At 72.7% G+C, this 449,778-nt stretch carries 409 protein-coding genes, 11 tRNA genes, 3 rRNA genes, 12 pseudogenes and 2 riboswitches (2 of these 437 only partly in view); of the genes and pseudogenes, 199 read left to right on the top strand and 236 right to left on the bottom strand.

What is annotated here, in order from left to right:
* The 3 genes from ACSURM_RS21635 to ACSURM_RS21625 all read right to left on the bottom strand — a co-directional run.
* On the bottom strand, window positions 1-1,641 hold the 5' portion of the coding sequence (locus ACSURM_RS21635) for an outer membrane protein assembly factor BamB family protein (RefSeq protein WP_436957199.1). 162 nt of this gene lie to the left of the window's left edge; the window shows 1,641 of its 1,803 coding nt (coding positions 1-1,641); its start codon is at window positions 1,639-1,641; the stop codon falls past the left edge of the window.
* A 77-nt stretch (window positions 1,642-1,718) separates the two neighbouring features.
* Complete coding sequence (locus tag ACSURM_RS21630) at window positions 1,719-3,557, bottom strand: outer membrane protein assembly factor BamB family protein (protein WP_436957197.1); 1,839 nt, start codon at window positions 3,555-3,557, stop codon at window positions 1,719-1,721.
* Between the two features lie 237 nt (window positions 3,558-3,794).
* Window positions 3,795-5,603 carry an ABC-F family ATP-binding cassette domain-containing protein gene (locus ACSURM_RS21625; protein WP_436957195.1) on the bottom strand — a complete coding sequence of 603 codons (1,809 nt, stop codon included), beginning with the start codon at window positions 5,601-5,603 and terminating at the stop codon, window positions 3,795-3,797.
* 182 nt (window positions 5,604-5,785) lie between these two features.
* On the opposite strand from ACSURM_RS21625, the gene ACSURM_RS21620 reads away from it, so the two are divergent.
* Window positions 5,786-6,382 (top strand): Uma2 family endonuclease, encoded by a 597-nt coding sequence (locus ACSURM_RS21620; RefSeq protein WP_436957193.1) that lies wholly within the window; start codon window positions 5,786-5,788, stop codon window positions 6,380-6,382.
* A gap of 4 nt (window positions 6,383-6,386) precedes the next feature.
* On the opposite strand, the gene ACSURM_RS21615 is transcribed toward ACSURM_RS21620, so the two are convergent.
* The 6 genes from ACSURM_RS21615 to rsmI form a co-directional block, all read right to left on the bottom strand.
* Window positions 6,387-7,280: a 4-(cytidine 5'-diphospho)-2-C-methyl-D-erythritol kinase gene (locus tag ACSURM_RS21615; RefSeq protein WP_436957191.1), complete on the bottom strand. Its 894-nt coding sequence runs from the start codon at window positions 7,278-7,280 to the stop codon at window positions 6,387-6,389.
* Entirely contained in the window at window positions 7,277-8,146 is an 870-nt protein-coding gene (gene rsmA / locus ACSURM_RS21610) for a 16S rRNA (adenine(1518)-N(6)/adenine(1519)-N(6))-dimethyltransferase RsmA (protein WP_436957189.1), read from the bottom strand. The genes ACSURM_RS21615 and rsmA overlap by 4 nt, the downstream gene beginning before the upstream one ends.
* A 99-nt stretch (window positions 8,147-8,245) precedes the next feature.
* Window positions 8,246-9,640, bottom strand: a complete 1,395-nt coding sequence (locus tag ACSURM_RS21605; RefSeq protein WP_436957188.1) for a ubiquitin-like domain-containing protein — start codon at window positions 9,638-9,640, stop codon at window positions 8,246-8,248.
* 133 nt (window positions 9,641-9,773) lie between these two features.
* Window positions 9,774-10,682 carry a TatD family hydrolase gene (locus ACSURM_RS21600; RefSeq protein WP_436957186.1) on the bottom strand — a complete coding sequence of 303 codons (909 nt, stop codon included), beginning with the start codon at window positions 10,680-10,682 and terminating at the stop codon, window positions 9,774-9,776.
* 70 nt (window positions 10,683-10,752) lie between these two features.
* A complete protein-coding gene (locus ACSURM_RS21595; protein ID WP_436957185.1) occupies window positions 10,753-11,136 on the bottom strand; it encodes a hypothetical protein in 384 nt (127 codons plus the stop codon).
* Between the two features lie 209 nt (window positions 11,137-11,345).
* Window positions 11,346-12,194 carry a 16S rRNA (cytidine(1402)-2'-O)-methyltransferase gene (rsmI, locus tag ACSURM_RS21590; RefSeq protein ID WP_436957183.1) on the bottom strand — a complete coding sequence of 283 codons (849 nt, stop codon included), beginning with the start codon at window positions 12,192-12,194 and terminating at the stop codon, window positions 11,346-11,348.
* Between the two features lie 105 nt (window positions 12,195-12,299).
* Between rsmI and ACSURM_RS21585 the strand changes: the two genes are divergently transcribed.
* From ACSURM_RS21585 to ACSURM_RS21575, 3 genes are all read left to right on the top strand, one after another.
* Window positions 12,300-14,057, top strand: coding sequence for a dolichyl-phosphate-mannose--protein mannosyltransferase (locus ACSURM_RS21585; RefSeq protein WP_436957181.1), 1,758 nt, complete (start codon window positions 12,300-12,302; stop codon window positions 14,055-14,057).
* A 109-nt stretch (window positions 14,058-14,166) separates the two neighbouring features.
* On the top strand, window positions 14,167-15,804 hold the full coding sequence (locus ACSURM_RS21580; RefSeq protein ID WP_436957180.1) for a penicillin-binding transpeptidase domain-containing protein: 1,638 nt from the start codon (window positions 14,167-14,169) through the stop codon (window positions 15,802-15,804).
* A gap of 96 nt (window positions 15,805-15,900) precedes the next feature.
* Window positions 15,901-17,568 carry a penicillin-binding transpeptidase domain-containing protein gene (locus ACSURM_RS21575; RefSeq protein ID WP_436957179.1) on the top strand — a complete coding sequence of 556 codons (1,668 nt, stop codon included), beginning with the start codon at window positions 15,901-15,903 and terminating at the stop codon, window positions 17,566-17,568.
* On the opposite strand, the gene ACSURM_RS21570 is transcribed toward ACSURM_RS21575, so the two are convergent.
* Window positions 17,569-17,907 (bottom strand): SsgA family sporulation/cell division regulator, encoded by a 339-nt coding sequence (locus ACSURM_RS21570; RefSeq protein ID WP_436957178.1) that lies wholly within the window; start codon window positions 17,905-17,907, stop codon window positions 17,569-17,571.
* Window positions 17,908-18,056: 149 nt separating this feature from the next.
* On the opposite strand from ACSURM_RS21570, the gene ACSURM_RS21565 reads away from it, so the two are divergent.
* The 4 genes from ACSURM_RS21565 (at window position 18,057) to ACSURM_RS21550 (ending at window position 21,900) form a co-directional block, all read left to right on the top strand.
* Window positions 18,057-19,112 carry an energy-coupling factor ABC transporter permease gene (locus ACSURM_RS21565; protein WP_436957176.1) on the top strand — a complete coding sequence of 352 codons (1,056 nt, stop codon included), beginning with the start codon at window positions 18,057-18,059 and terminating at the stop codon, window positions 19,110-19,112.
* A 1-nt stretch (window position 19,113) separates the two neighbouring features.
* Window positions 19,114-19,875 (top strand): cobalt ECF transporter T component CbiQ, encoded by a 762-nt coding sequence (gene cbiQ, locus ACSURM_RS21560; RefSeq protein ID WP_436957174.1) that lies wholly within the window; start codon window positions 19,114-19,116, stop codon window positions 19,873-19,875.
* A complete protein-coding gene (locus ACSURM_RS21555) occupies window positions 19,863-20,621 on the top strand; it encodes an energy-coupling factor ABC transporter ATP-binding protein (RefSeq protein WP_359045678.1) in 759 nt (252 codons plus the stop codon). Before cbiQ ends, ACSURM_RS21555 begins: the two co-directional genes overlap by 13 nt.
* 118 nt (window positions 20,622-20,739) lie before the next feature.
* Window positions 20,740-21,900 carry a serine hydrolase domain-containing protein gene (locus ACSURM_RS21550; RefSeq protein ID WP_436957173.1) on the top strand — a complete coding sequence of 387 codons (1,161 nt, stop codon included), beginning with the start codon at window positions 20,740-20,742 and terminating at the stop codon, window positions 21,898-21,900.
* A 34-nt stretch (window positions 21,901-21,934) separates the two neighbouring features.
* Here the strand turns inward: ACSURM_RS21550 and ACSURM_RS21545 are convergent, their stop codons facing one another.
* The 4 genes from ACSURM_RS21545 to ACSURM_RS21530 form a co-directional block, all read right to left on the bottom strand.
* Window positions 21,935-22,213, bottom strand: coding sequence for a DUF1876 domain-containing protein (locus tag ACSURM_RS21545; RefSeq protein ID WP_436957171.1), 279 nt, complete (start codon window positions 22,211-22,213; stop codon window positions 21,935-21,937).
* Between the two features lie 69 nt (window positions 22,214-22,282).
* Window positions 22,283-22,795 (bottom strand): YbaK/EbsC family protein, encoded by a 513-nt coding sequence (locus ACSURM_RS21540; protein ID WP_436957169.1) that lies wholly within the window; start codon window positions 22,793-22,795, stop codon window positions 22,283-22,285.
* A 176-nt stretch (window positions 22,796-22,971) separates the two neighbouring features.
* Window positions 22,972-25,176: an MMPL family transporter gene (locus ACSURM_RS21535; RefSeq protein WP_436957167.1), complete on the bottom strand. Its 2,205-nt coding sequence runs from the start codon at window positions 25,174-25,176 to the stop codon at window positions 22,972-22,974.
* Window positions 25,177-25,291: 115 nt separating this feature from the next.
* Window positions 25,292-25,885 (bottom strand): TetR/AcrR family transcriptional regulator, encoded by a 594-nt coding sequence (locus ACSURM_RS21530; RefSeq protein WP_436957165.1) that lies wholly within the window; start codon window positions 25,883-25,885, stop codon window positions 25,292-25,294.
* A 188-nt stretch (window positions 25,886-26,073) separates the two neighbouring features.
* Between ACSURM_RS21530 and ACSURM_RS21525 the strand changes: the two genes are divergently transcribed.
* Complete coding sequence (locus ACSURM_RS21525; RefSeq protein ID WP_436957163.1) at window positions 26,074-29,337, top strand: S41 family peptidase; 3,264 nt, start codon at window positions 26,074-26,076, stop codon at window positions 29,335-29,337.
* A gap of 58 nt (window positions 29,338-29,395) precedes the next feature.
* Here the strand turns inward: ACSURM_RS21525 and ACSURM_RS21520 are convergent, their stop codons facing one another.
* The 4 genes from ACSURM_RS21520 to ACSURM_RS21505 all read right to left on the bottom strand — a co-directional run bounded on the left by ACSURM_RS21520 (window position 29,396) and on the right by ACSURM_RS21505 (window position 33,003).
* On the bottom strand, window positions 29,396-29,593 hold the full coding sequence (locus ACSURM_RS21520; protein ID WP_030779080.1) for a hypothetical protein: 198 nt from the start codon (window positions 29,591-29,593) through the stop codon (window positions 29,396-29,398).
* Window positions 29,594-29,681: 88 nt separating this feature from the next.
* Complete coding sequence (locus tag ACSURM_RS21515; protein WP_436957161.1) at window positions 29,682-30,566, bottom strand: SDR family oxidoreductase; 885 nt, start codon at window positions 30,564-30,566, stop codon at window positions 29,682-29,684.
* Window positions 30,563-31,498 carry an alpha/beta fold hydrolase gene (locus ACSURM_RS21510; RefSeq protein WP_436957160.1) on the bottom strand — a complete coding sequence of 312 codons (936 nt, stop codon included), beginning with the start codon at window positions 31,496-31,498 and terminating at the stop codon, window positions 30,563-30,565. Before ACSURM_RS21510 ends, ACSURM_RS21515 begins: the two co-directional genes overlap by 4 nt.
* The gene (locus tag ACSURM_RS21505; protein ID WP_436957158.1) at window positions 31,495-33,003 is read right to left on the bottom strand and encodes a flavin-containing monooxygenase; all 1,509 of its coding nucleotides are present in this window, start codon (window positions 33,001-33,003) and stop codon (window positions 31,495-31,497) included. The genes ACSURM_RS21510 and ACSURM_RS21505 overlap by 4 nt, the downstream gene beginning before the upstream one ends.
* Before the next feature lie 178 nt (window positions 33,004-33,181).
* Here ACSURM_RS21505 and ACSURM_RS21500 point away from each other — a divergent pair, with 178 nt between their 5' ends.
* Entirely contained in the window at window positions 33,182-33,823 is a 642-nt protein-coding gene (locus ACSURM_RS21500) for a MerR family transcriptional regulator (RefSeq protein ID WP_436961159.1), read from the top strand.
* Here the strand turns inward: ACSURM_RS21500 and ACSURM_RS21495 are convergent.
* Window positions 33,820-34,623: an exodeoxyribonuclease III gene (locus ACSURM_RS21495; protein WP_359411199.1), complete on the bottom strand. Its 804-nt coding sequence runs from the start codon at window positions 34,621-34,623 to the stop codon at window positions 33,820-33,822. The genes ACSURM_RS21500 and ACSURM_RS21495 overlap by 4 nt on opposite strands.
* 81 nt (window positions 34,624-34,704) lie before the next feature.
* Here ACSURM_RS21495 and ACSURM_RS21490 point away from each other — a divergent pair, with 81 nt between their 5' ends.
* Complete coding sequence (locus tag ACSURM_RS21490; RefSeq protein ID WP_359045702.1) at window positions 34,705-35,181, top strand: GNAT family N-acetyltransferase; 477 nt, start codon at window positions 34,705-34,707, stop codon at window positions 35,179-35,181.
* 103 nt (window positions 35,182-35,284) lie between these two features.
* Here the strand turns inward: ACSURM_RS21490 and ACSURM_RS21485 are convergent.
* From ACSURM_RS21485 to galU, 7 genes are all read right to left on the bottom strand, one after another.
* Window positions 35,285-35,358: transfer RNA gene (locus ACSURM_RS21485), tRNA-Ala, on the bottom strand.
* An 82-nt stretch (window positions 35,359-35,440) separates the two neighbouring features.
* Window positions 35,441-36,676, bottom strand: coding sequence for a divisome protein SepX/GlpR (gene sepX / locus ACSURM_RS21480; protein ID WP_436957155.1), 1,236 nt, complete (start codon window positions 36,674-36,676; stop codon window positions 35,441-35,443).
* 127 nt (window positions 36,677-36,803) lie between these two features.
* Window positions 36,804-37,421, bottom strand: coding sequence for a GNAT family N-acetyltransferase (locus ACSURM_RS21475; RefSeq protein WP_359045706.1), 618 nt, complete (start codon window positions 37,419-37,421; stop codon window positions 36,804-36,806).
* A 17-nt stretch (window positions 37,422-37,438) separates the two neighbouring features.
* A complete protein-coding gene (locus tag ACSURM_RS21470; protein WP_289967993.1) occupies window positions 37,439-37,939 on the bottom strand; it encodes a MogA/MoaB family molybdenum cofactor biosynthesis protein in 501 nt (166 codons plus the stop codon).
* Window positions 37,936-38,415 (bottom strand): cyclic pyranopterin monophosphate synthase MoaC, encoded by a 480-nt coding sequence (moaC, locus tag ACSURM_RS21465; RefSeq protein WP_436957153.1) that lies wholly within the window; start codon window positions 38,413-38,415, stop codon window positions 37,936-37,938. The genes ACSURM_RS21470 and moaC overlap by 4 nt, the downstream gene beginning before the upstream one ends.
* Window positions 38,416-38,541: 126 nt before the next feature.
* Window positions 38,542-39,864, bottom strand: coding sequence for a molybdotransferase-like divisome protein Glp (gene glp, locus ACSURM_RS21460; RefSeq protein WP_436957151.1), 1,323 nt, complete (start codon window positions 39,862-39,864; stop codon window positions 38,542-38,544).
* A complete protein-coding gene (gene galU / locus ACSURM_RS21455; protein ID WP_436957149.1) occupies window positions 39,861-40,772 on the bottom strand; it encodes a UTP--glucose-1-phosphate uridylyltransferase GalU in 912 nt (303 codons plus the stop codon). Before galU ends, glp begins: the two co-directional genes overlap by 4 nt.
* A gap of 96 nt (window positions 40,773-40,868) precedes the next feature.
* Between galU and ACSURM_RS21450 the strand changes: the two genes are divergently transcribed.
* Entirely contained in the window at window positions 40,869-41,489 is a 621-nt protein-coding gene (locus ACSURM_RS21450; RefSeq protein WP_436957148.1) for a 5-formyltetrahydrofolate cyclo-ligase, read from the top strand.
* Window positions 41,490-41,576: 87 nt separating this feature from the next.
* On the opposite strand, the gene ACSURM_RS21445 is transcribed toward ACSURM_RS21450, so the two are convergent.
* On the bottom strand, window positions 41,577-44,480 hold the full coding sequence (locus ACSURM_RS21445) for a penicillin acylase family protein (protein WP_436957147.1): 2,904 nt from the start codon (window positions 44,478-44,480) through the stop codon (window positions 41,577-41,579).
* A gap of 205 nt (window positions 44,481-44,685) precedes the next feature.
* Here ACSURM_RS21445 and ACSURM_RS21440 point away from each other — a divergent pair, with 205 nt between their 5' ends.
* The 6 genes from ACSURM_RS21440 (at window position 44,686) to mscL (ending at window position 50,783) form a co-directional block, all read left to right on the top strand.
* Window positions 44,686-46,224 carry a potassium/proton antiporter gene (locus ACSURM_RS21440; RefSeq protein ID WP_436961158.1) on the top strand — a complete coding sequence of 513 codons (1,539 nt, stop codon included), beginning with the start codon at window positions 44,686-44,688 and terminating at the stop codon, window positions 46,222-46,224.
* A gap of 405 nt (window positions 46,225-46,629) precedes the next feature.
* Window positions 46,630-47,928, top strand: coding sequence for an MFS transporter (locus ACSURM_RS21435; protein WP_436957145.1), 1,299 nt, complete (start codon window positions 46,630-46,632; stop codon window positions 47,926-47,928).
* 67 nt (window positions 47,929-47,995) lie between these two features.
* Complete coding sequence (locus tag ACSURM_RS21430; protein ID WP_436957143.1) at window positions 47,996-48,301, top strand: FmdB family zinc ribbon protein; 306 nt, start codon at window positions 47,996-47,998, stop codon at window positions 48,299-48,301.
* Window positions 48,302-48,419: 118 nt separating this feature from the next.
* Window positions 48,420-49,253 (top strand): S-methyl-5'-thioadenosine phosphorylase, encoded by an 834-nt coding sequence (locus ACSURM_RS21425; RefSeq protein ID WP_436957142.1) that lies wholly within the window; start codon window positions 48,420-48,422, stop codon window positions 49,251-49,253.
* A 303-nt stretch (window positions 49,254-49,556) separates the two neighbouring features.
* Window positions 49,557-50,165, top strand: a complete 609-nt coding sequence (locus ACSURM_RS21420; RefSeq protein ID WP_436957140.1) for an RcpC/CpaB family pilus assembly protein — start codon at window positions 49,557-49,559, stop codon at window positions 50,163-50,165.
* 138 nt (window positions 50,166-50,303) lie between these two features.
* The gene (gene mscL / locus ACSURM_RS21415; protein WP_436957139.1) at window positions 50,304-50,783 is read left to right on the top strand and encodes a large conductance mechanosensitive channel protein MscL; all 480 of its coding nucleotides are present in this window, start codon (window positions 50,304-50,306) and stop codon (window positions 50,781-50,783) included.
* A 37-nt stretch (window positions 50,784-50,820) separates the two neighbouring features.
* On the opposite strand, the gene ACSURM_RS21410 is transcribed toward mscL, so the two are convergent.
* Window positions 50,821-51,003: a hypothetical protein gene (locus tag ACSURM_RS21410; protein ID WP_359411184.1), complete on the bottom strand. Its 183-nt coding sequence runs from the start codon at window positions 51,001-51,003 to the stop codon at window positions 50,821-50,823.
* 133 nt (window positions 51,004-51,136) lie between these two features.
* Between ACSURM_RS21410 and ACSURM_RS21405 the strand changes: the two genes are divergently transcribed.
* The 4 genes from ACSURM_RS21405 to ACSURM_RS21390 all read left to right on the top strand — a co-directional run bounded on the left by ACSURM_RS21405 (window position 51,137) and on the right by ACSURM_RS21390 (window position 55,692).
* Window positions 51,137-52,375, top strand: a complete 1,239-nt coding sequence (locus ACSURM_RS21405; protein WP_436957137.1) for a low temperature requirement protein A — start codon at window positions 51,137-51,139, stop codon at window positions 52,373-52,375.
* A gap of 36 nt (window positions 52,376-52,411) precedes the next feature.
* Window positions 52,412-53,437 (top strand): P1 family peptidase, encoded by a 1,026-nt coding sequence (locus ACSURM_RS21400; RefSeq protein ID WP_436957136.1) that lies wholly within the window; start codon window positions 52,412-52,414, stop codon window positions 53,435-53,437.
* A gap of 136 nt (window positions 53,438-53,573) precedes the next feature.
* The gene (locus tag ACSURM_RS21395; protein ID WP_436957134.1) at window positions 53,574-54,788 is read left to right on the top strand and encodes a L,D-transpeptidase; all 1,215 of its coding nucleotides are present in this window, start codon (window positions 53,574-53,576) and stop codon (window positions 54,786-54,788) included.
* 157 nt (window positions 54,789-54,945) lie between these two features.
* Entirely contained in the window at window positions 54,946-55,692 is a 747-nt protein-coding gene (locus tag ACSURM_RS21390) for a DUF6227 family protein (RefSeq protein ID WP_436957133.1), read from the top strand.
* 5 nt (window positions 55,693-55,697) lie between these two features.
* Here the strand turns inward: ACSURM_RS21390 and ACSURM_RS21385 are convergent, their stop codons facing one another.
* From ACSURM_RS21385 to ACSURM_RS21365, 5 genes are all read right to left on the bottom strand, one after another.
* The gene (locus tag ACSURM_RS21385) at window positions 55,698-55,958 is read right to left on the bottom strand and encodes a hypothetical protein (RefSeq protein ID WP_436957131.1); all 261 of its coding nucleotides are present in this window, start codon (window positions 55,956-55,958) and stop codon (window positions 55,698-55,700) included.
* 126 nt (window positions 55,959-56,084) lie between these two features.
* The gene (locus ACSURM_RS21380) at window positions 56,085-58,340 is read right to left on the bottom strand and encodes a PTS fructose transporter subunit IIABC (RefSeq protein WP_436957130.1); all 2,256 of its coding nucleotides are present in this window, start codon (window positions 58,338-58,340) and stop codon (window positions 56,085-56,087) included.
* Between the two features lie 154 nt (window positions 58,341-58,494).
* Window positions 58,495-59,442 (bottom strand): 1-phosphofructokinase, encoded by a 948-nt coding sequence (gene pfkB / locus ACSURM_RS21375; protein ID WP_436957128.1) that lies wholly within the window; start codon window positions 59,440-59,442, stop codon window positions 58,495-58,497.
* Window positions 59,439-60,200, bottom strand: coding sequence for a DeoR/GlpR family DNA-binding transcription regulator (locus ACSURM_RS21370; RefSeq protein WP_436957126.1), 762 nt, complete (start codon window positions 60,198-60,200; stop codon window positions 59,439-59,441). Before ACSURM_RS21370 ends, pfkB begins: the two co-directional genes overlap by 4 nt.
* A gap of 189 nt (window positions 60,201-60,389) precedes the next feature.
* Window positions 60,390-61,916, bottom strand: coding sequence for an MFS transporter (locus ACSURM_RS21365; RefSeq protein WP_436957124.1), 1,527 nt, complete (start codon window positions 61,914-61,916; stop codon window positions 60,390-60,392).
* Window positions 61,917-61,978: 62 nt separating this feature from the next.
* Between ACSURM_RS21365 and ACSURM_RS21360 the strand changes: the two genes are divergently transcribed.
* Window positions 61,979-62,959: a helix-turn-helix transcriptional regulator gene (locus ACSURM_RS21360; protein ID WP_436957123.1), complete on the top strand. Its 981-nt coding sequence runs from the start codon at window positions 61,979-61,981 to the stop codon at window positions 62,957-62,959.
* Window positions 62,960-62,982: 23 nt separating this feature from the next.
* Here ACSURM_RS21360 and ACSURM_RS21355 read toward each other — a convergent pair whose 3' ends face one another.
* Window positions 62,983-63,696, bottom strand: coding sequence for a TetR/AcrR family transcriptional regulator (locus ACSURM_RS21355; RefSeq protein WP_436961157.1), 714 nt, complete (start codon window positions 63,694-63,696; stop codon window positions 62,983-62,985).
* A gap of 573 nt (window positions 63,697-64,269) precedes the next feature.
* Entirely contained in the window at window positions 64,270-65,268 is a 999-nt protein-coding gene (locus ACSURM_RS21350) for a sigma-70 family RNA polymerase sigma factor (protein ID WP_436957121.1), read from the bottom strand.
* 191 nt (window positions 65,269-65,459) lie between these two features.
* Here ACSURM_RS21350 and ACSURM_RS21345 point away from each other — a divergent pair, with 191 nt between their 5' ends.
* Window positions 65,460-65,978: an N-acetyltransferase family protein gene (locus ACSURM_RS21345; RefSeq protein WP_436957120.1), complete on the top strand. Its 519-nt coding sequence runs from the start codon at window positions 65,460-65,462 to the stop codon at window positions 65,976-65,978.
* A gap of 23 nt (window positions 65,979-66,001) precedes the next feature.
* Here ACSURM_RS21345 and ACSURM_RS21340 read toward each other — a convergent pair whose 3' ends face one another.
* Window positions 66,002-66,793 (bottom strand): dioxygenase family protein, encoded by a 792-nt coding sequence (locus ACSURM_RS21340; protein WP_436961156.1) that lies wholly within the window; start codon window positions 66,791-66,793, stop codon window positions 66,002-66,004.
* 121 nt (window positions 66,794-66,914) lie between these two features.
* On the opposite strand from ACSURM_RS21340, the gene ACSURM_RS21335 reads away from it, so the two are divergent.
* The gene (locus ACSURM_RS21335; RefSeq protein ID WP_436957119.1) at window positions 66,915-67,424 is read left to right on the top strand and encodes a MarR family winged helix-turn-helix transcriptional regulator; all 510 of its coding nucleotides are present in this window, start codon (window positions 66,915-66,917) and stop codon (window positions 67,422-67,424) included.
* 44 nt (window positions 67,425-67,468) lie between these two features.
* Here ACSURM_RS21335 and ACSURM_RS21330 read toward each other — a convergent pair whose 3' ends face one another.
* On the bottom strand, window positions 67,469-69,007 hold the full coding sequence (locus tag ACSURM_RS21330) for an MFS transporter (RefSeq protein WP_436957117.1): 1,539 nt from the start codon (window positions 69,005-69,007) through the stop codon (window positions 67,469-67,471).
* A 185-nt stretch (window positions 69,008-69,192) separates the two neighbouring features.
* A complete protein-coding gene (locus ACSURM_RS21325; RefSeq protein WP_436957115.1) occupies window positions 69,193-69,840 on the bottom strand; it encodes a TetR/AcrR family transcriptional regulator in 648 nt (215 codons plus the stop codon).
* Between the two features lie 278 nt (window positions 69,841-70,118).
* On the opposite strand from ACSURM_RS21325, the gene ACSURM_RS21320 reads away from it, so the two are divergent.
* Window positions 70,119-71,429 (top strand): M6 family metalloprotease domain-containing protein, encoded by a 1,311-nt coding sequence (locus tag ACSURM_RS21320; protein ID WP_436957114.1) that lies wholly within the window; start codon window positions 70,119-70,121, stop codon window positions 71,427-71,429.
* A gap of 64 nt (window positions 71,430-71,493) precedes the next feature.
* Window positions 71,494-73,161, top strand: coding sequence for an IclR family transcriptional regulator domain-containing protein (locus ACSURM_RS21315; RefSeq protein WP_436957112.1), 1,668 nt, complete (start codon window positions 71,494-71,496; stop codon window positions 73,159-73,161).
* A 43-nt stretch (window positions 73,162-73,204) separates the two neighbouring features.
* Here ACSURM_RS21315 and ACSURM_RS21310 read toward each other — a convergent pair whose 3' ends face one another.
* Window positions 73,205-74,098: a phytoene/squalene synthase family protein gene (locus ACSURM_RS21310; protein WP_436957110.1), complete on the bottom strand. Its 894-nt coding sequence runs from the start codon at window positions 74,096-74,098 to the stop codon at window positions 73,205-73,207.
* 127 nt (window positions 74,099-74,225) lie between these two features.
* On the opposite strand from ACSURM_RS21310, the gene ACSURM_RS21305 reads away from it, so the two are divergent.
* Together ACSURM_RS21305 and ACSURM_RS21300 are read left to right on the top strand one after the other, a co-directional pair.
* Window positions 74,226-74,301 (top strand) — tRNA-Arg (locus tag ACSURM_RS21305).
* Window positions 74,302-74,672: 371 nt separating this feature from the next.
* Window positions 74,673-75,470, top strand: coding sequence for an HNH endonuclease (locus ACSURM_RS21300; RefSeq protein ID WP_436957109.1), 798 nt, complete (start codon window positions 74,673-74,675; stop codon window positions 75,468-75,470).
* A gap of 124 nt (window positions 75,471-75,594) precedes the next feature.
* On the opposite strand, the pseudogene ACSURM_RS21295 reads toward ACSURM_RS21300, so the two are convergent.
* Window positions 75,595-75,932, bottom strand: a pseudogene (locus ACSURM_RS21295) (tyrosine-type recombinase/integrase); the annotation flags it as partial.
* Here ACSURM_RS21295 and ACSURM_RS21290 point away from each other — a divergent pair.
* Window positions 75,860-76,054: pseudogene (locus tag ACSURM_RS21290) on the top strand (hypothetical protein); the annotation flags it as partial. The pseudogenes ACSURM_RS21295 and ACSURM_RS21290 overlap by 73 nt on opposite strands.
* A 74-nt stretch (window positions 76,055-76,128) precedes the next feature.
* Complete coding sequence (locus tag ACSURM_RS21285; RefSeq protein WP_436957107.1) at window positions 76,129-77,139, top strand: hypothetical protein; 1,011 nt, start codon at window positions 76,129-76,131, stop codon at window positions 77,137-77,139.
* Between the two features lie 699 nt (window positions 77,140-77,838).
* Here the strand turns inward: ACSURM_RS21285 and ACSURM_RS21280 are convergent.
* From ACSURM_RS21280 to ACSURM_RS21260, 5 genes are all read right to left on the bottom strand, one after another.
* On the bottom strand, window positions 77,839-78,567 hold the full coding sequence (locus tag ACSURM_RS21280) for a hypothetical protein (protein ID WP_436957105.1): 729 nt from the start codon (window positions 78,565-78,567) through the stop codon (window positions 77,839-77,841).
* Window positions 78,564-78,911 (bottom strand): hypothetical protein, encoded by a 348-nt coding sequence (locus ACSURM_RS21275; protein WP_436957104.1) that lies wholly within the window; start codon window positions 78,909-78,911, stop codon window positions 78,564-78,566. Before ACSURM_RS21275 ends, ACSURM_RS21280 begins: the two co-directional genes overlap by 4 nt.
* A complete protein-coding gene (locus ACSURM_RS21270; RefSeq protein ID WP_436957102.1) occupies window positions 78,904-79,350 on the bottom strand; it encodes an ATP-binding protein in 447 nt (148 codons plus the stop codon). The genes ACSURM_RS21275 and ACSURM_RS21270 overlap by 8 nt, the downstream gene beginning before the upstream one ends.
* A gap of 290 nt (window positions 79,351-79,640) precedes the next feature.
* The gene (locus ACSURM_RS21265; RefSeq protein ID WP_436957101.1) at window positions 79,641-80,822 is read right to left on the bottom strand and encodes a helix-turn-helix domain-containing protein; all 1,182 of its coding nucleotides are present in this window, start codon (window positions 80,820-80,822) and stop codon (window positions 79,641-79,643) included.
* A gap of 62 nt (window positions 80,823-80,884) precedes the next feature.
* On the bottom strand, window positions 80,885-81,526 hold the full coding sequence (locus ACSURM_RS21260; RefSeq protein WP_436957100.1) for an HAD family hydrolase: 642 nt from the start codon (window positions 81,524-81,526) through the stop codon (window positions 80,885-80,887).
* Between the two features lie 489 nt (window positions 81,527-82,015).
* Between ACSURM_RS21260 and ACSURM_RS21255 the strand changes: the two genes are divergently transcribed.
* On the top strand, window positions 82,016-82,219 hold the full coding sequence (locus tag ACSURM_RS21255) for a hypothetical protein (protein ID WP_436957098.1): 204 nt from the start codon (window positions 82,016-82,018) through the stop codon (window positions 82,217-82,219).
* Here ACSURM_RS21255 and ACSURM_RS21250 read toward each other — a convergent pair.
* Complete coding sequence (locus ACSURM_RS21250) at window positions 82,213-83,406, bottom strand: MFS transporter (protein WP_436957096.1); 1,194 nt, start codon at window positions 83,404-83,406, stop codon at window positions 82,213-82,215. The two genes, ACSURM_RS21255 and ACSURM_RS21250, sit on opposite strands and share 7 nt — an antisense overlap.
* Before the next feature lie 133 nt (window positions 83,407-83,539).
* Here ACSURM_RS21250 and ACSURM_RS21245 point away from each other — a divergent pair.
* Together ACSURM_RS21245 and ACSURM_RS21240 are read left to right on the top strand one after the other, a co-directional pair.
* Window positions 83,540-84,671, top strand: a pseudogene (locus ACSURM_RS21245) (ArsR family transcriptional regulator).
* Between the two features lie 11 nt (window positions 84,672-84,682).
* Entirely contained in the window at window positions 84,683-85,189 is a 507-nt protein-coding gene (locus ACSURM_RS21240; RefSeq protein WP_436957095.1) for a glutathione peroxidase, read from the top strand.
* Window positions 85,190-85,321: 132 nt separating this feature from the next.
* Here ACSURM_RS21240 and ACSURM_RS21235 read toward each other — a convergent pair whose 3' ends face one another.
* The 3 genes from ACSURM_RS21235 to ACSURM_RS21225 all read right to left on the bottom strand — a co-directional run bounded on the left by ACSURM_RS21235 (window position 85,322) and on the right by ACSURM_RS21225 (window position 87,608).
* Window positions 85,322-85,513, bottom strand: a complete 192-nt coding sequence (locus ACSURM_RS21235; protein WP_359047800.1) for a DUF397 domain-containing protein — start codon at window positions 85,511-85,513, stop codon at window positions 85,322-85,324.
* A 188-nt stretch (window positions 85,514-85,701) separates the two neighbouring features.
* Entirely contained in the window at window positions 85,702-86,559 is an 858-nt protein-coding gene (locus tag ACSURM_RS21230) for a helix-turn-helix domain-containing protein (protein ID WP_436957094.1), read from the bottom strand.
* Window positions 86,560-86,852: 293 nt separating this feature from the next.
* The gene (locus tag ACSURM_RS21225) at window positions 86,853-87,608 is read right to left on the bottom strand and encodes a GOLPH3/VPS74 family protein (protein ID WP_436957092.1); all 756 of its coding nucleotides are present in this window, start codon (window positions 87,606-87,608) and stop codon (window positions 86,853-86,855) included.
* Window positions 87,609-87,789: 181 nt separating this feature from the next.
* Here ACSURM_RS21225 and ACSURM_RS21220 point away from each other — a divergent pair, with 181 nt between their 5' ends.
* Both ACSURM_RS21220 and ACSURM_RS21215 read left to right on the top strand, forming a co-directional pair.
* On the top strand, window positions 87,790-90,333 hold the full coding sequence (locus tag ACSURM_RS21220; protein WP_436957090.1) for a D-alanyl-D-alanine carboxypeptidase: 2,544 nt from the start codon (window positions 87,790-87,792) through the stop codon (window positions 90,331-90,333).
* A gap of 203 nt (window positions 90,334-90,536) precedes the next feature.
* Window positions 90,537-92,372 (top strand): MFS transporter, encoded by a 1,836-nt coding sequence (locus ACSURM_RS21215; RefSeq protein ID WP_436957089.1) that lies wholly within the window; start codon window positions 90,537-90,539, stop codon window positions 92,370-92,372.
* A 9-nt stretch (window positions 92,373-92,381) separates the two neighbouring features.
* Here the strand turns inward: ACSURM_RS21215 and ACSURM_RS21210 are convergent, their stop codons facing one another.
* The gene (locus ACSURM_RS21210; protein WP_436957088.1) at window positions 92,382-93,224 is read right to left on the bottom strand and encodes a hypothetical protein; all 843 of its coding nucleotides are present in this window, start codon (window positions 93,222-93,224) and stop codon (window positions 92,382-92,384) included.
* 74 nt (window positions 93,225-93,298) lie between these two features.
* Between ACSURM_RS21210 and ACSURM_RS21205 the strand changes: the two genes are divergently transcribed.
* On the top strand, window positions 93,299-94,087 hold the full coding sequence (locus ACSURM_RS21205) for an SDR family oxidoreductase (protein WP_436957086.1): 789 nt from the start codon (window positions 93,299-93,301) through the stop codon (window positions 94,085-94,087).
* A 128-nt stretch (window positions 94,088-94,215) separates the two neighbouring features.
* Window positions 94,216-95,772, top strand: coding sequence for a sodium:solute symporter family protein (locus tag ACSURM_RS21200; RefSeq protein ID WP_436957084.1), 1,557 nt, complete (start codon window positions 94,216-94,218; stop codon window positions 95,770-95,772).
* 7 nt (window positions 95,773-95,779) lie between these two features.
* Here ACSURM_RS21200 and ACSURM_RS21195 read toward each other — a convergent pair whose 3' ends face one another.
* On the bottom strand, window positions 95,780-96,895 hold the full coding sequence (locus ACSURM_RS21195) for an ADP-ribosylglycohydrolase family protein (protein WP_436957082.1): 1,116 nt from the start codon (window positions 96,893-96,895) through the stop codon (window positions 95,780-95,782).
* Window positions 96,896-97,098: 203 nt separating this feature from the next.
* Here ACSURM_RS21195 and ACSURM_RS21190 point away from each other — a divergent pair, with 203 nt between their 5' ends.
* Window positions 97,099-97,617 carry a DUF2165 domain-containing protein gene (locus ACSURM_RS21190; protein ID WP_436957080.1) on the top strand — a complete coding sequence of 173 codons (519 nt, stop codon included), beginning with the start codon at window positions 97,099-97,101 and terminating at the stop codon, window positions 97,615-97,617.
* On the opposite strand, the gene ACSURM_RS21185 is transcribed toward ACSURM_RS21190, so the two are convergent.
* A complete protein-coding gene (locus ACSURM_RS21185) occupies window positions 97,610-98,176 on the bottom strand; it encodes a hypothetical protein (protein ID WP_436957079.1) in 567 nt (188 codons plus the stop codon). The two genes, ACSURM_RS21190 and ACSURM_RS21185, sit on opposite strands and share 8 nt — an antisense overlap.
* Before the next feature lie 58 nt (window positions 98,177-98,234).
* Complete coding sequence (locus ACSURM_RS21180) at window positions 98,235-100,820, bottom strand: bifunctional FO biosynthesis protein CofGH (RefSeq protein ID WP_436957077.1); 2,586 nt, start codon at window positions 100,818-100,820, stop codon at window positions 98,235-98,237.
* Window positions 100,821-100,915: 95 nt separating this feature from the next.
* On the opposite strand from ACSURM_RS21180, the gene ACSURM_RS21175 reads away from it, so the two are divergent.
* A complete protein-coding gene (locus ACSURM_RS21175; RefSeq protein WP_436957075.1) occupies window positions 100,916-102,334 on the top strand; it encodes a CehA/McbA family metallohydrolase in 1,419 nt (472 codons plus the stop codon).
* On the opposite strand, the gene ACSURM_RS21170 is transcribed toward ACSURM_RS21175, so the two are convergent.
* The 11 genes from ACSURM_RS21170 to ACSURM_RS21120 form a co-directional block, all read right to left on the bottom strand.
* Window positions 102,303-102,689 carry a hypothetical protein gene (locus ACSURM_RS21170; RefSeq protein ID WP_436957073.1) on the bottom strand — a complete coding sequence of 129 codons (387 nt, stop codon included), beginning with the start codon at window positions 102,687-102,689 and terminating at the stop codon, window positions 102,303-102,305. The genes ACSURM_RS21175 and ACSURM_RS21170 overlap by 32 nt on opposite strands.
* A gap of 23 nt (window positions 102,690-102,712) precedes the next feature.
* The gene (locus ACSURM_RS21165) at window positions 102,713-103,270 is read right to left on the bottom strand and encodes a protease inhibitor I42 family protein (RefSeq protein WP_436957071.1); all 558 of its coding nucleotides are present in this window, start codon (window positions 103,268-103,270) and stop codon (window positions 102,713-102,715) included.
* Between the two features lie 10 nt (window positions 103,271-103,280).
* Window positions 103,281-103,511, bottom strand: coding sequence for a hypothetical protein (locus ACSURM_RS21160; protein WP_436957069.1), 231 nt, complete (start codon window positions 103,509-103,511; stop codon window positions 103,281-103,283).
* A gap of 8 nt (window positions 103,512-103,519) precedes the next feature.
* Window positions 103,520-104,893: a hypothetical protein gene (locus ACSURM_RS21155; protein ID WP_436957068.1), complete on the bottom strand. Its 1,374-nt coding sequence runs from the start codon at window positions 104,891-104,893 to the stop codon at window positions 103,520-103,522.
* A gap of 11 nt (window positions 104,894-104,904) precedes the next feature.
* On the bottom strand, window positions 104,905-105,345 hold the full coding sequence (locus tag ACSURM_RS21150) for a hypothetical protein (RefSeq protein WP_436957067.1): 441 nt from the start codon (window positions 105,343-105,345) through the stop codon (window positions 104,905-104,907).
* 117 nt (window positions 105,346-105,462) lie between these two features.
* Entirely contained in the window at window positions 105,463-106,917 is a 1,455-nt protein-coding gene (locus ACSURM_RS21145) for an aldehyde dehydrogenase family protein (protein ID WP_436957066.1), read from the bottom strand.
* The gene (locus ACSURM_RS21140; protein ID WP_436957064.1) at window positions 106,914-108,644 is read right to left on the bottom strand and encodes an N-acyl-D-amino-acid deacylase family protein; all 1,731 of its coding nucleotides are present in this window, start codon (window positions 108,642-108,644) and stop codon (window positions 106,914-106,916) included. The genes ACSURM_RS21145 and ACSURM_RS21140 overlap by 4 nt, the downstream gene beginning before the upstream one ends.
* A 119-nt stretch (window positions 108,645-108,763) precedes the next feature.
* A complete protein-coding gene (locus ACSURM_RS21135) occupies window positions 108,764-109,882 on the bottom strand; it encodes an LLM class flavin-dependent oxidoreductase (protein ID WP_436957062.1) in 1,119 nt (372 codons plus the stop codon).
* Between the two features lie 98 nt (window positions 109,883-109,980).
* Complete coding sequence (locus ACSURM_RS21130) at window positions 109,981-110,751, bottom strand: SDR family NAD(P)-dependent oxidoreductase (protein WP_436957060.1); 771 nt, start codon at window positions 110,749-110,751, stop codon at window positions 109,981-109,983.
* A gap of 9 nt (window positions 110,752-110,760) precedes the next feature.
* A complete protein-coding gene (locus ACSURM_RS21125) occupies window positions 110,761-111,678 on the bottom strand; it encodes a TIGR03619 family F420-dependent LLM class oxidoreductase (protein ID WP_436961155.1) in 918 nt (305 codons plus the stop codon).
* Between the two features lie 5 nt (window positions 111,679-111,683).
* Window positions 111,684-112,904, bottom strand: coding sequence for an amidohydrolase family protein (locus ACSURM_RS21120; protein ID WP_436957059.1), 1,221 nt, complete (start codon window positions 112,902-112,904; stop codon window positions 111,684-111,686).
* Between the two features lie 211 nt (window positions 112,905-113,115).
* Here ACSURM_RS21120 and ACSURM_RS21115 point away from each other — a divergent pair, with 211 nt between their 5' ends.
* Window positions 113,116-116,079, top strand: a complete 2,964-nt coding sequence (locus ACSURM_RS21115; protein WP_436957058.1) for an AfsR/SARP family transcriptional regulator — start codon at window positions 113,116-113,118, stop codon at window positions 116,077-116,079.
* A gap of 201 nt (window positions 116,080-116,280) precedes the next feature.
* On the top strand, window positions 116,281-116,469 hold the full coding sequence (locus tag ACSURM_RS21110) for a hypothetical protein (RefSeq protein ID WP_436957056.1): 189 nt from the start codon (window positions 116,281-116,283) through the stop codon (window positions 116,467-116,469).
* A gap of 113 nt (window positions 116,470-116,582) precedes the next feature.
* Here the strand turns inward: ACSURM_RS21110 and ACSURM_RS21105 are convergent, their stop codons facing one another.
* The gene (locus tag ACSURM_RS21105; RefSeq protein ID WP_436957054.1) at window positions 116,583-118,169 is read right to left on the bottom strand and encodes a FadD3 family acyl-CoA ligase; all 1,587 of its coding nucleotides are present in this window, start codon (window positions 118,167-118,169) and stop codon (window positions 116,583-116,585) included.
* Window positions 118,170-118,254: 85 nt separating this feature from the next.
* Here ACSURM_RS21105 and ACSURM_RS21100 point away from each other — a divergent pair, with 85 nt between their 5' ends.
* The 3 genes from ACSURM_RS21100 to ACSURM_RS21090 are packed head-to-tail and all read left to right on the top strand — an operon-like array spanning window position 118,255 to window position 120,604.
* Window positions 118,255-119,421, top strand: coding sequence for a lipid-transfer protein (locus ACSURM_RS21100; protein ID WP_436957052.1), 1,167 nt, complete (start codon window positions 118,255-118,257; stop codon window positions 119,419-119,421).
* A 5-nt stretch (window positions 119,422-119,426) separates the two neighbouring features.
* Window positions 119,427-119,834, top strand: a complete 408-nt coding sequence (locus ACSURM_RS21095; RefSeq protein WP_436957051.1) for a Zn-ribbon domain-containing OB-fold protein — start codon at window positions 119,427-119,429, stop codon at window positions 119,832-119,834.
* Window positions 119,819-120,604, top strand: a complete 786-nt coding sequence (locus ACSURM_RS21090) for an enoyl-CoA hydratase/isomerase family protein (protein ID WP_436957049.1) — start codon at window positions 119,819-119,821, stop codon at window positions 120,602-120,604. The genes ACSURM_RS21095 and ACSURM_RS21090 overlap by 16 nt, the downstream gene beginning before the upstream one ends.
* Before the next feature lie 16 nt (window positions 120,605-120,620).
* Here ACSURM_RS21090 and ACSURM_RS21085 read toward each other — a convergent pair whose 3' ends face one another.
* Together ACSURM_RS21085 and ACSURM_RS21080 are read right to left on the bottom strand one after the other, a co-directional pair.
* Entirely contained in the window at window positions 120,621-123,062 is a 2,442-nt protein-coding gene (locus tag ACSURM_RS21085) for an outer membrane protein assembly factor BamB family protein (RefSeq protein ID WP_436957047.1), read from the bottom strand.
* 178 nt (window positions 123,063-123,240) lie between these two features.
* Window positions 123,241-123,975, bottom strand: a complete 735-nt coding sequence (locus tag ACSURM_RS21080) for a VOC family protein (protein ID WP_436957046.1) — start codon at window positions 123,973-123,975, stop codon at window positions 123,241-123,243.
* Window positions 123,976-124,109: 134 nt separating this feature from the next.
* Between ACSURM_RS21080 and ACSURM_RS21075 the strand changes: the two genes are divergently transcribed.
* Window positions 124,110-124,745 carry a TetR family transcriptional regulator gene (locus ACSURM_RS21075; RefSeq protein WP_030611909.1) on the top strand — a complete coding sequence of 212 codons (636 nt, stop codon included), beginning with the start codon at window positions 124,110-124,112 and terminating at the stop codon, window positions 124,743-124,745.
* Window positions 124,746-124,830: 85 nt separating this feature from the next.
* Here ACSURM_RS21075 and ACSURM_RS21070 read toward each other — a convergent pair whose 3' ends face one another.
* Window positions 124,831-125,283 (bottom strand): Lrp/AsnC family transcriptional regulator, encoded by a 453-nt coding sequence (locus ACSURM_RS21070; protein ID WP_030611911.1) that lies wholly within the window; start codon window positions 125,281-125,283, stop codon window positions 124,831-124,833.
* 82 nt (window positions 125,284-125,365) lie between these two features.
* On the opposite strand from ACSURM_RS21070, the gene ACSURM_RS21065 reads away from it, so the two are divergent.
* On the top strand, window positions 125,366-126,016 hold the full coding sequence (locus ACSURM_RS21065; protein ID WP_436957044.1) for a LysE family translocator: 651 nt from the start codon (window positions 125,366-125,368) through the stop codon (window positions 126,014-126,016).
* Here ACSURM_RS21065 and ACSURM_RS21060 read toward each other — a convergent pair.
* Together ACSURM_RS21060 and ACSURM_RS21055 are read right to left on the bottom strand one after the other, a co-directional pair.
* Complete coding sequence (locus tag ACSURM_RS21060; RefSeq protein ID WP_436957042.1) at window positions 126,013-126,540, bottom strand: nitroreductase family deazaflavin-dependent oxidoreductase; 528 nt, start codon at window positions 126,538-126,540, stop codon at window positions 126,013-126,015. The two genes, ACSURM_RS21065 and ACSURM_RS21060, sit on opposite strands and share 4 nt — an antisense overlap.
* A gap of 533 nt (window positions 126,541-127,073) precedes the next feature.
* Window positions 127,074-128,246: pseudogene (locus ACSURM_RS21055) on the bottom strand (acyl-CoA dehydrogenase family protein); the annotation flags it as partial.
* 75 nt (window positions 128,247-128,321) lie between these two features.
* Here ACSURM_RS21055 and ACSURM_RS21050 point away from each other — a divergent pair.
* Both ACSURM_RS21050 and ACSURM_RS21045 read left to right on the top strand, forming a co-directional pair.
* The gene (locus ACSURM_RS21050; protein WP_436957040.1) at window positions 128,322-129,494 is read left to right on the top strand and encodes a thiolase C-terminal domain-containing protein; all 1,173 of its coding nucleotides are present in this window, start codon (window positions 128,322-128,324) and stop codon (window positions 129,492-129,494) included.
* 101 nt (window positions 129,495-129,595) lie between these two features.
* Window positions 129,596-130,264, top strand: coding sequence for a pyridoxine/pyridoxamine 5'-phosphate oxidase (locus tag ACSURM_RS21045; protein ID WP_436957039.1), 669 nt, complete (start codon window positions 129,596-129,598; stop codon window positions 130,262-130,264).
* Between the two features lie 54 nt (window positions 130,265-130,318).
* Here the strand turns inward: ACSURM_RS21045 and ACSURM_RS21040 are convergent, their stop codons facing one another.
* Both ACSURM_RS21040 and ACSURM_RS21035 read right to left on the bottom strand, forming a co-directional pair.
* Window positions 130,319-130,726, bottom strand: a complete 408-nt coding sequence (locus ACSURM_RS21040) for a Zn-ribbon domain-containing OB-fold protein (protein WP_436961154.1) — start codon at window positions 130,724-130,726, stop codon at window positions 130,319-130,321.
* Window positions 130,723-131,172: a DoxX family membrane protein gene (locus tag ACSURM_RS21035; RefSeq protein ID WP_436957038.1), complete on the bottom strand. Its 450-nt coding sequence runs from the start codon at window positions 131,170-131,172 to the stop codon at window positions 130,723-130,725. Before ACSURM_RS21035 ends, ACSURM_RS21040 begins: the two co-directional genes overlap by 4 nt.
* Window positions 131,173-131,353: 181 nt before the next feature.
* Between ACSURM_RS21035 and ACSURM_RS21030 the strand changes: the two genes are divergently transcribed.
* The 5 genes and pseudogenes from ACSURM_RS21030 (at window position 131,354) to ACSURM_RS21010 (ending at window position 136,796) form a co-directional block, all read left to right on the top strand.
* Window positions 131,354-132,652, top strand: coding sequence for a flavin-containing monooxygenase (locus ACSURM_RS21030; RefSeq protein WP_436957036.1), 1,299 nt, complete (start codon window positions 131,354-131,356; stop codon window positions 132,650-132,652).
* Between the two features lie 103 nt (window positions 132,653-132,755).
* Window positions 132,756-134,975 carry an acetate--CoA ligase family protein gene (locus ACSURM_RS21025; protein ID WP_436957034.1) on the top strand — a complete coding sequence of 740 codons (2,220 nt, stop codon included), beginning with the start codon at window positions 132,756-132,758 and terminating at the stop codon, window positions 134,973-134,975.
* Window positions 134,966-135,181: pseudogene (locus ACSURM_RS21020) on the top strand (enoyl-CoA hydratase/isomerase family protein); the annotation flags it as partial. The gene ACSURM_RS21025 and the pseudogene ACSURM_RS21020, both read left to right, overlap by 10 nt.
* 183 nt (window positions 135,182-135,364) lie before the next feature.
* Entirely contained in the window at window positions 135,365-136,159 is a 795-nt protein-coding gene (locus ACSURM_RS21015) for an enoyl-CoA hydratase/isomerase family protein (RefSeq protein ID WP_436961153.1), read from the top strand.
* A 40-nt stretch (window positions 136,160-136,199) separates the two neighbouring features.
* Window positions 136,200-136,796 (top strand): flavin reductase family protein, encoded by a 597-nt coding sequence (locus ACSURM_RS21010; RefSeq protein ID WP_436961152.1) that lies wholly within the window; start codon window positions 136,200-136,202, stop codon window positions 136,794-136,796.
* Between the two features lie 8 nt (window positions 136,797-136,804).
* On the opposite strand, the gene ACSURM_RS21005 is transcribed toward ACSURM_RS21010, so the two are convergent.
* Together ACSURM_RS21005 and ACSURM_RS21000 are read right to left on the bottom strand one after the other, a co-directional pair.
* Complete coding sequence (locus tag ACSURM_RS21005; RefSeq protein WP_436957033.1) at window positions 136,805-137,914, bottom strand: methyltransferase; 1,110 nt, start codon at window positions 137,912-137,914, stop codon at window positions 136,805-136,807.
* 100 nt (window positions 137,915-138,014) lie between these two features.
* Window positions 138,015-139,319: an MFS transporter gene (locus ACSURM_RS21000; protein ID WP_436957031.1), complete on the bottom strand. Its 1,305-nt coding sequence runs from the start codon at window positions 139,317-139,319 to the stop codon at window positions 138,015-138,017.
* Between the two features lie 71 nt (window positions 139,320-139,390).
* Here ACSURM_RS21000 and ACSURM_RS20995 point away from each other — a divergent pair, with 71 nt between their 5' ends.
* Entirely contained in the window at window positions 139,391-140,413 is a 1,023-nt protein-coding gene (locus ACSURM_RS20995; protein ID WP_436957029.1) for a GlxA family transcriptional regulator, read from the top strand.
* Here the strand turns inward: ACSURM_RS20995 and ACSURM_RS20990 are convergent.
* The 4 genes from ACSURM_RS20990 to ACSURM_RS20975 form a co-directional block, all read right to left on the bottom strand.
* On the bottom strand, window positions 140,318-141,577 hold the full coding sequence (locus ACSURM_RS20990) for an MFS transporter (protein ID WP_436957028.1): 1,260 nt from the start codon (window positions 141,575-141,577) through the stop codon (window positions 140,318-140,320). The two genes, ACSURM_RS20995 and ACSURM_RS20990, sit on opposite strands and share 96 nt — an antisense overlap.
* A gap of 158 nt (window positions 141,578-141,735) precedes the next feature.
* Window positions 141,736-142,785 carry an alcohol dehydrogenase catalytic domain-containing protein gene (locus ACSURM_RS20985; protein WP_436957026.1) on the bottom strand — a complete coding sequence of 350 codons (1,050 nt, stop codon included), beginning with the start codon at window positions 142,783-142,785 and terminating at the stop codon, window positions 141,736-141,738.
* Complete coding sequence (locus ACSURM_RS20980) at window positions 142,785-143,933, bottom strand: acyl-CoA dehydrogenase family protein (RefSeq protein WP_436957025.1); 1,149 nt, start codon at window positions 143,931-143,933, stop codon at window positions 142,785-142,787. The genes ACSURM_RS20985 and ACSURM_RS20980 overlap by 1 nt, the downstream gene beginning before the upstream one ends.
* Before the next feature lie 10 nt (window positions 143,934-143,943).
* Window positions 143,944-144,858, bottom strand: a complete 915-nt coding sequence (locus ACSURM_RS20975; RefSeq protein ID WP_436957023.1) for an SDR family oxidoreductase — start codon at window positions 144,856-144,858, stop codon at window positions 143,944-143,946.
* Between the two features lie 85 nt (window positions 144,859-144,943).
* Between ACSURM_RS20975 and ACSURM_RS20970 the strand changes: the two genes are divergently transcribed.
* Complete coding sequence (locus tag ACSURM_RS20970; RefSeq protein WP_436957021.1) at window positions 144,944-145,870, top strand: cyclase family protein; 927 nt, start codon at window positions 144,944-144,946, stop codon at window positions 145,868-145,870.
* A 158-nt stretch (window positions 145,871-146,028) separates the two neighbouring features.
* Here the strand turns inward: ACSURM_RS20970 and ACSURM_RS20965 are convergent, their stop codons facing one another.
* The 4 genes from ACSURM_RS20965 to ACSURM_RS20950 form a co-directional block, all read right to left on the bottom strand.
* Window positions 146,029-146,499, bottom strand: a complete 471-nt coding sequence (locus ACSURM_RS20965; protein ID WP_436961151.1) for an ATP-binding protein — start codon at window positions 146,497-146,499, stop codon at window positions 146,029-146,031.
* Window positions 146,500-147,051: 552 nt separating this feature from the next.
* Window positions 147,052-147,924 carry an acyl-CoA dehydrogenase family protein gene (locus ACSURM_RS20960; protein ID WP_436961150.1) on the bottom strand — a complete coding sequence of 291 codons (873 nt, stop codon included), beginning with the start codon at window positions 147,922-147,924 and terminating at the stop codon, window positions 147,052-147,054.
* A 2-nt stretch (window positions 147,925-147,926) separates the two neighbouring features.
* The gene (locus ACSURM_RS20955) at window positions 147,927-149,060 is read right to left on the bottom strand and encodes an acyl-CoA dehydrogenase family protein (RefSeq protein WP_436957019.1); all 1,134 of its coding nucleotides are present in this window, start codon (window positions 149,058-149,060) and stop codon (window positions 147,927-147,929) included.
* Window positions 149,060-150,253, bottom strand: a complete 1,194-nt coding sequence (locus ACSURM_RS20950; protein ID WP_436957017.1) for an amidohydrolase family protein — start codon at window positions 150,251-150,253, stop codon at window positions 149,060-149,062. The genes ACSURM_RS20955 and ACSURM_RS20950 overlap by 1 nt, the downstream gene beginning before the upstream one ends.
* 85 nt (window positions 150,254-150,338) lie before the next feature.
* Here ACSURM_RS20950 and ACSURM_RS20945 point away from each other — a divergent pair, with 85 nt between their 5' ends.
* Both ACSURM_RS20945 and ACSURM_RS20940 read left to right on the top strand, forming a co-directional pair.
* A complete protein-coding gene (locus ACSURM_RS20945) occupies window positions 150,339-151,841 on the top strand; it encodes a class I adenylate-forming enzyme family protein (protein WP_436957015.1) in 1,503 nt (500 codons plus the stop codon).
* Window positions 151,842-152,006: 165 nt separating this feature from the next.
* Window positions 152,007-153,584 (top strand): alpha/beta hydrolase, encoded by a 1,578-nt coding sequence (locus ACSURM_RS20940; protein WP_436957013.1) that lies wholly within the window; start codon window positions 152,007-152,009, stop codon window positions 153,582-153,584.
* A gap of 21 nt (window positions 153,585-153,605) precedes the next feature.
* Here the strand turns inward: ACSURM_RS20940 and ACSURM_RS20935 are convergent, their stop codons facing one another.
* Both ACSURM_RS20935 and ACSURM_RS20930 read right to left on the bottom strand, forming a co-directional pair.
* Window positions 153,606-155,054, bottom strand: coding sequence for a maleylpyruvate isomerase N-terminal domain-containing protein (locus ACSURM_RS20935; RefSeq protein WP_436957011.1), 1,449 nt, complete (start codon window positions 155,052-155,054; stop codon window positions 153,606-153,608).
* Window positions 155,051-155,608: a sigma-70 family RNA polymerase sigma factor gene (locus ACSURM_RS20930; protein WP_436957010.1), complete on the bottom strand. Its 558-nt coding sequence runs from the start codon at window positions 155,606-155,608 to the stop codon at window positions 155,051-155,053. The genes ACSURM_RS20935 and ACSURM_RS20930 overlap by 4 nt, the downstream gene beginning before the upstream one ends.
* 335 nt (window positions 155,609-155,943) lie before the next feature.
* Here ACSURM_RS20930 and ACSURM_RS20925 point away from each other — a divergent pair, with 335 nt between their 5' ends.
* Window positions 155,944-156,324 (top strand): STAS domain-containing protein, encoded by a 381-nt coding sequence (locus ACSURM_RS20925; RefSeq protein WP_359047906.1) that lies wholly within the window; start codon window positions 155,944-155,946, stop codon window positions 156,322-156,324.
* A gap of 186 nt (window positions 156,325-156,510) precedes the next feature.
* Window positions 156,511-157,029, top strand: a complete 519-nt coding sequence (locus ACSURM_RS20920) for an EF-hand domain-containing protein (protein WP_436957007.1) — start codon at window positions 156,511-156,513, stop codon at window positions 157,027-157,029.
* Between the two features lie 22 nt (window positions 157,030-157,051).
* Here the strand turns inward: ACSURM_RS20920 and purU are convergent, their stop codons facing one another.
* On the bottom strand, window positions 157,052-157,933 hold the full coding sequence (gene purU / locus ACSURM_RS20915) for a formyltetrahydrofolate deformylase (protein WP_436957005.1): 882 nt from the start codon (window positions 157,931-157,933) through the stop codon (window positions 157,052-157,054).
* Between the two features lie 46 nt (window positions 157,934-157,979).
* Window positions 157,980-158,480: an SCO4402 family protein gene (locus tag ACSURM_RS20910; RefSeq protein ID WP_359047912.1), complete on the bottom strand. Its 501-nt coding sequence runs from the start codon at window positions 158,478-158,480 to the stop codon at window positions 157,980-157,982.
* Window positions 158,481-158,597: 117 nt separating this feature from the next.
* On the opposite strand from ACSURM_RS20910, the gene ACSURM_RS20905 reads away from it, so the two are divergent.
* Window positions 158,598-159,932 carry an ABC transporter substrate-binding protein gene (locus ACSURM_RS20905; protein WP_436957003.1) on the top strand — a complete coding sequence of 445 codons (1,335 nt, stop codon included), beginning with the start codon at window positions 158,598-158,600 and terminating at the stop codon, window positions 159,930-159,932.
* A gap of 31 nt (window positions 159,933-159,963) precedes the next feature.
* On the opposite strand, the gene ACSURM_RS20900 is transcribed toward ACSURM_RS20905, so the two are convergent.
* A complete protein-coding gene (locus ACSURM_RS20900; RefSeq protein WP_436957001.1) occupies window positions 159,964-161,715 on the bottom strand; it encodes a hypothetical protein in 1,752 nt (583 codons plus the stop codon).
* 200 nt (window positions 161,716-161,915) lie between these two features.
* Window positions 161,916-163,301 carry a transcriptional regulator gene (locus ACSURM_RS20895; protein ID WP_436957000.1) on the bottom strand — a complete coding sequence of 462 codons (1,386 nt, stop codon included), beginning with the start codon at window positions 163,299-163,301 and terminating at the stop codon, window positions 161,916-161,918.
* Window positions 163,302-163,607: 306 nt separating this feature from the next.
* Between ACSURM_RS20895 and ACSURM_RS20890 the strand changes: the two genes are divergently transcribed.
* Window positions 163,608-164,273: a bifunctional DNA primase/polymerase gene (locus ACSURM_RS20890; RefSeq protein ID WP_436956998.1), complete on the top strand. Its 666-nt coding sequence runs from the start codon at window positions 163,608-163,610 to the stop codon at window positions 164,271-164,273.
* A gap of 263 nt (window positions 164,274-164,536) precedes the next feature.
* On the opposite strand, the gene ACSURM_RS20885 is transcribed toward ACSURM_RS20890, so the two are convergent.
* Window positions 164,537-165,229, bottom strand: coding sequence for a metal-dependent transcriptional regulator (locus tag ACSURM_RS20885; protein WP_030611974.1), 693 nt, complete (start codon window positions 165,227-165,229; stop codon window positions 164,537-164,539).
* 343 nt (window positions 165,230-165,572) lie between these two features.
* Here ACSURM_RS20885 and ACSURM_RS20880 point away from each other — a divergent pair, with 343 nt between their 5' ends.
* On the top strand, window positions 165,573-166,328 hold the full coding sequence (locus ACSURM_RS20880; RefSeq protein ID WP_436956996.1) for an SIS domain-containing protein: 756 nt from the start codon (window positions 165,573-165,575) through the stop codon (window positions 166,326-166,328).
* A 48-nt stretch (window positions 166,329-166,376) separates the two neighbouring features.
* On the opposite strand, the gene ACSURM_RS20875 is transcribed toward ACSURM_RS20880, so the two are convergent.
* Entirely contained in the window at window positions 166,377-167,768 is a 1,392-nt protein-coding gene (locus tag ACSURM_RS20875) for a PAS domain-containing protein (RefSeq protein WP_436956995.1), read from the bottom strand.
* A gap of 422 nt (window positions 167,769-168,190) precedes the next feature.
* On the bottom strand, window positions 168,191-168,877 hold the full coding sequence (gene pdxH / locus ACSURM_RS20870; RefSeq protein ID WP_436956994.1) for a pyridoxamine 5'-phosphate oxidase: 687 nt from the start codon (window positions 168,875-168,877) through the stop codon (window positions 168,191-168,193).
* Between the two features lie 175 nt (window positions 168,878-169,052).
* Here pdxH and ACSURM_RS20865 point away from each other — a divergent pair.
* Window positions 169,053-170,152: pseudogene (locus ACSURM_RS20865) on the top strand (citrate synthase 2).
* A 20-nt stretch (window positions 170,153-170,172) separates the two neighbouring features.
* Here ACSURM_RS20865 and ACSURM_RS20860 read toward each other — a convergent pair.
* The 12 genes and pseudogenes from ACSURM_RS20860 to ACSURM_RS20805 form a co-directional block, all read right to left on the bottom strand.
* Complete coding sequence (locus ACSURM_RS20860; protein ID WP_436956992.1) at window positions 170,173-171,198, bottom strand: isopenicillin N synthase family dioxygenase; 1,026 nt, start codon at window positions 171,196-171,198, stop codon at window positions 170,173-170,175.
* Window positions 171,199-171,430: 232 nt separating this feature from the next.
* Window positions 171,431-172,036, bottom strand: a complete 606-nt coding sequence (locus ACSURM_RS20855) for a TetR/AcrR family transcriptional regulator (RefSeq protein ID WP_436956990.1) — start codon at window positions 172,034-172,036, stop codon at window positions 171,431-171,433.
* On the bottom strand, window positions 172,024-172,770 hold the full coding sequence (locus ACSURM_RS20850) for an enoyl-CoA hydratase family protein (RefSeq protein ID WP_436956988.1): 747 nt from the start codon (window positions 172,768-172,770) through the stop codon (window positions 172,024-172,026). Before ACSURM_RS20850 ends, ACSURM_RS20855 begins: the two co-directional genes overlap by 13 nt.
* The gene (locus tag ACSURM_RS20845) at window positions 172,767-174,335 is read right to left on the bottom strand and encodes a 4-coumarate--CoA ligase family protein (protein WP_436956987.1); all 1,569 of its coding nucleotides are present in this window, start codon (window positions 174,333-174,335) and stop codon (window positions 172,767-172,769) included. The genes ACSURM_RS20850 and ACSURM_RS20845 overlap by 4 nt, the downstream gene beginning before the upstream one ends.
* 23 nt (window positions 174,336-174,358) lie before the next feature.
* Window positions 174,359-175,519, bottom strand: coding sequence for an acyl-CoA dehydrogenase family protein (locus tag ACSURM_RS20840; RefSeq protein ID WP_436956986.1), 1,161 nt, complete (start codon window positions 175,517-175,519; stop codon window positions 174,359-174,361).
* A gap of 7 nt (window positions 175,520-175,526) precedes the next feature.
* On the bottom strand, window positions 175,527-177,380 hold the full coding sequence (locus ACSURM_RS20835; protein ID WP_436956985.1) for an acetyl/propionyl/methylcrotonyl-CoA carboxylase subunit alpha: 1,854 nt from the start codon (window positions 177,378-177,380) through the stop codon (window positions 175,527-175,529).
* Between the two features lie 8 nt (window positions 177,381-177,388).
* Window positions 177,389-178,987 carry an acyl-CoA carboxylase subunit beta gene (locus tag ACSURM_RS20830; protein ID WP_436956984.1) on the bottom strand — a complete coding sequence of 533 codons (1,599 nt, stop codon included), beginning with the start codon at window positions 178,985-178,987 and terminating at the stop codon, window positions 177,389-177,391.
* Window positions 178,984-180,759 (bottom strand): acyclic terpene utilization AtuA family protein, encoded by a 1,776-nt coding sequence (locus tag ACSURM_RS20825; RefSeq protein ID WP_436956982.1) that lies wholly within the window; start codon window positions 180,757-180,759, stop codon window positions 178,984-178,986. The genes ACSURM_RS20830 and ACSURM_RS20825 overlap by 4 nt, the downstream gene beginning before the upstream one ends.
* Window positions 180,756-181,592 carry a TIGR03084 family metal-binding protein gene (locus tag ACSURM_RS20820; RefSeq protein WP_436956980.1) on the bottom strand — a complete coding sequence of 279 codons (837 nt, stop codon included), beginning with the start codon at window positions 181,590-181,592 and terminating at the stop codon, window positions 180,756-180,758. The genes ACSURM_RS20825 and ACSURM_RS20820 overlap by 4 nt, the downstream gene beginning before the upstream one ends.
* A 61-nt stretch (window positions 181,593-181,653) precedes the next feature.
* Window positions 181,654-181,925 (bottom strand): annotated as a pseudogene (locus ACSURM_RS20815) (malic enzyme-like NAD(P)-binding protein).
* A 91-nt stretch (window positions 181,926-182,016) separates the two neighbouring features.
* Window positions 182,017-182,976 carry an EamA family transporter gene (locus tag ACSURM_RS20810; RefSeq protein WP_436956979.1) on the bottom strand — a complete coding sequence of 320 codons (960 nt, stop codon included), beginning with the start codon at window positions 182,974-182,976 and terminating at the stop codon, window positions 182,017-182,019.
* A 146-nt stretch (window positions 182,977-183,122) separates the two neighbouring features.
* Window positions 183,123-186,077: an FAD-binding and (Fe-S)-binding domain-containing protein gene (locus ACSURM_RS20805; protein WP_436956977.1), complete on the bottom strand. Its 2,955-nt coding sequence runs from the start codon at window positions 186,075-186,077 to the stop codon at window positions 183,123-183,125.
* A gap of 156 nt (window positions 186,078-186,233) precedes the next feature.
* On the opposite strand from ACSURM_RS20805, the gene serC reads away from it, so the two are divergent.
* Window positions 186,234-187,352 (top strand): phosphoserine transaminase, encoded by a 1,119-nt coding sequence (gene serC / locus ACSURM_RS20800; RefSeq protein WP_436956976.1) that lies wholly within the window; start codon window positions 186,234-186,236, stop codon window positions 187,350-187,352.
* 65 nt (window positions 187,353-187,417) lie between these two features.
* On the opposite strand, the gene ACSURM_RS20795 is transcribed toward serC, so the two are convergent.
* A complete protein-coding gene (locus ACSURM_RS20795) occupies window positions 187,418-187,585 on the bottom strand; it encodes a DUF397 domain-containing protein (protein WP_436961149.1) in 168 nt (55 codons plus the stop codon).
* Complete coding sequence (locus ACSURM_RS20790) at window positions 187,582-188,463, bottom strand: helix-turn-helix domain-containing protein (RefSeq protein WP_436956974.1); 882 nt, start codon at window positions 188,461-188,463, stop codon at window positions 187,582-187,584. The genes ACSURM_RS20795 and ACSURM_RS20790 overlap by 4 nt, the downstream gene beginning before the upstream one ends.
* Window positions 188,464-188,602: 139 nt before the next feature.
* Between ACSURM_RS20790 and ACSURM_RS20785 the strand changes: the two genes are divergently transcribed.
* Complete coding sequence (locus tag ACSURM_RS20785; RefSeq protein ID WP_436956972.1) at window positions 188,603-189,025, top strand: ATP-binding protein; 423 nt, start codon at window positions 188,603-188,605, stop codon at window positions 189,023-189,025.
* A gap of 16 nt (window positions 189,026-189,041) precedes the next feature.
* Here ACSURM_RS20785 and ACSURM_RS20780 read toward each other — a convergent pair whose 3' ends face one another.
* Together ACSURM_RS20780 and ACSURM_RS20775 are read right to left on the bottom strand one after the other, a co-directional pair.
* A complete protein-coding gene (locus ACSURM_RS20780; RefSeq protein WP_436956971.1) occupies window positions 189,042-189,890 on the bottom strand; it encodes a helix-turn-helix domain-containing protein in 849 nt (282 codons plus the stop codon).
* Window positions 189,891-189,909: 19 nt separating this feature from the next.
* Window positions 189,910-190,662, bottom strand: coding sequence for a DUF6879 family protein (locus ACSURM_RS20775; protein WP_436956969.1), 753 nt, complete (start codon window positions 190,660-190,662; stop codon window positions 189,910-189,912).
* A 179-nt stretch (window positions 190,663-190,841) separates the two neighbouring features.
* Between ACSURM_RS20775 and ACSURM_RS20770 the strand changes: the two genes are divergently transcribed.
* The 3 genes from ACSURM_RS20770 to ACSURM_RS20760 all read left to right on the top strand — a co-directional run bounded on the left by ACSURM_RS20770 (window position 190,842) and on the right by ACSURM_RS20760 (window position 191,935).
* On the top strand, window positions 190,842-191,153 hold the full coding sequence (locus tag ACSURM_RS20770) for a hypothetical protein (RefSeq protein WP_436956968.1): 312 nt from the start codon (window positions 190,842-190,844) through the stop codon (window positions 191,151-191,153).
* On the top strand, window positions 191,137-191,370 hold the full coding sequence (locus tag ACSURM_RS20765; RefSeq protein ID WP_436956967.1) for a DUF397 domain-containing protein: 234 nt from the start codon (window positions 191,137-191,139) through the stop codon (window positions 191,368-191,370). The genes ACSURM_RS20770 and ACSURM_RS20765 overlap by 17 nt, the downstream gene beginning before the upstream one ends.
* Window positions 191,371-191,464: 94 nt before the next feature.
* Window positions 191,465-191,935: a hypothetical protein gene (locus ACSURM_RS20760; protein WP_436956965.1), complete on the top strand. Its 471-nt coding sequence runs from the start codon at window positions 191,465-191,467 to the stop codon at window positions 191,933-191,935.
* 34 nt (window positions 191,936-191,969) lie between these two features.
* On the opposite strand, the gene ACSURM_RS20755 is transcribed toward ACSURM_RS20760, so the two are convergent.
* Window positions 191,970-192,965, bottom strand: coding sequence for a WD40 repeat domain-containing protein (locus ACSURM_RS20755; RefSeq protein ID WP_436956963.1), 996 nt, complete (start codon window positions 192,963-192,965; stop codon window positions 191,970-191,972).
* Window positions 192,966-193,063: 98 nt separating this feature from the next.
* On the opposite strand from ACSURM_RS20755, the gene ACSURM_RS20750 reads away from it, so the two are divergent.
* From ACSURM_RS20750 to ACSURM_RS20735, 4 genes and pseudogenes are all read left to right on the top strand, one after another.
* The gene (locus ACSURM_RS20750) at window positions 193,064-193,738 is read left to right on the top strand and encodes a GDSL-type esterase/lipase family protein (protein ID WP_436956962.1); all 675 of its coding nucleotides are present in this window, start codon (window positions 193,064-193,066) and stop codon (window positions 193,736-193,738) included.
* A gap of 95 nt (window positions 193,739-193,833) precedes the next feature.
* Complete coding sequence (locus ACSURM_RS20745) at window positions 193,834-194,421, top strand: Uma2 family endonuclease (RefSeq protein WP_436961148.1); 588 nt, start codon at window positions 193,834-193,836, stop codon at window positions 194,419-194,421.
* Window positions 194,422-194,571: 150 nt separating this feature from the next.
* Window positions 194,572-195,074: pseudogene (locus ACSURM_RS20740) on the top strand (carboxymuconolactone decarboxylase family protein).
* Between the two features lie 86 nt (window positions 195,075-195,160).
* Window positions 195,161-196,156, top strand: a complete 996-nt coding sequence (locus tag ACSURM_RS20735; RefSeq protein WP_436956961.1) for an aldo/keto reductase — start codon at window positions 195,161-195,163, stop codon at window positions 196,154-196,156.
* Window positions 196,157-196,544: 388 nt separating this feature from the next.
* On the opposite strand, the gene thpR is transcribed toward ACSURM_RS20735, so the two are convergent.
* On the bottom strand, window positions 196,545-197,117 hold the full coding sequence (thpR, locus tag ACSURM_RS20730) for an RNA 2',3'-cyclic phosphodiesterase (RefSeq protein WP_436956959.1): 573 nt from the start codon (window positions 197,115-197,117) through the stop codon (window positions 196,545-196,547).
* Between the two features lie 40 nt (window positions 197,118-197,157).
* Between thpR and ACSURM_RS20725 the strand changes: the two genes are divergently transcribed.
* Window positions 197,158-197,679 (top strand): GNAT family N-acetyltransferase, encoded by a 522-nt coding sequence (locus tag ACSURM_RS20725; protein WP_436956958.1) that lies wholly within the window; start codon window positions 197,158-197,160, stop codon window positions 197,677-197,679.
* A 28-nt stretch (window positions 197,680-197,707) separates the two neighbouring features.
* On the opposite strand, the gene ACSURM_RS20720 is transcribed toward ACSURM_RS20725, so the two are convergent.
* From ACSURM_RS20720 to ACSURM_RS20710, 3 genes are all read right to left on the bottom strand, one after another.
* The gene (locus ACSURM_RS20720; protein WP_436956956.1) at window positions 197,708-199,057 is read right to left on the bottom strand and encodes an MFS transporter; all 1,350 of its coding nucleotides are present in this window, start codon (window positions 199,055-199,057) and stop codon (window positions 197,708-197,710) included.
* 27 nt (window positions 199,058-199,084) lie between these two features.
* Window positions 199,085-199,522 (bottom strand): MarR family winged helix-turn-helix transcriptional regulator, encoded by a 438-nt coding sequence (locus ACSURM_RS20715; RefSeq protein ID WP_030612070.1) that lies wholly within the window; start codon window positions 199,520-199,522, stop codon window positions 199,085-199,087.
* 165 nt (window positions 199,523-199,687) lie between these two features.
* Window positions 199,688-201,139, bottom strand: coding sequence for an NCS2 family permease (locus ACSURM_RS20710; RefSeq protein ID WP_436956954.1), 1,452 nt, complete (start codon window positions 201,137-201,139; stop codon window positions 199,688-199,690).
* 150 nt (window positions 201,140-201,289) lie between these two features.
* Here ACSURM_RS20710 and ACSURM_RS20705 point away from each other — a divergent pair, with 150 nt between their 5' ends.
* The 3 genes from ACSURM_RS20705 to ACSURM_RS20695 all read left to right on the top strand — a co-directional run bounded on the left by ACSURM_RS20705 (window position 201,290) and on the right by ACSURM_RS20695 (window position 204,449).
* Entirely contained in the window at window positions 201,290-201,553 is a 264-nt protein-coding gene (locus tag ACSURM_RS20705; RefSeq protein ID WP_359047981.1) for a DUF2530 domain-containing protein, read from the top strand.
* 50 nt (window positions 201,554-201,603) lie between these two features.
* Window positions 201,604-204,000 carry an HAD-IC family P-type ATPase gene (locus ACSURM_RS20700; protein ID WP_436956953.1) on the top strand — a complete coding sequence of 799 codons (2,397 nt, stop codon included), beginning with the start codon at window positions 201,604-201,606 and terminating at the stop codon, window positions 203,998-204,000.
* Window positions 204,001-204,146: 146 nt separating this feature from the next.
* Window positions 204,147-204,449: a hypothetical protein gene (locus tag ACSURM_RS20695; RefSeq protein WP_189992392.1), complete on the top strand. Its 303-nt coding sequence runs from the start codon at window positions 204,147-204,149 to the stop codon at window positions 204,447-204,449.
* Window positions 204,450-204,501: 52 nt separating this feature from the next.
* On the opposite strand, the gene ACSURM_RS20690 is transcribed toward ACSURM_RS20695, so the two are convergent.
* From ACSURM_RS20690 to ACSURM_RS20680, 3 genes are all read right to left on the bottom strand, one after another.
* Window positions 204,502-205,284 (bottom strand): hypothetical protein, encoded by a 783-nt coding sequence (locus ACSURM_RS20690; RefSeq protein WP_436956951.1) that lies wholly within the window; start codon window positions 205,282-205,284, stop codon window positions 204,502-204,504.
* 202 nt (window positions 205,285-205,486) lie between these two features.
* Window positions 205,487-206,248 carry a calcium-binding protein gene (locus tag ACSURM_RS20685; protein ID WP_436956949.1) on the bottom strand — a complete coding sequence of 254 codons (762 nt, stop codon included), beginning with the start codon at window positions 206,246-206,248 and terminating at the stop codon, window positions 205,487-205,489.
* 125 nt (window positions 206,249-206,373) lie between these two features.
* Entirely contained in the window at window positions 206,374-209,502 is a 3,129-nt protein-coding gene (locus ACSURM_RS20680; RefSeq protein WP_436956948.1) for a sacsin N-terminal ATP-binding-like domain-containing protein, read from the bottom strand.
* A gap of 932 nt (window positions 209,503-210,434) precedes the next feature.
* Here ACSURM_RS20680 and ACSURM_RS20675 point away from each other — a divergent pair.
* Window positions 210,435-210,830: pseudogene (locus tag ACSURM_RS20675) on the top strand (ATP-binding protein); the annotation flags it as partial.
* 6 nt (window positions 210,831-210,836) lie between these two features.
* Here ACSURM_RS20675 and ACSURM_RS20670 read toward each other — a convergent pair.
* Window positions 210,837-211,304, bottom strand: a complete 468-nt coding sequence (locus tag ACSURM_RS20670; protein WP_436956946.1) for a GNAT family N-acetyltransferase — start codon at window positions 211,302-211,304, stop codon at window positions 210,837-210,839.
* Between the two features lie 29 nt (window positions 211,305-211,333).
* Window positions 211,334-212,260 carry a DUF3027 domain-containing protein gene (locus tag ACSURM_RS20665; RefSeq protein ID WP_436956944.1) on the bottom strand — a complete coding sequence of 309 codons (927 nt, stop codon included), beginning with the start codon at window positions 212,258-212,260 and terminating at the stop codon, window positions 211,334-211,336.
* Window positions 212,261-212,542: 282 nt separating this feature from the next.
* Here ACSURM_RS20665 and ACSURM_RS20660 point away from each other — a divergent pair, with 282 nt between their 5' ends.
* The 4 genes from ACSURM_RS20660 (at window position 212,543) to ACSURM_RS20645 (ending at window position 216,086) form a co-directional block, all read left to right on the top strand.
* Window positions 212,543-213,931: an MFS transporter gene (locus tag ACSURM_RS20660; RefSeq protein ID WP_436961147.1), complete on the top strand. Its 1,389-nt coding sequence runs from the start codon at window positions 212,543-212,545 to the stop codon at window positions 213,929-213,931.
* Between the two features lie 91 nt (window positions 213,932-214,022).
* On the top strand, window positions 214,023-214,520 hold the full coding sequence (locus tag ACSURM_RS20655; RefSeq protein ID WP_436956942.1) for a DUF2771 domain-containing protein: 498 nt from the start codon (window positions 214,023-214,025) through the stop codon (window positions 214,518-214,520).
* Between the two features lie 17 nt (window positions 214,521-214,537).
* Window positions 214,538-215,242 carry a futalosine hydrolase gene (locus tag ACSURM_RS20650; RefSeq protein WP_436956940.1) on the top strand — a complete coding sequence of 235 codons (705 nt, stop codon included), beginning with the start codon at window positions 214,538-214,540 and terminating at the stop codon, window positions 215,240-215,242.
* Window positions 215,229-216,086, top strand: coding sequence for a 1,4-dihydroxy-6-naphthoate synthase (locus ACSURM_RS20645; protein ID WP_436956939.1), 858 nt, complete (start codon window positions 215,229-215,231; stop codon window positions 216,084-216,086). Before ACSURM_RS20650 ends, ACSURM_RS20645 begins: the two co-directional genes overlap by 14 nt.
* 16 nt (window positions 216,087-216,102) lie before the next feature.
* Here the strand turns inward: ACSURM_RS20645 and ACSURM_RS20640 are convergent, their stop codons facing one another.
* On the bottom strand, window positions 216,103-216,486 hold the full coding sequence (locus ACSURM_RS20640; protein WP_359046995.1) for a cold-shock protein: 384 nt from the start codon (window positions 216,484-216,486) through the stop codon (window positions 216,103-216,105).
* Between the two features lie 165 nt (window positions 216,487-216,651).
* On the opposite strand from ACSURM_RS20640, the gene ACSURM_RS20635 reads away from it, so the two are divergent.
* Complete coding sequence (locus tag ACSURM_RS20635) at window positions 216,652-216,915, top strand: hypothetical protein (protein ID WP_436956937.1); 264 nt, start codon at window positions 216,652-216,654, stop codon at window positions 216,913-216,915.
* Here ACSURM_RS20635 and ACSURM_RS20630 read toward each other — a convergent pair.
* A complete protein-coding gene (locus tag ACSURM_RS20630; RefSeq protein WP_436956936.1) occupies window positions 216,879-217,523 on the bottom strand; it encodes an HAD family hydrolase in 645 nt (214 codons plus the stop codon). The two genes, ACSURM_RS20635 and ACSURM_RS20630, sit on opposite strands and share 37 nt — an antisense overlap.
* 137 nt (window positions 217,524-217,660) lie before the next feature.
* Window positions 217,661-218,737 carry a hypothetical protein gene (locus ACSURM_RS20625; RefSeq protein ID WP_436956934.1) on the bottom strand — a complete coding sequence of 359 codons (1,077 nt, stop codon included), beginning with the start codon at window positions 218,735-218,737 and terminating at the stop codon, window positions 217,661-217,663.
* A 99-nt stretch (window positions 218,738-218,836) separates the two neighbouring features.
* Between ACSURM_RS20625 and ACSURM_RS20620 the strand changes: the two genes are divergently transcribed.
* On the top strand, window positions 218,837-221,545 hold the full coding sequence (locus ACSURM_RS20620; RefSeq protein ID WP_436956933.1) for a helicase-associated domain-containing protein: 2,709 nt from the start codon (window positions 218,837-218,839) through the stop codon (window positions 221,543-221,545).
* A gap of 281 nt (window positions 221,546-221,826) precedes the next feature.
* On the opposite strand, the gene ACSURM_RS20615 is transcribed toward ACSURM_RS20620, so the two are convergent.
* Window positions 221,827-222,363 (bottom strand): hypothetical protein, encoded by a 537-nt coding sequence (locus ACSURM_RS20615; RefSeq protein ID WP_436956932.1) that lies wholly within the window; start codon window positions 222,361-222,363, stop codon window positions 221,827-221,829.
* A gap of 139 nt (window positions 222,364-222,502) precedes the next feature.
* Between ACSURM_RS20615 and ACSURM_RS20610 the strand changes: the two genes are divergently transcribed.
* Window positions 222,503-224,152: a DNA repair helicase XPB gene (locus tag ACSURM_RS20610; protein WP_436956930.1), complete on the top strand. Its 1,650-nt coding sequence runs from the start codon at window positions 222,503-222,505 to the stop codon at window positions 224,150-224,152.
* Here ACSURM_RS20610 and ACSURM_RS20605 read toward each other — a convergent pair.
* Together ACSURM_RS20605 and ACSURM_RS20600 are read right to left on the bottom strand one after the other, a co-directional pair.
* Entirely contained in the window at window positions 224,104-225,228 is a 1,125-nt protein-coding gene (locus ACSURM_RS20605) for a glycosyltransferase 87 family protein (RefSeq protein WP_436961146.1), read from the bottom strand. The two genes, ACSURM_RS20610 and ACSURM_RS20605, sit on opposite strands and share 49 nt — an antisense overlap.
* Window positions 225,229-225,270: 42 nt before the next feature.
* The gene (locus ACSURM_RS20600) at window positions 225,271-225,462 is read right to left on the bottom strand and encodes a hypothetical protein (RefSeq protein WP_436956929.1); all 192 of its coding nucleotides are present in this window, start codon (window positions 225,460-225,462) and stop codon (window positions 225,271-225,273) included.
* Between the two features lie 521 nt (window positions 225,463-225,983).
* Here ACSURM_RS20600 and ACSURM_RS20595 point away from each other — a divergent pair.
* Together ACSURM_RS20595 and ACSURM_RS20590 are read left to right on the top strand one after the other, a co-directional pair.
* Entirely contained in the window at window positions 225,984-228,047 is a 2,064-nt protein-coding gene (locus tag ACSURM_RS20595) for a HelD family protein (RefSeq protein ID WP_436956927.1), read from the top strand.
* Window positions 228,048-228,124: 77 nt separating this feature from the next.
* Window positions 228,125-228,874 carry an LppU/SCO3897 family protein gene (locus tag ACSURM_RS20590; RefSeq protein WP_436956925.1) on the top strand — a complete coding sequence of 250 codons (750 nt, stop codon included), beginning with the start codon at window positions 228,125-228,127 and terminating at the stop codon, window positions 228,872-228,874.
* A gap of 24 nt (window positions 228,875-228,898) precedes the next feature.
* On the opposite strand, the gene ACSURM_RS20585 is transcribed toward ACSURM_RS20590, so the two are convergent.
* Entirely contained in the window at window positions 228,899-229,597 is a 699-nt protein-coding gene (locus ACSURM_RS20585) for a copper homeostasis protein CutC (protein ID WP_436956924.1), read from the bottom strand.
* A 187-nt stretch (window positions 229,598-229,784) separates the two neighbouring features.
* On the opposite strand from ACSURM_RS20585, the gene ACSURM_RS20580 reads away from it, so the two are divergent.
* Window positions 229,785-230,429 carry an HD domain-containing protein gene (locus tag ACSURM_RS20580; RefSeq protein ID WP_436956923.1) on the top strand — a complete coding sequence of 215 codons (645 nt, stop codon included), beginning with the start codon at window positions 229,785-229,787 and terminating at the stop codon, window positions 230,427-230,429.
* Window positions 230,430-230,455: 26 nt separating this feature from the next.
* Window positions 230,456-231,559, top strand: a complete 1,104-nt coding sequence (locus ACSURM_RS20575; RefSeq protein WP_436956922.1) for a GNAT family N-acetyltransferase — start codon at window positions 230,456-230,458, stop codon at window positions 231,557-231,559.
* 73 nt (window positions 231,560-231,632) lie between these two features.
* Here ACSURM_RS20575 and ACSURM_RS20570 read toward each other — a convergent pair whose 3' ends face one another.
* Both ACSURM_RS20570 and ACSURM_RS20565 read right to left on the bottom strand, forming a co-directional pair.
* Window positions 231,633-231,908: a DUF4031 domain-containing protein gene (locus ACSURM_RS20570; RefSeq protein ID WP_436956921.1), complete on the bottom strand. Its 276-nt coding sequence runs from the start codon at window positions 231,906-231,908 to the stop codon at window positions 231,633-231,635.
* On the bottom strand, window positions 231,905-232,288 hold the full coding sequence (locus ACSURM_RS20565; protein ID WP_436956920.1) for a hypothetical protein: 384 nt from the start codon (window positions 232,286-232,288) through the stop codon (window positions 231,905-231,907). Before ACSURM_RS20565 ends, ACSURM_RS20570 begins: the two co-directional genes overlap by 4 nt.
* Window positions 232,289-232,343: 55 nt before the next feature.
* Here ACSURM_RS20565 and ACSURM_RS20560 point away from each other — a divergent pair, with 55 nt between their 5' ends.
* Entirely contained in the window at window positions 232,344-233,249 is a 906-nt protein-coding gene (locus ACSURM_RS20560; protein ID WP_436956918.1) for a MurR/RpiR family transcriptional regulator, read from the top strand.
* 46 nt (window positions 233,250-233,295) lie between these two features.
* A complete protein-coding gene (murQ, locus tag ACSURM_RS20555) occupies window positions 233,296-234,219 on the top strand; it encodes an N-acetylmuramic acid 6-phosphate etherase (RefSeq protein ID WP_436956917.1) in 924 nt (307 codons plus the stop codon).
* Between the two features lie 13 nt (window positions 234,220-234,232).
* Here murQ and ACSURM_RS20550 read toward each other — a convergent pair whose 3' ends face one another.
* Window positions 234,233-234,910: a class I SAM-dependent methyltransferase gene (locus ACSURM_RS20550; RefSeq protein ID WP_436956916.1), complete on the bottom strand. Its 678-nt coding sequence runs from the start codon at window positions 234,908-234,910 to the stop codon at window positions 234,233-234,235.
* A 75-nt stretch (window positions 234,911-234,985) separates the two neighbouring features.
* On the opposite strand from ACSURM_RS20550, the gene ACSURM_RS20545 reads away from it, so the two are divergent.
* Window positions 234,986-235,558 carry a hypothetical protein gene (locus ACSURM_RS20545; RefSeq protein WP_436956914.1) on the top strand — a complete coding sequence of 191 codons (573 nt, stop codon included), beginning with the start codon at window positions 234,986-234,988 and terminating at the stop codon, window positions 235,556-235,558.
* Between the two features lie 21 nt (window positions 235,559-235,579).
* On the opposite strand, the gene ACSURM_RS20540 is transcribed toward ACSURM_RS20545, so the two are convergent.
* Complete coding sequence (locus tag ACSURM_RS20540; protein WP_436956913.1) at window positions 235,580-236,707, bottom strand: NADH:flavin oxidoreductase; 1,128 nt, start codon at window positions 236,705-236,707, stop codon at window positions 235,580-235,582.
* Between the two features lie 221 nt (window positions 236,708-236,928).
* On the opposite strand from ACSURM_RS20540, the gene ACSURM_RS20535 reads away from it, so the two are divergent.
* The 4 genes from ACSURM_RS20535 to ACSURM_RS20520 are packed head-to-tail and all read left to right on the top strand — an operon-like array spanning window position 236,929 to window position 241,485.
* Window positions 236,929-238,302, top strand: a complete 1,374-nt coding sequence (locus ACSURM_RS20535; RefSeq protein WP_436956911.1) for a nucleotide sugar dehydrogenase — start codon at window positions 236,929-236,931, stop codon at window positions 238,300-238,302.
* Window positions 238,299-239,777, top strand: coding sequence for a glycosyltransferase family 2 protein (locus tag ACSURM_RS20530; RefSeq protein ID WP_436956910.1), 1,479 nt, complete (start codon window positions 238,299-238,301; stop codon window positions 239,775-239,777). Before ACSURM_RS20535 ends, ACSURM_RS20530 begins: the two co-directional genes overlap by 4 nt.
* Window positions 239,774-239,932, top strand: a complete 159-nt coding sequence (locus ACSURM_RS20525; RefSeq protein WP_436956909.1) for a hypothetical protein — start codon at window positions 239,774-239,776, stop codon at window positions 239,930-239,932. Before ACSURM_RS20530 ends, ACSURM_RS20525 begins: the two co-directional genes overlap by 4 nt.
* Entirely contained in the window at window positions 239,929-241,485 is a 1,557-nt protein-coding gene (locus tag ACSURM_RS20520) for a polysaccharide deacetylase family protein (protein ID WP_436956907.1), read from the top strand. The genes ACSURM_RS20525 and ACSURM_RS20520 overlap by 4 nt, the downstream gene beginning before the upstream one ends.
* A gap of 846 nt (window positions 241,486-242,331) precedes the next feature.
* Here the strand turns inward: ACSURM_RS20520 and groL are convergent.
* The 4 genes from groL to thrC all read right to left on the bottom strand — a co-directional run bounded on the left by groL (window position 242,332) and on the right by thrC (window position 246,454).
* Window positions 242,332-243,954 carry a chaperonin GroEL gene (groL, locus tag ACSURM_RS20515; protein WP_268694152.1) on the bottom strand — a complete coding sequence of 541 codons (1,623 nt, stop codon included), beginning with the start codon at window positions 243,952-243,954 and terminating at the stop codon, window positions 242,332-242,334.
* A gap of 308 nt (window positions 243,955-244,262) precedes the next feature.
* Entirely contained in the window at window positions 244,263-244,466 is a 204-nt protein-coding gene (locus ACSURM_RS20510) for a cold-shock protein (RefSeq protein ID WP_004986573.1), read from the bottom strand.
* 432 nt (window positions 244,467-244,898) lie between these two features.
* Complete coding sequence (locus ACSURM_RS20505; RefSeq protein WP_030779552.1) at window positions 244,899-245,174, bottom strand: MoaD/ThiS family protein; 276 nt, start codon at window positions 245,172-245,174, stop codon at window positions 244,899-244,901.
* Window positions 245,171-246,454, bottom strand: coding sequence for a threonine synthase (thrC, locus tag ACSURM_RS20500; RefSeq protein ID WP_436956906.1), 1,284 nt, complete (start codon window positions 246,452-246,454; stop codon window positions 245,171-245,173). Before thrC ends, ACSURM_RS20505 begins: the two co-directional genes overlap by 4 nt.
* An 18-nt stretch (window positions 246,455-246,472) precedes the next feature.
* Window positions 246,473-246,618, bottom strand: a riboswitch (SAM riboswitch).
* A 157-nt stretch (window positions 246,619-246,775) separates the two neighbouring features.
* Here thrC and ACSURM_RS20495 point away from each other — a divergent pair.
* Together ACSURM_RS20495 and ACSURM_RS20490 are read left to right on the top strand one after the other, a co-directional pair.
* Window positions 246,776-247,720: a glucosyl-3-phosphoglycerate synthase gene (locus ACSURM_RS20495; protein WP_436956904.1), complete on the top strand. Its 945-nt coding sequence runs from the start codon at window positions 246,776-246,778 to the stop codon at window positions 247,718-247,720.
* Window positions 247,721-247,794: 74 nt separating this feature from the next.
* Window positions 247,795-249,234: an alpha,alpha-trehalose-phosphate synthase (UDP-forming) gene (locus ACSURM_RS20490; RefSeq protein ID WP_436956902.1), complete on the top strand. Its 1,440-nt coding sequence runs from the start codon at window positions 247,795-247,797 to the stop codon at window positions 249,232-249,234.
* Here the strand turns inward: ACSURM_RS20490 and otsB are convergent.
* The 3 genes from otsB to ACSURM_RS20475 are packed head-to-tail and all read right to left on the bottom strand — an operon-like array spanning window position 249,222 to window position 251,627.
* Window positions 249,222-250,055 carry a trehalose-phosphatase gene (gene otsB / locus ACSURM_RS20485; protein ID WP_436956900.1) on the bottom strand — a complete coding sequence of 278 codons (834 nt, stop codon included), beginning with the start codon at window positions 250,053-250,055 and terminating at the stop codon, window positions 249,222-249,224. The genes ACSURM_RS20490 and otsB overlap by 13 nt on opposite strands.
* 58 nt (window positions 250,056-250,113) lie before the next feature.
* Entirely contained in the window at window positions 250,114-250,338 is a 225-nt protein-coding gene (locus tag ACSURM_RS20480) for a DUF3263 domain-containing protein (RefSeq protein ID WP_030612188.1), read from the bottom strand.
* Between the two features lie 35 nt (window positions 250,339-250,373).
* A complete protein-coding gene (locus ACSURM_RS20475) occupies window positions 250,374-251,627 on the bottom strand; it encodes an ABC transporter substrate-binding protein (protein ID WP_436956899.1) in 1,254 nt (417 codons plus the stop codon).
* A gap of 141 nt (window positions 251,628-251,768) precedes the next feature.
* On the opposite strand from ACSURM_RS20475, the gene ACSURM_RS20470 reads away from it, so the two are divergent.
* From ACSURM_RS20470 to ACSURM_RS20460, 3 genes are all read left to right on the top strand, one after another.
* Window positions 251,769-252,713 carry an ROK family protein gene (locus ACSURM_RS20470; RefSeq protein ID WP_436961145.1) on the top strand — a complete coding sequence of 315 codons (945 nt, stop codon included), beginning with the start codon at window positions 251,769-251,771 and terminating at the stop codon, window positions 252,711-252,713.
* Between the two features lie 86 nt (window positions 252,714-252,799).
* Window positions 252,800-253,927 (top strand): N-acetylglucosamine-6-phosphate deacetylase, encoded by a 1,128-nt coding sequence (nagA, locus tag ACSURM_RS20465; RefSeq protein ID WP_436961144.1) that lies wholly within the window; start codon window positions 252,800-252,802, stop codon window positions 253,925-253,927.
* 122 nt (window positions 253,928-254,049) lie between these two features.
* Window positions 254,050-255,024, top strand: a complete 975-nt coding sequence (locus tag ACSURM_RS20460) for a 1-phosphofructokinase family hexose kinase (RefSeq protein WP_436956897.1) — start codon at window positions 254,050-254,052, stop codon at window positions 255,022-255,024.
* Between the two features lie 13 nt (window positions 255,025-255,037).
* On the opposite strand, the gene ACSURM_RS20455 is transcribed toward ACSURM_RS20460, so the two are convergent.
* Together ACSURM_RS20455 and cdgB are read right to left on the bottom strand one after the other, a co-directional pair.
* Window positions 255,038-255,985, bottom strand: a complete 948-nt coding sequence (locus ACSURM_RS20455; protein WP_436956895.1) for a carbohydrate-binding protein — start codon at window positions 255,983-255,985, stop codon at window positions 255,038-255,040.
* 116 nt (window positions 255,986-256,101) lie between these two features.
* The gene (gene cdgB, locus ACSURM_RS20450) at window positions 256,102-257,757 is read right to left on the bottom strand and encodes a diguanylate cyclase CdgB (RefSeq protein WP_436956894.1); all 1,656 of its coding nucleotides are present in this window, start codon (window positions 257,755-257,757) and stop codon (window positions 256,102-256,104) included.
* A gap of 447 nt (window positions 257,758-258,204) precedes the next feature.
* Between cdgB and ACSURM_RS20445 the strand changes: the two genes are divergently transcribed.
* Both ACSURM_RS20445 and ACSURM_RS20440 read left to right on the top strand, forming a co-directional pair.
* Window positions 258,205-258,696 (top strand): flavin reductase family protein, encoded by a 492-nt coding sequence (locus tag ACSURM_RS20445; protein WP_436961143.1) that lies wholly within the window; start codon window positions 258,205-258,207, stop codon window positions 258,694-258,696.
* A gap of 50 nt (window positions 258,697-258,746) precedes the next feature.
* On the top strand, window positions 258,747-259,205 hold the full coding sequence (locus tag ACSURM_RS20440; protein WP_436956893.1) for a GNAT family N-acetyltransferase: 459 nt from the start codon (window positions 258,747-258,749) through the stop codon (window positions 259,203-259,205).
* Between the two features lie 60 nt (window positions 259,206-259,265).
* On the opposite strand, the gene arfB is transcribed toward ACSURM_RS20440, so the two are convergent.
* A complete protein-coding gene (arfB, locus tag ACSURM_RS20435) occupies window positions 259,266-259,703 on the bottom strand; it encodes an alternative ribosome rescue aminoacyl-tRNA hydrolase ArfB (protein ID WP_436956892.1) in 438 nt (145 codons plus the stop codon).
* A gap of 217 nt (window positions 259,704-259,920) precedes the next feature.
* Here arfB and ACSURM_RS20430 point away from each other — a divergent pair, with 217 nt between their 5' ends.
* The gene (locus tag ACSURM_RS20430; protein ID WP_436956891.1) at window positions 259,921-260,496 is read left to right on the top strand and encodes a TerD family protein; all 576 of its coding nucleotides are present in this window, start codon (window positions 259,921-259,923) and stop codon (window positions 260,494-260,496) included.
* Between the two features lie 83 nt (window positions 260,497-260,579).
* Here ACSURM_RS20430 and ACSURM_RS20425 read toward each other — a convergent pair whose 3' ends face one another.
* From ACSURM_RS20425 to ACSURM_RS20415, 3 genes are read right to left on the bottom strand one after another with little or no spacing between them, the layout of a single operon-like run.
* Window positions 260,580-260,969 carry a hypothetical protein gene (locus tag ACSURM_RS20425; RefSeq protein ID WP_436956889.1) on the bottom strand — a complete coding sequence of 130 codons (390 nt, stop codon included), beginning with the start codon at window positions 260,967-260,969 and terminating at the stop codon, window positions 260,580-260,582.
* Window positions 260,966-261,160: a hypothetical protein gene (locus tag ACSURM_RS20420; protein ID WP_436956888.1), complete on the bottom strand. Its 195-nt coding sequence runs from the start codon at window positions 261,158-261,160 to the stop codon at window positions 260,966-260,968. The genes ACSURM_RS20425 and ACSURM_RS20420 overlap by 4 nt, the downstream gene beginning before the upstream one ends.
* Entirely contained in the window at window positions 261,144-261,470 is a 327-nt protein-coding gene (locus ACSURM_RS20415) for a hypothetical protein (RefSeq protein WP_436956886.1), read from the bottom strand. Before ACSURM_RS20415 ends, ACSURM_RS20420 begins: the two co-directional genes overlap by 17 nt.
* 107 nt (window positions 261,471-261,577) lie before the next feature.
* Here ACSURM_RS20415 and ACSURM_RS20410 point away from each other — a divergent pair, with 107 nt between their 5' ends.
* From ACSURM_RS20410 to ACSURM_RS20395, 4 genes are all read left to right on the top strand, one after another.
* Window positions 261,578-262,399 (top strand): helix-turn-helix domain-containing protein, encoded by an 822-nt coding sequence (locus ACSURM_RS20410; protein WP_436956885.1) that lies wholly within the window; start codon window positions 261,578-261,580, stop codon window positions 262,397-262,399.
* 11 nt (window positions 262,400-262,410) lie between these two features.
* A complete protein-coding gene (locus tag ACSURM_RS20405) occupies window positions 262,411-262,611 on the top strand; it encodes a DUF397 domain-containing protein (protein WP_436956883.1) in 201 nt (66 codons plus the stop codon).
* A gap of 82 nt (window positions 262,612-262,693) precedes the next feature.
* Window positions 262,694-262,894: a DUF397 domain-containing protein gene (locus tag ACSURM_RS20400; protein ID WP_436956881.1), complete on the top strand. Its 201-nt coding sequence runs from the start codon at window positions 262,694-262,696 to the stop codon at window positions 262,892-262,894.
* A gap of 126 nt (window positions 262,895-263,020) precedes the next feature.
* Complete coding sequence (locus ACSURM_RS20395) at window positions 263,021-266,275, top strand: SpaA isopeptide-forming pilin-related protein (RefSeq protein WP_436956880.1); 3,255 nt, start codon at window positions 263,021-263,023, stop codon at window positions 266,273-266,275.
* 66 nt (window positions 266,276-266,341) lie between these two features.
* Here the strand turns inward: ACSURM_RS20395 and ACSURM_RS20390 are convergent, their stop codons facing one another.
* A complete protein-coding gene (locus ACSURM_RS20390; RefSeq protein ID WP_436956878.1) occupies window positions 266,342-266,842 on the bottom strand; it encodes a hypothetical protein in 501 nt (166 codons plus the stop codon).
* A 284-nt stretch (window positions 266,843-267,126) separates the two neighbouring features.
* Between ACSURM_RS20390 and ACSURM_RS20385 the strand changes: the two genes are divergently transcribed.
* Both ACSURM_RS20385 and ACSURM_RS20380 read left to right on the top strand, forming a co-directional pair.
* The gene (locus ACSURM_RS20385; RefSeq protein ID WP_051815512.1) at window positions 267,127-267,498 is read left to right on the top strand and encodes a beta/gamma crystallin domain-containing protein; all 372 of its coding nucleotides are present in this window, start codon (window positions 267,127-267,129) and stop codon (window positions 267,496-267,498) included.
* 91 nt (window positions 267,499-267,589) lie between these two features.
* On the top strand, window positions 267,590-268,981 hold the full coding sequence (locus tag ACSURM_RS20380; RefSeq protein WP_436956876.1) for a M1 family metallopeptidase: 1,392 nt from the start codon (window positions 267,590-267,592) through the stop codon (window positions 268,979-268,981).
* 67 nt (window positions 268,982-269,048) lie between these two features.
* On the opposite strand, the gene ACSURM_RS20375 is transcribed toward ACSURM_RS20380, so the two are convergent.
* Complete coding sequence (locus ACSURM_RS20375) at window positions 269,049-269,741, bottom strand: pentapeptide repeat-containing protein (RefSeq protein ID WP_436956875.1); 693 nt, start codon at window positions 269,739-269,741, stop codon at window positions 269,049-269,051.
* A gap of 122 nt (window positions 269,742-269,863) precedes the next feature.
* Between ACSURM_RS20375 and ACSURM_RS20370 the strand changes: the two genes are divergently transcribed.
* Window positions 269,864-271,024, top strand: a complete 1,161-nt coding sequence (locus tag ACSURM_RS20370) for an FAD-dependent oxidoreductase (protein ID WP_436956873.1) — start codon at window positions 269,864-269,866, stop codon at window positions 271,022-271,024.
* Window positions 271,025-271,151: 127 nt separating this feature from the next.
* Here the strand turns inward: ACSURM_RS20370 and ACSURM_RS20365 are convergent, their stop codons facing one another.
* Together ACSURM_RS20365 and ACSURM_RS20360 are read right to left on the bottom strand one after the other, a co-directional pair.
* Complete coding sequence (locus ACSURM_RS20365; protein WP_436956871.1) at window positions 271,152-272,558, bottom strand: NAD(P)/FAD-dependent oxidoreductase; 1,407 nt, start codon at window positions 272,556-272,558, stop codon at window positions 271,152-271,154.
* Window positions 272,559-272,568: 10 nt separating this feature from the next.
* Complete coding sequence (locus ACSURM_RS20360) at window positions 272,569-273,222, bottom strand: rhomboid-like protein (protein ID WP_436956869.1); 654 nt, start codon at window positions 273,220-273,222, stop codon at window positions 272,569-272,571.
* A gap of 22 nt (window positions 273,223-273,244) precedes the next feature.
* On the opposite strand from ACSURM_RS20360, the gene ACSURM_RS20355 reads away from it, so the two are divergent.
* Complete coding sequence (locus ACSURM_RS20355; RefSeq protein ID WP_436961142.1) at window positions 273,245-274,132, top strand: aminoglycoside phosphotransferase family protein; 888 nt, start codon at window positions 273,245-273,247, stop codon at window positions 274,130-274,132.
* A gap of 88 nt (window positions 274,133-274,220) precedes the next feature.
* Here ACSURM_RS20355 and ACSURM_RS20350 read toward each other — a convergent pair whose 3' ends face one another.
* On the bottom strand, window positions 274,221-274,817 hold the full coding sequence (locus ACSURM_RS20350) for a TetR/AcrR family transcriptional regulator (protein WP_436956867.1): 597 nt from the start codon (window positions 274,815-274,817) through the stop codon (window positions 274,221-274,223).
* A 168-nt stretch (window positions 274,818-274,985) separates the two neighbouring features.
* Here ACSURM_RS20350 and ACSURM_RS20345 point away from each other — a divergent pair, with 168 nt between their 5' ends.
* Window positions 274,986-275,951 (top strand): alpha/beta hydrolase family protein, encoded by a 966-nt coding sequence (locus ACSURM_RS20345; protein ID WP_436956866.1) that lies wholly within the window; start codon window positions 274,986-274,988, stop codon window positions 275,949-275,951.
* A gap of 92 nt (window positions 275,952-276,043) precedes the next feature.
* Here ACSURM_RS20345 and ACSURM_RS20340 read toward each other — a convergent pair.
* Window positions 276,044-276,117 (bottom strand) — tRNA-Thr (locus ACSURM_RS20340).
* A gap of 207 nt (window positions 276,118-276,324) precedes the next feature.
* Here ACSURM_RS20340 and ACSURM_RS20335 point away from each other — a divergent pair.
* The 3 genes from ACSURM_RS20335 (at window position 276,325) to ACSURM_RS20325 (ending at window position 278,962) form a co-directional block, all read left to right on the top strand.
* On the top strand, window positions 276,325-277,461 hold the full coding sequence (locus ACSURM_RS20335) for an ABC transporter ATP-binding protein (RefSeq protein WP_436956865.1): 1,137 nt from the start codon (window positions 276,325-276,327) through the stop codon (window positions 277,459-277,461).
* Between the two features lie 181 nt (window positions 277,462-277,642).
* Window positions 277,643-278,104: a hypothetical protein gene (locus ACSURM_RS20330; protein WP_436956864.1), complete on the top strand. Its 462-nt coding sequence runs from the start codon at window positions 277,643-277,645 to the stop codon at window positions 278,102-278,104.
* 126 nt (window positions 278,105-278,230) lie between these two features.
* Window positions 278,231-278,962, top strand: coding sequence for a nucleotidyltransferase family protein (locus tag ACSURM_RS20325; protein ID WP_436956862.1), 732 nt, complete (start codon window positions 278,231-278,233; stop codon window positions 278,960-278,962).
* 105 nt (window positions 278,963-279,067) lie between these two features.
* On the opposite strand, the gene ACSURM_RS20320 is transcribed toward ACSURM_RS20325, so the two are convergent.
* From ACSURM_RS20320 to ACSURM_RS20290, 7 genes are all read right to left on the bottom strand, one after another.
* Window positions 279,068-280,759: a DoxX family protein gene (locus ACSURM_RS20320; protein WP_436956861.1), complete on the bottom strand. Its 1,692-nt coding sequence runs from the start codon at window positions 280,757-280,759 to the stop codon at window positions 279,068-279,070.
* Between the two features lie 149 nt (window positions 280,760-280,908).
* Window positions 280,909-281,850 (bottom strand): 23S rRNA (guanosine(2251)-2'-O)-methyltransferase RlmB, encoded by a 942-nt coding sequence (gene rlmB / locus ACSURM_RS20315; protein WP_436956859.1) that lies wholly within the window; start codon window positions 281,848-281,850, stop codon window positions 280,909-280,911.
* A gap of 88 nt (window positions 281,851-281,938) precedes the next feature.
* Window positions 281,939-283,342 carry a cysteine--tRNA ligase gene (cysS, locus tag ACSURM_RS20310; protein WP_436956858.1) on the bottom strand — a complete coding sequence of 468 codons (1,404 nt, stop codon included), beginning with the start codon at window positions 283,340-283,342 and terminating at the stop codon, window positions 281,939-281,941.
* Window positions 283,343-283,400: 58 nt separating this feature from the next.
* Window positions 283,401-283,805, bottom strand: coding sequence for a PPOX class F420-dependent oxidoreductase (locus ACSURM_RS20305; protein WP_436956856.1), 405 nt, complete (start codon window positions 283,803-283,805; stop codon window positions 283,401-283,403).
* Window positions 283,806-283,861: 56 nt separating this feature from the next.
* The gene (gene ispF, locus ACSURM_RS20300) at window positions 283,862-284,356 is read right to left on the bottom strand and encodes a 2-C-methyl-D-erythritol 2,4-cyclodiphosphate synthase (protein WP_436956854.1); all 495 of its coding nucleotides are present in this window, start codon (window positions 284,354-284,356) and stop codon (window positions 283,862-283,864) included.
* The gene (gene ispD / locus ACSURM_RS20295; RefSeq protein ID WP_436956852.1) at window positions 284,346-285,098 is read right to left on the bottom strand and encodes a 2-C-methyl-D-erythritol 4-phosphate cytidylyltransferase; all 753 of its coding nucleotides are present in this window, start codon (window positions 285,096-285,098) and stop codon (window positions 284,346-284,348) included. The genes ispF and ispD overlap by 11 nt, the downstream gene beginning before the upstream one ends.
* Before the next feature lie 282 nt (window positions 285,099-285,380).
* Complete coding sequence (locus ACSURM_RS20290) at window positions 285,381-285,863, bottom strand: CarD family transcriptional regulator (protein ID WP_003953493.1); 483 nt, start codon at window positions 285,861-285,863, stop codon at window positions 285,381-285,383.
* Between the two features lie 615 nt (window positions 285,864-286,478).
* Here ACSURM_RS20290 and ACSURM_RS20285 point away from each other — a divergent pair.
* Window positions 286,479-287,156, top strand: a complete 678-nt coding sequence (locus ACSURM_RS20285; protein WP_436956850.1) for a DUF461 domain-containing protein — start codon at window positions 286,479-286,481, stop codon at window positions 287,154-287,156.
* Between the two features lie 94 nt (window positions 287,157-287,250).
* Here ACSURM_RS20285 and ACSURM_RS20280 read toward each other — a convergent pair whose 3' ends face one another.
* Window positions 287,251-287,931 (bottom strand): response regulator transcription factor, encoded by a 681-nt coding sequence (locus ACSURM_RS20280; RefSeq protein ID WP_030612283.1) that lies wholly within the window; start codon window positions 287,929-287,931, stop codon window positions 287,251-287,253.
* Window positions 287,928-289,223, bottom strand: coding sequence for a sensor histidine kinase (locus ACSURM_RS20275; protein ID WP_436956849.1), 1,296 nt, complete (start codon window positions 289,221-289,223; stop codon window positions 287,928-287,930). Before ACSURM_RS20275 ends, ACSURM_RS20280 begins: the two co-directional genes overlap by 4 nt.
* Before the next feature lie 238 nt (window positions 289,224-289,461).
* Between ACSURM_RS20275 and phoU the strand changes: the two genes are divergently transcribed.
* Together phoU and ACSURM_RS20265 are read left to right on the top strand one after the other, a co-directional pair.
* Window positions 289,462-290,151, top strand: coding sequence for a phosphate signaling complex protein PhoU (phoU, locus tag ACSURM_RS20270; RefSeq protein WP_359047106.1), 690 nt, complete (start codon window positions 289,462-289,464; stop codon window positions 290,149-290,151).
* Window positions 290,152-290,509: 358 nt separating this feature from the next.
* Window positions 290,510-290,668 (top strand): hypothetical protein, encoded by a 159-nt coding sequence (locus ACSURM_RS20265; protein ID WP_436956847.1) that lies wholly within the window; start codon window positions 290,510-290,512, stop codon window positions 290,666-290,668.
* A gap of 73 nt (window positions 290,669-290,741) precedes the next feature.
* Here ACSURM_RS20265 and ACSURM_RS20260 read toward each other — a convergent pair whose 3' ends face one another.
* Together ACSURM_RS20260 and ACSURM_RS20255 are read right to left on the bottom strand one after the other, a co-directional pair.
* Window positions 290,742-291,188, bottom strand: coding sequence for a nuclear transport factor 2 family protein (locus tag ACSURM_RS20260; protein WP_436956845.1), 447 nt, complete (start codon window positions 291,186-291,188; stop codon window positions 290,742-290,744).
* A 170-nt stretch (window positions 291,189-291,358) separates the two neighbouring features.
* Window positions 291,359-292,384, bottom strand: coding sequence for a tetratricopeptide repeat protein (locus tag ACSURM_RS20255; protein WP_436956844.1), 1,026 nt, complete (start codon window positions 292,382-292,384; stop codon window positions 291,359-291,361).
* A 706-nt stretch (window positions 292,385-293,090) separates the two neighbouring features.
* Between ACSURM_RS20255 and ACSURM_RS20250 the strand changes: the two genes are divergently transcribed.
* The 5 genes and pseudogenes from ACSURM_RS20250 to ACSURM_RS20230 all read left to right on the top strand — a co-directional run bounded on the left by ACSURM_RS20250 (window position 293,091) and on the right by ACSURM_RS20230 (window position 297,334).
* Window positions 293,091-294,998 carry a nucleotidyltransferase domain-containing protein gene (locus ACSURM_RS20250; protein WP_436956843.1) on the top strand — a complete coding sequence of 636 codons (1,908 nt, stop codon included), beginning with the start codon at window positions 293,091-293,093 and terminating at the stop codon, window positions 294,996-294,998.
* Window positions 294,995-296,107 (top strand): hypothetical protein, encoded by a 1,113-nt coding sequence (locus tag ACSURM_RS20245; protein ID WP_436956841.1) that lies wholly within the window; start codon window positions 294,995-294,997, stop codon window positions 296,105-296,107. Before ACSURM_RS20250 ends, ACSURM_RS20245 begins: the two co-directional genes overlap by 4 nt.
* Complete coding sequence (locus ACSURM_RS20240) at window positions 296,088-296,879, top strand: SDR family NAD(P)-dependent oxidoreductase (protein ID WP_436956840.1); 792 nt, start codon at window positions 296,088-296,090, stop codon at window positions 296,877-296,879. Before ACSURM_RS20245 ends, ACSURM_RS20240 begins: the two co-directional genes overlap by 20 nt.
* A 30-nt stretch (window positions 296,880-296,909) precedes the next feature.
* A pseudogene (locus tag ACSURM_RS20235) lies at window positions 296,910-297,002 on the top strand (NUDIX hydrolase); the annotation flags it as partial.
* A gap of 98 nt (window positions 297,003-297,100) precedes the next feature.
* Window positions 297,101-297,334 (top strand): hypothetical protein, encoded by a 234-nt coding sequence (locus tag ACSURM_RS20230; protein WP_436961276.1) that lies wholly within the window; start codon window positions 297,101-297,103, stop codon window positions 297,332-297,334.
* A gap of 268 nt (window positions 297,335-297,602) precedes the next feature.
* On the opposite strand, the gene ACSURM_RS20225 is transcribed toward ACSURM_RS20230, so the two are convergent.
* A complete protein-coding gene (locus tag ACSURM_RS20225; RefSeq protein ID WP_436956838.1) occupies window positions 297,603-297,893 on the bottom strand; it encodes a hypothetical protein in 291 nt (96 codons plus the stop codon).
* 139 nt (window positions 297,894-298,032) lie between these two features.
* Entirely contained in the window at window positions 298,033-298,794 is a 762-nt protein-coding gene (locus ACSURM_RS20220) for a phosphoglyceromutase (RefSeq protein WP_436956836.1), read from the bottom strand.
* 170 nt (window positions 298,795-298,964) lie between these two features.
* Here ACSURM_RS20220 and ACSURM_RS20215 point away from each other — a divergent pair, with 170 nt between their 5' ends.
* Together ACSURM_RS20215 and ACSURM_RS20210 are read left to right on the top strand one after the other, a co-directional pair.
* The gene (locus tag ACSURM_RS20215) at window positions 298,965-300,260 is read left to right on the top strand and encodes an MDR family MFS transporter (RefSeq protein WP_436956834.1); all 1,296 of its coding nucleotides are present in this window, start codon (window positions 298,965-298,967) and stop codon (window positions 300,258-300,260) included.
* 171 nt (window positions 300,261-300,431) lie between these two features.
* The gene (locus ACSURM_RS20210) at window positions 300,432-300,905 is read left to right on the top strand and encodes a carboxymuconolactone decarboxylase family protein (RefSeq protein WP_436956832.1); all 474 of its coding nucleotides are present in this window, start codon (window positions 300,432-300,434) and stop codon (window positions 300,903-300,905) included.
* Window positions 300,906-300,969: 64 nt separating this feature from the next.
* Here the strand turns inward: ACSURM_RS20210 and ACSURM_RS20205 are convergent, their stop codons facing one another.
* Window positions 300,970-301,395: a DUF2000 family protein gene (locus tag ACSURM_RS20205; protein WP_436956830.1), complete on the bottom strand. Its 426-nt coding sequence runs from the start codon at window positions 301,393-301,395 to the stop codon at window positions 300,970-300,972.
* Window positions 301,396-301,444: 49 nt separating this feature from the next.
* Between ACSURM_RS20205 and ACSURM_RS20200 the strand changes: the two genes are divergently transcribed.
* Together ACSURM_RS20200 and ACSURM_RS20195 are read left to right on the top strand one after the other, a co-directional pair.
* The gene (locus ACSURM_RS20200) at window positions 301,445-302,245 is read left to right on the top strand and encodes an AraC family transcriptional regulator (protein ID WP_436956828.1); all 801 of its coding nucleotides are present in this window, start codon (window positions 301,445-301,447) and stop codon (window positions 302,243-302,245) included.
* An 80-nt stretch (window positions 302,246-302,325) separates the two neighbouring features.
* A complete protein-coding gene (locus tag ACSURM_RS20195; protein WP_436956826.1) occupies window positions 302,326-302,958 on the top strand; it encodes a hypothetical protein in 633 nt (210 codons plus the stop codon).
* Window positions 302,959-302,976: 18 nt separating this feature from the next.
* Here ACSURM_RS20195 and ACSURM_RS20190 read toward each other — a convergent pair whose 3' ends face one another.
* Both ACSURM_RS20190 and mshA read right to left on the bottom strand, forming a co-directional pair.
* Window positions 302,977-303,477 (bottom strand): YbjN domain-containing protein, encoded by a 501-nt coding sequence (locus ACSURM_RS20190; RefSeq protein ID WP_436956824.1) that lies wholly within the window; start codon window positions 303,475-303,477, stop codon window positions 302,977-302,979.
* Complete coding sequence (gene mshA / locus ACSURM_RS20185; RefSeq protein WP_436956822.1) at window positions 303,470-304,804, bottom strand: D-inositol-3-phosphate glycosyltransferase; 1,335 nt, start codon at window positions 304,802-304,804, stop codon at window positions 303,470-303,472. Before mshA ends, ACSURM_RS20190 begins: the two co-directional genes overlap by 8 nt.
* Before the next feature lie 201 nt (window positions 304,805-305,005).
* Here mshA and ACSURM_RS20180 point away from each other — a divergent pair, with 201 nt between their 5' ends.
* The 3 genes from ACSURM_RS20180 to ACSURM_RS20170 all read left to right on the top strand — a co-directional run bounded on the left by ACSURM_RS20180 (window position 305,006) and on the right by ACSURM_RS20170 (window position 308,669).
* Complete coding sequence (locus ACSURM_RS20180; protein ID WP_436956820.1) at window positions 305,006-305,800, top strand: class I SAM-dependent methyltransferase; 795 nt, start codon at window positions 305,006-305,008, stop codon at window positions 305,798-305,800.
* Window positions 305,801-306,024: 224 nt separating this feature from the next.
* On the top strand, window positions 306,025-307,098 hold the full coding sequence (locus ACSURM_RS20175) for an NlpC/P60 family protein (RefSeq protein WP_436956818.1): 1,074 nt from the start codon (window positions 306,025-306,027) through the stop codon (window positions 307,096-307,098).
* Between the two features lie 269 nt (window positions 307,099-307,367).
* A complete protein-coding gene (locus ACSURM_RS20170; protein ID WP_436956816.1) occupies window positions 307,368-308,669 on the top strand; it encodes a PP2C family protein-serine/threonine phosphatase in 1,302 nt (433 codons plus the stop codon).
* A 441-nt stretch (window positions 308,670-309,110) separates the two neighbouring features.
* On the opposite strand, the gene ACSURM_RS20165 is transcribed toward ACSURM_RS20170, so the two are convergent.
* From ACSURM_RS20165 to ACSURM_RS20150, 4 genes are all read right to left on the bottom strand, one after another.
* On the bottom strand, window positions 309,111-309,458 hold the full coding sequence (locus ACSURM_RS20165) for a DUF2516 family protein (protein ID WP_391340315.1): 348 nt from the start codon (window positions 309,456-309,458) through the stop codon (window positions 309,111-309,113).
* A 104-nt stretch (window positions 309,459-309,562) separates the two neighbouring features.
* Window positions 309,563-310,159 (bottom strand): hypothetical protein, encoded by a 597-nt coding sequence (locus ACSURM_RS20160; protein WP_436956815.1) that lies wholly within the window; start codon window positions 310,157-310,159, stop codon window positions 309,563-309,565.
* Between the two features lie 79 nt (window positions 310,160-310,238).
* Entirely contained in the window at window positions 310,239-310,727 is a 489-nt protein-coding gene (locus ACSURM_RS20155) for a helix-turn-helix domain-containing protein (RefSeq protein WP_436956813.1), read from the bottom strand.
* 77 nt (window positions 310,728-310,804) lie between these two features.
* Complete coding sequence (locus ACSURM_RS20150) at window positions 310,805-311,653, bottom strand: putative RNA methyltransferase (RefSeq protein WP_436956811.1); 849 nt, start codon at window positions 311,651-311,653, stop codon at window positions 310,805-310,807.
* Window positions 311,654-312,011: 358 nt separating this feature from the next.
* Here ACSURM_RS20150 and ACSURM_RS20145 point away from each other — a divergent pair, with 358 nt between their 5' ends.
* Complete coding sequence (locus ACSURM_RS20145; RefSeq protein ID WP_436956809.1) at window positions 312,012-312,353, top strand: hypothetical protein; 342 nt, start codon at window positions 312,012-312,014, stop codon at window positions 312,351-312,353.
* Window positions 312,354-312,479: 126 nt separating this feature from the next.
* Window positions 312,480-313,580 (top strand): ABC transporter substrate-binding protein, encoded by a 1,101-nt coding sequence (locus tag ACSURM_RS20140; RefSeq protein ID WP_436956807.1) that lies wholly within the window; start codon window positions 312,480-312,482, stop codon window positions 313,578-313,580.
* A 51-nt stretch (window positions 313,581-313,631) separates the two neighbouring features.
* On the opposite strand, the gene ACSURM_RS20135 is transcribed toward ACSURM_RS20140, so the two are convergent.
* Window positions 313,632-314,492, bottom strand: coding sequence for a GNAT family N-acetyltransferase (locus ACSURM_RS20135; RefSeq protein ID WP_436956805.1), 861 nt, complete (start codon window positions 314,490-314,492; stop codon window positions 313,632-313,634).
* A 278-nt stretch (window positions 314,493-314,770) separates the two neighbouring features.
* On the opposite strand from ACSURM_RS20135, the gene ACSURM_RS20130 reads away from it, so the two are divergent.
* Entirely contained in the window at window positions 314,771-317,164 is a 2,394-nt protein-coding gene (locus tag ACSURM_RS20130) for an ATP-binding cassette domain-containing protein (protein WP_436956803.1), read from the top strand.
* A gap of 93 nt (window positions 317,165-317,257) precedes the next feature.
* Here ACSURM_RS20130 and ACSURM_RS20125 read toward each other — a convergent pair.
* The 3 genes and pseudogenes from ACSURM_RS20125 to ACSURM_RS20115 all read right to left on the bottom strand — a co-directional run bounded on the left by ACSURM_RS20125 (window position 317,258) and on the right by ACSURM_RS20115 (window position 320,601).
* A pseudogene (locus tag ACSURM_RS20125) lies at window positions 317,258-319,311 on the bottom strand (HelD family protein).
* Window positions 319,312-319,360: 49 nt separating this feature from the next.
* Complete coding sequence (locus ACSURM_RS20120; protein ID WP_436956801.1) at window positions 319,361-319,975, bottom strand: TetR family transcriptional regulator; 615 nt, start codon at window positions 319,973-319,975, stop codon at window positions 319,361-319,363.
* Window positions 319,976-320,010: 35 nt separating this feature from the next.
* The gene (locus tag ACSURM_RS20115; protein WP_436956799.1) at window positions 320,011-320,601 is read right to left on the bottom strand and encodes an RsiG family protein; all 591 of its coding nucleotides are present in this window, start codon (window positions 320,599-320,601) and stop codon (window positions 320,011-320,013) included.
* Between the two features lie 157 nt (window positions 320,602-320,758).
* Between ACSURM_RS20115 and dtd the strand changes: the two genes are divergently transcribed.
* Window positions 320,759-321,184: a D-aminoacyl-tRNA deacylase gene (gene dtd / locus ACSURM_RS20110; protein ID WP_436956797.1), complete on the top strand. Its 426-nt coding sequence runs from the start codon at window positions 320,759-320,761 to the stop codon at window positions 321,182-321,184.
* A gap of 98 nt (window positions 321,185-321,282) precedes the next feature.
* Here the strand turns inward: dtd and ygfZ are convergent, their stop codons facing one another.
* The 6 genes from ygfZ to ACSURM_RS20080 form a co-directional block, all read right to left on the bottom strand.
* On the bottom strand, window positions 321,283-322,248 hold the full coding sequence (ygfZ, locus tag ACSURM_RS20105; protein WP_436956795.1) for a CAF17-like 4Fe-4S cluster assembly/insertion protein YgfZ: 966 nt from the start codon (window positions 322,246-322,248) through the stop codon (window positions 321,283-321,285).
* 9 nt (window positions 322,249-322,257) lie between these two features.
* Window positions 322,258-322,695 (bottom strand): Fur family transcriptional regulator, encoded by a 438-nt coding sequence (locus ACSURM_RS20100; protein ID WP_436956793.1) that lies wholly within the window; start codon window positions 322,693-322,695, stop codon window positions 322,258-322,260.
* Window positions 322,696-322,710: 15 nt separating this feature from the next.
* The gene (locus ACSURM_RS20095) at window positions 322,711-323,286 is read right to left on the bottom strand and encodes an FABP family protein (RefSeq protein WP_359047169.1); all 576 of its coding nucleotides are present in this window, start codon (window positions 323,284-323,286) and stop codon (window positions 322,711-322,713) included.
* 209 nt (window positions 323,287-323,495) lie between these two features.
* A complete protein-coding gene (locus ACSURM_RS20090) occupies window positions 323,496-324,443 on the bottom strand; it encodes a hypothetical protein (protein WP_436956791.1) in 948 nt (315 codons plus the stop codon).
* Window positions 324,440-325,237: a hypothetical protein gene (locus ACSURM_RS20085; protein ID WP_436956789.1), complete on the bottom strand. Its 798-nt coding sequence runs from the start codon at window positions 325,235-325,237 to the stop codon at window positions 324,440-324,442. The genes ACSURM_RS20090 and ACSURM_RS20085 overlap by 4 nt, the downstream gene beginning before the upstream one ends.
* Entirely contained in the window at window positions 325,234-326,040 is an 807-nt protein-coding gene (locus tag ACSURM_RS20080) for a hypothetical protein (protein ID WP_436956787.1), read from the bottom strand. The genes ACSURM_RS20085 and ACSURM_RS20080 overlap by 4 nt, the downstream gene beginning before the upstream one ends.
* A gap of 113 nt (window positions 326,041-326,153) precedes the next feature.
* On the opposite strand from ACSURM_RS20080, the gene ACSURM_RS20075 reads away from it, so the two are divergent.
* Window positions 326,154-326,516 carry a DsrE family protein gene (locus tag ACSURM_RS20075; protein WP_436956785.1) on the top strand — a complete coding sequence of 121 codons (363 nt, stop codon included), beginning with the start codon at window positions 326,154-326,156 and terminating at the stop codon, window positions 326,514-326,516.
* Window positions 326,517-326,529: 13 nt separating this feature from the next.
* On the opposite strand, the gene ACSURM_RS20070 is transcribed toward ACSURM_RS20075, so the two are convergent.
* Window positions 326,530-326,793: a DUF3099 domain-containing protein gene (locus tag ACSURM_RS20070; RefSeq protein WP_249459111.1), complete on the bottom strand. Its 264-nt coding sequence runs from the start codon at window positions 326,791-326,793 to the stop codon at window positions 326,530-326,532.
* Window positions 326,794-326,928: 135 nt separating this feature from the next.
* Here ACSURM_RS20070 and ACSURM_RS20065 point away from each other — a divergent pair, with 135 nt between their 5' ends.
* The 5 genes from ACSURM_RS20065 to besA all read left to right on the top strand — a co-directional run bounded on the left by ACSURM_RS20065 (window position 326,929) and on the right by besA (window position 330,903).
* Window positions 326,929-327,666 (top strand): LmeA family phospholipid-binding protein, encoded by a 738-nt coding sequence (locus ACSURM_RS20065; RefSeq protein ID WP_436956783.1) that lies wholly within the window; start codon window positions 326,929-326,931, stop codon window positions 327,664-327,666.
* A gap of 212 nt (window positions 327,667-327,878) precedes the next feature.
* Window positions 327,879-327,986: an Ms5788A family Cys-rich leader peptide gene (locus tag ACSURM_RS20060; protein WP_351326910.1), complete on the top strand. Its 108-nt coding sequence runs from the start codon at window positions 327,879-327,881 to the stop codon at window positions 327,984-327,986.
* A gap of 125 nt (window positions 327,987-328,111) precedes the next feature.
* Window positions 328,112-328,957, top strand: coding sequence for a sulfurtransferase (locus ACSURM_RS20055; RefSeq protein ID WP_436956780.1), 846 nt, complete (start codon window positions 328,112-328,114; stop codon window positions 328,955-328,957).
* 34 nt (window positions 328,958-328,991) lie between these two features.
* Window positions 328,992-329,279, top strand: coding sequence for a DUF1416 domain-containing protein (locus tag ACSURM_RS20050; RefSeq protein ID WP_030792004.1), 288 nt, complete (start codon window positions 328,992-328,994; stop codon window positions 329,277-329,279).
* Window positions 329,280-329,508: 229 nt separating this feature from the next.
* Window positions 329,509-330,903 carry an L-propargylglycine--L-glutamate ligase BesA gene (gene besA / locus ACSURM_RS20045; protein ID WP_436956778.1) on the top strand — a complete coding sequence of 465 codons (1,395 nt, stop codon included), beginning with the start codon at window positions 329,509-329,511 and terminating at the stop codon, window positions 330,901-330,903.
* 60 nt (window positions 330,904-330,963) lie between these two features.
* Here besA and besB read toward each other — a convergent pair whose 3' ends face one another.
* The 6 genes from besB to ACSURM_RS20015 all read right to left on the bottom strand — a co-directional run bounded on the left by besB (window position 330,964) and on the right by ACSURM_RS20015 (window position 337,043).
* The gene (gene besB / locus ACSURM_RS20040) at window positions 330,964-332,508 is read right to left on the bottom strand and encodes an L-2-amino-4-chloropent-4-enoate dechlorinase/desaturase BesB (protein ID WP_436956776.1); all 1,545 of its coding nucleotides are present in this window, start codon (window positions 332,506-332,508) and stop codon (window positions 330,964-330,966) included.
* Window positions 332,505-333,272, bottom strand: a complete 768-nt coding sequence (gene besC, locus ACSURM_RS20035; protein ID WP_436956774.1) for a 4-chloro-allylglycine synthase BesC — start codon at window positions 333,270-333,272, stop codon at window positions 332,505-332,507. Before besC ends, besB begins: the two co-directional genes overlap by 4 nt.
* 113 nt (window positions 333,273-333,385) lie before the next feature.
* Window positions 333,386-334,141 carry an L-lysine 4-chlorinase BesD gene (besD, locus tag ACSURM_RS20030; protein ID WP_436956772.1) on the bottom strand — a complete coding sequence of 252 codons (756 nt, stop codon included), beginning with the start codon at window positions 334,139-334,141 and terminating at the stop codon, window positions 333,386-333,388.
* Window positions 334,142-334,573: 432 nt separating this feature from the next.
* Complete coding sequence (locus ACSURM_RS20025) at window positions 334,574-335,869, bottom strand: hypothetical protein (RefSeq protein ID WP_436956771.1); 1,296 nt, start codon at window positions 335,867-335,869, stop codon at window positions 334,574-334,576.
* 2 nt (window positions 335,870-335,871) lie between these two features.
* Window positions 335,872-336,126 (bottom strand): MoaD/ThiS family protein, encoded by a 255-nt coding sequence (locus ACSURM_RS20020; RefSeq protein ID WP_289966489.1) that lies wholly within the window; start codon window positions 336,124-336,126, stop codon window positions 335,872-335,874.
* Window positions 336,127-336,182: 56 nt separating this feature from the next.
* A complete protein-coding gene (locus ACSURM_RS20015; protein WP_436956769.1) occupies window positions 336,183-337,043 on the bottom strand; it encodes an alpha/beta hydrolase in 861 nt (286 codons plus the stop codon).
* A 182-nt stretch (window positions 337,044-337,225) separates the two neighbouring features.
* On the opposite strand from ACSURM_RS20015, the gene ACSURM_RS20010 reads away from it, so the two are divergent.
* From ACSURM_RS20010 to ACSURM_RS19985, 6 genes are all read left to right on the top strand, one after another.
* A complete protein-coding gene (locus ACSURM_RS20010) occupies window positions 337,226-338,005 on the top strand; it encodes a winged helix-turn-helix transcriptional regulator (protein ID WP_359047193.1) in 780 nt (259 codons plus the stop codon).
* Window positions 338,006-338,089: 84 nt separating this feature from the next.
* Window positions 338,090-339,112, top strand: coding sequence for a LacI family DNA-binding transcriptional regulator (locus tag ACSURM_RS20005; RefSeq protein ID WP_436956767.1), 1,023 nt, complete (start codon window positions 338,090-338,092; stop codon window positions 339,110-339,112).
* A gap of 129 nt (window positions 339,113-339,241) precedes the next feature.
* A complete protein-coding gene (locus tag ACSURM_RS20000) occupies window positions 339,242-340,219 on the top strand; it encodes a S1C family serine protease (RefSeq protein WP_436956765.1) in 978 nt (325 codons plus the stop codon).
* A 46-nt stretch (window positions 340,220-340,265) separates the two neighbouring features.
* Entirely contained in the window at window positions 340,266-340,493 is a 228-nt protein-coding gene (locus ACSURM_RS19995) for a hypothetical protein (protein WP_189992645.1), read from the top strand.
* 90 nt (window positions 340,494-340,583) lie between these two features.
* Window positions 340,584-341,318 (top strand): response regulator transcription factor, encoded by a 735-nt coding sequence (locus ACSURM_RS19990; protein ID WP_030612487.1) that lies wholly within the window; start codon window positions 340,584-340,586, stop codon window positions 341,316-341,318.
* A complete protein-coding gene (locus ACSURM_RS19985; protein ID WP_436956764.1) occupies window positions 341,315-342,775 on the top strand; it encodes a HAMP domain-containing sensor histidine kinase in 1,461 nt (486 codons plus the stop codon). The genes ACSURM_RS19990 and ACSURM_RS19985 overlap by 4 nt, the downstream gene beginning before the upstream one ends.
* Before the next feature lies 1 nt (window position 342,776).
* On the opposite strand, the gene ACSURM_RS19980 is transcribed toward ACSURM_RS19985, so the two are convergent.
* A complete protein-coding gene (locus ACSURM_RS19980) occupies window positions 342,777-343,637 on the bottom strand; it encodes a helix-turn-helix transcriptional regulator (protein ID WP_436956762.1) in 861 nt (286 codons plus the stop codon).
* 144 nt (window positions 343,638-343,781) lie between these two features.
* On the opposite strand from ACSURM_RS19980, the gene ACSURM_RS19975 reads away from it, so the two are divergent.
* Together ACSURM_RS19975 and ACSURM_RS19970 are read left to right on the top strand one after the other, a co-directional pair.
* Entirely contained in the window at window positions 343,782-344,561 is a 780-nt protein-coding gene (locus ACSURM_RS19975; protein ID WP_436956761.1) for an NAD(P)H-dependent oxidoreductase, read from the top strand.
* Between the two features lie 75 nt (window positions 344,562-344,636).
* A complete protein-coding gene (locus ACSURM_RS19970; protein WP_436956759.1) occupies window positions 344,637-346,691 on the top strand; it encodes a pectinesterase family protein in 2,055 nt (684 codons plus the stop codon).
* 59 nt (window positions 346,692-346,750) lie between these two features.
* Here ACSURM_RS19970 and ACSURM_RS19965 read toward each other — a convergent pair whose 3' ends face one another.
* The 6 genes from ACSURM_RS19965 to ACSURM_RS19940 all read right to left on the bottom strand — a co-directional run bounded on the left by ACSURM_RS19965 (window position 346,751) and on the right by ACSURM_RS19940 (window position 348,796).
* Window positions 346,751-347,056 (bottom strand): hypothetical protein, encoded by a 306-nt coding sequence (locus ACSURM_RS19965; RefSeq protein WP_436956757.1) that lies wholly within the window; start codon window positions 347,054-347,056, stop codon window positions 346,751-346,753.
* A gap of 113 nt (window positions 347,057-347,169) precedes the next feature.
* Window positions 347,170-347,385 (bottom strand): DUF397 domain-containing protein, encoded by a 216-nt coding sequence (locus ACSURM_RS19960; protein ID WP_436956756.1) that lies wholly within the window; start codon window positions 347,383-347,385, stop codon window positions 347,170-347,172.
* Complete coding sequence (locus ACSURM_RS19955) at window positions 347,382-347,576, bottom strand: DUF397 domain-containing protein (protein ID WP_436956755.1); 195 nt, start codon at window positions 347,574-347,576, stop codon at window positions 347,382-347,384. Before ACSURM_RS19955 ends, ACSURM_RS19960 begins: the two co-directional genes overlap by 4 nt.
* Complete coding sequence (locus tag ACSURM_RS19950; RefSeq protein ID WP_436956753.1) at window positions 347,576-347,773, bottom strand: DUF397 domain-containing protein; 198 nt, start codon at window positions 347,771-347,773, stop codon at window positions 347,576-347,578. Before ACSURM_RS19950 ends, ACSURM_RS19955 begins: the two co-directional genes overlap by 1 nt.
* Window positions 347,770-347,973, bottom strand: coding sequence for a DUF397 domain-containing protein (locus ACSURM_RS19945; RefSeq protein WP_436956751.1), 204 nt, complete (start codon window positions 347,971-347,973; stop codon window positions 347,770-347,772). The genes ACSURM_RS19950 and ACSURM_RS19945 overlap by 4 nt, the downstream gene beginning before the upstream one ends.
* Window positions 347,957-348,796, bottom strand: a complete 840-nt coding sequence (locus ACSURM_RS19940; protein WP_436956749.1) for a helix-turn-helix domain-containing protein — start codon at window positions 348,794-348,796, stop codon at window positions 347,957-347,959. Before ACSURM_RS19940 ends, ACSURM_RS19945 begins: the two co-directional genes overlap by 17 nt.
* Before the next feature lie 120 nt (window positions 348,797-348,916).
* Between ACSURM_RS19940 and ACSURM_RS19935 the strand changes: the two genes are divergently transcribed.
* The 3 genes from ACSURM_RS19935 (at window position 348,917) to ACSURM_RS19925 (ending at window position 349,860) form a co-directional block, all read left to right on the top strand.
* Window positions 348,917-349,204: a hypothetical protein gene (locus tag ACSURM_RS19935; RefSeq protein ID WP_436956747.1), complete on the top strand. Its 288-nt coding sequence runs from the start codon at window positions 348,917-348,919 to the stop codon at window positions 349,202-349,204.
* 93 nt (window positions 349,205-349,297) lie between these two features.
* Window positions 349,298-349,624, top strand: a complete 327-nt coding sequence (locus tag ACSURM_RS19930; protein ID WP_436956746.1) for a DUF6247 family protein — start codon at window positions 349,298-349,300, stop codon at window positions 349,622-349,624.
* Entirely contained in the window at window positions 349,621-349,860 is a 240-nt protein-coding gene (locus ACSURM_RS19925; RefSeq protein WP_436956744.1) for a hypothetical protein, read from the top strand. Before ACSURM_RS19930 ends, ACSURM_RS19925 begins: the two co-directional genes overlap by 4 nt.
* Before the next feature lie 46 nt (window positions 349,861-349,906).
* Here ACSURM_RS19925 and ACSURM_RS19920 read toward each other — a convergent pair whose 3' ends face one another.
* The gene (locus ACSURM_RS19920; protein WP_436956742.1) at window positions 349,907-351,697 is read right to left on the bottom strand and encodes a bifunctional metallophosphatase/5'-nucleotidase; all 1,791 of its coding nucleotides are present in this window, start codon (window positions 351,695-351,697) and stop codon (window positions 349,907-349,909) included.
* A gap of 171 nt (window positions 351,698-351,868) precedes the next feature.
* On the opposite strand from ACSURM_RS19920, the gene mshD reads away from it, so the two are divergent.
* Window positions 351,869-352,795: a mycothiol synthase gene (gene mshD, locus ACSURM_RS19915; protein WP_436956740.1), complete on the top strand. Its 927-nt coding sequence runs from the start codon at window positions 351,869-351,871 to the stop codon at window positions 352,793-352,795.
* A 37-nt stretch (window positions 352,796-352,832) separates the two neighbouring features.
* On the opposite strand, the gene ACSURM_RS19910 is transcribed toward mshD, so the two are convergent.
* From ACSURM_RS19910 to ACSURM_RS19890, 5 genes are all read right to left on the bottom strand, one after another.
* A complete protein-coding gene (locus ACSURM_RS19910; protein WP_436956738.1) occupies window positions 352,833-353,507 on the bottom strand; it encodes an ABC transporter in 675 nt (224 codons plus the stop codon).
* A complete protein-coding gene (locus ACSURM_RS19905) occupies window positions 353,495-355,018 on the bottom strand; it encodes an ABC transporter permease (RefSeq protein ID WP_436956736.1) in 1,524 nt (507 codons plus the stop codon). The genes ACSURM_RS19910 and ACSURM_RS19905 overlap by 13 nt, the downstream gene beginning before the upstream one ends.
* Complete coding sequence (locus ACSURM_RS19900) at window positions 355,015-355,875, bottom strand: ABC transporter ATP-binding protein (protein WP_436956735.1); 861 nt, start codon at window positions 355,873-355,875, stop codon at window positions 355,015-355,017. The genes ACSURM_RS19905 and ACSURM_RS19900 overlap by 4 nt, the downstream gene beginning before the upstream one ends.
* 143 nt (window positions 355,876-356,018) lie before the next feature.
* Entirely contained in the window at window positions 356,019-356,846 is an 828-nt protein-coding gene (locus ACSURM_RS19895; RefSeq protein ID WP_436956734.1) for a zf-HC2 domain-containing protein, read from the bottom strand.
* A 28-nt stretch (window positions 356,847-356,874) separates the two neighbouring features.
* Complete coding sequence (locus tag ACSURM_RS19890; RefSeq protein WP_189992676.1) at window positions 356,875-357,417, bottom strand: RNA polymerase sigma factor; 543 nt, start codon at window positions 357,415-357,417, stop codon at window positions 356,875-356,877.
* Window positions 357,418-357,548: 131 nt separating this feature from the next.
* On the opposite strand from ACSURM_RS19890, the gene ACSURM_RS19885 reads away from it, so the two are divergent.
* The 6 genes from ACSURM_RS19885 to ACSURM_RS19860 all read left to right on the top strand — a co-directional run bounded on the left by ACSURM_RS19885 (window position 357,549) and on the right by ACSURM_RS19860 (window position 363,882).
* Complete coding sequence (locus ACSURM_RS19885) at window positions 357,549-357,935, top strand: GntR family transcriptional regulator (protein WP_289966526.1); 387 nt, start codon at window positions 357,549-357,551, stop codon at window positions 357,933-357,935.
* A complete protein-coding gene (locus ACSURM_RS19880; RefSeq protein ID WP_436956732.1) occupies window positions 357,932-358,825 on the top strand; it encodes an ABC transporter ATP-binding protein in 894 nt (297 codons plus the stop codon). Before ACSURM_RS19885 ends, ACSURM_RS19880 begins: the two co-directional genes overlap by 4 nt.
* Window positions 358,822-359,856 carry an ABC transporter permease gene (locus ACSURM_RS19875; RefSeq protein WP_436956730.1) on the top strand — a complete coding sequence of 345 codons (1,035 nt, stop codon included), beginning with the start codon at window positions 358,822-358,824 and terminating at the stop codon, window positions 359,854-359,856. Before ACSURM_RS19880 ends, ACSURM_RS19875 begins: the two co-directional genes overlap by 4 nt.
* Window positions 359,857-359,959: 103 nt before the next feature.
* Entirely contained in the window at window positions 359,960-362,338 is a 2,379-nt protein-coding gene (locus tag ACSURM_RS19870) for an RNA degradosome polyphosphate kinase (RefSeq protein ID WP_436956728.1), read from the top strand.
* Complete coding sequence (locus tag ACSURM_RS19865; protein WP_436956727.1) at window positions 362,319-363,449, top strand: CHAD domain-containing protein; 1,131 nt, start codon at window positions 362,319-362,321, stop codon at window positions 363,447-363,449. The genes ACSURM_RS19870 and ACSURM_RS19865 overlap by 20 nt, the downstream gene beginning before the upstream one ends.
* 16 nt (window positions 363,450-363,465) lie before the next feature.
* Window positions 363,466-363,882 (top strand): NUDIX hydrolase, encoded by a 417-nt coding sequence (locus tag ACSURM_RS19860; RefSeq protein ID WP_436956726.1) that lies wholly within the window; start codon window positions 363,466-363,468, stop codon window positions 363,880-363,882.
* Window positions 363,883-364,045: 163 nt separating this feature from the next.
* Here the strand turns inward: ACSURM_RS19860 and ACSURM_RS19855 are convergent, their stop codons facing one another.
* Both ACSURM_RS19855 and ACSURM_RS19850 read right to left on the bottom strand, forming a co-directional pair.
* Window positions 364,046-364,216 carry a hypothetical protein gene (locus tag ACSURM_RS19855; RefSeq protein ID WP_189992690.1) on the bottom strand — a complete coding sequence of 57 codons (171 nt, stop codon included), beginning with the start codon at window positions 364,214-364,216 and terminating at the stop codon, window positions 364,046-364,048.
* 493 nt (window positions 364,217-364,709) lie between these two features.
* Window positions 364,710-364,874 carry a hypothetical protein gene (locus ACSURM_RS19850; protein WP_436956724.1) on the bottom strand — a complete coding sequence of 55 codons (165 nt, stop codon included), beginning with the start codon at window positions 364,872-364,874 and terminating at the stop codon, window positions 364,710-364,712.
* Window positions 364,875-364,984: 110 nt separating this feature from the next.
* On the opposite strand from ACSURM_RS19850, the gene ACSURM_RS19845 reads away from it, so the two are divergent.
* Together ACSURM_RS19845 and ACSURM_RS19840 are read left to right on the top strand one after the other, a co-directional pair.
* Window positions 364,985-365,845 (top strand): hypothetical protein, encoded by an 861-nt coding sequence (locus ACSURM_RS19845; RefSeq protein ID WP_436956722.1) that lies wholly within the window; start codon window positions 364,985-364,987, stop codon window positions 365,843-365,845.
* Window positions 365,846-365,962: 117 nt separating this feature from the next.
* The gene (locus ACSURM_RS19840; RefSeq protein ID WP_289966574.1) at window positions 365,963-366,124 is read left to right on the top strand and encodes a hypothetical protein; all 162 of its coding nucleotides are present in this window, start codon (window positions 365,963-365,965) and stop codon (window positions 366,122-366,124) included.
* A 24-nt stretch (window positions 366,125-366,148) separates the two neighbouring features.
* Here the strand turns inward: ACSURM_RS19840 and ACSURM_RS19835 are convergent, their stop codons facing one another.
* Window positions 366,149-366,457, bottom strand: a complete 309-nt coding sequence (locus tag ACSURM_RS19835; protein ID WP_189992696.1) for a metal-sensitive transcriptional regulator — start codon at window positions 366,455-366,457, stop codon at window positions 366,149-366,151.
* A gap of 215 nt (window positions 366,458-366,672) precedes the next feature.
* Here ACSURM_RS19835 and ACSURM_RS19830 point away from each other — a divergent pair, with 215 nt between their 5' ends.
* Together ACSURM_RS19830 and ACSURM_RS19825 are read left to right on the top strand one after the other, a co-directional pair.
* Window positions 366,673-367,293, top strand: coding sequence for a DUF47 domain-containing protein (locus ACSURM_RS19830; protein WP_015493282.1), 621 nt, complete (start codon window positions 366,673-366,675; stop codon window positions 367,291-367,293).
* A 7-nt stretch (window positions 367,294-367,300) separates the two neighbouring features.
* Window positions 367,301-368,299, top strand: coding sequence for an inorganic phosphate transporter (locus ACSURM_RS19825; protein ID WP_289966539.1), 999 nt, complete (start codon window positions 367,301-367,303; stop codon window positions 368,297-368,299).
* 134 nt (window positions 368,300-368,433) lie between these two features.
* On the opposite strand, the gene pstB is transcribed toward ACSURM_RS19825, so the two are convergent.
* The 4 genes from pstB to pstS all read right to left on the bottom strand — a co-directional run bounded on the left by pstB (window position 368,434) and on the right by pstS (window position 372,590).
* The gene (gene pstB / locus ACSURM_RS19820) at window positions 368,434-369,210 is read right to left on the bottom strand and encodes a phosphate ABC transporter ATP-binding protein PstB (RefSeq protein ID WP_189992700.1); all 777 of its coding nucleotides are present in this window, start codon (window positions 369,208-369,210) and stop codon (window positions 368,434-368,436) included.
* A gap of 83 nt (window positions 369,211-369,293) precedes the next feature.
* Window positions 369,294-370,340 (bottom strand): phosphate ABC transporter permease PstA, encoded by a 1,047-nt coding sequence (gene pstA, locus ACSURM_RS19815; protein WP_436956720.1) that lies wholly within the window; start codon window positions 370,338-370,340, stop codon window positions 369,294-369,296.
* A complete protein-coding gene (gene pstC / locus ACSURM_RS19810) occupies window positions 370,337-371,341 on the bottom strand; it encodes a phosphate ABC transporter permease subunit PstC (protein ID WP_436956718.1) in 1,005 nt (334 codons plus the stop codon). The genes pstA and pstC overlap by 4 nt, the downstream gene beginning before the upstream one ends.
* A 121-nt stretch (window positions 371,342-371,462) precedes the next feature.
* On the bottom strand, window positions 371,463-372,590 hold the full coding sequence (gene pstS, locus ACSURM_RS19805) for a phosphate ABC transporter substrate-binding protein PstS (protein WP_436956716.1): 1,128 nt from the start codon (window positions 372,588-372,590) through the stop codon (window positions 371,463-371,465).
* Between the two features lie 327 nt (window positions 372,591-372,917).
* Between pstS and ACSURM_RS19800 the strand changes: the two genes are divergently transcribed.
* Complete coding sequence (locus ACSURM_RS19800; RefSeq protein ID WP_436956715.1) at window positions 372,918-374,480, top strand: FAD-binding oxidoreductase; 1,563 nt, start codon at window positions 372,918-372,920, stop codon at window positions 374,478-374,480.
* A 74-nt stretch (window positions 374,481-374,554) separates the two neighbouring features.
* Here ACSURM_RS19800 and ACSURM_RS19795 read toward each other — a convergent pair whose 3' ends face one another.
* From ACSURM_RS19795 to ACSURM_RS19785, 3 genes are all read right to left on the bottom strand, one after another.
* The gene (locus ACSURM_RS19795; protein WP_436956714.1) at window positions 374,555-375,250 is read right to left on the bottom strand and encodes a phosphatase PAP2 family protein; all 696 of its coding nucleotides are present in this window, start codon (window positions 375,248-375,250) and stop codon (window positions 374,555-374,557) included.
* A gap of 230 nt (window positions 375,251-375,480) precedes the next feature.
* Window positions 375,481-376,482: an NlpC/P60 family protein gene (locus ACSURM_RS19790; RefSeq protein ID WP_436956713.1), complete on the bottom strand. Its 1,002-nt coding sequence runs from the start codon at window positions 376,480-376,482 to the stop codon at window positions 375,481-375,483.
* A 115-nt stretch (window positions 376,483-376,597) separates the two neighbouring features.
* Window positions 376,598-377,368 carry a trypsin-like serine peptidase gene (locus ACSURM_RS19785; RefSeq protein WP_436956712.1) on the bottom strand — a complete coding sequence of 257 codons (771 nt, stop codon included), beginning with the start codon at window positions 377,366-377,368 and terminating at the stop codon, window positions 376,598-376,600.
* A 380-nt stretch (window positions 377,369-377,748) separates the two neighbouring features.
* Here ACSURM_RS19785 and ACSURM_RS19780 point away from each other — a divergent pair, with 380 nt between their 5' ends.
* The 6 genes from ACSURM_RS19780 (at window position 377,749) to ACSURM_RS19755 (ending at window position 384,923) form a co-directional block, all read left to right on the top strand.
* The gene (locus ACSURM_RS19780) at window positions 377,749-378,057 is read left to right on the top strand and encodes a hypothetical protein (protein ID WP_436956711.1); all 309 of its coding nucleotides are present in this window, start codon (window positions 377,749-377,751) and stop codon (window positions 378,055-378,057) included.
* Window positions 378,058-378,228: 171 nt separating this feature from the next.
* Window positions 378,229-379,074 (top strand): hypothetical protein, encoded by an 846-nt coding sequence (locus ACSURM_RS19775; protein ID WP_436956709.1) that lies wholly within the window; start codon window positions 378,229-378,231, stop codon window positions 379,072-379,074.
* Window positions 379,064-380,413, top strand: a complete 1,350-nt coding sequence (locus ACSURM_RS19770) for a hypothetical protein (RefSeq protein WP_436956708.1) — start codon at window positions 379,064-379,066, stop codon at window positions 380,411-380,413. Before ACSURM_RS19775 ends, ACSURM_RS19770 begins: the two co-directional genes overlap by 11 nt.
* Window positions 380,410-381,963: an SCO6880 family protein gene (locus ACSURM_RS19765; protein WP_436956707.1), complete on the top strand. Its 1,554-nt coding sequence runs from the start codon at window positions 380,410-380,412 to the stop codon at window positions 381,961-381,963. The genes ACSURM_RS19770 and ACSURM_RS19765 overlap by 4 nt, the downstream gene beginning before the upstream one ends.
* A 14-nt stretch (window positions 381,964-381,977) precedes the next feature.
* Window positions 381,978-383,390 carry an ATP-binding protein gene (locus ACSURM_RS19760; protein WP_436956705.1) on the top strand — a complete coding sequence of 471 codons (1,413 nt, stop codon included), beginning with the start codon at window positions 381,978-381,980 and terminating at the stop codon, window positions 383,388-383,390.
* 12 nt (window positions 383,391-383,402) lie between these two features.
* Window positions 383,403-384,923 (top strand): type IV secretory system conjugative DNA transfer family protein, encoded by a 1,521-nt coding sequence (locus tag ACSURM_RS19755; RefSeq protein ID WP_436956703.1) that lies wholly within the window; start codon window positions 383,403-383,405, stop codon window positions 384,921-384,923.
* Here ACSURM_RS19755 and ACSURM_RS19750 read toward each other — a convergent pair.
* The 5 genes from ACSURM_RS19750 to ACSURM_RS19730 all read right to left on the bottom strand — a co-directional run bounded on the left by ACSURM_RS19750 (window position 384,920) and on the right by ACSURM_RS19730 (window position 391,935).
* A complete protein-coding gene (locus ACSURM_RS19750; protein WP_436956701.1) occupies window positions 384,920-385,486 on the bottom strand; it encodes a GNAT family N-acetyltransferase in 567 nt (188 codons plus the stop codon). The genes ACSURM_RS19755 and ACSURM_RS19750 overlap by 4 nt on opposite strands.
* 83 nt (window positions 385,487-385,569) lie before the next feature.
* Window positions 385,570-385,686: ribosomal RNA gene (gene rrf, locus ACSURM_RS19745) — 5S ribosomal RNA — on the bottom strand.
* A 91-nt stretch (window positions 385,687-385,777) separates the two neighbouring features.
* A 23S ribosomal RNA gene (locus tag ACSURM_RS19740) occupies window positions 385,778-388,899 on the bottom strand.
* Window positions 388,900-389,205: 306 nt separating this feature from the next.
* Window positions 389,206-390,732, bottom strand: a 16S ribosomal RNA gene (locus tag ACSURM_RS19735).
* The 16S, 23S and 5S rRNA genes sit together here, the layout of an rRNA operon.
* Window positions 390,733-391,386: 654 nt before the next feature.
* Window positions 391,387-391,935, bottom strand: coding sequence for a MarR family winged helix-turn-helix transcriptional regulator (locus ACSURM_RS19730; protein WP_189994571.1), 549 nt, complete (start codon window positions 391,933-391,935; stop codon window positions 391,387-391,389).
* 110 nt (window positions 391,936-392,045) lie between these two features.
* Here ACSURM_RS19730 and ACSURM_RS19725 point away from each other — a divergent pair, with 110 nt between their 5' ends.
* A complete protein-coding gene (locus tag ACSURM_RS19725; RefSeq protein ID WP_436956698.1) occupies window positions 392,046-393,335 on the top strand; it encodes an MFS transporter in 1,290 nt (429 codons plus the stop codon).
* 13 nt (window positions 393,336-393,348) lie between these two features.
* Here the strand turns inward: ACSURM_RS19725 and ACSURM_RS19720 are convergent, their stop codons facing one another.
* Window positions 393,349-394,992, bottom strand: coding sequence for an ATP-binding SpoIIE family protein phosphatase (locus tag ACSURM_RS19720; protein ID WP_436956696.1), 1,644 nt, complete (start codon window positions 394,990-394,992; stop codon window positions 393,349-393,351).
* Between the two features lie 131 nt (window positions 394,993-395,123).
* On the bottom strand, window positions 395,124-396,503 hold the full coding sequence (locus ACSURM_RS19715; RefSeq protein WP_436956694.1) for an NAD(P)/FAD-dependent oxidoreductase: 1,380 nt from the start codon (window positions 396,501-396,503) through the stop codon (window positions 395,124-395,126).
* A 376-nt stretch (window positions 396,504-396,879) separates the two neighbouring features.
* On the opposite strand from ACSURM_RS19715, the gene ACSURM_RS19710 reads away from it, so the two are divergent.
* Window positions 396,880-397,683 (top strand): TetR/AcrR family transcriptional regulator, encoded by an 804-nt coding sequence (locus tag ACSURM_RS19710; protein ID WP_436956692.1) that lies wholly within the window; start codon window positions 396,880-396,882, stop codon window positions 397,681-397,683.
* A 566-nt stretch (window positions 397,684-398,249) separates the two neighbouring features.
* A complete protein-coding gene (locus ACSURM_RS19705) occupies window positions 398,250-400,154 on the top strand; it encodes a sigma-70 family RNA polymerase sigma factor (RefSeq protein ID WP_436956690.1) in 1,905 nt (634 codons plus the stop codon).
* Between the two features lie 46 nt (window positions 400,155-400,200).
* On the opposite strand, the gene ACSURM_RS19700 is transcribed toward ACSURM_RS19705, so the two are convergent.
* Both ACSURM_RS19700 and ACSURM_RS19695 read right to left on the bottom strand, forming a co-directional pair.
* The gene (locus ACSURM_RS19700) at window positions 400,201-403,539 is read right to left on the bottom strand and encodes a BTAD domain-containing putative transcriptional regulator (RefSeq protein ID WP_436956688.1); all 3,339 of its coding nucleotides are present in this window, start codon (window positions 403,537-403,539) and stop codon (window positions 400,201-400,203) included.
* 533 nt (window positions 403,540-404,072) lie between these two features.
* Window positions 404,073-406,148, bottom strand: a complete 2,076-nt coding sequence (locus ACSURM_RS19695; RefSeq protein ID WP_436956686.1) for an asparagine synthase-related protein — start codon at window positions 406,146-406,148, stop codon at window positions 404,073-404,075.
* Between the two features lie 712 nt (window positions 406,149-406,860).
* Here ACSURM_RS19695 and ACSURM_RS19690 point away from each other — a divergent pair.
* The 4 genes from ACSURM_RS19690 to ACSURM_RS19675 all read left to right on the top strand — a co-directional run bounded on the left by ACSURM_RS19690 (window position 406,861) and on the right by ACSURM_RS19675 (window position 412,198).
* Window positions 406,861-408,285 carry an MFS transporter gene (locus tag ACSURM_RS19690; protein WP_436956685.1) on the top strand — a complete coding sequence of 475 codons (1,425 nt, stop codon included), beginning with the start codon at window positions 406,861-406,863 and terminating at the stop codon, window positions 408,283-408,285.
* A gap of 74 nt (window positions 408,286-408,359) precedes the next feature.
* Window positions 408,360-409,601: an L-2-hydroxyglutarate oxidase gene (gene lhgO, locus ACSURM_RS19685; RefSeq protein WP_436956683.1), complete on the top strand. Its 1,242-nt coding sequence runs from the start codon at window positions 408,360-408,362 to the stop codon at window positions 409,599-409,601.
* A 402-nt stretch (window positions 409,602-410,003) separates the two neighbouring features.
* Window positions 410,004-410,819 carry a tRNA (guanosine(46)-N7)-methyltransferase TrmB gene (trmB, locus tag ACSURM_RS19680; protein WP_436956681.1) on the top strand — a complete coding sequence of 272 codons (816 nt, stop codon included), beginning with the start codon at window positions 410,004-410,006 and terminating at the stop codon, window positions 410,817-410,819.
* Window positions 410,820-410,902: 83 nt separating this feature from the next.
* The gene (locus tag ACSURM_RS19675; RefSeq protein ID WP_436956679.1) at window positions 410,903-412,198 is read left to right on the top strand and encodes a PrsW family intramembrane metalloprotease; all 1,296 of its coding nucleotides are present in this window, start codon (window positions 410,903-410,905) and stop codon (window positions 412,196-412,198) included.
* Window positions 412,199-412,224: 26 nt separating this feature from the next.
* Here ACSURM_RS19675 and ACSURM_RS19670 read toward each other — a convergent pair whose 3' ends face one another.
* Together ACSURM_RS19670 and ACSURM_RS19665 are read right to left on the bottom strand one after the other, a co-directional pair.
* Window positions 412,225-413,169, bottom strand: a complete 945-nt coding sequence (locus ACSURM_RS19670) for an aldo/keto reductase (protein WP_436956677.1) — start codon at window positions 413,167-413,169, stop codon at window positions 412,225-412,227.
* A gap of 103 nt (window positions 413,170-413,272) precedes the next feature.
* The gene (locus tag ACSURM_RS19665; protein WP_436956675.1) at window positions 413,273-414,340 is read right to left on the bottom strand and encodes a M23 family metallopeptidase; all 1,068 of its coding nucleotides are present in this window, start codon (window positions 414,338-414,340) and stop codon (window positions 413,273-413,275) included.
* Window positions 414,341-414,349: 9 nt separating this feature from the next.
* Window positions 414,350-414,517, bottom strand: a riboswitch (cyclic di-AMP (ydaO/yuaA leader).
* Window positions 414,518-414,876: 359 nt separating this feature from the next.
* Here ACSURM_RS19665 and ACSURM_RS19660 point away from each other — a divergent pair.
* Window positions 414,877-414,950: transfer RNA gene (locus tag ACSURM_RS19660), tRNA-Met, on the top strand.
* Window positions 414,951-415,017: 67 nt separating this feature from the next.
* On the opposite strand, the gene ACSURM_RS19655 is transcribed toward ACSURM_RS19660, so the two are convergent.
* The gene (locus ACSURM_RS19655) at window positions 415,018-416,151 is read right to left on the bottom strand and encodes a dihydrofolate reductase family protein (protein WP_436956673.1); all 1,134 of its coding nucleotides are present in this window, start codon (window positions 416,149-416,151) and stop codon (window positions 415,018-415,020) included.
* Window positions 416,152-416,235: 84 nt separating this feature from the next.
* Here ACSURM_RS19655 and ACSURM_RS19650 point away from each other — a divergent pair, with 84 nt between their 5' ends.
* Together ACSURM_RS19650 and ACSURM_RS19645 are read left to right on the top strand one after the other, a co-directional pair.
* Window positions 416,236-416,745 (top strand): MarR family winged helix-turn-helix transcriptional regulator, encoded by a 510-nt coding sequence (locus ACSURM_RS19650; RefSeq protein ID WP_436956671.1) that lies wholly within the window; start codon window positions 416,236-416,238, stop codon window positions 416,743-416,745.
* Between the two features lie 158 nt (window positions 416,746-416,903).
* Window positions 416,904-417,539: a GTP cyclohydrolase II gene (locus tag ACSURM_RS19645; RefSeq protein ID WP_436956669.1), complete on the top strand. Its 636-nt coding sequence runs from the start codon at window positions 416,904-416,906 to the stop codon at window positions 417,537-417,539.
* Here ACSURM_RS19645 and ACSURM_RS19640 read toward each other — a convergent pair.
* Together ACSURM_RS19640 and ACSURM_RS19635 are read right to left on the bottom strand one after the other, a co-directional pair.
* On the bottom strand, window positions 417,517-418,977 hold the full coding sequence (locus ACSURM_RS19640; protein ID WP_436956667.1) for a DHA2 family efflux MFS transporter permease subunit: 1,461 nt from the start codon (window positions 418,975-418,977) through the stop codon (window positions 417,517-417,519). The two genes, ACSURM_RS19645 and ACSURM_RS19640, sit on opposite strands and share 23 nt — an antisense overlap.
* 12 nt (window positions 418,978-418,989) lie before the next feature.
* Window positions 418,990-419,622, bottom strand: coding sequence for an NADPH-dependent FMN reductase (locus tag ACSURM_RS19635; protein WP_436956665.1), 633 nt, complete (start codon window positions 419,620-419,622; stop codon window positions 418,990-418,992).
* Window positions 419,623-419,767: 145 nt separating this feature from the next.
* On the opposite strand from ACSURM_RS19635, the gene ACSURM_RS19630 reads away from it, so the two are divergent.
* The gene (locus ACSURM_RS19630; protein ID WP_436956663.1) at window positions 419,768-420,454 is read left to right on the top strand and encodes a TetR/AcrR family transcriptional regulator; all 687 of its coding nucleotides are present in this window, start codon (window positions 419,768-419,770) and stop codon (window positions 420,452-420,454) included.
* Window positions 420,455-420,537: 83 nt separating this feature from the next.
* On the opposite strand, the gene ACSURM_RS19625 is transcribed toward ACSURM_RS19630, so the two are convergent.
* The 5 genes from ACSURM_RS19625 to ACSURM_RS19605 form a co-directional block, all read right to left on the bottom strand.
* Window positions 420,538-420,610, bottom strand: a tRNA-Lys gene (locus ACSURM_RS19625).
* Window positions 420,611-420,710: 100 nt separating this feature from the next.
* Window positions 420,711-422,228, bottom strand: a complete 1,518-nt coding sequence (locus ACSURM_RS19620) for an amino acid permease (RefSeq protein WP_436956662.1) — start codon at window positions 422,226-422,228, stop codon at window positions 420,711-420,713.
* A gap of 109 nt (window positions 422,229-422,337) precedes the next feature.
* Window positions 422,338-424,488 (bottom strand): DEAD/DEAH box helicase, encoded by a 2,151-nt coding sequence (locus ACSURM_RS19615; RefSeq protein WP_436956660.1) that lies wholly within the window; start codon window positions 424,486-424,488, stop codon window positions 422,338-422,340.
* A gap of 245 nt (window positions 424,489-424,733) precedes the next feature.
* Window positions 424,734-425,288, bottom strand: a complete 555-nt coding sequence (locus ACSURM_RS19610) for a hypothetical protein (protein WP_436956658.1) — start codon at window positions 425,286-425,288, stop codon at window positions 424,734-424,736.
* 158 nt (window positions 425,289-425,446) lie between these two features.
* Complete coding sequence (locus tag ACSURM_RS19605; RefSeq protein ID WP_030619698.1) at window positions 425,447-425,797, bottom strand: metallopeptidase family protein; 351 nt, start codon at window positions 425,795-425,797, stop codon at window positions 425,447-425,449.
* A gap of 93 nt (window positions 425,798-425,890) precedes the next feature.
* Here ACSURM_RS19605 and ACSURM_RS19600 point away from each other — a divergent pair, with 93 nt between their 5' ends.
* From ACSURM_RS19600 to ACSURM_RS19575, 6 genes are all read left to right on the top strand, one after another.
* Entirely contained in the window at window positions 425,891-427,405 is a 1,515-nt protein-coding gene (locus ACSURM_RS19600) for a metallophosphoesterase family protein (protein WP_436956656.1), read from the top strand.
* Window positions 427,406-427,486: 81 nt separating this feature from the next.
* Window positions 427,487-427,559 (top strand) — tRNA-Glu (locus ACSURM_RS19595).
* Window positions 427,560-427,595: 36 nt separating this feature from the next.
* A tRNA-Asp gene (locus tag ACSURM_RS19590) sits at window positions 427,596-427,670 on the top strand.
* A 24-nt stretch (window positions 427,671-427,694) separates the two neighbouring features.
* Window positions 427,695-427,768 (top strand) — tRNA-Phe (locus ACSURM_RS19585).
* Window positions 427,769-427,871: 103 nt separating this feature from the next.
* Entirely contained in the window at window positions 427,872-428,567 is a 696-nt protein-coding gene (locus ACSURM_RS19580) for a histone deacetylase (RefSeq protein ID WP_436956654.1), read from the top strand.
* Window positions 428,568-428,669: 102 nt separating this feature from the next.
* Window positions 428,670-428,981 carry a hypothetical protein gene (locus ACSURM_RS19575; RefSeq protein ID WP_436956653.1) on the top strand — a complete coding sequence of 104 codons (312 nt, stop codon included), beginning with the start codon at window positions 428,670-428,672 and terminating at the stop codon, window positions 428,979-428,981.
* Here ACSURM_RS19575 and ACSURM_RS19570 read toward each other — a convergent pair.
* Window positions 428,978-430,012 (bottom strand): ABC transporter permease, encoded by a 1,035-nt coding sequence (locus ACSURM_RS19570; protein ID WP_436956651.1) that lies wholly within the window; start codon window positions 430,010-430,012, stop codon window positions 428,978-428,980. The two genes, ACSURM_RS19575 and ACSURM_RS19570, sit on opposite strands and share 4 nt — an antisense overlap.
* A gap of 115 nt (window positions 430,013-430,127) precedes the next feature.
* Between ACSURM_RS19570 and hrpA the strand changes: the two genes are divergently transcribed.
* The 3 genes from hrpA (at window position 430,128) to ACSURM_RS19555 (ending at window position 434,563) form a co-directional block, all read left to right on the top strand.
* Window positions 430,128-434,072 carry an ATP-dependent RNA helicase HrpA gene (gene hrpA, locus ACSURM_RS19565; RefSeq protein ID WP_436956649.1) on the top strand — a complete coding sequence of 1,315 codons (3,945 nt, stop codon included), beginning with the start codon at window positions 430,128-430,130 and terminating at the stop codon, window positions 434,070-434,072.
* 93 nt (window positions 434,073-434,165) lie between these two features.
* A tRNA-Asp gene (locus ACSURM_RS19560) sits at window positions 434,166-434,240 on the top strand.
* A gap of 131 nt (window positions 434,241-434,371) precedes the next feature.
* Window positions 434,372-434,563 carry a DUF6274 family protein gene (locus tag ACSURM_RS19555; protein WP_436956647.1) on the top strand — a complete coding sequence of 64 codons (192 nt, stop codon included), beginning with the start codon at window positions 434,372-434,374 and terminating at the stop codon, window positions 434,561-434,563.
* A 461-nt stretch (window positions 434,564-435,024) separates the two neighbouring features.
* Here the strand turns inward: ACSURM_RS19555 and bldC are convergent, their stop codons facing one another.
* Together bldC and ACSURM_RS19545 are read right to left on the bottom strand one after the other, a co-directional pair.
* The gene (gene bldC, locus ACSURM_RS19550) at window positions 435,025-435,231 is read right to left on the bottom strand and encodes a developmental transcriptional regulator BldC (RefSeq protein ID WP_003949541.1); all 207 of its coding nucleotides are present in this window, start codon (window positions 435,229-435,231) and stop codon (window positions 435,025-435,027) included.
* 519 nt (window positions 435,232-435,750) lie between these two features.
* Window positions 435,751-436,593, bottom strand: coding sequence for a hypothetical protein (locus ACSURM_RS19545; protein ID WP_436956646.1), 843 nt, complete (start codon window positions 436,591-436,593; stop codon window positions 435,751-435,753).
* A 199-nt stretch (window positions 436,594-436,792) separates the two neighbouring features.
* Between ACSURM_RS19545 and ACSURM_RS19540 the strand changes: the two genes are divergently transcribed.
* Window positions 436,793-437,899: a Leu/Phe/Val dehydrogenase gene (locus ACSURM_RS19540; protein WP_436956644.1), complete on the top strand. Its 1,107-nt coding sequence runs from the start codon at window positions 436,793-436,795 to the stop codon at window positions 437,897-437,899.
* 290 nt (window positions 437,900-438,189) lie between these two features.
* Complete coding sequence (locus tag ACSURM_RS19535; protein WP_189994654.1) at window positions 438,190-438,435, top strand: DUF3073 domain-containing protein; 246 nt, start codon at window positions 438,190-438,192, stop codon at window positions 438,433-438,435.
* Between the two features lie 99 nt (window positions 438,436-438,534).
* On the opposite strand, the gene purM is transcribed toward ACSURM_RS19535, so the two are convergent.
* From purM to ACSURM_RS19515, 4 genes are all read right to left on the bottom strand, one after another.
* Window positions 438,535-439,599, bottom strand: a complete 1,065-nt coding sequence (purM, locus tag ACSURM_RS19530) for a phosphoribosylformylglycinamidine cyclo-ligase (RefSeq protein WP_436956642.1) — start codon at window positions 439,597-439,599, stop codon at window positions 438,535-438,537.
* A 36-nt stretch (window positions 439,600-439,635) separates the two neighbouring features.
* Entirely contained in the window at window positions 439,636-441,165 is a 1,530-nt protein-coding gene (gene purF, locus ACSURM_RS19525; protein ID WP_436956640.1) for an amidophosphoribosyltransferase, read from the bottom strand.
* A gap of 202 nt (window positions 441,166-441,367) precedes the next feature.
* On the bottom strand, window positions 441,368-441,817 hold the full coding sequence (locus tag ACSURM_RS19520; protein WP_436956638.1) for an META domain-containing protein: 450 nt from the start codon (window positions 441,815-441,817) through the stop codon (window positions 441,368-441,370).
* 35 nt (window positions 441,818-441,852) lie between these two features.
* Entirely contained in the window at window positions 441,853-442,650 is a 798-nt protein-coding gene (locus tag ACSURM_RS19515) for a sterol carrier family protein (RefSeq protein ID WP_436956636.1), read from the bottom strand.
* A gap of 107 nt (window positions 442,651-442,757) precedes the next feature.
* On the opposite strand from ACSURM_RS19515, the pseudogene ACSURM_RS19510 reads away from it, so the two are divergent.
* Window positions 442,758-442,850: pseudogene (locus ACSURM_RS19510) on the top strand (Uma2 family endonuclease); the annotation flags it as partial.
* A 115-nt stretch (window positions 442,851-442,965) separates the two neighbouring features.
* On the opposite strand, the gene purL reads toward ACSURM_RS19510, so the two are convergent.
* The 3 genes from purL to purS are packed head-to-tail and all read right to left on the bottom strand — an operon-like array spanning window position 442,966 to window position 446,161.
* A complete protein-coding gene (purL, locus tag ACSURM_RS19505) occupies window positions 442,966-445,224 on the bottom strand; it encodes a phosphoribosylformylglycinamidine synthase subunit PurL (RefSeq protein WP_436956635.1) in 2,259 nt (752 codons plus the stop codon).
* Window positions 445,221-445,901 (bottom strand): phosphoribosylformylglycinamidine synthase subunit PurQ, encoded by a 681-nt coding sequence (purQ, locus tag ACSURM_RS19500; protein ID WP_181793572.1) that lies wholly within the window; start codon window positions 445,899-445,901, stop codon window positions 445,221-445,223. The genes purL and purQ overlap by 4 nt, the downstream gene beginning before the upstream one ends.
* The gene (purS, locus tag ACSURM_RS19495) at window positions 445,898-446,161 is read right to left on the bottom strand and encodes a phosphoribosylformylglycinamidine synthase subunit PurS (protein WP_014673609.1); all 264 of its coding nucleotides are present in this window, start codon (window positions 446,159-446,161) and stop codon (window positions 445,898-445,900) included. The genes purQ and purS overlap by 4 nt, the downstream gene beginning before the upstream one ends.
* A gap of 311 nt (window positions 446,162-446,472) precedes the next feature.
* Between purS and ACSURM_RS19490 the strand changes: the two genes are divergently transcribed.
* The 6 genes from ACSURM_RS19490 to ACSURM_RS19465 form a co-directional block, all read left to right on the top strand.
* A complete protein-coding gene (locus ACSURM_RS19490) occupies window positions 446,473-446,790 on the top strand; it encodes a histone-like nucleoid-structuring protein Lsr2 (RefSeq protein WP_030619653.1) in 318 nt (105 codons plus the stop codon).
* Window positions 446,791-446,954: 164 nt separating this feature from the next.
* A tRNA-Gly gene (locus ACSURM_RS19485) sits at window positions 446,955-447,026 on the top strand.
* An 80-nt stretch (window positions 447,027-447,106) separates the two neighbouring features.
* Window positions 447,107-447,179, top strand: a tRNA-Gly gene (locus ACSURM_RS19480).
* 126 nt (window positions 447,180-447,305) lie between these two features.
* Window positions 447,306-448,250 carry an ABC transporter ATP-binding protein gene (locus ACSURM_RS19475; RefSeq protein ID WP_436956633.1) on the top strand — a complete coding sequence of 315 codons (945 nt, stop codon included), beginning with the start codon at window positions 447,306-447,308 and terminating at the stop codon, window positions 448,248-448,250.
* Window positions 448,247-449,026: an ABC transporter permease gene (locus ACSURM_RS19470; protein ID WP_436956631.1), complete on the top strand. Its 780-nt coding sequence runs from the start codon at window positions 448,247-448,249 to the stop codon at window positions 449,024-449,026. The genes ACSURM_RS19475 and ACSURM_RS19470 overlap by 4 nt, the downstream gene beginning before the upstream one ends.
* Before the next feature lie 13 nt (window positions 449,027-449,039).
* On the top strand, window positions 449,040-449,778 hold the 5' portion of the coding sequence (locus ACSURM_RS19465) for a sensor histidine kinase (protein ID WP_436956629.1). The gene runs 515 nt beyond the window's last position; 739 of the gene's 1,254 nt are visible here — the first part of the coding sequence; it begins with the start codon at window positions 449,040-449,042; the stop codon falls past the right edge of the window.

Here is a 449,778-nt window from a genome sequence, read left to right as displayed (position 1 = left end):
GGGGTTCTCCAGCAGCTTGGTCGCCTTGAAGGTGCCGCCGTCGATGCTGAGGACCTGGCCGCCCTTGTTGTACGGCGGCGCGTTGTAGGCCAGCAGGTTGCCGCCGTCCATGCGCAGCGGGGAGAGCGTGTAGCCGTCGCCGGCCTCGGCGCGCTGCCCGGTCGGCTTGCCGGTGCGCAGGTCGAAGGCGACGATCTCGTTCGTCCTGCTGTACTCGGCCCGGCCGTCGTGCGACTCGGTCATCAGGTACAGCCTGCCGTTGCCGGCGACGACCTGGGTGCAGCCCTCGACGCGGGTGATGCCGTCGCAGCGGCCCCCGTAGGTGTCGCTGGGCGCGGGGATCCGGGCGAGCAGGCCGCCGGTCCTGTCGTCGATGGAGAAGTAGTCCGAGACACCGCTGCCGTCGCCCGCGGCGTCGCCGACGTCGGCGGCGACCACGAGGGGGTCGGTGGAGACGACGGACGCGTACTCGACGCCGTCGGGCATCTCGTACTCGGAGATCACCTTGCCGGACTTCGGGTCGATGTTCTGGATGTGCAGCTTCCGGTTGTCGTACGCGCCGCACTTGCGCACCGCGACCAGCCGGGCGCCACCGCCGTACCCAGCGTCGGAGCAGGAGTCGCCCGCCTTGGGCTGCCACAGCGCCTTGCCGGAGTCGATGTCGAACGCGGCACCGCCGTCGGAGCTGCCGACCGCGACCGTGTGCTGGGCGACCGTCACATTCTGGAAGGTGACCGGGTAGTCACCGGATTTGATCGTCTTCGTCCACAGCCGCTTGCCCGCGGCGAGGTCGATCGCGGCGACCTGGCTGCACCCCGCCGAGGAGTCCTTCGGGGGCATCTTCGGCTGGAAGGTGACCGCCGTCCGGCCGTCGTCGTTCACGTGGCCGCTGGCCGCGCAGATCGGTCCGGGCAGCTTGAGCTTCCACAGTTCGCCGCCCCGGACCGGGTCGTAGCCGGTGATCTCCGCGATGCCGCTCTTGGCGTACACCGTGTCGGTCAGCCAGGAGCCGGAGGTGACGACCGTGTCGTCCGTCGTGGGCAGCGGCACCTTGAACAGCACCTCGGCGGCCGGGTCGGCCGGCACCTTCTCCTTGCCGCCACCGCCGCCCCCGCTCGCGGAGCCGCCGGAGCCGCCGCTCGCGGAGCCGCTCTGACCTGCGGAGGAGACGGGGTCGTGGGAGGGGCCGTCGTCCCCGGCGGAACCGGCGTACCAGATGCCGCCGCCGACGATCAGCGCGATGGCGGCGACCGCCGCCACCACGATGAACAGGGTGGTGTTCCGCCGGCCGCCGCCCGGCACCGGCCCGGGCGCCATCGGCGCGGCCGGCGGCTGCCCCGGACCCGGGTAGCCGTAGCCCGGCGGCGTGCCCGGCGTGCCCGGCACGGGCTGGGCGGGCTGGGCGTAGGGGTTGTGCGGCTGGGGGGCGTAGCCGGCGGGCGGCGGGGCGCCGTACGCCGGGGGCCGGGCCGGCGGGGCCGGCGGCTGCTGGGCGTACGGGCCCGGCCGCGCGCCGGGCGGGCCGTAGCCGGGCCCCGGCGGGGGCGGCGGGTAGCCGTATCCCGGCTGCGGGGGCTGCGGCGGATATCCGTATCCCGGCTGCGGGGGCTGGTGCGGCGGGGGCGGGGGCGGCTGGGTCATGGCGGCGGGTACCTCGGTGACGCTCTGCGGGCGGACGGCGAGAAGGGGACGCGGGAGGACGGGAGCCGACGCCCGGCTCAGTCGCCGAAGGCCATGATCAGCTTCTCCTTGGAGTCGTCGTCGCCGGACACCCGGCCCGTGGAGATGAACAGCCGCCCGCCGGTCCAGTCCACGACCCCGTCGTAGAAGGCGTTCTCGGCACCGGCGGCGCCCCGCGGGTTGCGCAGCAGCGCGGTCGTGCCGTGGGTGGACCCGGCCGTCGGCACCGACACCACCTGGCCGCCGCTGTCGTACGACGGCCGCACATACGCGACGAGCTTGCCGCCCTCGGTCTTCACCGGGTACATCGGCCGGTCGCCCGGGGACTTCACCCGCCACTTCTCCTTGCCGTCGGCGAGGCCGACGGCCACGATCTCGTTGGCGCTGACGGTGGCGTCGGTGGGCAGGTAGAGCGTGTCGCCGTCGACCGCGACGCCCTGGCAGCCCTGGAGTTCGCGCTGGAGGACCGCCCAGCCGCAGCGGGGGGCGAACTTCTCGTCCACCGCGACCTGCGAACGGACCTTGCCGTCCGCGGTGATGGCCGAGATGTTCCAGGTCTTCTTCTCGCGGTTGGTCAGATACACCACGAGCGGGTCGACCGAGTAGGTGCGGCTGACCTCCCAGCCCTTCTTGAGCTTCTGCGTCCAGCGCACCGTGCCGTTCGCCGGGTCCAGCTCCTGGATCTCCTCGTGCTCGTCGGAGCCGCCGACGCCGCAGGAGGACACCTGGATCAGCCGGTCGGTACCGCCCGCGTAGGCGGCCGGGAAGCAGGCCGCGCCGTACCGCTTCTTGTCGTACAGCTTCTTGCCGCTGTCGATGTCGTACGCCGTGCCCGACTGCGAACGGCCCACCATCAGCGTCTTTCCGCTGACCGTCAGCTCGACGGTGAGGGCGCTGTCGAACAGGCCGCCGTCGGCGACCTCGCCGCTCCAGCCCTTCTCGCCGGTGCGCAGGTCGAGCTGCTGGAGCTGGTTGCACTTGGCGCGCTCGCCGGCGCCGCTCATGTAGGCCACGACGATCTTGTCGTCGGCCGACTTGTGCGGGGTGACCGCGCAGATCTTCTGCGGCAAGGAGACCGGTCCCCAGGCGGTGCGGCCGTCCGCGGCGTCGAAGGCGAAGACCTGCTTGTAGGCCGCCTTCACCGCGGTGTCGCCGGTGATCCACATGCCGGGCGCGTCGGCGCCGGACGCGGGGGCGTCGGGGGGCGACGCGTACCAGAGGACCTTGGCCTCGCCGGGGCCGCGTCCGTCGTTGAGGTGGTCCGGGTCCGCGCCGCCGGAGGCCGTGGGCGAGGCGGTGCCGGTGGGCCCGGGGCCGTCGCTGCCGTGGGCGACGGGCTTCTCGCCGCCGCCCTTGTCGTCGCCGCCCGAGGTGACCGCGAACACCGTGCCGCCGATGACGAGCAGCGCGGCGACCGCGGACCCGACGACCAGTGCCGTCTTCTTCCTGCCCGGCCCGCCGGACGGGGCCCCGGGCATGCCGGGCGCGGTTCCGGGCATGCCCGGGTACGGCGGCTGCGGCGGCTGTCCGTAACCGGGCTGCGGGGCGCCGTACGGGCCCGGCTGCTGCGGCGCCTGCTGCGGGTACCCGTACGGGCCCGGCTGCGGCTGTCCGTAGGGGCCCGGGGCGTTGCCGTACGGACCCGGCTGCGGGTAGCCGTAGCCGGGCTGGGGCTGCGGGGGCGCGGCAGGGGGCTGGGGCGCGCCGAAGCCGCCCTGCGCCGGAGGGGTCTGCGGGGGCGGAGGGGCGCCGAAACCGCCCTGGGCGGGCGGGGGGTGGGGCGCGCCGAAACCACCAGGCTGCGGCGGCCGGCCCTGCGGTGCTTCCTGCGGTGCTCCGAATCCGCCCTGCGGCGGCTGGTCGGGCGGCTGGGTCATCAGCGCTCTTCCCCCTCGTTCACTGATTTCTAGCCACGCCCCGAAGCACACGACGGTCGCCTCTGGGCCGTTGATCAGATGGTTTTCAGACGGCTCTTTCTATCACCCGGCGGTGACAGCGCAGGGGGCCTCGCCTCCCCGGTTCCCAAGGGAGGACCGGCCCGTGACGCCGTCGTTACGCGTCTTCACGCCCCCTTCACCCGGCACACGCGCCCCCTTCGCGCGCCGGGTCGAGGGTCAGGCGTCCTCGGCCAGTTCCAGCCAGCGCAGCTCCAGTTCCTCCCGCTCCCCGGCGAGATCCCGCAGCTGGGCGTCCAGTTCGGCCACCTTCGCGAAGTCGGTGGCGTTCTCGGCGATCTGCGCGTGCAGCTTCGTCTCCTTCTCGGAGATCTTGTCCAACTGGCGCTCGATCTTCTGGAGTTCCTTCTTCGCCGCGCGCTGGTCGGCGGCGCTCTTCTCCGCCGTGACCGGCTTGGGCGCCGCGGCGGCGGCACGCTCGGCGACCGCCTCCTCCATGCTCCGGCGCCGCTCCAGGTACTCGTCGATGCCGCGCGGCAGCATGCGCAGGGTGCCGTCGCCGAGCAGCGCGAACACCCGGTCCGTCGTCCGCTCCACGAAGAACCGGTCGTGGGAGATGACGATCATCGAGCCGGGCCAGCCGTCGAGGACGTCCTCCAGCTGGGTCAGGGTCTCGATGTCGAGGTCGTTGGTGGGCTCGTCCAGGAAGAGGACGTTGGGCTCGTCCATGAGCAGCCGCAGCAGCTGGAGCCGCCGCCGCTCGCCGCCGGAGAGGTCCCCGACCGGCGTCCACTGCTTCTCCTTGCCGAAGCCGAACGTCTCGCACAGCTGCCCGGCCGTCATCTCGCGCCCCTTGCCGAGGTCGACGCGCTCCCGGACCCGCTGCACGGCCTCCAGCACCCGCCAGGTGGGGTCGAGTTCGGCGACCTCCTGGGAGAGGTAGGCCAGCTTGACCGTCCTGCCGACGGCGATCCGGCCGCCGGCGGGCTGCTCCTCGCCGTCGGTACGGGCGGCGGCGGCCATGGCGCGCAGCAGCGAGGTCTTCCCGGCGCCGTTGACGCCGACCAGGCCGATCCGGTCGCCCGGCCCGAGCTGCCAGGTGACGTGCTTGAGCAGCACCTTCGGCCCGGCCTGGAGGGTGATGTCCTCCAGGTCGAAGACCGTCTTCCCGAGCCGAGAGGAGGCGAACTTCATCAGCTCACTGCTGTCCCGGGGCGGCGGAACGTCCGCGATCAACTCGTTGGCGGCCTCCACCCGGAAGCGCGGCTTGGAGGTCCGCGCGGGCGCGCCGCGCCGCAGCCAGGCCAGCTCCTTGCGGACCAGGTTCTGCCGCTTCGTCTCCTCGGTGGCGGCGATGCGCTCGCGCTCGGCGCGCGCGAAGACGTAGTCCGAGTAGCCGCCCTCGTACTCGTACACGTCACCGCGCTGCACGTCCCACATGCGGGTGCAGACCTGGTCCAGGAACCAGCGGTCGTGGGTGACGCACACCAGCGCCGAGCGCCGGTTGCGCAGGTGCTCGGCGAGCCAGGCGATGCCCTCGACGTCGAGGTGGTTGGTGGGCTCGTCCAGGACGATCAGGTCCTGTTCCTCGATGAGCAGCTTGGCCAGCGCGATCCGGCGCCGCTCACCGCCGGAGAGCGGTCCGATGACGGTGTCCAGCCCCTTGGGGAAGCCCGGCAGGTCCAGCCCGCCGAACAGTCCGGTCAGCACGTCCCTGACCTTGGCGTTGCCGGCCCACTCGTGGTCGGCCATGTCGCCGATCACCTCGTGGCGGACGGTGGCGGCGGGGTCGAGGGAGTCGTGCTGGGTGAGCACGCCGAGCCGCAGCCCGCCGGAGTGCGTGACCCTTCCGGTGTCGGCCTCCTCCAGCTTGGCGAGCATCCGGATGAGGGTGGTCTTCCCGTCGCCGTTGCGTCCGACGACTCCGATCCGGTCCCCTTCCGACACGCCGAGCGAGACGCCGTCCAGCAGGGCACGGGTGCCGTAGACCTTGCTGACGTTCTCGACATTGACCAGGTTGACGGCCATTTCACTCCTGTGCGCGGGGCGGTATCGACATGCGGCTCCACCGTGTGGGTCAGCCTTCTAGCGTAGGGCTTCGGGGGTGAGGGGCGGGGCGCGAGGGGGTTGTCACTCTTTGTGATGACGTGATCGGGAATCGGCCGCTACGGTGGAGGGCAGGCAGCAGGATCCCGTCCATGGGAGGAACCATGACCGCCGAGTCCGTAGAGCATCGCGTCCAGTGGCCGGTGCCGCCGCAGGACGGCTACACCGTGGACGACCTGTTCACGCTGCCGGATCTCCCGCCGCACACCGAGCTGATCGACGGGAGCCTGGTTTTTGTGAGTCCTCAGCGCCGCTTCCACTATCGCGTGATCAACTTGTTGTTCGACGGCCTGAGCAGCTCCCTCGGCCCGGAGTTCAGCGTCGAACGGGAGATGACCGTCGTCCTCGACCATCGCAACGCCCCCGAACCCGATATCAGCGTGGTTCGATCCGATGCGGTCACGGGGCTGGATCAGACCAAGTTTCATGCCGAGGACGTCCTGCTCGCTGTGGAAGTCGTCTCCCCCGACTCCGAATCCCGCGACCGTACGACCAAGCCTCAGAAGTACGCCGCCGCGGGGATCGCCAACTACTGGCGCGTCGAGGAGGACGGAATCACCGGCGGGCCGGTCATCCACGTCTACGAGCTCGACTCACTCACCCAGTCTTACGTGCACACGGGAATGCACCGCGAACGGATCAAGGTCGACAAGCCCTCCTCCATCGACATCGACCTCACCGTAATCAACAAGCGGCCCTGAGGCATCAGAGAACCGTCGCCCCCGCCACCGGCCCCGCCGCCACCCGTACCGCCCCGCACGTCCCCGACATCCGCAGGGCCTCGGCCACCTTCTTCGCCGCCTCGGCGTCCCGGGCGAGGAACGCCGTCGTAGGGCCGGACCCGGAGACCAGCGCGGCCAGTGCTCCCGCGCCGCGCCCCGCCGCCAGCGTGTCCGCCAGCTCCGGGAAGAGGGACAGGGCCGCCGGCTGAAGATCGTTGGAGACGGCTGCCGCCAGCGCGTCCACGTCGCCCTTCGCCAGCGCCGCCAGCAGATCCTCCGACGCCACCGGCTCCGGGATCCCGCGGCCCTCGGCCAGCCGGTCGAACTCGCGGAACACCGCCGGGGTGGACAGCCCGCGCCCGGCCATCGCGAACACCCAGTGGAAGGTGCCGCCGACCTCCAGGGCGGTCAGCCGCTCACCGCGCCCGACCCCGAGCGCCGCCCCGCCGACCAGGCTGAACGGCACGTCGCTGCCCAGCTCCGCGCAGATCTCCAGGAGCTCCTCGCGCGAGGCGCCCGTGCCCCACAGCGTGTCGCAGGCGAGCAGCGCGCCCGCGCCGTCCGCGCTGCCGCCCGCCATGCCGCCGGCGACGGGGATGTCCTTGGCGATGTGGAGGTGCACGTTCGGCTCGATGCCCCGGCGCCCGGCGAGGGCGATCGCCGCGCGCGCGGCGAGATTGGTGCGGTCCAGGGGGACCTGGCCGGCGTCCGGGCCGTCGCAGGTGATCCGGAGTTCCGCCGCCGGGGTCACCGTCACCTCGTCGTAGAGGCCGACGGCGAGGAAGACGTTGGCCAGGTCGTGGAACCCGTCGGGGCGGGCGGCGCCCACCGCGAGCTGGACGTTGACCTTGGCCGGGACGCGTACCGTGACGCTCACTCGCCGCTCTCCTTGTGTTCCGCGATCCGCGCGAACTCCTCGACCGTCAGCGACTCCCCGCGCGCCTGCGGCGAGACCCCGGCCGCGACCAGGGCCGCCTCGGCCGCCGCCGCGGAGCCGGCCCACCCGGCGAGCGCGGCCCGCAGGGTCTTGCGGCGCTGCGCGAACGCCGCGTCGACCACCGCGAAGACCTCCCGCTTGGTGGCGGACGTCTTGATCGGCTCGGTCCGCCGGACCAGGGACACCAGTCCGCTGTCGACGTTCGGCGCCGGCCAGAACACGTTCCGGCCGATGGCCCCGGCCCGCTTCACCTCGGCGTACCAGTTGGCCTTCACGGACGGCACGCCGTACACCTTGTTCCCGGGCGCGGCGGCGAGCCGGTCGGCGACCTCGGACTGCACCATCACCAGCGTCCGCTCGATGCTCGGGAAGGTGTCGAGCATGTGCAGCAGCACCGGCACGGCCACGTTGTACGGCAGGTTCGCCACCAGGGCCGTCGGCGCGGGGCCGGGCAGCTCGGTGACGTGCATCGCGTCGGAGTGGACCAGCGCGAACCGGTCGGCGCGCTCGGGCATGCGCGCGGCGATGGTCGCGGGGAGGGCGCCGGCGAGCACGTCGTCGATCTCGACGGCGGTGACCCGGTCGGCGACCTCCAGCAGCGCGAGGGTGAGCGAGCCGAGCCCGGGGCCGACCTCCACCACCACGTCGTCGGGGCGGACCTCGGCGGTGCGGACGATCCGGCGGACGGTGTTGGCGTCGATCACGAAGTTCTGGCCGCGCTGCTTGGTGGGGCGGACACCGAGCGCTGCCGCGAGCTCACGGATGTCGGCGGGGCCGAGGAGGGCGTCGGGGATGGGGCTGGTCACGGGACAAGGGTACGGGGGTGCGGGGGGCCGGGGTGCCGCGGGAGGCGGGAGCGGCGGGCCGGGGGACTAGCGAGGCAGGCGGGAGTTCGACGACAGGGCCTAGCCCCGCAGCCTCGCGCCGCAGTGCGGCCACGGGCTTGCCCCTCGCTGTACGTACAGCTTCTTCGCGCGGTACGTCTGTTCCGCCGGGGAGGCGTCCTGGGGGCGGCCCTTGCCGCCGAGGCTGTGCCAGGTGCGGGCGTCGAACTGGTAGAGGCCGCCGTAGGTGCCCGAGGGATCGACGGCGTCCGGGCGGGCGCCGGACTCGCAGACGGCGAGGGCGTGCCAGTTCAGGTGGTCGGCGTCGTGCACGGAGGCGGGCCGGGGCCGGGTGCCGACCTTCACCACCTGGGTGCGGGGCGCGCGCACCAGCTCGGTGCTCTCCGGGCGCGGGCGCTGCCGGACCCCGTTGACGGAACGGACGTAGTACACGGTGCGGCGCAGCCCGGGCCGGCCGGGCTGGGTGACGACCTCGGTACCCTGCAAGAGCGCGGGGTCGGCGATCCGTACGGACGGGAACGGGATCGGCTCCTCGTGGACCTCCCGCCGGCCGGTCACCCGCAGCACGGTCACGGTCTGTCCGTCGCGCGGGAAACTGTCCCCCGGGACGGAGAGGGTGTCCTGGCCGCGCAGGGTGATCCCGGCCGCCTCGACGGCCTCCCGGACGGTGGCCGCGTTGGTGCGGACGGTCCGGGTCCGGCCGTCCGCCATGACGGTGACGGCCCGCTCGGTGCGCACGTCGAGCGCGAGCCCGGCGCGTGAGATGCGCCGGGAGCGGGAGGCCGACAGATAGGCGCCCTCGGCGCGCACCCCCAGCTGGTCCAGCGCGCCGGCCACGGTGTGCGCCGTCGTCCACACCTGCTGCCGGCGGCCGTCCAGGGTGAGCCGTACGGGGCGGCCGTAGCGCACCGCGACCTCGTCGCCGCTGGTGAGTTCGGTGCCGGGGTCGGGCGCGACCATGTCGTGCTCCCCCACCCGTACGCCCTCCTCGGCGAGCAGCTCGCCCACGTCGTCGGCGAAGGTGTGCAGGGTGCGCCGGTTGCCGTCGACGCTCAGTTCGATCGCCTTGTCCTTGGCGACGAAGGCGCCGGTGCCGCCCGCGAGGAAGGCCACGACGAGCGCCTGCGGCAGCAGGCGGCGCACGGCGGATTCCGGGCGGTCGCCGCCGCGGGCCGCGCGCCGGCGCGCGGCCCGCCCGTCCGGCTCCCCGCCGTCGCCGTCCGCCCGGAGGCCCGGGTGCTCCACCGGGAGGTCCGCGGAGCCGTGTCCGCCGTGCTCGCGTGCCGCCTCCCCCGGCGCCGCGCCCGCGCCCTGCCGGGGCAGCACCGGCTCGCCCGCCCGCGCGTGCGCCACCGGCTCCGCGTCGTACCGGCCCGGCGGCACGCCGCCGGGCACGCCGGGCGGTGCGGCGCCGGGGCCGTACGCCTCATACGTCTCGTACTGCGACTTGCTCACGGCCGACACGCTCCAGGGGGCCAGAGGGGTCCGGATCGGGCCCCCAGAACCTAGCGGAGCGGCGGTCACTCTCCAAAGCGGCACGACTACGCACGGTCGCCACGGGTGGGCGACCGGCGGCGGGCGGTGACCGTCAGTAGTCGAAGGCGCGGGCGGTGTTCGCGGCCAGGGCCGTCGCCAGCGTGTCCTCGTCGGTGCCGCGCACGGCGGCCATCGCGCGGACCGTGACCGGAACGAGATACGGCGCGTTCGGCCGTCCGCGGTACGGCGCCGGGGTGAGGAACGGCGCGTCGGTCTCCACCAGGACCAGTTCCAGCGGGGCGACGGCGAGGGCGTCCCGGAGGTTCTGGGCGTTCTTGAAGGTGACGTTGCCGGCGAAGGACATGAAGTAGCCCTCGCGGGCGCAGATCCCGGCCATCTCGGCGTCGCCGGAGTAGCAGTGGAAGACGGTGCGCTCGGGGGCGCCCTCCTCCTTCAGGATCCGCAGCACGTCGGCGTGGGCGTCGCGGTCGTGGATGACGAGCGCCTTGCCGTGCCGCTTGGCGATCTCGATGTGGGCCCGGAAGGAGCGCTCCTGGGCGGCCTTGCCCTCGGGGCCGGTGCGGAAGTAGTCCAGGCCCGTCTCGCCGACGCCCTTGACGTGCGGCAGCGCGGCCAGCCGGTCGATCTCGGCGAGGGCCTCGTCCAGCGCCGCGTCCCCGCCCGCCGCCCGCGCCCCCTGCCGGGACCAGCCGTCGGGGTCGCCGTGGACGATGCGCGGCGCCTCGTTGGGGTGCAGGGCGACGGCCGCGTGGACGCTGTCGTACGCTGCGGCGGTCTCGGCCGCCCACCGCGAGCCCTTGATGTCGCAGCCGACCTGGACGACCGTCGTGACGCCCACCGAGGCGGCCTTCGCCAGGCCCTCCTCGACCGTGCCGGACTGCATGTCGAGGTGGGTGTGGGAGTCGGCGACGGGCACCCGCAGCGGCACCGGGAGCGGCGGCGCGGCGTTCTTGTCGTGCTTGTCGTCGCCCTGGGAGCTGTGGCCGGCGTTCGAAGGCATGCCCCGATCCTACGAAAGGGGCATGCCCCGGCCGTCCGCCGCGGCATGCCCCGGCCGTCCGCCGCTCCGCTCAGCCGGCCTTGCGGTGGAACGGGTGCAGCAGGCCGGACAGGTGCCAGTGGTGCGGCCGTCCGGCCCGCCCCGGCACCTCGGCCGGGCCCGCCGCCGGCACCCGTGGCACCTCGACCGGGCCCGCCGCGGGCACCCGGTGGGGCGGACCGTCGGCCGCCGCGCGCACGGAGGCCACCTGGCCCGCGCGCATGATCCGTACGAGGTGGCCGTCGCAGTACTGGCAGACCGGCCGGCTCAGCGGTGACGGCACCACCCGGCCGTCTGCCAGGTACCGCACGACCTGCTCCCCCTCGGCGTTCGTGCGGTGCTCGACCGCGTACGACTGCTCCCAGCCATACCCGCAGCGCATGCAGGCGAAGGCGTACGACGCTATGTCACTCATGTACCGGCTCCCTGTCGGACGGGTGCGTCCTCGCCTCCAGTGGACGCCCCGGCCGGCGCGCGCGCATCCGGCCTGCCGACTGTTGGCCCTCATTTGGCCCCGGCTTGCCCGAACGAGCCGTCTGGGGCGACTGGGCTTTGCCGACGAGGGCGGCTCTTTACCGGCGGATGGGGAGCCGAGGCCCACGGCCCTGCCCGGCGGACCGGTCGTCACCCACCGGCCCGCTTGGCGGCGACGACGGCGTCGAAGACCACCCGCTTGGGCAGACCCGCCTCCACCGCCACCGCCGCGATCGCCTCCTTGCGGCGCTCCCCGGCCTCCTCCCGGACCCGGACCCGGCGCACCAGTTCCTCCGCGTCCAGTTCCTCCGGCCCGGTCTCCGGCGCCCCCTCGACCACGACGGTGATCTCCCCGCGCACGCCCTCCGCGGCCCACCGCGCCAGCTCGGCCAGCGGGCCGCGCCGCACCTCCTCGTACGTCTTGGTCAGCTCGCGGCAGACGGCGGCCCGCCGGTCCGCGCCGAAGACCTCGGCCATCGCGGCGAGGGTGTCGTCGAGCCGGTGCGGGGCCTCGAAGTAGACGAGGGTGCGCCGCTCGGCCGCCACCTCGCGCAGCCGGGACAGCCGCTCGCCGGCCTTGCGCGGCAGGAAGCCCTCGAAGCAGAACCGGTCCACGGGCAGCCCGGACAGGGCGAGCGCGGTGAGCACGGCGGACGGGCCGGGCACGGCGGTGACCCGGACGTCCCGCTCCACGGCGGCGGCGACCAGCCGGTAGCCGGGGTCGGAGACGGACGGCATGCCCGCGTCGGTCACCAGCAGCACGCGCGCCCCGCCGAGCAGTTCGTCGACCAGCTCGGGGGTGCGGGCGGACTCGTTGCCCTCGAAGTAGGAGACCACGCGGCCCTTGGGGGTGACGCCCAGCGCCTGGGTGAGCCGGCGCAGCCGCCGGGTGTCCTCGGCGGCGACCACGTCGGCCGCGGCCAGCTCCTCGGCCAGCCGGGGCGGCGCGTCCGCGATGTCGCCGATGGGGGTACCTGCCAGGACAAGGGTTCCAGTCACGCCCCCATCCTCCCAGGGCCCGCGCCGGGGAGGGAAAACGCGCGCCCGGCGACCGGTACCGCCCATGCGCGGGACTCGCACAGGACGGTTCCCTACGATGGCGCGGTGACCAGTACCGCGTCCTCCACGGACCTCCGGCAGGGCCAGGCACCGCACGAGGGGCGGCCGTCGTGGCAGCGGCGGCTGCGCCGATTCGGTTACGCGCCGGGCAAGGACGCGCCGGCCGGCGACGTGCGCGACCGGCTGGTGCCGCCGTACGCGCAGCCGAGCCCGCGGCTGTGGCGGGTGCTGGGCGCCTCGCCGGTCCTGGCCGAGCGGCTCACGCGCTGGTCGGGCTGGGGCGGGCCGCTGCTGGTGACGCTGCTGGCGGGCCTGACGCGGTTCTGGAACCTGGGCAGTCCGCGGGCGGTGATATTCGACGAGACGTACTACGCCAAGGACGCCTGGGCGCTCGTCCACCGCGGGTTCGAGGTCAGCTGGGACCAGTACGGCAAGAACGCCAACGACATGGTGCTCCAGCAGCATGACGGCCTGGCGGTGCCGACCGACCCGTCGTACGTGGTGCACCCGCCGGTCGGCAAGTACGTGATCGGGCTCGGGGAGCTGCTGTTCGGGTTCGACCCGTTCGGCTGGCGGTTCATGACGGCGCTGCTCGGGACGCTGAGCGTGCTGCTGCTGTGCCGGATCGGGCGCCGGATGTTCCGCTCGACGTTCCTGGGCTGCCTGGCGGGCGCGCTGATGGCGGTGGACGGGCTGCACTTCGTGATGAGCCGGACGTCGCTGCTGGACGGCGTGCTGATGTTCTTCGTGGTGGCGGCGTTCGGGGCGCTGGTGGTCGACCGGGACCGGGCCCGGGAGCGGCTGGCCGCCGCGCTGCCGGCCGGGCCGGACGGCCGGGTCCGGCCGGACGCGGCCGTCGCCGACCACTTCCGGTTCGGCTGGCGCCCCTGGCGGTGGACGGCGGGCGTGCTGCTGGGCCTGGCCGTGGGCACGAAGTGGAACGGCCTGTACGTGCTGGCGGCGTTCTGCGTGCTGACGGTCCTGTGGGACGTCGGCACCCGCAAGGTGGCCGGCGCCCGTCGCCCGTACCTCGCGGTCCTCAAGTACGACACCGGTGCCGCGTTCGTGGCGACGATCCCGGTGGCGCTGGTGGTCTACGTGGCGTCCTGGACCGGCTGGATCCTCTCCCCCGCCGACGGCACGGGCGGCTACTACCGCGACTGGGCGGCCACCGACGGCCGGGGCGGCACCTGGTCGTTCCTGCCGGACTGGCTGCGCAGCCTGTGGCACTACGAGCACGAGGTGTACAAGTTCCACGTCGGCCTGGACCAGCCGCACACGTACCAGTCCAACCCGTGGAGCTGGATCGTGCTGGGCCGCCCGGTGTCGTACTTCTACGAGTCCCCCGGGCCCGGCACCGACGGCTGCCCCGCGGACGCCGGGGAGAAGTGCGCCCGGGAGGTGCTGGCGCTCGGCACGCCGCTGCTGTGGTGGGCGGCCTGCTTCGCGATCGCCTACGTGCTGTGGCGCTGGGCCTTCCGCCGTGACTGGCGGGCCGGTGCCATCGCCTGCGGGATCGCGGCCGGCTATCTGCCGTGGTTCCTGTACCAGGAGCGGACGATCTTCCTGTTCTACGCGGTCGTCTTCCTGCCGTTCCTGTGCCTGGCGGTGGCGATGATGACGGGCGCGGTCATCGGCCCGCCGCGCTCCACCGACACCCGCCGGGTGATCGGCGCGACGGCGGCGGGCGTCCTGGTCCTGCTGATCGCCTGGAACTTCATCTACTTCTGGCCCCTGTACACGGGCACCGCGATCCCGATCGACTCGTGGCGGTCGCGGATGTGGCTGGATACGTGGGTTTAGGCGTCACGGTTCGACAACTCCCGCCCCAACGGCACCGCAACCGCTTACAGTGCCTCAGCACGTCGAATTGAACGTGTTCAACGGGCTGAACGGGAGGGGGGACCGCGTCATGCGCAACGGGGTCAAGGCGGCCGTGGTGGGCGGGGTGTGCGTCACGCTGCTGAGCGGCGCCGGCTACGGGCTCTACAACTTCGCGTCCGCGATGAGCGGTGACAGCGGCACGGCGGCCGGCGTGGCGCCCCCGCGGACCGGGCCGCCCAGCGGGCCGGAGGTGCGGGAGACGACCAAGGCGTTCTTCGCCGCCTGGGAGAAGGGGGACGCGGCGACCGCGGCCTCCTACACCAACCACCCGCAGGCCGCCGAGGCGCTGCTGACGGCCTACAGCCAGGACGCGCACATAGGCGGGGTGCGGATCGCACCGGGCACGCCCGACGGCGACACGGTGCCCTTCGCGGTGACCGCGACGGTGTCCTACGACGGCGCCTCCAAGCCGCTGTCCTACCGCGGCACGCTCACCGTCGTACGCGGTGTCACCTCGCATCGGGCGCTGGTCGACTGGCGGCCCTCCGTCGTCCACCCGCGGCTGCGCCAGGGCGACACGCTGACCACCGGGAAGGCGGCCGCCCCGCGGATCGAGGCCGTGGACCGCGCCGGGAAGGTGCTGGACCGGCAGAAGTACCCCTCGCTCGGCCGTCTGCTGGACGAGCTGCGCGGCCGGTACGGCGAGAAGTCCGGCGGCAGGTCCGGGGTGGAGCTGGTGATCCGCCACCAGGCCACGCCGGACGGCGGCCAGGCTGCGGACACCCCGCTGGTCACCCTGGTCAAGGGCAGACCGGGCAGGCTTCCCACCACGCTCAGCGCGAGCGTCCAGGCGGCGGCCGAGGCGGCCGTGATGCGGTACCCCGAGTCCTCGGTGGTGGCCGTAGAGCCGAGCACCGGGGGGATCCTCGCCGTCGCCAACAACCGCACGGACGGCTTCGACGCGGCCCTCCTCGGCGAACGCGCCCCCGGCTCCACCATGAAGATCGTCAGCGCGGCGACCCTCATCGACAACGGCCTGACCACGGCGGACGGCCCGGCCCCCTGCCCGCCCTCGGCCGTCTCGGAGAGCCAGACCTTCCAGAACCTCGAGGGACTGGCGCCCGACGAGAACGCCACCCTCGCCGACAGCTTCGCCCGCTCCTGCAACACGGCGTTCATCAAGTTCGCCGACGAGGTGGAGCCCGACTCCCTCACCCGGGAGGCCGAGGACCGGTTCGGGCTGGGCCGGAACGACTGGCAGGCCGGCGTGCCCACCTTCGACGGCCGGGTCCCCGCCTCCGGCGGCCCGGACACCGCCGCGAGCCTGATCGGCCAGGGCCAGGTGCAGATGAGCCCGCTGAACATGGCCTCCGTGACGGCGACCGCGATCACCGGCGTCTTCCGCCAGCCGGTGATCGTGCCGCTGAGCCTGGACGGCCGCGAGCCGGCACGCGCGCGCGGCCTCGCGCCGGACACCGTCCGCCAGTTGCGCGCGATGATGAACCGCACCGCGCGCTCCGGCACCGCGGCCGGGGTGATGGCCGGGCTGAGCGGGGACGTCGGCGCGAAGACCGGCTCGGCCGAGACCGACGGCGCGGCCCGCTCGGACAGCTGGTTCACCGGGTACCGGGGCGATGTCGCGGCGGCGGCCATGGTGCAGGACGGCGGGCACGGCAGCGACGCCGCCGGGCCGATTGTCGCAACCGTGCTACGGAACGCCGGTTGAGATCACCCGTGAAGACGGGGACCGTAAGGTGAAAGCCGTCGTTGGGGAGTGTGAGGGCTTAGGAGAGCCTGGAGAGCGCGCGGAGGAACTGAGGCTGTGGGCAAGAGAAGGCGCGTCGCCGAGCGACGGAAGACCCGACCCGCCGTACTCGGCGGGATGCTCGCCGTGGTCGTCGGCGGCGCCGGGGTCGGCCTCTACGCGCTCTACGACGGCGGGGCCGCGGCCGACGAGGGCACCGCCGCCGCGGCCGCCCGCGCGAACGTGAAGACCGGCCCGCTCACCGCCGCCGAGGTCCGCACGGCCGCCACCCGCTTCCTCACCGCCTGGCAGCACGGCAAGGCCGCCGAGGCCGCCGCCGCCACCGACGACCCCGCGGCGGCGGCCCCGCTACTCACCGGCTACGCCAAGGACGCCCATCTGGAGGGCGTCACCCTCACCCCGAAGGCGGCCAAGGGCGGCACGGTGCCCTTCGACGTCCGCGCCACCGTGGCCTACAAGGGCGTCAGCAAGCCGCTGGCCTACGGCAGCTCGCTCACCGTCGTACGCCGCCCGGGTGACGGCGAGCCGCGGGTCGACTGGCACGCCGCCGTCGTCCATCCGGACCTCAGGGACGGCGACCGGCTGGTGACCGGCGCCTCCGGCACCCCGCCGGTCAGGGCGCTGGACCGCGACGGCGGCGAGCTCACCGCCGCCCGGTACCCGTCGCTGGGCACGGTGCTGGACGGGCTGCGGGAGAAGTACGGCAAGACCGCCGGCGGCCAGGCGGGCATCGAGCTGCGCGTGGTGCGCGGCGCGGAGTCCAAGGCCGCCAAGCTGTCCGACAAGACGCTGGCGGAGCTGAGCGAGGGCACCCCGGGCACGGTGCGCACCACGCTCAGCCCGGCGCTCCAGGCGGCGGCCGAGCGGCAGGTGGACAAGCGGGCGAAGGCATCGGTGGTCGTGCTGCGGCCCTCCACCGGCGAGATCCTCGCCGTCGCCAACAGCGGGCACGGCTTCAACACCGCCTTCCAGGGCTCCCTCGCCCCCGGCTCCACGATGAAGGTCATCACGGCCTCGCTGCTCATCGACAAGGGCCTGGCCTCGGCGGACAAGCGGCACCCCTGCCCGAAGACGTTCACCTACGGCGGCTGGAAGTTCCACAACGACGACGACTTCGAGATCAAGGACGGCACGTTCAAGGCGAGCTTCGCCCGCTCCTGCAACACCGCCTTCATCAGCCAGGCGAAGAAGCTGGACAACGACGACCTGACCCGGCAGGCCCAGCAGGTGTTCGGGCTGTCGATGAACAACTGGGCGATCGGCGTGCCCAGCGTCGACGGCTCGGTGCCGGTGCAGTCGGCGGCGCAGATGGCGGCCGAGCTGATCGGGCAGGGCGGGGTGCGGATGAACCCGCTGAACATGGCGTCGGTCGCGGCCACCGTGAAGGCGGGCTCGTTCCACCAGCCGTACCTGGTCGCGCCGTCCGTCGACCACCGGACGCTGGCCACCGCCGCGCGCACCCTGTCCCCGAAGACCCTGTCCCAGCTGCGCGAGCTGATGCGGTACACGGCCGCCTCGGGCACGGCGGCGGAGGCGATGGCGGGGCTCGGCCCGGACTACGGCGCGAAGACCGGTTCGGCGGAAGTGGACGGCCAGAAGAAGCCGAACGGCTGGTTCACCGCCTACCGGGGCGACCTCGCCGCCGCGGGCGTGGTCCAGGCGGGCGGCCACGGCGGCGACACGGCCGGTCCCATCGTGGCGTCGCTGCTGAAGCTCGGCGGCTGATCAGCCGCGGACCGGCTCGGCGGTGTAGGTGCGGCGCAGGAACCGCAGCAGGGTCTTGGCATCGAACTGCACGACGTCCACGCCGTGGCCGGAATGGAACTCCACGACGGCCTGGACCCGCCCGCAGGGCCACACCCGGACCTCGCCGGTCCCGGCCGGCGCGCGCAGCCCCCGTTCGAGCAGCGCCCGGGAGAAGGTCCACTCGTGGGGTCCGGGCAGTCCGATGCGGACGGAGCGGGGATCGCGGTCGGGGTCGTAGCGCAGCACGACGGGTACGGACCCCGGGCCCTCCTCGTCCGTGACGATATGAGCGCGTGCGTACTGTTCGACCACAGACATCGGACCGCCCTTTCACGCACCGTGACCCATGTGAAAGCTGTTCCTCCGGTTCCATCCAGAGTGGCACATTTTCCGGTTCGCGCCCCCGGTGGGAGACGAGACTTTGTCTCTCTTGCGAGGGGTTCGCAACAAGGGCCTAAAATCGACGGGTGCATGTACCTGACGGATTCATAGACGCCCCGGCCTCCGCGGTCACCGGAGTGGTCGCCGCCGGCGCCCTCGCGGTGAGCCTGCGCGGCGCCCGCCGCGAGCTGGACGAGCGCACCGCACCGCTGGCCGGTCTGGTCGCCGCGTTCATCTTCGCCGTACAGATGCTCAACTTCCCCGTCGCCGCCGGAACCAGCGGACACCTCCTCGGCGGTGCCCTGGCGGCGATACTCGTCGGACCGTACACGGCCGTGCTGTGCGTGTCCGTGGTGCTGCTGATGCAGGGCGTGCTGTTCGCCGACGGCGGGCTGACCGCGCTCGGCGTGAACATCACCGACATGGCGCTCGTCACCACCGTCGTGTCGTACGCCGTCTTCCGCGGCCTGCTCGCCGTGCTGCCCCGCAAGCGGCGCTCGGTGACCGTGGCGTCCTTCGTCGCCGCGCTGGTCTCCGTGCCCGCGGCCGCCGTCGCCTTCACCCTGATCTACGCGATCGGCGGCACCACGGACGTCGCCATCGGCAAGGTCGCCACCGCGATGATCGGCGTCCACGTCCTCATCGGCATCGGCGAGGCGGTCATCACCGCGCTCACGGTCGGCGCCGTCATCGCCGTCCGCCCCGACCTGGTGTACGGGGCGCGCGGCCTGCGCCAGCGGCTCCAGCTGCGGGTGAACGGCACCCTGGTGGACGCCCCCGCGGCCGAGCCCGCCACCCCGGTGCCCGCCGCGGCCCGCACCTCGCGGCGCACGCTGTGGGTGACCGGCCTGGTCACCTCCCTGGTCCTGGCCGGCTTCGTCAGCTTCTACGCCTCCGCCAACCCCGACGGCCTGGAGAAGGTCGCGCACGACAAGGGGATCGACAAGAAGGAGGAGGAGCACGCCGCGGCCGACTCGCCGCTGGCCGACTACGGCGTGAAGGACGTCTCCGACGCCCGGCTGTCCGGCGGCCTCGCGGGCGTCATCGGCGTCGGCGTCACCGTCGTCGCGGGCAGCGCGGTGTTCTGGGCGCTGCGCAGGCGGCGCACCGACGACGCCTCGCCCGTGAACACGAGCGTCTGACATGGGGGCGGGACACGCGCACCGGCTGTACCGGCGGGGGCACTCGCCCGTGCACGGGCTGCCGCCGCACACCAAGCTCGCCGCCACGTTCCTGTTCGTGGTGGTCGTGGTGTCGACCCCGCGCGAGGCGATGTGGGCGTTCGCGGCGTACGCCGTGCTGCTCGCGTCCGTCGCGTACCACGCGCGCGTGCCCGCCGGTTTCCTGCTGCGGCGGCTGCTGATCGAGGTGCCGTTCGTGACGTTCGCGGTGCTCATGCCGTTCGTCGCGGAGGGCGAGCGGGTGCACGTCCTCGGGCTCTCGCTCAGCGTGAACGGGCTGTGGGGCGCCTGGAACGTGCTCGCCAAGGGCACCCTCGGCGTCGCCGCCTCCGTGCTGCTGGCCGCCACCACCGAGCTGCGCGAACTGCTGCTCGGCCTGCAACGGCTGAAGCTGCCGCCGCTGCTCGTGCAGATCGCCTCCTTCATGATCCGCTACGGCGACGTCATCACCGACGAGATGCGCCGGATGCGGATCGCCCGGGAGTCGCGCGGCTTCGAGGCGAAGGGCGTGCGGCACTGGGGCGTGCTCGCCAAGTCCGCCGGCGCGCTGTTCATCCGCTCCTACGAACGCGGGGAGCGGGTCCACCTGGCCATGGTGAGCCGGGGCTACGCCGGATCGATGCCGGTCATCGACGAGGTGACCGCCTCCGGCGCCCAGTGGCGGCACGCCCTCACCCTGCCCTGCGCCGCCCTCGTCGTCTGTCTGCTGGGATGGTTCCTGTGACTGCTTCTCTGGAGGTCTCCGGCCTCGCCTTCGCCTACCCGGACGGACACCAGGCCCTGTTCGGCGTGGACTTCTCCCTCGCGCGCGGCGAGCGGGTCGCCCTGCTCGGCCCCAACGGCGCCGGCAAGACCACCCTGGTCCTGCACCTCAACGGCATCCTGAGCGGCGGCACGGGCACGGTGACCGTGGCCGGGCTGCCGGTCGGCAAGCAGCACATGGCCGCGATCCGGCAGAAGGTCGGCATCGTCTTCCAGGACCCGGACGACCAGTTGTTCATGCCGACCGTGCGGGAGGACGTGGCGTTCGGCCCGGCCGCCGCCGGGATCAAGGGGGCCGCGCTCCAGGAGCGGGTGGACACCGCGCTGGAGCGGGTCGGCATGCGGGACTTCGCCGACCGGCCGCCGCACCACCTGTCCTTCGGGCAGCGCCGCCGGGTCGCGGTGGCCACCGTGCTCGCGATGGAACCGGAGATCCTGGTGCTGGACGAGCCGTCGTCCAACCTGGATCCGGCCTCCCGCCGCGAGCTCGCCGACATCCTGCGCTCGCTGGACGTGACGGTCCTCATGGTCACGCACGACCTGCCGTACGCGCTGGAGCTGTGCCCCCGCTCCCTGATCCTCAGTGACGGCGTGATCGCGGCGGACGGCCCGACCGGCGAGCTGCTCTCCGACGAGGAGCTGATGCGGGCGCACCGGCTGGAGCTGCCGTTCGGCTTCGACCCGAAGTCCGTGACCATGGGCGCGTGACGCCCCGCCCCGGCAACGTCGACATAACGATTCCTCCGGACCGGTTCCACCGAGGAATCACAGGCGTTCCCGCCCTGTTGCACCCACTGTCGCAGGCGATCGGGAAGGGATGGCGGACGTGGACGTGAACGGCACAGTGGCCGAGGGCTTCGAGCCGGTCAGGGAGGCGTTCGCCGGGAACTTCGCGCGGCTCGGCGAGCGCGGCGCGGCCGTCGCGGTCTACCGCGACGGACACCGGGTGGTGAACCTGTGGGCCGGCACCCGGGACATCGACGGTACGGCGCCCTGGGAGCCCGGCACCGCCCAGATCGTGCGCTCGGCGACCAAGGGCGTGGCCGCCGCCGCCCTGCTGCTCCTGCACCAGCGCGGCGAACTGGACCTGGACGCCCCCGTCGGCACGTACTGGCCTGAGTTCAAGGCGGCCGGCAAGGAGCGGGCGCGGGTGTGGCACCTGCTCGCGCACCGGGCGGGCGTACCGGTGCTGGACCGCCCGCTGACCCCCGCCGAGGCCGCCGACCCCGACCTCGGTGCCGCGGCCGTGGCCGCCCAGGCGCCGGTGTGGGAGCCGGGCACCGACCACGGCTACCACGCCCAGACCTACAGCTGGCTCACCGGCGAACTGCTGCGCCGGGTCACCGGCCGCCCGGTGGGCGAGTGGATGTCCGAGGAGATCGCCGGGCCGGTCGGCGCCGACCTGTGGCTGGGGCTGCCGGAGGCGGAGCGGGCCCGCGCGGGCCGGGTCGGCCCCGCCGCGACGCCCGAGACGGCGGGCGGCCTGCGGACCCGTCCCAAGCGGGCGGTGGCCGAGGCCTACGCCGACCCGGACTCCCTCACCCGCCGCGCGTTCGCCGCGATCACCCCGCAGCCGGACGAGAACGACCCCGGCTACCACGCCGCCGCGCTGCCCGCCTCCAACGGCATCGCCACGGCCGACGGACTGGCCCGTTTCTACGCCGCGCTGATCGGCGAGGTGGACGGCGGCACCCGGCTGTTCACCCCGGAGACCATGGAGGCGGCCCGTGCCGAGCGGTCCGCCGGGCCGGACCGGGTGCTGGTGGCCGGCACCCGCTTCGGCCTCGGCTACATGCTGCACGGCGCCGCGTCCCCGCTGCTGTCCCCCGGGTCCTTCGGGCACCCCGGCCGCGGCGGCGCCCTCGCCTTCGCCGACCCGGAGTCCGGCATCGCCTTCGGCTACGTCACCAACGGCTTCCGCGCGAGCGTGACGGCGGACCCGAGGGCGCAGGCGCTGGTACGGGCCGTCCGCACGGCGCTCGACTGAGCCACGGACGCGCCCGGCGCACGCCGGGCGCGGATCACACGTGGATCGGGTGGGAGGTCCGCCCGGACGCCGAGTCGATCTCCTCGTGCGCCTTGGTCAGCAGTTGCATGGCCAGCTCGTTCAGGGCGCGGGCGCCGGCGATCTCCTCGCCGACCCGGGGCTGGTTGGCGTCGACCTGGTGCCTGCTGGCCCGGCCGCGCGCCCGTACCTCGCTGCCGTCGGGCAGGCGCACCAGGGCCGCCGCCTGCGTGTGCTGGTCGTCCTCCTCCTTGAACTCCAGCTCGACGTGCCAACCGACAGGGGTGTGCGTCATCACGACCACCTCCGAGAATCGCTGCTTCCAGGGTGCGCCCTGTCCCCCCGGCCCGTCATGTCGGCGGTGTCAGGCGGTGCGTTCGCGGATGTCCGCGACGGTGGCGCCGGCGTGCGCCACGAGGTCCTCCGGCGCCACGGGGAAGACGGTGTGCGGCGTCCCGGCCGCCGCCCACACCAGGTCGTGCTCCAGCAGCCCGCGGTCGGCCAGGACCCGGGTGCGGGTGCGGTGCCCGAAGGGCGGCACACCGCCGATGGCGTACCCGGTGGTCTCCCGCACCACCCGGGCGTCGGCCCGGCCGACCTTCCCGGCGCCCAGCTCCTGCCGCACCCGCTCCACGTCCACCCGCGAGGCCCCGTCCATCAGCACCAGCACCGGCTCCCCGTCGGCGGCGAAGACCAGGGACTTGCAGATCTGGCTCAGCTCGCACCCGACCGCGGCGGCGGCCTCGGCCGCGGTGCGGGTGGCCTCCGGGAAGCGGCGGGTGCGCGCGAGGAGGTCCTCCAGCCCGAGCGCCCGCAGCGCTTCGGCGAACCGGGGATGGGCTCCGGACTCTTCGGTAGCGGCGTCTGTCGTCGTCATGCGCCGCACGCTACGACACCCCCGGCCACCGCTCACGGCAATTCCACCCTCCGGAACCGCAGGCGGCCCCGGCCCGTCGTCGTCGTGATCGTCCGGTTGTACGACGAAGCCGGTGAGGGCGCGTCCCCGTCCCCACGGGGCACCCTCACCGGCCGGTCGGTGCGGAAAGCGGTACGTCAGACGCGTACCAGTTCCTTCTCCTCCTCCGGGTCGGCCTGGGTGCGCAGGCCCTCGCCCTCCACGTCCACGTTGGGCAGCGCGCGGTCCAGCCACTTCGGCAGCCACCAGGCCCGCTTGCCGAGCAGCGCGAGGACCGCCGGGACGATGGCCATGCGGACGACGAACGCGTCGAAGAAGACGGCGATCGCGAGGCCGAAGCCGATCATCTTGACCATCGACTCGCTGGAGCCGATGAAGCCGGAGAAGACGGCGATCATGATCACGGCGGCGGCGGACACGACCCGGGCGCCGTGCTTGAAGCCGGTCACCACGGCCTGGCCGGGCGTCTCGCCGTGGACGTACGCCTCCCGCATCCGGGTCACGAGGAACACCTCGTAGTCCATCGCGAGGCCGAAGACGACGCCCACCATGAAGATCGGCATCATCGACATCACCGGGCCGGTCTGCTCGACGTTCATCAGGCCGGACAGCCAGCCCCACTGGAAGACCGCGACGACGGCGCCGAGCGCGGCCAGCACCGACAGCAGGAAGCCGAGGGCCGCCTTCAGCGGGACCAGCACCGAGCGGAACACCACGATCAGCAGCAGGAACGCGAGCCCCACCACCAGGGCCAGATACGGCAGCAGCGCGTCGTTCAGCTTCTGCGAGACGTCGATGTTCATCGCCGTGGAGCCGGTGACGAGCACCTCGGCGCCGGTGTCCCGGGTGATCTCCGCGCCCTTGTCACGGATGGCGTGCACCAGGTCCTCGGTGGTGACCGAGGACGGCTTGGAGTTGGGCACCACGGTGATCGTCGCGGTGTCGCCGGCCTTGTTGGGCGCGGCCGGGGTGACCGTGACGACGTCCTTCAGGCCCTTGATCTCGGCGCCGACCTTGGCGAAGGCGTCCGTGGGCCGGGCGCTGTCCTTGGCGTCGACCACGACCATCAGCGGGCCGTTGAAGCCGGGACCGAAGCCCTCGGAGAGCAGGTCGTAGGCGCGGCGCTGGGTGGTGGAGACGGGCTGCGAGCCGTCGTCGGGCAGGCCCAGCTCCAGGGAGGCGACCGGGAGCGCCGCCGCGCCGAGGCCGAGGACGCCGAGCAGCAGCACGGCGACCGGGCGGCGCACGACGAACCGGGCCCAGCGGGTGCCCATGTTGGGGCGGCCGGGCCGCTTGGGCGTACGGCCGCCGCCGAGCAGCTTGCTCTTCTCGCCGGCCGGCTTGACCTTGCGGCCGGCATAGCCGAGCAGCGCCGGGATCATCGTCAGGGCGATGAGGACGGCGATGGCTACCGTGCCCGCCGCCGCGATGCCCATCTTCGTCAGCATCGGGATGTTGACGACGGACAGGCCGACCAGGGCGATGACGACGGTCAGGCCGGCGAAGACCACCGCGGAGCCCGCCGTGCCGACGGCGCGGCCGGCGGCCTCCTCGCGCTCGCGGCCCTCGGCGAGTTCGGCGCGGTAGCGGGAGACGATGAACAGGGCGTAGTCGATGCCGACGGCGAGGCCGATCATCGTGGCCAGGGTGGAGGTGGTCGAGCCCAGGTCCAGCGCGGAGGCCAGCGCGGTGATCGAGGCGACGCCGATGCCGACGCCGATGATCGCGGTCAGCAGCGGCAGCCCGGCGGCGAGCAGCGAGCCGAAGGTGATGACGAGGACGACGGCGGCGATCGCGATGCCGATGATCTCGCCGGAGCCGGTCTCCGGCGTCGCGTTCAGCGCGTCACCGCCGATCTCGACGGTCAGCCCGGCGTCCCGCGCGTGCTGCGCGGCCTCCTTGAGGTCGTCACGGGTGGTGTCCGCCAGCTCCATGCCGGAGACCTTGTACTTCACCGACGCGTACGCGATGGTGCCGTTCTTGCTGACGGCGTGCCCGGTGTAGGGGTCGGCGACGGAGGCGACCTCGGGGCCGCCGCCCAGTTCCTTCACGGTCTTCTCGACGGCCGCCTTGTTGCCGGCGTCCGTCATCTTCTCGCCACTCGGGGCCTTGAAGACGACCCGGGCGGTGGCGCCGTCGGCGCTCATCCCGGGGAAGCGCTGTTCCAGCAGGTCGAAGGCCTTCTGGGCCTCGGTGCCGGGGATGGAGAAGGAGGTGTTGCCGGGGGCCGGCGCGGAGGCGGCGCCCACCCCGGCGAGGGTGAGCAGCGCGACCCATATCAGGGCGACGAAGTGCCGTCGCCGGAAGGCGAGGCGGCCGAGTTTGTACAGGAACGTGGCCACTTAAGGCGTTCTCCCGGTCAAGTCGTGGTTCAGCTGGGCAGGGGTGATCAGCCCGACGACGTGAGCGGTGACGTCAGGTGGTGGGCTTGCTGGGGAAGTGGGGTTTCCGTCGGTTTCAGACGCCGAGGGCGGGGAGGACCACGGCGTCGATGTACGAGAGGAGGAAGTCCCGCGTCGGCGGCTCTTCGTCGAGCATCATGCGGGCGGCGAACGCGCCGATCATCATGTGCCGCACGAAGCCGAGCGCGGGGTTGTCCACCCGGACCTCGCCCCGCTCGACCGCCCGCTGGAGCACCCGGCGGTAGTCGGCCATCTCGGGCTCGATGAGGTGCTCCCGGAACGCCTTGAGCAGGTCCGGGTTGCCGTGCACCGTCATGGCCAGGCCCCGCATCAGCTCCGAGTTCTGCTGCATCTCGCAGTCGTCGGCGCGCAGGATGAGGGCGTGCAGGTCGCCCTTGAGCGACCCGGTGTCCACCGCCGCGGCCCGGCCCGGCTTGTGGTGCCGGACGGCCTTCGCCACCAGCTCGGCCTTGCCGCCCCACTGGCGGTAGAGCGTGGCCTTGCTGGAGCGGGTGCGGGCGGCCACGGCGTCCATGGTGAGGGCGTCGTAGCCGACCTCCCGGAGCAGGTCGAGCACGGCCTCGTACAGCTCGGCCTCGCGCTCGGGCGTGATCCGACTGCGGCGCGTCGTCGCGACGCCTTCGGTCATGCCGGTCACCTCCGCTCCGGGTCTTCCGCCTTCGTATCACCGAAGATACCCCGCACGCTCAGCGAAACGAAACGGTTTCGTACGTGTGCTGGGTCACGAACGTGAAGAGCCCGTAAGAACGACGCCTCCGACCCGGGCGCCCCGGCCACGAGTTGCCGGTGCCCGGTGCCCGGAAAAGCATGGGGAGGGTGAGCTATCTGCGCTTCCCCCACCTCAGCGGCGACCTGCTGTGCTTCGTGGCCGAGGACGACCTCTGGCTGACCCGCCTCGGCGCCCCGGAGCGCGCCTGGCGGCTCACCGCGGACCGCACCAAGGCCGGCCACCCGCGCTTCTCCCCCGACGGCCGCCACATCGCCTACACCTCCTGGCGCAGCCTCGTCCCGGAGATCCACCTCGTCGACGTGGAAGGCGGCGGGCCCGCGCGCCGGCTGACGTACTGGGGCAGCGTCGACACCCAGGTGTGCGGCTGGACCCCGGACGGCGACATCCTGGCCGTCGCCTCCCACGGCCAGCCCTTCTCCCACTTCACCTGGGCCTACAAGGTGCCGCCCGACGGCGATCCGGGCGGCCGGCTGCCCTGGGGCCCGGTCTCCGACATCCAGGTCACCGGCCTCGGCGGCGAGCGCCGGACCCTGCTGCTCACCGGCACCCCGCCGCACGAACCGGCCTCCTGGAAGCGCTACCGCGGCGGCGCCACGGGCCGCCTGTGGCTGCACGGGCAGCGGCTGCTGGCGGACCTCGGCGGCCATCTGGCCTGCCCCATGTTCGTCGCCGGCCGGATCGCCTTCCTCTCCGACCACGAGGGCGTCGGCAACCTCTACTCCTGCGCTCCCGACGGCACCGGCCTGCGCCGCCACACCGACCACGACGCCTTCTACGCCCGGCACGCGGCGAGCGACGGCAGCCGGGTGGTGTACCAGTGCGCGGGCGACCTGTGGCTGGTGGACGACCTGTCCCCCGGCGCCGGACCGCGCCGGCTCGACGTCCGGCTCGCCGGACCGCGCACCGGCCGCCGCCCCTATCAGGTACCGGCCGCGCAGCACGTGGACGGCGTCTCCGTGGACGAGACCGGCCGGGCCAGCGCGGTCGTCGTCCGCGGCAGCCTGTACTGGCTCACCCACCGCGACGGCCCGGCCCGCACCCTCACCGAGACGCCCGGCGTACGGGTACGGCTGCCGGAGATGCTGGGCTCGACCGGGCAGGTCGCCTGCGTCACCGACGCCGAGGGCGCGGACGCCGTCGAGATCGCCCGGCTCCCCCGGGCCACCGGTGACCGCGCCCCCCGCCGGCTGGCCTCCGGCGCCCTCGGCCGGGTCCTGGAACTGGCCTCCGACCCGCTGGGCGAACGGCTGGCGGTCGCCTCGCACGACGGACGGCTGCTGCTCATCGACGTGACGGACGAGCCCGAAGAAGGGGCCGCGGACGACACGGGCACGGTCACCGAGCTGATCCGCTCCGGCAACGGGCCCGTCCGCGACCTCGCCTTCTCCCCGGACGGCGCCTGGCTCACCTGGTCGCACCCCGGCATCGGCCGCTCGCTGAGGCAGATCAAGCTGGCCCGCATCAAGGACCGGCTGATCGTGGACGTGACCAACGGCCGCTTCGAGGACGAGAACCCGGTCTTCACCCGCGACGGCCGCTACCTCGCCTTCCTGTCCTGGCGCGGCTTCGACCCGGTCTACGACGTGCACACCGGCGACCTGTCCTTCCCGCTCGGCTGCCGCCCCTACCTCGTCCCGCTGTCCTCGGCGACCCCCTCCCCCTTCGCGCTCAGCCCGGAGGGCCGGCCGGCCGCCGGCGGGCTGGATCCGCTGGAGGACGAGGAGACCGGCGAGGCCGGCACGGTCACGGTCGAGGTGGAGGGGCTGGCGAACCGGGTCACCCCGTTCCCGGTGATCGCCTCCAAGTACTCCGGGCTGGCCCCGGTGGCGGGCGGCGGCCTGGTCTGGCTGCGCTGGCCGATCTCCGGCGCGCTCGGCGAGACCTTCGTCAACCCGGCCGACGTCAGCGGGCGCCCGACCCTGGAGTACTTCAACATCACCAAGGCGAAGAAGTCCGAACTGGTCGACCACCTGGACTGGTTCGCGGTCAGCGGCGACGGCACCCGGCTGGTCGTGGTGGACGAGGGCGACCTGCGGGCGGTGCCATCGACCGAGGTGGGCGACGGCGACACGACCGTGTGGATCGACGCGCGCCGCATCCTGCACGAGGTGGACCCGCCCGCCGAGTGGCGCCAGGCGTACGACGAGGCGGGCCGGCTGATCCGCGCCTACTTCTGGGACCCGGGCATGTGCGGCATCGACTGGGACGCGGTCCTCGACCAGTACCGCCCGCTGGTCGAACGCGTCGCCTCCCCCGACGAGTTCGCCGACCTGCTGCGCGAGGTACTGGGCGAACTGGGCACCTCCCACGCCTATGTCACCGCCGCCCGCCGCAACGAGGGCCCGGCCCACTACCAGCGCTGGCAGGGCCTGCTCGGCGCCAACTTCGTCTGCCACGACGGCCGCTGGCTGGTACGGCGCATCCTGGCCGGCGACTCCTCCGACTCCCGGGCCCGCTCCCCGCTGGCCGGCACGGGCATCCGCGAGGGCGCCGTCCTCACCCATGTCGACGGCCGCCCGGTCGATCCGCTGACCGGCCCCTACCCGCTGCTCGCCGGTTCCGGCGGTACGACCGTGGAGCTGACGTTCACCCCGCCGGACGGCGAGCCCGGCGGACCCCGGCGGGTCGCCGTCGTCCCGCTCGTCGACGAACGGCCGCTGCGGTACCAGGACTGGGTGGCCAAACGCCGGGACGTGGTGCGGGAGTTGAGCGACGGCCGGTGCGGCTATCTGCACATCCCCGACATGGGCGGCTCCGGCTGGGCCCAGTTCAACCGCGACCTGCGCATGGAGATGTCCCGGCCGGCGCTGATCGTGGACGTGCGCGGCAACGCGGGCGGGCACATCAGCGAACTCGTGGTGGAGAAGCTGACCCGTACGATCCTGGGCTGGGACCTGACCCGGGACGCGCAACCGGTGTCGTACGCCTCCAACGCGCCGCGCGGGCCGGTGGTGGCCCTGGCCGACGAGGCGACCTCCTCGGACGGCGACATGATCACGGCCGCCTTCAAGCTGCTGGGGCTGGGCCCGGTCGTCGGCCAGCGGACCTGGGGCGGAGTGGTCGGCATGACCGGGCGGCACCGCCTGGGCGACGGCACCGTCATCACCGTCCCGATGAACGCGGCCTGGTTCGACGCCTACGGCTGGTCCGTGGAGAACCACGGCGTCGCCCCCGACGTGGAGGTCCTGCGCACCCCCGTGGACTGGGCCGAGGGCCGCTACCCGGTGCTGGGCGAGGCCGTCCGGCTGGCCCTGGAGCTGCTGGAGACCCACCCGGCGGCGGTCCCCCCGGACTACTCCGGCGTGCCCGACCGGACCCGCCCGAAGCTGCCGCCGAGACCGGCCGGGTAGACGGGGCGTGGGGTGCCCTCCGGCGAAGGGCACCCCACGTCATGGGTCTGAGACCGGACTAGGCGTCGTAGTCCTGGTTGAACCGGTCCCGCACCTGCTGCTCCGTGTCCTCGATGTCACGGTGGTTCTGGGTGCCGCGCTGCGGCTGGCCCTGCCGGCCCTGCTGACCGGCCTTCTGGCGGGCCTGACCCGCCTTCTCCTGGGCCTTCTCCTTGGCCTGGCGGGACTTGTCCTGCATCTGGTCCTTCATACCCATGTGGGTTCACTCCCGTGGTGGGTGGGGGGTTGGCCCCTCGCTGGGGCCTCGACCAGATTCACACGGGCCAACACCCGCCGCATGTCGATCAGTTACGGTGCGTGGCGCGGGCCGCCTCGTCGGCCGCCCCACCTGCGCCGACGAGCCCGGAGGACATCCCCCGCAGCCGGGGCGCGAACCGCTTCATCTCCCGCTGCCCGACCGTCCCGATGAGCGCCGGCAGATAGCCGCGCACCCCCTGCATGCCGCGCAGCCACCACTGCCCGTACACATGCGCCGAGCGCCGCTCGATCCCGGCGACGAGCCGGTCCACCGCCGGGCCCAGCGGATAGGTCTTGTTCGACGGCCAGGGCAGCCGCTGCCGCAGCTCGCGCATCACGTCGTCCCTGTCGGCGCCGCGCACCATGTCGGTGTCGGTCCACGACAGGTAGGCCACGCCGACCCGCACGCCCTGGTAGCCGACCTCGGCGCGCAGGCTGTGCGCGTACGCCTCCACACCGGCCTTGGACGCGCAGTACGCCGTCATCATCGGCGCGGGCGTGAGCGCGGCCAGCGAGGCGATCTGCAGCAGATAGCCCCGGCTCTCCGCCAGCACCGGCAGGAAGGCGCGCGCGGTCACCGCGGAACCGATCAGGTTCACCTCGATCACCCGCCGCCAGGCCACCGGATCGGAGTCCGTGAACGGACCGCCGGTCGCCACACCGGCGTTGGCGACGACGATGTCGACCTTCCCGAAGTGCTCCTTCACCTCCCGCGCGACCCGGCTCATGGTCTCGTGGTCGGTGACGTCGGCGTACCAGTAGGCGCTGTCGTGGTGCAGCCGCCCGGAGACCTCCTTGAGCGCCTCCTCCTCCAGCCCGACCAGCGCCACCCGCGCCCCGCGCGCGGACAGTTTGCGCGCCAGCAGCTCACCGACACCGCGCGCGGCCCCCGTGACGACCGCGACCTGTCCTTCCAGGCTCACCCTGCTCATGCGCCCTCCTTGATCCGCACGGGGGCGGCCCCCGTGACATACGTGCCGACGAGTTCGCGGATGCGGCCGGTCACCGTCTCCGGCGCCTCGACGGGGGTCATATGACCGACGCCGGTCAGCTCGGTGAGGCCGAGGCAGTGCGGCAGCGCGGCGGCCAGCGCGCGGGCGTGCACCGGGGGCGTGAGCCGGTCGGAGGCGCCGCACAGCACGGCGGTGGGCACGGTCAACCGCCGTACGCCGTGGTCGAGATCGAGCGTGGCCAGCACCCCGGACCACGCGTGGCGCACCGCGCGCGGACAGGCGTGCACGATCCGCGCGCACGTCTCGACCCGGTCCGGGGCGCAACCGGCGCCCATGGTGGCGTACTTGAGGACGCTCTTCGCCACCGGCGTGACCGGTCCGAGCGGGGCGCGCGAGCCGAGGACGCGCCCGGTGAGCCAGGTGCGCAGGCGCCCGGCGCGCAACGGCACCACACGCGACTCGGCGACCAGCCGCGAACTGCCCGTGCTGCACAGCAGGACGGCGGCGGCGTGCTCCCGGAAGCCGGGGCGCCCGGCGGCGGCCATGACCGTCATGCCGCCCATGGAGTGGCCGGCGATCACCGCCTGCTCCCCGGGTGCGAGGGTCCGCGCGAGCACCGCTTCCAGGTCGTCCGCCAGCGCGTCGGTGGTGCACACGGGGTTCGCCGGGCTGCGCCCGTGCCCCCGCTGGTCGTAGACGATCACTCGGTGACCGGCGGCCAGGTCCCGTATCTGCGCCGCCCAGAACGCCGTAGAGCAGGTCCAGCCGTGGGCGAGCACGACGGCGGGCGCGTCCTCGGGGCCGTGCACCTCGACGTGCAGCCGGGCGCCGTCGGCGGAGACGGCGGTCAGCGTGCGGGCGGGGACGGGCGGGGCGCAGGGGCCGGTGGCGGCCGGGGCGCGGCGGCTCACGCGAGGGCCTCGCTCCGGCGGCCGGCCACCGGCGCGGGCTTGCGGATCACCTCGTACTCCGCGAGGTCCACCCGCCGGGTGGCGCGCCGGAACTCGGTGGTCGTGCCGGGCCAGATGGTGGTGTTGCGGCCGCTCGGGTCCAGGTACCAGCTGGTGCAGCCGCCGGTGTTCCACACGGTCCGCTTCATCCGCTCCTGGACCCGCTCGTTCCAGGCGTCCACGGCGGCGGGCCGGGCGTCCAGGGCGGTGCGGCCCCCGAGGACATCGAGCTGGCGCAGGTAGTCGGCCAGGTAGTTCAGCTGGGACTCGATCATCAGGATCATGGAGGAGTTGCCCAGGCCGGTGTTGGGCCCGATGACCGTCATGAAGTTCGGGAACCCGGCCGCCGAGGCGCCGCGCAGCGCCCGCATGCCGTTCTTCCAGGTCTCCGCGAGCGTGGTCCCGTCGGCGCCGACCACCCGCTCGGCGATGGGCATGTCCGTGACGTGGAAACCGGTGCCGAAGATGATCGCGTCGACCTCGGTCTCGGTGCCGTCGGCCGCCACGACCGTGGAGCCGCGGATCTCGGTGAGCCCGCTCGCGACGACGTCCACGTTGGGCCGGGCGAGCGCCGGGTAGTACTCGCTGGACAGCAGGATCCGCTTGCAGCCTATGCGGTAGTCCGGGGTGAGCTTGGCGCGCAGGGCGGGGTCCTTGATGGCGCGGGCCATGTTCCGCTTGGCGAGCTGTTCGACGAGCCCGAGTTCGTCGGGGCGCTTGGTGAACGCCTGCACCTGGAGTTCCCGGATGCCCCACAGCAGCCCGCGCCGGGCCTGCGCGGTGACCGGCAGCCGCCGGTGCAGCCAGCGTTCGGGCCCGCTGATGGCGCGGTCCACGCGGGGCATCACCCACGGCGGGGTGCGCTGGAAGAGGGTGAGCCGGCCGACCCGCGGCTGGATGGCGGGCACGATCTGGATCGCGGAGGCGCCGGTGCCGACCATGGCGACCCGCTTGCCGCGCAGGTCGTAGTCGTGGTCCCAGCGGGCGGAGTGGAACACCTTGCCCGGGAAGGAGTCCAGGCCCGGGATCTCGGGGATCTTCGGGTCGGACAGCGGCCCGGTGGCGGAGACGACGACGTCGGCGCGCAGGGTGCCGCGGGTGGTCTCGATGGTCCACCACAGGTTCTCGGCGTCCCAGGTCATCAGCTTGACCTCGGAGTCGAACCGGATGTGCGGGCGCAGCCCGAACAGGTCGGTGACGTGCTCCAGGTAGGCGCGGATGTGCCGCTGCCCGGAGAAGGTGCGCGGCCAGTCGGGGTTGGGCGCGAAGGAGAAGGAGTACAGGTGCGAGGGCACGTCACAGGCGCACCCTGGGTAGCTGTTGTCCCGCCAGGTGCCGCCGACGCTGCCGGCCCGTTCCAGGACCACGAAGTCGGTGACTCCCTCCCGGCGCAGCCGCACGGCGGCCCCCAGCCCGCCGAACCCGGACCCGATCACCGCCACCCGTACATGCTCGTGCTCGGCCATCCCGAAGCCTCCACGCATCACCTAGGAACCGCGCCAGTGAACACTGGCGCAATGGGACTGTAGAGCAGCTCCGTACCGAGCGGTAGGGGGCTGGGAAGGGAAAGTTACCGGGGGTACACCTTAGGCTGCGGGCGTGGCAGAGGACGCAGAGCACAGGGAAGGCCCGCGCGAGTACCGCATGGAGGAGCTGGCCCGGCTGGCCGGCATCACCGTGCGCACCCTGCGCTTCTACCGCGAGCGGGGGCTGCTCCCGCCGCCCCGCCGCGAGGGGCGCATCGCGTGGTACGACGACCACCACCTGGCCCGGCTGCGCACCATCGCGGCGCTGCTGGAGCGCGGCCACACCCTCAGCGGTATAGCGGAACTCGCCGAGGCCCTGGACCAGGGCCGCGATGTCGCCGACCTGCTGGGCGTGGGCCCGCCCACCGAGGAGGAGCCGGTCCGCCTCACCCCCGAGGAACTCGCCGCCCGCTTCGAGGGCGAGGTCACGCCCGAGAACCTGGCCGCCGCGATGGAGCTGGGCTATCTCGGCACCGACGGCGACGAGATCGTGCACATCAGCCGGCGGCTGCTGGACGTCTCCTCGGCGCTGGTGCGCGAGGGCATCCCGCTCGCCGAGGTGCTGGCCGCCGCCGCCCGCGTCCGCGAGCACGCCGAGGCGCTGGCCGGCCTGTTCGCCGACGTGATCTCGCGCCACGCCCCCGAGGACGACCTGCGGCGGCTGCGCCCGCTGGCCCGCAGCGTGGTGGAGGCGGAACTCTCCCTGGCCCTGGACCGCCGGCTGAACAAGGGGGGCCGGGGCGGCCCCGAGGGCGCCTAGAGGTCGTAGACGACGGTCACCGGCGCGTGGTCCGACCAGCGTTCGGCGTGCGTGGCGGCCCGCTCCACGAATCCCTTGACCGCCCGGCCGGCGAGCCCGGGGGTGGCCACGTGGTAGTCGATGCGCCAGCCGGAGTCGTTGTCGAAGGCCCGCCCGCGGTAGGACCACCAGCTGTACGGCCCCTCGGTGTCCGGGTGGAGGGCGCGCACCACGTCGACGTACCCGCCCTCCCCGGCGGCGAACACCCGGCCGAGCCAGTCCCGTTCCTCGGGCAGGAAGCCGGAGTTCTTGGTGTTGCCGCGCCAGTTCTTCAGGTCGGCCTCGCGGTGGGCGATGTTCCAGTCGCCGCACACCAGCACCTCGCGCCCGTCGGCGGCGGCGCGCTCGCGCAGCTCCTTGAGATGGACGAGGAACTCGGCCATGAATCGGACCTTCTCGTCCTGCCGTTCGGTGCCGACCTCGCCGGAGGGCAGATAGAGGGAGGCGACGGTGACGCCGGGCAGCTCGGCCTCCACGTACCGGCCGCTGCCGTCGAACTCGGCGGAGCCGAAGCCGACCCGGACCCGGTCGGGCTCGCGCCGGGTGTAGAGGGAGACGCCCGCCCGGCCCTTGGCCGCGGCCGGGGCGTGCACGACGTGCCAGCCGTCGGGCTGCCGGACCTCCTCGGGCAGCTGGTGCGGCTCGGCGCGCACCTCCTGGAGGCAGACGACGTCCGCGTCCGTCCCGGCGAGCCACTCCACGAAGCCCTTCTTGGCGGCGGCCCGCAGCCCGTTCACGTTCACGGTGGTCACAGTCAGCACCCCGGCACGATACCGGCACACTGGGCGGGGTCCGAAAAAACCCGGGACCACCCCCGACTGCATAGAAGTACGATGCCCAGCATGAATATACGCCGCGTTCGCTTCGATCACCCCGACGCCGTCAAGCTCAACGACGTGGTCCAGGCCGAGTACCACCTGCGCTACGGCGACGGCGGCGACGCCACGGTCCTGGCACCCGAGGAATTCGACCCGCCCCGGGGCGTCTACCTGATCGCGTACGACGAGCGGGACCGCCCGGTGGCGACCGGCGGCTGGCGCAGCCAGGACCTCAACGACGAGGGCTACGAGGACGGCGACGCCGAGCTGAAGCGCATGTTCGTCATCGAGGAGATGCGCGGCCGGGGCCTGGCCCGCCGCATCCTCGCGGCCCTGGAGGAGGACGCCCGCGCGGCCGGCCGGGTCCGCATGGTCCTGGAGACCGGCACCAAGCAGCCGGAGGCCATCGCCCTGTACACCTCCAGCGGCTACGAGCCGTGCGCCAAGTTCGGCTACTACCGCCACTACGAGGAGAGCCTCTGCTACGCCAAGCGCCTGTGAGCCACGGCACCCTGGTCGCCGGGGTGCCGTCCGGCACCCTCGGCGCCCCGTAGACGACGAAGATCCCGCCGGTCGTGATGACCGACGGGATCTCATCGTGCAGTGGACCTGAGGGGATTTGAACCCCTGGCCCCCTCGATGCGAACGAGGTGCGCTACCGGACTGCGCCACAGGCCCTTGCAACGAGTGAAACTCTAGCATCCCGATCCGGGTGCTCGGAAATCCGCTCCCTGACTGGTCAGGGCGGGGGTGACCGAGGTCACTCGTTGGCGGCGCGGGGCCGGTCGCCGTCCTCGTACTGGTCGAACAGCGGCGTACGGCCGCGCTCGCGTGCCCGGCGGGCCGCGGCGGGGCCGGCGCCGCGCGAGCGGGTCCGCGGCTGCGGGCGGGCCTCCCCGCGGGCGCCGGCCGGCCGCTCCGCCGCGGCCGGCTCCGGGCGTTCGCCCGTCCCGTCCTGCGGCGCGCGGCCCGCCTCCTGCTCCGGCACGACCGCGCTGGAGCGCGCCGAGCTCCAGGTGTCGGGCGCCCCGAGGTCCACGTCGGAGGTGGCGCGCGGGGCGACGGGCGCGGTGACGTACGTCGGCAGGGGCACCGGCACCGGGTCCCAGCTCTCCCCGTGCCCGGGCCGCCGCTGCCGCTCGCGCTGCTGGTCGACCCACTCGGCATGGTCGGTCTGCTCCACGAGCGCCCGCCGGTCGGCGGCGAGCGCGGACAGCTCCGCGTCGTCCGGGCCGGCGTCCTGGCCCGCGTCCGCCTCGTCCGCGCCCGTGTCCTCCTCCAGCGACGCGCGGGTGCGCGGCCGGCGTTCCCGCAGGCGCTGGGCGGCGGCCTCGGCGCGACGGCGGTCCATCTGGTAGGCGAAGCGGCGCCGTTCCTGCGCCCGCAGATAGGCGATGTAGGCGCTGAGCAGCACGGCCGGGACACCGGGTGCCCAGAGGAAGGCGAGCCCGCCGACGGCGGCGATGACCGTGCCGAGGGTGAAGGCGAGGAAGAGCATCACCGTGGTGCGACGGCGGCGCGCGAGCACCTTCGAGCGCTGGGCGCGCGCGGCGGCCGTCTGCGCCGAGGACGCGCGCCGTGCCACCGGTTCACGCTGCGGGGCGGGCACGGAGGCGGGGTCGGGCGCCGGCGCGGGGGGCCGGCCGGAGGCCGGCTCGGCCTCCGCGACCGCCTCCGGCCCGTCGTCCAGGGGCTCGGCGTCCAAGCCCTCCTGACGGCGGGTCGGAGGCACGGCGAAGGCCCGGACGTCCACCGAGTCGGTGACGGCGTCCGGGTCGACGGCGTCCGGCTCCCCCTCCTGGGCGGAGCGCGCCCGCAGGTCCCTGGCGTACCGGCGCTCCATGCCCGCCCGTCCGGAAAGCAGCCGGATGGCGGTGCTGAAGCGTTCCGTCGGACGGGCCTCGTTCAGCTCGTCCTGCCTACGGAGCCACATCGGCACCAAGTAGGCGGCCCAGGCCCCGACAATGACTGCGTAGATGAGGCCGCTGCTGCTCACGCCTCACACGGTAGAGGGGTTTGCGTGAGGCCATCCGCCAATTGGGCCGGTGTGTCGCACGATCTGGCTGATATTTCCAGCATTTTTCGCGACGATGCGATTTTCATTAATCGAACATATTTTCAATTCACGGGCTCTCGGTGCGCTGAGCCCGCTGAGAGCGTGCCCGGTGCCACCGCGTGAGCAAACCGTCGGGCACCTCTTCCGCGGTGAGCGCGAAGACGAGATGGTCGCGCCAGGCGCCGTCGATGTGCAGATAGCGCGGCCGCAGCCCCTCCTCGCGGAATCCGAGTTTCTCCACCACGCGCCGGCTCGGCCGGTTCTCCGGGCGAATGCAGACCTCGACGCGGTGCAGGCCGACGGTGCGGAAGCAGTGGTCCACCACGAGCGCGACCGCCGTCGGCACCACCCCGCGCCCGGCCACCGCCTCGTCCACCCAGTACCCGATGTGCCCCGAGCACATCGAGCCCCAGGTGATCCCGGCGACCGTCAACTGCCCCGCCAGCCGCCCCTCGTACTCGATGACGAACGGCAGCATCCGGCCCGCGCCGGCCTCCGAGCGCAGGTGCCGGACCATCTGACGGTAGGTCGGCCGGTGCGCCACCGGCCCGCTCGGCGCGGGCGGCGGGATGGTCGCCTCCCAGGGGCGCAGCCAGTCGCGGTTGCGCCGGTTCACCTCGCGCCAGGCCCGCTGGTCGCGCAGCTTTATCGGCCGGAGGACGACCTCGCCGTCCGCCAGCACCACGGGCCAGGAAGGGCTGTTCAGCTCGCACCCCCACTGCCGGGTCTCGGGTGGTCGCCGCCGCGGATCTGGTCGACGGCGTGCACCAGCAGCGGCTCCAGCACGGCCAGGCCGTCGCGCACCCCGCCGGTCGACCCGGGCAGGTTCACGATCAGCGTCCGGCCGGCCACGCCCGCCAGACCCCGGGACAGCGCGGCGGTGGGCACCTTCTCCCGCCCGTGGGCCCGGATCGCCTCGGCGATGCCCGGCACCTCGCGGTCGATCACCGCGCGGGTGGCCTCCGGGGTGCGGTCGGTGGGCGAGATGCCGGTGCCGCCGGTGGTGACCACGACGTCGTACCCGGCCGCGACGGCCGCCCGCAGGGCCTCCTCCACGGGGGCGCCGTCCGGGACGACCCGGGGCCCCGCCACGTCGAGACCGAGGGCCCTGAGACCGTCGGCGACCAGCGGGCCGCCCTTGTCCGGGTAGACACCCGCGGCGGCCCGGTTGGACGCGGTGATCACCAGGGCGCGGTAGCTCATGCCCGGCTCCAGTCGCCCGACTTGCCGCCCGTCTTCTCCTCCACGCGCACGTCCGTGATGACCGCCCCCTTGTCGACCGCCTTGACCATGTCGACCACGGTGAGCGCGGCGACCGTCACCGCGGTGAGGGCCTCCATCTCGACACCCGTGCGGTCCGTGGTCTTCACGGTGGCCCGGATCTCCACGGCGTCGTCCGCGACCGACAGGTCCAGTGTCACACCGGACACCGACAACGGATGGCACAGCGGGATCAGCTCAGGGGTCCGCTTGGCCCCCATGATCCCGGCGATGCGCGCGGTGGCCAGGGCGTCGCCCTTGGGCATCCCCTCGCCGCGCAGCAGCTCGACCACGCGCGGTGAGACGAGGACCCGGCCGGCGGCGCGGGCGGTGCGCGCGGTCACGTCCTTCCCGGATACGTCGACCATGCGGGCCGCACCCGCCTCGTCGATGTGCGTCAGCCGTTCCTGCGTACTCATGCTGTGGCGCTCCCGGTCCGGGCCCGCGCGGTGCGGAGCGCGGGCCTGCTGTGCGCGCAACGGTACCGCCAAGCCGGGCCGGACAGCGGACCAGGATCGTCCTGTGGACGGGCACGCGCGCGTGCCTCAGCCGAGCAGCACGACCTCGACCTCGCCGCCGGGCTCCACGGACTCCGTGTCCTCGGGGACGACGATCAGCGCGTCGGCCCTGGCGAGCGCCGCGATCAGGTGCGATCCGGCTCCGCCCACGGGGGTCACCTCGCCGTCGGCGTACCGGCCGCGCAGGAACTGGCGGCGGCCCCGGGGCGAGCGCAGTGCCGCGTCCGCCTTCAGCGTGGCCCGGATGCGGGGGCGGTGGAGTCCGGTCAGGCCCATCAGGGCGCGGATGGCGGGGCGGACGAACAGCTCGAAGGAGACGTACGACGACACCGGGTTGCCGGGCAGGGCCAGCAGCGGGGTGTGCTCGGGGCCGACGGTGCCGAAGCCCTGGGGCTTGCCGGGCTGCATGGCGAGCCTGCGGAACTCCACACCGCCGCCCGCCTCCTCCTCGTCGCCGACGGACGACAGCGCCTCCTTGACGACGTCGTAGGCGCCCACGCTGACCCCGCCGGTGGTCACCAGCAGGTCGGCGCGGATGAGCTGGTCCTCGATGGTGGTGCGCAGCGTCTCGGCGTCGTCGGCGACCGCGCCCACCCGGTAGGCGATGGCGCCCGCGTCCCGCGCGGCGGCGGTGAGGGCGAAGCTGTTGGAGTCGTAGATCTGCCCGGGGGCCAGTTCCTCGCCGGGCTGCACGAGTTCGCTGCCGGTGGACAGCACGACCACGCGCGGGCGCGGGCGCACCCGGACCGTGCCGCGGCCGATCGCGGCGAGCAGCGCGATCTGCGGCGCGCCGAGGACCGTACCGGCCTCCAGGGCGAGTTCGCCGGCCCGTACGTCGCTGCCCTCGGCCCGCACGTGCGCGCGTGCCTCGGCGGGCCGGTACACGTGCACCTGCCCCTCCGCGCCCTCGGGGGCCAGGCTGCGCGCCCGCATGCCGCTCGCCGGGCCCTCGCCGAGCCCGCCGTCGGTCCACTCGACGGGGACCACGGTCTCGGCGCCGGGCGGCAGCGGGGCACCGGTCATGATGCGCGCGGCCTGCCCGGGGCCGACCCGCACCGGATCGGCGGCGCCGGCCGCGACGTCCCCGACGACCTCCAGGGCGGCCGGGAACTCCTCGCTCGCGCCGGCGACGTCCGCGACCCGCACCGCGTACCCGTCCATGGAGCTGTTGTCGAACGGGGGCAGGGAGACCGGCACCGTGACGTTCTCCACCAGGACGCAGCCCTGGGCGTCGAGCAGTTGCAGCTCGATGGGCTCCAGGGGGCGGACGGTGGCGAGGATGTCGTCCAGGTGCTCGTCCACCGACCACAGGTCGTCCGGGCCGGCGGGGCGGGGCGCGGCGCTGCTCAAGGCTGCTGCATCTCCTCGGCTACGTAACTGCGGAGCCAGGTCCGGAAGTCCGGGCCCAGGTCCTCACGTTCGCACGCGAGTCTGACAATGGCACGCAGATAGTCGCCGCGGTCGCCGGTGTCGTAGCGGCGGCCCCTGAAGACGACGCCGTGCACGGGGCCGCCGACCTTCTCGTCCTGGGCGAGCTGCTGGAGGGCGTCGGTGAGCTGGATCTCGCCGCCGCGGCCGGGCTCGGTCTCGCGCAGGACGCCGAAGACACCCGGGTCCAGGACGTAGCGGCCGATGATCGCGTAGCTGGACGGGGCGTCCGCCGGGTCCGGCTTCTCCACCAGTCCCGTGACCTTCACCACATCACTGTCGACGGTGGCCTCCACGGCGGCGCAGCCGTAGAGGTGGATCTGCTCGGGGGCGACCTCCATGAGGGCGACGACGCTGCCGCCGTGCTGCTCCTGGACCTCGATCATGCGCCGCAGCAGCGGGTCGCGGGGGTCGATCAGGTCGTCACCGAGGAGGACGGCGAAGGGTTCGTGGCCGACGTGCGGGGCGGCGCACAGCACGGCGTGACCGAGTCCCCTGGGGTCGCCCTGGCGGACGTAGTGCATGGTGGCCAGGTCGCTGGACTCCTGCACCTTCGCGAGCCGCTCGGCGTCGCCCTTCTTCTCCAGCGCGGATTCCAGCTCGTAGTTGCGGTCGAAGTGGTCCTCCAGCGGGCGCTTGTTGCGTCCGGTGATCATGAGGACGTCGTCGAGCCCCGCCGACACGGCCTCCTCGACCACGTACTGGATCGCCGGCTTGTCGACGACGGGCAGCATCTCCTTGGGAGTGGCCTTGGTCGCCGGCAGGAACCGGGTGCCGAGGCCGGCTGCGGGAATGACAGCCTTGCTGATCCTGGAGTGGGACTGAGTCATGCCCGCCACAATATCGGGTGCCTTTGTGCGGAAACTGTGGCTCGGGTGGCTTACCGCTCATATGAGCGGCATGACGGAAGGCGGCGAGGACGGCCGGTGGAACACGACGGGCCCGCGGGCGGTCCCGACAAGCGCGCGCTGCGGCGGGAGTTGCTCGGCGCGAGGAACGGATTGACGGCGGTCGGCGTCCGCGAGGCGGGCCGCGAGCTGGCCGAGCGCGCCCTGGAGCTGCCCGAGCTGGCCGCGGGACGGACGGTGGCGGCGTACGTCTCGGTGGGCGGCGAGCCGGCCACCCTGCCGCTGCTGGAGGCGCTGCGCGCGCGAGGGGTGCGCGTGCTGCTCCCCGCGCTGCTGCCCGACAACGACCTGGACTGGGGCGAGTACACCGGCCCGGACTCACTCGAACAAATCCGGCACAGCGGGAAGATGGCGCTTTTCGAACCCTCCGGCCCGCGTCTCGGCCCGGACGCCGTGACGGGCGCGGACGTCGTCCTGCTGCCGGGTCTCGCGGTGGACGCGCACGGGATGCGCCTGGGGCGCGGCGGGGGCTCCTACGACCGGGTGCTGGCCCGGCTGGAGCGCGCGGGCGCGCGCCCCCTGCTCGTGGTGCTGCTCTACGACACGGAGGTCGTCGCGCACGTCCCGGCCGAGGCGCACGACAGGCCGGTGCACGCCGTGGTGACGCCGTCGGGAGTGCGCCGCTTCCCGGGCGCCTGACCCCGGCGGACCGGAGAACTGTCTCCGGGACGGGAACGGCCCTCCACGCGCGCGTGGAGGGCCGTTCTCAGCGGGGTGCCGTCGAGGTCACGGCTCGAGGACGAGGGTGTCGCTCGTGCCCTTGTCCACCGCCTTGCCCGAGAACGACCAGGGCAGCAGCTCGCCCTCGGCCCACTTGCCGGTCTGGTCGGTGTAGTGCGCGTTGAACGCGTGCCCGGAGGCGCCGGCCAGGTTGATCCACTTCGACTTGTCCAGGTCGGCGAGGTTGACGACCATCCGCATGGACGGCACCCAGACCACGTCGTAGCCGCCGGCCGCGTTCCAGCCGGTCGCGTTCACCGCGGCCTCGCCGCCGCTGAGCTTCCAGGGGCCGCGGTTCAGCAGGAGCTGAAGGGCCTTGGGGCCCTCGGTGCCGAGCGTCTGGTTCTTCAGGAACAGCCGGTGCAGCCGGCCCCAGCTCCAGGTGTCGATGTCCTTGCCGAGCTTGGCGGTCAGCTCCCAGCGGGCGTCGATCATGGCCCGGGCGAAGAGCTGGTCACGGTTGGCCGCGCCGGGGCGGGTGCCCGACTTGGGCGCCTTCCACCAGTCGCTGTCCGGCTTGTCCATCAGGGTGCGCACGACCTCGAACCAGCGGTCGCCGCCGTCCGGCTGCGCCTGGTCGGCGTCGCGCTGACCGCACTCGCGCACCTTGGTGTCGTCGTCCACCGGGCCGGTGCTGTCGATCTTGTCGACCCACAGGCACTGCCCCTTGACCCGCAGCTCCTTGGGCATCTTGTTGCCGAAGGCCAGCTTGAGGACGTTGCGCCAGACGGCGTTGAAGTACGCCGCCGCCGCCGAGTCGGCGTCCTGGGTGTAGTCCCAGCCCTCCAGCAGCTTCTGCGCCTGGCGGACCTCCGGGTCGGCCAGTTCGATCTTCAGCAGCTTGGGCACCAGGAGCTTGGCGATCTCGCTGCTGTTGTCCAGCTGCATCTGCCGCATGTCGTCGGTGGAGACCTTGCCGCCGCCCTTGATCTTGGACTCGATCAGGTCGGTGACGCGCTGGCTGCGGGTGCCGTAGCCCCAGTCGGCGGTCAGCGTGTACGGGTACTTCTCCGGGTCGACCACGGCCTGGTTGGCGGTGACGATGTAGCCGCGCTCGGGGTCGTACTCGTAGGGCAGTTTGTCCTGGTCGACGAAGCCGGTCCAGCGGTACTTCGCGTCCCAGCCCGGCACCGGGACGGCGCCGGTGACGCCCTCCGAGCGGGTGGGGATCCGGCCGGGCAGCGTGTAGCCGATGTGGTTGTCCGTGCTGGCGTAGACCAGGTTCTGCGAGGGCACGTCGAACTGGGCCGCCGCCGCGCGGAACTCGCTCCAGCCGGACGCCTTGTCCAGCGCGAACACGGCGTCCATGGTGGTGCCCGGGTCGAGCGCGGTCCACCGCAGCGCGATGCCGTAGCCGTCGCCGCGGTCGGGCGCGGCGGTGTTCACGGTGGCCTTCTTGCCGACCTGGACGAGTTCGTCGTCGCGGTCGGACAGCAGCGGCATCCCGTCCTGGGTCTGGCGGACGACGATCGTCTTGGACTTGCCGCCGGCGACCTTGATGGTCTCCTCGCGGGTCTTGAACGGGCGGACCTTGCCGTCGTAGAGGTAGCCGTTCGCGCTGACCTTCTCCAGGTAGAGGTCGGTGACGTCGACACCGGAGTTGGTCAGGCCCCAGGCGATCTTCGCGTTGTGGCCGATGATCACACCGGGCATGCCGGCGAAGGTATAGCCCGAGACGTCGTACTGGCACTTGTCGGAGACGCTCCGGCAGTGCAGGCCCATCTGGTACCAGACGGACGGCAGCGACGCCGACAGGTGCGGGTCGTTGGCGAGCAGCGGCTTGCCGGTGATGGTGTGCTTCCCGGCGACCACCCACGAGTTGGAGCCGATGCCCTGGCCGTTCACGCCGACGGCCGTGGGCAGGTCGTCCAGGACCTCGGTGAGGCCCTCCAACTGGCCGCTGAGCGTCGATCCGCCGCCGGTGGCGGTGGAGGAGCCGGAGGTGCCCGCCGCGCCCTGGGAGGAGCCGGTGAGGCCGCCGGCGGCGCCGGTCGTGCCCGTGGTACCCGTCGTGCCGGTGGTTCCCGTCGTGCCCGTGCCGCCGGTCGTGCCCGTCGTGCCCGTGCCCGTCGTGCCCGTGCCGCCGGACGTGCCCGTGGCGCCGCTCTGCTCGAAGGCCTGGGTCAGTTCGTCGTACTGGCCCTCCTGCACGATCGGCTTGTTGCGGCCGGCCGGGTAGGCCGGGTACAGGTCCTGGATCTGCTGCGGGCCGAGGCGGCTGGTCATCAGGGCGCGGTCGATCTCGTCACGCATGTTGCCGCGCAGGTCCCAGGCCATCGCCTTCAGCCACGACACGGAGTCGACCGGGGTCCACTTCTGCGGCTTGTAGTCGTTGGTGAGGCCCAGGGCCGCGTACTCGAGGGAGATGTCCTTGCCGTTCTTGCCCTCGAGGTAGGCGTTGACGCCCTTCGCGTAGGCCTGGAGGTACTTCTTCGTGGCGGCCGACAGCTTGGTCTCGTACTCCTGCTCGGCGATCCGGTCCCAGCCGAGGGTGCGCAGGAACTCGTCGTTCTCCACCTGGCTCTTGCCGAACATCTCCGACAGGCGCCCGGAGGTCATGTGCCGGCGCACGTCCATCTCGTAGAACCGGTCCTGCGCCTGGACGTAGCCCTGCGCCATGAACAGGTCCGCGTCCGAGGAGGCGTAGATCTGCGGGATGCCGTAGCCGTCCCGCTTCACGTCGACCGGGCCGGACAGTCCGTCGAGCCGGAGTGTGCCGGTGGTCTGCGGGAAGGAGGCGCGGACGGTGCTGATCGTCCAGTACGCCCCGTAGGCGATGCCTCCGATGACGGCCAGGACCAGCACCATCACGATCAGGCGGGCTTTGCGCCCCTTCTTCCTGCCGGACTTGACGGACGTGGCACCCGTGGTGGCGGTGTCACCCGTTGTGGCGGTGGTGTTGGGGGGCATCGCTGTCCTTGCTGTCCTAACGCGAGCGGCAGGTCGGGCTGTGACTTTGAATGAGCGCTGGAGCAACCATAGGCGCAGGGCCCCGTCCCGCTTGACGCGGAGTCGTGAACCAGCGCGCACGAGCGTTCGATCTTGCCCTGCCGATCGTCAAGAAAGCGTCAAGAGTTAGGTAAGGTAACGAAGTAACCGGAGGCACCGGGACCGGATACGGAGGTCCCCGGCCCCAGATACGAGGGAGGAACGCCCGCTGACTGTTCACCACCTCAACCAGCTCCTGCTCGTCTGCTCCGCCGTCCTGCTCGTCGCCGTCGCGGCCGTCCGGATCTCCTCCCGTAGCGGGCTCCCCAGCCTGCTCGTCTACCTGGGCATCGGCGTCCTCATGGGCCAGGACGGCATCGGCGGCATCCACTTCGACAGCGCCGAGGTGACCCAGGTCATGGGGTACGCGGCCCTGGTCGTGATCCTGGCCGAGGGCGGCCTGGGCACGAAGTGGAAGGAGATCCGGCCGGTCCTGTCCTCCGCCTCCGTGCTGGCCACGGCGGGCGTCGCGATCAGCGTCGGGGTCACCGCGGCGGGCGCGCACTACCTGGTGGGGCTGGAGTGGCGGCAGGCGCTCATCATCGGCGCGGTGGTGTCGTCGACGGACGCGGCGGCGGTCTTCTCGGTCCTGCGCAGGATTCCCCTCCCCGCGCGCGTGACGGGCACGCTGGAGGCGGAGTCCGGCTTCAACGACGCCCCGGTGGTCATCCTCGTCGTCGCCTTCTCCACGGCCGGCCCGGTCGAGCACTGGTACCTGCTGCTCGGCGAGATCGCCCTGGAGCTGGCCATCGGCGCGGCCATCGGGATCGCCGTCGGCTGGTTCGGGTCCTGGGGGCTGCGGCACGTGGCGCTGCCGGCCTCCGGTCTCTACCCGATCGCCGTGCTCGCGATCACCGTCACCGCCTACGCCGCCGGCGCCCTGGCGCACGGCAGCGGCTTCCTCGCCGTCTACCTGGCCTCGATGATGCTCGGCAACGCGCGCCTGCCGCACTGGCCGGCCACGCGCGGCTTCGCCGAGGGGCTCGGCTGGATCGCCCAGATCGGCATGTTCGTCGTCCTCGGCCTGCTGGTCACCCCGCACGAGCTGGGCGACGACATCCTGCCCGCCGTGGTCATCGGGCTGGTCCTGACCATGGTGGCCCGCCCGCTGAGCGTGGTGGGCAGCCTGGCGCCGTTCCGGGTGCCGTGGCGGGAGCAGGCCCTGATGTCGTGGGCGGGGCTGCGCGGCGCCGTGCCCATCATCCTGGCCACCATCCCCATGGTGAACGGCGTCGACGGCAGCCGCCGCATCTTCAACATCGTCTTCGTGCTGGTCGTCGTCTACACCCTGGTCCAGGGGCCGACCCTGCCCTGGCTGGCGCGCCTGCTGCGGCTGGGCGAGCAGGGCGAGGCGTCCGACCTCGGCATCGAGTCGGCGCCCCTGGAGCGGCTGCGCGGGCATCTGCTGTCCGTCACCGTCCCCGAGGGGTCGCGGATGCACGGCGTGGAGATCAGCGAGCTGCGGCTGCCGCCGGGCGCGGCCGTCACGCTGGTCGTCCGCGAGGAAGAATCGTTTGTCCCGCTGCCCACGACGGTGCTGCGGCGCGGCGACGAGCTGCTGGTCGTCGCCACCGATCCGGTCCGTGACGCGGCGGAACGGCGCCTGCGCGCGGTCGCCCACGGCGGCAAGCTGGCGGGGTGGCTGGGGACGAACGGCTCGCGTTGAGGGCCCGTGAGGCCGCGCCGGAGCCCGGTGCGCGCGTCGAGGACGCCTGGGGGGCGCTCGAAGGGCTCTCGAAGGTCGCCGGGCGGACGCTGGGAGGCCGCTGGGAGGACGTTGGGAAGACGTTGGAAGAGCGCGTCTCTTGGTGGTCGCCTCCCGTGGAAACCCAGGCGGACGACTGGATGGTGCTCGTTTTCACAGTCGCGCAAGCGGTGATCCCTGTACGATTGGGGCGCACCCTGATCGAACCAACTCTGCCTGACGCAGAGCTGGCGCGACCGTATGGCGGCCGGGTCGCCCCCACCTGAGCGGGCACCGGCATCTACCGCAGTCCGCGCAAGAGGACAGCTCTCGGCGCCCGGCCCGCACGGGGTCCGCGCGCTACCAGGCGGCAGAAAGGCACGGGCCGTGGGATCCACGGTCACCACCACCGAACCGGAGAAGACCTCGCCGGCGTCCTCCCGCCCCGGATACGGACAGCTGTTGCGCACCCGCGGCGCCTGGACGTTCCTGCTGCCCGGCTTCGCGGCGCGCCAGCCGTTCGCGATGCTCACCCTCTCCATCGTGCTGCTCGTCCAGCACACCACCGGCTCGTACGGCGCCGCGGGCGCCGTCGCCGCGGTCACCGGCGTCTCCATGGCCCTGTTCGCGCCCTACAGCGGCCGGCTGGCCGACCGCTACGGCCAGCGCGCGGTCCTGGTGCCGGGCGTGCTGGTGCACACGGTCTCCGGCGTGTCCCTGACCGCGCTCGCGCTGGCGCACGCCCCCCTGTGGGCGCTGTTCGTCGCGGCCGTCCCGACCGGCGCCTCGGTGCCCCAGGTCGGCCCCATGGTGCGGGCGCGCTGGGGGGTCAAGCTCCAGGGCTCGCCCCTGATGACCACCGCGGCGGCCTTCGAGTCGGTCACGGACGAGCTGACCTTCGTCTTCGGCCCCCTGCTGGCGACCGCGCTGTGCACCGCCGTGGCACCGGCCGCCGGCCTGATCACGGAGGGCGCGCTGACCCTCGTCGGCGGTCTCCTCTTCGCCGCCCAGAAGAGCACCCAGCCGTCGGTCTCCCAGGAGGACGGGCACGCGCGCGTGCGGCACGCCTCGGCCCTGCGCGTCCCGGGCGTGCGCGTGCTGATCGTGACGTTCCTGGGCATCGGGTCGGTCTTCGGCGGCATGCAGGTCTCGCTCGCGGCCTTCACGGAGTCGATCGGCGAGCCCGGCCTGAACGGCGTCCTGTACGGCGTCTTCGCCGCCGGGAACATGCTGTCCGGCATCGTCTGCGGCGCGATCGCCTGGAAGGCCGCGCCCCAGAAACGCCTGCTGATCGGTTACGCGGCGCTCGCGGTGGCGGCGTCGGCGCTGTGGCCGGCGCACTCCGTCGCGCTGCTCGCCGCGCTCGGCCTGCTGGTCGGCATGAGCATCGCCCCGTCCCTGATCACCGGCTACACGCTGGTCGACGGCCTGGTCCCGGCCGGCGCCCGCACCGAGGCCTTCACCTGGCTGACCGGCGCGGTCGCGCTCGGCCAGGCCGCCGCCGTGACGGTCGCGGGCCAGCTGGAGGACCGGCTGTGGGACGGCGCCGGGTTCCTGGTGCCCATGGGCGGTACCGTGCTCGCGCTGATCACCCTGGTGGCCCTGCGCTCCCGGCTGGTCACACCGGACCGGAACCGCACCGTCGCGCGTGGCGTGGGTCACCGCACCCCGGTAGCGGTGGACTGATCCCCGGGAATACGTCACTATGGACCGTCGTTAGCACTCATTGAGTGAGAGTGCCAGGAGGAAGACAGTGCCGACCTACCAGTACCAGTGCACCGAGTGCGGCGAGGGCCTTGAGGCGGTGCAGAAGTTCACCGACGATGCCCTGACCGAGTGCCCCAGCTGCAAGGGGCGCCTGAAGAAGGTGTTCTCCGCGGTCGGCATCGTCTTCAAGGGCTCCGGGTTCTACCGCAACGATTCCCGCGGCTCCACGTCGAGCAGCAGCCCGGCGTCCAAGCCGGCCGCCTCGTCGTCGGACACGAAGTCGTCCTCGACCTCGTCCTCTTCGACGTCGTCGTCCTCGTCGTCGAGCTCCACCAGCAGCTCCGCCGCCTGAGATCTCTCATCCGGGACCCTGCCGTCGCCCGACGGCGGGGTCTTCGGCGTCCCCGCGCCGGCCCGCCTGTCCGGGCACCGGCTCCCCCGCGGTTCTTCGGGCCGCTAGTGTGCTGGTCATGGCGAACGCAGAGATCGGCGTAATCGGCGGCTCGGGGTTCTACTCCTTCCTGGACGACGTGACCGAGGTCCAGGTGGACACCCCCTACGGAGCGCCCAGCGACTCCCTCTTCCTCGGCGAGGTCGCCGGGCGGCGGGTCGCCTTCCTGCCCCGTCACGGCCGCGGCCACCACCTGCCGCCGCACCGCATCAACTACCGCGCCAACCTCTGGGCACTGCGCTCGGTCGGCGTCCGGCAGGTGCTCGGCCCGTGCGCGGTGGGCGGGCTGCGCCCCGAGTACGGCCCGGGCACCCTGCTGATCCCGGACCAGCTGGTGGACCGTACGAAGTCCAGGGCGCAGACCTACTTCGACGGGCTGCCGCTGCCCGACGGCACCGTGCCGAACGTGGTCCACGTGTCCATGGCCGACCCCTACTGCCCCACCGGCCGGGCCGTCGCGCTGAAGGCGGCGCGCGGCCGGGACTGGGAGCCGGTGGACGGCGGCACGCTGGTCGTGGTGGAGGGCCCGCGCTTCTCGACGCGCGCCGAGTCGTCGTGGCACCAGGCCCAGGGCTGGTCGGTGGTGGGCATGACCGGCCACCCGGAAGCGGCGCTCGCCCGGGAACTGGAGCTCTGCTACACGTCGCTGACCCTGGTCACCGACCTGGACGCGGGCGCCGAGACCGGCGAGGGCGTCTCGCACGACGAGGTCCTGCGGGTCTTCTCGGCCAACGTCGACCGCCTGCGCGGCGTCCTGTTCGACGCGGTGGCGGCCCTGCCGGCCTCCGACACCCGCGACTGCCTGTGCGTGAACGCCCTCGGCGGGATGAGCCCGGGGTTCGCGCTGCCGTAGGGCGGGCTGGGCGGGGGGTTGTGGACGGGGCATGCTGACGGGCGTTGCCCGGCGCGGGCTCGGCTGCCTGGGTGACGTGGGCAGCGTGAGCCGGGGTGGTGTGGGCCAGGGCAGCGAGGCCGGGGGCGGGCCGCGAAGGTCGGGGGCGGGCCGTGAGGTCGGTCGGACGTCGTGGGCGGAATCTCTCGTTCGGGTGAGCGAGTTATCCACAAGCCGTTCGTCGTCCACCGGTCCCGGCGGGATCCGGCGGGAGCCGTCATCGTGGCGCCGCAAGCCGAAATCCTCGTCGCAGGCGGTGATCCCATGCCCTCGCCCGTACCTCCCCTTCCCTTTGGCCCGGCTCCGTTCCCCCACCCGCGCCCACCCGCCCGCGCCTCCTTCCCGCCCCCCTTCCGGCTGCCGCGCCCGCCGGGTACGGACGCCCCGGCGACCCGCGAGGTACCGCCCTTCGATCCGGTACGGGTGCGCGGCGGGCGGTATCAGCTGCGACGGCTGGTACGACACCGCAGGCGCGCCCTGGCCGTCGGCCTCGCGGTGACCGCGGCGGCACTGGTGGCCGCGGGCCCTGGTACGGGACCGGAAGCGCACGGACCGCAGCGGCCCCGCGGGCACCCCGTCGGCCCGCCACGGCCGCGCCCGGCGGAGCTGGTGACGGCCCCCGTGCGGATCGCCGACGCCGCCACGGTGCGGCTGCTCCGGCCCGGCGACCGCGTCGACGTCATCGCGGCGCAGGAGCCGCCCGCCGACGGCGCCCGGGTGCTCGCGCGCGGGGTCAGGGTGACCAAGGTGCCGGAACCGCCGGACGGCGCCGCCGAGAGCGGAGCCCTGGTCGTGCTGTCCGTGCCCCGGGCCGCGGCCGCCCGGCTGGTCGGCGCCAGTGCCACCGCACGCCTGGCGGTGACACTGTGCTGAACCGGCTCCTACACCCCGCCGACGGATTCCTGTCAAGTCGCTCGATCGAGTTACCTGAGTGGACACCGGGGCCGCACCCTGCCGTAGGTTGCGGAGCGTTTCGTTCCACAGCCTGTGCATGCGAGGAGAGTCCCCGAGGTGAGCGCGAAGAAGGAACCGAGCGTCTGGCAGGGCTTCAAGGCCTTCCTGATGCGCGGCAACGTCGTCGATCTGGCAGTCGCGGTGGTCATCGGCGCGGCCTTCACCAACATCGTCAACTCGGTGGTGAAGGGGATCATCAACCCGCTGGTCGGGGCGATCGGCACGCAGAACCTCGACCACTACAGCTCCTGTCTGAAGGCCCCGTGCGAGGTGGCCCCCGACGGCACGGTGCGCAGCGGTGTGCCGATCATGTGGGGCTCCGTCCTGGGCGCCACGCTCTCCTTCGTGATCACCGCGGCGGTGGTCTACTTCCTGATGGTCCTGCCGATGTCCAAGTACCTGGCCCGGCAGGCGGAACGGAAGGCGGCGCGCGAGGGCACCAAGGAGGTCGTGGAGGTGAGCGAGCTGGAGGTGCTCAAGGAGATCCGGGACGCCCTGGTCGCCCAGCGCGGTCCGGGACAGACCGGCGAGCGCTAGCGGCGCTCCGGCGGCCCGTTCACGGGGAGCGGTCCGCTCACAGGTGGTGCGGCGGCTTCTCGTCCAGGAAGCGTTTGAGGTCGGCGGCGCTGTCGCCGTCGGTCCGCTCGCCCCACCCGCGGTCGGTGTCGTCCGAGGACTGCTGGTCCAGCGGGTCGTCGAAGACCAGCGCGGGCTTCGGGGCGCGCGGCTCGGGGGCGGGTTCGGGAGCGGTGCTCATGCCACCAGGGTACGGCTCCCGTGCCGACGGCCCGGCGGACTGCCCGCCCCCGGTACCGGACGGCCGGCCCGCCCCTCATGGGCGCGAGGGCGTGAACAGGATTTCGCGGCCGGTTTCTGCTGTCCTGGGAATCATGATGTCGAGTTCCGCGCCTCCTCCCGCCCCCTCCGGTGCCCCGCGGCCCCCGGCCCCCCTGCGACGGCTCACCGCACGCGGGCGGGAGGAGGCGCACCGCGTCGCCTCCCCGCTGGAGCTGTTCTTCGACCTGTGCTTCGTCGTGGCCGTCGCGCAGGCGGGCGCGCAGCTGGTGCACGCCGTCGCGGAAGGACACGCGGGCACCGGGATCCTGGGCTACGCGATGGTGTTCTACGCGATCTGGTGGGCCTGGATGAACTTCACCTGGTTCGCCTCCGCGTACGACAACGACGACGCGCTCTACCGGGTCGTCACCCTGGTGCAGATCGCCGGCGTGCTGGTCCTGGCGGCCGGTGTCTCCCGGGCCTTCGCGGACCACGACTTCCTGCTGGTCTGGCTCGGCTACGCGATCATGCGGCTGGCGATGGTCTGGCAGTGGCTGAGAGCCGCGCGACCGGCCGGCGGCACGGAGCGGACCACGGCACTGCGGTACGCGGGCGGGGTGTTGCTGTGCCAGGCGGGCTGGCTCGGCCTGGTGCTGCTGCCGGAGCCCGCGCGGCCCTGGGTGTTCCTGGTGATGGCGCTCGTGGAACTGTGCGTGCCGCTGTTCGCCGAGCGGAAGCGGATGACTCCCTGGCACCCTCATCACATCGCCGAGCGGTACGGACTGTTCACGATCATCGTGCTCGGCGAGACGATCGCCGCGGCCACGGTCGCCGTGAAGTCGGCCCTGGCCGAGCACAGCACGCCGGCCGAGCTGCTGCCCATCGCGGCGGGCGGGCTGCTGATCGTCTTCGCCGCGTGGTGGATCTACTTCGTGGTCCCCATCCACGCACACCTGCGCTCCAGCAGACGGGCGTTCGTCTGGGGCTACGGCCACTACGTGGTGTTCGCCTCGGCGGCGGCCGTCGGCGCGGGGCTGGAGGTGGCCGTGGAGCAGGCGACCGGCTTGGCGCACATCTCGACCCTGGCCGCGTCGGCCGCCGTCACCCTGCCGACGGCGCTGTATCTGCTGACGGTGTGGGCGCTGCACTCCCGGCACTTCAAGGTGGGCCTCGCCGAGCAACTGGTGCTGCCGGTCACGGCCCTGCTGGTGATCTGCTGCACGTTCCTGGGCGACTGGGCGGTGTGCGCGGCGGGGCTGGTGTCCGCGGCGTCGGTGGTGACCGGGGTGGTACTGACGGCGCGCACGGCCGCCCGGGAGCGCCGGCCGGACGCCGCCGCCCCGGCCGGCTGAGCCCTCCGGGGTGGGCACTCGGTCACACTGGCGTCCATGACAGCTGACGCTTTGACGGATGTCGCCGGGCTGCGGGTGGGCCATGCCACCCGGGTCGGTGACGGCTGGCTCACCGGTACCACGGTGGTCCTCGCGCCCGAGGGCGGCGCCGTCGCCGCCGTGGACGTGCGCGGCGGCGGACCCGGCACCAAGGAGACCGACGCGCTCGACCCGCGCAACGTGGTCCAGCGGGTCGACGCGGTGGTGCTGACCGGGGGGAGCGCGTACGGGCTCGACGCGGCGTCCGGGGTGATGGCCTGGCTGGAGGAGCGGGGCCGCGGGGTGCCCGTGGGACCGGATCCGGCGCATGTCGTGCCGGTGGTGCCCGCGGCGTGCGTCTTCGACCTGGGGCGCGGCGGGGACTTCCGGGCCCGCCCGGACGCGGCGACGGGCCGGGCGGCGGTGGAGGCCGCGGCGGCGAGCGCGCCGGGGGCGCCGGTGCCCGAGGGGTGCGTGGGCGCCGGCACGGGCGCGGTCGCCGGGCTGCTGAAGGGCGGGGTGGGCACCGCGAGCACGGTGCTCGGCTCGGGGATCACGGTGGCCGCGCTGGTGGTCGCCAACGCGGCGGGAGCGGTGCTGGATCCGCAGACGGGGGTGTTGTACGGGGAGTTGTTCCAGGGCCGGGTGGCCTACCCGGAGGAGCGGGTGCACGAGGCCGCGCGGGAGCGCCTGGCGAAGGCCGCCGCCGGCAACGCGCCGCCGCCGCTCAACACGACGCTGGCGGTGGTCGCGACGGACGCCGGGCTGACCAAGGCGCAGGCGCAGAAGCTGGCGGGCACCGCGCACGACGGGATCGCGCGGGCGGTGCGGCCGGTGCACCTCCTGCACGACGGGGACACGGTGTTCGCGCTGGCGACCGGCGACCGCCCGCTCGACGCGCACCCGTTGGCGCTGAACGACATCCTGGCGGCCGGCGCGGACCTGGTGACGCGGGCGATCGTACGGGCGGTGCGGGCCGCCGGGCCTGTCGACGGGCCGGGCGGAGTCTGGCCGTCGTACGCGCAGTTGTACGGGGAGGGGTAGCGCCGGGGGGCGGATTGTCGCGGTTCTGTCACGTGATGGCGTCAACGGGCGCCGGCGGGAACCTATCCCGGCGCCCGCGCCCTCTTCCCTCACGACGGAACGGATTCCCGCACATCACACGAACCTGGAGCAGCCCGTGACAACGCCGGACATTGCAGCGCGGCGCGCACTGGTGGCCTGTGCCGCCCTGATGGTCGGCGCCCTCACCCTGACCGCCTGCGGCGGCGACGCCGGCGCCGAGAACGACGGCAAGGGCGGCGATTCCCCCAAGACGTCGACGGCGAAGATCGCGATATCGGCCAAGGACGGCTCCACCGGGGCGTCCATCAACGCCACCGGGGTGAAGGTCAGCGACGGCAAGCTGACCGAGGTGAAGATGACCGTGGCGGGCTCGGGGCAGGCCGTGCCCGGGGCGATATCGGCGGATGGCCACGCCTGGAAGCCGGAGCGGCGGCTGGAGCGCGGGACGAAGTATGAGATAAACGCGACCGCGAAGGACTCCGAGGGGCGCACGGCGGCGGCGAACTCGATTTTCACCACCGTCAGCTCGGCGAACAGCTTCATCGGCACCTACACGCCGGACGACGGCGCGACGGTCGGGGTGGGCATGCCCGTGTCGTTCACCTTCGACAAGTCGATCACGGACAAGAAGGCCGTGCAGTCGCACATCACGGTCAACACCAGCAGCGGCCAGCAGGTGGTCGGGCACTGGTTCGGTGACCGGCGGCTGGACTTCCGGCCGCAGGAGTACTGGAAGGCCGGCTCCAAGGTCACGATGGACATCGACCTGGACGGCGTGCAGGGCGCGCGGGGCGTCTACGGCGTGCAGAAGAAGACCGTCTCCTTCACCGTCGGGCGCTCGCAGGTCTCCACGGTCGACGTCAACACGCAGACGATGACGGTCGTACGGGACGGGCAGACCGTCAAGTCGGTGCCGATCTCGGCGGGCAGCGCGGAGCACACCACGTACAACGGGCAGATGGTGATCTCCGAGAAGTTCACGCAGACCCGTATGAACGGCTCGACGGTCGGCTTCGGCGGGGAGTACGACATACCGGACGTGCCGCACGCGATGCGGCTGACGACGTCGGGGACGTTCATCCACGGCAACTACTGGTACAACAAGGGCAACCCGCCGTTCGGCCGGGCGGGTACCAGCCACGGCTGCGTCGGCCTCGCGGACGTGCAGGGGGCGCAGGGCGCCACGTCGGCCAAGTGGTTCTACGACAACACGCTCATCGGGGACGTGGTGGTCGTGAAGAACTCCCCGGACACCACGGTCGCTCCCGACAACGGCCTCAACGGCTGGAACATGCAGTGGAGCGCCTGGACCGCGGGAAGCGCCGTCTGACCGGCGGTTTTTGACTCGGTGACGGGCCGCGCGGGAACTCTTCGCGCGGCCCGCGCGTTTTCCCGGCGTACGTTTTCTCGGTTCCCGGGCATGATGTCCGGCCGAGGGGCTACGGTATGCACCCACAAGGTGACATGCAGCGACGCCGGGAGAAACCTTGAGCGTTCCGTACGAGACCGAAGCGTACGAACCAGCCGAGTCGCCCGAGTCTCCGGAGGAGCATCTCGCGCGACTCCTCGGCCGTGCCCTGAACTCCTTCGAGCTGCCGGACGAGGTGATAAGGCGGCTGGACTGCGCGCTGGCGCACGACAGTTCGCTGCACTCGGCCTACCACAGCCAGGGGCTGCGTCGGGAGACCTACCGGCACACCTGGCTGCTCGCCGACGGCTCGGCGGTCACGCTGTGGGAGCTGGTGCACAACCCCACCCCGGGCAGCGCGCCGGAGCACGAGGTGTATCTGGACGAGGAGGAGCTGCGGACCGCCGGGGCCCGGCTCGGGATGCCGACGGACACCCCGGAGGCCGAACTGCCCGCGCTGATGCGGCTGTGGGCGATCCCCGAGCCCCGGCACGTGTTCGCCTCGGACGACTCGGCGGACCACGCGCGCCGGCTGCTGCGCCGCGCGGAGAACCCCGACCGCCCCGGCGCCGAGACGGCGGCCCTGCTGGCGACGGCGACCGCGCACGAGATCACCCAGGCGTTCGGCCGGCCGGGACGGGCCGGCCGGGCGGGGCTGAGCTACGCGCTGTACGAGCACGCCTTCCTGCTGCCGGACGGCACCGAGATCTCCCTGTGGGAGGTGGAGCACACGGCCACGCCCGACGGGCGGCACATGTGCGAGGTGTACATGTCGGAGGAGGCGGCCCGGGAGGCGATGGAGCGGCGCGCGGCACGGCAGGGCTGACGCGGTCAGCCGTTGGCGAGGTGCCGTACCAGGCCCGCGAAGGCGTCCTGTTCGGCGGGGGTCAGCTCGACGGACTCCCGGGGCGGGCCGACCTGGGTCTGGCGCGGCACGGCCGGGAGCGGCGCGGTGCGACGCCGGGCGCCGGCCGCCCCGGCGGCGAGACTCGCGCGGCGCAGCAGGCGCAGCAGGACGCCGGCCCACACGACGGCCGCCACCGCGAGGACGGTCACGCCGATCAGCTGGAGAGTCGGGGCGTGCTCAGGCATGCACCCCAGTACACACCACGGTCCGGGACTTCCGCCCCGGACCGTGACGTATCTCGCAGGTGCCGTGAACAACTCACAGCGGTGCAAAGGGACAAGACGCCGTGAAGGGTCGCGGCCGGGACCCGGTCAGGCGGCCACCGGCTGCCCGGTGTCCCGCGGGGCATCGGCCTGCCGCGCGGCGGGGCCGGTGGTCCCGGACTCGGGGGCCTGCCCGCGCATTCCCTTGAGGAGGACCACCAGGGCCGCGGTGACGCAGACCCCGGCCGCGATGGCCACCAGGTACAGCAGCGGGCTGCCGATCAGCGGGACCACGAAGACGCCGCCGTGCGGGGCGCGCAGGGTGGCGCCGAAGGCCATCGACAGGGCGCCGGTGAGCGCGCCGCCCGCCATGGCGGAGGGGATGACCCGCAGCGGGTCGGCCGCCGCGAAGGGGATCGCGCCCTCGGAGATGAAGGACGCGCCCAGTACCCAGGCGGTCTTGCCGTTCTCGCGCTCGGCCGGGGTGAACAGCCGGCCGCGCACGGTGGTGGCCAGGGCCATCGCCAGCGGCGGGACCATGCCGGCCGCCATCACGGCCGCCATGATCTGCATCGCCGAGTCGCTGGGGTCGGTGACGGCGATGCCGGCGGTGGCGAAGGCGTAGGCGACCTTGTTGACCGGGCCGCCCAGGTCGAAGCACATCATCAGGCCGAGCAGGGCGCCGAGCAGGACGGCGTGGGTGCCGGTGAGCCCGCTCAGCCAGTCGGTGAGGCCCTTCTGAGCGGAGGCGATCGGCTTGCCGATGACGACGAGCATCAGGAAGCCGGTGACCGCCGAGGAGAGCAGCGGGATCACCACCACCGGCATGATGCCGCGCAGCACCGCCGGGATCCGCACCCGCTGGATCGCCAGCACCACGCCACCGGCCAGCAGACCGGCCGCCAGGCCGCCGAGGAAGCCCGCGTCCGCGTCCAGCGCTATCGCGCCGCCCACGAAGCCGGGGACGAGGCCGGGCCGGTCGGCCATGCCGTAGGCGATGTAGCCGGCCAGGACCGGGACGAGGAACGTGAAGGCGACGCCGCCGATCTGGAAGAGCAGCGCGCCCCAGCTGCCGGCCTGCGTCCACACGAAGTGGTCCATGACCGAGGGTGCCTTGTCGACCTGCCAGCCGCCGATCGCGAAGCCGAGGGCGATGAGGAGACCCCCGGCGGCGACGAACGGGACCATGTAGCTGACGCCGGACATCAGCCAGGTGCGGAGCTTGGTGCCGTAGCCCTCGGTGGCGTCGCCCGCGCGTTCGACCGGCGTGCCCGCCGGTGCGTGCGCCGGAGCGCTCGCCTCGCCGCGCGCCGCCTTCTCGCGGACCTCCGCGATGAGTTCGGCGGGCCGGTTGATGCCGGCCTTCACGCCCACGTCGACGGTCGGCTTGCCCGCGAAACGGTCCTTGTCGCGTACGGGGACGTCGTGGGCGAGGATCACGCCGTCCGCCGCCGCGATCACCGCCGGGTCCAGCCGGGCGAAACCGGCCGAGCCCTGCGTCTCGACGACCAGTTCGACCCCCGTCTCCCGGCCCGCGTGCTCCAGGGACTCGGCCGCCATGTAGGTGTGGGCGATGCCGGTGGGACAGGAGGTGACGGCCACGATCCGGAAGGGCCCCTCGCCCGAGCCGGAGGCGGGGACGGCCCCGGCGGCCTCGGGCGCACCTGGCTCACCTCGCGTACCGGGCTCGTTGGGCGCACCGGCCCCGGCAGGCGTACCCGTCCCGTCCGAGCCCGCGGCGGCCGTCTCCGCCGTACTGCCCGCTGTGGCTCCGGCGGAGGCCGCCGCCGGAGCCACAGCGGTGTCTTCACAGGCGCCCGGGCCGCGCGCGGCCCGCGCTTCCTCCCCCGTCGACGGCTCGTCACCCCGGACCGAGGCCCCCGCCGACGGCTCGTCACCCCGGACCGAGGCCCCCGTCGACGGCTCGTCGCCCCGGATCAGGGCCGCCGCCGTCTGCGCGGAGTCCGCCGCCCGCAGCGCGGCCGTGAACTCGGCGTTCATCAGCTTGCGGGCGAGGGAGGAGAGGATCGTGAGGTGGGCGTCGTCGGCACCGGCGGGTGCCGCGATCAGGAAGACGAGGTCGGCCGGGCCGTCCGGGGCGCCGAAGTCGATACCGGCGGCGCTGCGGCCGAAGGCGAGGGTCGGCTCGGTGACATGGGCGCTGCGGCAGTGCGGGATGCCGATGCCGCCGTCGAGCCCGGTCGGCATCTGGGCCTCGCGGGCGGCCACGTCGGCGAGGAAACCCTCCAGGTCGGTCACCCGGCCCCGGGCCGCCATGCGTTCGGCGAGGGCGCGGGCCGCCGCCTCCTTGGTGCCGGCGGACAGGTCGAGGTCGACCAGGTCCACGCTGATCAGGTCGCTCATCGCGGGCTCCTTCGCGCGCGTGCCGCCCGGGGGCAGGGGTCGGCGGGGGTGGGGACGGGGGTGCGGTGAGGGGGCGGGGTGGGGACGGGGACGGGACCGGTTCGTCCGCCCAGCCGGCGAAAACCGGGGCGGGTGCCGGGGCGGACGGGCGGGGTCATGGGGCCGGCTCCGTCAGTTCGCGGTCGAGCGGGATGTCCGCCGTGACGGTCACCGCCGCCGGGTCCAGGTCGGCGGGCGCCGGCATCACGCTGCCGGGGAGCCGGACCGCGGCGGCGCCGTGGGCGACGGCGGAGGCGAGGGCCTCGGGACCGGTGCCCCCGGCGATGAGGAAGCCGGCCAGGGAGGCGTCCCCGGCACCGACGTTGCTGCGGACGGCGGGGACCCGGGCGCTGCCGAACCAGGCACCGGCGTCCGCCACCAGGAGCTGTCCGTCGGCGCCCAGGCTCGCCAGGACGGCGCGGGCGCCCAGCGCGCGCAGTTCCTCGGCCGCCTTGAGCGCGTCGCCCACGGTGGCCAGCGGGCGGCCGACGGCTTCCGCCAGTTCCCCGGCGTTCGGCTTCACCACGTCGGGCCGTGCGCGCAGCGCCTCCAGGAGGGCGCGCCCCGAGGTGTCCAGCGCGATCCGGGCGCCGACGGCGTGCGCCCGGGTGACGAGGTCGGCGTACCAGGAGGGCCCGAGCCCCCGGGGCAGGCTGCCGCAGCAGGCGATCCAGTCGGCGGCGCGGGAGTGCGACCGTACGGTGTCCAGCAGGAGTTCCTGCTCGGCCGCCGACAGTTCGGGGCCCGGCGCGTTGATCTTCGTAAGCACCCCGTCGGCTTCCGCGAGCGCGATGTTGGAGCGGGTGGCGCCGGCGACCGGGACCGGCGCGACCTCGATGCCCTGCGCGTCCAGCAGGTCGGCGACGAGCGCGCCCGGCGCACCGCCCAGGGGCAGCACGGCGAGGGTGCGCCGGCCGGCGGCGGCGACGGCCCGGGAGACGTTCACGCCCTTGCCGCCGGGGTCCATGCGCTCGCCGTCGGCGCGGATGACCCCGCCGCGCTCCAGGGCGGGCACCTCGTAGGTGCGGTCGAGGGACGGGTTGGGGGTGACGGTGAGGATCATGCGCGCACTACTTCCGTGCCGCCGCGCTCGATGGCGGCGGCGTCGTCCGGGCTCAGCCCGCTGTCGGTGATCAGCAGGTCCACGTCGCGCAGGCCGCCGAAGCGGGCGAAGTGCTCCTGTCCGTGCTTGCCGGAGTCGGCCAGCAGCACCACCCGCCGCGCGGCGCCGACCGCGGCCCGTTTGACCGCGGCCTCGGCGAGGTCGGGGGTGGTCAGGCCGTGCTCGGCGGAGTAGCCGTTGGCGGCGACGAACAGCACGTCGGCGCGGATCTCGCCGTACGCGCGCAGCGCCCAGGCGTCCACGGCGGCGCGCGTACGGTGCCGTACCCGGCCGCCGACCAGGTGGAGCTGGATGCCCGGGTGGTCCGCGAGCCGGGCGGCGATCGGCAGGCTGTGCGTGACGACGGTGAGGGACGCCTCCAGCGGGATGGTGGCGGCGAAGCGGGCCACCGTCGTACCGGCGTCGAGGATCACCGTGCCCGCGGCGGGCAGTTCGGCGAGGGCCGCCCTGGCGATGCGGTCCTTCTCGTCGGCGGCGGTGGACTCGCGCTCGGCGAGGTCCGGCTCGAAGTCGAGGCGGCCGACCGGGATGGCACCGCCGTGCACCCGGCGGACCAGTCCGGCGCGGTCGAGGGCCTTCAGGTCGCGGCGGATCGTCTCCGCGGTGACCTGGAACTCCTCGGCCAGCGACAGCACGTCCACCCGGCCGCCGTCCCGGGCGAGCCGGAGGATCTCCTGCTGCCGCTCCGGTGCGTACATGTCCGTCCCCCTCCGCCTCGTGCCCGAACGTGTGGTTTCTCAGGGAGGCTACGGCCGGTCGCCCGGAAAGTAAACAGGTTCGGACTTCAATCGGGCATGAACGGACTTCCGGACCGGTCTGAGTCCCGGCCGCTCGTACGACGAGGGGCCCGGCACCTGACCGGTGCCGGGCCCCCTGGTGGTACGCGGTCAGCCCGCCGGCTGCGGCTCGCGCTCCCGTTCCGGCGCCGGCGCCGCCTCCGCCGGCGTCTCCTCCCCCGCGCCCTCCACGTGCTGGGCCGGGCGCTTCGGCAGGGCGCACATCAGCAGGAAGATCACGCCCATGATCCCGGCGACGTACCACAGCGCGTGCTGGAAGGCGTGCGCGAAGGCCGGGCCGACCTCGGCGAGGGCGAGCCGGTCGCCGATCTGCCCGTAGAAGACCACCGACACCAGTCCCAGCCCGAGCGCGTTGCCCATCTGCTGCACGGTGTTGATCAGCCCGGACGCGGAACCGGCGTGCTCGCGCGGTACCTCCGAGAGCACCGCGTCGGTCAGCGGGGCGACGATCAGGCCCATGCCGAGACCCATCACGACCAGCGGCAGGGCCATCTGCCAGGAGGTGATGGCGAGGCCGTAGTGGTCGGCCTCCCACAGGTAGAGCAGCACGCCCGCGCCCATCACCAGCGCGCCCGTCTGGAGCACCTTGCGGCCGAACCGCGGAACCAGCTGCTGCACCGACAGCCCGGCCGCCGTGGACACCGCGAGCGAGAACGGCACACCGGTCAGCCCGGCCCGCAGCGCGCTCCAGCCCAGGCCGATCTGCATGTACAGCGTCCAGACCAGGAAGAAGATGCCGAGCGCGACCCCGAACACGGTCTGTACGGCGATACCCGCGGCGAAGCTCTTCACCCGGAACAGCGACAGCTCGACGAGCGGCGAGCCGTCCCGCGCCGCCTTGCGCCGCTCGTACGCCACCAGCCCCGCGAAGACGACGAAGGCGCCGGCCATCGAGACGTATCCCCACAGCGGCCAGCCCAGCTCGCGCCCGCGGGTCAGCGGGTAGAGCAGCATGAGCAGGCCCAGCGTGACCAGGGCGACCCCGACGAGGTCCAGCTTCAACGCCTTGGGGGCGCGGGACTCGGTGATGAACCGGCGGCCCAGCAGCCAGGCGAGCACGCCGACGGGCAGGTTGATGAGGAAGATGGGCCGCCATTCGAGGCCGAACAGGTTCCACTCCGTCAGTAGCGCGCCGAGCAGCGGACCGGACACCGCGCCGAGGCCGACGATCGCGCCGAACAGGCCGAAGACCTTGCCGCGTTCGTGGGCGGGGAAGGTGGTGTGCACGATCGACAGCACCTGCGGCACCATCAGCGCGGCCATGCCGCCCTGGAGGAGGCGGGAGGCGACGAGCATCTCCGGGTTCGCCGCGAAGCCGCACAGGGCGGAGGCGAGGGTGAAGCCGCCGATGCCGACGAGGAACACCCGCTTGCGGCCGTGGATGTCGCCGAGCCGGCCGCCGGTGATCAGGCCGGCGGCGAAGGCGAGGGCGTAGCCGGCGGTTATCCACTGGATCTGGCCCACCGAGGCGTGTTCGTTCCGCTGGATGGACGGGATGGCGATGTTGACGATCGTCACGTCCACGAGGTCCATGAAGGCCGCGGTCATGACGATGGCCAGGGCCAGCCAGCGGGTTCGGTCGGAGGGTGGGGCGGAGAGCGCCGTCGGAGTGGTCATGAGGGGAACCTATGCCACCTATAGGTCAGATCTTGACCTAGAGGTGCGGCATGCTGACAGCCATGACGACCGACACGCCGGCCCGGCTGCTCCAGCTGCTGTCCCTGCTCCAGACGCCTCGTGAGTGGCCCGGCGGTGAGCTGGCCGACCGGCTGGGGGTGTCCCGGCGGACCGTGCGGCGGGATGTGGACCGGTTGCGGGAGCTGGGGTATCCGGTGCGGGCGACGCGGGGCACGGACGGCGGGTACCGGCTGGTCGCGGGCAAGGCGATGCCGCCGCTGGTGCTGGACGACGAGGAGGCCGTGGCGATCGCGGTGGGGCTGCGGGCCGGTGCCGGGCACGCCATCGAAGGGGTGGACGAGGCGGCCGTACGGGCGCTGGCCAAGCTGGAGCAGGTGCTGCCGTCCCGGCTGCGCCACCGGGTGTCCACGCTCCAGGCCGCGACGACACCGCTGACCCTCGGCGACGGGCCGGGCATCGCGCCGGAGACGCTGACCGTGATGGCGTCCACGGTGGCGGGGCACGAACGGCTGCGGTTCGCCTACCGGGACAAGGACGGCAGCGCCTCCCGCCGGCTGACCGAGCCGCACCGGCTGGTGTCGACGGGACGGCGCTGGTACCTGGTGGCCTACGACGTCGACCGGGCGGACTGGCGCACCTTCCGGGTGGACCGGGTGAGCGAACCGTCCGCGACCGGCGTCCGGTTCGCGCCGCGGGAGCCGCCGACGGGGAGCGCCGCCGAGTACCTGCGGCAGTCCATCCACCGGCGGCAGGAGACGTACGCCTTCGAGGTGCGGTTCGCCGCGCCGGCGGAGCGGGTCTCCGCGCGCCTTCCCGCCTGGCTCGGGGTGCCCGAGGACGACGGCACGGGCGGCTGCGTGCTGCGGGGCACCACGGGCGACCCCCTGGAGTGGCTGGCGGTCCGGCTTGCGATGACGGAGGTGGAGTTCGCGGTGCGCGGGCCGGACGGGCTGGCGGAGTGCGTACGACGGTTGGGCGACCGCCTGACCAGGGCCGCGAACGCCGGACCGGAGGGCCCGTAGGGGCCGTAGGGGCCGTAGGGGACTTAGGGGGCTTCAGGGGAGCAAGGCGGGTTCCCGAGCCACTCGAAGTCCCGCAGCGCGCGCAGGTTGCGTACGGCCAGGCTCGCCGGGCCCTCGGGGCCGGTGGGCCGGGCCGTCGTTCCGGCCCAGGACTCCACGGCGACGCGTACGGCGGCCCCGGCCACGGCCGCCGCGAACCGGAGCCGCGGGGTGGGCGCCGGAGCCTTGGTGCCGCACTCCGCGCCGGACCCCGCCGGGTCGGGGGCGCCGCACTCCGCGCCGGGCCGCACCGGGTCCGGGGCCCCCTGAGGCGCCGATGCCGCCGGTGTCGTCGGGCCGTTCTCCCGGGCCGCGAGGATCTCCGCCAGCGCGTCCTCCGACGACAGGCACACCTCCGCCCAGACCTTGCGCAGGGCCGGACTGGTGTCGGCCAGGCGGACCAGGGTGCGCAGCCACTCCCAGGACGCGGCGGAGACACCGAGGCCGGGCGTGAGGGTGTGCCGGACGGCGTGCTCCAGGGCCTGCGGTACGGGCAGGCCGGCCGGGGCCGTGCGGACCGCCTCGATCCAGCGCCGCGCACCGGCGGCGTAGAGGGGGGCGACCGCCTCCTCCTTGGTGGCGAAATAGCGGTAGAACGTGCGCGGGGCGATGCCCGCGGCCTGGGCGATGTCCTCGGCGCGGGTCGCCCGCAGGCCCTGCCGGACGAAGAGGGCCGCCGCCGCCCGGGCGATCTCCATCCGTGTCTCGGCCTTCCGGCGTTCGGTGAGGGACACCGGCGCGGAGGCGGAAAACAGCTGGTGGGCGGGGGTTTGGGTGGTGCTCATGCCCGGCAGGCTATGCCCGTGTGGCAGAATCTGCCATCCGGCGGTCCACCCCGGGGTTCAGGTACGGGGTGGGCCGCCGTTCCAGTACCCGGTAGCGGGCGGAACCGGCAAGAAGAGGCCGGGCTCCGGCGCCCGGGGGGGGATAGGCGCCGAAGCCCGGCTCGGGAGGTCCCGGCGCCGGGGGGGGGATCGCGTCGGGACGTGGTTCCTCGTGGGTCGGCCGGCGTCGTCGTCGGCCAGGGACAGCGGTGTGGGGGTGTGGGGAGTGCCGGCCCCGGACCCGCTTGCGGGCCCGGAAGGGTTGTTCCCTCGGGCCCGGCCGTTGAAGCGACGGGACCGCGCCATGTTTGCGCCGTCTTTCGCCACCCGCACCACCCGGCGCGCACCGCGTCACACGGTGCGCCCCGAAACGCTTCCCCTACGGGCCGGAGCGCTTGCCCTACGGGCCGACACGCTTCCCCTACGGCAGGCCCCAGGGGCCCGCCGTCACGCCGCCGCGTCGAACCCCGTGTCGCGGGCCAGCTTCTTCAGCTCCAGCAGCGCGTGCTTCTCGATCTGGCGGATCCGCTCACGGGTCAGACCGTGCTCCTTGCCGACCTCGGTCAGGGTGCGCTCGCGGCCGTCCTCGATGCCGTACCGCATCTTGATGATGGAGGCCGTGCGCTGGTCCAGGCGGCCGATCAGGTCGTCCAGCTCCTCGCTGCGCAGCAGGGTGAGGACCGACTGCTCCGGGGAGACCGCCGAGGTGTCCTCCAGCAGGTCGCCGAACTGGGTCTCGCCCTCGTCGTCCACCGACATGTTCAGCGAGACCGGGTCGCGGGCCCAGTCCAGGACGTCGACGACGCGCTCCGGCGTCGAACCCAGCTCCGCGGCGACCTCCGCGGGCTCCGGGTCGCGGCCGTGCTCGCGGTTGAACTCGCGCTGGACGCGGCGGATGCGGCCCAGCTCCTCCACCAGGTGGACGGGGAGCCGGATGGTGCGGGACTGGTCGGCGATCGAGCGGGTGATGGCCTGACGGATCCACCAGGTGGCGTACGTCGAGAACTTGAAGCCCTTGCGGTAGTCGAACTTCTCCACGGCGCGCACCAGGCCGGCGTTGCCCTCCTGGATCAGGTCCAGCAGGGGCAGACCGCTGCGCGGGTAGCGCCGGGCGACCGCGACGACCAGGCGGAGGTTGGAGCGGATGAAGACGTCCTTGGCGCGCTCACCGGCGGCCACCAGGGCCCGCAGTTCCTCGCGGGTGGCGTCCGAGCGGGACTCCTCCTCGCCGTCGAGCACCTGCTGCGCGAAGACACCCGCCTCGATGGTCTGGGACAGCTCGACTTCCTTGGCGGCGTCGAGCAGCGGCGTGCGCGCGATCTCGTCCAGGTACATGCCGACCAGGTCGCGGTCTGCGATCTCGCCGCCATGAGCGCGAACACTGCTTGCCGAGTCGGCCGTCTCGCCGGTGGCGGACTGACGACGGGCGACGGCACGGGTTGCCATGCGTGCTCCCTTGCGATGGTGGTCGGGCAGGTGGTCCTGCGAACGCGCGGCACTGAAGGGGCTGTCTCTGGGACTCTCTCCGAGTGCCCTGCATCCGAGGGAAACAACGACTGGAATCCGGACAGAATTCCCAACCCGGCCCGCGATTTTTCTGATCATGCAGTACCCTGTCCGCCACACGGGGAGGCGAGATGCCGCCGGAAGACGCCGAAGTCCAGGTCAGGCCGGGAACCGAGGGGGACCTCGAAGCCCTGACGGCGATCTACAACCACTACGTCCGTGAGACGGCCATCACATTCGACACCGTGGTGTTCACCCCCGCGGAGCGCCGTCCCTGGCTGCTCTCCCACCCGGAAGACGGCCCGCACCGGCTGATGGTTGCCGCGGACGCCCGCTCACGGCGGATCTTCGGGTACGCCACCTCCAGCCCTCACCGGCCGAAGCCGGCGTACGGCACGTCCGTGGAGACCTCGGTGTACGTCGCCCCCGGCGCGGGCCGGCGCGGCATCGGCACGCTGCTCTACGACGCCCTGTTCAAAGCTTTGGCCGGACAGGACGTCCACCGCGCCTACGCCGGGATCGCCCGGCCCAACGAGCCCTCCGAGCGGCTGCACGCCCGCTTCGACTTCCGGCACGTCGGCACGTTCCACGAGGTCGGCCGCAAGTTCGGCCGCTACTGGGACGTGGCCTGGTACGAGAAGGAACTCTGACCGGGGTCACCCGGGGCCGTTACTCATCCGAACTGCACGGACCGCTTCGCCATTCCCATCCAGAACCCGTCGATCACCGATTTCTGCGCGTCCAATCCACCGCCGGCGTCCGCCGCGCCCAGGGTGACGAAGAGCGGGGCGAAGTGCTCGGTGCGCGGATGGGCGTAGCGCCCGGCGGGGGCCTTGTCCTGGAAGTCGAGCAGGGCGTCCCAGTCGCGGGCCTCCAGGGCTCGCCGGCCCCAGTCGTCGAACTCCGCCGACCAGCTCGGCACGCCCGGCCCGGTGTGCCGCAGGGCGGCGAGGTTGTGGGTGAAGAAGCCGGAGCCGACGATCAGCACGCCCTCGTCGCGCAGCGGGGCCAGCCTGCGGCCGAGGTCCATCAGGCGGACCGGGTCGAGGGTGGGCAGGGAGATCTGCAGGACGGGGATGTCGGCGTCCGGGTACATCTCGACGAGCGGGACGTAGGCGCCGTGGTCGAGGCCCCGGTCGGGGATGTCCTGTACGGGGAGCCCAGGGGCGCGCAGCAGCTTGCGGACGGAGTCGGCGAGCGCGGGGGCGCCCGGGGCGGCGTAGCGGACCGCGTAGTAGCGCTCCGGGAAGCCCCAGAAGTCGTGGACGAGCGGGACGGTCTCGACCGCGCCGAGGGCGAGCGGGGCCTCCTCCCAGTGGGCGGAGACCATGAGGACGGCGCGGGGGCGGGGCAGGGCGGCGGCCCAGGCGGCGAGCTGGCCGGGCCAGACCGGGTCGTCGGCGAGCGGCGGGGCGCCGTGGCTGAGGTACAGGGCGGGCATGCGCTCGTGGGCGGTGGCGGACATCGCGGCGGCTCCCGGGGTTCCGGACATGCTTGAACGAACATACTTGAACTCTCAAGTTTCAGCCCGGAACCCTACCCGCCGCTTGTTCAAGTTTCAAGAAGCCGCCTCGTAGAGTGGATACATGAACAAGGCACCGGACTCCGCCGCAGAACCCCGCTGGCTGACCGCCGAGGAACAGCACGTCTGGCGCGCCTACCTGCACGCCACCACCCTCCTGGAGGACCACCTCGACCGGCAGCTCCAGCGTGACGCGGGGATGCCGCACGTCTACTACGGCCTGCTCGTCGGCCTCGCCGAGGCCCCGCGCCGCCGGCTGCGGATGACCGAGCTGGCGATGCAGGCGAAGATCACCCGCTCCCGGCTCTCGCACGCCGTCGCCCGGCTGGAGAAGAACGGCTGGGTCCGCCGGGAGGACTGTCCCGCCGACAAGCGCGGCCAGTTCGCCGTGCTCACCGACGAGGGCGCCGAGGTGCTGCGGCGCACCGCACCCGGCCATGTGACCGCCGTGCGCCAGGCGCTGTTCGACCGGCTGAGCCCGGAACAGCAGAAGGCCCTCGGCGAGATCATGGAGATCGTCGCCGAGGGCCTCCAGCCCAAGGAAGCGGGTGCGGACCTGCCCTGGCTCCGCTAGGTCCTGCCGTCAGACTGCCGGCGACAGGACCTGGCTCCGGGCGGTCAGTGGGCCACCACCGGCACCGGGACCTCGTCCTCGGCGCCCTCGCCGGTCATCACGGTGGTCGTGTTCGGGCGGCCGGCGTTGACGAAGGTGAAGGCGATCAGCGAGGCCAGCGCCAGGATGCCGACGGCGACCCAGATCGCGGCCGTGTAGCCGTGGACCATGCCCTGGAGTCCCACCAGCTGCTGCTGCGGCTTGCCGGTGGCGCCGGCGATGTGGTCCTTGACGTACGAGGTGGTCGCCGAGGAGGCGATCGTGTTCAGCAGGGCGGTGCCGATCGCGCCGCCCACCTGCTGCGAGGTGTTGACCATCGCGGAGGCGACACCGGCGTCCCGGGGCTGGACCCCCTGCGTGGCCAGGGACATCGCCGGCATGAACGCCGTACCCATGCCGAGGCCGAGCAGCAGCATGGCGGGCAGCAGCAGCGCCGGGTACGAGGAGTCGATCTCCAGCTGGGTCAGCAGCAGCATGCCGACGCCGGCGACCAGGAAGCCGGGGCCCATCAGCAGCCGGGCCGGCAGCCGGGTCATCAGCCGGGTGCCGATCTGGGTGGAGCCGGTGATCATGCCGACCACCATCGGCAGGAAGGCGAAACCGGTCTTGACCGGCGAGTAGCCCTTCACGATCTGCAGGTAGTAGGTCAGGAAGAGGAACAGGCCGAACATGCCGATGATCGCGAGACCCAGCGAGAGGTAGATGCCGCCGCGGTTGCGGTCGGTCACCACGCGCAGCGGCAGCAGCGGGGCCTTGACCTTGGTCTCGACCAGCACGAACGCGAGCAGCAGCACGACGGACGCGACGAACATCGCCACGGTCACCGTGTCGCTCCAGCCGTCGGACTCGGCGCGGGTGAAGCCGTAGACGAGCGCGACCAGGCCGAGGGTGGACAGCAGGACACCCGGGATGTCGAGCGGGTTGCGGTTGCGGCCGCCCTCCGGCTCACGGACGACGAAGTAGGCGCCGGCCGCGGCGACCACGGCGAACGGGACGTTCACGAAGAAGGTCCAGCGCCAGTTCAGGTACTCGGTGAGGAAACCGCCGAGGATCAGGCCGACGGCACCGCCGCCGCCCGCGATGGCGCCGTAGATGCCGAACGCCTTGGCGCGCTCCCGGGCATCCGTGAACATCACGGCGAGCAGGGACAGCGCGGCCGGGGCGAGCAGCGCGCCGAAGACACCCTGGAGGGCGCGGGCGCCGAACATCAGCGGGCCGGTGGTGGCGGCGCCGCCGAGCGCGGAGGCGACGGCGAAGCCGGCCAGGCCGAGCACGAAGGTGCGCTTGCGGCCCCACAGGTCGGCGACCCGGCCGCCGAACAGCAGCAGACCGCCGAAGGCGAGCGCGTAGGCCGTGATCACCCACTGCTTGTTGCCGTCGGATATGCCCAGGTCCTCCTGGGCCGCGGGCAGGGCGATGTTCACGATGGTGGCGTCCAGGACGACCATCAGCTGGGCGAGCGCGATGAAGACGAGCGCCTTCCAGCGGTTGGCGTCACCGCTCGGGGCGGCGCGGCCGGCGGCCATGCGGGCTGTTTCGGACATGGGGATACCCACTTCAGGACTTCAAAGCCGTAGAACTCAGGGCTTGGTGACGGACAGCGTGGTGAGGGTCGGCGTGGTGAAAAATGCTGAGAAAACGGAGTAAGGCGGAACGGTGAACAGAAAGGGAACGGCTGTACGAGCCGCCGTACTGTCGGTGGACCGGGCGCGGGAGCTGAACTGATCGGTCAGACGGCGCGCAGCTCCTTGATGCTGAGGGCCTGACCCGGCAGGGCGGAACGGGCGGGCGCCCGCAGGCCGTCGAGGAACAACTGCAGCAGGCGGTGGACGAAGCGGTCGCCGCGCGGACAGTCCGTGCCGGCCGGGGGCCGGCTCAGCTGTCCCGCGCCGATCATCAGATCTCCCACGCCGACGTCCGGCCGGAGCTGCCCGGCCGCCTTGGCCCGGCCCATGAGCTCCTCGATGAGCCGCTCGACGCGCTCACGGGAGGCCACCAGGTCGGGATGGTGCTGGTCGAAGGTGCCGGACACCATGGGGCACAGCGCACCGATCCGCTCGTCGACGGCGGTGTGCACGAAGTGCTCCAGGGCGGCGAAGGCGTCCCCGCTCTCCGCGAGGGCCAGCTCGGCCGCCGCGGCCGTGCGGTCCATGACGGAGCAGACGACCTCGCGCACGAGGGCGTCCCGGTCGGGGAAGTTGCGGTACACCGTGGCGTTGCCGACGCCGGCCCGGCGGGCGATCTCGTCGATCGGCACCTCCGGGCCGTGCTCGACGAGCATCTCCCGGGCGGCGCCGACGATCCGCTCCCGGTTGCGCAGGGCGTCGGCGCGCGGCCGGGTCGCCTTGCGCTCGGCGGGGGCGGTGGCGGCGGACACGGCGTACTCCTTGGTTCGAGGGGGCGATCCGGGGAAGGACTCCCCATTTCGCTCGGACACAGGGCTAAACGGGGAGAGCGTCCCCGGTTATTTCCCGCCCCGCCGAAGAATCGATGTGACCTGGGGCACAATCACCGGCCGCCGGGTTTCACCCGGTCGCGGACCCGGTTTCCCCCCATCGGTCTCCCCCAGCGCGCGCCCGCCGCCCCGCCGCCCCAGGGTGAGCGCAAGGGTGCAGCCGACACACCGGTGGCTGCCGTGGCGCGAAAGGTCCCTGCATGCAGCCGCAGCCGCAGCCCCGCCACCGCATACGCCCGCGCCGGGTGGCCGCCCTGACCCTGGTGAGCGCGCTGACCCTCGCGGTCGGCACCTCGGCCGGGACCGGACACCTGACGGCGCCCACCGCCGCCGGACCCCTCGGACCGGCCCGCTCCTCCGCGCTCCTGCCCTGCATGATCCGTGGCGGTCTGGACGTGCAGATGACCGAGGGCCTGCCCACCCCGCCCGGCTACTCCCGCTCCACCGGCACCGTCCACGCCCTGACCCTGATGGTCGACTTCCCCGACGCGCCCGGCGAGGGCGACGCGATGGACCGCTTCCACGAGTTCTTCCCGCGCACCCAGGACTGGTTCCACACCGCGTCGTACGGCCGCCTCGACTACCGTCCCGAGACCCCCGTCACCACCTGGCTGCGCATGCCGAAGCCCTTCCAGGAGTACGGCATAGAGCGCGGCGCGCCCTTCGACCCCGGCTACCGCAGCCTGGTGCAGGACCTGGTGGCCGCCGCCGACCCGGCCGTGGACTTCCGCGACTACGACCTGCTGAACGTGCTCGTCACCCCGAACGCCGGCCCCTCCGCCCTGGACACCGTGCTGTCCGTGACCTTCGCCGGCAACGACGACGCCCCGGTGGCCGACGGCGTGCGCATCTCCAACGCCTCCTTCGTCTACTCCCGCCAGGACGACGGCTCCGGATCCTACGACCGCACCGGGTACCGGGTGCTGCCGCACGAGAACGGCCACACCTTCGGCCTGCCCGACCTGTACACGCAGGACGGCGGGGGCGCGGTCGGGCACTGGGACATCATGAGCGAGGACTGGGGGGCCAACAACGACCTGCTCGGCTGGCACAAGTGGAAGCTGGGCTGGCTGGACGGCGGGCAGGTCGGCTGCGCGGCGGCACCGGGCAGCGCCGAGTTCACCCTCTCCCCGCTGTACCAGCAGGGCGGCGGCAAGCTGGTCCTCGTCCCCGTCACCGCGCGCACCACCTACGCGCTGGAGGTCCGCGCCCAGGGCGGCAACGACGAGGCGGTGTGCCGTCCCGGCGTGCTCGTCTACCGGATCGACGCGGCGGTGGACACCGGCCGCGGCCCGGTCACCGTCTTCGACAGCCACCGCGGCAGCGGCGGCTGCACCCGCAGCCCCAACGTCCACGCGGAACTCTCCGACGCCCCGTTCGCCCCCGGCGAGACCTTCGAGGACCCGCGGCACGGCATCAGCGTGCGGGTGGTCTCGACCGACACGGAGGGCAATTACCGGGTCCGGGTGAGCCGGGGCGGCGGGGCGGTCCAGGTGGCGGACGAGTCCTGAGGGGGCGCGGTCGGTGCCCGCCCGGTTTACCGTAGGCGTGCCCCGACGCCGTACCGGAGAGACGATGCCCGCGATGACCGCAGTGGATGCCGACGCCCCCACCGGGGACGGGACGCCGGCGGAGGCGGTCGGGCCGCTGATGCGCGGGGTCGGGGTGCTGCGCCGGCTGGCCGAGGCGGGCGGCACGCTCAGCCCGAGCGCGCTGGAGCGGGCCACCGGACTCGCCCGCTCCACGGTGGACCGGATCACCGCGACCCTGGCCCGCATGGACTACGTACGCCTCGACGGCCGGGACGTCGTCCTCACCCCCGGCGTGCTGGAGCTGGGCAACGCCTACCTGGCCGCGCTGCGGCTGCCCGCCCTGCTAGGCGCGCGCGCCGACGCCCTCGCCGACGAGCTGGACGAGTCGGTGTCGCTGGCGGTCGCCGACCGCGACGGCATCCGCTTCATCCACCAGGCCACCCGCCGCCGGGCGCTGTCCGTCAGCTTCCGCATGGGCGACCTGCTGCCGGCCGAACGGACCGCGCCCGGCGCGCTGTTCGCCACGGAGTGGACGGAGCGGGACTGGGCGCACTGGCGGACCCGCCGGGCCGCGGACCCGCGGGACACGGCCTTCCCGGCCGTCCCCCCGCGCCCGGAACCCGCCCCCGGCACGGCCCACGACACCGCCCGTGCCACCGCCGACGCCCTGGACGCGGCCTTCGCGGACCGGGTACGGGCGGCCCGCCGGGACGGCTGGGCCCTGGACGACCAGCTGATCGAGCCGGGCCTGGTCGCGGTGTCCGCCCCGGTGCGCGACCCCCGCACCGGCCGCGTGGCCTGCGTGGCGAGCGTGGTCAGCCACACCAGCCGGCACCCGGCGGCGGAGCTGCCCGCCACCCTGCTGCCCCGGCTGCGTACGGCGGTGGAGGCGATGGAGGCCGACCTGCGGACCGCGCCCCCGCCCGAGCCGGGACCCGCGCCCGCCGGCCTCGCGACCTGGACCACGGCCTCCAAGCAGGAACTGGGCCGGGACTTCGTGGAGTCGCTGGCCCGGGGCCTGACGGTGCTGACCGCGTTCGGCGAGGGCCGCCCGGCGCTGTCCCTGACCGACGTGGCCCGGGCGACCGGCCTGTCCCGGGCGACCGCCCGCCGGGCACTGCTCACCCACGAGCACCTGGGCCTGGTGACCGCCGCCGCGCACGAGGACCGCGCCTTCACCCTCACCCCGCGCGTCCTGGACCTGGGCTTCCCGCCGCTGTCCCGGACGACGCTGCCCCGCCTGGCGGAACCGCATCTGCGGGCGCTGGCGGACCGGGTGGGCGAGCCGGCGGCACTGGCGGTGCTGACCGCCGACGGCACGGAGGTCCAGTACACGGCGGGCGCGGGTACGAGCGGTGTCCTGACCGTGCGCATACCGGTGGGCGCGCGCCTGCCGGCCACCGCGACCTCACTGGGCCGCGTCCTCCTGGCGGACACGCACGGCCCCCGCTCCCCGGAACTGGCCGAGGTCGGAGCGCGGGGGTACGCCCTGGCCGACGAGGAACTGGAGTCGGGCCTGCGCTCGGTCGCCGTACCGGTCCGGGACCGGGCGGGCCGGGCGGTCGCCGCCGTGAACGTGGCCACGCACGCGGCCCGCCGCACCCTGGAGGACTGCGTCCGCCACCTCCTGCCCGCGCTCCGCACGACGGCGGACGACATCCAGCGCGACCTGCACCGGGTGTCCCGCTTCACCGAGGTCCCTACGACCTGACGTTCGCCGCGCGTCTTTCACCGGCGTCTTTCACCGGCGTCTTTCATCGGACCCGGGCCCGCAGGAGCACCCCGAGGGCAGCCACCGGCGACGGACTCACCGAGCCGCGCAGCACCCGCGGGCCACGGGCCCGTACGGCCGCGGCGGTCAGCAACTCCACCTCGACCAGCGCCTCCAGCAACGGCCGGCCGGCCGCCGGGACGAGGCCGGACACCGCCCGGGCCTGCCGCAGGGCGGCCTCCGCCAGCCCGGTCTGCTGCCGGACCAGTTCCCGCATCCCGGGCACCACCCGCCCGGCCGCCAGGTCCTCCCTCCGCACCGAGAAGCGCTCCAGCGTCTCGTCCGGGATCCCCAGCCGGCCCTCGGCCAGGTCCTCGGCGATGTCGTTGACGAAGTCGAGCCGCTGGCTGCCGTCGATGAACGCCCGGCAGGCGGCGCGATAGGGACCGTCCTCGCCGTCCGGGCCCAGCAGACAGGCGACCAGCATGAAGGCGGGCAGGGAGTAGGCGTCCACGTAGGCCTGGTAGTCGTCCTCACCGGCGAACCCGGCGAACTCCAGCTCGGCCGGCGCGGAGACCAGATACTCGTCCAGTGCCGCACGCAGCCGCGGATGAGCGGTGACGGTATGGGCCAGCGCCCGGAGCAGCGGATCATCCCCGCGCCCCGTCTCCAGCACGGCCCGCACCCGCCGCTCCCAGACCGCCCATGCCTCCGCCCGGTGCGCTCGCGACCCGGTGTCCAAGAGGTTGTCCCCGTGGTGCATGAGGGCGGTCGCCACGACCACATGGGGCAGCAGCGCCCCCGGCAGCAACGCCCGGGCCGCCAGATAGGAGGTCCGCCGAAACCGCGCGACCAGCTCCCGCTGGACCCCGTAGTCCCGCCGCAACCCCGGCTCCAGCACACCGGCGGCGTCCAGCCCCCGCTTCCACCCACTCACGGGGCCCCACCCTAACGGCGCCCCCGCCAGGACCCGCCCCCCACTCAACCGCACCCCCGGTACACCGAGCACACCACCCGCTACACTGACGACGGCGACCCGACCCTCACCGGTCGATCACCACCCGGCCTTCGTAGCTCAGGGGATAGAGCACCGCTCTCCTAAAGCGGGTGTCGCAGGTTCGAATCCTGCCGGGGGCACCAGGGCAATGGCCCCGGACCGATCTTGGTTCGGGGCCATTGACATCTACTTCTGACACCAACGCGGGCGGTCAGCCGCGACCGGCGTGTTTCTTCCTGTTCCTCAACGACCGGTCCATGTGGCTCATGCTTCGCAGTTGGGTGTCCTGCATGACGTGCGTTGTACAAGTCCATAGTGATGCTGAGCTGGGAGTAGCCCAAGATCTCCATCACGACACAGGGAGGCCCCGGCCGCCGCGAGGTGGTGTGGTGCCGTAGCGGGTGTCGTGCCGACGTACAGCAGGAAGGCCATCCACGGCTTCGTCTGACGTATTCCGGTTCGGGACGGCTCGACGAGCAGGGTGTCTGTCAGTCCTCCGTGCCACAGCCATGCTATGACAGACGAGCAGAGGCTGTTGCAGGTGCTTCGCACCATGAAGACATTCGAACCCGAGGGTGACTACTACGCCCTCACACTTGGAGCCAATCGACGAGGGCGCCCATTCTGGTCAGCGCAGACTCACTGGGTCGGGTTCTCCGAACGGAACCCGCGCTGGGAAGTGCGAGCCGCCAGCCTCGTTAATCCGCGAGGTATCGCCGAAATCTGGTCCGTGATGGGACAGGACTGGGTCTCCGTGCATGATGACGCCAGCCTGGCGATCTACCTCAGGCTCGGTGGAAATGCTCTGGTCGCCAAGCAAGTTGCTGAAGACCGCTTGCCCGATGTGATCGCACCCTCGGAATGCATGCACGACGGAGCCATCGAAGTGGGCGGATTCGGGTATCTCGGTACTCAGCACCTACCGGATGATGCGGTTGAGCGTCGGGCTCCCAGCAAGAAGCTATGGATGCAAGTCATCAAGCGTGATGGCTTTCGGTGCGTGGTCTGTGGGCGCAGGCCCAGCGATTACACGGACATCGAGCTGCACGTACACCACCTGATCCCCTGGCGGATGGCTGGTCCGACGGCAGAGGAGAATCTCGTCACCCTCTGTAGCACGTGCCACCAGGGCCTCAAGCCAGACTATGAGCCGACCCTGCGCGAGCTCGCGCGGCTACCTGGGCCAGCTTCGAGTTTGGACACGGACAACTCAGAGTTCGACGAGGAAGTAGCCCGCTACCGCAAGTTCGCGCAGGAATTGATCAGTCGCACGCGTGGGTCCGAAGTCTCCCCGCAGGACACACAGTCGTAGTCATCAGCTTCGTCCCTGACAGAAGCGACTGCACAAGCTGGCACCGCCGCATGCCTGCGAGCCCAGCGCAAGGCCCCGCACCAATCAGGTCCGGGGCCTCTGCCAGCAATATCGGTGGTGATTGACGACCGGGGCGTCTCCTGAGCAGGCGGTCCTGTGACTCATGGCTTCGCGCTGGGTGTCCTGGACGACGTGCGTGTACACGTCCATGGTGATGCTGAGCTGGGAGTGGCCCAAGACCTCCATCACGACGCGGGGCGCGACTCCGGCCGCCGTGAGAAGGGTGGCCGTGCCGTACCGGGCATCGTGCAGCCGGATGACGCGGAGGCCGGCGGACTGGGCGACGCGGGTGAAGGCGCCGTAGAGGTTGCGCGGCTCGACCGGGCGGCCTGTCCGGGTGGCCAGGACGTAGTCGGAGTCCTGCCACTTCTCCTCCGCCTTGGCGCGGGCAGCCGCCGAGCGGGCCGAGGAACGCGAGTACTGAACGCCCGCACTCCGTCAGCGTCGCCGGGGGCATCGTGGACGACCAGGGCCGCGCCCTCCTGGTCCAGCGCCGGGACAACGGTCACTGGGAGCCGCCGGGGCGAAAGTCTAGACTGATATCCAGTTTACGTCTCTAGCGTCGGCGCATTGAAGGACCTAAACGGAGAGCATAAGGGTGGCAGTGCAACAAAATTTAAATGTTTGGTATAGGGCAAAGCGTTTCCCGTCAAAAGTGGTGGCACGAGAGACGGATTGCATGACCTTTCCGATAGATGATCTCGCACACGCATTGTTTGTCACAGGGAGAGCACCGGCGGATAGGGCGGCTCATGGCGCAACTTCGCTCTACGAGTGGCTACACCGCGTGGCACTAGCGCCAGCCTATTTGCGGATAGCACCCGGCGGCAGGTTGATGCGCTCCGACCTTGCTCGAGAACTCGACCGGTCTGAGAAAGTCGCGTTGTCTTATACGTTGGGGCAGGCCATGACCGGAATCTTTAGCGAGAGGGTTCTTTCGGTCCGGTTCCTGATGCATGTTGACCGCTACGCCAGCCGCTACAAGCTTGCGTTCGATCAGTCCAGCAAGAGGCGGGCAGACCTATTTGGGCAGAGACTCGACGGCGGCTGGGTAGTGGCGGAATCCAAGGGAAGATCCGGGACTGTGGATTGGAAGCTAGAGCAGACGATGATCGCACAGAAAGGAACCATCAAGTCGATCGGCGGGGTCAAGCCTGACTTCACCTTCGGATGCGCTGCACACTTCCCTAAATTGAATGATAACTCCGAACCTTTGGCGATTCTTGCAATTGATCCGCCGGATTTCGAACCGGAAGCAATCGATTTGAGAGTCACGCCTGACAGATTCATTCAGTGCTATTATGAGCCCTTCCTTATCGCGCTAGAAGAAGTTAGCCATAGGGAAGTTCGCGGCGACTTTATAGTCGCACACTATGATTCCCTGGGGCTTCAGATCGGGTTGCTCCGCTCCGTGCTGGAGCGCATGGAGCGTGCTCGTGACGGATTCACTTCCGGGCTCCATCACGATGTGACCACCCTCCTCAACGAGCAAGTCCCGGCAGAGCGGCCGGCCGGGCAGTTTCTCGATGGCACGTTGGTCAAGTCGAATTGGGATGCGTCCATGAACCAGGACGACTGGAGCGAGGTCTACTACGTCGAAAAGTTCTGACGTGAAACCCGGACCTGTGACGCTGGACGAGGTCGATTCCATTGCCCGAGGAGATGGAACTACCTGTTCTCGGGACACGCATCCGCGGTGATGTCATCGATCACGTTGAGCATAACCGTCAAGTGAGAGTTGGACGGCACGGGCCAGAGACGGCGCTTTTCTGATCACGTCTCCGGCGTCCCGCCGGATGAGATGATCGGTTTAGTGCGCAGCGCATGAGCAGCAGCATTCCGGTTTGTCCTGAGTGCAGACAGCCCATGTACTCAGGTGGTCTCATACTCCTCAAGCGCCAGGACGACGGCAGGCGAACCTGCCGATCGCTGTGGACGTGTGCCAGGGGGGTGTGCCAGCGGCACGTTTAGTGGCGTTGGGTGGATCGGCCGGACGGGCCGTTGGAGATCTACCCCGTGCCTGAACTGTTCCGCTGACTTCCAACACTGACATCAACGACTACACACAGCTGCAGCCTGGCGCCTATGCAGGGGACTCTCGTGCGCGCAGTTGAGCCCAGCCAAGGCCGAAGCGGAGCGAACTCCCGAAGCGGGTGTCGCAGGTTCGAATCCCGCCGGGGCACACGGTCGAACAGGGGTAGGCCCCGGAACTCCCAGTCAGGAGGTCCGGGGTCTTTCTCGTGATTCGGAGAGACGGCAGCCTGACTGCGCACTCGCTACGCGGTCCGGTCTTCAAAAACCTCCCAGGTCAACGCAGAAGTGAGCAACCCGCGCCCTCTGACCTCGCTTGGTTCGCCTCGTTCTCCTCGTCGGCCAGGGCGTCGAGGTCGGTGACAGGAACAACGCCCTCCAGGGTGATGACGAGGCGGGCCGCGAGGGTCCAGCGGAGGCGCGGGGTGTCCGTGAACGGGACTCGGTGCATGCCGTCCCGGTGCTGGGGAGCGGCGGGCAGCCGTTTCAGGGTGAGTGGGTCGTAGAGGTGCCCGGCCACTCCCCAGACCGGCGTGTGCCGTACGAGGGCCGCCGTCCAGCCACGGTGGCGCAGCGGTGGGCAGTGCTCGGCGGCGAGTCGGGCGCACAGCGCGTGCACGGGTGGAGACTCCGTCCGTTCCCCGTTCAGGAGCGGGTGGCCGTCGGCGCCGGCCGCGAGGAAGAGCGTCCGCTCGTCCTCCCGGGTGCCGACCGTTGGCCCGCCGCAGAGCTGGCAGAGCATGCGGTTCATCGCCTGCCGCTGTCGCAGCGCGTGGACGTGGCCGTGCTGCGGCCGGCCCTCCCGCGTGGCCGGCATGCGCATCCAGGACACGTCGAACTGCCGCTCTACGCCGGTCTCGTCCCGGAGACCGAGGAACGTTGCCCGGAAGCGGTGGACCTTGACCAACTCCTGGACCGGGATCTCTTCCTGGGACCAGGCAGTGATGAACGGGACCGGGACGCCGTCCCAGTACCGCACGGGGCGAATGGGGCTGGTGTCGGTCATGGGCGTAGCTCCAGCAGGAGGTCGTGCAGGGCCTGACGGGTGGAACACGGGGTGGTGGGGCCCCTGCACTCGGGGCACCGGGCCGGGTGGTTGTCGCGGGCGGCCCGCACGGCGCTCCTGGTACAGCGCAGGCAGGCGCGGGGGAACCAGCTGAAGCCGTCGACGGTCACGTGCTTGCCGAGGTCGATGGCTGTCTCGATGGTCAACCGTTCGCCACCCCAGACGCACTCGGCGCCCCGCGTCCGGGCGTCGGACAGCAGCTCCAGGCGGGGCAACGGGATGTGTGGCACCAGCGTGGCGGGGACCACCATCAGGCGTGTGCTCGGAGTCGGCGTCTCAGGCACCCTTGGCCACCTTCAAGTCGGCCCAGACGTATTTCTCCCGGGGCAGGCGGGTGCAGCCCCACGCCGTCGTCACGGCCTCCACCAGGGCCAGGCCGCGCCCACCAGTGCCGAGAGGTCTCGCGGACCGGAGAGCGGGCCAAAGCTCAGGACGCTTGTCGACGACGATGACGCGGACCGCGTCCGACGGCACCCGGCGCACAACGACCCGCACACTCGGTGTCTCGGTGTGCCCGAAGGCATTGGTCACCAGCTCGGTCACGACCAGGGCGGCATCGTCCAGCACGCCGACCAGGCCCCAGTCCTTGAGGACATCGGCAACGAAGTGCCTCGCGATCGGCACGGAGGCCGAGTCGCGGCACAGTACGCGGACCTGCGGCAGCTGCTGCCCCCATGCCATGGCCGTCACCACCAGTCCTGCCGGAACGGCGTCACTGGACACGCCCCTCGCTCGCGGGCGTCGTCTTCGGGTCCAGGTGACAACCACACGACACGACAGCCCACACCCGCTGGCCGACGCTTCGCTGGACCCGGCCCACTGCCTTCATCCCCCGCGCGACCGCGCCGCAGTACCAGCAGGCTCGGCCATGGAGTCGGGCGATACTTACGGGTCCAGCAACTTTGCACAGCAGCTCGCTGCGACGTCGCATCCTGGCCTCCATCTGCCGTCTGTCTCGGACAGACAGAGGATGGGCCGCGACAAGGGCCACAAGGGCTACAGCGTGTATCCCCTCAGACTGCGCCGATCCACTCGGTGAACGCGGTCAGCGACTCGGCGTCCGCCCGCTTCAGCCTGCGGATTGTGGCTGCGGCATCCCGTGCCCACGGGTGCTCGCGAGTGTGCTGCGGTGCGATGAATCGGGCGACCTTCAGCGACTCGAACGCGTCGTCCGGGCGGCCCGCCCACACCTGCGCTCGCGCCAGCTCGATCCAGAACCCGGATCGGCGTTCGGCCGGCATGGAGTCCGGCGGGGTCCACTTCTCGGCGATGTCCAGGGCGGTCTGGATGTGATCACGGCCGAGGCTGACCGCGACGGACACCTCGTGGGCGCGCACGGAGTCGGGGCCGAACTGGGTGCCGTCGTAGTCGGCCTCGGGAATGGTGTCGCCGAGTCGGCGGGCTTCCGCCAGGTGGTGCTCTGCGGCGTCACAGTCGTCGGCGCGGCCGGCGATGACGGCCGCCCGCATGTGCAGGGCGCCGCGGGCTGCGGTCGTGTCCCGGCCGATCGGGCTGGGGCTTGCGTCGATGGCACGCTCCAAAGCGGCGAGGCCTTGGGCGTGGGCGCGTGCGGCGAAGAACGTCTCCGTGCGGACGTAAGCGGCGGTGGCCTGAGCGATGCGGTCCTCTGTCCGGTCGGCCGCCCATCGCATCAGATCGATGAGTCTGGCTGACAGGTCCCGGTGGCCGAACTTGTACGCGACCGCGTCTGCCGACCGGGCCGTGGCGGCGAGGAGCTGTGCGGCGCGCAGCCGGTCGGCGCCGGTGCAGTGGTGCAGCGCGGTCAGAGAGCGGGTGAGGAATTGTGGGGCGTGCTCGGCGATGCGGGCGTACTGCGCGGCCAGTCTCCACTCGGTCAGCTGCGCCACAGTGGTCGCGAGTTGGTGCAGCGGGACGGGCGGAACGTCGGCGGGGATGTCGTAGGCGGCGATCGCGGCGGAGATGGCTGGGGCAGAGGCGTGCACGCGGCTTTCGGTGCGCGTGCTGCCGGTGATGATGTGGCTCGGGTCGACGGCGAGTGCTGCGGCGATCGAATCGAGGGTGTCATCACTGGGTGAGCGGGCGCCGCGCTCGATGGCCTTGATGGTGGCCAGGGAGACGAAAGCGGCGCGCGCAAGGTCGGCTTGGGTCATCCGGCGGGTACGGCGGATGGTGGCGATGCGGCGGCCGACCTCGATGGCTGTGGAGGTGGGCATACGAGCTCCGTTCGGTACGACCACCTCGAACAGTAGTGGCGCCGTGACCGAGTGATGGGTGACTACTGGGCGATGAGCGCCGGAAGTTCCGTGAGGCGGTCGATTCTCCAGTCCGCAGTCGCCACGAGGTCCGGGTCGGCTGCCCATAGATGTCCCCATGGGCCCCGCCTCAGGTGAGCAGTGCGCAGTCCGGCCGCCGCTGCGGGGATCGTGTCGTTGGCCGGGTGGTCGCCGACGTACAGCGTCTCGCCGGGTGGTGCCTGCCCGGCCTCGACGGCTCGCCGGAAGAACTCGGGCCGCGGCTTGGCCACGCCCCACTCTCCGGACGTCGCAATCACGTCGGCCGGCAGGTCGAGGGCACGCAGCAGTTCCCCCGCGCGAGCGGTCTGGTTCCCGGCGATGACGACCCGGACACCGATCCGGCGCAGTTCGGCCAAGGCGGGCCGGACGTCGTCGTACAGGTCGCTGTCGTCCAGGTGCTCGCCGCGACCGGCGGCCTCCCGAGCCCGGTACTCGGCTGCGACGTCGATACCGGGGCGGACGAGGCGGAGGGCATCGGCGTTGTCACGACCCTGCGCGACGACGGCCCCGACGAGCGCGGACAGCGTGTGTCGGGGGATGTCCAGCCAGTCGGCCCACGATGCCCAGTAGCGATCGTCACGGACGAGGGTCTCGCCGACATCGAAGATCACAGCGCGAATCATGCGGGCAGGGTACCGAGCGCGACGAAAAGGCCCCCCTTCCTGTCCGGAGGCGAGAGGTGCACCTCCTTGTCCACGGACAGCCGGGGGAAGCCCCGCGCGCGCGGCGGGCCGGGGACTCGGCCCGTGGTCTTCGTCGTGCGCTGTGCCGTGGTCCCGGCAATCATGGAGGTGTGCCCAGCGTCCCCACCGCGGGCGGCGGCACCGCAGAGCACCGTCCGGATCAGTCGCGGACCGACTACGCGGGTGCGATCTACGGTGCGCTGCTGGCCGCGTCCGTCATAGCCGGGACCGCAGCGGTCGGTCCTTTCTCCCGCCTCGGGCTCGTGCTGTTCCTCCTTGTCACCGGCGTCGTGTTCTGGGCCGCCCATGTCTACGCCCGTCTGGCCGGGGAGCGGGAACACGGACAACGCCTGAGCTGGAGCGAGGTACGGCATGTGGCCGGGCACGAGTGGCCGGTGGTCCAGGCCGCCTTCCCCCCCGGCCGTCGCGGTGGCGATCAGTCCGCTGCTGGGGCTCGGACTCGCCGGAACAGCTTGGTTCGCACTGGGGGTCGCCCTGTTCGAGCAGGTCATGTGGTCGACCGTTGCCGCCGTGCGCGCCGGAGCCTCTCGCCGGCTGGTAGTGGTCTCCGGGCTGGTGAACCTGGCGCTCGGCCTGATCATCGTTCTCGCCAAGACGACCATCCATCACTGAACAGACAGCGGGCTTTCCTCCCGGCGAACCCCCGGGCGGCGGGACGCCAAGGCCAACACCAGGGTGACGCCGAGAGAGCCCGTCGCCATCGTCGTCATCGCCAGTGCGGGGGTCGTGAGTTGGGCCAAGACGCCCGCCGCTGTCGCGCTGAGGCCCTGGAGGGTCAGCATGCCTGCCGAGTGCAGGCCGAGGGCCTGGCCGGACATGGTGTCGGGGGTCAGGCGCATCAGGCGCTCCTGCTGTATCAGGCTCGCCCCGAAGCCGGCCGATGCCACGGTCACGCAGGCCGCCGCCACCGGCACCGGCGGGTGTGCGACGAAGACCAGGTACGGCGTCGCCAGCAGGAGCAGCAGCGGGGTGGCCAGGCGGGCGCGGACCGTGGCGGGGAGCAGCCTCCCGACCGTCAGGTCCCCGGCGAACATGCCGAGCGCGCCGCACGCGAACAGGGTGCCTGCCGCGTGCGGGGCGTACGACACGTACAGCGACTCGCAGCCCACGACCATGCCGTTGGGCAGCCACAGGCCCAGGTACGTCAGGCGGCGCGGCCGGGACGACCACAGCGCGGCGTTGACGCGCCAGGTCGCCGTCGCCGAGAGGCGGCCGGCCGCGCGGGGCGGACGGGCGGTCAGGCCGAGCCGCAGGGCCAGCGCGGCCGTCAGGTACAGGGCCGCCGCCAGCAGCAGGCAGGCGTGCGGGGAGAGTACGGCGAGCAGGGCGCCGCCCGTGGCGAAGCCCGCGATCTGCGCCAGGCCGCTCACCATGTTGAACAGCGAGCGCCCGGGCAGATAGCCGTCCTTGGTGAGGATCTCGGTCAGCAGGCCCCAGCGGACCCCGCCGCCGAGCGACGCGGCCAGGCCCAGCGGCACGAGGAGGGCGAGCAGCGCGCCGGCGGGGAGGCCGGGCAGCGCCTGGACCGCCGTACCGGCCGCGAAGGCCAGCGCGATCGCCGACAGCGCCGTGCGCGGGGGCAGCCGGTCCGCGCCGGAGAGCAGCACGGTGGCGCCCAGCGCCTGGGCGAGCGACTGCCCGAACATGCTCACCGCCGACAGCAGCGGGGAGCCCGTCGCCCGGTACACCAGCGTGGCCAGCGCGAGGCCGCCGACGGTCTGGGCGGCGGTCTGCGCGGCCGTGCCGAGGAAGAGCGGGGTGAACTCCGGGGTACGGAACAGGGATCGGTAGCCGGTCATGGTCCGGAGTCTCGGCCGGGCCGCCTAGCGCCGGTTATCGTTTCGCCCGCGCGCGAAAGCCCGGGCACATGCGTTACGGGAAACGGCGCGCGGGACGTCGTACGCCGTGGGGTCCCGGGGAGGTGCGGCTCGGATGGGGTGGTGGCAGCTCGACGCCGACACGCTCGCCCGGAGCCGGTTCGTCGTCTCTCCGCTCGCCGAGACCTTCGGGTGCCTGAAGCTGCTGCACTCCGGGCAGGGCGCGCATCCCGGGGAGCAGGCCTGGCTGGGCGCCCATCTGCCCGCCTACCGGGCCCGGCTCGGGGCCGACCCCGTGACCGCGCGGCTGGTGCGGGCGGGGCTGGGCCGGGAGTGGATCGCCGACTTCCTGACGCCCGCCCCGCGCCCCGGGGAGGACTTCGCCGCGGAGGTCGGCCGGGTGCGCGCGGTCGGTCCCGGTGCCGCCCGCGCCCATCTGCGGGTCTCGCTCGCCGGGCCGCTGCCCGCCGTGCTCGACCGGGACGATCTGGCGGAGCGGGCAGCCACGCTGCTGGAGTGGGTGTGGGAGGAGACCGTACGGCCCTCCTGGGAGCGGCGCCGGCGGGTGCTGGAGGCGGATGTGCTGGCCCGGACCGCGCGGGTCGGCCGGGGCCGGCTGGGCGAGCGCGCTGGGCGAGCTACGGGGCGGGACGCGCTGGCTCGGGGACAACCGGTTCCAGGTCAACCTGCACGAGTATCCGCCGCGTGACATCTCCGGCGCCGAACTGCTCTTCGTGCCGGTGACCCCGCAGCGGCAGGGCTGGGTGTCCTGGGCGGAGCGGGAGCGGTACGCCGTGGTCTATCCCTGCTCCGGCGTGCTGGCCGGGGACGGCGGGCGTACGGTGCCGGCGGGGCTGAGCGCCCTGCTGGGGCCGGCCCGGGCCGGGGTGCTGGTCCTGCTCCGCTCGCCCCTGAGCACGACCCAGCTGACCGCCGTGACCGGGCAGGGCCTCGGCTCCGTCGGACGGCATCTGAAGGTGCTGCGCGAGGCGGGCCTGGTGGAGCGGCGGCGGGCCGGACGGACGGTCCTGTACGTGCGGACGACGGCGGGGGACGTACTGGTCGAGGCGAGCGGACCCCAGCCGGGCCAAGCCGATGCGAGCAGGCCCCAGCCGGGCGGAGCCGAGGCGAGCGGGCCTCAGGCGAGCAGGGCCCAGCCGGGCGGAGCCGAGGCGAACAGGCCCAGGCGAGCGGGCCGGACGTGTGAGGCCGGGAGCGGCAGGGGCGGGGAAGGCCGGGGGGACTAGCATCCGATGGCATGACGACTACTGAGCACAGCGGCTCCCCGCTGGACGTCGAGATCGGTGCCCTCCAGGGCGGTTCCGCGGACCTGTCGCGGTTCGCGGGCAACGCCGTCCTCGTCGTGAACGTGGCCTCCAAGTGCGGCCTGACCCCGCAGTACTCGGCGCTGGAGGAGCTCCAGAAGCGGTACGCGGCACGCGGCTTCACCGTGCTGGGCGTGCCCTGCAACCAGTTCCTCGGGCAGGAGCCGGGCAGCGCCGAGGAGATCGCGCAGTTCTGCTCGGCGACCTACGGCGTCACCTTCCCGCTGACCGAGAAGGTGGAGGTGAACGGTCCGGGCCGGCACCCGCTGTACGAGCGGCTCGTCGGGTTCGCCGACGCCGAGGGGCACAGCGGGGACATCCGCTGGAACTTCGAGAAGTTCCTGATCGGCCGGGACGGCCGGGTCGGCGCCCGGTTCTCGCCGCGGACCGAGCCGGACTCGGCCGAGGTCGTCGCCGCGATCGAGTCCCAGCTGGGCTGAGAAAGAGGCAGGGAAAGCGGAGAGCCCTCTCGGCAAGGACGGCGACTGGTCGAGAGGGCTCTTCGATGGTGCGTGTGCGGTTGTCGTGCCGGGCGGGGCCGGGAAGGTCCCGTACCGCCCTGACGGAGGTCCTTACGCCTTGACGGAGGCGACGAAGGCGTTCCAGGCGTCGGCGGGGAAGGCCAGCACCGGGCCCTCGATGTCCTTGGAGTCACGGACGGCGAGCTCGGCGGCGGTCGGCGCCTTGATCTCGACGCAGGCGCCGTTGCCGCCGGAGTACGACGACTTCATCCACGTCTCCGAAGCGCCCTGAATCAGTGCCATGTCCACTCCTGTTGCGGTTGCGGTGGTCCGGTACGCGCCAACCGTGTCGTCCGATCGGCATGATCGACGCTAGCGGGCAACTTCGGCCGGTGGAGGAGCCGTTCACTCGACCGGATGGCATATCTCGGGCGAGCCTTCCACTGGAGCGGACCGGCGGTGTACGATCCCGCGCCCGTGCGCCTCTCGCCTCAGTCGGCGTACCTTTTCGCCGCCTCCGCGATGAACTGCCGGGACACCTCCACGTTGTGCGACTGCGCCCGCAGGTGCTCGTACATCACGGCGTACTTCTGCACGTCCTGCGCCTTCTCCAGGTACAGGTCGCTGGTGACGCCCTCCAGGTACACCACGCTGGAGTCGGCCGCGTCGGCGAACTCCAGGATCGCGTACTGGCCGTTGATGCCCGGGTGCGCGCCCACCTCGAACGGCAGCACCTGCACGGTGACGTGCGGCAGCTCGGACAGCTCGATGAGGTGCTCCAGCTGCTCGCGCATCACCAGCCTGCTGCCCACCACTCGGTGCAGCGCGGCCTCGTCCAGCACCACCCACAGCCGCAGCGGGTTGCGTTCGGTGGTGATGCGCTCCTGCCGCCGCATCCGCACCTCGACGCGTTTGTCGATCTCGTCCGCCGAGGTCTCCGGCAACGCGCCGCGCACCAGCGCCTCGGCGTAGGGACGGGTCTGCAACAGGCCGGTGACGATCTGCGGTTCGTAGACCCGCAGCGACTCCGCGTCGGTCTCCAGGCCGATGTACACGCTGTACGGGATGTCCCCGAAGGTGTGCCACCAGCCCTGCTGCCGCGAGTCCCGGGCCATCTCCATCAGCGAGTCGACGATCCGCTTGTCCTCGACGTCGTACACCCCGCACAGGTCGCGCACATCGCGCTGGCTGATGCTCCTCCGGCCGTTCTCCAGTCTGCTGATCTTCGACTGCGACACCAGCAGTCGCTCCGCCACCTCCTCGGCCGTCATGCCCTTGAGCTCGCGGAGTCTGCGCAGCTCCTGGCCCAGTCGGCGTCGCCTTACGGTGGGATTGACATTGGACGCCACGGGACGTGCACCTCCGGCTGCCTGCCTGTGACTCAACACTTTCCGTATCTGCTGTTCAGCAGACTGCCACCAAGGTGCTGGCCAGCGCTGGGAAACGGCGGATATGCAACGCCCCCGACGACGCCCTTCGAACGGGTGGACGCAGTCGAGCGGGACGGCGGGACCACGACAGCGGTCTCACCGTCCCGCTCCGACCAGCGGCTCCCGAACCGGGTCTGTGCGGTACCGGGTCTGTGCGTTACCGGCTCCGTGCGCACCGGGCCCATGGCCCGGTGCACGGTCGTGCGTGCGGCTCAGTGGGCCACGGCACGGGCCATGGACCCGCGGTGCGGCTGCATCGGAACCCCGCGTGCGGGTTCCGTCGCGGCCCTGGTTCCGGGCGCGGCCTGCCGGCCGGCCGGGGCCGTGCCCCGGCGCGGCTGGGCCGCCGCGCCGTTCTGTACGTCCATGACGGCGTGCGCGACGAGCCCGCCCATGGGGTCGTGCCGGATCAGATCCCGCAGCCGGGAGCGGGACGAGCGCCCCTCGTTCCCCGGATACAGGTGCTTGCCGAGCCCGACGGCGTGCGCCAGGGCGGCGAGCGCCGCGGTCCGCGGGTCCGGCGGTACGCCGGTGCGGATCGCGGAATCCAGCCGGGCTCGGATCTCCCGGCTGATGGCGGTGTCGGTCGCCTGGTACCGCGTGGTCGGCAGCACCCCGCACATCTGGCCGGGTACGGCGGCGACCATGCCGCACCGTTCCAGATGCGAGAGATAGGTCTGCCTGAGCCCCAGCCGGGGCCCGCCGATCCAGTGGACGGCACGCACCGGAGCGCCGCGCCTGCGCAGCAACTCCAACGCGCTGTCCAGAGTCGGATCTCCTGTCGGCCGTGGCACCACCACGGCGATACGATCCCCGTCTGGGGCTATCCGTCCGGCCAGCGCCAGCTCCACTAGCTGTGCACCGGCCAGACCGAGGTCGAGCGACTGCGGCTGCGCAGTGGTACCCGTGGCCGGGTCCAGTGCCAGCAGCAGAAGCTCCTCCGGAAGTGTTCTGCGGCTCCTGCCCATCCATGCCTCCCCGCGTGGATGAATGACAGGGTGACCCCTCTCACATTGGTCTGTCGAGGGTGCGTGACCGGTTCGTAAGGGAACCGGTAGGTATGTCGTTCTCGTCTACCGCAGGGGCCATGCCCTCACACAGGACACTGGTACATGGTTCGGACAGGGCGCGCGCGCAAGCGTGCGGCGCATGGAGGAGGCATCGGTGGCGGGCGAGTCCCCCGACAGGTCGAAGCAGCCGGAGTCGTCGGCGGAACCGACGTCACAGAGCGCGGGTTCGGTTCCCGAGGCGCGCGATCCGCGGCTGACGGTGGCCCGCGAGAAGGGTTCCCCGGCCGGCGGCAGGGACACGGCGACGCAGGTCCTGACGGTACGTTCCGAGACCCCGGACGAGGCCGGAACGCCGGCCCGGCCCGAAGAGCCGTCGGGCGCGGAGGACTCCGTCCCGGCCGACGGCGACAAGGAGTTGCGCGCGGCCGTCTCGGCGTGGATCCGTGAGCCGGGGACCGACGCGACCGCAAAGGGAAGCGGTGCCGCGGGGGCCGAGGACGAGGGTTCGTCCAAGGCGGAGGCGGTGAGCGGGGGTTCGGGTGACGGGGAGGCCGAGGGTTCGTCCCGCCCCGCGACCGACGTGGACGCCGACACCGACACGGACGCCGACGCCTCGCCCAACGGGGAGGACGAGGGCGAGGGTGACGGGTCGTCCGGCTCGCGCGCCGACGCCCGTCCTGAGGGCGCGTCCGGCACCGGCGACAAGACGGGCGCCGCGACGAAGTCCGACGCGGACGACCACGTCGACGCCGAGTCCGGCACCGACGGCAAGGACGAAGTCGCCGACGGGGATGACGCCGAGGACGCCGCCGACGGGGACTCCGGTGCCGACGCGAAGGACGAGCCGGAGGCAGAAGCCGCCGCCGACGCCGACGCGAAGGGCACGGCGGACGCGAAGGAAGAGTCCGACGCCAAGTCCGACGCCAAGTCCGGCACCGACGCGGCCCCGGACAACAAAGCCGGCATAGACGCAGACGCAGACGCAGACGCAAAGAACGACACCGGCGCCGACATCGACGCGGAGGAAGACGCCACCCCCGCCGCCTCCGGCAAGCCCGCCGCCCCCGCCGCGGGCGTCGATCAGCCGACCACCGTCTTCAAGGCCGTCCAGCCCAAGAAGCCCGCCGTCGACCAGCCCACCACCATGCTCAAGGTCGGCGACACCGGCAAGGCCGAGACCACCGGCCCCAAGACCACCGGTCCTGAGCCCGCCGAGTCCGAGTCCGAGCGCACCAGCAAGTTCGTCGCGCTGAAGGACGACATGCGCTCGGCCGGCAAGGCTCCCGCGCCGAAGGGCGGCACGCCCAAGGACGGCACGCCCAAGGACGGCAAGGTCCCCGCGGCCGAGGCCACCACCGCCGTGCCCCGGATCGGCCCTGAGCGCACCACCCAGCAGCCGCTGCCGCCCAAGCCCCCGCTGGACCTGCTGGCGGAGCTGACCAACACGCCGCCGCCCCCGGAGACCCCGGTCCGCACGCTCGTGCGCCGGATCAAGATCTGGACCCCGCTGGTCCTGCTCCTGGCGATCATCTTCGCGGTCGTACAGACGTTCCGTCCGCTGCCGGCGCCCGCGCTCGCGCTCACCGCCGAGGACACCTTCACGTTCGACGGCGGCGCGACGCGGCTGCCCTGGCCGGACGAGGGCCAGGGCTGGGTGGACGGCGACGGCATCGGCACGATGGGTCACTTCGGCGACCAGAAGCCGGTGGCCATCGGCTCGGTCGCCAAGACCATGACCGCCTACATCATCCTCCGCGACCACCCGCTGAAGCCCGGGCAGGAGGGTCCGAAGATCAAGGTGGACCCGAAGGCGGAGAAGGAGGGCGGCTACGACAAGGACGGCGAGTCCACGCTGAACACCGTCAAGGCCGGCGACCACCTCACCGAGAAGCAGGCCCTGTCCGCCGTCATGATCCCCTCCGCCAACAACATCGCGCGGCTGCTCGCGCGCTGGGACGCGGGCTCGGAGGCGGCGTTCGTCAAGAAGATGAACGCCACCGCCAAGGAGCTGGGGATGACCGGCACGACGTACACCGACCCCTCGGGCCTGAAGGAGACCACCGTCTCCACGGCCGAGGACCAGGTGAAGCTCGGCCGCGCGGTCGTCAAGAACCCGGCCCTGGTCGCCATCACCAGCGCGGCGAGCTGGACGGACCCCTCCGGCCGCAACTGGCCCAACTACAACGAGCTGCCCTACCGCATCGGCGCGATCGGCATCAAGACCGGCAGCACCACCAAGGCCGGCGGCAACCTGCTCTTCGCGTCCCGCAAGAAGGTCGGCGGGCAGACGGTCACGATCGTCGGCGCCATCCTCGGCCAGAACAAGACACCGATCCTCGGCACCGCCAACGCGGTCAGCAAGACCGCGCTGCTCGCCGCCGAGGAGGCGCTGACCTCCACCAAGGTCCTGAAGAAGGGCGATGTGGTCGGCTATGTGGACGACCGGCTCGGCGGTCACACCCCGGTCGTGGTCACCGAGGACGTCACGGCCGTCGGCTGGGCGGGCCTGAAGGTCGGGCTGACCTTCGCCTCCGGGTCGGTGCCGCACACCGCGAAGGCCGGCACCCGGGTCGGCACGCTCACCGTGGGCGACGGCACGGCCGCCGCGGTCAAGGTCCCGGTCGCCCTCCAGAAAGATCTGGCCGAGCCCGGGTTCGGCGCCAAGCTGACCCGTCTGGGCTGATCACCGGCCCGCCCCCGCCACCGCACCCCGTCGCCGGAGCCCGAACCCGGGAGCCTTTGCGACGGGGTGCGTGCTAGCGTCACGAATCGGGGCAGGTCGCCGGTCACGCGAGACAGGGCCGCGAACTGGAAGAAATCGGAATGCGGCCGGGTACACCGTGGAAGCGGCCGAGAACAGAAGACGGGACACGGGGAGTGCCTTCAGTGGCCACAGCGGAGCCGACACGCGCCGACGACGCCGAACCGGGCCCGGGAGCCGGTGCGCGAATACGCCTGTCCGGGAGCGGCGCGGACAGCGGCGCTCCCGGGGTGTCCCCCGGAGGAGCCGCGGAACCGCGCACCCGGTTCGGGGCGCTGCGCCGGCGGCTGTCGCGGCATCCCGTGCTGTCGGTCACGGCCCTCGCGGGTGTGCTGCACATCATCTGGTTCTTCACCTTCGCGAACAGCGGTGGTGATCTCGCCGCCCAGGACGCGTGGGCGGAGTTCGTCGGCCGGCACCCGGACTCGGCGTACAACCTCGCCTGGTACGGGGGCATGCACCCGGTGTCGTACAGCGTGGTGTCGCCGTATCTGATGTCGGTCCTCGGCGTCCGTACGACGATGATGGTCGCCGGCACCGTGTCGGCGGGCCTGCTGACGCTGGTGCTGCTCCGCAGCCGGGTGGTGAGGAACCCGCTGTGGGCCTCGCTGGCCGGGGTCTTCGCGTTGCTGTGCAACGCGATCTCCGGGCGGGTGACCTTCGGGCTCGGCATGATGTTCGCGCTCGGCGCGGTCGCGGCGGTGTTCTGCTGGCCGCACCGGTGGCGGACCAAGCGCTGGGCGAAGGCCCTGGTCACCGCCCCGCTGGCCGCGCTCGCCACGATGTCCTCGCCGGTCGCGGGGCTGTTCGTGGGGCTGGTCGCGGTCGCCCTGTTCCTCCAGAAGCGGCGGCCCGGCGCCTGGGCGCTGGGGCTCGCGCCGTCGGCGGTGGTCGCGGTGTCGGCCTGGCTGTTCCCGTTCTCCGGCACCCAGCCGATGGGGTTCGGCTCGGTGGTCATGCCGCTGCTGTACGGCCTGCTGTGCCTGTTCCTGGTGCCCAGGCGGTGGGTGACCGTCCGGCTGACGGCGGCCGTCTACAGCGTCGCCGTGGTGCTGGTGTGGCTGATCAGCTCGCAGATCGGGTCGAACATCTCGCGGCTGCCGATGCTGTTCGCGGGCGCGGCCCTGATCGCGGCGCTGCCGTACACCGTGCCGAAGTCACGCAAGTGGTACCTGACCGTGCTGGCCTTCCTCGGCTTCGTCGGCTGGATCGGCTACAAGTCGGTGGACGACATCATCCACACCACCCCGGCCGCGTCCTGGGCGCGGGAGCTGGCCCCGCTGGTGAACGAGCTCCAGAAGGGCGGCGCCGAGAAGGGCCGCGTCGAGGTGGTCCCGGCCCGCTCGCACCGGGAGGCATCCGCGCTCGCGCCGTACGTCAACCTGGCCCGCGGCTGGAACCGGCAGGCCGACATGGAGCGCAACCCGCTCTTCTACGACGACACGCTGAACTCGGCGAGCTACCACGAGTGGCTGAAGCGCTGGGCCGTGCACTACGTGGTGCTGCCCAAGGACGACCTGGACGGGTCCGGCGGCCAGCGGGAGCGGGAGCTGCTGCGCAGCGGGATGCCGTATCTGAAGCAGGTCTGGGGCGACGCCAACTGGCAGCTGTTCAAGGTGACCGACCCGGCGCCGCTCGCCGAGCCGAACGCGGTGGTGGACCGCGCCGACCAGGTCGAGATGACCCTGCGGGTGCGCAAGCCCGGCCGGGTGCTGGTGCGGATCCCGTACTCGCCGTGGCTGAGCATCGTGGACGAGCACGGCAAGAGCCTGAAGCCGCCGCAGGAGTCCTCCGGTGCGCCCAGGACATACCAGAACGTCAACGGATGTCTTTCGCACACACAGGAGGACGCGAACGGGGACCGGTGGACGGTGCTGGTGGCGCCGAAGGCCGGGACGTACCGGCTGGCCGCGCCGTACCAGCTGCCGCGCGGTACGCCGTGCCCGGACGAGCTGAAGTGACGGCGGCGGTCAGTCGCGCAGCTCGGTGACGTAGGTGTCCGTGCCCGGGACGGTCGGCAGGAACGGTGCCACCAGTTCCACCCGGCCCAGGCCGGACCCGGCCACCTGCTCGTCCAGCCCGGTGAAGTGCTCCGCCCAGCACTCACGCGGGTCCCGTTCCAGGAACCACAGCAGGGTCAGCCGGGTGTCCACGCCCTCGACCTGGCGGACGTAGGTCATGCGGTCGCCGGGCAGGGGGGTCGGCCGGAAGACCGTCGCCATGGCGGCCGGTGAGCCCGCGAGCCGCCGGGGCAGGTGGCGGGTGCGCAGCCAGTCCAGCAGCCCGGCCCGCCGCCCGGCCGTCTCCGCGTCGATCACCTCCAGCACCAGGCCCCGGTAGGGGTGGTCGAGGGCGTGGACGTCGCGCGGTCCGGCGGCGCCGTCCCGGTACACGGTCGCCTCGTGGTCCTGGAAGGCCGTGAAGACGTGGGTGCGGTCGTGGTGGACGCGGCCGTCCCGGTCGAGGCGGCGGTTGATGGCGACGGTCCACTTCATGTGCTCGTCGTAGCGGCCCTCGGTGATCCAGTAGGTGGACAGGTAGCAGCCGGTGGTGACCGGCCGGGCGACGGCCGAGTCCGCCGGGTAGCGCAGGAGCTGGAGCTCCCGGGTCGCCACCCAGCGCCGGCCCGCGTACATCCAGGGCATGGCCATCGCGCCGGCGTAGTAGTGGTCGTCCTCGTACCAGCGGTTGTAGGCGTACTCGTGCCCGGGGTGCGGCTCGACCAGGGTGATCAGGGCGTGTCCGGGGCGGACGCCGTACGGTCCTACGGCGGCCAGTTCGGCGTACCGCTCGCTGTGGGTGTCGTCGTTCACGCGGTTCCCCTTTCCTGCGGTGGACCGTACTCTGACGCTCCGTCAGATAAAGCGCCATACCGCGGGAGGCTCCGATGTCCCTGCTCACGGGCAAGACCGTCGTGGTTTCGGGGGTCGGGCCCGGGCTCGGCCGGCGGGTCGCCGCGGCCGTCGTGCGGGAGGGCGGGAACGCGGTGCTCGGGGCGCGCACCAAGGCCGCGCTGGCCGGGACGGCGGCCGCGATCGACCCGGAGGGCACGCGCACGGCGTACCGGGAGACCGACATCACCGACGAGGGCCGGTGCGAGGCGCTGGCGGCGCTGGCGCTGGAGCGGTTCGGCGGGATCGACGCGGTGGTGCACGTGGCGGCCCTGGATTCCCACTTCGGCGGGCTGGCGGACGCCGACTTCGCGGCCTGGCGGGCGGTGCTGGACGTGAATCTGCTGGGGACGTTGCGGATGACCCGGGCGTGCCTGCCGGCGCTGCGGGCGGGCGGGGGCGGGTCGGTGGTGTTCATCGGGACGCAGTCGGCGCTGGCCGCGCCGACCGAGGTGCGGCAGGCCGCGTACGCCGCCTCGAAGGGGGCGCTGACCAGCGCGATGTACGCGCTGGCGCGGGAGCTGGGGCCGGACCGGATCCGGGTCAACTCCGTGCTGCCGGGCTGGATGTGGGGGCCGCCGGTGCGGGCGTACGTGCGGTTCACCGCGCGGGCGGAGGGGGTGCCGGAGGAGGAGGTGCTGGCCCGGCTGACCGGGCGCATGGCGCTGCCGGAGCCGGCCACCGACGGGGACGTGGCCGAGGCGGCAGTGTTCCTCGCCTCGGACCGGGCACGGGCGATCACGGGGCAGTCGCTGCTGGTGAACGCCGGGGAGCTGATGAGGTAGTCCGGCGGCGCAGGGGGCGAGGGATGGTTCAGGGATGTGAATAAGGGTCACTACAACGAACGATTTTACCGTGACTTGACCTTCCCGTTGCTTGTCGCGTTCATGTGAGCGGAACCACGATCGGGCACATGAACAGTCTCGACTGGGCCGTGCTCATCGGCTACTTCGGTGTGATGGTCGCGATCGGCGTCTGGTCGCACAAGCGCGTCGACAACGTCTCCGACTTCTTCACAGCCGGCGGCAAGATGCCCTGGTGGCTGTCCGGCATCTCGCACCACATGTCGGGCTACAGCGCCGTGATGTTCACCGGGTACGCGGGCATCGCCTACACCTACGGCGTCACCTCCTTCATCACCTGGTCCTTTCCCATCGCGCTCGGCATAGCCATCGGGTCGAAGCTGTTCGCGCCGCGCATCAATCGGCTGCGCTCCCGGCTCCACGTGGCCTCCCCGCTGGAGTACCTGAAGAACCGCTACAACCTGCCGACCCAGCAGGCGCTCGCCTGGTCCGGCCTGCTGCTGAAGATCGTCGACGTGGGCGCCAAGTGGGCGGCGATCGCCACGCTGTTGTCGGTGTTCACCGGGGTCTCGCTGAACCAGGGCATCCTCATCACCGGCGTGATCACCGCCGTCTACTGCACGATCGGCGGTCTGTGGGCGGACGCGCTGACCGAACTCGGCCAGTTCGTCATCCAGTTGCTGGCCGGGCTGTCCATGTTCGTCGCGGTCGTGGTGAAGCTGAACGAGAAGAACATCGGCTTCCTCGGGGCCTGGGACGAGCCCGCGCTGCACGGCCACGAGAAACCGCTGGTCGGCCCGTACGGCACGGTGTTCCTGCTGGCGTTCCTGTTCATCAAGCTGTTCGAGTACAACGGCGGCATGCTGAACCAGGCCCAGCGCTACATGGCCACCGGCAGCGCCCGCGAGGCGGAGCGCTCGGCCCGGCTGTCGGCGATCCTGTGGCTGGTCTGGCCGGTCGTGCTGTTCTTCCCCATGTGGATGTCCCCGCTGCTCGTCCAGGCGCAGAAGCCGGACGGCTCCGACTCCTACGCGCTGATGACCGAACAGCTGCTGCCGCACGGGCTGCTGGGCCTGGTCATCGTCGGGTTCTTCTCCCACACCATGGCCATGTGCTCCTCCGACGCCAACGCCATCGCGGCGGTCTTCACCCGGGACCTCGCGCCGGTGCTGTCGGCCAGGGCGCGCGGCTGGGGCGCGCGGTCGGGGCTGATCGCGGCCCGGGTCACCACGGTCGTCTTCCTCGGCCTGTCCATGGCGGTCGCGACCCAGGTCAACTCCCCCGCGTTCAAGGACATCATCACGGTCGTCATCACGTGGGTGGCGGGGCTGATGGGCCCGATCGCGATCCCGATGATGCTCGGGCTGCTGCGCGCGTTCCGCCGCTCGGGGCCGACGGCGGCGCTCACCAGCTGGGCGGCGGGCCTGCTGGCCTTCTGGCTGGTCAACTACCCCATCAGCTGGAACGTGGACGGCGGTGTGCCGCTCCAGTACCAGGTCTCGGTGCCGCTCGCGGTCTCCCTGGTCCTGTACGTCCTGATCGGCTACCTGAAGCCGGAGGACACCCCGGAGCGGATGGCGATCATCGAGAAGGTGAACACCGACAGCGACGGGGCGGCTGTCCCTGTGCCGGCCAAGGCGGGGGACGACGTGGTGGGGGCGCCGTAGCGCGGCCTCACGCCCTCGGGTACCGCGCGAGCCACCCCGGGGACGCCCCGGCGGGTCCGTGCAGGGCCGGGCCCTGGGTCATCTCCATCGCGAAGTCGTCGGCGAGTTCGAGGAGCGTGGGGCGGCCCTCCAGCTCGGCCAGCCAGGCCGGGGGGAGGGCCGTCTCGCCGTGCAGGGCGCCGAGGAGGCCCCCGGTGAGGGCGCCGGCCGCCGCCGAAGGGCCGCTCTGGTTGACCGCGAGGCACAGCCCGTGCCGTACGTCCTCCCCCACCAGCGCGCAGTACACGGACGCGGCCAGCAGCCCGTCCGCCGTGCCGTCGCCGGCCAGCTCCTCCACCCGGGCCGGGGTCGGGACACCCTGCCGCACCGCGCCGAGGGCGTGCCGGAGGGCGTCGCACACCGGTTGGTGGCCGGGGCGGGCGGTGAGCAGGGCGAGCGCCCGCCGCACGGCGCCGTCCAGGCTCTCGCCCCGGGCCAGCGCGTGCACGATGACGGCGTACGCGCCCGCCGAGAGGTAGGCGACGGGATGGCCGTGGGTCTGGGCCGCGCACTCCACGGCGAGCTGGACGACGAGCTGCGGCTCCCAGCCGACGAGCAGCCCGAAGGGAGCCGAGCGGGCGACCGCCTCGGGGCCCCGCTCGTCCGGGTTCTTCGGGGACTCCAGCGTGCCCATGGTCCGGTCGCCGAACCCGATGAGCAGCGCGCGGGTGGGGTCGCGGCGGGCGTACAGCCACTCCTCGCGGGCCAGCCAGCCGTCCTCCGCGCGGCGCTCGTCCGGGCCCCAGTCCCGCTGGGTGGCCGCCCAGCGCAGGTACGCCCGGTGCAGGTCGGTCGGCGGGTGCCAGGCGCCGGTGTCCCGCCGTACCTGGGCGCGTATCAGCCCGTCCACGGTGAACAGGGTCAGCTGGGTGTGGTGGGTGACGCTGCCGCGCCGGCCGTGCCCGGGGGCCAGGTCGAGCAGCCCCTCATCGCCGTACGCCTCCCGGATCCCGGCCAGGGGCAGGGCGTCGGCGGGCCCGCCGAGCGCGTCGCCCACCGCCACCCCGAGCAGGGTCCCGCGCACCCTGCTGCGATAGTCCTGCTGTTCGGCACGGCCCCAGACGGCACCGGTCGTCACCCCCACCAGACCTCCCCTGGCACCGCCCGCCTGTACGACGCGCAGCACTGTAATCGACCGGGAACGGTCGATTCAGCGGGACAAAACCGCCTGCACGGGTCGTTGTCCGGCGGACCGGCCGCGTTCGTCCCGGCGATCCTCCGGGTTCACCGGGCCTCTGGCTCAATACCCGTGGGCGAGGCCGGTGTTGGCCGGGAGAGAATCCAGCCATGACCACCACTCCCACCCGCCCCAGCGGCCTCCGGCTCGCCGCCGGGGTGCTCACCGGCATACTCGCCCTGTACATCACCCTGGTCGCCTTCGGGAACATCACCGATTTCGGCACCAACCAGAGTTACGTCCGACACGTGCTGTCGATGGACACGACGTTCAAGGACGGCAACCTGAAGTGGCGGGCCGTGACGAGCACGGCCCTGGAGGACACCGCCTACGTACTGATCATCGTGTGGGAGAGCGTGGCGGCCCTGCTGCTGATCTGGGGGACCTCGCTGTGGGCGCGCGGCAGGGACGATTCCGCGCGGCGCTGGTCCACCTACGGGCTGCTGATGCTGATGCTGCTGTTCGGCGGCGGGTTCATCGCCATCGGCGGCGAGTGGTTCGCCATGTGGCAGTCGGAGGCGTGGAACGGGCTGGACGCGGCGACCCGGATCTTCCTGATCAGCGGGGTCGCGCTGATCGTCAACCAGCTCCCCGCCCGGCAGCCGCGGACGGGGACGGACGCTAGTTGACGACCGCGACCCGCGTGCCCTGGTCGCCGAAGGACCACAGGGCGGCCCCGTCCTCCTTGTGCAGGCGGATGCCGCCCAGCTTCTGACCGTTCGCGGGGGGCGGGGAGGCGCCGTCCAGCGCGTTGGAGAAGGCGATGTTCACGCCGTCCGCCTTGGTGAAGTACATGACGTGCTCGATCTCCACGCCGTCCGAGCCCTTCAGGGACTGGGTGCGCAGGGTGATCGAGTAGCGGCCGGGCAGCGGGTCGACCGTGCCCGGCCACACCGGGAACGTGCGGATCGGCTTGCCGGTCGCGTCGACCAGCCACACCCGGTCGGCATCCAGCGAGTAGACGATCCGGCGGCCGTCACCGGAGTCGTCCGGCAGCTCCGGCGTCCGCGCGGCGGGCGCCGGCCCGGACGGGTGCGGGCTCGCCGACGCCGACGGGCCGGGCCGGGCCGCGGCGGCGGCCCTGGGATGCGGCCCGGCGTCCGCCTGCACGGCGAGGGCGACGACGACCGCGGTCGCCCCCGCCGTCAGACCGGTGACCCAGGCCCACGAGGGCAGTCGGGCAGCCACGGGACGCATCTCCTCCGCTACGGGGCCCCGTCCAGCATCGGGGGTCGGACAATCGTACTCAGTCCAGGACCGGCAGCAGTTCCGGCAGGTGCCCGTCGGACGCCTCGGCGACCCGCTGCCGCTCCTCGGGGACCTCGCCGTAGAGGGTGGTGCGCGGCCTGGCCGGGCGGCCGGCCGCCTCCGCCACCGCGATCAGGTCGCGGATCGACTTGTACGAGCCGTAGGACGAGCCCGCCATGCGGGAGATCGTCTCCTCCATCAGGGTGCCGCCGAGGTCGTTCGCCCCGGAGCGGAGCATCTCCGCCGCCCCCTCGGTGCCCAGCTTGACCCAGCTCGTCTGAATGTTGGGGATCCAGGGGTGGAGCAGGAGCCGGGCCATCGCCGTCACCGCCCGGTTGTCCCGCATGGTCGGGCCCGGGCGGGCGATCCCCGCCAGGTACACCGGGGCGTTGGTGTGGATGAACGGCAGGGTCACGAACTCGGTGAAGCCGCCCGTCTCCCGCTGGATGCCGGCCAGCGTGCGCAGGTGGCCGAGCCAGTGCCGGGGCTGGTCCACGTGCCCGTACATCATCGTGGACGAGGAGCGGATGCCCAGCTCGTGCGCGGTCCTGATCACCTCGATCCAGGTGGCCGTGGGCAGCTTGCCCTTGGTGAGCACCCAGCGGACCTCGTCGTCCAGGATCTCCGCCGCCGTCCCCGGGATGGAGTCCAGCCCGGCCTCCTTCGCGGCCGTCAGCCACTCGCGGATCGACAGGCCGGTGCGGGTCGCGCCGTTCACCACCTCCATCGGCGAGAAGGCGTGCACGTGCATGCCCGGCACCCGCTCCTTCACCGCCCTGGCGATGTCGAAGTACGCCGTCCCGGGCAGGTCGGGGTGGATGCCGCCCTGCATGCACACCTCGACCGCGCCGACCTCCCACGCCTGCTGGGCGCGGTCCGCGACCTGCTCCAGCGACAGCGTGTAGGCGTCGGCGTCCGTGCGGCGCTGGGCGAAGGCGCAGAACCGGCAGCCGGTGTAGCAGACGTTGGTGAAGTTGATGTTGCGGGTGACGATGTAGGTGACGTCGTCGCCGGCCACCGACCTGCGCACGTCGTCGGCCACCCGGCACAGCGCGTCCAGCGCCGGGCCGTCCGCGTGCAGCAGGGCCAGCGCCTCGGCGTCGGTCAGCCGGGTCGGGTCGTCGGCGGCCGTGCGCAGCGCCTCGCGCACGTCGGCGTCGATCCGCTCCGGGGCCATGCCGGGGGCCGCCGCCTCGCGCAGCGCCTCCCAGTCGCCGTAGACCTCGTCGAAGTCGGCGCGCCGGTCGCCGGTGCGGCCCTCGCTGTCGATGGCCGTGTGCAGGTCGGTGCGGCCGGTGGCGGTGAACACCTCGTCCGGCTCCTGCCAGGGCCGGCCCGTCACGACCGCGTCCGGCAGGGCCAGGCCCGTCTCCGGGTCGGCCAGGGCGGACACGTGCGGGCGCAGCCGCGGGTCCAGCCAGGGCTCGCCCCGGCGGACGAACTCCGGGTACACGCACAGGCGTTCGCGCAGCTCGAAGCCGGCCGCCCGGGACCGCTCGGTGAGCTCCTCGATCTGCGGCCAGGGGCGCTCGGGGTTGACGTGGTCGATGGTCAGCGGGGAGACCCCGCCCCAGTCGTCGATGCCGGCGCCGATCAGCCGCTCGTACTCCGCGTCGACCAGGTTCGGCGGGGCCTGGAGGCAGGCGCTCGGGCCCATGATGTGCCGGGCGACGGCCACCGTGGCGACCAGGTCGTCCAGTTCGGCGTCCGGCATGCCGCGCATCGCCGTGTCCGGCTTGGCGCGGAAGTTCTGGATGATCAGCTCCTGGATGCCGTGGTAGGCGCGGGCGACCTTCCGCAGCGCGAACAGCGACTCGGCGCGCTCCTCGTACGTCTCCCCGATGCCGATCAGCAGACCGGAGGTGAACGGCACGGATGAACGCCCGGCGTCCTCCAGGACGCGCAGCCGGACGGCCGGTTCCTTGTCCGGGGAGCCGTGGTGCGGGCCGCCGGGCTCGGACCACAGCCGGGTCGCGGTCGTCTCCAGCATCATGCCCATGCTCGGCGCGACCGGCTTCAGCCGCTGGAAGTCCGTCCACGTCATGACGCCCGGGTTCAGGTGGGGCAGCAGGCCGGTCTCCTCCAGGATGCGGATGGAGATGGCGCGGACGTAGGCGATGGTGTCGTCGTAGCCGTGCGCGTCCAGCCACTCGCGCGCCTCGGGCCAGCGGTCCTCCGGCTTGTCGCCGAGGGTGATCAGGGCTTCCTTGCAGCCGAGGGCGGCACCCTTGCGGGCGATGTCCAGCACCTCGTCGGGCGACAGGAACATCCCGTGCCCGGCGCGGCGCAGCTTGCCGGGGACGGTGGCGAAGGTGCAGTAGTGGCACTTGTCCCGGCACAGCCGGGTGAGGGGGACGAAGACGCTCTTGGAGTACGTGATGACGCCGGGCCGGCCCGCCGCCTCCAGGCCCGCGTCCCGCACCCGGGCGGCGGAGGCGGCGAGGTCCGTCAGGTCCGTGCCGCGTGCCTGGAGCAGCACCGCCGCCTCGGCGACGTCGAGGGCGACGCCGTCCCGGGCACGTTTGAGGGCGCGACGCATGGAGTTCTCGGTGGGGCCGGTTCCGGAGGTCACGGAAGTCGTCATCCCTTGAGCATACGGTTGCGGTGATCGTCTCCGACGGGGGTGGCGCCGCGCACGGGTATTGTCCCGGGCCCCCCGGGTCGGCTTACGTTGACAGGGTGACGACGTTGCGCGGCACCTTCGCACCCGGCTCCCCCGACTTCGCGTACCTCCCCTTCGAAGTCCCGCCGGGCACGGCAGAGTTGAAAGTCACCTACACCTACGACAAACCGCCCGTCCCGCCCGGCACCCCCGGCAACGCGCTCGACATCGGGCTGTTCGACCCGCGGGGGACCGAGGTCGGCGGGCGGGGGTTCCGGGGCTGGTCGGGCGGGGCACGCGACGAGTTCTTCGTGCGGGCCGACGCGGCGACCCCCGGGTACCTGCCCGGGCCGCTCACCCCCGGCACCTGGCACATCGCCCTCGGCCCCTACACCGTGGCCCCGCAGGGGCTGGCCTACGAGGTGGACATCACCCTGACCGAGGGGGCGGCCGGTGAGACACCCGAGCCGGTGTACCCGCCCGGCCGGGCCCGGGGACGGGGCCGGGACTGGTACCGGGGCGACTGCCATCTGCACTCCTGGCACTCCGACGGCCGCCGCACCCCCGCCGAGATCGCGGCGCTGGCCCGCGCCGCCGGGCTGGACTTCGTCAACAGCTCCGACCACAACACCAACGCCTCGCACCCCCACTGGGCCGACGCGGCCGGCGACGACCTGCTGGTGCTGCTCGGCGAGGAGGTCACCACCCGCAACGGGCACGTGCTCGCGCTCGGCACCGACCCGGGCACCTTCGTCGACTGGCGCTACCGGGCCCGGGACGGCCGCTGGGCGCACTTCGCGCGGGCGATCCGGCGGGCCGGGGGTCTGGTCGTACCGGCCCATCCGCACGGCGACTGCGTGGGCTGCTCCTGGCGGTTCGGGTTCGCGGAGGCGGACGCCGTGGAGGTGTGGAACGGGGTGTGGACGCCCGACGACGAGCTGGCGCTCGCGGGCTGGGACGCGCGGCTGGTGGCGGCGGCGCGGGGCGAGCGGACGTGGCTGCCCGCGCTGGGCAACAGCGACGCCCACCGCGATCCGGACGTGGTCGGGCTGCCCCAGACGGTCGTCCTCGCCGACGGCCTGACCCGGGAGGCGATCCAGGAGGGGCTGCGGACCGGACGGTCCTACGTGGCCGAGTCGCGCCATGTCTCCCTGGACTTCTCCGTCACGGCCGAGGGAGGCGGGCGGGCCGGGATCGGGGAGCGGCTGGCGGTGGCCCCGGACACCCCGGTGACCGTGCGGCTCCAGGTGTCCGGCGCGCCGCGCTGCGCGGTGCGGTTCCTGACCGACCAGGGCCTGGTGTTCACCGGCGAGCCGCTGCCGGTGTCCGGCACGGGGACCGTGGAGTGGCGCACCTCCCCGGCCCGCGCGGCCTATGTCCGGGCCGAGGTGCGGCACGAGACGGCGCTGGGCCCGGTGCCGGGGGCGATGGCCGCGTTCACCAACCCGGTCTTCCTCGGGGCGGTCAGCGGCGGGTGGCCCGGCGCAGCGCGATGATCTCGGCGACCGCCTCCAGCCAGCGGGCGGCGCGCTCCTCGGCCTCCGGGGTGCCGGCGGTCGGCGCGGCGCCGCCGAGCCACTCCCGCAGCAGGGCGGCCGGTTCCGGGGACGGCAGCGGCTCGGGCAGCTCGGCGGCGTACCCGAGCCCGCCCGCCCGGACGGTCCCGGCGAGGAACACCAGGGAGCGGGGCAGCACGCCGAGCCGGTCCAGGGTGACCGCGGCGGCCACCGCGCCGTCGCCGAACAGGGCGGTGCGGAAGGCGTCCTGGGTCAGGCCGTAACGCAGCAGGACGGCGACGTCGGTGGCGGCCAGGACCTCGTCGTCGGTGCGGGAGTCGGGCGAAGGGGGCATGCGGGCCTCGGTTCCGGTCCGGGTCAGCGGACGGTGATCGTGAAGACGTAGAAGCCGGCGCCGGCGCCGCGGGCGCGCGGGTCGGCGGTCAGCGTGGGGTACGGCGACGGGGACCCGCTGGGGCTGGGGCCCAGCGTGGAGCGGTCGTCGGGGCCGGGGCCGGTGCACGTGTGCAGCGGGCAGTGCAGCAGCCGTACCGTCGTACGGCCCCTGGCCAGCGCGGTGAAGTCGAAGGAGCGGGTGGAGCCGGTGCTGCCGTCGGCCCCGCTGTTGTCACCGGTGGTGTGTTCGCCCCGGGAGGCCAGCACCGCCTTGTCGGGGCGCGGGTCGGCGAGGTACCAGTGCTCGCCGAGGGTGGGGGCCGAGGGGACGGTGAGGGAGAAGCGCTCGCCCGGCCGGACGGTGATGTCGCGCCGCTCGACGCCGTACTCGGTGCCGCCGCCCGGTGCGGCCCGCTCGGTGCCGGTGCCGCCGGTGGTGGGGGTGGGTGCGTCGGTGGTGGCGCCGTCCGTGCCGCACCCGGTGAGGGCGAGCAGGGCGAGGAGCGCGGCCGGGGCGAGCCGGGTGGTGCGGGAAGTCATGGTCGCTCTCTCAGTCCTGGGGCAGGTGCACCGCGTAGGCGTCGGGCAGTTGGCTGTCGCTGGCCTTCGCCATGCCGCCGTTGACGAAGTCGTCCTCGCTGACCCAGGTGGTTTGGCCCCACGGGTTGTAGATCTCCAGCTTGTCACCCTCCTGGCCGATGATCATCATGGCGTGTCCGTGCCGGGTGCCGTCGGCCTCGTAGCCCTCGACGCCGATCGGCACCGGCCTGCCCTCGGCCACCGCCTTCTCTATCTCCGGCAGGACGTTGCGCCGGGCGTCCGCGTCGCGGACCTCGTGGAGCTCGTAGGCGCTTCCGGTCTCGGGGCTGACCTCCTTGTTGAGGACCTCGGTCTTGCCCTCCAGGACCATGCCGTTCCAATTGGCGCCGCCGTCGCCCTCGGTGTGCACCCGGTGCTGTTCGTCCACCAGGCGGCGGCGGAAGGCGGCGGGGTCGTTCTCCTGGCCGCTGGGGCCGCCGGTGAGCGAGAGGGCGTAGACGGGGTCGACCATGGCGCGGGCGGTGACGGTGAGGAGGCCACGCAGGTGCCCTCGCGGCCGTCGCCGCCCTGCGCCCACTGCTGGCCGCGGAAGCTCTGCAGGTCGGTGTTGACGTTGGCGCCGCTGCCCGCGTCGACGCCCTCGTCCTTGAGGCTGTCGCCCTGGGTGACGATCGGGGACAGGTGCTCCTGGAGCCAGGCCGGGTCCTTGCCGTGGATCTTCCCGCCGAACGTCTCGATGTCGTCCACGCTGTGGCCCGCGGCGAGGGCCTTCATCAGGTACGCCTTCTCCTGCGGGGATCCGGCGCCCGCCAGGAGGCGGTCCATCCGGGCCCGGTCGGCCGCCGGCAGCCGGTCCATGGCGCGGCCGGAGCGCTCCAGGTCGCCCGCGGTGAGGATCTCGTTGTACTCGGCGGCGCCGGCCTTGCCGCTGGTGTCGGCGAGCATCAGCCGGTCCACCGCGGACAGACCGCCGGTGCGCAGCTTCCCGGCGCGGGCCTCGGCCGCCCACTTGTTCAGGTCCCGGGTGGCGGCGCGCACGGCGTCGTCGGCGGCGACGGCGGCCTTGTGCATCAGGTCGACGCCCTCGGTGGCGACCGACCGGGCCGCGGCGAGGGCCTGCTTCTCCTCGTCGGTCTCGATCATGCGGTCGACGACGTCGAAGAACCCTTCTCTCGGGCCGAGCTGCCGTCGTGCCTGGTCCAGCCGGGCGCGGCCGTCGGCGTCCTGCCGCTTGGCGTGGCCGAGGGCGTCGGCGAGCGCGGCCAGCGCCTTGGCTCCGCCGTCGAACGCCTCGGCCATCTCGGTCGCGGCCCGCGCGGCGGCGGCCACCCCGTCGGAGGCGAGGACGCTCGTCCTGCCGGTCCACACCTCGGGCAGTCCCTTGCGGGCCACCTTGTTCACCCGGTCGTGGAGATCGCCGGCCTTGTCGACCTGGCCGCGGTAGCGCTTGCCCAGCGCGTTCAGGGTCGCGGGGTCGCCCTGCGGCGCGGCGACGAACAGGGCGCCGTCGATCTGGTCCAGCAGGTCGTTCTTGGAGGCGGCCTTGGGGATGCTGTCGCGCAGGCCGGCCAGCCAGGAGCGGCGGGCCGCCGGAGAGTCCAGCGGGCTGAGGAACCCGGTCATCGTCCGCCTCTTCAGTAGCGCGAGAGGGCCGACGGCCGCTCGGCGTGCACGGGCATGGTGGTCACGGCGCCGGGACCCGCCGGGGTGGGCATCGTGGTGACGGCGCCGGGGCCCGCCGGGGTCGGCATCGTGGTGAGTCCGCCGCCGGGGACGGCCGCGGCGCGGGTCGCCACCGTGTGGTCGGCGCCGCCGTACGCGCCCTTGGCCAGGCGGACCTTGCCCGCCAGTTCGTGCAGCGCCGACTCCAGCGTGGTCGCCTCCGCCTCCCAGGCGGAGGCGAACGCGTCGAACGCCGCCGCGGAGTCGGCGCCGCCCAGCGTGTCCGGGGACTGGTTCCCGGCGGGGCGGACCACCTCGGCGATGTGCCCGGCGTCGTCGCCCGCGCCGTCCAGTTCCGTCGCCTGCCCGGCCATGCCGGACCTGACCGTATAGCCGTCCGTGGACGCGCCCATGAAGCTCCCCCGTCGCGTTGATCCCTGGCTGCGGGAGGCTAACACGCCTCGTCCGGGGGGCCGTCGGGGTGTCACAGGCCCCGCACGGGCCCGCCACACCCTCCGCGCGCGGGCCGGTCAGCCCGGCCACACCAGCGCCTGGACCTCGCTGTAGGCGTGCAGCGCGTACACGCCGGTGTCCCGGCCGACCCCGCTCAGCTTGAACCCGCCGAACGGGGCCTCCATGTTGCGGCCGACCGTGTTGACGCCCACCCCGCCGGCCCGCAGCCGCCGCGCCACCCGGAAGGCGCGGGCCACGTCACCGGACCACACGTAGTCGAGGAGGCCGTAGTCGGAGTCGTTGGCCAGGGCCACGCCCTCCTCCTCGTCGTCGAAGGGGATCACCGTCACCACCGGCCCGAAGATCTCCTCCCGGGCCACCCGCATGTCGTTGCGGCCGTCGGCGAGCAGGGTCGGGGCGACATAGAAACCCCGCTCGCGCGGCGGGCGTTGGCCGCCGGTCACCACCACCGCTCCCTCCTCGCGGCCGAGTTCGACGTACGACTCGACCCGCGCCCGGTGCTCCGCCGAGATGACCGGTCCCACCACCGTGCCGGGCTCCCGCGGGTCCCCTATCTTCAAGCGGCGCGCGTACCCGGCCAGTTGTTCCACGATCCGGTCGTACACCCCGCGCTGGGCCAGCACCCGGGTCGGCGCGGTGCAGATCTGGCCGCTGTAGAAGGAGAAGGTGGTGCCGATGCCGGTGACGGCCGAGGCGAGGTCGGCGTCGTCGAAGACGAGCGCGGCGCCCTTCCCGCCCAGCTCCATCAACTGCCGTTTCATGTCCCGCCCGCACACCTCGGCGATGCGCCGGCCGACCGCCGTGGACCCGGTGAAGCTGACCATGTCGACGTCGGCGGACCCCACCACCGCCTCGCCCACCGCGACCGCGCGGCCGGAGACGACGTTCACCACGCCCGGCGGCACCCCGGCCTCGGCCAGCGCCTCGGCCATCCGGTACACCGACAGCGGGTCCTGCGGGGCGGGCTTGACCACCACCGTGTTGCCCATGGCCAGCGCCGGGGCGATCTTCCCGGCCGGGTTGGCCCACGGGTTGTTGTACGACGTGACGCACGCGACGACCCCGACGGGCTGGCGTACCGCGAGCGCCCCCATCACCGCGGCCTTCCCCATCGGCCCGGCCTCGTTGATCTGCGGGGCGACGGGCCACTCGGCGGGCTCCACCCGCGCGTACCGGGCGAAGCGGGCGGCGGCCACCCCGACCTGCATGGCCCGGGCGGTCCCGGTGGTCGCGCCCGTCTCGGCGCGGGCCAGGTCGGCGTACGGCCCCAGCCGCTCCCGGATGATCCCGGCGGCCCGCCCGAGCAGCGCGGCCCGCTCCCCGGGCCGGGTCCGCGACCAGGCGCCGAACGCCTCCCGGGCCGCCGCGCAGGCCGCCCGCGCCTGCTCCGGGGATGCCTCCGGTGCCCAGCCGACGGTCTCCTCGGTGGCCGGGTCGGTCACCGGGTAGTGCCCGCCGTCCGGGGCCACCCACTCCCCGCCGACGAACAGTGGCTGCCCCTCGCCGCTCACCGCGTACTCACCGTCCGGGTGTCCCGGCCCGAGCGCAGGACGCGGCCCGGCACGGCCCCCGTCACCCGGCCGTCGCGGACCGTCTCCGCCCCGTTCACCCACACCGCCCGCACGCCGATCGCCTCCGAGTGCAGCCGGGGGCTGTCCCCGGGCAGATCGTGCACCAGCCGGGCCCGGCCGGCGTCGACGCGCTCGGGGTCGAACAGCACCAGGTCGGCGTGGTAGCCCTCGGCCACCCGGCCCCGCTCCCGCAGCCCGAAGAGGCGGGCCGGGTCGTCGGTGAGCATCCGCACCGCCTGCTCCAGCCCGGCCAGCCGCCGGCCGCGCAGGCAGTCCCCGAGGAACCGGGTGGTGTACGGCGCCCCGCACATCCGGTCCAGGTGGGCGCCCGCGTCCGAGCCGCCGAGCAGGACGTCCTCGTGCCGCCAGGTCTCGGCGCGCAGCGCCCAGGAGGCCGGGTCGTTGTCGCTCGGCATGGGCCACAGCACCGTGCGCAGCTCGTCGTGGGCGCAGATCTCGACCAGGCAGGCGAAGGGGTCCTGGCCGCGTTCGGCGGCGATGTCCCGCACCACCCGGCCGGTGAGCCCCTGGTTGGCCGCACTGTAGGTGTCCCCGATGACGTACCGCCCGAAGTCGGCGAGCCGCCGGAACACCCCGGCCTCCTCGGACCGGGCCCGGCGCAGCAGCTCCCCGCGTACGGCGGGGTCGCGCAGCCGGGCGGTGCGTTCGGGCACCGGCAGGGCGAGGACCGTCCCCCAGCCGGGGATGAGGTTGAGGGCGCAGAACGTGCCCAGGGACATGTTCATCGGGGTGAGGATCGGCATGGTGAGCGCCACCACCCGCCCGCCGGCCCTCCGGGCCCGCTCGCTCGCGCTCAGCTGGCGGGGCACGCGGTCCGGCACGGCGGCGTCGACGGTGAGCACGTTCCAGTTCAGGGGCCGGCCGGCCGCCGCGCTGAGCCGTGCCAGCAGGTCGATCTCGTCGTCGCCGAAGCGGTCCAGGCAGCCGGCGACGATCGCCTCGATCTGGGTGCCCTCGTGCTCGCCGACGGCGCGGGCGAGGGCCAGCAGCTCCGCCGGGCGCGCGTACCGGGAGGCGACCGGGCGGCCGTCCCCGTCGGAGTGCGTCCCGGACTGCGTGGTGGACAGCCCCCAGGCGCCGGCGTCCATGGCCTCGTGCAGCAGCCGGAGCATCGCGCGCAGCTGCTCCCCGCCGGGCTGTCCGCCGACGGCCCGCGGGCCCATCGCGTGCCGGCGCAGCGCGCAGTGCCCCACCATGAACCCGGCGTTCACGGCGATCCGCCCCTCCAGGGCGTCCAGGTACTCCCCGAAGGAGTGCCAGCTCCACGGCGCCCCTTGCTCCAGCGCGACCAGGGACATCCCCTCCACCCTGGCCATCATCCGCCGGGTGTAGTCGGCGTCCTCGGGGCGCGCGGGGTGCAGGGGCGCGAGGGTGAACCCGCAGTTCCCGCCGACCACGGTGGTCACCCCGTGGCTGAGCGAGGGGGTGGCGTACGGGTCCCAGAACAGCTGGGCGTCGTAGTGGGTGTGGGGGTCCACGAAGCCGGGGGCGAGGACGAGTCCCCGGGCGTCCTCGGTGGTCCGGGAGGCCGCGTCCAGCTTCCCGACGGCGGCGATCCGGCCGTCCCGGATCCCGACGTCGGCGGTGAAGGCGGGGGCACCGGTGCCGTCGACGACGGTGGCGTCCTTGATGACGTGATCGAGCATGGGCGGCTCCCTTCTCAACTCCGGTAAGACCACCTACCTAGGGGCGCGGGCCATACCGATATGCGGCTCCGCCGCGTGGGCGCGACCAGCCACAGACGACCCGCACCCCGCAACGGCGCTCACCCGGCAGCCCGGAACCGCGAGGTCCGGTGCACCGGATCCGTGTCGATCTTCGGGATCACGTGCTCCCCGATCAGCCGTATCGTCCGCAGCGTCTCCTCCTTCGGCACCCCCACCGGCAGTCCGAAGCTCAGCTGGTCCGCCCCGGCCCGCTCCCACCGCTCGCACTGGCGCAGCACCTCGTCGGGGTCGCCGCAGATCAGCAGCTCCTCCTCGATCAGCAGCTCCACGAACTCGGGCGTGTACGCGGGCAGCGTCTCCGGCCACACCGGGAACCCCTCCGGCCGGGGGAAGGTGTCGTGGTAGCGGAACACCAGCGAGGGCAGATAGTGCAGCCTGCCGCTGACCGCGGTCTCGACGGCCTCGGCGTGCGTGGGCGCGCAGATCGCCGTCGTCGTGACCATGACGTTGTCGTTGACGAAGTCCCCCACCGGCTCGGCGTCCACGATCGCCGTCTTGTACTGCTCCAGCACCCACTCCATGTCGGAGACCTTCTGGACGCTGAAGCCGAGCACCCCGAGCCCCTTGCGCGCGGCCATGGCGTACGACGGCGGGGACCCGGCCGCGTACCACATCGCCGGGTGGGACTTCCCGTACGGCTTCGGCAGGACCTTGCGCGGCGGCAGCTGCCAGTGCTTGCCCTGGAAGCCCGCGTACTCGTCCTGGAGCCACATCTTGGGGAACTCGGCGATGGTCTCCTCCCAGATCTCCTTGGTGTGGTTCATGTCGGTGATGCCGGGCAGGAAGCCGAGGATCTCGTGCGATCCGGCGCCGCGCCCGCTGCCGAACTCGAAGCGGCCCTCGGTGAGGTGGTCCAGCATGGCGACCTTCTCGGCCACCTTGACCGGGTGGTTGACCTGGGCCAGCGGGTTGAAGATCCCGGAGCCCAGGTGGATCCGCTCGGTGGCGTGGGCGAGGTAGCCGAGGAAGACGTCGTTGGCGGACAGGTGCGAGTACTCCTCCAGGAAGTGGTGCTCGGAGGCCCAGGCGTACTTGAAGCCGGACTTGTCCGCCTGGATGACGTACTCGGTCTCCTCCATCAGCGCCTTGTGCTCGGCCAGCGGGTCGGTCTCGGCGCGCTTGCCCACGTATCCCTGTACAAAGATCCCGAATTCCACGGCGGTTCACCGTCCTCAGAGTTCCTGAAACACCGTCAGATATTGCTGTCGGCCGACTCTCGCACCGGCCGCCGTGACCGTCAAGGCACGACGGCCGGTCAGATCACGCTGACCCCGGCCAGCCATCCCCCGTCGATCACGAACGGCTGCCCGGTGATGTAGGAGGAGTCGTCCGAGGTGAGGAAGAGGGCGAGCCGGGCCACCTCCTCCGGCTGCCCGATCCGGCCGAGCGGGACGAGTCCCCGGTACAGCTCGTCCAGCGCCCGGCCCGTCTCCTCCGGGTCGGCGTCCGGGTCCAGCCGGGCGGGGTTGGACATCGCGGTGTCGATCGCGCCCGGGCAGACGGCGTTGACCCGGATCCGCCGCGGGGCCAGCTCCAGCGCGGCCACGCGGGTCAGCCCGAGCACGGCGTGCTTCGTCGCCGCGTACGCGCCCACGGCCGCCATGCCGGTCAGGGCCGTGTAGGAGGCGGTGTTGACGATGGTCCCGCCGTCCGCGAGTTCGGGCGCGACGGTCTTCATCCCGAGGAAGCAGCCGACCTGGTTGACCTGCACCACCCGCATGAACTCCGCCAGCGGGGTGTCCACCAGGGCGTTGAAGCGCAGGATGCCCGCGTTGTTGACCAGCCCGTCGAGGCGCCCGTAGGCCCGCTTGACCTCGGCCACGGCCCGCCGCCAGCCGTCCTCCGTGCCCACGTCGAGGTGGACGTAGAGCGCGCCGATCTCCTCCGCGAGGGCCGCCCCCCGCTCGTCCAGCACATCGGCCACGGCCACCCGGGCGCCCTCCGAGCGGAACAGCCGGGCCTCCTGCTCGCCCTGCCCGCGCGCCGCCCCGGTGACGAGGACGACCCGCCCGTCCAGCTTGCCCATACCGTCTCCTCAGTCCAGCCGGGGCGCGACCTCGGCCCCGAACGCGGCTATCTGGTCGATGAGTTCGGACCGGCTCCGGCTGCGCAGCCGCACCTGCACCTGGTGCGCGCCCAGCGCCCGGTAGGCGCGCAGCGACGCGGCGATCTCCTCCGGGGGCCCGGCGAGGGTGCGCCGGCCGACGTCCCAGCCGGGCCGGCCGACGTACAGCGGCCCGGCGAGGGCGCCGACCGTGTACGGGCCGTCCAGTCCGGCCTCCTCGCGCAGCCGCCGGATCCGGGCGGCCCGCTCGGCCAGCGGCCCGGGCGGGTCCCCCTGCGGCAGCCAGCCGTCGCCCTTCAGCGCGGCCCGGCGGACGGCGGCGGGCGAGGAGCCGCCGACCCACAGGGGGACGTGCGGCTGCGCGGGGCGGGGGCGCTGGCCGAGCCCGGCGAAGTCGTAGTACGTCCCGTGGTGCTCGGGGAACTCCTCGGGGCCCAGCGCGGCCCGCAGGGCGTCCATCGCCTCGTCCAGCACGGCCCCGCGCCGCGCGAAGTCCGCCCCGAGCGCCTCGAACTCCTCCCGGACGTGCCCGGCGCCCACCCCGAGGACCAGCCGCCCGCCGGAGAGGTGGTCCAGGGTGGCGTACTGCTTGGCGGTCGGCAGCGGATGGCGCAGCCCGACCACGGCCACGTGGCTGAGCAGCCGGATCCGCGTGGTGACGGCGGCGAGGTGGGCGAGGGTGGCCACCGGGTCGTACCAGACCGTGCCCATGGCCCCGGCGAGGCGGCGCGGGATCGCCACGTGGTCGCAGCAGGCGACGTAGGCGAATCCCGCCGCCTCGGCCGCGCGGGCGACGGCGACCAGGTCCTCCGGCCCGGCGGCGGCCTCCCACGGCTCGGCGTACAGGGTGCTCTGCGACTGCACGGGCAGCTGGATGCCGTACGCCAGGGCGCTCACCGCCACAGCCCCCCGGGGGTGAGTCCCAGCAGCTCGATGGCGTTGCCCCGGACGATCCGCTCGACCACGTCCGGCGCGAGATGCCCCATCTGCGCCTCACCGACCTCGCGGGACCTGGGCCAGGTGGAGTCGGAGTGCGGGTAGTCGGTCTCGTACAGGACGTTGCCGGCGCCGATGGCGTCCAGGTTGCGCAGCCCGAAGGCGTCGTCGAAGAAGCAGCCGTACACGTGCTCGGCGAACAGTTCGGACGGCGGCCGGCGCACCTTGCCGGCGACCCCGCCCCACCCCCGGTTCTCCTCCCACACCACGTCCGCGCGCTCGAGGATGTAGGGGATCCAGCCGATCTGCCCCTCCGCGTACATCACCCGCAGGTTCGGGAAGCGCTCGAACTTGCCGCTCATCAGCCAGTCGACCATCGAGAAGCAGCAGTTGGCGAAGGTGATGACGGAGCCGACGGCGGGCGGGGCGTCGGCGGAGGTGGAGGGCATCCGGCTGCTGGAGCCGATGTGCATGGCGATCACCGTGCCGGTCTCGTCGCAGGCCGCGAGGAATGGGTCCCAGTCGTCGGTGTGCACCGACGGCAGGCCCAGGTGCGGGGGTATCTCGGAGAAGGCGACGGCCCGCACCCCGCGCGCGGCGTTGCGGCGCACCTCCCGGGCGGCCAGCTCCGCGTCCCACAGGGGGACGAGGGCCAGCGGTATCAGCCGCCCGTCCGCCCGCGGCCCGCACCACTCCTCCACCGTCCAGTCGTTGTAGGCGCGCACGCACAGCAGGGCCAGCTCCTTGTCGGCGGCCTCGGCGAAGGTCTGCCCGCAGAAGCGGGGGAAGGTCGGGAAGCACAGGGCGGACTGCACGTGGTTGACGTCCATGTCGGCGAGGCGCGCGGCCACGTCGTACGACCCGGCGCGCATCCGCTCGTACGTGATGACCTCCAGCCGCACCTCGTCCCTGGCGTATCCGACGGCGGTGTCCAGCCGGGTCAGGGGCCGGCACAGGTCCTCGTAGACCCACCAGTCGCCGACCGGCCCGTCGTCGCCCGGGGCGCCCATGACCGGCTTGAAACGGCCGCCCAGGAAGGACATCTCCTTCAGCGGCGCCCGCACGATCCGGGGCCCGGCCTCCCGGTACCGCCTCGGCAGCCGCTCCTGCCACACACCGGCGGGCTCCACGGTGTGGTCGTCGACGGAGATGATCGGCGGGAACTGTGTGGTCTCCATGCGGTTCACGGTAGCGCCGATCTGACGGTCCGTCAGCTACGTGGACGGGCCGTCCCCGGCGCCCCAAGGGGTGTGAGAACCCTGTGGAACGCGTGAGGGCCTTGTGTCCCGGGGGCCGCGCCCTTGTGATCGGTGTCTCGCACGGCTGACGCAACCGCCCGGAACAAGGCAAACTGACGGGGTTGTTCGTGATGCCGAGGGGGACGAACGCATGGACGGTGGGCCGCGAGTACCCGAGCAGCGGCGCGCCGGTTCCGCGGTCACCGCGGAGACCGGCACGCTGCGCTTCGGCGTGCTCGGTCCGGTGCGGGCCTGGCGCGGCGAGAAGGCGCTCGGCACGGGCTCCCCGCAACAGCGCGCCCTGCTGGCCGCGCTGCTGCTGCGGGAGGGCCGTACGGCCACGGCGGCCGAGCTGATCGACGCGCTCTGGGGGTCGGAGCCGCCGCCCCAGGCGCTGGCGGCGGTGCGCACGTACGCGTCCCGGCTGCGCAAGATCCTGGACCCCGGGGTCCTGGTCAGCGAGTCCGGCGGATACGCGGTGCGCGGGCTGGGCGAGGGCGCGCTGGACATGTCGGTGGCGCAGGACCTGGCGGCGGAGGCGGAGAAGGCGCGGGGCGCCGGCGACCTCGGCACCGCCCGCAAGCTGCTGCGGCAGGCGCTGGCGCTGTGGGACGGCGAACCGCTGGCCGGGGTGCCCGGCCCGTACGCGGAGACCCAGCGGGCCCGCCTGGACGAGTGGCGGCTGCAACTCCTCGAATGCCGCCTGGACATGGACCTGGAGCAGGGCGGCCACGCCGAGGCGGTCTCGGAGCTGACCGCCCTGACGGCGGCGCACCCGCTGCGGGAGCGGCTGCGCGAGCTGCTGATGCTGGCGCTGTACCGCAGCGGCCGGCAGGCGGAGGCGCTCGCGGTCTACGCGGACACCCGCCGCCTGCTGGCCGAGGAGCTCGGGGTCGACCCGCGCCCCGGCCTCAGCGACCTCCAGCAGCGCATCCTGCGGGCGGACCCGGCCCTGGCGGAGCCCTCGGCGCCGGTGACGGAGCAGGCGGCGGCGCCGGTCCGGCCGGCCCAGCTGCCCGCGACGGTGCCCGACTTCACCGGCCGCGCGTCCTTCGTCGCGGACCTGAGCGCCGTGCTGGCCTCCGCGTCCGAGGCGGAGGGCCGGGTGATGGCGGTGTCCGCGCTGGCCGGTATCGGCGGCGTCGGCAAGACCACCCTGGCGGTGCACGTGGCCCACCGGGCGCGGTCCGCCTTCCCCGACGGGCAGCTGTACGTCGACCTCCAGGGCGCGGGCCCGCGACCCGCCGAACCGGAGACGGTCCTCGGCTCCTTCCTGCGGGCACTGGGCACGGCGGACTCGGCGATCCCGGACTCCCTGGAGGAGCGGTCGGCGCTGTACCGCTCGGTGCTGGACGGGCGGCGGGTGCTGGTCCTGCTGGACAACGCCAAGGACGCGGCCCAGGTACGGCCGCTGCTGCCCGGCACCGAGGGGTGTGCGGCCCTGGTGACCTCCCGGGTGCGGATGCTGGACCTCGCGGGTGCCCAGCTCGTCGACCTGGACGTGATGTCCCCCGAAGAGGCCCTGTGCCTGTTCACCAAGATCGTGGGCGAGGAGCGGGTGGCGGCGGAGCGGGAGGCCGCGCTCGACGTCGTGGCGGCCTGCGGCTTCCTGCCCCTGGCGATCCGCATCGCCGCGTCCCGCCTGGCGTCCCGCCGCACCTGGACGGTCTCGGTGCTGGCGGCCAAGCTCGCCGACGAGCGGCGCCGGCTGGACGAGCTCCAGGCGGGCGACCTCGCGGTCAAGGCCACGTTCGAACTCGGCTACGGCCAGTTGGAGCCGGCCCAGGCCCGCGCCTTCCGCCTGCTCGGCCTGGCCGACGGCCCCGACATCTCGCTGGCCGCGGCGGCGGCGGTCCTGGACCTGCCCCCGGAGGACACCGAGGAACTCCTCGAGTCCCTGGTCGACACGTCCCTCCTGGAGTCCGCGGCCCCCAACCGCTACCGCTTCCACGACCTCGTCCGCCTCTACGCCCGCGCCTGCGCGGAACGCGACGAGGACCGCCCGAGCGAGCGGGACGCGGCGATGTCGCGGTTGCTGGACTTCTATCTGGCGACGACGGCGGGGGTGTACGCGGTCGAGCGGCCGGGGGACCGGTTGGTGGACGACCTGGAGCCGACGGAGTACGCCGGGCTGCGGTTCACCGAGGCGACGGCGGCGCTCGACTGGCTGTACACCGAGGCGGCACCCCTCCTGGCCTGCGTCCGGCAGACCGCCGGGACCGACCGGCTGCGGCGCGGAGTCGACCTGCTGTGGGCGGCCAAGGACCTGACGGAGTCAGGAGCCAACTCCCACCAGTACGAGACGACGGCACGGGCGATGTGCGACGCGACGCACGCGGCGCGGGACGCCCGGGCGGAGGGCAGGGCACGCACCGTACTGACCGACGTCCTGCTCGTGTCCGGGCGCATTCGGCAGGCGGAGGCGGAAGCCCGCGTCGCGCTGGAGTTGGCGGAGCGGGTGGGCGACTCCACCGCCGAGAGCTGGGTCGCGAACAACCGGGGGCTCCTGTGCCTTCACCAAGGAAGGCACGCGGAGGGCAAAGCCTTCTTCGAGAGGGCGATAGAAGGGCTCCGGGCAGCGGGCAACCGGCCGTTCGAGGCGACCAGCCTCGGCAATCTGTCGCGGGCTTACCTGGGGATGGGCGACATCACCCGAGCGGTGGAGATCGCTCAGCGGGGAGTCGCCGCACACAGCGAGATCGGCCGGACCGTGCGCCTCGCCAACAGCCACTACGCGCTGGGGGTCGCCATGATCGAGGCAGGCCGCCACAGCGAAGCGCTCAGCCAGTTCTCGGACGCCTTGCAGATCTTCGGTGACCACCGGCAGCGCCTCTGGGAGGGAACGACCAACTTCCGTATCGCGGAGGTCCACCTGGCCGCCCTCCGCCCGGCACAGGCGGCCCAGTACGCGGAGCAGGCTCTGGCACTGGGCTGCATCGGTGGCGACCGCATGCGCGGCAACGTACTGATGCTCCTGGGGCGGGCACTGACCAAGCTCGGTCAGATAGACCGCGCCAGGGCGTGCTGGCGTGAGGCGCTCAACCTGTACGAGCAGACAGGAGCACCGGAGGCCGGCAGCGTGCGCGCGCTCATCACACCGACCTCCGCCCGTTGAGACGCGCGATCACGTCCGCGTTCAGCATTCGTTTATCGGCGGCAGGCAGTCTCTTACGTGACGGACCGTCGCGTCGGGGGGCAGACGGTCTGGCTGGAGCCCGAAGCAATAGAGTGCGGCTCCGAACGCCCGTCCGGCGGCCCTCGGGGGAGCCCCTGGGCGGGCGTTCCTTACTCGTCGAAACAGCGGAGGACAAAGATCATGAGCGACCAGACGAAGGACGCGGCGGCCACTCCGCAGGACAACGCCATGCCCACGCCGGCTGCCGCCGATGACGCCATCACCACTCTCGACAACGCGATGCCGTCGGGTCCCCTCAAGGACACCATCAAGACGATGGACAACGCCATGCCGGCCCCGCCGCCGGCCTTGGACCTGAACGGCAAGTAAGCCACCAACCCGACGGGGGATCGGTCGCGGCGGCGCGGAGGGGGAGTCGTCGCGGCCGGGTGTGAACGGGGGGTCGAGGGGCCGGGCCTGGGGGGGCTCGGCCCCTCGGCATGTCAGCGCAGGTCCGCCTTCATCACCTTTCCGCTCGCGTTCCGGGGCAGGGACCGCAGGAATTCCACCGTTCTCGGGACCTTGTAGTTCGCCATCTCGTGGCGGGACCAGGCGATCAGGGCCTCGGGGGTCAGGGAGGATCCGGCGCGGGGGACCACGTAGGCCCTGGCGACCTCGCCGAGGCGGGGGTCGGGGACGCCGACGACCGCCGCTTCCGTCACGTCGGGGTGGGTCAGCAGGAGGCGTTCTATCTCGGCGGGGTAGGCGTTGAAGCCGCCGACGACGAACATGTCCTTCAGGCGGTCGGTGATGCGCAGGTTGCCCGAGTCGTCCAGGACGCCCACGTCGCCCGTGCGCAGCCAGCCGTCCGGGGAGACGGCCTCGGCAGTGGCCCGGGGATCGTCGTCGTAGCCCCGCATGACGGTGAAGCCGCGGACCAGGACCTCGCCGGGAACGCCGGGCGGCAGCGGGGTGCCGTCGGGGCCCGCCACCCGCACCTCCGTACCGGGGATCGCCCGGCCGGAGGTGGCGGCGATCACGGCCGGGTCGTCGCCGCGGCGGCACATCGTGACGAGGCCGGACGCCTCGGAGAGCCCATAGGCGGTCAGGACCGTCGCCACGCCCAGTTCCGTACGCAGGCGTTCCACCAGCGACAGCGGCACCACGGACGCGCCCGTCACCACCAGCCGCAGCGACGACAGGTCGTGGGCGTGCCGGGCCGGGTGGTCCAGGAGCCGCTGGTGCAGGGCCGGCGGGCCGGGCAGGACGGTGACCGCTTCCGTCGCGATGTTCGCCAGCGCCGTCTCCGCGCCGGACACCGCCTGCGGGATCATCGTCGCCCCGCGCGTCAGGCACGCGATCACCCCGGCCTTGTAGCCGAAGGTGTGGAAGAAGGGGTTGGCGATCAGGTAGCGGTCGCCGCGGCGCAGGCCCGCGAGGCCGGCCCAGATGTCGTAGGCGCGCAGGGTCTGGCCGTGGGTGATCACCACGCCCTTCGGGCGGCCCGTCGTGCCCGAGGTGTAGATGATGTCCGACGGTGTGGCGCCCGTCAGCCGCCCGCCGCGGGCGCGGACCTCCGGCGCGGTCACGGACTCCCCGGCCGCCAGGAAGTCCTTCCAGGTGCGGAAGGCCGGGGGCGCGTCCGGCGCGAGGACGACCACCTGTTCCAGGTCGGGCAGGGCCGGCAGGGGCCGGTCCGTCGCCGGGCCGGTGCCGGCCGCCCGGCGCAGGGCCGCCACGTAGGACGTGCCGAGGAAGGTGCCCGTCACGAACAGCAGCCGGGCCCGGCTGCGGCGCAGCACGTCCGCCGCCTCGGCCCCCTTGAAGCGGGTGTTCAGCGGGACCAGGACGGCACCGGCGGAGACCGCGCCCAGGGCCGCGACGATCCACTCCGCCGAGTTGGGGGCCCAGACGGCCACCCGGTCGCCGGTGCGTACCCCGCTCGCCAGGCAGGCCGCCGCCGCGCGCTCCACCCGGGCGCCCAGTTCGGCGTAGTCGATCCTGGTCCGGCCGTCGGCCACGGCCTGCGTGTCCGCGTACCGTTCGGCCGCCGACCGGACCAGTTCCGGGATGGTCTCCCACTCGCTCACGGACCGCCCTCCCGTTGCGGAGACATGTGCTGACAGACCGTCAGGTTAGCTGTAATCTGACGGGCTGTCAGGAGAGGGGTTTCCCATGGCAGCACCAGGGACCGCACCGGGGATCAAGGACGCCGCCGCCATCGTCGGGATCGGGCAGACCGCCTTCGCCCGGCGCCTCGCCGAGGACGAGCGGACGCTCGCCTGCCGGGCCGTGCTCGCCGCGCTCGACGACGCGGGGATCGCGCCCGGCGAGGTCGACGCGCTCGCCTCGTACACCATGGAGGACACCGACGAGGTGGAGCTGGCGAAGGCCGTCGGGTTCGGGGACCTCACCTTCTTCAGCAAGGTGGGCTACGGGGGCGGCGGTTCCTGCGCGACCGTCGCGCACCTGGCCGCCGCCATCGCCTCCGGGCAGGCCACCGTGGGCGTGGCCTGGCGGTCGCGGAAACGGGGCAGCGGGCCCCGGCCGTGGACGGACACGACGGCGCGACTGCCCACCCCGGCCCAGTGGACGCGCCCCTTCGGGCTGCTGCGGCCCGTCGACGAGATGGCCATGCTGGCCCGGCGCTACATGCACGAGTACGGCGTCACCCGCGACCACCTGTTCAACGTGGCGCTGGCCTGCCGCAACCGGGCCAACCAGAACCCGGCCGCCGTCATGCACGACCGGCCGCTGACCCGCGAGATGTACATGACCTCCCGGTGGATCAGCGAGCCGCTGTGCCTGTACGACAACTGCCTGGAGACGGACGGGGCGCTCGCCTGCGTGGTCGTCGGGCGGGAGCGGGCCCGGGACTGCCGGCAGCGGCCCGTGTACGTGCACGCCGCCGCCCAGGGGCTGCCCGCCCAGCACCACGGCATGGTCAACTACTGGACCGACGACCCGCTCACCGGCCCCGCCTGGACCGCCGCCCGGCACCTGTGGAAGCACGCCGACCTCACCCCGCGGGACGTCGACGTGGCACAGATCTACGACGCCTTCACCCCCCTGGTCCCGCTGTCCCTGGAGGGCTACGGCTTCTGCGCGCGCGGCGAGGGCGGCGCCTTCACCGAGCGGGGCGCCCTGGAGACCGGCGGCAGGCTGCCCGTCAACACCGGCGGGGGCGGGCTCAGCGAGGCCTACGTGCACGGCTTCAACCTGGTCACCGAGGGCGTGAAGCAACTGCGCGGGACCAGTACCGCCCAGGTGCCCGGCGCCGCCACCTGCCTGGTCACGGCCGGTGAGGACGTGCCCACCTCCGCCCTGCTGCTGAGGAGCTGACCGACATGCTGACCCCCGTCACCGACGCCGACGGCGCGCCCTTCTGGGAGTACGCGGCCCGCGGCGAGCTGCGCGTCCAGGCCTGCGCCGACTGCGGGGAACCCCGTTTCCCTCCCCGCCCCTGCTGCCCGCGCTGCCAGTCCTTCGCGAGCGAGTGGCGGCCGGTGCCGGGGCGCGGGCGGGTGTGGTCGTACGTCGTGCCGCATCCGCCGCTGCTGCCCGGCTACGCGGAACAGGCGCCGTACAACGTGGTCGTCGTGGAGCTGGCGGAGGCCCCGCGGATCCGGCTCGTGGGGAACGTGGTCGCGCACGCCGGGGCCCGGCTGGACTCCGTCGATCCCGGCCGGCTGCGGATCGGCGCCCGGGTGCGGGCCGTCTTCTCCGGCGGGCTGCCGCAGTGGGTGCTCGCGTGAACGGCGTCCGCCTCGACGTCGACGAGGACACCCGGGTCGCCGTCGTCACCCTGGACCGGCCGGACCGGCTCAACGCCATCGACCTGGGGATGGCCGACGGACTGAGGGACTGCTGGCGGACGCTGCGGTTCGCCGAGCGGGTACGGGCCGTCGTGCTCACCGGGGCCGGCGAGCGGGCCTTCTGCACGGGGATCGACCGGGACGCCGTGGTGCCGCAGCCCCCGTCGCCGTACATGTGGGACGATCCGCTGCTGGACGTCGGGCCGAAGGCGAACGGGCTGTGGAAGCCGGTGGTGGCCGCCGTGCGCGGGTTGGCCTGCGGCGGGGCCTTCTACCTGCTGGGCGAGAGCGACTTCGTGGTGGCCGACCCGACGGCCGTCTTCTTCGACCCGCACACCACGTACGGCATGGTCAGCGCCTACGAGTCCGCGCTGATGGCGCTGCGGATGCCGTACGGGGAGGCCGCGCGGATGATGCTCATGGGGACGGCCGAGCGGATCTCCGCGCGGCGGGCCCACGAGATCGGCCTGGTCTCCGAAGTGACCGGGGAGGGCGGGGCGCTGGCCGGTGCGGTGCGCTGTGCCGCCGTGCTCGCCGGGTATCCGCCCGAGGGGGTGCAGGGGACCGTGCGGGCGCTGTGGGCGGCCCGGGAGGCGGCGCTCGCGCAGGCGTTCGCGCAGGCGCCGCACCTCGTCGCGCTGGGCAATCTGCCGGCCGCGCGGCAGGCGGAGCTGTTCGCCGGCCGGCGACGCGAGTACCGGGTGCGCTAGCCGGTGCCCGGGGGCGTCATGTGGTCCGCGCCGTGCCCGTGCCCTTCTCCGCGTCCAGCGCGTACACGCACCGGTCCTTGCTGCACGCGTAGACCACGCCGTCCTTGACCACCGGGGAGCCGGTGATCTCGCCGCCGGTCGCGAGCTTCCAGCGCAGCCGGCCGTCATCGGCCTTCAGGGTGTACAGGAGGTGGTCGGTGGAGCCGAAGTGGATACGCCCCTCGGCCACGGCGGGCGCGCCCACGACGTCGCCGCCCGCCTGGAAGCGCCACTTGGGGGTGCCGGTGACCGCGTCCAGGGTGTACAGGCCCTTGCCGCTGCCGACGTGCACGTGCCCGGCGGCGACCAGCACCGGCTCCACGGAGGAGCGGGCCTCGGTGGCGATGCGCCAGCGGTCGCGGCCGTCGGCGGCGTCGAGGGCGTAGACCGTGCCGAGGTAGTCGGCGAGGTAGACACCGCCGCCGGTGACGGCCGGGCCGGGGGCGAAGGCGGGCGGGCTGAGGAAGACCGCCGGGGCCTCGAAGTGCCAGCGCACCCGGCCGCTCACCGCCTCCACGGCGAGGACGCGGGTGCCCGCGCTGATGTAGACGCACCCGTCGGGCGCCGGGGCCACGCGCACCGGGACGCCGCCGCAGGAGGCCGCGTCGCCGATGGGGTACGACCAGCGCTCCTCGCCGGTACGGGCCTCGAGCGCGCGCAGCCGGGCGTCCTGCCAGACGTAGACCGTGCCGTCGTGCACGGCCGGGCCCGCCTCGGGGGACTCGAAGTCGGTCTGGCAGCCGGTGATCTCCCACAGCTTCCGCCCGCTGGCCGCCTCCCACGCCTGGACGCCGCCGCCGCGGGTGCCGGTGACGACGGTGCCCCGGTCGGCCTTGAGGCAGTACACCCAGGCGTCCGTGGGCAGCCGCCACAGGTCGGTGCCCTCGCGGGCGTCCAGGGCGTACAGGGTGGGGCCGTCGGAGGCGTGGACACGGCCGTCCGCCACCGCCATCGACCAGGCGACGTCCCGGGTCTTGAAGCGGCGGCGGCCGGTGGACACGTCCAGGGCGTGCACCTCGAAGGAGGTGACGTAGACCAGGTCGCCGGCCACGGCCGGGGTGCCCCACACATCGTTCGACATGCGGAACCGCCAGGGCCGCCAGCCGCTCGCGGGCTCCGGGGGCACGGGCGGGGCGGGCGGTACGGCGGGGTCGGCGGTGGCCGCGCCGGGGCGGGGCCGGGACCAGCTGGCCACCAGGCCCGCCTCGGGCGGCGGCGCCTTGACGGCGGCGGCGCGGGCGTCGGCGACCCGGGGGCCGGGGCCGATGGGCACCTGGGCGCCGGCCAGCCGGACCGGGCCGGTGTCGGAGGCGCCGGCCGGGACCGGCACGGGGGCCGAGGGCGCCACCGGCATCGGCACGGGGGCCGAGGGGCCCACCGGCACGGGCACGGGGCCCGGCATGGACACGGGCGCCGAGGGCGGTACCGGGACCGGAGGGTCGTACGGCGGGGGCGGGGGCACGGTCTGCCGGACGGCGGCGCGCGGGCCGCCGGTCTGGGCCGGGGCGGGCCGGCCGGCGGGGCGTCCGCCGCGGCGGGACTCGATCAGCGCGACGGCCTTCTCCGGCAACCAGGCGGAGGCGGTGCCGCTGTCGTCGGAGCCGGAGCCGAACAGGTGCGGGGCGAGCTGGGCCTGGAGGTCGGCCGGGGTGGGCCGGGCGGTGGCCTCCATCTGCATGCACGCCTCGATCAGCGGGCGCAGCTCGTCCGGCAGGCCGGTGAGGTCGGGGCCCTCGCGCAGCAGCATGAAGACGGTCTCGACCGGGTTGGCGCCGTGGAAGGGCGGGTGTCCGGTGGCGGCGAAGACGAGGGTGGAGCCGAGGGAGAAGACATCGCTGGCGCCGGTGACGCTGCGGGAGTCCTTGGCCTGCTCCGGGGACATGTAGGCGGGGGTGCCGACGGCGACGTTCGTCATGGTCAGCCGGGTGTTGGAGACCCCGGAGGCGATGCCGAAGTCGATCACCCGGGGGCCGTCCTCGACCACGAGCACATTGGAGGGCTTCAGGTCGCGGTGGACCAGCCCGGCGCCGTGGATGGACTGGAGGGCCTCGGCCACGCCCGCCGCGAGCCAGCGCACGGCCTGCGCCGGCAGCGGCCCGCACTCGTTCACTATCTCTTCCAGCGAGGGCGCGGGGACGTAGGCGGTGGCCAGCCAGGGCACGGCGGCGCGCGGGTCGGCGTCGACCACGGCCGCGGTGTAGAAACCGGAGACCGCGCGGGCCGCCTCCACCTCACGGGTGAACCGGACCCGGAAGAGCTGGTCCTCGGCCAGCTCGGTGCGCACCGTCTTGATCGCCACGCGCCGGCCGGACGCCGAGCGCGCGAGATAGACCAGCCCCATGCCGCCGGCCCCCAGCCGGCCCAGCACCTCGAACGGCCCGATCCGCCGCGGATCGTGCTGCGTCAGCTGATCCACCACTTGCCTGCCACCTCCCCGTACGAGCCGCGCCACCCCATATGTACGCGACCGAAGTGCAGCGTCTCACCACCGCACCGCCATGGCGGCACGCACCCCGATTCTTCCTGGCCGGGCGGCTGGTTGCGAACCCGGTGACAGTCGGGGTGTCTCACATTAATTCATCCCAAAAGCGGATGGATCACCGCTGGAGCAGCGCGAACGACGCCCCCTGATTGTCGGTGACGACGGCCACCGTGCCGTACGACGTCGTGAAGGGCGGCGCCTGCACCCGGCCGCCGAGCCGCTGGACGGCCCCGAGGGCGTCGGCCAGGTCCGTGACCCCGAAGTGGGCGACGAAGTGCGGGGGCATCTCGGCCGGGAACACCTCGGTGACGTCCGCGCGGCCGAAGTCGGGCGCGGCCCCGGAGCCGAACAGGGCGTCGTGGAAGAGGTCGCCGTAGAAGGCGTTGGCGGCGGCCGTGTCCCGGGTGTACAGCTCGGCCCACACGAAGGCGCCCGGCGCGCGCCGCCGCCCGAAGCCGCGGTGGGTGCCGGGCTGCCAGAGGCCGAACACCGCGCCCCCGGGGTCGGTGGCCAGGGCGGCGGTGCCGAGGTCGCCGACCGGGTACGGGTCCGTGATCATCCGGCCACCGGCCGCCGTCAGTCGCCGGGCGAGGGCCCCGGCGTCCGGGGTGGCGAAGGAGACCGTCCACACGGTGGGCATGCGGCCGTCCGTCTTCGGGGCCAGCGCGGCGACCCGGTCCCCGTCCAGCAGCGCCCACACCGCGGAGCCGTACGCCTCCTGGAAGGTCCACCCGAAAAGCTCACCGTAGAACCGCTTGCCCGCCTCGACGTCGGGCAGTTGGGCGTCGACCCAGCAGGGGACGCCCTCCCCGTATGTCTCTTCGTTCGTGGATGCCCTGTTTTCGGCCATGCGGCAAAAGTAACCGGGACGCGCGCACGCCGCAGACCAGGCACACCACCCCCGATCCCCCCGCACACCCCATTTGCAGTCGGCCGAATCGCGCTCCCATCACCCCTCGGTAAGCTGACGGCATGACAGGACAAGTGCGTACCGTCGACGGCCGCGTGGCCGGCCGGCGTGGGCAGGCGACCCGGCAGAAGCTGCTCGACTGCCTCAGCGAGATGCTCAGCTCCTCCCCCTACCGGGACGTCAAGGTCATCGATGTCGCCCGGAGGGCGGGCACGTCGCCCGCGACCTTCTACCAGTACTTCCCCGACGTCGAAGGCGCCGTCCTGGAGATCGCCGAGCGGATGGCGGCCGAGGGCGCGGGGCTGACCGAACTGCTCGAAGGGCGCACCTGGACCGGCAAGTCGGGCTGGCAGACCGCGCAGGAACTCGTGGACGGGTTCCTGGACTTCTGGCGCCGCAACGACGCGATCCTGCGGGTGGTGGACCTGGGCGCGGCCGAGGGGGACAAACGGTTCTACAAGATCCGTATGAAGATCCTGAACTCGGTCAACAACTCCCTGGCCGACTCCATCGCGGAGCTCCAGGCCAAGGGCCGGGTGGACAAGGACGTGAACCCGGCGGCGGTGGCCGGTTCGCTGGTCGCGATGCTCGCGGCGGTGGCGGCCCACCAGAAGGGGTTCACCTCCTGGGGCGTGAAGCAGGCCGAACTCAAGCCGAACCTGGCGCTGTTGGTGCACCTGGGCGTGACCGGCAAGAAGCCGTCCAAGTAGGCGTCCGCGCCTCTTCGTACCCCTTTTGAAGTACCAAGTCCTGTCTCGCGGGCGGTGGTTCATCCCCTGAACCACCGCCCGCCGTCTATGCGGGCAGCGGACGGTCCCGCACCACGTGCTTCATCACCAGCGTCGAGGTCAGCCGCTGCACCCCCGGCAGGGTCGCCAGCCGCTCGTCGTACAGCCTCTGGAAGGCGGCCAGGTCGGCGGTGGCCACCCGGAGCAGATAGTCCGGTTCGCCGAACAGCCGCTGGGCGTCCAGCACATGCTCCAGTTCGCCGACCGCCCGCTCGAACTCGGCGACCGTGTCCCGGTCCTCCTGGCGCATGGACACGAAGACCAGCGCCTCGAAGTTCAGGCCGAGCGAGGCCGGGTCCACCACCGCGCGGTAGCCCCGGATGGCACCGGCCCGCTCCAGCTCGCGCAGCCGCCGGTGGCAGGGGGAGACGCTGAGCCGCACCCGGGCGGCCAGCTCGGTCACGGTCAGCCGCCCGTCCTGTTGCAGCTCGGCAAGGATTTTCCGGTCCACGTCGTCCATGAGGGAGATTTTTGCGCACAACTCGCGATCATGAGCAAACTTCGGAAACACTTTCGGGTAATTCGCGCCTAATGTGCCCGACATGGACTCGGGACTGCTCTTCTCCTTCCTCGCCGTGGACCTGCTGCTGGTGTGCGTACCGGGCGCCGACTGGGCGTACGTCATCACGACCGCCCTGCGCGGCGGCCGGATACCGCGCGCGGTGGCGGGCCTGGTCTGCGGCTACGCCCTCCACACCGCCCTGGCCACGGCGGGCCTGGCGGTCCTGGTGGCCGGCTCCCCCGGCCTGCTGACGGCGGTGACGGTGGCGGGCGCGGGCTACCTGCTGTGGCTGGGCTGGGGGGTGCTGCGCCGGCCGTCGGTACCGGGGGCGACGCCGGCGGCCGCCCGGACGGACGCGGACGCGGGTTCGGCACCGGCGGCCGACGGCCGCCCCTTCCTGCGCGGTGCGACGATCAGCGGCCTGAACCCCAAGGGCCTGCTCCTCTATCTCTCCGTGCTCCCCCAGTTCCTCACCCTGCGCGGTGCGCACCTCCCCGTCCCGGCGCAGACGGCGGCGCTCGGCCTGCTCCACATGGCGTGCTGCGCGGCCGTCTACCTCACCGTCGGCGCCCTCGCCCGCGCCCTCCTCGCGGCCCGCCCGGCGGCGGCCCGCGCGGTGACCCGCACGTCGGGCGCGGCGATGCTGGGCATCGGAGCGTTCCTGCTGGTGGAACGGCTGGCGACGCTCTAGGGTTCCCGCGCCTCCGGCTCGCGCCGCATGAGCCGGAAGAGGCGGATCTCGCGCTCCACCCGGGACTGGTACACCGCGTACGGCGGCCAGAGGGCGAGGGCCGCCCGCCAGGCCGCCGTGCGGTCGGCTCCGGTGAGGAGGCGGGCCGTGACCGGGATGTCCCGGCCCCGCCAGCTGACCGTCGCGTCGGGGTGGGTCAGGAGGTTGCGGGTCCAGGCGGGGTGGTCGGGGCGGCCGAAGTTGGAGCCGATCAGCAGCCAGCCGCCGTCCTCCTCCGGTACGCAGGCCAGCGGGGTGCGGCGGGGCAGTCCGCTGCGCGCACCGGTGGAGGTGAGGATCACCCCCGGCAGCATCCGCGCGCTGGGCAGCACCCGGCCCCCGGTGAGCCGGTGCACGGCCCGGTCAAGGGCGGGGATCACCCGGGGGGCCGCCTTGGCGAAGAGCCTGGTGGAGGACACCTTCTGGACGAGCCGGAGGCCGAGCGGACGGCCGCCGAGGGACTCGGGTCCGGTGGCCCGGGCCATCAGACAGCCACCTCGCCGCCCGCACGGCACCCCGAGGGCAACCCGTCCGTATGCCGCGTCCCCGGCTCCCCGCCCACACCCGCCGGGCCGCCACCCGAAGGCAAACCCGCCACCGCGCCGCGCGCCCCCGTCCCCGCCACCGCGCCGCCCGCACCCGCCCCCGCACCCAGCGCCCCGCCACCCGAAGGCGAACCCGCCGCTCCGCCCTCCCCCGGCCCCGCCGCCTCACCGCGCACGCCCGCGCCCGCCGCCCCACCGCCCGAAGGCGAACCCGCCGCCGCGCCGCCCGCCCCCGGCCCCGCCGCCTCACCGCGCACGCCCGCGCCCGCCGCTCCACCGCCCGAAGGCAAACCCGCCGCTCTGTCCATCCCCGGCCCCGCCGCCCCACCGCCCGAAGACATCCCCACCGCCGCGCCGCCCGCCCCCGGCCCCGCCGCCGAGCCGCCCGCGCCCCGCGTCCGCGCACCGGTCGTCCCACCGCCCCCGCAGGCCCCCGCCGCCCCACCGCTGTCACCCATGACCGGGCTCGCCCCCTCTCCCCCCGTGAACAACCCCTCCCGCTCGGCCGCCCGGGCGCGCAGGCGGTGGGGTGGGCCGAAGAGGAGTTCGTCGCCGGCCGCTCGCTTGAAGTAGAGGTGGGCGTCGTGTTCCCAGGTGAAGCCGATGCCGCCGTGCAGTTGGACGGCCTCGGCGGCGGCGTGCCGCAGGGCCTCCAGGCACTGGGCGAGGGCGAGGCCGCCCGCGCCCGGGCCGCGGGCCGCCGCCCACGCGGCGTGGTACGCGGTGGACCGCGCCGCCTCCACGGCCACGTACACGTCCGCCAGCCGGTGCTTGACGGCCTGGAAGGAGCCGATGGGCCGCCCGAACTGCCTGCGCTGACCGGCGTATTCGACGGTCATCTCCAGCACCCGCCCGGCCGCTCCGACGGCCTCGGCGGCGAGGACGGCGGCCGCGGTGTCCCCGGTCGCGGCGAGGGCGGGGAGCACGTCGGCCTCCTCCGCGCCCAGCAACTCGGCCGGTACGTCGCGCAGTTGTACGCGGCCCTGCGGGCGGGTGGCGTCCAGCGCGGTCTGCCGGATCCGGGTCGGGCTCGTCGTCCCGGCCGGCACCAGGAACAGCAGGGTGCGCGAGCGGGCGAAACCCCCGGTGTGTGCGGCGACGAGCAGCAGGCCCGCGCTGTGCCCGTCCAGCACCTGCGCCGCCTCGCCGTACAGCCGCCAGCCGCCCCCCGCGCGCCGCGCCTGGACCCCGCCGGCCCGGCCGCCGCCCGCGCGGTAGGCGTCGTTGGCGCCGGTCAGGTCGAGGGCGGTGGCGAGGGCGGGCCCGGCGACGGCGAGGGCGGCGGTGAGGGAGCCGTCGGCGAGGCGCGGCAGCAGCTCGGCGCGCTGGGCGTCGGTGCCGAGGGCGAGGATCAGCGGGGCGGTGAGGACGCAGGTGGCGAGCAGCGGCGTGGGCGCCAGGGCCCGGCCCGTCTCCTCGCAGGCCAGGGCCAGTTCGGTGACCGAGCAGCCGACACCCCCGTACGCCTCCGGGAGGGCGAGGCCGGGCAGGCCGAGGCCGTCGGCGAGGGCGGACCACAGACGAGGGTCGTAGCCGGCCGGGGAGTCGACGGCGGCCCGTACCGCGGCCGGGCCGCAGCGGTCGCCCAGCAGCTCCCGCAGGGTCCGGCGGATCTCCCGCTGCTCGGCGGTGAGGCGCGTGTCCATGGCCTTCCCTCCCAAACTGACGGAGCGTCATATTAGGGGGGTCGCAGCGAGAAGCCCAGAGGGAGGAGTCCGCTCATGAGCCACGGGAGCCGGAGGGTGGCGGTGGTCGGCGCGGCCCTCGCCGACTGCGGGCGGCTGGACGACGCGACGCCGTACGCCCTGCACGCCCAGGCGGCCCGCCGGGCCCTCGCGGACGCCGGTCTGGACCGCGCCCGGGTGGACGGCTTCGCCTCGGCGGGCCTCGGCACGCTGGCGCCCGTGGAGGTCGCCGAGTACCTGGGCCTGCGCCCCACCTGGGTGGACTCCACCTCGGTCGGCGGCGCCACCTGGGAGGTGATGGCGGCGCACGCGGCGGACGCGATCGCGGCGGGCCACGCCCGGGCGGTGCTGCTGGTGTACGGCTCGACGGCGCGGGCGGACATCAAGGCGGGCCGGCGCACCGGCACGCTGTCCTTCGGCGCCCGGGGCCCGCTCCAGTTCGAGGCGCCGTACGGCCACACGCTGATCGCCAAGTACGCGATGGCGGCCCGCCGGCACATGATCGAGTACGGCACGACGATCGAGCAGCTGGCCGAGGTGGCGGTGCAGGCGCGGGCGAACGCGGCCCTGAACCCGGAGGCGCTGTTCCGCGACCCGGTCACGGTCGACGACGTGCTGTCCGGTCCGCTGATCGCCGACCCCTTCACCCGGCTCCACTGCTGCCTGCGCTCGGACGGCGGCGCGGCGGTGCTGCTGGCGGCCGAGGAGTACGTACGGGACTGCCGGACCGCCCCGGTGTGGGTCCTCGGCACCGGCGAGCACGTCTCCCACGCCTCCATGTCCGAGTGGCCGGACTTCACCCTCTCCCCCGCGGCGGTCAGCGGGCGCCTGGCCTTCGGGCGGGCGGGGGTCGCTCCGGCGGAGATCGACTTCGCGGAGGTCTACGACGCCTTCACCTACATGACCCTGGTGACCCTGGAGGACCTGGGCTTCTGCGCCAAGGGCGAGGGCGGGGCCTTCGTGGCGGGGGGCCGGCTGCGGGTGCGGGGCGGGGAGCTGCCGGTGAACACCGACGGCGGCGGCCTGGCGGCCCAGCACCCCGGGATGCGGGGGCTGTTCCTGCTGGTGGAGGCGGTACGGCAGCTGCGGGGCGAGGCCGGGGAGCGCCAGGTACGGGCCCGGGACGGCGCCCTGCCCAGGCTGGGCGTGGCCTCGGGCACCGGCGGCTGGTTCTGCTCCTCGGGGACGGTGGTGCTGGGCCGGGGGTGAGTACGGGACAGTGGCGCCGGGCCGGGACTGAGCGCGGGACTGTGAGGCGGTCCACCGGTGCCTGCGGGACTGGGCACGGCACCGGCGGTGATACTCCCCCCATGGCACAGCACGATCTACACGCACTGCTCCGCCCGCTGCGGGTCTGGGACCCCGAGGTCACGCGGCTGCCGCCGTTCGACCCGGACACCGCCCCGCCCACCCCGCTCGCCCTGTTCACGGACTGGTTCGCCGACGCGGTGGCGGCGGGGCAGCCGGAGCCGCACACCATGTCGCTGGCGACCTCGGACGAGGAGGGCCTGCCGGACGTCCGGATCGTGATGCTGCACGGCGCCGACGCGGACGGCTGGTCGTTCGCCACGCACGCCACCAGCCGCAAGGGCCGCGCGCTGGCCGCCCGGCCGTACGCGGCCCTCGCCTTCTACTGGCCGGTGCTGGGCCGCCAGGTACGGCTGCGCGGACCGGTCGCCGCCGCGCCGGCCGAGGAGAGCCAGGCCGACCTGCACGCGCGGTCCACGGGCGCGCTGGCCGCCGCGCTGACCGGCCGGCAGAGCGAGGAACTGGACTCGCTCACGGAGCTGCGCCGGGCCTCGGAGACGGCCTGGGAACGGGCCCGGGAGAACCCGGCCGAGCCGTCGCCGACCTGGACGCTGTACCGGCTGCGCCCGCAGACGGTGGAGTTCTTCCAGGGCGACCCGGAGCGGCGGCACGTACGCCTGGAGTACCGCAGCACCGGGTTCGGCTGGAGCCGGACGCTGTTGTGGCCGTGAAAGGCCCCACGTCGCGACCGTGAGGGCCCCCGCCCCGGTTGTGCGCGCCCTTGGTCAGAGGGGTGTCTCCTCCGGCCGGAACACCGGGATGCCGTCCCGGAAGGTCACCGTCAGCGGCATCCCGGCCCGTACCGCGCCCGGTGGGCAGTCCACCAGTTCCGTCATCATCCGGGGGCCCTCGGCCAGGTCGACCACCGCTGCCAGGTAGGGGGTCCGGGCACTGAACGGCGGGAGGTCGTTGTGGTGGACGGCGGACCAGGTGTAGAGGGTGGCCCGCCCGGCCGCCTCCTCCCAGGTCACCTCCTCGCTCCAGCAGTGCGGGCAGAACTCCCGGGGGTAGTGGTGGGCCCGGCCGCAGGCCCCGCAGCGGCGGATCAGCAGCCGGCCCCGCGCCGCCGCCTCCCAGTAGGGGCGGGTGAGGGCGTCGGGCTCGGGCGGGCCGGGGCGCGGGCCGGTCGTCACAGCCACCCCAGCGCCGCGTCGAGCGACCAGGTCTGCCAGGACATGCCGAAGAGGCCGACGGCGGAGATCAGGGCCATCATCGAGTTCTGGCCCTGTTCCGCCCAGTCGTGGATCATCAGCACGAAGTAGACGGCGTTCAGCAGCAGGCCGCCGAGCAGGGCGGCCGGGGTCAGGAACCCGACGATCAGGCCGAGCCCCAGGGCCAGTTCGGCGTAGGCGACGACGTAGGCCATCAGCTTCGGGCGGGGGCGCACCACCGTCTCGAAGCCCGCGCGCACCGGCGCCCAGCGGTGTCTCGCCGCCACGTCCGCCGCCCAGGCGATGCCGCTGCCCCGCTCGAACCAGGCCCTCTTGTCCTTGTGCCGCCAGCTCTCCAGCCACCACAGGCCGAGACCGATCCGCAGCACCGCGAGCCACTGCGCGCCGTCGAGCCATATCGAGTCCATGGATCTGACGGTACGTCAGACCGGTGGGGATGCCAACCCGCGAGTCGGCCCGCTCCAACGGGCGTACCAGATCGCTTCGTTCACGTCCGGCGCACTCTTCCCGTACACCCGTGATCAATCCGCAACCAATTCCGGTCTTGACCGAGACCCATCAACCGGGTGGGTGGTTACGCTCCCGCTCATGGCCGCCTCCCGCCCCGCCGACGCCCCCCGCCCGCCGGTCCCCGCCGACCCCCCGGTCTATGTGATCGGCGCCGGGCCGGGCGGCCTGGCCGTCGCCCGGGAGCTGCGGGAGCGGGGCGTACGGGCCGTGGTCCTGGAGAAGTCCGACCGGGTCGGCGCCTCCTGGCGCGGCCACTACGACCGGCTGCGGCTGCACACCACCCGGCGGCTGTCCGCGCTGCCCGGCCTGCCCATGCCCCGCCGGTTCGGGCGCTGGGTGTCCCGGGACGACGTGGTGCGCTACCTGGAGAAGTACGCCGAACACCATCGGCTGGAGATCGTCACCGGGGTCGAGGTGCACCGCGTGGAGCGGACCACGGACGGCACCGGCTGGCTGCTGCGCGCCTCCGGGGGGCGGGAACTGACCGGCAGCGCGGTGGTCGTCGCCACCGGCTTCAACCACACCCCGCGGCTGCCCGACTGGCCGGGGAGCGCGGAGTACGACGGGGAGCTGCTGCACGCCGCCGGGTACCGCGACGCCGCTCCCTACCGGGGGCGGGACGTGCTCGTCGTCGGCGCCGGCAACACGGGCGCGGAGATCGCCGTGGACCTGGCGGAGGGCGGGGCCGCGCGGGTGCGCCTGGCGGTGCGCACGCCCCCGCACATCCTGCGCCGCTCCACCCTCGGCTGGCCCGCCCAGTACACCGGCGTCCTCGTCCGGCGGCTGCCGGTGCGGCTGGTGGACCGGCTCGCGGGGCCGGTGGGGCGGCTGAGCACGCCCGACCTGTCCGCGCACGGGCTGCCGCGCCCGGACACCGGCCTGTACAGCAGGGTGCGGCAGGGCGCGATCCCGGTGCAGGACGTCGGCCTGGTCGACGCCGTCCGCACCGGCAGGGTGGAGGTCGTGGCCGCCGTGCGGGCGTTCGAGGACGGCGCGGTGGTGCTCGCCGACGGCAGCCGGATCACGCCGGACGCGGTGATCGCGGCCACCGGGTATGTCCGCGCGCTGGAGGGGCTGGTCGGGCACCTGGGGGTGCTGGACGGGCGCGGCCGGCCGGTGGCGCACGGCGGCCGTACGTCCCCGCGGGCGCCCGGCCTGTACTTCACCGGGTTCACCAATCCGATCAGCGGGATGCTGCGGGAACTGGCGATCGACGCGGGGCGGATCGCGAAGGCGGTGGCGAAGACGGTGGAGAAGTCCGCCGGGACGTCGACCGCGAAGGCGGTGGAGAGGTCTGCCGGGGCGCCGGCCACGGAAGCGATCGTGGAGCCGGTCGTGGAGCCGGTCGTGCGGCCGACCGCGGAGGAGCCGAAGTAGCCGGCCGGTAACTTTGCCTCCCGGGCCATTCCTGACTCCCTGCCGGTTCAGTAATCTGACACAGCGTCAGTTATTGCTGTCTCGCAGGGAGGCGGGCGGAACGATGCTCGGATCGACCCACGGCACCCTCACCACCGACTCCCGCCAGGCCCGGGTCATCGCCTGCGGCGAGCGGCGGCCCGGCCCCGCCGTCCACGACCGGGCGGCGGACCTCGACGTCAGCGGGCGCCCGCTGCACGCGGACGTACCCGACCTCGCCCGGTTCTTCCGGCCCGGGTCCGTCGCCGTGATCGGGGCCTCCGACACCGAGGGGCGGCCGAACACCGGCATCACCCGGCAACTGCTCGACTGGGCCGGCCGGGTCGGCGCCCGGGTGCACCCGGTGCACCCGACCCGCGGGACCGTCTTCGGGCTGCCCTGCGTCCCCTCCGTCGCCCGGCTGCCCGAACCGGTCGACCTGGCCGTGCTGCTGGTCGCCGACCCGCTGCCGGTGATCGGGGAACTCGGTGAGGCCAAGGCCCGGTTCGCGGTCGTCTTCGCCTCCGGGTTCGCCGAGACCGGGCAGGCCGGCGCCGAGGCGCAGCAGCGGCTCGCCGAGGCGGCGCGGGGCGCGGGGGTGCGGCTGCTCGGCCCCAACACCAACCTCAACGCCTTCGAACGGTTCCGGGAGGACCTGACCGGTCCGGCCATCGCGCTGATCACCCAGTCCGGGCACCAGGGCCGGCCCGTCTTCGCCCTCCAGGAGCTGGGCATCCGGCTCTCCCACTGGGCGCCCACCGGCAACGAGGCCGACCTGGAGACCGCCGACTTCCTGTCCTGGTTCGCCGAGCGGCCCGAGGTCGGCGCGATCGCCTGCTATCTGGAGGGGCTCAAGGACGGCCGGGCCTTCCTGCTGGCCGCCGACCGCGCCGCCCGGCGCGGGGTGCCGGTGGTCGCCGTGAAGGTGGGCCGGACCGAGGCCGGCGCCCGCACCGCCGCCTCGCACACCGGCAAGCTCACCGGCGCCGACGACGTGGTGGACGCGGCCCTGCGCCAGTACGGCGTGATCCGCGTCGACGCCCTGGACGAACTCCAGGACACCGCGGCGCTGCTGGCCAGGGCCCGGCCGCCGCGGTCGGACGGGGTGGTCGTCTACTCCATCTCGGGCGGCACCGGAGCACACGTCGCCGACCTGGCCGCCGGGGCGGGGCTGCGGCTGCCGGCGCTGTCGGCGGAGAAACAGGCCGAGCTGCACCAGTGGATACCGGACTACCTGAACGTGGCCAACCCGGTGGACAACGGCGGCCACCCGGTGGGCGACGAGCGGGGCCGGAAGATCATCGACGCGCTGCTCGCCGACCCGGCCGTCGGGGTGCTGATCTGCCCGGTCACCGGCCCCTTCCCGCCGCTCAGCGACCGGCTGGTGCGCGACCTGGCCGACGCCGCCGAGCAGACCGACAAGCTGGTGTGCGTGGTGTGGGGGTCGCCGGCCGGGACCGAGCCCGCGTACCGGGAGGTGCTGCTCGGCTCCTCCCGCGTGGCCACCTTCCGCACGGTCGGCAACTGTCTGCGCGCCGTCCGCGCCTGGCTGGACCACCACCGCTTCACCGGCGACTACCGCTCCCCGTTCGACGCGGCCCCGCGCACCCCCTCCCCCTCGTTCCGCAAGGCGAAGGCGCTGCTGCGGCCCGGCGCCCGGCTCAGCGAGCACGCCGCCAAGCAACTGCTGCGGGCCTACGGCATCCGGGTGCCGCGCGAGCAGCTCGTGACCAGCGCGGCGGCGGCCGTGCGGGCGGCCGGGCAGGTGGGCTACCCGGTGGTGATGAAGGCATCCGGCGCGCGGATCGCGCACAAGACCGAACTGGGCCTGGTGAAGATCGGCCTCACCTCGGCGAGCCAGGTCCGCGACGCCTACCGGGAGCTGACCGACATCGCCCGCTACGAGGACGTCGGGCTGGACGGCGTCCTGGTGTGCCAAATGATCGAGCGGGGCGTGGAGATGATGGTCGGCGTCACCCACGACGAGCTGTTCGGGCCGACGGTGACGGCCGGGCTCGGCGGCATCCTGGTGGAGGTGCTGCGCGACACCGCGGTCCGTGTCCCGCCCTTCGGCGAGGAGCAGGCCCGCGCGATGCTCGGCGAGCTGCGCGGCCGGGCCCTGCTGGACGGGGTGCGGGGCCGCCCGCCGGCCGATGTGGACGCACTGGTGGAGGTCGTCCTGCGGGTCCAGCGAATGGCCCTGGAGCTGGGCCCGCACCTGGCCGAGCTGGACATCAACCCGCTGATGGTGCTGGACCGGGGGCAGGGCGCGGTGGCGCTGGACGCGCTGGTGGTGTGCCGGTGACGGGCGGCGTGCGGCACGAGGTGCGCGACGGGGTCTCGTATTTCACCCTGGACCGTCCCGAGGCGCTGAACGCCCTCACCCCGGACATGCGGGAGCGGCTGATCGGGCTCCTGACCCGGGCGTCGGCCGATCCGGCGGTACGGGCGGTGGTCCTCACCGGCACCGGCCGCGGCTTCTGCGCGGGCGCGGACCTACGGGGCGGAGCCGGTGGGGGTGAGCGGGTGCGGGGGGACGCGGCGCCGGGGGCGGGGGACGGGGCACGGGTAGCGACGGACGCGGCGCCCGTGCCGGGGGACGGAGTGCGGGTGGCGGGGGACGCGGCGCGGGCGGAGGAAGGTGCGGCGCCGGTTCCGGGAGACAGGGCACGGGCAGCGACGGACGCGGCGCCCATGCCGGGCGGCGGGGCACGGGTGGCGGGGGACGCGGCGCGGGCGGAGGAAGGTGCGGCGCCGGTTCCGGGAGACAGGGCACGGGCAGCAACGGACGCGGCGCCCATGCCGGGCGGCGGGGCGCGGGTGGCGGGGGACGCGGCGCGGGCGGAGGAAGGTGCGGCGCCGGCCCCGCGAGACGGGGCACGGGTAGCGACGGACGCGGCGCCCGTGCCGGGTGGCGGGGCGCGGGTGGCGGGAGATGTGGCCCGTGTGCTGCGGCTGGGCGCGCAGCGGCTGATCGCGGCCGTACTGGACTGCGAGAAGCCGGTCCTGGCGGCGGTGAACGGCACGGCGGCCGGGCTCGGCGCGCATCTGGCCCTGGCCTGCGATCTGGTGCTGGCCGCCGAGTCGGCCCGGTTCATCGAGGTGTTCGTGCGGCGCGGCCTGGTCCCGGACGGCGGCGGCGCCTATCTGCTGCCCCGGCTGGCCGGCCCGCACCGGGCGAAGGAGCTGATGTTCTTCGGCGACGCGGTGGAGGCGGCCCGGGCCGAGCGGCTGGGCCTGGTCAACCTGGTCGTCCCGGACGCCGAGCTGGCCGCGACGGCCCGCGCCTGGGCGGCCCGGCTGGCCTCGGGGCCGACGCGGGCGCTGGCCCTGACCAAGCAGTTGGTGAACGCCTCCCTGGAAGACGGCCGCGCCGCCGCGTTCGCCGCGGAGTCCTGGGCCCAGGAGATCAACATGACGACGCGGGACGCCCAGGAGGGGCTGCGGGCGTTCACGGAGCGCCGGGCGCCGCACTTCGACGGCCGCTGACCTTCCCATCTCACGGACCGTCAGTTTCAATGAGGGAATGATGGGTCACGCGGGAGCGGCGGCGGCCGCCGTGCGGTACCTGGGACCCGGGCCGGCGGAGCCGCCGGCCCGGCCGCGGTTGCGGTCCGTCCCGGAGGGCGAGCGGGCGCCGGTGGACCCGGCGGAGTTCCGCCGGGTGCTGGGGAACTTCGCCAGCGGTGTCACGGTCGTCACGGCCCCGGCGACGGAGAGCGGTCCGGGACCGGCCGGTTTCGCCTGCCAGTCCTTCGCCTCCCTCTCCCTCGACCCGCCCCTGGTCTGCTTCATGGTCGGCCGCACCTCCACGACCTGGCCGCACATCGCCCGCGCCGGGGTGTTCTGCGTCAACGTGCTCGGCGCCGGACAGGACGAGCTGTGCCGGGCGTTCGCGGTGAGCGGCGCGGACAAGTTCGCCGGGGTCGCCCACGACCCGGCGCCCGTCTCCGGCGCGCCACGGCTGGCCGGCGCCGTCGCCTGGATCGACTGCGCCGTGCACGCCGTGCACACCGGGGGCGACCACCACATCGTCGTCGGCCGGGTGACCGCCCTCGGCACCGACGGCACGGACCGGCCCCTGCTGTTCCACCGGGGCCGGTTCGCCCGGCTCGCCGACGACTGAGCCCCCGGTCAGCGCGGCACCAGCCGCCACAGGGACGTGACCTCGGCGGCGCGGGCCGCGTGCAGCGGGTCGCGCGGATCGGCCGCCCGGGGGTGGCGCGGGCGGGTGCCGATCCGGCCGACGACGCGCAGCCCCGCCGCCTCGATCGCCGTCAGCAGGTCGGCGCGGGTGCGCAGACCGAGGTGTTCGGCCAGGTCGGAGAGGATCAGCCAGCCCTCCCCGGCCGGCTCCAGATGCTCGGGCAGGCCCGCCAGGAAGGCGCTCAGCATCCTGCCCGACGGGTCGTACACCCCCTGTTCCAGCGTGGAGACGGGGCGGCCCGGCAGCCAGGGCGGGTTGCAGACGACGAGTCCGGCCCGGCCGGGCGGGTAGAGGGCCGGGCCGGTGACCGTGACGCGGTCCGCCAGCCCCAGCCGGTGCGCGGTGTCCCGCGCGCAGGCCCGGGCCCGGGGGCTGAGGTCCGTGCCCACCACCCGGCCGACCCCGCGCCGGGCCAGGACGGCCGCGAGGACACCGGTGCCGGTGCCGAGGTCGAAGGCGGTGCGCACGGGCGGCAACGGGGCCCGCGCCACCAGGTCGACGTACTCGCCGCGCACCGGCGCGAAGACGCCGTAGTGCGGGTGGACCCGGGCGCCCAGCGCGGGGACCTCGACGCCCCGTTCCCGCCACTGGTGGGCGCCCAGGACGCCCAGCAGTTCGCGCAGCGGGATCAGGCGCGGGCCGTCGGGCGGGCCGTAGGCGGCGGTGCAGGCGGCCCGGACGTCGGGGGCGCGGCGCAGGTCCAGGCCGTGGTCCGGCTCCAGCAGGACGGTGAGCCGGCCCAGCACCCGGGCGCGGTGCGCGCGGAAGCGGCGCTGGAGGCGGAAGGTCTCGGCCGGCGCGGCGGCGGGCCCGGGCGCCGTCCGGTCGACGCGGCGCTCCAGGGCGCGCAGCAGGCGGCGCGCGCCCGGGTAGTCGCCCCGCCACAGCAGTGCGGTGCCCTCGCAGGCGAGCCGGTAGGCGGTGGCGGCGCGGATACGGTCGTCGGCGACGACCAGGCGGCGGGGTGCGGGCAGTCCGCTCTCAGAGTGCCAGCGGGCGGGCAGGGGTTCGTCGGTGTTCCGGTCGGTCCTCGACACGGTGTGCTCCTCGGTGTGTTCCGGCGTGGGCGGGCACGGGGAACACGTCGAAGAGGACCATGCCGAGTGTCATCGGAGTTTCCTTTCGCTGCTGGTGGATTCAGGATACGGCGGGTGTCACGGCCGGGGCCGTGCGCCGTATGACCAGGGACATCAGGGCGGCCGCCGCGCACAGGGCGCCGGAGGCGTACCAGACCAGGTCGTAGGAGCCGAAGACGTCGCGGGCGACGCCGCCGAGGTAGGCGACGACGGCCGCGCCGATCTGGTGGGCGGCGAGCACCCAGCCGAAGACGATGGCGCTGTCCTCGCCGAACTGCTCGCGGCACAGGGCGAGGGTGGGCGGGACGGTGGCCACCCAGTCCAGTCCGTAGAAGATGATGAAGAAGATCATCGACGGCTTTATGGAGGGGCCGAGCAGCATCGGCAGGAAGAGCAGGGACAGTCCGCGCAGGGCGTAGTAGACGGCGAGCAGGCGGCGGGGTTCGAACCGGTCGGTGAACCAGCCGGAGGCGATCGTGCCGGCGACGTCGAACACGCCGATGACCGCGAGCAGCGAGGCCGCCGTCGTCACGGGCATGCCGTGGTCGTGCTGGGCGGGCACGAAGTGGGTCTGCACCAGGCCGTTGGTGGAGGCACCGCAGATCGCGAAGGTGCCGGCCAGCAGCCAGAAGGTGCCGGTGCGCACGGAGCGGGACAGTACGGTGAGCGTACGGCGGGCGGCGCCGGTGACCGGCGGCGGCTTGGGTACGAACTCGACCGCGCCGTACGGCTTCTCGCCCAGGTCGGCCGGGTGGTCGCGCAGCAGCAGCCAGACCAGGGGGACCACGGCCAGCGCGGTCAGCCCGACCGTGACCGCGGCGGGCCGCCAGCCGTGGTCCGTCACGACCCAGGAGAGCACCGGCAGGAAGACCAACTGGCCGGAGGCGGAGGCCGCGGTGAGGATGCCGCTGACCAGGCCGCGCCGCTCGGTGAACCAGCGGTTGGTGACCGTCGCGGCGAACGCCAGCGCCATGGACCCGGTGCCCAGCCCAACCAACAGGCCCCAGCACAGGAGCAGTTGCCAGGGCGCCGTCATCCACACGGTCAGCAGGGAGCCGAACGCGATCACGGTGAGCGCGGCGGCGACCACCCGGCGGATGCCGAAACGATCCATCAGAGCGGCGGCGAACGGCGCGGTGAGCCCGTACAGGGCCAGGTTGACGGAGACGGCCGCGCCGATCGTGCCGCGCGACCAGCCGAACTCCTGGTGCAGCGGGTCGATGAGCAGACCGGGCAGCGAACGGAAGGCCGCCGCGCCCGTGATCGTGACGAAGGTGACGGCGGCGACGAACCAGGCGGGGTGCACTCGGCGGCGCGGGGCGGGCGGGGTCTGAACAGGGGTGGCGGCTGGGCTTGTCTGAGTCACGTCACGAGACTCCGATTTTCGCACCTGTCACATCGAGTGGCCCGAAGGACAGCATTCGTTAGGATCGGGCCATGACCGCTGATGGGGATTTCCGTCCGCACCGGGTCGCCGTCCTCGCCCTGGACGGCCTGCTGCCCTTCGAACTGGGCATCCCGCACCGCATCTTCGGCCGGCCCCGGGACGCGTACGGGCGCCTCCTGTACGAGGTCGTCACCTGCTCCGCCCGCCCACCCGGCCGGGTCGACACGGACGCCGACTTCACCCTCCACGTACCGAACGGCCCGCAGACGCTGGCCACCGCCGACACGGTGATCATCCCGGCCTCGTACGAGCTGGGCCCGGTCTACGAGGAGGGCCGGCTCACCGACGAACTCGCCATCGCCCTCTCCCATGTCCGCCCCGGCACCCGGCTGGCCTCCATATGCACCGGCGCCTACGTCCTCGCCGCCGCGGGCTGTCTGGACGGCCGCCGGGCCACCACGCACTGGGCCGACGCCGAGCGGTTCCAGCGGATGTTCCCGAAGGTCGAGGTGGACGCCAACGTGCTGTTCATCGACGACGGCGACGTGCTGACCTCGGCCGGCGTGGCCGCCGGGATCGATCTGTGCCTGCACATGGTCCGCCGCGACTTCGGCTCGGCGGTCGCCAACGAGGTCGCCCGCTCCACGGTCGTACCGCCCCACCGCGACGGCGGTCAGGCCCAGTACGTCCAGCGGCCGGTGCCCGATCCCCAGCTCGCGACGACGGCGACCGCCCGCGCCTGGGCGCTCGCCCGGCTGCACGAGCCGATCCAGCTGCGGGACATGGCCGCGCAGGAGGCGATGTCGGTACGCACCTTCACCCGGCGCTTCCGCGAGGAGGCCGGCACCAGCCCCGGCCAGTGGCTCACCCAGCAGCGCGTGGAGCGGGCCCGGCAACTGCTGGAGTCCACCGAGCTGTCGATGGACCAGGTGGCCCGGGAGTCCGGCTTCGGCACGGCCCAGTCGATGCGCCAGCACCTACAGACCGCGCTGGGAGTCACCCCCACCGCCTACCGCCGCACCTTCCGCACCGACCGCCCCACCATTACCCCCGACCCCGACCCCGCGCACTGACCGCCCACCCCGGCTCTCCCCCCACCAGCCGACGACGGTCAGCAGCAGGGTCAGGGACACGCCCGCCAGGATCGCCGTCGAGGGCGTGGTGTGCGGCAGCAGGGCGCCGGCGAGCGAACCGGTGGCCGCGTATCCGGCACCGACGGCGGCGTACATGACCGAGTAGCCGGCCGCCAGGGCGTGCGGCGGCAGCGCCTCCCGCAGGGACAGGTTGCGGGTGAGCAGCGCCCCGGACTGGAGCAGTCCCGCCACGGCCAGCGCCACCGCCATGCCCGGCGCCGTCGGTATCAGGGCGACCAGGGACACCGCGGCCGACATGCCCGCCATCAGCACCACGCTGCGGGTGGCGAGCCGGCCCGGCCAGGACCGCAGCCCGTACGCGAAGGCGCCCGCGGCGGAGGCCACCGACATCACCGTGAGCAGCGGGCCCGCCCAGCCCACGCCGATGCCGCGCTGTTCGAGCAGGGCGGGCAGGACCAGTTCGGCCAGCGACAGCAGGGACAGCCCGGCCGCGCCCGTGACGTACACCGGCCAGGCGCGGGCCAGCACCCGCAGCTTCGAGGCGTCCCGCCCGCCGGGCCCGTCCGGCTCCGCCGCCCAGCCCGCCGGCAGCAGCCACAGGCCCAGCGCGGCGGCCGCCATCAGGGCGGCTTCGAGCAGCAGCGGCAGGCGGGGGCCGACGCCGAGGGCGAGGCCGGTGACGGCGGCCGGGGAGACGGCCCAGACGCCGAAGGTGAGCATCGACTCGACGGACAGTGCCTGGGCCGCCGCGTGCCGGGGAACCAGGGAGGTGAGCAGGGCCCGCAGCCCGCCGGGCACCGCGGCGGGACCGGCCCCGGCGAGGAAGGCGAAGGCGGCGAGCAGCGCGGCGGGCGCGGTGGCGAACGCCCCGAGACCGGCGAAGCCGACGGCGCCCGCGACCAGGCCCGCGGCCAGATGCGGGCGGGCCCGACCGGGGTCCAGGCGCATGCCGAGCACCGGGGCGCCGACGATCTCGCCGATGACGTAGGCGGCGGCCAGGGCCGCGCCCAACGCATAGCCGCCGGGGCGCTCGCGGACCAGGAAGACCAGCGCCAGCGGGGCCATCGCCACCGGCATCCGGGCGCCGACGGCCACCAGGGCCCAGGCCAGGACCCGCCGGGAAACGACATCGCGGTAGCTCATGCCTCGACGGTAGGGGGCGGCACCGACAATCGCCTCCCCCATGTCCGGCGCCTGTGGATAACTCCCTCCTTTCGCCGTGCCGTTGCCGGTCCGCACGCTGACACGCGCTCAGAAGGCGCACTGCCCGTCCGCGATCTGACGCCCGCGCCCGAGCCCCCTCAGAACGTGAGTACCGCCCGGGCCACCCGGCCCTCCTGCGTGTCCGTGGCGGCCTTGGGGAAGGCTTCCAGCGGGTAGACGGCCGTCACGAGTTCGTCCAGGAGCAGGCGGCCCTGGCGGTACAGGTCGGCGTAGCGGGCGATGTCCCGTTGGGGGCGCGCGGAGCCGTAGCGGCAGCCGAGGATCGACTTGTCCAGGTAGAGGGTGGAGACCGGGAAGGACGCCTCGGCCCCGGCGGGCGGCACGCCGAGCAGGACGGCCTGGCCGTGGCGGTCGAGCAGGCCGACGGCCCGCTCGATCAGCTCCACCCGCCCGACGCACTCGAAGACGTGGTCGGCGCCGGTCGGCAGCAGGTCCCGGACGCCCTCCGCCGAGGTCAGGAACTCGGTGGCGCCGAACCGCCGGGCCGCCGCCTCCTTGGCCGGGTTGGCGTCCACGGCCACGACGGCGGCGGCGCCCGCGAGCCGGGAGCCCTGCAGGACGTTCAGCCCGATCCCGCCCGTGCCGATGACGACCACGGTGTCCCCGTGCTCCACCCGGGCCCGGTTGAGCACCGCGCCGACGCCGGTGAGCACCGCGCACCCGAGCAGCGCGGCGGACGTCAGGGGGATGTCCGGCGGTATCCGCACCGCCTGCACGGCCTTGACGACCGTACGTTCCGCGAAGGCGGAGCTGGCCGCGAACTGGTGGACCGGGCCGGTGTCCCGCCGGAACGGGGTGCCCGGGCGCCCGATCGCCCGCCGGCACATGGTGGGCCGGCCCCGGTCGCAGTCCGGGCAGGTCCCGCAGTTGGCGAGCGTGGACAGGGCCACGTGGTCACCGGGGGCGACATGGCCGACTCCGGCGCCCACCGCCTCCACGATCCCGGCGCCCTCGTGCCCGAGCACCACCGGCACCGGGAACGGAATGGTGCCGTCCACCACCGACAGGTCACTGTGGCACAGCCCGGCCGCCGCGATCGCGACCAGCACCTCGCCCGGCCCGGGCTCCCGGACCGCGAGATCGCCGACGACCTCGGTCCGGCTGCCGTCGAACACCACCGCGCGCATCACACGGCCTCCTTCGCCTCTGCCGGCAGGCCGAGCACGCGCTCGGCGATGATGGTGCGCTGGATCTGGTCCGAGCCGCCGTAGACGGTGTCGGCGCGGCTGAACAGGAACAGGTGCTGGGCCGCGTCGATCTCGTACGGCGCCCCGGCCGACCAGTCGGCGGGCCCGACGGCCGCCTCCGCCCCCCTGACCTGGACGGCCAGTTCGCCCAGCCGCTGGTGCCAGTTCGCCCACAGCAGCTTGGCGACGCTGGGCGCGCCCGGGTCGCCCGGGCCGCCGAGGGTGCGCAGGGCGTGCAGCCGCATGGCGCGCAGCTCGGCCCACTGCCGTACCAGCCGGGCGCGCAGCACGGGGTCCGCCGCGGCCCCGGACGCGACGGCCGCCGCCACCACCTCCGCCAGTTCCCGGGCGAAGCCGATCTGCTGGGCCAGGGTGGACACCCCGCGCTCGTACCCGAGCAGGCTCATCGCCACCCGCCAGCCCCCGCCCTCCGCGCCGACGACGTGCTCCACGCGCGCGCGTGCCCCGTCGAAGAAGACCTCGTTGAAGTCGCTGGTGCCGGTCAGCTGGCGGATGGGCCGCACCTCGATCCGGCCGGGCTGGTCCATGGGCACGAGCAGGAAGCTCAGCCCGTGGTGCCGGCGCGAGCGCGGGTCGGTCCGGGCCAGCACGAAGCACCAGTCGGCCTCGTGGGCGAGCGAGGTCCAGATCTTCTGCCCGCTGATCCGGTAGTACGCCCCGTCCCGGACCGCGGCCGTGCGCACCCCGGCGAGGTCCGACCCGGCGCCGGGTTCGCTGTAGCCCTGGCACCACAGTTCCTCGCCGGCGGCGACGGGCGGCAGGAAGCGCCTCTTCTGTCCGGTGTCGCCGTGCGCGAGGAGGGTGGGGGCGAGCAGGTTCTCGCCGATGTGCCCGGAGCGCGGCGGGGCGCCGCAGCGGGCGTACTCCTCGGCCCAGACGACCTGTTGGGTGAGCGTGGCGGTGCGGTTGCCGTACCCGGACTCGGGCCAGCCGAGCCCGATCCAGCCGGCCGCGCCGAGTGTCCGCTCCCAGTCGCGGCCGCGCGTGGCCGCGCCCCGGTGGGCCGCCAGCCAGGCGCGGGCCTCGGCCCGGAACGTCTCGTCCCGCGCGCCGAAGGCGAAGTCCATGCCGGCCGCCTCAGGCGTTGGGCCGCGAGCCGCCGCGCGCGGCCCGCTCCATCGCCGCCACCTCCGGCAGCAGCGGCATCGGGTCGACGCCCACCGTCCCCGGCAGGGTCTCCGCGATGCGCTCCGGGGTCCAGGCGCCGCCCTCGGCGTAGACGGCGCGCAGTTCCCTGGGCTGGGCCCACACCGCGATCTTCGGCCCGGCCACGGTGTACACCTGCCCGGTGACGCCCTGGGCGGCGGCCCGCTCGGACAGCAGGTACACCACCAGCGCGGCCACGTCCTCGGGCTCGCCCAGTTCGGCCAGGCGCGTGGGCACGCCCGCCGACATCCGGGTACGGGCCACCGGCGCCACCGCGTTGGCGGTCACCCCGTACTTGTGCAGGCCGAGCGCGGCGCTGCGCACGAGCGAGATGATCCCGCCCTTGGCCGCGCTGTAGTTGGCCTGGGAGACGGAGCCCTGGTGGTTGCCGCTGGTGAAGCCGACGAGGGTGCCCGAGCGCTGTCCGCGCATGACGGCACAGGCGGCCCGGAACACGGTGAACGTGCCCTTCAGATGGGTGGCGAGGACCGGGTCCCACTCCTCCTCGGTCATGTTGAACAGCATGCGTTCCCGCAGGATGCCCGCCACGCACACGGCCCCGTCGAGGCGGCCGTAGGTCTCCACGGCCGTGTCCACGACCCGCTGTCCGCCGGCCATGGTGGAGATGTCGTCGGCGACCGCGACGGCCTCGCCGCCCGCCGCCGCGATCTCCTTGACGACGGCCTCGGCGACCTCACTGGTGGGCGAGGCGCCGTCCACCGCCACGCCGTAGTCGTTGACGACGACCTTCGCGCCCTCGGCCGCCGCCGCCAGCGCGACCGCCCGGCCGATCCCGCGCCCGGCACCGGTCACGGCGACCACCTTGCCTGCCAAGAAGTTCCCCACGCCCGGCCCCTTCCCGCGGTTTCTGACGGTCCGTTAGATTCTTGGCCCGGCGGACGCGCGGACACAAGCCCCGGGGAGGCACCGGATGGCACTGCCCAAGGAGTTCCACGAGATCGCCCGGCGCGTGAACAACTGGGGGCGCTGGGGCGCCGGCGACGAGACCGGCACCCTGAACCTGATCACCGACGAGGTGGTGCGGGCGGCGGCCGGCGAGGTGCGCACCGGGCGGCGCGTCCCGCTGGCCCTGCCGCTGCGGCAGGACGGGGTGCAGACCGGGGTGATCCCGGGCCGGGTCAATCCACTGCACGTGATGGTGCAGCTCAACCAGGAGCTGTTCGGCCCGGGGACGGTGGCGTGCAGCGACGACGTCGTGACGATGGGCCTCCAGGCGGGCACCCACTGGGACGCGCTGACCCATGTCTCGCACTCCGGGAGGCTGTACAACGGGCGTCCGGCGGAGACGATCACCGCGCACGGCGGCGCGGAGTTCGGCGGCATCGACAAGGTGCGGCACCTGGTCTCGCGCGGGGTGTTGCTGGACGTGGCGGGCGCGCGGGGCGTGGAGCGGCTGGCCGGGGGCCACGCGGTGACGCCGGAGGACCTGGCGGCGGCCGAGGAGTTCGGCCGGGTCCGGGTGCGGGCCGGGGACGTCGTGCTGGTGCGGACGGGGCAGGTGCGGGTGTATCTGGCCGGGGACCGGCACGGGTACGGCCATCCGTCGCCGGGGCTGTCGGTGCGCTGCCCGGAGTGGTTCCACGCGCGCGATGTGGCCGCGGTCGCGAACGACACGCTCACGTTCGAGGTCTTCCCGCCCGAGATCGAGGATCTGTGGCTGCCGGTGCACGCGCTGCATCTGGTGGAGATGGGCATGCCGCAGGGCCAGAACTGGAATCTCGAAGAGTTGTCCACAGCCTGTGGAGAGACCGGCCGGTACGCGTTCCTGCTGTCGGCGATGCCCGAGCCGTTCGTGGGCGCGACGGGCACGCCGGTGGCACCGGTGGCGATCCTGTGACCGGCGGCACCGGTGCGTCCGCGCGGTCCACGGCCTGCGGCACCGGCGCGTCCGCGGCCGTCCATGACCTGCGGCACCGGTGCGCCGGAAGCCGTCCCGGGCACGGCGGCACCGGCGCGCTCGCGGCCCCCGTCCCGCGCACGGCGGTGTCCGGGCCGCTACACCGCCTCGAAGGCGAAGCCCTCGTACGCGGGCAGTCCGCCCCCGTACGCCAGCGCCGCGTTCCGCCGGGGCGGTGAACAGCGGTCCAGTTCGCACCAGATGCTCTTGCCGGCGCCCTCGGGGCTCCAGCCCCAGCGGTCGGCGAGACACTCCACGAGGGCCAGGCCCCGCCCGCCGGTGGCGTCGTCGCCGGCGCACCGGGGCTGGGGCGCCCGGGCGCTGGTGTCGGCGACCTCCACCCGCACCGGGGCGGGCGCGCCGTTCCCCGCCGCGCCCGGCAGGCACAGCCGCAGCACGGCCGGCCGGCCGGTGTGCACCACGGCGTTGGTCACCAGCTCGGAGACGAGCAGGATGAGGGTCTCGGCCAGCGGCTCGTCCGCCGTTATGCCCGACCCGGCGAGCCGCGAGCGGGCCCACCGCCTGGCCCGCCCCACCTCCGCGGGGTCGGGCCGGATCTCCAGCTGCACTCGAAGCACCTGCACCGCTCACACCATCCGAACCGGCGGACACATGACCCCGCGCCGTCCGCGCGCCACGGCGTCCGCCGCGGCGACGATCACGACGAGAGCCACGATCGTAGCCATTTTCTGCATGGCCGGAACAACGACCAGAGCCGGGAGTCACGGACTGTGACTCCCTTACTGCACAGCATGGTTGACTGACAGTCACGCCAACAAGCGCTTCGGGCATATTCCCGCGTGAAGGAGTACGTATAGGGGATACTGTGCGACGCTCGTGACGCCGAGTCGAACAAACCCGGAGCCGCATCCCCAACCGCCGCGCGAGCAGCGGCGGGCGCCACTTGGCCCGAAATCGACCCGGGGCGGCACCGGCCCGGCCCGTCCGCGCGGCCCCGCGCCGCGCCCCCACCGTACCGGAGCGGCCGAGTGATCGCGCACCGTGACGAGCCCGGCGGAGGTCGTCACCGGTTGTCACGCAACGTTACCCATGAGTGCCACGATCCGTAACATCGTTGGCCAACACTTCACCGTGGGCGGACGGCGGAAACAGCCACCGGCTCAGTCCGCCAGCGCGGCGGCCAGGCGTTCCTCGCTCCACGCGGTCCCCCCGGCCCGCCGCGCCCGCACCCAGGCCCGCTTCAGGTGCAGGTGCACGTCCGCCTCCCAGGTGAACCCCATGCCGCCGTGCACCTGGAGACAGTCCCGGGCCCCCCGCACGGCGGCCTCGTCGGCGAGCAGCCGGGCGGCGGCGATGTCGGCGGGGTCGGCGGTCACGGCGGCGGCGTAGACGGCGGCCCGGGCGGTCTCGGCCCGCACCAGCAGCTCCGCGCACAGGTGCTGCACGGCCTGGAAGGACCCGATCGGCCGCCCGAACTGCTCCCGGGTGCGCGCGTACCCCACGGCCATCTCGCACATCCGCCCGGCCGTCCCCAACTGCTCGGCGGCGGTGAGGAGAACGGCGACGGGGTCCGGAGCGGGGGGACGGGATCCCGGCAGCCGGTGCAGCGGTGTCAGCGGGTCAACGGACCGCAGGGGCACGGCGCCCCGGGCGTCCCCGCGCACGGTGTCCGCCGCGTCCAGCCACTCCACCAGCTCCCCGTCCACGGCCGTCACGACCGTCTCCCCGTGCGCGGCGCCGGGTACGGCGTCCGCCGCGAGGTGGGTGGCCACGAGGGGGCCGGGCAGCAGGGCCCGGCCCGCCTCCTCGAAGACCAGGACGGCCTCCGGCAGGCCCGCTCCGGCCCCGCCGTCCGCCTCCGGCAGCCGCAGCGAGAAGAACCCGGCGGCGCCGAGGGTGCGCCACAGCGCCCGGTCCAGCCGGCCCGGCGCGTCCACGGCCGCCCGCAGCCGCTCCCGCCCGAAGCACCGCCCCAGCAGCTCCCGTACCCCCGCCCGCAGGGCGAGCTGGTCCTCGTCGAGCCGGAAACGCACGGTCATCTCCCCCTGGGCAGGCCGAGGATCCGCTCGGCGACGATGGAGCGCTGGATCTGCGAGGTGCCGGCGGCGATGGTGTACGCCAGCGCGGACAGCCGGTCCGGCACCCAGGGCCGGTCCAGGTCGAGGGCGTCGGCGCCGAGGACGTCGGCCGCGGTGTCGTACAGCTCCTGACGGGCGTGCGAGTAGCGGAGCTTGAACACCGAGCCGCCCGCGCCCGGGACCCCGCCGCTCGCCTCCGCCTCGCTCACGTTCCACTGGACCAGCCGCCACAGCGCCCGGAACTCCGCCTCCAGCCGGACGAGCGCGCGCCGCCGCACGGGATCGTCCCAGCGGCCGTTCTCCCGGGCGGCGCGGGCGAGTGAGGCCAGCACCCGGCGGCAGGCGACGACCTCACCGGCGAAGGCGGTGCCGCGCTCGAAGGAGAGGGTGACCTGCGTGACCCGCCAGCCGTCGTTCTCCTCCCCCACCCGGTGGGCGACCGGCACCCGCACCTCGTCCAGGAACACCTCGGCGAACTCCGCCGGCCCGGCGAGCGTGCGCAGCGGCCGTACGGTGACCCCCTCGGCGCCCATGGGCATCGCCAGCCAGCTGATGCCCCGGTGCCGGGGGGCGTCGGGGTCGGTGCGGACCAGCAGTTCGCACCAGTCGGCGACCTCGGCGTGCGAGGTCCAGATCTTGGACCCGGTCACCACGTAGCAGTCGCCGTCCCGCCACGCGCGCGTGCGCAGCGACGCGAGGTCGGAGCCCGCGTCCGGTTCGCTGAACCCCTGGCACCACACCTGCTCGCCGCGCAGGATCGGCGGCAGCCAGCGCGCCCGCTGTTCGGCGGTGCCCTCGGCGGCGATCGTGGGCCCGGCGTGCAGCAGCCCGACGAAGTTGGCGCCCACGTAGGGCGCGCCGGCCCGCTCGGTCTCCTCCAGGAAGATCAGCCGCAGGACGGGCGAGGAGTCCCAGTGCACACCGGCGTACCCGGCGTCGTACAGCATCCGCTGCCAGCCCAGGTCGTAGGCGCGGCGGGCGGGCCAGTCGTCCCGGGGCGGCTCGGCGGGCAGGCCGGGCAGGGCCGTGGCGAGCCACGCGCGCAGCCGGGCCCGGAACTCCTCCTCCCGCGGGGTGTACGAGAGGTCCATCAGTCCAGGTCCAGACCGAGCATGCGGATGGCGTTGCCCCGCATCAGCTTGTGCACGGTCTCGTCGTCCAGGTCCTTCACGTGGTCCAGGGCGACCTCCTTGGTGTGCGGGAAGGTGGAGTCGACGTGCGGGTAGTCGGTCTCGAAGGTGGCGTTGTCGCGGCCGACGGCGTCCAGCGAGGCGACGCCGTGCCGGTCGCGGAAGAAGCAGCAGTAGATCTGCCGGTAGTAGTACGTCGACGGCGGCTCGGGCACCAGGTCGCGCACGCCGCCCCAGGCGCGGTGCTCCTCCCACACGTCGTCGGCGCGTTCCAGGGCGTACGGGATCCAGCCCATCTGGCCTTCCGAGTAGGCCAGCTTGAGCCGGGGGAAGCGCACCAGGACCCCGCTGAAGAGGTAGTCCGTCATCGAGGCCATCGCGTTGTTGAAGCTCAGGGACGCCTGGACGGCGGGCGGCGCGTCCGGGGAGGCGGCGGGCATCTGGGAGCTGCTGCCGATGTGCATGGCGACGACCGTCCCGGTGTCCTGGCACGCGGCGAAGAAGGGGTCCCAGTAGCCGGAGTGGATGGAGGGCAGCCCGAGGTGGGTGGGGATCTCGGAGAAGGTGACGGCCCGCACCCCGCGCGCGGCGTTGCGCCGGATCTCCGCGACGGCCAGCTCCACGTCCCACAGCGGGACCAGGCACAGCGGGATCAGCCGGCCGCCGCTGTCCCCGCACCACTCCTCCACCATCCAGTCGTTGTAGGCGCGGACACAGGCGAGGGCGACCTCCTTGTCGTGGGCCTCGGCGAAGGTCTGCCCGCAGAAGCGCGGGAAGGTGGGGAAGCAGAGGCTGGCCTCGACGTGGTTGAGGTCCATGTCCGCCAGCCGCGCCCCGGGGTCCCAGCAGCCGCGCCGCATCTGCTCACGGGTGATGCCCTCCAGGGTCATCTCGTCCCGGTCGAAGCCGACGGCGGCGATGTTGCGCTTGTACGGGAACTTCAGGTCCTCGTAGATCCACCAGTCGGTGGGCGGGCCCTCGGGGTCCATGGTGATCTGGTACTTCCCGCCCACGTAGGCGAGTTCCCCGATCCCGGCGGTCAGCGGCCGGGGGCCCCGGTCCCGGTAGCGGGCGGGCAGCCAGGTCTCGAAGAGGTGGGCGGGTTCGATCACGTGGTCGTCGACGCTGATGATGCGGGGCAGTTCTCTCGCCATGGTCCCCTCCGCCGGACGGTACTTATCTGATGGTCCGTCAGTTAGCATCGCAGCTGACGCGTCGTCAGCCAAGCAGGGGGCAGCCGTGAACGAGACCCCGCACACCCTCTCCTCCGCCCGCACGCTGTGGGAGCTGGTCACCCGCCGCGCCGCGCTCACACCCGGCCGCCCGGCGCTGCTCCAGGAGGACCGGACGCTCACCTTCGGCGACCTGCGCACCCGCGCCGAGCGCGTCGCGGCCGGCCTGTACGGCATGGGGGTGCGCCCCGGCACGGTGGTCGCCTGGCAGCTGCCCACCCGCGTCGAGACCGTCCTGCTGTCCCTGGCGCTGGCCCGCCTGGGCGCCGTGCAGACCCCGGTGATCCCCTACTACCGGGACCGGGAGGTCGGCTTCGCGCTGCGCGCCGCCGGGGCGGAGTTCTTCGCCGTACCGGGCGTCTGGCGCGGCCACGACCACACCGCGATGGCCCGCCGGCTCGGCGCGCCGGGCGTGTTCGAGGCGTACGACACCCTTCCCGACGGCGATCCGTCCGTACTGCCCCCGCCGCCCGCCGAGGGCACCTCGGTCCGCTGGATCTACTGGACCTCGGGCACCACCTCCGACCCCAAGGGCGTGCTGCACACCGACCGCTCCCTGATCGCCGCCGGCTCCTGCCTGGCCCACGCGCTGCGCCTGACCCCGCACGACGTCGGCTCCATGGCCTTCCCGTACGCCCACATCGCCGGGCCCGACTACACGGTGATGCTCCTGCTGTACGGCTTCCCGGCGGTGCTGTCCGAGCGGTTCGCGCTGCCCGGCGCGCTCGCGGAGTACCGGCGGCACGGGGTGACGGTCGCGGGCGGCTCGACGGCCTTCTACTCGATGTTCCTGGCCGAGCAGCGCCGGCGGCCGGGCGAGCGGCTGATCCCCTCGCTGCGGCTGCTCGCGGGCGGCGGCGCGCCCAAGCCGCCCGAGCTGTACCACGCGGTGGTCCGCGAACTGGGCGTGCGGCTCACCCACGGCTACGGCATGACCGAGGCCCCGATGATCACCATGGGCGACCCCGAGGACACCCCGGAGCACCTGGCCACGACCGAGGGACGGCCCGGCGAGGGCATGGAGATCCGCATCGTCGACGGCGAGATACGGCTGCGCGGGGAGGCCGTCTGCCAGGGCTATCTGGACCCCGCCCAGACAGCCGCCGCCTTCGACTCCGACGGCTTCCTGCGCACCGGCGACCTCGGGCACCTGACCGCCTCCGGGCACCTGGTCCTCACCGGCCGCCGCAAGGACGTGATCATCCGCAAGGGGGAGAACATCTCCGCCAGGGAGATCGAGGACCTGCTGGCCGCGCACCCCGCGGTGACCGACGCCGCGGTGATCGGCCTGCCCGACCCCGAGCGCGGGGAACTGGTCTGCGCGGTCCTCGAACACCGGCCGGGCACCCCGGTGCCGACCCTCGCGGAGATCGTGTCCTTCCTCCGGGCGGCGGGCCTGTCCGTGCACAAGCTCCCGGAACGGCTGGAGGTGCTGGACGGGCTGCCGCGCAATGACACCCTGCGCAAGGTGCTCAAGTACCGGCTGCGCGAGCGGTTTTCGCGCTCCTGAGGAAGACGCCTCGACCCCGGTCCCGGTTCTCCTCCTCCGGGACCATTCGCCGCGCCGCGTCTCCGACCCGGGGCGCGCAGAAAGCGACTTCAGGGAGGATTCGCCCGACTCCCCTGCGCGCGAGGGTGGATGGCACTCCTGTCCACCGACCCGAGGACGTCCTTCGTGCGAAGCAGTAGAACCGCCTCCCTGCTGGCGGCCGGTGCCGCCGCCGCCATGGTGCCCGTGCTCCTCCCGGCCACCGCCTCCGCCGCCCCGTCCGCCACCGCCGACCCCCTCGGCCGGTACCTCGCGCAGAAGCCGGCCTGGCACCGCTGCGACCCGGAGACGCCGGCCTCCTTCCAGTGCGCCACGATCAAGGTGCCGCTCGACTACAGCCGCCCCGGCGGCGGGAAACTCGACCTCGCGATATCGAGGTGGAAGACGAGCACCAAGAAGCAGCACCGGGGCGCACTCCTGATCAACCCGGGCGGCCCGGGCGGCTCCGGCCTCGACATGCCCCTGTACGTCGGGGCCGAACTGCCCGCCTCCGTGAAGAACACCTACGACCTCGTCGGCTTCGACCCGCGGGGCGTCGGCCAGAGCTCCCCCGTCGGCTGCGGCCTGACCGCCAAGGAGCAGGACTGGCAACGCCCGTACAAGAAGGCCACGTTCGCCAAGGACGTGGCGTGGGCCCGGACCGTCGCCGAGAAGTGCCACGCCAGGCAGGGCGACAAGCTCCGCCACATCACCACCCGCGACACCGCCCGGGACATGGACGTGATCCGTGCCGTGCTCGGCGAGAAGAAGATCTCCTACCTCGGCTATTCGTACGGCACCTACCTCGGCGCGGTCTACACGCAGCTGTTCCCCCACCGCACCGACCGGTTCGTCCTGGACAGCGCCGTCGACCCCACCCGGGTCTGGCGCGGCATGATCCAGGTCTGGGCGGAGGGCGCCGAACCCGCCTTCACCCGCTGGACCGAGTGGACCGCCGAGCGGAACTCCGCCTACGGGCTGGGCACGACCCCGGGGGCCGTCCGCAAGACCTTCTACGACCTGGTCGCCCGGGCCGACCGCAAGCCGATCGACGTCGAGGGCACCCGGATGACCGGCGACGACATCCGCCTCACCGGCCGCGCCACGTTCTTCAGCGTGCGGGACGCCGCCGAGTGGGTCGTCGCGCTGAAGAAGGCCGCCGCGGGCGCGCCCGCCGGCCGGGGCCTGAAGACGCCGGCGCCCGTTCCGCCGTCGTTCGCCCGTGCCACGCCCGAGGACAACGGCGACGCCGCCTTCTGGTCGGTCGTCTGCGCCGACCAGCGCGACTGGCCGCGCGACCCGGAGCGGTACCGCGCCGACGCGATCCGCGACAAGAAGAAGTACCCGCTCTACGGCGACTTCGGCTCCTCCATCAAGCCGTGCGCCTTCTGGAAGACCGGCGCCGAGCCCACCACCAAGGTCGACAACAAGGTCCGCGCGCTGATCCTGCAGAACGAGTGGGACTCCCAGACGCCGCTGACCAGCGGGCAGGGCCTGCGCCGGGCCATGAAGGGCGCGAAGATGGTCACCGTCGCCGGGGGTGTCGGACACGGCGTCTACGGCACCAAGTCCTGCGCCGACAAGACGGCCACCGCCTATCTGACCACCGGCAGGCTGCCGTCGAAGGACATCACCTGCGAGGCCACTCCCCAGGCGGCCGGGCGCGGCGGCCTGCTGCCGCTCCCGGGCTCCCGTGGCCTGCCGGGCCCGGACAGCCGGTTCTGACGCCGGTCGTCCCGGCGCCGGTCACATCCGGCTGAGGCTCGCGGCCGCGTACAGCACGTCCCGGATCGCCCGGCGGTCGCCCGTCTGGCCCGCCGCGGCGTCCTCCGGGGACACGTGACCGGCCGCGAGCTTGCAGAACTCGACGCCGTCGAGCACCACACGGGCCACCTCCAGTTCCGCGGAGCCCCGGGCCGCCGGGGAGTCCAGCGGGATCAGCCACTCGCCGCCGGCGTCGCCCTCGATCTCCAGCCGCAGGCTGCGGCCGGGCGCGCCGGCCGGCACCAGGTGCGGGGTGTGGCGGGCCGGCTCGGACAGGCCCGCGCGGCGGCGCTCGGCGAGCACCGTCGGCAGCACGCGGGCCGCGAGGTCGATCATCCGGTGCAGGTGCCGGGGCGTCGGCGCCGCGTACGGGTAGTCCACCGCCTTGGCGATGTCCTCGGCGTGCACCCAGCACTCGAAGGCCCGGTCCAGCATCGCGTCGTGCAGCGGCAGCGTGAACCCGCCGTAGGACACCGGGAGTCCGCCGGTGCGGCCGCCGGTGAAGGACACCGTGCGCACCAGGGCGTGGCTCTGCTCCCGCCAGGCTCCGCGCACCGCGTGCGCCGGCGGCAGGTGCGCGGAGCGCCAGTAGGCCTCCGTGCGGCCGGACGGACCCGCCGCCTCCGCTCCCACCGGGCCGGCGGCCCGGCCCAGCGGGTCCGCGAGGCCGAGCGCGGCGGCGATCAGCCCGTCCACCGCGAGCAGGTGCGCTATGACCCCGGCGACGGTGGTACGGCGGCCGGCCGGGACGTCGTTCTCGAACCAGCGCAGTTCCACCGGCGCCCGCCACTCCGCGTCCTTGAAGTCCTGGAGCAGCGCGTCCAGTCGGGCGGTCTCGGCGTCGTACGGCGCGGCCCAGTCGGGGACCGGGACGCGCGGCGGCCGGCGCCGCAGGCAGCTCTCCAGGACCCGGGTGCGCAGACCGGGGTCCAGGTCCAGGCTCTCCGGCTGGTGCAGCAGGCCGACCGCCTCGCGCAGCCGGCGGGCCTCGTCGGCGCAGGCGCCGCAGTCGCCCAGGTGTTCCTCCACGGCCGCCGTCTCCGCTGCCGAGCAGGCGGCCAGCGCCCAGGCGCCGAGCAGCGACTTCAGGACGTCGTGCGACAGGTCGAGCGGCGGCACGGGTGCGAGGTCCCCCAGGTCGGCGCGGCCGGACGGCGGAAGTCCGCCGTCCTCCACGGAGGTTCGGGGCGTGGGTATGCGCGGAGCGGGCCCGGCCCCGGAGCGTCCGGCGCCCGCGGCGGCACCGCCCGGCGGCCCGAAGCGCCCACCGGAGCCGGCCGGGCCGCGGCGACCTCCGGAACCGGCCGGACCGCGGTGACCTCCGGTGCCGCTTTCGCGGTGCTCCCCGGGTCCTTCCTCGTCCCGGCGGCCGTCGTCCGCCGCGCCGTGGGCGTTCTCGTGCGCCTCCTCGAAGCGGTGCGGGCCGTTCACACCGCACCCCGGTATCCCGGCGGGGTGCCGGCGTCGTGGGCGGTGGCCAGGAGCTGGAGGCCGAGGCGGAGCCGGCGGCGGGCCTCGTCCTCGGTGACGCCGAGGTCGGCCGCGGTCTGGCGGTAGTCGCGGCGCTGGTTGTAGGCCAGGTCGAGGGCGGCCCGCAGCGGGGCGGGCATGGAGTGGACGATGTAGTCGGCGCGGGCGGCGACCGAGGCGCGCCGGAGCGTGCTCTCCCGTGCCTCGGGCAGCGGCTGCTCCAGTTCCTCCCGGTCCCGCAGCCGCTGCACGGCGACCCGCTGGGTGACCTCGGCGAGCCAGGAGCGCAACGGGCCCTCCCTGGGGTCGTAGGTCTCCGGGTGCTCCCAGACGTGGGCGAAGACCTCTCGGGTGACGGAGTCGGCGGCCCGCTCGTCGTCCAGGACGCGGTGGGCCAGGTTGTGCACGAGGGAGGCGAACCGGTCGTACATCTCGCCGAGGGCCGCCGCCTCACCGCCGGCGAGCCGCTGCTGCATCTTGCGGTCCCACCGGGGCGACAGGTCGTTCCTGGCCATGCGGTCCCCTCCCCTCACCGTCTGCCGGCCACCGGGCCGGCCGGCCCCGCCTTCTCGAATGTAGTCGGCCCCTCCGACAGCGCACGCCCCTTTGTGCCAATGTGCGCCCCCGAAGCCACCTCCCGTGATAGTGCCCTCTTCACACAACCTTCACGCGAGACACGTACACACTTGATCAAAGACGATCGTTGATGACTGAAATAAGCCCCTTATTGATCACCGGCCGTTTGCGGCTTCACGTTTCAGGGAACGGCCGCTGGGCAGCCGCGCGAAAGGAAACGTAGGAACTGCTTCCGTTTCCGGGCGGTTCCGGGATATCCCGCGAGCGGAGGGGCATGGCCGTGGCATTCAAGGTGACCGGCGTCGAACAAGGCCAGTGGGCCGTGCTCCGGGTCTCCGGGGAACTGGACCTGATGACCTCGCCGGTGCTGCGCCAGCATGTGCACGACGCCGTCGCCGAGGGGCACCACAGCCTCGTCGTGGACCTCTCCGACGTGTTCTTCTGCGATTCCAGCGGGGTCGGCGTCCTCATCGCCGCCCGCCGTCTCATCCGCTCCTGCCAGGGCCGGCTGCGGCTGATCCTGCCGGACCGGGGCGCCGTCGACGGCTCGCACGTCAACCGCGTCCTCGGCGCGCTCGGCGTCCGCCGGCTCTTCGACGTCCACCCCGACCTCGACTCCGCCACCACGGACGAGGCGGGGCCGCTGTCCGCCTGAGCACCGAGGGGTGTGACAACGTCCCGGTCCGGCCACGGCGTTGTCGCGGGATTCACCCGGTCTTGGCACAGTCGTCGGTTTTCCGCCATCCGGCGGCCACCCGCGTCGTACGCTCCCAGCCAGGCCCCACGGACCCGTCAGGCCCGCGGCCCCCCTGTACGACGCACACGTAAGGCGGCCCCCCACATGGTCAGCACCGAGTACGAACGCCGCATCGCCGCCCGGTTCGCCGGCTTCGACCAGGACGGCAACGGCTACATCGACCGCGAGGACTTCAGCGCGGCGGCCAAGGCACTGCTCACCGAGTTCGCCGTGCCCGCCCGCTCCGCCACCGGCCAGGCGCTGTACGCCGGCGCCGAGGCGTTCTGGCAGGGCATGGCCGGCATCGCCGACCGGGACGGCGACCAGCGCATCACCCGCCAGGAGTTCGTCACCGGCGCGGTCAAGCGGCTGCGCGACAACCCCGGCCGGTTCGCCGAGATCGCCCGCCCCTTCCTGCACGCGGCGCTGGCGGTGGCCGACACGGACGCCGACGGGCGGATCACCGTCGCCGACGCCGCCCGCGTCCTGCGCGCCCTGCGCGTGCCGGCCGGGCCCGCCGGAGCGGCCGCCGCCGCGCTCGACACCGACGGCGACGGAAGGATCGACGAGCGGGACGTCGTCCCGGCCTTCGCCCGCTACTTCACGGTGCCCGAGCAGGCGTGAGGGCCGCCCGGAGCGTCCGGGTTCAGTCGAACACCACGGTCCGGCGGCCGTTGAGCAGGATGCGCCGCTCGGCGTGCCACTTGACGGCCCGCGCCAGCGCCTGGCACTCCACGTCCCGGCCGATGGCCACCAGCTGGTCCGGCGTCACACCGTGCCCGACCCGCTCGACCTCCTGCTCGATGATCGGCCCCTCGTCCAGGTCCGCGGTGACGTAGTGCGCCGTCGCACCGATCAGCTTCACACCCCGCGCGTGCGCCTGGTGGTACGGCTTCGCGCCCTTGAAGCTCGGCAGGAACGAGTGGTGGATGTTGATGATCCGGCCGCTGAGCCGCTTGCACAGGTCGTCCGAGAGGACCTGCATGTAGCGGGCGAGGACGACCAGTTCGACCCGCTCCTCGCGCACCAGCTCCAGCAGCTCGGCCTCGGCCTCCGGCTTGGTGTCCTTGGTGACCGGGATGTGGTGGAAGGGAATGTTGTACGAACCCACCAGCTCTTCGAAATCGGTGTGATTCGACACCACGCCGACGATCTCCACCGGAAGCGCGCCGATCCGCGCCCGGAACAGCAGGTCGTTCAGGCAGTGCCCGAACTTGCTGACCATGAGCAGGATGCGCATCTTCTCGTCGGCCCGGTGGATCTGCCAGTCCATGTGGAAGGAGTCCCCGACCGCGGCGAAGCTCGCCCGCAGCTTCTCGACCGTCACCGGGGCCTCGGCCGAGAAGTGGACGCGCATGAAGAACAGTCCCGTGTCGTGGTCGCCGAACTGCTGGCTGTCCTCGATGTTGCAGCCGGTCATGAACAGGTAGCTGGACACGGCGTGCACGATGCCCTGCTTGTCCGGGCAGGAGAGCGTCAGGACGTACTGGTCGGCCGGGGCGGCGGCGGAAACGGACTGATCTGTCATGCACTACAGGGTCCCATACCGGCCACCCCGCGCGTGCCGCCGTCCGCTAAGCGGAACGTGTGAGGATGCGCAGGACCTCGAGGCTCTTCGGGGCCGTGTCCGGGTCGTCCCCGTCGCTCACCGACATCCGCACGTGCGCGTCCCGCGCCGCCCGCACCGCGTCCGGCCAGCCGGCGTGGTCCAGGTACGCGGCGACCGGCGCGTCCGGGCCGACCTGGTGCATGATCCGCAGCAGCCGCAGCACGGCGGTGTCGACGAGCGCCGCCTCCTGCGAGTCCCGGAATATGGTGCCGACGTACTTCTCCGCCGACCAGTTGTCCAGCCAGGTGTCCTCCACCAGCCGGTACACGGCGTCCGTGACGTCGCCGTAGCCGTCGACCCCGGCCAGCCAGACCTCGCGCTGGAACAGCGGGTCGGAGAGCATGTGCAGCGCCGAGCGCACATTGCTGCGCCACCGCCACCACGGCATGTCGTTGAGGGGCATGCCGCCCATGGTGGAGGAGCGGCGGCCGCGACGGGAAGAGTTCTCCGAACCTTGCACGGTCACCGATCGTACGTTCCGCGGCCGCCCGCGCCCACCGGCCCCCGTAATTCACCTCGTCGCCACCCGTCATTGACCAAGGGTCACTCAGGGGTTAGCGGTGTGAGGGAATCGTGCGTGTCCATGACCGGCAGGCGACGCACTCGCTCCCTCCCCGTTCCCGCCTCTTCCCGCTCTCCCCGCCCCGTCCGGGCCGGCTCCCTCGCCGCGTGCGCCGTGGCCCTGTGCGCCTCGCTCACCGCCGCGTGCGGGCTCGTCCCCGGTGCCACGGGGGGCTCCGGGGACGAGCCGGTCACGGTGATGACCTGGGCCCCGCAGGACACCGACGCGACCAACAAGCCCGGCATGCCCGCCATGGCGCTCGCCTACGCGAAGTGGGTCAACGCGCACGGCGGCATCAACGGCCGCGAGCTGAAGGTGCTGACCTGCAACGACCACAACGACAGCGTGGGCGCCGCGAGGTGCGCCAAGCGCGCCGCGGCCGAGCACGTGGTCGCCGTCGTCGGCTCCTACAGCCAGTTCGGCGACTCCTTCCTCGCCCCGCTGGAGGGGGCCGGCATCCCCTACATCGGCGGCTACGGCGTCACCAACGACGAGTTCACCGGCACCATGTCCTACCCGGTCAACGGCGGCCAGCCCGCCCTGCTGGCCGGCCTCGGCAAGGCCCTCGCGGCCGACTGCGGCAACGTCGCCCTGGTCCGCCCCGACAGCATCGCCGGCGACCAGCTGCCCGTGCTGCTCGACTCGGGGCTGCGGACCGGCGGGCACGCGGACGCCGACGACCAGCTCGCCGCCGAGGACGCCACCGAGTACGGCGACCAGGCCGAGCGGGCGCTGCGGTACGCGACCGCGGACCCGGCCCGCGAGGGCTGTGTGGTGCCCGCGCTCGGCGACCGCACGGACACCTTCATGGACTCCTTCCGGCGGGTCCGCGCGAACCACCCGGACGTGCGGACGGCGACCGTGCTCGGCAGCGTCGACCAGACGGTGATCAACGCCACGGGCGGGGCCTCCGGTCCGTACGAGGGGGCGTACGTCACCGGCTGGTACCCGGCCGCCTCCGATCCGCGCTGGGCCCCGATGAGGAAGGTGATCAGCGAGGCCGCCTTCGACGACGACCGTATCGACCCCGCCGACGCCGGGGTGCAGACCACCTGGATCGCCTACACCGTGCTGCGGGCCGTCCTGGAGGAGATCGGCGACGGCGAGGTGAGCCCCGACGCCGTACGGCGCACCCTCAACGACGGGCTGCGGGTCTCCACCGGCGGCCTCACCCCGACCCTGAGCTGGCCCTACGCGGGCAGGCTCGCCGCGGTCGGCTTCCCCCGGCTGGTCAACGCCGACGTCACCCTCCAGGTGGTCCGCGACGGCAGGCTGGTCTCGGCCGGAGAGCGCTCCGGCGACAGGAACGGGGTCGCCGACATGACGCCGGTCCTGGCGCGGGCCGAGGTGCCCTGACGGGTCCCGGCGCCGGGACCCTCCGGGGACGTCACAGCTGGGTGGGCTGGCGCTGGGTCAGGCCGTACTGCCGGGCGATCGCGTTCCACAGCGGGGCCGCCTTGCCCTTCTGCTCGGTCGCGGTCTTGCTCTGCTGGTTGCCGGCCTGGGTCTCGCCGGTGGAGCGCGCCTGCCCCTTGTGACAGCCCTTGCGCCCCTTGACCTGGTCGGCCCAGGCCGCGTAGTGGTTGTCGGCCGCGGCGGACGCCTGCCAGGCCCTGGTCAGCGCGTCCCGCAGGTGGCCCTGGGCGTGCAGCTTGTCCGTGGGCAGCTTGTTCAGCCGGGTGACCAGCTCGCCGCGCTGCCGGGCCGCGTCCCGCAGATCCGCCGCGGCCTGGTCGAGGTTGTCGCACTTGCGGACGTCGGCCACCGCCTGGATCACCGCGGCCCGGCTGCTGCCGCTGTCCGCGAGCAGCTTGTCCAGCTCCACCGCCTGCTGCCGTGCGGGGTCGGCGCTGGGCGAAGGGGACTCCGAGCCGGCCGGGGACGCGGCCACGACCGGGGTGTCGTCCCCGCCCGCGTCCTTGGTGTCGCCGCCACCGCCGGTGCTGAGCAGGGCGCCGGCGCCCACGCCGACCACGATCAGGCCCACCGCGGCGGCGGCGATCAGCGGCACCCGCGACCGGCCGCCGCGCCGCCCGCCGCCGTCGTCCGGCCCGTGGTCGTACGACGGCTGCGCCGGGCGGTACGCGGACGGCCCCGGGCCGGGGTAGGCGTCCGGCTGCTGGACGACCGGGAGCTGCTGGGTGGAGCCGGCCGGGCCGTCGGTGCCCGCGGGGCCGCCGCGGAAGAGGTTGTCGAACTCGGCGGGCGGCTGCCGGTCCGCGGCCGGCACCGGCGCCTGGATCTGGGTCTCGGCCGCGTAGGGCGGGATGTACTGCGTGGCCTCGGCGTCGGAGGGCGCGGGCCCCGGCTGCCGGGGCGTCCGGCCGAGGTAGCGGGTCTCCTCGGCGCCCGACTCCGGCGGCAGCGCGCCGGAGGCCACCGGCGGGATGTACTGGGTGGCCTCGTCACCGGGACCGGCGGGAGCCGCGCCGACCGGCGGGATGTACTGCGTGGCGCCGTCGGCCGGCGCGGCCTGCACGGGCGGTATGTACTGGGTGGCGCCCTCGTCGGCGCCGCCCCCGGCGGTGACCGGCGGCAGGTACTGCGTCGCGGCGTCGGCCGGCGGGGGCAGCGGGGCGCCCGCGGCGGGCGACGCCGGATAGGGCTGCCCCTGGTCCGGCTGCCCCGGGTACGCCTGCTGAGGCGGGTACGGCTGCTGGGACTGCTGTCCGGGATGCGGCTGCTGTGCCTGGTACGGCTGCTGGGGCTGCTGTCCCGGATACGGCTGCTGGGGCTGCTGGTACTGATCGGGCGCGCCGTAGCCGGGCTGCGGGGGCGTGCCGTAGGCGCCGGGGCCGGCGGCCTGGGAGTCGCCGTAGCCGGGTGCCTGGCCGCCGTAGGACGGGGCCGGGGCCGGGGCGCCCTCCGGGGGCAGCGGGCCGGGGCCCGCGGCGGACGCGGGCTGCTGTCCCTGGCCGGTCCACTGCTGAGCCGCTGCCGCGGGCCAGCCCTGGCCCGGCGGGGGCGCCTGCCGCCCGGGGTCCCAGGAACCGTCCCAGGACTGTCCGCCGGCCGGGGCGGCGGGCTCGGGCGGCGCGGTCGTGCCCGGCAGCAGGGGCTCGCCTCCGTCCGAGGGCAGCACGATGCCTTCGCGCGCGGGCCGCGCCGACGGCTCCTCGCCCTGTCCACTCTGCGTCACCGGGACTCCTACTAATGGGGGACCTTGTGAATCGTCGGCACACGCTACCGGGTCCCCCGAGCCGGGTGCCAAGCAGCTCAGGACGTGATCTGCCGTGCTGTGACGGCGATAACAGCGCCGGCCCCGCGGCGCGCCGCGCACGGCACCCGGCGCCCACCGGGCGCCGTTCCCGTGCGTTCACCGTGCCGCGGGGCCGTTGTTCACGCGGCCTGCTGGAGTTCGAGGCGGGCCCCGAACTCCCGTACCACCGCCTCCTCCCGGAACGGCTCCAGGCGCTGCTGGAGGTCGTCCAGATACTCGGCGCCCCGGTTGGAGCGCAGCGTCTCCAGCAACTCCACCGCTCTCATACCGGTGTTGCAGGCCTGTTCCACCTCGCGCTGCTGCACCTGGGCGGTGGCCAGCAGCACATAGCCGATGGCGCGGCGGCGGGCCCGGGAGGCGGGGTGCCCGGCCAGCGACTGCTCGGCGTACCGCGCCGCCTGCTCGGGCTGCCCGAGGTCGCGGTGGCAGTGCGCCAACTCGTCGGCCAGATACGCCTGGTCGAAGTGCGCGATCCACACCGGGTCGTCACCGTCGGCGGCGTCGGCGCGCTCCAGTGCCGCCACCGCGCGTCCGCCGGCCGCCTGTGCCGCGCGCGCGTCGCCGAGCAGGGCGTGCCCGCGCGCCTCGGCGGCGTGGAACATCGCCTCCGCGCGCGGGGGTACATGCCCGCGCGCGCCCTCCTGCGCCGCCCGCGCCAACTGGGCGATCTCGCGCGGGTTCCCGAGCTGCGCGGCGAGGTGGCTCATGGAGGCGGCCAGGACGTAACCGCCGTACCCGCGGTCACCGGCGGCCTGGGCGAGGCGCAGCGACTGGATGTAGTACCGCTGGGCCAGGCCCGGCTGGCCGGTGTCCACCGCCATGTACCCGGCCAGTTCGGTCAGGCGGGCGACGGTGGCGAAGAGTTCGCGGCCGACCGCCTCCCGGTAGGAGCCCGCGAGCAGCCCGGACACCACGCTGTTGAGGTAGTGCACGACGACCGGGCGGACGTGCCCGCTGCCGTACTGGTGGTCGAGGTCCACCAGCGCCTGGGTCATGGACCGCACGGCGGCCACGTCGGACTGGCCCACGCGCGGGCCCGCCTGCCGGGCCACCTGGGTGTCCGGTGCCGAGATCAGCCAGTCCCGGCTGGGCTCGACCAGCGCGGAGGCGGCGACGGAGGACCCGGACAGGAAGTCCCGGCGCCCCACGTCGCTGCGCCACAGCTCGCAGACCTGCTCGATGGCTCCCAGTACCGTCGGTGAGAACTGGAGGCCGACCCCCGAGGCGAGGTTCTTGCCGTTGGCCATGCCGATCTCGTCGATCGTGACCGTCCGGCCGAGCTTGCGCCCGAGCGCCTCGGCGATGATCGCCGGGGCCCGGCCCCGTGGCTGCTGGCCGCGCAGCCAGCGGGCCACGGACGTCTTGTCGTAGCGCAGGTCGAGGCCGTGCTCGGCGCCGCACATGTTGACCCGCCGGGCCAGCCCGGCGTTCGAGCACCCCGCTTCCTGGATGAGTGCCTGCAGCCGTTCGTTCGGCTGCCTCGCCACGAGAGGCCTTGCGGCCATGTGCTTACCCCCTGCGTTGCGGTCCCCTGGAGCGTGTTCGACCGACCCTGCGGAACCCGCGGCTCCGTCCCGGTCGGTCCGGTCGGGACGATCACTGCCCAGTAGACATACCGTCAATGCGCGACATATGCGGTTTGCCGGAAGTAATGGAGGATGCCGGCCCACTCCCTGGCTACCCCGCCCACGCCGGGCTTCCTCGCGCGCGCCCCCGGCCGTGCCTCCATGCGCCCCGACCGTCGAAACGATGCTCCTCCCCGCGCGCGCCCGGAGCCGTAACTCCAGGTGGGCAAGGGAGTTGAGAGGAACGTGGAAGAGACGATCGCGGGCGCCGAGAACACGCAGATGGCCGGTCAGATTCCGCGGCAGCGCGGGACATCGCTGCTGGAGACCGCCGTACGCTACGCCGAGGAGCGGCACTGGGACGTGGTGCCGGGCACCTGGCTGGAGACGGTCGGCGGCACGCAGCGCTGCTCTTGTGGTGAGGCCGCCTGCCCCGCGCCGGGCGCGCACCCCGCGCGCCCCGACTGGGCGACCCAGGCGACCGGCAGTGCGACCGTCGCGCGCCGGATGTGGCAGAAGCAGCCGGCGGCGTCGATCCTGCTGCCGACGGGCCGGACGTTCGAGGCGTTGTCCGTCCCGGAGAGCGCCGGGTTCCTGGCGCTCGCCCGGATGGAGCGGATGGAGCTGACGCTCGGTCCGGTCACGCTGACGCCGGACCGGCGGATGCAGTTCTTCGTGCTGCCGGGAGCGGCGGCGAAGGTGGCGGACCTGGTGCGGCGGCTGGGCTGGTCGCTGCCGTCGCTGGACCTGGTGGCGCTGGGCGAGGGCGCGTACGTGGCGGCGCCTCCCACCCGGTTCGGATGCCGGGGCGCCGTGCAGTGGGCCCGCCGCCCGACCCCGGCGAACCGCTGGCTGCCGGACGTGGAGGAGCTGATCTCGCCGCTGGCCTACGCCTGCGGAAGGGATCGCTGACCCGTTCCCCTGTCGAACGCGTGCTCCGAAACTCCGTTTTCGCGGTCAACACCCCTCATTTGAGTGACACCGAGCGATGAATGATCGCCGTGTGTGAGGGGATCTTCCTGGCAGGAGGCGGACCGCTCGGGGAAAAGCCGGTCCGAGGGGATGACCCTGAGAGCTCGGGGCTCCGGGTCAGCAACAGGGGAGGACAGGCCCCGGCGCCACACGGCGCCGGGGCCCCTGCTCGTCCAGGGACCCCGCTCTTCCTGGTGCCCGGTTCAGCGCTTGGCCACGAACACGTGGGAGGCGACGTCCGCCTCCAGCTCGGCCGCCTCGCCGCCGCTGCCCACGAGCACACCGCCGGGCGACTCGGTCACGCTCACCACCGAGCCGGGCTGCACGCCCGCCCGCCGCAGCGTGTACATCAGCTGCGCGTCCGTCTGGATCGGCTCCCCGATGCGGCGCACGACGACCGTCTTGCCGTCCGTGCCCGCGTCCAGGTCGGCCAAGGAGACCATGCCCTCGTCCAGGAACGGGTCCGCGCCGTCCTTCTCGCCCAGCTCCTCCAGGCCCGGGATGGGGTTGCCGTACGGCGACTCGGTGGGGTGGCGCAGCAGCTCCAGCACCCGCCGCTCCACGGCCTCGCTCATCACGTGCTCCCAGCGGCACGCCTCGGCGTGCACCTGCTCCCACTCCAGCCCGATCACGTCGACGAGCAGGCACTCGGCCAGGCGGTGCTTGCGCATCACGCGCGTCGCCAGCCGGCGCCCCTCCTCCGTGAGCTCCAGGTGCCGGTCGCTGGCCACGGACACCAGGCCGTCGCGCTCCATGCGCGCCACCGTCTGGCTCACCGTCGGCCCGCTCTGGTCCAGCCGCTCCGCGATGCGGGCGCGCATGGGGACGACGCCTTCCTCTTCGAGTTCGAGGATGGTGCGGAGATACATCTCCGTGGTGTCGATCAGTCCGGACATACGTGCCCCTCGATTACCTCTGCCGGCAGCCCGGCGCGTGCGCGGCCCCCCTGTACATCAATTCTGCCGGATCCCACTGACAACCGGGCGGCAGCAGGGGAACAGGGCTGTTCACAGAGGGGTACGGGCCGTTGTCGGAGACGAGCGCGCGGGGCGGTCGCGCCCACACGGGGCGATCGTAGCGCGGCCCCGGCCCGCCCGCCGGGCCCCGGCCGCGGCATACGCACCCGGAGACACCGGCCACGCGAAGCCGCCGCCGGACGCGGGGACGCGGCCGTATTGACACCGTGATGGTCCAGACCGCACCGTGATCCGCGACACAGACGATGCGAAGGGGCACCGCATGAGCGACGGCACGCCTGCCGACCTGTTCTTCGACGCCGCCATCGGCCTGCTGCAACGGGTCCGCGACGAGGAGGCCGAGGCGATCACCGCGGCCGGCGCCCTGCTCGCCGACACCGTCGCGGCCGGCGGCCGCCTGTTCGCGTTCGGCGCCGGACACTCCTCGCTGGCCGCCCAGGATGTCGTCTACCGCGCGGGCGGCCTGGCCCTGATGAACCTGCTCGCCGTCCCCGGAGTCGTCGGCGTCGACGTCACCCCGGCCACCCTCGGCTCCGCGCTCGAACGGGTCGACGGCCTGGCCGGCGCCGTCCTGGACACCTCACCGGTGCGCGCCGGGGACGCCCTGGTGATCATCTCCCTCTCCGGCCGCAACGCCCTGCCCGTGGAGATGGCCCTCGGCGCCCGCGCCCGCGGCCTGAAGGTCATCGGCGTGACCTCGGTGGCGTACGCCGCCGAGACCACGTCCCGGCACGCCTCCGGCACCTTCCTGAAGGACCACTGCGACCTCGTCCTGGACTCCAAGATCGCCGTGGGGGACGCGGAACTCACCCTGGACACCATCCCGGCGCCCTTCGCCCCGGCCTCCACGGTCGTCACCACCGCCCTGCTCCAGGCCGTCATGGCGACCACCGCCGCCGCCCTCGCCGACCGCGGCATCGAGCCGCCGCTGCTGCGCTCCGGCAACGTCGACGGCGGACACGAGTGGAACGGCCGGGTGATGGCGCAGTACGGCGACCGGATCTTCTACCGCCGCTGAACCCCGTACCGCGCACCGCGCCCCGGGGGGCCCGCCGCCCGCCGGGGCCTACCGCCCGCGCACGGCCTCCGCCAGGTCCAAGGCCGCCGCGATCCGTACGGCGACGTCCTCGGCGTAGGCCGTGTCGGCGCGCTCGAAGCGGCTGCGGCCGGCGCCGCGCAGGAAGGTCAGCACGCCCAGCGTCCGCCCCCGGCTGCGCAGCACCGCGCACAGCGCGTACACCGCGTCGCCGGGCCACTGCCGCTCCAGCGCCCACTCCCGGGCCCGCTCGGCCGGCACCTCGCCGGCCTCCGCGCGCACGGTCCCGGCCCGCCGCACGCACTGCCGCGCCGGATGGTCCTCCGGGTAGCGCACGGGCAGTCCGGCCGCGCCCGTCAGCAGGCTCGGTCCCGGCGCCCCGGCGGGCGTGGCGGCGAGCCGGACCAGCCGGACCGGCTCCGCCTCGCCCCCGCCCTCCGCGCGCGGGCCGTCCGCCAGCCGGTCGACCAGGGCGTGGTCGGCGAACCCGGCGAGGGCGAAGTCCAGGTGGACGGTGGCCGCCTCCGCCGGGTCCTCGCACTCCGCGGCGGCCCGGGCCGCGCGGTGCAGCTGGTTGGAACGGAACCGCAGCAGCGCCGCGTCCTGCTGGTCCTGCCTGGCCTCGGTGACGTCCTGGAACAGCCAGCCGACGCCGAGCGGCACCGGCTCCTCGGCAAGCGGCGAGGCCAGCCGCAGGAATCCGTTGCGCCAGCACCGGCGCCGCTCGCCCTCGGGCGTGCGCACGACGACCCACATCTCGGCGGGGGCGGGCGGCGCGCCTTCGGCCAGGACGTGCGTCAGCGCGGCCTCCAGCTCCTGCGCGCCCTGTCCGAGCAGCTCGCCGAGCGGCCGGCCCAGCGCCGAGGTCCGTCCGACGCCCAGGGCCCGCGCCGCGTAGGCGTTGACCACGGCGGGCCGCAGATCGGCGTCGACGAGGACGACCCCCCAGGCGGCGTCCTCGAACAGCGCCTCGCTCAGCGCGATGGACCGCTCCAGGTCGATCTGCGCGTGCACCTCGCTGAACGCGCAGTACACCCCCGCGGGTTTGCCGTCGGGCCCGCGCACGGCGGCCGACTGGGTGCGCACGAGGATCCGCCCGCCGTCCTTGGTCACCAGCGCGAACTCGTGCACCTGGCGGCCCGGCGCGTGCATCGCCGACATCAGCCGGGCCTGCACCTCCTCGGCGTCGGCGCTGCGCACCGCCCATCCGGCGAACCCGTGCCGCCCGACGGCCTCGGCGGCCGTCCAGCCGAGGATCCGCTCGGCCTCGCGGTTCCAGTGCGTGACGACCCCGTCGGCGTCGAACGCGCACAGCGCCGCGTCCATCCCGTCGAGCAGTGCGGCCAGCAGGTCGGAGCCCGGCGCGCCGGGCTCGTCCGGCCCCAGCTCGTCCGTGGCCCCACTCCGCCGCGAAGCACTCACCTGGACCCCCTGGAAACTGCCTGCGCGCTCGTACACACGGCGCCCGGTTCCCTCACCGGCCTTCATTCAACTGGAACGTGACCCAGCCCACACCCTGTTCCCGCAAGAAAAAACAGTTGAGTGCGTCCCGGGTGCTTCTTAGGCTGTCGGTACACGAGAAGGGAGGTGGTTCGGCAGATGTATGACAACCGGACGCGTGAGGTGGCTGCGGGCTAGCGGCCCGACACCACACCATGTGCGGTGCCGGACCAGCGCGTGAGAGATGCGCGCAGCCGGCCCAATCCCAAGCAGTCACCCGACCCGCGGGCTGCCGGTACGTCCGGCCGGCTCCTCCCTGGAGGAACCCAGCCCGCGGGTCGTCTGCGTTTTCCGCGCCTTCCGTGTACGCCTTCCGTGTACGCCCCCCGGGTCAGGCGCCCGGCTCAGGGGCTGAGGCGCTCCACCGTCCAGGTGCCGTCCGGCCGGGCGGTGTAACGCAGCCGGTCGTGGAGGCGGTTGGCGCGGCCCTGCCAGAACTCGACCGTCTCCGGGATGATCCGGAAGCCGCCCCAGTGCGGGGGCACCGGGACCTGTTCGTCCTCCGGGTAGCGGGCCTCGAGTGCGGCGTAGGCCGTGTCCAGTTCCGAGCGGGAGGCGATCACCGAGGACTGGGCGCTGGCCCAGGCGCCCAGCTGGGAACCGTGCGGACGGGTGCGGAAGTAGGCGGCGGTCTCGTCGCGGCCGGTGCGCCGGGCGGTGCCGGTGACGACGACCTGGCGGGCCAGCGGGTACCACGGGAAGAGCAGCGAGACGTGCGGGTTCCCGGCGAGGTCGAGGGCCTTGCGCGAGCCGTAGTTGGTGTAGAAGACGAAGCCGTCGGTGCCGTACTGCTTCAGCAGGACCGTGCGGGAGCTGGGGCGGCCGGCCGCGTCCACCGTCGAGACGACCATGGCGTTGGGCTCGGTGAGCGTGCCGTGCGGCGCGGCCCGGGCGGCGTCCTCGAACCAGCGGGCGAACTGGTCCATCGGATGTGTGGCGAGGTCCTCCTCGGCGAGGCCGTCGGCCCGGTACTGCTTGCGCATGACAGCGGGGTCGAGAACGGGGTCCGGAAGCGGGTCGCGATCGGTCACGCGGTCATCTTGCCGTATAGAACGGGTATGGCACCGAGTGTCGTGTGGTCTCCCCAACCGTGGCACCGGGCGTTATCGTGCTGCTCCCTTTGCGGTTGGGTTGACCATCGGTGACCGCCGGCGCGCCGAGGCATCACCGGGACGACCGCCGCCACACTTCACGAGGAGCCGCCTGATGTCCGACTTCGTACCCGGGCTCGAAGGAGTCGTCGCGTTCGAGACGGAGATCGCCGAACCGGACAAGGAGGGCGGCGCCCTGCGCTACCGGGGCGTCGACATCGAGGACCTGGTCGGTCACGTCTCGTTCGGCAACGTGTGGGGACTGCTGGTGGACGGCGCCTTCAACCCCGGCCTGCCGCCCGCCGAGCCGTTCCCGATCCCGGTGCACTCCGGTGACATCCGGGTGGACGTGCAGTCGGCCCTCGCCATGCTCGCCCCCGTGTGGGGCCTCAAGCCGCTGCTCGACATCGACGAACGCCAGGCCCGCGAGGACCTGGCCCGGGCCGCGGTCATGGCCCTGTCCTACGTCGCCCAGTCCGCGCGCGGGCAGGGCCTGCCGATGGTGCCGCAGCGGGAGATCGACAAGGCGAACTCGGTGGTGGAGCGGTTCATGATCCGCTGGCGGGGCGAGCCGGACCCCAAGCACGTCGCGGCCGTCGACGCCTACTGGACCTCGGCCGCCGAACACGGCATGAACGCCTCCACCTTCACCGCCCGGGTCATCGCCTCCACGGGCGCCGACGTCGCCGCCGCGCTGTCGGGCGCGGTGGGCGCGATGTCCGGTCCGCTGCACGGCGGCGCGCCCTCCCGGGTGCTCGGCATGATCGAGGAGATCGAACGCACCGGCGACGCGCAGGCGTACGTCAAGGGGGCCCTGGACCGGGGCGAACGGCTGATGGGCTTCGGGCACCGGGTCTACCGGGCCGAGGACCCGCGCGCCCGGGTGCTGCGGCGCACGGCGCGGGAGCTGGGGGCGCCGCGGTTCGAGGTGGCCGAGGCGCTGGAGAAGGCCGCGCTGGAGGAGCTGCACAACCGGCGGCCGGACCGGGTGCTGGCCACGAACGTGGAGTTCTGGGCGGCGATCATGCTGGACTTCGCCGAGGTGCCGGCGCACATGTTCACCTCCATGTTCACGTGCGCCCGCACCGCGGGATGGTCCGCGCACATCCTCGAACAGAAGCGCACGGGACGGCTGGTGCGGCCCTCCGCCCGGTACGTGGGCCGGGGCCGCGCAGCCCTCGGGACATCCGGGGATACGAGGAGATGACCCGCTGAGAGGGAGCCTGGGGAGGTGATCAGGCCGGTGTCAGCAAGTCCCGGTGGTGCCGCTCCGCCACCAGCGGGTGGGCCCTCAGCTTGCCCTTGAGTTCGTTGTAGCCGTACTCGGCGAACAGGGGGTTCGCCGGGTCGGTGGTGACGCCGGGGGCGTGGGCGGCGTGCGGGAAGGGCAGGGGGTCGATCCGCGCGTCCAGACGGGGGTTGTAGAAGAACGGCACCGAGTAGCGCTCGGTGGCGCCGGGCGGGCTGACGACGCGGTGGTTGGTGGCCAGCAGATAGCCGTTGGTCGCCACCTCCAGCAGTTCGCCGAGGTTGACGACGAAGGCGCCCTCCAGGGGCGGCACGTCGTGGAAGCGGCCGTCCTCGCGCTGGACCTGGAGACCGCCGACGGTGTCCTGGAGCAGCAGCGTCAGGAACCCGTAGTCCTTGTGGGCGCCCACGCCCTGGCCGGTGCCGTCGGCCGCGCTGCCGGGGTAGCGGACGAGCTTGAGGTGCGGGTGGGCGTGCTCGCCGAAGACCGGGTCGTAGAAGCCGGCCGGGGCGCTGATGGCGGTCAGCAGTTCGCGCAGCAGCCGGTGGGCGACCGCGCTGAGCCGGTCGATCCAGGCGAGGGCGGCGGTGCGCAGCCCGGGCAGGGCGGCGGGCCACTGGTTGGGGCCCTGGAGCCACCAGTACGGGGGCTCGCCGGGGCCGGGGATCCGGGCCGGGCGTTCGGCGCCGATGTCGAGCTGGTCGCGCCAGTCGCGGGCGCCGCCGGTGCGCTCGTCGCCGGTGCGGGTGTAGCCCCTGAAGTGCGGGGAGTTGACGTTGTCGAGGGCGAGCCGGTCGGCCTCGGGCAGGGCGAAGAAGGCGCGCATGGCGGTGAGCAGCGCGTCCGTCTCGGCCCGGGTCACGCCGTGCCCGACGAGCTGGAAGAAGCCGACGTCGTGGGCGGCGCTGTGCAGCTGGGCGTGGAGCAGGGCGCGGGCCTGGGGGCCTCGGCCGGCGGCCGACAGGTCGATGATCGGGAGCTGGTCGTACGACATCGCTGTGTGCGTGGTCATGGTGCGTCCGCGGGTGTACGGGGCACGGCCGGCCGCCGAGGGGTACGGGCGGCCCCCGGTGCCGGAAAAAAGGTGAAGAAGAGAAAAGGAGATGCGGGGGGCTGTCAGGCGGAGAGGCGCCGACAGCCCGTGCTCGTGACGCGCACGTAGTCCACGTGGCGGCGGCGGACGAGCATCAAAAGCATGGGCCAAGGGTAACGCGCCGCGTGCGGAGTGCCGCCGTGCGGTCCGCTCAGCCCAGCGCGCCGTCCAGCAGGGCCGCCCACTGGGCGACGACCCGTTCGCGGCGGGCGGTGTCGTCGGTGAGGAGGTTGGCCAGGCCCAGGCCGCGGGCCATGTCGAGCAGGCCCTGGACGGTCTCGCGGACGCCGGGGCGGGACTCGTCGGCGCCGAGCAGTTCGACGGCTATGCGGTGGGTCTCGCGGCCCACCCGGGCCTCCAGCTCGGTCACCCGCGGGCGCAGTTGCTCCTCGTCGGAGGCGGCGACCCACAGGTGCAGGGCGGCGCGGAAGAGCGGGCCGGTGTAGAGGTCGACGAGGGCCGCCACGACGGCCCGGCGGTCGGCGGGGCCGTCCGGGAAGAGGGCGCGCAGTGCCAGCGAGCGCTCCTCGGAGACGTACTCGACGGCCGCGGTGAAGAGGTCCTCCCGGGTCCGGAAGTGGTGCTGGGCGGCGCCCCGGGAGACTCCGGCGCGTTCGGCGACGACGGCGACCGTGGAGCCCGCCCAGCCGCGCTCGGCGAGGCAGGCCACGGCGGCCTCCAGGAGCCGCTGCCGGGTGGCCCGGCTGCGGTCCTGCTTGGGAACGCGCTCGTGTTCGGTCGTCCTCACACCACCCATGCCGCATCACGTCTTTCCAGGAAGGCCGTCATCCCCTCCCGGGCGTGGCCGGAGGAGAACAGCCGGGCCGTCAGCGCGGTCAGCTCGGCCGCGTCCCGGTCGAATGTCTCCAGCACCCTAGCCGTGAGCAGCCGTTTCGTCTCGGCCAGGGCCTCGGGGGAGGCCCGGCGCAGGCCGTCGAGGACGGGGGCGAGGGCGTCGTCCACGTCGTCCGCCGCCGCCGTCAGCAGGCCCAGCGTCACGGCCTCGGCCGGGCCGAAGCGTTCGCCGGTGAGGTAGTAGCGGGCCAGGGCGCGGGGGTCGGCGCGCGGGAGCACCGGCAGGGAGATCACGGCGGGGGCGACGCCGATGCGCACCTCGGTGAAGGCGAAGGTGGCCGCGGCGGAGGCGGCGGCGATGTCACAGGCGGCGAGCAGGCCGAGGCCGCCGGCGCGGACATGCCCGGTGACCCGGGCGACCACCGGTTTGGGCAGTTCCACGATCCGCCGCAACAGGCCCACGAGGGCGTCCGGGGCGGGCGGGTCGCGCAGGTCGGCGCCGGCGCAGAACGTCGTACCGGTGTGGGTGAGGACCACGGCCCGCACCCCGGGGTCCTCCCCGCAGTCGGCCAGGGCGTCGGCGAGCCCGGTGACGAGGGCCGCGGACAGGGCGTTGCGGGTCCCGGTGGCGTCGAGGCTGAGCGTTTCCACGGCACGCGCGCGGGTGCGGCCGATGGGCACGGTGGGGTCGGTCATGGGTACTCCCTGAGCTGCCGGCGCAGGATCTTGCCGGAGGCGGCGCGGGGGACGGTGTCGGTGAAGGTGACCCGGCGGACGCGTTTGTAGGGGGCGACGCGTGCGGCGACGAACCTCAGGACCTCGTCCTCGGCCGGGCCGTCGGCGCCGGGCCGGCGGACGACGAAGGCGTGCGGGATCTCGTTGCCGTCCTCGTCGCGGGCGCCGATCACTGCGGCGTCGGCGATGCCGGGGTGGGTGAGCAGCAGGGCCTCCAGTTCGGCCGGGGCCACCTGGTAGCCCTTGTACTTGATGAGTTCCTTCACCCGGTCCACGACGAACAGCCAGCCGTCCGCGTCGGCGTGTCCGACGTCGCCGGTGTGCAGCCAGCCGTCGGGGTCGATCAGGGCGGCGGTGGCGTCGGGGCGGCCCAGGTAGCCCTTCATCACCTGGGGGCCGCGGATCAGGATCTCGCCGGGCTCGCCGGGGCCGAGGTCGCGGTGCGGGTCGTCCAGGGAGACGATCCGCATCTCGGTGCCGGCGACGAGCCGTCCGACCGTGCCGGCGGGGGCGTCGCGCAGCCGGTCCAGGGGGACGACGTGGGTGCCGGGTGACAGCTCCGTCATGCCGTACGCCTGGCCGATCGGGGGCAGGCCGAGCCGTTCGGAGCAGGCGCGGGCGAGCCGGGCGTCCAGCGGGGCGGCGGCGCTGATGACGTACTCCAGGGAGGAGAGGTCGTAGCGGCCGACCGCCGGGTCCTTGGCGAGGGCGAGGACGATCGGCGGGGCCACGTACAGGCCCGTGATGCGGTACTCGTCGAGGGCGGCCAGGAAGGTCTCCAGCTCGAAGCGGGGCAGGACGACGACGGTGGCTCCCTTGCGCAGCGGCCCGTTCATCAGCGCGGTGAGGCCGTAGATGTGGAAGAACGGCAGGACGGCGAGGACGCGGTCGCCGGGGCCGGCCGGGACGGCGGCGTCCAGTTGGGCGAGGTTGGTGGCGATCTGCCGGTGGGTGAGCATGACGCCCTTGGGGGTGCCGGTGGTGCCGGAGGAGTACGGCAGTACGGCGATGTCCTCGGCCGGGTCGATGGCGACCCGGGGTTCGGGTGCGGTGGTGGCGAGCAGGTCGGTCAGCGAGCGGTGGCCGGGCGCGCCGTCGCAGACGAGGATCTCCCGTACGCCGCCCGCGAGCCCGGCGGCCCGGCGGGCGGTCTCCAGCAGCGGGGAGACGGTGACGATCCAGCGGGCCGCGCTGTCGCGCAGCTGCCGGGCGAACTCCTCGGCGGTGGCGAGCGGGTGGGCGGTGGTGACGGTGGCACCGGCGCGGGTGGCGGCGTAGAACGCGAGCGGGAAGGCGACGGTGTTGGGGCTGTGCAGGGCGAGGACGTCGCCCTTGCGGACGCCGGTGCCGGCCAGGGCGGCGGCGAGGCGCCGGTGGAACCGGTCCACCTGCGCGTACGTGAGCGTGGTGCCGTCCGTGCCGTCGACGAGGGCGGGCCGGTCGCCGAAGCCGGCGGCGTGGCCCAGGACGGCGTCGTGGATGGGGAGTTCTACGGGCGGGACGTCTGCGTACTCGCTGCGGAACACGGTTCCTCCTCGCGCCGGGCCGCTCAGTACGACTTGGGCAGGCCCAGGCTCTGGTGGGAGACGTAGTTGAGGATCATTTCCCGGCTCACCGGTGCGATACGTGCCACGCGGGCGGCGGTGATGAGCGAGGCGAGCCCGAACTCCCGGGTGAGGCCGTTGCCGCCGAGGGTGTGCACCGCCTGGTCGACGGCCCGTACACATGCCTCGCCCGCCGCGTACTTGGCCATGTTGGCGGCCTCGCCCGCGCCGATGTCGTCCCCCGAGTCGTAGAGCGTCGCCGCCTTCTGCATCATCAGCCGGGCCAGCTCCAGGTCGATGTGGGCCTGCGCCAGGGGGTGGGCGATGGCCTGGTGGGCGCCGATGGGGGCCTTCCAGACCGTACGCTCGCGGGCGTACTCGACGGCCCTGCCGAGGGCGTAGCGGCCCATGCCGATCGCGAACGCGGCCGTCATGATCCGCTCGGGGTTCAGCCCGGCGAACAGTTGCAGCAGCCCGGCGTCCTCGTCGCCCACGAGCGCCTCCGCGGGCAGCCGGACGTCGTCCAGGGTCAGCTCGAACTGCTTCTCGGCGGCGTTGAGTTCCATGTCGATGGGGTGCTTCCCGAAGCCCTCGGCGTCCGTGGGGACGATGAACAGGCAGGGCTTGAGGGTGCCGGTGCGGGCGTCCTCGGTGCGGCCGACGACGAGGACGGCGTCGGCCATGTCGACGCCGGAGATGAAGACCTTGCGGCCGGTGAGCAGCCAGTCGGTGCCGTCCCGGCGGGCCGTGGTGGTGATGCGGTGGCTGTTGGAGCCGGCGTCGGGCTCGGTGATGCCGAAGGCCATGAGGCGGGTGCCGTCGGCGAGCCCGGGCAGCCACCGCCGCTTCTGCTCCTCGGTGCCGAAGCGGGCGATCACCGTGCCGCAGATGGCGGGTGACACGACGAGCATGAGGAGGGGGGAGCCCGCGGCGCCCAGTTCCTCGAGCACGATGGAGAGTTCGGCTATGCCGCCGCCCCCTCCCCCGTACTCCTCGGGCAGGTTGACGCCGAGATAGCCCAGCTTGCCCGCGTCGGACCAGAGTTCGGCGGGGGGTTTGCCCGCGGCGACCGTGCGGGTGACGTAGTCGCGGCCGTAGCGCTTGCCGAGGGCGGCTACCGCGGAGCGCAGGGCCTTGTGCTCTTCTGACTCGATGACGGTGGTCATGGGGCTCCTAGGAAGGGATGTCCTGCACTACTGCCAGGACCGTGCCCGGCTCGACCTGCTGTCCGGGCCTGGCGTGCAGGGCGGTGAGGGTTCCGGCGGCCGGTGCCGAGATCAGGTGCTGCATCTTCATCGCCTCCACCCAGATGAGCCCCTGGCCGGCCCGCACCGCCGCCCCTTCGGCCAGGCCCTCGGCGATCCGGACGACCGTGCCCGGCATCGGGGCCACCAGGGAGCCGGGGGCGAGCCGGGCGACCGGGTCGGGGAAGCGGGGCAGGGCGGTGAGGCGGGTGGTGTTGACGTGGATCTGGTCGCCGTAGCGGGCGACGGTGAACTTCCGCCGTACGCCGTCGATGTCCAGGACGACCAGGCGGGCGTCGGCGTGCACGACCCGCACCCCGTCGGCGGCGAGGCCGTCCCGGGTGTGCCGGTAGCGGACCTCGTGCTCCTCGCCGCCCATCGCGTACCGCTTCACCTGCGGCCGCGAGGGGACGTTGCGCCAGCCGCCGAACCGGGAGCGGCCGTGGGCGTCGGCGAGGGCGGCGGCCAGGGGGGCGTACGGGTCGTGGGCGGGCGTGGTCAGCGCGCCGAGGTGGCGGTCGTAGAAGCCGGTGTCCATGCGGGCCGCGGTGAACTCCTCGTGCCGCAGCGAGCGCACCAGCAGGTCCCGGTTGGTGACCGGGCCGTGGATCACGGCCGACTCCAGCGCGCCGGCGAGCCGGCGGATCGCCTCGGCGCGGGTGGGGGCGTGGGCGACGACCTTGGCGAGCATGGCGTCGTAGTGGACGCCGATGGTGTCGCCGTCGGTGTAACCGGTGTCCAGGCGGACGCCGTCCGGCACGGCGAGCCGGTGCAGGGTGCCGGTCTGGGGGGCCCAGTCGCGGGCCGGGTCCTCGGCGTAGAGGCGGGCCTCGACGGCGTGGCCGCGCGGGTGCGGGGGCTCGGTCCCCAGGGCGTGGCCCTCGGCGATCCGGATCTGCTCGGCGACCAGGTCCAGCCCGAACACGGCCTCCGTGACGGGGTGTTCCACCTGGAGGCGGGTGTTCATCTCCAGGAAGTGGGCGCGGCCGTCCGCGACCAGGAACTCGACCGTGCCGGCGCCGGTGTACGACACGGCGCGGGCGGCGCGTACGGCCAGCGTGCGCAACTCCTCCGCGAGCCCGGGAGTGAGCCCGGGCGCCGGGGCCTCCTCGACGACCTTCTGGTGCCGGCGCTGGAGGGAGCAGTCGCGGGTGCCGAGCGGCCAGACGGTGCCGTGGGCGTCGGCGAGGATCTGCACCTCCACATGGCGGCCGCGCTCCAGGTACGGCTCCACGAACACCTCGCCGTCGCCGAAGGCGCTCGCGGCCTCGGCGCGCGCGCCCTCCAGGGCGGCCCGCAGTTCCTCCAGGCGGCGCACGATCCGCATGCCGCGCCCCCCGCCGCCCGCCGCCGCCTTCACCAGGACCGGCAGATCGGCCTCGGTCACCCCGGCCGGGTCCAGCGGGGCGAGGCCCATCAGCCGTTTGGCGCGGGTCTTGGACGCCATGGCCTCGATGGCCTCCGGCGGCGGGCCGATCCACACCAGGCCGGCGTCCCGCACGGCGCGGGCGAAACCGGCGTTCTCGGAGAGGAAGCCGTAGCCCGGGTGCACGGCGTCGGCCCCGGCCGCCAGGGCCGCCTTCACCACCAGGTCGCCGCGCAGATAGGTGTCGGCGGGCGCCGCGCCCGGCAGCCGTACCGCCGTGTCGGCCACGCGCGCGTGCAGCGCGTCCGCGTCGGCGTCGGAGTGCACCGCGACCGTCCCGATGCCCAGCTCACGGCAGGTGCGGAAGACACGGCAGGCGATCTCGCCCCGGTTCGCGACGAGCACACTGGAAATCATGGGGTCCCTCACATCCGGAAGACGCCGAAGCCGCCGCGCGCGCCCTCGTAGGGCGCGGTGTGCAGGGCGGACAGGCACAGGCCGAGGACGGTACGGGTGTCGCGCGGGTCGATGACGCCGTCGTCGTACAGCCGCCCGGACAGGAACATCGGCAGCGACTCGGCCTCGATCTGCTGCTCCACCATCGCGCGCAGGGCCGCGTCCGCCTCCTCGTCGTACGGCTGCCCCTTGGCCGCCGCCGACTGCCGGGCGACGATCGACAGCACGCCCGCGAGCTGCTGCGGGCCCATGACGGCGGACTTGGCGCTGGGCCAGGCGAACAGGAACCGGGGGTCGTAGGCCCGGCCGCACATGCCGTAGTGCCCGGCGCCGTACGACGCCCCCATGAGCACCGACAGATGGGGCACCCGGCTGTTGCTCACCGCGTTGATCATCATCGAGCCGTGCTTGATGATCCCGCCCTGTTCGTACTCCTTGCCGACCATGTAACCGGTGGTGTTGTGCAGGAACAGCAGCGGGATGTCGCGCTGGTTGGCGAGCTGGATGAACTGGGCGGCCTTCTGCGACTCGGCGCTGAACAGCACGCCCTGGGCATTGGCCAGGATGCCGACCGGGTAGCCGTGCAGGGCGGCCCAGCCGGTGACCAGGCTCGTGCCGTACAGCGGCTTGAACTCGTCGAAGTCGGAGCCGTCCACGATCCGGGCGATCACCTCGCGCGGATCGAACGGGGTCTTGAGGTCCTCCGGGACGATGCCGAGCAGTTCCTCGGGGTCGTACTTCGGCGGCTCGGCCGGGCCGGGGTCGGGGTGGGCCTTGCGGTGGTTGAGGCGGGCCACGACGCGGCGCGCCTGGCGCAGCGCGTCCGGCTCGTCCAGCGCGAAGTAGTCGGCGAGCCCGGACACGCGCGCGTGCATCTCGGCACCGCCCAGCGACTCGTCGTCGCTCTCCTCGCCGGTGGCCATCTTCACCAGCGGCGGCCCGCCGAGGAACACCTTCGCCCGCTCCTTGACCATGATCACGTGGTCGGACATGCCGGGGATGTAGGCGCCCCCGGCGGTGGAGTTGCCGAAGACGACGGCGACGGTCGGGATGCCGGCGGCGGAGAGCCGGGTGAGGTCGCGGAAGATCGCCCCGCCGGGGATGAAGATCTCCTTCTGGGACGGCAGATCGGCGCCTCCCGACTCCACCAGGCTGACGCAGGGCAGCCGGTTGGCCAGGGCGATGTCGTTCGCGCGCAGCGCCTTGCGCAGGCTCCAGGGATTGCTGGCGCCGCCGCGCACGGTCGGGTCGTTGGCGGTGATCAGGCACTCCACGCCCTCGACCACCCCGATCCCGGTGACGAGGGAGGCGCCCACGGGATACTCGCTGCCCCAGGCGGCCAGCGGGGACAGCTCCAGGAACGGGGTGTCGGGGTCGAGCAGCAGCTCGATCCGTTCGCGGGCGAGCAGCTTGCCGCGTTTCCGGTGCCGGGCGACGTACTTCTCGCCGCCGCCCGCGAGCGCCTTGGCGTGCTCGGCCTCCAGGCCGGCGAGCTTGGCGAGCATCGCCTCGCGGTGGGCCCGGTGCTCGGGGGCGGCGGGGTCGACAGCGGTCCGCAGGACGGTCACAGCAGGGCCTCCGGGATGTCCAGGTGGCGGGAGCGCAGCCATTCGCCGAGGGCCTTGGCCTGCGGGTCGAAGCGGGCTTGCGCGGCGACGCCGGCGCCGAGGATGCCCTCGACCACGAAGTTGACGGCGCGCAGGTTCGGGAGCAGGTGCCGGGTGACGGGCAGGTCCCGGCTCTCGGGGATCAGCCGCCGGAAGGCGTCGGCCGTCAGCGTGTGGGCGAGCCACCGCCAGGCGTCCTCGGACCGGGCCCACACCCCGACGTTGGCGTTGCCGCCCTTGTCCCCGCTGCGGGCGCCGATGACCAGGCCGAGCGGCGCCCGCCGGGTCGGTCCGGGCGGGAGCGGCTCCGGGAGGGGCGGATCCGGTACGACGGCCAGGGGGCGCGTCTCCCGGGGCGGGGGTACGGGGACGCGGCGGCCGTCGTGGAGGACGGCGACGTGGGAGACGGACACGGGGGCGGTGGGCACGGGGGCGGTGGGCACGGGGGCGGTGGGTACGGTGTCCACGCCGGGAGCGGATTCGTGTGTTGCGGCCCCATGTGGGGTGCCCACATGGGGCACGTACACATCCTCGAAGACCCCATAAGGTGAGCCCTTCCCGGGTGGGGCCAGCACATGGAAGCCGGGGTAACTGGCCAGTGCCAACTCCACCGCGGCCCCGCTCAGCGCGCGCCCCACGACCTGCTGGTCGGGGTCGCGTACGACGAGCCGCAGCAGCGCGCTGGCCGTCTCCTCGGTGTCCGCGTCGGCCCGGTCGGTGCGTACCAGCTCCCAGCGCACCTCGCCGGGCGGCGACTTGGCGAGCGCGTCCGCGAGCTGCTCGCGCACCAGCGCCGCCTTGGCCTCGATGTCGAGCCCGGTGAGGACGAAGACGACTTCGTTGCGGAAGCCGCCGAGCCGGTTGAGCCCGACCTTGAGCGTGGGCGGTGGTGCCTCCCCGCGCACCCCCTCGATCCGCACCCGGTCCGGCCCCTCCTGGACGAGCCGTACGGTGTCCAGCCGGGCCGTGACGTCGGGTCCGGCGTACCGGGCGCCGCCGGTCTCGTACAGCAGCTGGGCGGTGACCGTGCCCACGTCCACGAAGCCACCGGTGCCGGGGTGCTTGGTGATCACGCTGCTGCCGTCGGCGTGGATCTCGGCGAGCGGGAAGCCGGGCCGGCGCACGTCCCCCTCGCCGAAGAAGGCGTAGTTCCCACCGGTCGCCTGGGTACCGCACTCCAGCACGTGTCCGGCGGCGACGGCGCCGGCGAGCCGGTCGTGGTCGTCCGGCCGCCAGCCGAAGTGCGCGGCGGCCGGCCCGGTGACCAGCGCCGCGTCGGTCACCCGGCCGGTGACCACCACGTCGGCGCCCGCCCGCAGGCACTCGGCGATGCCGAAGCCCCCGAGGTAGGCGTGGGCGGCGAGGGTGCCGGGGTAGGCGGCGGTCAGGTCGTCGCCCTCGACGTGCGCGACCCGCACCGGGATGCCGAGCCGGTCGGCCAGGTGCCGTATCTCCCCGGCGAGACCAGCGGGGTTGAGGCCGCCCGCGTTGGTGACGATCCGTACGCCGCGTTCGTGGGCGAGGCCCAGGCAGTCCTCCAGCCGGCGCGGGAAGGTGCGGGCGTATCCGGCGGACGGGTCCTTCAGCCGGTCGCGGGCGAGGATGAGCATGGTGAGCTCGGCGAGGTAGTCACCGGTGAGGACGTCGACCTCGCCGCCAGTGAGCATCTCGCGCAGGGCGTCGGAGCGATCGCCGTAGAAGCCGGAGAAGTTTCCTATGCGCAGCGGTTTCACCGGGCGGCTCCCTGTGCCGGGCGGCCGGCGCCCCGCGTCGCCCCGTCGGCCGCCGTGCGCGGGCGGCCGGTGCCCGGCGGGCCCGCGAAGGCCTGGGCGATGCCGAGCCAGCGGTCGGCGTCCGGGCCCGTGGCCGTCAGGGCGAGGTCGGCGCGGTGGGCGCGCTGGGTGACCAGGAGGCAGAAGTCGAGGGCGGGGCCGGTGACGCGCTGCGCGGCACCCTCCGGGCCGTACGTCCACACCTCGCCCGAGGGCGCGAGCAGTTCGACCCGGAACTCCTCGGTCGGCGGGGTCAGTCCGCGCACCCCGTAGGCGAAGTCGCGGGTGCGTACCCCGAGCCGGGCCACATGCCGGAGCCGGTCGGTGGGTGGGCGCACCACACCCAGGGCGTCGGCGATGTCCAGGCCATGGGCCCAGGTCTCCATGAGCCGGGCCGTCGCCATGGAGGCTGCCGACATGGGCGGGCCGTACCAGGGGAAGCGGGCGCCGGGCGGGGCGGCGAGCAGGGCCTCGCGGAGGGCGGTCCGCCCGGCGCGCCAGGCGGCCAGCAGGTCGGCGGGCGGGAGCGCGGCGCCCTCCTCGGCCCCCTCGTCCACGAACGTGCCGGGGGCGGCGAGCGCCTTCTCCACCAGCTCCCGGAAGGCATCGGGGTCGGTGACGGCGAGCAGTGCCGAGCGGTCGGTCCAGGCGAGGTGCGCGATCTGGTGGGCGACGGTCCAGCCGGCCGCAGGAGTCGGCAACTCCCACTGCTCCAGCCTCAACTCGGCCGCTAACAGGTCGAGTTCACCGCTCTCGGCACACAGGTCGTCGATGACGGGCGTCGGGTCGGCCATGGGGGGAGCATGGCAGCGCCACCGGAAACAATCAAGCGTGCTTGCATGATTCAGGCCGCCGTCACACCGCTTCCAGCGGCGGGTGGACCGGCTCCCAGCGGGCCTGGCGGACCCGGCGGACCACTTCCGTCAGCGGGATGCCGGGCAGGTCCGCTTCCCGGTGCCAGCCGTCGGTCTCGGCGGCTGGGCGGGCGTACGGGTTCTGGGCGTCACCGAGCCGGTCGCCCTGGTCGTGGATGAGCAGGCCGTACCGGTCGACGCACCAGAAGCGGCGAGCGCCTCGGACCCGGACAGGCCCTCGGCGATCAGGGCGTCCCGCAGTTGGTCAGCGATGCCGGTGGCGGCGGTACCCGCGCCGGAGACGACGATCCCGTGCTCGGGCAGGGGCAGGCCGCCGGACGACCACTTGCGGTGACGGCCGAGGCTACTGGCCCTCGGCCGGCAGCGCGGCCTTGCCCCGGCCTATCTGGGTGCGGACCGCGCCGATACTCGCGGCGATGACCAGGGCGATGGCCGCCGCCTCGGTGGGGTTGAGGGACTGGCCCAGGATGAGGAAACCGGCCGTGGCGGCGATGGCGGGTTCCAGGCTCATCAGGACGGCGAAGGTGGAGGCCGGCAGGCGGCGCAGGGCCAGGAGTTCGAGGGTGTAGGGCAGCACCGAGGAGAGCAGGGCCACCGCCGAGCCGAGGGCGACGGTGGTGGGGTTCAGCAGACGGGTGCCGGCCTCGGCGATGCCGAGGGGGAGGAAGAGCAGGGCGGCCACGGCCATGGCCAGGGCCAGGCCGTCGGCCTGGGGGAAGCGGCGGCCCGTGCGGGCGCTGAAGACGATGTAGGCCGCCCACATGGCGCCGGCGCCCAGCGCGAAGGCGACACCTATGGGATCCAGATTGCCGAAACCCCCGCCGCCGAGCAGGAACACGCCCGCGAGGGCGAGGCCGGCCCAGAGCGCGTTGAGCGCGCGGCGGGAGGCCAGGACGGACAGGGCCAGCGGGCCGAGGACTTCGAGGGTGACCGCCGGGCCCAGCGGGATACGGTCGACCGCCTCGTAGAACAGGCCGTTCATCGCGCCCATGGTGATGCCGAAGACGATCACCGTGCCCCAGTCGGCGCGCGAGTGGCCGCGCAGCCGGGGGCGGCAGACCAGGAGGAGGACGACCGCCGCCGCGACGAGGCGCAGGGTCACCACGCCCAGCGCGCCCGCCCGGGGCATCAGGGTGACCGCCAGCGCGCCGCCGAACTGCACCGAGATGCCGCCGGCCAGCACCAGCCCGACCGGGCCGAGGGAAGCGAACCGGCCGGGAGTGCGCGGGCCGGACGCCCCTGGTGACGGGGAGGACGCCGGTGACGTCGAGTTCGCGGCGCTGGGGGTGTTGACGGTGCTCACGGCGGTCCCGGTGCTGGGTCGGATCAGATCATGTACATCTCCATGTACTACCGAGTCCAGGGTAATGGACTTCGTCAGGGGTGTGAACCCTTTATGGAACTGACCTGGACGGTGAGCCCCTGGGCCGAGGGGGAGCCGGGCCCCGGTCACCGGGTGCCGTCCGTCCGGTCCAGAGCCTGAGCCAGTACCTCCGCCAGGTGGCGGCCCCGGACGTCGGCGAGCTGGTCCAGCTGGGTACGGCAGGAGAAACCGTCGGCCAGGACCACCGTGTCCTCGGACGCCTCCCGCACCGAGGGCAGGAGCTGCTCCTCCGCGCAGGCCCGGGAGACGTCGAAGTGGCCCTTCTCGAAGCCGAAGTTTCCCGCCAGGCCGCAGCAGCCTCCGCTCAGTTCGCCGGTGAGGCCGGCGGCGGCGCGCAGCCGGCGGTCCGGACCGTCGCCGAGCACCGCGTGCTGGTGGCAGTGGGTCTGGCCGGCCACCGGCCTGTCGACGGCGGGCGGGGTCCAGTGCGGGACGTGCCGCTCCAGGGTCTCGGCGAAGGTGAGGACCGCGGCGGACAGCCGGGCGGCCCGCGGGTCGTCGGGCAGGAGTTCCGGGAGGTCGGTGCGGAGGGCGGCGGCGCAGCTCGGTTCCAGCACGACGACCGGCACCCCTGCCCGCAGCACCGGTTCCATCAGGTCCAGGGTGCGGCGCAGCACCGTACGGGCGCGGTCGAGCTGGCCCGTGGAGACGTAGGTCAGGCCGCAGCAGACCCGGGCCCGGCGGGCGGTGAGCAGCGCGGCGGCCGACCGGGTCCTGCCGTCGCCGATCGCCCCCTCGCGCGGCAGCAGCGTCGGCGGGAGCGCCACCCGCAGCCCGGCCGCCTCCAGCACGCGGACGGCGGCCTGCCCGACGGACGGTGCGAGGTGCTCGGTGAAGGTGTCGGGCCAGAGGACGACGAGGGTGCCGGGGGTGGGGACGGGGAGGGCAGTGGGGGCGGGCGTGGCAGTGGGAGTGGGCTTCCGGCTGCGCCACCACGCGGTGAACGTCCGGGGCGCCAGGCGGGGGATGTCCCGTTCCGGGGCTATCCCGGCCAGGTGTTTGCCGAGGCCGGCCAGGGGGCGGACGGCCGCCAGGGTGTTGAGCAGCGGGGCCAGGTGAGCGCGGGACGCCCAGCGGAGCCATTCCGGGAGGCGGCCCATGCTGTGGTGGGCGGCCGGGCGGCGGCGGCCGGCGTAGTGGTGGTGCAGGAACTCGGCCTTGTACGTGGCCATGTCCACGCCGACGGGACAGTCGGAGCGGCAGCCCTTGCAGGACAGGCAGAGGTCGAGGGCGCCCAGGACTTCCGGTGACTGCCAGCCGTCGGCGACCAGGTCGCCCGCGAGCATCTCGTGCAGCAGCCGGGCCCGCCCCCGGGTGGAGTGCTCCTCCTCGCCGGTCGCCCGGAAGGAGGGGCACATGACGGCCGGGCCGGAGACGGTCGTCGTACGGCACTTGGCCACGCCGACACAGCGGCGGACGGCAGCGCGGAAGTCGCCGCCGTCGGCCGGGTAGGCGAAGGCCACGTCGACCGGCCGGCGGGGCAGCACCGAGAAGCGCAGGTTCTCGTCCAGCCGGGCCGGGCGGACCAGCATGCCGGGGTTGAGGAGGTCGTCCGGGTCCCACACCGCCTTGGCCCGCTCGAACAGAGCGACCATGTCGGCGCCGTACATCCGCGGCAGCAGTTCCGCGCGGGCCTGCCCGTCGCCGTGCTCCCCGGACAGGGAGCCGCCGTGGGCCACGACCAGGTCGGCCAGCTCCTCGGAGAAGCGGCGGAAGCGGCCGACGCCCGCCTCGGTGAGCAGGTCGAAGTCGACGCGGACGTGGATGCAGCCGTCACCGAAGTGGCCGTACGGCGTGCCGCGCAGTCCGTGGGCGGCCAGCAGTGCTCGGAACTCGCGGAGGTACCCGCCGAGGCGGGCGGGCGGGACCGCGCAGTCCTCCCAGCCGGGCCACGCTTCGGAGCCGTCGGGCATGCGGGTGGCGGTGCCGGCCGCGTCCTCGCGGATGCGCCACAGACTCCGCTGGGCGGCCGGGTCGGTCACCACCAGGGAGTCCACGACGTCGGCCGCGCGCACGACCCGCTCCGCACGCGCGCGGGCCTCGGCCGCCGTCGCCCCGCCGGTCTCCACGAACAGCCAGGCGCCTCCCCGGGGCAGCCCGGCCCCGGCCGGCACCAGGTCGGCGGCCATGCCCTCCACCGTGAGCGGGCCGAGCGGCAGCAGACCCGCGGCGGCCTCGGCGGCGGCGCTCTCGTCGGCGTACGCCAGCACGGCCAGCGCCCGCGCGCGGGGGTGGTCGACCAGGCGGACCACGGCCTCGGTGAGGATGCCGAGGGTGCCCTCGGAGCCGCAGAAGGAGCGGGCGACATCCGCGCCCTTCTCGGGCAGCAGCGCGTCCAGCGCGTACCCGGAGATCCGGCGGGGCAGGTCCGGGAACCCCGTCCGCAGCCGGGCCAGTTCTCCCTCGGCCAGCTCGCGCAGCCCGTCCGGGGCGCCCGCCCACCCCTGCCCGAGCCGCAGCCGGCGCCCGCGCGCGGTGATCACGGACAGCTCCCGCACGCTGTCCGCGGTGGTGCCCCAGGCGACCGAGTGGGAGCCGCAGGAGTTGTTGCCGATCATTCCGCCGAGCGTGCACCTGCTGTGCGTGGAGGGGTCGGGGCCGAACCGCAGTCCGTGCGGGGCGGCGGCCTCCTGGAGCCGGTCCAGGACGAGCCCCGGCTGCACGACGGCCGTGCGGCTGCCCGGGTCCAGCTCCAGCAGAGCGGTCATGTGCCGGGTGAAGTCCAGCACCACGCCCGTACCCGTCGCCTGCCCGGCGATGGACGTGCCGCCGCCGCGCGCCACCACCGGCACCCCGCGCTCCCGGCACACCTCCAGCACGGCGGCCACGTCGTCGGCGTCTTTCGGGGCCACGACGCCCAGCGGGACCCGCCGGTAGTTGGACGCGTCCATGGTGACCAGCGCCCGTGAGGTCGCGTCGAACCCGACCTCGCCCCGGACGGCCTTGCGCAACGCCCTCGCGAGCGCGGCGACATCCGTTTCCCCGACGTCCCCTGCGACTTCTTCCCCACGATCCGTCATGCGTCCAGGATGCATCCGGCCACGCACAGTCACCGAAAGTTTTCCACAGGTGCGCACTAATAGTCGTACGACATCACAAGTCCACGACCTGGTGATCTCGTCTCATCGAACGGACAGAACTCCACCCGGGCTTCTTCCAGCGGCTAACCTCCTCCCGTGGCCGACATCCAGATTCCCGCTGACATCAAGCCCGCCGACGGACGTTTCGGCGCGGGCCCCTCCAAGGTGCGGACCGAGGCGCTGGACGCCCTCGCCGCCACCGGCACGTCCCTGCTGGGCACCTCCCACCGTCAGGCGCCGGTCAAGAACCTGGTCGGCAAGGTCCGCGAGGGCATCTCCGAGCTGTTCTCCCTGCCCGAGGGCTACGAGGTCATCCTCGGCAACGGCGGCTCCACCGCCTTCTGGGACATCGCGACGCACGGCCTGATCGAGTCCAAGTCCCAGCACCTGAACTTCGGCGAGTTCTCCTCCAAGTTCGCCAAGGCCGCCAAGCTCGCGCCCTGGCTGGCCGAGCCGACCGTCATCGCCGCCGACCCCGGCACCCACCCGGAGCCGAAGGCCGAGGCGGGCGTCGACGTCTACGCCTTCACCCACAACGAGACGTCCACCGGTGTCGCCATGCCGATCAAGCGGGTGGCCGGCGCCGACGAGGGCGCGCTCGTCCTCGTGGACGCCACCTCCGGCGCGGGCGGCCTGCCGGTCGACATCGCCGAGACCGACGTCTACTACTTCGCGCCGCAGAAGTCCTTCGCCTCCGACGGCGGCCTGTGGATCGGCGTGTTCTCCCCCGCCGCGATCGAGCGCGCCGAGCGCGTCCACGCCTCCGGCCGCCACGTCCCGGAGTTCTTCTCGCTCCCGACGGCGATCGACAACTCCCGCAAGAACCAGACGTACAACACCCCGGCCCTCGCCACCCTCTTCCTCCTCAACGAGCAGCTGGAGTGGCTCAACGGCCAGGGCGGCCTCGCCTGGTCCACGGCCCGCACGAAGGACTCCTCGACCCGCCTGTACACCTGGGCCGAAGAGTCCAAGTACGCCACCCCGTTCGTCTCCGACCCGGCCAAGCGCTCCCAGGTCATCGGCACGATCGACTTCGCCGACGAGATCGACGCCGCCGCCGTCGCCAAGGTGCTGCGCGCGAACGGCATCGTGGACACCGAGCCGTACCGCAAGCTCGGCCGCAACCAGCTGCGTATCGCGATGTTCCCGGCGATCGACCCGGCGGACGTCGAAGCGCTGACGAAGTGCGTGGACTACGTGATCGAGAAGCTCTGACTTCTCGTCCTACGACGACGAAGGGCGCCCGGTGCTTGCCGGGCGCCCTTCGTGTGTACGAGGCGTCATGCGAACTGGCGGATGAACGCCTGCCAGGTGTCGCGGGAGACGGTGAGAAGGGGGCCGTCGTGTTGCTTGCTGTCACGGACGGCTCGGCCTCCGGGGGCGGTGTCGGCGACCTCGACGCATTCACCTAGCTGCGAAGAGTAGGAGGACCTACGGAACGGGCTCACGACTGCTGCCACGACATGCCTTCCTCGATGGCTTGTAGCTTGTTCAGGATGAGCTTCGCGCTTTCCTCGGGCGTCAACGCGGAGGAACAGAGCAGGTCGAACGAACCGGCGTACACCGCCAGGTCAGCCGGGGATTCGACGATCGACGTGCTCATCAGGTCGTCCATGGTCACTGCCTCGATTGCCGACTCCGAGTCGAAGCTGAAGGCCGCGAACGCGTTGGCGGCGGCCACCAGCGAGCCCGCGCTGAACGGCAGCACCCGTACGGTGACGTTCTCCCGCTCGCCGGCCTCAAGAAGCGCCCGCAGCTGCTCCCGATGCGTCTCGATGGTCGACAGAGGGTGTTCGATGACCGCCTCCCAGATGACGGCAGAGTACTTGGCGCCGCCCTCCGCGATCCTCTCCTGTCGTCGTCTCCTCACCTCGATCAGCTGCGCGATGTAATCAGGGGACAGGGTGGTGGGTCCGCCCTTGATGACCGCCTCGCTGTAAGCGTCGGATTGCAAGAGCCCCGGGATCAGCACAGGTTGCCATTGGCGGATATAGCGCGCGTCGTCCTCCAACGCGATGTGATCGAGGTAGCCAGACCGTATGTGCGTCGCATACTGGAGCCACCAGCCACGCTTCTTGGGGTGCTTGGCCAACTCCTCCAGCTTGATCCGAACTTCTGGCTCAGTGATCCCGTACGCCTCCAGCAGCAGCCGTACTTCGATCACGCGCGGTGTGGCATGCCCGCTCTCAATGCGGCTGATCCTTGCCTGACTCGTGGCGATCACCTCGGCGGCCTGCGGCTGGTCGAGCTTCGCGGCCTGCCGGTACTGCCTGAGTGCCGTGCCAAGTCGCCTGCTGCGTACGGTCGGTCGTCCACCTGCGGGCATGGGATCTCCCCTCTTCTCCCGGAAACCCTGCCACACCTATTCACCAAGAGACGCGGACATAACTCGATCGAGTGAAACCGCTGCATGTATTTCTCGATTCCCATTGCATCGGTTCCGCATGTATTTCTAGGTTCTGCGCATGCCCTCAACCGAGACGTTCCACATCCCCACGCACCGGCGGCACGTGCCGACCGCTCGGGACTACGTCCGCAAGGCCCTCGCCGACTGGGGAATCACCGAGGAACTCGCCGACCGGGCCACCCTGTCGGCCAACGAACTCGTCACGAACGCCGTGAGCCACTGCCGGGTTTCCGACGCCCGGGTCCGGGTCACGCTCGCTCTCTGCCGCTGCGAATTGGTCCTGGAGGTATCCGACCCGGACCGGGACCGGCTGCCCCTGCCTCGCTGCCCCAGCCCGGACGAGGAGGGTGGGCGCGGGCTGGCGCTGGTGGACGCGTTGGCCGACGCGTGGGGGCACCGGCAGGGGCCCTACACCAAGACCGTCTGGGCCCGCTTCACCCTCCCGCCCTCAGAGGCCCCCCACGTTTTGGACCACCCGTAACACAACAGGGGGGTCCTCAGACCTTGATGCTCCGCCGCACCCGAGCGATCACCTGCTGCGCCTCCGCGCCGAACACCGCCGACTCCGCGAAGGTGTCCCACACGCGGCGGTACAGGGAGATCGTTTCGGCGTCGTCCAGCCAGAGTTCGGCGTGCCAGTCCTCGACCACGACCAGACGTTCGTCCAGCACATCGAACGAGTTCCCCATCGTCAGGGGCAGCGTGCCGTCCAACGGGACGATCCCCAGGTTGACGGTGTCCATGCCCACCACGCCCAGCAGTCGGTCGAGTTGGGCCGCCAAGACGTCCGGCGGACAGATACGGCCCCACAGCACGCTTTCAGGCATGAGCAGGTTCAACCGCTTGCCCGGCCGGTACAGCCACTCCTGCCGTTTCATACGGGCCCGCACCGCGGCTTCCGTGTCCCTCGGCGACTGCTGGAGTGTGGCGTGCCGCTCGAAGACGTGCCTGGCGTAGTCGGCCGTCTGGAGAATGCCGCTGACGGCGGCGGTGCTCAGCGCATGCTGTGTCGTGCTGTTGGACACGAGGGTGTTCCAGGTTTCCTGGACCGGAGCGTGCCCTGCCGCGAGCTGACGTCGCCACGATCGGATGTGGCTCTCGAAGCCCCGTAGCCGGGACCGCAGTTCCGGGAACACGGCAGGCTGCCCGACGGCCTCGGCCCATGCTCGCAGGTCGTCGTCCGTGGGGGTCTGCCTGCCGTTCTCCAGCTTGCTGACCTTCGACTGCCGCCATCCCAGCCGCTGCGCGAGCTGGACACCGGTGAGCCGGCCTTCGGGGCCTTCCAGGCGCAACTCCCTGAGCCGACGGCCTAGTTCCTCACGCGCCCTCTGATAGTCCGTACTCACCGGTCACCCGTGCCAGCCCTTACGTGTCGCTGCCCATCTCCGCCGTGAACTGCTTCCACGGTACGGCGTGGTGCCAAGCAGCATCCCGCACCATGCAGCAGCGCACCACCTCTGCGGGCTCGGTGATCAAGTCGACGTGCGTGAGCTGATCGTCGTCATCGAATCGCAGAAGCGCGATGAGCCGGCTGTCGAACAGCCAGAAGTCCTCGGCGGGGAGCCGGAGCCGGTCCGCGTCGGCACGCCACAGGTTGCGGATGTCCTCGCCCATGACGCTGTTCCGCTTGGCGTTGTCGAGCAGGTAGAGCTGCCCAATGGTCGGCGGCTGGTCCACAATCCGCACGCGTTCGACGCGTTTGCCCTGGTCGGTCTGCTTACGGATCGCTTGACAGTACCGGTTGTCGAACGTCCAGTCCGCTCGCCCCGTCTCCACGAACTGCTGCCAGTTGTCGTTGGTCTCGTCACTGGCGTATCGGCGTCGCGTCTCCAGTCGCCACGCCGTGTGCTCGAACTTCTCGAACAGGCCGCCGAACTCGTCCAGATCGATCGTCCGCACCTGTCGCGTCCGCTCCTTCGGGGTCCAGTCGACCAGCAGGTCCCTCGGGACCACGATCGCGACCTCTCCCTCCGAGAGGTGCTGGAGCTGTGCGATGTCTTCCGGGTCCGTGAGCGGAGGACCGTGCACGACGACCTCCCCACTGTCCAAGTCCTCATGTACGGAGGGACATCCACCGCTGCTGCTCCCCGTCCCGTTGAACCGCAACCTGCGCGCCACGCACAACCACCCTCTGGGTGTCGATGAAGCTGGTGCGCACAGCATCTCGGTGCCTCTGAGTGAATGTCCATGCATCCAGAGTGACCGCGCGAGAATAACGAAGAATATTCGCCCCCTTTCTCCTCACCCGCCCCCTACGGTCGTCGCCGAAGCCACCCACCCCCACCTCGGGAGACCCGGTGACCCCCACGACCAATGCCCGACCCCGCTCCCCGGCCCAGCTTCCCCCCGGCTTCGACGCGTGGCTGCTCGACTGCGCCCCCGTCGCCGGCTGTGACGTCTGCGGAGCGAACTGGCGGCAGTTGCTCGCCTGCAAGCAGGCCGGGAACGTCACCCAGGCCATGCGCCACGCCACCGAGATCCGGGACCACCCCTCGGGCGTGCACATCCGCCCCTCTTCCCCCAAGGACTCCCGCCCACCCCGGGCGGCGGCGGTCGGGTACGGCCGTGACAGCGGAGCAGGAAGGTACAGCGATGGTGAACGGAAGTGACCTGTACGCGCTCGACCTCGGCGGCGCCTCGTTCCTCAAGGCGTGCGGCGGGAACACCCACCCGGACGGCGAGTCCTGCGTGACCCTCGCCCGCATCGGCGAGGACGCCTGGGCCCTCGGTGACAGCAAGCGGCCCGACCTGGAACCGCTGCGGTTCACCACGAACGAGTTGAGCGCCGCCGGGATCGACCCGGCCCGCTTCGGTCTGGCCCACTGAGCCTCGATCGATCCAGGAGACCCAGCCGGTTCCGGGGCGGCGTCGTCCCGGGACCGGCCAGCACAGCACAGCCCAGCCCACTGGAGAGGACCAGGTGCACCATCACGCCTACCTCTGGACCGGCCCCAAATCCCGCTTCGACGAGGAAGCCTTCCGGCGCCCGCCCCACCCCGAGCCGCCCCCGCCCAGCAGTAATCCTGAACTGATCCAGCGGTACCGGCTGGCCACCGCCGAGTTCACCACCTGCGACCTGCCCCCGCTGGAGACCGCGTACTGGCTGGTCAAGCCCCGCTCGATCGTCAAGGGAACCTGGTCCGAGCCGTCGGCCGCCGCCGCCTGGCTCGGGGAGCGGCTCACCGAGTACGCGCCCCGGTTCGCCGCCGAAGCGCACCGCTCCCCCGGCCGTCTGGCCGCCCTCCTCGCCTCGGCCGCCGAACGGCTGGCGGCGGGCGGTGACATCTCGCTCGGGTTCTACCTCGAACGGCCCGTGTTCCTCTCCGTGGCCCTGGTGGGCTGCGCTCCCCATCGCGCCCGCCCGGACCTGCCCTGCCCGCTCGGCGCATGACGAGGGCGCCCGGTGCCGCACACCGCCCGGCCGGTCAGCTCCGCCGCAGCCGGCGCAGGCCCAGGAACGCCGCCACCCCGACGGCCAGGATCACGGCGCCCACCTTCAGGCTCGGAGTGCCGCCCTTGTCCCCCGACCCGTCGGAACTCCCCTCCCCCGACGGCGACTCGGCAGCGGACCGTGCGGGCGCGTCGGCCGCCTGGACGGAGCTGTCCGCGCCCTCGCTGCCGTACATCAGCTTCGTACCGTCGGCGGAGTACGACACGGACTCGCCCTGCCCCTGGAACGGCACGTCCAGCCGCCCGCGCCGCTTGATCCGGCCGTCGTTCCAGTCGTAGTAGACGCCCCCGAAGTAGCCGCGCACGGCGAACTGCCTGCCGTCCGGGGAGAACGCGGCGTCCGTGGCCCACAGGTCGACGGGCGCGACCTGGCGGAAGACGTTCGCGCCGGACGTGGAGAGGGCGGCCGGCCCCTCGTACAGGTGCCCGCCCTCCTCGTTCTTGTCGATGATGTACACCCGCCCGGTCTTCGGGTGGACGAGCAGCGACTCCGCGTCGCGCGGACCGTCCGCGTACTTCACCACGTACTGCGCGGCCGTGACCGTCTGGTCCGTCAGCCGCTCCGGCTCGGGCAGCTTGTAGATCCACACGTACGGCCACTTCCCGCCGAAGTTGTCGCCGATGTCGCCGACGTAGATCTGGTTGTCCGGCCCGATGGAGACGGCCTCCACATCGCGCGGCGAGCCGATCCCGCGCAGGGTGATCCGGGCGACGGTCCGGCCGGTGGCGCTGTCCACGGCGTACAGGTACGGCCCGTCGTCGCTGTCGTTGTGCGTCCAGTAGATGCCCGGGTGCTGCCGGGAGGCGGCGAGCCCGCTGGACTCGGTTATCCGCGGGTCCTTGATGGTGAACCCCTTGTTCCCCTTGTTCTCCTTGTTCCCCGCGCCCTCGGCGGTCCCGGTGGCGGAGGCGGGCAGCGCGCAGGCACCGGCGAGCAGCACCCCGGCGAGTACGGCGAACGATCGACGCATGAGCCAAGCCTGCCATCCCCGGAGGGGGTCCGGGGGAGGTGGTCGGCCTCACACCCCCCGGCGGGCCGCGGGCCCCGGACATCGTCCATGATGAGCCGATGCTTAGGTTCATGCCCGTGGGCGACTCCATGACGATCGGGAGCGCGGGCGAACACACGTGGCGTTACCGGCTGTGGCGGCACCTGTGCGAGACGTACGGCGGCCCGTTCACCTTCGTCGGCCCGCGCGAGACGCTCTACGACCAGCGGGCCGGCGCCCCGACGTCCCTCGCCTACGCCGAACCCGGCTTCCCCCGCGGTCATCTGGCGGGCTGGGGCGAGGGCTGGATGCACATGGCCCCGCTGATCGGCGAGGCGGTGCGCGCCCACCGGGCCGACGTGCTGCTGGTCTCCCTCGGCCTGATCGACCTGGGCTTCTACACCAACGCCGAGCAGACGGACGAGAACGTACGGGCGTTCGTCGTGGGCGCGCGGGAGGCGTCCCCGCGCATACGGATGGTGCTGCTGCCGGTCATACCCAACGTCCGGGCGGCGTCCGACGCGCCCTTCGCCGAGCAGGTGGACCGGTTCAACGACCTGCTCGCCAAGACGGTCGCCGACCTGGACGAGGCACGGTCGCCGCTGCTGCTGGCCTCGCTGCCCGAGGAGTGGGACATCCACACCGACACCTACGACGGCACCCATCCCAACGCGAGCGGGGAGCACCGGATCGCGGGGGCGTTCGCGGGGGCGATGTGGGAGGCGTGGGGGGTCGGACAGCCGTACGAGGACTGATCAGGTCGGATGAAATCCGGCGTTACGTAGGCGTGGTGCCTATCGTTGTACTGCGCGGCTGCCCGGTCCGTGAGGCAGCCGGGGAGGAGCGCCAAGTGACCGTCCTGGACGACAGGATCGACATGGCCGACGCCAACACCGAGCGTCTTGACGAGTGGTTCGAGCTGCTCGAGCGCATGCCCGTCCCCGAGGGATACAGGGTCGAGATCGTCGGGGGCAACGTCCACATGACGCCACAGCGGGGCACACACTGGATCATCATCCGCCGGATCGTGCGGGCGCTGGAGGACAGGTTCGGTATGGACGTCCAGGTGTTCTCCGACGTCCGCATCGACTTCCCAGGTAACGAGAACGGCTTCTGCCCGGACGTCGCCCTGCTCAAGGACTCGGCGCACATGGACGACGCGGGCCACTGGCAGCACCAGGACGTCGAGTTCGTCGCCGAGGTCATTTCCAAGGGCACCGCGGCGAACGACTACGGCCCGAAGAAGGCCGCCTACGCCGCCGCCGAAGTCCCCTTGTATCTCGTCGTCGATCCCTATAAGGGCATGTGCTACGTCTACACGCAGCCCAAGGAGAACGACTACATCACGCGGACGAAGGTCGCCTTCGGCGAGGACATCGACCTGACCGGCACCGTGATCGACCTCGTGCTCAAGACCGACGGCTTCCCCCGCGACTAGTCCCGCTCTCGAGCAGGGTCGTGAGCCGCCGCGGTGACGCGGGTCACATGTGCCGCCCTGTCACACCGGCGGCCCCGTCGGCATCTCGTGGGTGACAGAACGCCGCGCCCCGTGTCCGCGCGGCACCCGCTCCCCCGTGAGGACGACACCATGACCGGCTCCACGACCACGGCCCCCCGTATCGACCTGACCGCCGACGGCCTCGGTGCCAGGCTCGGCAAGCGGTTCGCCGCCCTCGGTCTCGGCGTCACGCAGTCGGCGCTGCCCCGGCGCACCCAGGAACTGGTGATGCTGCGCGCCAGCCAGATCAACGGCTGCGGTTACTGCGCCGACCTGCACACCAAGGAGGCGACGGCGCCGGCGAGACCGCGACGCGGCTGCACCTGGTGGCCGCCTGGCGCCACTCCACCGTGTTCACCGAGGCCGAGCGGGCCGCGCTGGCGCTCGCCGAGGAGGGCACCCGGCTCGCCGACGCCCACCAGGGCGTGTCCGACGCGACCTGGCAGGAGGTCCGCGAGCACTACGACGAGGAGCAGACCACGGCGCTGGTCTACCTCGTCGCCGTGATCAACGCGGCCAACCGGCTCGGCGTGATCGCGCACCATCAGGGCGGCTCCTACGAACCCGGCATGCTCACCCAGATGCAGAGCTGACCGGCTCCTCGCGCGCGCCCGGTGCCGGGCGCGCGCGACGGCAAGCCCTTGCCTAGAGCGCACTCCAGGCCGTTGGCTGGTGGACCATGGAGTACACGCAACTCGGACGCACGGGACTCAAGGTCAGCCGGCTCGTCCTCGGGACGATGAACTTCGGTCCGGAGACCGACGAAGCCGACAGCCACGCGATCATGGACGCGGCGCTGGACGCGGGCATCAACTTCTTCGACACCGCCAACGTCTACGGCTGGGGCGAGAACAAGGGCCGGACCGAGTCCATCATCGGCAACTGGTTCGCCAAGGGCGGCGGCCGGCGCGAGAAGACGGTCATCGCCACCAAGGTGTACGCCGACATGGGCACGGACGGCGCCCCGGTGTGGCCCAACCACGACAAGCTCTCCGCGCTGAACATCCGGCGCGCGGTGGACGCCAGCCTGAAGCGGCTCAAGACCGACTACATCGACCTCTACCAGTTCCACCACATCGACCGGGACACGCCGTTCGAGGAGATCTGGCAGGCGATCGACGTCCTGGTCCAGCAGGGCAAGATCCTCTACGTCGGCTCCAGCAACTTCCCCGGCTACAAGATCGCCCAGGCCAACGAGGCCGCCGCCCGCCGTGCCGGCACCATCGGGCTGGTCAGCGAGCAGTGCCTCTACAACCTGGCCGAGCGGCGCGCCGAGATGGAGGTCATCCCGGCCGCGCGGGACTACGGCCTCGGGGTCATCCCGTGGTCGCCGCTGCACGGCGGTCTGCTCGGCGGGATCATCAAGAAGGAGGTCCAGGGCGGTCGCCGTGCCTCCGGCCGGGCCGCCGAGACCCTCAAGGACCCGGCGGCCCGCGCGCGGATCCAGGCCTACGAGGACCTGCTCGACAAGCACGGTCTGGAGCCCGGCGAGGTGGCCCTGGCCTGGCTGCTCAGCCGCCCCGGCGTCACCGGCCCGATCGTCGGCCCGCGCACCGCCGGACAGCTGGAGTCCGCCCTGCGCGCCGTGGAACTGGAACTGAGCGAGGACCTGCTGACCGCCCTCGACGAAATCTTCCCGGGCCCGGGCCCGTCCCCGGAGGCCTTCGCCTGGTAACCACAGAGGGACCCGCGCCCCGATAGGGGCGCGGGGAACTGCGCGACCAGCGACAACGGGCCCGCACCCGAAGAACAGGCCCGCGGTTCCCCGTCCCTCTCCCCCACGCCCACCAAAAGCGCCCCGTCAGGGGCGCGGGGAACTGCGCGACAAGCCACGGACGGCCCGCAGCCGAAGAAACAGGCACCCACACCCGGCAAAGGCACCCCGCAGGGGCCCGCGGGGAACCGCGCGACAAGCCACAGCCGGCCCGCAGCCGAAGAACGGCCCGCAGCCTCCGTCGGCGTACTCCTACCGCATGGCCGACGCCACAGCCACCACCACGAACATCAACACAAGCGCACCGGCCATGATCCGGTTCCGGGTTTTCGGGTCCACGTATTCGAGACTAACCGCCCCCGCCCAGCGCCCACCGCCCGACCACCTCGTACCGGGGCTGCTCCCCCGGCACCCCGGACGCCGGCAGCCGGCTGCGCATCAGCACCAGGTCGGCCACGGACCAGCCGCCACCGGCGAACTCCGCGAGCGCGGCGACGTACGGCCGTACGTCCACCGCGTGCCGGCTGCGGGCCAGCGTGAGGTGGGCCTGGTACCGCCGGTGCTCCCCGCCCGGCAGCCCCGCCTTCCGCGCCGCCGCCTCCGCCCGCCCGGCCAGCAGCCGCAGTTCCGCCACGTCGCCCCGGGCGCCCACCCACAGCGCGCGGCCCTGGCCGAACTGGCCGCCGCCCGCGAGGGCGAGGGTGAACGGCGCCGCCCGGCGGGCCGCACCGGCCAGCCGGTCCGACAGGGCGGGTACGACGTCGTCGGGGACCTCGCCGTAGAAGGCGAGCGTGAAGTGCCAGCCGGGACGGCCCGTCCAGCGCAGCCGGCCGGCCCCCGGCAGCTCCCGCAGCCGGTCCACCTCGACGGCGAGCTCGTCCGCGATGTGCTCCGGGGGCAGGACGGCGGCGAAGAGTCTCATGGCCCTCACGATCGCAGAACCGGGCGGGCATGATGGGGCGATGACGATCACCATCCGGGAGGGTGGCCCCGACGATCTGCCCGCGATACTCCGCATGCTCGACAGCAGTGTGGAGTGGCTGGTCTCACAGGGCCGCACCCGCCAGTGGGGCACCGAGCCGCTGTCGGGGACCAGGACCGTCGAGGCCGTCGGGCGGGCCATGGCCCGGGGCACGACGTACATCGCCGAGATCGGCGGCGAGCCGGCGGCCACCCTCACCCTCACCGACGGGCCCGGCGCCTATCTGTCGCACCTGCCGGCGCCCGGCGAGCCCGAGCGGTACATCCACTGGCTCGCCTCCGACCGCCGCTTCAAGGGCCTGGGCGCGGGCAGCGCGCTGCTGGCGCACGCCGCCGAGGTGACCCGGCGGGCGGGCGTGGGCCTGCTGCGGGTGGACTGCTACGCCGGTGGCGACCGCAAGCTGGTGGCCTACTACGAGGCCCACGGCTTCACCCCGACGCACGCCTACACCCACGGCCCGGACGCCTGGCCGGGGCAGGTGCTGGCCCGGAGGGTCGGCTAGACCCTCCGGGCCGGCGCGGGGCTCATGCCTACGCGGCCGTGGCCAGCCGCTCCCGCTCACGCGGGACGAAGCGGACGCTCGGGTGGCCGTGGTGCCAGCCCACCGCCAGCCGCAGGCCGCCGATGCGGGCCAGGACCAGGCCGACGGCGCCGGCCGCGAGCGCGGAGACCACACCGCCGGCGGCGAAGCCGGCCCGGGCGCCGTAGGTGTCGGTGATCCAGCCGACCACCGGCGCGCCCAGCGGCGTACCGCCCATGAACACCATCATGAACAGGGCCATCACCCGGCCGCGCATGGCCGGGTCGGTGCCCATCTGCACGGCCGTGTTCGCGGTGACGTTCACCGTCAGGCCGAACACCCCGATCGGCACCATGAGCAGCGCGAACAGCCAGTACGACGGGGCGGCAGCGGCGACGATCTCCAGCGTGCCGAAGGCCAGCGCGGCGGCGATCAGCACGCGCAGCCGGGCCGTGCCGCGCCGGGCGGCCAGCAGGGCGCCGATCAGGGAACCGACGGCCATCAGGGTGTTGAAGAGGCTGTAGGCGCCGGCGCCCGCGTGGAAGACGTCGTCCGCGTAGGCGGTCAGCCACACCGGGAAGTTGAAGCCGAAGGTGCCGATGAAGCCGACCAGGACGATGGGCCAGATCAGCTCCGGCCGCTTGGCCACGTAGCTCAGGCCCTCGCGCAGCTGGCCCTTGCCGCGCGGCGCGCGCTCGACCACGTGCAGTTCGCGGGCGCGCATCAGCAGCAGGCCGGTGATGGGCGCGGCGAAGGACAGACCGTTGACGAGGAACGCCCAGCCGGTGCCCACGCCGGTGATCATCAGGCCGGCCACGGCGGGGCCGACGAGCCGGGCGGACTGGAAGTTCGCCGAGTTCAGGCTGACCGCGTTCTGGAGCTGGTCGGGGCCGACCATCTCGGAGACGAAGGACTGGCGGGCCGGGTTGTCCACCACCGTGGCGAGGCCGACGGCGAAGGCGGCGACGTAGACGTGCCAGACCTGGACCTGTCCGGAGAGGGTCAGCGCGGCGAGCGCGAGCCCGGTGGCGCCCATCGCGGACTGGGTGACCAGCAGGGTGGGCCGCTTGGGCAGGCGGTCCACGAGGACCCCGCCGTACAGGCCGAACAGCAGCATCGGCAGGAACTGCAGGGCCGTGGTGACGCCGACGGCGGCCGAGGAGCCGGTGAGGCTGAGGACCAGCCAGTCCTGGGCGATGCGCTGCATCCAGGTGCCGGTGTTGGAGACGACCTGGCCGGCGAAGAAGAGGCGGTAGTTCCGGATCCTCAGCGAGCTGAACATCGAGGACTTGCGGGAAGCGGGCGCGGTGGTGGTAGGGGTCGGTGCGGGGGCGGAAGGTATTCCGGATCCCGTACTCAACAGGATTCGCCTCCTCGGTCGGTGCGCTTACAGGTGTGCGAGTTTCTCCAGCACGGGGGCGGCGGCGCGCAGGGCGGCCCACTCGTCCTCGTCCAGGCCCTCGGCCAGGCCGGCCAGGAAGGCGTTGCGCTTGCGGCGGCTCTCTTCGAGCATCGCCTCGGCCTGTTCGGTCTGGGTGACCACCTTCTGGCGCCGGTCCTCGGGGTGCGGCTCCAGCCGGACCAGTCCCTTGGCTTCGAGCAGCGCGACGATGCGGGTCATCGACGGCGGCTGGACGTGCTCCTTGCGGGCCAGTTCACCCGGGGTGGCCGAGCCGCAGCGGGCGAGGGTGCCGAGCACCGACATCTCGGTGGGGCTCAGCGACTCGTCGACCCGCTGGTGCTTGAGCCGACGGGACAGCCGCATCACGGCGGAGCGGAGAGCGTTCACGGCGGCAGCGTCGTCGCCATGGGTAAGGTCCGGCATGTTCTTTAGCGTAACTCATTACTCTTACTAAAGACCACTCGGGCGGTCCCGTGCCGCCCGTGACGCCCGCCACTGGACCCCGCGCCCGCCCGGCGGAAGGCGCGCAAAAGCAATGAGCGCCCGGACCGTGGTCCGGGCGCTCGTGCGGAAGGGGCCGCTACGGGGTCACGTGAGACCCAGGGCCGGCATCAGGTAGTAGAAGGCGAAGACGGCCGAGACGACGTACATCGCCGGCGGGATCTCCCGGGCCCGCCCGGCGGCCAGGCGCAGCACCGTGAAGGTGATGAAGCCCATGCCGATGCCGTTGGTGATCGAGTAGGTGAACGGCATCATCAGCATCGTGACGAAGGCCGGCATGGCGATGGTGTAGTCCGCCCAGTCGATCTCCTTGATGGAGTTCGACAGGATCAGGAAGCCCACCGCGAGCAGCGCCGGGGTGGCCGCCTGGGACGGGACCATCGTGGCGATCGGCGTGAGGAACAGCGCGACGGCGAAGAGGCCGCCCGTGACGACGTTCGCGAGGCCGGTGCGCGCGCCCTCGCCGACGCCCGCCGTGGACTCCACGAAGGCGGTGGTGGCCGAGGCGGAGCTGGCGCCGCCGGCCGCGACCGCGAGGCCGTCCACGAAGAGGACCTTGTTGATGCCCGGCATGTAGCCCTCGGCGTCGGTCAGCTTGGCCTCGTCGCTGATGCCCATGATCGTGCCCATCGCGTCGAAGAAGCACGACAGCAGGACCGTGAAGACGAACAGGATGCCGGTCAGGATGCCGACCTTGTGGAAGCCGCCGAACAGGCTGACCTCGCCGACCAGGCCGAGGTCGGGGGTGGAGACCGGGTTGCCCGGCCACTTCGGGACGGTCAGGCCCCACGACGGGACGGTGGCCACCGCGTTGATGATCACCGCGACCACGGTCATGCCGACGATGGAGAGCAGGATCGCGCCCGGCACCTTGCGGACGATCAGCGCGAAGGTGAGCAGCACACCGAGGACGAAGATGAGCACCGGCCAGCCGGTGAGGTGACCGCCGACGCCCAGTTGGAGCGGGACGGTGGTCTGGGCGGCGTCCGGCATCCGGGTGACGAAGCCGGAGTCGACCAGGCCGATCAGCATGATGAACAGGCCGATACCGATCGAGATCGCCTTGCGCAGGCCGAACGGCACGGCGTTCATCACCCGCTCGCGCAACCCCGTGGCGACCAGCAGCATGACCACGAAACCGGCCAGCACGACCATGCCCATGGCGTCCGGCCAGGACATGCGCGGCGCGAGCTGGAGCGCGACGACCGAGTTCACGCCGAGGCCGGCGGCGAGCGCGATCGGCACGTTGCCGATGACGCCCATCAGCAGGGTGGTGAACGCGGCCGACAGCGTCGTGGCCGTCACCAGCTGACCGTTGTCCAGCTGGTGGCCGTACATGTCCTTCGCGCTGCCGAGGATGATCGGGTTCAGCACGATGATGTACGCCATCGCGAAGAAGGTGGCGAGACCGCCCCGGACCTCACGGGCGACGGAGCTGCCGCGCTCGGAGATCCGGAAGTAGCGGTCGAGGAAGCCGAAGGCGGGAGCACCGCCCGGCCTCTCGGGGGTGGGGACCTTGGCAGGTGCCGAGGTGGACATGCGTGACCTCATCACCAACGGGGTTCCCCCGAGCCCTGTTGGAGTTTCATACGAGCGGAAGCGGCCAAAGACAAACGGCTCCAGTATGAACGTATGAGTCATAGATCGCTATCTCCGCGCGTAGACAGCGGCGGCGCATAAGCTGTGCGCATGGCTAAGTGGACCCCCAAGCACGAGGCGCCGGAGCCCCTGGAGGGGCCCGTGGTCGCCACCATCACCGGCGGCACGATCGTGTGGTTCGTCCTCTTCCTGGTCCAGCTGCCGTTCTACGGCTGGTTCGACGACCGCGGCCACACCTGGTGGCTGTGGACCTGCCTGGCCGGGGGCGGGCTGGGGCTGATCGGCGTCTGGTACGTCCGCAAGCGGGACGCGGCGATCAAGCGGGCCGCCGCGCCGGATCCGGCCGCCCGGTAACGGCCGGCGCCGGTGGGCGGACGGGCGCGTCCGCACGTACCGTCGAATGCATGAGCCACATACGCGCGGGCGCGGAACTCGATCCGGCGCGTCCGGTGCCGTCGTCGAGGACCCGCCCGGCCGGGCTCACCCCCGCCGAGGTCGCGGAACGCGTCGCGCGCGGCCAGGTCAACGACGTGCCGGTGCGCAGCAGCCGCTCGCTGGGGGAGATCGTCCGGGCGAACGTCCTCACCCGGTTCAACGCGATCATCGGCGTGCTCTGGCTGATCATGCTGGTCGTCGCGCCGATCCAGGACAGCCTGTTCGGCTTCGTGATCCTCGCCAACACCGCCATCGGGATCGTCCAGGAGTGGCGGGCCAAGCAGACCCTGGACTCGCTCGCGGTGATCGGGGAGGCCCGGCCGACGGTACGGCGGGACGGCGTGGCGGTCCAGGTGGCCACCGGTGAGATCGTCCTGGACGACCTGATCGAGATCGGCCCCGGCGACAAGGCCGTGGTCGACGGGGTGTGCGCGGAGGCGGACGGGCTGGAGATCGACGAGTCCCTGCTCACCGGCGAGGCCGACCCCGTCGTCAAACGCCCCGGCGACCAGGTCATGTCCGGCAGCTTCGTGGTCGCGGGCAGCGGCGCCTTCCAGGCCACCAAGGTCGGCCGCGAGGCGTACGCCGCCCGGCTCGCCGAGGAGGCGTCCCGCTTCACGCTGGTCCACTCCGAGCTGCGCAGCGGCATCTCCACCATCCTCAAGTACGTCACCTGGATGATGATCCCGGCGGCCGTCGGGCTCGTCGTCACCCAGCTCGTCATCGAGAACAACGACCTCAAGGACGCCGTGGCGCGCACTGTCGGCGGGATCGTGCCGATGGTCCCCGAGGGGCTGGTGCTGCTCACCTCCGTGGCCTTCGCGATCGGCGTCATCCGGCTGGGCCGCCGGCAGTGCCTGGTGCAGGAGCTGCCGGCCATCGAGGGCCTGGCCCGCGTCGACACCGTCTGCCTGGACAAGACCGGCACCCTCACCGAGGGGGGCATGGACGTCACCGAGCTGCGGCCGCTGAACGGGGCGGACGAGACGTACATCCGCAAGGTGCTCGGCGCGCTCGGCGAGTCCGACCCGCGGCCCAACGCCTCCCTCCAGGCGATCATCGACGCCTGCCCGGACAGCGAGGAGTGGCGCTGCGTGGAGTCGCTGCCGTTCTCCTCCGCCCGCAAGTACAGCGGGGCCGCGTTCAGCGAGGGCGACGGCGAGACCAGCACCTGGCTGCTGGGCGCCCCGGACGTGCTGCTCGCCCCCGGCGACCCGGCCCTGGCCGAGACCGAGCGGCTCAACGAGCGGGGGCTGCGGGTGCTGCTGCTGGCCCGCGCGCACCGGGACCTGGACGACCCCGAGCCGGCCCGGGACGCCCGCCCCACCGCCCTGGTCGTCCTGGAACAGCGGCTGCGGCCGGACGCCGCCGACACCCTGCGCTACTTCGCCGAGCAGAACGTGCGGGCCAAGGTCCTCTCCGGGGACAACGCGGTGTCGGTCGGCGCCGTCGCCGCGAAGCTCGGCCTGGAGGGTACGGCGGTGGACGCGCGGCGGCTGCCCGCCGACCCGCCGGCGATGGCCGAGGCGCTGGACTCGGGCACGGTGTTCGGCCGGGTCACCCCGCAGCAGAAACGGGACATGGTGGACGCGCTCCAGTTCCGCGGCCGTACGGTCGCGATGACCGGGGACGGCGTGAACGACGTGCTGGCCCTCAAGAGCGCGGACATCGGGGTCGCCATGGGCTCCGGTTCCGAGGCCACCCGGGCGGTCGCGCAGATCGTCCTGCTGGACAACAGCTTCGCGAGCCTGCCCTCGGTGGTCGCCGAGGGCCGCCGGGTGATCGGCAACATCACGCGGGTGGCGACGCTGTTCCTGGTGAAGACCGTCTACTCGGTGCTGCTGGCGGTGCTGGTGGTGTGCGCGCGGGTGGAGTACCCCTTCCTGCCCCGGCACCTGACCCTGCTGTCCACGCTCACCATCGGCGTCCCGGCCTTCTTCCTGGCCCTCGCGCCCAACACGGAACGGGCCCGACCGCAGTTCGTGCGCCGGGTGATGCGGTACGCGGTCCCCGGCGGGGTGGTGGCCGCGGCGGCGACCTTCCTGACCTATCTGCTCGCCCGGCACCACTACTCCGGCCCGGGCGCGCTGGACGCGGAGACCAGCGTGGCCACCCTGACCCTGTTCCTGGTCTCCATGTGGGTCCTGGTGATCATCGCCCGCCCCTACACCTGGTGGCGGGTGACCCTGGTGGCGTCGATGGGCGCGGCCTTCCTGCTGGTCCTCGCCGTCCCCGCGCTCCAGGACTTCTTCGCGCTGAGGCTGGTCGGCGTGACGATGCCGTGGGCGGCGGTCGGCGTGGCGGCGGTGGCGTCCGGGGCGCTGGAGTACCTGTGGAGATGGGTCGGCCGCCGTTTCCCGGTCTAGCCGGGATCCATCGACCCGCGTGGCCGGAAATCCCCTCACCGGAATCACCTATCAGGGTGACGGCCGTATGGGTGACGCGGCGGGCCGGGCAGAGCGACTGGTGCCACGCACGTCCGGCATCCCCCGACCAGCAGTGAGGAGTCATCATGTCGATGATCCAGACCGGCTCGCTCCAGCTGTCCTCCAACCAGCCCATCGAGACCCAGGGCGGGGACACCTCCACCTTCACCCGGGTGACCTTCCCGACCCCCTTCCCGGCCGGGTCGACGGTGGTCGTGGTGGCCCAGACCCAGACCTTCAACGGCCCCGAGACGCCCGGCATCCGGCTGCACGACGTCAACCGCGAGGGGTTCCTGATCCGCTTCAACGAGCTGAACCTCAACGCCACCACCCGCAGCGACGGCCGGCACGTCACGGAGACGGTCGGCTGGATCGCCAGCACCGTCTAGCGCACGGGCAGGGGTGCCCCGGCCGCCGCCGGGGCACCCGTGTGCGCGGCTCTCAGCGCACGTCGACGTGGTCGCCCGGGCCGCTGACGGCCGAGGTGGTGGACGTGCCGGCGAAGCCGAAGCGGTAGGAGCCGTCGGAGCGGGCCCTCACCGTCGCCCGCAGGGCGCCGTTGGCGGAGGAGGTGAGGGTCTTGACGGTGGTGTAGGCGCCGCCGCCCGCCGCGCGGAACTGGAGTTTGACGGACCGGCCGCCGAAGGCGACCCAGGTGCCGTGCCGCCAGTCGGCGCGGGTCAGCCTGCCGGTGACGGTGATCGTCCCGCCCTTGCGCACCGGCTCCGGGGCGGCGTCGGCGGTGAGCCTCGCGGCGCGGCGGACCGGGACGGTGCCGAGGCCGCTCCGCCAGGTGTCGGCGCCGGTCTTCTTGTCGACCGCGACCCCGCCCTGCTTCCAGGTGCCGGCGTCGGAGTCGTACAGCTCGCGGGCGGGGATCGTGATCGTGGCCCGGCAGTTCGCGGTGGTGGCGTCCACCGTGGCGCAGGTGCCCGGGCCGTCGGCGGCGATCTGGGCGTCGGCGCGCTCGGCCGAGCTGCCGCGGTAGAGCACCGGGCCGGTGAGGACGCCGGACATCGACACGGTCGCGGGGTGCGTCACGGTGTAGGTCGCCTCGACCTTCACGATGGAGGTGGCGCCCAGGGTGATCGCCCTGCCGCCGTTGACCTTCAGGTGCGAGAAGGTGACGTCCGGCGCCGCGGGGGCCGGGTGGGCGGCGGGCACGGCGAGGGCGGAGAGGGCCAGGGCGCCGGAGACGGCGGCCGCGGTGGCACGGATGCGCATGGGTGTTCCCTTGGAGGGAGAAGCGGATCGGGGAGTCGGTCGACTCACGCGATCAGATCCCCGCCCCACGCCCCGGTCTCCACGGTTCGGGCTCTTCACGGCCGGGTTCGGCCCACCGAATACCCCCGGGTGGCGCAATCCGGGGGTACGGGCCGGGGTCCCGGGCCCGGAAAACGGTGTCCGGGCCCGGGAGCCGGGCGGCTTACTTCACGTCGATGAAGTCGGCGGCGGAGTTGACCGCGGCGGTGCCGGAGTTGCCCGCGAAGGAGAAGCGGTAGTAGCCGTCGGCCGAGGCCTTGACCGTCGTCTTCAGGTTGCCCTTGGAGTCGGCCTTGATGGTCTTGACGGTGGTGTAACCGGTGGTGCTCTTCTTGCTGTACTGGAGCTTCACGGACTGCGAGCCGTAACCGGCGTACTTCAGCGACTCCCAGTCGGCGCGGGTGAGGGCACCGGTGACGGTGATCGTCTTGCCCTTCTTCACCGGCTCCGGGGTGGCGTTGGCGGTCAGCTTGGCGGCGCGCTGGAAGGAGAAGGCACCGGCCTTCTCCTTCCAGACGTAGTCGCCGTCCTTGGCGTCGATCCACGCGTCCACGTACCAGGTACCGGCGCTCTTGTTGGTGAGGTAGTCCGTCCTCGGGTCGATCTTCACCGAGGCGGTGCAGGTGGAGGTGGTGGCGTTGACCTTGGCGCAGGTGGGCTTGCCGGTCATGGCGAAGCCGTGGTCCGGGCCGTAGAGGGAGAAGTCGTCATCGGCGCCCTTGATGCCCGAGTTGTCCGTCGCGGTCACGCTGACCTTGACGGTCACCGCGCCGGAGGTACCGATCTGCACCTTGTTGTCGCCGTCCACGACCACCTTGGTGATCTTGACGTTGCCGTCGACGGCGTCGGCCTGGGCGGCCGGCACGGCGAGGGCGGAAAGGGCCAGAGCGCCGCTCACGACGGCGACAGAGGCACGGATGCGCATGTGTTTCCCCACGTTCAGATCAGGGAGTCGGGATGACTCCGCTGATCTGACCCGGGGTTGATGTGAAAGGTTGTACTAGTGATGTGAATTTTTCGTGGACCCGATGGACCGGGCCGCTGCCGGGGTCAGTCGAACCACCGATCCCGGGCCAGTTCCTCCGTCCGCGACGGGTCCTCCAGCAGCGCGGCCACCTCGAACCGGCGCGGCCACTGCCCCGCCGCCCAGGCCAGCCCCGCCGCGACCCCCTCCAGGGTGGCCGCGTGCAGCACACCGTCGTCGGTCAGCCGCCAGTCGATCTCCACGCCGTCCACAACGAGTTCCTCGTGCTCGACGTAGACCGAGGGCGTGCGCGGCCCGAGCAGCACCCGCACCGACTCCGGCACGTCGTGCCCGGTCCCCTCGGAGTGCACCTCGCCGGTGACGGACTCGCTCAGCCGGCGCACCTGGAACAGCTCGGCCAGCTCGGCGGCGCGCGCGGGCCGCACCGGCAGCAGCGGCACCCCGGCGGTGAACGGCAGCAGGTCCGGGGAGTCGACCACCACGGCCGAGGTGGCGTCCACGACCTCCACCCGCCCGTCGACCACGGCCCGCAGCTCGTCCGGCAGGGTCACCCGCTCGGGCTCCAGCTCCGCCAACGCGCTGTACAGACCGTGCAGTTGGGCGGGCGTGACCGGGCGCTCCGGGTCGGCGAGCCGGTCCAGCAGCTCGGCCGCGCCGCCGGGCTCGTCCAGCAGCGCGCCGACGGAGGTGCGCACCCCGAGCGCCCGCAGCACCTGCTCGTCCTCGAACCCGGTCGCGTCCGCCTCGTCGTACAGGCCGCGCAGCAGCGGGTCCCCGCCGGCCGCGAGCAGCCCGGCCGGGCGCCGCCCGTCAAGCACCGGGTGCCCGCGCAGCCACCACGCGGTGTACGGCCGTACGGTCTCGTGGGTGCCGTCGGGCAGCAGGATGCGCACGGGCTGGGTCAGGGCGTCCCGCAGCGGCGGCCGGGCCAGCAGGGCGAGCGCCTCCGGCCAGTGGTCGTCGTCCACCAGCTCCAGGTCGCGTACGGCGACGAGTTCGGTGGCGACGGGCGGCACCGGGCTGTCCGGGAACCGGTCGAGGATGTCCTCGCACCACACGTCCACGGCGTCCAGCAGCCCGGCGTCGTCGGGCTCGGCGAAGTCACTGTCCCGGGGCTCCAGTTCGTCCGGGTCCAGGACCACGTCGGTGGCGCGGACCAGCGCGAAGTCCGCCAGCACGCCGCACGCGGTGAGCGGCTGCTCGCCCCAGCGCTCGGCCAGCTCGGCGTCCACGGCGGCGAGTTCTCCCTCCCGGATGACCCGGGCGAAGGGGCTGCCGGGAAACACCAGTTCACCGGCGGGCGCGAGTTCGCCGTCCTCGTCGGGCAGCGCGAGCGCGCCCAGCCAGGGCTCGTCACCCGGCTCCAGCCGCGCGTCGCGGACCAGGGCGAGCACGGTCTCGGCCAGCTCCTCGGCGTCCGGCGCGTCGTCCTCCCAGAGCGGACCGCCGCCCTCCTCCAGGGAGCCCGCCACGGCGGCCCGCACCTGCGGGGTGGTCAGCACCGCGCGCGGGGTCGCGGGCAGCGCGCCCAGCTTCTCCAGCAGCGGGTGCGCGGCGTCCGGGTGGGCGACCTTCAGCCCCAGCCGCCCGAGCACGTCCGGGTCGATCCGGGCGGCGTCCGGGGTGGGCAGCAGCACCTGCCGGGGCCCGATGGTGGTCCTGTTGTCGGCCAGCGGCACCGGCAGCCCGGACAGCCGCTCCGGGTCGACCCCGGCGAGGCTGTCGTACAGCCGCCGCCACCACTGCGGCTCCTTCTCCAGCCCGGCGAGCCGGTCGACGGCGTCGGCGAGCGGCAGCCGGGCGACACCGAGGGTGCGCAGCTCGGCGCGGCGCTCCAGCCCCGCCGGCAGCAGGGTGGGCAGCACCTCGGCCAGCACCCGTACGGTGTCGGCGCCGGCGCCCTCCACGACCTCGGCGTCCCGGGGGCGCAGCGCCTCCGGCAGCTCCTCGTCGCCCTTCGGCGCGACGGCCGGCGGCAGGAAGGCGGTACGCGGCAGCCGCTCCAGCACGGCCTGCCGCAACGCCCCGTCCAGCGCGCCCTTGCCGAGCGGCCCGGGCACGAGGTCGATGATCCCCTCCCCGACCGGCCGCCACTCGGCGAGCAGGGCGGCGTAGGCGTCGGCCGCGCGCTGCACCAGGAAGTCGGTGAGCGGTCCGGGCGCCGCGTGCCGGCGGGTGGTGTCCAGCGGGAAGGAGGCGATGAGCAGCGCGGGCACGCCCAGCGGCTCGTCGCTCGGGGTCGGCGCGTGCACGACCGGGCTGGTACGGGGCCGGGCCGGGGCGCCGTACGTGTCGACGGGTACGGCCCAGGTCACCGACCAGTGGGGGCGCAGCCGCTCCTCCACGGGCCGGTCGGCGAGCAGGTCGGGGGTGAGCGGCCCGTGCGCGGACGCGGTACGCCAGTGGGTGACGCCGTCCCGGGAGTCCTCCACGACCGTGAAGGCACCGTCGGTACGGCGGCCGAGGGTGCGCGGTTCCCGCCCCTCGATCTCCACGACGACCTCCGTCAGCCCGGGCAGGGCGAGCAGCAGGGCGTCGTCCACACCGGCGAGCAGCCGCTCGGCGAGATCGGCGGCGGCGGCGTCGCGCAGGGGCAGGATGACGGCGGTGTCGTACGGCTCGGGGGCGGTGCCCTCGGCGGCGAAGGGCAGCCGCAGCAGGGGCACGTGGCCCTCCCGGCGGCGCACCTCGTCGCCCAGGCCGGGGCTGTGCCGGGCGACCTCGGCGGCCAGTTCCCGGGCCTCGGCGAGGGACCAGCGCACGCCTCCGTGCCGGCCGACGATCGCCGGTTCGTCGGTGACGGCGAGTACGGCGGCGAAACCGACCCCGAACCGGCCGACGGCGGCGTGCGTGTCCTCGGCGCCCCGTTTCGCGGAGGCGCGCAGCGTGGACAGGGACTCGACGCCGGCCGCGTCCAGCGGGGCGCCGGTGTTCGCGGCCACGAGTACGCCGTCGCGGAGGGTGAGCCGGAGCCGTCCGGCCGTCCCGGCCCGCGCGGCGGCGTCGGCGGCGTTCTGCGCCAACTCGACGACGAGCCGGTCCCGGTAACCGCCGAGGACGAGATCCTCCTCGGCGTTGGCGTCCTCCCGGAACCGGGCGGGACTGGTCGCCCAGGCGTCGAGGACCCCGCGTCGCAGCCGGGCCGTCCCGAACGGATCGGCCCCCTCCACCGCCGGCCGCACGAACTTGCTCACGATCACTCTCCATCCTCCGCGTGAGGACGAAGGTACAGCGCGGAGGGGTTGGGGGCCGAAGGGGTGTGAGCGGAGGGGTCTGGTCCGGGTCGGCGCGCGGCGCTCGAGAGGTGGGGTGGGTCGGGGTGCTCGGGGGAGTCGGAGCGGGCGGTGTGGTGACGTGGCCGTCGGGCCGCTCGCTTCCCGGTCAGTGTCGGGCTTCCACGGCCCGCCTCAAGGGCGCTGCGCGTCGGCTGCGCCGATGGGCCTGCGGCCCACCCTTGACCCGGCCCGCTCCAGCCCGGGGCAGAAGCGAGCGAGCGGCCGAAAGAACAGTGGCCCAGCCCGGTACCAGACCCATAGGTGAGCTACACACTCCCGTAGGCAGGGATACGCGATCACCCCTCACCCGCACGCCGGGTCGGCACAGCGGCCTGCGGCCCGGTGGCGGGTCCTCCGGGCGAGTGGGCAGCCCCGGCCCGGGAGGGGCGGGGGGACCTAGTTATGGACACCCGTTCCAAAACAAGCCACCCACCCACCCACCGGATCCACCGCCCGACCACCCACCCGCAAGCCGCTTGACCGGCCCGGCGTGCTGGCGAGGCGCGGGCGCGCATCCCCGACCCACGATGCGAACGCAGCCCACCGCAGGGGCCAAGGGACCTGAGTGGGCCACTTTCCCCGGGCTGCCCGCTCGCTTCTCCCCCGTGCTGGAGCGAGGTGTGTCAAGGGTGGCCCGCAGGGCCATCGGCGCAGCCGACGCGGAACGCGCCCTTGACTCACCTCACGGAAGCACGACACTCACCGAGAAGCGGGCGGCCCCACGGCAACCATGGCAACCCCGGGCCGTATACGACTCCAACTCCCGGACACCACCGGACATGCGCGGACAGTGACTCTACGCAACCACTCCGTCACTCTTCAGAAGCGCCGGAAACGGACACGCTGAGTACGTGAACCGCGAATCCCCCACTCCCGCCCCGAACTTCTCGATACAACTGTCCCCCACCCCGCGAGGGGCCCGGCTCGCCCGTCTCCTCGCCACCGAGCAACTCCGCTCCTGGGGACTGCCCATGGACCCCGCCGCCCTGATCGTCGCGGAGCTGGCCGCCAACGCAGTCGTCCACGGCCGCGCGGCCGGGCGGGACTTCCGGCTGACGCTGTACCCCGTAGGGGACGTGTTACGGATCGAGGTGACCGACACGCGGGGTGACCGGCTGCCGGAGCGGGTCAGCCCCGCGCCGGACGCCGACTCCGGACGCGGGCTGCTGCTCGTGGACGCGTTCGCGGACCGCTGGGGTGCCGCGCCCGGGCCCGCGCCCCGCAAGACCGTGTGGGCCGAGGTGCGGATCGGCTCAGGCGACGTGGCGGCGGTAGACCTGCCGGGAGCCGCCCTCCGGACCGGGGGCCGCCGGCTCGGCCGGGGTGAAGCCGAGGCGCTCGTAGAACACGCGCGCCCCACTGGCCACCGCACCGGGGTGGTCCGCGCCGAACGTGACCACCTCGACGGTGGCCGGGCCCCTGACCCATCTGCGGAACGCGTCCGACAGCAGCGCGCTCCCGACGCCCCGCCCCCGCGCCCCGTCCGAGACGACCAGCCAGTGCACGTGGTGGACCGGCGGGGCGGCGCCGAACAGGACGGCACCCAGGAGGCCGGACGAGGACTCCTCCGACGCCACCAGCGCCGTACCCGCGCCGATGCTCCGCCGTACCGCCCGGGTGAAGCCGGGGTCCGCCACCATGGGCCCGAACCAGTGCTCCACCTGGGCCGCCAGCCCGAGGAAGCCCGGAAGGTCCTGTTCCCGCGCCGTTCTGATGATCACCGGTGCAGTCTGGCAGCGGAGGCCGCCGTTCAGGAGTGGCCCAGCTCCGCCGTCTCGTCGTCACCGGTCTCCGGCACCGAGCCGGAGTCACGGGCCGGGCGGAGCGGGAAGGGGTCGACCCGGGTCTCGTCGACGACCGGCGCGGCGGGCTGCGGGGGCTTGGGCATGACCGCCGCCTCCGAGTGGCCGCCACAGCCGTAGGCCAGGGACACCACCCGGCCGTCCGCCGGAGAGAACTCGTTGGCGCAGACGCCGAAGGCCTGGCCGAGGGAGCCGCCGATGGGGGCGAGGAAGCCACAGCTGACGCAGGTGGCGGGGGCCGCCTGGGCCATCGGGGTCTTCGGGCCGTACGCCTCCTCCCAGCGGTCGGCCGCGATGTGCAGGCCGTAGCGGGAGAGCACGCGGGCCCGGCGCATGCCCAGTTCCTCGGCGACCGCCGCGATCGAGCCGCGGGTGGGCACCGTCGGCTGCACGGCGGGGGTGCCGGGGGTGACGTCGGCGTCCTCCGCCTCGGCCAGTTCCCGCATCTCCTCGGAGACCGCCGAGTTCCGCGGCGGCTCCTCCTCGCCGGCGTAACCGGGCTCCAGGCGCAGATCGTCCTGGTCGGTGGGGAGCAGATCGCCGGGGCCGAGGTCGCCGGGGCGCAGGCGCTCGCTCCACGGGACCCACTCGGGGGCGAGGAGGGCGTCGGGGCCGGGCAGCAGGACGACCTCGTCGAGCGTGACGATCCTGGCGCGGGAGGCGCGGGCGACCGTCACCGCCCAGCGCCAGCCCCGGTAGCCCAGTTCCTTGCACTCGAAGAAGTGCGTGACAACGCGGTCACCCTCCGAGACCAGGCCCGTGTGCTCGCCGATCACCCCGGGCGCGGCGGCCTCCTCGGCGGCGGCGCGGGCGAGGTCGACGGCCTCGGCGCACAGGCGGTCGGGGGTGCGGCTTCGCGTTGTCGCTGCGCTCACAGGTATCGCTTCTCTCCTACGCCGTCTCGTCGAGTGCGGCTGCCACCGGCGGTTTCGCCTACGGAGCGGACCTGGGGACCGCATCGACGTCTGCATCCGCGCGCCCGGGCGCACCTCTGCCATCCATTCTGCGTTATGGCTGAGACAGGCACGCTACACCGGGCGGGATTCGTGCATTTTCCCACCCGGGCCGTACCCGGCCCCCACGACGTCCACCGGTCCTGCCCGCCGTACGCCGCCGTCCGTGCCGTACCGCACTATCCGGCCCGGTCCCGGGGCACTATGAACGTCGTGGCAGCCACGGGCAAGGCGAGTGGTCGGGGCGGCGGTTCGGGCCGGGTGGGCGGCGCCGTCCGCGCGATCGGCCGTGCCCTGCGCCTTCCGGTCACCGGCACGGCACGCGGCATCCGCAGGGCCACCCACGCGCACGGCGCGGGCGAGTCGGGCCTCGGCAAACTGATCGAGCTGCACGCCGTGAACGGCGCCGGGGACGTCATGGTCACCGTGGCACTGGCGTCGACCGTGTTCTTCTCCGTGCCCACCGACGAGGCGCGCGGCCGGGTCGCGCTGTATCTCGCCATCACCATGGCCCCGTTCACCGTGCTCGCCCCCGTCATCGGACCGCTCCTGGACCGGTTGCCGCACGGGCGGCGGGCCGCGATGGCGGGCGCGATGCTGGCGCGGGCGCTGCTCGCGCTGGTCATCTCGGGGGCCGTGGCGAGCGGCGCGCTGGAGCTGTATCCGGCCGCGCTGGGCGTGCTGGTGGCCTCCAAGGCGTACGGCGTCATCCGCAGCGCCGTCGTGCCCAGGCTGCTGCCACGGGGGTTCTCCCTCGTGAAGGCCAACTCCCGGGTCACCCTCGCCGGTCTGCTGGCCACCGGGGCCGCCGCGCCGGTGGCGGCCGGGCTGCACGCCCTCGGCGACCCCTGGCCGCTGTACGGCGCCTTCGTGATCTTCGCTGCCGGGACGTTTCTCTCGTTCTCCCTGCCGCCCAAGGTGGACTCGGCCAAGGGCGAGGACGTGGCGCTGCTCGCGTCCGGCACCCGGCATCCGCCCGGGGAGCGCGCCAGACGGCCGGGGCTGCGCTCGGTCGGGCCCGCCGTCACCTACGCGCTCGGCGCCAACGCCTCCTTGCGCTGCCTGTCCGGTTTCCTGATCTTCTTCCTGGCCTTCCTGCTGCGCGAGCATCCGCTGGCCGGGCAGAGCGCGGCGGTCTCGCTCGGCATCGTGGGCGTCGCGGCGGGCGCGGGCAACGCCCTGGGGACGGCCGTGGGCGCCTGGCTCCGGTCCCGCGCCCCGGAGATCATCATCGTGACCGTGGTCGCGGTGGTGCTCGGCGTGGCGCTGCTCGCCGGCCTGTTCTTCGGCGTGTTCCCGGTGGCCTTCCTGGCGGCGGTCGCCGGGTGCGCGCAGGCGCTGGGCAAGCTGGCGCTGGACGCGCTGATCCAGCGGGACGTGCCGGAGGCGGTGCGCACCTCGGCGTTCGCCCGCTCGGAGACGCTGTTGCAGATGGCGTGGGTGTTCGGCGGCGCGGTCGGCATCGTGATGCCGCTGGACGGGACGGTGGGGCTGCTGGTCGGCGCCGTCTTCGTGGCCGCCGGCTGGCTGACCACCCTGCGCGGGCTGCTCGCCTCGGCCCGGGGCGGCGGCTGCCCGGCACGCGCGACCTGACGAACCGGCCGCCGGCACACGTGGCGTAACGAACCGGGCACGCCGTACCCCACGTGGGCGGACGGCTCCGGGCGCCCGATAGCCTTCGGCCATGACCACGCTGCAATCCGCTGTGCGACGCCGCCGCGCCGTCGCCGTTGCCGGCGCCGTTTCCGCCGGACTGCTCGTCCTGTCGGCCTGTGACAAGCCGACCCCTGTCGCGACGGTCACCGTCGGCGGGAACTCGGTCAACTCCGAGGCCCTGTGCTACAACGACGGCGACAAGCTGACCGCCGACTCGCTGAAGGACTGCGTCAAGAACTCCGACGACGTGAAGTCGATCGAGGTCCCCCAGGACGAACGCGTCCGCATCGGCGTCGACCCGAAGATCGCCGACGAGGGCTGGGTCGTGCTGGTCAACGGCCGTCAGTTCACGGACGTCAGCAAGAACACGTACCTCACGATCCCGAGCGCCGCCTTCTTCAGCGCCCAGTACGGAACCCAGGGCGAGACCAACACGGTCGCCATCCAGATGGGCGAGAAGGAGAACAAGGGCATGTGGTCCTTCAAGCTGAAGGACGGCAACAAGGTGAAGAAGGCGGAGGGCTGATCACGCCCCCCGTTCCCGTGCTCGTCGCCACCGCGGTCCCCGTCGAGCGGGACGCGGTGGCGGGGGCGCTGCCCGCGCCGGCCGAGGAGGTACGGCTGCCGGGCGCGGTCCTGTGCCGTACCGGTGCCGGCTGGGACCTGCTCGCCGCCGGTGTCGGACCGGCGCTCGCCGCCGCCTCCACCGCCGCCGCGCTGACCGCCGCCGCGCTGGCCGGCCGGCCCTACGGCCTGGTCGTCTCGGCCGGGATCGGCGGCGGTTTCCAGCCGGACGCGCCCGTCGGCTCGCTCGTCGTCGCCGACGCGATCACGGCGGCCGACCTGGGCGCCGAGACCGCCGACGGCTTCCTCGCGGTCACCGAACTCGGCTTCGGGACCGTCACGCACCGACCGCCGGAATCAGCCGTACGAGTCGCCGCCGAGGCCCTCGGCGCCCGTACCGGCACGGTCCTGACCGTCTCCACGGTGACCGGCACCGCGGCCCGCGCCGCCGCCCTGCGGGCCCGGCACCCCGGCGCGCTCGCCGAGGGCATGGAGGGGTTCGGGGTGGCGGAGGCCGCCGCCGCGCAGGGAGTGCCCGTGCTGGAGATCCGCGCCGTCTCCAACCCGGTGGGGCCCCGGGACCGCGCCGCCTGGCGCATCGGCGACGCCCTCGCCGCCCTCACCGAGGGCTTCGGGAAGCTCGCGCCCGCTTTGGAGAGTTGGAACCCACATGACCACCAGTGAGCAGCGGTCCCTGCCGATCGCGTACTCCCCCTGCCCGAACGACACCTTCGTCTTCGACGCCCTCGCCCACGGCCGGGTGCCCGGCGCGCCCGCGCTGGACGTGACGTTCGCCGACATCGACATCACCAACGGCATGGCCGAGCGCGGCGAGCTGGACGTGCTGAAGGTGTCGTACGCCGTGCTGCCGTACGTCCTCGACGAGTACGCGCTGCTGCCGTGCGGCGGCGCGCTGGGGCGGGGCTGCGGGCCGCTGGTGCTCACCCGGGAACCACAAGCCGATCTGACGGGCCGTACCGTCGCGGTGCCGAGCGAGAAGTCGACCGCCTACCTGCTGTTCCGGCTCTGGGCGGCGGACACCCTGCCCGGTGGGGTCGGCGAGATCGTGGTCATGCCGTTCCACGAGATCATGCCGGCCGTGCGCGACGGCAAGGTGGACGCGGGCCTGGTCATCCACGAGGCCCGGTTCACCTACCAGGACTACGGGCTGCACAAGATCGCCGACATGGGCGAGCACTGGGAGCGGACCACCGGGCTGCCGATCCCGCTCGGCGCGATCATCGCCCGGCGCTCGCTGGGCGCGGACACCCTCACCCGGCTGGCCGAATCGATCCGCACGTCCGTGCGCATGGCCTGGGACGACCCGGATGCCTCCCGGCCGTACGTCATGGCGCACGCCCAGGAGATGGACCCGGCCGTCGCCGACCAGCACATCGGGCTGTACGTCAACGAGTTCACGGCCGACCTCGGCGAGGACGGCTACGCGGCGGTCCGGGGGCTGCTCACCCGTGCGGCGGCCGAGGGGCTGCTGCCGCCCCTCGGCCCGAAGGCGCTGGACTTCCCCTGAGGAAGCCCGGGCCGGGTCAGACGTCCAGTTGGTCGGCGACCGCGCGGAGCAGACCGGCGATCTTCTTGCCGGAGGCCTTGTCCGGATAACGGCCCTTCTCCAGCATCGGGGTGATGTTCTCGAGAAGGGTCGTCAAATCCTGCACGATCGACGCCAGCTCGTCCGGTTTCTTGCGCTGGGCGGCGGCGACCGACGGCGTCGGGTCGAGCACGTTCACCGACAGCGCCTGGTCACCGCGCTGACCGGCGACGACGCCGAACTCCACACGCTGTCCCGGCTTGAGTACATCGACTCCGGCGGGGAGAACCGAGGAATGGACGAAGACGTCACCGCCGTCGTCGCGGGAGAGAAAGCCGAAGCCCTTCTCGCTGTTGAACCACTTGACCTTGCCGGTAGGCACGTCTGTCCTCGTCCTCGTACTCGTTGGGAAAACTACTTCGGAAACGGCTCTTGATAGCACTAGAGCGGGTCGACCATGACCCGCCGATACCAAGGCTAATGGTCTTCGGGCGGGTGACAAGACGTCCCCCGGTTGTTCTCTCGCGCAGGGAACTACCCTGGTCCGGTGCGTGACAAAACCCAAGCGAATTCCGCCGCGCCCGGTGACCGACTGATCCGGGCCGGTGCCGTCGTCTTCTTCCTCGGGGCCGTGGCCACCCTGGTCACGGTGGCCCCGCTCTTCCTCGGCGCGAAGCCTTTTCCGACCTACATGTTCGGCCTGAGCATGCTCATGGCCGTCGGATTCCTCGTCGCCGGTGCCGGTGTGCTGCGCTCGGTCGCCGCCGGACGGCGTCAGGCGCGGGAGGCCGCCCCGGGCGCCTCGCGGTAGCCGTCCAGCCATTCCGGGAAGGCGGACAGACCGGCCAGGACGACGTCCGCGCCGGCCGCCGTCAGCTCCTCGGCCGGGCACGGCCCGGTCGCGACGGCGACCGAGAACGCACCCGCGGCGCGGGCCCCGCGTACGTCTCCGACGTGATCGCCGACGTACACGGACGCGCCGTGCTCGCGCAGCGCCTCCGCCTTCCGCTCGGCCCACAGGTCGCCGACGACCACGTCCGGCTCGATGCCGAGGTGGGCGAGGTGCAGCTTGGCGTTCGGCTCGTACTTCGCCGTCACCACCATCGTCCGCCCGCCGGCCGCGCGCACCGCGTCCACCGCCTCCCGGGCACCGGGCATCGCGAGCGTCGCGGTGATGGCCATGGAGGGGTACATCGCCCGGTACAGGTCGGCCACCTCGGGCACCCGCTCCGCCGGGAACCAGTGGGCCAGCTCCTCCACGAGCGGCGGACCGAGCCGGGACACCGCCAGGTCGGCGTCGATGAACGTGCCGGTGCGCTCCGCCAGGGCCAGGTAACAGGCGCGGATGCCCGGGCGGGAGTCGATGAGGGTCATGTCCAGGTCGAAACCGACGGTCAGGGTGGAGGCCATGGGGGACATTCTGCCGGGTGCGGACAGGAGCAACCGGGCGGGTCCGCGCCATGCGGCGGCTGTCGGGGGCCGAGTGCCGGTGGGGAGGTGACCCGGCGCGCCCTGTACGCGGCCACGGCGTGGCTCGGTCGCCGCCGCCGAGGCCGCTACCCCTTCCGCTGTGAGCGCCACACCAGGTACAGCGCCGAGGCCGTCGCCGCGCCCCGGACCACCCACGGCCAGGTGTCACCGATCGCGTCGCTCATCCGGCCCTGCGGGATCGGGGTGCCCCAGCGGCCCTCGGTGCGGCCCCACAGCCAGAGCAGACCGGCCGCGACCGCCGCGCCGGGCAGGACCATCACGGCCCACTTGGTCTCCGCGGGGGTCAGCCGCCGGGAGCCGTAGGCGATGGCCCAGCCGAGCAGCAGGGCGAACCAGTTGCCGAGGACGGCGCCCGCGACCAGCGCGGCGGCGGCCAGCAGCAGCAGGGGGTTGGACCAGCCCGACAGCGGGCCGCGGGCGGGAGCCCCGGCGGCCCCGGCCGGGGCCGCCTCGGCCGGGGCAGCGGCCTTGCCGCGGGCCGGCAGCAGCCCGCGCAGCCGGCGGCGCGGGGCGGTCGCCGGCCCGGCCGCCGACGGGGCCCCGGCCTCCGGCGCGGTCGCGGCACCCGACGCGGCCTCGGTGCCCGGCGGGGTCTTCGTCCCGGCCTCCCGCGGGGGCCGTTTGAGCAGCTCCGGGATCTCCACCCCGCCGACGAACCCCGGCACCGGGTCGACATCCGCCACCGGACCGCGTACGCGCCACCAGTCGGGCGGTGCCGTGCCGTCGCCGAGTTCGTGCGCGGGGGCGAGGTGCGGCGGGGCCGGCCCGACCGGGGCCGCGGGCGGCTCGGGCTCGGCGGGGCGCGGGCGCGGCACGGCCCGGCGCAGCCCCTTGGGCCGCTCCGGCCGGGACACCCGCTCCTCGGCGGAGGGCTGGGCCGGTACGGCGGTGGCGGGCGGCTGCGGGGCGCCGCCGGGCGTGCCCGCCGCCGTGACCACCTCGTCCGGGCTGCCCAGCCGGTCCAGGATGCGGCGGACGGCGGCGGGCGAGTCCACCGTCGCCTTCGACCGATGCCGGTCGATCTCGTTGCGCAGCTCCGACACGAGCCGCATGCGCGTCGCCGACGGCAGCTGCCGCTGCTGGGCGATGTCACCGACGCGGCTCAGATACTCGTAGACGACCTGATCGCTCTCGATCCCCACGGAACCCCTCCGGGGTGCGCCGACTGGAAACCCCGGGAGGGACGGTACCGCTTCCCGGTGGATGCCCTCGGCATATGGTTGTCCGCTAACGTTGACCGGATGAGCCCCGAGGCCCACTCAGCCCCTCGGTCCCTCGCGGAGGCACTGCGCGCGCGGGACGACTCCTCCCTCGCCGCGCTGCTGCGCAGCCGCCCGGACCTCGTCACCCCCGTACCCACCGATCTCACCCAGCTCGCCACGCGCGCCGGCACCCGTGCGTCGGTGCTGCGCGCCCTGGAGCGGCTGGACCGGTTCGCACTCCAGACGGCCGAGGCGCTGGCCGTCGCCCCGGACCCGGCGTCGTACGACACCCTGCTCGGGCTGATGGCCGGGGACGCGGGCGACCCCGCCGTGGCCGGCGCGCTGCCGCGGGCCCTCGGCACCCTGCGCGAACAGGCGCTGGTGTGGGGCGGGGACGACCGGCTGCGGCTGGTGCGGACCGCCCGCGAGGTGCTGGCCCCCTCGCCGCAGCACCCGTCTCCCACCGGGCTCGGGCCGACCGTGCAGGAGGCCACCTCGGGCATGTCCCCGGGGCGGATCCAGGAGCTCCTGACGGCGGCCGGGCTGCCGTCGACGCACGACCCGGTGTCCGCCGTGGCCGCGCTCACCGCCCTGTTCACCCACCGCAAGAAGCTGGACAGGCTGCTCGCCAAGGCCCCGGAGGCCGCCCGCGAGGTGCTGTCCCGGCTGGTGTGGGGGCCACCGTACGGGCAGGTCACCGCGGATCCGGCGGCCCATCTGCGCTGGCTGCTGGACCGCGGCCTGCTGCTGCCGACCGCGCCCGGCACGGTCGTGCTCCCCCGCGAGGTCGCGCTGCACCTGCGCGCCGGCCGCGCCCACCGGGCCCCCGAGCCGCTGCCGCCCGCCGTGGTACCGGCCGCGACGCACAGCCCGCGGGTGGTGGACGCCACCGCGGCCGGGCAGGCGTACACCGCGCTGGCCACGGTGGAGGAGCTGCTGAAGGAGTGGGACGAGGGCGGCCCGGCCGTGCTGCGGGCGGGCGGCCTGAGCGTCCGCGACCTGAAGCGGACGGCCGTGGCCCTGGACGTCTCCGAGCCGGTCGCCGCCTTCTGGGTGGAACTGGCGTACGCGGCCGGCCTGATCGCCTCCGACGGCGAGGCCGACGAGCGGTACGCGGCCACCCCCGCCTACGACGAGTGGCTGGAGCAGCCGCCGGCCGAGCGCTGGGTTCGGCTCGCCCAGGCGTGGCTGGCGGCCACCCGGACCCCGGGAGTCGTCGGCGGCCGGGACGCCAAGGACCGGGCGCTGTCGGCGCTCGGCCCGGGGCTCGACCGGTCCGCCGCGCCCGAGGTACGGCACCGGGTGCTGGCCCTGCTGGCCGGGCTGGGGCCGGGCGCCGCCCCGGACGCCGAGTCGGTGCTGGCCCGGCTGCGCTGGGAACGTCCGCTGCGGGGCGGCCGGCGGGACGGCGAGGAGGACCTGCGGTCCCGGCTGGCCCGCTGGACCCTGTCGGAGGCCGAACTGCTGGGCATGACCGGGCGGGGCGCCCTCTCCTCCCACGGGCGCGCCCTGCTGGGAGCGCCCCCCGCGGCCGACTCCGGCTCCTCGACGGCCGGGGCCGCGGGCGCGGGATCCTCTCCGGCCGGCGGGCACGGTGCCGCCGAAGCCGCTCAGGCCGACCCGTCCGGAGCCGGCGCCCCCGGGTCCCCCGCCTCCGACACGCCCGACCCTGCCACCTTCGGCACTCCCGGTCTTCCCGCATCCGACACGCCCGGTCTTCCCGCCTCCGGCGGTCCCGGGGACAAGCTCCCCGTGCACCGCCACCGGGTGCCCGACCGGCTCGTGCCGCTGTCCGGGCCCGAGCAGGCCGTCGCGGCGGCCGCGGCCGCGCGGCTGCTCGCGCCCTTGCTGCCCGAGCCCCTGGACCACGTGCTGCTCCAGGCCGACCTGACGGCGGTCGCCCCCGGCCCGCTGCGACGGCCGCTCGCGGACACGCTGGGCGTGCTGGCGGACGTGGAGTCCAAGGGCGGGGCGACCGTGTACCGGTTCACCCCGGCGTCCGTCCGCCGGGCCCTGGACGCCGGCCGGACCGCCGCCGACCTGCACGCCTTCCTCACCGAGCACTCCCGCACCCCGGTGCCGCAGCCGCTCGCCTATCTGATCGACGACGTGGCCCGCAGGCACGGCCATCTGCGGGTCGGCGCCGCCTCGGCGTACGTCCGCTGCGACGACGACGCCCTGCTGAACGAGATCCTCGCCGACAAGCGCGCCGCCGCCCTGCGGCTGCGCCGCCTCGCCCCGACCGTGCTGGCCGCGCCGACCGACCCGGCGTCGCTGCTGGAGGGGCTGCGCGCGATGGGGTACGCGCCCGCCGCCGAGTCCGCCGAGGGCGATGTGCTGATCGCCCGCGCCCACGCGCACCGGACCCCGCCGCGCACCGCGCCCGAGCCGGTGCCGGACGGGCCGCCGACGCCCGACGGCACGCTGCTCGCGGCGGCGGTCCGCGCGATCCGGGCCGGTGATCTGGCCGCCACCACTCCGCGCAAGCCCGTCGGCGAGCCCCTGGCGGGCGGCGAGCTGCCCCGCACCTCCTCCGCCGAGACCCTGGCCACCGTGCAGGCCGCCGTCCTGACCGGCGACTCGCTGTGGATCGGCTACGTCAACGCCGAGGGCGCCGCCAGCCAGCGGGTCATCTCGCCGGTCCGGGTGGAGGGCGGCTTCGTCACGGCCTACGACCACACGGCGGACGAGATCCGGACGTACCCCCTGCACCGGATCACGGGGGTGGCCGAACTGGCGGAGGACTGAGCCGCCGCTCCCCAGCGACGACACGCCCCGCCGGGCCCCCGCCCGGCCACAGACCCGCCCCGGCACCCGGCGTCCCGCCCGGCCGTCCGGCAGCTCCAGCACCTTCGGCGGCTCCGGCAGCCCGGTGAGGGTGTTCGACGCATCCGGCCCGGCAGCCCGGCGGCACGTGATCGACGTTTCCGGCCCGGCAACCCCCGTCGCAGACGCCGAACCCGGCGACTACGCCGTCCACACCCCGCCCCGTACGGGCGGCACCTGGGCCCCGGCCGCGCCCGCCCCCCTCAGCAGTTCCCGACCGGAGCGTCCTCCCGCAGGCCGTAGCGGGTGCGGGCCGCGGTTTCCAGGGGGGTGGACGACAGGTCGTCGCGCAGGGCGAGCGTGCGGCGGCCGAAGTGGGACTCGGTCCAGTCCGCGCCGCCCGCGCCGTCGGGCGCCTGCTCGCGCGAGACCACCCGGTAGCGGCCGTCGGCGGACCGCGCCAGCCGCAGCACCTGCGGGACCCGCCCGCCGCCGCACTCCACCAGGCCACCGTCGCGCACCCCGTACTCGACGCACAGCGTGTCGACGCCCGCCCGCACCTCGTCCCCGTGCCGCTCCAGGCCGACCGGCTCGGCCCGGCAGAACCAGTGCGCGTCCAGCGCGGGCACCTCCTCGCCGTACCCGGTGCCCCGCTGCTCCGCCGCCAGCCGGGCCTCGATCACCGGCCGGACCTCCTCCCACAGCCGGGCATCGACCTGCCCCGGCCGCATGGCCCAGACGCCGCTGCCCACCAGCACCACCACGGCCCCCGCGCCGGTCGCCCATCTGACCGCTGCCATTCCACGCCCTCCCCTCGGCCCCCGTCGCAGGCGTAGACCCGTGGGGGCGGGGCGGGGTTGCACAGTGCGCGGCCTCCGGACAAACCCGCTCGATGAGGCACACTGGACGTTTGGCCGTTGTGGAAAGGGTGTGCCGCGCGTGAATGGTCCACTGATCGTCCAGTCCGACAAGACCCTGCTGCTGGAAGTCGACCACGAACGGGCCGACGACTGCCGTCGGGCCATCGCCCCCTTCGCCGAGCTGGAGCGGGCGCCCGAGCACATCCACACCTACCGGGTCACCCCGCTCGGCCTGTGGAACGCGCGCGCCGCCGGGCACGACGCCGAGCAGGTCGTGGACGCCCTGGTGGAGTACAGCCGCTATCCCGTACCGCACGCGCTGCTCGTGGACATCGCCGAGACGATGGACCGCTACGGCCGGCTCACCCTCACCAAGCACCCCGCGCACGGCCTCGTCCTGACCACCACCGACCGGCCGGTGCTGGAGGAGGTACTGAAGTCCAAGCGGATCGCCCCGCTGGTCGGCGCCCGGATCGACCCGGACACGGTCGCCGTGCACCCCTCCGAGCGCGGGCAGATCAAGCAGACCCTGCTGAAGCTGGGCTGGCCGGCCGAGGACCTCGCCGGCTACGTCGACGGCGAGGCGCACCCCATCGAGCTGCTGGAGGACGGCTGGGCGCTGCGCCCCTACCAGAAGCAGGCCGTGGAGAACTTCTGGCACGGAGGCAGCGGTGTGGTCGTCCTTCCCTGCGGCGCCGGAAAGACGCTGGTCGGCGCCGGGGCGATGGCCCAGGCGAAGTCGACCACGCTGATCCTCGTCACCAACACCGTCTCCGCCCGGCAGTGGAAGCACGAGCTGGTGAAGCGGACCTCGCTGACCGAGGACGAGATCGGCGAGTACAGCGGCACCAAGAAGGAGATCCGGCCCGTCACCATCGCCACCTACCAGGTGCTGACGACCAGGCGGAAGGGCGTCTACCCGCACCTGGAGCTGTTCGACTCCCGGGACTGGGGGCTGATCCTCTACGACGAGGTGCATCTGCTGCCCGCGCCCGTCTTCAAGTTCACCGCCGACCTCCAGGCGCGCCGCCGGCTGGGGCTCACGGCCACCCTGGTGCGCGAGGACGGCCGGGAGTCGGACGTGTTCTCCCTCATCGGGCCCAAGCGGTTCGACGCGCCGTGGAAGGAGATCGAGGCGCAGGGCTACATCGCGCCCGCCGACTGTGTCGAGGTCCGGGTGAACCTGACCGACTCCGAGCGGCTGGCGTACGCGACGGCCGAGGCGGAGGAGAAGTACCGCTTCTGCGCGACCACCGCGACCAAGCGGAAGGTCACCGAGGCGATCGTCCGCCGGTTCGCGGGACAGCAGGTCCTGGTCATCGGCCAGTACATCGACCAGCTGGACGAGCTGGGTGAGCATCTGAACGCTCCTGTCATCAAGGGGGAGACCTCCAACGCCCAGCGCGAGAAGCTCTTCGACGCCTTCCGTGAGGGCGAGATCAGCGTGCTGGTGGTGTCCAAGGTCGCGAACTTCTCCATCGACCTGCCCGAGGCCACGGTCGCCATCCAGGTGTCCGGCACCTTCGGCTCCCGGCAGGAGGAGGCCCAGCGGCTCGGCCGGGTGCTGCGCCCCAAGGCCGACGGCCACCAGGCGCACTTCTACTCGGTGGTCGCCCGCGACACCATCGACCAGGACTTCGCCGCGCACCGGCAGCGGTTCCTGGCCGAGCAGGGCTACGCCTACCGGATCATGGACGCCGACGAGATCCTGGCGGAGGGCGCGGCCTGACGCCCCGGGCGGCGGGCCGCCGCCGCCCCCGCCAGCAGCACGAGCACCAGCAGCGGGTACGGGGACGCCGCCGGCTGCTGCCACCACGGCAGGTGCAGGTCCCGGTCGCCCGCGTGCGGGACGAGCCACAGGGTGCGGGCGGTGAAGACCACCGCCGTGGCGGCGGCCGCCCACCGGTGGCCGTCGCCGAGCAGCACCGCGAGCAGCGGCACGCACCACACCCAGTGGTGGGACCAGCTGATCGGGCAGACCAGCAGGGCCGTGCACGCGGTGAGCAGGACGCCGTGCCGCTCCTGCCGGGCGCGGGCCGCCAGCCACAGGCCGGCGGCACCGGTGACCAGCGCCGGCAGCACCCAGCCGAGACCCGGCGCGGGATCGCCGAGCACCCGCGCGATCAGCCCCTGGAGGGACTGGTTGTCCACGATCCATGCCTTGCCGACCCGGCCGGTCTCCCACAGCCGCCGGGACCAGAAGGAGACGGTCGCCGAGGGCAGCAGCACGGCCCCGACCGCGACCGTCCCCGCGAAGGCCGCGAGCGCGGTCGCCGCCTCCCGCATCCGGCCGCGCAGCAGCAGCCAGGCCAGGAACACGGCCGGGGTGAGTTTGATCCCGGCCGCGATCCCGAGGGCCGCTCCCGCCCACCGGGCGCCCGGGGGCCGGGTCAGGTCCCACAGGGTCAGGCAGGCGACGGCCAGGTTGACCTGGCCGAACAGGAGGGTCTGGAAGACCGGTTCGAGCCACAGGGCGAGGGCGGTGGCGGCGCAGACCACGGGCGGGGCCGGGGTGCGCCGGGCCAGGCGGGCGGACAGGACGACGAGGACGGCGAGCAGGAGCACGTTGGCCGCGAGGAACGCCGTCTTCAGGACGGGAACGGGGAGCCAGGCCGCCGGGACGAACAGGATCGCGGCGAAGGGCGGGTAGGTCGCGGGGAGCCGCCACTCGGTGACGGTGAAGCCGTACAGGTCGGCGCCGTGGGTCACGGCGGCGCCCTCGGCCCGGTAGACGAGGAGGTCGGCCATGGGCGCGCCGCGCAGGGCGCAGAGCGTGCCGAAGGAGGCGAGGGAGAGGGCGAGCAGGAGCAGGGCCGTCCGTTTCCGCACGGAGCCGACCCTATGTCGTCACCTGCGGCGTATGCCCGCTTCCTCGCCGTACTCGCCGTGTTCGCCGAGGATGACGACGCTGAACGCGGCCTCGGCGAACACCTTGACGGCGCGCAGGGCGTCGCCGAGCGGGTGGTGGTGGGTGCCGTCCAGGGCGGTGACGCCGGACGGCGGCCGGAAGGGGGCGGGAGTGATGGTCGCTGCACTCATGCCCCCATGGTGGATCGCCGGGCACCACCGGCGCATCGGCCCCCGGGTCCAGTTTCCGGCCGCCTCGCGTAGGCCCCCGGGTGGACGCCATCCCTGAGACCGCACGGCCCGCATCCCCTAGGGGACGGGCAGGACAGGCACACCGGGAACAGCCGGAGAACGGGGAACGGGGGACGCACGGGCCGGGGACGGCCGAGCACCGACGGCGCACGGGCCAGGGACGGCCGAGGACCGGCGACGCACGAGCCAGGGACGGCCGAGCACCGACGACGCACGAGCCGCGACCGGCCAAGGACCGGCGACGCACGAGCCGCGGCCGGGCGAGGACCGGCGACGCACGAGCCGCAGCCGGGCGGCGCACGCACCGGGGAACGGCCGGAGCCGGAAATTCGTTGGACGTTTCCCGGCGCCCCGCCTAACATCTCCGCCCTTGCCCGCCTCCCTCACGGAGTGCCGCCGCCCGGCCGGAAACCGGACGGCATCGTCGTAGCCCATGCAGCAGGCCCACCGGAGGCACCCCCTTGTCCACGCCCGCCCACGACCCGCTCGACGACCCCCTGGCCCGGGAGCGCGCCCACCTCGCCGCGTCCCGTGCCGCCCTGCGCGCCATGCGCGAGGACGTGGAGGCGCTCGACATCCGCGACGTCGCCGCCAACTGGGTCAACGCCCAGGTCCTCACCCGCCAGATCGACGAGCGCGTCAAGGCGCTGGCCGACCTCAGCGACACCCCCCTGTTCTTCGGCCGCCTGGACTACCTGCACGCGCCGGGCGCCGAGCGGGCCGAGGGCGCCGGGGGCGAGCGGTTCTACATCGGGCGGCGGCATGTGCACGACGCCGACGGCGACCCCATGGTCATCGACTGGCGCGCACCGGTGTCGCAGCCGTTCTACCGGGCGTCGAAGAAGAACCCCATGGACGTGGGGCTGCGCCGCCGCTTCGGCTACACCGGCGGCGACCTGACCGCGTACGAGGACGAGCACCTGTCCGACCCGGCGGAGCCCGCCACCGCCGGCAAGCTGCTCCAGCAGGAGATCGAACGGCCGCGCGTGGGCCCGATGCGGGACATCGTCGCCACCATCCAGCCGGAGCAGGACGAGATCGTCCGGTCCGGCCTGTCCGGGACGGTCTGTGTGCAGGGCGGTCCGGGCACCGGGAAGACCGCCGTCGGCCTGCACCGGGTCGCGTATCTGCTGTACGCCCACCGGGAGCGGCTGGCCCGCACCGGCACCCTGGTCATCGGGCCGAACCGGTCCTTCCTGCACTACATCGAGCAGGTGCTGCCCGCGCTGGGCGAGCTGTCGGTGCGGCAGGCGACGGTGGACGACCTGGTCGCCCACGTGGAGGTGCGCGGCACGGACGAGGCCGCCGCCGCGATCGTCAAGGGCGACGCCCGGATGGCCGAGGTGCTCCGGCGGGCCCTGTACGCGCACGTGACCCCGCCCGCCGAGCCGGTCGTGGTCGTGCGCGGCTCCCGGCGCTGGCGGATCCCGGCGTACGAACTGGAGGAGATCGTCGCCGAGTTGCTGGACCGGGACATCCGGTACGGCGCGGCCCGGGAGGCGCTGCCGCAGCGCATCGCGCACGCGGTGCTGGTGCGGATGGAGCAGGCCGGGGAGGCCCCGGACGACCGGGTGCAGGACGCGGTGGCCCGCAACAGCGCAGTGAAGGCGGCCGTGAAGGCGATCTGGCCGGCCGTGGACCCGGCGAAGCTGGTGCTGCGGCTGCTGTCGGACGCGGAGTTCCTCGCCGAGCACGCCGCGGGGATCCTGGACGAGGACGAGCAGAAGACGATCCTGTGGACCAGGCCGGCGCGCAGCGTGAAGTCGGCCAGGTGGTCGGCGGCCGACGCCGTGCTCATCGACGAGGCGGCCGACCTGATCCAGCGCACGCACTCCCTGGGGCACGTGGTGCTGGACGAGGCGCAGGACCTGTCCCCCATGCAGTACCGGGCCGTCGGCCGCCGCTGCACCACCGGCAGCGCCACCGTGCTGGGCGACCTGGCGCAGGGCACGACCCCGTGGGCGACCCGCGGCTGGGCGGAGGCGCTCGCGCACCTGGGCAAACCGGAGGGCGCGGTGGAGGAACTGACGGCCGGTTTCCGCGTGCCGACGGACGTCATCGCGTACGCCTCCCGGCTGCTGCCGCACATCGCGCCCGGGCTCACCCCGGTCGCCTCGGTCCGGGAGAACCCCGGCTTCTTCGAGGTGCGTACGGTCACCGGGACGGCCGATGTGGTCGACGCCTGCCTGCGGCTGCTGCGCAACGAGGGCTCGACGGGTCTGATCGCCGCCGACGTCCGGATCCCGGAGCTGGCCGAGGCCCTGAAGGCCGCCGGGATCTCCTGCCTGGCGCCCGGTGAGGAGACCACTCCCGACACCCGGCTGACCCTGGTCCCGGCCTCGCTCGCCAAGGGTCTGGAGTACGACTACGTGGTGCTGGACGAGCCGCGGGCCGTGGTGGACGGCGAGCCGGACGAACGCACCGGCCTGCGGCGGCTGTACGTGGCGCTGACCCGGGCGGTGTCGGGCCTGATCGTGACGCACGCGGCCCCGCTGCCCCCGCAGCTCGCCGAGCGGGACGCGTGACACGTACGACGCCGCCCCCGCCGCCCGCCGAGTAGGGTGCTGATCCGTTCCGGCATGTCCCCCTGGAGAGGCCCCCGTTGAGCTCGCCGTACCCGCAGTCCCCGTATCCCGCGTACCCGTACCAGCAGTTCGGGGCGCCGTACCCGCCCGTGGCCGGGCCGGGGTGCGAGGTGTGCGGGGCGCTGCCCGCCGCGCCGGTCACCGTGCGCGGGCACCAGGGCATGGTGGTGCTCATGCGGTTCCTGCGGCGGCGGGGGACGCTGTGCCGCCCGTGCGCGCTGGCCGTGTTCCGGCAGATGCAGCGGGACACGCTGATACGGGGCTGGTGGGGGCCGCTGTCGGTGGTCCTCACCCCGGTCACCCTGCTGGTCAACCTCGGGGCGCTGGCCCGGATCCGGAAGCTGCCGGCACCGGTCACGGCCGCCTGGCGCCCGCCGCTGGACCCCGGCCGCCCGCTGCTGCGGCGGCCGGCCGTGCTGCTCCCGCTCGCCGTCCTGGCCGCGCTGGTGATCGCCGTGCCCGTCCTGCTCGCGGCCGGCGGCTCCGACGAGCCGTCCCGGGTGCGCTTCCAGCCCCGGAAGAACACGGAGCCGCTCTCGGTCGGGGCGTGCGCGCACAACGACCGCGAGTGGCCCCACCAGGACCTCAGGAACGTGCCCTGCGACTCGCCGGACGCGCAGTACCTGATCACCGAGCAGCACAACGGGTACTGCGCGGACGGCGACTACTACGCCCACCTCCAGTACAGCGCGAACGGCGTGACCCCGCTGTGCCTGCACCCGGTGCGGAAGGAACCGACGCCCCCGGCCGGCGCGGTGCGGGACTAGCCGACGCCCCCGGCCGGTGCGGGACTAGCCGGCGACCCCGTCCAGCGCGGTGCGCCACTGGGCGACCACCTGCGCCGAGACCGGCCCCTGCCAGCCGGCGGGGCGGGCCGCGCCGCCGATGTGGAACGCCTCGATCCCGCCCTCGCGGAGCCGGGGCACATGGTCCAGGCGCAGACCGCCGCCGACCATGATCTGCTGCTCGTAGCCCGGGCCACCGCCCTGCGCCGCCTCGGCGAGCAGCGTGGGCAGGCCGTCGTCCACGCCGGAGGCCGCGCCCGCGGTGAGGTAGGTGTCCAGGCCGGGCAGGTCGGCGAGCTGCTTGCGCAGGGCGTCCCGGTCGGCGGCCCGGTCGATCGCCCGGTGGAAGGTCCACGGGCAGCCGTCGAGCGCGTCGACGACCCGCTCCACGGCGGCCACGTCGGCGCCGCCGTCCTCGGCGAGGAACCCGAGCACGAACTGGTCGGCGCCGGCCTCCCGCAGCTCGCCGGCGAGACCGACCAGCCGGTCCAGGTCCCCGGCCGCGAAGCCGTCCGCGACGCGGAGCATCACGCGCAGGTCGACGTCGACGGCGGCGCGGATCGCGGCGACGGTGGCGGGCGCGGGGGTCAGCCCGTCGGCCGCCATCTCGGTGACCAGCTCCAGCCGGTCCGCGCCTCCGGCCTGGGCGGCGACCGCGTCCTCGATGTCGAGGGCGATCACCTCCAGGACTGCACGCTTGCTCATGGCACCCCATTCATCGGCATTCGTCGGGCGACTACAGGTCTAGTCCAATTCAAGAGTATGCCCGTCCCCGAGCGCCAGCCGTACGAACGGGGGCCAGCCGTACGAACACGGCCCAGCCGTACGAACGGGACGGGCGGCGGGCCGCCGGCACGCGGGAGGCGCCGGGCGGCACGGAAGAATGGGCACCATGGCCGACCTCGACGCCCTGCGACTCCGCTTCACCCGCGCCCTGGAGGCCGCCCGCGCCCCCGGCGGCGGCCCCGACCCCGCCCCGTACGCCGACAACCTGCTCGCCCGCTGGCAGGAGCCGCAGCGCCGCTACCACACCGTGGCGCACCTCACCGCCGTGCTCGACCACGTCGACACCCTGGAGCGGTACGCGGCCGACCCGGACGTGGTCCGGCTGGCCGCCTGGTTCCACGACGCCGTCTACCTCCCGGAGCGGTCCGAGAACGAGGAGCGGTCCGCGCGCCTGGCCGAGCGCGCCCTGCCGGAGGCCGGCCTGCCGGACGCGAAGACGGCCGAGGTGGCCCGGCTGGTCCGGCTCACCGTCGGCCACGACCCGGCCGGCGACGACCTCGACGGCCAGGTGCTGTGCGACGCCGACCTCGCGATCCTGGCCGCGCCCCCGTCCGCGTACGCCGTGTACACCGCCGCGATCCGCGAGGAGTACCACTTCGTGCCCAACGACGCCTTCCGCACCGGGCGTTCGACGGTTCTGCGTCAACTCCTGGGCCTGCCCCGCCTGTTCCGCACCCCCTACGGCCGGGAGCGCTGGGAGGCCACCGCCCGCCACAACCTCTCCGCCGAGCTGGAAATGCTGTCGACCTGAGGGAAGCCGCCGCCTAGGGTTCGCCCATGCGATCGATGAACGGCGATGCCGTGACCGAAGCCGTGGCGGGCTGTCTCGCGGCCCTGCGCCCGGCGGTGGACCGCGACTGGACGGCCGTCCCGGCCGGAAGCCTGGACTGGGACTGCCGCACCACGGCCGTGCACGTCGCCGACGACCTGGTGGCCTACGCCTCCAACCTGGTCGCGCGCGCCCAGGACGACTACGTCCCCTTCCTGCTGACCCCCGACGAGGGCACCGGCAACGCGGGCCTGCTCCAGATCATCGAGGCGACCGGCGGTCTGCTGGCGGCGGCCGTGAACACCGCGCCGCCCGGGGTGCGCGCCCACCACAACTACCCGTACGGCAGCGCCGACCGCGCGGGCTTCGCGGCGATGGGCGTCGCCGAGGTGCTGCTGCACACCCACGACATGACCCAGGGCCTCGGCCTGCCCTACGAGCCCTCCGCGGACCTCGCCGAATCCGTGCTGACCTGGCTCTTCCCGCACGTCCAGCCGGGCCCCGAGCCCTGGCCGACCCTGCTGTGGGCCACCGGCCGCGGCGAGCTGCCCGGCCGCGCCCGGGTCACCGCATGGCGCTGGCGCAACAATCTGGTCATCCCCGCCGAGCGGTGCACCCTCACCGGCATCCGCCCGGCCGTCGCCCACGATCTGCGCCTCGGCGGCACCGGCGGCTTCGACTGGCTCGGCGGCGAGCCGTACACCGGCACCCAGCAGGCCGCCGGTCTGCTGGTGAAGGCGTACCAAGCGGGCGTGCACCGCCCGGAGTTCGGGGTCTTCGCCGTCGTCCGGAACGAGGACGGCCGCGCCCTCGGCGGCATCGGCTTCCACGGTGCCCCCGACGAGGAGGGCCGGGTGGAGATCGGCTACGACCTGGTCGAGGAGGCCCGCGGCCAGGGCTACGCGACCGAGGCGCTGCGCGCGCTGACCGAGTGGGCACTGGCCCGCGAGGACGTCGAACTGGTGCTGCTGGCCATCGAGCACGGCAACACCGCCTCCCAACGGGTCGCGGCCCGCGCGGGCTTCGTCCGGGCGACCGTGGAGGAGGAACGCACGGCCCACGACGAGCACGACATGGAGCCCGGTCTCGGGCTGTACGTGCGCCGCTCCTGACTGCCGCCGCGCCCGCCCGCACCACACCGGACCGCGCCACACCGCACCGGGCCGCGCACGGCTCCCGCCGCGGCTACCTGCCCCGCGCCCGCGCTCCCTTGGGCCGGCGCAGCCCGGACTCCCGCAGCAGGCGGACCACTTCGCGGCTGCGGACCTCGACCGCCCCCGCCGCCACCGCGTCCGCGTACCGGTGCTCCGGGAGGTCGTAGTGGTCGCCGTCGAAGGCCCGCCGTGACAGGCCCAACCGGTCGGCGAAGGCGTGCAGTTCGTCGTACGACACATCGCTGACCAGGTGCGACCAGAGGCGGCCGTGCCCGGGCCAGGCGGGCGGGTCGACGTACAGGGTCACGACGAGGCCGCTCCGCCGGCGGCCGAGCCCAGCGAGCCCACCGACGCGACCTTCACGCCCGCCTTGTGGCACACCCAGTGCGGGTCGGGGCCCAGTTCCGGTTCCACGTCCAGTGCGTGCGGGTCGCCGGAGCCGCACACCGGGCACAACGGCCAGCGGCCGTACCGCTCCAGCAGCGCGTCCTGCACGTCCTGGGCGACCAGCCCGGCGACGAAGGCGGCACCGTCCGGCCACTGCTCGACCCACCAGCGCCGCTGGGCGATGGACTCCTCCACCAGCGAGACCACGTCCGCCTCGGCGACCTCGCGCGCGACCAGATCCGCGAGCACCAGGGCGCGGGCCGCGTGCAACGCCTGTTCCAGGGGGCTGATGGGGTCCATGCACCCATTGTGCGCAGTCTTGACCGGGACACCGAACCGAAAATATCTTTCATGTGTGACCCAGGACGTGAAGGAAACTTTCGGCAGTCCGGTCGGCTCCCTCGCCGCGAAGGTGCGCACGCTCGCCCCCTCCATGACCCGGTCCATGCAGCGGGTCGCCGAGGCCGTCGCCGACGACCCGGCCGGCTGTGCCGCCCTCACGGTCACCGGCCTCGCCGAACTCACCGGCACCAGCGAGGCGACCGTCGTGCGCACCGCCCGGCTGCTGGGCTACCCCGGCTACCGGGACCTGCGGCTCGCCCTGGCCGGCCTCGCCGCCCAGCAGCAGTCCGGCCGCGCGCCCGCGATCACCACCGACATCGCGGTGGACGACTCCCTGGACGACGTCGTCGCCAAGCTGGCCTACGAGGAGCAGCAGACCCTCGCCGACACGGCCGCCGGACTCGACACCGGGCAGCTCGGCGCGGCCGTCACCGCCCTGGTCGCGGCCCGGCGCACCGATGTGTACGGCGTGGGCGCGTCCGGGCTGGTCGCCCAGGACCTCACCCAGAAGCTGCTGCGCATAGGCCTCATAGCCCACGCGCACAGCGATCCGCATCTGGCGGTGACCAACGCCGTGCAGCTGCGTCCGGGTGATGTGGCGATAGCGATCACGCATTCCGGGACGACGGGGGACGTCATCGAGCCGCTGCGGGTCGCCTTCGAGCACGGGGCGACGACGGTGGCCGTCACCGGCCGGCCGGACGCGCCGGTCACCCAGTACGCCGATCTCGTGCTGACCACGTCGACCTCGCGGGAGACCGAGCTGCGGCCCGCCGCGATGTCCTCCCGGACCAGTCAGTTGCTGGTGGTGGACTGTCTGTTCGTCGGGGTGGCGCAGCGGACGTACGAGACGGCGGCACCGGCGCTGGCCGCGTCCTACGAGGCGCTGGCGCACCGGCACCGGAGCGCTTCGCGATAGACCGTAGGGACAGCACGTCCCCGTACCGGAGAGAGCCACCCCCCTTATGACCTCTCACGACCTGCGCAGTCAGCTGGCCTCCCTGACCACCGAGGCCTTCCGGCCCGAGCTGGCCGGCATCGATCAGCTGCCCACCCTGGAGATCGCCCGGCTGATGAACGGCGAGGACGCGGGCGTGCCCGGCGCCGTGGCCGGACAGCTGCCCCGGATCGCCTCCGTCGTCGACGCCGTGGCCGCGCGCATGGCGCGCGGCGGCCGGCTCGTCTACGCCGGGGCCGGCACCGCCGGGCGGCTGGGCGTGCTGGACGCCTCCGAGTGCCCGCCCACCTTCAACACCGACCCGGACCAGGTGGTGGGCCTGATCGCGGGCGGCCCGGCGGCGATGGTGACCTCCGTGGAGGGCGCGGAGGACTCCGCCGAACTGGCCCGCCGGGACCTGGACGCGCTGAAGATCACCCCCGACGACAGCGTGGTGGGCGTCTCCGCCTCCGGCCGCACCCCGTACGCCGTCGGCGCCGTCGAGCACGCCCGCGCACTCGGCGCGCTGACCGTCGGCCTGGCCTGCAACGCGCACAGCGCGCTGGGCGCCGCCGCCGAGCACCGCATCGAGGTGGTCGTCGGCCCGGAGCTGATCACCGGCTCCACCCGGCTGAAGGCGGGCACGGCCCAGAAGCTGGTGCTGAACATGCTGTCGACGATCACGATGATCCGGCTCGGCAAGACGTACGGGAACCTGATGGTCGACGTGCGCGCCTCCAACGCCAAGCTGCGGGCCCGCTCGCACCGGATCGTCGCCCTGGCCACGGGCGCCGGGGACACCGAGATCGACCGGGCCCTCACGGAGACCGGCGGCGAGGTGAAGCACGCGATCCTGGCCCTGCTCGCCGGGGTCGACGGCCCCACGGCGGCCCGGCTGCTCGAGGAGTCGGGCGGCCACCTGCGCGCCGCCCTGGCCCACGCGTCCGGCTGACGCGCCCCCGCCCTCAGGGCCGGCGGCCCGAAGGCGCCCGCCACACCAGCGTGTAGCGCCAGAACAGCCGGCGCCGCAGCCGGGCGCCGGGCAGGAGGCGGCGGGCCGTGCGGGAGATCTCGGCGTAGGTCTCCCGCGGGTCCCGGGTGGGGGCCGTCATGGCCAGGGGCCGTCGCGGGGCCGGCCGGCCGCGGTTCTTCGCCCAGCCCGTCAGCGCGTTGAGCGGTACGGCGACCAGCCCGAGCGCGTGGTCCAGCGGGCCCGCCGCGCGGGCGCAGCCGACGACGACGAGGGTGCCGCCGGGCGCGAGCCGGTCCCGGAGGCGGGTGAGGGTCCCGGCGAGGGGGAGGTGGTGGAGCACGGCGACGCAGGTGATCACGTCGTAGGGCCCGTCGGGAAGGTGCCGGGAGGCGTCGGCGAGGCGGTAGGCGACGGGTGCGTCGCCGGGTGTCGACTCCCGGGCCCGGTCCAGGATTTCGGCGTCGGAGTCCACGGCGTGCACCTGCCGGGCGCGCCGGGCGAGCAGCCGGGCCAGCTCCCCGCTGCCGCAGCCCACGTCCAGGGCGGTGCCGAAGCGGCGGGGCAACCGCCGTAGCAGCCAGGGGTGGTAGTGGGCGTTGTGGTCCCAGGGGTGGGCCGCGTTGAAGCGATGGAGGGCCTCCGCCAGGCGGCCCGCACGGCGCGTCGTCATGGCGCCCACTCCACCACGGTCCGCGCCCCCGCCACGGGCCAGGGCACCATGGAGGCAAGGAGGCGACCGACCGATATGAACCACGCCCAGCTCACCGCCCTCGGACGGGCTCTCCGGCTACTCGGGGAGCACGGCGAGACCCTGACCGCCGACACGCCGGACGCCCGGCTGCACGAGATCAAGGACGACCTGCGGCGCGCCCTGGACCTGCTGGAGGACAGCGTGACCACGGGGGCGCCCGCCACCCGGTGTCCCGAGCATCCGCAGGGCCCCGTGGACGAGAGCGCCCCCGACCTGTGCCTGCTGTGCGAGACCCGGCGCCGGGCCGCGCGCCGCTCGGAGTACCAGGGCGCCCGGCCGCGCCCGGCGGAGCCCGCTCCCACCGCGCCCTCCCGGTACGGCGTGCGCGGGGACCGCCCGCAGGCCCAGCAGCGGTGGCTGCCGGAGCTGTGGAACGGGCAGGAGTGGCAGCTGTGCGGCACGCCCCGCCGGGACCGGCGGGAGGCGGAGGCCTATCTCGCGGCCCAGCGGCGCGGCTCCCGGCCCGCCATGGCGTACCGGCTCGTCCACGAGTTCACCGACTACGAGGTGCTGCGGGTGTGGGGGACGCCGATGCGGGTCGACATCGAGCCGCTGGGCAATCTGTAGCGGCGGTCCGGCTCGGGTGGCTCAGCTGAGGGTGGCCAGGGCCGACGCGTCGTAGGGCTTCAGCTCGTCGAAGCGGTCGGTGAGGACCTTGGCCGCCCACTCGGGGTCCTGGAGCAGCGCGCGGCCGACGGCCACCAGGTCGAACTCGTCGGCCTCCAGGCGGTCCAGGAGGTTGTCGATGCCCTTGACCGAGGAGCTCTCGCCCTGGAAGGCGTTGATGAAGTCGCCGTCGAGGCCGACCGAGCCGACCGTGATGACCTGCTTGCCGGTGAGCTTCTTGGTCCAGCCGGCCAGGTTCAGGTCGGAGCCGTCGAACTCGGGCTGCCAGTAGCGGCGGGTGGAGGCGTGGAAGACGTCGACACCGGCCTCGGCGAGCGGGGCGAGGACGGCCTCCAGCTCGCCGGGGGTCTCGGCGAGGCGGGCGGTGTAGTCCTGCTGCTTCCACTGCGAGTAGCGGAAGATGACCGGGAACTCGGGGGAGACCGCCTCGCGGACCGCGGCGACGACCTCGGCCGCGAACCGGGTGCGGGCCACCGCGTCGCCGCCGTAGGCGTCGGTGCGGCGGTTGGTGCCCGCCCACAGGAACTGGTCGAGCAGGTAGCCGTGGGCGCCGTGGATCTCCACGCCGTCGAAGCCGATGCGCTCGGCGTCGGCCGCGGCCCGCGCGAAGGCGCCGATGACATCGTCGACGTCCTTCTGCGTCATCGTCACGCCCGTGGGCTCCGCGCCCGCGGTGACCAGGCCGGAGGGGCCGATGGCGGGGGCGTCCGGGTAGGGCCGCTGGCCCTGCTTGCGGACCATGCCGATGTGCCACAGCTGCGGGACGATGGCGCCGCCCGCCGCGTGCACCTCCTCGGCGACCTTCGCCCAGCCCGCCAGCTGCTCCTCGCCGTGGAACAGCGGGACGCGGCCGCTCTCGCCGGCCGACTCGTGGCCGATGTAGGTGCCCTCGGTGACGATGAGGCCGACACCGGCGGCGGCCCGGCGCGCGTAGTACGAGCGCACGTCCGCGCCGGGGATGCCGCCCGGGGAGAACTTCCGGGTCATCGGGGCCATCACGATCCGGTTCGGGACGGTGAGGCCGTTCAGCCGGACCGGGCGGGAGAGGACGCGGGCCGCGCGGGAGGCGGCGGGCGCGGAAGTGGTCATGGGGGAGCTCCTAGCTATCCAGGGGCGACCAGCTGGTATGTGCGGCTGCATTGTTGCAGTACTTTAAGTAATGCCGGGACCCCGGGCCCCCATTCCCGGGCGGCGCCACGCGGCCGTGTGAACCCCGCCATACCCCTCGTCCGGCGACAACCGGGTGAATTGCCCGCACTTCCCTGTCGCGCCGCCGGGAGGATCGAGCTACGAGCCTTAAATAACACAGGGTGACTATTACGCAACACAACGCGAGCAGCGGAGTGACCTGGGCGCCCGGCGCCGGTCCCGGAGTCACGCGGTGGACCGACCGCCTCGACGCGGCCGGCGCACACACCCCCACCCCCCTGCGGGGACTGACCGTCGCCGTCGTCGGCCTCGGCTACGTCGGCCTGCCCACCGCCCTCGGCCTGCTGGACGCCGGCGCCACCGTCCTCGGCATCGACATCAGCGAACAGCGGCTGGCGGACATCCGCACCGGCGACGTCGACCTGCTCCCGGCCCAGCACGCCGCCCTGGCCTGCACCCAGAACACCGGCGACTTCCTGCTCACCACGGACGCCGGCACCCTGCCCCGCGCGGACGCCGTCATCGTCTGCGTACCCACCCCGGTCACCGAGGACCACCGGCCCGACCTGCGCGCCCTGCGCGCCGCCTGCGCCACCGTGGTCGAACGGGCCGTACCGGGCCAGCTGATCGTGCTGACCTCCACCAGCCACGTCGGCACCACCCGGGACCTGCTGCTGACCCCGCTCGCCGCCCGCGGCCTGGCCGCCGAGCAGGACGTCCTCGTCGCCTTCGCCCCCGAGCGCATCGACCCGGGCAACGAACGCCACACCCCCGAGACCACCCCGCGGATCGTCGGCGGCGCCGGACCGGTCAGCTCCCGGGCCGCCGCGTTCGTGCTGCGGCCCACCGCCTCGCGCATCCACCAGGTGCCCGACCCGGAGACCGCCGAGATGGCCAAGCTCTGGGAGAACATCTTCCGCGCGGTCAACATCGCCCTCGCCAACGAACTGTCGGAGGCCTGCGCGCACCTCGGCCTCGCGCCCGTCGAGGTCATCGACGCCGCCGCCACCAAGCCGTACGGCTTCATGCCGTTCTACCCGGGCCCCGGGGCCGGCGGCCACTGCATCCCCTGCGACCCGTACTACCTGCTGCACCAGCTGCCGCCCGGCGGACCGTCCGCCCCCGTGCTGAGCCGCGCCATGACCGCCCTGCGCGAGCGCCCTGCGCGGATCGCCGCGCAGGCCGCCGAGCGGCTGCGCGCCGACGGCCGCCCGCTCGACGGCGCCCGCGTCCTGGTCCTCGGGGCCGCCTACAAGCCGGGCGTGTCCGACATGCGGGAGAGCCCGGCGCTGCGGCTGCTCGCCCTGCTCGCCGAGCAGGGCGCCGACGCCCGCTACAGCGACTGCCACGTGCCGCGCCTGACCGTGCGCGGCCGGGAGCTGCGGTCCGTGGCGGACCCGCACAAGGAGCCCTGGGACCTGGTGATCGTGCACACCGTGCACCCCGGCACCGACCTCGGCTGGCTGGACGCCGTGCCGCGGGTGCTGGACACCCGGTACCGCATCCGGCCCGCCGCCCCCGCCGCGGTCCGGTGAGCTCCGTACCCGACGCCCTGCCCCCGGCGTCCGCCGCGGCCGGTTCCCTCCTCCGCCGCCGGCTGCGGGCCCGCCTGGGCGGGGCACTGGAGACGATGGCCCCGCGCGAACGGGCCGCCCTGGTACGGCTGCTCGGCCTGATCGCGCTGCTGCCGGTACTGCTGCTGATCGCCCGCCGCTCGGTCCGGCTGCCGTACGAGCCCAGCCTCATCACCTGCTACGGCCTGGCGGTGCTCACCGGCACCGCCGGCCTGCTCTACCTCGCCTACACCCAGTACGACGACCCGGCCGTACGCACCCTGCGCCGCCGGGCCCCGGACCACGGGACGTTCCCGGCGCTGCCGGACCGGCCCAAGGTCAGTTTCCTGCTCGCGGTCAAGGACGAGGTCGGCAACGTCGAGGCCTGCGTCCGCTCGATGGCCGCCTCCGACTACCCCGGCCTCCAGATCATCGTCGTCGACGACGGCTCCCGGGACGGCACCGGCGCGGTCCTCGACGGCCTCGCGGACGAACTCGGCATCACCGTCGTCCGGCTGGAGCGCAACATCGGCAAGAAGGCCGCCCTGGTGCGCGCCTGCGCGCTGGCCGACGGCGACATCCTGATGTTCACCGACTCCGACTGCGTCCTCGCCCCGGACGCGGTCCGGCAGTGCGTACGGGCCATGGTCCGCCATCCCGACCTCGGCGCGGTCAGCGGGCACTGCCGCGCCCTCAACCCGCACCAGAGCACGCTGACCCGCGTCCAGGACGTCTGGTACGAGGGACAGTTCCGGATCGCCAAGGCGGCCGAGGCGGCGTACGGGGCGGTCACCTGCGTCTCCGGTCCGCTGGCCGCGTTCCGGCGCGAGGCCGTCTACAACTACCTGCCCGCCTGGGCGGAGGACCGGTTCGCGGGCGCCCCGTTCCGGTTCGCCACCGACCGGCAGCTGACCGGGTACGTGCTCGGCCAGGCCTGGCGCGGACGCGCCCTCAAACAGCGGCACGCCGGCTCCCCGTTCGTCGCCGGACACGACCACCCCGAGCGGCGCTGGCTGGTGGGCTACACCAAGTCCGCCCGGGTGTGGACCAACGTGCCCGCCCACTGGCGCCCCTTCCTCCACCAGCAGGTCCGCTGGAAGAAGAGCTTCATCCGCAACCTCTTCTTCACCGGCGGCTTCATGTGGCGCCGGGGGCCGGTCCCGGCCCTGCTCTACTACGGCCACGCCCTGTGGGTGCTGGCCGCGCCCGCCCTGGTCTTCCTGCACCTGGTGTGGGCCCCGCTGCACTGGACGGCCGGGCTCACCGCGCTCTACGTGGCCGGGATGCTGCTCAAGGGCAGCATCTGGGGCCTGGCGTTCCGGTTCGACAACCCGGGCGACAGGCGCTGGCGCTACCGGCCCCTGATGAGCCTGCTGTCCTGCTGTGTCCTGGCGTGGCTGCTGCCGTACGCCGCCCTCACCCTCCGCCGTGGAATCTGGACGAGGACCCCCGCATGATCATCACCGCCACCCCGTCGACACCGCGCCCGCCCCGGCGGGGCCGGGTCCGCAAGGGCATCGGCCACCTGTTCCGGCTGACCGTCACCGTGCTCTCCGCCGCCACCGTGCTCGCCCTCTACTACGTCGTCCTCACCCGGGGAGGCTCCCGGTGAGGACACGCGGCGGCACCCGTACGACCACCGCCGGCCGCGGGACGGGCCGCCGGCTGTCCGGCGCCGCGGTGCGCAGCGCGTCCGCCGCCCTCGCCGCCGTCGTGGTGGCGACGCCGTTCCTCGGCGCGTGGAGCTACGAGAACGCGCGGCGCGCGGTGTCCGCGCAGGCCGCCGCGCCCCGCGCCGGGCAGGACGCGCTGCCCGGGGAGATCGTCAGGACCCGCGCGAGCGCGCCGATCGTGCTCGCCTACCACGACGTCAACCCCGAGCCCACCAACGACTACACGCTCACCCCGCGGCAGCTGGACACCCAGCTCGCCAAGCTGGCGGCGGCGGGCTACCGCTCCCTGACCACCGAGGAGTTCACCCGCTACCTGGCCACGGGCACGACACCGGCGCCGCACACCGTCTACCTCACCTTCGACGACGGCACCCGGGGACTGTGGGCACACGCCGACCAGGTCCTCGCCAAGCACCACATGCACGCGGCGTCCTTCCTGATCACCGGCGCCGTCGGCACCCACCGCCCGTACTACCTGTCCTGGGCCGAGATCGGCCTCATGAAGTCCTCCGGGCGCTGGGACTTCCAGGACCACACGCACCTCAGCCACGAGCGGGCGGCGATCGACGCCGCCGGACACCAGGGCTCGGTGCTCGCCAACCGGCTCTGGCTGGCGGACGAGAACCGGCTGGAGACCGAGAGCGAGTACCGCACCCGGGTGCGCGCCGACCTGGACGAGTCGCTGCGGGCGTTCTCCGACCACCGCCTGCCGGCGCCCCAGCTGTTCGCCTACCCGTTCTCGGAGACGGCCGGGCCGACCAACCTCGCCGCCCGCGACACCTCCGTGCTGGAACGGCTGCTGCGGGAGCGGTTCACCGCGTCGCTGACCAACGTCTCCTCGCGCCCCCTGCCCGCCGGGCCGCGCGCGGCCGCCGCACGGCAGGTGCAGCGCCTGGAGGTGATGCGGACGACGTCCACGAACACCTTCGCGAAGCAGCTGAACGAGTGGGTCTCCCGCGCGCCGGACGAGGTCCCCGAACCGCTGCGCAACCCCGAGCAGTGGCAGTTCCCGGGCAGCCCGTCGGGCACCGGCCTGGCGGCGCTGACCGGCAAGGGGGTGGCGAACGGCACGTACGTCTCGGCCGTCCACCTGCCGATGGGTACGGCGGACTGGAACACCTACCGGGTGAGCGCCACCGTCGCCGGGCTGAGCGGGACCAGGACCAGCGCGTCGGTGGAGGTCGGGCACGGCAGTCTGGTGCCCGTCACGGTGACCGTCTCCGAGGCGGGAGTGCGGGTGACCGAGCGGCCGGCCGACGGCACGGCCCGCGTCACGACCGGCAGACTCGCCCCGGCGGCGGAACACCGGCTGAACCTGGAGGTCTCCCCCGGCGGCGTCCGCGTCACCGTGGACGGCGGTCACGCGCTGGTGGCCCGCGCCACGGAGGAACCCGACCCGGCGCGCACCGGCGGAGGCGTGTCCCTGGCGGTACGCAACGAGGCGGACGAGGCGGCGTGGCCCCGCTTCCGCGCGCTGCGCATCAGCCCCTGAACCCGGCGCAGTTTTCCAGTGGCCGTCGGGCCGCTCGCTTCCCGGTCAGTGTCGGGCTTCCGCGAGGTGAGTCAAGGGCGCTGCGCGTCGCCTTCGGCGATGGCCCTGCGGGCCACCCTTGACATACCTCGCTCCAGCCCGGGGCAGAAGCGAGCGAGCGGCCGAAAGAACAGTGGCCCAGCCCGGCACCGGACCCATAGGTGAGCTACACACTCCCGTAGCCAAGGGACGCACTCGCGCCTCGCCAGCACGCCGGGTCGGCACAGCGGCTTGCGGGCGGGTGGGCGGGTCCTGGGGACGACGGCGACTGCCAGGGCACCCCTGTCCGCGAGGGCCGAGGAGGCGAGGGGCAGGGGGACTTAGTTATGGACAAGCAGTCCAAAACAACACCCCCCACGCCCGCCGCCACCGCACACCACCCGCCGGTCCGTAGGCCGCCGAACCGGCCCGGCGGCCATGCGAAGCGAGGACGCGCACCCGCCACCAGGCCGGAAGCCGCTAAGCCCACCCGGCGTGCAGGCGAGGCGCGGACGCGCATCCCCGGCCCACGATGCGAACGCAGCCCACCGCAGGGCCCGACCAGGTCCAGTCGGCCACTTTCCCCGGGCCGCCCGCTCGCTTCTCCCCCGTGCTGGAGCGAGGTGTGTCAAGGGTGGCCCGCAGGGCCATCGGCGCAGCCGACGCGGAACGCGCCCTTGACTCACCTCGCGGAAGCACGACACTCACCGAGAAGCGGGCGGCCCACGGCAACCCGACAACCCCGAGAACGCCCGAGGGCGGTACCCCCGGCCGAAAGCCAGGGGTACCGCCCTCGTTCGTAGGACAGGTGATCAACCCTCGGGTCGATCAGAAGTCCATGTCACCGCCCGGCATGCCGCCGCCGGCCGGGGCCGCGGCCTTCTCCGGCTTGTCGGCGATGACGGCCTCGGTGGTGAGGAACAGCGCGGCGATCGACGCGGCGTTCTGCAGCGCGGAGCGCGTCACCTTCGCCGGGTCGATGATGCCCTCGCCGACCAGGTCGACGTACTCGCCGGTCGCGGCGTTCAGGCCGTGGCCCGGGGTCAGGTTGCGCACCTTCTCCACCACGACACCGCCCTCGAGGCCGGCGTTCACGGCGATCTGCTTCAGCGGGGCCTCCAGGGCGATGCGCACGGCGTTGGCGCCGGTCGCCTCGTCACCCTCCAGCTCCAGCTTCTCGAAGACCTGGGAAGCCTGGAGCAGGGCCACGCCACCACCGGCGACGATGCCCTCCTCGACGGCGGCCTTCGCGTTGCGGACGGCGTCCTCGATGCGGTGCTTGCGCTCCTTGAGCTCCACCTCGGTGGCGGCACCGGCCTTGATGACGGCCACGCCGCCCGCGAGCTTGGCCAGGCGCTCCTGGAGCTTCTCGCGGTCGTAGTCGGAGTCGCTGTTCTCGATCTCGGCGCGGATCTGGTTGACCCGGCCGTTGACCTGCTCGGAGGAGCCGGCACCGTCGACGATGGTGGTCTCGTCCTTGGTGATGACGACCTTGCGGGCGCGGCCCAGGAGGTCCAGGGTCGCGTTCTCCAGCTTGAGGCCGACCTCCTCGGAGATGACCTCGCCGCCCGTGAGGATGGCGATGTCGCCGAGCATGGCCTTGCGGCGGTCGCCGAAGCCCGGGGCCTTGACGGCGACGGACTTGAAGGTGCCGCGGATCTTGTTGACGACCAGGGTCGACAGGGCCTCGCCCTCGACGTCCTCGGCGATGATCAGCAGCGGCTTGCCCGACTGCATGACCTTCTCCAGCAGCGGGAGCAGGTCCTTCACCGCGGAGATCTTGGAGTTGGCGATGAGGATGTACGGGTCCTCGAGCACCGCCTCCATGCGCTCCATGTCGGTCGCGAAGTAGGCGGAGATGTAGCCCTTGTCGAAGCGCATGCCCTCGGTGAGCTCGAGCTCCAGACCGAAGGTGTTGGACTCCTCGACGGTGATGACGCCTTCCTTGCCGACCTTGTCCATGGCCTCGGCGATCAGCTCGCCGATCTGGGTGTCGGCGGCGGAGATGGACGCGGTGGAGGCGATCTGCTCCTTGGTCTCGACGTCCTTCGCCTGCTCCAGCAGGGCGGCGGAGACGGCCTCGACGGCCTTCTCGATACCGCGCTTCAGGGCCATCGGGTTGGCGCCGGCGGCGACGTTGCGCAGGCCCTCCTTGACCAGGGCCTGGGCGAGCACGGTCGCGGTGGTCGTACCGTCACCGGCGACGTCGTCCGTCTTCTTGGCGACTTCCTTGACCAGCTCGGCGCCGATCTTCTCGTACGGGTCCTCGAGCTCGATCTCCTTGGCGATGGAGACACCATCGTTGGTGATCGTGGGCGCGCCCCACTTCTTCTCGAGGACGACGTTGCGGCCCTTGGGGCCGAGCGTCACCTTCACGGCGTCCGCGAGCTGGTTCATGCCGCGCTCGAGGCCGCGCCGCGCCTCCTCGTCGAACGCGATGATCTTGGCCATGTGAAGTGGTCCCTCCAGGACTGGGGGTGATTCCTTCGGACCGCGCCCGCGCCCGCGACGGACGGCTCGCCGGCCTCGTGGTTCCTTGCCCCACCCGGCCCGCGGGCCTCACCGACCCGGTCCTTCACTGTCACTCTCACCTTCAGAGTGCTAACGCAATGATTAGCACTCGGCATGGTCGAGTGCAAGCGCCCGGCCGGGTGGAGAGGTCCCCGTCAGCCGCCCGCGAACGCGGGAACCGGGACCCGGCGACGGCACGGCGAAGGGCCCGCACCCTCTGCGAGGTGCGGGCCCTTCACACGAAACATTCAGGCGGTGACGCGAACCATGTCGGCCTGCGGACCCTTCTGGCCCTGCGAGATCTCGAACTCGACCCGCTGGCCCTCTTCCAGGGTGCGGTAGCCGTCCATCTGAATCGCGCTGTAGTGGACGAAGACGTCCGCACCACCGTCGACCGCGATGAAGCCGTACCCCTTCTCCGCGTTGAACCACTTGACGGTGCCCTGAGCCATGCCTAACTCCCCTATTACTGGCCCTTGCACAGATCCACACTTCGCGGACCCGGGTCAGACCTCACCCCCCAACTGGTCGGGGGCGTGCGCCGGAACGCGTCGACCGCGGCCGAATGTATCTGTCCAACTGCCGTCTGCAACAGGTCAATCGGACGAGAAATCTGGACGTCGGAGATCCGGAATATGGCGAGAATTCACCAGACTTCAGGGCAAGTCGGGCCCCATAAAAGCCACAAAAGCCGCGCGGAACCCGCACAACTTGGCTGTTTCTCATCGGGCGCACGGCATGATCGCGGGGCTCGCGGCAACCCGGCCGCGACCGTGTTCCCCAACTCTACCGCGTTCAATCACGCAGAATTGCCCCCTCCGTTTCTCTCACGGAGGGGGCAATCGAGTGGACGGTCAGTGACCGGCCTTACCGTCGGTGAATGGTCAGCCGCCGGCGACCGCAGGGATGATCGAGATACCGGCGCCGTCGGGGGTCGCCGTGTCCAGGCCCTGCTCGAAGCGCACGTCGTCGTCGTTGACGTACACGTTGACGAACCGGCGCAGCTTGCCCTGGTCGTCCAGGACGCGGGCGGCGATCCCCGTGTGGTTCTTCTCCAGGTCCGCGATGACCTCGCCGAGCGTGCCGCCCTCGGCCGGGACCTCGGCCCGGCCGCCGGTGTAGGTGCGCAGGATGGTGGGGATGCGAACGGTCACGCTCATGCGAGGCCAGCCTCTCGGAAGGAGTCCAGGGTCGGGCGGATGGTGGCGGTCAGACCGGTCCCGGCGACCGCGTCCAGGGTCTTCAGGCCGTCACCGGTGTTGAGGACGACGGTGGTCTTCGCCGGGTCCAGCAGGCCCTCCGCGAGCAGCTTGCGGGTCACGCCGACGGTCACGCCGCCCGCCGTCTCCGCGAAGATGCCCTCGGTGCGCGCCAGCAGCCGGATGGCGTCGACGATCTCCGCGTCCGTGACGTCCTCCACGGCACCGCCGGTGCGGCGGGCCACGTCCAGGACGTAGGGGCCGTCGGCCGGGTTGCCGATCGCCAGGGACTTGGCGATGGTGTCCGGCTTCTGCGGCCGTACGACGTCGTGGCCGGCCTTGAAGGCGGTGGAGACCGGGGAACAGCCCTCGGCCTGGGCGCCGAAGATCTTGTACGGCCGGTCCTCGACCAGCCCGAGCTTGATCAGCTCCTGGAGACCCTTGTCGATCTTCGTGAGCTGGGAGCCGGAGGCGATCGGGATGACGATCTGGTCGGGCAGCCGCCAGCCGAGCTGCTCGCAGATCTCGTACGCCAGCGTCTTGGAGCCCTCGGCGTAGTACGGCCGCAGGTTGACGTTGACGAAGCCCCAGCCCTCGCCGGCCGGGTCGCCGATCAGCTCGGAGCAGAAGCGGTTCACGTCGTCGTAGTTGCCCTCGATGCCGACGAGTTCACCGCCGTAGACCGCGGCCATGACGACCTTGCCCTGCTCCAGGTCGTGCGGGATGAACACGCAGGAGCGGAAGCCGGCCCGGGCGGCGGCGGCGCCGACGGCTCCGGCGAGGTTGCCGGTGGAGGAGCAGGACAGGGTGGTGAAGCCGAAGGCGCGGGCGGCCTCCAGGGCCTGGGCGACGACCCGGTCCTTGAAGGAGTGGGTCGGGTTGCCGGAGTCGTCCTTGACGTACAGGCCGCCGGTCACGCCCAGTTCGCGGGCGAGGTTGTCGGCCTTGACGAGCTTGGTCCAGCCGGGGTTGAGATTGGGCTTGCCGGCGACGTCGGCCGGGACCGGCAGCAGCGGGGCGTAGCGCCAGATGCTGGCGGGGCCGGCCTCGATGCGACGGCGCAGTTCCTCGGTGTCGTAGGCGGAGAAGTCGTAGGCGATCTCCAGCGGCCCGAAGCACTCCTCGCAGGCGAAGACCGGTCCGAGGGGCACCCGGTGGCCGCACTCGCGACAGCTGAGGGCCGCTGCGGGACCGAGGTCCACGGTGGAGTCGCTGGTGGTTGCAACTGTCTGCACAGCCATGTGAGGCGAGGCCCTTTCTCCTCATCTTCCTCACGACGCATCTCGCCGTGAGACGGATTTGGCACCTTCCCTAGCCGGGAGCCTCGCTTGGAAGAAGACGAGAATCGGCTGGAGGGTTGCCGGGGCTTCATCGGGCCGTGTCCCTCTGCCCCTCTGGATGAGCTGTATGTGGTTGTCAACGCCGCTTGACCACCCGACATGCGATGGTCATCGGCGTTGTTCAAGACTGTAACCGAAGGCCAGGACAGTTGAGATAGTCGTCCGAACCGCGAGATGCATCACACGGCGACGTGTGGTGGTGACAGTGAGGAGCCGCCGACCGTGCTGGAAGAAGTCGAGCGCTGGCTGAGCCGCCGCTCCTGGTCCGTGGCCGACCGCCCGCCGCACCGGGTGCTGGCCGCCAAGCAGCGCACGGGCCAGACGATCAGCGTCGTACTGCCCGCCCTCAACGAGGAGGAGACGGTCGGCGACATCGTCACCGTCATCCGCCACGACCTCGTGGAGCAGATCCCGCTCGTCGACGAGATCGTGGTCGTCGACTCCGGCTCCACCGACCGCACCTCCGAGGTCGCCGCGCGGGCCGGCGCCCGGGTCGTCCACCGCGACGAGATCCTGCCCCGCGTCCCGGCCGTCCCCGGCAAGGGCGAGGTGCTGTGGCGCTCGCTGCTGGTGACCGGCGGGGACATCGTCTGCTTCATCGACGCCGACCTGCGGGAGTTCTCCTCCGACTTCGTGCTCGGCATCGTCGGGCCGCTGCTCACCGAGGCGGACGTGGACCTGGTCAAGGCGATGTACGACCGTCCGCTCGCGGGCTCCGCCGGGCAGGGCGGGCGGGTCACCGAGCTGATGGCCCGGCCGCTGCTGAACATGCACTGGCCCCAGCTGGCCGGTTTCGTGCAGCCGCTGGGCGGCGAGTACGCGGCCCGCCGCTCGCTGCTGGAGCAGCTGCCGTTCCCGGTGGGCTACGGCGTGGAGCTGGGCATGCTGGTGGACGCGCTGCACCTGGTCGGCCTGGACGCGCTGGCCCAGGTCGACGTGGGGGTGCGCAAGCACCGCCACCAGGACGGCCAGGCCCTCGGCCGGATGGCCGCCGCGATCTACCGCACGGCCCAGCTCCGGCTGGCCCGGGGTCATCTGGTGCGGCCCGCGCTGACCCAGTTCGAGCGGGGCGAGGACGGCTTCGAGCCGCGTACCTACTCGGTGGACACCGAGGAGCGCCCGCCCATGGTGGAGGTCGCTGAGTACGCGGAGCGGAAGGTGGCGTGAACGGCCGGTACACGGCCTGCTTCGCAGGTGGATCGCACGTTTGAGGGTTTGCGGGCCGGGCTAGGTTGAGGCGTATGGCTTCCACGCGCACTGCTGTCGGCAAAGCTCGGGTCCTGGTCGCCTCCAACCGCGGCCCGGTCTCCTATCAGGTACGCGAGGACGGCTCGCTCGACGCCCGGCGGGGCGGCGGCGGGCTGGTCTCGGGACTGTCCGCCATCGGGCCGGACGCGGACTCGGTGTGGGTGTGCGCCGCGCTGGGCGACGGCGACCGGGCGGCGGTGCGGCGCGCCGACGGCGGGCTGCTGCCGGCCGAGGAGACCGGCGGGCAGCGGGTGCGGATGCTCGACATCGACGCGTCCGTGCACGCCGAGGCGTACAACGGCATCGCCAACTCGGTGCTCTGGTTCGTCCACCACCTGCTGTACCAGACACCGCTGGAACCGGTGTTCGACGCGGACTTCCGCCGCCAGTGGGCGTCGTACCGGGCCTACAACCAGGCGTTCGCCGAGGCGCTGGCCGAGGAGGCGGCCGAGGGCGCGGCGGTGCTGATCCAGGACTACCACCTGGCGCTGGCCCCCCGGATGCTCCGCCGGCTGCGGCCGGACCTGCGCATCGGCCACTTCTCGCACACCCCGTGGGCCCCGCCGGACTACTTCCGGCTGCTGCCCGACGACATCGCGGCCGAGCTGCTCGGCGGCATCCTGGGCGCGGACCGGGCGGGCTTCCTGACCCGGCGCTGGGCGGACGCCTTCACCGCCTGCTGCCGGGAGGTGCTGGGGCCCGCCATCCCCTCCGGCACCCACATCGGGGTGCACGGGCTGGGCGCGGACGCGGACTTCCTGCGCGAGCGGGCGCACCGGGCGGACGTGGCCGAGCGGATGGCGGCGCTGCGCGAGGAGATCGGCCCGGGCCGCCGGACGATCGTCCGGGTGGACCGCACCGAGCTGTCCAAGAACATCGTGCGCGGGCTGCTGGCGTACGAGCAGCTGCTCACCGACCACCCCGAGTGGCGGGAGAGGGTCGTCCACGTGGCGTTCGCCTACCCCTCCCGGCAGGACCTCGCCGTGTACCGCGACTACACCGCCGAGGTGCGGCGGGTGGCGGACCGGATCAACGAGCGGTACGGCACGCCGGGCTGGACGCCGGCGGTGCTGCACGTGAAGGACGACTTCGCGCGCTCCCTGGCCGCCTACCGGATGGCCGACGTGGCGTTGGTGAACCCCATCCGGGACGGCATGAACCTGGTCGCCAAGGAGATCCCGGTGGTCTCGGACGAGGGCTGCGCGCTGGTGCTGTCCCGGGAGGCGGGGGCGCACGAGGAGCTGGGCGAGGACGCGTTCACGGTGAACCCGTACGACATCACGGGCACGGCGCGGGCGCTGCACGAGGCGCTGACCCTGCCGGCGGAGGAGCGGGCGGCCCGCTCCAAGCGGCTGGCCGCCGCCGCGACCGCGCTGCCGCCCGCCCGCTGGTTCCTGGACCAGCTTGAGGCCCTGACCGCTCAGCCGAGCTGAGCGGCGAGCGCCCGCAGCAGTCCCACGACCCCCTCCGGGCCGTCCACCACCAGGTCGGCCCGCTTCGCCAGTTCGGTGACCTCCGTGCTGCCGCTGCACACCAGCAGGCCGGGGACGCCGTCGGCGCGGAGGGTGTCGACCGCGGCGAAGGCGGGCAGGTCGCCGAGGTCGTCGCCGGCGTAGACGACGCAGCCGGCGCCGACGGCACGGGCGTGGTCGAGGAGGGCCACGCCCTTGTCCATGCCGGGCGGGCGCAGCTCCAGCACCAGGCGGCCGGGCTCGACGATCAGTCCGTGCCGGCCGGCGAGGTCGGCGAGGGGGGCGCGCAGGGCGTCGAACGCGCCCTGCGGGTCGGCGGCCCGGCGGGTGTGCACCGCGAGCGCCCGGCCCTTCTCCTCGATCCAGACGCCCTCGCCGGTGCCGGCCCGCTCCAGCAGGCGGGGCAGTTCGGCGCGGGCGGCGGCCACGCCGGGGTGCGGGGGCGGTGCGGTGACGGTGCCGGTGGCGGCGTCCCAGCGTTCGGCGCCGTAGTGGCCGAGGACGGTGAGGTGCTCCAGGCCGGGGACGCCGGCGAAGCCGCCGTAGCGGACGGCGACCTCGGGCGGGCGGCCGGTGATCACGGCGACGGAGGCGATCTTAGGGGCCAGGGCGGCCAGCGCGGGCACGGCGCCGGGGTGGGCGCGGGCCTGCTCGGGGTCGGCGACGATGGGGGCGAGGGTGCCGTCGAAGTCCAGGCCGATCAGCGCGGTGCGGGGCCGCTCGAGCAGCGCGGCGAGCCCGTCGCGGCCGGGCTGGGTCTGCGGGGTGGGCAGAGGATCCATACGGCGACAGTATCCGGCGCGGGCGGGGCTCACTCCTGGTCCGGAGCCGGAGTCGGGGTCAGCGCTCCGCCCGCCGGGCCTGTCTGATCCGGCGCAGGCGGTTGACCGTGACCGGGTCGTGGGCCAGGGCGCGCTCGTCGTCCAGGAGGGCGTTGAGCAGCTGGTAGTAGCGGACCGGGGAGAGGTCCAGTTCCTCGCGGATGGCGCGTTCCTTCGCGCCGGGCCCGGGGAAGGCCCGGCGCTCCAGCGCGAGGATGGCTTTTTCGCGGCTGCCCAGTTCCATGCCGGCCACCGTAGCGGCCGGCATGAGGGCCGTGCTCAGTCGGTGGTGCTGCTGTCGGCCGCCGTGGCGGTCGCCTGGAGCCGGGTCAGCACGCCGGAGGGGCTGCCGTTCGGGGCGACGGCCTGGCCGATGTTCTGCTTCACGGCCGCGCTGACCGCCGCCCAGGAGGTCTTGCCGACCGGGTACAGCTCGGTGCTGGGCAGCTCCTCCAGGAAGGGGCGCAGGGCCTTGTCGGCCGCCTCGTTCGACGTGCTCATGGCGTTGGAGGCGGAGCTGGTGACCGGCAGCAGCCCGTAGGTGCGGGAGAAGTCGAGGACGTTCTTCTCGGAGTAGACGAAGTCGAGGAAGTCGCCGACCTCGTCGCGGTGCCCGTTCTGCTTGAAGGCCATCATCCAGTCGGCGACGCCCATGGAGGCCCTGGCCTTGCCGGTGCGGCCCGGCATCGGCACGGTGCCGAACTTCACGCCCTTCGCGGCGGCCTGCTGGATCAGCGTGGGGTGCCCGTTGAGCATGCCGACCTGGCCGTCGGCGAAGGCGGCGAAGGCGGCGGCGCGGTTGAGCTTGCCGGGGGCGACCGGGCCGGTGAGCCCCTTGCCGACGAGCTCGTCCTTGAGCCAGGTGAAGGTGGAGACGTTGGTGGCGGAGTTGATGGTGTAGGTGCCGATGTCGTCGGTGTAGCCGCTGCCGCCGTTGCCGCCGACGAGCAGCCACTGCATGGTCTCGGCCTGCGCCTCCTCCGGGCCGAGCGGCAGCGCGAAGGGGTACTTCACGCCCTTGGCCTCGAGCGCCGCGGCGTCGGCGGCCAGCTCGGCCCAGGTGGTGGGCGGGGTGATGCCGGCCTTGTCGAACAGGGTCTTGTTGTAGAAGAGCACGCGCGTGGAGGCGCCGAACGGGATGCCGTACTGCGTGTGCTTCCACTGGCCGGCGTCGGAGAGCTGGGAGAGGAAGTCGGCCTGGGTGCGGATGGAGAGCAGCTCCGAGGCGGGGTAGAGCTTGCCGGCGGCGGCGTAGTCGGCGTAGGCGCCGATCTGGGCGAGGTCGGGGGCGTCCCCGGCGTCCACCATCTCCTTGACCTTGCGGTCGACGTCGTTCCAGGAATAGACGCTGACCTCGACCTTCACGTCCGGGTGCGTGGACTCGTAGTCCTTGACCAGCTCGTCCCAGTACTTCTTGGAGCTGTGGGCCGCCGAGTCCCCGTAGTCGGCGGCGACCAGTCTGAGCGTGACGTCGGAGGACCCCGTCGCCCCGCAGCCGCCGAGGACCGCTGTCATGCCCAGTGCGGACACCACCGCGATCGTTCCTGCCGTACCCCGACGCACCCTCAAAGCCCCAACCCTGCCGTCTGACCGTTCAACATATGGACACATAAGGTCTACACCACGTGAGTGGACTAGACCTCTCGCGGGTGGGAGGGTCACACTAGCCTCGTGGTGAGACATGTCATCGCCCTGGACGTGGGCGGTACCGGGATGAAGGCCGCCCTCGTCGGCGCCGACGGCACGCTGCTGCACCGCGCCCGCCGCTCCACCGGCCGGGCGGACGGCCCCGAGGCGGTCGTGGCGGGCATCCTCGACTTCGCCGCCGAGCTGCGCGCCCACGGCGTCGGGGAGTACGGCGAACCGGCCGGCGCGGCCGGCATAGCCGTCCCCGGCATCGTCGACGAGGCGGACGGCACCGCCGTCTACTCCGCCAACCTCGGCTGGCGGGACGTACCCCTGCGCTCGCTGCTCGCCGACCGGCTCGGGATGCCGGTCGCCCTCGGCCACGACGTGCGCACCGGCGGCCTCGCCGAGGGCCGGATCGGCGCGGGCCGGGGCACGGACCGGTTCCTGTTCCTGGCGCTGGGCACCGGGATCGCCGGCGCGATCGGCATCGGCGGCCGGGTGGAGGCCGGCGCGCACGGCTTCGCGGGCGAGATCGGCCACATCGTCGTACGGCCCGGCGGCGCCGACTGCCCCTGCGGGCAGCGCGGCTGCCTGGAGCGGTACGCCTCCGCCGCCGCCGTCGGCGCGGCCTGGGCGGCGGCCTCGGGCGACCCGGACGCGGACGCCGCGGACTGCGCGCGGGCCGTCGCGTCCGGTGACCCGAACGCCGTCCGGGTCTGGCAGGAGGCGGTGGACGCCCTCGCCGACGGTCTGCTCACCGCCGTCACCCTGCTGGACCCGCGCACGCTGATCATCGGTGGCGGGCTGGCCGAGGCGGGGGACGTGCTGTTCCGGCCGCTGCGGGAGGCCGTCCGGCGCCGGATCACCTTCCAGAAGGCACCCGCCCTCGTCCCCGCCGCCCTCGGCGACAGCGCCGGCTGCCTGGGCGCGGGGCTGCTGGCCGGCGACCTGCTGACGTTCACCCCTACGACTCCGGAGGTAAGCACCTGATGGCAACCGAGCGGGAAACTCCGGCCCCGGACGGCGCCCCACGAGCGACGCGTGGCACCGCGCGCCCCGCCACGGCGGCCCCGCAGGTGCTCACCGGCGCGAACGTGGTGCTGCCCGGCCAAACGGTGCGCGGCGGCCGGCTGGCGATCGACGGCACCCGCATCGCCGCCTCGGCACCGGCCGGCGCCGAGGTCGTCGACGTCACCGGGCACTGGCTGGTCCCCGGCTTCGTGGACATCCACAACCACGGCGGCGGCGGCGCCTCCTTCGCCGGCACGGCGGAGCAGGCCATGACGGCCGTCCGCACCCACCGGCTGCACGGCACCACCACACTGGTCGCCTCCACCGTCACCGACGAGATGGACCTGCTGGTCCGCCAGGCCGGGCTGCTGAGCGAGCTGGCCGAGCAGGGCGAGATCGCGGGCATCCACTTCGAGGGCCCGTTCATCTCGCCGTGCCGCAAGGGCGCGCACTCCGAGTCGCTGCTGCGCGACCCGGACCCGGCCGAGGTCCGCAAGCTGATCGACGCGGCGCGCGGCCACGCGAAGATGGTCACCCTCGCCACCGAACTCCCCGGCGGCATCGACTCGGTGCGGCTGCTCGCCGAGCACGGGGTGATCGCGGCGATCGGGCACACGGACGCGAGCTACGAGCAGACGGCCGAGGCCATCGACGCGGGCGCCACCGTCGCCACCCACCTCTTCAACGCGATGCCCGCGCTGGGTCACCGCGCGCCCGGCCCGATCGCCGCGCTGCTCGAGGACGAGCGGGTCACCGTCGAGCTGATCAACGACGGCGTCCATCTGCACCCGGCGGCGCTGGAACTGGCGTTCCGGCACGCGGGCGCGGACCGGGTCGCGTTCATCACCGACGCGATGGACGCGGCCGGCAGCGCCGACGGCCGCTATCTGCTCGGCCCGCTGGAGGTCGAGGTCAGCGAGGGCGTGGCCCGGCTGGTGGAGGGCGGCTCGATCGCGGGCTCCACGCTCACCCTGGACCGGGCGTTCCGGCGCGCGGTGACGGTCGACAAGCTGCCGGTGGAGGACGTGGTGACCGCGCTGTCGGCCAACCCGGCGCGCCTGCTCGGCCTGGACGACCGGATCGGCTCGCTGGAGCCCGGCAAGGACGCGGACCTGGTCCTGCTGGACGCGGACTTCGCGCTCAAGGGCGTGATGCGGCGGGGTGAATGGGTGGTAGCGCCCCAACTGCCCTGATCCGTAACCCCGTCGAAGAGACGGTGACCGGTCCGCGCACTGGGCCGGTGGCCGTCTCTTTGGCATGATCGAGGCCCCGGACACCCAAGACACCGCAGGGACTTCGAGGGAGGTCGGCCCGGGTGATCCTCACGGTCACACTGAACACCGCTCTCGACATCACCTACCGCGTACGGTCGCTGCGGCCGCACGCCGCCCACCGCGTCTCGCAGGTCGCCGAACGCCCCGGCGGCAAGGGCGTGAACGTGGCCCGGGTGCTGGCCGCGCTCGGCCACGAGGTGACGGTCACCGGCTTCGCGGGCGGCCACACCGGCACGGTCCTGCGCTCGATGCTGGCGCAGGCGCCGGTGGCACCTGTGGCGCCGGAGCAAGGGGGCGCGGGGGCGCCCGGTGCCCTGGTCGACGCGCTGGTGCCGGTCTCCGGGGCGACCCGGCGCACCGTCGCGGTGGTGGACGAACGCACCGGTGACACCACCCAGCTGAACGAGCCGGGCCCGCAGATCTCCCCGGCCGAGTGGGCGGCCTTCCTCGGCCGGTACCAGGAGCTGCTGCCGGGCGCCTCGGCGGTGGCGCTGTGCGGGAGTCTGCCGCCGGGGGTGCCGGTGGGGGCGTACGCGGGCCTGGTCCGCGCGGCCCGCTCCGCCGGGGTGCCGGTGCTGCTGGACACCAGCGGGGAGGCGCTGCGCCGCGGGGTCGCCGCCCGGCCGGACGTCATCAAGCCGAACGCCGGGGAACTCGCCGAACTCACCGGCTCCCACGAGCCGTTGCGCGCCACCCAGGACGCCCGTCGGCGCGGGGCCCACGCGGTGGTCGCCTCCCTCGGCGCGGAGGGCCTGCTCGCCGTCACCCCGGAGGGCCACTGGCGCGCCGCCCCGCCCGCCCCCGTCCGCGGCAACCCCACGGGCGCGGGCGACTCGGCGGTGGCGGGCCTGCTCTCCGGCCTGGTGGAGCACCTCCCCTGGCCGGACCGCCTGGCCCGCGCGGCGGCCCTGTCGGCGGCGACGGTACGGGCCCCGGCGGCGGGCGAGTTCGACCGCCCCGCGTACACCGAACTCCTCGGCCGGGTCCGGGTCACGGGAGCGGCCAGCGCGGCTTAGGGCCCGTCCGGGCCTAGCTGGTGACGCGGCCCTTCTTGATCCACATCTGGTCCAGCAGGACGTCGCACTTGTCGCCGGGCTGGCAGGAGATCGAGATGGTGTTGCGGCCCTTGTCGAGGGTGGGCCACACGTAGGAGTGCGTCCAGCCGTCGGCGAAGTCGTCGGCGCTGCGCCAGTTGCGGAACCCGATCTTGCTGCCGAACTCCTTGCCGTTGACGGACACCGTCATCGACTGGTCCGCGGTCACGCTGTACTGCGTGAAGATGGTGTACGCGCCCGCCTCGGGGATGTTGTCGACCGTCCAGGTCACCGACGCGCCCGCCGTGTTCAGGCCGCCCACGTAGGTGCCGCCGGCCGCCCGCGCGCCCTTGACGTCCGTGGCCGGGGCCGCGCCGCCGGACAGTTGGACCGAGCCGCTCGCGGCGTCGGTCTTCGGCAGTTCCCCGGCCGTGGGCGAGCTGCTGCCCGACGGGCTCGGGGACTGGCTCTGGGACTGGGTCGGGGCCGGGGTGGCCTGGTTGCCGGCCTTGTCGTCGTCGGTGTTGTCGTTGATCATCGCGACGCCGATGCCTATGACGACCGCGGCGACCACGGCTATCGCACCGATCAGCAGGCCCTTGGTGTTCGGCCCGCGGCGGCCCGGCGCGGGCGGCGCGGACCGGCGGCCGGCCGGGGGCGCGCCGCCCGGCAGCGTCTCCGGGGCCTGGTAGTGGGCGTTCGGCTGGCCGTAGGCACCCTGCTGCGGAACGCCCTGGCCGTACGTGCCCTGCGGCGGCTGGCCGTGGGGCCCCGGCTGCTGGCCGTACCGGCGCTCCCCGACCGTGCGCACCCTGCTGACCGAGTTCGGGTAGCCGTAACCGCCGGACGGCGGCTGGGCTCCCCGGGCCTGGCCGTCTGCGTACAGGTAGCCGAACGGGTCGTCGTCCTCGGGCGTGCTCGCGCCGTTGTCGCCGGGCGTCATCCCTTGGTACTCCTCAACAGGTGCGGGCGGATGGGTACGGGTTGGAATGGCGAGCCTACCCGCTCTCCGTCCCCCAAACGGGTGACTGGTAGGGCGTCAACCCGCTGACCTGCGGTTCAGCCGGCTCGGCGATGTTGTTTGGGACGAGATCGTTTCTCTACGTACATGCGCTCGTCGGCGGACTTCAGCACCTCGTCCGCCGTCATGCCGCAGTGCGCCCACCCGATGCCGAAGCTCGCGCCCACCCGGACGGACCGGCCCTCGGCCCGGATCGGCTGGATGATCTCGTTGCGCAGCCGTACGGCGAGGTCCTGCGCGTCGGCCCGGCCGAGGCCGTCGGCGAGGATCACGAACTCGTCGCCGCCGAGCCGGGCCACCGTGTCGCCGTCCCGGACGCCGTTGCTCAGCCGCCGGGCGACCTCGATGAGGACCGCGTCACCCGCGTTGTGCCCGAACCGGTCGTTGATCGACTTGAAGCCGTCGAGGTCGCAGAAGAGGACCGCGAGGCCCTTGGCGCCGTCGTCGCGGCCGTCCTCGGGCGCCACGGTGTGCACATGGTGGTCGTAGGCGTCGTACGCCTCGGCGCCCGGCGCGAAGTCGAAGCCGTGGCCGGCCGGGATGTCGTAGGCGGGGTGGCCGTAGGCCGCGTCCAGGGAGTCCGGGGCACCGGCGTGGGCGGGGCGCCGGCACAGCCGGGCCGCGAGGCGCGCGCGCAGCTCGGCGGAGTTCGGCAGGCCGGTCAGCGAGTCGTGGGAGGCGCGGTGCGCGAGCTGGAGTTCGCGCCGCTTGCGCTCCTCTATGTCCTCCACGTGGGTGAGCAGGAAGCGCGGCCCGTCGGCGGCGTCCGCGACCACGCTGTTGCGCAGCGACACCCACACGTAGCTGCCGTCGCGGCGGCCCAGGCGGAGTTCGGCGCGCCCGCCCTCCGCGGAGGTGCGCAGCAGGGTGCCGATGTCCTCGGGGTGGACGAGGTCCGCGAAGGAGTAGCGGCGCATCGCGGAGGCGGGGCGGCCCAGCAGCCGGCACAGCGCGTCGTTGGTGCGCAGTATGCGGCCGTGCTGGTCCCCGCCCATCTCGGCGATGGCCATGCCCGAGGGGGCGTATTCGAACGCCTGGCGGAAGGATTCCTCGCTGGCGCGCAGGGCCTGCTGCTCGCGCTCCAGGCGGACCAGGGCGCGCTGCATGTTGGAGCGCAGGCGGGCGTTGCTGATCGCGATGGCGGCCTGGAAGGCGTACATCTGGAGGGCCTCGCGGCCCCAGGCGCCGGGGCGGCGGCCGTTGCGCGGCCGGTCGACGGATATGACGCCGAGCAGTTCGCCGGAGGAGCCGCCCTGCGCGCCGGGCGTGTACATGGGCGCGAAGAGCCGGTCGGAGGGGTGCCACTCGTCCTCGAAGCGCGGCTCGGGACCGTCGGTGTACCACTGGGGGACGTCGTCGTCGTCCAGGACCCAGCCCTCGGTGTGCGGTATGAAGATCAGGTCGCCCCAGCGTTCGCCCATGGTCAGCCGCCGCTCCCAGGACGCCCGGGAGCCGACCCGGCCGGTGATCAGGGCCTCGGCGGCGGGGTTGCCGGAGAAGGCGGCGACGACCAGGTCACCGTCGGGGCGGACGAGGTTGACGGCCGCCATCTCGTAGCCGAGGGCGCTGACGGCGCCGTCGGCGACGGTCTGCAGTGTGTCCGCCAGGCTTCGTGCCGTGTTGATGTCGGCCATGACCTGGTGCAGCTGTCGCAGGGACGCAAGACGGACATACGGCTCCGACTCGGTCTCCATGCTCGCCCTCCCCCCGAGACCTCGCAGCGAATCAAGGGTTGCCTTCGGCGCTTCTCCCGCGTTGTCAGCGGTGGCTCTTGGTCATGCTGTACGCGGTTGTCCTTGCGGCTCCCCGCCACTGAATCACAGCGCGCTGCCCACTCGGTACACAGGGTCAACAATTCTCGCCTCTTGTGACTCAAGTCACAAGGAAACGTGAACAATTGAGTGCTCTTTCTCCGTTTGCCCCGTGCTCCCGGAGACATACTGTGCGCGCTCGTTCACCGCACGCACGCGACGAACACGCCACTGGTCCCCGGGACCTAGGTCCCGGCTCGGGCCAGGGCCCGATGCCCGCCGCGCCGGGCGAAGACTAGCGTTTCCGGCGTGCTGAAGACTCCCTCCCCCACCACCCCCCTGGCTTCCGGGCATGCTGAGGGGGTGAGCAACGACGAGTTCCGGGCCGCGATGTCCCGGCTGGCCGCGGGCGTGGTCCTGGTCACCGCGCAGGAACCGCCGCTGGACCCGGACGACCCCCAGGCACCGGGGACGGAGGACGTCGGCATGACCGCCACCGCGTTCCTGTCGGTCTCCCTCGATCCCCCGCTGGTGCTGGTCAGCCTGCGCGAGGGCGCCCGCATGGACGACCTGCTCGCCGAACAGCCGCTGTGGGCGGTGTCGGTCCTCGCCGAGAGTCAGCGGCACATCGCGGGCCGCTTCGCCATGAAGGGCCGCATCAGCGACCGGCTCCTCTTCGAGGACATCCCCTACAGCCGCGGCGAGGTCACCGGCGCCCCGCTGGTCGGGGGCGCGCTGGCCACCCTGGAGTGCCGCACCGAGCAGCGGGTGGCCGCCGGGGACCACACCCTGGTCGTCGGCCGCGTCCTCACCGCGCGCGTGCCCAGCGCCGAGGGCGGCCCGCTGCTGTACTTCCGCGGCCGCTACCGGCAGGTGGGCTGAGCCGGGAAAATCCGTGGCCACGGCGGGGCCGGCGGGCCTACGGTGCGCCGGTGACACCTCGCCTGGAAGTGGTGACCCCACAAAACTTCGAGACCGCGGTCGCCCTGCGCGTCCGCCCCGACCAGGAACACGCCGTCGCACCGGTGGTGCGCTCGCTCGCCGAGGCGTACGTCCACCCGGACGGCGTCGCCTGGCCCCGGCTGATCACCGACGAGGGCCGGGCGGTCGGCTTCGTGATGGCCTTCTTCGACATCGACTGGCACGGTGACGGCAGCCTGTACCGCTCCGGGCTGTGGCGGCTGAACATCGCGGCCGGCGAACAGGGCCGGGGCTACGGCCGGTTCGCCGTGGACGCGGTGGCCACCGAGATCCGCCGCCGCGGCGGCACCCGCCTGTACGCCGACTGGCACCCCGGCCCGCACGGCCCCGGCGCCTTCTACGCCCGCCTGGGCTTCCGCCCGACCGGCGAGACCGACGGGGACCAGGTGGTGGGGGTACTGGAGCTGTGAACGGGACGGAAGCGGCGGCAGCCGGACCCGCTGCCCCCAGACGCGGCCCGACCGACCCCGCTATCCCCAGTCGCGACCCGTCCGCCCCCGCTTCGTCTCCGCGCGCTGCTTCTTCTCGCGCAGCCGGCGTTCGTTGATGCCCCGCGGGACACGGGTGGGCTTGCGGGGCTTGGGCGGGGGCGCGGTGGCCTCCGCGAGGAGCGCGGCGAGGCGTACGGCCGCGGCCTCCCGGTTGCGCCACTGCGAGCGGTGCTCGGAGGCCCGTACGGTCACCACCCCGTCCACAAGGCGGCCGGCCAGCCGGTGCAGCGCCCGCTCCTTCCACACGGGCGGGAGCGCCTCGGTGCGGGCGAGGTCGAAGCGCAGCTCCACCTGGGAGTCACTGGTGTTGACGTGCTGTCCGCCGGGCCCGGACGACCTGGAGAAACGCCACATCAGCTCGGCCTCGGGCAGCGAGACCGAACCACGGATGAAATAGGGCCCGGACATGCCCTCCATGTTCCCGGCCCGCCCCGGCGTACGTCACCTGGATTTCCGGCCCCGGTCCGCCCCGCCGGGAACGCCCTGCTCCGGGCTCGGTAAAAAAGGTAAAGCCTTCCGGAACCCACGGGGCCCTCCGCGTCGTTGTCCCGGGTGACGGTAGCTTCGTCCGCATAGCTCCGTCGGCACAGATGTGCGCAGATACGCACGGGTATCCAAGGAAGGGACTCCCAACATGGCTGTAAGCCTGTCCAAGGGTGGCAACGTCTCGCTCACCAAGGAGGCTCCGGGCCTGACCGCCGTCACCGTGGGCCTCGGCTGGGACGTCCGCACCACCACCGGCACGGACTTCGACCTGGACGCCTCCGCCATCGCGGTGAACACGCAGGGCAAGGTCTACTCGGACGCCCACTTCGTGTTCTTCAACAACAAGCAGACCCCGGACAACTCGATCGTCCACACGGGTGACAACCGCACGGGCGAGGGCGCCGGCGACGACGAGGCGATCAACGTCAACCTGGCCGCGCTCCCGGCCGACGTCGAGAAGATCGTCTTCCCGGTGTCCATCTACGACGCCGAGAACCGCAGCCAGAACTTCGGCCAGGTCCGCAACGCCTACATCCGCATCGTCAACCAGGCCGGCGGCGCCGAGATCGCGCGCTACGACCTGTCCGAGGACGCGGCCACCGAGACGGCCATGATCTTCGGCGAGCTGTACCGCAACGGCGCGGAGTGGAAGTTCCGCGCGGTCGGCCAGGGCTACGCCTCGGGCCTGGTCGGCATCGCCCAGGACTTCGGCGTCAACGTGTGACAGCAGGCTCCGGCCTGTGACAGCGGGACGCTGACCTGCTGAAACACCCGAAGACCCCCCAAGCCGCCTTTGGGGGGTCTTCTTCATGGGCGGACGAGACCGCCGTCGGGGTACCCGCCTGCCGTTTGCGCCGGCGCTTCGGGGTCCATGTGATCCCACTCGCACTTCCCGGGATGGCCTTTGTAGATCGTGCAGGACGATCCCAGGGGCGTTCTGGTCCTCAGGCAGACCTCCGCATCGACGACCCACTGCATGTCCGGGTCGTCGGACCAGCACAGGTACACATCCCTTTCGAGCTCCGAGCCGCTTCGCAGCCACGTGGCGTGGAACTCGTGCTCCTCTTCTCCCAGCACGCACCGGAGGTCGTCCAGGAACGCCCAGTCGACTTCACCGTGGTCGGCGCAGGGCAGTCGTTGAGCCCACCGGAAGGTGTGGTCCTTGATTTCGCGGGTGCTGGTGCAGCGGAAGGTCATCCCCGGACCACCCTCGCCTGCACACCGGCCTCGATGGTGAGCGCCAGTTCCTCGGCCGCCTCGGTCCCGATGCACTGGACGGCAAGGAAGCCGCCCGCGGGGTCGATCAGCACGTCCACGATGGCGCCGGCCGCCATGATGGCCTTCTCCAGGTGGGCCCGTGCCCTGACTGTCCTAGGCGGGTGTTCCATTGATCGCCTCCTCCGGGTGCCGCTCGCGGAGGGTCAGCCCGTCCTTGAGGAGGTCGAGGAGGTCGCGGGCCTGCATCACGTTGCAGTCACCGAGCCGGACCACCCAGCGGCGGTTCTCGGCGGGTGACAGCCGGGTGTGGAACTGCGGAAGCCGGATACCGGCCTGCGCCAGCACCGCGTCCAGGGCGAAGGTGATCTCCCCGACCTCCAGCGTCTGCCGGATTCCGAGCGCGGGGATGCCTTCGTCGGTGGGCCTCTGCGGACCCATCTCGCCGTCAACCAGAGCCGGTTCGTTCAGTCTTTCGGGCACGAATGTTCCTCTCCGTAGCACTGCGACTACCGGACGGGTTCAGCATGGGACCACGCCTGGGAACCGTTCAACGTGTTGGCAAGGAACGGAAGGTTGGTGAACGACTGTTGAACCGCAAGGAGTTGAACCCCGACGCGTCGCCGCAAGCGGCGTACGGAGCACGTCTGCGCAGCCTGCGGGAAGCCCGCGGCTGGACGCAGGAGGACCTGGCTACCCTGACGGAATATTCCAGCGTGCATATTTCGGCCGTGGAAACTGGTCGGAAGCCTCCGACCCTTCGCTTTTCGCGTAGCGCGGACAGAGCATTCGGCCTCACGGGGAGCGCGGACTCGTTCGAGCGCGAGTACCGGCAGATCCGGCACGGCAACCTGCTGGAAGGCTTCCCCGAGTTCGTCAAGCACGAGGGCAGGGCAGCGGAAATCCGGCTGTACGAGATCGGGATCATCCCCGGCCTGCTCCAGACACCGGAGTACGCGCGCGTCCTGGCGGACAGTGCCGTGCACCGAGGGACCATCACGCCCGAACAAGCGGAGGAACGAGTCTCGTTCCTGGCGGAACGGCAGGCGGCCCTGGAGCACCCCCGCCTCCCCACGATGCTGGTGGTGATGGATGAGAGCTGCATCCGCAGACAGGTCGGCGGCCCGAAGATCATGAGGGCCCAGCTCGACCGGTTGATGCAGTTCGCCGAGCTGCCGAACACCGTGCTCCAGATCGCCCCCTTCGACATGGGGGAGCGTCGCCCGTTCGACCTGCCCATGACCTTACTGACGATGCCGGACCTGTCCGTGATCGCGTACGCGGAATCCCAGACTCGAGGCCACCTGGAGCGCGAAACGGCAGCCGTATTACCGCTGTTGGCGGGCTACCATCAGTTGCAGGCAGATGCTCTGCCCCAGGCTGCATCGGTGGCCGTGATCAAAGAGGCATGAAAGGGCACCCCGTGACGACCGAGTCCCCCCGCTGGTTCAAGTCCTCCTACAGCAACAACGGCGGCCAGTGCATCGAGGTCGCCACCAACCTCGCCTCCACCCACGACGTCGTCCCCGTACGCGACTCCAAGAACACCGACGGCGCCGTACTGAACTTCGCCGCCGACACCTGGTCCTCCTTCATCGCGTACGCCGCCGGCCAGAGCGTCTGAAAGCACGCTCGCGACCGCCTCCTCCTTCCGCTGTAGTAGGGGGAGGCGCGCTCTCCACCGAAGCGGCATGAAAGGGCACCCCATGACGTCCGAGGCCCCCCGCTGGTTCAAGTCCTCCTACAGCGGCAACGGCGGTCAGTGCATCGAGGTCGCCACCAACCTCGCCGCCACTCACAACACGGTCCCCGTCCGCGACTCCAAGAACACCGACGGCGCCGTACTGAACTTCACCACCCGCACCTGGTCCTCCTTCATCGCGTACGCCGCCGACCAGAGCGTCTGAATACACCCGCCTGGCCCGCATGTCGCGTCGGACGGGCCGAACGTGTGCGGGCCGTCCGCGTGACAGCGGTCCGGTCCGGGAATGTCGTCCCCGCCGCGCCGGTCCCCGCGGCGAAGCCTGTGGGACATGCATTTCATCGGAAACCGTGTGGCGGCTCTCCGGCCCAGACTGGGCCGGGCCGGGCTGGCCTGCGCACTCGTGGCGGGAATGGCCCCCGCCCTGCTCCTCGGCGTGGGAGCCGGCCAGGCCCAGGCCGCCCCGCTGCCGGGCGGGCTCGGCCCCTGCGTCCCCGGGGACTGCCCGGACCCCTTCCCGGGCATCAACAACGGCCCCTTCGCCGGCCGGGACAACGGCATCAACATCTTCGTCGGCGACGACTTCCTCGTCCGGGGCAGGGCCGCGGAGGCGGAGGGCCGGGTCGTCGTCCTGGACGACTTCGACATGGCCAAGGACACCGGCGGCAGCGCCGTCTACGACATCGGGATCGCCGGGGTCGGCTCGCGGGTGCCACCGCCCGACGGCGCGGACTTCCTGACCACCGGCGACGACATCACCGTCGCCCCCGGCCAGCGGCTGCTCGCCGAGGGCGGGGTCGTCCGGTACGGCGGCACGGTGACCGGCACGGTGGTGGGGACCCTCGTCCACGACCCGGACGCCGCGGAGCCGTACCTGCCGCTGCGCGACCAGCTGACCGCCGCGAGCCAGTGCTACGCCCGTGTGGACGGGTCGCCCCGCCCGGCCACCGGTACGGCGGTGAACCAGGGCTACCAGACGCTGTTCACGGGTGACGGCACCTCCGCGCTCCAGGTGTTCAACGTCGACTTCGACCTCACCGGACCCGGTGGAGGCCAGCAGGGCATCGCCTTCGCGAACATCCCGGACAACGCGACCATCCTGGTCAACATCGTCGGCGACAACCGGATCATCAACACCTACAGCGGCGGCATCGACGACGCGACCGACCCGCTGAACGCCTACCGCGAACGCCTGCTGTGGAACTTCCCGGACGCCACCACGGTGGACCTGATCGGCACGGGCCAGTTCCAGGGCAGTGTGCTGGTCGGCCAGCAGGCGTCCATGACCACGGTGTCGCTGCCCGGTATGAACGGCCGCTTCCTCACCACCGGTTCGCTCACCCACACCAGCCCGCAGACGGGCGTCGAGTTCCACGCGTACCCGTTCGACGGCGACCTGCCGGACTGCGGCGACGAGCCGCAGCCGGTCACCGGCGAGGTCCGCGTCGTCAAGACCGACGCCCAGACCGGGGAGACGCTCGCGGGCGCGGAATTCGAGCTGTGGGAGGAGACCAACGGCACGCCCGGGCTCCAGACCGCCGGCGCCGACCCCGACACCCAGGTCGGTGACACCTGCACCACCGGCACGGACGGCCTCTGCGCGCGGACGGTGGAGACCGGCACGTACTACTGGCGCGAGACGGCGGCCCCCGAGGGCTACGACCTGCCGAGCCCGAACGTCTTCGGCCCCCTGACCCTCACCGAGGCCAACGCCGAGGACGGCGTCCAGACCACCGCCGAGAACACCCCCACCGGCGAACCTCAGCCCGTCACCGGCGAAGTCAGCGTCGTCAAGACCGACGCCGACACCGGTGATCCCCTCGAGGGCGCCAAGTTCGAGCTGTGGGAGGAGACCAACGGGACACCCGGGCTCCAGACCGCCGGCGCCGACCCCGACAGCCAGGTCGGCGGGGTGTGCACCACCGACGCGGACGGCCTGTGCGTACGGACGGTGGAGACCGGCACGTACTACTGGCGCGAGACCGCGGCCCCCGACGGCTACGACCTCCCCGACCCGAACGTCTTCGGCCCCCTGACCCTCACCGAGGCCAACGCAGAGGACGGCGTCCGGACCACCGCCGAGAACACCCCCACCGAGGAACCCCAGCCCGTCACCGGCGAGGTCCACGTCGACAAGACCGACGCCGACACCGGAGCACCGCTGGAGGGCGCGGAATTCGAGCTGTGGGAGGAGACCAACGGCACTCCCGGGCTCCAGACCGCCGGCGCCGACCCCGACACCCAGGTCGGCGGCACCTGCACCACCGGCACGGACGGCGTGTGCGCGCGGACGGTCTCACCGGGCACCTACTACTGGCGTGAGACGGCGGCCCCCGAGGGCTATGACCTGCCGAGCCCGAACGTCTTCGGCCCCCTGGTCCTGACCGAGGCCAACGCGGAGGACGGCGTCCGGGTCACCGCGGAGAACACCCGCACCGACGAACCCCAGCCCGTCACCGGCGAAGTCAGCGTCGAAAAGACCGACGCCCAGACCGGCGACCCCCTCGCCGGCGCCGTCTTCCAGCTCTGGCGGGAAACCAACGGCACACCCGGCCTCCAGACCACCGGCACCAACCCCGACACCCAGGTCGGCGGCACCTGCACCACCGGCACAGCCGGCCTCTGCACCCGCACCGTCGCACCCGGCACCTACTACTGGCGCGAAACCGCGGCCCCCAACGGCTACGACCTCCCCAACCCCAACGTCTTCGGCCCCCTGACCCTCACCGAGGCCAACGCCGACGACGGCGTACAGATCACCGCGGAGAACACCCGCACCGACGAACCCCAGCCCGTCACCGGCGAAGTCAGCGTCGAAAAGACCGACGCCCAGACCGGCGACCCCCTCGCCGGCGCCGTCTTCCAGCTGTGGCGCGAGACCAACGGCACACCCGGCCTCCAGACCACCGGCACCAACCCCGACACCCAGGTCGGCGGCACCTGCACCACCGGCACAGCCGGCCTCTGCACCCGCACCGTCGCACCCGGCACCTACTACTGGCGCGAAACCGCGGCCCCCAACGGCTACGACCTCCCCAACCCCAACGTCTTCGGCCCCCTGGTCCTGACCGAGGCCAACGCCGACGACGGCGTACGGATCACCGCGGAGAACACCCGCACCGAGGAGCCGGACACGGACGGCACCCTCAAGGTCAAGAAGACCGACGCCAAGAACGGCAAGCCCCTCGCGGGCGCGGTCTTCGAACTGTGGAAGGAGACCAACGCGGTGGCCGGGCTGCAGACCTCCGGCACGCATCCCGACACCCGCATCGGCCAGAGCTGCTCCACCGACGCCCGGGGCGACTGCACCTTCGACGACCTCCCGCTCGGCGAGTACTACGTGCGCGAGGTCGCCGTGCCCGAGGGCTACGAGCTGCCTGACAACCCGGTCAGCGGTCCGCACGAGCTGACCGAGGACAACGCCGAGGACGGCATCGTCGTCCGGCTCAGCAACAGGCCCTGCAAGTCCGGCGACCACGGCTACGGCGACGGCTCCGGACACTCCGGTGGCTACGGCGACTCCGGCACAGGCTGCGGAGCCCCGGACGGCTACGGCGACTCCGGCAAGGAGTACGGAGACAAGTAGCGGCGTGTTCCGACGCGCCCCCTCCGGATGCCGTGCGCCGGAGGGGGCGCTCTCCTGTCCGGCCCCCTACGACACCCGCGGGAAGCGGGCCTGGAGGGTCCAGATCACCGGGTTCTCCGCCAGGTCCTCGTGCATGTCGGTGAGGTCCGCCAGCAGGTCGTGCAGGAAGTCCCGGGCCTCCCGGCGCAGTTCGGCGTGGGAGAAGGAGAGCGGGGACTCCTCGGCCGGGGTCCAGTCGGAGGTGATGTCGACCCAGCCGAAGCGGCGCTCGAACAGCATCCGGTCGGTGGACTCGGTGAAGTCCAGCTCGGCCCGCTGCGGCCGGGCGGCCCGGGAGCCCATCGGGTCCCGGTCCAGCAGCTCGACGATGTCGCACAGCGCCCACGCGAAGTCGAGCACCGGCACCCATCCCCAGGCTGTGGACAGCTCCCGGTCGGTCTCGGTGTCCGCGAGATAGACGTCCCCGCAGAACAGGTCGTGCCGCAGCGCGTGCGCGTCCGCGCGCCGGTAGTCGGTCTGCGGCGGATCCGGGAACCGGTTGGAGAGGGCATAGCCGATGTCGAGCACGGGGAGATGGTGTCACGCCGGTCCGCCCGGAACCGCTGTCGGCCCTCCCGGACACCCCCACGCCCACCCGGGACCACCCGCCGTACACCCCACGGCCCCGCTCCACCGGGCCCGTACAAAGGGAAGGCAAAGAACATCACGTGCCGTTCCTGGCCGACACAGCGCTGAGCCAGGATTGAGGCGCACAAGGGCCGACCGTCCCGCCCGGCGGGGCAGTTGCCTCACCGTTCGGGACGAACCCCGGCTCACGCAGCGCGCCCGACCCCTCAGGGAGATGTCACATCGTGCCCACCGCCAGGAAGACCACCCGGAACCTGTTGGCCGTAGCGTTACTGACCGCGGGCCTCGCCGTCGCGACTCCGGTGAACGCCGCGCACGCCATGAACCAGACGCCTTGCACCAGTGACGACTTGTTGCACATCTGGGGCCACTACAGCCGTCCGATCATCGTCGGCCCCAACGGGCCCTTCGAATACTGCGCCGCCAACGCGGGAACCATGAGTCTCGGAGCCGGCGCCTGGGTGGACAAGATCTCCACCGGGAACAACGACATCCAGATGAACGACGCCAACGGCTCCACCGTCAAGATCAGCCGCTGGAACATCGTGACCTACCCCACCCGGCCGCCGAACATCACGTCCATTCAGATCTTCTGAGGCGCCGACACGCCGACACGTTCAGCGGCGGCACGCCCCCACCCGCCGTACGCCCCACCGTCGTACCCCCCGCCCGCCTAAGATCACTGACATGTCCAGATCGGTACGCCTTGTCCCGGCCGTCGCGGCGCTGCTGGCCCTCGCCCTGACCGGCACCGCGTGCGACGCCGGGGTCCGGGGCGCCCCGGGCGGCTCCGGCGTGGGCGACCCGTATTTCCCGAAGGCCGGCAACGGCGGCTACGACGTCGGGCACTACAGCCTCGCCCTGGACTACACCCCGGCCACCCGCCGGCTCACCGGCACCGCGATCATCACGGCACGGGCCACCCGGGACCTCTCCGCGTTCGACCTCGACCTCGCCGGACTGCACGTCGACTCGGTCCGCGTGGAGGGCGAGCAGGCCCGCTGGAACCGCACCGGGCAGGAACTCACCGTCCGCCCGCACACCGACCTCAGCAAGGGCGAGACCTTCCGCACGACCGTCCGCTACTCGGGCACCCCGCGCACCCTCACCGACCCCGACGGCTCGAAGGAGGGCTGGCTGCCCACCGCCGACGGCGCCCTGGCCCTCGGCGAACCCGTCGGCTCGATGGCCTGGTTCCCCGGCAACCACCACCCTTCCGACAAGGCGACCTACGACATCGCGGTCACCGTCCCCCAGGGCCTCAAGGCCGTCTCGGTCGGCGAGCAGGTGGACCAGACCACGAAGGGCGGCCGCACGACCTACCGCTGGCAGTCGGCCCAGCCCATGGCGAGCTACCTCGCCACCGTCGCCATCGGCCGCTACGAGATCACCCGCACCACCGGCCCGCACGGCCTGCCGGTCGTCACAGCCGTCGACCCCGGCCAGACAGCGGCGAGCGCCGACGTGCTCGCGAAGATCCCGGAGATCCTGGACTGGGCGGAGTACAACTTCGGCCCGTACCCCTTCTCCTCCGCCGGCGCGATCGTGGCCCGCCCGGGTGATGCCGGTTACGCCCTGGAGACCCAGACCCGCCCCGTCTTCCCCGGCCCGCCCGACGTCTCCACCCTGGTGCACGAGCTTGTCCACCAGTGGTACGGCGACTCGGTCGGCCCGGCGTCCTGGCGGGACATGTGGCTCAACGAGGGCTTCGCGACCTACGCGGAGTGGCTCTACGACGAGGACCACGACGGGCCCACCGCCCAGGAGACCTTCACCAGCCTCTACGAGGACGGCCCCGACGACATCTGGGCCTTCCCGCCGGCCAGGCCCACGAGCGCCGAGCGGATCTCCGACGCCCCCGTCTACCAGCGCGGCGCGATGATCATCCACAAGATCCGCCGGACCGTCGGCGACGACGCCTTCTACGACATCGTCCAGGGCTGGGCCGCCGCCCACCGCCACGGCACCGCCGACACCGCCGACTTCGTCCGCTACGTGGAGAAGAAGGCCCCGGGGAAGGACTTCCGCACCCTCTGGAAGGACTGGCTGTACGGGGACGGCAAGCCCGACCACGCCTGAGCCCGGCACCCGCGCCTACCGCCGGACCCACCACCGACCGGCCTGCCCCCGGCCCCGCCGCCGCGGCTCAGTCCGTCACCCGTATGCCCAGCTCCGCCGCCAGCAGCGGGGCCAGGTCCAGCAGCTGGCCCGTCCCGATCACCGCGCCGGACAGGCGGTCCAGGCCCCGGGCGATCTCCAGCGGCGCGGCGCCGCGCAGATCGACGTCCGCCAGCGTCGCGTTGCCGAAGTCAGCCCCCTTCAGGGCGCAGTCGGTGAACTCCACCCGCTCCAGCCGCGCCCCCGCGAAGTCCGGCTCGACCAGCACGCAGGACTCGAACACGACGTCCTTCAGCCGGGCCTCGCGCAGATTCAGGAAGTCGATCTTCCCGCCCCGGACCACGACCCGCTCCAGCACCGCCCCGTGCATCTGGGTGCCGCCCAACCGCGCGTCGACCAGCTCGACATCGCGGAACGTGGCCTCCGCGAACCCGGTGCCGACCCCGCGCAGGCCGGTCAGGACCGAGTCCAGCACCCGGGCTCTGCCCAGCGCCGTCTCGTCCAGCGCGCAGCCCGTCAGCGCGCAGTCCATGAACCGGGCGCCCCGCGCGTCCTGCCCGGCCAGGTCCAGGTCCCGGAACTCCAGCCCGTCGTAGTCCCCGTCCGGCTCCAGGGCGCCGCCGTCCCAGGGGTCCAGGGCCGGCAGTCGCGGCTCCGGCCGCCGCGCGCCCCGTACCGCCGCCCGGCCCCCGGGCCGGCCCTCCGTCGCTCGCCTCACCATGCACCCATGCTGCACCTTGCCACTGACAATCCGCCTGACCTGCGAAATCTCCGGGATGTCACACGCGGAGGGGCACCGGACGTCGTATCCCCGGAGGAGACGGACCGACCTCAGGAGACTCCATGCGTCACATCACCGTCATCGGCGGCGGCTTCGCCGGGCTCACCGCCGCGATCACCGCCGCCGAGGCCGGGGCCAAGGTCACCGTGTACGAGGCCCACCGCACCCTGGGCGGGCGGGCCCGGACGGCACCAGGGCCGTACCGCACCAACGAGGGGCCGCACGCGGTCTACTCCGGCGGCCCGCACTGGACCTGGCTGCGGCAGCGGGACCTGCTCGGCCCGCTCGCCCCGCTGCCGCCCCTGGAGGCCGCCCGGCTGCGGCTGCGCCACCACGGCGTGCTGCGCCGCACCCCGCCCTTCGCCATGCTCAAGCTCCTGCGGCCCCGGCTCGGCCCGGCCCCCGTCGACACCGACTTCCTGAGCTGGGCGACCGGGATCGCCGGCGAGGAGGGCGCCCGCGCGGCGGCCCATTACGCGGCCGTGGCCCTCTTCCACCACTCCCCGGGCAGCCTGTCCGCCGCCTTCGTGCAGGAGCGGCTGCGCCGGGCCGCCAAGCTGCCGCCGGAGGCGCACTATCCGCGCGGCGGCTGGGGCGCGGTGATCGACCGGATGGCCGCGCGGGCGTGGAACATGGGCGTGCGGATCGAGACGGGGGCCCGTGTGGACACCCTGCCCGAGCACACTCCGGTCGTCGTCGCCACCGCCCTGCCCGCCGCCCGGCGGCTGCTCCACGACGACTCGCTGACCTGGCCGGGCGGCCGTACCGTCCTCGTCGACCTCGCCGTACGCACCCGGCGCGGGGACGCCTTCGTCGTCTCCGACCTGGACGCGCCGGGCTGGATCGAGCGGTTCACCGCGCAGGACCCGTCCCTCGCCCCGGCCGGGGAGCAGCTGGTCCAGGGTCAGTTCCCGGTCGGGCCGGACGAGTCGCGGGCCGTCGGTGTGGCTCGCGCCGAGCACCTGCTCGACCTGGGGTTCCCGGGCTGGCGTGAGCGGTTGACCTGGCGGCGGGAGGCCGTGGCGGACGGCCGTACCGGGGCCGTGGACCTGCCGGGCCGCAGCTGGCGGGACCGGCCGGCCGTGGACCGCGGCGACGGGGTGTACCTCGTGGGCGACCAGGTGGCGGCCCCGGGCGTGCTCGCGGAGGTGTCCTTCACCAGCGCGGTCACCGCCGTGTCACTGATCCTGGGCCGCCCCGCCCTCGGCCGTATGCGGGCCTGACCCACGGGCCGAAGCCACCGGGCCGAAGCCGCCAGGAGCCGCCGGACGCAAGGAGCGTCACCGGTCTCGTCACCGTCGTCCGCGCCGCACCCCGGCGGTCCGCCGGCGACCCGGTCACCGGCCCGGGTCAGTGGCGGCCCGCCACCCGGTCCGCCAGGCGGGCCAGCCGTGAGGACCGGGTGTCCGGGTAGCGGCGTTCGCGCCGGTCGGCCGCGCGGTAGGTGGCGTACATGCCCTGCACGCCCAGCCAGCGGAAAGGTTCCGGCTCCCACTTGCGGACCCGGTGGCCCACCCACGGCAGCTCCGTCAGCTCGGTCCGCCCGCCCTGGCCGGAGTCCTGCCGGACCAGGTCGCGCAGGGTGCGGGCGGCCAGGTTGGCGGTAGCGACGCCGGAGCCGACGTAGCCGCCCGCCCAGCCGAGCCCGGTCGAGCGGTCCAGCGTCACGGTGGCGCACCAGTCGCGCGGCACGCCGAGCACCCCCGACCAGGCGTGCTCGATCCGCACGCCCGCCAGGGACGGGAAGAAGCGGGTCAGGATCTCGCGCAGCGCAGCGACGGTCGCCTCCTGGGTACGGCCGTCGTTGTCGGTGCGCGAGCCGAAGCGGTACGGCACCCCGCGCCCGCCGAGCGCGATCCGGCCGTCGGCGGTGCGCTGCGCGTACATGTAGGCGTGCGCCATGTCGCCGAGGGTCTCGCGGCCCGCCCAGCCGATCGCCGCCCACTGCTCCCCGGTCAGCGGCTCGGTCGCGATCATCGAGGAGTTCATCGGCAGCCAGGTCCGCCGCTGGCCCTTGAGGGCGGCGGTGAAGCCCTCGGTGCAGCGCAGGACGTAGGGCGCGCGGACCGTGCCGTAGGGGGTGACCGCGTGCTTGGGGCGGATCTCCGTCACCGGTGTCGACTCGTGGATGGTCACCCCGAGCGCTTCCACGACCGCCGCGAGCCCCTTCACCAGCTTCACCGGGTGCAGCCGGGCGCCGTGCGGGGTCCAGGTGGAGCCGACCGCGTCCGCGACCCGGATCCGCTCGGCGGTCTGGCGGGCGCCGTACAGCTCCCGGTCCGTCTCGCCGTGGGCCAGCTCGTGCGCGTGGAACGACTTCAGCCGCGCCAACTGCGCCGGAGTGGTGGCCACTTCGAGGACGCCACCGGGATGGATGTCGGCGTCGATGCCCTCCGCGCGGGCGACCGCGACCACCTCGGCGACCGTGTCGTTCATCGCCTTCTGCAACCGTACGGCGGCCTCGTGGCCGTGCAGCCGGGCGTACCGGTCCCGGCCCGCGATGCCGTTGTACAGCCAGCCGCCGTTGCGGCCGGAGGCCCCGTACCCGCAGAACTTCTGTTCCAGCACGGTGATCCGGAGGAAGGGCGCCGCCTTCTTCAGGTAGTACGCCGTCCACAGGCCGGTGTACCCGCCGCCGACGATGACGACGTCCGCGGCGGCGTCCCCGGTCAGCGGCTCGCGCACCGCCGGGAGCCCGTCGTCCGCGTACCAGAAGGAGACGCCGCCGTTGACGGCACTGCTCGCCGAGCTGTTCATGGCCGGGACGTTAACCCCTGGGCACGGCCGGTGTCTCCTTCGGATTCCATGCTTTTCCGCGCCCTACGACCAGCGGATGGCAGGCCAGGCCGGACAGCGCCGCGAGAAGGTGGCCGACGTCCGTGACGGTCGGCCCGGCGGCCAGCGGCAGCGTGAACACGGCGAGCACCGCCGCCAGATACCCGTACCGCCAGGGCGCCGCGATCCGGTACCCGAGCACCGCGATCACCCCGGCCAGCGCGTAACTCACCCCGATGTCCAGGGTGTCGACGGCCGAGGGCGGGGCCCGGCCCGTGCGGATCGCCGCCAGCAGCAGGGCCTCGCTCGCCAGCGACGCCGGCACATGGGCCAGCGCGCACACCGCCAGCCAGCGGGCCGTGCCCAGCCAGCGCTCGGCCGGCGCGTGGAACACCGTGTACAGGAAGGCGTACGGCAGCCAGTGCCCGCTCTCGATCCACATCGCGCTCGCCACCAGCACCCGCACGGGGTCGCGCGACAGTTCGTGCAGGTTGGTCGACCGGTGCCGCAGGAAGTTCTCCTCGAACTCCGGCGGCATGGAGTGCAGCGCGACGGTCGTGACGAAGAGGACCGCCAGCCACACATGGGTGCCGGGAGCACTACGGAGGTACGCCCGCACCCCGTTCAGGCCCCGGTTAATTCGCATGAACCGATTGACGCACGCGGGTATGGTCCGGCTCGTGATCGACATCCCCGGGGAACTGGCCGAGGCACAGGAGATGTACAACGGGGCGGCGGGCAAGGCGTTCATCGCCGCGCTGCCGGACCTCGCGACGGAGTTCCTGGACCGCTGGGGGCTCCGGCTCGACGGGCCCTCGATGAACGGCGTCAGCGCCCTGGTGCTGCCGGTGGTCCGCGCCGACGGCGTCCGCGCGGTGCTCAAGCTCCAGTTGCTCGACGAGGAGAGCGAGGGCGAGCCGGTCGCGCTGCGCGCCTGGGACGGCGACGGGGCCGTACGGCTCCTCGACCACGACCCGGCCACCGGCACCATGCTGCTGGAGCGCCTGGACGAGAACCGGATGCTGGCGGGGCTCGCCGACACCCGCGAGGCGGTCCTGGTCATCGCCCGGCTGCTGGCCCATCTGACGTCCTTCCCGGCCCCGCCCGGCCTGCGCCGCCTCGGTGACATCGCCGCGGGCATGCTGGAGCGGACCCGCTGGGCGCTGGGCCGCATCCCCGACCCGGAGGTCCGCCGGATCGTCGCCGACTGCGCCGCCGCGGTCCGCGAGGTCGCCGGCGAGCCCGGCGACCGGCTGCTGCACTGGGACCTGCACGACGAGAACGTGCTGGCCGCCGAGCGCGCCGACTGGCTCGCCATCGACCCCAAGCCGCTGGCCGGCGACCCCGGCTTCGAGCTGTGGCCCGCCCTGGACAACCGGTTCGAGGCGACGGAGGTCCGCTGGCGTTTCGACGCGATGACCGACGTCCTCGGACTGGACCGGGACCGGGCCCGCGCCTGGACCTACGGCCGGCTGCTGCAGAACGCCCTGTGGGACGTGGAGGACGGCCGCCCCATCGAGCCCCGCCAGTTGGAGATCGCCCGCCTGCTGGCCTGAGAAGGCCCGGGCGGGAGCGCGTCCCGCCCGGGCGTACCGGAGCTCCCGGCGGAGGCCCGGACACCTCAAACCGGCGCCGCCCCGCGCATCAGGACGCATGAGGCCGCTCAAGTCCCTGGAGGAGGAGGGCGATCAGGCGCCGGGGGTCGTAGCGGGGGTCGTCGTCGCGTCCGACGCAGAGGTTGCCGATGCCGCGCATCAGCTCGTACGGCTGTGTGCCGGGCCTGATCTCGCCGGACTCGACCGCGGCGTCGAGCAGTCGGGCGCAGACGGGCAGCAGGCGGTCGAGGAAGTAGGCGTGCAGCGCGGCGAAGCGGTCGTTGTCGGACTGCAGGGCGTCGGCGAGGCCGTGCTTGGTGACCAAGAAGTCGACGAAGAGGTCGATCCACTGGCGCAGTGCCTCGAGCGGTGAGCCGGCACGGGCCAGCAGGTCCGGGCCGGCCTCGGCGCACGCCTCGATCTGGTGGTGGTAGACGGCTGTGACGAGATCCGCCCGGGTCGGGAAGTGGCGGTAGATCGTGGCCATCCCGACGCCCGCCCGTGCCGCGATCCGGCGGATCGGCGCGTCGACGCCGGAGGCGACGAACTCCTCGGCCGCGGCGTCGAGCACCGTCTGCCGGTTGCGCCGGGCGTCGGCCCGCTTGCCTCGGGACGGTGAATCCCCTGCCGGGCTCTCGGTGGCCATCACGTATCCCTTCGACACCGATTGACAAAGCGGAGCACCGCTCCGAATATTAAACGGAGCGATGTTCCGTTTCAGGTTAGCCGAAGCGGGCCGCTCCCGACCGCCATGCCCCGCCGCCGGTCGCAGGAGACCGGCGGGCGGCATGTGCCACCGAAGGGAACCCATATCGTGAGCACGGCCACCGCCACCAGCACCGTCGACCTGGGCGCACCCGTCCCGGTCCTGTCCTTCAGCCCCGTAGTCCTCCCCGTGCCCGGACGTCCCGTGGACCTCGAAGTGCGCGTCTCCGCGCCCGCGACCGGAACCGACCTCCCCGTCATCCTCCTGTCCCACGGTCACGGCCCCTCGAACAACCTCTCCTCGCTCAACGGCTACGCGCCGCTCGCCAATTTCTGGGCCGCTCACGGATTCGTCGTCATCCAGCCCACCCACCTCACCTCCCGGACCCTGAGCCACCTGGTCGCCGACGCGCCCGGCGCACCCGACTTCTGGCGCTCCCGCGCCGAGGACATGACCCACATCCTCGACCGGCTCGACGCGATAGAGCGCACCGTGCCGCGGCTCGCGGGGCGGATCGACCCCGCCAAGATCGCCGTCGCCGGACACTCGCTCGGCGGCTTCACCGCCGCCCTTCTGCTGGGCGCCGGGCTCGCCGACCCCGAGACCGGCAGCGTGGTGCACCTCGCCGACCCCCGGATCAAGGCGGGCGTACTGCTCGCCGCGCCCGGCAGGGGCGGCGACGTCCTCAACGGACCGATGGCCGAGCAGTGGCCGGTCATCGGAGCCGTCGACTTCTCCACCATGACCGCACCCGCGCTGGTCGTCGCCGGCGACAAGGACGATTCCCGGCACTTCACGGACATGGGGCCGGACTGGCACGCCGACCCCTACACCCTCGCCCCCGGCCCCAAGACCCTGCTCACCCTGTTCGACGCGGAGCACGGACTCGGCGGGATCGCCGGATACGACGCCGCCGAGACCACGGACGAGAACCCCGAACGCGTCGCCGCCCTCGCCCGGCTCACCGCGGCCTACCTCAGCACCCGGCTCCACCCCGGCACCCCCGCGTGGGCCACCGCGTGCGAGGCACTGACGACCGGCCCCGACCCGGTAGGACGCGTCGAGTCCAAGTAGGCCACCACGCGAAACGGCCCCGGACAAGGAGTCCGAGGCCGGGTGAACCGCCTCCCCGAGGGAGAAACCCCAGGTGAAGACGGTGTTCGAAGAGCCCCCTGTCGGATTCGAACCGACGACCTTCGCTTTACAAGAGCGGCGCTCTGACCAGCTGAGCTAAGGAGGCACGCACCTGGGTGCTCGTGCAGTGTACCCAGGTCTGGCGGTGGGCCTGTCGAAAATTTCCGCGAAGTTCACCGGGGCCGGGGTACTGACAGGGCCGGTGATCGCCAGGTAGCGTCTCGGTCCAGTTCACCCCGGTGGACTACGCCAACCACCTTCCTACAACGGATCGTCCGGCACGTTCCTGCCGGTAGAAGGGGGCCCATTCACCATGGCCACAGTCACGTTCGACAAGGCGACCCGGATCTACCCGGGTGCCGACAAACCCGCCGTCGACGCGCTCGAGATCGCGATCGAGGACGGCGAGTTCCTCGTCCTGGTCGGCCCGTCCGGTTGCGGCAAGTCCACCTCCCTGCGGATGCTCGCGGGCCTGGAGGACGTCAACGGCGGCGCCATCCGCATCGGTGACCGCGACGTCACGCACCTGCCGCCCAAGGACCGGGACATCGCCATGGTGTTCCAGAACTACGCCCTCTACCCGCACATGACGGTCGCCGACAACATGGGCTTCGCGCTCAAGATCGCCGGTGTGCCGAAGGCGGAGATCCGGCAGAAGGTCGAGGAGGCCGCGAAGATCCTCGACCTGACCCAGTACCTGGACCGCAAGCCGAAGGCGCTCTCCGGCGGTCAGCGCCAGCGTGTCGCCATGGGCCGCGCGATCGTGCGCGAACCCCAGGTCTTCCTCATGGACGAGCCGCTGTCCAACCTGGACGCCAAGCTCCGCGTCTCCACCCGTACGCAGATCGCCTCGCTCCAGCGCCGGCTCGGCATCACCACCGTCTACGTCACCCACGACCAGGTCGAGGCCATGACGATGGGCGACCGCGTGGCGGTCCTCAAGGACGGTCTGCTCCAGCAGGTCGACTCGCCGCGGAACATGTACGACAAGCCCGCGAACCTCTTCGTCGCCGGCTTCATCGGCTCCCCCGCCATGAACCTGGTCGAGGTCCCGATCACCGACGGCGGCGTGAAGTTCGGCAACAGCGTCGTCCCGGTCAACCGGGAGGCCCTGAAGGCCGCCGCCGACAAGGGCGACCGCACCGTCACCGTCGGCGTCCGTCCCGAGCACTTCGACGTGGTCGAGCTGAACGGCGGCGCCGCCGCGTCCCTGTCGAAGGACACCGCCGACGCCCCGGCCGGCCTCGCCGTGTCGGTCAACGTCGTCGAGGAACTCGGCGCCGACGGCTATGTGTACGGCTCCGCCGAGGTCGGCGGCGAGGTCAAGGACCTGGTCGTCCGCGTCAACGGCCGGCAGATCCCGGACAAGGGCTCCACGCTGCACGTCGTGCCGCGGCCGGGCGAGATCCACGTGTTCTCCACGTCCACCGGCGAGCGGCTGTCCGACTGACGGCCCGCGACACCGGGAAGAGCCCCGTACGCCGAGAGCGTGCGGGGCTCTTCCCGTGGGCGGCCCGGGCGGTCTCCGACGGGTGGATCGTCAACCCGTTACCCGGAAATCCCCGCCTTCTCATCCCCCAAAAGGGTGACGCAGTGTCTCCTTGTCATTACCGGGCGCTACCCTCACACGCGTGAAGCACTCCACCACCCCACAGACGCGACGCGGCCACCGGGGCGGCCCTGCCCGCCGGATCGGCCGCACCCTCGCCCTCGTCCTGCCCGTCTTCATGGTGCTGTCCGGGACCCTCGCGGTCACCCGGGTCAACTGGACGGGCAGCCCCACCGACTCGGTGCTGGCCGCCTCCGACGTGACATCGGCGGCGATCCCCGCGCGGACGGCCGCCCGCGCGCCCGAGGACGTGCTCCGCGAGCAACTCATGGGCGAACTCCAGCACAAGGACCCCGGAGCGGTGCTCACCCACCTCCAGCGGGCCGTCAACGGACGCCCCGCGCTCGCCCGGCACTGCTCCTCCATCGCCCGCGCCCTCGGCACGGCCGCGGTGCGCATCTACGGCGCCTCGCGCGCCCAGTCCTACGCCCGCCCCGTGTGCGACACGTCCTTCGCCACGGGCGTCCTGGCGGCACACAGCTGACGCGGACCACCGCGCGTACCCGCGCACACGACCGGACCCACCCCGCCGACGCGACCGGCCGGCGGCGGCTCCGCGCCAGTCGCTGCCGCCGCCGCACCGCGCCGGGGCGCCACGTACAGTGCGGTCATGACCCATCCGAGCGCCGCGTCGCGCCCCACTCAAGCCGTGGTCCTGGCCGGTGGCCAGGGCTCGCGGCTGCGTCCGTACACCGACGACCGGCCCAAGCCGATGGTCGAGATCCCCGGCACGGGCACGCCGATCATCGGCCACCAGCTCACCTGGCTCGCCGAGGAGGGTGTCACGGACGTGGTCGTCTCGTGCGGCCACCTCGCCGACGTCCTCCAGAAGTGGCTGGACTCGGCCGACCTGCCCGTCTCCGTCACCACCGTCGTGGAGAGCGAGCCCCTCGGCCGCGGCGGCGGCCTGCGCTACGCCGCCGCGCACCTGCCCCACCCCGACCGGCCCTGGTACGCCACCAACGGTGACATCTGGACCCGGTTCTCGCTGCGGGACATGGCCGACTTCCACACCGAGCGGGACGCCGTCGCCACCCTCGCGCTGGCCCGGCCGCGCATTCCCTGGGGCGCGGTCCAGACCGACGGGTTCGGGCACATCACCGACTTCATCGAGGCACCGCCGTCCACGTTCGAGATCAACGCGGGCGTGTACGTGTTCTCCCCGGAGTTCGCCGGCCTGCTGCCGGAGCGCGGGGACCACGAGCGCACGACGTTCCCCCGCCTGGCCCGGGAGCACAAGCTGGCCGGGTTCCCCCTCCCCCAGGGGGCGTACTGGCGGGCCATCGACACGGCGAAGGACCTGACCGAGGCGGCCAAGGAGCTGGCGGCGCTGAGCCGGTAGCGACCCCGTACGACGAACCGGCAGACCCTCGTACGACGAAACGGGCGGTCCCGTACGCGAAGGGGCCCCGCACCTCACCGGTGCGGGGCCCCTTCGCCGTCTTCGTCAGCCCAGCAGGCCGCCCACCAGGCCCGGCTGGCCGGTGGCCGTGCTGCCGCCGCCGTCCGACGTGCTGCCGGTGGTGCCGCCGCCGGTCGACGTCGTGCCGCCGGTGCCGGTCGTACCGCCCGTGCTGGTCGGGCCCGCCGTGGTGCTGGGCACGCCGCCCGTCGGCACGGACCGGCGGGGCGGGACCTGGCCCGTGGTGCCCGTGGTCTGGGTCGGGGCCGCGGTGGTGGCGCCGGCGGTGGCGCGGCCGGTGCCGGGCGGGGTCGCCGCTCCGGACGGGCTCGTGCCGGCCGTGGCGCCCCCCGTCGGCGCGGCGGAGGGCGCCACCGTCTTCTTGTGCCGCTTGCCGGGCTCCTGCGGGAGCGGGGAGCCGGGCAGGTGGTTGCGGGGGGCCTCGCCGGGGCCGGGGACGACCACGCGCCCGGAGTCGCGGACCGCGCCGCCCAGCAGGGAGCCGATCAGCAGGGTCAGTCCGACGGTGACGGCCGTGATCAGCGCGCCCCGGCGCAGCACATAGCGGCGCAGCTCCCAGATGTCGGAGCGCGGGCCGAGCCGCCGCCAGGCGCTGCCCGCGAGCCGCCCGTCCACGGAGTACACCGGGGCACCGGCGATGATCAGCGGGGACCAGGCGGCCAGGTAGATGATGTCCGGCGCGTCGTAGGCCGGGACCGTCTTCCAGCTGACGGTGACGATCAGGGCGGCCGAGAGCAGCGCGCCGACCACCGCGGCCACGCGCTGCCAGCAGCCCAGGATGGTCAGGACGCCGACGACGACCTGGAGGAAGGCGATGACCAGGCCGGAGCCGACCGGGTGCTGGAGGGCGAACTGGCGCAGCGGCTCGGCCACGTCCCACGGGTGCAGGGTGTTGAGCCACTTCACCATGGAGCCGCGCTCGCCGCCGTCGAAGTAGACGGGGTCGCACAGCTTGCCCATGCCGGCGTAGATGGAGATGAAGCCCAGGAAGATCCGCAGCGGGAGCAGGACCACGCCCAGGTTCATCCGGCGGCCGGGGTAGTAGGCGTGCCGGGACGGGTCGTCGCCCTGGCGGCGGGAGCGGCGCGGATCGTCCGCGTCCTCGTCGTAGCCGGGGTCCGCCGGGTACGTCTCGTACGCCCCGGTGTCGGCCTCGGGGTCGTCCGGGGGGTCGTAGGCGCCGGTGACCGTGCGCATGTGCGGCAGCAGACGGGTGGCGCCGGCCGCGTCGGGAGCGGTGCGCTGGTGGCCCACGACCGGGGTCTCGACGGTCTGGTCGAGCTCGGTGTAGGTGTCGGCGTAGCCGGTCTGGACGCGCGGGATGACCTGGGTGGCGCCGGCCTCGGGCTCGTCGGCGTGGCGGACGCTGCTGCCCCGCACGGCCTGGAGGAGCCGGTGGGCGCCGGTGTCGTCGGGGGCCGACCGGCCGCTCCAGACGACGGGGCGGCGGCGGCCGGCGGCGTCGGCCGCCCGGCCCGCCGTGCCCAGGACCGGCTTGCGGGCGGTCTCCTGGCCGGTGGCGTGCAGGTGCCGGGTGATCCGGGGGGACTGGGTGCCCTTCGCCGACGCGCCCAACTGCACGCGGAAGCTGGCGTGATTGACGATGACCTGCGCCGGATCGCTCGGCACCTTCACCATGCTCAGCGCGGGAGCGTCGTCGAAGCCCGACGAGCGGTCCCCCGTGGGTGTGCGGGGTGTTCTGGTGTCCACACTCATCTAACCGAGTGACGTGGTGTTAGGACACTGCTTTGACCGCCCGGATGTGTCCGGACCCCGTCAAGGCCGTGCCCCACGCCGTACGGCCACCCGAATCACCCCGCGAGGGTGAGGCCCTGGACGGGTGTTCAGCCCGCCCGGGCCGTCGGTCAGCTCCGCCTGCGCGCGGCCTCGTAGAGCACGATGCCGGCCGCCACGCCCGCGTTGAGCGACTCCGCGCCGCCCGGCATCGGGATGCGCACCCGGAAGTCGCAGGTCTCGCCGACCAGGCGGGACAGGCCCTTGCCCTCACTGCCGACCACGATGACCACCGGGCCCTGGAGGGCCTCCAGATCGCCGAGTTCGGCCTCGCCGTCCGCCGCCAGGCCGACCACCGTGAGGCCGGCCTTCTTGTAGGCCTCCAGGGTCCGGGTGAGGTTGGTGGCGCGGGCGACCGGCGTCCGGGCCGCCGCACCGGCGGAGGTCTTCCAGGCGCCCGCGGTCATGCCGGCCGAGCGGCGCTCGGGGACGACCACGCCGTGGCCGCCGAAGGCGGAGACCGAGCGCACGACGGCACCGAGGTTGCGCGGGTCGGTGACCCCGTCCAGGGCGACGACCAGCGGGTCCTCGCCCTCCTCGGCGGCGGCGTCGAGCAGGTCCTCCGGGTGCGCGTACTCGTACGGCGGGACCTGGAGGACCAGGCCCTGGTGGTTGAGGCCGTTGGTCATGCGGTCCAGCTCGGGGCGCGGCGCCTCCATGAGGTTGATGCCGCCGCGCTCGGCGGCGAGCTGGAGGGCCTCGCGGACGCGCTCGTCGCTGTCGATGAACTGCTGGACGTAGAGCGTGGAGGCGGGGACGCCCTCGCGGAGCGCCTCCACCACCGGGTTGCGGCCGACGACCAGCTCGGAGGTCGACCGGCCGGCGCCCCGGCGCTGCGGCGTGCGGCCCTGCGCGCGGCGGGCCTTGGCCGCGGCGGCGCGCTGCTTGGCGTGTCCCTTGCGCATCTCGGCGGGCGGGGTCGGGCCCTTCCCTTCCAGGCCCCGGCGCCGCTTGCCGCCGCTGCCGACCTGCGCGCCCTTCTTGCCGGACATGCGGCGGTTGTTCGCGGCCATGAGTTACCTGTCTCCGTGAGGCGTCGTACGTACGTCTTATGCAGTGTGCCGCCCGGAGGGCCGGGCGGCACAGTCGATCAGTCGCGGGTCAACGCGCGCCGAGGCTCCAGCGCGGGCCCTGCGGGCTGTCCTCGATGACCAGTCCGGACTCCTTGAGCTGGTCGCGGATGGCATCGGCGGTGGCCCAGTCCTTGCGGGCGCGGGCGGCCTCGCGCTGGTCGAGGACCAGGCGGACGAGGCTGTCGACCACGTCCTGGAGGTCCTCGCCCCGGTCGCCGCTCTCGCCGGCCCAGTGGGCGTCGAGCGGGTCGAGCCCGAGGACGCCGAGCATGGCCCGGACCTCGGCGAGCCGGGCGACGGCGGCGTCCTTGTCGTCGGCGGCGAGGGCGCTGTTGCCCTGCCGGACGGTGGTGTGCACGACGGCGAGGGCCTGCGGGACGCCCAGGTCGTCGTCCATCGCCTCGGCGAAGGCGGGCGGGACCTCGGCGGCCGGCTCGACGGTCTTGCCGGCCAGCTCGGTGACCCGCTGGACGAAGCCCTCGATCCGCGCGAACGCGGACTCGGCCTCGCGCAGGGACTCCTCGCTGTACTCGATCATCGAGCGGTAGTGCGGGGTGCCCAGGTAGTAGCGCAGCACGATCGGGCGCCACCGCTTGACCATCTCGCCGACCAGGACGCTGTTGCCGAGCGACTTGGACATCTTGTCGCCGGCCATGGTGACCCAGGCGTTGTGCACCCAGTACCGGGCGAACTCGTCGCCGTAGGCCTTGGCCTGGGCGATCTCGTTCTCGTGGTGCGGGAAGATCAGGTCCAGGCCGCCGCCGTGGATGTCGAAGGCGCTGCCCAGGTACTTGTGGGCCATCGCCGAGCACTCCAGGTGCCAGCCGGGGCGGCCCGGTCCCCACGGGGTCGGCCAGCTCGGCTCGCCGGGCTTGACCGCCTTCCACAGGGCGAAGTCGCGCGGGTCCCGCTTGCCGGTCTCGCCCTCGCCGGACGGCTGGAGCAGGTTGTCCAGCTCCTGCCGGGACAGCTCCAGGTAGCGGGGGAAGGAACGGACGTCGAAGTAGACGTTGCCGTCGGCCGCGTAGGCGTGCCCGCGGTCGATGAGGCCCCGCATCATCTCGGTCATCTCGGTGATGTGGCCGGTGGCGCGGGGCTCGTAGGTCGGCGGGAGGCAGCCGAGGGCGGTGTAGCCCTCGTTGAACGCGCGCTCGTTCTCGTACCCGATCGACCACCAGGGCCGGTTCTGCTCGTGGCTCTTGGTGATGATCTTGTCGTCGATGTCGGTGACGTTGCGGATGAACGTCACCTCGTAGCCGCGGTAGGCGAACCAGCGGCGCATGATGTCGAAGTTGAGGCCCGAGCGGATGTGGCCGATGTGCGGGGCCGCCTGCACGGTGGCGCCACACAGGTAGATCGAGACACAGCCCGGCTTGAGCGGGGTGAAGTCACGGATCTGCCGGGCGCTGGTGTCGTACAGGCGAATCGTCACCACTCCAGAGTAGTGGGCGTGAGAGAGTGCCTCACGCCCTTCTCCGGGATGCGCGATCTCAGAGGCGGCCGACGACCTTCCGTGGCGTGATCCGTACGACGACCCGCTGAGCGTCCTCCTTCGACGCCGGGTTGAAGTCCGCGTAGTCCTTGCCGGTGTACTTGCGGCTCAGTTCGTCGATGAGTTCCTGGCCGCCCTCGGTCGTGATCTCCGCGGTGCCGCGGATCTCGGCATACGTGTACGGCGCGTCGAAGGGCTGGAGCAGAACCGTCACACGGGGGTCGCGGCGCAGGTTCCGCTCCTTCTGACGGCCGACCGTCGTAGAGATGAGGAGGTCGTCGCCGTCCCGCGCCACCCAGACGGGGGAAAGCTGCGGGCTGCCGTCGGGCTGGATGGTGGCGATGGTGACGAACACCGGGGTGTCGAGCAGGGACTTGAGCTCGTCGGACAGTGCGGCGGACATGGGTACCCTCCGGTTTCCAGCGGTCACTGACGGTCGTGAGAGTACCCTCGCACGCCTCAGCGCACCCGCACCACCAGGGCCGTCGCCACCGCCATCAGTCCCTCCTCGCGGCCGGGGAAGCCCAGGCCGTCGGTGGTGGCGCCGGAGACCGACACGGGGGCGCCGGCCGCCTCGGAGAGGATCTTCTGGGCCTCGTCGCGGCGCTTGCCGATCTTCGGGCGGGGCCCGATCACCTGGACGGCGACGTTGCCGATGGCGAAGCCGGCCGCGCGTACGATCCGGGCGGCCTCGGTGAGCAGCGTGACGCCGGAGGCGCCGGACCACTCGGGCCGGCCGGTACCGAAGTGCTGTCCCAGGTCACCGAGCCCGGCGGCGGAGAACAGCGCGTTGCAGGCCGCGTGGGCGACCACGTCGGCGTCGGAGTGGCCGGCCAGCCCGGGGCCCTCGTCCTCCCACTTCAGGCCGGCGCACCACAGCTCGCGGCCCTCCTCGAAGGCGTGGATGTCGGTGCCGATGCCGACCTGGGGAAGCGGCGGTGCCTCAGAAGCCATCGGTGAGCCTCCTGCGGGCGAGTACGGCCTCGGCGAGGACCAGGTCCAGCGGGCGGGTGACCTTGAACGCCTCCTCGTGACCGGGGACGGCCACGACGGTGAGCCCCAGCTGCTCGACCATGCTCGCGTCGTCGGTGACGTTCTCGGTGACGGTCTCGTGGGCGCGGACCAGGGTCGCGCGGTCGAAGCCCTGCGGGGTCTGGACGGCGCGCAGCCGGGCCCGCTCGGGGGTGGCGACGACCGGCTCGGGGTCGCCGGCCGCGGCGGCGGGCTCGACCTCCTTGACCGTGTCGGCCAGCGGCAGCACGGGCACCACGGCGGGGGCGCCGTCGCGTACGGCCTCCACGACCGCGTCGACCGCCTCGACCGGGACCAGCGGGCGGGCCGCGTCGTGGACCAGCACGATTTCGTACTGCGGCGGCAGGGCGTCCAGGCCGAGCCGGACCGACTCCTGCCGGGACTCGCCGCCGGGGACGACCAGGAAGTCCGTCCTCTCGGGCAGTGCGTGCGCGTCCAGCAGGGACTTGACCTCGGCGGCGCCGTCCGGCGGGGCCACGACGATCACGAGGGAGACATGGCGGGACGCGGCGAGGGCGCGGACCGCGTGGATGAGCATGGGCGTGCCGCTCAGCGCGCGGAGCGCCTTGGGGGCGCCCGGACCGAGGCGCACGCCCCGGCCGGCGGCGGGAATCACGGCGGCGACGGGGGTCTGCGCGGGCGTGGGGCGCGATTCGTCAGACATCGGTTCCTGTCAGGTTTGTGTGCTCGACCTACGTGGGTATGGCCTTCAGGAGTGCCGGGCGCGGCGCCTTGACCGGACCCTTTCCGTGACCCTGGTCGAGCCGTCCGCCCGGGCCCGGCACGCCGGGTATCGGGGGGTTGCACCGCGGGCTTCCCGGGGCAGCACAGTCCGCAGGGACGAACATGCCGCAGCGCCCGGCGACAGGGTCAGTGTCAACGGGCACCGCGGCATTTCACTGCTGTGCTGGGCGTGCCGGAAGCGATGGTTCGCTGCCTCTGCGCGTCAGGAGGCGAGCACCTCGTCGAGCAGGGCCTCGGCCTTGTCCTCGTTCGTGTTCTCCGCGAGCGCCAGCTCGCTCACCAGGATCTGGCGGGCCTTGGCGAGCATGCGCTTCTCACCGGCGGACAGTCCGCGCTCGCGCTCGCGTCGCCACAGGTCACGCACGACTTCCGCGACCTTGATGACATCGCCGGAGGCGAGCTTCTCCAGGTTTGCCTTGTAGCGGCGGGACCAGTTCGTGGGCTCCTCGGCATACGGCGCGCGCAGCACCTCGAAGACCCGGTCCAGTCCGTCCTGACCGACCACATCACGCACGCCGACGAACTCCGCATTGTCCGCTGGCACACGTACCGTCAGGTCACCCTGGGCGACCTTCAGCACCAAGTAGGTCTTGTCCACGCCTTTGATCTGGCGAGTTTCGATAGCCTCGATCAGCGCGGCCCCGTGATGGGGATAGACCACGGTGTCGCCAACCTTGAACGTCATGTGACAGGTACCCCTTCCGTGGCTATCCAGGGTAACACGGATACGGCGTCTTCTGAATGGCGTTTTCGCAGGTCAGGGCATATCTCAGGGCTTGACAACAGCAACCGGGACGTGCTGCGAGGGCCTCGCGGAAGCGGGTATTCGCAGGTGGGAGGGGCTCTTCGGGCGAGGTGAAACGCGTACGTTACACGCCCCGGGAGGCCGCTCCAAGTGGCGGAACATCCCGTTTTGTCCGGCTCCGGGAGTGCGACTTCCGCTACTCCGTTCGGCGCCCACGGGCGGATGTGAGCCGAATCCGAAATTGATCACGGGCCCCCGGACGGGCGTGCCGTGATCAATTTCGGGGAGCCCGCGCATTCCATCACGGAAATTTCGCGACGGTCACCGAGAGGCGCACACCGTCGCGTTATACGAATGGCAGACGAGCGCCTTCGCAATGTGACCGGCAGGCCACCTGCGCCCGCCGAGGTACCCCCACCTGGAGGGATGGACGGTGCTTGGGGGAGGGTCGGGTGCGGCGGCCCGGGAACGGCTCGGTAGCCTAAGGCCGCTGACAGACACTTAGGGCGGCTTTATAAGAGGAGCCGCCCGCGCGTTCAAGGAGTTGCCGCCGCCGTGAGCAGCAGCCTTCGACGCGGCGCCCTCGCCGCCTCCGCCATCGTCTTCTCGATCGCCTCGCTCGCCGCCTGCGGCGCCGGCAACGACTCGCAGACCCTGGAGATCAAGCCGGACAACGCGGCGACCAGCGTCGGTGCCATCAAGATCCAGAACGCCCTGGTCATCACCCAGCCCGACCTGAAGTCGACGGGTCCCGCGGTGATCTCCGCGACCCTGTTCAACTCGGGCGACACCGCCGAGACCCTGGAGTCCGTGACCCTTCAGGGCGGCAAGTCCGCCGACCTGAAGCCCGCCAAGGGCAAGAACGTGACCGTCCCCGCGGGCGGCACGCTGGTCATCGGAGGCAAGGGCAACGCCACCGCGACGCTGCCCAGCGGCCGCGAGGCCGTCAAGGACGGCGACGCCCAGAAGGTCACCTTCACCCTCAGCAAGACCGGCAAGGTGACCCTGAGCGCCTTCGTGGTCCCGGCCACCAGCTACTTCGACAAGTGGGGCCCGACGGCCATCCCGTCCGCCACGGCGTCGGCGACGGCGACCAAGACCGGCGCCCCGGGCGCGCACGGCTCCGAGAGCGGCAAGCCGGAGCAGAGCGGCGAGGCGACCCCGTCGGGCAGCGCCTCCGGCGAGGCCGTCGCCCCGAGCGACTCGGCCTCGCAGTCGGCCGCCGGTCACTGACGACCGCGGGTCACCAGCCGGTCCTCGTCACGCCGAAGGGCGGCACCCCGTATCCGGGTGCCGCCCTTCGGCGTACGTCTGGGTCCGGCGCGGCCTACGGCTCGAACTTGTAGCCCAGCCCGCGCACCGTCACCAGGTAGCGCGGCGCGCCCGGGTCCGGCTCGATCTTGGCGCGCAGGCGCTTGACGTGGACGTCCAGGGTCTTGGTGTCACCCACGTAGTCGGCGCCCCAGACGCGGTCGATGAGCTGCATGCGGGTGAGCACCCGGCCCGCGTTGCGCAGCAGCATCTCCAGCAGGTCGAACTCCTTCAGCGGAAGGTCGACCTTGGAGCCGGCGACGGTGACCACGTGGCGGTCGACGTCCATGCGGACCGGGCCCGCCTCCAGCGCGGCCGGGGCGACCTCCTCCGGCTCGCCGCGCCGGCGCAGCACCGCGCGGATGCGGGCGACCAGCTCACGGGAGGAGAACGGCTTGGTGACGTAGTCGTCGGCTCCTATTTCGAGACCGACGACCTTGTCGATCTCGCTGTCCTTCGCGGTCACCATGATCACGGGGACGTTGGAACGGCCGCGCAGCTGGCGGCAGACCTCGGTGCCGGGCAGGCCCGGCAGCATCAGGTCGAGGAGGACCAGATCGGCGCCGTTGCGCTCGAACTCGTCCAGACCGTCGGGACCGGTCGCCGCGACGGCGACCTCGAAGCCCTCCTTGCGGAGCATGTACGACAGGGCGTCGGAGAAGGACTCCTCGTCCTCGACGACGAGCACACGGGTCACGGAAGGACCTCCGGGGCGGGAAGCGAAGCGTACGGGGATGAGTCGGTGGGTCCGGCCTCGTCGTCGAAGCCGGGGTGCTGCTGTGCGCGGTCGCGGGCCGCGCCCGCCTCCGGCAGCCTGAGGGTGAAGGTGGAGCCCTGGCCCTCGGCGCTCCAGACCGTGACCTCCCCGCCGTGCGAGGCGACCACGTGCTTGACGATCGCGAGACCGAGACCGGTGCCCCCGGTGGCGCGGGAGCGGGCCGGGTCGACCCGGTAGAAGCGCTCGAAGATGCGCTCCTTGTCCTTGTCGGAGATGCCGATGCCCTGGTCGGTGACGGCCAGCTCGATCATGTCGCCGCCGGGCGCGGGCACCCTGCGGGCGGCTATGCCGACGCGGGTGCGGGCCGGGGAGTAGTTGACGGCGTTCTCGACCAGGTTGCCGAGGGCGGCGGCCAGCTGTCCGCGGTTGCCCCACACGTGCAGGTCGGCGGTGCCGCCCTCGCGTCGGCCGTCCTGATCGGCCCCTTCGGGCGACCACACGTTCGACGCCATGGTGATCTGCTTGGTGCCCGCCTGGTGGCGGCAGCGGTCGATGGCCTCGGCGACCAGCTCGTCCACGCGCACCGGCTCGGCGTCCTCCAGCGGGTCGTCGTTCTGCACCCGGGAGAGGTCGATCAGCTCCTGGACCAGGTTGGTCAGGCGGGTCGCCTCGATCTGCATCCGGCCGGCGAAGCGCTGTACGGCCTCGGGGTCGTCGGAGGCGTCCATGACGGCCTCGGAGAGGAGGGAGAGCGCGCCGACGGGCGTCTTCAGCTCATGGCTGACGTTCGCCACGAAGTCGCGTCGTACCGCCTCGATCCTGCGGGCCTCCGTCAGGTCCTCGACCAGCAGCAGGACCAGGCGGGAGCCGAGCGGGGCCACGCGCGCGGAGACCGCGAGGGCCTCACCGCGTCCGGTGCCGCGCCGGGGGAGATCCAGTTCGACCTGGCGTATCTCCCCGTCCCTGCGGGTGTCCCGGGCCATCTGGAGCATGGGCTCCACCGAGAGCTTGCCCCCGCGCACCAGCCCGAGGGCGTAGGCGGCGGAGCTGGCCTTGACGACGGCGTCGGCCTCGTCGAGGACCACGGCGGAGGAGCGCAGCACCGACAGCACGGTGTCCACGCCGGGCGGGAGTACGGGATCGGTGTGCAAGGAAGTCCTGGTCGGTCGCTTCTGGTCGCGTTCGCTCCAGCGGAACGCCAGCATGGCGATGACGCCGGTGAGTACCCCGGCGATCGCTGCCGCTGCGGCGACCGCCGCGTTCACGTCCATGGCTCAAGGTTAGGCATGGGGTACGACATGCCCACAGCCGTCCGGGTGCGACCTCGAACACTCGTCGCCCAGAGTTCACCTTGGAGCCAGCATTGGTTCATTTGGGGTGGCGGAAAAGGACGCGTACGGGGCACAGCGTGGAACGTGGGGCACGTACCGCCGGTTTCGCCAGGGGGCGCACGTGTGATGTGACGGCCCCCGAGATCCCCGGACGACCACGCACGAGAGGGAACCCACAATGCGGGACGCGTACCACGAGGAACTGGACTCGATCGGCGACGGACTGGTGGAGATGGCCCGGCTGGTCGGGTCGGCCATCGGGCGCGCCACGACCGCGATGCTCGACGCGGATCTGAAGCTGGCCGAGAGCGTGATCGAGGGCGACCAGAAGGTGGACGAGCTCCAGCACGACCTGGAGGCCCGGGCGATAGCCCTGCTGGCCCGGCAGCAGCCGGTGGCCACGGACCTGCGGATAGTCGTCACGTCGCTGCGGATGTCCGCCGACCTGGAACGCTCCGGCGACCTCGCCCAGCATGTGGCGAAGCTGGCGCGGCTGCGGTTCCCCGACCGGGCGGTCCCGCACGACCTGCACGCCACCATCCTGGAGATGGGCCAGCTCGCGCAGCGCCTGATGGCGAAGGCGGCGGAGGTGATCGTGACGAAGGACGTCGACCTCGCCCTCCAGCTGGAGCAGGACGACGACGAGATGGACCTGCTGCACCGCACCCTCTTCCAGCACCTCATCGACGACCGCTGGAAGCACGGCATCGAGACGGCGGTCGACGTCACGCTCCTGGGCCGCTACTACGAGCGGTACGCCGACCACGCGGTGGCCGTGGCCAAGCGGGTGGTGTACCTGGTGACGGGCGAGCACGCGGACGAGCTGCAGGCGGACATTCAGGCGGTTACGGGGGTGGAGGGAGCGTAGCCCTCCGGGGGTTCCGCGGGGGTTTGCCGGCTGCGGGGGCTTCGGGTTCTTCGGGTTTTTCCGGTGCTTCGGTGGTGCGCGTGCCGCCGGCCCCTGGCGGTCGGCGGGCTGGAGGGGGGCCAGCAGGCTGGGGCGGTCGGCGGGCTGGGGTGGCCAACAAGCCAAGGTGGCCGGCGGGATGGGCGGCCGACGGGCCGGGGGGCCGGACGCCTCACAGGGGCCGCACGCCTGGGTGCCCATTCGGCCGGACGCCTGGGTGGCCGGTGGCCGGACGCCTCCGTGCGCCGTTGATGCGCCCGGCCGAATGGGCATGAAATGGGTGAGGGCATCCCTGCCCCGAGGTATTAGGAGGGGACCCATGGCCGAATCCCTTGGCAGCACCACGCCCGACCCCACGCAGGAGCGCGAGACCGAGCAGCCCGCCGAGATCAGGACCCTTCCGCTGGTCGCCGCGTGCGGCTGCGGCTCTGGCTGCGGCTGTGGGTGCCAGTCGGGCAACCCCTGCCAGTGCGGCTGAACGACGACCGGGGCCGGCGCGAAGACGCTTCGCGCCGGCCCTCCGCCGCTCCCGGCCCGGCCGGACGGTGCCCTCAGGGTGTGCACGCCTCGGCGATCGACAGACTGTTCTCGTAGAGGTGGTGCCGCGTGATCCGGCCGTCCTCGACGGTGAGCCGCAACGCGAACGGCCCCGCGAAGGACTTCCCGGTCGCGCGTACGGTCCCCGACACATGCCCCATCAGCACGGCGTCGGCACCGTCGACGAGGAAGGCGTCCACGGAGGCACGCGCGTCCTCGGGCACGGTGTGCTCCGCCAACTCCGTGAACTGGGCGGCGCATTCGGCACCCGTGGACCGCGGCCGGATCCAGGGAACGACCGGGTTCTCGGCGAGCAGCCAGTCCACTTCGTCCGCGAAGATCTCCACGAGCCGCTCGGTGTCCCCGGCGAGCCGGGCGGCGAGAAACTCCTGCACGACGGAACGGGTGGCCTCGGCGACGGAGTCTGTACTCACCCTGGTCACACTGGACTTGTCGGACATGAAGCTCTCCTCACGACTGCGGGACCGGCTCCCGACGGGGGGCTTGCCGATGGGCTCGACCTTGCCAGGGGTGGAGTGGGATGGTCGATTACCAAGGAGGTAATGACGCCGCGTGCCGTTGGAGCAACGGCTACGACGGCTCCTGGCGGAAGGCGTTGCGGTCGTCTCTCTCAGCTGGTGATGCGGGCCGCCCGCTCACGAAGCTCCTCGGCTTCTGGGACTCCGCTGTACCGGCGCAGGCGTACGCGCATGTCCTGGAGTGCGGCCTGGACCTTCACGGACCGGATGCCGTCGGCGCAGTCGAGGAAGTCGCGCCAGGTGGCCAGGGCACCGTCGACGTCGCCTTGGCGGAGGCGGACGCCGCCGAGGTCGGCGAGGACGATGGCGCGGGTGCGGCGGCGGTCGAGGCCGTGGATGTCGAGGGCGAGGTGGAGGTTTTCCTCGGCGGCGGCGAGGTCGCCGAGGCGAGCGAGGATCATGCCGGATTCGTGGGCCCAGCGGCCGGGTGAGTAGTGGGCGGCCCACGAGTCGCCGGGTGCGGCGGCCTGCTTGCCGATGGCGGTCTCGGACAGGGCGAGGTGTTTGGTGGCCGTGCGGCGGTCGTCGTCCTGGGCGGCTGCGTTGGCGAGGGTGGCCTCGTAGTAGGCGACGGCGCGCGGGTTGTCCAGGTTGCGACCGTAGTCGACGCAGGCTTCGCCGAGCTGGACGGCTTCGGCCCGGTAGCCGAGGTCGACGCACTGTACGGCGAGGCCGCGGAGGACCGTCGCCGACAGTTCCGGGTCTCCGGCTTCGGCGGCCAAGCGGTAGGAGTGGGCGTAGTAGCGCTGGGCGAGTCCGCGGAGTTCGGGGGTGTCGCCTTCGTCCTGGGTCATCCAGCCGGCGAGGTGGACGAGCTGGGAGGTGGCGGCGAACAGGTCGCGGCCGGTGGCTTCGGTGAAGCGGCCCTCCAGCCAGGGGGCGACGTCCTGGGTGAGGTAACGGACGGCCAGGTGGCGGGCGTGGCCACCGCCGAGCTCGGAGGCGGAGTCGCCGAGGGCCTTGACCATGTGGCGTACGGCAGCCACTTCGCCCTGGCCGACGCGGACGGCTCCGGGAAGAGCGGTCTTGGTCCGGCGCGTGATGCTGTCCATGTCGGGCAGCCCGAGTGCGGAAAGCGCGTATCCGCTGGAGGCGAGGATGAACTCCCGACGTTCCACGTCGCTCCTTCCCAGATGCAGGACTGATGCCACGGTATCCGTGTGAAGGGCCGCAGGCGCGGGCTCCGGAAGGATGATCGCCTCGGGGTCCAGCCCTAACACCTGCGCGATATACGGCCACCAGTGGCCAGGAGTCCGTTCGCCCTCCATCCACCGCCGCGCGTGCTGACGCTGCAAGCGGCGCGGGTCACCGCACTCGGCGAGACCGAGTGCGCGTGCCAACTCCGAAGGCCCCCAGCCACGTTCCTGACAGGCCCGCTTGATCAGTTCCGCGACGGCCGGGTTCCTCGGCACCCCGTCACCCTCCCCACCTGGATTACGCGGGATTACGCAGGACTACATCCTGGGCCCTGTCCCGGGAGCACGGACCGCCGTTCACTGAACATCACCCGCAGGCCTCCGAATGGCTCGAACAGGTCCCGTTCAGGTCGGTGTTGGCGCCTGCCCGGACACGTGAGAGGAACCGACGGTGGCAATGCCCTCGGACAGCGCACGGACACGCGTGATTTCGCTCCCCCGACGGCCCGGTGCAGAACAGCACCGCGCTGTCCTGGAGCCGGCCCGGTGAGCCGTTACCCGTTGTCCGATCGCCGGCCCGCCGCTCTGCCCGACCCGACCGGGCCGCAGCTCCAACCCCCATCTCGCCGCAGGTCGTCACCGGCACTTCGCCGGCGTACCCGCCGCGCATCACAGTGAAGGGAAGCCGATGTCCACTCCGTCCGACAGCGACACGTATCCCCTCCCCGTGTCGGTCGCGTTCAGCGGCCCCGACAACACCGGGAAGACCAAGCAGATCGGAATCCTCGCCCGACGCATGGGCCCGGCCGCGACCTCCGCAGGCCCGCTCGACCACTACGACCCGCGCTGGGCCGCCATCAAGGCCGGCGGCATGGCCCGCTGGTGGTTCGAGACCGGACCCGTCGAGGAGGTGGCCGACGTCCTCGCCACCTCCTACCTCGAACGCTCCCGGCACCCCTTCTCCGCGCCGGTGCGCCTGCTGGACCGGGGCATCCCGATGCTGGAGGCGTCCGTCGCCGCGACGGTCGCCGTACGGGAGGACCTGAGTGCCGAACAGGCCGCGGACCGGACCCGGTACCTGCTGTCCTCGTACGAGACCGACCTGCGGGCCGCCGAAGAGGACGAGCATGCCCTCGTCCTCCTGCACTGCGACGACCCGGAGGAAGGCACCCGTCGGAGCCTGGCCCACGAGGTCACCGTCACCGAGATCTACGCGGCGTACCAGCGCCGACTCCACGAGCAGATCAACCGGCTCGTCGACGACGGTCGCTTTCCGATGGCGATCCGTATCGGCGACCGGCCCACCGTCGCCGTCCAGGACGAGGTGCGTCGGCTTCTGGCGCCCCTGCACCCGAAGGTGCCCGGCAGGGCCCTGGCCGGAGTGCACGTCACCGCGCTGGGCGGCATGTCGGAGAGCGGCAAGAGCACGGCCGGCGAGTACCTGCGCACCCAGCACGGTCACGCCCGGCTCAAGATCGGGTACCTCATCGAGGACGCGGCCGGCCGGGCCGGGAATCACGACCCGTACCGGCTCGGGCCGGTCGTGCAGGCCGAGCTGATCGTGGACGCCCTGGACCGCTACTGCCAGGCCCACCACTTCCTCGACTCCGTCAGCATCGAGTCGTTGCACGACTTCGACTCGACCGCCGAACTCGCCCGGATGCTCGGGCCCCAGCTCACCATGGTCTACCTGGACGCCGCCGAGGCCACGCGCACGCGTCGGGGCACTGCCGGGGCCTTGGATGTCGTCGGCCGCGACCTCGTCAAGGCCGCACGGGGTGCGGACAAGATCGTCTCCCTCGCCCACGAGGTCATCGCCAACGACGGTCCGCGCTTGAAGCTGGAGCGGCGGCTGGACCGCATCGTGCTCGACCGCCGCTGGCCTGAATACCAACCCTCCACCATGCCGGTCAACGCGCTCGGGCTCCCCGTCAACCTGGAGTCGTACCTGGCCGAGTTCCTCGACCGCACCACCGGGCTGCGCCCGCTGATCGACCTGCTGGTCGTCACCGGAAGCGGCGCCCGGGGCAAATACCAGCATGGCTGGAGCGACCTCGACGTTCTGGTCGTGGCCGACACCTCCTCCCTCGACGAGCTGCGCCAGATCCTCGCGGGCCTGGAGGCGGAACTCGGCGGGGTCAAGCTGGGCATGACCGTGCTGACGCGCGGCGAGTGCCGTGCCGGTGCTGTCACCTCCCGGCTCCTCCACGTCCTTGCTCTCCTCGGCAGCGGAGCGCTGGTACCCCTGTGGGCCACCCCCGGCCTGGCCCTGCCCGCTCCGGATGCCGCCACCGACATCGCCACCAGCCTGCGCGACGGCATCCAGGCCGCCGTCGAGATCCGCCGCCAGCTCCTCAAGGGAACACCCGACCTCCGCGCCCTCTACAAGGTCGCCGCGCTTCTTGCGAAGATCCAGCTTCGGTTCAGCGGAATCGAATGCCCCTCCGACGGCGACGCCCTCACCGTCCTCCTCGACGCCACGCGGCAGGACACGAGCCTGGTCGGCACCGCCCGTACCGACCGGCCCGCCGCCGAAGCGCTCGCCCGTCTCGTTCTCCAGGCTTGGCTGGACACCCTCCCCGAGGAGAGGCGGTGAGCACTCGACGGTTCTCGACGACAGCGGGCGTCTTCCACAAGCCGGTGGCGACCCGGGAACAGGCCGAAGCCGAGACGAAGGGATGGGCACGGCTTGCCTCCCGTATCGCGGTCCCGGCTCTTCACGGGCAGATCGCGTTACCGGACAGGCAGCTCGTCGCCTACGAGGACGTCTTCGCTACCGGTCGGTGCGAGCTGCTCATGGGCGACGTGATCGCGCTCGCCGACCGCGATCCGGCCGCGCAGCCCCGCCTGAACCGCCTCGTGGACGGCGTCTGCGCCGATCTGCGGGCGGCGGCCGAGGAGACCGGAGAGATCGTGCCGCTGGCCGAGTGTGTCCCGGACCTCTACCTCGACCGCATTCGCCACGGTGGCCGCCTGGACCGCTGGTACCTGCTCCGGGATCTGCCGTTCGCCCTGCCCTACACCGGTACGGTCCTCACCCTGCGGGAACTGGCCGACTTCACGCTCACCGCCAACGGCAGGCCGTTGACGCTGGACGTCGCTGACACCATCGAGCGCCTCCGTGCCGCCCTGGCGCCCGACCGTCGCCTGCGCGCCGGCCTGACGCAGGGCGACCCGACGGAACCGAACATCGCCGACCCGCTGTGCTGGCTCGACTTCGACTTCGCCGGCCGCAACACCGTCGCGGGTGAGGCCGCGAACCTGCTCTGGTACCTGATGGGGTTGGGCGGCTGGCTCGTCCCCCGCTACCGGCCCGACGTGTACGCCCGCACCCTCCGACTCGCCCTGTCTCCCCTGTCCGGCCCGCGCATCGAGCACCTGGAACTGCACCGGGGCATTCGGCACATCGACGTCCGGTACTCCTGGTACACCGGCCCCGGCCGTACCGCGGCCCTCGCCCGCGCCCTGGACGGCCTTCTCAGGGTGAACGGCAGCGGCTTGGAGGAGGTCCGTGCCTTCCTCGCCCTGCGCATCCTCGGCGTCATCCCGCCCTCCCGGCTGACCGGACACGACCTTCTGCTCATCCTGATCAAACTTGCCGAGAGCCAGCACCCCCACACAACGCTCGGCACCTTCTTCACCACCACACCGGCCCCTCACCCCGGCCCCGGCGGACGGAGCAGCAATGTCCCAGCACCTGCTTGAGGCCCCTCTCCGGACCCGGCCGCTCCAGGGCCGCAACGCCCTCGTCACCGGCGGCGCCACCGGCATCGGCGCCGAGATCGCGCGGGCGCTCGCCGCCGCCGGGGCGACCGTCGCGGTCAACCACCTCGGCCGGGACCCCGACGCCCACGCCCTTCTCGCCGCCTTCGAACGCGCGGGCAGCCCCGGGATCGCGGTCAACGCCGACCTGACCGACCCGGGCTCCGTCCGTACCATGGCCGGCCTCGTCCGCGCCGAGATCGGCCCCGTCGACATCCTGGTGAACAACGCCGGCGCCTACCCCCGTGTCGCCTGGCAGAACACCGACGAGACCGCCTGGAACCACTCCCTCGACGTGAACCTCACCGCCCACTACCGCACCTGCCACGCACTCACCCCCGACATGATCGAGCGCCGCTGGGGCCGGATCGTGAACATCGGCAGCGTCAACGCCCGCGCCGGCCGGACGAACCTCGTCGCGTACAGCACCGCGAAGGCCGGACTGCTGGGCCTGACCCGCTCCCTCGCCCGTGAACTGGGCCCGTACGGGATCTGCGTCAACACGGTGATGCCCGGAGCCATCCAGGTCGAGGCCGAGAACGCCCTTCCCGCGCAGCACCGTGCGCGGCCGGAGGACCAGATCAAGCGCCAGTGCGTCCCGCGCCGTGGCCGACCGGAGGACGTCGCGGCCCTGGTGGCGTTTCTCGTGGGCCCCTCCGCCTCGTTCATCACCGGGCAGTCCGTCCACGTCGACGGCGGCTGGCTGCTCCACTGAGACCGACGACAAGCAAGGAGACGAACCGAAATGATCGAACGAGTCCGTGCCGTCCTCATCACCGCCGACGACACGATGCTGGTCATCCGCCGCACCAGGCCCGGCATCCCCGAGTACTGGGTTCTACCCGGCGGCGGTGTGGAACCCGGCGACGAGTCCCGCGAGGCCGCCCTCCAGAGGAGATCGCGGGGAAGGCCGACATCGTCCGCCTGCTCCACACGATGGAGTCCGACGACGAGCGTCAGCTCTTCTACCTCGCCCGGATCGCGGCATGGTCCTTCGAGGATCGCACCGGGCCCGAGTTCAGCGCCGAGGGACGCGGCGAGTACGCGCTGGAGGAGATCCCGCTGACCACGGAGGGGCTCGACGGCATCGACCTCAAGCCCGAGGAGATCGCCCACGTCCTGCGGGGAGCCATCACCGCGGGAAGCCTCGGAGTAGAGGCATCGCTCTGAGCCGTCGAGTACGTCAGCACGTCTTCAGGGCCGACTTCGAGATGAGACGGCCCTGAAGGGTCGCTAGTGTCAATGGCTTGGATCCCGCAGCTGCTTCCTTGCCGGCCGACAGAGGGTCATGGAGCGCGAGGTCGTTGCGAGGTCCGCGGTCCTCGGCCTGAGGCTCCTTCCGCCGATCCTGGAGGAGGCTCCATGCGACACCCCGTGCCCAGCTCGGGGTGTACCCGTACACCGTGGGCAACAGTGGGCTCCCGCATGCGTCGCCCTCTCAGGGACCGAGCATGCCCAACCCGGCGAGTGCGAGGCAGGCGGTACCGAAGAGGAAGAATCCGCCCATGCCGATCATGGCCGCCCCGAGTGCCCGGACGCCGGTGCTGCGTCCTTCTTGGGGCACCAGCGTGCCCAGCGCCTTCTGCTTGAGGTCCAGATACGCAGGCAGCCGTCCGGAACGCCACAGCATCCGCCCGGCACTGATCAGCGCTATGCCGAAGACCAGCGTGAGCACGCTCGTCCGGAGCTGGTTGGCTGGGTCGTGCCCGTCCGAAACAGCGGTGATCACAGAGGCCCCCCAGGACAGGCCGGACAGCGGCGCTGTCCGGCGGAAAGAAGCGCCCCATCCTGGTGTACGGCCACCCCCACAGCAACAAACCCCCTACCTGCACGGAGAAAGCGCAGGCAGGGGGCTTGATCGGTCGGGCTTACTTCTTCTTGCCCTGGTTCTTGACCGCCTCGATGGCTGCTGCCGCTGCCTCGGGGTCCAGGTACTTGCCGCCGGGGGTGACCGGCTTGAAGTCGGAGTCCAGGTCGTAGGCCAGGGGGATGCCCGTCGGGATGTTGAGGCCCGCGATGTCGGCGTCGGAGATGCCGTCCAGGTGCTTGACCAGGGCGCGCAGGCTGTTGCCGTGGGCGGCGACCAGGACCGTGCGGCCGGTCAGGAGGTCGGGGACGATGGCGTCGTACCAGTAGGGGAGCATCCGGATGACGACGTCCTTCAGGCACTCCGTGCGCGGGCGCAGCTCCGGCGGGATCGTCGCGTAGCGCGCGTCGTGGGCCTGGGAGAACTCGGAGTCGTCCGACAGCGGCGGGGGCGGGGTGTCGTAGGAGCGGCGCCAGAGCATGAACTGCTCCTCGCCGAACTCGGCGAGCGTCGCCGCCTTGTCCTTGCCCTGGAGGGCGCCGTAGTGGCGCTCGTTCAGGCGCCAGGAGCGGTGGACCGGGATCCAGTGGCGGTCCGCGGCCTCCAGCGCCAGCTGGGCCGTGCGGATCGCGCGCTTCTGGAGGGACGTGTGGACCACGTCGGGCAGGAGACCGGCGTCCTTCAGAAGCTCGCCACCGCGGACTGCCTCCTTCTCGCCCTTCTCGTTCAGGTTCACGTCCACCCAGCCGGTGAACAGGTTCTTCGCGTTCCACTCGCTCTCGCCGTGGCGGAGGAGGATCAGCTTGTACGGTGCGTCGGCCATGGTCCTGAGCCTACCTAAGGGAAATCCGGGATGGGATGCGGACGGCCGTCGGCCGCCCCTCGCCCCCGGCGCTCGATTGACATGTTCCGCTAATTGAGTGGCGGGCCCCCTCTCCGCGTTCGTAAGGTGTCCTCGCCACTTGAGCCGCTTACCGCCGTGGGGGAACCTCGATGTCACCAGCCCGTGTCAGACGTGCCGTCCGGGAGTCCGTCTCCGGGCTGCCGCGCGAGTTCTGGTGGCTGTGGACGAGCACGCTCGTCAACCGGCTCGGCGCCTTCGTCGCCACCTTCATGGCGCTCTACCTCACCCTCGACCGCGGCTACTCCGCCTCGTACGCCGGTCTCGTCGCCTCCCTCCACGGGCTCGGCGGGGTCGTCTCCTCGCTGGCCGGCGGGGTGATGGCGGACCGGCTCGGCCGGCGGCCCACGCTGCTGATCGCGCAGAGCGCCACCGCCGTCTCCGTCGCGCTGCTCGGGTTCATGACCGATCCGGTGGCCATCGCCGGTGTCGCCTTCCTCGTCGGCATGGCCTCCAACGCCTCCCGGCCCGCCGTGCAGGCGATGATGGCCGACATCGTGCGCCCCGAGGACCGGGTGCGCGCGTTCTCCCTCAACTACTGGGCGATCAACCTCGGGTTCGCCGTCTCCTCCATGGCGGCCGGGTTCATCGCCGAGTTCAGCTATCTCGCCGGGTTCCTGATCGAGGCCGGGATGACCCTGGCCTGCGCGGTCGTCGTCTTCGCGAAGGTCCCCGAGTCGCGGCCCGCGCCCACGGCCCGGCAGGCGGAGGCGGAGGTCGGTCTCGGCACGGTGCTGCGCGACGGGCGGTACATGGCCGTCGTCGGACTGTCCTTCCTCGTCGCCCTCGTCTTCCAGCAGGGCTCGGTCGGGCTCCCCGTGGCCATGGGACGGGCCGGGTTCTCCCCCGCCGACTACGGCCTGGCCGTCGCCGTCAACGGCATCCTGATCGTCGTCCTGCAGATCCCCGTCACCCGGTTCATCGAACACCGGGACCCGCGCACCCTGCTCGTCGTCTCCTCGGTCCTCGCCGGGTACGGCTTCGGGCTGACCGCCTTCGCCGGATCGGTCGGCGTCTTCATGCTCACCGTCTGCGTGTGGACCCTGGCCGAGATCGTCAACGCCCCGACCCAGACCGGCCTGGTGGTCCGGCTCTCACCGGTGCACGGCCGGGGCCGCTACCAGGGCGTGTACACCCTGTCCTGGTCCCTCGCCGCGCTGGTCGCCCCGCTGATGTCGGGCGCGGTCATCGACCGGCTCGGCGCGGGCTGGCTGTGGGGCCTGTGCGCGGTGGTGGGGACGGCCGCCGGTCTGGGGTACGCCGTGCTGATGCGCCGGCTGCCGCCGGAGGAGCCCGTCGGAGCTACGGCCGCGGCCCCGGCAGCGGCCGACAAGGGGGCAGGTACGGGTGCGGGGGCGGGTGCGGGGACTGAGGTTTCTGCCGCCTGAGCCGACCCGTCCCCGCCGGGGAGGGGAGAGGGGTGGGGGCGGAGGGTCCTACCGCCCGGCCCCCCCCGACCTCACCCCCCGCGAGACCCACGTCACACCCGCCCATGTCACATCCCCGCGCCCGCGTCCGTCAGTGAGGTGGAAGCAGCCACTACCCACCAGGAGGACACCATGGACGCTCGCCTCAACCTCTTCGCCAACCCGGTCATCGGCAAGGTCATCCGGCACTTCAACGCCGCCGGGCAGGCGCTCGCGGAGTCCTCGCTGCCGGCCGCCACTCAGGAGCTGGTGAAGATCCGCGCCAGCCAGATCAACGGCTGCGGGTTCTGCACCGACATGCACACTAAGGAGGCGACGGCGGCCGGGGAGAGCGCGACCCGGTTGCACCTGGTCGCGGCCTGGCGGGAGGCCACCGTCTTCACCGAGGCCGAGCGGGCCGCGCTGGAGCTGGCCGAGCAGGGCACCCGGATCGCCGACGGCTCCGGCGGTGTCCCGGACGAGGTGTGGGCGAACGCCGCCCGGCACTACGACGAGGAGCAGCTCGGCGCCCTGATCGCGCTCATCGCCCTGATCAACGCCTACAACCGCGCGAACGTCATCGTCCAGCAGCCCGCCGGCGACTACGTGCCCGGCATGTTCGGCTGAGCACGCTCACGGGTGCGTGCGCCCACGGGTTCGTGCGCCCACGCATCACTCGGCCGGGGCACCCTCACGGATGCATCCGCGCGCCCTTCAGGACCTTGTCCACCGCATTCTTCGGGCCGTACACCGCCAGTCCCACCAGGTCCAGGTCGTCCGTCGGGACGGCCCGGACCGCCGCGCGGTTGTCGCGGTCGTTGCCCGTGGCGAACAGGTCCGAGGTGAACACCGCGCGCGGCAGGGCGCGGCTCAGCGCTCTGCCGTGGGCCGCCTTCAGGGTCTCCTTCGTGCCCTCGAAGACCAGCACGGGCTGGCGGAACATCGGCAGGTACGGCACGGCGTCCGCGTCCTCGTAGGGCTCCCCGATCACCTCGGGGGACGCGGTGCCCAGGCCGCTGACCAGGAAGGCGGTGACGTTCAGGCGCTGCCAGGGCTCCAGGTCCGCGCGCAGCAGTACGGCGATCTTCGTGTCGAAGCGGAGGGGTTCGGTGTCCATGGACCGAGCGTCGCCTCCGGAGCGCTGCCGGGTCTTGTACGTTTTTTGCATGGCCGCCGGGCAGGAACTCGTCACCGCGTGGCGCCCCGTGGTGCCGGGCGTCACCGAGGTCTTCCACGCCCGCTTCACCGAGTACGCCTATCCGATGCACGTCCACGACGCCTGGACGCTGCTGATCGTGGACGACGGAGCCGTACGGTACGACCTCGACCGGCACGAGCACGGCACCCCGCACGACACCGTGTCGCTGCTGCCGCCGCACGTGCCGCACAACGGCTCCCCCGCCACACCGGGGGGTTTCCGCAAGCGGGTCGTGTACCTCGACGCCGGCCGGCTCGGGGAGGAGCTGATCGGTCCGGCCGTGGACTCCCCCGATCTGCGGGACCCCCTGCTCCGGGTGCGGGTCGCCCGGCTGCACTCCGCCCTCGCCCGGCCCGGTGACGAACTGGAGGCGGAGAGCAGGCTGACGCTGGTCGCGGAGCGGCTGCGGCTCCATCTGCGCCCGCGCGCCGGTGCGCCGCGCCGGTTCCGGGACCCGGTACTCGCCCGCCGGCTGCGGGAGTTGCTGGACGCCCGGGTCGTCCCCGGCGTCTCCCTGGAGGAGGCCGCTCGGTCGCTGCACGCCCATCCGGCCCATCTGGTACGGGCGTTCAGCGGTGCGTACGGCATCGCACCGCACCAGTACCTGATGTCCCTGCGGGTCGGGCGGGCCCGGCGGCTGCTGCTCGACGGGGTGCCGCCGGGCGAGGTCGCGTCGGCCGCCGGCTTCTACGACCAGTCCCATCTCACCCGGCACTTCAGGAAGTTGGTCGGCGTCACCCCGGGGCGCTACCGGAACAGCGCCCGCTGAGCCGTGGAGACGTGCGGCGGTGTGCGCGGGGTTCGGCGGAAGCCTCCCGTCCGCCGATCACCGCTGGTTAGCCTCCCCGCATGACCGACACACCAGAAGCACAGGACACACAGACCTCCGGCGAATCCCCGGCCTCCGGGGGCGGGTTGCGGCTCAGACGCGTCTCGCTCGCCGTGGCGGGTGCCGCGGCCCTGGTCGCCGTCGGCGTCGGCGCGGCGCTCGCGGCCCCTTCGGAGGAGTCCCCCCGTCAGGGGCGCGGCGTCGCGGCCACCGTTCCGCCGGACGCGGACACCGGGGGCACGTCCGACGGCGGCATGTCCTCCGGCAGTACGTCCGGGGACACGTCCGACGGCACGTCCACCGGCGGCGGCATGTTCTACGGCGGCGCGTCCGACGGCGGGAGCGCCACCGGGGGTGACCCGGAGGACGGCTCCGGTAGCGGCTCCGGCACCACCGGCGGTGTCGTCGACGGGGGCAGCAGCGAAGGAAGCGGCGACACGGGCGTCGACGGCGGTACCGGACCGGGCCCGGACCCCACGGACGAACCCACCGGGACGGCGAGCCTGGAGGAGCTGAACCGGCGCATCACGGAGCTGGACAAGAAGGTCGACCAGCTGCCGACCAAGAGGGAACTGGCCGATGCCCTGCGGGCGTTCGCCGACGAGCTCGACCACGGCGCCGGGACCCCGACCCCCGCGCCCGACCCGTCCTGAGCCCCCGGGCCGCCCTCGTCAGTCCTGCGGGCGTTCGATCAGGTGCGCGAACGCCGCCAGGTTCCCGGTGGACTCGCCGCGGGACACCCGCCAGGCGTACTCCTTGCGGATCGAGGAGGCGAAGCCCAGCTCCAGCAGGGTGTTGAAGGCGCCGTCGGCCGCTTCCAGGACCTGGCCGAGGAGGCGGTCGACCTCGTCCGGGGTGACGGAGGCGAGCGGGAGGCGGGCGGTGACGTAGATGTCGCCGAGGCGGTCCACGGCGTAACTCACGCCGTAGAGCTTGAGGTTGCGCTCCAGCAGCCAGCGGTGGACGCCGGGCTCGTTCTCGTCGGGGTGGCGGATGACGAAGGCGTTCAGCGACAGGGAGTGCCGGCCGACGAGGAAGGAGACCGTCGTGGACAGCTTGCGGGTGCCGGGGAGCCGGACGACGTAGTTCCCGGGCCCGGGGCTCTCCCACTCCAGCTCCGCGTCCCGGAAGACGCCCTCCAGGATCTGCCCGGCCTTCTCGACATCAGCCATGGTGGGAGCGTACGCGACGGCGGTGGGACTGGGTCGCGGCCGTGTAGACGTCGGCGGTGGCGGCGGCGGCCGTGTCCCAGCCGAAGGACTGGGCGTGCCGGGCGGCGGCCCGGCCCATGCGCTCGGTGAGGTCGGGGTGGTCGGCGAAGCGGCCCAGCACCCGCGCGTAGTCGGCCGGGTCGTGGCCCTGGACGAGGAAGCCGGTCTCGCCGTCGCGCACGGCCACCGGCAGTCCGCCGACCGCGGCCGCGAGCACCGGCGTGCCGGTGGCCTGCGCCTCGATGGCGACCAGGCCGAAGGACTCGCTGTGCGACGGCATGACCAGCACGGACGCGGCCCGGAACCAGTCGGCCAGCTGTTCCTGCCCGACCGGCGGCCGGAACCGCACCACGTCCGCGATGCCCAGCCGGGCCGCGAGCTTCTGCAGCCCCTCCGGTTTGGCGAGCCCGCTGCCGCTGGGGCCGCCGACGACCGGGACGACCAGCCGGGAGCGCAGCTCGGGGCGGCGCTCCAGCAGCACGGCCACGGCGCGCAGCAGTACGTCCGGTGCCTTCAGCGGCTGGATGCGGCCCGCGAAGAGCGGGATCAGGGCGTCCTGGGGCAGTCCGAGGCGGGCGCGGGCGGCGGCGCGGCCGTCGGCGGCGCGGAAGCGGCCGAGGTTGACGCCGGGGTGGACCACGGCGACCTTCGCGGGGTCGGCCGCGTAGTGCCGGACCAGTTCGCCGGCCTCCTCGTCGGTGTTGGCTATGAGCCGGTCGGCGGCGCCCACGATCTGGGTCTCGCCGATCACGCGGGCGGCGGGCTCGGGGGTGTCACCCTCGGCCAGGTTGGCGTTCTTGACCTTGGCCATGGTGTGCATGGCGTGCACCAGGGGCACGCCCCAGCGCTGGGCGGCGAGCCAGCCGACGTGCCCGGAGAGCCAGTAGTGGGAGTGGACGAGGTCGTAGTGGCCGGGGCGGTGCCCTGCCCACGCCTGCATCACGCCGTGGGTGAAGGCGCACAGCTGGGCGGGGAGGTCCTCCTTGGCCAGGCCCTCGTAGGGGCCCGCGTCGACGTGCCGGACGAGGACGCCGGGGGCCAGCTCGACGGCGGGGGGCAGGCCGCCGGTCGTGGCCCGGGTGAAGATCTCGACCTCGATGTCGATCTCGGCGAGCCGCTGGGCCAGCTCCACGATGTAGACGTTCATGCCGCCCGCGTCGCCGGTGCCGGGCTGGTGGAGCGGGGAGGTGTGCACGGAGAGCATGGCGACCCGCCGGGGTCTGCGGTACAGCCGGAGCCGGGAGGCCGACGGGGAGCGTCGCCCGAGCCTGCTGACGTACTGGCTCACGTGGCGGACCTCCTTGGTGCGGGCATGCCGTCAGGAGGGCCCACCGGCGCCCTCCCGAGGACTCCAACAGCGGGCGGGTGCCCTGCCATTTCCCGATCAAGCGGCTTTGCCGAATCATTACCTATTTACGTACAACCGTTCGATTACGGGCGGCTTCGGCCGAGGCTCACCGAAGGGTGGCCGCCCCTTACCCTCGTATCCATGAGAACCCCCGCACCGTCCCGGCCGCTGGGCACGGTGACGCGCGGGACGACCAACCCCAACCGGCTGCGCCGCATGGACCGCTGGATCGCGGCCGCACACGGCGCCGCGCTGCGCCGCGCGAACGACCCCGTGGCCGTCGACCTGGGCTACGGCGCCGCGCCCTGGACCGCCGTGGAACTGCTGTCCCGACTGCGCACGACGGCGCCCCGCACCCGCGTGGTCGGCGTCGAGATCGATCCCGTCCGGGTCGCGGGGGCACGGCCGTACGAGCGCGAGGGCCTGACCTTCCGGCACGGCGGCTTCGAGGTGCCGGTGCCCGGGCGGCCGGTGCTGATCCGGGCCGCGAACGTGCTGCGCCAGTACGACGAGGCCGAGGTCGCCCCGGTGTGGCGGCAGCTGTGCGCGCGGCTCGCCCCGGACGGGCTGCTGGTCGAGGGCACCTGCGACGAGATCGGCCGCCGCCACGTGTGGGTGGCACTCGGCCCCGAGGGGCCCCGCACGGTCACCTTCGCCACCCGGCTGGGCTCCCTGGAGCGCCCCTCCGATCTCGCCGAGCGGCTGCCGAAGGCGCTGATCCATCGCAACGTCCCGGGCGAGCCTGTGCACGCCTTCCTGCGCGACTTCGACCGCGCCTGGGCCGCCGCCGCGCCCTACGCCTCCTACGGCGCCCGCCAGCGCTGGATGCGCGCGGTGCGGGACCTGACCGCCGACTGGCCGGTGACGGACGCCCCGGCCCGCTGGCGGCAGGGCGAAGTCACCGTGGCCTGGGCGGCGTTGGCGCCGGTGGGCTAGGCGGCGTTGGCGCCGGTGGGTTGTCCGCCGGCCGAGCCGGACACACGTGCGGGGGAACGCTTCCCGCGTCCCGTTCGTCACACCGGCGAGGTGATCGCCGCACCCGGCGGCCCGCCGGGGAGCATCCGGTGCCCGACGGCCTCTGTCGCTTTGCGCGCGACCGTGGCACGATCCCTCAGACGACCGTAAGTTACTGACGGTAAATCAGTTTGGGGGAAACAGGTATGGGTTCGGGAAAGCGCGGCCTGCTCACGGCCGCCCTGACCGTGGTCTGCGCGGTGACCGTCCTCGCGGCACCCGGCACGGCGTTCGCGGCCCCCGCACCCGTACCCACGCCCACACCCGCGCCGACTCCCCTGCCGGACAAGGACCTTGAGGAGGTCCGCCGCAAGCTCGACAAGCTGTACCACGACGCGTCCGTGGCCACCGACGCCTACAACGCGGCCGAGGAGAAGGCGGAGAAGCAGTCCGCCGAGATCGTGGCGCTGGCCCGGAAGATCGACCAGGGGCAGCAGCGGCTGGACGAGCTGAAGGACCAGGCGGGCGCGGCGGCCCGGGACCAGTACCGCACCAACGGCCTGTCCTCCACCGCCCGGTTCCTGCTCACCGACGACCCCGCACGGTTCCTCGACGGCGCCGGCCGGGTGCTCCAGGGCCAGCGCGCGGCGACCGGGGTGATGGCCGAGATGTCCCGCACCCAGCGGGAGTTGCGGGCCTACGCCGACGACGCCTCGGCGCAGTGGAAGCGGCTGGAGGGCAACCGCAAGGCCAAGGCCGCCGCCAAAAAGAAGATCGAGCAGCAGATCGACGCGGCGGAGGAGCTCCAGTCCCGGCTGGAGAAGAAGGAGAAGGAGCGCCTCGCCGAACTGGAGCGGGAGGCCGCGCGGAAGGCGCAGACCGCCTGGCTGGACACCGGCGTCCTCGAGGACGCCCACGACCAGGCGTCCGCGCCGGGCGAGAAGGCCGTGAAGTACGCCGCCGAGCAGCTCGGCAAGCCGTACGTGTGGGGCGCCGAGGGCCCGGACTCCTTCGACTGCTCCGGCCTGACCTCCCAGGCCTGGGCCGCGGCCGGGCACCCCGTCCCGCGCACCTCGCAGGAGCAGTGGCGGCGGCTGCCGCACGTGGCCGTGGAGGACATGCGCCCCGGCGACCTCGTCATCTACTTCGACGACGCCAGCCATGTCGCGCTGTACATCGGCGACGGCACGGTCATCCACGCCCCGCGCCCCGGCCGTACGGTGACGGAGGCGGGCGCCGGTTCGATGCCGATCCTGGGCGTCGTACGACCGGACGCGTGACGGGCGCCGCACCCGCGTCCGCCCCGGTGACCTGGATCACGTGACCGACCGCACGGCCAACTCCCGCCGGACGTGAGCTTCGTCATCCCCGAGGCCCCGCCGACGTGTCCAACTGCGGTACGGAACGCGGCATATGACGGCGGCGGACGACGGAGCGACCCGGCTCACACCATTCCGCCGGGGCGGTCCCAGCCGCTATGGTCACCCGTCGGTGGGTCGAGACCCTCGATGCCGCCGTGCCCTCGGGGGGAGGGAAGGAACCCAAGACGATGCCCGTACCCGTACCGCGGCAGCGAGCGATCCCGGCCGTGGAGAGTGGTCAGGCGCAGGCCCCGCAGGCCGTCGGCGGCCCCCTCAAGGAAGAGGCGCACCGCGACGCCACGCCCGCGCACGGCACCGGCGCCACTCTCACCCTGCTGCTGATCGAGGACGATCCGGCCGGCTCGCCGATCGTGCCCGACCTGCTGGACTCGGCCGGCAAGCCGATCCGCGTGCGCACCGCCCGCAACCTCACCGAGGCCGAGCGGCTGCTCACCGACGACGTCCACTGCATCCTGCTGGACCTGGCGCTCCCGGCGCCGGGCGGCGACGACACCGACGACGAGCTGGCCGTGCTCCGGCACGTGCTGCGGCTCGCGCCCCGGCACGCCGTGCTCGCGCTGACCGCCTCCGGCGACGCCGAGCGCGGCGCCGAGGCCGTGCGCGTGGGCGCCCAGGACTATCTGTTCCGGGACGAGCTGGACGGCAGGCTGCTCAGCCGCGCCATCCGCTACGCCGTGGAGCGCAAGCGTTCCGACACTGCCGAGCGGCGCCTCGCCGAGGGCCGGCTGCGCGCGCAGGAGAACCGCCGCCTGGAGCGCGGCCTGCTGCCCACCCCGCTGCTGGACGGCTCCTCGCTGCGGTTCGCCGCCCGCTACCGGCCGGGCCGCTCCCGGGCCCTGCTCGGCGGCGACTTCTACGACGCCGTGCGCACCCCGGACGGCACCGTGCACGCCATGATCGGCGACGTCTGCGGGCACGGCCCGGACGAGGCCGCGCTGGGCGTGGAGCTGCGCATCGCCTGGCGGGCGCTGACCCTGGCCGGGCTGTGCGGGGACGAGCTGCTGAACACCCTCCAGCAGGTGCTGGAGCACGAGCGCGCCGACGAGGAGATCTTCGCGACGCTGTGCACGGTGGACATCGCCCCCGACGGCCGCCGCGCGGGCCTGTGCCTGGCGGGCCACCCGGCCCCGCTGATAGCCCGCCCCGGCCGGGCGCCACGGCTGCTGCCCTACGACAACAACGGCCCCGCCCTGGGCCTGCTGCCCGGCGCCCGCTGGCCCCGGATGCAGGTGGAGCTGGGCTCCGAGTGGAGCCTGATGCTCTACACCGACGGGCTCATCGAGGGCAAGGTCGGCGTGGACGGGGAGCGGCTGGGGCAGGACGGCATGGTGGAGATGATCCGCCGGCAGCTGGCCGAGGGACTGCGCGGCGAGGAGCTGCTGCGGGCCGCGGTGCACGAGGTCCGGGAGCTGAACGGGGGCGAGCTGACGGACGACGTGGCCGTGGTGCTGCTGGACCGGGCGGCGTAGGGGCTCGGCCGTGGCCGCCGACGCCGACGTGGCCGTGGCCTGCCGGACCGAGCGGCGTAGAGGCTCCGCCGTGGCCGCCGACGCCGACGTGGCCGTGGCCTGCCGGACCGGGCGGCGCGGGGGCCCCGCCGCAGCGCCGACGCGCCGTCACCGGGTGCGGGCAGGCCGGACGGCGTAGAGGTTCCGCCGTGGCCGCCGACGCCGACGTGGCCGTGGTCTGCCGGACCGGGCGGCGCGGGGGCCCCGCCGCAGCGCCGGCGCGCCGTCACCGGATGCGGGCGGGCCGGACGGCCTAGAGGTTCCGTCCTAGGGCCGGCGCGCCGTCGCCGAGTGCGGGTGCGGGTGCGTAGGGGCCGTTCGCGTGCACGCGGCGCAGCCGCGTGGCTCGGCCACGGGCGACCCGTACCCGGCGCTCGGCAGGGCCCCCTCCGCGGGCTGCCGCTACCGGCCGCCGTTCCACGGCCCGTACGGACCGTCGCTGCTGCTCCCCCGGCCTCGGCGGCCCCAGCCCCGGCCGCCGCCCACCTGCTGGAGGGCGGGGCGGACGTCGACGAGGTACACGATGCTGGCGACCGCGCCGGCGATCGGCAGGATGGACAGGATCGAGAACAGATAGCTGACCACGAGCGCGATGCCGAGGATGATCAGCCAGAAGACCTTGTTCTGCTTGTCCGCGGCGCGGAAGGCGTCCTCCCGCCGGAACGCGGCGTCGAACAGCCCGATCGCGGCCAGGGCCATGAGGATGATCTTCAAGATGCCCATGAACCCCGCGAAGCCCAGCATCAGCATGTCGCCCACCGTCCGTTGATTCGCGAACCCCTGCTACGCCGCCACCGTACCCACAGAACGGGCCGGACACCCCAAAGGTGCCCGGCCCGTGACCGTACGGCCGGTCACTCTCCCTTGGCCGACGGCGTGGTCTTCTTCGCGGCGGGGGCCTTGCGGGCGGCCGGGGCCTTCTTCGCCGCGGGCTTCTCCTCGGCGGGCCCGGTCTTCGCCCCGGCCGGCTTCGGCTCGTCGTCGTGGACCTCGACCGGCTCGGGCTTGCCCTCGACGGCGATCGCCAGGTCCTCGATCTCCTCGGCGGCCTCGCCGCGCCAGGTCTTCACCGCCTGTTCGCCGTGCTCGGCGACCTTCTCGTAGGTCTCGCGGGCCTTGACGGCGTACTCGGCGGCGACGCCGACCCCGCGCAGGGCGAGGTCCTGGGCGGTCTCGCCCAGCTTCTTCACGTCGAGGGCGCCGATGAACTCGCCGACCTTGGTCTGCAGGGTCGCCTGCGCCTCCTTGGCACGGGCGGCGGCCTTCTCCTGCACGGCCTTGGGGTCGGTGTTGCGTACGGCGTCGATGCGGGCCGGGGCCTCGGCGCGCAGCTGCTCGACCAGGGCCGGCACCTTCTTGGCCTGCTGGAGCGCCAGATCGGCGGTGCCGGCGGCGAAGTAGAGCGGGGTCGGGTCGCTGAGGGTCTTGCGCAGGTCGTCGGTGATGGCCATGGTGGGGATCCTCCCGGATCGAATTCGCGTTCGGCTGGGTTGACGAGGTCCGCGGCGGGCGTCCGAGCCCTGGTCCGGCTTATCCGGCCGTCCGCCGCCGGCCTGCGTCGGTGTCGCTTCCGGCGGCATCGCCTCCGCCGGCCGTACTGCTGCCGCCGCCGGTTCCCTGGTCCGAGGCGCCGTCCCCGTCCCGCGCCGGCCCGGCCGCCTCGCCGGTCCCGAATCCGTTCTCCTTGCGGAAGGACTCGTAGATCTGGAGCAGCACCTGCTTCTGCCGCTCGTTGAGCGAGGGGTCGGCGAGGATGACGGCGCGCGTCTCGACCTCGTCCCGGTCCCGCTCGGCGTCGAGGATGCCGGCCCGGACGTACAGCGTCTCGGCGGAGATGCGCAGGGCCTTGGCGACCTGCTGGAGCACCTCCGCGCTGGGCTTGCGCAGTCCGCGCTCGATCTGGCTCAGGTACGGGTTGGACACCCCGGCGGCGTCGGCGAGCTGCCGCAACGACAGCTGGGCGTTGCGCCGCTGCTCGCGCAGGTACTCACCGAGATTGCCGACGTTCAGCGATGCCATGCCTCCACCTTGCCCACCCTCGCTAACTTTTGCAAGCACCCGCTTGCAAAAGTGTGTCGCGCGGGGTGGGCACGAGGTCACCGAGGCCGGTAGGAGGTGGCCAGTACGGAGACGGTGGCCCGGGCGGGGAGGGGGCCGCGATCGGTCAGGGCCGCGGGGGACAGGTGGCGTGCGCTCGGTGTCATCCCCACCAGGTCGATGGCTTCCTGCCTGGTCAGGGGCATGGTGTAGGCCACGTGCCGGGTGCCGGCGGACCGGAAGTAGGGGTCCAGCGCCTGTCGCAGGCGCTGCTCCTTGTCCGGGTCGATCGTGACCATCCCGGGGATCCGGCCCCGTAGCTCGGCCAGGTGCCGCTCTACGGGGCGCACCACGATCAACCGGCCGGTCGGACGCAGTACTCGGTGGAACTCGGCCGGGTTGCGCGGGGCGAACACGTCCAGCACGACGTCGACCCCGTGGTCGGCCAGGGGGAAGGGGCGGAAGACGTCCCAGCTCGCCGCGGCGGCTCGCGGATGGGCCCGGGCCGCTGAGCGCAGGGCGCGTGCCGACGTGTCCAGCCCCAGGCCGCGGGTGCCGGGCAGTCGATCGAGCACGCCGGCCAGGTAGTAGCCGGTGCCGCATCCGACGTCTAGGACCTTGCCTTGGCCCGGCAGGGCGTCGGCTGTCATACGAGCCAGGGTCTGGTGGACAGGGGCGTACCTGCCGGTGGACAGGAACCGGTGCCGGGCCTGGACCATGGCCGCGTCGTCACCGCTGGTGGCGCGGCCCCCCGTCAGGAGGCTGACGTAGCCCTGACTTGCGATGTCGAAGGTGTGGCCCGCCGGGCAGCGCAGTGAGCCGTGGGCGGGGCGGAGACGGGCGCGGCACACCGGGCAGCGCAGCACGTCGAGGAACGGTTCCAGGGCAGGGGGAAGCGAGACGGGCACGAGGCACTCCTGGCGACGGTGAAGGGGAAGGACCGTGCCTGTACGCGCGCGCTCAGAAGCCGCTGTCTCCGGAAGAACGAGCCGCCACAGCGTGGGCGGCGCACGGAAGACGGATCACGTGACAGGCACACCAAGGAGGGCGACGCCCCACGGCACCGCCCTCAACGCCTCGCGATCACAGAGCCTGGGTGTGCTGGGTCCACATGCCTCCACCTTACGAGCTCACTGACAACTGGGGTGCCTCGCCTCAGGAGTTGTGCCGGGAGGACCATGGTGGCGACGGCCCGCCAGGATGGTCGCCGCGGACCTGGCCGCACGGCCGGCGACCCGCCCGCCCCTGAACCGGAAGGATCCCTGCGTGGACATCTCGGACGACGGCCCGGAGCTGGACCCCGGGTGGCGGGAGGCCGCCAACAATCTGTGCGGGATCCTGCGCGGGCGCCCCACCTCGGCCGTGGCCGAGCTGTTCGTCGGGGCGGGCTGGATGTCGCAGTCGTCGTCCTGGGAGGGGTACGAGGTCCAGACGCACTGGTGCCGGGTCGAGCTCGATCCGCTCGACCGGACGGAGACCCTGCTGAACGGTGTCGTCGACCCCGGCAAGCTCGATGTCCTCGCCGCGCTGCTCTCCCGGTCCGGGACGGACTTCGTCCTGGAGCTGTACGACGAGGGCCATCGCCTGCTCCGGGAGATCACCGGCTGAGCCTCCCCGGAGTGCGAGGCGGCGCATAATCGGTTGCCCGTCGGTCGAGGCCGTGGTTGGAATGGCCCGCATGATCGATCGGGTGGGCCCGCCGGGGCGGGGCGAGACGGGTGGGGGCGGCGCCGTATGAGTACGTCGCTCGGGGTGGACCGGGCCGGCGGGGTGGTCCGGGTCGGGGCCCTCGCTCCGTTGTCGCCGCCCGGCTGGGTCGAGGCGGGGCGGCAGCTGGTCGCCGGGCTCGAACTGGGCGTGCGTGACGTCAATGACGCCGGCGGGGTCGGCGGACGGCCGCTGGAGCTGGTGGTGCGGGACACCGCGGCCGATCCGCGGCGGGCCGCGGCGGCCGTGGACGAACTGGCCGGGCTGGGCGTGGCCGCCGTGACGGGCGAGTACCACAGCGTCGTCGCCCGCGCCGCCGCAGCCCGGGCGGACGCCCTCGGCCTGCCCTTCCTGTGCTCGTCCGCGGTCCTCGACGCGCTCACCGACCAGCCGACGGAACGGGTCGCCCGGATCGCCCCGGCGCAGTCCCACGGCTGGCGCGTCTACGCCGACTTCCTGCTCGGCGCGGGCCACCGCCGCATCGCCGTGGCGACCCAGCCGAGCGTCTACTGGGCGTCCGGGACCGGCATCCTGCGCGAGCGCCTCGCGCCGCGCGGCGGCAGCGTCGTGGAGTTCGACATGAGCGTGCTCGGGCCCGCCGCCCTGTGCGACGCGCTCGCCGCCCACGGTGCGACGGCCCTGCTCCTGCTGGTCGGCCACCCGGAGCCGGCCGCGTCCGTCGTCAGGTCCGTGCGCCGCGACCCGCGTCTCACCGGCGTCCTGATCGGCGCCCCGGCCGGACAGCCGGAGTTCGCCGAGTGGGCGACGCTGCTGGGCGGCGACGGCGCGGGGATCCCGTTCCTGCGCTACCTGCCCGAACGCCTCACCCCGCTCGGCACCCGCGTCGAGGCGGCCCTGCGCGCGCGGCTGGCCGGACCCCCCTCCTTCGTCGCCTTCGAGGGCTACGACACGATCGCCGTCCTCGCCGACGTCCTGCGCGCCCACGGCACGGACCGGGCGGACATCACCGCGTCCTGGGCGCGTGTCGACACCGAGGGCACCCGCGGCCGGATCCGTCTCTCCCGCGCACCGGGCATCAGCGTCCGGCAGTGGGCCTGGCCGCCGGTCCGGATCGTCGACCGGGACCCGACGGACCTCGACCGCTTCCGGGTCCTGCACACCGGTTGAGGGGGCGCCGGGGAGGCGGCTGTAGCAGCGCGGCCCGGCTCACGTCCGGCCTCACTCGAAGTCGTACACCGTGAACTCGGCGACCGGGTCGTACCCGATGCGCTGGTAGAGCGCGGTGCTGGTGGGGTTCGCCGGGTCCGCGAACAGGACGACCGTGCGCGCGCCCGCGGCCAGCGCGGCCCGTCCCACCGCCGTCGTCACCGCACCCGCGTACCCGCGGCCGCGCAGGGGGGCCGGGGTGTAGACGGGGTCCACCCGGACGTGGCCGGAGACCACCGGGGTCGCGCCGGCCATGGAGACGGGCGTGCCGTCCGGGGTCTCCCAGAAGGTGAAGCGCTTGGCGGCGAAGCGGGTGCCGGGCCAGCCCGCGTCGTCCGCGGGGAAGTCCTCCCCGACGTCCGCCGTGAACGCGCGGCACCAGCGCACGAGGTGCTCGTGGTCCCGCTCGCCGGCCTCCCGGGCCCGGCCCTCCGCGTGCGGGTCCGGCGCGGCCGGGGTGCCGAGCCGGTACAGGCGGACGCGCTGCGTGCGCAGGACCGGCGTGGCGCCCGTGCGCCGCCGCCACGCCTCGGCGAACGCGGCGGCGGTGTGCTGCTCGGCGCTGACCCCGGGGAGCACGTGGCCGAGGCCGGCCAGCCGGGCGGCGAGGGCGTCGGCCCGCTCCGGGGTGAGGACGGTGGGGCTCAGCAGACCCCGGGCCCGGCGGTGGAAGGCGGCGCGGACCTCGCCCGACTCCTCCAGGTATCCGAGGAGCGGGGCCTCGGCGCCGTACGCCCCCGGGCCGTCGGCGCGCAGGGTCTCGGTCACCGTCAGCGCCATGGTGTGCAGATCCGGGCGCGAGCGCAGGAAGTCCCCGGCCCGGGCGAGGAAGGCGTCGACGTCTTCGGTGAGGTGCCAGTCATCCGGTCGCATGCCGGAGACTTCCGCCGCGAGCCCCGCCCGAAACCCGCCGAGCCGCTCCCCGCCGGGCCGGGCCGGACCGGGGCGTCATCGTCGCGCCGGAGCCGCCGGAGCCGCCGGAGGAGACCGAGGAGACCGCCTCGGCCCGCGGCGGTATCGGGGCCCGACGGCCGGAGGGAGCGGTCGTCGGAACCGGTCCGCGATGAGGTCAGGAGATGAGGTCAGGAATGGAGAAGCGGTCGGGCGGGGTGCGCCGCTAGCGTGGCGGGGGTTTCACAGACGGAGAGGCGATGAGCATGACCACGAGGACGGACGACGCGCCGGTGTCGGCGCCGCACGCCGCCGACAGCCACGAGCTGATCCGGGTGCACGGCGCGCGGGAGAACAACCTCAGGAACGTCACCGTGGAGATACCCAAGCGCCGGCTGACGGTGTTCACGGGGGTCTCCGGCTCGGGCAAGAGCTCCCTGGTGTTCGACACCATCGCCGCGGAGTCGCAGCGGCTGATCAACGAGACGTACAGCGCGTTCGTCCAGGGGTTCATGCCCACCCTGGCGCGCCCGGACGTGGACGTGCTCGACGGGCTGACCACCGCGATCATCGTGGACCAGCAGCGGATGGGCGCCGACCCGCGCTCCACGGTCGGCACCGCCACCGACGCCAACGCGATGCTGCGCATCCTGTTCAGCCGGCTCGGCACCCCGCACATCGGCTCGCCCAAGGCGTTCTCCTTCAACGTCGCCTCCATCAGCGGGGCCGGCGCGGTCACCCTGGAGCGCGGCGGGAAGCAGGTGAAGGAGCGCCGCGAGTTCAGCATCACCGGCGGCATGTGCCCGCGCTGCGAGGGCCGCGGCACGGTCACCGACATCGACCTGACCCAGCTCTACGACGCGGACAAGTCCCTCAACGAGGGCGCGCTCACCATCCCCGGCTACAAGCCCGGCGGCTGGAACCACCGCCTCTACACCGAGTCCGGCCTCTACGACCCGGACAAACCGGTCCGCACCTTCAGCAAGCAGCAGCTCGACGACTTCCTGTACCGCGAGCCGACCCGCATGAAGATCGCGGGCATCAACATGACGTACGAGGGTCTCGTCCCGCGCATCCAGAAGTCCATGCTCGCCAAGGACCGGGAGGCGATGCAGCCGCACATCCGGGAGTTCGTGGACCGCGCCGTCACCTTCACCACCTGCCCGGACTGCGCCGGCACCCGGCTCGGCGAGGCCGCCCGCTCCTCGAAGATCAAGGGGATCAGCATCGCCGACGCCTGCGCGATGCAGATCAGCGACCTGGCCGCGTGGGTGCGGGAGCTGGACGAGCCGTCCGTGGCGCCGCTGCTCGCCTCACTGCGCGACACCCTCGACTCGTTCGTGGAGATCGGCCTCGGCTACCTCTCCCTGGACCGGCCCGCGGGCACCCTCTCGGGCGGCGAGGCGCAGCGTACGAAGATGATCCGCCACCTCGGCTCCTCGCTGACCGACGTCACGTACGTCTTCGACGAGCCGACCGCCGGTCTGCACCCGCACGACATCCGGCGGATGAACGACCTGCTGCTGCGGCTGCGCGACAAGGGCAACACGGTGCTCGTCGTGGAGCACAAGCCCGAGGTCATCGCGATCGCCGACCACGTGGTGGACCTCGGCCCGGGCGCCGGTACGGCCGGCGGCACCGTCTGCTTCGAGGGCACCGTCGCCGGGCTGCGCGCGGCCCGTACGCTCACCGGCCGTCACCTGGACGACCGGGCCGCGCTGAAGGACACGGTGCGCGAGCCGTCCGGGGCGCTGGAGATCCGCGGCGCCGCCACCCACAACCTGAAGGGCGTCGACGTCGACATCCCGCTCGGGGTGCTGACCGTGGTGACCGGGGTGGCCGGGTCCGGCAAGAGTTCGCTGGTACACGGGTCGGTGCCGGCCGGCGCGGGCGTGGTCTTCGTCGACCAGACCCCGATCCGCGGCTCGCGGCGCAGCAACCCGGCGACGTACACGGGGCTGCTGGAGCCGGTCCGCAAGGCGTTCGCCAAGGCCAACGGGGTGAAGCCGGCGCTGTTCAGCGCGAACTCCGAGGGCGCCTGCCCGGCCTGCAACGGCGCCGGGGTCGTCTACACCGACCTGGCGATCATGGCCGGGGTGGCCACGACCTGCGAGGAGTGCGAGGGCCGGCGGTTCGACGCCTCGGTGCTGGAGTACCGGCTCGGCGGCCGGGACATCAGCGAGGTGCTGGCGATGACGGTGGAGCAGGCCGAGGAGTTCTTCGGCGGCGGGGACGCCCGTACCCCGGCCGCGCACCGGATCCTGCGGAATCTGGCCGACGTGGGCCTCGGCTACCTCACCCTCGGCCAGCCGCTCACCACGCTGTCCGGCGGCGAGCGGCAGCGGCTGAAGCTGGCCACGCACATGACCGACAAGGGCGGGATCTACGTCCTGGACGAGCCGACCACCGGGCTGCACCTGGCCGATGTGGAGCAGTTGCTCGGTCTGCTGGACCGGCTGGTCGACGCGGGCAAGTCGGTGATCGTCATCGAGCACCACCAGGCGGTCATGGCGCACGCGGACTGGATCATCGACCTGGGTCCGGGTGCCGGGCACGACGGCGGCCGGATCGTCTTCGAGGGCACCCCGGCCGAGCTGGTCGCGGCCCGCTCCACGATCACCGGCGAGCACCTGGCGGAGTACGTCGGCCGCTGATCCCGCCGGGGTCTCAGAACGGCGTACGTTGGCCGCTGATCCCGCCGGGGCCTCAGAACGGCGTACGTCGGCCGCTGAGGCCCGTCAGGGGTCTCAGAACGGCAGCGGGCGGGCGTGCACCACGTCCAGGCGGGACACCGCCCGGGTCAGCACCACGTACAGCCGGTGCGCGCCCCGCTCCTCCGCCTCCGCCACGGCGGCCGGTTCCACGGCGATGACGTGGTCGTACTCCAGGCCCTTGACCAGGCTCGCGGGGACGACGGCCAGCCGGGCGCCGAGCGCCTCGGGACCGGCCGCGTCCAGGCCGGCCCCGGTCAGGGCCGCCCGTACCCGGTCGGTGTCCGCGTCCGCCGTGATCACGCCGACCGAGCCCTCCCGGGCCAGGGCGGCGCGGACGGCGGTCACGGTGGCGGCGAGCACGTCCTGCGCCGGCCGCAGGGTCAGCTCGCCGTCGGTGCGCAGCGAGGTGGCCGGGGGGACGGCGACGTCCAGACGGGCGAGCAGCCGGTTGGCGAGTTCCAGCACGGCGGCCGGCACCCGGAACCCGGTGGTCAGCGGCACCACGGCCGCGTCGGGCCGGCCCAGGTGGCGCAGCTGGACGGACCAGTCGCGGGCGGCCCACGGGGTGGTGCCCTGGGCGAGGTCGCCGAGGACGGTGAGCGAGCCGAAGGCGGCCCGGCGGGCGATGGCCCGGCACTCCATCGGGGAGAGGTCCTGCGCCTCGTCCACGACGATGTGGCCGTAGCCCTCGGGGTGTTCGATCAGCCCGGCCAGCTCGTCCAGCAGGACCAGGTCGGCGGCCGACCAGCGGGCGGACTTGTACGAGCGGGGCGGGCGCGGCCACAGCAGCGCCGCCTGCTCCCCGGGGTCCAGCAGGCCGTCGGCGGCGCGCGCCAGCGCGTCGGCGTCGGTGAGGAGCCCGGCGAGGACCTCCTCGGGGCGGGCCTTCGGCCACACCGCGTCGAGCCGCGCGGTCAGCGGCCGGCAGCGTTCGACGCGGCGGACCCAGGCGGCGGGCAGCACCCCGGCGCGCCGTTCGGCCTGCTCGCGCAGCCGTCGTACCACCCGGGTGCGCACCCGTTCCCGCCCGATGGCGTACGGGGGTTCCTCGGCGCGGACCTCGGCCACGATGCGGCCAGTTCGCCGGCGGACACCCGCCAGCGGTAGGAGCCGTCCGGGACGGCGAGGTCGTCAGCGCCGTCGGTGGTGACCCGCGCGTACAGCGCCCGGCGCAGCACCTCGGCCATGCGCGGGTCGTGTTTGACGGCGGCCGTGGGCAGCGGGTCGGTGCCGGTGACCGGGTGGCGGGCGATCTCGTCCAGCAGGGTGCTCTGGCGGTAGCCCTTGTCGGCGGTGCCGCGCCGGGCGGTCTCGCCGAGCGAGGGCAGCACCTCGGCGATGTACCGCAGGAAGGTCGGGTTGGGGCCGAGGATCAGCAGGCCGGCGCGCTGGAGCCGCTTGGGGTGGGTGTAGAGCAGGTACGCGGCCCGGTGCAGGCCGACGGCCGTCTTGCCGGTGCCGGGGGCGCCCTGCACGCACACCGAGTCGGTGAGGGCGGCGCGGACCAGGTCGTCCTGCTCGGGCTGGATGGTGGCGGCGATGTCCCGCATGGGTCCGACGCGGGGCCGCTCGATCTCGCGGGCCACGATGTCGCTGGTCCGCGCCTCGCCGCGGCCCAGGTGCTCGTCCTCCAGCGCGGTGAGGTCGGTGGCGTCGCCCCGGCTGCCCGGGGCCCAGCCGAACCGGCGGCGCACCTCGACGCCCTGCGGGTCGCCGGCGTCGGCCTGGTAGAAGGCGCGGGAGACGGGGGCCCGCCAGTCGACGACGAGCGGCGGGGCGGCCGGGTCCTCGGTGATGCGGACCCGGCCCACGTGGTAGCTCTGCCCGCCGTGCCCGGGGTGACCGTCGGCGAAGTCCAGCCGGCCGAAGAACAGCGGGCCGGGCGGCAGTTCGCGCAGGGCCTTGGCCTGGCTGCGCAGCCGGTATCCGAGGACTTCGGCGTCCGCGCCGGAGGCGGAGACGTCCTCGCCGATGACGACCTGTTCGGCGGCGCCGTCGACCATCGCGGCGAGGGCGGCACGGCAGGTCTCGTGGTAGGCGCGCTCGGTGTGCAGGGCTTCCGTGAGGGCGGGGTCGGTCGACGTCATGCCGCCAGCGTACGACAAAACGTTACCGAGTTAAATTTCTTACCGAGTCTCAGTGTGCGGACCGCAGCTCCGGCAACGCCTCGGCCAGCCGCCCGAACGCCCGCTCGGCCGCCCGTACGGCATCCGGCGCGACATCCTCGACCGACTCCCCCGCCGCGATCCGCCGCCAGTTCTCCAGGGCGAGGACCCGCTGGACGGCGACGATCTGCCCGGCGGCCAGCCGCGCGTCCAGATCGCCGCCGAGCGCCTCGGCGAGCGCCGCCTCCGAGCGCTCCTGATGGGCGTAGGCGCGCGCCGCCAGGGAGGGGGTGCCGTAGAGCAGGCGGTGGAAGGCGAGCACCTCGGGATGGTCGTTCAGGCCGGTCACCGGGTCCCGCCGGTCCAGCCCGGCCAGGAAGTGCCGGCCCAGCGCGGCCACCGGATCGGCCGCCCCGGCCACCACCCGGGCGGCCTCCGTCTCGTGGTCCGCGATCCGGTGCAGGACCAGGTCCTCCTTGGCCGGGAAGTACCGGAAGAGGGTCGGTTTGGAGATCCCGGCCGCGGCGGCCACCTCCGCCACCGGCACCGCGTCGAAGCCCCGCTCCAGGAACAGCCGTACGGCGATGTCCGACACGTCCTGGTACATCCGCTGCTTCTTGCGCTCGCGCAGACCCATCTCACCCATGGTGGGGAGCCTACGCAGACCGGCCCGGGCCGCGCTCAGAGCAGCAGGTCGTCCACCTGGGCCTCGCCCTCCCGGTACCGGCGGGCGATCTCCCCGCTGCAGTCGTCGGCGGTGCGCTGGAGCCGCTGGCGGCAGCGGGAGACCTCCTGCTCGTAGCGGACCAGACGGCCCATGGCCGCGGTCAGCTCCGGGTCGGTGCGCGCCGTCAGGTCCGACAGCTCCACCTCGGCGAGCATCTCCGCGGCCAGCCGCCCGTACTCCTCGTTGTGCGGGGTGCCGAGCGTTACATGGCGGGCCGAGGACCGCTGCGGGGCCGGGGCGTCCTTCAGGATCTCCGCGAGCCGGTCGACCACGGAGCCGTCGGCCGGCGCCGGCACGGACACCCGGCCGCGCCGCCCCAGCTCGGCGCGCAGGATGTCGATACGGCCCTGGAGCAGCCGCCGCACATAGCTGAGGTCCGCCTCGTCCCGCTGGGCGTCCCGGCGCAGGGCGCGCAGCTCGGGCAGGCTCAGCCGGGCCAGGTCGGGCCCGCCGGACCCTGGCTCCGGGGGGCCGTCGGCGCGCTGCGCGGGCGGCCGGTGCGTCCCCTGGATCCCCAGCCGCCCGCTCGTGCTCGGTGTGCTCATCTGCGTGACCGTCCCCTCGACCGGCGTGTGGAAGCATCGTGCCACCCCAACCGACCGCTATGTGACCGAGAGCCCCCGAACGGCCCCAGATGGGCGGTAACAGTTCCATATTGGTCCCCGCGCGGGCGGCGGCCGGACACCGGGCATGATGGTCGGCATGCGTGCGGTGGTGCAGAGGGTGGACGGCGCGAGCGTCGTCGTGGACGGCGAGACGGTCGGCGCGATCGAGGGCGAGGGGCTGTGCGTCCTGGTGGGGGTGACCCACGACGACACCAAGGAGAAGGCGGCCCAGCTCGCGCGCAAGCTGTGGACGATCCGGATGCTCCAGGGCGAGCGGTCGTGCGGCGACACCGGGGCGCCGCTGCTGGTGATCAGCCAGTTCACCCTCTACGGCGACGCCCGCAAGGGCCGCCGCCCCACCTGGAACGCGGCGGCCCCCGGCGACGTCGCCGAGCCCCTGGTCGACGAGGTCGTGGCCCGACTGCGCGCCCTCGGCGCGACGGTGGCGACGGGCCGCTTCGGCGCCCAGATGAGGGTGAACCTGACGAACGACGGACCGTTCACGGTGCTGCTGGAGATGTAAGCGCCCCGAAGGGGCGCGGGGAACTGCGCGAGCAACCACAACGGCGCCGCACCCGGCAACGAACGCAACCCCCAACGGCGCCAAGCCGGCCCGCAAGGCTACGGCTCGACCACAACCTCCTGAGCAGCCGCTGTCTCTCCGGCCAGGAGCCTGGCGTCGACGGGTACGTTCCGCTTCACCAGCGCCAGCGCCACCGGCCCCAGCTCGTGATGGCGTACGGACGTCGTCACGAACCCGACCTTGCGGCCGTCGGGCCCCTCGTCCGCGACCCGGATCCCGGTCCCCGGCACCGGCAGGTGCACCTCGCTGCCGTCCAGGTGCAGGAAGACCAGCCGGCGTGGCGGCTTGCCCAGGTTCTGCACGCGGGCGACCGTCTCCTGCCCCCGGTAGCAGCCCTTCTGGAGGTGCACGGCCGTACCGATCCAGCCCAGCTCGTGCGGGATGGTCCGGTGGTCGGTCTCGAAGCCGAGCCGGGGCCGGTGCTGCTCGACCCGCAGCGCCTCGTAGGCGAGCAGCCCGGCGGCGGGGCCGTGCGACGCGGCGAAGGACTCCAGCTCGGCGCGCGGCAGGAACAGATCACGGCCGTACGCCGTCTCGCGTACGACGACCCCGTCCGGCACGTCGGCGATGGAGCCGGCGGGCAGGTGGACCACGGCGATGTCGGCGGTGCGGTCGGCGACCTCCACCCGGTAGAAGAACTTCATCGACTCCAGGTACGCGATCAGCGCGTCCTGGGTGCCGGGCTCGACGTGCGCCCAGACGGTCGTACCGTCGTCCACCAGGTACAGGGCGTGTTCGATGTGCCCGTGCGCGGACAGGATCAGGGCCTCGGTGGCCTCGCCCGCGGGCAGGTCGCTGACGTGCTGGGTGAGCAGCAGATGCAGCCAGCTCAGCCGGTCGTCACCGCTGACGGTGACGACGCCGCGATGCGACAGGTCGACGAAACCGGTGCCGTCGGCGAGGGCGCGCTGCTCGCGGAACAGGTCGCCGTAATGGGCGGCGACACCTTCGTCCACACCCTCGGCGGAGACCGCGCCGGGCAGGGACAGCAGGGGGCTCTTCATAACGCAAGCCTACGACGTGGGACTTGAACCCTTCAGGGAGCAGTCCCGGCACCGGCCGAAGATCGCGAAGTGCTTCATGTCGGTGTCGAACCCGAACTGCTGCCGCAGCTTGTCCGTGAACTCGGCGGCCACCTCCACGTCCGCCTCGATGACGTCGTCGCAGTCCCGGCACACCAGGTGCAGGTGGTGGTGCCGGTCGGCGAGGTGGTAGGTGGGCGCGCCGTGCCCCAGATGGGCGTGGCTGACCAGGCCCAGCTCCTCCAGCAGCTCCAGCGTCCGGTAGACGGTGGAAATGTTGACCCCCGACGCCGTCTTCCTCACTTCCACGAGGATGTCGTCGGGGGTCGCGTGCTCGAGGGTGTCGACGGCTTCGAGTACGAGCTGCCGCTGCGGCGTCAGCCGATAGCCGCGCTGCCTGAGATCGCTCTTCCAGTCGGTGGTCACCACACGACGAGTCTAGGACTACTTGAAGAAAGCGATGCCGTCGTCCGGCATGTCGTCCGGAAGGGCCTTGGCCCAGCGTTCGACGTCCTCGGGGGTGACGACCTTCTTCAGCTGGGCCGACATGTAGGGGCGCAGCGGAACCTCGGGGGTCTGCTTCTCGCCCACCCACATCAGGTCGCTCTTCACATAGCCGTACAGCCGCTTGCCACCGCTGTACGGGGCGGACGCGGGGGTGCGGGCGACGGCGTCCGTCACCAGGTCGATCTGCGGCTTCTTGTCGGCCATCTCGCCGTACCAGATCTCGATGACACCGTCGTCGCGGGTCATCGTTACCTCGACCTTGCGGTCCGCGTCGATCCGCCAGAAACCGGACTCCGACTCCAGCGGGCGGACCTTGTTGCCGTCCTTGTCCAGCACCCAGGTGTGGGAGTGGTACTCCAGGAAGTCCCGGCCGTCGTGGGTGAAGCTGACCTCCTGACCGAAGTTGCACTTCTCCGAGCCAGGGAAGTCGTGCACGCCCGCGCCGGCCCAGTTGCCGAGCAGGAAGGCGAGCGGGACAAGGTCCTTGTGCAGGTCGGACGGGATCTCGATCATGAGCGGAGGCTTCCTAGAGGGGGGTCAGCGCTGGCCCTGGTACAGCTTCTTCACGGTCAGACCGGCGAAGGCGAGAACGCCGACGCAGACCAGGACCAGCAGAATTTCGAAGAAGATCTCCACGGGTGCTCCTTGAGCGAGGGTGGGCATACGACAGAGCCGGAGCCCAGCTTACGCGGCCGGGCCCCGGCCCTCCTGACGAGGTCCGCTCAGCTGAGCAGCTCGGTCTGCAGGGTGACCGTCTGCCGGAACGGAACGGCGTTCACCCCGCCCTCGCGGGTCTGGGTGATCACCGCGATGGTGTCCCCGGCCGAGAAGTACGCCTGCCGCACCTGCTCGGCGCCGTACGGCTCGGTCTCCGTGTACGGGAAGAGCGTCACGCCCTTCATATGGGCGCCCGGCGGGAACGTCTCGTCCAGTGCGTAGTACTCGGCACCGTGCACCGGGTAGGCGGGCGCCCCGGTGTTGGCGAGGTCGCCGGTCAGCAGGGTCTCGGAGACGGCGGCGGTGCCGAACCGCAGCAGCCGGATCCTGGTGCGGGTGCCGTCCGGGGTGGTCCAGCCGCGGCCCGCGATGTGCCGCAGACCGTGGTCGGTGAGCTTCTGGGCCAGCTCCCGGCGCTTCTCCGCATCCGCGTAGTCGGCGAGGAAGTCCTTCATCGGCACCCACCCGTCCGTGCCGCGCGGTCCCGGTTCCACCGTCGCCCCGCGGGGCGCGGGCAGCACCAGCGCGCGCAGGTCGGCGTGGTGCGTGCCGGCGTGGTTGCCGGCTTCAAGGGGCCCGGGGCTGCCGGGCGGCAGTGGCGGCCGGACCAGTTCCGGGTAGTCCCATCGGCCGTCGGAGGCGGTGGCCAGCCCCGGCAGGTCCGTCCGCTCCATCCGGCTGACCCCGTACGCCGTACCGGCCCCGACCAGGCAGAACACGGCAGCGACGGCGGTCCACCGCAGCGCCGCCCGCAGCACCCGGCGGTCCTTCCGCACGGCGGCGGGCGGCGGCGGCACGGCGGGCAGCGGCGACCGGCCGGGCACCGCCTCGTGCGCGACCGCCTCAGGCACCATCTCCTCGGGCACCACCGCCTCGGACGCGACCGCGTCCTGCGGGGCCGGGTGCTGCGGAGCCGGGTGCTGCGGGGCCGGTCGCTGTGTCTGCTCGGTCATACGGCCTTCCCCGGGTCCTCGATGCGGTCGAACTGGGCGGTGATCATGTCCGCCGCCTCCTCCTGCCGGTCCAGCGGCCCGGCCGCGGTCGCGGTGGTGAGGACCAGGACGTCTCCGACCGATCCGGAGCACACCATCGCGCCGAGCTCCTCATCCGGGTCGGCCGGCGGCAGGAAACACGCGGCGTCGTCCTCGTGTCCCTTCACGGCCGGGCCCTCGCGCAGGGACTCAACGGATCCCAGGAGCCGTCGCCGGAGAGCGGCTTCGGAGTCCGCTGCCGACCGGTCCGCCATCCGCACCAGTACGACCTGCGCCGTGAACTCCTCGCCGGACTCGGAGGAGGCCCCGGCGGGGCTCGCGTAGCTGCGCATCGCGATGCCCTTGACCGGTTCTCGGCCCAGCCGGCGCTCCATCAGCAGCCGCTGGGACCGGGGCAGCCCGGCCAGCGACCGTTTGAGCTGGGCGGTCGCCTGGGCGCCGGTCAGTTCGGCGTCGGAACCGAATTCGTCCATGTCCGGGCCGGGCGCGTACCGCCCCTCCTCGTAGGGCAGCAGCAGCGTGCTCATCCCGGTGTCCTTGGCGGGCTTGCCCACCGATGCCTTGGGCAACTGCCAGGTCGCGGCGCCCGGGTCGCGGTCGGCACCGTGGACGACGACCGCGGTCCAGCTCACCCCCGCGACGACGGCGAGCGCCACCGCGGCACCACCCAGCACGGGGCCGATACGGCGCCGAGGGCGCCCGGGGGCCGGCCCGGCCGGCTCGGGAACGGGGTTCTCGGGAGTTTCCGTCGTCACAGCCGCTCCATCTGCCGCTTCGCCAGGTCCATGATCGCCTTCTTCGGGATCGGCTTGGTGTCGTTGATCCAGACCTGCACGGAGACGTCACCGCGCCATGCGTGCGCCCGCGCCTGGTACACCTTCACCCCGTCGCGGGGCTGGGGCATGCGGTACGTGTACGCCTTTCCGTCGCCCGTGCCGGGTATCTCCCAGCTCTCGGCGTCGCTGTCGCGCCCGGCCCAGCCGTAGCTGTCCTCCGCCTCGTCCCGGGCGCCGAGCACCTCCTCCTGCCGGAACTGCAGCAGCCGGACCTCGACGTAGCGGGTGCCGCCCTCGATCCAGGCGACGGCGGCGGCACGGCGGAACTCCTCTTCGAGCAGCCAACCGTAGCCCCCGGCCGGGTTGTTGTACGTCTCCGCCAACTGGGCCAGGCTCATCCAGCCGCTCTCGGCCATGGACCCCGCCGCGCGCGCCCCGTCAGGTTTCTTCAGCAGCAGCCGGCGCAGGTCCCCGTCGGTCTTGACCTTGCGGTCCCGCGCGGCGGGCAGGGGCGCCGAAGCCTCTCCCGCGGCCTGCTCCAGCCTCGGCTGGGACAGCGGGGGCAGCTTGGTGGGCTCCCGGCCGGCCTGGATCTGGTAACCGGCGCAGAGACCGGAGATCAGGCCGAGCACGGCGGCGCCGAGCAGGAGCGACGGCATCCGCCCCCGCCGCCGTACCGGCTCTGAACCGGACCCGTCCGGGCCGGCCGGACCGTCCGGGGCACCGGTGTCCGCCGGCACCGCGCCGGTGTCCGCCGGCTCCGCGCCGGGTCTCGCGTACACGTCCAAAGGACTCCCCCCAAGGGATAAGGAAGCGCGGCTTCCGTGGCCGCGCCGTCACAGCAAGACTCATGGCATGCACATGGAGTTGCGGGCAAGCGGATTACGATTCGGGCATGGCGAAAAAGCTCGTTATCAAGGTGACGGCCGGGGCGGACGCCCCCGAGCGGTGCTCTCAGGCGTTCACGGTCGCCGCCGTGGCCGTGGCCAGCGGGGTCGACGTGTCGCTGTGGCTGACCGGGGAGTCGTCGTGGTTCGCGCTGCCGGGGCGGGCGGCCGAATTCGAGCTGCCGCACGCCGCGCCGCTGCCCGATCTGCTGGAGTCGATCCTCGCGGCCGGGCGGATCACGCTGTGCACGCAGTGCGCCGCGCGCCGGGAGATCACCGAGAAGGACGTCATCGAGGGCGTACGGATCGCGGGCGCGCAGGTGTTCGTGCAGGAGGCCCTGGGCGAGGACACGCAGGCGCTCGTCTACTGAGACCGGGCCTCCGTCAGGGGCGCGGGCGCTTCCTGCCGTCCAGTTCGTCCCACCACTCGTCCGACTCCGGGTCGCCCGAGGGGTCGTCCCACCAACGGTCCTCCGGGCCCCGCCGGTTGGCGACCATCGCGGCGACCGGCGGGATGACCATGGCCACGACGCACAGGCCGACGGCCGCGGGCACCGACCAGATGCGTACGACTCCCCAGGCCAGGACGAAGAGGCCGATACACGTCCCCATCATGGCGAAATAGATGTGCCGTCGCCGGGCGTACATAGCTCCAGAGTAGGACCGGCCGGCCCTGTCACAACTGATCCACAATTCCCCGGCGGCCGGACCCGGCGGGGTTACCGTGGCGTATCCGTACCGGACGCCCGTCACCACCGCCACCACCGACCCGGGGGAACCCCAATGCGAGGCCTGCGCATACTGCTGATCGTCGTCGTGATCCTGGGCGTGCTGTTCGTGATCGCGGACCGGGTCGCCGTGCACTTCGCCGAGGGCGAGGCCGCGGACAAGCTGAAGACCAGTGAGCAACTGGCCACCACCCCGGACGTGGACATCAAGGGCTTCCCCTTCCTGACCCAGCTCGCCGGGGGCTCCCTGGACGACGTCGAGGTCGGGATCGACGAGTACGACGCGGCCACCGGCGAGGCCGGCCGGACGATCCGGGTCGAGGACCTGAAGGCCCACATGAAGGGCGTGGAGTTCTCCAGCGACTTCGGCTCCGCCACCGCGGCCACCGCGACCGGCACCGGGACGGTCTCGTACGCCGAGCTGCTGAAGACCGCCAAGCCGGAGCCGACCGAGGTCGCCCCGGGGGCCAGCGCCCGGGTCACCGGGCTCTCCGACGGCGGCAACGGGAAGATCAAGGTGGCGGTGGAGCTGACCGCGCCCGCTCTCGGGATCAAGCAGACGGTGAACGTGCTCAGTTCGGTGAGCGTGGTGGACGGCAAGGTCGAGGTGCACGCGGACTCGCTGCCCAGCCTGGCCGGCGCCGCGATCGCCGAGGAGCGCATCCGCGCGATCACCGACTTCCAGCAGGCCATCGACCGGCTGCCCGGCGGGATCAGGCTGGACAAGGTGCAGGCGGCGCCGGAGGGCGTCGAGATCAGCGTGAAGGGTTCGGGCGTCCGGCTGGCGGGGTAGGCACCCCACCGCCCGGATTCCGGGGACGGACAGGGACCGTCCGACAGGCGAGACGAGTGCGTCCGCAGCGCAGCCACGGCCGAGCGCGCGGGCGTCCGGCCGGCCTCGGAGGACCCATCTGACTGGGCCTTCGTATCACTATCCGGACGATCGCGTCTCGCCATATGACACACCGGTGACACGCCCGCCCCGTCGTCCCTACGATCGGGCCCATGCGGTACTCGACGAGCGTCCTCCGGCCGCGGGGACAGGCGGATCTCACCAAGCGGCGGGCAGTGGACCTGTGCCGCGTGGCCGCCATGCTCTGTCGCCCCTTCTGAGCGGAAGCCCCCGGCTGCCGCGTCCCTCACCGCCCTGCCGTCAGGGCATCCGTGTGCCGCTCGGGCACCGAGCGCACGCCTTTCCACCCGCACGCCCCGCCGCGACTGCCCCGGAGGAGAAGAGCATGAGCCGCAGCGACGTCCTGGTCGACGCCGACTGGCTCCAGGAGCACCTGGACGACCCGACCATCGCCATCGTGGAAGTGGACGAGGACACGTCCGCCTACGAGAAGAACCACATCAAGAACGCGATCCGCATCGACTGGACCAAGGACCTCCAGGACCCGGTCCGCCGTGACTTCATCGACCAGGAGGGCTTCGAGAAGCTCCTGTCGGAGAAGGGCATCGCCAACGACCACACGGTGGTCCTCTACGGCGGCAACAACAACTGGTTCGCGTCGTACGCCTACTGGTACTTCAAGCTCTACGGCCACGAGAGCGTCAAGCTCCTCGACGGCGGCCGCAAGAAGTGGGAGCTGGACGCCCGCGAGCTGGTGGCCGGCGACGAGGTGCCGCAGCGCGCGCGGACCGAGTACAAGGCCAAGCCGCAGGACACCTCGATCCGCGCCTTCCGCGACGACGTCGTGTCGGCCATCGGCGCCCAGAACCTGGTCGACGTCCGCTCGCCCGACGAGTTCTCCGGCAAGCTGCTCGCCCCGGCCCACCTGCCGCAGGAGCAGTCGCAGCGGCCGGGCCACGTGCCGACCGCGAAGAACATCCCGTGGTCGAAGAACGCCAACGACGACGGCACCTTCAAGTCGGACGAGGAGCTGAAGGCCCTCTACGCCGAGGAGGACGTCGACCTCGCCAAGGACACGATCGCCTACTGCCGCATCGGTGAGCGCTCGGCCCTGACCTGGTTCGTGCTGCACGAGCTGCTGGGCGTGGAGAACGTCAAGAACTACGACGGCTCCTGGACCGAGTACGGCTCCCTCGTCGGCGTGCCGATCGAGCTCGGCGCCGGCAAGTAAGTCCGCCCCCCTCTCAACCCCTCAGGAGTACGACATGTGCGGAGCGAAGGCCGGCGGCCCGGACGCCTCGGCGATCAAGCCCGGTGAGACCACGATCCAGGGCCAGGTGACCCGCGACGGCGAGCCGGTGACCGGTTACGTCCGACTGCTGGACTCGACCGGCGAGTTCACCGCGGAGGTGCCCACCTCCGCGACCGGCCAGTTCCGCTTCTACGCGGCCGAGGGCACGTGGACCGTGCGCGCCCTGGTGCCGGGCGCGACCGCGGACCGTACGGTCGTCGCCCAGAAGGGCGGGCTCGCGGAGGTCGCCATCGCGGTCTGAGCGAGCGGGCCCGGTCTCGTACCGGCTCGTGCCGGGCTCGGACCGGCAGACTCACTGTGACGGCTGAAGGGCCGCATTCCCGGGGTTGGACGCCAACGGGGATGCGGCCCTTCGGCATGTGCCGAGAAATGCTCGAAATTGATTATGCGATGACAGGGTCATTTTCCAGCCGTCACCGGAACGGGCGGTTCCGCTACCATTTCCCGGACGTCCCCCCTAACCTCCCCGTATGGCAGATTCCGGTTACACGCAGATCCTGATCTACGCGCTCAACTACGCCGATCGCATGCTGGAAGAGGTGCCGTATCTGCGTTACTCCGCCGAGCGGAGCCTGGGTTTTCTGTGGAGCCTTCGCGATCCGGACGAAAGGGCGGTCGTCGTCACCTCGGAACCCGTCGACCCCTACACCCTCGAATATCATTTCCGGGATGTTTTCGGTTTTGACGACCGAATGATCGAAAGCGTGCGCGACCGGCTGACCCTGCTCACCCCCGGCACCCGCCGGCCGCGTCCGCTGGACGACCTGGTCCTCGGCGACGACGGTCTCGTGGCCACGCTGCGGGACGCCGTCGGCAAGACCGCGCGGGCCGACATCGTGCACTTCATGGCGTCCGAGGCGCTGGACGAACTGGCCCGCCGGATCGGGGCCGGGCTGGACGAGGGGCACGCCTCCCTGGCCGCCCGCTGGGGCAGCAAGGCGGGCAGCAAGGAGATCCTGCTGCGGGCCGGTGTGCCGGTGCCCGGCGGCGGGGCCGAGGCGCTGCGCGGCGAGCGGGAGGTGGCCGCCGCGATCCGCCGGCTGGCCGACGGCCCGGACCGGCCCCGGCACGTGCTGGTGAAGGTCAGCGCGAGCACCTGGGCGGCCTCGGTCGGCAACGTGCTGATCGACTGCGCGGAGTACGCCCGGACCGGAGACCTGCTCGGCTCGGCCGAGGTCCTGCGGATGTCCGCCGAGGAGTTCCACCGGGAGCTGGCCGGCGAGGGCGTGATCGTGGAGGAGTTCCTGGAGGGGGTCACCTCCTCCCCCAGCGGCCAGGGGTACGTCACCGCCGACGGCACGGTGAAGGTGCTCGCCTGCCACGACCAGGTGCTCTCCGGGGGCCAGTACTGGGGCTGCCGGTACCCGGCCGAGGAGCGGTGGCGGCCCGCCCTCATGGACGCGGTGGCCCGCACGGGCGCGGTGCTCGCCTCGCTCGGCCACCGGGGCAGCTTCGGCGTGGACTTCGTGATCGCCGGGGACCGGGGACCGCTCGCCGTGGAGATCAACCTGCGCAAGGTCGGCCCCAGCCATGTGCTGCGCTACGCCGAGGCCCTGATCGGCCGGGACGTCGCCGCCGACGGACGGCTGCGCCGCCCCGACGGGCAGACCATGTGCTACGTGCACGGACGCATCCTCGACCCCGAGGCGCTGGGCCGGCTCGACCCGCGGACCGCGGTGGCGCGGCTGCGCGCCGAGGACCTGCTCTACCGCCGGGACCGGGGCGAGGGCGTCGCGCTGCACGTCCTGGGCGCGCTGAAGACCTGCGGCTTCGTGGAACTGACCGCGCTGGCGCCGACGTTCGGGGCGGCCGAGCACTACACCGAGGCCGCCCGGGCGGCGCTGCTGCGGCCCGCCGCCGCATGACGGCGGGGCGGGTCCCCGGGACGGCCGGGGACCCGCGCACCGCTCTCCCCCCTGCGCCGGTCAGTCGGTGCGCAGGGCCCGCTCGAAGGTCTCCGCGATCAGCTCCGGCGGCTCGGTGCCGACGGAGACCCGCAGCATGTCCCGGTGCAGCCCCCGCTCGCGCAGCGCGGCCCGCCCCCCGGGGGTGGCGAGCAGGTCGTAGTGCGCGATGAAGACCTGCGGGGACGCCATGGTGAACTCCGCGCCGAAACTCGGCCCCTTGGCCACCGCGAGCCGGTCGTAGACCCGCTCCAGGGGGACCTTGAGATCCAGCATCAGCAGCCCGCCGGGGCCGCCGGAGTCCCGTGCCACCTTGCGGTAGTTGGCGGCGGACCGGCCGTCCAGCGCCCAGCCGATGCCCCGGACCACGTCCGGGCGGCGCCGCAGGCTCTCGGCGAGGGCCAGGGCGTTCGCGTTGACCCGCGCCATCCGCTCCGCGTAGCCGCGGATCCGGGCGGCCACCCGGGCCGTGTCCCGGCGGTAGGGCTCGTCGCCGTGGCGCGGCAGCACGGTCAGCAGGTCCGCCGCGAACGGCGAACCGGGAGCGACCACCACCGCGCCCGCCAGCACGTCCGCCGATCCGGTGGCGTACTTGGTCAGGCTCTCGCAGACCACGTCGGCGTACGGCACCACGTCGACGTTGTGCGGGGTGGCGATCGTGGCGTCGACGACCAGCGCACAGCCGGCCCGGTCGGCGATCTCGCGCAGCGCCGGCAGGTCGGGGACGCCCATCCCCGGGTTGCTCGGGATCTCCGCGACGATGCCGGCCAGTTCACCCGCGTGCGCGGCGGCCACCCGGGCGACCTCCGCCAGGTCGAAGGGGTCGGGCACGGTGGTGTGCTCGGCGTCCACGACCTGCTTCTCGAACAGGTGCATGGTGTCGAAGAAGATCCAGCCGAGCTGGAGCCAGCAGCGCCGGCCGCCGTCCCGCTGGATCTCCGTGACCGCCTCGATGGCCGCCGCCACCGCGTTCATGCCGCTGTTGCGCAGCGCCACGTACTCCGGTCCGGGCACCCCGTAGGCCCCGGCGAGGGTCTCCGCGACGGCGCGCGCGGGCGAGGCGTCCGCCGTCTCCTCGGGCTGCCGGCCGTCGATCAGGCCCGCGTCCCACAGCACGTCCTCCGCCTGCCGCGAGGACAGGTGGCCGCCGGTGTGCGTGACGTGGGCCCGCGCCCGCGCGGCCGGCGGCCCCCCGGCGGGCAGCCGCACCCCGGACAGCACGTGTCCGCCGAGGGTGAGGTCGCGCGCCGCGTCGGGCGGCAGGCCGGCGTAGGCCGCGGCGGCCCGCGCGGCCCGCGCCGAGCGGGTGAGCAGCAGTTCCCCGCCCGGGTCCTCCCGGGCGGCCAGCTCCGCCACCCGGACCACGTACGGGTGCGGGCGGAAGCGCGGGTATCCCCAGGAGATGCGGCTCAGGGTGGCCGCGTCGTTCGACTCGTACCCGATGACCGACGCCACGTCGGGGATCGAGACGGACACCGAGTGCACGGAGCCGGGGACGGGCCGGCCGGCGGCGATGTGCCGCAGGCCGTCGGCCGACCCGGTGGTGCCGGATACCGCTTGGCTCATGCGTCGAGGCCCACGAGCCGCTGCACACCGTCCCAGTAGTCCTCCACCAGCCCGAGGAACTCGTAGGCGCCCGCCTCGAACTCGGCGCGGGTGGCGGGCGAGTGGACGTAGGGCGCGATGGCGTTGAAGACGGAGTTGCTGTGTCCGACCTCGACGTCGATGTGCAGCTGCCAGAAGTGGCGCAGGTCGTCGTCGTACCCCTGGTTGCGCAGCCCGTCGTTGATCTTCGAGACCATGATGGACGACATGGTCTCGTCGGCGTACAGCGCGCCGAGGGCCTTGTGGATCGGCGACTCGGTGTACAGCACCCGGATGCCGTCGTTGAGCCGCTTGGTGACCTCCAGCGGTTCGTACGCCTCCAGGTGCTCCTTGTCGATGCCGATCCGGGCGAGGAAGTCGGCGAAGAGCGTGGAGTGCGTGACCTCGCCGCCGACCTCGTCGGCGACGTTCAGGATGATCTCCCGCAGGATCATCTCGTCCCGCGTCTTGACCGCCATTCCCGTGATGTAGAACGGGAGGTAGCGGAAGAAGTAATAGCACTCGCTGTACATCAGGCGCTCCTGCTCGGGGGTGAGCGCCGTGGTGCGGTAGGCGTTCAGGTACGGGTGCTCGACGCCCCGGTGCGAGGCGATTTTCGCGAGCACGCCGTCCAGATAGTCCTTGATCTCCGGGTCCTGTACGGCGATCCGTCGGCGGATTCCCGGCTCCACGTGGTCGAAGTGGTCCGTCAGCGGCTTGGTCTCGGGGGTGTTCAGATCGGTCATGGTGATCCCTCGTCGCGGGGGAAAGCGGGGGAAAGGCTCTGTGCCGGGCCCTTGCCGGGCCGCGGGAGCGGTGGCCGGCCGGTCGTGTCCAGGGCCGCGGGTGCGGTGGCCGGTCAGTCGTCCAGGGCGGCGGCCGCCGACACGTCGGCGTCCTCCCACCAGCGGTCGTCGCCCTGCAGCTCGCGCCGCAGGTCACGGTCGCCCGCCCAGGTCATGTTCAGGATGATGCGGGTGGTGTCCTCGCGCAGCGGAACCGTGCGGTGGAGCGTGGTGTCGGTGCGCAGGAAATACACGTCACCCGACTGGAAGTGGTACGTGTGGATGGGATTGTCGACCAGATACTGGTGGATCCGCGGATCGGACTTGTCCCACTCCGTGTGCGGTACGCACTGGAGCATGCCGCCGATGTCGAGGGGCGGGGCCTGGAGCACCCAGATGAGGGCGAAGCTGAAATCGCCCCAGTGCCAGCCGTGCGTGTCCCCGCTCCGTTCCTGCCGGGTGATGAGGAATTCCTCGTCGTCCTTGGGGCAGGGGTGCAGTTTCTCGCCGGCTATGCGCTCCAGCGCGCCGAGGAGTTCCGGATTCGCGTAGATCGAGGTGACCAGCTCGCTGTTGCCCGCGATCGTCTCGCTCTGCACCACGGACATCGAGCGGCGGGTGTACCCGGTGGTCTGGAGGCGGAGGTCACGCCGCTCGGCGTATTTCTCCAGCAGTCGGTCCGCCTCCGCCCGCACGCTTTTGCGGACGTCTTCCCGAATCAGATCGGTGACGGTGACGATGCCGTACCGGTGGTAGTGCTGCGCAAAACCGCGCAGTGCGCCCTGCTCCAGGGGATTGATGACGGTGCTTTCCTGCCCATTGCTGCTCACGGTGATCTCCCATGCTCGGCTGGGGATTTTCGTGCTCGGCGAAGACGACGTACGTCTGGGCCCGGCGAAGACTCCTGAAGAGGCTAGATAGGCCCCAGAGCCTGATCAACAGGTGCTGATCCGTAAGGCGCGATTTACGGCCAAGAGCATCCGCGCGATCCGGGGCGATCAGGGAAAAGCGCAGGCCGGCGGACCGACGGCGGCGATGTGGATCACCGGGGGAATTCACCCGGACCGCCGGCCGCTCCGCACAGTCGGCACCGCGTGAGGTGGAAGGGGCCGGTGTGACCGGGTTGATTGGCCCGATGCGTCCGGCCCCATAAGCCCAGGACACCGGCCCATATGCCGAGGGCATGACCTCATATGCCCAGGGCACGGGCCCGGCCCCGGACGGACCGGACCGGCCGGGCGCGCGCCGCCGGGCGGGCCGGGCTAGCCGAGCGCGCGGCCCAGCACCCACACCACCGGGGCCGCCGCCGACAGCGGCAGGGCGACACCCGCGGTGAAGTGCACGAAGCGGGACGGGTAGTCGTAGCTCGCCGCCCGGTGGCCGATCAGCGCGCACACCCCGGCCGCCGCGCCGAGGACGGCGCCCCTGGTGCCGAAGCCGGTCATGCCGCCGACCACGAGGCCCGCGCCCGCCGCCGCGAGGAGCGCGGCCACGACCCGGGCCGGGCCCGGCAGCGGCAGGGCGCGGGCCACGATCGCCGCCGCGACGGCCGCGGCGCCCACCGACACCTCGTGGGCGCCGGCGGCGAGATAGCCGGTGGCCAGCACCGCGAGGGCCGCCGAGACCACCGTCGCCATCAGGCCGTACATCCGCTCGTCCGGCGAGGCGTGCGAGCGCAGCTGGAGCACGAGGGAGAGCAGGACCCACAGGCCGAGCGGGCCGAGGATGGCCACCAGGGCGTGGTCGCGGCCGGCCGCGAGGACCGCCACGTCGGCCGTCAGCGCGCCCGCGAAGGCCAGCGCGATGCCCTGCCGGGCGGGCCACATGCCGTTCAGCCGGAACCAGCCCGCGGCCGTCACCGCCTGGAGCACCACCAGCGGGACCACCAGCGCGTACGACGCGATGGGCGCCGCCGCGGCCAGCAGCAGGCCCAGCAGCGCGGTGAGCGCCGCCGGCTGCATGCCGGGCTCGATGATCGGGGACCGGCCCTCCAGCCGGGCCCGCTGGGCGTCGGTGATCCGCGCGTTCCCGGCGAGGGTGGCGGGGCCGTAGGCGGGCTCGTCGGAGGGGCCGGCGGAGTCGGCGGCGGGAGGAGCAGCGGGTGCGGAGGCGGCCGGGGTCGTCGCCGGTGCCGGGACGGGGGCCGGCTCGGGTTCCCGCACCGGCGCGTACGCCTCGTACGAGCCACTGCCGTACGAGCCCGGATGCGCCCCGGTGTGCGCCCCTTCATACGCTCCCGCGTACGGGTCGGGGTACGCCTGGGGCTGCTGCGGCTGCTGCGGCTGCTGCGGCTGCTGATAGCCAGGGTCCTCGTAATACCCCTGCTGCTGGTACCCCTGCTGCTGATACGCCTGCTGCTGCTCCTGCCGCGGCAGGTACGACGTCTCCTCCGCCGGCACCGCCGGATGCGTCTGGGTCTCCCAGGTCTGGCCCTGCCACTGCTGGGTCAGCTCGGGGTCGTGGCCGTACTGCTGCTCGTGTCCGGGCCACTGCTGCTGGGGCTGCTGATAGGGGTCGTAGCCCTGGTGGGGGCCGCCCTGGTACGGCTGCTCGGTCATGCTCACCCTCCTGCGAACGGCGGGAGCACCTCGACCGTGCCGCCCTCGGCCAGCCGTACCGTCTCATGCGCGCGGGTCCCGACGGGGTCGCCGTCGACGAGGAAGGAGCAACGCTGGAGCACGCGGGTGAGTTCGCCGGGGTGGCGCTCGCGGACGGCGGCCAGCGCGCCGGCCAGCGTGTCCGCCGCGTACGGCTCCTCGGCGACCCCGGCCGCGGCCTTGGCGGCGGCCCAGTAGCGCACCGTGACCTTGGGCATCTGAATCCTCAATCGACGGCAAGAACAAGAAAAAGTCAAAGACAGTGTGAGTCAGGCTAGCCCGCCGCGGACACCGCCCAGTGTGCGATCCGCGCCACCAGGGCGTCGTCCGCCGCGTGCTCGGCGTGGCCCATGCCCGCCTCGATCCACAGCTCGCCGTGGCCGCCGGCCGCCTCGGCGAGCATCCGGGGGTGGTCGAGCGGGAAGTAGGCGTCGTGGTCGCCGTGCACGATGAGCAGCGGGGTCGGGGCGATCCGCGCGACGGCTTGCACCGGGGAGAGCGGGACGGGGTCCCAGTCGCGGTGGTGGATGCGGGTGCGCAGGCCGTAGCGGCCGACCAGGCGGCCTTCGGGGCGGGTGACCAGCCAGTGCAGCCGGCGCATCGGGGCCGTGCCCCGGTAGTACCAGCGGGCGGGCGCGCTCACCGAGACCACGGCGTCCACCGTGCCGGGGTACAGCGCCGCGTGCCGCAGGACCACCGAGCCGCCCATGGAGAAGCCGACGGTGACCACGCGCGTGTGCCCGAGGCGGCGGGCCCGTTCCACGGCGGCGGCGAGGTCCAGCACTTCTTTGTCGCCGACGGTGGACCGGCCGCCGGAGCGTCCGTGGCCGCGGAAGGAGAAGGTGAGGACCGCGCCGTGGCCGCGCAGCACGCCGGCCACCCGGCGGACGTGCGGCCGGTCCACGTCCCCGGTGAAGCCGTGCGCGATCACGAACACCAGGTCACGGGAGGGCGAAGAAGAGGCTGCCAAAGGCTCGGCAAAGCCTTCGTATACGGCGGCGCCCGGATCGTATACGGATTCGACCGGAATGCCGTCGGCCGTGCGCAGAAAAGTCCGCATAGGGCCGTCTCCGCCCGTCTCGCCATACGGACGTACGGCGCAACGCGCCACATCACCTGCCGGTCGGTTGCTCATGTGGGCTATTCTGCTGGGCAGAGGACTCGGGCAGCGTAGCCCCCGGGTCCTTTTGTGCTTTCGGAAGCGTTGTATACGAAGCGGGAAACCTCAGGTGACCGCAGGTGTACGGGGCCTTCGGGATCGCAGAGCAGTGCCCGTCCGCACAGCGTCCTCGCAGGGACCGAGGAGGAACCAGACATATGAGTTCTCTGCTGCTCCTGACCAACGCCCTCCAACCGTCGACAGAAGTACTGCCCGCCCTCGGCCTGCTCCTGCACAACGTGCGGGTGGCCCCGGCGGAAGGTCCGGCGCTGGTCGACACGCCGGGTGCCGACGTCATCCTCGTCGACGGCCGCCGCGACCTGCCCCAGGTGCGCAGCCTGTGTCAGCTGCTGCGCTCCACCGGCCCCGGCTGTCCGCTGATCCTGGTCGTCACCGAGGGCGGTCTCGCCGCCGTCACCGCGGACTGGGGCATCGACGACGTGCTGCTCGACACCGCCGGCCCCGCGGAGGTCGAGGCCCGGCTGCGCCTCGCCATGGGCCGCCAGCAGCTCGTCAACGACGACTCGCCGATGGAGATCCGCAACGGCGACCTGTCCGTGGACGAGGCCACCTACTCCGCCAAGCTCAAGGGCCGGGTCCTGGACCTGACCTTCAAGGAGTTCGAGCTGCTCAAATACCTCGCGCAGCACCCCGGCCGGGTCTTCACCCGCGCCCAGCTGCTCCAGGAGGTGTGGGGCTACGACTACTTCGGCGGCACCCGGACCGTCGACGTGCACGTACGGCGGCTGCGGGCCAAGCTCGGCCCGGAGCACGAGTCGCTGATCGGCACCGTCCGCAACGTGGGTTATCGATTCGTTACCCCCGAGAAGGCCGACCGCTCCGCCGACGAGGCCAAGGGCAAGTCCGCCCGGGCAAAGGCGGAAGATGCGGACGCAACCGCCGTGCCGGCCGGCGCCGAGGTGCACGCCGACGCCTGACCGCCCACGGCAGCGCCCGGTCCGGCCCGGGCCGCCCGGTGATACGCCCTGCCCAGAAGGGGTCCATCCGCGTAGACTCCGCGCGTGGCCAAGGTGACTCGGGATGACGTGGCACGGCTGGCTGGGACCTCCACCGCCGTCGTCAGTTATGTCATCAACAACGGACCCCGGCCGGTCGCCCCGGCCACGCGCGAGCGCGTCCTCGCCGCGATCAAGGAACTGGGGTACCGGCCCGACCGGGTGGCGCAGGCCATGGCGTCCCGGCGCACCGACCTCATAGGGCTGATCATCCCGGACGCCCGGCAGCCGTTCTTCGGCGAGATGGCGCACGCCGTGGAACAGGCGGCGTCCGAGCGCGGGAAGATGGTGCTGGTCGGCAACACCGACTACATCGGCGAGCGCGAGGTGCACTATCTGCGCGCCTTCCTCGGGATGCGCGTCTCGGGCCTGATCCTCGTCTCGCACGCGCTGAACGACCTCGCCGCCGCCGAGATCGACGCCTGGGACGCCCGGGTGGTGCTGATGCACGAGCGGCCGGAGGCCATCGACGACGTGGCCGTGGTGACGGACGACCTCGGCGGCGCCCAGCTCGCGGTCCGCCACCTGCTGGAGCACGGCTACGAGTACGTGGCCTGCATGGGCGGCACGGCCGAGACCCCGGCCGTCGGCGACCCGGTCTCCGACCACGTCGAGGGCTGGAAGCGGGCCATGTCGGAGGCCGGGCTGCCCGTCGAGGGCCGGCTGTTCGAGGCGCCGTACAACCGCTACGACGCCTATCGCGTGGCCCTGGACATCCTCTCCGGGCCCCGGCGCCCCCCGGCGATCTTCTGCTCCACCGACGACCAGGCGATCGGCCTGCTGCGGGCCGCCCGCGAGCTGCGCATCGACGTGCCCGGGGAGCTGGGGGTGGCCGGGTTCGACGACATCAAGGAGGCGGCGCTCGCCGACCCGCCGCTGACCACGGTGGCCTCCGACCGGTCGGCGATGGCCCGGGCGGCGGTCGACCTGGTGCTGGACGACGGGCTGCGGGTGGCGGGGTCGCGCCGGGAGCGGCTGAAGACGTTCCCGTCACGGCTGGTGGTCCGTACGAGCTGCGGGTGCGTGTAGCGCCCCGCCGCCGCGCCGGGCCCCTCTTCAGGGCGCCGGTCCCCGTCTTTATATCGGGCAAACACGGTTCTGCCGGGCTTCTCAGCGTGCACTCAGGAAGCTCTCATGGTCACGGGGGACTCTTTTGTCATGACCGAGAGCCAGGGCACTTACGAACAGCCGTACCCTTCCTCCCCCGCCTCCCCCGCGCACGCCGAGTGGCCGCCCCCGCCGCCGTACCGGCCGGGGCAGCCGCCGGAGCCGGGGAAGAGGCGCAGGCGCGGTCCGGTGGCCCTGCTCGCGGCCGTCGCGATCGTGGCGGCGGCGGTCGGCGGCGGCACGGCCTACACCGTGCGGGAGCTGACCGGCCAGGACGCCACCACCGCCGTCGGCGCCCCCGCGGTACCGACCAGCCAGCGGGGTGACGTCGCCGCCATCGCCGCCGCGGTCGGCCCGAGCGTGGTGGAGATCAACGCGACCCTCGCGGGCGGCTCCTCCACCGGCTCCGGCGTGATCATCAGCTCGGACGGCGAGATCGTCACCAACAACCACGTCGTCTCCGGGGCCTCCTCGGTGACGGTGCGCACCAGCGACGGAAAGCGCTACACCGCCGAGGTGCTGGGCACCGACAGCTCCAAGGACCTCGCACTGATCAAGCTGCGGGGCGCCACGGGACTGAAGGCGGCGGCGCTCGGCGACTCCGACGCCGTGCGGGTCGGCGACCCGGTCGTGGCCATCGGCTCCCCCGAGGGCCTGACCGGCACGGTGACCAGCGGCATCGTCTCCGCCCTGGACCGGGACGTCACCGTCTCCACCGACGACAACCAGGGCCAGGACCCGGACGGCGACTGGCCGTTCCGGTTCGGCGGCCGCGAGTTCAACGGCGACACCGGCTCGTCCACCACCACCTACAAGGCGATACAGACCGACGCGTCCCTGAACCCCGGCAACTCCGGCGGCGCGCTGTTCGACGCGAACGGCCGGGTCATCGGCATCAACTCCGCGATGTACTCGTCCGGTTCGCAGGCGTCGTCCTCGGCGGCGGGCAGCATCGGCCTCGGCTTCGCCATCCCGGTCAACACCGTCAAGTCCGACCTGGCCGCGCTGCGGTCGGGCGGCACCAGCTAGACCACTCACGCGCCCAGCCGGCGCACGAGTCAGCAAGGAGCAGGTCATGATCAAGCACGTTCCGCACCGCATGGCCGAACGCGGCCCCGCCGGCCTCACCCTGGCCCTGTCCATCGTGTCCGAGCTGCATGTCCCCGTTCCGGCGCCCCGCGCCCCCGAGGTGGCGACCCGGGCCGTTACCCCGGTCCCGCAGCTGATGGGGCTGCGCACCTCCGCCGTCCGCCGGCACCGCCGCAAGGTCCCGCTGCACCGGCTGAGCACGGTCCGGACCTGACCGGCCCGCGCGTCCCTCACCGGCCCGCCTGACGTGGCACGCTGAGAGACGTCCGCTTCCGTCCCACCGCACCCCGAGGAACCGCGAGCGATGAGCCCCGCCGAAGGCGACCGTGACCCCCAGCGCATCCTGATCGTCGACGACGAGCCGGCCGTGCGCGAGGCCCTGCAGCGCAGCCTCGCCTTCGAGGGGTACGACACCGAGGTCGCCGTCGACGGGGCGGACGCCCTGGAGAAGGCGGGCGCCTACCGGCCGGACCTGGTCGTGCTGGACATCCAGATGCCCCGCATGGACGGTCTGACGGCGGCCCGCCGCATCCGGGGCGCGGGGGACACCACCCCGATCCTGATGCTCACCGCCCGCGACACCGTCGGCGACCGGGTGACCGGCCTGGACGCGGGCGCCGACGACTACCTGGTCAAGCCGTTCGAGCTGGACGAGCTGTTCGCCCGGATCCGGGCGCTGCTGCGCCGCAGCTCCTACGCGGCGGGCGTGTCCGCCGAGGCCCGGCAGGACGAGGCGCTCACCTTCGCCGACCTGCGGATGAACCTGGCCACCCGGGAGGTGACCCGGGGCGAGCGGCCGGTGGAGCTGACCCGCACCGAGTTCACCCTGCTGGAGATGTTCATGGCCCATCCGCGCCAGGTGCTCACCCGGGAGCAGATCCTGAAGGCGGTGTGGGGCTTCGACTTCGAGCCGTCCTCCAACTCGCTGGACGTGTACGTGATGTACCTGCGCCGCAAGACCGAGGCGGGCGGCGAGCCGCGCCTGGTGCACACGGTGCGGGGCGTCGGCTACGTCCTGAGGCAGGGCGGCGCCGAGTGAGGCGTGTGCTGCGCCGGTACCGGGCGCTGCCGATCCGGGCACGGCTGGCGATGCTGGTCGCGGCCGCGGTGGCGTTCGCGGTGGCCGCGGTGTCGATGACCTGCTGGTTCATCGTGGAGCGCAAGCTGTACGACCAGGTGGACGACGACCTGCGCAAGTCGCTGAAGAACAACACCCAGCCCGACCAGGTGCTGCTGGCCCTCGCCCGCTGCACGGACACCCCTCCCTCCGACAACCCATTCCGGGACCGGTACTCGCAGGTGGTCACGGAGGACGGCAAGGTCTGCCTGTTCGGGGGCGCCTCGGTGAAGATCGACGTCACGGAGGCCGACAAGTCGGAGATCCGCAACCTGGACGTCGGCACGCTCTACTTCCGCAACGGCACCGACAGCGAGGGCAACGACGTACGGGTACTCACCCGGCCGCTGCTGGCCACCGCGTCCTCGACCGGCGAGCGCGGGCCCAACGTCGGCGTGCTCATCGCCATGCCGCTCAAGAGCACCCAGCAGAACCTCAACGACCTCGCGCTGATCCTGCTGCTGGTGTCGGCCATCGGGGTCCTCGGCGCGGGAGCGGCGGGCCTCGCGGTGGCACGGGTCGGGCTGCGGCCGGTGGACCGGCTCACGGAGGCCGTGGAGCACGTGGCCCGCACCGAGGATCTCAGCGTGCGCATCCCGGTGGAGGAGGACAGCGAGGACGAGGTGGCCCGGCTGTCCCGGTCGTTCAACTCGATGACCGCCTCGCTGGCCAGCTCCCGCGACCTCCAGCAGCAGCTGATCGCCGACGCCGGCCATGAGCTGCGTACGCCCCTGACGTCGTTGCGCACCAACATCGAGCTGCTGACCCGCAGCGAGGAGACGGGCCGCCCGCTGCCGCCGCAGGACCGCAAGGCGCTGCTCGCCTCGGTGAAGGCGCAGATGACGGAGCTGGCCGCGCTGATCGGTGACCTCCAGGAGCTGTCCCGCTCGGAGGGGCAGCGCGGCGAGCGGGTGCAGGTCGTCTCGTTCCGGGACACCGTGGAGGCGGCGCTGCGCCGGGCCCGGCTGCGCGGCCCGGAGCTGTCGATCACCGCCGACCTGGAGCCCTGGTACGTGCGGGCGGAGCCGTCCGCGCTGGAGCGGGCCGTGGTCAACATCCTGGACAACGCGGTGAAGTTCAGCCCCGAGGGCGGCACGATCGAGGTGGCGCTGCACGAGGGCGTGCTGACCGTCCGCGACCACGGCCCCGGCATCCCCGAGCAGGAACTCCCGCACGTCTTCGACCGGTTCTGGCGCTCGCCCAGCGCCCGCGCCCTGCCCGGCTCGGGTCTCGGCCTGTCCATCGTGGCCCGTACGGTCCAGCAGGCGGGCGGCAAGGTCACCCTGGCCCGCGCCGAGGGCACCGGCACGGTGGTCACGGTCCGCCTGCCGGGCGCGCCGACCCCGCCGCCGGAGGCCCCCGAGACGGCGGCCGGCTGAGTCAGGCCCCGTCCGCCGCCCGCTCGGGCCGGCCGGCGGCCGGGGCCTGCCGGCCCGTCGCGCCGAGGCTGGCCAGCAGGCGCAGGCTGTCGTGGGCGGCGGTGCCGGGGGCGGCCGACTGGATGATCAGCTCCGCGCCGGTGACGTCCGGGAGGGCGAAGTTCTCCTGGTGCAGTTCCAGGTGACCGACCGCCGGGTGGTGGTACGCCTTGCGGCCGTGGGTTCGGGTGCGGACGTCGGCGCGCGCCCACAGCTGCCGGAAGCGCTCGCTGTGCATGGCGAGTTCGCCGATGAGGGAGGCCAGCTCCCGGTCGCCGGGGCAGCGGCCGGCCGCCAGCCGCAGATGGCCGACGACGTCGAGGGCGCAGTCCTCCCAGTCGGCGAACAGCGCCCGCCCCTCCTCGGTCAGGAAGAGGTGCCGGGCGATGTTCAGGCCCTCGGCCGGCCGGCTGTAGATCATGTCGCCGAGCCGGTTCGCGGCCAGCACGGTCATCCGGTGGTCGATGAGGAACGCGGGGGCGTCGCCGATCAGCTCCAGCACGCGCAGCAGCTCGGGGCGCGGACGCGCCGAGGTGGCCCGCCGGGGCTCGCCCACCACCCTGCGGGCGAGCCGGTGCAGGTGCTCGCGTTCCACGTCGTCCAGGCCGAGGACCCGCGCGAGCGCGTCGAGCACCTGCGTCGACGGCTGCCGGGCCCGGCCCTGCTCCAGCCGCACGTAGTAGTCGACGCTCACGCCCGACAGGTGCGCGACCTCCTCGCGCCGCAGCCCGGTCACGCGGCGCCGCGAGTCGGCGCGGATGCCGACGCTCTCGGGGCGGACCCGGGCCCGCCGGGTGCGCAGGAAGTCAGCCAGATCGTCCATCGCTCCAGTATCCGCGCGCGCCGGCCCGGCTGGGTGGCCCCGCCAGTACCAGGAAGTCCGGGCCTACGGAGGAAGCGCCCCTGAATCGCGGGCGCCGGTCCCGCCAGGATCGAGGGCATCCCGATCCGAGGAGCAGGAGCAGACATGAAGGTCTTCATCGTGCACGCCCACCCCGAGCGGCGGTCGCTGAACGGCGCGCTCACCGACATCGCGGTGGAGACGCTGACCGGCGCGGGGCACGAGGTGCGGGTCAGCGACCTGTACGCGATGGGCTGGAAGCCCACCGTCGACGCGGACGACTTCGGCGGCGCCGCCTCCAGCCCGCTGGACGTGGTCCACGACTCGGGCCGCGCCTTCGCCTCCGGCGCGCTGTCCGCCGACATCCGGGCCGAGCAGGAGAAGCTGCTGTGGGCGGACACCGTGATCCTCCAGTTCCCGCTGTGGTGGTACTCGATGCCGGCGATCCTCAAGGGCTGGGTGGACCGGGTGTACACCTACGGCTTCGGGTACGGCGTCGGCGAGCACAACGAGACCCGGTACGGCGACCGCTTCGGCGACGGCACCCTCAAGGGCAGGCGCGCCATGCTGTCGGTGACGGTCGGCGGCCCCGAGTCCCAGTACTCCGACCGGGGCATCAACGGCCCCATCGACGACCTGCTGTTCCCGATCCAGCACGGCATCCTCTTCCACCCCGGCATGGACGTGCTGCCGCCGTTCGTCCTGCACCGGACGGTACGGATGCCGGCCGAGGACTTCGCGGACGCGGCCGAGCAGTGGAGGAAGCGGCTGCTGACCCTGGAGGACACCGACCCGATCCCGTACCGCCCCCAGAACCACGGGGACTACGAGATGCCGTCGATGCGCCTGCGCGAGGGTCTGGAGCTGCCGGGCCGCACGGGTTTCGGCCTCCACACAGCGGGCTGACCGCCCGGCAACCTTTCCGCGTCCCGCGGCGACTCCGGTGCGGCACCCCCACACGAACCACACCTGGAGTCGCTCATGAGCACTCGCACTCCCCGTCACCGCAGGAGCCGTGCCGCGTTCGCGGTCGGGCTGCCGCTCGCGCTCGCGGCGGCGGGCGGACTCGGCTACGGCCTGCTGGGCCCCGGCGGTTCGTCGCGCGCCTCGGCCGCGACCGCCGTACCGGCGTGGGCCACGCAGGCCGCCGACGGGTTCGCCTCGGTGAACGCGCTCGGGCAGAACGGTACGTACGGCGGGCGCGGCGGCGAGATCGTCACCGTGAAGACCCTCGCCGACCTGGAGAAGTACGCCACCGCCGACAAGCCGTACATCATCGTCGTGGCCGCCGCGATCACGATGGACCCGGTCGGCAAGGAGATCAAGGTCCAGTCGGACAAGACCATCATCGGCGCCGGTACCTCGGGCCAGATCGTCGGCGGCGGCTTCTTCCTCGGCCAGGGCGTCCACAACGTGATCATCCGGAACCTGACCATCCGGGACGCGTACCAGGGCGTCTGGAACGACAAGGAGCACGACTACGACGGCATCCAGATGGACGGCGCCCACCACGTCTGGATCGACCACAACGACATCCGGCACATGGCGGACGGGCTGATCGACAGCCGCAAGGACACCACGTACCTGACCGTGTCCTGGAACCGGCTCGGCCAGGAGAACAAGGCGTTCGGCATCGGCTGGACCGAGAACACCACGGCGGACATCACGATCCACCACAACTGGATCCGCGAGACCGAGCAGCGCAACCCGTCCACGGACAACGTCGCCCACGCCCACCTGTACAACAACTACCTGGTGGACGAGCCGGGTACGACGATCACGGCGTCCTACGGCAACTACGCGCGCGGCGGGACGAACATGCTGCTGGAGAACTCGTACTTCCAGGGCCTGGCCAACCCGGTGATCAGGGACTCGACCGCCACCCTCGTCCAGCGCGGCAACGTCTTCTCGGGCACGAGCGGCCGCAACGAGAGCGGGGGCACGGGCGGGTCGTGGGACCCGAGGAGCTACTACGCGTACACGCCGGACAAGGCGGCGGACGTGCCGTCGGTGGTGAAGTCGGGGGCGGGCCCGAGGAGTTCGCTGGGTACGACCACGACGGCCGCCAAGGCAGCGGCGGCGACCACGCTGACCGTGGCCAAGGACGGCACGGGCCAGTACACGACCGTCCAGGCGGCGGTGAACGCGGTCCCGGCGAACAACGCCTCGCGGGTGGTCATCGCGGTCAAGCCCGGCACGTACCGGGAGACGGTCAAGGTCCCGTCGAACAAGCCGCACGTCACCATCCAGGGCACGGGCGCCAGCCGCAAGGACACGGTGATCGTCTACAACAACGCCTCCGGCACACCCAAGCCGGACGGCTCGGGCACGTACGGCACCGGGGGCAGCGCGACCGTGGCGGTGGAGGCCGACGACTTCCAGGCACGCAACCTCAGCATCACGAACGACTTCGACGAGGCGGCCCACCAGGACATCGCCCAGCAGGCGGTGGCGCTGCGCACGGCGTCCGACAAGGTCTTCCTGGACGGGGTGATCGTCTCCGGCGACCAGGACACCCTGCTCCTGGACACGGCGTCGAAGGACCGCCTCGGCCGGGTCTACATGACCAACTCGTATGTGATCGGCAACGTCGACTTCATCTTCGGCCGGGCGACCGCGGTGATCGACAAGTCGGTCATCACCCTGAAGAAGCGCTGGAACGGCACGTCGGCGGGTTACGTGACGGCCCCCTCCACGGCGGCGAACCGCAAGGGCATCCTGATAGCCAACTCCACGGTGTCCGGTGACGTATCCGACCGCACGTTCTACCTGGGCCGCCCCTGGCACGCCGGCGGCGACGCGACCCTGGACCCGCAGACCACGGTCCGCAACACGACTCTGAGCGCGGCGATCAAGACAACCCCCTGGACCGACATGAGCGGCTTCTCCTGGAAGGACGACCGCTTCGCCGAGTACAAGAACACGGGCGCGGGCGCGGGTTCGGCAAGCACGGACCGCCCCCAACTGACCGACACCCAGGCCTCCGGGCAGGAGATCACCGACTGGTTGGGTGACTGGACTCCTTCGGCGTCCTGAGGCGGGACACTCCGTCAGCCGGCTCCGTCACGGGGCGGCTGACGGGGCTCTCCCTGTGGTCACTCCCCGGGCTCCATCTGCTGTACCCGGTGACGAATCCTCGATGCCTCTTCGAGGAGCGCCTTCGCCTCGGCACTGTCGGTGGCCTCCGAGGCCCGCAGCTCAAGATCCTGCACATGTGCGTCCAGCTCGGGGTCCCGGGCCAGGGCGTACTCGCCCCACCACAAGGCCATGAATGCAGGTACAGGGCCTACGTCATACGCGTCAGCGATCGCCCGCTTCCAGTGCGCGTCGAAGTCGGGGAGAAGCTGGGGCGCGTGCTGGGCGATGGCCTGGCGGAGCGCCTTGGGAGTCCGCTCGGGCATGGGAGGGATGATCGGGGCACCTCCGCATCGGTAGTTCGTGCCGGTCGTCCATTCGATCGGGAGACCAACCATGCGGGGACTCGCGACCCAACACGCAGAGCTTCCGCCTCACGTCACCCGAACGTGCGCACGCCCCTCCCACGCTTGATCCCGTCCACGAATCCGGCCCAGGAAGCGGCCGAGAGGACCAAGGGCCGGGAGGCGGGGGTTTTGCTGTCGCGGACGGGGACCAGGTGGGGGTAACCGTCCGCGACTTCTACGCAGTCGTTGGCGCCGCCCTCGCTGTAGCTCGACTTGCGCCAAGACGCGGTGGACAGGTCGGGGGTCACAGGGACTCCTTCACACCGGCTACGAACGCGGACCAGGACGCGGTGCCGAAGATCAGGGCGGTGCCTGCGGGGACCTTGCTGTCGCGGACCGGGACGACGCCGGGGTGATCGTCGGCCACTTCTACGCAGTCGTTGTCCCCACCCTCGCTATAGCTGGACTTGCGCCACACTGCGGCGGTGAGGTCGAGCATCACGCGGTCTCCTTCACGCCACGTACGAACGCGGACCACGACGACTTCCCGAAGATCAGTACGCGGCCCGCCGGGATCTTGCTGTCACGGACGGGAACCAGCTCCGGGCAGCCGTCCGCGACCTCCACGCAGTTGTTGTCTCCACCATCGCTATAACTCGACTTGCGCCAGGAGACAGTGGACAGGTCTGGGGTCACAAGGACTCCTTCACGCCGGCTACGAACGCGGACCACGATGCGGTGCCGAAGATCAGGGCGGTGCCTGCGGGGACCTTGCTGTCGCGGACGGGGACGATGCCGGGATAGCCGTCGGCGACCTCGACACAGTCGTTGTCTCCCCCTCCGCTGTAGCTCGACTTGCGCCACACTGCGGCGGTGAGATCAAGGGTGCGCTTCATGGTCTCTGTGCTCCTTCAGTACGGCCCTGATGAACTTCAGCGATTCCGACGGCGGCAACGCCAGGTCACGAAGCCGATCGTAGGACAACCGGCACCTCAAGACGTGGTGTTGCTCCTCTTCCAGCCGACTGCATTCATTGCCTTCCTTGTAGGCAACCGCGCTTCCATCTTGCTGCCACAGCAAGGTCAGCGATCCGGTCATGTGGTGATGGGCGCCAGCGGCAAACGGCAGTACTTGCATGGTCACGTTGGGCCACATCGCAGCGGCCTCCAGGCGGAGCAACTGGTCATTCCAGGTTCGGGCGTCGGCGACGGGACGCCGAAGTGCCGTCTCGTCCAGGATGATGCGGACGTCGGGCTGCGGATCTTGCCGCAACAGGTACTGCCGACCCATCCGTGCCGCCACCTGCTCCTCGACCCACTCGTCAGCATCGGCCGCTGTCTGGGCCCCGGTCAACAGCGAGCGAGCAAACTCCTCGGTCTGCAGAAGTCCTGGGATGCCCGGCGAGAACTTCCACATGATCCGCGCCGTAGCCTCCAGCTTCATGAACTCCTTGTACTGGTCCTTGAAGGCGTCCAGGCGCGCGGCCTTCCAGTGGCCGACCAGCAAGGAACCCGTGCCGTAATAGCTGTCCAGGTCCTCCATCACCGTGACCTTGGACAGGCGCTCGCCGGACTCCAGGCGGCTCAGGTAGCTCTTGTCGTAGCCGGTGTCCTCGGCCAGTTGGCCCAGGGACTTGCCGGCCTTGTCGCGCAGTACCTTGAGGGTCTGCCCGAGGATGGCCCGTCCGGACACCGGTCCCGGGTCGACGTTCTCGCCCACGTAACCCCTCCCTGTTGTCCCCGCTCACGGACAACACAGCGGCTCTTCCGCAGCGTACTCGCCGTACGTGACGATCGGGGCACGAACCGTAATCATCACGAGCCACAACGGAGACTCCGCATGGCCGAGTTGCGCCTGCTGCCTTGGACGAGCCCCGAGGGCAAGCCTTGCTATCTGAGTACCGACGACGACGGCAGCCGGCTGTCCCGGCTCGCGGACGACGTGGAGGCGGCGCAACTGCGGTCGGGTGAGCAGGTGCTGGCCGGCGCGAGGGCCGTGCTCGCCGACCGGGCGGCGGGCGAACGCGCCGTGCGCTTCGCGCTGACGCGGGCCGGCGAGTCCCTGGAGGAAGTCCTCCGCATCGCCCACAGCAGGGGCGCCCGCATCCCCGCCGCGTACGAGCGCTGACGTGTCGTGTACGACCGGCCCGGCACCCCCGCCACGGTCTACCGTGGACTCCCAGGCACCCCCACTGCCCCAGCCGGAGAAGAGAGCGCGATCATGGCCCACGAGGTGGATCCGAACTCCTGCGAGAGGACCCCGGACGCGATCCGTGCGGCTCTGCAGCGGCGCCCCGACTGGCTGAAGGCCTTCGAGCGGGACTGGCTGAGCGCGGCGGCGGAGTTCGATCAGCCGGGGCTCGACGCCGTGATCGACAAGTGGTTCCCGTTCGCCTGCGCCTGCGCCACTCCCGGATACCTCGACGAGGTCGAGCAGACCATCAAGCGCATGGCGGAGGGCGACACGGAGGGCCTGGTCTTCTACGACGCGGACGGCAACGCCTACGACGCCGACAACCGCCCCGTCGACACGAGCGGGTCCAGGTGAGCGCGTACTCGATCAGGTACGTGGAGCGTGCGGCCCGGCGCAAAGCCGCGCTTCCGGGTCCCCAGCGGGAGTCCTTGGAGAGCCTGGAGAAGCGGCTCGTCCTCAACCCGTTCGGTCCGCCCGCGGCCAGCAACCGCGACAACAGCTGGTCAGCCGCGTTCGCGGGCGGCTTCATCACCTACATCGTGTCGAACCGGCACGTGGTGATCAACGTGATCGATCTGGTCGCCCTCTGACCTTGTCCACAGCTGTGGACAAGGTCAGAGGAAGGCAAAGCACGGCCTACTTGATGATCGTGATCCGGTTCGCCGCCGGAGGCGCGAGCGGGGAGGCCGGCGTCGAGTTCGCCGTCAGGTACTTCACCAGGGCCGCCAGATCGTCCGTGCCGACCAGGGGGTTCTTGCCCTGGCCCAGGGACGGGAAGCCGTCGCCGCCGCCCGCGAGGAAGGCGTTCATCGCGACGCGGTAGGTGGCCGCCGGGTCGATGGGCGCGCCGTCGAGGCGGATGGAGTCGGTGACCACGCGGTCCGCGCCGGACTTGGTGAGGTCCAGGGTGTAGGTGAGGCCGGCCGAGGGCTGGAGAATGCGCGGGGACGCCTCATTGGGGCCGCTGACCTGCTCCTTGAGGGCCTGGACGAGCTGCGCGCCGGTGAGGTCCACGAGGTTGACCGTGTTGGCGAACGGCTGGACCGTGAAGCCCTCGGCGTAGGTGACCACGCCGTCGCCCTCCGCGCCCTTGGCCGCGTAGGTCAGGCCCGCCCGGACGCCGCCGGGGTTCATCAGCGCCAGGCTGGTCCTCGGGTCCAGCTCACGGCCGTGGGCGAGCTGCGCGTCGGCGACCAGGTCGCCCATCGGGGACTCGGTGCCGGTGTTGCCGATGTCGCCGGAGATGTAGCCGATGGGACGGTTGCCGATCGGCGCGGCCAGGGTGTTCCACTTGCCGATCAGGTCGGTGATGTCGCGCGCCTTGGGGACGTCCCGCGTCACCACGTGGTTGGCGGAGTTCACCGCCGTCCGCACGATGTCGCCCGTCCGGCGGTCGTACGTCAGCGTGGTGTCGGTGTACAGGCGGCCGAAGGAGGACGCCGACGTGACCATGCGCGGGCGCCCCGACGGGTCGGGGACCGTGCAGACGTACGCCTGGTGGGTGTGCCCGGTGACCAGCGCGTCCACCGCCGGGGTCACATTCTTGGCGATGTCCACGATGGGGCCGGAGATGCCGTCGCCCGCGCCCGGCGAGTCGCAGTCGTAGTTGTAGGAGCCGGAGGCCGGGTAACCGCCCTCGTGGATCAGGGCCACGATGGACTGCACGCCCTGCCGCTGGAGCACCTTGGCGTACTTGTTGATGGTCTCGGTCTCGTCCTTGAAGGACAGGCCCTTGACGCCCTCGGCGGAAACGACGCCCGGGGTGCCCTCCAGCGTGACGCCGATGAAACCGATCTTGACGCCGTTCTTCTCCCAGACCCAGTAGGGGCTCAGCACCGGCTTGCCGGTCTTGTCGTCCTGGACGTTCGCCGCCAGATATGGGAAGTCCGCGCCCTCGAACTCCTGGTCCGTGTAGCAGCCGTCCTTCGGGTGGCAGCCGCCGTTCTGGATGCGGGCCAGTTCCCGCGCGCCCTCGTCGAACTCGTGGTTGCCGACCGAGGTGACGTCCAGGTCCAGCTTGTTCAGCGCCTCGACGGTGGGCTCGTCGTGGAACAGACCCGACAGCAGCGGGGAGGCGCCGATCAGGTCGCCGCCGGCCGCCGTCACCGAGTACGGGTGGCCCTCGCGGGCCTGCCGGAGGTGGGTCGCCAGGTACTCGACCCCGCCCGCGTCGATCGTCTTCGTCGTGCCGTCCGGCTGGAGTTCGCTGACCCGGCCCGAGGAACCGGACGGCGGCTCCAGGTTGCCGTGCAGGTCGTTGAACGACAGCAGCTGGACGTCCTGGTAGCGGCCCGGGTGGTGGGGGTGGTGTTCCTCACGCGCGTCCGCCGGGAGCGCGGTGGCCAGCGCCGCCGCCGTGGCGAGACCGGCCGCGGACGCGAGGAAGGCGTAGGTACGGCGTCTGACGCGCCGGGGTACGGGTGACATGGAACCCCCCTGTGGGTCGGCTGTGGTGCTCGGCGCAGCCTAGAGTCAACGCGCGTAGAGCGACAGGGGGTTCAGGTCACAACCTGGTTTCCCTTGGGCGCCGCTCGCGCCCGGTGCCTTCACCGCCGGTATGCCGGGACTTCACCCCGGGCGCCCCGTACTCTCGTACGCATGAGCAGCGACGACACCGTACGGGGCTTTTCCGCCCGCTCCATCGAGACCTACTCCGCGCTCACCCCGGACCAGGGCGAGGCCGTGCTCCGCCTGCTCGGCGAGGCCGCCCGGGCCGACGGGCAGCAGCCGGTGTCCGAGCAGGGCCGGCTGCACCTGCGCGGCGGCTCCCGCGAGGGCGTCTCGCATCTGCTGCTGACGGTCGGCGGCGAACTCGTCGGCTACGCCCAGCTGGAGGACACCGACCCGGTGGAGCCGCCGGCCGCCGAACTCGTCGTGCACCCCGCGCAGCGCGGGCACGGACACGGGCGGGCCCTCGGCTCGGCCCTGCTCGCCGCCTCTGGCAAGCGGCTGCGGGTCTGGGCGCACGGCGGGCACCCCGCCGCCCGGCACCTCGCCCAGGTGCTGGGCCTCACGCTGTTCCGGGAACTGCGCCAGATGCGGCGGCCGTTGACCGACCTGGAACTGGCCGAGCCGGTGCTGCCGGAGGGCGTGAGCGTGCGGACCTTCGTGTCCGGCAAGGACGACGCGGCCTGGCTCGCGGTCAACGCCGCCGCCTTCGCCCACCACCCGGAACAGGGCTCCCTCACCCAGCGTGACCTGGACGACCGCAAGGCCGAACCGTGGTTCGACCCCGCCGGGTTCTTCCTCGCCGAGCGGCGCGGGGAGCTGATCGGCTTCCACTGGACCAAGACGCACGCCGAGGAGGGCCTCGGCGAGGTGTACGTCCTCGGGGTGCGCCCCGGCGAGCAGGGCGGCGGCCTCGGCAAGGCCCTCACCACGATCGGTCTGCGCCACCTGGCCGCCCAGCAACTCCCCACCGCGATGCTCTACGTCGACGCCGACAACAAAGCGGCCGTGACGGTCTACGAGCGGCTGGGCTTCACCGTCCACGAGACCGACCTGATGTACCGCACGGAGACCTGAGGGACGGTTCGGCCCTGAAGCCGGGCGCCCGGGCGCGTCAGCCGGAGCGCCGGGGCCCGGGCGACCGGCGGCGGAAGGGGCTCCGGAACGGGCGTCGTATCGGCTCGCGGAGGGTTGCCAGCCACACCGCGCCCGACGCCGCCAGCAGCCAGGCCCAATGGTCGTGGGCCGTGTCCCAGCGGGGGTCCCCGGCGGGCACGAACAGGGGCCAGTCGTCCGGCAGCAGCAGCGGAGCGAGCAGGGCGGCGGCCAGCAGGGTCGTGGCCGCCGGCCGGCTCGGGTGCGGGTCGTCCGAGTGGCGCACGGCGAGCCCGGCCAGGGCCAGGGCCAGCGCGCAGGCGGCCCCCGCCTCCAGGGTGACGTCCCCGGCCGGCGGCCGGTGCGCGCCGGGTGCCAGCAGCAGGACGGCCGTCCACCACGCGGCGGCGAACGGCGCCACCAGCGCCACCCTCAGCGCGGTCCGCACCGCCCGCCCGGTCGGCACCGGCGTGGTGCCGTGCCGGGCGGGGTCGTCCAGCAGGAAGGCCAGGCCCAGCGCGAGGACCAGGGCGGCGGCGCGCAGCAGTAACAGCGTGACCCACTCGGCCGGCTCGGCGCCGGCCAGCCGGGGCAGCCCGGGGATCAGCAGGCCGACCGCCCCGGCCGCGCCCAGCGTCCGCCACGGCAGCGTGCGCCACACCGGGACGGCCAGCGCCCGGATCACGCCCCACACCGGTCCGGCCCCACCTTGGCCCGCACGCCCAGCAGTTCGGCGGCGCGGGCGGTGGTGATCTTCGGAGAGGTCAGCTCCGCCCAGTGGGCCTTGACCCGGCCGACGACCGAGGGCAGCGGCCGGTCCAGCAGGGCACGGACGACGTCGGTCTGACCGGCCGTCATGGTGAGCGGGTCGGTCGGGGAGAGGACGACCGCCTCACCGCTGAGGCTGTCGTCGAGCCGGACGTGCCTGAGCTGCGACTCGGGGTCGTCCTGCCAGGCGAGGGACAGCCACATGACGGTCACCATCCGGCCGTCGCACAGCTCGGCCGCCGCCTTCTCGTCGCCCGCGACCAGCACGGCGGCCACGGCCGTGGAGAACTCCGGAACCCGGTTGCCGCCCCAGGCGGTGCCCACGGTGACCTGGTGGGGAGTGGCGGACGGGGGCAGCGCCGAGTCGGTGTCGAGGCCGTAGCGGGCGTCCAGCCGCTGCCGGACCAGCAACCGCTGACCCTGCGCGGGACCGCCCGCGAGCGACTGCACCCCGCGCACGACCCGCTCCCATTCGGCGGTGCGCGGTGCCCACTCGGGGAACGCGCAGTACTCCGAGGTGCCCCGCCGCAAGCACATCTGCTCCTTCTCCGGGGTGAGCGAGGCACGCTGCCGGGCCGCCGCCGTCGCCTCCGGGACATCGCGGGTCTGTACGACACCGCCCAGCACGGTCACGGCCAGCGCGGCGGCGACGGCCCCCTGGACGGCCCGGCCGCGGGAGCCGGAGAGCAGGACGGCGAGCAGCGCGACCGTCACGGCGAACCCGGCGAGGTAGAGGGCGTGCCAGGCGGCGGGGCGGCCCAGCAGGACGGACGGGAAGGGGTACTTGTTGGCCGTGCCGGCCACCGGGGCCAGCCAGGCGGCACCGGTCTCCCCGGCGAACGGGAACGCGGCCCCGACGAACATCAGGAAGAACACCACGAGCAGCAGCGGCGCCGCGACGCCCGACGGCACCAGCCGGGCCAGCAGTACCCCGATCGCCCCGAACAGCAGCACCGTCAGCGGCCCGACCAGCAGCTCGGCCGGCGAGCCGTGCCCGATCGCGCCGGGCTTGACCGCCTCCCAGGTGAACTGGACGATCACGCCCACGGCGACCAGCAGCGCGAGCGGTACGACGGACAGCGCGTGCGCGGCCGTCCGCTGCCCCCGGGACAGCGCCAGCACCGCGAAGTGGCGCTCGGTGTCCCGGCGGCGCGAGCGCAGCACGGCCTGGTTGGCGCACAGCAGCGCGGCGAGGCCCACGAACAGCGGGCCGCCCTGGGTGGCGCGGTCGGCGTCCTGGAGCGCCGGGAACTCGTCCCAGGGCTGGAGGTTGTGCCACACCAGCCAGGCCGTGTAGACGGCGAGGGCGATCAGGACGGGCAGGCGCAGCAGCAGCCTGCGGGCCTCGAAGAGGGCGAGCGCGAGCACGGCCGCCGCGGGGGTGCCGGGCGCGGCCGGGGCGGCCTGCGCCTCCTTCTCCAGCACGGGCGCGGTCACGCGGTCACCTCCGCCAGCTCGCCGTCGAGGGTGAGCAGGTAGCCGTCCTCCAGGGTGGGTTCGAGCAGTTCGGCGCCGGGTGGTGGATCGCCCACGTTGCGGAAGGTGCCCGTACCGGTGCGCCAGCCCGCCTTCGCCCCGGGATCGCGCCCCCCGCTGCTCCACACCCGGCCGGCGGCCCGCGCGGTCAGCTCGGCGGGGGTGCCGGCGAACCGGATCCGGCCGCCCGCCATCACCACGACCCGGTTGCAGAGCATCGCCACGTCCTCGGTCTGGTGGGTGGACAGCAGCACCGTGCGGTCCTCGCCGGCGCGGGCGATCACCTCCCGGAAGCGCATGCGCTGTTCGGGGTCGAGGCCGACGGTCGGCTCGTCCAGCACCAGGAAGCCGGGGTCGCCGACGAGGGCGGCGGCCAGCGCGACACGTTGCCGCATGCCGCCGGACAGCTTCTTGATGCGCTTGCCGCGCACGTCGTCCAGGTCGGCCTCGGCGAGGACACGGCGCACCTCCCGGTGCCGGGCGGCGCGGTCGGTCAGCTCCTTGAGGATCGCGACGTAGTCCACGAACTCGAACGGCGTGAAGTCGGGGTGGAAGCCGGGGGTCTGCGGGAGGTAGCCCAGGTTCCGGCGCAGCTCCTGGCGGCCCCGCGCGGTGGCCGGGTCGTGCCCGAGCACCGTGAAGGCGCCCCGGTCGGCCGGGACGGCGGTGGCCAGCACCCGCAGCAGCGTGGTCTTGCCCGCGCCGTTCGGCCCGAGGAGCCCGGTCACGCCCCGGCCGAGCCGCAGCGACACGTCGTCCAGGGCGCGGGTGCCGCCGTAGCGGAGGGTGAGTCCGGAGGCGGAGACGGTGGTGGTCATGCGGGGCTCCTGCGGGAGGTGGGGATCGGGGGGTTCATCGGGCACCCGGACAGGTGGGTCATCGGACGCCTCCGGTGGAACGGCGCTCATCGGACGCCTCCGGTGGACACGGAGCGCATCGGACGCCTCCGGTGGAACGGCGCTCATCGGACGCCCCCGGTGGACTGGTCGAAGCGGTCCCGGGTGAGGAAGAGCAGGCCGGCCGCGAAGGCGGCGACCCCGGCTGCCACGCCCTGCCCGGTGGCGGTGAACGGCGCGAGCACGCGGTCGCCGCCGTTCCGGGCCGCCTCGGCGACGAGCAGCAGCACGACCCAGCCGCCGCCGGCCAGGGCGGGCGCGGTGACCGGCCCGAGCCGGGGGGTCAGCGCCAGCCCGGTCGCGGTGAGCGCCAGCGCGGGCAGCAGCCACGCGAACGCGCTCAGCCCGAACCCCGGCAGGGCGAGGCCCGCCAGACCGGTCAGGGCGAGGGCGGCGGTCAGCACGGCGACCGTGCGGATCATCAGCAGGCGAAAGCCGTGCAGCGGGGAGACGACCGTCATCTCGTACGTCGGGTCGACCACCGGACCGTACGACAGGGCGACCCCGGCGAGCGGCAGCAGCGGGGTGAGCGCCAGGAACAGGGTGGTCGAGTGGCCCGCTCGCGCGGTCAGCACGGACATCACCAGCACCAGTGCCACGGCCGTCAGCCACGAGCGGCGCAGCACCGGCGTCGCGGCCAGCAGCCGTGCCGTGTGCTCGGCCACGCCGAGCCGCAGCAGCAGCCGCTCGAGCGGGCGGGGCCGGGGCGCGTCCAGCTCGGCGTCCAGCCGCGTCCAGGCCGCGTCCAGCGCCCCGGCGTCCCAGGCCGAGGCCAGCACCGCGCGGCACTCGGCGCAGCCGGCCAGGTGCGTGTCGGCGGACCACAGCAGCGGCGGCTGAAGCTCCCCGCGCGCGTAGGCCCGCAGGTCCTCCTCGGCGACGTGCCAGCTCATGCCGACACCTCCGCCGGTCCTCGGTCCGTCATGCCAGTGCCTCCCGCAGTTGCTTCCGGGCCCGCATCGCCCGTGTCTTGACCGTGCCGGGCGGAATCCCGAGCAGGTCCGCCGCCTCCCGGGTGGTCAGCCCGTCGATGACCGTCGCCTGGAGCACCGCCCGCAGCTCCGGGGAGAGCCGGACCAGTGCGCCCGCCAGGTCCCCGTGCTCCACGCCCGCCAGCACCCGGTCCTCGGCGGACACCTCGTCCCGGTGGCGCAACCGGGCCAGCGCCTGCCGCAGCCGGCCGCGCGCGCCGTCGCCGCGCTGGGCGTCCACGAGGCGACGGGAGCCGATGCGCCACAGCCAGCCGGCCACCTCGCCCTCCTGGCGGTAGCGGGCCTTGCCCCGCCAGATCGCGAGGAACGTCTCCTGGACGATGTCGTCCACGACCCCGGCGTCGGCGCAGCGCCCGCGCAGCCGCGCGGTCAGCCACGGCGCGTACCGCCGGAACAGCTCCTCGAAGGCGTGCCGGTCGCGGTCCGCCGCGATGGCCCGCAGCAGCTCCGCGTCGCTTCTCGTCTCGCTCACATCTCCTCATCGGAAGGGACCCGCCGAACGGTTCACGGCCGGTGCGTTCGTTTTCCGGAAGCCGCGTTTGACTTACGGAAGCCCCCTCCACCACGCTTTCACTACTCAATTAGTGAAAGCGTGGTGGCCCGGTGGTCCAGTACCGCATCGACCGGCGCAGCGGTGTGGCCACCTACGTCCAGATCGTCCAGCAGACCAAACAGGCCCTGCGCCTCGGCCTGCTGGTCCCCGGGGACCGGCTGCCCACCGCACGCGAGGTGGTGGAGGCCACGGCCGTCAACCCCAACACCGTCCTGAAGGCCTACCGCGAACTGGAACGCGAGGGCCTGGTGGAGGCGCGGCGCGGGCTCGGCACCTTCGTCCGGCACGCCCTCGGCACCGCCCCGGCCGGCTCCCCGCTCCGGGGCGAGCTGGAGGAGTGGGCCGCGCGGGCCCGCGCTGCGGGGCTGGAGCGGGACGACGTGGCCGCGCTCTTCACCGCCGTACTCGACACGCACTTCCAGGGAGACCCGACATGAGCAGCGGCACGGCCTTGAGGGCCGACGCTCTGGGGAAACGGTTCGGCCGCCGGGCGGGCTGGGCCCTGCGGGACTGCTCGTTCCGGTTGCCCACCGGACGTGTGTGCGCGGTCGTCGGCCCCAACGGCGCGGGCAAGTCCACCCTGCTCGCCCTGGCCGCCGGGCTCACCGCCCCCACCGAGGGCACGGTGACCGTGCTCGGCACCACCCCGGCCGCCGCCCGGCCCAGGGTCGGTTACGTCGCCCAGGACAAGCCCCTGTACCCGCAGCTCACCGTCGCCGAGACGCTGCGCATGGGGGCCGACCTCAACCCCGCCCGCTGGGACGCGGCCGGCGCCGAACGGGTCGTGGCCGCCGGGGAACTGGATCCCGGGGCCCGCGTCCGCTCCCTGTCCGGCGGCCAGCGCACCCGCGTCGCGCTCGCCCTCGCTCTCGGCAAACGGCCCGAGCTGCTGCTCCTGGACGAGCCGATGGCCGACCTCGACCCCCTGGCCCGGCACGACCTGATGGGCGCGCTGATGAACCAGGCCGCCCAGTACGGCACCACCATCGTGATGTCCTCGCACGTCGTCGCCGAGCTGGAGGACTCCTGCGACCACCTGCTGCTGGTCGGCTCCGGACGGATCCGGCTGGCCGGCGAGATCGACGACCTGCTCGCCGCCCACCTGCGGATCTCCGGCGTCACGGACCCCGCCGACCTCGACGGCCACACCGTGGTCGAGTCCCGGGCCACGGGACGGCGGCTGTCCGCCCTGATCCGCCCGGCCGGCCCCGTCCCCGGCGGCTGCCGCACCGCCGCGCCCACGCTGGAACAACTGGTCCTGGCCCATCTGCGCAACCCGGCGGCGCCCGCCCTGCACCCGGCCGAGCACCAGGAGAACGCCGCGTGACCGCCTTCCCGACCGCGACCGCCCCGCCCACCGCCACCCCGCGCCAGATCCGCTGGCTGCTGCGGCTGCACCGACCCGCCGTGTACACCTGGACAGTCCTGGTCGTGGGCCTGGCCGCCGCGCTGGTGTGGCTGTCGGGGCCGCTCACCGACGCCGCGGCGACGGCCTGGCACCAGTACGACACCGACCCCGACTGCCAGGGGCCCGCCCCGTGCGCGTACGACCAGGACGCCATCCTGCGGTACAAGGACGTCTACCGGTACACGACCCTCGCCGTCCTCGCACTCCCGTTCCTGGTGGCCGCCTGGTCGGGCGCCGCGCTGACCGGCCGTGAGATGGAGACCGGCACGGCACGCCTCGCCTGGACCCAGGGCACCTCGCCGCTGCGCTGGCTGGCCGCGCGGCTCGCCGTCCCGGCGGGGCTGGTCACCGCCGGCACCGTCCCGCTGGTGTGGCTGCACCACCTGGCGTGGTCCGCGGGCCGGGGCCGGATCGACAGCGCCGAGGACTGGTACGACCTGACCACCTTCTACGCGGGCGGCCCGCTGACCGTCGCCCTGGCGCTGGCGGGCCTGGTCACCGGTGCCTTCCTAGGGCTGGTGCTCGGCCGCTCACTGGCCGCGCTGTGCGGCTCCGTGCTCGCCACGGCCGCGCTGTGGACCGCCGTCCACCTGACCCTGCCCCACCTGTGGCCGACCGTCACCGGCACCTTCGGCCGCGGCCGATTCACCTATTACCCCGGCATCAAGACCGGGGAGGGCATCATCACCCCGGACGGCACCCGGACACCCGCCTCGTCCTGTGCCTCCGACGCCGTCCCGGCGTGCCAGGCCCTCAACGACCGGCGGCACGCCACCGGTTTCTACGTCGACTACCACCCCTACGCCCACTACTGGCCCCTGCACCTGGTGGGGGCCGCCGCCGTGCTCGCCCTCACCGCCGTGCTGACCGTGGTGGCCTTCCGCCTGCTGCTCCGCCGCACCACCGGCCGCCGCCCGGCCCGCGCCCACACCCCGCCGGCCGCCGTCTGATCTCGTCGCGGCATCGCTCGAGCCCCCTTCGGGCCGCCCCCCGCTATCCCACACGTCATGTCGCCGTAACCATTGATTCAGCCTGGCTTGCGACGCTCGGCCAATGACACCCGTCGTGCCAGAGCCTTCGCCGCCCCCCGAGGGGCCCGCCGCGGGCAGCGGAACCGTACGGCTCCCGCCCGCGCGTTCCGACGCGCCCGTGTCACCCGAGGCGGGGAAGAATGGGTTCATGAGGCAGCACGAGACCCAGGCCGAGGCCCCGCACACGCCCCAGCCCCCCGTGGGCTCCATCGCCGCGCACCGGCAGCACGCCGTGTCCGGCACCGTCTCGGGCCTGGCGCCCGACCTCGACGCGGACCTCGACTCGGACCTCGACGCGTACGAGGAGGCCCAGGCCGTCGGCGCTCACCTGCCCCAGGGACGTTTCCTCGACCGCGAGCGCAGCTGGCTGGCCTTCAACGAGCGGGTCCTGGAGCTGGCCGAGGACCCGGCCACCCCGCTGCTGGAGCGCGCGAACTTCCTCGCCATCTTCGCCAGCAACCTGGACGAGTTCTTCATGGTCCGGGTGGCCGGGCTGAAGCGCCGCATCGCCACCGGCGTCGCGACAAGGTCCGCCTCCGGGCTCCAGCCGCGCGAGGTGCTGGAGATGATCTGGGGCCGCTCCCGCGAGCTGATGGCCCGGCACGCCGCCTGCTACCACGAGGACGTCGCCCCCGCGCTCGCCGAGGAGGGCATCCACCTGGTCCGCTGGCAGGAGCTGACGGAGAAGGAGCAGGCCCGCCTCTTCACGCTCTTCCGGAACCAGATCTTCCCCGTCCTCACCCCGCTGGCCGTCGACCCCGCGCACCCCTTCCCGTACATCTCCGGCCTCTCGCTGAACCTGGCCGTCGTCGTGCGCAACCCGGTCAGCGGCCACAAGCACTTCGCCCGGGTGAAGGTGCCGCCGCTGCTGTCCCGCTTCCTGGAGGCATCCCCGGGCCGCTACGTCCCCCTCGAGGACGTCATCGCCGCCCCCAACCACCTGGAAGAACTGTTCCCGGGCATGGAGATCCTGGAGCACCACGCCTTCCGGGTCACCCGCAACGAGGACCTGGAGGTCGAGGAGGACGACGCCGAGAACCTGCTCCAGGCCCTGGAGAAGGAACTCATGCGGCGCCGCTTCGGCCCGCCGGTGCGTCTGGAGGTCGAGGAGTCCATCGACCGCGAGGTGCTGGACCTGCTGGTGCGCGAGCTGAAGATCTCCGAGGCCGAGGTGTATCCGCTGCCCGGCCCGCTGGACCTCACCGGCCTGTTCCGGATCCACTCGCTGGACCGGCCCGAGCTGAAGTACCCGAAGTTCGTCGCCGGCACCCACCGCGACCTCGCCGAGGTGGAGTCGGCGTCCCCGCCCGACATCTTCGCCGCCCTGCGCGCCCGGGACGTGCTCCTGCACCACCCCTACGACAGCTTCTCCACCTCTGTGCAGGCCTTCCTGGAGCAGGCCGCCGCCGACCCGGACGTCCTCGCGATCAAGCAGACCCTGTACCGGACCTCCGGCGACTCGCCCATAGTCGACGCGCTCATCGACGCCGCCGAGTCCGGCAAGCAGGTCCTCGTCCTGGTGGAGATCAAGGCCCGCTTCGACGAGCACGCCAACATCAAGTGGGCGCGCAAGCTGGAGGAGGCCGGCTGTCACGTCGTCTACGGCCTGGTCGGGCTGAAGACCCACTGCAAGCTGTCCCTGGTGGTCCGCCAGGAGGGCGAGGTCCTGCGTCGCTACAGCCACGTCGGCACCGGCAACTACCACCCGAAGACGGCCCGCCTGTACGAGGACCTCGGCCTGCTCACCGCGGACCCCCAGGTCGGCGCGGACCTCTCCGACCTGTTCAACCGGCTGTCCGGCTACTCCCGCCGGGAGACCTACCGCCGGCTGCTGGTGGCGCCCAAGTCGCTGCGTGACGGCCTGATCTCCCGCGTCAACAAGGAGATCCAGCATCACCGCGCGGGCCGGCCGGCCTTCATCCGGATCAAGGTCAACTCGATCGTGGACGAGGCACTCATCGACGCCCTCTACCGCGCGTCCCAGGCGGGCGTGCCGGTGGACGTGTGGGTGCGCGGCATCTGCGCGATACGGCCCGGTGTCACCGGCCTGTCGGAGAACGTCCGGGTCCGCTCGGTCCTCGGCCGCTTCCTGGAACACTCCCGGGTGTTCGCCTTCGGCAACGGCGGCGAGCCCGAGGTGTGGATCGGCAGCGCCGACATGATGCACCGCAATCTCGACCGCCGGATAGAGGCCCTGGTCCGCGTCGTCGACCCCGGCCACCGCGCAGCCCTCAACCGGCTGCTGGACACCGGCATGTCCGACACCACCGCCTCCTGGCACCTCGGCCCGGACGGCGAGTGGACGCGGCACGCGACCGACGGGGACGGCGGGCCCCTGCGCAACGTCCAGGAGATGCTCATAGACGCCCGGAGGCGCCGGCGTGGCACAGCGACACCTTGACCAGACGGACCCCACGGCCGAGGCGGTGGCGGGTGACGCCCTCGCGGACTACCTGCGCGCCCAGGCCACGGAGTTCCTCCGCGCCCTGCGCCTGCACCGGGAGACCGGGGGCAACGGCGGGAGCGCTCCCCCGCGCGCGGGGGCGAGCGGGGCGGGCGACGGCACGCGGGAGTCCGTCGACGCGGCGCGCGCCCTGCGCCGCTCGGCCCGCCGCATCAGCGGCAGCCTGCACACCTTCCGCCCGCTCCTCGACCCCGACTGGTCCGAGGAGATCCGCCCCGAACTGGCCTGGCTGTCCGGCACGCTGGGCCTGGAGCACGCCTACCAGGCGCGCCTGGAACGGCTGTTGCTGGCGCTGCACCGGCTGTCCGGGGTGACGGCGCTGCCCGTGCAGACGGTCGACGCGATGGTGGCCGGCGGCCGTGCCCTGCCCGGCAAGACGGTGAACCCCGGCGGGCCGGCGTACGCCACGGCACCGCCGGAACGCGGCACCCTCACCGTCGGCGCGGCCAAGGCCGGTGCCCTGCTGGAGCGCCAGCTCACCCTGGCCCGGACCAGGGCCCACTCCACGGCGCTCCAGGCCCTCGGCTCCGCCCGCTTCCACGCGGTGGCCGACAAGGTCGCCGTGCTGGCCAGCGAGGTCCCCCTCGCCCCGGCCGCGCCCGGCACCGAGCTGGGACCGCTGGCCGCCGCCGCCGAGGAACGCCTCACGGACGCCGTGACCGCGCTGCCCCTGGTCACCGCCGGCCATCCCTACAACGCGGAGGCGCTGGTCCACGGCCTGTCCCCGGAGCCGTCCCCACACCCCCAGGACGGCCCCTGGCACCAGGTCCGGCTGCTGCTGCGGCTGTACCGGTACGCCCGTGAGGTGCTGCACGGCGGCGACGCCCCGCTGGACGTACGGCTGCTGTCGGCCGGGCAGGCGCTGAACCGGCACCGGGACGCCTCGGAGGCGGCAGCGGCGGCGGCCCAGGCGGCCCGTACGCCCCGGATCACCCCGGCCACCGCCTACGCCCTCGGCGTGCTCCACGCCGACCAGCGGCACGAGGTGGAGGCGGCCCGGTTCGCGTTCCAGCAGGCGTGGCAGAAGCAGACGGTCGACGCGCCCTGAGCCAGGAGGAGACGGCGTGCCCGACACCGTGGTCCAGGCGGCCGGCTGCGTGCTGTGGCGCCGCGCCGCCTCGGGCGGCATCGAGGTGGCCTTGGTCCACAGGCCGAAGTGGTCCGACTGGTCCTGGCCCAAGGGCAAGCTGGAGCGGGGGGAGACGGCCCGCGCCGCCGCACTGCGCGAAGTGCGGGAAGAGACCGGCCACACGTGCCGGCTCGGGGCGTCCCTGCCCTCCCGGCGTTACGTCGACCGCGCGGGCCGGGAGAAGGAGGTCACCTACTGGGTCGCCGAGTCGACCGGTGGGAGTTTCACCCCCACCGACGAGATAAGCGCTCTCCTCTGGCTGCCGCCGGACGCCGCTCGCGCACGGCTGACCTACGAGGGGGACAGGGAACTCCTTCCCCCGGCGCTCGCCGCGATCGACGCCGGCCAGTGACCGGTGCCCGGGGCGCTCGCGCCGAGCGGGGAGCGACGGTCTCCGGGCCGACGGCGTCCCTCCAGGGCGAGGTCGACCGGCGTCCCTCCCGGGCGAGCCCGGACGGAACGCCGGTACGGCGGCCTCGGAGCACCGCTGCCGCGGAGATGGGACTGGGAGACGGTCAGCAGCCGATGCCGCTACAAATCACCACCGTGTCACAGACGATGACCGTGCAGACGCCGCTGCATCCCTCGGTGTAGGCGCCGGACGGCAGCAGGGTGTCCTCGGTGATACGCGTCTCCAGGTCACCGATGAGGGCGTCGAGGTCGGTCAGTTGCATGGTTTCGGGCATTGCTGTTCTCCTTCGGTGGACGGGATGGTTTGTTCGCCCCGGTGGCGGGCCGCCCTTGGCGGACGGGCGCCCCCGGGCGTCGGGACCGCCGCACAGCGCGGCGGAGAGCGCAGGAGCCCCTGCGCTCCGGTCGGGCGGAAGTCTCAGCGGTGGTCGGACGACCGCGGCGGCACCCTGACGCGGTGGCCGGGTAGCAGCGGGTGCCCGGCGGCCGATGAGCGCTGATCCACTCCGGAAGCTGCGGGGCGGTCAGTGCTCGTTCCCCAACCCTGGCTTGTCCGCGCTTTGACAACGTGAAACTGCAAACCGCTCCCGCCGGTGAACCGGCAGCGTTTCCGCCACCGGACCAGTCGGCCGCGCACTACCGCCGTGCCACCGCGCACGCCGTTGCGGTACGGCGTGGAGAACAGCTCCGGGTACGGCCTGGAGGTGCGGCCCGGGCGCCCGGCACCGAAAGACACCGGGGCCCAGCAAGACACCGGGGCCCGGCCCGTCAGCCGTCCGTCGCGTGAGCTTCCGCGTCCGTGCGGGCCTGGCTGCGGGCGCGGCGGGCGGGGCCGCGCCAGCCGCAGGTGCAGCGGGCCACGCAGAAGCGGCCCTGTTCGGTCGTCGTGGTGCGGTGTTCCTGCCCGTCCTGCCGCGCCGAGGTGAGTGCCACAGGGCCACCGTATCCAGCGCGCGCGGCGGCGCGTGACGGCACTCCCCAGCCGTCGTTATCCGGACGACAGGGGGCCCGTGACGGACACTCCGGCTGGGGGTAGGCAGGCGATGGATCGGCGGCAGCACAGGCGGGCGGGCAGGACGGCCGCCGCGACGGTCATCCTCCTCGGCCTCACGACGGGCGTCTGCGGCTGTTCCGGCAGCGGGGCCGCCGCCGAGGACGTCAAGGGCGCGGGCGACCCCCTGGGCGCGCTGCACCGGGCCGCGCGGGCGCTGCGGGACGCGGGCAGCTCCAAGGCCGGCACCTCCATGGAGATGGCCACCGGCGGCACCCGCGTCACCATCCGCGGCCGGGGCGTCTACGACTACCGCCGCCGCCTCGGCCGGCTCACCGTGATGCTCCCCGCGGACCCCACCGGCGCCGCCGGGCACCGGCCCATCACCGAACTCCTCACCCCGGGCGCGCTGTACATGAAGAACCGGGGCGCGGGCGTGCCCGCCGACAAGTGGGTGCGGGTGGAGACCGCGACGCTGTCCGACGGCAATCTGGTCACCGGCGGCGCCACCGACCCGTACCTGGCGGCCGAGCTGCTGCGCGGGACCCGCGAGGCGACCCTCGTGGGCCGCACGGAGGTCGCCGGGACGGCCGTACGCCACTACCGGGGCACCGCCGATCTCGGCCACGCGGCCCGGTACGCCTCGGCCGGTAACCGGGCGGCGCTGGCCGCGGCGGCGAAAGGGTTCGCCACGGCCCGGGTGCCGTTCGACGCCTACCTGGACGACCAGGGTCGCATCCGCAAGCTCCGGCAGCGCTTCAGCTTCTCCAACGGCCACGCCAAGGCCACCGTCGCGGTCGCCTCCACCCTGCTGCTGTACGGCTTCGGCACGGCGGCGGACGTCCGGCTGCCGGCCCCGGCGGACATCTACACGGGCCGGGTCGCCGGGGACGAGCCCGGCGAGAGCGGCTGATTCCGGCCAGGCACTAGTACCAGACGTCCCTTTGTAAGTAGCCCGTCCGTGCCATGCGCGGGGCGCGGACCACTGCCTACCCTAGGAGGCGGTGACGGCAGGGAAGAGGTGAGGCGGGTGGCTCCGGTCGGCGGCACGGCGGTTCAGGACCACGTGGCCCTCGCCGAGATCGAACTCTGCGGAGAGCTGATCATCGCGGCCTCGGCCGCCGAGGACCGGCTCAGCCTGGAGAGCATCGACGAGGTGCTGCGCGTCGCCGAGGAACGGAATCCGGGCTGAGCCCGGCCCGCACGGCCACCTCGCTCAGGTGCGCAGCAGGCGGGCGATCGCCTTCGTCGCCTCGTCGACCTTCGTGTCGATCTCGTCGCCGCCCTTGAGGGCCGCATCCGCCACACAGTGCCGCAGGTGCTCCTCCAGCAGCTGGAGCGCGAAGGACTGCAGGGCCTTGGTGGAGGCGGAGACCTGCGTGAGTATGTCGATGCAGTAGGTGTCCTCGTCCACCATCCGCTGCAGACCGCGGATCTGCCCCTCGATGCGGCGCAGCCGCTTGAGGTGCTCGTCCTTCTGCTTGTGGTAGCCGTGCGTGGCGCCGGCCTCGGTCGTCGTCGTCATCGCGGGCCTCCGTCTCGGGACGAGTTGCGGACAAAAGGGATAGATACCCCTACTGGGTATATGGTAACGAACTTTGCGGGGTAAGGGGGCCTTCGTACGCCCCTGTGCTCATCACCGCGGCTGATGGGCGACACTGGGATGCGGCCCGTTAGCCGTGGCCGGATGATGCGCCTAGCATCAGCCTGACCGAAACCGAAGCACCCCGAGGACCCCACGTGCGCTTTCGTCTGACCCCCAGGGAGACGAGCTTCTACGACATGTTCGCCGCGTCCGCGGACAACATCGTCACGGGCTCGAAACTCCTGATGGAACTGCTCGGGGCGGACTCCTCCGCCCGGGCCGAGATCGCAGAGCGTATGCGGGCCGCGGAACACGCAGGTGACGACGCCACGCACGCGATCTTCCACCAGCTGAACTCCTCGTTCATCACGCCGTTCGACCGGGAGGACATCTACGCCCTCGCCGGTTCCCTGGACGACATCATGGACTTCATGGAGGAAGCCGTCGACCTGGTCGTCCTCTACAACGTCGAGGAACTGCCCAAGGGCGTCGAGCAGCAGATCGAGGTCCTGGCCCGCGCGGCCGAGCTGACGGCCGAGGCCATGCCGAACCTGCGGACCATGGACAACCTCACCGAGTACTGGATCGAGGTCAACCGGCTGGAGAACCAGGCCGACCAGATCCACCGCAAGCTGCTCGCCCACCTCTTCAACGGCAAGTACGACGCCATCGAGGTGCTGAAGCTCAAGCAGATCGTGGACGTCCTGGAAGAGGCGGCGGACGCGTTCGAGCACGTGGCGAACACGGTGGAGACCATCGCCGTCAAGGAGTCCTGAGGCGTCGATGGACACCTTCGCCCTGATCGCGACCGTAGGCGTCGCGCTCTTCTTCACGTACACGAACGGCTTCCACGACTCCGCGAACGCCATCGCCACCTCGGTGTCGACGCGGGCGCTGACCCCGCGGGCGGCGCTCGCCATGGCGGCCGTGATGAACCTGGCCGGCGCCTTCCTGGGCTCCGGCGTCGCCAAGACGGTCAGCGAGGGCCTGATCGAGACCCCCCAGGGCTCGACGGGGATGGGCATCCTCTTCTCGGCCCTGGTCGGCGCGATCGTCTGGAACCTGGTCACCTGGTACTTCGGCCTGCCCTCGTCCTCCTCGCACGCCCTGTTCGGCGGCATGGTGGGAGCGGCGCTGGCGGGCGGCACGGACGTGCTGTGGGGCGGGGTGGTCGAGAAGATCGTCATCCCGATGTTCGTCTCCCCGTTCGTCGGCCTGATCGTCGGCTACCTGGTCATGACGGCGATCATGTGGCTGTTCCGGCGGTCCAACCCGCACAAGGCCAAGCGGGGCTTCCGCATCGCCCAGACCGTCTCGGCCGCCGGCATGGCGCTCGGCCACGGTCTCCAGGACGCCCAGAAGACGATGGGTGTCGTGGTGCTGGCCCTGGTGATCTCCGGCCACGAGACGTTCGGCGACCCGATCCCGGTCTGGGTGAAGATCGTCTGCGCGGTGATGCTGTCCCTGGGCACGTACGCCGGCGGCTGGCGGATCATGCGCACCCTGGGCCGCAAGATCATCGAGCTGGACCCGCCGCAGGGGTTCGCGGCCGAGGCCACCGGCGCGTCGATCATGTTCACCACCGCGTTCATCTTCAAGGCGCCGATCTCCACCACCCATGTCATCACCTCGGCGATCATGGGCGTGGGCGCGACCAAGCGGGTCAACGCGGTCCGCTGGGGCGTGGCCAAGAACATCGTCCTGGGCTGGTTCATCACCATGCCGGCCGCCGCCCTGGTCGCGGCCCTGGCCTTCGGCATCGTGAAGCTGGTCGCCCTGTAGGACCCCACCGGAACGACGCGACGGGCCCGCCCCCGGGAGCTGGGGGCGGGCCCTTCTGCGTCCTCGCGGTGGCACCGCCATGCAGCACCGCGAGGGTCCGTCCCGTCCCGGCGAGGCCGGGGCGGAGTCGCCGGTCAGCCGAAGCGGCCGGAGATGTAGTCCTCCGTGGCCTGGACCGACGGGTTGGAGAAGATCCGCTCGGTCTCGTCGATCTCCACCAGCCGGCCCGGCTGGCCCACCGCGGCCAGGTTGAAGAACGCCGTACGGTCCGAGACCCGCGCCGCCTGCTGCATGTTGTGGGTCACGATGACGATCGTGAACCGGTCCTTCAGCTCGCCGATCAGGTCCTCGATGGCGAGCGTGGAGATCGGGTCCAGGGCCGAGCACGGCTCGTCCATGAGCAGCACCTTCGGCTCGACCGCGATGGCCCGCGCGATGCACAGGCGCTGCTGCTGGCCGCCGGAGAGCCCGGAGCCGGGCTTGTTCAGCCGGTCCTTGACCTCGTTCCAGAGGTTCGCGCCCTTGAGCGACTTCTCGACGATGTCGTTGAGCTCGCTCTTCTTGTAGTTGCCGTTCAGCCGCAGACCCGCCGCCACGTTGTCGAAGATCGACATCGTGGGGAACGGGTTCGGGCGCTGGAAGACCATGCCCACCTCGCGGCGCACGGACACCGGGTCGACCCCGGCGCCGTACAGGTCCTCGGCGTCCAGGAGCACCTTGCCCTCGACGCGCCCGCCCGGGGTCACCTCGTGCATCCGGTTCAGGGTGCGCAGGAACGTCGACTTGCCGCAGCCGGAGGGGCCGATGAACGCCGTCACCGAGCGCGGCTCGACGGTCATCGAGATGTCCTCGATCGCCTTGTGGGAGCCGTAGTAGGCGGTGAGCCCGCTTACGTCGATTCGCTTGGCCATGTCTGCTTCACTTCCAGGAAATTCAAGCTCGGTCGCTGTGGGGCCGCGTCGGCGGCCGGCCAGGCGGCGGTGGCCGCGGCGGGTCAGCGCGGGGACTTCCAGCGGGCGATTCCGCGGGCCACCAGGTTGAGGATCATCACGAAGGCGATCAGCGTGAGGGACGCCGCCCACGCGCGGTCGTACGCCGGGTCACCACCGGCGGCGTACTGCTGGTAGATGTACAGCGGCAGCGAGGCCTGCGCGCCCTCGAACGGGTCGTTGTTGATGAAGGGGTTGCCGAACACCAGCAGCAGCACCGGCGCGGTCTCGCCCGCGATCCGGGCGATGGCGAGCATGACGCCCGTGGTGATGCCGCCGATGGCGGTCGGCAGGACCACCTTCAGGATGGTCCGCCACTTGGGCACGCCGAGCGCCAGGGACGCCTCGCGCAGCTCGTTCGGGACGAGCTTGAGCATCTCCTCGGTGGAGCGGACGACGACCGGCATCATCAGGATGGCCAGGGCCAGCGAACCGGCGAAGCCGAACGGCTCCAGCTCCAGGATGAGCATCAGGCTGAGGATGAACAGGCCCGCGACGATCGACGGGATGCCCGTCATGACGTCGACGAAGAAGGTCACCGACCGGGCGAGCCGGCCGCGCCCGTACTCCACCAGGTAGATGGCGGTGAGCACGCCGACCGGGGCGCCCATGAGGGTGGCGAGGCCAACCTGCTCCAGGCTGCCGATGAGGGCGTGGTAGATGCCGCCGCCGGTCTCGGTGTCGGCGACGATGCCCATGGAGTGGGTGAGGAAGTAGACGTCGAGCACCTTCACGCCGCGCGAGACGGTCGTCCACGCCAGGGAGACCAGCGGGACGACGGCGAGCAGGAAGGCGACCCAGACCAGCGAGGTGGCGACCCGGTCCTTGGCCTGCCGGCGGCCCTCCACCCGGGCGGCGATGCCGTAGGTGCCGAGGACGAACAGGATCGCGGCGATCAGCCCCCACTGGATCTCGCTGTGCAGGTCCGCGCCCAGGCCGATGCCCACGGCGACGGCGACGGACCCGGCGGCGATCGCCCAGGGGGACCACTTGGGCAGGCGGGCGCCGCTCAGCGAACCGGGGCGCTTGTCGGTGACGGCTGCGGTGCTCATGCGTTGGCCCCCGAGTACTCCTTGCGGCGGGCGATGATCGCGCGGGCCGCGCCGTTGACCAGCAGGGTGATGACGAAGAGGACCAGGCCGGAGGCGATCAGCGCGTCCCGGCCCTGCTCGGAGGCCTCGCCGAACTTGCTGGCGATGTTCTGGGCGAAGGTGCCGCCGCCGGGGTTCAGCAGGCTGGCGTGGATGTCGTAGTCCGGGGAGAGCACGGTGGCCACGGCCATCGTCTCGCCGAGGGCGCGGCCGAGGCCGAGCATGGACGCGGAGATCACACCGGAGCGGCCGAAGGGCAGCACGGACATCCGGATGACCTCCCAGCGGGTGGCGCCGAGGGCCAGGGCGGCCTCCTCGTGCATCCGCGGGACCTGCCGGAACACCTCGCGGCTGACGTTGGTGATGATCGGCAGGATCATGATCGCCAGCAGGATGCCGACGGCGAGCATGGTGCGCGGAGCGCCTTCCTCCCAGGCGAAGATCCCGGTCCAGCCGAGGTAGGTGTCCAGCCAGCCGTACAGGCCGCGCAGGTGCGGCACGAGGACCAGGGCGCCCCACAGGCCGTAGACGATGGACGGCACGGCAGCGAGCAGGTCGATCACGTAGGCGATCGGGCCGCTCACCCGGCGCGGGGCGTAGTGGGTGAGGAACAGCGCGATCGCGACGGCGATCGGGACCGCGATGACCATGGCGATCACCGAGGACACGACCGTGCCGAAGGCCAGCACCGCGATGCCGAAGACCGGCGGGTTGAGGTTGGTGTTCCACTCGAAGGTGGTCAGGAAGTTCCCGTGGTCCCTGCTGATCGCGAGGGAGGCGCGGTAGGTGAGGAAGACCGCGATCGCGGCCATGATCACCAGCAGCAGGATGCCGGAGCCGCGCGACAGGCCGAGGAAGACGCGGTCGCCGGGCCGGGAGGCGCCGCGGGCCGCGCGCTTGCGTTCGACGGGCGAGGGCGGGGAGGCGGGAGGGGGAACGTCGGTTGTCGTCGATATGTCCATCGGGTTCTCCGGTCTGCTAAGCCGCGGCCCCCTGCCAGGGGGGCGCGGCTCGTGGCGGCGGTGCACCGGACGGGTGCGGCCCGGCCCGGGCGGGCGCCGGGCCGCACACTCACGGATCAGGTCAGCTCAGGCCCTCGATGGTGGTGCGGACCTTGGCGATGATCTCGGCGGGGATCGGGGCGTAGTCGTTCTGCGCCAGCACCTTCTGGCCGTCCTCGCTGGCGACGTAGCGCAGGAACGCCTTCGTGGCGGGCAGCGTGTCGGCCTTGTTGCCCTTGTCGCAGACGATCTCGTAGGTGACCAGGGTGATCGGGTAGGCGCCCTCGGCCTTGGTCTTGTAGTCGAGCTGGAGCGCCAGGTCCTTGCCGGTGCCGACGACCTTGGCGGCGGCGATGCCCGCGGTGGCCGACTCGGTGGACGGCTTCACCGGGGCCTTGGCGCCGGTGGCGATGGCGACGGTGTCGAGCCCCTTGGCGTAGGACAGCTCGAAGTAGCCGATCGCGCCGGAGTTCTGCTTGACGCCCTGGGCCACGCCGGAGGAGCCGGAGGCCGCCTGGCCGCCCTGCGCCTGCCAGGCCTTGCCACCGGAGTACTTCCAGTTCTCGGGCGTGGTGGCGAGCAGGTACTTGGTGAAGTTGTCCGTGGTGCCGGAGTCCTCGGAGCGGTGGAAGGCCTGGATCTTCAGGTCGGGGAGCTTCGCGCCGGGGTTGAGCTTCTTGATCGCCTCGTCGTTCCAGTTCTTGATCTTGCTGTCGAAGATCTTGGCGATGGTCGGGGCGTCCAGGACGAGGTTGTCCACGCCGGGGACGTTGTAGCCGAGGGCGATCGGGCCGCCGACCATCGGCAGGTCGATGCCCTGGCCGCCCTCGCAGACCTTCTTGGAGGCGGCGACCTCCTCGGGCTTCAGCGCGGAGTCGGAACCGGCGAACGCGATCTGGCCCTGGGTGAAGGAGGTGACACCGGCGCCGGAGCCGGCGCCCTTGTAGTTGATCTGCACCTGGCAGGCCGGGGAGAAGACCTTGGTCCAGGCGTCGATCGCGTTCTTCTGCGCCGAGGAACCGTCCGCGAGCAGCTGGCCCTTGGCGTCGTCGCACTTCACGGAGCCCGCGCTCGCGGCGGCGGACGAGCCCCCGGAGCCCTTGCCCTCGCCGTTGTCGTCGGAGCCGCACGCCGTCAGGGCCAGGGCACTGGAGACGGCGACAGCACCGAGAGAGAGGGCGCGCAGCCGGTTCTTGCGCTGAAGCTTCACTTTCGGGAGTCCTTCCAGGAGCCGCCGCGATCGGCGGCGCGCGAGGTGAGTGAGTGCGGTGCGCGCGAGCGCAATCCATGCCGCACTCCGCACCGGGTACGGCCGAAATTAGGCAGAACAGGTGAAGCCGCCGATGGCCAGAAATGAACGCAGAGTGAACCCCTGCCGTCAGCCCGGTTAGGTCACGGAATGCTCACGGGGAGAGCACATGGAGGTTCCGACGAGCCGGCCACTCGAACCCCCGTACGCCGTTCCTCACCCGTTCGGCGGAACCCCGCGGCGCGGGGCGCCGTCTCGTTCCACAGGAGCCGAGGAAAGGGCGACGACATGGAACGGCGTACGTTCATCTCGGGCGGCGCGGCCGCCCTGGCGACGACCGCGCTCACCGCGTGCACGGCGGGCGGGGACTCCTCCGCGCCCCCCGCGACCCTCACCGGCACGACCTCCCTCGCCGCCCTGCGGACCACCGGCCCGACCAGGGCCGCCGCGAACTGGACGGCCCTCGCCCGGGACCTGGACGGCACCCTCGTCCGCCCCGGCGACGCCTCCTGGAAGACCGCCCACCAGCTCTACAACACCCGCTTCGACGGCCTGAAACCGGCCGCGGTCGCCTACGTGGCGCACGCCGCCGACATCCGCACCACCCTTGCGTACGCCCGCGCGCACGGCGTCAAGGTCGCCATCCGCAACGGCGGCCACTCCTACGCCGGCTACTCCTCCGGCGACCAGCGGCTGATCGTCGACGTGTCCCGGCTGAACCGGATCCGGGTCGGCGGCGGCCAGGCCGTCGTCGGCGCCGGTGCCAAGCTGATCGACGTCTACCGCGCGCTCGCCGCGAAGGGCGTGACCATACCCGCCGGCTCCTGCCCCAGCGTCGGCGTCTCCGGCCTGGTGCTCGGCGGCGGCCACGGCGTCGCCTCCCGCGCCTACGGCCTGACCTGCGACAGCCTCACCCAGGCCACCCTGATCACCGCCGACGGCACCCAGCTCACCGCCGACACCGGCCACCACGCCGACCTGTTCTGGGCGCTGCGCGGCGCCGGCAACGGCAACTTCGGCGTCGTCACCGAGCTGCACTTCCGCACCCACGCCGCGCCGCAGGCCGTCACCGCCCATCTGACCTGGCCCTGGTCCAAGGCCGCCAAGGTGCTGAAGGCCTGGCAGGAGTGGGGCCCGTCGCAGCCCGACGAGATCTGGTCCGCCCTGCACCTGGCCTGCTCGCCGGGCCGCACCCCGACCGTCTCCGTCTCCTGCTTCTCCCTCGGCACCTACCGCGAGCTGCAGAACGCCGTGGACCGCCTGGCCCATCTGGCCGGCGCCAGTGCCCGCTCGGTCTCGCTGCGCCGCCGCGGCTACGAGGAGGCCATGGAGGTCTACGCCGGCTGCTCCTCCTTCGCCACCGACGCCCAGTGCCATCTGCCGGGCTCCACCCCGGGCCGCTCCCCGCAGGGCCGGCTCGGCCGGGAGACGTACGCGGCCCGCTCCGACTTCTTCGACCGCTCGCTGTCCGCGGCCGGCATCCAGACCGCCCTCCGGCAGATCGCCGCGGTGCGCGGCGGCGCCGGCAGCATCGCCTTCACGGCGCTCGGCGGCGCGGTCAACCGGGTCTCCCCGACCGCGACCGCCTTCGTCCACCGCCGCTCGCGGATGCTGGCCCAGTACATCGCCTCCTGGGGCGCGGGGACCGCCGGCACCACGGCCCAGTCCTGGCTGACGTCGGCGCACAAGGCGATGGCCCCGTACGCCTCCGGCGCTGCCTACCAGAACTACACCGACCCCACGCTGAAGAACTGGAAGAAGGCGTACTACGGGGACGCGGCGGCGCGGCTGGACAAGGTGAAGAAGCAGTACGACCCCAAGCGGTTCTTCTCGCACCCGCAGGGGCTGTAGAACCCGACAGGGTTCGAGAACGGGAACGGGCCGGCCCCCGCCGAGGAGGAGCCGGCCCGTTCCCGCTTTCCCGCTTACGCCGCCAGGTCCCGCTCGCCGGTCTCCGCCGAGCGGCGCGCGCCCGGCAGCACCGGGACGTCCGCCGCCGTCCGCCGCCGTACGAGCCAGCCCACCCGCGGCGAACGCTCCACCGCCCGCATCAGCGGGGTGAGCAGCGCCGTGGCGATCGGGGACAGCAGCAGCACGACGGCCGTACCCAGCGCGAAACCGCCCACGACGTCCGTCGGGTAGTGCACGCCCATGTAGACCCGGCAGAAGCCCTCCAGCAGGGCCAGGCCGATGCCCACCAGGCCCAGGCGGCGGTTGGCGACGAAGAGGCCCACACCGAGCGCCATCGTGAGCGTCGCGTGATCGCTGACGAAGGAGAAGTCGTCCTTGCCGGAGACCAGGACGTCCAGGCCCTGGTGGTCCCGGAACGGGCGGGGGCGCTCCACGAAGCCCCGTATCGGGACGTTCACGAGGACCGCGAGGCCCGCCGCGAGCGGCGCCCACACCAGCGCGGCCACCGACGGCGCCGCCTCCTCGCCGCCCCGGCGCCGCACGCCCCACCAGCACCACAGGACCAGCAGCACCATGGCGAGCAGCAGCCCGTACTCGCCGACGAACTCCATGACCCGGTCGAACCAGTGCGGCGCGTCCTTGGCCAGGCCGTTGATGTCGTAGAGCAGGTCGACGTCGGGGTTCGATCCGGATTCGGCGAGTACAGCCATGGTGCTGCGGCCCCTTCGTCGTTCGTCCGGACGCACCGGGTGTGCGTCGCTCCAGCCCCCCGTGGTTCGTAGATCCGCTTCCGCTGCACTGCCGTACTGACGTCCGCCGGGCTACGTCAACAGGAACGCACGGGCACCATGAATACGTTCCACTCTCCACTGAATGATCACGCAGACGTTATCGAAGAGAGACTCGTCGGCGCAGCTCAGGGGGCAGCTTCACGCATCGTTCACACGGCCGTGGGAAGTGCCTGCGCGCCCTCCTCCGTCACCCGTGTCGCGCCGAAGTAGTCGGGGGTGTCGATCGGGTCGAAGCGGATCACGGCGCCGGTGCGCGGGGCGTCGATCATGTACCCACCGCCGACGTAGATCCCCACGTGCCGGATGGCCCGCGAGTCGGTGAGGTCGTCGGAGAAGAAGACCAGGTCACCGGGGAGCAGCTCGTCCCGCGAGGGGTGCGGCCCGGCGTTGTACTGGTCGTTGGCCACGCGCGGCAGCCTGATCCCGACCTTCTCGTACGACGCCTTGGTCAGCCCCGAGCAGTCGAAGCGCCCGCCCTGCTCGGGGGTGCCGTTGCCGCCCCACAGGTACGGCGTGCCGAGCCGGCTCTGCGCGAAGGCGATGGCACCGGCGGCCTGCCGGGTGGGGTCGAGCCGGCTGACCGGCGCGGCGAAGCTCTTCTCCAGGCTGCGGATCCGCTTGACGTAGTTCTGCGTCTCGCTGATGGCCGGCACCCCGCCCGCCCGGATCACCCGGTAGGCGCCCGCGTTGTAGGCGGCGAGCATGTTGTCGGAGACGTCACCGGGCACGTCCTTGACGTACTTGGCCAGTTCGCAGTCGTACGAGGCCGCCGACGGGATCGCGTCGTCCGGGTCCCAGATGTCCCGCTTTCCGTCACCGTCGCCGTCGATGCCGTGCGTCGCCCAGGTGCTGGGGATGAACTGCGCGATACCGCGCGCGTCGGCCGGGCTGACGACGGTCGGGTTCCACCCGCTCTCCTGGTACAGCTGCGCGGCGAGCAGCGCGGGCGTGATCGCCGGGCACAGATTGCCCCACCGCTGCACCAACGACTTGTAGGCGGCCGGCACCGCCCCCTTCGCCAGCCCCCGGCTCCCCGAGGTCACCCCGTTGACCAGGCTTCCGGCCACCATGTACACACCGACGACCAGCAGCATCACGAAGCTCACGCCGAGCGCGCCCGCCGCCCCACCGATCACCCATGACTTCCGCACGGTTCAACTTTCCCCCATCCCGGGCGGATCCAAGAGTCCTTTCTCATGATGTGGCGTCATTTCGCGCTGGGACGCGCGCACATGGGGCTCCGCGGCGGCCTGCTCCCGGCCCGGGTCAGGAGGGCCCCGCCGCCTCCTCGTACAGCTCCGCCGCCCCGCGTCCCAGCGCCACGCTGTACGAGGTCCCGGCCGTGCTGCCGCCCTCCTCGTGACCGCCGAGGACCCCGACGATCTCGTGGTCCCCGTTGACCCAGGGGCTGCCGCTGGTGCCTCCGGTGAAGTCGGGGCAGTCGACGCGCTGTTGGGTACGGCCGTGCCGGGCCGGCTTGTCGGTGCAGGTGATGGGGACCTCGCGGGAGGCCGGGTACCCGGTGACGGTCACCCCGGTCGCGCCGGTGGCCACGCCGGGCGTGAACCGGTATCCGCCCACCGCGTCCTCCACCCGGCCACCGCCCCGCCCCGCGACGGTGGCGAAGGCGAGGTCGCTGTCCTCGTCCCGGTCCCGGGTCCACCCGTCGGGCAGGTACCGCCGCGTCACCTTCCACACCCCGTACGGCGCCCGCCCGGCCCGGTAGCCCGGCACGAACACCAGGTCGCGGCCGGGATCGTCCAGACAGTGCGCGGCGGTGACGATCAGGTCACCGCCGGGGCTGTGCGCCACCGACGCGGTGCAGAAGTGACCGCCGGCCGGACGGCCCGCCCCGTCCGCGGCGAACAGCGCGCCCACCCGCGCGCTCCACCGGTTCGCGACGGCGTCCACGGTGACCCCGAACGGCCCCGGCCCGTCGTCGGCGGCGGCCACGGAGGCCGAGGTCAGCGCCAGCAGCACCACCGCGCCGAGCAGCGCGGGCCGCGAGGTGGCCGAGCCGCGTGAGATGCGCTTCATCGGGACCGAGTCTCACCGTCAAAGGTGAGCGGGAAACCCCGAGTTCCCTGAGATTTCCCTGTGATTCCGCACACCGGGACGAGCCCGCCCGCCGCCCCGCCCGTGAGAACATCGACGCGACGGCTCACCCGGCCGGCCGACGAAGCCGCGCAGGTCGTAAAGGGGGTCAACGACGGAACCGCACACCAGGTTCCGCTCCGACCTCATTGCCCGGGGTGACCTGCCGTGATACACAGAGTGACGGTAGGCGCCACTTAGACGAAACCCGCCGGTGAATGACGCCAAGTCGACATACGTTGGCGACGTTGTCGGCGACAATGAGGCCTGACCTCTGCGCCCGCAGGGGCTCGCGGAACTACCCACCAGGGGCGGTGACTTACATGCTCTTTGCGGCCGAAAAGGGAGACATCAACACCATCATCGGCGGGATCGCTCCGGACTGGGGCCCCTTCGGCAGCCTGGGCAACGAAGCCAAGGTGATGATCGAGGTGGTCATGGCCGTCGCGATCCTGCTGTGCCTCGGCATCGCGGTATGGGGGGCGGCCAAGCAGCGTATCGGCGCCACGGCCCTGCGGGACACGTTCAGCGCGGAGCAGGGCAAGGGCCTGATCATCGCCGGCCTCACCGGGGTCTTCATCATCGGCTCCCTCGGCACACTGTTCACCATCGTGTACGGCATGGCGGTGTAACCCCACCCGCCCCGGGCACGCCCGGCCACGGCTGTCCCCTCCACCCCACCCATCCGTCGTGCCCACCGGCTGAGGTTGCGTTTCCCTGATGTCGAGTCACCACACCGCGCCCGCGCGGGAACCAGCACGGCTACCGTCGTATGTCTACGAGGTGGAGGGGGCGTACGCGGCATGAGTCCCGGAGACGAGCAGGGGTACCGCGACTACCAGGGCTACGGCGACCACCCGGAGCCCGGCCAGACCCGGACCCGCCTCCCCGACCCCGACCCCTACGGCGGCGCCCCCCGCCGCCCCCAGCGCTCCTCCTCCCGAAGCCTGATCACGGTGGTCGGCGTGGTGGTCCTCCTCATCGCCGCCATCGCCTTCGCGAACCGGGGGGGCGGGGAGGAGACGACGGGGGCGACGACGAAGAGCGACCAGCCCGCGACCTCCGCGACGGCGGCGAGCGGCACGCGTCCGGTGGAGACCAAGTCCGGGGGTGTCCCGACGGGGTTCGCCCACACCGAACAGGGAGCCCAGTCGGCGGCCTCGAACTACGCCGTGGCCCTGGGTTCGACGGGCATGTTCAACAAGGACAGCCGTCACCGTCTCCTGGATCTGCTCTACACCCAGGAGGCGGCGGCCCGCCTCAGAGGCCCCATGGACCAGGCCTACTCGGCCGAGTTCCTCGCCAAGATGGGCCTCGACGCGGCCGGCAACCCGCCCAAGGACAGCACGTTCGTCTCCCGTGTGATTCCGATCGGCACCACTGTGCGGGAGTACAAGGGCGACACCGCGAAGGTCGCGGTCTGGTACGCGGGCCTCATCGGCATGGCCAGCAGCACCTCGACCGACCCCGTCACCTCGTCCTGGAAGACCTGGACGTTCGACCTGCGCTGGTCGGACGGTGACTGGAAGATCAGCTCCGAGACGCAGCAGGACGGCCCCGCACCGGTACCCGGTGACGACAGAGCCGCCACCTCCGACGAGATCAGCAAAGCCATCGAAGAGTACGGAGGGTTCACCTATGCCCGGTAGCCCGCAGCGTGCGCTCAAGCTCGCCGGAGTCGTGACAGCCGTACAGACCACGGCCGTACTGCTGGCCACGCGCGCCTTCGCGGAACCCTCGCCCACGCCCACCCCGTCCGGCAGCCCGTCCCCCTCGCCGTCGAACGGCGGGGTCAACTGCGGACCCATTTCCGGCGAGGCCAAGGAGTACTGCGAGCGCGGCAACACTCCCGGGAAGACCAGCGACCTCGCCCCGGACAACTCCACTCTCGACCCGCTGTCGTCGCTGGCCAAGGGCTGCGCCGAGGCCGCCTCCTGGACCGTCGACAAGCTCAGTCAGGCCGTCAAGGAGACGGCCACCGTCGACTTCACCAATCAGGCGTTCCTGAAGCAGTACGCGATCGTCTTCGCGGCCTCGACCATCCTGACGCTTCTGCTGTGGCTGCTCGCCGTGGCCAAGCGCGCGGTGCGCGGCGTGCCGCTGACCACCGCGATCACCGAAGCCGTCGGCTTCCTCTGGCTGACCGTGCTGGCCTCCGCCTTCACCCCGCTGATCCTGTACACCGTCGTCTCGGCCACGGACAGCGTCACCGACGTCCTCGCGAAAGCCACCGGCGACCAGGCCGACACGTTCTTCAGCACCTTCTCCGGCGCCCTGAAGAAGGGCAACGACATCGGCGGCGGCCCCATCATGCTGATCGTCGTCTCCCTGGTCAGCATCCTCGCCGCCGGCGTCCTCTGGCTGGAACTGGTCATCCGCGCCGCCCTCCTCTACGTCGGCGCCCTCCTCGGCACCGTCGTCTACGCCGGACTCGTCGACAAGAACCTGTGGGGCCACGTCCGCCGCTGGGCCGGCATCATGATCGCCGTCATCCTCGTGAAACCCGTCATCGTGATCGTCCTCGGCCTGGCCGGCGCCCTGTCCGGCGACAACGGCCCCGACGCCTTCTCCGCCGTCGTCTCCGGCCTCGCCATCATCCTGCTCGCCATCTTCGCCAGCGCGATGATCTACCGCTTCGTCCCCGGCTTCGGCGACGAGATCGCCAGCGGCCGCAACAACCGCATCATGCGGGGCGCGGAGGGCAAGGCCGCCGCCGTCATCAGCTCCCCCGCCACCCTCGTCGCCCAGGGCATCAAGACCCACAGCACCCGCGCCGACAGCAACGCCGGCGCCGGCCAGTCGGGCAGCGCCCCGCGCCAGGCCAACCCCGCCTCCGGCGGCGTCACCGCCCACAGCAGCCGCACCCCGGGCGGGAACGGCGGCGGAACCGTCCCCTCCGCCACGCCCGCGCCCCGCGCGTCCAGCCCGGTCAACACCCCGCACGCCAGCAACACCCGCAACAACCGCTCGGGAGGTGAAGGGCGTTGACGACCGAGTCCCACCTGTCCCATCCGGTCACGCCCCGCCGTACGTATCTCATCGGCCGCGCCCGGCCGAACGCGATCATCGGCCGCAACCGTGAATCCGGCGAGATCGCCCTGATCATCGCCGGCGCGTTCCTCGGCATGATGTGCGGCCTCCTCGTACCGGTCCTGCCCCTGCGGATCGCGCTGCTCATGGGCTTCCCCCTGCTCGCGCTCGCCGCGGTCTACGTGCCGTACAAGCACCGCACGTTCTACAAGTGGTTCGAGATCAACCGCTCGTACAAGCGGACCGTCAAGAGCGCGGCCGTCTACCGGTCCGGCGCGATGGAGGCCGGCACCCGCCTCGACGGCCGCGAGATCGAGGTCGGCCCGCCGCCCGGCATCGGCCGCATCACCTGGCTCGCCGCGCCCTTCGGCCCGGACGAGATCGCCGTCCTCCTGCACGCCGACCGCAAGACGGTCACCGCCGCCATCGAGATCGAGGGCCCCGGCGTCGGCCTGCGCGACTCCGAGGACCAGGAGGCCCTGGTAGACCGCTTCGGCACGCTGCTCAAGCACGTCGCCAACGGCGACGGCTTCGTCACCCGGCTGCAGATGCTCGCCCGCACCCTGCCCGCCGACCCGGACGCGCACGCCAAGGACGTCGCCGTGCGCGGCGACGACCGCTCCCCGGACTGGCTCCAGAACTCCTACGACCAGCTCCAGTCCATGGTCTCCACCAGCAGCGAGCAGCACCGCGCCTACCTCGTCGCCTGCATGCACTACAGCCGGGAACTGGCCGCCGAGGCCCACGCCATGGCCCGCGCCGCCCGCACCCGCGGCAAGGTGGACCGGGACGCCGGACTCGCCGTCGTCATGGCCCGCGAGCTGACCGACATCTGCTCCCGGCTCCAGGAGGCCGACATCCGGGTCCGCCAGCCGCTCGGCCAGGGCCGGCTGGCCTCCCTGATCCACTCCATGTACGACCCGGACCACCCCATCGACCACATCCAGGCGATGACCCAGCGCAACGCCTGGCCGGCCGAGCTGGACGCCGTGGAGCCCACCTACCTCCAGGCCAAGACCCGCGAGTCCAGCACCCGCGCCCCCTGGTGCCACGCCACCGCCTGGGTGAAGGAGTGGCCGATGACCCCCGTCGGCGTCAACTTCCTCGCCCCGCTCCTCGTCCACACCCCGGACGTCATCCGCACGGTCGCCGTGACCATGGACCTGGAACCCACCGAGGTCGCCATCGAGCGGATGCTGACCGAGAAGACCAACGACGAGGCCGAGGCGTCCCGCGCCGCCAAGATGAACCGGACCGTCGACCCCCGGGACATCGCCGCGCACAACCGGCTCGACCAGCGCGGCGAGGACCTCGCCAGCGGCGCCGCCGGCGTCAACCTGGTCGGCTACATCACCGTCTCCGCCCGCTCCCCGGAGGCCCTCAACCGCGACAAGCGCACGATAAGGGCCTCCGCCGGCAAGTCGTACCTCAAGCTGGAGTGGTGCGACCGAGAGCACCACCGCGCCTTCGTGAACACACTTCCGTTCGCCACCGGCATCCGAAGGTAGGGGCTGATTCTCCGATGCGGGATCCGCTGTCCGTCCTCACCGAGGCCTTCACCTCCTTCCTCTTCGGGAAGGTGGAGACGACCCGGCCGCCGGTGCGCACCTCCACGGGCCAGGCCCAGGCGGTCTACCTGCCCACGGCCGCGCCCGGCCTCGGCGACTCCGGCGTCATCATCGGCCGCGAGGTGTACTCCGGGAAGGGCTACATCTACGACCCCTTCCAGCTGTACGGCCAGCAGCTGCCGGCACCGCACTGGCTGGTCCTCGGCGAGTCCGGCAACGGCAAGTCGGCGCTGGAGAAGACGTACGTCCTGCGCCAGCTCCGGTTCAAGGACCGCCAGGTCGTCGTCCTGGACGCGCAGGGCGAGGACGGCGTCGGCGAGTGGAACCTGATCGCCGAGGAGCTGGGGATAACCCCCATCCGGCTCGACCCGACGGCCGCCCTCGACCACGGCATCCGGCTCAACCCCCTGGACCCGGCGATCACCACGACCGGGCAGCTCGCGCTGCTGCGGACCATCATCGAGGTCGCCATGGGCCACGGCCTCGACGAGCGGGCAGGCTTCGCCCTGAAGGTCGCGCACTCCTACGTCAACGAGACGATCACCGACCGCCAGCCGGTCCTCTCCGACATCGTGGAGCAGCTGCGGCACCCCGAGCCGGAGTCGGCGGAGGCGATGAACGTCGCCATAGACGACGTACGGGCGTGGGGCCTGGACGTCGCCCTCGTCCTGGACCGCCTGGTCGACGGCGACCTGCGCGGCATGTTCGACGGCCCGACCACGGTCGGCATCGACCTCGACGCGCCCCTGATCGTCTTCGACCTGTCCCACATCGACCGCAACTCCATCGCCATGCCGATCCTCATGGCGATCGTCGGCGTGTGGCTGGAGCACACCTGGATCCGCCCCGACCGGAAGAAGCGCATCTTCCTGGTCGAGGAGGCCTGGCACATCATCAACAGCCCGTTCGTGGCCCAGCTGTTCCAGCGGCTGCTGAAGTTCGGACGCCGGCTCGGCCTGTCCTTCGTGGCGGTCGTCCACCATCTGTCCGACGTGGTCGACGGGGCGGCCGCGAAGGAGGCGGCGGCCATCCTGAAGATGGCCTCGACCAGGACGATCTACGCCCAGAAGGCGGACGAGGCCAGAGCCACCGGCCGGGTCCTCGGCCTGCCCCGCTGGGCGGTCGAGATCATCCCCACGCTGACGCCCGGCATCGCGGTCTGGGACGTCAACGGCAATGTCCAGGTGGTCAAACACCTGGTCACGGAGACGGAACGGCCGCTGGTCTTCACCGACCGCGCCATGACCGAGTCGGCCAGCGAACTGGCGGCCGACGACGCCCTGCGCGCGGCCGAGCTGGAGGCCGAGCAGCGGGCGGCGGCCTTCGTGGAACAGCACCTGGGCGACTCCGAGTCGACGGTGGCCTAGAGGGAGTACAGCGTGAGACCGGACGATCACCGTGACCTCCGCCGGGAGCGCCAGGGCGGCATCCCCGACGGACTGCTGATCGGCATCCTCGCGTTCCTCATCGGCCTCACCGTCCTGGTGTGGACGGCCACCGGCCTGGCGGCCCGGTTCGCCCACGGCGCCTGGCCGGAGGGCGTCACCTTCACCCGCACCCCCCTGGCCATGCGCCACCTGGTCAGCAGGCCCCACGACCTCCCCGGCGCCTGGCCCGACACCCCGCCGGGCCAGCTGTCCGGCTGGGGCCTGTTCTGGGGTCTGTTCCTCGGCCAGCTGATGATCCTCCTCGTCCTCACCGTGTTCGCGCTGAGCACGGTGGCCCGGTGGCGGGCGACCAGGCTGCGACGGGTCACGGCGGCCCGGGACACCCCGCCGAGCCCCCCGCGGACCGAGCCGCGGTACGAGACCCCGGCCCCGCACCACGAGGCCCCCGCCCCCCGCCACGACGTCCCCGAGCCGCGCCACGAGGTACCTGTGCCGCGCCCGCAGCCGCGGCCGGCGGAGCCCCTGAGCGGAACGGCGACACCGGCGCCCGTGATCGCCCTCCCCGCCGAAGGCGACCGGTCGGGCGGCTGGGAGAAGGTCCTCCTCGCGCCCCGGGAGGCCCGGCAGCCGGCCGCGGCCCAGGCCGTGCGGGACGCCGAGGGCCCTGTCGTCCTGGTCACCTCCAACCCGGCCCTGTGGGCGGAGACCAAGGACACCCGGGCCAAGCTGGGCCCCACCCTGCTCTACGACCCCACGCACCTGTGCGACACCCCGGCCCGGCTGCACTGGTCCCCCACGGCAGGCTGCGAGGACAGGCAGACGGCACTGCACCGGGCGACGGCCCTGCTCGCCCCCGTGCGGCCCACCGCGCGGATCGACCAGGCGGTGGCCGACACCGCGACCACGCTGCTGCGCAGCTATCTGCACGCCGCCGCTCTGGAGAACCGCACCATCCGGCATGTGCACCGCTGGGCGCAGGGCACCCAGGTCCAGGACGCCGTCCGCACCCTGCGCACGCACCCCAAGGCCGCGCCCGGCGCCGCCGGCGAGCTGGAGGCGGCGCTGACCGCGCACCCGGACCGCCGGGACATCGCCCAAGAGCTGACCAGCAGGGCCCTTTCGGCGCTGTTCACGGTGAACATCCGGGAGGCGTGCACCCCCAACCGAACCGATGCCCTCGCCCTGGATTCCTTCGTCCATGAAGAGGGCACGCTTTATATGGTCGGTGAATCCATCGAGGACCCGCGGAGCAAGCCGGGCGCGATGCCGCTCCTGACGGCCCTCGTCTCCAGCGTGGTCGAGCGCGGCCGGCGCATGGCCGAACGGTCATCCTCCGGTCGGCTCGACCCACCACTCACCCTGGTCCTGGACGACATCGCGGCCGTGGCCCCGTTCCCCGAGCTGCCGGACCTGCTGGCCACCGGCACCGACCAGGGCCTGCCGACGCTCGCCCTGCTCCGCTCCCGGGAGCAGGCCCGCACCCGCTGGCCGCACCAGGAACTGCCCGTCTAGGACGGCCGCTCCATGACGAGCTCCAGCTCGTTGGCGGTCTCGTCCTTGGAGAAGGCCACGACGAGGCCGCTGGGCGCGAACCCGATCCTCCGGTAGGCCGTCCGGGCCGGGAGGTTGTCCTCGTGGACGAACAGCCGCACCCGTTCGGCGTCCTGCTGCCAGGCCCACGTCAGGCCGGCCGTGAACAGTGCCTGGACGAGCCCGTTGCCCCGGTGTTCCGGCCGTACGAAGACGCCGACCGCGTGTCCCTGCCGCCGCTCGACCGGGTTCCCGGCCCAGTCCTGGGTGCCGGGCTCCTCCATGAGCAGGGTGACCGAGCCGGCCCATGTCCCGTCCGGAGCCTCGGCGATGAACTGCTGGGCGGTGGTGGAGCCCGCTCCGGAGCCGACGGCCCGGTCCCGCCAGAAGGAGTCGGGCTTGCTCGCGGCGTCCTCGTAGGTCTCCAGGAAGGCGAGGTGCGCGACCGGATCCCGCAGCGCGTCGAGCCGCAGCTCCCTCACCCGCTCCCAGTCGTCGGGTCGTATGGCGCGAACTACATAGTCGTTCCTGGTGACAGTGGTCATGCCGCCACCGTAAGCCAGAGCCCCCGGCCCGGAAAACAGAAAAACCCCCGCACCGTAAGGTGCGGGGGTTTCCCTCAAAATTTGTTCGGCGGCGTCCTACTCTCCCACAGGGTCCCCCCTGCAGTACCATCGGCGCTGTGAGGCTTAGCTTCCGGGTTCGGAATGTAACCGGGCGTTTCCCTCACGCTATGACCACCGAAACACTATGAAACTGTCGAACAATGCCGCACCGCATGTGGCCATACGGGGCCGTTCGTGGTTTCAGAACCAACACAGTGGACGCGAGCAACTGAGGACAAGCCCTCGGCCTATTAGTACCGGTCACCTCCACACGTTACCGTGCTTCCAGATCCGGCCTATCAACCCAGTCGTCTACTGGGAGCCTTACCCCATCAAGTGGGTGGGAGTCCTCATCTCGAAGCAGGCTTCCCGCTTAGATGCTTTCAGCGGTTATCCCTCCCGAACGTAGCCAACCAGCCATGCCCTTGGCAGAACAACTGGCACACCAGAGGTTCGTCCGTCCCGGTCCTCTCGTACTAGGGACAGCCCTTCTCAAGACTCCTACGCGCACAGCGGATAGGGACCGAACTGTCTCACGACGTTCTAAACCCAGCTCGCGTACCGCTTTAATGGGCGAACAGCCCAACCCTTGGGACCGACTCCAGCCCCAGGATGCGACGAGCCGACATCGAGGTGCCAAACCATCCCGTCGATATGGACTCTTGGGGAAGATCAGCCTGTTATCCCCGGGGTACCTTTTATCCGTTGAGCGACGGCGCTTCCACAAGCCACCGCCGGATCACTAGTCCCGACTTTCGTCCCTGCTCGACCCGTCGGTCTCACAGTCAAGCTCCCTTGTGCACTTACACTCAACACCTGATTGCCAACCAGGCTGAGGGAACCTTTGGGCGCCTCCGTTACCCTTTAGGAGGCAACCGCCCCAGTTAAACTACCCATCAGACACTGTCCCTGATCCGGATCACGGACCCAGGTTAGACATCCAGCACGACCAGACTGGTATTTCAACGACGACTCCACCCACACTGGCGTGCGAGCTTCACAGTCTCCCAGCTATCCTACACAAGCCGAACCGAACACCAATATCAAACTGTAGTAAAGGTCCCGGGGTCTTTCCGTCCTGCTGCGCGAAACGAGCATCTTTACTCGTAGTGCAATTTCACCGGGCCTATGGTTGAGACAGTCGAGAAGTCGTTACGCCATTCGTGCAGGTCGGAACTTACCCGACAAGGAATTTCGCTACCTTAGGATGGTTATAGTTACCACCGCCGTTTACTGGCGCTTAAGTTCTCAGCTTCGCCCACCCGAAAGTGAGCTAACCGGTCCCCTTAACGTTCCAGCACCGGGCAGGCGTCAGTCCGTATACATCGCCTTACGGCTTCGCACGGACCTGTGTTTTTAGTAAACAGTCGCTTCTCGCTGGTCTCTGCGGCCACCCCCAGCTCAGAGCGCAAAGCTCATCACCAGGCGTGGCCCCCCTTCTCCCGAAGTTACGGGGGCATTTTGCCGAGTTCCTTAACCATAGTTCACCCGAACGCCTCGGTATTCTCTACCTGACCACCTGAGTCGGTTTAGGGTACGGGCCGCCATGAAACTCGCTAGAGGCTTTTCTCGACAGCATAGGATCATCCACTTCACCACAATCGGCTCGGCATCAGGTCTCAGCCGTATGCAAGGCGGATTTACCTACCTTGCGGCCTACACCCTTACCCCGGGACAACCACCGCCCGGGATGGACTACCTTCCTGCGTCACCCCATCACTCACCTACTACCAACTTGGGTCAGCGGCTCCACCACTTTCCATTCCCCGAAGGGTCCGGAACGGCTTCACGGCCTTAGCATCACTGGATTCGATGTTTGACGCTTCACAGCGGGTACCGGAATATCAACCGGTTATCCATCGACTACGCCTGTCGGCCTCGCCTTAGGTCCCGACTTACCCTGGGCAGATCAGCTTGACCCAGGAACCCTTAGTCAATCGGCGCAAACGTTTCTCACGTTTGTATCGCTACTCATGCCTGCATTCTCACTCGTCAACCGTCCACGACTACCTTCCAGTGCCGCTTCACCCGGCAGACGACGCTCCCCTACCCATCACAGCCTCCGTTGGGAGTACATGCTGCAATGACACGACTTCGGCGGTACGCTTGAGCCCCGCTACATTGTCGGCGCGGAATCACTAGACCAGTGAGCTATTACGCACTCTTTCAAGGGTGGCTGCTTCTAAGCCAACCTCCTGGTTGTCTCTGCGACTCCACATCCTTTCCCACTTAGCGTACGCTTAGGGGCCTTAGTCGATGCTCTGGGCTGTTTCCCTCTCGACCATGGAGCTTATCCCCCACAGTCTCACTGCCGCGCTCTCACTTACCGGCATTCGGAGTTTGGCTAAGGTCAGTAACCCGGTAGGGCCCATCGCCTATCCAGTGCTCTACCTCCGGCAAGAAACACACGACGCTGCACCTAAATGCATTTCGGGGAGAACCAGCTATCACGGAGTTTGATTGGCCTTTCACCCCTAACCACAGGTCATCCCCCAGGTTTTCAACCCTGGTGGGTTCGGTCCTCCACGAAGTCTTACCTCCGCTTCAACCTGCCCATGGCTAGATCACTCCGCTTCGGGTCTTGAGCGTGCTACTAAAATCGCCCTATTCGGACTCGCTTTCGCTACGGCTTCCCCACCCGGGTTAACCTCGCAACACACCGCAAACTCGCAGGCTCATTCTTCAAAAGGCACGCAGTCACGAGACACCAGCAAGCTGATGTCCGACGCTCCCACGGCTTGTAGGCACACGGTTTCAGGTACTATTTCACTCCGCTCCCGCGGTACTTTTCACCATTCCCTCACGGTACTATCCGCTATCGGTCACCAGGGAATATTTAGGCTTAGCGGGTGGTCCCGCCAGATTCACACGGGATTTCTCGGGCCCCGTGCTACTTGGGTGTCTCTCAAACGAGCCGCTGACGTTTCGACTACGGGGGTCTTACCCTCTACGCCGGACCTTTCGCATGTCCTTCGCCTACATCAACGGTTTCTGACTCGTCCCACGGCCGGCAGACCGTGGAAGAGAGATCCCACAACCCCCACGACGCAACCCCTGCCGGGTCTCACACGTCGTAGGTTTGGCCTCATCCGGTTTCGCTCGCCACTACTCCCGGAATCACGGTTGTTTTCTCTTCCTGCGGGTACTGAGATGTTTCACTTCCCCGCGTTCCCTCCACTTGCCCTATGTGTTCAGGCAAGGGTGACAGCCCATGACGACTGCCGGGTTTCCCCATTCGGAAACCCCCGGATCAAAGCCTGGTTGACGACTCCCCGGGGACTATCGCGGCCTCCCACGTCCTTCATCGGTTCCTGGTGCCAAGGCATCCACCGTGCGCCCTTAAAAACTTGGCCACAGATGCTCGCGTCCACTGTGCAGTTCTCAAACAACGACCAGCCACCCATCACCCCGAACCAGAAGCTCGAGTGCACTGGGGCCGGCAACTGAGGAAAGTTCATTCCCTCAGACACCCAACAGCGTGCCCGGCCAGACTCCGTCCAGTGATCGTGCGTTCCACGCTCCGAAGAGCAGTACTAGCAGCCACCAGCCCGGCATCCCGACCGAGTAGTCAACGTTCCACCCATGAGCAACCAGCATCAGACATTCGCTGATGTACTGGCCTCTGAACCAGGCAAGCCCGGCTTAGAAGTGCTCCTTAGAAAGGAGGTGATCCAGCCGCACCTTCCGGTACGGCTACCTTGTTACGACTTCGTCCCAATCGCCAGTCCCACCTTCGACAGCTCCCTCCCACAAGGGGTTGGGCCACCGGCTTCGGGTGTTACCGACTTTCGTGACGTGACGGGCGGTGTGTACAAGGCCCGGGAACGTATTCACCGCAGCAATGCTGATCTGCGATTACTAGCGACTCCGACTTCATGGGGTCGAGTTGCAGACCCCAATCCGAACTGAGACCGGCTTTTTGAGATTCGCTCCACCTCACGGTATCGCAGCTCTTTGTACCGGCCATTGTAGCACGTGTGCAGCCCAAGACATAAGGGGCATGATGACTTGACGTCGTCCCCACCTTCCTCCGAGTTGACCCCGGCGGTCTCCCGTGAGTCCCCAGCACCACAAGGGCCTGCTGGCAACACGGGACAAGGGTTGCGCTCGTTGCGGGACTTAACCCAACATCTCACGACACGAGCTGACGACAGCCATGCACCACCTGTACACCGACCACAAGGGGGGCACTATCTCTAATGCTTTCCGGTGTATGTCAAGCCTTGGTAAGGTTCTTCGCGTTGCGTCGAATTAAGCCACATGCTCCGCCGCTTGTGCGGGCCCCCGTCAATTCCTTTGAGTTTTAGCCTTGCGGCCGTACTCCCCAGGCGGGGCACTTAATGCGTTAGCTGCGGCACGGACAACGTGGAATGTTGCCCACACCTAGTGCCCACCGTTTACGGCGTGGACTACCAGGGTATCTAATCCTGTTCGCTCCCCACGCTTTCGCTCCTCAGCGTCAGTATCGGCCCAGAGATCCGCCTTCGCCACCGGTGTTCCTCCTGATATCTGCGCATTTCACCGCTACACCAGGAATTCCGATCTCCCCTACCGAACTCTAGCCTGCCCGTATCGACTGCAGACCCGGGGTTAAGCCCCGGGCTTTCACAACCGACGTGACAAGCCGCCTACGAGCTCTTTACGCCCAATAATTCCGGACAACGCTTGCGCCCTACGTATTACCGCGGCTGCTGGCACGTAGTTAGCCGGCGCTTCTTCTGCAGGTACCGTCACTTTCGCTTCTTCCCTGCTGAAAGAGGTTTACAACCCGAAGGCCGTCATCCCTCACGCGGCGTCGCTGCATCAGGCTTTCGCCCATTGTGCAATATTCCCCACTGCTGCCTCCCGTAGGAGTCTGGGCCGTGTCTCAGTCCCAGTGTGGCCGGTCGCCCTCTCAGGCCGGCTACCCGTCGTCGCCTTGGTGAGCCGTTACCTCACCAACAAGCTGATAGGCCGCGGGCTCATCCTGCACCGCCGGAGCTTTACAACCCGGGAGATGCCTCCCAGGCTCATATCCGGTATTAGACCCCGTTTCCAGGGCTTGTCCCAGAGTGCAGGGCAGATTGCCCACGTGTTACTCACCCGTTCGCCACTAATCCCCTCCCGAAGGAGGTTCATCGTTCGACTTGCATGTGTTAAGCACGCCGCCAGCGTTCGTCCTGAGCCAGGATCAAACTCTCCGTGAATGTTTTCCCGTAATCGGGATGAACACATCACGAGAGCGGTGCGAGAGGAGGAATAGTCCTCTCGCACACAGCGTCCTCGCTGTGTTTTTTCAAAGGAACCTCGTCCCAGCGGATGCTGGAGACGGGGTATCAACATATCTGGCGTTGACTTTTGGCACGCTGTTGAGTTCTCAAGGAACGGTCGCTTCCTTTGTACTCACCCTCTCGGGCTTTCCTCCGGGCGCTTCCCTTCGGTCTTGCGTTTCCGACTCTATCAGATCTTTTCTCGATCCGATTTCCTCGGTGCTTTCCAGGTTCTCGCTCTCGCGTTTCCCTTTCCGGCGGTTCCGACTCTATCAGATCCTTTCGGCGTCTGATCCCCGGTCAGCGGGGTTTGTCTTCGCGGCTGTTGGGCCGTTCCGACGTCTCAAACCTTAGCGGATCCGCCCGGCGATTCCCAATCGGGGCGCCGGGCCCGTATTCGAATTGAATTCGGGCAAGCCGAAATCAACCCGTACGGGAGATCGTGCTGGTGGTGTGAGGTTGCCGCTCGAGGCGGCGGAGTGTTGTCGGAGAACCGTTACGGCTCTGCGGCAACCCGGAGAACTCTACGGATCGGCCAGGGGCGTGTCAACACCCTCTGTCAAGATCTTTTCTCCGGCCCCGGGCCCGGTCTCAGTCCAGGTCGGTGAGCCGGCCGCCGGCGTCCGGCTGCGCGTGCTCGACCCGGCGCAGGAGCCGGGTCAGGACCTCGCCGAGCACCGCGCGCTCGGCGGGGGTGAGGTCCTGGAGCAGGTCCTCCTCGAAGACCGTCGCCAGGCGCATGGCCTCCAGCCACTTCTCCCTCCCCTCGGGGGTCAGCTCCACGATGACGCGTACCCGGTTGGACTCGTCCCGCTCCCGGGTAACCAGTCCCTCGGCCACCATGCGGTCGATCCGGTGGGTCATCGCGGCCGGGGTGAGGCCGAGCCGCTTGGCCAGGTCGCTCGGGCCCATGCGGTAGGGCGCGCCGGAGAGGACCAGTGCCTTGAGGACCTCCCACTCGGCGTTGCTGATGCCGAGGGCGGCGGTCTGGCGGCCGTACGCGACGTTCATCCGGCGGTTCAGCCGGGACAGCGCCGACACGATCTTCTCGACCTGCGGGTCCAGGTCCTGGAACTCGCGCTGGTAGGCGGCGATCTGTTCTTCGAGTGTCGGCTCCGTGACGCCGGGGGTGTCGGCCATGGCCGCAGTATCGCACGCGACCCCTTTGCCTTGAAGTCCTTGACTGTGTACTCTTTAGCTTCGAACTTTAGCTTTGAAGTCTTCAGGTCTAACTAGTGAGAGAGGTGAACGTGACCAGGGCGATGGGCGCTGCGATGCGCCGGATCCACGTGGGCAACGCACTCAGCGCGTTCGGGCTCGGTTTCACCGTCCCGTACCTGTACGTCTATGTGGCGCAGGTGCGAGGGCTGGGAGCCATGACGGCGGGGCTCGTGCTCGCCGTCTTCGCCGTGGCCGCGCTGATCGTCCTGCCGTTCGCCGGCCGGGCGATCGTGCGGCGCGGCCCGCTGCCGGTCCTGCTCGCCGCCCTGGTCCTCGCCGCTCTGGGCGCGCTGAGCCTCGGTCTGGCGGGCGGTGCCGCGACGGTGCTGCTGTCCGCCGCCGCGCTCGGTGCCGGACAGGCCGTGATGCAGCCGGCGCTGGCGACGATGATCGTGGACTGCTCCTCGGCGGACACGCGCTCGCGCGCGTTCGCGATGCAGTTCTTCCTGCAGAACCTGGGGCTCGGTGTCGGTGGCCTCATCGGTGGCCACCTGGTCGACACCACGCGCGTGTCCTCGTTCACGCTGCTGTTCGCGATCGAGGCGCTGATGTTCCTGCTCCTGGTCGGGGTGATGGCGACCGTGCGCATGCCGCACTCGCCCCGGATGGCGGACGCCCCGGCGCGATCGGCCAAGGGCGGCTGGAAGCAGTTGCTCGGGAACCGGGCGATGGTGCAGCTGTGCGTGCTGGGCTTCGTGCTCTTCTTCGCCTGCTACGGCCAGTTCGAGTCGGGGCTGAGCGCCTACGGCGTGGAGGCGGCCGGCATATCCACGTCCGCGCTGGGCACCGCGCTGGCCGCGAACACGCTGATGATCGTGATCGCCCAGTTCGCCGTGCTGCGGCTGGTGGAGCGGCGCCGGCGGTCCCGGGTCATCGCCGCGGTCGGCCTGATCTGGGCCGTCGCCTGGCTGGCCGCCGGGTACGCGGGGCTGGGGCACGGCAGCCAGGAGATGGCCACGGCCGCCTTCGTATCCACGTACGCGCTGTTCGGGCTGGGGGAGGCGATGCTGTCGCCGACGGTCGCGCCGCTGGTCGCCGATCTGGCGCCGGAGGGGCTGGCCGGTCAGTACAACTCGGCGTTCGCGCTGGTCAAGCAGCTGGCGCTGGCGGTCGGTCCGGCGGTGGGCGGCCCCTTGGGCGCCTCCCTGCACGCGCCGTACATCGTGACCTTCCTGCTGTTCTCGCTGTCGATCACCGTGCTGGCCCTGCGGCTGGGGCGGCGCCTCACCGCGGTGCAGGACCGGCCGTGGACCGGGCGGGAGACCCGGGTGGTGAGCCGGGGCCAGTCGGCCACGGAGCCGGTGGCGGCCGAGGCGTAGCACCGCCCGGCGCTCATCCCTTCGGCAGGACGAACTCGCACCACACGGCCTTGCCGCCGCCCGGTGTGCGGCGGCAGCCCCAGTTGGAGGCGATCGTCGCCACGATGGCGATGCCCCGGCCGGACTCGTCGCCCGGTTCCGCGCGCCGTCGCCGCGGCAGGTGGTCGTCGCCGTCCGTGACCTCGATGATCAGGCGCCGGTCGGTGCGGCGCAGGCGCAGCCGCATGGGCGGGGTGCCGTGCTGGAGGGAGTTGGTGACCAGCTCGCTCGTGGCGAGGACGCCGAGGTCGTGCAGTTCGGCGGGGAAGCGCCAGCTGGTCAGCACGCCGGAGGCGAACGCCCGGGCGCGGGGTGCCGCCTCGACGCCGCCGAGGAGCTCCAGGGCCGCGTTGCGGAAGAGGTCGCCGTCGGGGCCCGTACGCGCCGGGTGCTGGAGGACCAGGACGGCCACGTCGTCGTCGTGGTCGGCGGTGACGCCGGCCGAGCGGACCAGGCGGTCGCAGACGACCTGCGGGGTGCCGGTGGCGCCGGCGAGGGCGCCTGCGAGCGCGGCGATGCCCTCGTCCAGGTCGGCGTCCCGGCGCTCCACCAGGCCGTCGGTGTAGAGGACGGCCGTGGCGCCGGGGCCGAGGGCGACGCAGCCGGAGGAGTGCATCCAGCCGCCGGTGCCGAGCGGCGGGCCGGTGGGTTCGTCGGCGCGGGAGACCACGCCGTTCTCGTCGCGGACCAGGATCGGCAGATGGCCGGCCGACGCGTACAGCAGGCGGCCCTCGTTCGGGTCGTGGATGGCGTAGACGCAGGTGGCGATCTGGTTGGCGTCGATCTCGGCGGCGAGGCCGTCGAGCAGCTGGAGCACCTCGTGCGGGGGCAGGTCGAGGCGGGCGTAGGCGCGGACGGCCGTGCGGAGCTGGCCCATGACGGCGGCGGCCCGCACCCCTCGGCCCATGACGTCGCCGATGACGAGGGCGGTCCGGCCGCCGCCGAGGGTGATCACGTCGTACCAGTCGCCGCCGACCGCGGCCTCGGTGCCGCCGGGGTGGTAGGTGGCGGCGATGCGCAGGTCGTCGGGCTGTTCCAGTTCCTGCGGGAGCAGGGAGCGCTGGAGGGTGACGGCCGTCTCGCGCTGGCGGCGCTCGCTGGCGCGCAGGCGTTCGGCGGCCTCGGCGTGGTCGGTGACGTCCGTGGCGAAGACGAGGACGCCCGCGTCCCGGTCGCCGTCCTCGGCGACGGGGGTGCAGGTGAAGGTGTACGAGCGGCCGTCGACGGCCTTGCGGGACTTGAGAGTGCGGGGTCTGCCGCTGCGCAGCACCTGGTCGAGCAGCGGGAGCAGGCCCAGTTCGGCGAGTTCGGGCAGGGCGTCGCGGGCGGGGACGCCGGTGGGGCGGGTGCCGAAGGCCGTGGTGTAGGCGTCGTTGACGTAACCGATGCGGTGGTCGGGGCCGTGGACGAGGGCGACGAGGGCCGGGACGCGGTCCAGGACGTCACGCGCGGGCAGTACGTCGACGGCGGGCACCGGGGAGCCGTCGGCGGACCGTTCGGCGCGGGCCGCGGGCACGGAGCCGTCGCCCCGCCGGTCCGGGGAGACCGCCGACTCGGTCCGCGCGGCGGCGCGGCGCTGCGTTCCGGGGAGCCGGGCGCTCCAGCGCGTGAAGTTCACTGTGGGAAAAGCCTCGTGGGTGCTGTGGGCGGGCGGGGGGCCAGTCCGGGGACGTGGGCAGTCTGGCAGGGGGGCGGACCACGGCGACAACCGTCAGACGCCTCGGGGGTGCGCGGAGTTCCCGGGTCCGGTCAGGACGACCCCTTCGGGTCGTCGGAGGGGCTGTGGGGAGGCTTTCCACCGGCCGCCAGTTCGAACTCGGCGCGTGGGTGTTCGAGCGAGCCGAGCGAGACGATCTCCCGTTTGAACAGTCCGGCGAGGGTCCATTCGGCGAGCACCCGGGCCTTGCGGTTGACGGTGGGCACCCGGCTGAGGTGGTACGCGCGGTGCATGAACCAGGCCGGGTAGCCCTTCAGCTTCCGGCCGTAGACGTGGGCGACGCCCTTGTGCAGGCCGAGGGAGGCGACGGAGCCGGCGTACCGGTGGGCGTACGTCTCCAGGGGCTCGCCGCGCAGCGCGTGCGCGATGTTGTCGCCGAGCACCCTGGCCTGGCGGACCGCGTGCTGGGCGTTGGGCGCGGTCTCGGTGCCGGGTTCGGCGGCGGTCACGTCGGGGACGGCGGCGGCGTCGCCCGCGGCCCAGGCGTGCTCGGCGCCGTCGACGGTGAGCTGGGCGGTGCAGCGGAGCCGGCCGCGGTCGGTGCGCGGCAGGTCGGTGGCGGCGATCAGCGGGTGGGGTTTGACGCCGGCCGTCCACACGAGCGTGCGGGTCGGGAAGCGCTGGCCGTCGCTGAGGACGGCGACCCGGTCGGCGCAGGACTCCAGGCGGGTGTTCAGCAGCACCTGGATGTTGCGGCGGCGCAGCTGGGTGACGGTGTAGCGGCCCATCTCCGGGCCGACCTCCGGCAGGATCCGGTCGGTGGCCTCCACGAGGATCCACTTCATGTCCTCGGGGCGGAGGTTGTGGTAGTAGCGCGCGGTGTAGCGGGCCATGTCCTCCAGTTCGCCGAGGGCCTCGACGCCCGCGTAGCCGCCGCCGACGAAGACGAAGGTGAGGGCGGCGTCGCGGACCGCGGGGTCACGGGTGGAGGAGGCGATGTCCATCTGCTCGATCACGTGGTTGCGCAGGCCGATGGCCTCTTCGACGGTCTTGAAGCCGATGCCGTACTCGGCGAGGCCGGGGACGGGCAGGGCGCGGGAGACCGAGCCGGGGGCGAGCACCAGTTCGTCGTAGCCGAACAGCTCGGCGGAGCCGTCCCGGCCGGCGGTGGCGAGCGTGCTGACGGCGGCCGTGCGCACCGCGTGGTCGATGGAGGTCACCTCGCCGACGACGACGTGGCACCGGTCGAGGACGCGGCGCAGCGGTACGACGACGTGCCGCGGGGAGATCGAGCCCGCGGCGGCCTCCGGAAGGAACGGCTGGTACGTCATGTAGGGGTCGGGGGTGACGACCGTGATCTCGGCCTCGCCCCTGTTCAGCTCGGCCTTCAGCTTCCGCTGGAGACGCAGGGCCGTGTACATCCCGACGTAGCCGCCGCCGACAACCAGAATGCGCGCACGTTCCTTCACCATCCCATGACGCACCCGGCGCTGGTGTTTGTCCACAGGCCCGGCAATTTGTGTGACCGGCGGCCGGGTGTACGCGCGACCGGCCGGGGTGTCCGGGCGGGAGGAAACGGGGCAGGTCAGCGGGTGCGGACGAGCGGGCGGGAAGGGAGGGAATCGGGACGTACACGCCGCGTACTCCGATCGGGGGGCGCACTGTACGGAACCTGCCCCTTCTGAATTGACTGCCTCTCAACTATGTTCGTGTGTCGACGGGGTGTAAGGAATGTGGTCGAACGGGCCCGCGACGGGCGGATCCGGTCGGAACCGATGCCCGTTCCGCGCGCTTCGCAGCCAGTGGCGGGGAGTCTCCGGGGGGAGACGTCATTACCGGGGGAAAAACATGCATGTTCAGGACACGCATTGGGCATCGGCTACCGCCATCGCGCCCGGCGGCAGAACGATGAGTACGGCGGCGGGTGCCGGACGCGCGGACGGGGCGCGGACGACTCCGCTGCGGGTCGACGCGCAGCGCAATCTGGAGCACGTGCTGCGCGCGGCGCGCGAGGTGTTCGGCGAGCTGGGGTACGGCGCGCCGATGGAGGACGTGGCGCGGCGCGCCCGGGTCGGGGTCGGCACGGTGTACCGGCGCTTTCCCAGCAAGGACGTGCTGGTCCGGCGGATCGCCGAGGAGGAGACCGCGCGGCTGACCGAGCAGGCGCGGGCCGCGCTCGGGCAGGAGGACGAGCCGTGGTCGGCGCTGTCGCGGTTCCTGCGGACCTCGGTGGCGTCGGGGGCGGGGCGGTTGCTGCCGCCGCAGGTGCTGCGGGTCGGCTCCGCCGGTTCGGACGGGGCGGGGGTGGCCGTGGCCTCCGATGCGTCCGGTATCTCGGGCGAGGAGGCTCGGGTGCCTCAGCAGCGGGTGCAGCCGGGGAACGGCGAGCTGCGGCTGGTGCCGGACGAGTCCCCGCTGGGGGCCGACGATGCCGGGGCCGGGGCGCTGCTCGACGTGGTCGGGCAGTTGGTGGAGCGGGCTCGGGCGGCGGGTGAGCTGCGGGCGGATGTGTCGGTGGGGGATGTGCTGCTGGTGATCGCCACGGCGGCGCCGTCCCTGCCGGATGCCGCGCAGCAGGCGGCGGCCTCGGCTCGGTTGCTGGACATTCTGCTGGAGGGTCTCCGGTCGCGGCCGGCGTCCGCGTCGGCGTAGGCGCGGCTCGGCTTCGCCTTCGGCGGATTCGGGGTGCTCGCCCGCACCACCCGTGCGGCTAGCACGGTCGGGTGCGGGTGGCCCCTGTGGGACGCGTCCGCCGTCGGCGGCTGCGGGCGTTCGGGCGGCGGATGCGGGGGCGGTGGGCGGCGGCGCTGCGGGGCGGGAGCCGAGAGGCGGGCGCCGGGAGCCGAGAGGCGGGCGCCGGGGAGACCGGTGCCGGTGATCGGGGGCAGCGGCAAGCCGCCGCGTCGTTGCCGGGTGGTCCTGGAGCAGCGGTTCACCGGTCGGCGCTGCCCCAGCCGCCGTAGCACGACGGGCCGCCGGACAGTACTCCCCAGCAGTTCTGGCACGGCGGCGCCGGACGGCCCTACCCGGACGCCGTAGCACCAGTCGAGCTGATGCCGGTTGGGTAACTCGGCAGTGTGCGACGGGTGTTCGGGGGGGTGCGTGGGTAAGTGCGCTCGGATGAGTGGATGGGATGCGCGGGGGCGCTCGGCGGGGTGGGGTGTGGCAGTCTGAGCCGGTGACGGGTTGGGCTGGGTCGGTGTCGGGGGCTTTCCGCGATGAGGGCTGACGGGTGGGACGGGTCACGCGGGGACGACGGGGGCGCGGAGGCGCGCGGGCCGGCCTCGCCCTACGTACCCGGCCAGGGCGGCCACGGCGTGCCCGCTCAGCGGGACGGGAGCGTGCTGCCGCCGCCCCGGGAGGCACCGGCCGCCGACGGTGAGCTGATCGGCCGGATGCGCGCCGGTGACGACTCCGCCTACGAGGAGCTGTACCGGCGCCACGCCGACCCGGTACGCCGGTACGCGCGGACCTGCTGCCGGGACGCCCACACCGCCGACGACCTCACCGCCGAGGTGTTCGCCCGGATGCTCCAGGCGGTGCGCGGCGGCGCCGGGCCCGAGCACGCCGTACGGGCCTATCTGCTGACCTCCGTGCGCCGCGTCGCCGCGCACTGGGCCAAGTCCGCCCGGCGCGAGCAGCTCGTCGACGACTTCGCCGTCTTCGCCCAGCAGGCCGCACGCGCCGCCGAGGCGTCCGACGCCGCCGAACTCGAACTGGGCGCCGACGTACGCGCCCTGCACGAGGCCGAGCAGTCCCTGGCCATGCGGGCCTTCCGCTCCCTGCCCGAGCGCTGGCAGGCCGTGCTGTGGCACACCGAGGTGGAGGACGAGTCCCCGAGCGAGGTGGCCGTCCTGTTCGGGCTGGACGCCAACGGCACCCGGGTGCTCGCCAGCCGCGCCCGCGAGGGGCTGAAGCAGGCCTACCTCCAGGCCCACGTCAGCACCGCCCTCACCACCGACGGGGAGTGCGCCCGCTACGCCGACCAGCTCGGCACCTACGCCCGCCGCAAGCTGCGCGTCCGGGCCGAGCGGGGACTGCGCGAGCACCTCGCGGAGTGCGCCCGGTGCCGGCTGGCCGCCGCGCAGATCGAGGAGGTCGCGAGCGGCATCCCCGCGGTCGTCCCGGTCGCGGTCATCGGCTGGTTCGGGGCCGCCGGGTACGCCAAGGCGCTCGGGATCGTGGCCGGCGGCGCCGGGGCCGGGGCCGCGGGGGCCGCCGCCGCGGCCACCGGCTCGTCCGCCGGAGCGGGCGGCGCGGGCGGGGCCGCGGCCGCCGAGGGGCTCGGTGCGCCGGTGAAGGCCGGCATCGTCGCGGGCGTGCTCGCGGTGGCCGTCGCCGCCGTCGCGCTGGCCCTGGTGAACGACGACCGGCCGGTGAAGGAGGCCGCCGCCAGGCCGTCGCCGTCCGCACCGGTCGTACGCCCCGAGCCGCCGGCACCCGTGCCCGCTTCCCCGGAGCCCCGGCCCGGGCCCTCGTCCCCGAAGCCGGTGGCCGTCGCCCCCGCACCGCTGCCGGCCACCCCCATACCGACTCCGACTCCGACTCCCACTCCCAGCCCCACTCCGACCCCGACGCCGAAACCCGAGCCCACGCCGACGACCGTTCCCCCGCCGAAACCGAAGCCGAAGCCGACGCCCACGCCGACGCCGACCCCCACCCCGACCCGGACTCCGGCGCCCGCGCCGACCGTCTACGAGCTGAACACCCTGCGCTTCGACGTCTCCGGTGACGGCACCGGGCCCGAGATCCGGCTGGGCGGGAGCAGCTGGGTGTGGCAGCGGTACGGCATGTCGATCGGCGGCACGTCGTACGCGCGCGGGGTCACCGTCCACGGCGAGTCCTCCGTCACCATCGACCTCAACCGGCGGTGCACCGCGTACGACGCGTGGGCCGGTGTGGACGACATGACCCTCGGTCTCGGCAAGGTCTCCTTCTCCGTCCACGCCGACGGGGTCCCGCTGTGGCGGTCCGGCGTGGTCAAGGGCCGTGGCCCGGCCGTCCCCGTCCATGTGGACCTCACCGGGCACAGGACCGTACGGCTGGTGGTGGAGCCGCACGACCACGGCCTCGGCCGGGTGGCGCTGGCGGACTGGGCGGAGTCCCGGTTCACCTGCCGGTAGGCCCGTCCACCCGTCGGCGGCCCCGCTCACCCGCCGGCGGCCCCGTTCACCCGCCTGCCGTACGGCTCGCCTCCGTCGCCGCGTCCAGTTCCCGCAGTACGTCCGCCGCGTCGAGGCGGGCGCCCCGGGCGCACTCGGCGGCGTAGCGGTCGGGGCCGAGGGCCGCGCGGGCGCCGGCGTGCACCCGGGCGGCCTCGGTGCGCTCCGGCTCGGGCCGCGGGACGCCCGCGCGCCAGTGGTCCGCGGCGGTGAACAGCCGTACGGCGAGCGCCAGATCGCCGTACCGGGCCAGCAGGCAGGCCACCGCGTCCGCCAGACCGGAGGTGACCGCCTCGGCGCACCGGTGGTCCACGGCCTCGCGCAGGGCCTTCGCCAGCACCCGCAGGCCCTGGGCCAGGCCCGACTCGTCGGCGACGACGAACCCCTCGACCACCCGCTGGGCCGCCACGAACTGCGGGGGCGCGGTGCTGCCGTCCCCGACCAGCGCGCAGGACGCCCGGAGCAGTTCGCGGGCCCGGTCCAGGTCCCCGTCCGTGCGGGCGATGTGGGCGCGCAGCAGCAGGACGAAGGCCCGGGACTCCGGCACCGCGTACCGCTCGGCGGCCGACTCGGCCTCGTCCAGGGCGGCCAGCGCGCCGTCCCGGTCGCCGGAGCGGTAGTGGATCTCGGCGAGCCGGGCGATCAGGAACGGTGCCTCGGCGTCCGCGCCGACCTCGTAGGCGAGGCGCAGCCCCTCCTCGTACTCGGCGCGTGCCTCGTCGTACCGGCCGCGCGCCATGGCCGCCTCGCCGGCCGCGCCGCACACCTGGGCCAGCATCCAGCGGTCGCCGACGCGCCGGCCGAGGTGCCGCAGTTCGGCCAGGTCCTCGTCGACGCCCTCCAGGTTGCCCGAGGTGTCGACGGTGACGTGGGCGCGGTACATCAGGGCGACGGCGAGTTCCCAGTCGCCCCCGTACCTGCGGGCGTTGGCGACGGACGCCGAGAGGTTCGGCCGGACGTCGACCGGGCCGCCCAGGTAGTACGTGGTCAGCGGCCAGAGGATGCCGGGGAACCGGGCGGCCTGGGGGCCGCCGCGCTCGTAGGCGCGCCGCACGCCCGCGACGTACTCCGGGGCCCGCTCGTCGCCCGCGAGGTGGTCGGCGTTCGACTCGGCGGTCAGGAACAGGTCGAGCATGCGCAGGTCGGTCCGCAGCTCGTTCAGCGGGTGCCGGGCCTGGCCGTCGGGGTCGGCGAGGAAGGCGCCGACCGGGTCGGCGGCCGCCACCCGCGCCATCAGCCCGGCGGCCGGCGCGCCCGTGGGCGGGGTGTCCAGGGCGGCGCCCAGGCGGAGCACCAGCCGTACCCAGGACACCGCCTCCTGGCGGTGGCTGCGCAGCCACCAGAACCAGCCGATGGCCAGCACCAGGGCGCCGGCCTCGGCCTCGTCGCCCGCGCGGACCGCGCGGTCCAGGGCCGCGCGGATGTTGTCCAGCTCGGTCTCCAGGCGGGAGAACCAGGGGAGCTGGGCCGCCGACCGCAGCTGCGGCCCGGCCTCCTCCACCAGCGAGCGCACCCAGGCGCGGTGGCGTCGCTCGGCCGCCGCGCGCACCGCGGGGAGCTCGGCCGCGCGCTCGGTGGCGTACTCGTGGATGGTCTCCAGCATGCGGTACCGCATCCCGGTGCCGGTGCCGTCCGGGTCGCCGGGGGCGGCGACCACCAGGGACTTGTCGACCAGGGCGCCGAGCAGGTCGGCGGCGGGGCCGGTGCACACGGCCTCGGCCGCCGCGAGGTCCCAGCCGCCGGCGAACACCGACACCTCGCGCAGTACCGTCCGCTCCCGCTCGTCCAGCAGGTCCCAGGACCAGTCGACGACCGCGCGCAGTGTCTGCTGGCGGGGCAGGGCGGTGCGGCTTCCGGAGGTGAGCAGGCGGAAGCGGTCGTCCAGGCGGTCGGCGATCTGCCGGGGGGTCAGCAGCCGGAGCCGGGCGGCGGCCAGCTCGATGGCGAGCGGCAGTCCGTCGAGGCGGCGGCAGATCTCCGCGACGGCCTCGGTGTCGCCGAGGACCGCGTCGGCGTCGGGGCGGACGGTCCGCGCGCGCTCGGCGAAGAGGCGGTGCGCCTGCTCCGGGACGAGGGGCTCGACCGGGCGCACCGACTCTCCGGGCACGCCCAGGGGTTCCCGGCTGGTGGCGAGGACGGTGAGCCCCGGGCACCGGGTGAGGAGGGTCTCGGCGAGGGCGGCGGCCGCGCCGATGACGTGTTCGCAGTTGTCGAGGACCAGGAGCAGGCCGCGCGGGGCGCAGTACTCGATCAGCAGGGCCGTGGGGTCCTGCGGGAGGCCCAGCTCGTTGGTCAGCAGCACGGTCTCGCGCAGGCCGAGCGCGCTGATCACCGCGCCGGGGACCGCCTCCAGCCGGTCGAGCGGGGCCAGCTCGACCAGCCAGGCCGAGGGGTGGGCCGCGGCGGCCTCCTCGGCGAGGCGGGTCTTCCCGGAGCCGCCCGGTCCGGTGAGCGTCACCAGGCGGGCCCGGCGCAGGTCGGAGCGGATGGCCTCCAGCTCCGGCCCCCGGCCGACGAAGGAGGTCAGCCGGGGGCGGAGGTTGCCGGTGCGGCGGGGCGGGTGGGCGCGGGTGACGGGCGCCGCGGTGGGGTGCCGCGGGGCGGCGGGGGACTGCGGGGCGGCGGGGTGCTCCTGACTGAGCAGGGCCGCGTGCAGGTCCTTCAGTTCCCGGCCGGGGTCGGTGCCGAGGGTGTCGGCGAGGGTGCAGCGGGCGGACTCGTAGGCGGCGAGGGCGTCGGCGGTGCGGCCCGTGTCGCGCAGGGCGCGGATGAGCAGGACGCGCAGCGGCTCGTCGTAGGGGTGGGCGGCGGTCAGTTCGCGCAGCTCCGGTACGACCTCCTGGGCGCGGCCGAGGTCGAGGGCGGCGGCGGCGCGGGCGCGGGCCGCCTCCAGGCGCAGGGCCTCGGGGCGGGTGGCGGCGGTGCGGTCGGGCAGGTCGGCGAGGGCGGGGCCGTACCAGAGGGACAGGGCCTCGGTGAGGGTGCGGTGGGCGGTGGCCGGGTCGCCGGCGGCGAGGGCGGCGGTGCCCGCGTGGGCGAGCCGCTCGAAGGCGTGCAGGTCGACGTCCTCCGGGGCGGCTTCGAGGCGGTAGCCGCCCGCCGTGGAGGTGACGGTGTCCCGGCCGAGGGTGCGGCGGAGCCGGCCGACGAGGGCCTGGAGGGCGGCGGGGGCGTCCTGCGGCGGGTCGTCCGCCCAGATCTCGTCGATGAGGGTCTCGGGGGTGGCGGTACGGCCGGGCCGCAGGGCCAGGGCGGTGAGCAGCGTCCGCAGCCGGCGCCCGCCGACGGGTACGGCAGCGCCCTGGTCGTCCGCCGCTTGGGTCACGCCCAGGATTCTGTACCGCATCCGGCCATTGTGGCGGGGGGCTCGGGGCCGGGGCACGGGGGTTCGGCGCCGGGGGTGTCGGAAGCGGTGCGGAGCCCGTCCTGGGCGGACTCACCGCCTCGCGCCTGCGGCGCGCCGATACGGGTGACACCGACAGGGGCGCGGCGCCGTACCCGGTACGCGGCGCCGTACCCGGTACGCGGCTCCACCGCGCAGGCCCGACCAGCCCACCAGGAGCCGCCACCGCCCGACAGCCACGCTGGACCCCGGCGCCAGCGCACCGGGTCCGGGCGGAGCAGGGGAATCGGGGCGCAGAGCCTGTTACGGGGCCCGGAGCCGGTACGCCGGCCGCCCGGAAGACGGACTCGCCGCCGCGCCCGCGGGGGCGCCGATGCGGGCGACGGCCACCGCACCGCCCCGGGGGCGCGGGGCTGTATCCGATGTGCGGCTCCACCGCGCAGGCCCGACCAGCCCACCAGGAGCCGCCACCGCGCAGACACGACCAGCCCACCAGGAGCCGCCACCGCACGACAGCCGCGCTAAACCCCCGCCGCTCACGCCCCCGGCGCCAGCGCGCCCCGTCTCGGCCGGATTCCCGAAGGGACCGCGCGGGAGCGGGACGGGGTGCCGGTCCAGCACGTGCCGCGGCGGGCGAGGAGACGTCGGAGCCACAGTTCGAGGGAGACCAGGTCGGCGAGGCCGTCCAGGGGCAGGGGCTCGCCCGCCGCCCCGCCCCGCAGGGCCGCGCGCACGACACGGGCCTCCACCAGCCCGGCGTCGGCGAGCAGCGGCGTGGCGAACAGGTCGAGGAGGGGGTCGGCCGCGGCCCGCAGCCCCGCGCGCACCGCCGCCACCGTGGGGGCGTGGGAGGGGGCGCCCCAGCCGGCCGGGAGACCGGTGACCCCGGCGCCCTCCAGGACCGTGCGCAGGACGGCGGCGCGGGCGCCGGGCCGAACGCGCAGGGCCTCGGGAAGGTCGCGGCAGGCGCGGACCACCTGGTTGTCGAGGAACGGCGCGTGCAGCCGCTGGGAGCGGATCTCCGCGGCCTGCTCCAGGACGCGGAGGTCGGCGGCGTGCCGGGCGAGCGCGGCCCGCGCGCGGTAGTCGCCGGGCCGCTGGACGCCGGTTCCGGAGCGGTCGGCCTCCGCCTGGAGCAGAACCGATACTTCGGCCAGCGCCTCCCCCGTCAGCCACCGCGCGGCGGGACCGGGCCCGGCCCAGCTCAGCGCGGCGAGGGACGCGTCGGCCGCCCCCTGGGGCTCGTCGAAGCGGCGCCGCATCAGCCGCTCGGCGAGTTCCTCCAGGCCCGCCCGGTAGGGGGTGCGGGCCAGGCGCCGGGCCGCGCCGTACACGCGGGCGGGGACGAACACCGAGCCGTCGGCACGGGCCAGCGCGGCCACCGGCCGGACCAGGTGGCGCCGTCGGCGGTCCACCAGGAGGTCGGCGAGGCGGGCGGGGTGGGCGTCCAGGACCTGGCGGGCGCCGTGGCCGGTGAAGTGGTCGGCGCTGCCGGCGGCGAGCCGCGCCCGGTGCCGGGCCGCCTGGACCAGGCAGGGGCCGGGTTCGTCGGTCAGCGGGCCGTCCAGGTCGGCGTACGGCAGGGTCTCCTGGCCGCCGGTGACCACGACGTGGTGCAGGCGGGGGCCGGCGGCCAGGGCCGCCGCCCGTTCGAGTTCCGCCTCGCGGCCGGGCACGGCCAGGTCGTTGAAGGTGACGGCGAGGAGGCGCTCGCCGGCGCCGGTGCGGTGGCCGAGGAGCGTGCCGGGCCGGCCGGGCAGCCCGGCGGCCAGCAGCGCGAGGGTGCCGGAGGCGGGCCCGCCGGAGAGGTCGGCGCCGACGCCGGGGACCGGCATCCCGCGCGCGGCGCGCCGCTCGGCCGGCCCCATGCCGGGCACCGGCCCGGGGTCCAGGTCGGGTACGTGCCGGGGGGCGGCGAGCCGGGTGCGCACCGCCTCCACCAGGGCGTCCCGTACTGCGTCCACGGCGCGGTCGGGGTCGGCGGGGGGCGCGGCCACGGCGAGGGAGGCGACCGGTTCGTACCCGGCGATCTCGCGCGCTCCGGCGCGCAGCACCAGGGCGTGCCCCGGCGGAACGCGCCGTACGCCGTCGTAGGGGGTGGTGTCGCGCAGCGCGGCCGGCACGTCCGGGGCGGCGAGCAGGGCGGCGAGGTGGGTGAAGTCGAGGTTGGCCTCGATCAGGTCGGCGAGGGGCAGGGCGGCGGTGGCGTAGGCCGTGCCGCCCTCCCAGGGGGTGTGGAAGACCGGCCGGGCGCCCGCGAGGTCGCCGCAGACGGTGATGCGGCGGCCGGCCTGGACGACGGCGGTGTAGCTGCCGGACCAGGTGGTCAGATGGCGCACCGCGCCCCCGCGCGCGGCGAACAGGCCGCGCCGCAGTTCCTCGTCGGTGGCGCCGCAGATGCCGAGGACGGCGATCCGGTGCTCGGGGTCGGCGTGCACCACGCGCACCTCGTCGGGGCGCCAGTCGCCGACCGCCCACAGGGGGTCCGGATCGCCCCACAGGAGCTGCGAGCCGACCGGTTGCAGGGTTTCGCCGTCGTAGCCGACGGCTCCCGCCGATCCGATTCCGGCGGCGCCCGCGGCGGTGCTGCTCCACCCCACCAACCACCGCATCGACGCCTCCACAGGCTGTGGACCACCAGTGCACCGTACGAACCGGCCCCCATGCTGCCATGAAGACCAGGCCGGGGAGGCGCGGCGGGGCCGCCTTCGACCGAGGGATGTACGCGGTGTCGGAGAAGGGGAGTTGACGGGTGGCGGGCTGCCGGGGCGGAGGCGGCCCTCAGCGGGTACGACGCGAATGCGCCCCTAATGCGCTCCCCCAAATCCCCTTTGGCGCCCCCAAGTTGCATGGTCACGAAGGAAATCCATCGCACGTTCGGGGGATTATTTTCAGCCAAATCCGTGGCGGGGCGCCGGAATCGAGCACTCTCCGTACAGGCCTGCGGAGCGCCTGAGGGCTTACCCGCACGCACGGTCCGGGAGGCGGACGACGCCTCCCGGACCGGTCCGCCACCCGCGGGGATGAAGGCGGCGGTGTCCCCCAGCCCACTGGATCCAGTACAGCGGGCCGACCCACGCACGGCCATGGAATCGCCCCACGGATGGCCGGAGAAGAGCGCACGGGCGGGCGCACGGCCACACGGGCGGGGGCACGTCGCGACAGTCCGTGCACGGTGCGTACAGGGCCGCGCCCGCCCACCGACCACAATCCCGCCATCCGGAACATTGCCCCTTAACGCTTGGGATGCGGCGAACTACGCTGGGTTTACGAATGCCGCACGGTTATGCCAGCGCGGCAGCCGTCTGTGTCGAGGGGTGGCGCATGTCCAGGGAGCAACGCGGGCCGAACGAAAAGCTCGGCGCCGTTCTCGCCCTCGCGGGAATCAGCAACGCCGGACTCGCCCGGCGCGTCAACGACCTTGGCGCCCAACGCGGGCTGACGCTTCGCTACGACAAGACGTCCGTGGCGCGCTGGGTGTCGAAGGGCATGGTGCCGCAGGGCGCGGCACCGCATCTGATCGCCGCCGCCATCGGCCAGAAGCTCGGCCGCCCGGTACCGCTGCACGAAATCGGCCTGGCGGACGCGGATCCCGCGCCGGAGGTGGGCCTCGCCTTCCCCCGGGACGTGGCACAGGCCGTGAAGTCGGCGACCGAGCTGTACCGCCTCGACCTGGCCGGCCGCCGGGCCGGCTCCGGCGGCATCTGGCAGTCCCTCGCCGGATCGTTCGCGGTGAGCGCATACGCAACGCCCGCCTCGCGCTGGCTGATAACCCCCGCCGACAGCTCGGTCGCGCGGGAGGCGAGCGCCGCCGACGGCTCCGGCCCACCGCTCAAAGTCGGCCACAGCGATGTGCGGAAGCTCAGGGAGGCCGCCGAGGACGCCCGGCGCTGGGACTCCAAGTACGGCGGCGGGGACTGGCGTTCGTCGATGGTGCCGGAGTGCCTGCGGGTGGAGGCGGCACCGCTCCTGCTCGGCTCCTACTCCGACGAGGTGGGCCGCGCCCTGTTCGGCGCCTCCGCCGAACTCACCCGGCTCGCGGGCTGGATGGCCTTCGACACCGGGCAACAGGAGGCCGCGCAGCGGTACTACATCCAGGCGCTGCGCCTCGCGCGCGCGGCGGCCGACGTCCCCCTCGGGGGGTACGTGCTGGCCTCCATGTCCTTGCAGGCCACCTACCGCGGCTTCGGCGACGAGGGCGTGGACCTCGCGCAGGCCGCGCTGGAGCGCAACCGGGGGCTGGCCACCGCCCGCACCATGAGCTTCTTCCGGCTGGTCGAGGCGCGGGCCCACGCGCGCGCGGGCGACGCGCAGGCGGCCGGGGCGGCGCTGAAGGCGGCGGAGGGCTGGCTGGAGCGGTCCCGCCCCGGCGACAACGACCCCTCCTGGCTCGGTTTCTACGGCTACGACCGGTTCGCCGCGGACGCCGCCGAGTGCTACCGCGACCTCAAGGCGCCGCGTCAGGTCCGGAGGTTCACCGAGCAGGCGCTGTCGAAGCCCACGGAGGAGTTCGTGCGGTCCCACGGGCTGCGGCTGGTCGTCTCCGCCGTCGCCGAGCTGGAGTCGGGGAACCTCGACGCGGCGTGCGAGCAGGGGGTGCGGGCCGTGGAGGTGGCGGGGCGGATCTCGTCGGCGCGGACCACCGAGTACGTGAAGGATCTCCTGCACCGGCTGGAGCCGTACGGGGACGAGCCGCGGGTGGTGGAGCTGCGCGAGCGGGCCCGGCCGCTGCTGATGGCACCGGCGTAGGGCCGCGCCGCTTCGGCGGGTGCGTGGGCGGGGCGCTGTGCGCCCGCGCGTTTGAAGCCGCTGTCAGTGGCGCAGTGCACTATCGGGAGTGGAGGTGGTGCTCGGTGCTGGGCGGGGCGTACGACTGTGATGTGCTCGTGGTCGGCGGGGGGATCGTCGGGCTTGCGACGGCGTACGCGATCACGCGGGCGGCGCCGGGCACCCGCGTGACGGTGCTGGAGAAGGAGGACGGGCCCGCCCGGCACCAGACGGGACGCAACAGCGGCGTCATCCACAGCGGCATCTACTACCGTCCGGGCTCCCTCAAGGCGCGGTACGCGGTGCGGGGCGCCGCCGAGATGGTGAAGTTCTGCGCCGAGTACGGCATCGCGCACGCCGTCACCGGCAAGCTGATCGTCGCCACCGAGCGCGCCGAGCTGCCCCGGCTGCACGCGCTCGTGCAGCGCGGCCGGGAGAACGGGATCCCGGTGCGGGAGCTGGGACCGGCGCAGATCACCGAGTACGAACCGGAGGTGCGCGGCCTGGCCGCGATACACGTCGGCACGACGGGCGTGTGCGACTACGCGGCCGTGACCCGGGAGCTGGCCCGGGCCTCCGGGGCGGAGATTCGGTACGGCGCGAAGGTCGTACGGGTGGACCGGCGGCCGGAGCGGGGCGTGGCCGTGCTCACCGCGGCCGGAGCCGTCGTCCGCGCGCGGGTGCTGGTCAACTGCGCCGGGCTGCGCTGCGACGAGGTGGCGCGGCTGACCGGTGACGACCCCGGGATGCGGATCGTGCCGTTCCGCGGGGAGTACTACGAGCTGGCCCGGCCCGAGCTGGTGCGGGGCCTGGTGTATCCGGTGCCGGACCCGGCGTTCCCGTTCCTCGGGGTGCATCTGACCCGCGGCGTCGACGGCGGCGTGCACATCGGCCCCAACGCGGTGCCGGCGCTGGCCCGCGAGGGGTACGGCTGGGGGGTCGTACGGCCCCGGGAGCTGGCCGGCACCCTGGCCTGGCCCGGCTCGTGGGCGATCGCCCGGCGGCACTGGCGGTACGGAGCGGGCGAGCTGCGCCGCTCGGTGTCCAAGGGGGCGTTCCTGGAGGCGGTGCGCAGACTGCTGCCCGGCGTGGACGCCGGGGACCTGGTGCCGGCGCCGGCCGGGGTGCGGGCGCAGGCGGTGCTGCGGGACGGGACGCTGGTGGACGACTTCCTGATCCGGGAGGGGGCGCGGGCGGTGCACGTGCTGAACGCGCCGTCGCCCGCGGCCACCGCCTCGCTCCCCATCGGCCGCGAGATCGGGCGCCGGGCACTGGCCATGCTCGCGTCACCGGAGTGACCCGCCCGCCCCGTGCGACCGACCGCGCGGAACCCGACCGCCGGGCCGGGGGAACCGCTCCCTGAAACCGGCCCGCCGGGCCCGTGGGACCAATCACACGGAACCGGACCCTCGGGCTCCAGGAACCAGCCACGCGGAACCGACCACCAGCCCCGGGAAACCGGCCCACCACACCCCGAGGACCAGCCACCGGAACCAGCCCACTGGACCCAGAGGCCCAGCCACCGGAACCAGGCCACTGGACCCAGAGGCCCAGCCCCATGGACTCGGACCTCGAACCGGCCCACCGACCCCACGGACCCGGACCTCGAACCGGCCCACCGACCCCAGGGGACCGGCCCCGGAAACGGCCCACCGGACCGGACGGACCGGACGGACCGGACCCGTAAAATTGGGCTCACTGTGTCTGACTCCCTGAACTCCCCCGCCGCCCCGCCCGCCCCCGGTGACCCCGTCCGGCCCGCCCGGGCCAAGGGCGAACCGCGCTTCCCGGACGGGCCCAAGGCGGACCCCGCGGGTTCGCACTTCGAGCGGCGGATCCGGAGCTTCCAGCCACGGCGCAGCCGGGTGACGGCCGGGCAGGCGGACGCCTTGCGGCGGCTGTGGCCCAAGTGGGGCCTGGACATCGACGGGCAGCGGGTGATCGACCTGGCCGAGCTGTTCGGCAACGACCGTCCCGTGGTCCTGGAGATCGGGTTCGGGATGGGCGAGGCCACCGCGCGGATGGCCGCCGGTGACCCGGACACCAACATCCTCGCCGTCGACGTGCACACCCCGGGCCAGGGCAACCTGCTGGGCCTCGCCGACCGGAGCGGCCTCAGCAACGTCCGGGTGGGCAACGGCGACGCGATCATCCTGCTGCGGGAGATGCTCCGCCCGGACTCGCTGGCCGGGCTGCGCGTCTACTTCCCCGACCCCTGGCCCAAGAAGCGGCACCACAAGCGGCGGCTCATCCAGCCCGAGTTCCTGACGCTCGCCGCGACCCGGCTGGCGCCCGGCGCGCTGCTGCACTGCGCCACGGACTGGGAGCCGTACGCCGAGCAGATGCTGGACGTGCTCACCGCGCACCCCGACTTCGAGAACACCCAGCCGGACGGCGGTTTCGCGCCGCGCCCGGAGTTCCGGCCGCTGACCCGTTTCGAGGGACAGGGACTGGACAAGGGACACGTCGTGAACGATCTGCTGTTCCGACGCGTACCGCACCGCCAGGACGGATAGCCGACCGGAGGGCCCGGACCGCTCGACCGGCCGGGCCGATAATCCGCTCAGCCCCTCGTCCTGTCACCGTTAGGGTCGATGCCGTGGCCACCAGTCCCCCGTTCCCGACCCGTCCCCCGAGCCCCGGCGACGGGGTGCTCCGCCACCCGCACTGGTGGCAGCGCAGGTGGGTGCGGTACGGGGCGCCGAGCACGCTGCTGGCGCTGTCCGGTCTGGTCATCCTCGCGCTCGTGCGGCGGCAGACCGGCACGGACGGGTTCCTCGTCGGGCTCGGGCTGGCCGTGCTGCCGGTGCCCTGGCTGATCGCCGCGTTCCGGTGGCTGGACCGGGTGGAGCCGGGCCCCTGGCGGAACCTGCTGTTCTCCTTCGCCTGGGGCGCCTGCGCGGCGGCGCTGATAGCCATCGTGGCCAACAGCTTCGCCACCGAGTGGATCGCCACCTCCACCGCCGACCCGGCGAGCGCCGACACCCTCGGCGCCACGGTGATAGCGCCGGTCGTGGAGGAGTCCGCGAAGGCCGCCGCCGTGCTGCTGGTCTTCCTCTTCCGCAGACGCGACTTCACCGGGATCGTGGACGGCGTGGTGATAGCGGGGACCACCGCCACCGGGTTCGCGTTCACCGAGAACATCCTCTACCTCGGTACGGCCTTCGGGACCGACCAGCTCACCGGCGACCGGGGCATCGCCTCCGTCACCGCCGCCACCTTCTTCGTGCGCATCGTCATGTCCCCGTTCGCGCACCCCCTGTTCACCGTCCTGACCGGCATCGGCTTCGGCATCGCCGCGCTGTCCGCCGAGCGCCGGCCCGTCCGGCGGTTCCTGCTGCCGGTGTGCGGGCTACTGCTCGCGATGGGCATGCACGCCTTCTGGAACGGCTCGGCCACCTTCGGGCAGTACGGGTTCTTCGCCGTCTACGGCGGCTTCATGGTGCCCGTGTTCGGGCTGGTGACCTGGCTCGCGGTCTGGACCCGGCAGCGGGAGCTGCGCGCCGTGCGGGCGGAACTTCCGGCGTACGTGCTGGCCGGGTGGCTGGGGCCGGGCGAGCCGTTCGCGCTCGGGTCGATGCGGGCGCGCCGGATGGCCCGGGACTACGCCCGGCACCACCACGGCCGCCCGGCCGCCCGGGAGGTGGCCCGCTACGGGGGGTACGCCACCTCGCTCGCCTTCCTGCGCCGGCGCGGGCGCGCGGGCAAGGCCGGGGCGGACTTCACCGCACGGGAACGGGAGCTGCTGACGGAGCTGTGGCAGCGCCGGCACGTGGCCCGGCCGGCGCTGGAGTACGCGAGCCGGGCCGCCGCCCCGGCCCCGGTGTACCGGCCGGCGGCGGCGTACGGATACCCGGCGGTGACGTACTCCCCCTACAACCCGTACCGGACCTGACCGCCGGGTGCCGTACGGCCGTCCTTCTAGGCCGAGGCCTCCGTCAGCTTCGCGACCTCCGCGTCCGTCAGCTTCAGCGCCGCCACGCCGAGCAGCGCCGGAAGCTGCTCGGGCGTGCGGGCGGAGGCGATCGGGGCGGTGACCGTCGGCTGGGCGGCCAGCCAGGCCAGGGCGACCGTGGCGACCGGGGCCTCGTGGGCGGCGGCGACCTCGTCCAGGGCGGCCAGCACCTTCCGGCCGCGCTCGGAGGCCACGTACTCCTGCACCCGGTCGGCGCGGGCGCTGTCCACCGTCGCGCCGGGCCGGTACTTGCCGGTCAGGAAGCCCGAGGCGAGCGCGAAGTACGGGACGGCGGCCAGGCCCTCGGCGGCCACGAGTTCCTGGAGCGGGCCCTCGTAGGTGTCGCGGGAGACCAGGTTGTAGTGCGGCTGGACGGCGACGTAGCGGGCCAGGCCCTCGCGGTCGGAGAACTCCAGGGACGCGCGCAGGCGCTCGGCGGCGATGTTGGAGGCGGCGATGTGCCGGACCTTGCCGGCCTTCACCAGTTCGTCCAGCGCGCCGATGATCTCCTCGACCGGCACCTCGGGCTGGTCGAAGTGGGTGTAGTAGAGGTCGATGTAGTCGGTGCCCAGGCGGCGCAGCGAGGCGTCGGCGGCGGCCTTGATGTTCGCGGCGGACAGGCCCTGGAACTCGGGGTGCTGGCTGACCTTCGTCGCGATGACCACGTCCGAGCGGTTGCCGCGGGCCTTGAGCCAGGCGCCGAGGACGGTCTCGGACTCGCCGCCCTTGTTGCCCTCGACCCAGGCCGAGTACACGTCCGCGGTGTCGATGAAGTTGCCGCCCGCCGCGGCGTAGGCGTCGAGGACGGCGAAGGAGGTCTGCTCGTCGGCCGTCCAGCCGAACACGTTGCCGCCCAGGGAGAGCGGGAAGACCTCGAGGTCGGAGGAGCCGAGTTTACGAAGTGACGTCATACGCCATGTCAACGCCGGCGGGGGCCGATCGCATCCCGCCGCCGGCGCCGATTTTCCCGGTCTCCGGGGAAGGGTTCGTCTCCGGGCTTCCGGAAAGGGACCGTCAGGGGGTGAGGCCCTTGTCGCGCAGCCACGCCATCGGGTCGATGCCGGTGGGCGCGCCGCCGGGGTGGATCTCCAGGTGCAGGTGCGGGCCGGTCACGTTGCCGGTGGCGCCGACGCGGCCGATGACCTCGCCGGTGGAGACCTTCTGGCCGGCCGTGACGTTGATCGAGGACTGGTGGCAGAACCACAGCTCGGTGCCGTCGTCCAGGGTCAGGATGGTGCGGTAGCCGTAGGCGCCGGCCCAGCCCGCCTCGGTGATCGTGCCGCTGTGCACGGCCTTGATCAGGGTGCCGGTGGGGGCGGCGAAGTCCAGACCGGTGTGGTGGCCGGAGGACCACATCGAGCCGGCCTGCCCGAACGTCGAGGTGATCGTGTACGAGGAGGTGGGCAGCGCGTACTGCTTGGCGAGCTCGGCCAGCCGCTTCTCCTCGGCCGCCCGCTTCGCCTCGGCCGCGGCCTTCTCGGCCTCGGCCTCCGCCTTCTCCTTGGCGGCGGCGGCCTTGGCGGCGGCCTCCTGCTCGGCCTGGGCGGCGGCCTCGGCGGTCTGCTTCTCGGCGGCGGCGAGCGCGGCCGCGGCGGCCCTGCTGTCGGCCTGGCCCTGCTGCTGCTCGGCCTGCGCCATGATCCGGTTGCGCAGCACCTCGCCCGCGTCGGCGCTGTCCTGGCCCGCGTCGGAGGCCACGGCGACGGTGGCGAGCGCGGTGGTGGCGGCCGCCTCGGCGGGCCGGTCGTCGCCGGAGCCGTCCTGGAAGAGGGAGCCGACCGAGGGCAGGTCCGGCATGGAGATGGAGACCGGCGGCTTGCCGGTGTTGGCGCTGGCCATGCCGCCCGCGCCGACCGCGGCCATGACGCCGACGCCGAGGACGGTGGAGCTGCGCGCGAAGCCGCCGCGCTGCTTGGCGACCCGGTGCCGGCCGCGGACCGGGGCGACGGATTCCTCGGTGGGGTTCCACTCCTCCCACGGGCCCTCGTCGGCGCGGTAGGCGCCGTAGCCGAAGGTCTCGGGTTCGGACTCGCGCTGTGCCGGTATGGACGGGGCTTCGGGGCCAGGCCGGTTGGACGCCACGCGGGCGTACTCCTTTCCTTCCTCCGCCTACCGGGTTAGCTGACGGGTTCGGAGCAGGAAGGTCTCCTACGCGCGTATACCGGTCGTGGACTCGCGTGAGTGCACGGCGGTATCCGCGTGATTCACCCCAAGGTGGTGGTTCCCCGGTTCCCTCGCGGGATTCGGCGCGTGCGCACGGAGCCGCCTCTTGTGACGGCTGGGACGACCGCGCTGCGTTATCGAACGTTAATAGACCTGACAGTCACTTTCCAAGCCGGTCCCCTTGATCATTAACGTTTTCACCGGTGGAGTTATCAGCAACTATCCCGTCAGATCGGGCAATTTGACCGGCACTCAGACGCGGTCAGCAGTCACTCGCGATTTTGATGGTGTCTCAGTTGTTATGCGTGCGCGCTCACCCGGTCACCTTGCGTGACCCCTCTGGTGAGCCTCTCCGGTGGGCCCCTCGGAGAGCCCCCCGGAGAGGCCCGCCGAGGGGCCCACGGAAACCGATGTGCGAAGCATCCCGCACATGGCGTACACTGGAGTCACAACGACGCGGGGTGGAGCAGCTCGGTAGCTCGCTGGGCTCATAACCCAGAGGTCGCAGGTTCAAATCCTGTCCCCGCTACTGAAGGCCCAGGGCCCGGAATCCCAAGGATTCCGGGCCCTGGGTGTATCCGCACCCAGGGCGGTGCTCAGCCCGGCAGATGGGCGTTCGGCGCCTTCGCCAGCTCCTCCAGCTCCGGCAGTACGACGACCCGCGCCCCCGCCGCCCTCAGCACGCCCGTCCCGTCGGCCGCCTCGACGAACGTGTCCGGCTCCCGCCAGGCGGTGACCACCCGGCGCACCCCGGCCCGCAGGATCAGCTCGGCGCAGGGCGCCGGCCGGGACGCACGGCGGGCACACGGCTCCAGGCTGGAGTAGACCGTGGCGCCGGACAGCCGCGGGTCGGCCGGGTCGGTCTTCGCCAGCGCCGCCTCCTCCGCGTGCACCACCGGGTCGCCGCCCTCCCGCGAGTGGCCCCGGGCCAGTTCCGTGCCGTCGGCGGCGACCACGACCGCGCCCACGCTGAACGCCGTCCGGGAGGGCGGGCACAGGGCCGCCAGTTCGCAGGCGGTGCGCAGCCAGTGGCGGTCGGCGGCGACGGCGTCCGCACCGGAGCCGGGAGCCGTGGGCGCGTACCGCATGAGGACGACGTCCTCGATCCGTCGGGTCTCCAGCAGGCGCAGGCGTCCGCCCTGGTAGGGGCCCGGACCGAACAGCCGCGGGGCCGCCGGATCGCCGACGAACAGCGGGGCGAGGACCAGCTGGAGTTCGTCGGCCAGACCCTGCCGGAGCAGCTGGGTGTGGACCGTGCCGCCGCCCTCGGCCATCAGCCGCCGCACACCGCGCACGTCGTGCAGGTGCTCCAGCAGCGCCCGCCAGTCCACGACGGGGCCGAGCGGGACGACATCGGCGGTGTCCCCGAGGAGGCGCGTGGCCCGTACGGCGCCCTGGTCGGTGGTGTAGACGAGCTTGTCGCCGCCGGTGTGCCAGAAGCGCGCCGCCGGGTCGAGGTCGCCGGAGCCGGTGACGGTGACCTTCAGCGGGTACTCCGGGCGGCCCGCCGCGCGCCGGGCCGCGCGCCGCTCGGCCGAGTTGACCAGCAGGCGGGGGTTGTCGGCGCGGATCGTGCCGGCGCCGACCAGGAGCGCGTCGGCCGAGGCCCGTACCCCGTCGACCCGGTCGAAGTCGGCCGGGCCGGACAGCAGGAGCCGCTCGGGGCCGGTGTCGTCCAGGTAGCCGTCGAGGGAGACGGCGGCGGACAGCAGCACGTACGGCAGGGGCATCGGCGCTCTTTCCTGTGGGGCGGACGGACCGGGCTGGGCCGCGGGCGGCTTGGTTCAAGTTTTAAACAAACCTACACTGGCGGCATGACGACCCGCTGGCTCACGCCCGAGGAGCAGCGCGCCTGGCGCGCCTACATCGCCGCCGCCCGCCTCCTGGAGGACGCGGTCGACCGGCAGCTCCAGCAGGCGGGCGGCATGCCGCACCTGTTCTACTCGGTGCTGGCCGGCCTCTCCGACGCCCCCGGCCGGCGGCTGCGCATGACCGACCTCGCCGAGGCACTGAAGATCACCCGCAGCCGGCTGACGTACGTGGTGAACCGGCTGGAGCGGGACGGCCTGGTGCGCCGGGAGAACTGCGCCGACGACAAGCGGGCCTCGCTCGCGGTGCTGACGGACGAGGGGACGGCCGTTCTGGAGCGTACGGCGCCCGGTCACGTCGAGACGGTCCGCTCGCTGCTGTTCGACCGGCTCACCGAGGAGCAGGTGGGGCAGCTGGAGGAGATCTGCACGGGGATCGTGCGCGGGTTGCAGGGCGAGGGGGCCGGGGCGGGCGCGGGTGACGTCCCCTGGCGGCGCCGTTCGTCCTGCTCCTGACCCGCTTCTGCTCTGCTCCTGGCCCGCTCCTGGCCCGCTCCTGGCCTGCTCCTGGCCTGCTCCTGGCCTCGGGTCGATTGCTTCAACTTTTAAGCATACGGTAGGGTCCCCGCGTACCACTGCTTCAAATCTGAAGCACATGCTCCGGAGGGATCCGCATGCCCGACATCCCCACCGCCACCCCGCGCGCCCGCGTCCGGGTACCGCTGCGGTTCGCCGACGGCTACGGCGCCGACGCGGAACTCGTCACCTTCCACGGCCTCGCCGACGGCCGGGAGCACCTCGCCGCCGTCCTGGGCGACCCGGGCCCCGTCCCGCTGGTGCGGCTGCACTCCGAGTGCCTGACCGGGGACGTCTTCGGCTCGGCCCGCTGCGACTGCGGACCGCAGCTGCGCGAGGCGGTCGAGCGCATCGCCGACCGCGGCGGGATCCTGCTGTACCTCCGTCAGGAGGGCCGGGGCATCGGTCTCTACAACAAGCTCGACGCGTACGCCCTCCAGGACGAGGGGCTCGACACCTACGCGGCGAACGCCGCCCTCGGCCTGCCGGAGGACGCCCGCGACTACACGGCCGCCGCCCAGATGCTCGCCGCTCTCGGCGTCACGGAACTGGATCTGCTGTCCAACAACCCCGACAAGGCGGACCAGTTGCGGGCGCTGGGCATCACCGTCCGGGACCGCGTGCCCACCGGCGTCTTCACCACCGCCCACAACATCCACTACCTGCGCGCCAAGGCCCTCCAGACCCGGCACACCCTGCCGCTGGCCGAACTCACGGAGCTGACGGCGGGCTGACCGGCGGTCGGGCTCGGCCCGGCCGTCCGCCGGGGAGGCGGAGCGCGGCCGGTATCGCGAGGACGAGCAGTGCCGCCGCCACGGCGTAGGCGAGCCGGAAGCCGGCCGCGTCCGGGCCGGCCGCCCCGAGCAGCACGGACAGCAGGGCCGTACCGACCGACGCGGCCAGTTGGGCGTTGATGCTCAGCGCGGTGCTCGCCCCGGCCAGGCGGTCCGCGGGCAGATCACGGCTCGCGGTGGTCATCGCCGGCATCAGCGTCATCCCGGCGCCCACGCCCATCACCATGCCCGCGACGACGATCCGCCACGACGCGACCCCGGGCGTCCCGGTCTGCCAGGCCAGCAGGGCCATGCCGAGGGCGCCCACCGCGCTCCCCGCCGCGATCAGCGGGCGTGGGGCGACCCGGTCGACCCGCCGCGCCGCGATCTGCATCGTCGTACCGACCACGAGCCCGACCGGCGCGCCGAGCAGCCCGGCCGCCGTGGCGCTCAGGCCCCGCTCCTGCTGCCAGTACAGCGGGCCGAGCAGCATCGAGCCGAAGTAGCCGCAGGTGAACGGGGCGAGCGTGGCGACGCCGGCGGCGAAGGTACGGTCCCGCAGCAGCCGCAGGTCCAGCAGCGGCGCGCGGACGGTGAGCGCCCGGCGCACGAAGGCCGTGGCGAGCACCGCTCCGGCGAGCGTCGGCACCAGCGCGCCGGGGGCCGTGAAGTCCCCGCGCTCGCCGCCGTGCGAGAGGCCGTACAGGAGCAGGGCCAGTCCGGGGGAGAGCATCAGCAGTCCGGGCAGGTCCAGCCGGGGCCGGTCGGGGCCGGGAGCACGCGGAGCGTCCGTCGGCAGCAGGCGGGCCGCGAGGAACAGGGCCAGGGCGCCGACGGGCAGGTTGATCAGGAAGATCCAGTGCCAGGAGGCGGCGTCGACCAGCCATCCGCCGAGCACCGGGCCGGCGACCGGGCCGACCAGGATCGGCAGTCCCAGCCAGGCCATCGCGCGGCCGAGCCGGGCCCGGTCGGCGACCCGCATGCCCATCGCCATGCCGACCGGCTGGAGCAGTCCGCCGCCCAGCCCCTGCACCGCGCGGAACGCGATCAGGCTGGGCGCGTCCCAGGCGCAGGCGGCGAGCAGCGAGCCCAGCGTGAACAGGCCGAGCGCGAGCACGTAGGTCCGCTTGGCCCCGATCCGGGCCATCGCCCAGGCGGCGACCGGGATGACGGCGGCGAGCGCGAGCGTGTACGCGGTCGCGGTCCACTGGATGGTTTCCAGCGGGGCCCCGAAGGACTCCGAGAGGCGGCGCAGCGCCACGTTGACGATCGTCATGTCGAGCACGGACATGACGGTGCCGAGGACCACGACGATGACGACGCGGTAGAGGGCGGTGGCCGGCGCGGCGGGCGCCTCGGCGCGGGCCGGACCGGACTTCGCGGGGCGCACGGTACGCATCTCCGCCGCCCCTCAGGCCGCGTAGGGGTGCTCGGCGCGCGCGGCGCGCAACGCCCGGCCCCACCAGGCGAGCTGGCCCAGCATGCCCTTGGCGGCGCCCGCGCACACCTCGGCGTCGCGCGGGACGCCGTCCTCGCCGAGCCCGGACCAGGGACCGTGCAGGCTGACCGAGTCGCGCACGGTCACGGCGTGCAGTTCGGCGAAGACCAGCCGGAGCTGCTCGACCGCGCGCAGGCCGCCGCCGAGACCGCCGTACGACACGAAACCGACCGGCTTGGCCTGCCATTCGCGCAGGTGCCAGTCCAGGAGGTTCTTCAGGGCGGCCGGGAAGCTGTGGTTGTACTCGGGCGTGACGACCACGAACGCGTCGGCGGCGGCGAGCCTCGGCGAGACCTCGCGCAGTGCGGCGGCGGCCCCGGGGGCGGGTGTGCCGCCCCGGCCCGGCAGCACCAGCGGCAGGTCCACCTCGGCGAGGTCGATCACGTCGAAGGCGAGGTCCGGGCCGGCCTGGGCGGCGGTGGCGAGGAACCAGTCGGTGACCGCGCGGCCCTGACGTCCCTCCCGCACGCTGCCGACGATCACGGCGACGCGGAGCGGCGAGTCCTCGGCGGCGCGGGGCCCGGTGACGGAATCGGTGACGGACATGGCTGTTCCCCCTCTGAGCGGTGCGATGGCGGGCGACCGCGTCCGGCGAGCGCCCCGGCACAAAGTACAACGATCGTTGTATGAAATACAACGATCGTTGTACTCCGGATAGAGTTGGCTGGTCACAGGAGCCAGGGAGGCACGGATGGGCGAAACGAACGAGGCCCGGCGGGAGCGTGCGGAGGCCGAGGTGTCGCCGCGCAAGCTGCGCAAGCGGCAGGACATCGCGAGCGCCGCCTGCGCGGTCTTCGGCCGCGAGGGTTACACGCGCGCCTCGGTCGACGCGCTCGCCGCCGCGGCCGGAGTCTCCACGCGCACGCTCTACAACCACTTCCCCGGCGGCAAGGCCCAGCTCTTCCAGGCGGTCGTCACCTGGACGTCGAGCGAGGTCCGGGACGCCCAACTGGCCTGCCTGCGCGCCGCGCTGGACCCCGAGCGCCCGCCACGCCCCGAGGACCTCGAACGCGACCTGGTCTCACTGGCCCGCGGGCTCCTCCGGCTCCTGACCGACTACGCGTACCACTTCGCGCTGGTCCGGCACATCCACGCGGAGGCCGACCACGTGCCGCCCGAAGTCCTCACGGCCTGGCACGAGGCCGGACCGGCACCGGTCGGCCGGGCGCTCACCGAGGCGTTGGCCCGCCTGGAGGACGCCGGCCTGCTCGACCTCCACGACGACGCGAGGCTGGCGGCGGACCACTTCATGGCCCTGGTCTCCCACATGATCATCCAGTTCACCCACTACGGCGTACTGCCCCTGCCCCCCGCGGAACAGGACCGCCTGATCACGGGCGGGGTGTCGGCGTTCCTGCGGGCGTACCGGGCGGGGTGAACGCCTGCCCCCGGGCCGGCGGCAGATCGTGAGCACATGACAGGACCCCAGCTCGTTCACGCGCTGAGCTGGGGTCCGAACCGTAGGCCCTGTGGGACTCGAACCCACAACCAATGGATTAAAAGTCCACTGCTCTGCCAATTGAGCTAAGGGCCCGGGCGATGTTGCTTGTCCGAGCATAGCCGGACGGGACCGGGTCGCCGATCGGGTATCGGGGACACGGCCGCGTCGCGGGCCGGCGGGGCGGGTGTGATGGTCACTTTTCGGCCGGTGTGGGAGCGGACGGACGGGCCAGGAACCAATGGCGGGCCGACACCAGCCACCAGGCCGCGGCGAAGCCGAGGACGGCCAGGACGGCCACCGGGGCGTAGTTGAAGGTCCTCCAGGTGACCGGGGAGACCTGCGGCAGCATGAACAGCACCGTGATCGCCAGCACCCAGGTCACCGAGACCACCCCGACCACCCCGGACCAGCGGCCCAGGTGCCAGGGGCCGCGCTCGAACGCGGCGCCCTTGCGGACCCGCAGGAAGGTCGGGATGACGTAGGCGATGTACAGGCCGATGACCGCGATCGACGTCACCGCCGCGTAGGCCGTCGTGTTGATCAGGTAGGGCAGCCCGAGGGCCAGCGCGCCGAGCGCGGCCAGCCAGACCGCCGCCACGGGCGTGCGGGTACGCGGGCCGACCGTGCGCCAGACGCGGGAGAAGGGCAGCGCGCCGTCCCGGGAAAAGGCGTAGATCATACGGCTGTTGGCGGTGACGGAGGCCATGCCGCAGAACAGCTGGGCGCCGATCACCACCAGCAGGAGCAGCTTGCCCGCGGTGGCCCCGAGGGCGTCCAGCAGGATCTGGGCGGGCGGCGCGCCGGTGGGGGAGGCGAGTGCCGCGTCGTAGGACTGGATGGCGAAGGTGAAGCCGAGCAGGAGCACGAAGCCGGCGATCCAGGACGTCCAGATCGAGCGGACGATGCCCTTCGGGCCCGCCGTGGCGGCGTCCCGGGTCTCCTCGGTCATATGGGCGGAGGCGTCGTAGCCCGTGAAGGTGTACTGGGCCATCAGCAGCCCCAGCAGGACCACGTACGGGCCGCTGCCCCAGCCCGTCTCGTTGACGAAGTGCGCGAAGACGAAGGACGCCGGCTGGTGGTGGTCGGGGACGAGCGCCAGCGCCCCGGTGATCAGCGCGACCCCGAGGACGTGCCACCACACGCTCACGGCGTTCAGGAACGCCACGATCCGGACGCCGAAGGTGTTCAGCAGGCCGTGCAGGACGAGGATCGCCGCGAACAGCGCCACCGTGCGGCCCGGGGTCACCTCGAACCCGGTCTGGAGGTTCAGCCAGGCGCCCAGGAAGGAGGCCGCGCCGAAGTCGATGCCCGCGGTCACCGCCACCTGGCCCAGCACGTTGAACCAGCCCGTGAACCACGCCCAGGCCGCCGCCGACCGCGCGGGCGCCAGCCGGTGCGCCCAGAAGTACAGGCCCGCCGAGGTCGGGTACGCCGAGCAGATCTCGGCCATCGACAGGCCCACGAACAGCGTCATCAGGCCGACCGCGACCCAGCCCCAGGTGATCACCGCGGGGCCGCCCGTGGTCATGCCGAAGAGGTACAGGGTCAGACAGCCGGAGAGGACCGAGATGATCGTGAAGGAGACGGCGTAGTTCGAGAACGCCGACATCCGGCGGGCGAGGACCTGGGTGTAGCCGAGCTGGGCCAGCCGCTCCTCGTCCGACAAGCCGGGCGCCGCCCGCTGCCCGGTCACCCGCGCGTCGTCTGCCATGTACCCAGCGATTCCCCGCCCGCCGGTGTGATATGCGCCACTCGGCGCACATGCGGAAGGGCCCGTACGACCGGTGTCGTACGGGCCCTTCGCGTCAGCTCACTCGGCGTCAGCCGTTGCGCTTCCAGCGCGGCTTGTCCTCGCGGCGGCCGAAGGAGCCGCCGGTGCCGCGGTGGTCGTCACGACGGCCGTAGGGGCGGTCGTGGCCGCCGGAGCGGAAGCCCGGGCGGTCGTCACGGCGGTCGCGGTTGAACGGACGGTCGCTGCCCCGGTGCCCGCCACGGTCGTCACGGCGGAAGCCCGGGCGGTCGTCGCGGCGGAAGCCGCTCCGCTCGTCACGACGGTCGTCACGGCGCTCGAAGCCACGGCCGCCACGGTCGTCACGACGCTCGAAACCACGGTCCCGGTCGCGGTCGAAGGGACGGCGGTCGCCCCGGTCGCCCCGGTCGCCCCGGTCGTCACGGCGCTCGAAGCCACGGCCGCCACGGTCGTCACGACGCTCGAACCCGCGGCCACCGCGGTCGTCACGACGCTCGAAACCACGGCCGCCACGGTCGTCACGACGCTCGAAACCACGGCCACCGCGGTCGTCACGACGCTCGAAACCACGGTCGCGGTCCCGGTCGCGGTCGAACGAACGGCGGTCGCCACGGTCCTCACGGCGGTCGTCGCGACGGTCGTCACGGCGCTCGAAGCCGCGCCGCTCCCGGCGCTCGTACGGCGCCGCCGCCGGGCGCTCCTCGCGCTCGGTCTCGCGCTCCGCCGGCTCCTCGGCCACGGCGAGCTGCTCCGCCGCCGTCGCCTGGGCCTCGGCCACCGCGGTCTCCGGGTCCTCACCGCGCTCGCGGGCGACCCGGGCCACCAGCCGGTCGGCCTCCTCACGCAGCTCGGTCGCGCGGCGCTGGGCGCGCTCCAGCTGCTTGGTGAGCTGGGAGACCTCGCGCTCGGCCTGCTGGGCGGCGTTGGCGGCGGACTCGGCCTGGACCTCGGTCATCGAGCGGGCGCCGGTGATCTCGGCGACCTCCGGGTCGAAGGCGGCACCGCCCTGGATGATGTGGCGGGCCGCGTCGACGCCGGCGTCCTCCATGAGGCGGAAGATCTGGCGCCGCTGGTGCGGCAGGGAGAGCGAGACGACGGTGCCGGTACGGCCCGCGCGGGCGGTACGGCCGGCCCGGTGCAGGTAGTCCTTGTGGTCGCCGGCCGGGTCCACGTTCAGGACCAGGTCGATGCCGTCGACGTGGATGCCGCGGGCGGCGACGTCGGTGGCGACGAGCACGTTCACGTACCCGTCCTTGAAGTCCGCCAGGGTCCGGGTGCGGGCGCCCTGGGTCATGCCGCCGTGCAGCGCGTCGGCCTTCACCCCGGCGTCGCGCAGCTGCTCGGCGACGCGGTCGGCGCCCAGCTGGGTGCGGACGAAGATGATCGTGCGGCCCTTGCGGGAGGCGATCGCGGCGGTGACCGGCGCCTTGTCCTTGGGCTTCACGATGAGGATGTGGTGCGACATGGTCGTCACCGCGCCCTGGGCCGCGTCCACCTCGTGCAGGACGGGCTCGGTCAGGTAGCGGTCGACCAGGGTCTTGATCTCGTTCTCCATCGTGGCGGAGAAGAGCATGCGCTGGCCGCCGGCCGGGACCTGGTCGAGCAGCTCGGTGACCTCGGGCAGGAAGCCCAGGTCGGACATCTGGTCGGCCTCGTCCAGGACGGCGATCCGCACGTCCTCCAGGGAGCAGGCGCCGCGGTTGATGATGTCGCGCAGCCGGCCCGGGGTGGCGACCAGGATGTCCACGCCGCGCTCCAGGGCGTAGATCTGGTTGCCCATGGACGTGCCGCCGCAGACGACCTTCATCTTCAGGCCCAGGACGTCGCCGTAGGGCTGGAGGGCGTCGGCGACCTGCATGGCCAGCTCGCGGGTCGGGGTGAGGATGACGGCGCGGGGCCGCTTCTTCTCGGTACGGCCCTCGGCCAGCAGGGCCAGGGTCGGCAGACCGAAGGAGAGGGTCTTGCCGGAGCCGGTGCGGCCACGGCCGAGGATGTCCTTGCCGGCCAGGGCGTCCGGGATGGTCGCGGCCTGGATCGGGAAGGGGGTCGTCACGCCGTTCTGCGCGAGCTTGCGCACGATGCCCTCGGGGAGGCCGAGGTCGGCGAAGGTGGTCTGGGGGGTGGTGTCAGCGGCCTCGGGGGCCTCGGTGACCTCGTTCGTCACGTCGAGTTCGTTCTCGTTCTCGGACATGACGATCTGGTCGGTACTGGACACGGACATGCGAATGCGAAACCTTCCGGAGTCTCGTCGGCACGCGCCCGTCAACTCCGTGATTCGCTCACGACCGCCTCGATGCGGTCCGCCACGGCAAAGGAGAGTACGCGCCACACGGCGCGCTCTGCGATGGCGCCGGGCAAATGGGATCAAACGATCTACCACCATACGCACCCTCCCCCCTTCAAGGCAAACCGAGCGGCATAGACGCACGTCACAGTGGCCGACCGGGTCCGGCGGAGCGGAGGGCGTCACACCGCCACGCCCGCCGCGGGCGCCGGCTCCCGCTGGACCAGCTGCGGCCCGGCCTCCTCGTGCGCCGACGAGGACGGCTCGGCCGACGGCGGCTCCGTGGCGGGCGGCGGCTCCGTGGTGGCCGGCGGTACGGGCGGGGCGGAGCCGGCCGGGGGCGTGGGCGGAGCCTTGGTGGGCGCCGGGCCGCCGGGCGCCTCGGTCTCGTCCGGCTCCTCCGGCTCGCCGTGCCTCCCCGGCTCGCCCGGCTCGCCCGGCTTCTCCGGTGCGCCCGGGGTGCCGCCCCTGCCCGACGGGGTGGGCGACGCCGGGCCGGGCTCCCCCGGCCTCGCCCTGCCGCCGTGACCGTGTTCGCCGCCGCCGGTCCCGCCCGCGTCGACGGGTCCGCCCACGCCCTGTGCCGGGCCGCCGTCGGGCACCTCGCCGGCGGGCTGTCCCGCCGAGTGGGAGGGGCGGGCCCGGCCCGCGCCGTCGCCCACGTTCACACAGCCGGCGGCGGCGGTGACGGCCAGTGCCGTGGCGGCCAGACGGACGGGTACGGACAAGGGGCGCACGGCGGCCACCTCCGGGGGCGGGGGACGGAAGTCAACCTCCCCAACTCCCGCCGCCCGCAAGAGGACACGCGCACGCCCGGGGCGCACGGCGGCACCGGCCGCCCCACGTTCACCCGGGCGCCCCGCGCTCCCGCCGGCCGCACGGCGCGGCGCGCGGCTCAGCCGTACCCGAGAGCGTGCAGCCGGTCGTCGTCGATGCCGAAGTGGTGGGCGATCTCGTGCACCACCGTCACCTCGGTCTCCGCGATCACGTCCTCGCGGCTGGCACACATCCTGAGCGTCGGCCCGCGGTAGACGGTGATCCGGTCCGGCAGGACACCCGCGTACCACTCGCCGCGCTCGGTCAGCGGTGTCCCCTCGTAGAGCCCGAGCAGCTCGGGATCGTCGGCGGGCGGTTCGTCCTCCACGAACACCGCGACGTTGTCCATCAGCCGCGTCAGCTCCGGCGGGATCCGGTCCAGCGCCTCGGCGACCAGTTCCTCGAACTCCTCGCGCGTCATCTCCAGCACACGGCCATTGTCCGGGAACCCGGCCGCATATCCACCCCTTGACGTGGGAATACGGCACCAATAGCCCGCGTCCCCCTCGCAGCCCCGAGCAGCATGCCGAACCGGACCCCGCCCCGCCCCCGCCCGCTCCCCCGTCTCGAACTCGCCGCGCGTTCCCGCCCCTGGGCGCGCGCCCTCGGCATGGCCGCCGTCGTGCTGGCCGGTGCCTGGCTCGGCCTGCTCGTCGTCGGGGCGGTCCGGGTCCCCGTCGGCCCGGTGGACACCACGATGGCGCTGCGGCCCTCCCTCGGCGGCGGCACGAGGATCGACGTGTCCCCGCTGGGCTCGCTCTCCCTGGACAGCCATGCGGCCCCGGTCCGCCTGGACGTGGACGTCGACCGGCTGGACCCACCGCGCTCCCAGGCCCTCGTCGACCACCCGGAGCGGATCTCCGGGCTCCAGGACGAGATCGTCCGGGACGTCGAGCACGGCACCCGGGACCTGGCCGTACGCTCCTGCGTCGCCGTGGTCCTCGGGGCCACCGCCCTCGGCCTCGCCGTCTACCGCCGCCCGCGCCGGGCCCTGGCGGCCGGCGGGCTGGCCCTGGCGCTGCTGGCCGCCTCGGGCGCGTCGGCGTACGCCACCTGGAACCCGAAGTCGGTCCTGGAGCCGAGGTTCTCCGGGCTGCTCGCCTCGGCGCCGTCCGTGGTCGGCAACGCCCGCAGCATCGTCACGGAGTTCGACGTCTACCAGCACGAGCTGGCGCGCCTGGTGACGAACGTGACGAAGCTGTACGACGCCACGTCCACCCTCCCGGCCTACCGCCCGGATCCGACCACCATCCGGGTCCTGCACGTGTCGGACATCCATCTCAACCCGGCGAGCTGGAAGATCATCGGCTCGCTGGTGAAGCAGTACCAGGTGAACGTGATCGTGGACTCCGGGGACACGATGGATCACGGCACGGCGGCGGAGAACGGCTTCCTGGACCCGATCCGGGACCTGGGCGTGCCGTACGTGTGGGTGCGCGGCAACCACGACTCCCGGACCACCCAGCGCTATCTGGAGCGGATGCGGAACGTGCGCGTGCTGGACGAGGGCCGGGCCGTGACGGTGGGGGGCCTGCGGTTCGCGGGCACCGGGGATCCGCAGTTCACCCCCGACCGCTCCGCGGTGCCCGGTGGTGAGGCGGCCGAGCGGCTGGCGGGCGCCCGGCTGGCCAGCGCCCTGCGCGACCAGCAGGCGGCCGGGACCCCGGTGGACGTGGCGGTGGCGCACGAGCCGACGGCCGCCAAGGAGACCGACGGCCAGGTGCCGCTGGTGCTCTGCGGGCACCTGCACCACGAGGGGACCCAGATGCTGCCGTACGGCACCCGGCTGCGGCGGGAGGGCTCCACCGGCGGCAGCGGGCTGCGGGCGGTGGAGCGCGAGCACCCCGCACCGATCCAGGCATCGATCCTCTACTTCGACCGGGACAGCCGCCGGCTACAGGCATGGGACGCGATCGAACTCGGGGGACTGGGCCTGACGACGGCCGAGGTCAGCCGCCATCTGGTGGACGAGAACCAGCCCGGCGCCACCGCCCCCTCGAACTCCCCTTCCGCCACCCCTCCCAGCGCCTCTCCGTAAACCCGTTTTGGCGTTACCCCTCGCCATCCCATATGCTTCTCACGTCCCCGACGCGCTGAGAAGCGCCCAGGCGGGCCGATAGCCCTCATCGTCTAGCGGCCTAGGACGCCGCCCTTTCAAGGCGGTAGCACGGGTTCGAATCCCGTTGGGGGCACGCATTACCGTGTGCGACACTGTTGCATGCACGCTTGGTCCTGTGGAGCAGTTTGGAGTGCTCGCCACCCTGTCAAGGTGGAGGCCGCGGGTTCAAATCCCGTCAGGACCGCTGGTGTTTCACGTGAAACACCGTGGCTGGGTAGCTCAGTTGGTACGAGCGTCCGCCTGAAAAGCGGAAGGTCGCCGGTTCGACCCCGGCCCCAGCCACAGCCGCCCTGACCAGGGCAGAGCCCCTCTTCGTTCGCGGAGAGGGGCTCTTTCGTACCCGCCCTGCCCGCCATGCCCCCGGTACGCCCACGGAGCCGCCACGGTGAAGGCATTACCGAGCATCGATGCCACGCTGCCGCTCGACCGGTATCCCGAGCGGGTCTGGTACACCTCGTACGGTTCCAACACCCATCTGGACCGGCTCGCCGCCTACATCAAGGGCGGGCGTCCGCCCGAGGCCCGCAGGGAGTACCCGGGGTGCCGCGATCCCGCGATGCCGGCGCGGTCGATCCCGGTGGAGCTGACCGGTGCGCTGTACTTCGCCACCGAATCCGCCGTCTGGGGCGGCGGGCGCGCCTTCTACGACCCGGAGGCGGACGGGCGGGTACTGGCCAGGGCGCACCTGGTGACGAGCGGGCAGTTCGCCGACATCGCGGCACAGGAGATGTACCGGCCGCCGACCGGGGACCTGGACCTGGCGGAGGTCCTCACGCGCGGGCGCGCCGTCCTCGGCGAGGGACGCTACGAGACCCTCGTCTGCGCCGGTCAGGTGGACGGCCTGCCGGTGCTCACCTTCACCGCGCCCTGGGGGATGAACGACGTGCCGTGGGTCGCGCCCTCCGCCGCCTACGTCCGCTTCCTGGCCGCGGGCCTGCTCTCCGCCGGGGCGTGGGACACCGAGGCGGTCGCCTCCTACGTGGCCTCCTGCCCCGGCGCCGACGGCCACTGGTCGCCCGGGGCCGTGGCCGCGCTCCTGGACAGCGGCGCGGACGGGCAGCGGGCGCCCGGAGGACCCTGACCCGGGCCGGTCCCGCCCCGCCGTAACCGCCTTGGCACCGCGCCCGCCCGGCGCTACGTTCGGCCTCATCGCGCGAGGTGCGCGGCCACGGGGGGAGAGAACATGAGCCGGAACGAGGACAGAGCCGGGCGGGACACCGACCTGGAGAAGGTCCGGGCCCGGTACGGGCTGTTCGCGGTCGTCGTCAGCAATCTCGCGATCGCCGCGGTCGCGATCGTCGGCGTCTGGCAGCTCGACGGGGACAAGGGGGTGATCGTCGGCATCCTCACCGCCGCCTTCACCGCGGTGAGCAGCCTGACCACGGCCTACCTGGGCATCAAGGCAGTCTCCAACACCGCCAAGTCGATCGCGCTGGGCGACGGCGCGGCCCGCAGACACCCCGAGACCACCCCGGCGGCCCCGCCCGCTTCCTAAGCCCTGCCGCCCTCCTCCGCGACCGGCCCGACCGGGCGCCCGCCCGGGTGGCGGTGGCGCCAGATCAGGAAGACCGCACAGGAGACGGCAGCCCAGCCCGCCAGCACCAGGAACGGGAACGCGTGCTGGTGGCCCCGGAAGTACACGGCGGTGTGCTGGGCGTTCACCGAGGCGCCGGGCGGCAGCCAGCGGCCGATCGTGCCGAGCAGGGACGGCAGCAGCGGCCAGGAGACGGCCCCGCCGGACGACGGGTTGCCCAGCAGCACCATCAGGCCCCAGGTCGGCAGCATGGCCCACCGGCCGAACAGGGTGTTGAACATCGTGAACACCATGCCGGACGTGAACATCGTGAAGGCGAGGATGGCCCACGACTCGACGAACGGCAGCCGCACCGCGCCCAGCCACCAGTCGACCACCGCGGCGATGGTGAACCCGCCGAGCACCGAGTAGGCGACGGTGTAGGCGATCCGCTCCAGCGGGTTCAGCTCCCGCGCGTGCACGCTGAGCTGGATGGCGCCGACGAAGCCGATGATCACGGCGGCGAGGGTGATGTAGAAGATGGCCAGCCCGCGCGGGTCGCCCGGCTGCAACGGCTTGAGGTCACGGACCGCCACGGTGGTCCCGGTGGCCTTGCCGACCTGCTGCGCCGCCTGCCCGAGCACCTGGGCGACCGTCGCGCCGGACGCCCCGGACACGTCCAGGGTGACCGTCCGGCCGCCGGCGGGCACGTCCAGCACCGCGAACACCCGCTGCTCGTCCACGGCCCGTACCGCGTCGTCCCGGCTGTCGTACGGGCGCAGCCGCATCGAGGCGTCCAGCGCCTCCTCCATGCCGTCGATGAACCGCCGGGCGGCCGGGTCGCCGTAGTGGCCGGTGACCGCCGTCGGGATGCCGTGCGGGGTCGGGTTGGCCATGGCGTACGTGTACGAACCGGCGAAGAGGCCGGCCGCGGCGGCGAGGATGAGGACGAGGACCGTGGCGGGGAGGAAGGGGGACTCCCGGAAGGCCGCCCAGCGTCGCGAATCGGGCATACCGGTTACTTTGGCATCCCGTGGTGCGAGCTGCCTCCCGATGCCCCGGACCGCGCACCGCCCCCGGTCAAATCGTTCGCGTGTTTTTCGCCCCGGGTGAGATCCTGGATCGCGTATGTCTACGCATCCTGCCCCCGCCCTCGGCACCCTCGCCCCCCGTCTGACCGAGCTGTCGCTGCGCGACGCGCACCGGATCGGGCGGCGGCTGGAGGGCGCGCGCAAGATCCGCAAGCCGGAGGCGCGCGCCGCCGTGCTCACCGAGATCGAGACCGAGATCGACCGCGCCGCGCAGCGGATGGCCGAACGCCGCTCGCGTGTGCCAGCCGTCACCTACCCTGAGCAGTTGCCGGTCAGCCAGAAGAAGGACGCGATCGCGGACGCCATCCGCGACCACCAGGTCGTGATCGTGGCCGGTGAGACCGGTTCCGGCAAGACCACGCAGATCCCCAAGATCTGCATGGAGCTGGGCCGGGGTGTGCGCGGCATGATCGGGCACACCCAGCCGCGCCGGATCGCCGCCCGGACGGTCGCCGAGCGGGTCGCGGAGGAGCTGAGGACCCCGCTCGGCGAGGCCGTCGGCTGGAAGGTCCGCTTCACCGACCAGGTGAACCCGGACGCCACCTTCGTCAAGCTGATGACGGACGGCATCCTGCTCGCCGAGATCCAGACCGACCGCGAGCTGCGCGCCTACGACACGATCATCATCGACGAGGCCCACGAGCGGTCCCTCAACATCGACTTCCTGCTGGGCTACCTGGCCCAGCTGCTGCCCCGGCGCCCGGACCTGAAGGTCGTCATCACCTCGGCGACCATCGACCCCGAGCGCTTCTCCCGGCACTTCGGCGACGCCCCGATCATCGAGGTGAGCGGGCGGACGTACCCGGTGGAGGTGCGCTACCGGCCGCTGCTGGAGGAGGACTCCGAGGACGCCGACCGCGACCAGATCACCGCCATCACCGACGCCGTCGAAGAATTGATGGCCGAGGGACCGGGCGACATCCTGGTCTTCCTCTCCGGCGAGCGGGAGATCCGGGACACGGCGGACGCGCTGGAGAAGAAGAAGTACAGATTCACCGAGGTCCTGCCGCTGTACGCCCGGCTGTCCCACGCCGAGCAGCACCGCGTCTTCCAGCAGCACACCGGGCGCAGGATCGTTCTGGCCACCAACGTCGCCGAGACCTCCCTCACCGTCCCGGGCATCAAGTACGTCATCGACCCCGGCTTCGCCCGGATCAGCCGCTACAGCCACCGCACGAAGGTCCAGCGGCTGCCCATCGAGCCGGTCTCCCAGGCCAGCGCCAACCAGCGCAAGGGCCGCTGCGGCCGTACGTCCGACGGCATCTGCGTCCGGCTGTACTCCGAGGAGGACTTCCTCGCCCGCCCGGAGTTCACGGACGCCGAGATCCTGCGGACGAACCTCGCCTCCGTCATCCTCCAGATGACCGCGGCCGGCCTCGGCGACATCGAGAAGTTCCCCTTCATCGACCCGCCGGACCACCGCAACATCCGCGACGGCGTGCAGCTGCTCCAGGAGCTGGGCGCGCTCGACCCGGCCCAGAAGGACCCCCGCAAGCGGCTCACGGACACCGGCCGCAAGCTGGCCCAGCTGCCGGTCGACCCGCGGCTGGCCCGGATGGTCCTGGAGGCGGACAAGAACGGCTGCGTCCGCGAGGTCATGGTGATCGCCGCCGCGCTGTCCATCCAGGACCCGCGCGAGCGCCCGGCCGACAAGCAGGCCCAGGCCGACCAGCAGCACGCCCGCTTCAAGGACGAGACCAGCGACTTCCTCGCCTATCTGAACCTGTGGCGTTACATCCGCGAACAGCAGAAGGAGCGCGGCTCCAGCTCCTTCCGCCGGATGTGCAAGCAGGAGTACCTGAACTTCCTGCGCATCCGCGAATGGCAGGACATCTACACCCAGCTGCGCACGGTCGCCAAGCAGATGGGCATCCGCCTGAACGAGGAGGACGCTCCGGCCGACCGGGTCCACGTCTCCCTCCTGGCCGGCCTGCTGTCCCACATCGGGATGAAGGACGTCAAGGACGGCAACAAGAACGAGTACCTGGGAGCCCGCAACGCCAAGTTCGCGATCTTCCCGGGCTCGGCGCTGTTCCGGAAGCAGCCCAAGTTCGTGATGTCCGCCGAACTGGTGGAGACGTCCAGGCTCTGGGCCCGGGTCAACGCGAAGATCGAGCCCGAGTGGGTCGAACCCCTCGCCGGGCACCTGCTGAAGCGGACGTACAGTGAACCGCACTGGGAGAAGGACCAGGCGGCCGTGATGGCGTACGAGAAGGTCACGCTGTACGGCGTACCGATCGTCGCCCAGCGCAAGGTGAACTACGGCCGGATCGACCCCGAGGTCTCCCGCGAGCTGTTCATCCGCAACGCGCTGGTGGAGGGCGACTGGCGCACGCACCACAAGTTCTTCGCCGACAACCGCAAGCTGCTCAGCGAGGTGGAGGAGCTCGAACACCGCGCCCGGCGCCGGGACATCGTGGTCGACGACGACACCCTCTTCGACTTCTACGACCAGCGGGTGCCCGAACACGTCGTGTCCGGCGCGCACTTCGACTCCTGGTGGAAGCACAAGCGGCACGAGCAGCCCGACTTCCTGGACTTCGAGCGGGAGATGCTCATCCGGGAGTCCGCGGAGGCGGTCACCAAGGCCGACTACCCGGACACCTGGCGCCAGGGCAACCTGAAGTTCCGGGTGACCTACCAGTTCGAGCCGGGCGCGGACGCCGACGGCGTGACGGTGCACATCCCGCTCCAGGTGCTCAACCAGGTCACGGACGAGGGCTTCGACTGGCAGATCCCGGGCCTGCGCGAGGAGGTGGTGACGGAGCTGATCCGCTCGCTGCCCAAGCCGATCCGCCGCAACTACGTCCCGGCGCCGAACTACGCCAAGGCGTTCCTGGAGCGGGCGGTGCCCCTCCAGGAGCCGCTGACCGTCACCATGGCCCGCGAGCTGAAGCGGATGGTCGGCGTGCCCTTCGAGGCGGACGACTTCGACTGGTCGAAGCTCCCCGACCATCTGAGGATCACGTTCCGGATCGTCGACGAGCGGCGCCGCAAGCTGGCCGAGGACAAGGACCTCGAGGCGCTGAAGCTCCGGCTGAAGCCGAAGGCGCGCAAGGCCCTGTCCCAGGCCGCGGCGGCGACCGCGTCCCGTGAGGGCGGCGAGTCCCTGGAGCGCCGGGGCCTCACCGACTGGACGATCGGCACGCTCAACCGGGTCTTCGAGACGCGCCGGGCCGGGCAGCCGGTGCGGGCCTACCCGGCGCTGGTGGACGACGGCGACACGGTCTCGGTCCGGCTGTTCGACACCGAGGCCGAGCAGGCGGAGGCCATGTGGAAGGGCACCCGCCGGCTGATCCTGCGCAACATCCCGGTGAACCCGGCGAAGTTCGCGTCCGACAAGCTGACGAACCAGCAGAAGCTGGCCCTGTCCGCCAATCCGCACGGCTCGGTCCAGGCCGTGTTCGACGACTGCGCGATGGCGGCGGCGGACAAGCTGATCGCGGACTTCGGCGGCCCGGTGTGGGACGAGGAGTCGTACCGGAAGCTGTACGACAAGGTGCGCGCGGAGATCGTGGACACCACGGTGCGTACGGTCGCCCAGGTGCAGCAGGTGCTGGCCGCCTGGCAGGCCTGTGAACGGCGCCTGAAGGCCGTGAACAGCCCCGCGCTGCTCGCCAACCTGACCGACGTCCGCAAGCAGTTGGACGCCCTCGTGAAGCCCGGCTTCGTCACCTGGGCGGGCATACGGCGCCTGCCCGACCTGATGCGCTATCTGGTGGCCGCCGACCGGCGCCTGCAGCAGATGCCGACGAACGTGCAGCGGGACACCACGCGCATGGAGAAGGTGCACGAGATGCAGGACGAGTACGCCTGGCTGCTGGAACAGCTCCCCCAGGGCCGCCCGGTGCCGCAGCAGGTGCTGGACATCCGCTGGATGATCGAGGAGCTGCGGGTCAGCTACTTCGCCCACGCGCTGGGCACGGCGTACCCGGTCTCGGACAAGCGGATCGTGAAGGCGATCGACGCGGCGGTGCCGTAGCCGCCCCGGTACGGAGGGTGAGTTCGACCGGGGGCCTCACCCTCCTGTACAGTCCTTCTCGCAGCGCAACGCACGAACAAGCGCCGCGAGCAAGGTCCTGTGGAGCAGTTTGGAGTGCTCGCCACCCTGTCAAGGTGGAGGCCGCGGGTTCAAATCCCGTCAGGACCGCATAGTGAAGGGCCCCCGGAAGGGGGCCCTTTCGTTTGCGCCGTGTCGGCGTGCGGCCTTGACGGCCGCTGTTTCCGCCGGTACCCAGGGAGCAGGGCCCGTTCCTCCTGTGCGGCCCCTGGAGGTGGCGTATGGCGGCGTCGGTCAGGCACGAGACGCGAGCGCTCCTGAGAGCCCACCTGGCGGCCGCTTCGTCCTACCGGCACCTCACCCGCCACTGTCCCGTCTGTCACCACCTGCTGCGGCTGGCGATGGCCGCCGGCCCGCGGGGCCAGGAGGGCGACCGGGAGACCGCCGAGGGCGAGGGCCGCCGACGCGGATGACCCCGTCGGCCCCAACACCCGTACAGGCGTGGGGATCTGGAACCGGAGCTTCCCTTTAACCCATGCGGACCGCGAGCGGCAAGCACCCCACAGTGTGACGGGAGTCACCGCACGGCTTCGGGAAACAGGGGTACTTACCCCCTCCCTACAACGGGTCAATACAATATGTGCAATTGCACTCCGGCCCGGCCTCGCGCACAGGTGTTCCGACAGGCCTCCCCAGAGTCCGACAAGGACGCTCACAAGCGCCGCCCCCGCCCCCGGTCCGCACACAAAAAAGATCGCGCTGGACCCGGCGGAGTCCAGCGCGATCGACGACGCACCCTGTGCCGTATGCCTATGACGTTCTCATCGGCTTGGGCGTGGGGCCTGTTGGGGCAGGACCCGCGTCGTTTGGAGCTAGGGTTCCGGGCGCCCCGGACGGTTGGGGGACCGTCCGCCTTGCCCGGTTATGCGGTTGTTCAGGCCTCGCTGCGCTGCTGCGGGATGCCCGCCAGCAGCGCCCGGACCTCCGCCTCGCGGTAGCGGCGGTGTCCACCGAGCGTGCGGATGGACGTGAGCTTGCCGGCCTTCGCCCACCGCGTGACCGTCTTGGGGTCGACGCGGAACATGGTGGCGACCTCAGCGGGGGTCAGCAGCGGCTCGGCATCAGGGGTGCGAGCGGTCATGAGCGGCCTCCTCGGGAGAACCGAACCTTCTCGGTTCTTTCCTCTAAATTCTGCACCTTGACCCGCGTTGCCCGAAATGGCGGACGCGAGTCGAGTCGGTTATAGGACGAACGGCTTGTCCTCGGCACTACAACTACACCATCTGTCCAGCCGCGTCGGCCAAACCGATGGAATTGCCCTCCCAGGTGTTCATCAGCGACGGAAGCCGATGGACCATGCCATAGCGGACAGTTACTCCACTGTGACGATCAGTCACAGTGGCGTTCAGGAGTCACCGGACCCCCCAAAGCGTGCAATGCTGAGATTCCGGCCATAGTGGAGCATAGTTGGACGGACGGAGCCCTCCCCGGACTCCTTGTCCTATTTTGGCACGAGGGGTGGCATCCAGGGCAAGGGCCTCGTAAGTGCGGTCCATCACCCTTGGGACAAAAGTCCAGATCGTGTCCAACGTCCCGTCAGGTGGTCAAGCGAGGTAGAACGTACGTCTTCCGGCGCCTGTTTGACTGTGACGCACGCCACTCAGTTCGCGGAACGCCGGTCCCGGACCGCCCGCCAGCGCTCCACCAGCCGCCCGTACGCCTCCCCGGCGGCCACCCCGTCACCCCGGCGCAGCGCCTCGATGCCCGCCGCCACGTCCGCCGCCGAGTGGTCGCCCTCCAGCTCGCCCGCCGGCAGCACGTGCACCAGCCCGCCGTAGTCCAGCTCCACCAGCGAGCGCGGGTGGAACTCCTCCAGCCAGCGGCCGACGTCCGTCACGCCGTCGATCAGCGGCCCCTCCTCCACGGTGTCCCGCAGGGTGCGCAGCGCCCGTGCCACCCGGCGCCGGGCCTGCACCATCGGGGTGCGGTAGCGCAGCACCGGGGGCACGTCGGCGGTCCCCTTGTCGTACCGCCGCTCCTCGTCCGAGACCAGCACGAACCAGTTCAGCGGCACCTGCCAGGTCGCCGTGCGGATCCACGGGCGGGCGTCGGGGTTGCGGGCGAGCCAGCGCTCGTAGTCCTGGGCCGCCTGCCGGCGCACCACCGGCGGCAGCACCGCGTCCAGCACCGGCGGGGGCAGTTCCTCCGCGAGGCCGTCCAGGGCCTGCCAGCCGCGCAGCCGGGTCCGCCAGGGGCACACGCAGACGATCCCGTCGACCTCCAGCACGAAGGCGTCGCCGCTCTCGTGCACCGGCACCGCGATCGGCGGGGTGGCCACCAAGTCGGCCAGGGAACGCCGCAGTTCGTCCTGGTAGGACGGACGGTCGGGGCGGCGGGCGTAGCGCGCCCAGTGGCCGCGCTCCGGCTCCGCGAAGGCGCCCAGCGGCTCGTACACACGCAGGTACGCGGCATAGGGGACGACCACGGAGGACACCTTGGGCACGCCTGCTCCCTCCCCATCGGGCCCGGCTCGAAACCACTGCGAATCGTGCCACGGACATGCGTGCGCGGCGGGCCCCGGGGAGTGATCCTGAACACTGAGCGGATGGTGACGGGGTCGAGGCTCTACGCTCATGCCACGGCTCCCCGCCACCCGTACGGGGACCGACCCCACTCGCCGCTAGTACACAGGAGTCACCACAGTGACCGACGTAACCGGCGCGCCTGCCGATGTCCTGCACACCCTGTTCCACTCCGACCAGGGCGGCCATGAGCAGGTCGTGCTCTGCCAGGACCGCGCCAGCGGCCTCAAGGCCGTGATCGCCATCCACTCCACCGCCCTGGGCCCCGCCCTCGGCGGCACGCGCTTCTACCCGTACGCGACCGAGGCCGAGGCCGTCGCTGACGCCCTGAACCTCGCGCGCGGGATGTCGTACAAGAACGCCATGGCCGGGCTGGACCACGGCGGCGGCAAGGCCGTGATCATCGGCGACCCGGAGCGCGACAAGACCGAGGACCTGCTGCTCGCCTACGGGCGCATGGTCGCCTCCCTCGGCGGGCGCTACGTCACCGCCTGCGACGTCGGCACCTACGTCGCGGACATGGACGTCGTGGCCCGCGAGTGCCGCTGGACCACCGGCCGCTCCCCCGAGAACGGCGGGGCCGGCGACTCCTCGGTGCTCACCGCCTTCGGTGTCTACCAGGGCATGCGCGCCTCCGCCCAGCACCTGTGGGGCGACCCCTCGCTGCGCGGCCGCACGGTCGGCATCGCCGGCGTCGGCAAGGTCGGCCACCACCTGGTGCGGCACCTGCGCGACGAGGGCGCCGAGGTCGTGATCACCGACGTGCGCGCCGACGCCGTCCGGCGCATCCTCGACCAGCACCCCGAGGGCGTGCGGGCCGTCGCCGACACCGAGGCGCTGATCCGGGTCGAGGGCCTCGACATCTACGCGCCCTGCGCGCTCGGCGGCGCGCTGAACGACCTGACCGTGCCGGTGCTCACCGCGAAGGTGGTGTGCGGCGCGGCCAACAACCAGCTCGCCCACCCGGGCGTGGAGAAGGACCTCGCCGACCGCGGGATCCTCTACGCGCCGGACTACGTGGTGAACGCCGGCGGGGTCATCCAGGTGGCCGACGAGCTGCACGGGTTCGACTTCGACCGGTGCAAGGCGAAGGCGTCGAAGATCTTCGACACCACGCTGGCCATATTCGCACGTGCGAAGGAAGACGGGATTCCGCCGGCCGCCGCGGCCGACCGGATCGCCGAGCAGCGGATGGCCGACGCCCGCGCGGGCCGCACCGCGCGCTAGTGGTTTCGTACACATGAGCGGTACCCGTCGGCGGGAACTTCGAGAGAACTCTCACTTCCCCCGGCGGGTCGTTCCCCGATAAGTGGTTAAAATCGCCACTGACCAGCGAGGACGGGGCGCCTCGAAGGTCCTGGGCACACGCGCGTGCTGCGGGCGACGTACCGTATGGGCGCGGGCTCAGGTACCGTGGAAGCCCTACGGACCGGCCTCTCCACGGAGAGTCCGTTCCAGATCATGAACGCGTGTCAGACTCTGGGGCCGTCGAGCCCCGTCGTTGAGGGGGTCGAGCCATGGGGCGCGGCCGGGCCAAGGCCAAGCAGACGAAGGTCGCCCGCCAGCTGAAGTACAACAGCGGTGGGACGGACCTCTCACGCCTGGCCGAGGAGCTGGGCGCATCGACGTCGAACCAGTCGCCGAACGGCGACCGTTTCGAGGACGATGAGCACGACGACGACCTGTATGCACGGTACGCCGACCTCTATGAGGACGACGACGAGGAGGACGAAGGTCCTCAGCAGCACCGTCGCGGCGCGTAACACTTGCAGCGGGCTTCACCGCACTTTCCCGGTCCGGGGCCGTAGCACCGGACCGGGTTTTGTGCTGCCGTCGCGGGGCCGGGGCCCCGCGTCCCGGCCTTACGCGTAGTCGCCGACCAGTTCGGCGCCCGTGGTCTTCTCGCCGCGCTCGGTGATCTCGCCGGCCACCCAGGCGTCGACACCTCGGTCGGCCAGGGTCGCGAGGGCCACCTCGGCCGACTCCCGCGGGACGACCGCCATCATGCCGACGCCCATGTTGAGGGTCTTCTCCAGCTCCAGGCGCTCGACGCCGCCGGTCTTCCCGACCAGGTCGAAGATCGCGCCCGGGGTCCAGGTGGAGCGGTCGACCACCGCGTGCAGGCCGTCCGGGATCACCCGGGCCAGGTTCGCCGCGAGCCCGCCGCCGGTGATGTGGCTGAAGGCGTGCACCTCGGCGGTGCGGGTGAGGGCCAGGCAGTCCAGCGAGTAGATCTTCGTCGGCTCCAGGAGCTCCTCGCCGAGGCTGCGGCCCAGCTCCGCGATCTCCGCCTCCAGGGACAGCCCGGCGCGGTCCAGCAGGACGTGGCGGACCAGGGAGTACCCGTTCGAGTGAAGCCCGGAGGACGCCATGGCGATCACCGTGTCACCCGTGCGGATGCGATCGGCGCCCAGCAGGCGGTCGGCCTCCACGACGCCCGTACCGGCCCCGGCGACGTCGAAGTCGTCCTCGCCCAGCAGGCCCGGGTGTTCGGCCGTCTCACCGCCGACCAGGGCGCAGCCGGCCAGCACGCAGCCCTCCGCGATGCCCTTGACGATGGCCGCGACCCGCTCGGGGTGGACCTTGCCGACGCAGATGTAGTCGGTCATGAACAGCGGCTCGGCGCCGCACACCACGATGTCGTCCATGACCATGGCGACCAGGTCGTGGCCGATGGTGTCGTAGACGCCCATGCGGCGGGCGATGTCGACCTTCGTGCCGACGCCGTCCGTGGCGGAGGCCAGCAGGGGGCGTTCGTAGCGCTTGAGGGCGGAGGCGTCGAAGAGCCCGGCGAAGCCGCCGAGGCCGCCCAGCACCTCGGGGCGCTGCGTCTTCTTCACCCATTCCTTCATGAGCTCGACGGCGCGGTCGCCCGCCTCGATGTCGACGCCCGCCGCTGCGTAGCTGGCACCAGTTGTCTCAGACATGGCTGTGAGAGCTTTCGTGTCGTACTGCGGGGGGTGTTACGGGCGGCGGATCGCGTCGGCCGCGGCCGTGGCGGCGGGACCGGCGGCCAGCTCGGTCTCCAGCAGCTGCTTGCCGAGCAGCTCGGGGTCCGGCAGCTCCATCGGGTACTCGCCGTCGAAGCAGGCGCGGCAGAGGTTCGGCTTGGCGATCGTGGTCGCCTCGATCATGCCGTCGAGGGAGATGTAGGCGAGGGAGTCGGCGCCGAGGCTGGTGCCGATCTCCTCGATGCTCATGCCGTTGGCGATCAGCTCCGCGCGGGTGGCGAAGTCGATGCCGAAGAAGCAGGGCCACTTCACGGGCGGCGAGGAGATCCGGATGTGCACCTCGGCGGCGCCCGCCTCGCGGAGCATGCGGACCAGGGCGCGCTGGGTGTTGCCGCGCACGATCGAGTCGTCGACGACGACCAGGCGCTTGCCCTTGATGACTTCCTTCAGCGGGTTCAGCTTCAGCCGGATGCCCAGCTGGCGGATGGTCTGCGAGGGCTGGATGAAGGTCCGGCCGACGTAGGCGTTCTTGACCAGGCCGGCGCCGAAGGGGATGCCGGACGCCTCCGCGTAGCCGATGGCGGCCGGGGTTCCGGACTCCGGGGTCGCTATGACCAGGTCGGCCTCGACCGGGGATTCCTTGGCCAGCCGGCGGCCCATCTCCACCCGGGAGAGGTACACGTTGCGGCCGGCGATGTCGGTGTCCGGGCGGGCCAGGTACACGTACTCGAAGACACAGCCCTTGGGCTTCGCATCCGCGAATCGCGAGCTGCGCAGGCCGTTCTCGTCGATGGCGACGAACTCGCCCGGCTCGATCTCGCGCACGAAGCTGGCGCCGGTGATGTCCAGGGCGGCGGACTCGGAGGCGACCACCCAGCCGCGCTCCAGGCGGCCGAGGACCAGCGGGCGGATGCCCTGCGGGTCACGGGCGGCGTAGAGGGTGTGCTCGTCCATGAAGACGAGCGAGAAGGCACCGCGCGCCTTCGGGAGCACCGCGTGCGCGGCCTCCTCGACGGTGAGCGGCTTGCCGTCCTCGTCGACCTGGGCGGCCAGCAGGGCCGTCAGCAGGTCGGTGTCGTTGGTGGCCGCGACCCGGGTGGAGCGGCTGTTGTTGTCGTTGGGCAGGGCGGCGACCATCTCGGCGAGCTGCGCCGTGTTGACCAGGTTGCCGTTGTGGCCGAGCGCGATGGAGCCGTGCGCGGTGGCCCGGAACGTCGGCTGGGCGTTCTCCCACACGGAGGCACCGGTGGTCGAGTAGCGGGCGTGTCCGACCGCGATGTGACCCTGGAGCGAACCGAGCGAGGTTTCGTCGAAGACCTGGGAGACCAGGCCCATGTCCTTGAAGACGAGGATCTGGGAGCCGTTGCTGACCGCGATTCCCGCGGATTCCTGACCCCGGTGCTGGAGGGCGTAGAGCCCGAAGTACGTGAGCTTTGCGACCTCTTCACCCGGAGCCCAGACGCCGAAGACGCCGCAAGCGTCCTGGGGGCCCTTTTCGCCGGGAAGCAGATCGTGATTGAGTCGACCGTCACCACGTGGCACGCCACCGAGTGTAGGCGAGGTCGTCCACTGGTCCGAATTGGGGATACGTGCCCTCGACCGGCCCGGCCACCTCGATCATGTTGGTGCTTTTCGCGTTTCCGCAGGTCACTCGGTATGCGCTGGCGAGTCGGCGGAACCCGGGCCCGGCCACTGTCCGGCGATAACGAACGATTCGCCGCCGCGATGAGTGAGGTGTCGCACATCATTCGGGAGTGCCGCGGGTGAGGTGCACGCGGTCCCCGTGACCGGTGGTGAGGGTGAGCCTGCCGCGTTCGGCCGCGCCGGTGAGCGTCTGGCCGTCCAGCGCCTTGGCGAGCGCCCGCTCGAAGCTCATCCGGCCGGGGTCGCAGGCCATCTTGGTGGTGCGCAGCGCCCCGAAGGTGATCCGGTCCCCGTCCACACCGACGCGGGCGCTGAACCGGTTGCAGCCGAGGTTCCCGGCCGCGCTGCCGTCGGTGCCGATGCGCAGGTGCGGGGAGGCGGCGGCGGGGGCGGCGAGGTCCTCATCGCCGACGGTGACCCGTTCGACCCGCCAGTCCACCCCGGTCACCGGTTCGCTCGCGCCCATGGCACCACTGTCCGCCTTCCCGGCAGCACAGGCCACCACCAGGGGGATCGCCGCCGCGCCGAGCCACTGCTTGTGCCGTTTCATACGGTTTCGACGCACCCGGCGGGCCGCCGGTTCCGCTACCCGAGCAGCGGCAGCAGCCCGCCGAGGTCGGCCCGCTCCCCGCTGGCGCTGACCTGCGCACCGGCCACGGCGTCCGCCCAGGTCAGACGGCCGGTGGCGAGCCGGATCCAGGTCAGCGGGTCGGTCTCCACGACGTTGGGCGGGGTGCCGCGGGTGTGCCGGGGCCCTTCCACGCACTGCACGACGGCGTACGGCGGCACGCGCACCTCGGTGGAGCCGCCGGGCGCCTTGACGGCCAGCGCGTCGGCGAGCAGCCGGGTGGCGGCGGCCAGGGCCTGCCGGTCGTAGGGCACGGCGAGGCCCGGGACGGAGGCGTTCAGGTCGTCGGTGTGGGCGACGAGTTCGACGGTACGGGTGACGAGGTAGTCGTCCAGCGGCATGGCGCCCGCGCTGGTCTCCAGCAGCCGGCCGGCGGGGTGCTCGGCCAACAGGGCACGCAGGCCGTCCTCGGTCTCGGCGAGGAAGCCGTCGAGGTCCTGGCGCTCCGCGGCGAGCCGGCGCGTGAAGTCGTCGATGGCGGCCGAGTTGGCGGCCGTGGCGAAGGTCCAGTCGACCACCTGCACGTCCTGCTTCGGCGGCGCCGGCCGGGCGGCGGCCCGCAGCACGGCGGTGACGGCCATGCCGATGTGCGCGACCAGCTCCCGCACGGTCCACTCCCCGAGCCGCGTGGGCAGCCCGAGCCGCTCCTCGTCCATCCCGCGCACGGCCTCCCGCACATGCCCGAGCTGAGCGAACACGGCGGCCCGGGTCTTGGCGGGGTCGTAACTACGCGGACGCTTCTTGGCTGTTGGCATGAGCCGAGCCTATGCGGACCCACGCCCTTGGATCGCCCACACGAGTGATCGACGGACAAACCTGCCGCTACGGCGCCGGGGCGCGACGACACTGGCCCGTGTCTCAGATGTCAGTGCAGGAGTTCGAGGCGATCGCCTCAGCCGCTCCCGAGACCGTCACGTTGGAGTTCCTCACCGGACGGATCGGAGTCAAGAAGGTGCCCGGACCGATGGGGATCGAGCTGGACACGGAGATCCTCGAGGACTACGTGCGCTGACCCGGAGCGTCCGGCTCGGACATACCGTCCGGGCCGGACCCTCACGACGTACGGCCGCTCACGCCAGCAGCGCCGGGATCGTCCCCTCGTGGGCCTCGCGGAGTTCGTCCAGGGTGAGGGAGAACTCGCCCTGGAGCTCCACCGTGTCTCCGTCCACCACGCCGATACGGGTGGCCGGCAGGCCGCGTGCGCCGCACATGTCGGTGAAGCGGATCTCCTCCGAGCGCGGGACGGCGACGATGGCGCGGCCGGCCGACTCCGAGAGGAGGAAGGTGAAGGCGTCCAGGCCGTCGGGGACGACCAGGCGGGCGCCGATGCCGCCGAGCAGCGCGGACTCCACGACCGCCTGGATCAGACCGCCGTCCGACAGGTCGTGCGCGGAGTCGATCATGCCGTCACGGGAGGCGGAGATCAGGATCTCGGCCAGCAGCCGCTCCCGCTCCAGGTCCACCGCCGGGGGCAGGCCGCCGAGGTGGTCGTGGACCACCTGGGACCAGGCCGAGCCGCCGAACTCCTCGCGGGTGTCGCCGAGGAGGTAGATCAGCTGGCCCTCCTCCTGGAAGGCGACCGGGGTGCGGCGGGCCACGTCGTCGATCACGCCGAGGACGGCCACGACCGGGGTCGGGTGGATCGCCGCCTCGCCCGTCTGGTTGTAGAGCGAGACGTTGCCGCCGGTCACGGGCGTACCGAGCTGTTGGCAGCCGTCGGCGAGGCCGCGTACCGCCTCCGCGAACTGCCACATCACCGCCGGGTCCTCGGGCGAGCCGAAGTTCAGACAGTCGGAGACGGCCAGCGGCTTGGCGCCCGTGGTGGCCACGTTCCGGTAGGCCTCGGCGAGGGCCAGCTGCGCGCCCGTGTACGGGTCGAGCTTGGCGTACCGGCCGTTGCCGTCCGTCGCGATGGCGACGCCGAGACCGGTCTCCTCGTCGACGCGGATCATGCCGGAGTCCTCCGGCTGCGCCAGCACGGTGTTGCCCTGCACGAAGTGGTCGTACTGCTGCGTGACCCACTTCTTCGACGCCTGGTTCGGCGACGCCACCAGCTTCAGGACCTGGTCCTTCAGCTCCTCGCCCGTCTCCGGGCGGGGCAGCTTGTTCGCGTCGTCCGCCTGGAGGGCGTCCTGCCAGTCGGGACGGGCGTACGGGCGCTCGTAGACCGGGCCGTCGTGCGCGACCGTGCGCGGGTCGACGTCCACGATCTTCTCGCCGTGCCAGAAGATCTCCAGCCGGTCGCCGTCGGTCACCTCACCGATGACGGTGGCGATGACGTCCCACTTCGCGCAGATCTCCAGGAAGCGGTCGACCTTGTCCGGCTCCACGACCGCGCACATGCGTTCCTGCGACTCGCTCATGAGGATCTCCTCAGGAGACAGCGTCGAGTCGCGCAGCGGCACGTCGTCCAGCGTCACGCGCATGCCGCCGGAGCCGTTGGACGCCAGCTCGCTCGTCGCGCAGGACAGGCCCGCCGCGCCGAGGTCCTGGATGCCGACGACCAGCTTCTCCTGGAACGCCTCCAGGGTGCACTCGATGAGGAGCTTCTCCTGGAAGGGGTCGCCGACCTGGACGGCGGGCCGCTTGGAAGGCTTGGCGTCGTCGAAGGTCTCGCTCGCCAGGATCGACGCGCCGCCGATGCCGTCGCCGCCGGTCCGGGCGCCGTAGAGGATGACCTTGTTGCCGGCGCCGGAGGCCTTGGCGAGGTGGATGTCCTCGTGCCGCATCACACCGATGGCACCGGCGTTGACCAGCGGGTTGCCCTGGTAGCAGGCGTCGAAGACGACCTCGCCGCCGATGTTGGGCAGGCCCAGGCAGTTGCCGTAGCCGCCGATGCCCGCGACCACGCCCGGCAGGACGCGCTTGGTGTCGGGGTGGTCGGCGGCGCCGAAGCGCAGCGGGTCCACGACCGCGACCGGGCGGGCGCCCATCGCGATGATGTCGCGGACGATGCCGCCGACACCGGTGGCCGCGCCCTGGTAGGGCTCGACGTACGACGGGTGGTTGTGCGACTCGACCTTGAAGGTCACGGCGTAACCCTGGCCGACGTCGACCACGCCCGCGTTCTCGCCGATGCCGACGAGCAGCGCGTCGGACCGCGGCGCCTTCTCGCCGAACTGGCGCAGGTGGACCTTGGAGGACTTGTACGAGCAGTGCTCGGACCACATGACCGAGTACATGGCGAGTTCGGCGCCGGTCGGGCGGCGGCCGAGGATCTCCACCACCCGCTCGTACTCGTCCTTCTTCAGGCCGAGTTCGGCCCAGGGCAACTCGACGTCGGGGGTCGCGGCCGCGTGCTCGACCGTGTCCAGAGGCGTCCGGCTCATGCGTTGACCAGCTTCTTGAGGATCGAGGTGAAGAACGGGAGCCCGTCGGTACGGCCGGTACCGATCAGCGGCTCGACGGCGTGCTCGGGGTGCGGCATGAGGCCGACGACGTTGCCCGCCTCGTTGGTGATGCCCGCGATGTCCCGGAGGCTGCCGTTCGGGTTGAAGTCGAGATACCGGAAGACGACGCGGCCCTCCGCCTCCAGCTTGTCGAGCGTGTACTCGTCGGCGACGTACCGGCCGTCCATGTTCTTCAGCGGGATGTGGATCTCCTGCCCGGCGCGGTAGTCGCCGGTCCAGGCCGTCTCCGCGTTCTCCACCCGCAGCTTCTGGTCGCGGCAGATGAAGTGGAGGTGGTCGTTGCCGAGCATCGCGCCCGGGAGGAGGTGGGCCTCGGTGAGGACCTGGAAGCCGTTGCAGATGCCGAGGACCGGCAGCCCGGCCTTCGCCTGCTCGATCACGGTGTCCATCACCGGCGAGAACCGGGAGATGGCCCCGGCCCGCAGATAGTCGCCGTAGGAGAAGCCGCCGGGCAGGACCACGGCGTCGACCTGCTTGAGGTCCTTGTCCTTGTGCCACAGGGCGACCGGCTCGGCGCCCGCGAGGCGGATCGCGCGCTGGGTGTCCCGGTCGTCCAGGCTGCCCGGGAAAGTGACGACGCCAATACGAGCGGTCACTTGGCCGCCTCCGCGACTTCGTCGACGCGGACCGTGAAGTCCTCGATCACGGTGTTGGCGAGGAAGGATTCCGCGAGATCGCGGATGCGGGCGAGGGCGGCCTCGTCGACCGGCCCGTCAACTTCCAGTTCGAAACGCTTTCCCTGACGTACGTCCGAGATCCCTTCGAATCCCAGGCGGGGCAGCGCACGCTGGACCGCCTGGCCCTGGGGGTCGAGGATCTCCGGCTTGAGCATGACGTCGACTACGACGCGTGCCACTGGCACTCCCGGTGTGTGGTGCTGAGCAGGTTCCTTCAGACTACCCGCACAAAATTTCTACGCGGGTAGAGTTGGAGGAAAGTACGTGAGGCGCATCACGATCGGGTGTCGAAGCCGTGCCCCCGCGAAAAGTTCTGGGAAAGTTCCACAGTCCGCCCGACCGCCCCTATTGCGCCCGGACACGCGGACGGATTTAGTCGGGCTTCACATTTCATTGCCGGGCACTGTACAAATGAATTGGCAATAGCCGATACTCGGCACGTCATCGGCGCTGAGCTGTAACGACGTGCCGCACGAAGGGACCGATATTCGTGGCGCAAAAGGTCGTGGTCACGCTCTTTGACGACATCGACGGCTCGGAAGCGGCGGAAACGATCGCCTTCGGACTCGACGGCAAGTCGTACGAGATCGACCTGAACGAAACCAACGCCAAGAAACTGCGCAAGGCGCTCGCGCCCTACGTCGAGGCCGGCCGCAAGCGGTCGCGGTCCGGCAAGGCGTACAAGCAGACGGAGGTCGCCCCCGACCCGGCGGCCGTCCGCGCCTGGGCCCAGGCCAACAAGATGGACGTCCCGGCCCGGGGACGCATCCCGAAGAAGGTCTACGAGGCGTTCACCGCCGCGCAGTGAGCCCGCGAAGGGGCGGCTCCCAGGGTCCGTCAGCGGGCCCTGGGAGCCGTGCACTTGGGACATTCGGGACCGGGCGGGAGCCGACTTGCGCTACCCCCCCGATGATCGGCTAATGTCTGGGACACGCCGAGGGGCGAGGCCGACAGGCCGGATCCCGAGGACACGCGGGTGTAGTTCAGTAGCAGAACATCCCCCTTCCAGGGGGAAGGCGCAGTGTGCAATTCCTGTCACCCGCTCCGCACCGCCGACACGACCACTGCCGTGGATCAGGTAGGCTGGTGCTCGCACCGCTCGGTGAGAGCCGATCGGGAGCACTGCGGACGTAGCTCAGTTGGTAGAGCGCAACCTTGCCAAGGTTGAGGTCGCGAGTTCGAGCCTCGTCGTCCGCTCGGGAATGAGACCCCGGTCCACCGGACCGGGGTCTTTTCGTGCTCCGGTTCGGTGCTGACATTTGTCATGTGCCGGGATGACATCGCGCACTGCCGGACGGCACGCGCCACCGGGACGCTGGTGTCATGGACATCGACGGACACGAGCACGTGATCGAGGTCACCGACCTCAGACGCGTCTACGGGGGCGGGTTCGAAGCCGTGCGCGGAATCAGCTTCTCCGTGGCCCGCGGGGAGATCTTCGCCCTGCTGGGCACCAACGGCGCCGGGAAGACCTCGACGGTCGAACTGCTGGAGGGGCTGGCCGCACCGGCCGGCGGCCGGATCCGGGTGCTCGGCCACGACCCCCACCGCGAGCTGGCCGCCGTACGGCCCCGCACCGGCGTGATGCTCCAGGAGGGCGGCTTCCCCGCCGAGCTGATCGTCGCGGAGACCGCCCGGATGTGGGCCGGCTGCACCACCGGGGCCCGGCCCGAGGCCGAGGTGCTGGAACGGGTGGGGCTCGCGGACAAGCACGGCGTACGGGTCAAGCAGCTGTCCGGCGGGGAGCGCCGGCGCCTCGACCTGGCACTCGCCCTGCTCGGCGACCCGGAGGTGCTCTTCCTCGACGAGCCGACCACCGGACTCGACGCCGAGGGCCGCCGGGACACCTGGGCACTGGTGCGCGAACTGCGCGACCAGGGCACCACCGTGCTGCTCACCACGCACTACCTGGAGGAGGCCGAGAAGCTGGCCGACCGGCTCGCCATCCTGCACGAGGGCCGGATCGCGGCCTCCGGCACACCGGCCGAGGTCACCGCCGACCGTCCCTCCCGGATGTCCTTCGAACTGCCCCCGGGCTACCTCCCCGGCGATCTGCCGCCGCTCGCCGCCCTCGGCGTCTGCGACCACGAGTACGACGGCCGGACCGTCCGGCTGCGCACCCGCGAACTCCAGCGGACTGCCACCGCCGTCCTCGCCTGGGCCGAGCGGTCCGGGGTCCAACTGCGCGCGCTGGACGTGCGCTCGGCCTCGCTGGAGGAGGCCTTCCTCGGGATCGCCCGGGAGCGGGAGGAGGTGGCCGCCGCATGAGCACGGCCCTCATCGCGCCCTCCGTGCGCCGGCTGCGGGCGCTGACCCGGGCCGAGCTGACCCTGCTCGGCCGCAACCGCGGGGTCGTGCTCACCGCGCTCGTCGTGCCGCTCGCGCTGCCGTTCAGCGTGCGGCCGGCCCTGGACCGCCTGGACCTGGAGAAGCAGGGCATCAGCGTCGGCGCGGCCATGCTCACCGCCGGGATCGGCTTCTCGTTCCTCTTCGCCGTCTACAGCGCGCTCGTCAACGCCTACGTGGCCCGCCGCGAGGAACTCGTCCTGAAGCGGCTGCGCACCGGCGAGTTGTCCGACATCGAGATCCTCACCGGCACCGCCCTGCCCACCATGACCGTGGGCCTCGCGCAGTCACTGGTGCTGTGCGCCGGGTGCGCGGCGCTGCTGGACGCCGGGGCCCCCGAGGCGCCGTACCTGACCCTGCTGGGCCTGGTGGCCGGGCTGGTGCTGAGCGCCGCGCTGGCCGCGCTCACCGCCTCCGTCACCCGGAGCGTGGAGAGCGGTCAGGTCACCGCGCTGCCCTTGGTGTTCGGCTCGATGATCGGCTCGGGGATCATGGTCCCCACCGAGGTCATGCCGGAACCGCTCGCCTCCGTCTGCGAGCTGCTCCCGCTGTCCCCCGCGATCCGGCTCGTCCGGGGCGGCTGGACCGGCCAGTTGAGCGCCTACGAGGCACTGGGCGCGCTCGCGACCGCGCTGGCCTGGACCGTGGTGGCGGTGGTCGCGGTACGACGGTGGTTCCGGTGGGAGCCCCGGCGCTGAGGAACGGGGGCGTGTGGTGGGGCCGATACGGCGGTGGCAGCAGCGGCACTGGCGGGAGCGCGGCAAGGCGGACCGGGTGGAGCTGTCCACGGTGGTCACCTGGTACGTCACCACCTGGTTCTTCACCCTGAGCTGGCTGATGCTGCCGCTGACCGCCCCCCTCGTCCGCGGCCGGCCCGCGGCCCTCCTCCTGGGCATCCCGCTGATCCTGGTGGCCGCCCTCCAGTGCGCCGCCGCGAACCGGCTCACCCGGCCCGCCCTCGACCACTACCTGGGGCGTTCCCGGCTGCCGGCCGGCGCGCACCGGGTCCCGGCCGTCCTGCTGGGCCTCGCGGTGGCACTGATCGTGGTGCTCGCCGCGGTGCACGGGACCGACCGGGGGTCGCTCCGGCTGGCGCTCGGTGCCGTCATGCTGCCGTTCGGGCTGCTGTACGGCCTCACCGTCCCGGTACGGGCCTTCCTGCGCGGCGCGGGCGTGCTCTCGGTACTGCTCGTGGCCGCCCTCGGGCTCGCCGACCGGTCCGCCTCCGGACTGCTCGCGACCGCTCTGGTCACCGGCTTCATGGCGCTGTTCGCGTTGCTGACCTGCCGGTGCGGGGCCTGGACGCTGTCCGTGCTGTGGGAGACGGAGCACGCCCGTGAGGTTCAGGCCCGGCTCGCCGTCGCCGAGGAGCGGCTGCGGTTCGGCCGGGACCTGCACGATGTCCTGGGCCGGAACCTGTCGGTGATCTCCCTCAAGAGCGAGCTGGCCG

This window comes from Streptomyces sp. SudanB182_2057, from assembly GCF_964272715.1.
GTDB lineage: Bacteria > Actinomycetota > Actinomycetes > Streptomycetales > Streptomycetaceae > Streptomyces > Streptomyces rubradiris.
Note: the sequence above shows the minus strand (reverse complement) of the source record. Positions and strands in the feature narration are given on the sequence as shown.

What these genes read in the sequence shown, in the direction of transcription:
- ACSURM_RS20355 (WP_436961142.1), top strand. Translation starts at nt 273,245, where the DNA reads ATGGTCCGGCTCGTGATCGACATCCCCGGGGAACTGGCCGAGGCACAG.
- ACSURM_RS21365 (WP_436957124.1), bottom strand. Translation starts at nt 61,916, where the DNA reads ATGACCACTCCGACGGCGCTCTCCGCCCCACCCTCCGACCGAACCCGC.
- ACSURM_RS20115 (WP_436956799.1), bottom strand. Translation starts at nt 320,601, where the DNA reads ATGAGCACACCGAGCACGAGCGGGCGGCTGGGGATCCAGGGGACGCAC.
- ACSURM_RS20835 (WP_436956985.1), bottom strand. Translation starts at nt 177,380, where the DNA reads ATGATTTCCAGTGTGCTCGTCGCGAACCGGGGCGAGATCGCCTGCCGT.
- ACSURM_RS20620 (WP_436956933.1), top strand. Translation starts at nt 218,837, where the DNA reads ATGAGCCCCGAGGCCCACTCAGCCCCTCGGTCCCTCGCGGAGGCACTG.
- ACSURM_RS21045 (WP_436957039.1), top strand. Translation starts at nt 129,596, where the DNA reads ATGGCACAGCACGATCTACACGCACTGCTCCGCCCGCTGCGGGTCTGG.
- ACSURM_RS19635 (WP_436956665.1), bottom strand. Translation starts at nt 419,622, where the DNA reads ATGTCCGTCACCGATTCCGTCACCGGGCCCCGCGCCGCCGAGGACTCG.
- ACSURM_RS21630 (WP_436957197.1), bottom strand. Translation starts at nt 3,557, where the DNA reads ATGACCCAGCCGCCCGACCAGCCGCCGCAGGGCGGATTCGGAGCACCG.
- ACSURM_RS19475 (WP_436956633.1), top strand. Translation starts at nt 447,306, where the DNA reads ATGGACATCGACGGACACGAGCACGTGATCGAGGTCACCGACCTCAGA.
- ACSURM_RS20090 (WP_436956791.1), bottom strand. Translation starts at nt 324,443, where the DNA reads ATGACCGAGCAGACACAGCGACCGGCCCCGCAGCACCCGGCTCCGCAG.
- ACSURM_RS21340 (WP_436961156.1), bottom strand. Translation starts at nt 66,793, where the DNA reads ATGTCCGCCACCGCCCACGAGCGCATGCCCGCCCTGTACCTCAGCCAC.
- galU (WP_436957149.1), bottom strand. Translation starts at nt 40,772, where the DNA reads ATGACTCAGTCCCACTCCAGGATCAGCAAGGCTGTCATTCCCGCAGCC.
- ACSURM_RS19535 (WP_189994654.1), top strand. Translation starts at nt 438,190, where the DNA reads ATGGGGCGCGGCCGGGCCAAGGCCAAGCAGACGAAGGTCGCCCGCCAG.
- ACSURM_RS20885 (WP_030611974.1), bottom strand. Translation starts at nt 165,229, where the DNA reads ATGTCCGGACTGATCGACACCACGGAGATGTATCTCCGCACCATCCTC.
- ACSURM_RS21140 (WP_436957064.1), bottom strand. Translation starts at nt 108,644, where the DNA reads ATGCTCGATCACGTCATCAAGGACGCCACCGTCGTCGACGGCACCGGT.
- ACSURM_RS21115 (WP_436957058.1), top strand. Translation starts at nt 113,116, where the DNA reads ATGGACGGTGGGCCGCGAGTACCCGAGCAGCGGCGCGCCGGTTCCGCG.
- ACSURM_RS21170 (WP_436957073.1), bottom strand. Translation starts at nt 102,689, where the DNA reads ATGCCCCCTTCGCCCGACTCCCGCACCGACGACGAGGTCCTGGCCGCC.
- ACSURM_RS20275 (WP_436956849.1), bottom strand. Translation starts at nt 289,223, where the DNA reads ATGGACGTGAACGCGGCGGTCGCCGCAGCGGCAGCGATCGCCGGGGTA.
- ACSURM_RS20370 (WP_436956873.1), top strand. Translation starts at nt 269,864, where the DNA reads ATGCGTCACATCACCGTCATCGGCGGCGGCTTCGCCGGGCTCACCGCC.
- ACSURM_RS20400 (WP_436956881.1), top strand. Translation starts at nt 262,694, where the DNA reads ATGACGTCCGAGGCCCCCCGCTGGTTCAAGTCCTCCTACAGCGGCAAC.
- thrC (WP_436956906.1), bottom strand. Translation starts at nt 246,454, where the DNA reads ATGGCTGTGCAGACAGTTGCAACCACCAGCGACTCCACCGTGGACCTC.
- ACSURM_RS20265 (WP_436956847.1), top strand. Translation starts at nt 290,510, where the DNA reads ATGGCCGAATCCCTTGGCAGCACCACGCCCGACCCCACGCAGGAGCGC.
- pstC (WP_436956718.1), bottom strand. Translation starts at nt 371,341, where the DNA reads ATGGACATATCGACGACAACCGACGTTCCCCCTCCCGCCTCCCCGCCC.
- purL (WP_436956635.1), bottom strand. Translation starts at nt 445,224, where the DNA reads ATGAGCCGGACGCCTCTGGACACGGTCGAGCACGCGGCCGCGACCCCC.
- ACSURM_RS21540 (WP_436957169.1), bottom strand. Translation starts at nt 22,795, where the DNA reads ATGACGACGACAGACGCCGCTACCGAAGAGTCCGGAGCCCATCCCCGG.
- ACSURM_RS21070 (WP_030611911.1), bottom strand. Translation starts at nt 125,283, where the DNA reads ATGGACGACGTGGACCGGAAAATCCTTGCCGAGCTGCAACAGGACGGG.
- ACSURM_RS20705 (WP_359047981.1), top strand. Translation starts at nt 201,290, where the DNA reads ATGGCTAAGTGGACCCCCAAGCACGAGGCGCCGGAGCCCCTGGAGGGG.
- ACSURM_RS20715 (WP_030612070.1), bottom strand. Translation starts at nt 199,522, where the DNA reads ATGCCGGACCTTACCCATGGCGACGACGCTGCCGCCGTGAACGCTCTC.
- ACSURM_RS20020 (WP_289966489.1), bottom strand. Translation starts at nt 336,126, where the DNA reads ATGCCCAAGGTCACGGTGCGCTACTGGGCCGCCGCCAAGGCCGCGGCC.
- ACSURM_RS20350 (WP_436956867.1), bottom strand. Translation starts at nt 274,817, where the DNA reads ATGGCCACCGAGAGCCCGGCAGGGGATTCACCGTCCCGAGGCAAGCGG.
- ACSURM_RS19690 (WP_436956685.1), top strand. Translation starts at nt 406,861, where the DNA reads ATGTCCAGGGAGCAACGCGGGCCGAACGAAAAGCTCGGCGCCGTTCTC.
- ACSURM_RS20430 (WP_436956891.1), top strand. Translation starts at nt 259,921, where the DNA reads ATGGCTGTAAGCCTGTCCAAGGGTGGCAACGTCTCGCTCACCAAGGAG.
- ACSURM_RS21530 (WP_436957165.1), bottom strand. Translation starts at nt 25,885, where the DNA reads ATGACCGAAGGCGTCGCGACGACGCGCCGCAGTCGGATCACGCCCGAG.
- ACSURM_RS21100 (WP_436957052.1), top strand. Translation starts at nt 118,255, where the DNA reads ATGGCAGCACCAGGGACCGCACCGGGGATCAAGGACGCCGCCGCCATC.
- ACSURM_RS20600 (WP_436956929.1), bottom strand. Translation starts at nt 225,462, where the DNA reads ATGAGTGCAGCGACCATCACTCCCGCCCCCTTCCGGCCGCCGTCCGGC.
- ACSURM_RS19970 (WP_436956759.1), top strand. Translation starts at nt 344,637, where the DNA reads ATGAGCACTCGCACTCCCCGTCACCGCAGGAGCCGTGCCGCGTTCGCG.
- ACSURM_RS20000 (WP_436956765.1), top strand. Translation starts at nt 339,242, where the DNA reads ATGACCGAGAGCCAGGGCACTTACGAACAGCCGTACCCTTCCTCCCCC.
- ACSURM_RS21600 (WP_436957186.1), bottom strand. Translation starts at nt 10,682, where the DNA reads ATGCCTTCGAACGCCGGCCACAGCTCCCAGGGCGACGACAAGCACGAC.
- ACSURM_RS19980 (WP_436956762.1), bottom strand. Translation starts at nt 343,637, where the DNA reads ATGGACGATCTGGCTGACTTCCTGCGCACCCGGCGGGCCCGGGTCCGC.
- ACSURM_RS21355 (WP_436961157.1), bottom strand. Translation starts at nt 63,696, where the DNA reads ATGGAGATCGCCCGGGCGGCGGCGGCCCTCTTCGTCCGGCAGGGCCTG.
- ACSURM_RS19575 (WP_436956653.1), top strand. Translation starts at nt 428,670, where the DNA reads ATGAGCCGGAACGAGGACAGAGCCGGGCGGGACACCGACCTGGAGAAG.
- ACSURM_RS21050 (WP_436957040.1), top strand. Translation starts at nt 128,322, where the DNA reads ATGAGCCACGGGAGCCGGAGGGTGGCGGTGGTCGGCGCGGCCCTCGCC.
- ACSURM_RS19705 (WP_436956690.1), top strand. Translation starts at nt 398,250, where the DNA reads ATGAGGGCTGACGGGTGGGACGGGTCACGCGGGGACGACGGGGGCGCG.
- ACSURM_RS19670 (WP_436956677.1), bottom strand. Translation starts at nt 413,169, where the DNA reads ATGACGTCACTTCGTAAACTCGGCTCCTCCGACCTCGAGGTCTTCCCG.
- ACSURM_RS21345 (WP_436957120.1), top strand. Translation starts at nt 65,460, where the DNA reads ATGCCGCCGGAAGACGCCGAAGTCCAGGTCAGGCCGGGAACCGAGGGG.
- ACSURM_RS20750 (WP_436956962.1), top strand. Translation starts at nt 193,064, where the DNA reads ATGCTTAGGTTCATGCCCGTGGGCGACTCCATGACGATCGGGAGCGCG.
- purU (WP_436957005.1), bottom strand. Translation starts at nt 157,933, where the DNA reads ATGACAGATCAGTCCGTTTCCGCCGCCGCCCCGGCCGACCAGTACGTC.
- ACSURM_RS19645 (WP_436956669.1), top strand. Translation starts at nt 416,904, where the DNA reads ATGCCCGACATCCCCACCGCCACCCCGCGCGCCCGCGTCCGGGTACCG.
- ACSURM_RS20335 (WP_436956865.1), top strand. Translation starts at nt 276,325, where the DNA reads ATGGCCACAGTCACGTTCGACAAGGCGACCCGGATCTACCCGGGTGCC.
- ACSURM_RS20645 (WP_436956939.1), top strand. Translation starts at nt 215,229, where the DNA reads ATGACCACCAGTGAGCAGCGGTCCCTGCCGATCGCGTACTCCCCCTGC.
- ACSURM_RS20990 (WP_436957028.1), bottom strand. Translation starts at nt 141,577, where the DNA reads ATGAGCTACCGCGATGTCGTTTCCCGGCGGGTCCTGGCCTGGGCCCTG.
- ACSURM_RS20290 (WP_003953493.1), bottom strand. Translation starts at nt 285,863, where the DNA reads ATGACGTTCAAGGTTGGCGACACCGTGGTCTATCCCCATCACGGGGCC.
- ACSURM_RS19900 (WP_436956735.1), bottom strand. Translation starts at nt 355,875, where the DNA reads ATGACCACCACCGTCTCCGCCTCCGGACTCACCCTCCGCTACGGCGGC.
- ACSURM_RS20070 (WP_249459111.1), bottom strand. Translation starts at nt 326,793, where the DNA reads ATGTACGCCCGGCGACGGCACATCTATTTCGCCATGATGGGGACGTGT.
- mshD (WP_436956740.1), top strand. Translation starts at nt 351,869, where the DNA reads ATGAGCAGCGACGACACCGTACGGGGCTTTTCCGCCCGCTCCATCGAG.
- ACSURM_RS20615 (WP_436956932.1), bottom strand. Translation starts at nt 222,363, where the DNA reads ATGGCAGCGGTCAGATGGGCGACCGGCGCGGGGGCCGTGGTGGTGCTG.
- ACSURM_RS20860 (WP_436956992.1), bottom strand. Translation starts at nt 171,198, where the DNA reads ATGACCACGCACACAGCGATGTCGTACGACCAGCTCCCGATCATCGAC.
- ACSURM_RS21385 (WP_436957131.1), bottom strand. Translation starts at nt 55,958, where the DNA reads ATGCCTGAGCACGCCCCGACTCTCCAGCTGATCGGCGTGACCGTCCTC.
- ACSURM_RS21110 (WP_436957056.1), top strand. Translation starts at nt 116,281, where the DNA reads ATGAGCGACCAGACGAAGGACGCGGCGGCCACTCCGCAGGACAACGCC.
- ACSURM_RS19695 (WP_436956686.1), bottom strand. Translation starts at nt 406,148, where the DNA reads ATGCGGTGGTTGGTGGGGTGGAGCAGCACCGCCGCGGGCGCCGCCGGA.
- ACSURM_RS20190 (WP_436956824.1), bottom strand. Translation starts at nt 303,477, where the DNA reads ATGGCTGATGTCGAGAAGGCCGGGCAGATCCTGGAGGGCGTCTTCCGG.
- ACSURM_RS20985 (WP_436957026.1), bottom strand. Translation starts at nt 142,785, where the DNA reads ATGCGCGCGGTGGTGTTCGACGGCAGCCGGACCGAGGTCGTCGGCGAT.
- ACSURM_RS20805 (WP_436956977.1), bottom strand. Translation starts at nt 186,077, where the DNA reads ATGACGGATCGTGGGGAAGAAGTCGCAGGGGACGTCGGGGAAACGGAT.
- ACSURM_RS19650 (WP_436956671.1), top strand. Translation starts at nt 416,236, where the DNA reads ATGACGACCCGCTGGCTCACGCCCGAGGAGCAGCGCGCCTGGCGCGCC.
- moaC (WP_436957153.1), bottom strand. Translation starts at nt 38,415, where the DNA reads ATGAGTACGCAGGAACGGCTGACGCACATCGACGAGGCGGGTGCGGCC.
- ACSURM_RS21120 (WP_436957059.1), bottom strand. Translation starts at nt 112,904, where the DNA reads ATGGAGACCACACAGTTCCCGCCGATCATCTCCGTCGACGACCACACC.
- ACSURM_RS19825 (WP_289966539.1), top strand. Translation starts at nt 367,301, where the DNA reads ATGGACACCTTCGCCCTGATCGCGACCGTAGGCGTCGCGCTCTTCTTC.
- ACSURM_RS20215 (WP_436956834.1), top strand. Translation starts at nt 298,965, where the DNA reads ATGTCACCAGCCCGTGTCAGACGTGCCGTCCGGGAGTCCGTCTCCGGG.
- ACSURM_RS20690 (WP_436956951.1), bottom strand. Translation starts at nt 205,284, where the DNA reads ATGCGCATCCGTGCCACCGCGGCCGCCGTCTCCGGCGCCCTGGCCCTC.
- ACSURM_RS20130 (WP_436956803.1), top strand. Translation starts at nt 314,771, where the DNA reads ATGAGCATGACCACGAGGACGGACGACGCGCCGGTGTCGGCGCCGCAC.
- ACSURM_RS20250 (WP_436956843.1), top strand. Translation starts at nt 293,091, where the DNA reads ATGTCCACTCCGTCCGACAGCGACACGTATCCCCTCCCCGTGTCGGTC.
- ACSURM_RS21370 (WP_436957126.1), bottom strand. Translation starts at nt 60,200, where the DNA reads ATGTACGCACCGGAGCGGCAGCAGGAGATCCTCCGGCTCGCCCGGGAC.
- ACSURM_RS20365 (WP_436956871.1), bottom strand. Translation starts at nt 272,558, where the DNA reads ATGAACAGCTCGGCGAGCAGTGCCGTCAACGGCGGCGTCTCCTTCTGG.
- pfkB (WP_436957128.1), bottom strand. Translation starts at nt 59,442, where the DNA reads ATGATCCTCACCGTCACCCCCAACCCGTCCCTCGACCGCACCTACGAG.
- ACSURM_RS21240 (WP_436957095.1), top strand. Translation starts at nt 84,683, where the DNA reads ATGACGACTACTGAGCACAGCGGCTCCCCGCTGGACGTCGAGATCGGT.
- ACSURM_RS20790 (WP_436956974.1), bottom strand. Translation starts at nt 188,463, where the DNA reads ATGCCCGCAGGTGGACGACCGACCGTACGCAGCAGGCGACTTGGCACG.
- ACSURM_RS21500 (WP_436961159.1), top strand. Translation starts at nt 33,182, where the DNA reads ATGGAGGAGCTGGCCCGGCTGGCCGGCATCACCGTGCGCACCCTGCGC.
- ACSURM_RS20420 (WP_436956888.1), bottom strand. Translation starts at nt 261,160, where the DNA reads ATGGAACACCCGCCTAGGACAGTCAGGGCACGGGCCCACCTGGAGAAG.
- ACSURM_RS20025 (WP_436956771.1), bottom strand. Translation starts at nt 335,869, where the DNA reads ATGACCGAGCAGCCGTACCAGGGCGGCCCCCACCAGGGCTACGACCCC.
- ACSURM_RS20480 (WP_030612188.1), bottom strand. Translation starts at nt 250,338, where the DNA reads ATGGAACTGGGCAGCCGCGAAAAAGCCATCCTCGCGCTGGAGCGCCGG.
- ACSURM_RS20880 (WP_436956996.1), top strand. Translation starts at nt 165,573, where the DNA reads ATGAGCGACGGCACGCCTGCCGACCTGTTCTTCGACGCCGCCATCGGC.
- ACSURM_RS21405 (WP_436957137.1), top strand. Translation starts at nt 51,137, where the DNA reads ATGATGTCGAGTTCCGCGCCTCCTCCCGCCCCCTCCGGTGCCCCGCGG.
- rlmB (WP_436956859.1), bottom strand. Translation starts at nt 281,850, where the DNA reads ATGGCCGCGAACAACCGCCGCATGTCCGGCAAGAAGGGCGCGCAGGTC.
- ACSURM_RS20505 (WP_030779552.1), bottom strand. Translation starts at nt 245,174, where the DNA reads ATGAGCGTGACCGTTCGCATCCCCACCATCCTGCGCACCTACACCGGC.
- ACSURM_RS19640 (WP_436956667.1), bottom strand. Translation starts at nt 418,977, where the DNA reads ATGCGTACCGTGCGCCCCGCGAAGTCCGGTCCGGCCCGCGCCGAGGCG.
- ACSURM_RS20205 (WP_436956830.1), bottom strand. Translation starts at nt 301,395, where the DNA reads ATGGACACCGAACCCCTCCGCTTCGACACGAAGATCGCCGTACTGCTG.
- ACSURM_RS19655 (WP_436956673.1), bottom strand. Translation starts at nt 416,151, where the DNA reads ATGCCCCTGCCGTACGTGCTGCTGTCCGCCGCCGTCTCCCTCGACGGC.
- ACSURM_RS19470 (WP_436956631.1), top strand. Translation starts at nt 448,247, where the DNA reads ATGAGCACGGCCCTCATCGCGCCCTCCGTGCGCCGGCTGCGGGCGCTG.
- ACSURM_RS20240 (WP_436956840.1), top strand. Translation starts at nt 296,088, where the DNA reads ATGTCCCAGCACCTGCTTGAGGCCCCTCTCCGGACCCGGCCGCTCCAG.
- ACSURM_RS20210 (WP_436956832.1), top strand. Translation starts at nt 300,432, where the DNA reads ATGGACGCTCGCCTCAACCTCTTCGCCAACCCGGTCATCGGCAAGGTC.
- ACSURM_RS19835 (WP_189992696.1), bottom strand. Translation starts at nt 366,457, where the DNA reads ATGACGACGACGACCGAGGCCGGCGCCACGCACGGCTACCACAAGCAG.
- ACSURM_RS20120 (WP_436956801.1), bottom strand. Translation starts at nt 319,975, where the DNA reads ATGGGTGAGATGGGTCTGCGCGAGCGCAAGAAGCAGCGGATGTACCAG.
- ACSURM_RS21030 (WP_436957036.1), top strand. Translation starts at nt 131,354, where the DNA reads ATGGCCGCCTCCCGCCCCGCCGACGCCCCCCGCCCGCCGGTCCCCGCC.
- ACSURM_RS20075 (WP_436956785.1), top strand. Translation starts at nt 326,154, where the DNA reads ATGGCGAAAAAGCTCGTTATCAAGGTGACGGCCGGGGCGGACGCCCCC.
- ACSURM_RS21225 (WP_436957092.1), bottom strand. Translation starts at nt 87,608, where the DNA reads ATGGGCAGGAGCCGCAGAACACTTCCGGAGGAGCTTCTGCTGCTGGCA.
- ACSURM_RS19620 (WP_436956662.1), bottom strand. Translation starts at nt 422,228, where the DNA reads ATGGCAGACGACGCGCGGGTGACCGGGCAGCGGGCGGCGCCCGGCTTG.
- ACSURM_RS20065 (WP_436956783.1), top strand. Translation starts at nt 326,929, where the DNA reads ATGCGAGGCCTGCGCATACTGCTGATCGTCGTCGTGATCCTGGGCGTG.
- ACSURM_RS21025 (WP_436957034.1), top strand. Translation starts at nt 132,756, where the DNA reads ATGCTCGGATCGACCCACGGCACCCTCACCACCGACTCCCGCCAGGCC.
- ACSURM_RS19955 (WP_436956755.1), bottom strand. Translation starts at nt 347,576, where the DNA reads ATGCTCGACCTCACCGCCGCAGTGTGGCGCAAGTCCAGCTATAGCGAG.
- ACSURM_RS20630 (WP_436956936.1), bottom strand. Translation starts at nt 217,523, where the DNA reads ATGTCCCCCATGGCCTCCACCCTGACCGTCGGTTTCGACCTGGACATG.
- ACSURM_RS20320 (WP_436956861.1), bottom strand. Translation starts at nt 280,759, where the DNA reads ATGAGTGTGGACACCAGAACACCCCGCACACCCACGGGGGACCGCTCG.
- ACSURM_RS20055 (WP_436956780.1), top strand. Translation starts at nt 328,112, where the DNA reads ATGAGCCGCAGCGACGTCCTGGTCGACGCCGACTGGCTCCAGGAGCAC.
- ACSURM_RS21490 (WP_359045702.1), top strand. Translation starts at nt 34,705, where the DNA reads ATGAATATACGCCGCGTTCGCTTCGATCACCCCGACGCCGTCAAGCTC.
- ACSURM_RS20840 (WP_436956986.1), bottom strand. Translation starts at nt 175,519, where the DNA reads ATGACCACCGTCATCGAGTCAGAAGAGCACAAGGCCCTGCGCTCCGCG.
- ACSURM_RS20540 (WP_436956913.1), bottom strand. Translation starts at nt 236,707, where the DNA reads ATGACCACTTCCGCGCCCGCCGCCTCCCGCGCGGCCCGCGTCCTCTCC.
- ACSURM_RS19760 (WP_436956705.1), top strand. Translation starts at nt 381,978, where the DNA reads ATGCGGGATCCGCTGTCCGTCCTCACCGAGGCCTTCACCTCCTTCCTC.
- ACSURM_RS19630 (WP_436956663.1), top strand. Translation starts at nt 419,768, where the DNA reads ATGGGCGAAACGAACGAGGCCCGGCGGGAGCGTGCGGAGGCCGAGGTG.
- ACSURM_RS20015 (WP_436956769.1), bottom strand. Translation starts at nt 337,043, where the DNA reads ATGAGCAACCGACCGGCAGGTGATGTGGCGCGTTGCGCCGTACGTCCG.
- ACSURM_RS21570 (WP_436957178.1), bottom strand. Translation starts at nt 17,907, where the DNA reads ATGTCTGTGGTCGAACAGTACGCACGCGCTCATATCGTCACGGACGAG.
- ACSURM_RS20695 (WP_189992392.1), top strand. Translation starts at nt 204,147, where the DNA reads ATGTCGATGATCCAGACCGGCTCGCTCCAGCTGTCCTCCAACCAGCCC.
- ACSURM_RS19920 (WP_436956742.1), bottom strand. Translation starts at nt 351,697, where the DNA reads ATGTCACCCGTACCCCGGCGCGTCAGACGCCGTACCTACGCCTTCCTC.
- ACSURM_RS20425 (WP_436956889.1), bottom strand. Translation starts at nt 260,969, where the DNA reads ATGACCTTCCGCTGCACCAGCACCCGCGAAATCAAGGACCACACCTTC.
- ACSURM_RS19975 (WP_436956761.1), top strand. Translation starts at nt 343,782, where the DNA reads ATGAAGGTCTTCATCGTGCACGCCCACCCCGAGCGGCGGTCGCTGAAC.
- ACSURM_RS21080 (WP_436957046.1), bottom strand. Translation starts at nt 123,975, where the DNA reads ATGGCCGAAAACAGGGCATCCACGAACGAAGAGACATACGGGGAGGGC.
- ACSURM_RS20980 (WP_436957025.1), bottom strand. Translation starts at nt 143,933, where the DNA reads ATGGACTTCGCCTTCGGCGCGCGGGACGAGACGTTCCGGGCCGAGGCC.
- ACSURM_RS19770 (WP_436956708.1), top strand. Translation starts at nt 379,064, where the DNA reads ATGCCCGGTAGCCCGCAGCGTGCGCTCAAGCTCGCCGGAGTCGTGACA.
- ACSURM_RS20180 (WP_436956820.1), top strand. Translation starts at nt 305,006, where the DNA reads ATGAGAACCCCCGCACCGTCCCGGCCGCTGGGCACGGTGACGCGCGGG.
- ACSURM_RS21260 (WP_436957100.1), bottom strand. Translation starts at nt 81,526, where the DNA reads ATGATTCGCGCTGTGATCTTCGATGTCGGCGAGACCCTCGTCCGTGAC.
- ACSURM_RS20660 (WP_436961147.1), top strand. Translation starts at nt 212,543, where the DNA reads ATGAACGTCGTGGCAGCCACGGGCAAGGCGAGTGGTCGGGGCGGCGGT.
- ACSURM_RS21150 (WP_436957067.1), bottom strand. Translation starts at nt 105,345, where the DNA reads ATGGGCGCGTCCACGGACGGCTATACGGTCAGGTCCGGCATGGCCGGG.
- ispD (WP_436956852.1), bottom strand. Translation starts at nt 285,098, where the DNA reads ATGTCTGACGAATCGCGCCCCACGCCCGCGCAGACCCCCGTCGCCGCC.
- ACSURM_RS19990 (WP_030612487.1), top strand. Translation starts at nt 340,584, where the DNA reads ATGAGCCCCGCCGAAGGCGACCGTGACCCCCAGCGCATCCTGATCGTC.
- ACSURM_RS20895 (WP_436957000.1), bottom strand. Translation starts at nt 163,301, where the DNA reads ATGGCCGCAAGGCCTCTCGTGGCGAGGCAGCCGAACGAACGGCTGCAG.
- ACSURM_RS20060 (WP_351326910.1), top strand. Translation starts at nt 327,879, where the DNA reads ATGCGGTACTCGACGAGCGTCCTCCGGCCGCGGGGACAGGCGGATCTC.
- ACSURM_RS21015 (WP_436961153.1), top strand. Translation starts at nt 135,365, where the DNA reads ATGCCGGGCGGCGGGGCACGGGTGGCGGGGGACGCGGCGCGGGCGGAG.
- ACSURM_RS20095 (WP_359047169.1), bottom strand. Translation starts at nt 323,286, where the DNA reads ATGATCGAGATCCCGTCCGACCTGCACAAGGACCTTGTCCCGCTCGCC.
- ACSURM_RS21470 (WP_289967993.1), bottom strand. Translation starts at nt 37,939, where the DNA reads ATGAGCTACCGCGCCCTGGTGATCACCGCGTCCAACCGGGCCGCCGCG.
- ACSURM_RS20135 (WP_436956805.1), bottom strand. Translation starts at nt 314,492, where the DNA reads ATGCGACCGGATGACTGGCACCTCACCGAAGACGTCGACGCCTTCCTC.
- ygfZ (WP_436956795.1), bottom strand. Translation starts at nt 322,248, where the DNA reads ATGAAGAGCCCCCTGCTGTCCCTGCCCGGCGCGGTCTCCGCCGAGGGT.
- ACSURM_RS21595 (WP_436957185.1), bottom strand. Translation starts at nt 11,136, where the DNA reads ATGAGTGACATAGCGTCGTACGCCTTCGCCTGCATGCGCTGCGGGTAT.
- ispF (WP_436956854.1), bottom strand. Translation starts at nt 284,356, where the DNA reads ATGGCTTCTGAGGCACCGCCGCTTCCCCAGGTCGGCATCGGCACCGAC.
- ACSURM_RS20725 (WP_436956958.1), top strand. Translation starts at nt 197,158, where the DNA reads ATGACGATCACCATCCGGGAGGGTGGCCCCGACGATCTGCCCGCGATA.
- ACSURM_RS21280 (WP_436957105.1), bottom strand. Translation starts at nt 78,567, where the DNA reads ATGACCGACACCAGCCCCATTCGCCCCGTGCGGTACTGGGACGGCGTC.
- ACSURM_RS20955 (WP_436957019.1), bottom strand. Translation starts at nt 149,060, where the DNA reads ATGGACCTCTCGTACACCCCGCGGGAGGAGGAGTTCCGGGCCCGGCTG.
- ACSURM_RS19700 (WP_436956688.1), bottom strand. Translation starts at nt 403,539, where the DNA reads ATGCGGTACAGAATCCTGGGCGTGACCCAAGCGGCGGACGACCAGGGC.
- ACSURM_RS20165 (WP_391340315.1), bottom strand. Translation starts at nt 309,458, where the DNA reads ATGCTGATGCTGGGCTTCGCGGGGTTCATGGGCATCTTGAAGATCATC.
- ACSURM_RS21400 (WP_436957136.1), top strand. Translation starts at nt 52,412, where the DNA reads ATGACAGCTGACGCTTTGACGGATGTCGCCGGGCTGCGGGTGGGCCAT.
- bldC (WP_003949541.1), bottom strand. Translation starts at nt 435,231, where the DNA reads ATGACCGCTCGCACCCCTGATGCCGAGCCGCTGCTGACCCCCGCTGAG.
- ACSURM_RS21580 (WP_436957180.1), top strand. Translation starts at nt 14,167, where the DNA reads ATGCGCAACGGGGTCAAGGCGGCCGTGGTGGGCGGGGTGTGCGTCACG.
- ACSURM_RS19710 (WP_436956692.1), top strand. Translation starts at nt 396,880, where the DNA reads ATGCATGTTCAGGACACGCATTGGGCATCGGCTACCGCCATCGCGCCC.
- pstA (WP_436956720.1), bottom strand. Translation starts at nt 370,340, where the DNA reads ATGAGCACCGCAGCCGTCACCGACAAGCGCCCCGGTTCGCTGAGCGGC.
- ACSURM_RS20175 (WP_436956818.1), top strand. Translation starts at nt 306,025, where the DNA reads ATGGGTTCGGGAAAGCGCGGCCTGCTCACGGCCGCCCTGACCGTGGTC.
- ACSURM_RS21265 (WP_436957101.1), bottom strand. Translation starts at nt 80,822, where the DNA reads ATGCCCACCTCCACAGCCATCGAGGTCGGCCGCCGCATCGCCACCATC.
- ACSURM_RS20655 (WP_436956942.1), top strand. Translation starts at nt 214,023, where the DNA reads ATGACCACGCTGCAATCCGCTGTGCGACGCCGCCGCGCCGTCGCCGTT.
- ACSURM_RS19945 (WP_436956751.1), bottom strand. Translation starts at nt 347,973, where the DNA reads ATGAAGCGCACCCTTGATCTCACCGCCGCAGTGTGGCGCAAGTCGAGC.
- ACSURM_RS19615 (WP_436956660.1), bottom strand. Translation starts at nt 424,488, where the DNA reads ATGTCCGTGTCCAGTACCGACCAGATCGTCATGTCCGAGAACGAGAAC.
- ACSURM_RS20360 (WP_436956869.1), bottom strand. Translation starts at nt 273,222, where the DNA reads ATGCGAATTAACCGGGGCCTGAACGGGGTGCGGGCGTACCTCCGTAGT.
- ACSURM_RS21425 (WP_436957142.1), top strand. Translation starts at nt 48,420, where the DNA reads ATGGCGAACGCAGAGATCGGCGTAATCGGCGGCTCGGGGTTCTACTCC.
- ACSURM_RS20685 (WP_436956949.1), bottom strand. Translation starts at nt 206,248, where the DNA reads ATGCGCATCCGTGCCTCTGTCGCCGTCGTGAGCGGCGCTCTGGCCCTT.
- ACSURM_RS20375 (WP_436956875.1), bottom strand. Translation starts at nt 269,741, where the DNA reads ATGGTGAGGCGAGCGACGGAGGGCCGGCCCGGGGGCCGGGCGGCGGTA.
- ACSURM_RS19935 (WP_436956747.1), top strand. Translation starts at nt 348,917, where the DNA reads ATGGCCGAGTTGCGCCTGCTGCCTTGGACGAGCCCCGAGGGCAAGCCT.
- ACSURM_RS21130 (WP_436957060.1), bottom strand. Translation starts at nt 110,751, where the DNA reads ATGGGCAAGCTGGACGGGCGGGTCGTCCTCGTCACCGGGGCGGCGCGC.
- ACSURM_RS20855 (WP_436956990.1), bottom strand. Translation starts at nt 172,036, where the DNA reads ATGGGTGGTGTGAGGACGACCGAACACGAGCGCGTTCCCAAGCAGGAC.
- ACSURM_RS21335 (WP_436957119.1), top strand. Translation starts at nt 66,915, where the DNA reads ATGAACAAGGCACCGGACTCCGCCGCAGAACCCCGCTGGCTGACCGCC.
- ACSURM_RS20525 (WP_436956909.1), top strand. Translation starts at nt 239,774, where the DNA reads ATGATCATCACCGCCACCCCGTCGACACCGCGCCCGCCCCGGCGGGGC.
- ACSURM_RS21200 (WP_436957084.1), top strand. Translation starts at nt 94,216, where the DNA reads ATGAACAGTCTCGACTGGGCCGTGCTCATCGGCTACTTCGGTGTGATG.
- ACSURM_RS21205 (WP_436957086.1), top strand. Translation starts at nt 93,299, where the DNA reads ATGTCCCTGCTCACGGGCAAGACCGTCGTGGTTTCGGGGGTCGGGCCC.
- ACSURM_RS20510 (WP_004986573.1), bottom strand. Translation starts at nt 244,466, where the DNA reads ATGGCTCAGGGCACCGTCAAGTGGTTCAACGCGGAGAAGGGGTACGGC.
- ACSURM_RS20905 (WP_436957003.1), top strand. Translation starts at nt 158,598, where the DNA reads ATGACCGGCAGGCGACGCACTCGCTCCCTCCCCGTTCCCGCCTCTTCC.
- ACSURM_RS20490 (WP_436956902.1), top strand. Translation starts at nt 247,795, where the DNA reads ATGGCTTCCACGCGCACTGCTGTCGGCAAAGCTCGGGTCCTGGTCGCC.
- ACSURM_RS20170 (WP_436956816.1), top strand. Translation starts at nt 307,368, where the DNA reads ATGCCCGTACCCGTACCGCGGCAGCGAGCGATCCCGGCCGTGGAGAGT.
- ACSURM_RS20710 (WP_436956954.1), bottom strand. Translation starts at nt 201,139, where the DNA reads ATGTCCACCTCGGCACCTGCCAAGGTCCCCACCCCCGAGAGGCCGGGC.
- ACSURM_RS20550 (WP_436956916.1), bottom strand. Translation starts at nt 234,910, where the DNA reads ATGACGACGCGCCGTGCGGGCCGCCTGGCGGAGGCCCTCCATCGCTTC.
- ACSURM_RS20545 (WP_436956914.1), top strand. Translation starts at nt 234,986, where the DNA reads ATGAACCACGCCCAGCTCACCGCCCTCGGACGGGCTCTCCGGCTACTC.
- ACSURM_RS21380 (WP_436957130.1), bottom strand. Translation starts at nt 58,340, where the DNA reads ATGAGCGACCTGATCAGCGTGGACCTGGTCGACCTCGACCTGTCCGCC.
- ACSURM_RS20950 (WP_436957017.1), bottom strand. Translation starts at nt 150,253, where the DNA reads ATGGCGAGAGAACTGCCCCGCATCATCAGCGTCGACGACCACGTGATC.
- purM (WP_436956642.1), bottom strand. Translation starts at nt 439,599, where the DNA reads ATGTCTGAGACAACTGGTGCCAGCTACGCAGCGGCGGGCGTCGACATC.
- pstB (WP_189992700.1), bottom strand. Translation starts at nt 369,210, where the DNA reads ATGGCCAAGCGAATCGACGTAAGCGGGCTCACCGCCTACTACGGCTCC.
- ACSURM_RS19930 (WP_436956746.1), top strand. Translation starts at nt 349,298, where the DNA reads ATGGCCCACGAGGTGGATCCGAACTCCTGCGAGAGGACCCCGGACGCG.
- ACSURM_RS21350 (WP_436957121.1), bottom strand. Translation starts at nt 65,268, where the DNA reads ATGGCAACCCGTGCCGTCGCCCGTCGTCAGTCCGCCACCGGCGAGACG.
- ACSURM_RS21250 (WP_436957096.1), bottom strand. Translation starts at nt 83,406, where the DNA reads ATGACCGGCTACCGATCCCTGTTCCGTACCCCGGAGTTCACCCCGCTC.
- ACSURM_RS21035 (WP_436957038.1), bottom strand. Translation starts at nt 131,172, where the DNA reads ATGGACTCGATATGGCTCGACGGCGCGCAGTGGCTCGCGGTGCTGCGG.
- ACSURM_RS19750 (WP_436956701.1), bottom strand. Translation starts at nt 385,486, where the DNA reads ATGACCACTGTCACCAGGAACGACTATGTAGTTCGCGCCATACGACCC.
- ACSURM_RS21095 (WP_436957051.1), top strand. Translation starts at nt 119,427, where the DNA reads ATGCTGACCCCCGTCACCGACGCCGACGGCGCGCCCTTCTGGGAGTAC.
- ACSURM_RS21300 (WP_436957109.1), top strand. Translation starts at nt 74,673, where the DNA reads ATGACAGACGAGCAGAGGCTGTTGCAGGTGCTTCGCACCATGAAGACA.
- thpR (WP_436956959.1), bottom strand. Translation starts at nt 197,117, where the DNA reads ATGAGACTCTTCGCCGCCGTCCTGCCCCCGGAGCACATCGCGGACGAG.
- ACSURM_RS21065 (WP_436957044.1), top strand. Translation starts at nt 125,366, where the DNA reads ATGGACTCGGGACTGCTCTTCTCCTTCCTCGCCGTGGACCTGCTGCTG.
- ACSURM_RS21060 (WP_436957042.1), bottom strand. Translation starts at nt 126,540, where the DNA reads ATGGCCCGGGCCACCGGACCCGAGTCCCTCGGCGGCCGTCCGCTCGGC.
- ACSURM_RS21505 (WP_436957158.1), bottom strand. Translation starts at nt 33,003, where the DNA reads ATGGCCGAGCACGAGCATGTACGGGTGGCGGTGATCGGGTCCGGGTTC.
- ACSURM_RS20050 (WP_030792004.1), top strand. Translation starts at nt 328,992, where the DNA reads ATGTGCGGAGCGAAGGCCGGCGGCCCGGACGCCTCGGCGATCAAGCCC.
- otsB (WP_436956900.1), bottom strand. Translation starts at nt 250,055, where the DNA reads ATGGATCCTCTGCCCACCCCGCAGACCCAGCCCGGCCGCGACGGGCTC.
- ACSURM_RS19855 (WP_189992690.1), bottom strand. Translation starts at nt 364,216, where the DNA reads ATGCCCGAAACCATGCAACTGACCGACCTCGACGCCCTCATCGGTGAC.
- ACSURM_RS20305 (WP_436956856.1), bottom strand. Translation starts at nt 283,805, where the DNA reads ATGTCCGCCGCACTGTCCGACGAGCTCAAGTCCCTGCTCGACACCCCG.
- ACSURM_RS20220 (WP_436956836.1), bottom strand. Translation starts at nt 298,794, where the DNA reads ATGGCCGACGCACCGTACAAGCTGATCCTCCTCCGCCACGGCGAGAGC.
- ACSURM_RS20850 (WP_436956988.1), bottom strand. Translation starts at nt 172,770, where the DNA reads ATGACCGACCCCACCGTGCCCATCGGCCGCACCCGCGCGCGTGCCGTG.
- ACSURM_RS20260 (WP_436956845.1), bottom strand. Translation starts at nt 291,188, where the DNA reads ATGTCCGACAAGTCCAGTGTGACCAGGGTGAGTACAGACTCCGTCGCC.
- groL (WP_268694152.1), bottom strand. Translation starts at nt 243,954, where the DNA reads ATGGCCAAGATCATCGCGTTCGACGAGGAGGCGCGGCGCGGCCTCGAG.
- ACSURM_RS21190 (WP_436957080.1), top strand. Translation starts at nt 97,099, where the DNA reads ATGACCACCACTCCCACCCGCCCCAGCGGCCTCCGGCTCGCCGCCGGG.
- ACSURM_RS19730 (WP_189994571.1), bottom strand. Translation starts at nt 391,935, where the DNA reads ATGGCCGACACCCCCGGCGTCACGGAGCCGACACTCGAAGAACAGATC.
- ACSURM_RS21555 (WP_359045678.1), top strand. Translation starts at nt 19,863, where the DNA reads ATGGTTCCTGTGACTGCTTCTCTGGAGGTCTCCGGCCTCGCCTTCGCC.
- besA (WP_436956778.1), top strand. Translation starts at nt 329,509, where the DNA reads ATGGCAGATTCCGGTTACACGCAGATCCTGATCTACGCGCTCAACTAC.
- ACSURM_RS19895 (WP_436956734.1), bottom strand. Translation starts at nt 356,846, where the DNA reads ATGAGCTGGCACGTCGCCGAGGAGGACCTGCGGGCCTACGCGCGCGGG.
- ACSURM_RS21515 (WP_436957161.1), bottom strand. Translation starts at nt 30,566, where the DNA reads ATGAGCAGGGTGAGCCTGGAAGGACAGGTCGCGGTCGTCACGGGGGCC.
- ACSURM_RS20785 (WP_436956972.1), top strand. Translation starts at nt 188,603, where the DNA reads ATGCCCTCAACCGAGACGTTCCACATCCCCACGCACCGGCGGCACGTG.
- ACSURM_RS19570 (WP_436956651.1), bottom strand. Translation starts at nt 430,012, where the DNA reads ATGCCCGATTCGCGACGCTGGGCGGCCTTCCGGGAGTCCCCCTTCCTC.
- ACSURM_RS21445 (WP_436957147.1), bottom strand. Translation starts at nt 44,480, where the DNA reads ATGCCCCCCAACACCACCGCCACAACGGGTGACACCGCCACCACGGGT.
- hrpA (WP_436956649.1), top strand. Translation starts at nt 430,128, where the DNA reads ATGTCTACGCATCCTGCCCCCGCCCTCGGCACCCTCGCCCCCCGTCTG.
- ACSURM_RS21330 (WP_436957117.1), bottom strand. Translation starts at nt 69,007, where the DNA reads ATGTCCGAAACAGCCCGCATGGCCGCCGGCCGCGCCGCCCCGAGCGGT.
- ACSURM_RS20920 (WP_436957007.1), top strand. Translation starts at nt 156,511, where the DNA reads ATGGTCAGCACCGAGTACGAACGCCGCATCGCCGCCCGGTTCGCCGGC.
- murQ (WP_436956917.1), top strand. Translation starts at nt 233,296, where the DNA reads ATGACCTCTCACGACCTGCGCAGTCAGCTGGCCTCCCTGACCACCGAG.
- cdgB (WP_436956894.1), bottom strand. Translation starts at nt 257,757, where the DNA reads ATGGAGACCGAGTCGGAGCCGTATGTCCGTCTTGCGTCCCTGCGACAG.
- ACSURM_RS21155 (WP_436957068.1), bottom strand. Translation starts at nt 104,893, where the DNA reads ATGACCGGGTTCCTCAGCCCGCTGGACTCTCCGGCGGCCCGCCGCTCC.
- phoU (WP_359047106.1), top strand. Translation starts at nt 289,462, where the DNA reads ATGCGGGACGCGTACCACGAGGAACTGGACTCGATCGGCGACGGACTG.
- ACSURM_RS20445 (WP_436961143.1), top strand. Translation starts at nt 258,205, where the DNA reads ATGTCCCGGCTGGCCGCGGGCGTGGTCCTGGTCACCGCGCAGGAACCG.
- ACSURM_RS21010 (WP_436961152.1), top strand. Translation starts at nt 136,200, where the DNA reads ATGGGTCACGCGGGAGCGGCGGCGGCCGCCGTGCGGTACCTGGGACCC.
- ACSURM_RS20755 (WP_436956963.1), bottom strand. Translation starts at nt 192,965, where the DNA reads ATGCGTCGATCGTTCGCCGTACTCGCCGGGGTGCTGCTCGCCGGTGCC.
- ACSURM_RS19800 (WP_436956715.1), top strand. Translation starts at nt 372,918, where the DNA reads ATGGAACGGCGTACGTTCATCTCGGGCGGCGCGGCCGCCCTGGCGACG.
- cbiQ (WP_436957174.1), top strand. Translation starts at nt 19,114, where the DNA reads ATGGGGGCGGGACACGCGCACCGGCTGTACCGGCGGGGGCACTCGCCC.
- ACSURM_RS19515 (WP_436956636.1), bottom strand. Translation starts at nt 442,650, where the DNA reads ATGCCAACAGCCAAGAAGCGTCCGCGTAGTTACGACCCCGCCAAGACC.
- ACSURM_RS21410 (WP_359411184.1), bottom strand. Translation starts at nt 51,003, where the DNA reads ATGAGCACCGCTCCCGAACCCGCCCCCGAGCCGCGCGCCCCGAAGCCC.
- ACSURM_RS19880 (WP_436956732.1), top strand. Translation starts at nt 357,932, where the DNA reads ATGAGCAGCGGCACGGCCTTGAGGGCCGACGCTCTGGGGAAACGGTTC.
- ACSURM_RS20140 (WP_436956807.1), top strand. Translation starts at nt 312,480, where the DNA reads ATGAGTACGTCGCTCGGGGTGGACCGGGCCGGCGGGGTGGTCCGGGTC.
- ACSURM_RS19555 (WP_436956647.1), top strand. Translation starts at nt 434,372, where the DNA reads ATGGCGGCGTCGGTCAGGCACGAGACGCGAGCGCTCCTGAGAGCCCAC.
- ACSURM_RS20765 (WP_436956967.1), top strand. Translation starts at nt 191,137, where the DNA reads ATGGTGAACGGAAGTGACCTGTACGCGCTCGACCTCGGCGGCGCCTCG.
- ACSURM_RS19785 (WP_436956712.1), bottom strand. Translation starts at nt 377,368, where the DNA reads ATGAAGCGCATCTCACGCGGCTCGGCCACCTCGCGGCCCGCGCTGCTC.
- besB (WP_436956776.1), bottom strand. Translation starts at nt 332,508, where the DNA reads ATGAGCCAAGCGGTATCCGGCACCACCGGGTCGGCCGACGGCCTGCGG.
- ACSURM_RS21625 (WP_436957195.1), bottom strand. Translation starts at nt 5,603, where the DNA reads ATGGCCGTCAACCTGGTCAATGTCGAGAACGTCAGCAAGGTCTACGGC.
- ACSURM_RS20160 (WP_436956815.1), bottom strand. Translation starts at nt 310,159, where the DNA reads ATGGCCATCACCGACGACCTGCGCAAGACCCTCAGCGACCCGACCCCG.
- ACSURM_RS21180 (WP_436957077.1), bottom strand. Translation starts at nt 100,820, where the DNA reads ATGACGACTTCCGTGACCTCCGGAACCGGCCCCACCGAGAACTCCATG.
- ACSURM_RS20195 (WP_436956826.1), top strand. Translation starts at nt 302,326, where the DNA reads ATGACCGACACACCAGAAGCACAGGACACACAGACCTCCGGCGAATCC.
- ACSURM_RS20395 (WP_436956880.1), top strand. Translation starts at nt 263,021, where the DNA reads ATGCATTTCATCGGAAACCGTGTGGCGGCTCTCCGGCCCAGACTGGGC.
- ACSURM_RS19845 (WP_436956722.1), top strand. Translation starts at nt 364,985, where the DNA reads ATGGATCGGCGGCAGCACAGGCGGGCGGGCAGGACGGCCGCCGCGACG.
- besC (WP_436956774.1), bottom strand. Translation starts at nt 333,272, where the DNA reads ATGACCGATCTGAACACCCCCGAGACCAAGCCGCTGACGGACCACTTC.
- ACSURM_RS19995 (WP_189992645.1), top strand. Translation starts at nt 340,266, where the DNA reads ATGATCAAGCACGTTCCGCACCGCATGGCCGAACGCGGCCCCGCCGGC.
- ACSURM_RS21235 (WP_359047800.1), bottom strand. Translation starts at nt 85,513, where the DNA reads ATGGCACTGATTCAGGGCGCTTCGGAGACGTGGATGAAGTCGTCGTAC.
- ACSURM_RS21165 (WP_436957071.1), bottom strand. Translation starts at nt 103,270, where the DNA reads ATGACTTCCCGCACCACCCGGCTCGCCCCGGCCGCGCTCCTCGCCCTG.
- ACSURM_RS19520 (WP_436956638.1), bottom strand. Translation starts at nt 441,817, where the DNA reads ATGAAACGGCACAAGCAGTGGCTCGGCGCGGCGGCGATCCCCCTGGTG.
- ACSURM_RS20575 (WP_436956922.1), top strand. Translation starts at nt 230,456, where the DNA reads ATGCGATCGATGAACGGCGATGCCGTGACCGAAGCCGTGGCGGGCTGT.
- ACSURM_RS19715 (WP_436956694.1), bottom strand. Translation starts at nt 396,503, where the DNA reads ATGGTGAAGGAACGTGCGCGCATTCTGGTTGTCGGCGGCGGCTACGTC.
- ACSURM_RS20580 (WP_436956923.1), top strand. Translation starts at nt 229,785, where the DNA reads ATGGCCGACCTCGACGCCCTGCGACTCCGCTTCACCCGCGCCCTGGAG.
- ACSURM_RS21220 (WP_436957090.1), top strand. Translation starts at nt 87,790, where the DNA reads ATGGAGGAGGCATCGGTGGCGGGCGAGTCCCCCGACAGGTCGAAGCAG.
- ACSURM_RS20200 (WP_436956828.1), top strand. Translation starts at nt 301,445, where the DNA reads ATGGCCGCCGGGCAGGAACTCGTCACCGCGTGGCGCCCCGTGGTGCCG.
- ACSURM_RS20010 (WP_359047193.1), top strand. Translation starts at nt 337,226, where the DNA reads ATGAGTTCTCTGCTGCTCCTGACCAACGCCCTCCAACCGTCGACAGAA.
- ACSURM_RS20230 (WP_436961276.1), top strand. Translation starts at nt 297,101, where the DNA reads ATGGAGTCCGACGACGAGCGTCAGCTCTTCTACCTCGCCCGGATCGCG.
- ACSURM_RS19795 (WP_436956714.1), bottom strand. Translation starts at nt 375,250, where the DNA reads ATGGCTGTACTCGCCGAATCCGGATCGAACCCCGACGTCGACCTGCTC.
- ACSURM_RS21315 (WP_436957112.1), top strand. Translation starts at nt 71,494, where the DNA reads ATGCCCGCGATGACCGCAGTGGATGCCGACGCCCCCACCGGGGACGGG.
- ACSURM_RS19965 (WP_436956757.1), bottom strand. Translation starts at nt 347,056, where the DNA reads ATGCCCGAGCGGACTCCCAAGGCGCTCCGCCAGGCCATCGCCCAGCAC.
- arfB (WP_436956892.1), bottom strand. Translation starts at nt 259,703, where the DNA reads ATGGAGGGCATGTCCGGGCCCTATTTCATCCGTGGTTCGGTCTCGCTG.
- ACSURM_RS20565 (WP_436956920.1), bottom strand. Translation starts at nt 232,288, where the DNA reads ATGGACCCCATCAGCCCCCTGGAACAGGCGTTGCACGCGGCCCGCGCC.
- ACSURM_RS20455 (WP_436956895.1), bottom strand. Translation starts at nt 255,985, where the DNA reads ATGACGCCCGGCGACAACGGCGCGAGCACGCCCGAGGACGACGACCCG.
- ACSURM_RS20585 (WP_436956924.1), bottom strand. Translation starts at nt 229,597, where the DNA reads ATGAGCAAGCGTGCAGTCCTGGAGGTGATCGCCCTCGACATCGAGGAC.
- ACSURM_RS21320 (WP_436957114.1), top strand. Translation starts at nt 70,119, where the DNA reads ATGCAGCCGCAGCCGCAGCCCCGCCACCGCATACGCCCGCGCCGGGTG.
- dtd (WP_436956797.1), top strand. Translation starts at nt 320,759, where the DNA reads ATGCGTGCGGTGGTGCAGAGGGTGGACGGCGCGAGCGTCGTCGTGGAC.
- ACSURM_RS20995 (WP_436957029.1), top strand. Translation starts at nt 139,391, where the DNA reads ATGACCGCTGATGGGGATTTCCGTCCGCACCGGGTCGCCGTCCTCGCC.
- ACSURM_RS21545 (WP_436957171.1), bottom strand. Translation starts at nt 22,213, where the DNA reads ATGACGCACACCCCTGTCGGTTGGCACGTCGAGCTGGAGTTCAAGGAG.
- ACSURM_RS19775 (WP_436956709.1), top strand. Translation starts at nt 378,229, where the DNA reads ATGAGTCCCGGAGACGAGCAGGGGTACCGCGACTACCAGGGCTACGGC.
- ACSURM_RS21360 (WP_436957123.1), top strand. Translation starts at nt 61,979, where the DNA reads ATGACGACCGACACGCCGGCCCGGCTGCTCCAGCTGCTGTCCCTGCTC.
- ACSURM_RS20700 (WP_436956953.1), top strand. Translation starts at nt 201,604, where the DNA reads ATGAGCCACATACGCGCGGGCGCGGAACTCGATCCGGCGCGTCCGGTG.
- ACSURM_RS19600 (WP_436956656.1), top strand. Translation starts at nt 425,891, where the DNA reads ATGCCGAACCGGACCCCGCCCCGCCCCCGCCCGCTCCCCCGTCTCGAA.
- ACSURM_RS19870 (WP_436956728.1), top strand. Translation starts at nt 359,960, where the DNA reads ATGACACCCGTCGTGCCAGAGCCTTCGCCGCCCCCCGAGGGGCCCGCC.
- ACSURM_RS21620 (WP_436957193.1), top strand. Translation starts at nt 5,786, where the DNA reads ATGACCGCCGAGTCCGTAGAGCATCGCGTCCAGTGGCCGGTGCCGCCG.
- ACSURM_RS20155 (WP_436956813.1), bottom strand. Translation starts at nt 310,727, where the DNA reads ATGGCATCGCTGAACGTCGGCAATCTCGGTGAGTACCTGCGCGAGCAG.
- ACSURM_RS20930 (WP_436957010.1), bottom strand. Translation starts at nt 155,608, where the DNA reads ATGGCCAGGAACGACCTGTCGCCCCGGTGGGACCGCAAGATGCAGCAG.
- ACSURM_RS19780 (WP_436956711.1), top strand. Translation starts at nt 377,749, where the DNA reads ATGCTCTTTGCGGCCGAAAAGGGAGACATCAACACCATCATCGGCGGG.
- ACSURM_RS20820 (WP_436956980.1), bottom strand. Translation starts at nt 181,592, where the DNA reads ATGGCCGACCCGACGCCCGTCATCGACGACCTGTGTGCCGAGAGCGGT.
- ACSURM_RS21420 (WP_436957140.1), top strand. Translation starts at nt 49,557, where the DNA reads ATGCCCTCGCCCGTACCTCCCCTTCCCTTTGGCCCGGCTCCGTTCCCC.
- ACSURM_RS20925 (WP_359047906.1), top strand. Translation starts at nt 155,944, where the DNA reads ATGGCCGTGGCATTCAAGGTGACCGGCGTCGAACAAGGCCAGTGGGCC.
- ACSURM_RS21520 (WP_030779080.1), bottom strand. Translation starts at nt 29,593, where the DNA reads ATGGGTATGAAGGACCAGATGCAGGACAAGTCCCGCCAGGCCAAGGAG.
- ACSURM_RS20380 (WP_436956876.1), top strand. Translation starts at nt 267,590, where the DNA reads ATGTCCAGATCGGTACGCCTTGTCCCGGCCGTCGCGGCGCTGCTGGCC.
- ACSURM_RS20970 (WP_436957021.1), top strand. Translation starts at nt 144,944, where the DNA reads ATGGCACTGCCCAAGGAGTTCCACGAGATCGCCCGGCGCGTGAACAAC.
- ACSURM_RS20735 (WP_436956961.1), top strand. Translation starts at nt 195,161, where the DNA reads ATGGAGTACACGCAACTCGGACGCACGGGACTCAAGGTCAGCCGGCTC.
- ACSURM_RS20325 (WP_436956862.1), top strand. Translation starts at nt 278,231, where the DNA reads ATGACCCATCCGAGCGCCGCGTCGCGCCCCACTCAAGCCGTGGTCCTG.